Origin of the sequence: Actinomadura sp. J1-007 (assembly GCF_009793335.1) — a bacterium.
Taxonomy (GTDB): domain Bacteria; phylum Actinomycetota; class Actinomycetes; order Streptosporangiales; family Streptosporangiaceae; genus Spirillospora; species Spirillospora yumaensis.
Genome location: NZ_WING01000001.1, coordinates 6888163 through 7339520, shown reverse-complemented (window position 1 = coordinate 7339520; position 451358 = coordinate 6888163). Strand labels below are relative to the sequence as shown.

Here is a 451358-nt window from a genome sequence, read left to right as displayed (position 1 = left end):
GCGCTGTACGGGGCGCTGGACCGCCTGCTGGCCGAGGGGCTGATCGAGGTCGCGAGCGAGGAGATCGTCGATGGTCGGGCCCGGCGCGTCTTCGCGCTGTCAGCGCAGGGGCGCGAGCGGCTGGGGCTGGAGGCCGAGCGTTTGGCGGCGGCCGCTCGGGAGGCCCGCAAGCGCCTGGCCGCCAAGCCTTCGGCGGCCACGTCGCCACCGATCACGCCGTGACCGGACGCGCCGTGGTCGAACAGGGTGTGATCGAGCTCGTCGTACGGCTGTATCCGGCCGCCTATCGGCAGGCCCATGGTGCGGAGATCATGGCGACCTACCGGGAGATGACCGCCGGACAGCCGTGGAGGGCGCGGCTGCGGGAGGGTGTCGAGCTGGTCGCCCACGCCCTGCGGACACGGCTGCGATTGGGGCGGCCGCGCCCGCCGGACGGTTCTTCGCCTTGGCCGCGCCGTTGGCGTTGGGAACCGCGGCGGCGGCGAGCGGCCTCTTCGTCATGCGCTGGTATGTCGGCCTGGTCGCCTCGCCCGCTCCCCTGCTCGTCCAGCTCAAGGCCGGGCTGGACGGCTGGAACGTTCTGCTGGGCTGCGCGGTCGCGATCGTGGTCGCAGCGGCGGCCGCTCTCGCGGGCGCTTGGAGACGGGGGCGGTGGTGTGCGGCGGCGGGATCGCTGGGATTCGCGGCCGCCGCGGTCATCAGCGGGCCGGCGTTCGGTGACCCGGTGTTCACCCCGGCGATGATGGCGATCACCGCGCTGGTGATGGCGGCGTGTCCGCCCGATCGCCGCGATGAAGCGGCGGCGGGCGCGGCGGTCGCCGTGGTCGCGGCGGTACTGGTCCCGCTGACGGCGCTGTACGCGCGTGCGCTGCCGGGGATCAGCACCGACTACGGCAGTTGGCCCCTGCTGGTCCTGATCGCCGCGGGCGTGATCCTCGCGGTCCGCAACCGTTCGGTGGGCGCCCGGGAACTGGGGGCGACGGCGGTGGCCTCTCCGCCCTTTGTCGCCTACGCCTACACCAGCGCCGGGGACCACCTGCTTCCCGCCGTACTGGCGGCCGTGCTGCCGGTCGGCGCCCTGCTCGCGGCCCTGGCCGTCCACCTGCGTCGCCAGGTCGGCTCCGCGCGCTGATCGCCACCAGCACGGCCACACTCCCCATCTCGCGCCGCACCTGCCGCACCTGCCGCGCCTGCCTCGCCTGCGCTGGCCTCTCCCTTCGCTCATTAGTCTGCTTAGCGTAGTATTCAGGTGAACGGACTATGAGGTTGGTTCTGCCTGAGCAATGAAAGGCCCGGCGCGTGCCGTTCACCTTGTCTCCTCCCGCCGCGGTGCCGCCGCTGCTGCGGCGGCCGTTGCTCGCGCCGGCTGGCCACCGAGGCCGAGGCCGAGAGCGAGTCCGGCCTGGGACGGCCGTTGTCAGCCGATCTGCTGGACGGCTCGCGTACCGACGACTCCGTTGCCGCGCGGTCGCGTGATCATCTCGTTCGTCTCTCGTGAAGGGTCTGCTGTGCCTCTGACGTTGTGCCATCCGGCCGCGGTGCTGCCGCTGGCCCGCGGCCCGCTGGTGCTGTCGGCTCTGGCCGCCGGTTCCATGGCGCCCGACGCGGCCTACTTCGTGCGCCCGCCGTCGGGGTGGGAACGCACCCTGGACCCGCTGGTGAACGCCACCTACACCCATTCGCTCCCCGGCATGGTGGGGCCGGACCTGCTGCTGGGGGCCGGGCTGCTCGTCCTGTACGTGCTGCTGCGCCGCCCGGTCGTGGCGCTACTACCACCCCGGATGTCCGCCCGGCTGACCGCACGCCCACCCCACCGGACCCGTTCGCGGAACGGTGCCGGCGCGGTGCTGACGCGGGCGTGGTGGGTGCTGGTGTCCCTCCAGATCGGCGTGCTCACCCACCTGATCTGGGACTCCTTCACCCACCACGACGGATGGGTGGTGGCCCACGTGGCGTTCCTGCGCGCGGACGTCACCGGCGACATCACGATCGGCCGGATCGTACAGCACCTGAGCACGCTGGCCGGAGCGGCGATCCTCGCGGTCTGGCTGTGGCGCCGCTACCAGCACCAGCCGCAGAACGCCCGGCAGCAGGGCATTGAGATGACAGTCGCGCCTCGCTCGCCGTACGCGACCGGCCAGGCTTCCACCCCGCCCCGGACGCAGCGGCCGCTGGCCCCCGCGATCCGATGGAGCGTGCTGGCGGGACTGCTGACGGCGGCCGTGCTCGGCGCGGCCGCCAACCTGCCCGGCGACACCGGCGACCTGACCGGCACCACCCTGGTCGAGACCCAGCTGTCACTGCTGATCACCGGTGCCGGAGCCGCACTCGCGGCCGCGCTGGCGCTGTATGCCGCCCTCTGGCACCTGACCCACCGGCCATGTAGCCGACGACATCCCGCTAGGGACACGTCCCGGAGCGGAGAACCGGTGCCGGGTGCCGGGTGCCAGGTGTGAGCGTCCGGATTTGATAGTTAGCTCTGCAATGGTTAGCATGTTAACTGTGAACGAGGTGGAGCGAGAGAGCACGTTGGAGCTGATGCGGTGGGTCGTGTGGGGGCAGCGGCGCATCGCCGACGACTGGATACGGGAGCGCGGCCTCACTCACGAGCAGAGCGCCGTGCTGGCGTACCTGTCGAAGAACCCGGAGGCCATCCAGCGTGACGTCGCGCGGGCCACGCGCACCAGCGCGCCGAGCGTCTCGCGGCTGCTGGCCGGGCTCGAACGGCGCGGACTCGTACAACGCCGGACGCAGGACGGTGACACGCGCAGCCGCCGGGTCCACATCACCCCGGCGGGCTCGGAGCTGATCCAGGGTTTCGAAGAGGCCATGGACCGTGTCGAGGACGAGATCCTCGCGCCGCTGGGCGCCGCTGGGCAGGCACAGCTCCACGACCTGTTGAGGCGGCTCGCATCCCGGATCGAGCCGCCCAGCCTCCCCTGATCCGGCCCCCGCCCGACCTCCCCTGACCCGGCCCTCACCCGGCCTTCCCTGATCCGGCCCTCGCCCGGCCTCTTCTGGTCCGGCCTCGCCCGGCCTCCCTGACCCGCCTCTGGTGCTCTGTGCGGCACCCGGAGGTCCTGCGGGCCGGACCGCCGATTCGTCCACCAGCAGCAAAGGAACCCACGTATGACTCAGATCTCGATCATCGGTGCCGGTCTCGCGGGACTGGCACTGGCCCGGACCCTCGCGGTCCACGGCATCCCGTCCACGGTGTACGAGGCGGAGGCGTCCGCGCAGGCCCGGGGCCAGGGCGGCATGCTCGACATCCACGACTACAACGGACAGCACGGGATCCGCGCCGCCGACCTGATGGACGGATTCCAGTCCCTCGTCCTCGAAGGCCGTCAGGCGTCCCGCGACGTGGCGCCCGACGGCACCGTCCTGGCGGACCGGCCCGACGACCCCGCCGGAGGCCGTCCCGAGGTGCAGCGCGGCGAGCTCCGGCAGTTGCTGCTGGAGGCCCTGCCCGCCGGCAGTGTCGTCTGGGGGCACAAGACCCAGAGTGTCCGGACCCTCCAGGACGGTCGCCACGAAGTGACCTTCGCCAACGGAGCGAGGATCGTCACCGACGTCCTCATCGGCGCCGACGGCGCCTGGTCGAAGGTCCGGCCGCTGCTCTCCGACGCCACGCCCGCCTACGCCGGACGCTCGATGGTCGAGACGTACCTGTACGAGAGCGACACCCGGCACCCCGCCACCCTGGCGCTGGTCGGCGGCGGGTCGATGACTGCCTACGACGAGACCGCCGGCATCGGTCTCGGCGTCCAGCGCGAACGCGCGGACACCCTGCACTCGTACGCCATGTTCGACCAGCCGCTCGACTGGTTCGACGGCATCGACTTCAACGACGGCCCCGCGACCGCCCGCACCATCGCGGCGATGTTCAAGGGGTGGGCGCCCGAACTCGTCGCGCTGATCGCCGACAGCGACATCCCGCCGGTCTTCCGCCCCTTGTACGGGCTCCCGATCGGGCACCGCTGGGAGCACGTACCCGGTGTCACGCTCGTCGGAGACGCCGCCCACCTGGCGCCGCCGGACGGCGAAGGAGCGAACTGGGCGCTGTTCGACGCCGGACAGCTCGGCAACGCCATCGCCGAACGGCCCGAGGACATCGACGCGGCCATCCGCGACTACGAAGCCGCGCTGTTCCCGCGGAACATCGAGACCGCCACCGCCGCCGCGGCCTTCTACCCCGACTTCACACCCAACTGATGAGCACAGCGACCAACCCCATACGATCGTCCCCTTCCTCAGACGGTGACCGGGCGAGACCGCGGCGTCGGCTGCCCGACCAGGGACAGCGATGCGCGGACGCGGCCGGAGGCGCTATCTCGCGTCACCATTCGCAGTGGACCTCCTCGCGTACCGCTCGGATCGGTCAACGGCGTACCCGATAGCGCAGGTGAAGCACCCGGTCGCCCTGGATCACCACGTCGGGCCCCTCCAACAGGTGCTGCGCGCGGACCGACCCGAAGTAGCGCTTGCCGGACCCGAACACGACGGGTACGACGTCCATGCGCACCTCGTCGACCAGGCCCGCGGCGAGCACCTGGCCGCCGACGTCGCCGGCGGCGACCTCGACCACGCGGTCGCCCGCGAGTTCCTGCGCCTTGGCCACGGCCGCCTCGACGCCGTCGACGAAGTGGAACGGCGCCTCGGAATCCCAGCCCTCGGGCTCCGGCCGGTGCGTCACGACGACCACGTGGTCGATCCCGCTCGGTGGCTTCCCGTCCCAGCCGTCCGTCATGTCGAAGACGTGTCGGCCGACGAGTGTCGCCCCGATCTGGTCCCAGTACGGCCGGGTGTGGTCGTAGGACGCCCGCGACACCTTGATCTCGCCGCTCTCGTCCAACGGGACGTCACCGTTGGTCAGCCAGTCGAACAGCGGTCCGGGCTGGTCATCGTCGTCCGCGACGAAGCCGTCCACCGACACCGAGCTGTACATGACCACCTTGCCCACGGGGCTCTCCTCTGCTTTGGGGTGCCCAAATTAACGTGCCGTGAGCTGGCGTTCTTGTAAGAAATCAATCGGCAGGCAGCGGCCAGCCGTCCAGCACGTGGCCGGGATGCTCGCGCAGGAACCGTCGCCGGACTTCCAGGTACCGGGTCGGCGTGAGCCCGGTGAACGCGCGGAACTCGTGGCCGAAATGGGCCTGGTCGAAGTAGCCCGCGCCACCGGCGAGGCCGCCCCAGTCGATCGGTCCGTCGGGGTCGATCGCGAACACGGTGGCGGTGAAGCGGTAGGTGCGGGCCAGCCGCTTCGGCGTGACACCGACGAGCTCCTTGAACCGCTGTGCCAGATGAGTGCTGCTGACACCGGCCGCCATGCTCAGGTCGCCGATCGCCACCGCCCCGCTGGTGGCCGCGATGACGTTGCTCGTATGGCGGACGAGCCCCAGGCCGGCGGTCTCGCACAGCCGTCGCATCAGCTCCTCCTCAAGCAGCGTCAGCATCGCGTGCGGCCCGTCCGCCGTGGCCAGCCGGTCTCGCAGTTCGGCGATCGCGGGCCGGCCCCAGACCTGCTCTACCGTCAACGGCCGGTCGCACAGCTCGGCCGCGGGCATCGGCAGGAACGGCGCCGGCCCCCACGGCTTGAAGTGCACGCCGACGGACCGGGTCGGAAGCGGGTAACCGAACTCCCACGCGCGGGTGGGCATGGTGACCACGCAGCCGTCGGCGTACTCGGCCGTCTCGACGTCGGTGCCGGCGCGGATGCGGAACGGCGCCCCGAGGTTGACGATGAGCAGCGCCGACGGCGACGGCGGCAGCGTCAGCCAGGCGTACGGCGGCGCACCCTCCAGGTAGTAGAGGTCGTCGATCAGCCCGTCCAACGGCGGTCGCGGCGCTCTGGACACGTACTCCACGCGCACAGCATCGCCGATGCCCCTCCGCCATCGCACGCCGGAACGCTCCACTCGCGCTACACCAGCAACGGCCCCTCCCACTCGGTACCATCGGCCTCTTGCCGGCCGTGCTGGTCACCGCCGCATCTGTCCAGGACTCGGTCGCCGGAGCCGCTCTGATCAATCAGTTCGCCGACGAACAGCCCGCCGTCCGTACCATCCGGGTGGACGGCGGCTACCGCGAGCACGCCGCCGCGGTCGGCATCGACATGCGGATCGTCCAACGCCCGTGAGGCGTCCGGGGGTTCACCCCGCCGTCACGCCGTTGGGTGGTCGAACGCTCCCTGGGCCGGGCCCCATGCCGCGCCGCCGCCTGATCCGCGACGACGAGACCCTGCCGACCGGTTCCACCGCCATGATCCATTCGCGATCATCGGCCTCTTGAGCTGCCGCCTCACCGGCGAGTCCGCTCCCACCTGGCGGGACGCCTGACCCGGAAGCAAGCAGGGGACGAAACGCCCGGTCAGGTCCGGGACGCGGAGGAGGTGGCGGCGCCGGGGCGGGAGCGGTTGGCGCGGATCTCGTCGTGGTGGTCGGCCGCCCAGCCGATCAGCTGCTTGACGATCTCGTTCAGGCCGCCGCCGAGCGGGGCGAGCGCGTACTCGACGCGCGGTGGCACCTCGGCGTAGGCCGTACGGGTGATCAACCCGTCCTCCGTGAGTTGGCGAAGGGTGTGGGTCAGCATGCGCTGGTAGATGCCCGGGATCTGGCGCTGCACGTCGGTGTAGCGCATCGGGCCGCCCTCCAGGACGGCGATGACCAGCATGCTCCACTTGTCGCCCACCCGGTCGAGCACCTGGCGGATGAGGTCCATGTGGTCGGCGGGGATGCTCGCGCACGGCCCGACCGAAGCCGCCATCCCGATTGCCGCGCTGTCCTGCATGGCGCCCGTTCCCCTCCGTCACGCACACCGATGTGCCTTTTGTAACGCCTTCCATACTGGCTCATCATGGCGTTACGAACAAACAGTAGGAATTGGAGGTCAGGACATGAAAGTAGAGATCTGGTCCGAGGTCACCTGCCCCTGGTGCGGTCTGGGCGGCCATCGGTGGGATCGGGCCGTGGAGCGGTTCGAGCACGGCGGCGACGTAGAGGTGGTCCACCGCTCGTTCCCTCTGGGCAGTGGCCTCCCCGAGGACCGCACGCTCAGCGTGCGCGAGTTTCTGCTGGCCAAGTACGGCGTCGTCCCCGGGCAGGCCGACGTACCGGATATCGAAGGCATGGCCGCCGCCGAAGGACTGGCCCCGTACCGCGTCCTGGACAACCGAGTCGGGAACACCGACCTGGCCCACGAGCTCCTGGCCCACGCCTCCGCCGAAGGCAAGAACCGCGAAGCCTGGCGCATGATGTTCCGCGCCTACTTCGGCGAAGCCGAGTCGGTCTTCACGCTCGACGACCTGCTCGGCCTGGCCGGCAGGATCGGCCTGGACCGCGAACGGACCCGCCGGGTGCTCGCCGAGCGGCGCTACCGCCGTCAGGTACGGCAAGACGCACACCAGGCGCAGCGGCTCGGGGCGACCGGTGCCCCCTTCACCGTCATCGACGGCCGGTACGCCCTCGCAGGAGCGCAGGACACCGACACCCTGCTCCGCATCCTGCGCCAGGTCTGGGACGAGACCCACCCGACCGTTCTCGATGCCGGCGACGACGCGGCGATCTGCGGCCCGGACGGCTGCGCGGTCTCCGCCGACCACGCCGCCCGCACCTGATCCACCCGCCTGCCGGGCGTCCGATCTCCGCATGTCCCGGCGGTCACGACACACGGAAGGGACTTCACTGTGCCCACTCTCGCCATCGTCGGCGCCGGCCCCGGCCTGGGCCTGGCCATCGCCCGCACCTTCGGCAGCCGCGGCTTCGACGTCGCCCTGATCGCCCGCACCAAGGAGAAGCTGGAAACGCTGGTCGCCCGGCTCGGCCAGGAAGGCGTCACGGCCGCCGCGTTCCCCGCCGACCTCCTCGACCGCGCCTCACTGACCGATGCCCTGGACGCGGCCAGGGCCCGCTTCGGCGGCATCGACGTACTGGAGTACTCGCCGGCCCCGCACACCCCGGTGCCCGGCCTCACCCTGGCCGCTCCTTCGCAGGTCACGGTGGACAACCTGCAACCAATGATCGAGTACGGCTTCTACGGCGCCGTCACGGCGGCCCAGGCGGTACTGCCCGCGATGCGCGAGGCGGGCGCCGGGACCCTGCTGTTCACCGCCGGCGGCGGCTCGGTGGACCCGGTGCCGATGTTCGGCAACGCCAACGCGGCCCAGGCGGCTCTGCGCAACTGGGTGATCAACCTGAACAAGGAACTGGCGGGCAGCGGCGTGTACGCCGGGCACGTGGCGATCAACGTCTGGATCGGCGAGGGCGTCGTGGCCGCCCCGGAAGGCAGCCCGACCGCCACGCCCGAGCAGATCGCCCCCCTGTACTGGGACCTGCACGAGAACCGCGACCGCCCCGAGGCCGTCTTCAACGCCTGACCGGGCCGTACTCGTACTCGAACCGGCGCGTCCCCGTCCACCTCGCGCCGCCGGACCGCGATCTCCCCGTCCACCGAGGCCAGTGAATCGCCGACGACGTCGACCGCCGCCGATCGGCCACAGCAGGGCGGACCGAGCGGCCCCGTGGCGTCCACCCCGGTGTGGGGGCCGCAGCCGGCCTGGCCAGGAGGTGCGGGCGGGGAAGGTGGCATTCCCCGGGCGCGCGGTGGGAGGGTCCGCGGGTGCGTGGGTGGTCGGGCCGTGGCCGTGTTCGGAATGGGCAACGGTCTCGGCGGCCCTGACCGATGGGGAGTCGATGATGACGGTGGCGGCCCCTGGAAAGCGGCGAACAGAAACCTGCTGTGTATTTCTGTCAATGTCGAATGGGTTGTTCGCCTTCGAGCGGAAACTTAGCGTGATGCCTCGGCGTCCGGCGCCCACGATCGTCCGCACCACGGATGACGGAGGAAGGCGAGGATGATGGAGCTCCCGCGGAACCGTGAACACCCGAGGGCCTGGTCGGTCCTGGCCGTGCTCGTCCTGCTGCTGGGCGCCGGCGCCCTCGGCGGTCCGGCGAACGCGGCTGAGGGCACCGTGATCAACGCCGATGCGCCCGGCACGGTCGAGGGCCAGTACATCGTGGCGCTGAAGGGCGGAACGTCCCTCGCGCCCGGTGCACAGGCCCCGGTGACCGCCCAGGCGAAAAGTCTGGCGCGCCGCTACGGCGGCTCCGTTCAGAGTGTTTTCAGCGCCGTGCTGCGCGGATTCGCCGCCGACATGACGGCCGCGCAGGCTCGGCGCCTGGCCGCTGATCCGGCGGTGCGGTACGTGCAGAAGGGCGTGATGGTCCACACGGCCGGAGGCGGCACGCAGCCCAATCCCCCGTCCTGGGGCCTGGACCGCGTCGACGGCAGGCAGGACCGCGCGTACACCTACCCTGGCGCCGGCACCGGCGTCACCGTCTACGTCGTGGACACCGGGGTCCGCATCAGCCACAGGACGTTCGAGGGCAGGGCGTCCAACGGCTACGACTTCGTCGACAAGGACGCCACCGCGCAGGACTGCCACGGCCACGGCACGCATGTGGCCGGCACCGTGGGCGGCGAGGAGTACGGAGTGGCCAAGGACGCCCAGATCGTCGCCGTGCGCGTCCTGGACTGCGACGGCTACTCCCCCGACCGCTACGCCATCGAGGGCCTGGAGTGGATCGCCCGGAACGCCCGCAAGCCCGCCGTCGGCAACATGAGCATCGGCTCCGATCCCCCGGTTCCGGAGCCGCAGGCGTTCCGCGAAGCGACCAGAGGCGCCATTCGCGCGGGCATCCAGTTCGCGATCGCCGCCGGGAACGACTCCAGAAACGGCTGCGACACGCCCGGCGACGTGTCCGAGGCCGTCACGCTCGGGTCCACGGACGAAGGCGACTGGCGTTCCTACTTCTCCAACTACGGCCGCTGCCTGGACCTGTTCGCACCGGGCGGCGACATCGTCTCCGCGGACTACGGCTCCGACACCGGAGCGACGTGGATGAGCGGCACGTCGATGGCCACGCCGCACGCGGCCGGGGCCCTCGCGCTCTATCTGGAGGGCCACCCGAACGCGACCCCGCAGGAGTCCCGCAACGCGGTGGTGAAAGCGGCCCAGCCCGGCGTCATCTCCGATGCGGGCAGCGGCTCCCCCAACCTGCTGCTGAACGTCTCCACCCTCGGCACCCCCGCCATACGCCGATAAGCCAGCCGACGCCTCCTGGTGAGGCCCAAGCCCCGAGGACACCGGCCTCGCCGAGCGATGGACTCGACGCCAGAGTCCGGCACGGCTAAGTAGGACGTTTGTTCACCGGTTGCGTCGCCGGTGTTGAGCGGACGGGGTCCTCGCGACGTCCGGGCGGTGTGTCTAGGGTTTGTGGGTTATCCAGAGCATTTCTGCTGGCCAGTGGTGTGCCCAGTCGGGCGGGTCGGTTCTGTTGTAGTCGTTGGGTGTTCCGGGGTCGGGCCGCGGTTCGATGAGGTCGTCGATGATGAGGCCCGCGCCGCGAAGGGTCCTGATCCAGTCGCCGTAGGTGAGCTGGTAGCTGGTCGCGCCGCGTCCTTCGGTGATGGAGTTCAGCCCGAAGTAGTCCTGGTGCAGCGTGGTGGTCACGCGGCTCGCGGTGTCGTCGTAGCAGGCTTCGAACCACGGGCTGGCGGTGTTGAACACCAGGCGCCCGCCGCGGCGCAGGACGCGTGCGGCCTGCGGGACGGCCAGGTGCGGGGGCGCCCAGCTGAGCCCGCCATGGTCGCAGAACACCAGGTCGAAGCTGCCGGCGGCGAACGGGAGCAGTTCGGCGGCGCCTTGCACCAGCGGGTAGCGGGCCGCTCCCATCGCGCCGGCCGCCGCGGTGAGCTGGGCTTCGGACAGGTCGAACCCGACCACGGTGGCGCCCTCGGCGGCGAGCGACCTGGACCACTGGCCGGCGCCGCAGCCGAGTTCGAGGACGCGCTTGCCGGTGACGTCGCCCAGAGCGTGCAGGTGCGCGTCGGGGATGGCGTACATGCCCCACAGCCGGGGCGCGGCGCCGATCCGCGGGTCGTGCTCGTGCTGGTAGGAGCTGCTGATCTGGTTCCAGAACCGCCGGTTGGCGGGGATGCTGTCCACTCGCAGACTCCAGCACTGCCCGCCGAGCGCGGTCAACACGGGGGGCCGATGTAACCACGAGGCCGGTGCCGGACCTATAGAGACGAAGCAGGAACGATCTCGGGTCGGAGTTACTTTGGGGCGATCTCGTGGGTGATGAAGCTGACCGGTTCACGGTGTTGTTCCGGCGGCATCACGGGCACGTGCTGGCATACGTGCTCCGCCGGACCGGCGAGGCGCAGGCGGAAGACGTGGTCGCGGAGACGTTCACGGCGGCATGGCGCCACATCGACCGCCTGCCGGATGATCCCCTGCCCTGGCTCTACCGGACGGCGCAGAACTGCCTGAGCAACGACCGCCGTTCGACGCGGCGCCGGGAACGCCTCGCGGGCCGCCTGGCGGCGCACCACCGGGTCGAGCCCGACCACGCGCCGGGCGTGGTCGAGGAGGTACGCCTGAGAGCCCTGCTCTGGGAACTGCCGCCCGGCGAGCGCGAGGCGCTGATGCTGATCAGCTGGGAGGGACTGGACCACCGCATGGCCGCTTACGTGGCCGGGTGTTCGGCCCCGGCCTTCAAGGTACGCCTGCACCGCGCCCGCAAGCGGCTGGCCGGCCTGCTCACCAGCGACAACCCGCCCGTGGAGGAGGCCACCCGATGAACGACCTGGACGCACTGATCGCCGCCGCCGACCCGGTGGCCGCCGACGACCTGACCTATGGCGCGCGGCAGGAGACGCTGCTGCGGAGCATCATCGACGAACCGGCCCGCCGGTCCCCCGCCCGTCCTCGTGCACGGCTCAGGTGGATCCTTCCGACCGTCGCCGCGGCAGCGGCCGTCACTGCGGTGCTGTGGCACGTACTGGCACCCCGGAGCATCCCCGAACAACGGTACGTCACCTCCGGACCCGCGCACGCGATGCTGCTGGCGTCGGCCGAGCACGCCGACCGGACCGGGACCAAACGCTTCTGGCACGCCAAGGGCGAGGTCGGCCAGCTTCTCCGCCGCGACCACAATGGACACCGGTACACGTTGCTGGTCACCATCCCCACCGAGGCCTGGCGGCCGCGCGACCCGGTCGACGGCGACGCCGTGCTCGCCCATGACCTCGCGGGGGCACGGCTCCAGCCGGTCAGCGCGGCCGACGCCAAGGCGTACCGGGAGGACGGCTCGCCCGGCCCGAACGAGAACTCCGACGCCGGCATCGCCATCCCCGATCCGCCGGACGGACCGGAACATACCGAAGACAGCGTCTTCGAAGGGGACCCCGCACGCCTGCCCGCAGACCCGGCCAAGCTCCGGGTGGCGATGCTGACCTGGATCCGCGACCACGGCGGTCTCCCGGCGCGCCCTGACGCGTGGCTCTTCCGCGAGGCCACGCATTTGCTCGACTCCCCGGCACGGACGCCGTCCCCGGCGGTACGCGGCGCGCTCTATCGAATGCTGGCCGGACTGCCGGGCGTCCGCAGCCTCGGCACGGTCCGTGACCCGCTCGGCCGACCCGCGGTCGGTGTCGCCCTGCGCGAGCACACCTCCGCGCTCGGCACCATCGACTGGCAGCTCCTGCTCAGCCCGTCCAGCGACTTCGTGATGGCCACCCGCGCCGTCGTCGTGCGGCCGGGCGCCACGAACCGCGGGCTTCCCCCCGGCACCACGCAGTACCTCACCGTGAAGCAGACCGCCGGCTGGACCGACCAACCACCGAAGCGCCCACTGCCAGGCGCGCGCCGCTGACCGAGTCACATCCGGAACGCGAGATCCGCCGCGATCCGCACTTCCGGTCTCTGCTCACCCGCTCGGACGGCCCCTGGAGCCGACCGCGCCATGTGCCGACGCTCAACGCGGGCCGCGCCGGCTGCGGTACGCCGCGACGCTGGCCCGGTGTGCGCAGGTTCGGGTGCAGAACTGCTTCGAGCCGTTGCGCGAGAGGTCCACGAAGGTGCCTCGGCAGTTCTGCCCGGCACATACGCCGAGACGGGCCGGGCCGAGCGTGGCGATCACGGAGGCCAGTGCGCTGAGCGTGGTCGCGGCCAGGTGCGCTGCGCAGCGGTCGCTGTCGGAGGTGACGTCGGTCCACCAGCGGTCGTGGTCGTGGCGCAGCGCCGGGGTGGCGCGGCTGCGACGCAGGCCGTCATTGATCAGGGCCGCGACTCCGGCCGCGTCGGTGCCCGCTCGTTCGAGCACGGCGCGCACCGTCTCGCGCAACGCGCGGACCTCTGCCAGGTCGGCGCGGGTGAGCCGCGGCCGACAGCTCGCTCGGTCCGCGGCCGAACCCGGAGGCCCGGCCGGTCCGGCCGGTCCGGCCTGGGGATGGTCGTCGAGGAAGTCCCGGAGCTGCTCCACGGTCTCGAGCGCGTCCTCTCCCTTGATCGGCTTCAAGGTGTTGGCGAGGTCGACGGCCGTCTGGACCGCCGACTCGCTGTAACACGCATCAAGCATTTGACGTGTCTCCTTCGCGTTCCTATGGTGACATCCATAGTAGCTTTCACATGTCACCGCTGGCCGGGAGAAGACGACGATGCCGCAGACGATCCCCTCGGGTGCAGCCCTCAGCGGCGGATCGGACCACGCCCCGGACGGGCGCCGGATGGGGCTGGCCCTGGGAATGCTGGTGCTGCCGCAGTTTGTGGCTCTCGGAGCACCGTCGGTGGCGCTGCCGGCCATCGGCCGCGCACTCAGGGTCCCGTTCGGGGCCACGGCCTGGATTCTCGCCGCGTGGTCGCTGACCTCCGCGCTCGCGGGCCGGCTGATCGCCCGGTGGGGCCCCTTCCGGGTCCTCGTCGCCGGGGTCGTGGCACTCGCCGCGGGCTCGGCGCTCGCAGGCGCCGGCCCGACGCTGCCGGTCGTGATCGCCGGTCGGCTGATCGGTGGAGCCGGGGCGGGCGCGACCGTGATCTCCGTCTTCGCCGCGGTCACCTCCCTCCCCGGGCGGGAACGGACCCGCGCGCTGGGGATCATCGCGGCCGGCAGCGCGACGGCGTCGGCGTGCGGGACCCTGCTGGGCGGGGCGCTGACCACCTGGTTGGGGTGGCGTGCCGTGCTCGCCTTCCCGGTCGTCGCGCTGCCCCTCCTGCCGGTCGCTCTGGCGGGTGGGCGCTCGTTCACGCGGGTCGGCGGCGGTGGGAAGGACGGCTCGGCCGGGAGGCTCGACACCGTTGGCGCGGCCGCGCTCTCGGTGCTCGCCGGATCGTTGATCACGTTGCTGCAAGCACACTCGGTCGGCCTGTCCCCCGCGGTCACGCTGGTCGTGGCCGCAGCCGGGGTGCTCGCCGCCGCGGGACTGTGGTGGCGCGTGCGGCGCACGCCCGACGGGTTCGTGCCCCGGCGGGTGATCGCGGCCCGCGGCTTCGTGCCCACCGCGCTCGTCGGCGCGTCGGTCTTCGCCGGCTACTACGGGGTGCTGTTCGTCGCCCCGTCCCTGATCGAGCGGGCCACGGGCGGTGGCGCCCTCGAAGCGGGCGCGCTCCTGGTCCCGGCCGCCGCCTGCTCGGTGCTGGCCGGGCGGCTGTTCGGCGCGCTGACCGACCGGTTCACCGGTTGGCAGGTGTCGGCCGGGCTCGCGGCCCTCACCGTCGCCGGCGTGCTCGTGGTCGCGGTCTTCGCCGGGCCGGTCCCGGTCGTCGTCGGCGCGGCGCTGACCGTGTGCGGGTTCGCCGGCGCCCAGGCCGTCCTCGTGGGCCTCGCCCCGGAACTGGTCGCCGCGCGCGACCGCGACACCGCACAGGGTCTGCTCAACTTCATGATCTTCCTGGGTGGCGGGATCGGCCCGGCCGCAGTCGCGGGCCTGTCCGGCGTCGTGCCGGTGCCGGTGGCCCTCGCCGTGCTCGCGGCGCTCCCCCTGGCCGGATTCGTCCTCAGCCTGACCCGGCGCCCCGGCGCCGGCCGCCGACCCTGAAACGTCCCGCTTGGAAAGGAGTCCCGCTGTGGCTGCCGAACCGTTTGAGGCCAGCGTCACCGAAGCCGAGATCGCGGATCTGCGTGAACGGTTGCGACGGACACGATGGCCCGAGCCCGAGCCGGTCGACGACTGGTCGCAGGGGTTGCCACTGGCCTGTGCGCAGGAGCTTTGCCGCAGCTGGGCCGAGGACTACGACTTCGGGTTCGCCGAGCGGCTGAACGTGTTCCCGCAGTACCGCGACACCATCGACGGGCTGGGCATCCACTTCCTGCACGTCCGATCGCCGGAGCCGGACGCGTTCCCGCTCGTGCTCACGCACGGGTGGCCGGGATCGGTGCTCGAGTTCCTGGACGTCCTCGGCCCACTGACCGACCCGCGCGCGCACGGCGGTGACCCGGCGGACGCGTTCCACGTGGTCGCGCCGTCGCTGCCCGGGTACGGCTGGAGCGACAAGCCGTCGACGACCGGATGGGGCGTCACGCGCACCGCGCGCGCCTGGGACACGTTGATGGTCTCGCTGGGGTACCACCGGTACGGCGCGCAAGGCGGTGACTGGGGTTCTGCGGTATCCGGGGCGCTGGGCGAGGTGGCGCCGAACGGGTCGCCGGCGTCCACCTGAACCTGGGATCCGTGGCGGCGGGCGCGTTCGACGACCCGACGCCCGCGGAGCTGGCGAACCTTGAGGCCGAGAAGGAGTTCCAACGCACGGGCCGGGGGTATTCCGCGATCCAGGCGACCCGGCCGCAGACGCTCGGCTACGGCCTCACCGACTCCCCGGCGGGCCAGGCCGCCTGGATCGCCGAGAAGTTCTGGACCTGGACGGACCACAACGGCGACCTCGAGGAGGCGGTGTCGCGGCAGAAGCTCCTCGACGAGATCTCGGTCTACTGGTTCACCGCGTCGGCCACGTCGTCGGCGCGCCTGTACTGGGAGAGCTTCGCCCACTTCCGCGACAAGGTCACGGCGCCGTCCGGGCTGTCGGTCTACCCGCGCGACATAACCCGTCCCTCGCGCCGGGAGGCCGAGCTGCGCTTCACCGACCTGCGCTGGTTCGAGGAGCTCCCGCGAGGCGGCCACTTCGCCGCGCTCGAGCAGCCGAATACGCTGGTCGAGCAGGTGCGCGGCTTCTTTCGCCTCTTCCGCTGACGGCCCGTCCATTCCCGTGAATTCCGCACCCGGGGGTTCTGCCCGCGGGCGGACTCACAACTGTGCGTAGCCGCTGCAACTGACCGTGATGACGTGATGCGGCCCCGGGCGGAACGGTAAACCCCAGGCCGAAGGGTGGTGGGCGGCTCAGCGGAGGGCCGTTATCTCTTATCCCGCCGAACTAATGGCACAGCACCAGGACGTTGGGCAACTCGATGGGCACGAACCGAGCCTCGCCCGGACCGTTGACCGCGTCAGCTTGGGCGTCGCAGGGAGTCGACGTACTGATGGGCGTCGTGGGCGATGTTTCGCCACAGTGCGAGTGTCGCGGTGTCGTTCTCTTGGGCGGGAAACGCGATCCATTCACGCATGGTTCGCGTCCCCATGGTGACGTGCTCTGCGGTTCCCGCGTCAACGAGACGACGGGCTCGATCCTGTGGGAGTTTCACGATGAGTTCGCCGTCATGGCCGAGGAAGGCGAAGACCTTGCCGCCGACGCGGAGTCCCGGGCTGCGGAACATCGTCCCCATCGCGACGTCCGGTTCGTCGTTGAAGTCCTCGGCGATCCTGTCGAGAAGGTCCTGGTTGGGTGTGTCTGGACGGCCTGTCATCGGTTCGCCCTCTCCGCCGGGAGAAGGCGTTGAAGTGCCGCGGCGGAGCCGTCGACGACCAAACCCTCGGTCTGCGCCTTCCGCAACGTCATCAGTCCGGTGAAGAGCGCGACGAACACCTGCGGTGGCGCTGTGATCGTGGCGTCGGGTTGACGCTCGGTCGAGCACGGACGCACGTCGACCCGGCCGTGCTCGGCGATGATGTCGCAGCCGTCGTGCAGGTCGCCGAGGCGCACGGTGACGGCCGGCTCGTCGGGTGAGCCGTCCTGGCACAGGTGGCGCAGGGGCAGCGACAGCCAGTGCGTCCTGAACTCGTCGCCGTCCGGCGGGTCGAGCATCAGGGGGGCGCCCCAGCGGGTCAGCTCGCGGACGACGCCGCGAAGGTCCTGGCCGCGTTCGGTGAGGCTGATCAGCGTTGCGGCGACCGGCGGTGGTTCTTCGTGCCGAGTGATCAGCCCGGCGGACTGCATCTCGCGCAGGCGCTCGGCGAGCAGGTTGCTGGCGATGCCGGGCAACCCGCGCCGCAGGTCGGAGAACCGGCACGGCCCTTGGGCGAGCAGTTCGCGGACGATGAGCAGCGCCCAGCGGTCGCCGACCACGTCCAACGCGCGGGCCATCGAACAGTACTGGTTGTACGAGCGCATCCCCGCAGCCTACCAGCCCGGTTGAAATTCCCCACTTAGTGGTTTACTTTTCTAACCACTCCAACCGTGGACCGAGGGAGATCTCGTGACAGTCGTCAGCGACACCGCACCTTCCCTGCTCAGGGCCTACTACCGGGTCCTCACGGGCGGGATCGAGAACTACGAGGACGGCCGAGAGCTCGCGCCCCTCTTGGCCGACGACCTCGAGTTCGAGGGCCCCATCGCCGGCCGGGTCACCGGGGCCGCCCGTTTCATCCAGGGCGTCAAAGGGTTCATCGCCAACGTCAGCGAGATCGACCTTGTCCAGGAGGTCAACGGACCCGACGGCAGCGCCGTTCTCTACGACGCACACCTGCCCAAGGGCGTCGTCAGGTTCTCCGAGTTCTTCACCTTCAACGGCGGCAGGATCCAGCGACTCCACCTCCAGTACGACCCCGCCGCCTACATCACCAACGGAGGGGCCTGACGGTTCCGGCGGACGGCCCCCGGAACCGCGAGCTTGCGACGTGGGGGCACCCACCTCCTGTCCAGCAACGCCCGTTCCAGGAAAGGAGGTGGACGGCCCCCGTCCGGACACCGCCTTCAACCGGGCGTGCCCCGGGTCGGGGCTCGGGCAGGGGCGGGGGAACCCCGAGGGGCAAGCAGGCCGCGCCCCGGATGCAGTCGGCCGCCGCCAAGAACCCCGGCGGCAAGACCGCCCAGAGCGGCGCAGCAGCGCGCGCGCAGCCCGCAGCCGACCGCAGCTTCTCGGCCACGCCTGGCCGTTACGCATCCGCCTCCGGGCGAAGGACTGCGTGAGCTCGGAGAGATCCCCGTCCTGCCCTAGGGGATCTGACGGTCATGCCGGGGTCCCTCATCAAGGTCGGTGAGCAGGTCGTCGAGGGCCTTGTTGAGGGCTTCGGAGTTGGCCGAGTCGAACCAGGTGGTGCGGATGCGTTCGTTGTTCCCCTTGGGGGTCTCGTGGTCGGCCGCGAGTTGGTGCAGGGAGCGGGTCCGGTCGCTCAGGGACCGGCCGACGCCCTGGAAGAGGCTGCGCACGTAGCCGTCGGCATCGTCGGGGGCGATGCCGTGGCCGATGGCCCATGAGGTGAGCGTGGCGAGGTAGGAGTAGTGGGTCGTCAGCGTTCCCGTCAGCGCGGAGAAGACGTTGAAGGCGGCCTCGTCGGCGACCGGGAGGGCCCCGCCCAGGCGCTCGAACAGGGAGTCCACCGTCGGGTGCGACGGGTACGTCACCGTGACCGAGCGGCGTTCGCGGACGGCGGGCAGGGGGATGGCCCGTACCAGTGCGGCGTCGGTGGCGAGTGTCCGGCGCAGGTCGTCGTTGCCGACACCCGACATCACGTTGATCACGACCTTGTCGCCGTCCACCTCCAGCCCGGCCAGTGCCTCGTGCCGGTCCAGGCGGCGGACGGCGATGATCACCACCTCGGAGCGGTTCACCACCTCCTGGTTGTCGGCGCACACCCGTACGCCCTCATAGCGTTCGGCCAGTTCGGCGGCCGTGCGGGCTCCCCGAGGGGAGAGGAACACCTCTGGCGACTTGCCGGTTCCGGCGCGCAGGCCCGTCACGATGGCCCGGCCGATCTCGCCCACTCCGATGATGCCGATGCGCTTCACTGCTTCTTCCTCCGTCGCGTGTGGTTGTCGTGAACCCTGTCGGTGCGGGTTTGTGACGTGGAGTCCATGTCGAGAGTGCTGTGGTGCCCTGGTCCCCTTGCGAGGACTCGCGGTCGCCTCCACAGGAACACGACCGCCAGGAGTGCTGCCAGGCAGGGAGCCATCCCGGCCCAGCCCAGCGCCGGGGGCAGGCCGGTCTGGCCGGAGGTGTCCTTGGTGAGCAGCCCGGTCAGTCCGATGCTTGCGCCGAGCACGAACATCACGGTCACGGCGGGGCGGGCCCACCGTTTGCCCGCCTTGACGGCCCAGGTCGTCCAGAGCCAGGCGATCACGCCGAGCGCTCCGATGACCGACAGCAGGACCAGGTAGGTGGTGACGGCCGCGTCGACTTGCGTCTGGGTGTAGGTGGGGTAGCCGGCCCGGATGTGGTCGGCCAGCAGATGGCTGGTGGCACGGTCCACGTACGGGAGGACCGTCACCGCGACGGTGAGCCCAAGGCCCGTGAGCATCGCGCCGATCGCCCATCGCTCATGGTGTGTCTTCGTCGTCAAAGCGCATTCTTCCTTCCTGTCACGCGGCGAGGGAGGCTCGCAGGAACCCGAGGATCTCCGCCCGCGCGGCGTCGGCCTGCGGCTCAACGCCCGGCAGGGTGAGGAACGCGTGCCTGGCTCCGGGGTACTCGGTGAGCCGTGCCGGTGTCCCGGCCGCCTGTAGTCGCGCGGCGTAGCGGCGGCCGTGATCGGCCACCGCGTCCTGGGTCGGCACCACCACCAGAGCCGGGGCCAGCCCGTTCAGATCGTCGGCGTACAGCGGCGAGAGCGCACGAGCGTCGGTTCCCGGTGGAACGGAGAGCCGCTGGAACACGCGCAGTTGAGGCACGGCTCGGGTCGGGCGGTACCCGTACTCGGCCATCGAGGCGTAGTCGAACATCGACTCCGTCACATCGACCGCCGGATTGACCAGCACCTGCGCCTTGAGCGTCAGGCCGGCCTCTCTGGCCCGAATCGCCGTCAGGGCACTGATCAACGCGCCGCAGCTCTCGCCGAACACGGCCGTACGCGCCGGGTCGATGCCCCACTGCGAGGCGTGCCGCACCACGTGCTGGAGCACGTCCCAGCCGTCGTCGACGGCGTCCGACAGCGGAGTCTCCGGGGCGAGGAGGCGGTGCTCGACCGAGACGAGGAGTACGGGCAGGTGGGCGGCGAGATGGCTGTTGGCCCAGTCGCACTGCACCGCCGTGCCCACGAAACTGCCTCCGTGCACGTGGAGCACCAGTGGCAGCTCGGCCCGGTCGGCGCCGTCGCCGTCGCCGTCGCGCCCGGCGGTCGGCCGGTACACCCGGACCGGGATCTCGCGGTCGGGCAGCACCACCTGCTGCCAGTCGATCGTGGCGCTGGGATCGGGGTCCCCGAGGAGCGCCCGCGCCGCACTGGACGCCCGGAAGCGGTTCTCCGCCTCGCGGTAGGCGAGCAACTCCTCGTCCGTCATCGCGGGCCAGTCCGGCTCCGGCGGCCGCTCCATGGCAGTGACCTCACTCATGTCTTCTCCTTGCTCAGAAAGTCGTACGTTCTGCCAGGCCCGATGCCCCCAGGGCTCGGGTGCCCGACGGGGCCGGCGCGTTCCGGGTGGGCCGTGTCAGCCGGGACGCCAGTTCCCGGGCCTGTTCGGGACGCGGGTTGGCGCCGGTCAGCACCGTCGCCAGGCGCTCGCCGGGGACCGTGCCCTCGGCGATCGCCGCCAGGCCCGCCGCGCCCGCCGGTTCCAGGATGATCCCGAGCGTGCGCGCCGCCAGCTCCATGGCGGCGGCGATGGACTCGTCGGTCACCAGGACGATCTCGTCCACCAGGGTGCGGGCCCGCCGGACCGAGGCCTCCAGCGGGTCGCGCACCGCGATCCCATCGGCGAAGGTGCGGGCGCGGTCGATGCACACCGCGCGGCCGGCGCGCAGGCTCTCCCGCATCGAGGGCGCGCCCTCGGCGTTGACCCCGACGATCCGGACACCCGGAGCGTGCTCTTTCATCCAGCACCCCACGCCGTTGATCAGCGCACCGTCGCCGACCGGCAGCACGACGGCATCGAAGCCTGGACCGCCCGGCGCGCCGCCGGTCAACTCGACCCCGATCGTTCCGGCGCCCTCGGCGATCGCCGCATGCAGACCGTCTCGCAGGTGGACGCGGTCCCGATGGCGTTCGGCGTGAGCGGCCGCGGCGGCCCGCGCCGACGCGCCGTCCGGCCCGGCCGCGACGACCCGGGCGCCGAAGGTCTCCATCCGCTCCCGCTTGCCGGGATTGACCGTCTCGGGCACGAACACCTCGACCGGCATCCCGCGCGCCCGTCCCGCGTAGGCGACGGCCTGCCCGAAGTTGCCCGAGCTGGCACACACGACCGGCGTGCCGGGGGCGAGCGTGCTCACCATCAGGTCGGCGCCCCGGCCCTTGAAGCTGCGCACCGGATTGGCCGTCTCCACCTTCACCGTCACCGCCCGGCCGCCCAGCGCCCGGCACAGCAGCTCATCGAGGTACTGCGGGGTGTTGAGGAACACCGGATCGATCACCTGTACGGCCTTCTCGATCCGCGCCACGTCCAGGTCCATGCGCGTCGCCTCTCCTCGGGAGCTTCCGGACCCGGCTGACGCTAATCGAACTCCCGATCGAAGCGATTGAGAATTATCCCGCCGCGGCGCAATAATCTTGCATGCCCGAATCGCCGCCGCCGCGCCTGGACGAGATCGACGTGCAGCTCCTGGACCTGCTCCAACACGACGCCGGACGCACCCTGCACGACCTCGGCGAACAGATCGGGCTCTCACCCAGCGCCGTCCAGCGGCGGATCGCCCGCTACCGCAAGGACGGCCTCATCACCAGGCAGGTCGCCGTCCTCGACCCGCACCGCCTCGGCCCCACCGTCCTGGCCACGGTCCTGGTGACCTTCGACCAGGAATCGTTCGAGCACCACCGCGCCTTCTCCGAACGGATGCGCGCCGACCCGCAGGTCCAGCAGTGCTACCGGGTCGCGGGCCCCTGGGACTACGTCGTCGTGCTGGCCGCACGGAGCATGCGCGACTGCGGCCGGCTCGGCGACCGCCTGTTCAAGGCCGACGACAACATCAAGCGGTACGAGACCCTGGTCGTCTTCGACACCATCAAGACGGCCCTGGCCCTCCCACTTCCCGCACCACATCCCACGCGACCACAAGACGGGCGGCCATAAGCAAGGAGCCCCAAGTAAATGCCGGATGTGTGACGGCATCCCCACCACGCAGCGCCAGCCAGGCGATCCCCACGAAAGCATCATCGTCCCATCGGCCGACCAGGCGGCCAGGCCCTGAGGACGGATCGAACGGCGGCGTCCAACTCGCCCAGCGCGGTGGCCAACCCGGCGTGGCGTTGACGCCGGAAGGCGAGCATCAGCCCGACCGCGACCGCGACGCCGCCACCGGCGGCCAGCCCGGTCCGCACCGCCTCCACCCGGGCCTTCGCGCACTCGGCGGCCAGTGCGTCGTCGGCGACCTCCAGCAGCCACACGGCCGTCACCCAGACCGCCAACACCGCCGCACCCGCCGCACCCGGCGCGCCAGCATCCAGAACCCCGCCGCCAGCGGAGCGCACCCACAACGCCCGCCCACCCCGCCGTTCACGCACGCCCACCCAGCGCCGCCGCACCGACTCCAGCCCACACCCGACTCGCCATGACCGAGCAGTCAACGACGCTCGCGGTAGGGGCCGCTGCCGGTCGGCCACAACAGGGCGAACCGCGCGGCGGCGTAGCGTTCACACCCCGGCATAGGGCCCGACCCCGGCCAGGGCGAGCCGGGAGTGGACGTCCCCGGCCCATCCCGTGAGGTACTGCGAACTCCGCCCACGGGTTATGAGACGAACTGACCTGGGCGAGCCCGCCCACGACGGGACATCTATGCGGGCATCTCACCGACGATCGTTCTATGACACGTAGCCGCGAGGCCGCTCGCGTACGCGGGGTCCGTCGAAGTTCGGAGTCGTGTGCACTGTACGTCCGGGCAGCAGACCGGTTCTTGGGGAACGGCGGCCGCCGACGCGGGGGCGTTCAGTCTCGTCGGGATCCGTCCCCCGGGGAGTCGGGCATGATTGGGCTCCCGCAGCCGACGTGAGGGAGACCCCAATCATGATGGTGTCCGGGCGGAGCAAAGGACGTCATGGGAACGGAGTCGATAACCGTGCCGGACGGAAGCGGCTTCTCTTTTCCTGCGCCCTGGCCGGGGCGCTTTCCCTTGCTTCGACGGGTTGCGGGTCGGGTGGTAGTGAGCATGGCAAGGGCGACGCGGCACCGCGCCTCAAGGTGATCGCCAAGGTCGACGTCGGCAAGGTTCCGAAATCCGTGGCGATCACACCGGACGGCCGATATGCCTACACGGCCGGTCAGCAGGACGTGTCCGTGGTCGACCTGACTCAAAACAAGGTGACCGCCACCGTTCCGTTCTCCGGCAATCCCGCGTTCATCAGGTTCAGTCCGCAGGGGCACCAGGCTTATGTCGCGGGGAACACCGACCTGCAAGACGGTCTGGTGGCGATCGTGGACACCGCCACGCGAACCGTGTCCGCCAATATCGGTGTCGAAGGGGGCCTCTCAGTGACCTGATCGTATCGGCCGATGGCCGGAGCCTCTACACGGTGAACACGGGAGGCGGTCTGGCACGCATCGACGCTCAGCGGGGAAGGTTGGCGGGCCGAGTGCAGCTTCCGACGGGCCACCACAACACGCTTGCCCTGTCCCGAGACGAACGCACCGCCTACGTCCCGAGCTCCTCCCTGAGAGCCGACGTTGATCCGACCAAAGTCGACATCCTCGCGGTCGACCTGGCCCGCAAGCGCGTCACCGCGAAGATTCCGGTGAACCACGGCGGCATATTCGCTCTTGAGATGGCGCCCGACGGGCGCCGCATTTACACGAGCCACTTCCCTCGGGCACAGGGCGTTCCGAACGTCGTGTCGGTGGTCGATCCGGCCGCCGGTTCCGTGACCGGCACGCTTTCCGTCCAGGGGCGCAGTACTGGCCTGGCCTTGGCACCTGATGGACGCCGCATCTATGTGCTCAATGAATCAGGCATGCTCCAGGTCATCGACACCGCCTCCGGCAAGGCGATCGCAAGCACCACGGTGGGCAGGGATACGACCGGCATGACCCTTTCACCCGACGGTCGGCGCGCTTACATCACCGATGAGGGTGAGGAACAACTCGTCGTCGTCGCCATTGGTTGACGGTCACCCGAGAGGCGGACCTGCACCTTCCCAACGAGTACCTGTCCGCCGGCAATGATGGACCCGAGACGATGATCGTCCGCGAAACCCTCGCGAGTCTGCCCCCACAGCAGACGCGTGCGCTCACCCTCCGTTATGACGGATAAACGCCTGCTGATATCGCCGACATCCTGGGGATCACGCCCAACAGCGTCCGGGTCAGCCTCCACCACGCACGGGCCAAACTCCGCCACCAGGCAGACTGAACCATCATCCGTCCTCGGCGGCGCAGTCGCCCTCTGGCCTCGCTCTCGAGCTGGGCGCGGGCGATTCGCTCAATCGGCAGATCCTACCGACTGGCGGCGGATTGAGCGCGTAGGTGCTGGCAGCGGTGAACGCGGCGTCCGCACTGTCGGGGAAGGGCCCGCTGGACTCCGCCGTGGACTCCACCTCCTCCGGCGGGAAGGCGGCCTTGGCCGCGTCCCAGCCGCTGCGAATCTGGTTGGCCACGACTCGCCGCCGGGCCTCGTACTCCTGGAGATCGAATGTCCGAACACCACCCCGATCCGATCGCCGAAGGATTCACCCAAGGAGCACAGCGCTTCGTCCAAGTCGTCTCCATCACAGCCGCTTTACGCCAGGTCACGGCTCAGCGGGCGGCACAGTTAACGGCCGCGAGAGAAGCTCGGGACAGGCCGGCCGAAGAGTTGGCCCAACGCCAAAGCCGGGTTACGATCCGCGCGTGTATCGCTCCTTGAGTCCGTCCGCGTGAGGGTAGAACTCGGGCCCCAGTCCGAGACGGGCAAAGCGGCCCCGTGCCTCCTGGCGTCGAGATGACTAGCGCACCAGGCGGCGGGCAAGCGTAATCAACATGAGCAGCGACGGGGCTTTTCCGGCCCACTAGGGGCGTTCTTAAGTTCACAATGAACGAGAGACAGATCGCACGGCGGGAGGTGCTGCGGTGGCTGGTTTGCTGTCGGCTGACCAGGCCGAGGTGATCGTTGCGCGTCATCTGGTGGGAATCATGGACGGGGCCGCTGATCTTCGGGGCCGGGTCGCTTTGGAGTCGTGGCTCAATGTCGGTGAGTCGCGGGTGTTCCTGCGGACGGAAGAGGACGCTCTGCACGCCACGCTGCACTTTGAGGTGTGGGATGACGTAGCAGCCTTTGATGAAAGGGAATGGCAGCGCAGTGAGGTGATCGAGTTGCAGATGTCGACGGGGCGGATCGGCGCTGACCAGGTCGACGCGGGGTTCAGTCCTTGTTCACGCTTCCCGCACCGGGCCGTTATCGGGTGCGGGTGGCCGTACGGGAGGAGCCTGAGCCGCCGGCCGCGCCGGGCACTCCGGACTGGGAGTGGCCCGAGCCGGTGGTGACGGTCTTGTTGCAGTTTTGGTCGGCAGGCGGTTAGGGCACGAGCCCGGAGCGGGCCTTGGACATCTGGGTGTTCGGGGCCCGCCCCGGACTTGTCTGGTTCTGTGGCGTGAGGCCACATGGCCGTTCAGGGACTAGTTGATGACCAGGAAGAAGCCGTCTCGGACGGAGGGCAGAATGGGCGCCTCCTGAGAGGGCAGCCGGACCGGCTCGGTGTCCGTGCCGAGCATTAGGCCTCTGCCGTCGCTGGGCATCTTTTCAGCTACTCACTTTCTGACAGCCGTCCGGGCCTAGAACGTCCGGATGGGGAGTCGGCGTTGCGGGATCGGCCAGAGCTGACCATCGTCCAGGCCAGTTGAGGAAACGCGGCCGTGAGGGCCGTCCAACGGGGAGCCGGTTCTCGTCAGATAATCCGGGCCGGGGTCTGCCCTCCGGTTCAAGAGGGCAGGCCCCGGTTTGTGGGATCAGCAGTGCTGGAGCATTGGAGTAGTGCCGTTTTCCCTCCTGCGTCCGCGGCTGGGGCGGACCGCTGCTCTCTGCCCGGCTGCCGGAATGCTCTTGGGGCGCATGACCGACTCTTTGGATGAGACAACGTCTTAGGCGGGCTTGCCCATGTCGATCCACCGCTGGAGCCTCTCCAGGTGCGCCTCGGGCCACCCGCCGTCGCAGGGCATGTGTCCGCTCAGCAGGGAACCGATGATGGCATCGGCGTGCTCGGCGACATCGGCGTGATCGAACAGGTCGAAGTAGGCCAGCATCGCGTCGCGGTCCTTCGACCGGAACAGGGGCTTGATGTCCTGCTCGAAGCTGAGCTCGCTGCCTTCGTCAGGTGATCGCACGGCTTGCTCCTTCGTGGAACGGGTGATCGGTCCTCCAGAAGAGACAGGGCAGCTTTCTCGTCCGTGACAGTGCAATCCCCAGCCCGGTTGCACGCGGCACTTCAGATAGGCGCTGCGCCACGAAGGGTCTTCACAGGAATGTGGTCGGTCGCCCATGCGGTCGCGGCCCGCGCGCGTCACGGTTACGGCGGGTCCGCGATCGGTGTCCGTTCAGGGGACGCGTCCCTGTTCCGGACGAGGGTAAGGACGGTCATCACGACGCAGATGGCGCTGATCGACGCGACGACCGTGACCACTCCGGTCTGGGCGGCCGCCGGGGGCAGGAGGACGATGGCGGCGGTTCCGCAGAGCACCACCGCGGGACGCAGGACGGGCGCGCCCAGGATGGGCATGTGGACCCTCCAGAGCAGCAGGACGTACAGCGCGGCTGGGATCGCGACGGCGTAGCAGACGGTGAGAGGTGACGCCTTGAGGTCGTGTGCCGTCTGCTCGACTGCGACCTCAAGCCCGGCGCCGAGCGCGGCGAGGCTCGCGAAGATGCCGTAGTGACCGTAGCCCCACCGGTAGGAGAGGTGGCGGCGGTCGTTGAGGCTCGTGCCTGCGGGGACGAGGAAGTAGAGCCACCAGAGGGCGAACAGCAGGACGAGGCCGGAACCGGCGATGACGACGAGCCGGTGGTTGACGTCCGCCTCGTCCAGCCCCGGGCGACCGCGTTCGACGCGGCGAGGACGCTCTCCCCGAAGAGAATGATCGTGAACAGGCCGTAGCGTTCGGCGATGTGGTGCGGGTGCCAGGTGGTGGGACTGGTCCGCTCCGCCCACCGCGGCACCGCGAGCTCCAGGAAGGCAAGGACGACGAAGAACGGGACCTGAGCCGTAGAGGTCAGGATGCCCGCCTCCGCCGAGACGAGCCAGAGGATCCAGCCCGCCTGCGCGACGGTGATGCCGAGGGCGTACCGCAAGGCGGTGCGGCGGCCCGCCGGATCCTCCCTGCCGGCCCGCAGCCACTGCGCGACGAGGGCGGTCCGCATGATGAGGTAGCCGATCGCGACGGCACGGTAGTCGGAGCGGCCGGCCGCGGCCGGGACACCTGCGGCGAGGACCAGGACGCCCGCCATCTGCACCATGGTCAGCAACCGGTAGGCGACGTCGTCGGTGTCGTAGGACGAGGCGAACCAGGTGAAGTTCATCCACGCCCACCACACCGCGAAGAAGACCTGGAGGAAGGGGACCAGCCCGGCCACGGCGTTCCCGTCGGCGATGTCGTGCGCGAACCGCGCGGTGACGGCCGCGACCGCCACCACGAAGGTGAGATCGAACAGCAGCTCCAGTTGGCTCGCGGTGCGGTGCGGCTCGTCGATCTCGCGCGGCCTCATCCGGACCCGGACCCGGCACACGGCACCTGATGGCGGCACGGTCACGCTCCCGTCGTCGCATGGGTTGGTCTGGAAGCGATGACCGGGCAGTGCCCCCGTTTGTTACGGCCAACGCCCGATCCGGCCGCCTGCCGCACATTTTCGCCGGAGCCGTCACAGCGCGGACGAGTCGCCTGTCTTAGCTGACGACCGGGCGGTGACCGACAGCCCGGCGAACGGGAGGGATCTCATGAGAATCGTCGTCATCGGCGGCACCGGCCTGATCGGGTCGAAGATCGTGTCCAAGCTCGGCGAGCACGGCCACCAGGCGGTGCCGGCCTCGCCGAACACCGGTGTCAACACGCTCACCGGCGAGGGCCTGGACGAGGCGGTGGCGGGCGCGTCGGTCGTGATCGACGTGTCCAACTCGCCGTCGTTCGAGGACGCCGCGGTGCTGGAGTTCTTCCGGACCTCGACCGCCAACCTGCTGGCCGCGGAGAAGAAGGCCGGGGTGGGGCACCACGTCGCCCTCTCGGTGGTCGGCACCGAGAAGCGGCCCGACGTCGGCTACTTCCGGGCCAAGCTGGCTCAGGAGAAGCTGATCGAGGAGTCGGGCGTCCCGTTCTCGATCGTGCACGCCACGCAGTTCTTCGAGTTCGCCCGCCGGATCGCCGACGAGGCGACCGACGGCGACATCGTCCGGATGGCACCGGTGCTGTTCCAGCCCATCGCGGGTGAGGAGGTCGCCCGGACGGTCGGCCGGACCGCGGTGGGCGCGCCGTTGAACGGGCGGATCGAGATCGCCGGACCCGAACGGTTCCGGATGGACGGGTTCTTCCGCGACGCCCTGGCCGCCTGGGACGACAAGCGCACCGTGGTCACCGACCCGCACGCGCACTACTTCGGCGCCGAGATGCACGAACACGACCTCGTCCCCGGCGACGGCGCCACCCTCGGCGAGATCGAGTACAGCGGCTGGCTCGCGAGCGTCGGCGCCCGCTGACGGCGCGTCCGGCGACCGTACGAACACGAGCCAAGGAGGTACCTCCATGTCCGACACCGATGCCGCGGCCACCGGGCCGGAGGCCGGGGCGCCCGCATGGCAGACGGCGCTCACCATGCTCCAGGAGGCCGAACCGCCCTTCATTCCGGCGGCAGCGCACGCGATGACCGTGGTCGTCGAGTACCCGCCCGGCGACCCGGGCACGCCGCCGCACCGGCACTCGGGTCCCGCGTTCGGGTACGTGCTGGAGGGCGAGATGCTCCTGGAGGTCGAGGGACGGCCGCCCCGGCCGGTGCCCGCGGGCGAGGCGTTCTGGGAGCCGGGCGGCGACGTCATCCACTACCAGGACGGCAACAACCGCGACGACGTGCCGGTCCGGTTCACCGTCACGATGCTCTGCGAGCCGGGCAAGCCGATGCTGACCCTGGTGGACGAGGCCGAACTCGCCCAGCGCACGCACCTACGGGCTCCCCGCGAGTCCTGACCGGCACGCGACGGCGGCGCCGCCGGGGACGCCGACGCGCTCGACCTTACGGAGGGGTCTCACCATGACCGCATCGGCGATGGTCGCCGAGTTCGACGACGTCGCCGGATGGACCGCCGACGCCGTCGAGCGGCTCGGGGAGCGGTACGCGATCCCGGCCGCCTGCCGCGGCAGCGCGAACCCGGCCGCGCTGGCGTGGCTGGCGGAGGCGTGCGAGCTGCGGGCCGGGTCCGTTCTGCTGGACGTGGGCGCCGGTGTCGGGGGCCCGGCGGCCTGGGCGGCCGAGCGGTTCGGGGTCCGGCCGGTCCTGCTGGAACCGATGCCGGCCGCGTGCCGGGCCGCCGCCCGGCTGTTCGGCCTGCCGGTCGTCTCGGCGGACGGCGCCCGGATCCCGCTGCGGCCCGGATCGGTCGACGCCGCCTGGTGCCTGGGCGTGCTGGACACCGTGCGCGACAAGGCGGCCGTGCTCCGCGAGATCCACCGGGTGCTGCGGCCGGGGGCGTCCCTGGGGCTGCTGGTCGTCGTGGCCCGCGACCCGGACGTCCCGGCGGCTCCGGAGGGCAACAGCTTCCCCACCCCGCGGCGGCTCGCCGAACTGCTCGACGGCGCGGGGTTCGACCTGGTCGAACGGATCGAACGGCCCGGTGACGCGCCGCTGTCGTGGACCCGGCGCGTCGAACGGGTCGCCGCGGCCGTCGCCGGGAGGCACCGGGCCGACCGCGCCCACGCTCTGGCGGTCCGCCAGAGCGAGAGCTTCGTCCGCCTGTTCGCCTCCGGGCAGATCTCCATGGAGCTGGTCCACGCGACCGGCCGTCCGGCCGGGCGGCCTTCCGAGCAATCCCGTGTGGAGGACAGATGAGCACTTCGACCAGTGGCAACGAGTCAGAGTTCGAGGTGGAGGTCGAGGCGGAACTGAGCCTCGCCGAGTCGAGCGACCCGGAGCGGGCAGCGGAGCTTCCGGCCTCGGAGTGGCTGTTCGATCCCGCCGACGTCGAACGCGAGGAGGTCGGGCTCCGCAACCTCCTCGGCGCGGCCGAGGGGCTGGAGGCGCACTCCCGTTCCCGCCGGGACCGTACCGGCGAAGGCGCCTGATCCCCGCACACCTGTGACACCACCTCACGAAACCCGAAGCGAGAAACCCATGGAACACCCAGCCGGGCGGCAGCATGCCCCCGTTCCGGTCCCGTCCGCGCGGATCGCCACGATCGACGGTCTCCGCGAGCACTTGCAGTGGGCCGTCGAGTTGGAACACGCGACCCTTCCGCCGTACCTGTGCGCGCTCTACTCGCTCGATCCGGAACGCAACCCCGACGCCGCCGAGGCGGTGGCCGGCGTCTTCGTCGAGGAGATGCTTCACCTGGCGCTGGCGGCGAACCTGCTCAACGCCGTGGGCGGGCGCCCGCGGCTGGACGCGCCGGAGATGCTGCCGCCGCATCCCCGGCGGCTGCCGCACGGCGACCCTTCGCTGGAGCTGTCGCTGCTGCCGTTCGGGGACGACGCGCTCGACATGTTCCTCCGGCTCGAACGGCCGGCACTGCCCGGCGCCCCCGCCGAGGGCGACGGCTACGAGACGATCGGGCAGTTCTACGAGGCGATCGAGGACGGCCTCCGCGGCCTGTGCGACCGGCTCGGCGAACGGAACGTCTTCACCGGCGATCCGGCCCGCCAGCTCCACGCCGGGCATTTCCGGCACACCGCCGGGCGGATGATCGCGGTCACCGATCTGGCCTCGGCGCTGGCCGCGCTGGAGGAGATCGTCGAGGAGGGCGAGGGCACGTCCCGGGGCGCGGTCTGGGACGGCGACCAGGACGTCCACCACCCCGACCGGGACGAGGTCGCCCACTACTACCGGTTCCAGGAGCTCAGGGCCGGCCGCCGCTACCGCCGCGGCGACACCCCGCGGTCCGGGCCCACCGGCGAGCCGTTCAGCGTGGACCTGGCGGGCGTCCGCCCGATGCGGCGCAACCCGAGGCTCGCCGACCACGCGCCGGGCAGCGCGATCCGCACGGCGCAGGAGGAGTTCGACCGGACCTACTGCACCCTCCTGCACCTGCTGGAGCAGGCGTTCAACGGAAGCCCGCGGCTGCTCGCGGTCGCCATCGGCACCATGTACAAGCTCAAGGCGCAGGCCGAGGCCCTGATGGGGATGCCCGACGGCGAGGGCACGGTGGCCGGTCCCACGTTCGAGTACGTCCCGCCCGAGCAGCGCGGATGGACCGCCGGGGACAGCCCGCAGCGGATCGCGGTGCTCCCCGACGGCCCGTACCTGGTCTACGGCCGGGTCCCGCTGAGGCGCAAGCGCAAGATCGTCTCTGGCGGGGGCAGCGCGCTCACCTGGCAGACCGGCGAGGACCTGCCGACCGAGGACATCTACGCGCTGTGCCGCTGCGGCCATTCGCGGTCCAAGCCGTTCTGCGACGGGACGCACGCCCGGATCGGGTTCGATGGCACCGAGTCCGCCGACGTCCGGCCGTACAAGGAACTCCAGCACGTGCACGACGGGGTGAACATCTCCGCGCAGCGCGTCGGCGAGCTGTGCGTCCACGCGGCGTTCTGCATCGGGCGCACCGAGCCGATCGCCGCGATGCTCGCCGACAGCGGCGACAGCGACGTCCGCTCCAACATCATGGGGCGGATCGAGCACTGCCCCTCCGGCTCCTACAGCTACGCCCTGCGGCGCGGAGGCGAGACGATCGAGCCCGACCTCCCGCAGGCCATCTCGGTCCTCGAAGAGGAGGACGGCCTGGCCAGCGCGCTGTGGGTCACCGGCGGCGTGCCGGTGCACCGCGCCGACGGACGGCCGCTGGAGACCCGCAACCGGATGACCCTGTGCCGCTGCGGCCACTCCGCCGGCAAACCGCTGTGCGACGGCACGCACCGCAGGATCGACTTCCGTGAAGAGCACGCGGGCACGAGCCGTCACCCCGGAACGGGGCGCGACCGTGCCTGACACCGAACGGCTGATCGCGACGCCGGTACTGGTGATCGGCACCGGCGGAGCCGGGCTGCGCGCCGCGATCGAGCTCGCCGAACGAGGCGTGGGCGTCCTCGCGCTCGGCAAGCGGCCGAAGGGCGACGCGCACACCACGCTCGCCGCCGGCGGCATCAACGCGGCGCTGGCGACGATGGACCCGCAGGACACCTGGCGGCAGCACGCCGCCGACACGCTTCAGGAGAGCTACCTGCTGGCCGACCCCCGCACCGTGCGGATCGTGACCGAGAACGCGGCACGTGGCATCGACGACCTCGTCCGGTACGGGATGCCGTTCGCGCGCGAGGCCGACGGGCGGATCTCGCAGCGCTTCTTCGGCGCCCACACCTGGCGGCGCACCGCCTTCAGCGGCGACTACACCGGGCTGGAGATCCAGCGCACCCTGATCAACCGTGCGGCCCGGCTCAAGGTGCCGATCCTGGACACCGTCTGCGTGACCCGGCTGCTGGTCCGCGACAACGCCGTCTTCGGCGCCTACGGGTTCGATCTGGACGACGGTGCCCGCTACGTCATCCACGCCGACGCGATCATCCTGGCCACCGGCGGGCACACCCGGATCTGGCGCCGCACCTCGTCCCGCCGCGACGAGAACACCGGCGACTCGTTCCGCCTGGCCGTGCTCGCGGGCGCCCGCATCCGCGACCCCGAACTCGTGCAGTTCCACCCGTCCGGCCTCATCGAGCCCGAGAACGCGGCGGGCACGCTGGTGTCGGAGGCGGCGCGCGGCGAGGGCGGACGGCTGCTGAACGATCTCGGGGAGCGGTTCATGGCCCGCTACGACCCCGAGCGGATGGAGCTGTCCACCCGAGACCGGGTCGCACTGGCCGCCTACACCGAGATCAAGGAGGGCCGCGGCACCCCGGCCGGCGGCGTCCGGCTGGACGTGTCGCACCTGCCCCGGGACACGATCATGGCCCGGCTGCCGCGCGTCTACCAGACGCTGCTGGAGCTGCAAATGCTCGACATCACCAAGGACCCCATCGAGGTGGCCCCGACCGCGCACTACTCGATGGGCGGGGTCTGGGTCCGTCCGGAGGACCACGGCACCGACGTCGAGGGCCTGTACGCGATCGGGGAGGCCGCCAGCGGCCTGCACGGCGCGAACCGGCTGGGCGGCAACTCCCTCATCGAGCTGCTGGTGTACGGCCGGATCACCGCGGCGGCCGCGGCCGCCCACGCGGCGTCCCGCGATACCCAAAGGCGCGGTGGGACCGCGCTCACCGAAGCCCGCCGGGAGGTGGACGACCTGCTGGCGTGCGACGGCCCGGAGAACGTCCGGGCGCTGCAACGCGCCGTACGGGACGTCATGACCGAGCACTGCGGCGTCGTCCGCGACGAGGCGGGGCTGCGTCAGGGGCTGGTCGAGCTGGCGGCGATCGAGGCCCGGATGGGCGACCTGGGCGTCCATCCCGACCTGGCCGGCTATCAGGACCTCGCGCACGCCTTCGATCTGAAGTCCACCGTCCTGGCCGCCCGCGCCACGCTGGAGGCGGCACTCGAACGCCGCGAGACGCGCGGCTGCCACAACCGCTCCGACCACCCCGAAACCGACAGCTCCTTGCGGGTCAACCTGGTGTGGTCGGGGCCCGGCCGGATCGAACGCGAGCCCCTGCCGCAGATCCCCGCCGAGATCGCCGAGCTCATGCGCGAGGTCTCCGCCACCGGCAAGCTCGTCGAATAGCGAGGCCGCCGGGCCGGCCCTCTCGGCGGCGGAGGCCGGCGTCGCGGGCGGGGCGCGGCGCGCCGCGCCGACCGGTTGGAGTCCCTGGCCCACAAGTCGCCCGGCGAGGTCCTGCCCCGCGATCTGGACGTGACCGGCCAGGAGTCGGTGCGAGCAGCGGTCGCCGCGCCCGGCGAGCACTTCGGCGCCCCCTGAACGTCCTGGTGAACAACGCCGAGATGCGGATCTGAACACGGGCCGAGTCCCTGGTGCCGCACCAGGGACTCGGCCCGTGTCGCGCTCAGGGGGGGCGCCCCTAGCCCGGCGACCGGTGTGGCACACCCAGGGGTCGGGTGCCGCCCTGGTGGATCGGCCAGGGGATCACCCTGGTGCCTTTCCCTACCTGGCCCGGCGACGGTGATCGGTATCGGCCGGAACGTCGATCGGGGCCCGCGGCGCAGAACGGCTCGTCCGTGAGGCGGCGCCGTGGCGGGAGACCCCGTCCCCGGTCGCCGACATTCCCGCCGCGCAGCAGGACGGAAAGGACAACCGCTCATGACCAAGCACGTACAGGTGCCGGCGGCGCAGAAGATCGCGGGCGCGGGGAAGGCGCCTGCGGATGTGCGGCCAGACCCTGAGTGGCCGGACGGCACGCTCGAAGAGGCCGCCTCCGTCTTCACGCGGGCGCGCCCGCGCCTGTTCGGTATCGCCTACCGGATGCTCGGCAGCGTCACCGAAGCCGAGGACGTCGTCCAGGACACCTGGTTGCGCTGGCAGGACGCCGACCGTCCGGCCATCGCGAACCCGACGGCCTTCCTGGCCCTGATCACCACGCGGCTCGCCATCAACATCACCAAGTCCGCCCGGTCGCGGCGGGAGACCTACATCGGTCCCTGGCTGCCCGAACCCGTCGACACCGGCACCGACCCCGCCCTCGCGGCCGAACGGGGCGAGGCGCTCGAACTCGCGCTCCTGCTGCTGCTCCAGAGGCTCACCCCGACCGAACGGGCCGCCTACATCCTGCGCGAGGCGTTCGACTACCCCTACCCGCGGATCGCGGAGATCCTCCAGGTCAGCCCGGCCAACACCCGCCAGCTCGTGAGCCGTGCCCGCAAGCACCTGACCTCGACGCGACGCGTGCCGATCGACAGGACGGAGCACCGCCGCCTCGTGGAGGTCTTCCTCAGCGCCGCCCAGACCGGGAACACCGCGGCCCTTGAGGACCTCTTCGCCGCGGACGCCGCCAACCCGTTCACCGGCCGCGGCAGGGGCGCGGCGGAGGCAGCGGTCCTGTACGGCGACCGCGTGGCGTGACCCGGATGCGGAGCGCCGGAGGTCGGGCCCGACCGGATGCGAGGGCGTACACCTCGTTCGACAAGGCGGCCCTCACACGTGTGACACCCATCGGCGGATCTTGTGCCCGGTTCTGTCGGGCTCTCGCGCTCCCGGGAAGTGTCACCGACCCCAGGGTCCCGCCCAGTGGCTCACCCGGGTCTCACCCCGTACCCGTTCCGGCCACCGTTGTTGATGTCGCCCTGAGAACGAAGCAGTGACTGGAGGAACAGTGACGGCCAACGACGGCACCGGCAGACCACGCGGGACGGCCCTTCCCCGCGCGGGTGCGGCCCTGACCAAGACGACCTCGCACTGGGAGGAGGCGGCGCCGTGCCGCTCGCTCGATCCCATCGCCCTGGCCCGCCGCACCCTCCACGACGTCCAGCCGGACCGGGGGATCGAGTTGCAGATCGATCACCGTGTCCTGCTGGACCGCGTCACGCTGATCGCCATCGCCGGTGAGATCGACATCGCCACCGCGCCGCAGCTGCGCGGCTACTGCGAGCGGCACGCCCGGCCCGACCGCGGGCGGCACCTCGCGCTCGACCTGACCGAGGTGGCCTTCCTGGACTCCAGCGGCGTCAAGGTCCTGGTGGACGCCCACCTGGCGGCCGGCGCACACGGCACCACCGTGCGGGTCGCGGCGCCGTCCCCGCTGGTCGCCCGCGTCTTCGACGTGCTGAGGCTGGGCGACCACATCCCCGTCCACACCACGGTCCAGCAGGCGCTGGCCGCCGTCCTGGTCATGCCGGGACGGTCCCGCGCCCCGCGGCGAAGCACCCTGCCTGACGGTATGTCGGCCGAGGCCACCAGGACATGCACGGCCGGAACGGCTCCCAAGGAGATGAGAGCGAAATGACAGAAGAGGTCGATGTGGTGGTCGTGGGGCTGGGGCCGGGCGGCGAGTTCGCCGCGGGGACGCTGGCCGAAGCGGGGCTGAACGTGGTCGGAGTGGAGGCCGAGCTCATCGGAGGCGAGTGCCCGTACTGGGGATGCATCCCCAGCAAGATGATGATCCGCGCCGGGAACGTGCTCGCCGAGGCCGGTCGCGTATCCGAGTTGGCCGGTGAGGTGAAGGCGGTACCCGACTGGAGCCGGGTCGCCGAGCGCGTTCGGCGAGAGGCCACTGGCGGCTGGGACGACCGGGCGGCGGCCGACCGCCTGGCGGCCAAGGGTGTGCGGCCGGTCCGCGGGAAGGGACGGCTCGCGGGACCGGGCCGGGTGACCGTGGGCGACCGCACGTTCCGGGCCGGGCGCGGCGTCGTTCTGGCCACCGGGACGGGCCCCCGCATCCCCCCGGTGCCGGGGCTGGCGGAGACGCCCTACTGGACGAACCGGGACGCCATCGCGGCCGAGGAGATCCCCGCCTCGATGCTGGTGCTCGGCGGCGGCGCGATCGGCGTGGAACTCGCCCAGGTCTTCGCCCGCTTCGGATGCGCGGTCACCGTCCTGGAAGGCGGGGACCGGCTGCTCGCCCGAGAGGAACCGGAAGCCGGGGAACTGGCCGCGCGGGCACTGCGGGCCGATGGGGTCTCCGTGCGCACCGGTGCCCGAGCCGCCCAGATCGACCATGACGGGACGACGTTCGAGGTCCTGCTCGAAGGCGGTCTGGAACCGCTGCGCGCCGAACGCCTGCTGGTCGCGACGGGCCGCCGCGCGGACCTGGCGGCCCTGGGTGTCGGCACGCTGGGCCTCGACCCCGCCGCGCCGGCCGTGCGCACCGACGGGCAGATGCGAGCAGGAGAACGGCTCTGGGCGGTCGGCGACATCACCGGCCACGGCGCCTTCACCCACGTCTCGATGTATCAGGCGCGGATCGCCGTCCTCGACATCCTCGGCCGGCCCGGCCCCGACGCCGACTACCGGGCGCTCCCCCGGGTCACGTTCACCGACCCCGAGATCGGGGCCGTGGGGCTGACCGAGCGGCAGGCCCGTGACCAGGGCATGCGCGTGCGCACGGGTCTTGTGCTGATCGCCTCCTCCGCGCGCGGCCTGGTCCACGGGCCCGGCAACGACGGGTTCATCAGGCTCGTCGAGGACGCCGACCGCGGCGTCCTGGTCGGCGCCACCTCGGCCGGTCCCGCGGGGGGCGAGGTGCTGTACGGGCTGAACATCGCCGTCCACACCGAGACGCCCACCGACCGCCTCAAGCACATGATCTACACCTATCCGACCTTCCACCGGGCCGTGGAAGCCGCACTGGACGACCTCCACTGACCACGCGTGGCGACCTCGCGGTACGGCCACCAGGGGTTCTGCGTCACCCCAGGGACTCTCCCAGGGCCCCACCCGGGTGCCCCGGGATCCCCGGCCCGGCGACCGTGATGGACATCGACCCCGAAGCAGCGACCGGAGAGACCGATGACGAGCGAAGAACAGTTTCAGAAGGGACACACCGATGAGTGAGCACGTTCTCGAACCGGCGGCGCAGGAGCTCGCCGACGCCACGTCCAAGCCGCCGTTCCTGTACGAGCTGGGCGTCGAGGGGGCCCGCAAGGTCCTGGACGACCTCCAGGCCGCCCCGGTCGACAAGCCCGGGATCGACGAGAAGTGGATCACCGTGGCGGCCGCGGTGGGCGACGTCCGGGTCCGCATCGTCCGGCCCGTCGACGCCGGGGACGGGCTGCCGGTCGTGCTGTACGTGCACGGCGGCGGCTGGGTGCTCGGCAACGCCGGCACGCACGACCGGCTGGTGCGCGAGCTGGCGGTCGGCGCGCACGCCGCGGTGGTCTTCGTGGAGTACGACCGGTCGCCCGAGGCCAGGTACCCGGTGGCGATCGAGCAGGCGTACGCCACCGCTCGGTGGATCACCCGGCACGGCGCGGAGGAGGGCCTGGACGCCTCCCGCCTGGCGGTCGCCGGCGACTCGGTCGGCGGGAACATGACGGCCGCGCTGACCATCATGGCCAAGCGGCGCGGGGACGTGGCGTTCGTGCACCAGTCGCTGTACTACCCGGTCACCGACGCCGCCCAGGACACGGGCAGCTACCGCGAGTTCGCCGACGGACCGTACCTGACCGCCAAGGCCATGGCCTGGTTCTGGGACGCCTACACCACCGACCCCGCCGAGCGCGCCGAGATCACCGCCTCGCCGCTGCGCGCCACCCTCGACGACCTGGCCGGCCTCCCGCCCGCGTTCGTCATCGTGGACGAGAACGACGTGCTGCGCGACGAGGGCGAGGCGTACGCCCGCCGCCTCACCGAGGCCGAGGTGCCCACCACCAGCGTCCGCTACAACGGCACGCTCCACGACTTCATGATGCTCGACCCCGTCCGCGGCACCCGCGCCGCACGGGCCGCGACGGCGCAGGCCGTCGCGGCCCTGAAGTTCGCCCTGCACACCGGAGAGGAAGACCGATGACCACCAGCGAGCAGCCCGTCGTCGTCCTGGTCCACGGAGCGTTCGCCGAGTCGGCGAGCTGGAACCGCGTCATCCGGGACCTGCACGGCCGCGGCCTGGAGGCCGTGGCCGCGGCCAACCCGCTGCGCAGCGTGGCGGGCGACGCCGCCTACCTGCGTGACGTGATCGGCGGGATCGGCCGTCCGGTCGTCCTCGTCGGCCACTCCTACGGCGGCATGGTGATCACCCAGGCGGCGGCCGGCGATCCTGCCGTCCGGTCCCTGGTGTACGTCGCCGCCTTCGCCCCCGAGACCGGCGAGAGCGCCCTGCAACTGTCCGGCAAGTTCGAGGGCAGCTCCCTGGGCGGCGCGCTGGCCGCCTACCCGGTCGCCTCCGGCGGCAACGAGTTCCGGATCGCGGACCAGAAGTACCACGCCCAGTTCTGCGCGGACCTGGAGGCCGGCGAGGCCGCCCTGATGGCGGCCACCCAGCGCCCGGTGACGGAGAAGGCGCTGACCGACGGGCTGGAGGTGAGCGAGGCGGCCTGGCGCACCAAGCCGTCCTGGTTCGTCTTCGGCGACCGCGACCTCAACATCCCGGCCGAGCTGCTGCGGTTCATGGCCGACCGGGCCTCCGCGCAGGGAACCCGCGAGATCGCGGGCGCCTCGCACGCGATCGCCGCGTCCCGGCCGGACGCGGTGGTCGCCTCCATCCTCGACGCCGTCGGTGACCGGCGAGGCTGACCGGAGCCCTGCCCGCCGGCCCGCCCATCGGCTTCACCGCCGCTGGGCGGGCCGGTGTCGGCGGCCCTCGGCTTCGCGGTGCTGCTCCTGCTGGAGCGGCTCTCACCCACGGAACGCGCGGCGTACGTGCTGCGGGAGGCGTTCGACTACCCCTATCCGCAGACCGCCGACATTCTTCAGGCCAGTGACGTCGCGGCCCGCAAACTCGTCAGCAGGGCCCGCGCGCACCTCCAGTCCGGGCGCCGCGCGCCGGTGACCGGGTCCGAGCAGCGCCGGCTACTGACCGTCAACGTCTCCGAGCAGGGCATCGACCAGGTGCTGTGAATGACCCGTCCACCCGACCCACGGTGCGGACGCCGTGGCCCGCTTCATCACGGACCTGCTGGCCGGCCCCGCACCGCCGTGACCGTCGGGTCCGTGAACGGCCGCACCGGCCTCGTGCCGCGCCGCTGGCAACGCCCCTGACCTGCGGCACCGCCGGCGGTAAGGAACTCTCCCCAGTGCGGCGAGGTCGCCGGACGGCCAGTGCCGGCCGGGCGGTCGGCACGCTCTCGCCGAAGCCGTGAGCAGGCCGTTGAATCTGGGATCATCGAACTGAGGCTGGCGATCTTTGTGGTCACGATGAAGGTGTCCCGATACGCGGTCGACCAGAGCCGGGCGCGTGACGAAGGCGGTAGCGGTGGAACAACGGAGACGCGGCGCGGGCCACGGGGAGAGTGTCGTATTGCTCGGGCGGGGGCCGGAGCGCGCCGTCGTGGACCGGATGCTCGCGGCCGTCGACGCCGGTGAGAGCCGCGTGCTCGTGGTGCACGGGGCGCCGGGCGTCGGGAAGTCGGCGCTGCTGGAGTACGCGGAGAACGCGGCGACGGACATGCAGGTGCTGCGCGCGGTCGGGGTCGAGTCGGAGATGGAGCTGCCGTTCGCCACGCTGCATCAGTTGTGCGCACCGCTGCTGGACCGCTTGGAGCACCTGCCCGAGCCGCAGCGCCACGCGCTGGAGACGGTGTTCGGGATACGGGCGGAGGCGCCACCCGAACGGTTCCTGGTCGGGCTGGCGGTGCTCAGCCTCCTGTCGGACGCGTCGGAGGAGCGTCCGCTGCTGTGCGTGGTCGATGACGCCCAGTGGGTGGACCAGACGTCGTTGCAGGTCCTCGGCTTCGTGGCCCGGCGGCTGCTGGCGGAGTCGGTCGTTCTGGTCTTCGGTGCCCGGGAGCGCTCCCAGGATCTGATCGGGCTCCCCGAACTGGAGGTCACCGGTCTCCTGGACGCGGACGCGCACAGCCTCCTGGACTCGGTCACCTACGGCCGTCTCGACCAGCACGTCCGCGACCGGATCGTCACCGAGACCAGGGGCAATCCGCTGGCCCTGATGGAGCTGCCGCGCGGGCTGACCGTGACCCAGATGGCGGGCGGGTTCGGGCTCCTGCGTTCGGACACGCTGCCGGGCCGGATCGAGCAGAGCTTCCTGTCCCGGATCGGCGGCCTGCCGAGCAGGCCCGGCTGCTCCTGCTGATCGCCGCGGCCGAGCCGGTCGGCGACCCCACCCTGGTCTGGGGCGCCGCCGGCCGGCTCGGCGCGGCATCAGAGGAGGCGCTCGCCGACGGCACGCGGGAATGGCTGTCACTGGACGCGCGCGTGACGTTCCGCCATCCGCTCGTGCGTTCGGCCGTGTACCGGTCGGCGTCGAAGGAGGACCTCCGGGCGGTGCATCTGGCGCTGGCCGAGGTCACCGACCCCAAGGTCGACCCTGACCGCCGCGCCTGGCACCTGGCGGCCGCGGCGGCCGCGCCGGACGAGTCCGTCGCCGCAGAATTGGAGCGGTCCGCCGACCGGGCGCAGGCGCGCGGCGGGCTCGCCGCCGCCGCGGCGTTCCTGCAACGCTGCGTCGTGTTGACCGTCGACTCGTCGCGGCGCGCCGAGCGCGCGGTGGCCGCCGCCGACGCGACCCTCCAGGCCGGCGACCTCGACGCCGCGCGCCGGTTCGCCGACATCGCCGACCGCGACGCCCAGAGCGAGTTCCAGCGCGTCCGGGCGCAGCTGGTCCGAAGCCGGATCACGTTCGCGGCCGGCCTCAACCAGGAGGCCCCGCCGCTGCTGCTGGCGGCCGCGCAGCGGATCGAGCCCTTCGACATGGACCTCGCGCGCGAGACGTATCTGATCGCGTGGGGCACCGCGGCGCTGATCGCCGCGGACTCCGACAGCCTCACGGCGATCTCGGAGGCCGTGAAGGCGCTGCCGCCCCCGGCGGGCGCCCCGCACGTCCTCGACCTCGTGCTCGAAGGGTACGCGCTGCTCGTCACCGAGAGCCGGGCCGCCGCCGTCCCCGTCCTGCAACGGGCGCTTGCCGCGCTGGAAGACCTGCCGGTGCGCGAGGTCTTGAAATGGGGCTGGGTGGCCAACGGCGTCAGCGCCGCCGTCTGGGACGACCGGGCCATGCGCGTCCTCGTCGGCCGGGTCGTCGAGGGGGTGCGCGCCGCCGGCGCCCTGACCGAGCTCCCGTTCTGCCTGACCTCCCTTGGGATAGCCATCGCCTGGACCGGGGACTTCACCGCCGCGTCCTCGATCGTCGCGGAGATCGAGGACGTCTGCGCGGCGACCGGGGTGCCCATCGCGCCGCACGTCGAGCTCCGGCTGAACGCCCTGCGGGGCAGGGAGGCCGAGGCCGAGGCGCTGATCGCCGCCACGATCGAGGAGGCCGGCGCCGGCGGCCAGCTGATGGGGGTCACGGTCGCCCAGTGGGCGGCCGCGGTCCTCTACAACGGGCTCGGCCGCTACCGGCAGGCGCTGGCGGCGGCCCAGGTCTGCACCCGGATGGGGGAGCTGTGGGTGTCGGTCTGGGCGCTGCCCGAACTGGTCGAGGCGGCGGTGCGCGCCGGTGAGGACGACATCGCGCGCGCGGCGCTCGAAGACCTGGCGGACGCGACGCAGCCGTCGGGGACGGATTGGGCCCTCGGCGTGCTCGCCCGTTCCCGGGCGCTGCTGAGCGACGGGCCGTCCGCGCGGGAGTTCCACCGCGAGGCGATCGAACGGCTGGGCCGCACGGAGCTGCGCCCGGAGCTCGCGCGCGCTCATCTGCTGTACGGCGAGTGGCTGCGCCGGAGCCGGCAGCGGGTCGAGGCGCGGGAGCAGCTGCGCACCGCGTACGAGATGTTCACGGCGATCGGGATGGAGGCGTTCGCCGAGCGGGCCCACCGCGAACTGCTCGCCACGGGCGAGAGCGTCCGCAAGCACGCGGTCGAGGCCGCGTCCGGCGAGGAGCTGACCCCGCAGGAGCGGCAGATCGCACTGCTCGTACGGGAGGGCCTGTCCAACCCGGAGATCGGCACGCGGCTGTTCCTCAGCCCGCGCACGGTCGAGTGGCACCTGCGCAAGGTCTTCGCCAAGCTGTCGATCACCTCGCGCAGGCAGTTGCGCGACGTCCTGCCGCCCAGCGAGCACGTTCTCACCCCGGAGTGAGGGAGAGGCCGGCTTCGGCAAGGCCGCGCCGCCGGGGCGTACGGCGGCGCGTGCCGAGGCCGACGCGCAGGTCGAGCATGGTGTCGGACGCGCGGCGGTCGAGCCCGGATCTCGCTTGAGCTCGCACCTCGGATGCGGATTCGGACATAATTCAACACGCAAGAGCATTTTCCGCAATAAGGGCGGGGTGGCGGGTGGGCGCGCGTACAGGCGGGGCCGGGCATGCGGGAAATGTCGGGCTCCTCGGGCGGGGGCCGGAGTGCGCCGTCTTCGATGAGATGATCGCGGCCGTCCGCACGGGGCAGAGCCGCGTGCTCGTGGTGCACGGGGCGCCGGGCGTCGGGAAGTCGGCGCTGCTGGAGTACGCGGAGAACGCGGCGACGGGCATGCAGGTGCTGCGCGCGGTCGGGGTCGAGTCGGAGATGGAGCTGCCGTTCGCCACGCTGCACCAGTTGTGCGCACCGCTGCTGGACCGCCTGGAGCACCTCCCCGAGCCGCAGCGCCACGCGCTGGAGACGGTGTTCGGGACGCGGGCGGGGCCGCCGCCGGAACGGTTCCTGGTCGGCCTGGCCGTGCTGGGCCTGCTGTCCGCGGCCTCCGAGAACAGCCCCCTGCTGTGCGTGGTCGACGACGCGCAGTGGACGGACCGTACCTCCGCGCAGGTCCTCGGCTTCGTCGCGCGCCGGCTGCTGGCCGAGTCGGTCGCCCTCGTCTTCGGCACCCGGCAGCAGCCGAGAGACCTGCTCGGGCTTCCGGAACTGGAGGTCACCGGGCTGAACGACGCCGACGCCTACGCCCTCCTGGACTCGGTGACGCCCGTCCGGCTCGACCGGTACGTCCGCGAGCGGTTCGTGGCCGAGGCCCAGGGCAACCCGCTCGCCCTGCTGGAACTGCCGCGCGGGCTGACCTTGACCCAGATGGCAGGCGGATTCGGCCTGCTGCACGCCGACACGCTGCCGGACCGGATCGAGCAGAGCTTCCTGTCCCGGATCGAGGACCTGCCCGAGCAGACCCGCCTGCTCCTGCTGCTCGCCGCCGCCGAGCCGACCGGCGACCCGTCCCTGGTATGGCACGCCGCCGAACGGCTCGGGATCTCCCCGGCGACGGTGCTGGCGCACGGGACGGACGGCCTGCTGGAGTTCGACACGCGCGTCGTCTTCCGCCACCCGCTCGTCCGCTCCGCCGTGTACCGCTCGGCGAAGCAGAAGGACCGCCGGGCGGTCCATCTGGCACTGGCTGAGGTCATCGACGCGAAGGCCGACCCCGACCGCCGGGCCTGGCACCTGGCGTCCGCGACGACCATGCCGGACGAGTCGGTCGCCGCCGAACTGGAGCGGTCCGCCGACCGGGCGCAGGCGCGCGGCGGGCTCGCCGCCGCCGCGGCGTTCCTGCAACGGTCCGTGGCGCTGACCGCGGACGCCTCGCGGCGCGCCGAGCGCGCCTTGGCGGCCGCCGACGCGAGCCGCCACGCGGGCGATCTCGACGCCGGCCGGAACCTCGCCGACATCGCCGACCGGGACGCCCAGAGCGAGTACCAGCGCGTGCGCGCCCACCTCGCCCGCGGCCACATCACCTTCGCCGCCGGCTTCAACAACGAGGCGCCCCCGATGCTGCTCGCGGCCGCGCAGCGGCTGGAGTCCTTCGACATGGCCCTGGCGCGGGAGACCTACCTCATCGCCTGGGGAAGCGCGTCGTACGGGGCCGCGAACCGGGACAGCCTCATGGCGATCTCCCAGGCGATCAGGAGGCTCCCCTCCCCGAAGGCGAACCGAGCGCCCTCGATCTCTCGCTCGAAGGTTGCGCGCTGCTCATCACCGACGGCCGGAGCGCCGCGCTTCCCGCGCTGCGGCAGGGCGCGCGGGCGCTCCTTGAGGCTCCTGTGCAGAACCTCATGAAGTGGAGTTGGGTCGCCGGTGCGCTACCGGCGCTCGTCTGGGAGGACCGGCCCACGACCGAGTGGCCGGTCAGGGTGATCGCCGAGGTGCGCGCGATCGGCGCCCTGTCCGAGCTGCCCATCTACCTCCACGCGCTGGGGATACCGGCCTCGCTGGCCGGCGACTTCGCCACCGCGGCCGCGATGGTCGCGGAGGCCGACGCCGCCACCGCCGCGACGGGCGTGCCCATGACCCAGCACACCCGGCTCCTGCTGACGGCGATGCAGGGCCGGGCGGCCGAGGCCGCGGCACTGATCGCCGCCACGATCGAGGAGGCCGGCGCCACCGGCCAGCTGAACGGCGTCGCGTCGGCGCACTGGGCGGCCGCGATCCTGCACAACGGCCTCGCCAACCACGAGCGGGCTCTGACGGAGGCCCAGGCCACCATCGAGAGCGCCAACGCGCTCGTCTCCCAATGGGCGCTGCCCGAGCTCGTCGAGGCGGCGGTGCGCACCGGGGACGACACCGCCGCCCACGGGGCGCTCGAGAACCTGGCGGACGTGACGGAACCGTGCGACACCGACTGGGCTCAAGGAATCCTGACACGCTGCCGGGCCCTGATGAGCGACGACGCCGCCGCGGCCGACCTCTACCGCGAGGCGATCGAGCGGCTGGGCCGGACGATCATGCGTCCCGAACTGGCGCGCGCACACCTGCTGTACGGCGAGTGGCTGCGGCGGGACCGGCAGCGGGACGAGGCGCGGGCCCACCTGCGGACCGCCTACGAGATGTTCACGACGATCGGGATGGAGGCATTCGCCGAGCGCGCCCGGCGCGAGCTCCTCGCCACCGGCGAGACCGTCCGCAAACGCAGGACCGAGACCCCGGCGAGCGGGGAGCTGACCCCGCAGGAGCGGCAGATCGCCCTGCTCGTGCGGGACGGCCTGTCCAACCCGGAGGTCGGGGCCCGGCTCTTCCTGAGCCCCGCACCGTCGAGTGGCACCTCCGCAAGATCTTCGCCAAGCTCGGGGTCGGCTCCCGCAAGCAGCTTCCCGACGTTCTTCCGCGCGACGACTCCGGCTCCTCGCACCCCGCGTGAAGTCCGGGGGGTCCCTGGCCGGTGTCGACCAGGGAGACACCCTGGTGCGACCCGGTGGCCCTCCCCACGAGGCTGGTCCTGTCGGCGTTTCGCCGAGCGCAGGAGGCACAGCTCCGGGACTCGACTCCTGGATCGCGGAAGGAATGAGGCCGTCATGTCCGATCAGCCGCTGGACGGAGCCGTCGCGCTCGTCACCGGCGCCAGCAGCGGGATAGGCGCCGCGACCGCACGCCGCCTGGCCCGGGACGGTTCGGCGGTCGCCCTGGTCGCCCGCCGCCGCGACCGCCTGGACCAGGTCGCGAGCGGCATCGCCGCGTCGGGCGGGCACGCCGTCGCGGTGCCGGCCGACCTCACCGACCCCGAACGCGCCGAGGACGCGGTGCAGGAGACACTGGACCGGCTCGGGCGCCTGGACATCCTGGTCAACAACGCCGGGATCATGCTGCTCAGCTCGGCGCTGCACACGTCCGTCGAGGAGTGGGACCGGATGGTCTCGCTCAACGTCACGGGACTGCTGCACGTCACGCACGCCGCCGTCCCGCACCTGATCTACGCGGCCTCCACATCGCCCCGCCAGGTGGCGGACCTGGTGAACATCGGCTCGGCGGCCGGGCGGACCGTCCGGCCGGGCAGCAGCGTCTACAGCATGACCAAATCGGGCCTCGGTGCGTTCACCGAGTCGCTTCGCCAGGAACTGCTCAGTGAACAGGTCCGGGTCAGCATGGTGGAGCCCGGCACCGTCGACACCGAACTGGTGGACCACCTGAACGAGACCGTCTGGGACGCGTCCCGCCGCCAGGTCGCCGGCATCGAGGCGCTGCGGCCGGAGGACATCGCGGACGCCGTCGGCTACATCGTCACGCGGGAACGGCGGGTCGCCGTCAACCAGATGCTGGTCCGCGCCGGCGACCAGACATGGTGACCGCGACGAGGGACGCGAACGCGTTCATTGCGGAGGGCCAATACGGTCGGTGATCGGAGGTCCGCCGCGGGGCGCCTTGGGGGCGTTCCAGGCCTGCCAGACGGGTTCGGCTCGTCGCGCAGACTCATGTCAGGCGTCTGCGGCGCCGGTGCCACAGTGAGCACTAGGTTTTCCAAAGCAAAGCCGGGATCGCCCTCCCGCCGTCCATCGCGCGACCCGGCGACCGGGATCCCCGACCCGTTCAGCCGCGGCGTCGAGCGGCTTGCGGCGCGGTGGCCGGTGGAGTGGAGACCGCCTGGGCGGCGGCGACCGGTATGTCATGATGTGCGGCACAGGCGACGGCGGAACGAGGAAGCCGGTGTGAATCCGGCGCGGTCCCGCCACTGTGATCGGTGAGCGAGCCCCGACGAGGCCACTGCCCGTGCGAGCGGGTGGGAAGGCCGGGGCGAGCGTCGACCCGAGAGCCAGGAGACTCACGCGGTCGCCTCCTCGAAGAACCTGGGGCGGATTTCCCCGGAGAGGAGGACGCGGCGGCATGCTCGTGACCGTTCGCGCCATTGCCGTTTTCGGCGACCCTGTCCCCTTCCGTCCCTTTCCCTGCACGCCCGTTCCGGGCCGTGGCTGATGAGAGGACAGGGAACTCGTGAGGTGCGGACGCGGACTGCTGGCCGCGGTTACGGTGATGCTGGTCGCCGGATGTGCTGGGTCCCCGAACGTGGCGGGGCCGGATCCGGCGGAGGGGCGCCGACGCGGGGTCTCCCCGCGGTGATGGACCACCGCGGGGTCACAACCACCTACCAGCGCCCGCCCCAGCGCGCGGTGTCGTTGAACCAGCACGCCATCAAGGTGATGCCGACGCTCGGACTCCAGGACTCGATGGTCGCCACCGGCTGTCTGGATGACCGCCTCCTGCCGGAGTACCGGGCCGCGTACGGCAAGACCAAGGTGATCTCCAAGGAGTACCCCTCCTTCGACGCGCTGCCGGCCGCCGAACCCGACTTCGTCTACGGGCTGACGCACGTGCGCCGTCGGCGCGGTTCGTACGTGCCGGTGGTCGCCGCGGCCGCCGTCGCGGTCGGACCGGTCAACGTCCCGGCCGGTCAGGTGTGGGGCACCGTGCCGCACCGGCCGCATCCGGCGCTGGCCGAGCCGACCTGGCCGCCCGTCCGGGAGACGATCGTCTCCTCGGGCGTCATCGCCGGAGCCGTGCCGGCGGCGTTCCAGGTGGCGGTGTTCGGCGCAACGTCGCTGTCATTGGCGGCGTTTTCGGAGCGCTGTCGGCGGTGTACTTCCTGGCCCGTTCGGCGGGCGAATGACGACGCTGCGGTTGGTGCCAGCGGGCGTGGCCATAGCCGAGGCGCTCTCGGCGGTGGCCAGCTTCCTGGCCGTCACCTCTGACGATGCCGGTCGGGGCCGACCACCGGCGCGCGTTGCCCGCCGCCGTTCTTCTGGGTGCCGCCTTCCTCATCGTCGCCGACCTGGCAGTGCGCACCCTGGTCGCGCCGGAGGAGATCCGCGGCGGTGTCCTCACCGCCCTGGTGGACGGTCCGTTCCTCTTTTGGCTCATGCGACGGCGCTCGGCAACCTCGGACCGGGGCCACTTTTCCCAAAAACCCTCAACCGAGAAAAGAGAACGGCGTGCTTCCTCTACCGCAAGCCCCTTCCACAACCGTCGTCACCGCTCTTTCTCGAGCACGCGCCTTCGGGTCTTTCTTCGAGATCACGGTCGGTGGCCCGGGCGACGGCTGGCATCCGGTGCGGGACTCCTACGCCCGGGGCATGACCGATCTGGTCACCGCCGTCGCCGACCGCTATGGCACCTCCGAGCTGCGTATCGGCGCCTCGATCATGCAGCTCGGCCATGCCGCGCGGTTGTGGTCGCCGACGCTGGCGTGCGCGCTGACCCACCGGGTCGTCCCGGACCTGGCGCAGGTCCAGCGGGCCGATGGCGGCGCCGCGCTCCGCCTTCCCGAGGCGACTGGCCGGAACCTCTCCGATCTCACGGAAGACCAGGTCAGTGAGGTGCTGTACCGGGTGGTGGTGCGCGAGCACCTGGAGCCGTTGGCCGCGGGACTCCAGGTGAAGGTCGCCGCCCGGCTGCTGTACGGCAACACCGCGTCGGCGCTGGTCGAGGCCGGGCGCGCGATCGTGGCCGGGCGGCCCGAGCTGGGGGCACCAGTCGTCCGGCTCGTCACCGGGCTGCTGGGCACCGGCGGCCTGGCGGGCCTGGGAGAGATCACCGGCCCCGATCTGGCCTTCCGTCGCCGCACATGCTGTCTGTACTACCGCGTTCCGGGCGGGATGCAGTGCACCGACTGCTCCTTGACCGAAAAGGAACCGAAAACGGGGTGAGGTGAACCCGCGGAAAACCATCGGCCGCCCGCACGGAATCTGTTGACCTTTCGAGCGTGCCATGCCTTCGCTTCCTGTGAAGTGTCCGCAAACGCATGGAGGACGCAATAAGGGACGGCTTCTGCGCGGACCGAAGGAGGTCGCGTATGGCGCACCACGGTTTCGTCGAACCCGAAGAGTCCAAGAAGGGGCTGAAGTCCCACATGCCTGCGGTGGACGCCCCGTTCGAATGGCGTGACGACCCGCAGGACCAGCGGGATCAGCAGGAACAGAGCTGACCGCGCGGTGTGGGGTCGGGTCACCGCCCCCACACCCCCGGAGAGGGACGAGAACAGGCCATGGACACCGCCGCTCCGCGCACCGCCGACCTCGACCAGAGCCCATCGCCCGATCTGGTCCCCCGAGTCGTGCATGATCGGCCCCGGGTGCCGGTCGTGGAGCTTGGGGCGCTGTCACGGTGGCGGAGCGAGCCGTCCTCGGGTGGCTCCTTACGTCCGGGGCGAGCGAGGTTTGTCAGGGGGAACGGCCACCGTTGCGGGGGCGTGTCTGGTCACGACGGCGGGGTTCGGGTTTCCAGTGTGGCGGTGATGGCGTCGACGGACCGGACGACCAGGGCGACGGCGGTGAGGGTGGGGTTGCAGGCGGTGGCGGTGGGGATGACGCCGTTGCCGCCGACGAACAGGTTCTGCCATCCCCAGACGCGGCCGTGGTCGTCGCAGACGCTGGTGCCGTCGTCGGCGGCGCCCATGCGGACGGTGCCCTGGTAGTGCAGGGAGCTGCCGGCGGCGAGCAGGTCGGGGGTCCGGGTCTGCTCGCCGAGGTCGGCGGCCAGATCTTGCAGTTCCTCGACGGCGCGGCGGACCAGGGCCCGGTCGTCGCCGGTGAGCCGGTAGTCGATGTGGATGGCGGGCAGGCCGTGCTCATCGAGGTCGCCGTCGCTGAACCAGACGCGGTCGTCGGGCTGGACGTCCTTGGGCAGGAACCAGCCGAGGCCGACCATCGGGCGGGGGTCGGGTCTGTCGGCGGCGTGGATCGCGATGGGCGAGGCGTCCAACTGCATGACCTGGCCGTGGAAGGGGTGGACGCCGTCGGCGAACGGCACCCAGGACACGCCGGTGAGGGCGTCGCGGGGATCGGTCGCGGCCGTGGCGCGGTGGGCCGGCAGGTCGATGCGGGCGCCGACGACGACCTGCGGCTGGTCGTTGAGGTAGCGGCCCAGCGCCGGTGGGCGGATGCCCGAGGCCCACAGCAGTTGCGGGGTGTGCAGCGCGTCGGCCGCGACGGCGACCGCGCGCGCGATGACGGTGAACACCTCGCCGGTCCGGGTGTCGACCATTTCGGCGCCGGTCACGCGGTCGCCGTCCGCCAGCAGGCGGCGGGCCCTGGCGTTGCCGCGGATGGTCAGCCGGGAACGGCCCGGGGCGTGGAGGGCGGTGCCCAGGATGGTGTCGGCGCCGGTCCAGCGGGGCGGCCCGGCGCCGGGGCCGGGGTGCAGGCCAGCGGCATCGGGCCGGTCTTGCGGCCGGCGGGCAGCAGGTGGTCGTAGCGGCGGGCGAGTTTCTCGCGTACCGCCTCGGCGGCGGGGGTGGCTCGGAACGCGGTCGTGGTGGCCCGCAGCAGGTCGGATGCGACCTCGAAGGCGGCGTCGAGTTCGTGGCCGGGGATGAAGCCGATGCGTTCGCTGCCGCCAGGGGGCGGAACGGCGCAGGTCCAGTGGGCGCCCATGCCCCGACGTTGGCCGAGTAGGCCGCGGCGGGCATGCCGTCCTGGCCGTCGCCGCTGCCGTCGTCGTCGTCGTCGTTCACCAGGATCGTGCCGGGCCGGGCGTGCAGCGGGCGGGCGCCGAACGGGCGGAAGCCGCCGGGCTGGGGTCCGCTGACGCGTTCCTGTAGCTCGGTGCGCTGCCCGGGGGGCAGGTTGCGGATGTTGTGGCCGGGCACGGCGGTCAGCCAGGGACCGGCCTCGACGATCAGGACGGTGGCGTCCGGCGCGGTGTCCAGGGTGCGGCGCGCGAACGCCGCTCCCGCGGGTCCGCTGCCGATCACCAGCAGGTCCACGCGTGCCGTCGTCCCGCTCATGAGCCGGCCGGGGAGGCGTCGAGGGAGGCCAGGACGCGTTCGCTGAGCCGGTGCTGGGCGGCGACCATGTCGAACGGGTCGTCGGTGTCGTTCCAGTGCCAGCCCTCCCACTCGGTGGAGATGTAGCCCTGGTATCCGGCCTGGACCAGGTCGCGCAGCAGGATGTCGTGCGGGATCGACGGTTCGTCGCCGTTGGCGTCGATGTCGTAGAACTTGCCGTGGACGTGCACCACCCACGGCATGATCGTCTTCCAGTCGGCGGGGTCCATGTGCCCGAAGAGCCCGACCGAGTTGGTGCCGATCCGTACCGACACGTCGTCGCCGCCGTACGTCTGGTTGATCTCGCGCATGCGCCGGAACCGCGCGCCCTGTTCGGCGTCGTCGCGGATGAGCGGCTCGCGGTGGAAGGCGTTCCACTGGACGTCGAAGGCGTCCAGGAGCCCGGCGGGGACGCCCTTGGCGCGGTAGGTCGACAGCAGGCTGGGTGGCAGCCGGGTCAGCGAGGCGCCCCAGTCGGGGATGAAGCCCAGGCGGGGCGAGCCGAGCTTCTCGTAGCGTTCCAGCAGGGCCTGCATCTTCGGATGCCGCACGCTGTGCGGGCTGTGGATCTCCATGCCGAGGGTGAGGTCGAGCCGTTCGGCGTGCGGCAGCAGCCGCTCCATCAGGTCGGGCGTGACCGAATGCTGCACGCGTACGACGGGGAATCCGAGGGTGTGCGCGGCCTCCAACTGGGCCAGCATGTAGTCCACCAGCTCGTCTTCGGTCAGCAGCCGGTCCTGGCGCAGGCCGGCGTCGGCGTTGGCGCCCAGGCACGACAGCTCCAGGCCGGCGTCGTCGACCAGCCGCCGGAACCCGGCGGCGAACCCGTCGGGGAGCTTGGGGAACCCCTTGATGCTCTGGAACCCGACGACCTCCAGGCCCGGCCCGAGTCCTCGCTCCCCCACGATGCGGACCAGGTCCTCGAACCCGTAGTCGCGGGCATGGAAGTAGGGCGTGAAGCTGTAGAGCGTCACTCCGAGCTTGGGCAGGTTCACTTCGCGGTCTCCTTGGTCGGCTCGGGGCCGGCGTCGGTGGTGGTGGCGGGGTCGGGCGTGGTGGTGGCGGGGGCGGCTCGGAGGGCGGGCATGGTCTTCACGCAGCGTTCGGTCATGACCAGGGGACGCCCGGCCACCGGCAGGTAGGGGATGCGGACGCCGAGGGTCACCTCGACGTCGTGCTCCCGGTCGCCGTCCGGCCGCCGGTCCGGTGCCGCGACGTGCACGATCGCGTCGTCCAGCACGTACCAGACGTCGTCGAAGTCGCCGGCGGCGTCCCGCAGAGAGCGCTCGCGGCCGTTGACGTCGATGGTGATGGCGTGGGCGGGAGCCGGGTCGCCGTCCAGGCTGATGTCCAGTTGCTCGATCGAGCTGACCGGCAGGGCCCGGTACCAGGGCAGCCGGACGGCCACCTGGTAACCGGTCGGGGTGACGGCCAGCGAGCCGTCGACGATGATGCGTTCGCGGAACACGTTGAGGACGCTCCTTGGAGAGGTGTCGTGGGGGCCGGGCGCGCGCCTGGACCGGCGGGCCGCGCTCGGTTCGAACGGGAGGCGGGGTCACAGGGGGCGGCGCCGAGGTAGGAGGAGACCAGCACGTCGCGGTCGGCGAGCAGGTTGGCGGCGGTGTCGTGTTCGACGAGGTCTCCGTGCGCGAGGACGTAACCGCGGTCGGCGGCCTGGAGGGCGAGCTGGACCTGCTGCTCGACCAGCAGCACGCCGGCGCCGGACTCGTCGGCGTAGCGGCGCACGACCGGGATGAGCCGTTCCACGATGACCGGCGCGAGGCCCTTGCTGAGTTCGTCGATCATCAGCACGGCCGGGCGGCGGGCCAGCGCGCGGGCCATGCCGAGCATCTGCTGCTCGCCGCCCGACAGCAGCCCCGCGCGGCGCGACCGCAGCGCCTCCAGCTCGGGGAAGTAGCCGTAGGCGATGGCCGGGTCGAGCTTGTGCAGGCGCAGGTGCTCCTCGACGGTGAGCCCGTGGAACACGCCGCGGCGTTCGGACATGTGCACCAGCCCGGCGCGGGCGATATCCTGCGGCCGCCGCCCGGTCACCTCCCGGCCGTTCAGCGTGACCGTCCCGGCCATCGGCGTGATCGTCCGCGAGATCGCGCGCAGTGTGGTCGACTTCCCGGCGCCGTTCGGGCCCAGCAGCGCCACGACCTCTCCGGCCCCGACGGTCAGGTCCAGGTCCCGCACCACGGCGGCGCCGAAGTAGCCCGCCGACAGTCCGCGGACGTCGAGCGAGGGACGCTTGGGGGTCTGGCTGGTCACGAGTCGTCCTCCGATGATCCGCTCTGGGGCCGTTCGCCGGGTCGGGCGTTGTCACTGTCGGGCCGGGCGCTGTCGGGTGGGGTGCTGCTGCCGAGGTAGGCGGCGATGACGGCCTGGTCGCGTTGGATCTGCTGGGGGTGCCTTCGGCGAGGACGCGGCCGAAGTCCAGGACGACGATGCGGTCGCAGACGGCCAGTACCAGGCCCATGTCGTGGTCGACGAGCAGGACGCCGGTGCCGGCGTCGACGACGCCGCGCAGGCGGGCGGCGAGTTGGCGGCTTTCGTCGGTGTTGAGGCCGGCGGCCGGTTCGTCGAGCAGCAGGATGTCGGGCCTGCCCGCCAGCGCGCGGGCGACGTCGACGAGTTTGCGCTGTCCGGCGGCCAGGCCGTCGCAGGGCCGGTCGAGCAGGTGGGTGATGCCCAGTTGTTCGGCGACGCCGGTGTCGTGGCGGGCGCGTCCCCACACGACCTCTTTGAGGGTTCGGCGCCAGTCGGGGGTGTAGGCGCCGACGGTGAGGTTCTCGCGCACGGTCAGGTCGTCGTACAGGTCGGCGGCCTGCCAGGACCGGCCGAGCCCGGCGCGTGCCCGGGCGCCGGCCGACAGCCCGGCCAGGGTACGGCCGCCGAGCCGGATCTGCCCGGTGGACCTGGTGAAGCCGCAGACCGCGTCGATGAAGGTGGTCTTGCCCGCGCCGTTGGGGCCGATCAGGCCGACCAGCTCGCCGGGTTCGACGGTCACGCTGACCTGGTTCAGGGCGGTGACGCCGCCGTACCGGACGGTGAGGCCGGTGACCGACAGGGCCTTTCCCGCCGCCGGAGCCCCGGCCGCGGAGGTGGAGGCGGCGGCCGCCTTCGGGGCGGTCATCGCGCGGCCTCCGCTACGGTCGCGGCCGTGCCGGTTCCGGGCCCGCCGGTTCCGGTTCCACCGGGGTCGGAGCCGGTCGGCGCCGGTCCGTGCCCGGGCGCGCCGGTCCTGCGGTGGGCCAGCGCGATGCCGCCGGGGTGGTGGTGACGGTGAGGACCAGGGAGACGCCGGCGAACAGCAGCAGATAGTCGGCGGGCAGGCCGATGTAGTCCTCCATGATGGTGGCGGCGACGCCGCCGGACATGAGCATCCCGCCGATCAGCGCGCCCTTGATGACCGAGATGCCACCCAGGTAGGCCAGCGCGATCAGGACCAGGGTGTTGACGATGCCGAAGTTGGCCGGATCGACCGACCCGAAGTTGTAGGCGGTCAGCACGCCGACCACGCCCATGATGAACGCCGAGATGACGAAGGCGGTCACCTTGATGCCCGGGACGGAGATGCCCGCGGCGGCCGCGGCGCGTTCGCTGGAACGCACCGCGAGCATCCGCTGGCCGAGGCCGCTGCGCCGCAGGTTGGCCACGGCGACGCACATCAGCGCGGTGACCGCCAGGCAGATCAGCCCGAACAGCGGGCTGGGCGGGTGCCCGCCGCCGAGCGGGAACGAGCCCGACGGCCCGAGGTTGACGCCGAACACCACGGGTGATGACACCGGCGACCCCAGCCCGCCGGCGCCCCAGGACGGGTTGTGGAACCCGAAGTTCTGCAACGCTACCGCGGCGGCCAGGGTGAGGATCGCCAGGTGCACGCCCCGCACGCGCATGGCGGGCAGGACGTCCACCAGCCCGAACAGGGCCGCGGCGGCGATGCCCAGCAGCGGCGCCCAGGGCAGGCCGAGGCCGAGGTGGATGCCCAGCTTGGAGACCACCAGGCCGGACAGGCCCGCGAAGGCGAACTGGGCGAGCGACACCTGCCCGACGTAGCCGGTCAGCACGACCAGCGACAGGCAGGCGATCACCGCGATGAGGGTGTTGACGAACCCCTGCCGCAGGTCGAACGGCAGCACCAGCAGCGCCACGGCGCCGATCGCCACGAGGATCGCGGTGGGCCGGGCGATGCGCCGGGGCGCCGGGGCGGGTGGCAGCCGGGGTTCGATGTGGCCGCCGCGCCCCGGCAGGCTGTTGCCGCGCCACATCAGGGCGGCGGCGATGACGATGAAGAACAGCACGTCCGGCAGGCCCGGCATGGGCAGCCCTTTGGAGGTGGGGAACCACGACAGGGTCTGGAGATACAGCGCCACCGACTGGAGCGCGCCCATGCCCAGTCCCGCCAGCGCCGCGACGGTGAACGAGGTGAAGCGCGCGATCAGCGCCGCGCCCAGGGCGGGCACCACGGCCAGGGCGAGGGTGGTGGGGTCGAGTTGGGTCATCGGGGCGACGAGGATGCCGACCGCTCCGGCGAGCGCGCCGGCGAAGGTGGTGTTGAGCAGCGAAAGCCCGCGGGGCGACAGGCCCGACATCACCGCCTCGGCCTCGTCCTCCTGCGCCGCCCGGGTGGCCAGGCCGAAGCGGGTGTAGCGGTAGGCGGCGGTGAGCGCCACCCCGATCACGACGGCGATCGCCATGACCTCCAGCCGTACGGCCGGGACGGTGCCGCCGAACATGTGGATGCCGCCTCCCGCCAGCACCGGCGGGGCGGTCTGCCCGGTGCCGCCGAACCGCAGGACGATCACCGCCTGGACGGTCAGCAGCAGCCCGACGGAGGCGACCAGCTTGGCCAGCGGCGCGGACCCGCGCAGCCACGCGAACACCGCCACGTCGATCAGCGCGCCGAGCAGCGCCGACAGCAGCACCGCGACCACGAACGCCGGAGCGACGCCCAGCGGCCCGCCCAGATCGGGATAGAAGAAGGGCAGCAGCAGGTGGCCTTCCCGCAGCCCGTAGAAGGTGTAGGCGCCCCACATCGCCATCGCGCCGGCGCTGACGTTGATGATGCCCGCGCCGCGGTGGGTCAGCACCAGGCTCTGGGCGAGCCCGGCGTACAGCGCGCCGGGTCCGAGGCCCAGCAGGATGAACAGGATCACTTGGTCCACGTGACTCCTCCGCTTGGGTGGTTGCGTTCCGGGAGCGGTGTCAGGAGGGGAGGTTGATCCAGCCCTGGGACACGTCGACCCACTTGCCGTCGCCCTCGTAGCGGTAGTAGTGCACCGCCTGCGCGCCGAGCGCGGGCATCTGCGGGTTGCTGCCGAACCTCAGCTTGGGCGGTCCCATCAGCAGCGGCCCGGTGTAGGCCCTGGCGGCCTTGGAGACCTTCTCGACGGTGAGCCGGTCGGGGCCGGCGGCGTGCAGGATCTTGGCCGCCGCCAGGACGGCGGCGAACCCGGCCGGGGCGTTGATGCCCAGCTCGGCCCCCTTGGGCGCGTACCGGGCCATGACCGCGCGGTAGAACGCGACGTGCCCGGTGGGATCGGGGGCGTGGATGTTGAGCAGCGACCCGCTGAAGATCCACTTGGGCAGGTCGCCGAGCGCCTTGCGGACGGTGTCCGAGGCGCACAGGCCCGAGGCCGACAGCGGGATCTTGATCCCGGACTGCTCGTAGGCCTTGGCCATCGCGATGCACGCCGTCGGCGTCACCGCGATCGGCATGATCACATCGGCGTTCCCGGCGCCGACCGCGGTCATCGGGCTCATCAGATCCGCGCTGCCCGAGGGGTAGGTGGTCAGCTTCACCGTCATGCCGCGGGCTTCGATGCCCTCCTTGATGCTCTTGGCGATCTCCTGGTTGCCGGGGTTGTCGTCGGCGATCATCGCGACCGTCCTGGCCTTGAGCTTGGTGTCCAGGAAGATCGGCGTGGCGGCCTTGCCGGCCAGCGAGCTGGCGTTGAGGGCGAAGGCGTTCTTGGCCGAGACGTCCGGGCCGGGGTTGGCCACGGCGATCAGGTCGGGCTTCTTGCCGGCCAGGGTCGCGTGGAACGACTGCGTCCCGACGTTCAGCCCGCCCTGCACGACCAGTTCGATCTCGTCGTTGGCCAGCATCTGCTGCCCGCACCGCTGGCCCTGCGACTCGGCGGAGACGATGTTGCAGACCTCCAGCTTCACCGGGCGGCCGCCGACCCCGCCGAGCTCGGCGTTGAGGTAGCCGGCGGCGGCCTGGGCGGCGACGGTGAACTCGGGGTTGGACACCGGCCCGCCCTGCTGGTTGATCAGGCCCAGCGTGATCGGCGCGCCGGTCGCCTTGCCGCTCCCCGCGGCGCCGCTGACCGTCCTGCCGAGGCCGCCGTCGATCGTCGTCGGCGCGGCCTCCCCCCGCCCGGCCCCGGGCCCGCTGTCATCGCTCGCGCAGGCGGACAGGCCGCCGCCGATCAATCCCGCGGCCAGGGACAGCGCGACGAGACCGGATCTCCTGGTGGTGCCCGGACTCCGCTGGGGGATGGCGCTCATACTCGGCTCCTGCTTCTGTCATGGCCACCGGGGGCGGTGACCGTCCTTGCGGGGGTGGGGGCACTCGGGGCTGGATCGCGGTGCGGTGGCCGGCGGCCGAGCTCCGTGCCTGGGCACCGCGGTGCTCGGCGCGGCTCAGGGGCCGGAGACGGACGGGGAGAATCGGGTGGCGTGATCGCGATCGACGCCTCTTACGCCGGAATGTGTTGAACTTTTGCCGGATTGCGAGGAAACTAAGCCGCACGGCGCGAACAAGTCAACCCCTTGGAAACGAAAGGACATCTGGGTGAAACCCCCGACGACGGCCCGTGGACCAGCGGCCGCTCCGGTCCCCCGGCCCCAGCGGCCCCCGTCCGCGGACCTGGCGGCGACCCTGCTGGACCTGGTCCGCTCCCAGTCGCTGACCACCACCAACGATCTGTGCGAGGCGACGGGCATGGGCCGCACGGTCGTCGCGCAGCGCATCGGCCACCTGGTGCGGCTCGGGCTCCTGGCCCACCGCGGCAAGGGCCGCTCGACCGGCGGCCGGGCGCCTCGCGAGCTGCGGTTCCGGTCCGAGGCCGGGACGGTCCTCGGCGTGGAGGTCGGCGTCACGAGCCTGGCGGTGGCGCTCACCGACCTGAGCGGCGAGCCGCTGGAGACCCGGGAGCGGCCGTGGCGCAGCACCAACGGCCCGGACGCGACGTTCGACGAACTCGAGAAGCTGATGGACCAGGTGCTGGCGGCGGTGCCCGGCCGGGCGCCGCTGCTCGGCGTCGGCGTCGGCCTGCCGTGCCCGGTGGAGTTCAGCAGCGGGCGGCCGGTGGCGCCGCCGATCCTGTCGGGCTGGGACGACTACCCCGTCCGCGAACGCCTCACCAGCCGGTTCGGCGTCGGCGTGTGGGTGGACAACGAGGTCAACGCGATGGCCCTCGGCGAGCTGCGCACCGGTCTGGCCCAGGGCCGCGACGACTTCGTCTACGTCAAGGTCGGCACCGGGATCGGCGCCGGGCTGGTGTCGGCGGGCCGCCTGCACCGCGGCGCCCAGGGCTGCGCGGGCGACATCGCGCACCTGTGCATCGACCCGCACTCCACCCGGGCCTGCCGGTGCGGCAAGGTCGGCTGCCTCCAGACCTACGCGAGCGGGATGGCGCTGGCCCGCGACGCGGCCCGGCTGGCCGACAGCGGCGCCAGCGCCGAACTGGCCCGGCGCGCCGCCGACGGCCGGCGGCTCACCGCGGCCGACGTCAGCCAGGCCGCGGCCGTCGGCGACGCCGCCAGCCTCGAACTGCTGGCCTCCGCCGGTCACCACCTCGGGCACGCGCTGGCCAGCCTCGTCAACGTCTTCAACCCCTCCCTGGTCGTCATCGGCGGCGGCGTCTCGCTCGCCGGCGACCTGCTCCTGCCCTCCCTGCGCAAGGTCGTCTACGAACGGTCGCTGCCCCTGGCCACCCGGGACCTGGCGGTCGTGCTGTCGGCGCACGCCGACCGCGCCGGAATGATCGGCGCCGCGCTGACCGCCGTCGACGGCCTGCTGTCGCCCGACCAGCTGAAGACCTGGACCCACCTGCTGGAACCCCTGCCGGACGACGCCCGCTGAACCGGTTCGACGGTCCCCTCCCGCGGACCTCCAGCCCCCGCGCCGACCATGCGATTTCACATACAGGACTGACGTCCGGATATGCAGGAGTGCGATGAGCGAGATGATGACGGCCGTGCGCATCTACCGGCACGGCGGGCCCGAGGTCCTCACCGTCGAGCAGGTCCCTGTCCCCGCCCCCTCCCCCGGCCACGTCCTCGTCCGGGTCCGCGCCACCTCGGTCAACTGGTGGGACGCCGGATACCGCGAAGGCATCGTCCGGCCCCGCCCCGGCGTGCCGTCCCTGCCGCTGCCCTTCCAGCTCGGCCGCGAGGCCGCCGGCGAGGTCGCCGCCGTCGGCGCGGGCGTGGAGGCGTTCGCCGTCGGCGACCGCGTCGTGGTGATGACCTGCCCGGCCTGCGGCCGGTGCGCGGCCTGCCGCCGCGGCGACGACAACCTGTGCCAGGACACCGAACTGCCCGGCCACCAGCGCTTCGGCGGCTACGCCGAATACGTCAGCGTCCCCCAGGACGGCCTGCTCCCCGCCCCCGACGGCGTCGACTTCGAGACGCTCGCCTGCGTCCTGTGGTCCTACGGCACCGTCCTGCACATGGTCACCGCCCGCGCCCGCGTCCAGCCCGGCGACACCGTCCTGGTCACCGGCGCCTCCGGCGGCATGGGCACCGCGGCGCTCCACCTGTCCAAGCTCGCCGGCGCCCAGCGGATCATCGCCCTCACCGGCTCCCCCGGCAAACGCGACGCGCTCCTCGCCGCCGGCGCCGACCTCGCCCTGAACTACAAAGACCCCGACGTCCTCGACCAGATCCGCGCCCACACCGGCGGCGCCGGAGTCGACGTCGTCCTCGACAACGTCGGCGGCCCCATGGTCCCCCTGGCCATCAACGCCGCCCGCCTCGGCGGCCGCGTCGTGCTCGCCGCGGTGATGGGCGGCCGGACCGCCGAGATCCACATCGGCGAGATCTTCGCCAAGCACCTCGACATCCTGGGCACCCGCGCCTCCACCCGCCGCGAACAGGAACTCGTCCTCCAGCTCGCCGCGACCGGGAAGATCAGCCCAGTGATCGGCGCGCGCTACCCCCTGACGCAGGCCCGGGCCGCGCACACGGCCCTGGACGCCGGCGACACCATCGGCAAGATCGTCCTCGTTCCGTGAATCCCGGGCGCGCGGAGTTCCTCCGTGCACGCCAACGAGAGTCCGGGGGCTTGGTGAGTCCTCGAACCGGATGAGGCGGGGGTGCCGGCATTCCCGGGCTCGTCGCACCCACCCGGCGTTGAACGCCACCCAGTTGGTGACGGGGTCTTGCCCGGTGAAGAACGGCCGCCGCAGGAACACCTCGAAGAAGTTCGATGACCGGCCCGCCGTCGCCAGCGGAGGTCGTGCGGACGACGTTCTCGGCGGTGGTGACGACCGGGTCGGCGGGGGTCAGGCCACGGCTGCGCGGGGACGGGCAGCGCGTCGCCGAGCGTTCCACGGGCCTGGGCTTCCGGCGTGTCGTCAATGGTGTGGAAGGTCAGCCGACGGGTTGTTCTCCTATGAAGATCCATTTGCTGGAGGGGCAGCCGGGCGGGAACTCGGGGAGCGGATCGCCCGCCACGTCCATTCTCCATTGGTGGTGGTAGCCGCACTCACATTCGTAGATGCCGCTGTCGGGAGCACGTTCGCCCGGCTCGAAGTGTTCTGTTTGTTCAGCCATGTCCGCGGACTACCCCTAACGCTTGTCCTCAAATAGTTCGACGCCGCGCGCCTGACCGAGCGGATGCGGCTTTTCGCGACACGCATGTGTGCATTGCCCGACAGATGCCCGGTGCTCGTGGAGGTTTTCGCTGGTCGAGGCCTTGGGGCGCGTTCGATAAGGCATCCAGGTGATCGGTTGTTATTCGGCCGGGGGAACGCGTTGGAGGATATCGTTCACTACGGTCGAATCGACGTAGGCGTGCACCTCGACGATGGTCTCGCCGTTGAACCGGCAGATCCATACGTAGTAGGGGTCGTAGGGAACGCCGTCGCGTGCCGTGGCAACGCCGTCCATCTCCACGATGGTGATGGGGTCTCCGCCGTACAGGCCCCTGATGCGAAAGTGCAGCCCGCCCGACAGCAGTGGGCGGACTTTGCCGATGGTGGCCGGGATGAACTCCTCTTTGCTCTTGTAGTCTCCGGCGAGCGGATGGCGGCCGAAGAGCGTCCACCTCACGTTGTCCGCGCAGCGCGCAAAGAAATCGTTGACGGTGTCGACGTCCTCGAGGAGTTCGAACAGTTCACGGCGGGTCGGCGAGATGCCTTCCTGGACGATCATGGCGCTCTTCCCGATCGAAGTCGTACGGGCCGTTCCGAGCATACCTCGCCATATTCACAACGAGTGTTGAGAACGGTGCTCGCGGTGATGGTGATGCGAGAATGCTCGCGGCGTTCGTGACACTTTGATGAGTTCGCGTGAAAGGCAAGTTGCGGTCGCGCAATGTGCGCTCGTCGCCATGGTAACCGTTTGCGTCCCTTTCTGATCGGTGGTGCCTGCGGTCGACACCGTTCCTCGCGCTTCTTCGCCCGCACCGGACGCATGCCTCTACGCCGCATGGCACCGCACCATCGGGCACGTCTTCGCATACTCGCGCTTTATGCACTTCCGGCAGCGGCATCCTCAAAAGATGTATGGGAGGCACGCGGCGGCCAGAAGGCGGTAATGGCACGCGGGAGGCGGTGTTCGGGTGCGATCCCACCGAATTTCGTGCCGATTATCGGCCGATCGAAGTTTCTGCTGCCCTTATCCTGGGCCGATGGGCCCGAATGGCACCGTACCGGTCGTGCGCGTCCTTGACGCTTTTAGCGAAAGAGAGGCATCATGGCAAAGGAGAACCCTAGGAGCCGCAATGCTGGCGGCTCGTTCTCGAAATGCTGCGGTCCGGGATTTGCGACCTGCTTCCTCATGGGTTGGGGTGCGTGCATTTCGACTGTGGCGGAAAGGATTGACATGCCGTCCACAATTGATGCGGTGGTGCCGGTTCCGGATCAGTACGGGCAGTTCTGGATGCTGTCGGGCGACCGTTCACTGCGCATCGCGATCGCCGACGGCGAACCGCACGCCGACACCGTCGTACGCGGACCGGACACCTTCGCGGAGCTCTGGCCGAGCCTGGAAGGCTTCGACCACATCGACGCGGCAGTTCCGGTCCCCGACCAACACGGCCAGTTCTGGATGCTGTCGGATGACCGGTACGTGCGCATCGCCATCAAGGGCGGAGAACCGCACACCGACACCGTCGTACGCGGCCCCGGCTCCCTGGAAAAGGACTGGCCGAGCCTGGCCGACTTCGGTCGCGTCGATGCGGTGGTGCCGGTTCCGGATCAGTACGGGCAGTTCTGGATGCTGTCGGGCGACCGTTCACTGCGCATCGCGATCGCCGACGGCGAACCGCACGCCGACACCGTCGTACGCGGACCGGACACCTTCGCGGAACTGTGGCCCAGCCTGGAAGGCTTCGACCACATCGACGCGGCAGTTCCGGTCCCCGACCAACACGGCCAGTTCTGGATGCTGTCGGGCGACCGGTACGTGCGCATCGCCATCAAGGGCGGAGAACCGCACACCGACACCGTCGTACGCGGCCCCGGCTCCCTGGAAAAGGACTGGCCGAGCCTGGCCGACTTCTGACGCTACGGCTCCAGCGACGGCCCATGACCCCCCACGAACGGTGGAACTGCGTCTGGTGCGGGAATTGTGCCGTCGCCCCGGAGTCGTACGGCGCGCTGTTCTCGGTCGCCTCAGCACAGGATGCCGACCGGGGCCCGGTCGCATTACGCGGTGTGGCGGGCGATCGATGCGGCGACATCCGCGAGGCGCTGGAACAGGTAGAAATGGTCCCCGGCGAAGCTCTCCAGGTCGAATTCAGCGTCGGTGAACGCGTTCCAGCCCTGCGCCTGTGCGGGCCGTACGTCGGGGTCGGCTTCAGCGACGAAGGCGGTAATGGGGCAGGACAGTGCCCCGTCGCCGTGGTGACGGTAACGCTCGATCATCCGCAGGTCGTGCTCGACGGCCGACACGACCAGTGCGCGGGCCTTCGGATCGTCGAGCAGGGGCGTTCCTGTTCCCGACAGCCGCACCAGTTCCGCGGCCCGGTCATCCAGCCGCTCATGGCATGGATCGTCCGTTCGTTCCTCGCCCTGGGCGGCCTTTCCTGGTTCGAGTGCCGAACGGCCTGTGTCTCCTTGCTGAATGCCGAAGCGATCGGGGCTGGCGCATGCGGAGACGAAGAGCCTGGACGGCTCGGACAGCCCGATTCGGGACATGCGCCGAATGGTCTCATAAGCGACGACGGCGCCCATGCTGTGCCCGAGGAACGCGGACGGCGGTTCGTTCAGCCATTGCAGCGCGTAGCTGATGTCGGCGGCCATGGAGACGAGCTGGGCGGCGGCCGGTTCGGTGGCCCGATCCTCACGCGCGGGATACTGCACAGCCCAGGGTTCGGTGGTGGCCGGCAACGCCTCGGCCAGCGGATGGAACACGCTCGCGCCGGCTCCGGCATAGGGAAAGCAGATCAGTTTCCATCGGGCGCTCGGGCGGCGGTCCAGGCACCGTAGCCATTGCTGCGATGGGGCGGAGTGAGCCACCATGTCACCCCACTCGCCTGCGGTCCCGCAGAGCCGACGCCATCGCCGCGACGGTGGGCTCGGAGAGAAGCGAACGCATGTCTAGCCGTCGCCCGAAACGTTTTTCCAAGGCCCTGATCAGCCGCATGCTGAGCACGCTGTTGCCGCCCAGTTCGAAGAAGCCGACATCGCGGACGGTCACGGGTCTGCCCAGGAGCTTGTGCCACTCCTCGGCGACGCCGCGTTCCAGGTCTCCGCTGGGCGGCTCGTTGGACGGCGAGACCGGGGCGGGGGCGCTCCACCGCGCCAGAGCGCGCCGGTCCACCTTCCCGTTGGAGGTGAGGGGGAGCTCGGGGAGCACGAAGTAGCGGGACGGCCGGGCGTATTCGGGTTGGTGTGCGGCCGCGTGCTCGCGCAGCAGGGCCAGGTCGATGTCGTCCCGTGCGGCGGTGACGAAGGCGGTGATCTGCCGGGCGGCGCCGGTCCCGGTGACCACGGCGACCGCGTGCGCCACCTGGGGGTGGGCGGCCAGGACCGCCTCGACCTCGCCGAGTTCGATCCGGTAGCCGTTGATCTTCACCTGGAGGTCGTCGCGGCCGAGGAACTCCACCAGCCCGCCGGTCCGGTAGCGCGCCCGGTCGCCGGTGCGGTACCACCTGCCGCCCCGGTGGGCGACGAACCGCGCGGCGGTGCGTTCGGGATCGCCCCGGTAGCCGCGGACCACGCCCGCGCCTCCGATCCACAGTTCGCCGGGGACCCAATCGGGGCAGTCGCGTCCGGCCGCGTCCACGATCCGGAAGCGCTGGTTGCTCAGGGGCAGGCCGTAGGGGATCGACCTCCACTGCGGGTCGGCCCGTTCGACCTCCAGGTGGTTGGAGTAGATGGACGCCTCGGTCGCGCCGCCGCTGGCGACGAACACCGCCGAGGGCAGCAGGTCGTGCAGGCGTCCGGGCAGATCGAGGCCGATCCAGTCGCCGCCGGTGACGACCAGCCGCAGGTCGGGCGGTGGCCGGCGGGCGTCCTCGCAGGCCGCCAGCAGCATGTCGAGCAGCACCGGCACCGAGTTCCAGACGGTGACGCGGTGCCTGGCGAGCGTCCGCGGCCAGTCCCGCGGTTCGCGCAGGACGGCGTCGTCCAGGACGAGCAGCGAGCCGCCGGCCCCCAGCAGGCCGAAGACGTCGTAGACCGACAGGTCGAAGTCCAGCGCCGAGACGGTGACGCCGCGGTCGGACGGGCCGACCGACCAGCGGTCGTTGATGTCCTCGACGGTGTTAGCCGCCGAGGCGTGCTCCACTTCGACGCCCTTCGGCGTTCCGGTCGAGCCGGAGGTGAAGATGACGTAGGCGAGCGAGGAGGTGGCCCGCGGCACCGGGCTGGGGAGGGGCGGGCAGCCGCGGGCCGCGGCCGGCGTGAGGAGCTGCGGGCCGTCCGCCGCCTCGGACGCGGAAGGCTCGGCGCCGATCAGCAACCGGGTGCCTGCGGTGCGGTACATCAGCTCGCGGCGGGCCTGGGGGTGATCGACGCCGACGGGGACGTAGCAGCCGCCGGCGGCCAGGACGCCCAGCACGGCCACCACCTGGTCGGGGCCGCGCGGCAGCGACACGGCGACGGCGTCGCCCGGCTCCAGCCCCCGGGAGATCAGGGCGGAGGCGACGCGCCGGGCCCGCTCGGACAGCTCGCCCCGGGACATGGCGCCGCCGGGGCCGACCAGCGCCGGTTCGCGGGGCGATTCGGCGGCCCGTTCGAACACCGGCTGATGCAGCGGACGACCGCTCATGGGCCGTTCGGTGGCGTTCACCCGCGCGCGCGTGGCGGCCTGCGGCGCGGGCAGCGCCGCGGGGACCGGCCGTTTCCACTCGCCGTCGGCGTAGTTCTCCAGCAGATCCTGGGCCGCCTCGACCATCGCGTCCAGAACGCCCGGCTGAAAGATCTCCTCGGGAGCGTCCCAGGCCAGGTGAACGCCGCCGTCACGTGCGTACACCTGGAAGTCCACCAGCGCCTGCGGGGTTTCGGTGAGGGCCCAGACCGGCTCGCCCAGGACGCGGACCACCCGCCGGTCCGGCCACTCCCGTTCGATCAGCGAGGTGAACACGGCCGCGCCCTCGAACGAGAGCGCGGCATCGCCAGGTCCCGGCTCCCGCAGCGCGCGGACCGCCGAGTACGCGCTGTGCGGTGCCGCCTCCCGCCGTTCGCGGTCCACGGCGCGGGCCAGTTCGGCGAGGTCATCGAACCGTTCGACGGTGAACGGGACGAACGTCAGCGCCGTGAAGTCGCCCACGGCCCGGGACATGTCCGGGGGCGCGTCCGGGCGGGGAAAGGACGGCACGCTGATGCTGAACGCCGGTTCGGCGCTCCACCGGCCCAAGGTCTGGGCATAGGCGGCCAGCAGCACCGATTCGGGCTCGACCGCGTGCTCCCGCGCCCGAGCCCGCAGCCGCCGCCACTTGTGGGCGGGCAGCAGGGTGCCGCGCCGGGTGAAGTGCGCCCCGGCCACCGTCGCCGGCTCGGCGGCCAACGGCAGCCGCGGCGGCCGGGCGGTCCCGCCGGGAAGACGTTCCCGCCAGTGGTCGCGCGCCGCGTGCGCGTCCTCGTCGTGGACGGGCCGCGCCGCCGCGTGGACCGCGAAGAGCGGATTCTCCGCCGCTTCCAGGGTGCCGTCGTAGGCGGCGGCCAGATCGGCCAGCAGCATGCGGATGCTCACGGGGTCGGCGACGAGGTGATCGACGTCCACGTGCAGCCGGGTCCGCCCGTCGGCGAGCAGGCACAGTCGCACGTCGAAGACCTGGCCCCGTTCGACGTCGAGCAGCCGGTGGGCCATACCGCTCCGGATCCTGGCCAGCTCCCGACGCAGGTCGCAGGAGTCGAGCCGGGACAGGTCATGGACGGTCAGGCCCGGCCATGCGGCCGAGGAGGCGAAGTACTGCTCGCCGGAGTCGGTGAATCTGGCGCGAAGCATCGGGTGACGGCCGGCGACCGCTCGTACCGCGCGTTCGAGCCGGGCCGGTTCGAGCAGGGCGCCCTCGAACTCGAAGTACATGTGGCAGGCCACGCCGCCCAGCGGCTGGGTGTCCTGCCGCCCCACCCAGTACGCCTCCTGGACGGCGGTCAGCGGAAAGACCGAACGCCTCGCGGGAGTGCTCATGCCGTTCATTCCGCCTTACCGCCGCGGTCGGCGGCGATCCCGCGGTCCGCCTCGCGCACCGCCGACGCGATCGCCTCCATCCCTTCGCGCGCCTGCGCTTCGGTGAGCGTGAGCGGCGGCATGAGACTGAGGCAGTGCTCCTCGGCACCGCCCAGCCCGACCAGGACGCCGTTGCGGCGGCAGCCCTCCTGGACCCGGACGGCGATCTCCGACCCCGCCGAATCGCGGTCCGGGCCGGTGAACTCGATGGCCAGCAGCAGCCCGCGGCCCCTGACGTCCGCCACGATCGCGGTGTCGAAGATCCGTTCGCGCAGCCCGTCCAGCAGCAGGCTGCCGAGCCTGCCCGCGTTCGCGGGGAGGTCGTGGGCCTGAACGTGGTCGAGCGTGGCCAGGGCCGCGGCGACCGGCAGGGGGTCACCGCTGGTCGCGGAGACCCGCATGCCCGTCATCGCCTCCATGATCTCCCTGCGCGCCACCACCCCGCCGATCGGGAAGCCGCCGCCCAGCCCCTTGCCGAACACCAGCAGATCGGGGACGACGTCGTGATGCTGGTAGCCCCACAGGTGCCCGCCCGTACGGCCCCATCCCGTCTGGACCTCGTCGCTGATCAGCAGGATGCCCTCCCGCTGGAGGATCGGCCGGTACGCCTCCAGCAGACCCGGTGCCAAGGGCGCCGCGCCCGCCACGCCCTGGACCGGCTCCACGATCAGCGCCGCCACCCGGTCGGCGGTACCGGCACCGATCAACTCGGCCAGGTCCTGCGCGCACGCCCGCACGTAGGCGGCGTCGTCCAGTCCGGCGGACGGGCCGTGGTGGCGGTCGTAGCCGCCGCGGGCATAGCCGACCTGGAACGGGCTGAGCCCCATGCCGACCCAGCGCCGGTCGCCGGTGACGGCCATGGCGCCGAACGTGGTGCCGTGGAAGCCGTGCCGCAGGGCGAGCACATGGCTGCTCCTGCGATACAGGGTCGCCAGGAAGAGGGCGAGGTCCACCGCCTCGCTGCCCGAAACGGTGAAGGAGACCACGGCGTCGGGAATGCCCGACAGCTCTGCGAGCCTTTCGGCGAGCTCCACGCGGCGCCGACTGACATAGAACGGCGACAGGTGCACGATCCCGCTGCGCAACTGCTCCCGCACCGCTTCCCAGATCTCGGGAACGTCGTATCCGAGAATGTTGGCGGATACCGCCGAATAGAAGTCCAGATAGCTTTCCCCACTGGCATCGGTCAAAATATTCCCGCTCCCCCGGGTGGGCACCAGCGGGCGTTCATAGAACGTGGACATCCAAGAGGGAAACTGCTTTCGATGGCGCTCGATGAGGCCCTCGTCATCCATTCATAGGAACTATCCGGACGTAACGGGCTCATGTGGGTGAAATCACCACAAAACACTGCCCCCGAGCGCTTCTAACGTAGCCCGGCAGGTAGGTGCCATCGGAAGAGGCGGACCATGCCATTCCTTACCGACCACTGGCACCACGCCCGCACGCCGTTCACAAATCGAAGCCCGCATCCGTCAACTGGAGTACAGCCCCGCTATGGCAACACAGGCCGACCCCGAACGCCTTCCCCAATTCACCCGCCCGACACACCGGCGAGGGCAGCGCAGGGCACTGTCTTCCGCCCTCGCATGGAACGATCACGCCCCGGCTGCCCGGGGGGCGTCACTCCCCCGGTCCGCGCCGGACGATGCCCGCCTGCATGACGAACTCCACGTGGCCGAGCGCGTCGATATCGCGCAACGGGCTTTCGGGTACGGCGATGATGTCAGCGGGGACGCCGGGTTCGATACGGCCGAGGTCGGGACGGCGCAGCACCCGGGCGGCGACGGTGGTGGCCGCCTGAAGCGCGCGCGACGGGCTGAGCCCTGAGCGCACCAGAGTGGGGAACTCACGCCAGTTGTCGGCGTGGTCGAAGGTTCCGGCGTCGGAGCCGAAGGCGATCTCCACGTTGCTGCGGGCGATGCGCCCGAGGCCGGCGCGCAGGGCGTCGGCATGGCGTCGCACCTGCTCGCGCACGTTGCCCGGCTTGTCGGCCCAGAAGGACTCGTCGTCGAGGCGGTCGGTGAAGACGGTGATCGGGTACTGGGTCGGGACGACCGGGATCCGCCGGCCGGCGAGCAACCGCAGCGTTCCGGCGTCGGCCAGCGTCGCGTGCTCGATCGTCGAGACCCCGGCCATCGCCGCGCGACGCACACCGGTGTCGGAGAGCGCATGGCATGCGGTGGGCAGTCCGAAGTCGCGAGCCGCCTCGACCAAGGCGTCCATCTCGATCTGCCGGTAGCCGGCCGTCGCGGGGTCGTCCACGCTGGTGGAGAACCCGCCGCTGCCGGCGAACTTGATCCAGTCGGCCCCTTGGCGCACCTGCTCCCGGACCGCCCGGACGATCTCGTCGGTCCCGTCGGCGAGTGCGCCGATCTCGCACGCACAGGCCGCCACCTCGCTGGTCTGATCGCCGTGGCCTCCGCGGCCACTGATCAGACGCGGCGCCACCAGCATGCGCGGCCCGCGGATCTCTCCGGCCTCCACAGCCCGCCGCAGTTCCAGCGTCACCGGTTCGGGCGTATAGCAGCCAAGGTCGCGCACGGTGGTGAATCCGTTGTCCAGCAGCGTGCGCAGGACCGGCAAGGATTCCAGCGCCGATCGCGCCGACGAGGTCATACCCGAGACACAGTGGACGTGGCAGTCGATCAACCCCGGCAGCAGGGTCGCCTCGCCCAGCTCCACGATTCGCGCACCGGCCGGCCGGTCGGCACGGCCTTCACACGCGACGATCCGCCCGTCGCTGATCAGCACTTCCGTATGCCCGCGCACCTCGGGCGAGATCCCATCCCACATGTGCTCAGCGACGACAATGGTGTCCACAGTCATAGAACGTCCCGACGAGCTCAATCCGAAATTCTCAGCGGATGAAAGGATCGCCTTCCTTCTGCACCAAGATGAGGATCTACCAACTATGCCCTATGGGCAATCGAGTATCCGAAAACATCGACCCTGACGGTTCTCCACTGCCCAATGTGAAGCACGAGCGGCGATCCCCTCCGTTCACCCCATGAATTCACCCCTGCAACGCCTCGCCGCCACGTACAGCAAGCGGGCATTCCAGCCCAAGGACGATACGGCGGGACACCCGGTCGGGGCCGAAATTCCCGCCGGACCGATGATCAAATATCGGGCCCGTTGACTTCGATCATGCCGTGTCATAGAACAAGAAACAGGATAAACGCACAGAAGGGCAGAAGCATCATGCTGAATGGCATGGACGCAGGGCCCGGTGTGATGGGAGGAATAGGCTCCGACATGGGCATGCAGTGATCGCCCCGGGCCCATGGGGCGGTCGAGGCGCACATGCGGCCCTTCTCCGAGGAGAGCCACGACCCCCGGTTCCTGTGAAGCCCTCCTCACCATTCCGTCGGGAGTGACATGAACATTCCCTCGCCCTCCGGTCCCGGCCCCGACCCCGCCGAGACCGGCTGGCCCAGCACGATCTCCTTCCGTCCCGAGGACCTGGAGATCGGCGACGAGCCCCGCACCGGGACCGCCAACGGCCAGCACGATGACGAGCTGCTGCGCCTGCTGGCCCACTGGGGCATGAACCAGCGGAACTGGATGATCGGGTTCCCGGTCAACCTGGACTTCGACTACCGGCCGCTGGCCGACTTCCTGGCCGTCTCCCTCAACAACGTCGGGACCGCCTACGCCGCCGCCGGCTACAACATCTCCACCCGGCCGTTCGAACGCCAGGTGCTGGAGTTCTTCATCCGCCTGACCGGCGGCCAGGTGGACCAGGTCGCCGGATACACCACCAGCGGCGGCACCGAGAGCAACATCTTCGGCGTGCACCTGGGCATGCGCCGCTACCCCGACGCGGTCTTCTACACCTCCGCCGACGCCCACTACTCCGTCGACAAGATCACCTCACTGTTCGACCTCGACCAGGTCAAGATCGACACCGGCGACGACGGCGCCATGGACCTGGACGCCCTCACCGACGCCTGCCTGCGACGCCGGGACCGTCCCGCCGTGGTGCTGGCCACCGTCGGCACCACCATGACCGGCGCCGCCGACGACGTCGCCGCCGTCCGCCCGCGCCTGGCCGCGGCCGGCGTTCACCGCGTCCACCTCCACGTCGACGCCGCCTTCAGCGGCCTCATCGTCCCCTTCATCCCCGGCTACGGCCCCTGGGCGTTCGACGCCGGAGCCGACAGCCTGGCCATCAGCGGCCACAAGGTCATCGGCCTGCCCGTGCCCGCCGGGATCGCCCTGGCCCGCCGCGAGCACCTGCACCGCGTCGGCTCCCACGTCACCCAGGTCGACGCCGACGACTACACCCTGACCGGCTCCCGCGACGGGCTGGCGCCGCTGATGCTCTGGTGGGCGCTGCGCCGACTGGGCCGCGACGGCCTGGAACGCCGCGCCCGGCACTGCCTGCACATCGCCGAATACGCCGAACAACGCCTGCGCGAATGCGGCGCCGACCCGCGCCGCGTCCCCCACTCCATCATCGTCGGCTTCCAACGCCCCGCCGACGACGTCCTGGAGACCTGGCACCTGCTCGACGCCGGCGAACAAAGCCACCTCATCGCCATGCCGCACCTGACCGAAGAGCACATCGACCGCTTGTGCCAACACCTGCGGCCATAAGGACCGGGACCGCACAGCGCAGCCACCTCACAACCCCAGCCAGCCAACGGGCCACTCGACCATTGCCGGAACTGGGACCGACGGGACCGCTGAATGCCCGGCACCAGGCTGGCACGGCCCCTTCGAGAACGCATCGCCGGTCCTCGGCCAGTTCACCGCGACCGAGCAGATCCCTGCGCCCATCCCCGTCCACTCCCCCGAGTCGGCCCACCGATGGGAGCCACGAGGACCGTGCTGCCGCTAACGGCGGCGAAGGCGGTGAAGGGGCCGGGGGTGCGTCTGCGGGTTGGGGGTCCGGCCGGTGGGGGCTGCGCACCGCAGGGCGCCCCGCCGCGGTAGCGGGGCTCAGCGCCCTGCTGGCGGTCGTGGCGCTGGTGGCCCGTGCATCTGCGCCGCACCGGCAAGTCGCCCGTCTGGGGCCATAGACATTTTGATTTCTGGCTCGATCGTCGTTACGTAGCGGGACCGTAACGAGGAGGGCCTTCCATTGTGATCACAAACTTCTCTGATCCTGGAGTAGCCCCGTTGAGCATCGGAGTGAGACAGAACGTCCGCTGAGCGAATCAGTAGTCGTACTCTGCGAATGTGTAGCCGTCTGAGTCGATTAGGTTGCGGGCCTCGCAGGTGGGGCATCGGACCACCGTGAGGTTCCGGTAGCGGATTCCGTCGATCCATTCGTGCCCGCATCGCCCGCAGCACACCTCGACGACGAAGTTGTCGGTGACTCCGCGGGCGGCGGCCCTGATGCTCTGGTTCATGTCGATCATGCCACTGATCGCGCCTTGGCAATCCGTGTTCGCGGTATCCATCTGCCAAGGCCGCAATCTCTCCAGGAAGAGGCCCTTGATGTCGGTGCCCCAGTTCCCGTCGGGCGTCTCTACGATGATGTAGTACAGCTCTTTATCAATCGGTTCTTTCCGCAGAAAATCCTTGGCTCTTGCCGGGTCTTCTCCGGCGAGCACCTGGTAAACGGCGCCTTGGTTGTTCTTCTTGATCTCGACGAGCCGCAGACCGGCCTCTGCCACCCGGCGCTGCCAGCGTTCGATCGGTTCATTGCTCGCCAGCGGAATACGTGAAGGGCCCGGCTTCCGTAGCCGACCGAACCATGCCATCGCTTGCTCCCTTCACTCCGGCTCGTCATGCAAGAGTGATCGCGGCCGCCTGCCGCGCCCACCGGTAGGACGCCAGGGTCGTGGCGCGAGGGCACAGTGACTCCAACCGGCTGACACTCGCCCCATGGGCAGCGTAAACGACGTGACTCGGGAGGGGACCCGGCTCACCGTTCAGCGCACTTGGAGCCAGCGCCACCGAAAGACGACCCAGCGGTCGGCGTAAGCGGACACCGAACCGGGCCGACGCCGCCGACTCCTTCCGCACGGCCCGGCCCGGGGCCCGTTCCGCCCCGGGACGCGCGAAACGCCTAGCCGTTGGGCAGCGCTGGAGATCTCCAAGGTTCGGAAGCAGGCCCTGAAGGATCCCGGATAACACGCGCTGACGTCGCCGATCTGCGCACGGGCCGGGACGAGCGGATCGCCCGCCAGGTAGGACTGGCCGGCCACGGCGTTCCATGGCCCGAGGGCGAGCCGGGAGGGGCGCAGTTCTTCTGCAGGGACCCCTCCCCTCTGCTCGGCGGGATTCTGAAGGGAGCATCGAGGTGCCTCGATGCCGTCCGGGTGGTGTCCGTTGAACGAAGGAAGCGCATGCGTGCTTTGCTGAGCGTCCTGGCCCTTTTAGGGACCCTGGGAGTCGTTGTCTTCGGCGGCATATTCACCCTGGTCGGCTATCTGGAACAGCGCCGCGCTCACCCGCCGTACAAGATCGAGTTCGTTCACGGCCGCGGTGGATGTGACGAAGGGCCGGTGCACCTCAACGTCGAAGACGGAAAGCAGTTGAGCTGCATTCCCAGCCGGTTCGCTGGTGGATGGGGGTATGAGGGTGAGCTGCCCGGCTTCACTGCCGAGCAGACCGATGAGGTGATGGCGCTGTCGGAAAGCCTGGGCGCCGACGGGCTGTCGGACGCCGACCAACGCCAGATCCAACAACGGGTGGACCAGATCGCCGCCACGGTACCGCCCGCCCAACGGCCGCACCGCCCGACCATCTGGGGTGCCCGCCGTGCTTGGCTGGGAATCGGAATGATCGCGGTCGCGATCACACCCGCGTGGATGCTCCTAAGACGGGTCTAGATCGCCCTGACCGGTAGGAAGTCGTCTTTGGACCTCGCCGTCTGTGAGTGCCTGGCAAGGAGTTGCCGGGCGGAGGGCGCCAGCGCGGGTTGGCCTATTGGTGAGGGGGCCCCGCCAGCCGCCGTCTGGGCCATTCAGGCAGGTAGGTGGCGTGGCCTGTCCGCCGGCCGGGTCCCCTCCCGGGTGATGCGCCCTAGCGTTGCGCCTGAGGCGACTTGACGCGGGGGGTGGATCACCGCGTCGTCGATGGTCGTGATTCCTCGGCAGGGAGTCATGGTGGACGCTGAGGCGCGGGTGCGGTGCGAGACTTCGTACGCCCCGATGGGCGTGATCGGATTCGCCCTCATGTGGATCTTTTCGATGGTGGGGCTGGCGACCGACCGAAAGCCTTCTGACAGGGGGTATGCCTGGAGTCTGCTCGTGCTCGGCGGGCTGCTGATACTCACCATCTGCGTGGGGCTGATCAGAAGCCACTACGTCCTCCGCGTGATCGAGTTCACCAGGGCACAGGTCCGCTTCGAAAGTCCCGCGCGGGTGCGGACGGTGCCCATCGCCGAGGTGAGCGCGGTGCTTGTCGAACACTCAGGCGATACCGAAAAGGGCTACCAGGAGACATCGCTGCAGGTGCAATGGCGGCATCGCCGCAAGAGGATCGTCTTCGAGCACGATCCGGCCCTGGGCCCGGCGCTCGTCCGGCTGCTCCCCTGGCAGGTACCGGTGCATGAGCAATGGCTCGATCTCTCCGAGCCAGACCCCACCTAGGGGACCCACAGCCCGCATGAGTCAGAACCCACGCTGAGACGATCATGAGGTGGCGCTTGCGCCGGCAAGCGGTCGGATGGGCCGGCTCGACGTACTGTCCGAAGCCCACCGCCGTCCAGCCCGCGTGGCCGCCGCGCCTCAGCGCCGGTGACCTGCGCCGGGTTCAGGAATCCGACCGGGGGCGAGGCATGATCGCGTGTCATCCGGCCGGGTGAACGCGCGGCGCGCCGGCCTTGTCCCGCCGCGGCCGGGCCGGAACCCGGTGCGCGGCCGGGCGGCGTACACGCCCAGCAGGCTGCGGCGTTGGCGGGTACGGCCGGATGGCCTCGCGACGATGGAGGGCCTTGGCGACCTGGCCGAACACCTGCGCGAGCTGCTCGTGGACGCTGACGCGCTTTCCGAAGGCAACCTCGCTGGCCTCGTTTGCCTCGACGGCCTTCTGCGTCAACTACTCGAGGTCGCATAGCCCGCCGCTCACGCGAGCAAGGCGGCCTCCGCCGAGCTACCTGCGCTTCGGAACACTCTCCAGATAGCGCAGGACCGCGGTGACCCTGCGGTCCGCGCGATCGGTGGGCGTCAGGTCGAGCTTGGCGAAGATGTTGCGAATGTGCTTGTGCACGGCGCCCTCGGTGACGAAGAGCCGTTCGGCGATGGACGTGTTGCCCAGTCCCTCGGCCATCAGCCGCAGCACGTCGCGCTCCCGGGCGGTGAGCCGCTCCAGCCTGCTGTCGGGATGGGACCGGACGAGCATCTGCGCGACGACCTCGGGGTCGATGGCCGTACCGCCCTCGACCACCCGCTGCAGCGCGTCCAGGAACTGCTCGACGCGGCCGACCCGCTCTTTGAGCAAGTAGCCGAGCCGGTCGCTGCCGCCGGCGAGGAGGTCGGTGGCGAACGTCTGCTCCACGTACGCCGACAGCACCAGCACCGGAAGGCCGGGCCGCCGACGCCGCGCCTCGACCGCCGCCTTGATGCCCTCGTCGGTGTGGGTGGGCGGCATCCGCACGTCGACGATCACGACGTCCGGCTCGTGCTCGTCCACGGCCTTGAGAAAGGTCTCCGGGGAGTCGGCGGTCGCCACCACGTCCAGCGACTCGGCGCGCAGCAGCATCGCCACCCCTTCGCGGAGCAGGTAGTCATCGTCGGCGATCACGACCCGCATGGCAGCTCCATCTCCAGAACGGTCGGCCCGCCAGGCGGGCTGGTCACCGCGAACCGGCCGTCGTGCGCCTCGATCCGACCGCGGATGCCGGCCAGCCCCGAGCCCCGGCCCGCGACCGCGCCGCCGATCCCGTCGTCCTCGATCCGCACGGACAGCAGGCCGTCCCGCCACCGCACGGCGAGGGCGGCAGACCGGGCGCGGCTGTGCCGGGAGACGTTGGTGAGCGCCTCGGCCGTCACGAAGTAGGCGGTGGCCTCGACGGACGCGGCGCATCGCGCGGGGATGTCGATGTCGGTCCGGCAGGGGACCCCGCAGTCCGCGGCGAGCCCGGCCAGCGCCGCGGCGAGCCCACGATCATCCAGAATCGGCGGCAGGATGCCGCGCACGACCGTGCGGAGCTCGGCCAGCGCGGTCTCCGCGGCGTCCTGGGCCTGCGCGAGCATCGCCTCCGCGCGGGCGGGATCGCGGGCCAGCGCCCGGCGGGTCCCGCCGATCAGGACGGTCGCGGCGACAAGCCGGTTCTGCGTCCCATCGTGCAGCGAGCGCTCGATGCGCCGCAGTTCCGTCGCGTGCGCGTCCAGCGCCGCGGCTCGGGTGGCCGAGAGCTGCGCGATCTGCAGCGACAGGTCCATGTCGGCCGGGGGCGCCAGCAGGCGCCGCCCCGGCCACGCCTGCAACCGGGCCATCCACGGTCCGACGACGACGAAGACGGCGGCGAGCGCCAGTCCGTAGAACGCGACCGCAACGGCGTCGAGATCATCGCGCACGCTCCAGAACACCAGGTTCGGGCTGGCGTCGTCGCGGGGCAGCATCCGCCACCACAGCGGGTAGCTGATGTCCTGGACCGCCTGCACGGCCAGCGTCGCCCCGACCGCGCCAATGGCCAGGCCCAGCGTGCCGTGCGTCAGCAGCCAGCGCAGCTCCCGCCGTACGACCGGATCGGCGAGTGCGGCGCGCACGCCGGACGGTGCGGGGCCCATCGCGGTGATCTCGGGACCCCACCGCGACAGCCGGGCGCGCTCGCGGTCGGCCGGTGCCCGAACGAGCCGGGGCAGGGTGGGCGCCAGCAGCAGGCCGACGCCGACGACGCACAGCAGCGCGACCGCAAGAAGCCACACCAGGACGATGAACGCGGGCAGGGTGGTGCCGAGGCCGCCGACGAGATGTTCGAGCGCGTCCAGGGCCGCGCGCCCACGCTTGAGAACGATCATCCGCAGGATCCGCCGGGGGACCCGCAATTCCATGTTGTCTACCGCCTTTCCAACAGCAAACCCTAGGGGAACGGGCCCCCGCGCCAGGCGACTCCCGCGGGGCGGCACAGCCTGCTGGCTGAGGTTCTGCCAGTGCGCTGGATTGTTCAGCCGGTGGCAGAGCACCATGCACGCTTCCCAGCAGCCGCCGCCACGCGCAATTCGTGGCCGTGCGTAGCGACGATCACCGTGGGTGACGAAGAAGGGCGTTTGGTAGTGCCTGCACTACTTCCCATGGGCACCTGGCTGCATTGTTGGAAGGGGCGGTCCTTCCTACCGTCGAAGGCTGTTGAATTCAGGCTCCTGGAAGGTATCCGCCATGTCAGCGCCCCCGCCGCCCGAGGCCGTGCGTCTCGAGCGCGTCAGCAAGACCTACGAAGGTGATCAACCAGTCACGGCACTGGCCGAGGTCGATGTCCGGTTCCTCCGGGGGACGATGACGGCGGTGATGGGGCCGTCCGGCTCCGGCAAGAGCACCCTGCTGCACTGCGCGGCCGGACTGGACCGCCCCGACTCCGGCCGTGTCGTGATCGGCTCCACCGACCTGGCGACGCTGCCGGAGAAGCGGCTGACCGAACTGCGCCGCGACCGGATCGGCTTCATCTTCCAGGCTTTCAACCTGGTGGGCGCCCTCACCGTGGAGCAGAACATTCTGCTGCCGCTGCGGCTGTCCGGCAGGCGCCCGGACACGGCGTGGCTCGCCCAGGTGATCGGACGGGTGGGGCTCGACCACCGGCTCGGGCACCGTCCGGCGGAGCTGTCCGGCGGCCAGCAGCAGCGGGTGGCCATCGCCCGGGCGCTGGTCACCCGACCTGAAGTGATCTTCTGCGACGAGCCCACCGGAGCGCTCGACACGCAGACCGCCGCCGACGTTCTGGCGCTGCTGCGGTCCGTCGTCGACCACTTCGGGCAGACGGTGATCATGGTGACGCACGACCCGGTCGCCGCGTCCTACGCCAACCGCGTCATGGTGCTGGCCGACGGCCGGATCGTCCAAGACATGCCGCAGCCCGGGGTGCGGCGGATCGCCGAGGAACTGGCGATGCTCGACCGCCGCAGGCGGCAGCAGCAGCCCGTCCCGGCCCGGGAGGGCTGAACGGTGCTCGGACTCGCCGCACAGATGCTGCGGTACCGCAAAAGCGCCTTCATCGCCACCTTCCTCGCGCTCGCCGCCGGGGTCACGGTCCTGACGGTGTGCGGGATGCTCGTCGAGTCGGGCCTCCGCTACAACGGCGAGCCGCAGCGATACGCCGGGGCGTTCGCAGTCGTCGCCAAGCAGGAGTTCGCCATCCAGGGGCCGGAGAAGTTCGGCGAGCGCGAGACCACCAAAGTGACGCTGCCCGAACGCGGCGGCGTCCCGGATTCGCTGGTCGCCGACGTCGCCGCGGTGCGCGGCGTGCAACGGGCGGTCGCGGACCGCACGATACCCCTCGCGGCGGCGGCCGCACCGAAGGTGCCGGTCAGCGGCCACGGCTGGGGAAGTGCGGTGCTCGCGCCGTACGAGCTGGTATCCGGCACCGCACCCCAGGCGCAGGGCGAGGTCACCGTCGACCAGCGGCTCGCCGCTGCGGGAAGGCTGCGCCCCGGCGGCACTACGGCGATCATCGTCGGCGGGGCCGTCCAGCAGGTCCGGGTGAGCGGCGTCGTCCGGACGCGCAACGGGCAGGGGCCGCAGGCAGCGCTGTTCTTCACCGACGAGCAGGCGGCGCGGCTCTACCCGCGTCCGGGCCGCGTCGACGCGATCGGCGTCCTGCCCGCGAAGGGCGCCGACCGGGCGGCTGTCTCCGCCGCGGTGAAGCGCATCGTGGAACGCGCCGGCGCGAAGCTGTACACGGGCGACGAGCGGGGGCTCGCCGAACAGCCGGAGGCGGCCGCCGCGAAGAGCTTCACCGTGGAGGCCGGCGGCGCGTTCGGCGGCTACGCCATGCTGATCATCGGCTTCGTGGTCGCCGCGACGGTCGGCCTGTCGGTGCGCCACCGTCGCCGCGACTTCGCCCTGCTGCGGGCCATCGCGGCGACCCCCGGCCAAGTGCGGACGCTGATCCTCGGCGAGGTCGGCATCCTCGCCCTGCTCGGCGCGGCGGCGGGCATCCCGATCGGCCTTCTCGCCGCCCTCTGGCTCAGGGACGAGATGGTGGACCGCGGCTTCGTCCCGGACACCTACACCGTGAACGGCGGTGTCCTGACCTCCCTGGCGGTGACCGCGGCGGTGACCGCCGTCGCGCTGCTGTCGGCGTGGATCGCCGCCCGGCGCACCACACGCATCCGGCCCACCGAGGCCCTCGGCGAGGCGGCCGTCGATCCGGCCCTGGGCGGCAAGGTCCGGGCGGTGTCCGGCCTGGCCCTCCTCGGCGTCGCGTTCGCGCTGATCGCCCTGACCGGCCGTGCCGGCGGGCAGACCGCCATGGGCGTCGCGGTGGCCATGCTGTACACGTTCGTCCTGGCGATCGCGCTGCTCGCCCCATGGATCAACCGGGCCGCCGCGGTGGCGCTCGCGCCGATCCTGCGGACCGTCTTCGGCGACAGCGGATACCTCGCCGCCGCGAACCTGCGGGCGAACGCGCGAGGCATGGTGGCCGTCCTCACGGCGCTGGTGCTCTCCGTCGGGTTCGGCGGCACCGTCTGGTTCCTTCAGGACAACCTGCAGCGGCAGACCGCGGTCCAAAGCAAGGAGGGCACGACCGCCCAGCACGCGCTGGTAGGCGCCGTCGGACTGCCCCCGCGGCCGCCGCGCAGGCTCGCCGGATCCCCGGCGTGCGGGCCGCGACCGGGGTACGCCGCACCTCGGTCATCGTCCCGTTCATGGGAGACGCGATGACGGTCGTCGCGCAGGGCGTCGACCCCCAGGGCGCGGGCCGGACCATGGATCTCAAGGTGACCTCCGGGAACCTGAACGACCTGCGCGCCGGCACCGTGGCGGTGTCGGCGACCCAGGCGGGCTCCTCCGGCTGGAAGATCGGCGACGCGGCACGGATGTGGCTCGGCGACGGCACACCGGTCACCCTGAAGGTCGTCGCCCTCTACGACCGGGGCTTCGGCTTCGGCGACGTCACGCTGAGCAACGAGACGCTCGCCGGGCACACCCCGACCGGCCTCGACGACCACGTCCTGATCCGCAGCGCCCCGGGCGCCGCCGTCGGACCGGACCTGAGCAGGCTCTCGAACGCCTACCCGGGAAGCACCGTGACGCGGACCGACCAGTTCACCGGCGAACTCGCCAAGGACCTCGCGATCAGCTCCTGGCTCAACAAGCTGCTGGTCGCGGTGCTGGTCGGGTACGCGGTGCTCGCGGCCGCCAACACGCTGGTCATGGCCGCGCTCGCCCGGGCCCGCGAGCTGTCCCTGCTGCGCCTGGTCGGGATGACCCGCCGCCAGGTACGGCGGATGGCGAACGCCGAGCAGACCGCGCTGCTGGGCGTCGCGCTCACGATCGGCGTGGCGATCGCAGCGGTCACGCTGTCCTCGATCGTCAACGCGCTCGCCGGGCAGCCCGTCCCGTACGTCCCCGCCCTGGGCTGGGTCGTCATCATCGGCGGCACGGTCGCGCTCGCGCTGGCGTCCACGATCGTCCCGATCGGCCGGCTCCTGCGCACACCACCCGTCGAAGGCATGGGCATCCGCGAATAGCACCGGCCGCGAGGACCCGGGCATGCGCGCCCGGGTCCTCCTGCCGCCCTGTACCGGGACGGTAGCGCTGGCTACACCACGTTTCCTCCTGTGTGCTTTGGAGCCGGAATCCGGTGAACGAGATTCTTGAAGCGTTCCCAAGACGCCCCCACCCACCAGGTGGTTCAGAGGAGTACAGGTGTTCGGCCATTTCCTTCCTGCGGCTCGTCCGGACGTACCGTCCAGGCGCCACCGGAGATCACCGTTGCCGGCGGTGGTGTTCCCCGTCGGCAAGCGGCGCCACTACAGCGGAGCTGGCGCCTGCCGCGTTCTCCTGGGTCGGGAAGCAGGAAGTTGTGCTTGCCGGCCACGTTGATGTGCTCGCGTACGAACGGCCAGCGTTCGGCTGGCTGACTGGCTGACTGGCTGGCTGGGGGGCGGCCGGGGGTGTGGGCGCGGCCGTGGTCAGGTGCCGGGCAGGGTGGGGGTGAGGTGGTAGTCGTTGAGGTCGAGGCGCGCCATCTGGCGGGTGTACTGGGTGGCGAAGCCCGGGTACATGGTGACGTTGCGGCCGTCCTGGGTGAGGTACCAGCTCGTGCAGCCGGAGTTCCACGTCGTGCGTTCCAGGCGGCGTTGGAGGCGGCGGTTGAAGCGGTCCTGGCTGTCGGCGCGGACGTCCAGGGCGAGGAGCCCGCGGTCGACGATGGTCAGGACGGCCCTGGCGATGTAGCGGATCTGCGCCTCCATGTAGACGAGTGCGGAATTGTGGCCGGGCCCGGAGTTGGGGCCGAACGTGAAGAACAGGTTGGGGTATCCGGCGACGCTGACGCTCTTGTAGGCGTATGCACCGCGGCTCCATTCCTCGTGCAGGAGCCGTCCGCCGCTGCCGTGGATCGGGAACGGGGTGCCGGTCTTGCAGACGTCGAATCCGGTGGCGAAGACGATGCAGTCGACCTGGTGCTCGATCCCGTCGGCGGTGCGGACGCCGTCGGGGGAGATCCCGGCGATCGGCCAGGTGACGAGCTTGCAGTTGGGGCGTTGCAGAGCCGGATAGTAGTCGCTGGTCATCAGCATCCGTTTGCAGCCCGGCCGGAAGTGCGGGGTGAGCCGGCGGCGCATCCACCGGTCCTTGACCTGGCGGCGCAGATGCAGGCGCGCGGCGGCGGCGACCGCGGTGCTCCCCACGGTGTCCCACACCAGGCCGAGCGCCATGATCTCGTGCCCCCAGAACCAGGCGGCGCGGGTGGCGGATCGTGCGGCGGGACGGCGGTGGTAGAGGGAGCGGAGCCGGGGCGGGACGCGGTGGTCCAGGCGCGGCAGCACCCAGCCGGGTGTGCGCTGGAAGACGGTGACGCGGGCGGCGCGCCGGGTCAGCTCCGGAACGAGCTGGACGGCGCTGGCCCCCGTGCCGATGACCGCGACCCGCTTGCCGGCCATGTCGTAGCCGTGGTCCCAGCGGGCGCTGTGGATCGTGCGGCCGCGGAAGGACGCGACGCCGGGGATGTCGGGAGGGCCGGCGTTGGCGAGCGGCCCCGCGGCCATCACCACGGTGCGGGCGGTGTGGTCCTCGCCGGACGCGGTGGACGCGGTCCAGGTGCCGGTGTCCTCGGTGTACGTCAGCCCGGTGACCTCGGTGCCGAAGCGGATGAAGCGCCGCAGCCCGTACCGTTCGGTCATGTCGCGGATGTAGCCGAGGATCTCCGGACCGCGGGCGTAGACGTGCGTCCAGCCGGGGTTCTGCGCGAAGGAGAACGAGTACAGGGCGGACGGGATGTCGCACGCGGCGCCGGGGTAGGTGTTGTCGCGCCAGGTGCCGCCGACGTCGTCGCCGCGTTCGAGGATCACGAAGTCGTCGACGCCCTCGCGCAGCAGCCGGATGGCGGTGCCCAGCCCGGCGAAGCCCGCGCCGATGATGAGCGTGGTGGCCGGCCTGCTCATCGCGCCACCGGTTCGCTGGTCAGCTCCTTGGCCCAGGACGGTGTGGGGTGCAGCAGCCGCCGCGGGTAGCGCTCGGACGCGCGGACCATGAAGTCGGCGAAGTGGTGGTACGGGTGCCCGCGGTCGACGACCATGCGGGCGTGGTGCTTGAGGATCTGGTAGGTCGGCAGCCGGGTCCCCATGCCGCGCTCGCCGTTGCCGGTGAAGCGGTTGATGGCCTGGTAGAGGCGCTTCTCGTCCAGGCCCATCGCGACGATGTTGTCGCGCATCCGGTTCAGGAGCGGGATGTACATCAGCGCGCCGAGCAGCACCGACGGGCGCAGCGCGGTGCCGGCCGAGCGGATCAGCAGCCGTCGCAGCGGCGCGTGCCCGAGCATGTCGAGGACCTGGAAGTCGACCGCCAGGTGCCGGGACTCGTCCGCGTTGATCTTCGCGAAGACCTGGTGGCAGACGGGGTCGCGGACCTCCTCCAGCAGGAACTTCAGCAGCGCCCCGTCCAGCGCCACCTCCAGCATCGGGATCACGGTGCCGAGGATCGACAGCGGCAGCCCGTCGGCGCAGCGGTCCAGCCATTCGATGGCGAGCCGGACGTTGATGTTCGGTTCGGGCACCTCGTCGCCGTCCAGCATCCCCCAGCGCCGCATCAGCGCCAGTTCGGCGTTGGCGTGCCGCTGCTCCTCGGCGTGGAAGTAGGTGTAGATCTGCCGGAGCGTGTCGGTCGGCGCCTTCGGGGCCATCGCGGCGAACCCGCGGGCCCCGACGTTCTCGATCCACACCAGGTCGGCCATGAAGGCGCGCAGCCGGGGCCGCTGCTCGTCGGTGACCAGGTCGGCGCCGGGGGCGTCCCAGTCGATGTCGGCCAGCGCCCACTGCCGGTCCTTGATCTTCTCCAGCATCGCGTCGTAGTCGAACGCCATCATCGGCCTCCCAGCCGGGTCGCGGGCCCGAGCCTGCCGAGCAGGCCGAGCGTGCGGACATAGGTGACGGGAACGTGTCGTTTGAGCCGCCAGACCAGCCGCGCGTCCGGTTGCGGCAGCACGTACAGGCGGCCCTTGTCGTGGGCGTCCAGCGCGGTGCGCGCGACGCGGTCGGCGGACCAGCCCGTCCAGCGCATCGCGGTGGCCGCCAGCTTCGCCGCGCGGGCCTCGATGAGCGGGCCGCCGGCGATGCCCGTCCGCACGAACGTCGGGCACAGCGCGGTGACGGCGACGCCCGTCCCGGCCAGCTCCGCCGCGAGGGTCTCCGACAGCGCGAGGACGGCCGCCTTGCTCACGTTGTAGGGGCCCATCAGCGGGGCCGCAGCGAAGCTCGCGGCCGAGCAGGTGTTGATGACGCCGCCGTGCCCCTGCTCGATGAGGTCCGGGACGAAGACATGGCAGCCGTGCACCACGCCCCACAGGTTCACGTCGAGGGTGCGGCGCCAGTCCCGCAGCGGGATCTCGCCGACGGTGCGCCCGCCCGCGCCGATCCCCGCGTTGTTGACGACGAGGTCGACGGGGCCGTCCAACCACGATCCGGCGGTCGCGGCCAGTTCGCGGACCTGCCGCTCCTCGGCGACGTCGCAGCGGACGGGCAGCGCGTCCGCGCCGATGAGCGCGGCGGTCGCGCGCGCCGCGTCGAGGTCGATGTCGGCGCAGACGACGCGTCCGCCGCGCCGGGCCAGTTCCAGCGCGAAGGCCCGTCCGATGCCGCCGCCCGCGCCGGTCACCACGGCCGCCGCGTTCTCGGTCCGCTTCATGCCGGGATCGCCTCCGTGCCGGCCGTCTCCGGGCGGAGCGCCTCCGTGGGGGGCGCGAGTTCGGCGGTCAGGAACGACGCGACGCGGCCGAGCGCGAGCCCGGCCTCCGGGATCAGCCGGGGAAGCGCCTGGAAGACGTGCATCTGGCCGGGCCAGATCTGCAACTCGCAGCGTCCGCCCGCCGCGCCGAGCAGGGCGGCGAGGTGCTCGGCGTCGGCGGCGAGCATCTCCGCGCCGCCCGCCTGGATCAGCGTCGGCGGCAGCCGGTCGCCGCTCCCGACGGTGAACGCCAGCCGCGGCGAGGCCGGGTCGGCGTCGCGGATGTAGTGCCGGACGAGCCGCGCCGCCCGCGCCGCCGGGATCATCGGGTCGCGGCGCGTCCGCTCGCGCTCGCGCGCCAGCCCGAGCGACAGGTCGCACAGCGGCGACAGCAGCGCCATCGCGGCCGGGCCGGGACGCCCGTCCCGGCACAGCTGAAGGGCCAGGTCGACGGCCAGGTGCCCGCCGGCGGAGTCCCCCGCGACGGCGATCCGGCCGGGGCCGTACCCCTGGCCGGTCAGCCAGTCGAACGCGGCCCGGACGTCGTCGGCGGCGGCCGGGAACCGGTGCTCGGGCGCGAGCCGGTAGTCCACCGCGAACACCGGCAGCCCGGTCATCACCGCCAGCCGCGACGTCAGGCCCCGGTGCGTGCGCGCCGACGCGAGCATGTACGCGCTGCCGTGCAGGTACAGGATCGCGGCGTCGTCGCGGACCGGCCCCGGCGGGCGGACCCACTCGCCCGGCACCGGCCCGTCCACCGGCTGGACGCGGGTGCCGGGGACGGCCGGACCGTACCGGGCCAGCGCGCGGGCCACGATCCAGCGCGACAGGGCGATGCCGCGCCCGCCGGACGGGATCACCGCGGTGAGCGGCCGGACGGTGCACGCCGCCGCCACGGCCGCCGCGCGGGCCCGCCGCGAGACCGGACCGGACGGCCCCGGCGGAACCGAATCTGATGGCACCTGCCTTCTCTGATGGCACATGCCCTCAATTAGCGATGTGCGGGCATCTGCCGTCAAGATGGGCAGGGTGAGATCCAGGACACGCATGTACGGGGGGCGCAGCGCCGAGGAGCGCCGGGCCGAACGCCGCCGCCGGCTGCTCGGCGCGGCCCTGGAGATCTGGGGGGAACAGGGCTGGGCCGCCGTCACGATGCGCGGCGTGTGCGCCCGCGCCCAGCTCACCGACCGCTACTTCTACGAGAACTTCGCCGACCGCGACGCCCTGCTCGTCGCCGCCTGGGACCAGCTGCGGGACGAGACCGTCGCGCTGCTCCTGGACGCGATCGAGCGGGCGCCGAAGGAGCCGGTCGCGCAACTGCGCGCCGCGATCGAGGCGTTCGTCCGCCAGCTGACCGCCGACCCGAGCCGCGCCCGCATCGCCTTCGGCGAGCACGCCGGCAGCGACGCCCTGGAGCGGCGCCGCCGCGACACCCTGCGCACCTTCACCGACCTGCTGATCGTCGCGGGCCGCCCCTACTTCCGGCCGGACGTCGACGAGGACGCGCTGCGGATGAGCGTGCTGATGGGCATCGGCGGCTTCGTCGAACTGATCACGGCCTGGCACGCCGGCGCCGTCCCCGCCGACGCCCAGCAGATCATCGACCACTCCACCAAGGTCGGCGCCACCCTCGCCATCCCCTACCTGCCGTGATCGAGTCCCGGCCGACGCCGTTCCAACGGCACCGCTGACAACAGCGGCGCCGCTCGCCGCGGGGCATTGCAGGGGCATTGATCGGTCAGTTCCGCCCTGATCAGGGCCCTGCAAGCGATTGATTTTGCAGGCGGTGCTTCGCCCACCGCCGTCGCGACGTCGTGGCGCTCACCGCGGCGATGCTGCACCCGACCGGGCCGGCCCCGTTCGTCGCCGCGTTCCCCGACCGGTGCTTCGCCTGCGCCACGGCGACAACGACGTCCTGGCCGTGGCCGTCGGCGCCATGACCGAGGCCGGCTCCGTCGCGGCGCTACCAGCTCGCCGGCCGCTCGCCGACGATCTTCAGTCGGGGCGCGCGGGCGGCGTGCCGGATACTGCGCACGGCGGTCACCCACGCCCGCCGGTCGGCCTCGCCGCCGCCGCAGCCGCGGACCAACCCGGCCACGTACTCCAGCTTCAGCGGCACCCTCGGGTCGGCGGCGATCAGCTAGGCCGCGGTGGCGTGGCTGAACGCCCCGCCCGAGGCCGCCGCCACCCGCCGCGAGCCGAACTCCCCACCCACTGCCAGTATTCGCGCAGCAGCTCCCGCAACTCCACCGCCCGATCGGGCTTGAACTCCTCCCTGGCCGCGTCCTCGATCGCCCCGGGCATCGCGCGCAGGACGGAAGCATTCCGGAGCGGCGGGATGCCCTCACCGCTGCCGACCACGCACCGCCGAGAAAGAAGACGATCGCCCCGCTCAGGCCGGAGCTGTGCCACCTTCAACCCCGCGTAGAGTTTCTTCAGATCCGGATGAGCAGCTTTGTTGTGGCGGCCCTTTCCTTCTCCCCCATGAGCGCGGTGATTTTGTTGAAAAATGCCACGACTTCCACGATGGATGCCCGCCAGGAGGCGGTTGCTCGTGGGCTCTTCTCCTCACCCAGCCAGGCAAGGAATTCAATTCGTACGGGGGAAGCCTGGGGAACCCCAAAGTTTCCAGGTGAACCTGCAGCATATTGGGAGACAGAAAGCATGGGGCGCGCTCCCGCTGCTTTCGCTCATGCGCGCTCGCCTCGTTTGCTCGGGGCGCGGTCGGCGAGGGTCTGGGCGAGCAGGGCGCCGGGGAGGGCGGTGTCGGCGGGCGCACCGTCCACGGCGGCGACGTACTAGACGGTGGAGGCCGTCCCCAGGGGCGACAGGGCAGCGGCCAACTGCGGACCGCAGCCGGTAACGCTGATCTTCAGGTGCACGGGCGCTCCTCGCTCGCGGATGGAATCCGAAGAACTGCATTCGAGGAACGTCTGCGCGCCGTGCGGGCCTGCATGCCCGTGAGCGCCGGAAAACGACCTCGATTGGTCCATGCTCCCTTCGCCACGCCACCCCACAACTGCCATCTGGCACCCCGCGAGCCGAACCGTCGACCACTCTGCCGAGTTTCGCCTCGGGGCGCCCAAGACTGTAAAAGTGCGTCCACGTTCGTCAGTAAGAGGCCACGTCGTAGCGCTGAGCTTTGTATCTGGAACATACTTGCTTCCTGGCCAGGTGAAAGACCTGGTGGGTATGTCTTGAAAGCCTTGATCGCGGGTGGAATCCGAAAAAGGGCAAGCGCGCACCGGGCACGGCCGGCTGCATCCGGCCGACTGCCAAGAGCGCGGGCCCGCTGGGAGACATCTGCGGGCCCTGTGCGTCCACGATCGCCCGTACCGGGTGCCAGCGCTCCGCCGCGTCTAGGGGAGGGCCTGCTCGGTGGCGAACACCCATCGAGAGCCATCGGGGTGGATCTGCGGGGCGAGCAGAACCACGCGGGCGTCGTTGGCCTGGGCTCCGCCGATCGCTGCGAGGACCTCGGCCTCGAACCCGCGCGGAAGCTGCGGCTCGCCCGGTCCGGGGGTGAGCAGCGGGAGGGGGTCCTTCACGCCGCGCAGCGCGATCGTCGCCTGCTCGGCACGCACGCTGATCGTGGTGATCTCGTCCGTGCGGACGATCGTCTTGGGGTGGATGCGGATCCATACCTCGGCCATGCCTGCGACCGTACGTCACCGGGCCCGGCCCGGCGAGTAAGCAAGACCGGTCACCGCCAGACCCTCCGCAGCCGCCAAGCGCAGCCGTCCGCGGTCTCCACCTCGGCGACAAGCCGATCGTCTCCGCCCGCCTTGCCCAACGCCAGCCGGTACAGCCGATGCTCGCCCGTCACCCACACGGCCGTAACCGACGGACCCGATACGTCCCCAGAGGCCCGCTCGGCGGTCCACTGAGCCGGGTTGGACGCCCGGAAGACGCGGTCATGGTCGCGATGAGCTGATGTAGCAACACGACACAGCCCCCCTAGATCGAACGTTTGTTCGCACCAAGGGTGAGCTCGCGACGAATTCGCCAGACTGGTGAACCGCTCGCCACCCGCCCTAGAGGACCCACCTGTACCCGGACGGAGGCCACGCAGGACCACCCGCTTGAAGCCTTCGATCCCGATCGGAGTGACCGTGCAGCGGATCGACTTCGACGACCCAACGCCCCCGCAGCCACCAGCCTCGTTCCCTCGGTGAACCTCGCCGTGACCAACGACCACGCCCTGCTGGTGATCCGGCGCGCCGACAACGGCAGCTGGGCACTGCCCGGCGGCGCCATCGACCACGGCGAGTCCGTCGCCCAAGCCGCATCCGCGACCGCCGCGTCCGACCGGGACGGCGGGGGACCGACGTCGCGAACGCGGTGATGGGCACGGTGGTGGAGCGGCGCGACGATGACCTGGCCTGGCCGCCTCAACGGCGGCCGGGCTCAGGACCGAGACGGTGCGGACGCTCACCCGCGGCATGGTGGACCCCTTGGTCGCCGACTCCGGTTCTCCAGCAAATCGCGAAGGTGAGGGCGACCGCCGACTGGCTGGAAAGCGCCGTCGGCACCGGCAACCTCACCTTGGACGAGGGCCTCCCCCGCACAACCTGGGCGTCCGCCACTCCACACCTCGACCATCTCAAACCACCCACGCAGCGTCACCATCCCGACGCGTCTCAGCGGGTGCCGCCGGTTGACTCGCCCTCCCTGGGAACCATCTGCACCCGCTACAGATCGCCTACCGCACCGCCGTCATGCTGTCGGTCTGCATCACCCGGCTACGCGTTGAGGAGACATGCCCTAGCGAAGCGCGTTCAGCTCGTCGAGGGCGCGATGGCCGCGCTTGACCACCCCTGGAACGACATCGTGGCGCCCGTGGCGGATGGGGATCTCGAGCACGTGGAGGATCTGTGTCGCTGCGAGCACCGCCGCCCCTTCCCAGCCGACCAGGTCGAGGATTCTCGTCCACAGCCGCCTTCGGACACCGTCCAACAGCGGATCCCGGAAGGCGTACCACACGAGGGTGGTGAGATCGGTCGCCCGCGTGCCGCTACCCGCGTTCCCGATATCCACGACCGCCACCACCGCTCCGTCACGGACCAGGACATTGCTGGGGGTCGAGAGATCGGCATGGACCATGTCAGGTGCCTCTCGTGGTGGTGGGACGTCGGCACACACCAGCCGCAGGCGCTCGACCAAGGCCGACACCGCGCAGGAGTACCCCGGGAGCCTGGCGATGGACTGGCGGAGACGCGACTGCTCGGGCGTCTCGTTGACATCCGGCCCGGCGACAGCCGATTCCTGACCGGTGGCGATCCGCCAGGCGTACGACCAGTGGTCGTAGGGCTCGGAGGCTTGGCCGGCCTGGAGTTCGATGATCTCCATCAGCTGCTCAACGAGGGACGGGGACAGCCCTGGCGCGGGAGCCGCGTCAACGAAGTCCATCAGATGCCACACATGAGTGGCCGTGGCCCCCACTCCGAGCCAGGCCGGGGTGGGATAGCCACGCCTACGCATGTGCTCGACGATTCTCTGGGCCCGCAACGTCTCGTCCAATTGGTTGGGATGGGCCCGGGGCACTGCTTTGAGCACTGCATTCGCCCTTCCGCCCAACCGGACGCGCATGGCACCCCCATTGACGCCTCCGGATAGGCGACTGAGAAGAGCGACTTCTGCCCCGACCACGTTGGCCACGTCGTCCAAGACCTCGACCGGCAGCTCTTCAGGATGGGTGCCCTGGTTCATCGGCTCGAAGGGCCGATCACCGGCTCAGACGGCAGGTCCCGCCGATGCTTGCCGGCCAGGGCCCGGTAACGCGAAGAACCCACTCAGCCAGGATGCCGCAAGCCTCACCAGGCAAATAGGAGACGCGCCCTAGCTGTTCTCGGCCGAACTCCCGTTCCCCTGAGCGGATGGGTTCAAAATCAGGCTCTCAACCGGTCAGGGCCGTCTAGAGCCGTCTTAGGAGCACTCCAGGTCCCGCTCGCGGCGGACGGCGGCGGCCAGGGCGGGAACGACCTCCAGCGCGCCGGCGACGACCCGCACCGCGGCGTCGGCCCGGCCGGGGAGGGTCCGCACGCACGGCCCGCCGTCGGAGGGCAACGCGGTGGCCTGTTCGCGAAGACGGCGCAGCGCCGCGCGGGCGGTCGCGGCCGGATCGATCCCGGTCATGACGCTCCCGTTCTGTGACGTGTTCCGTGACGGCTGCCGGGTCAACAGTCCGCCGCGCCGGACCGTCGCACGGACCCGTTCCGCCGCCCGACGCGCCCACCGGGACCGGGACGGGGTGATGTCGTGATGCGTCTCGGCGAGCTCACCGCGGGCCGCTGTGGCGGACGCCGGGAATCGGTCCCCGTAGCCGGCTCGCCGCTTCCTTGGTTGCCCGTCATTCGTCGGATTGCTCGGTGTAGGTGTCCCAGAGTTCGCCGGCGAAGAAGCGGCCGAACTCCAGTAGGGTGCCCGCGCCGTCCGGGCCCACGGTGCGGAAGGTGGTGAGCTGGCGGGCGAAGTCGGTGAGCTGGATGTGCAGGACTCCGGCGCCGGTGACGGCGGCTCCCGGTTCCTGGTCCTCGGTGAGGTGTCCCTCGTACAGGCGGACGTAGAGGGTGGAGGTGTCGGGCCAGATCCGGGTCGGCGGGCCGTGCAGCACGTTCTTCTGTCCGGACAGGGTGCGGGGGCGGCCCGCGCCGTCGGTGAAGTGCAGGCGGTACTTCATCACCCGCCGGTCCTGACCGCCCGCGGGCGCGAACAGGTTGAACCAGCCCCGCTGGACGGGACGCCGGCCCCCGCAGCCCGCGGCCTCGATCCACCCCTCGGCCCGCGCGGTGTGCTCGGGCTCGGTCAGGAAGCGCGCCGCGTCGTCCGCGGTGATCGTGAGGCGGAACGAGAACGGCTCACGGTCCCCGGCCGTCTCGCCCGCGCGCGGATCGTCCACCCCATAGGTGATGAACCCCTTCATCTCTTCGACGAACGACAGCAACGTACGCCCGAGCGCCTCGGGACCGGGCCTGCGCGGCTCCGCTTCCCCGCCCGCCCGAACCGCCGGCTCGTTCACCGTCGGGGTTGGAGAGGCGGCACCCCCGACCGCGCCGGTCTGGCCGCCATCGCGCTCGTCCGAATCGGTCGCGGGCGCAGCCGGCGCGACAGGACGGGGAACCGCCGGATGCCGGGCCAGCGCCGCGACCAACCTGCCGAAGATGCTGTCGACCCGGACGCCGCGCGGCGAGGAGCGCAGCGGTTCGGGCGCACGAGCCAGTGCGGCCACCAGCCCACCGGCCGCTGTGCTACGGCGCATTGCCGCCCCCTCCCGTAGCCGCCTGCCCAGCTTGCCCGCCCTGACCGCTGGGAGCGGGTTCGGCAGCCAGGTCCGGCGGCGGCTCCAGCGCGGCCTGCACATCCAGGTTCAGCGGGACCAGCCGGGCCAGCTTCTCGATGACCAACGGGGCCGCCACCCCCAGCCCGAACGCCGCCACCGCACCAGCGACCTGCCCGTCGCGGGCCATCGCCGCAACGACCACGCCGCCGACCCCGACCCGGATCAGCACCGACACCCAGAACGCCGCCATGCCCTGCGGGATCGGGCGGCGCCAACTCCACCGACGGCGCGACCGGATGTGGGCGTACAACTCCAACGCCTCCACGCACACGCCGCCGGCCAGCCCCCACAGCGCCGCCTGCTACCACTCCATGACCCGAACCTAACCGGCTCAGATCCCGAAGTCTCCGGCTTCTGCCTCACTCGCGCCTGCCCCGCGTCGTTGAGTTCGCCTCTTGCGGCTCGTGACCGGGTGGGATGGTGCATACGACTTCGCAGTCGGGCCGCGATCGGCGAAATCAGGTCCGTGCTGGAGTACTCAGCACCTGAACGTCACAGTGGCTCCGACTTGCGCGAAGGCGGGCTTGACCCGGATCCGGGGATTGGCGGCGTTGTTGCCCCATGCGACACGTACCACTCGATGGGGACTATCGGGAGACATCAGGGGCACACCGGCCCAGAACTTCCCTCGGGCATTGAACCCCATGACCTGGACCTGCGCGGCCCCTGAGCTTTGAAGTGTCAGGTCGTAGACCAGCTGGTAACGGGGACTGCCCAACACGGCATTGTTCGCCACGCCCTCGCGCCAGTTCGAGCCCGCAGGGGCGACGGCTGTCCCCGCGCACCTTTTGTTGTTCGCTTGGGTCGATACCGGGGCTGCTGCGGGCGTGGTCGCGGACGCCGGCTGCACGGCGGGCGAAGACACGGACCCGACGACGGCGGCGAGCAACACCGCTTTCCGGATGACCTTCTTCATCGAGGATCTCCTCCTGGTAAGGCGGGATGTCGTGGTCTGTGCGGGCCAGGGGACGATCGCCGATGGGCGATGTCCTTGTTCGAACGGCTGGTGACGGCCACGACACCCCCACAGATCGACTACTTTGAGTAGTCATCTGCTTACCTTAAGCGAAGCGGGACTCTGAACGTCAACCCCTGTAGGGGCAACGGACATGGGGCTGGCCTGCGGAGACGGGCATCTCGCGGGGAGCGGCACGGACTGCACGACCACCCGCCGACCGAACGGTCTGGCCGCAGTCTCAGAAACGATCGTTGGTGAGATGGTCGCGGACGTGTCCACTGGGGACGCGTTCGCCTGCCGAACGGCGGATCACCGAGCTGTACAACGCCGCCGCCGAGCGACTCGCCTCCGACAGGGCTCCGGTCAGGTTGACCGCGCTGTACACCTTGGAACGTCTCGCCAATGACAATTCGCGGCACCGGCAGACCAGCGTAAACATCGTCTGCGCCTACCTGCGGATGTCCTACATTGCGTCCCCCAGCTGACCGTCCCGGTTCTGAGGAAGAGGCCCGGGAACGGGCGCGCCGCAACCAGTCGCGCAGAGCACGGACCCGCTCGTTCGTCTCCGTCCGCACTCACGGCAGCCGATGAGCCGGTTCGACACCGTCGGTGCTTAGTGCAAAGCCGTTGTGATCGGGCTGGGCCTGGCGCGGTCCGGCGGAGGCGTGGGGACATTCTCCGTGACGCCGCCGAACCGCGCCTCATCGCGGGCGTCCGGTGGAAGGTGGCCACCGCGCGGCTCGTCGGCCTGGTGCCGGTCGTCGCACAGCCCGGGATAGGCTGCGCGTCGCTTCCTAGGGGTGCCCCGAGCTCGGCGGGTCGTTTGGGCTCAGGGCGGGCGGTCCCGCCCTGAGCCGTGGACGACGCCGTGCCGGGCACGATGGGGCCAGGACGGCACGGCTCGTCCATCCCCAGGGACTCACTGGTAGGACGGGTTCTCCCAGCGGCCGATGCTCCGGGAGCGGACCGGCTCCAGGGGGCGGGGGGCCGCGGTGTTCGGGAACTCCGGTCCCCAGTTGGTCGCCTCTCCCTCCATGACGATGCGGGCGTTGTCGGTGTACCAGTCGACCAGGTCGGCATCGGAGCGGATGATCCAGGTGCAGCCGAGTTCGGCGTCGGCGGTGAAATCACCGTGCCGGACCAGTGCCGGCCGCCAGAAGTACGTGCCCGGCCACATCTTCCCGAAGTTGTACTCGAACTTGCCCTCCAGGCAGTAGGACTCCTCCGAGCAGGGGTGGTGGGCCAGGGGCACCTCACGCCAGCCGGGCTTGGCCTTGATGAGCCGGGTGTAGAAGCCGGTCTTCTCGTCGCGGTGCAGCAGTTTGATGTAGAGGCCGGGGACCGGTGTGCCGCCCAGGTCGAACCGCATCGGGCTGCCGTCCTTGACGTCGATCCAGGGCATCTGGGCCGAGTCGAGCACGACCAGTCGCTGGTCGGGACGGACGCCTGACCGGTCGCCGTCGGCGAGGTCGAAGTGCCAGTCCCCGTACTCGCGGAAGAGCAGGATCTCGGTGCCGGCGGCGACCGAGAGCGGCGGCGTCCACACTCCGGCGGGGGCCATCCAATAGCCCCCGGTCCCCAGGACGGTGTCGCCGATGGTGACCTGCCCGGACAGGACGTACCACTCGGTCTCGGCCTGGTGCACGCCGGCGGGGCGGGTCCAGTCGGAGGTGAACCGGACCTTCAATGAAGCCGAGCCGTCCTCCTCGTCGTAGCTGAGGTTGCGCTGCTCGGCGGTGCCGTCGGCATGGTCGAACTCGGCGAGATGCCAGATCAGGTCCCGTTCGTCCACGATCTCCACGTGCGGTCGCATGATGCCCCTCTCGAAGGTTTCCGATACGGAATGTAGCGCTTACCGGTTCCCGAGACAATATGTATTGTTAATCTCCGTGAACCGACCCGGACGCCCGGCAGGCCCCTCCTCGGACACCGAGGCGACAGTCCTGACCACCGCACTGGAACTACTGCTCACCGAGGGCGCCGCAGCGCTGGTGCCGCAGCGCTTGCACGCCGAGACCGGTGTGGCCCGCTCGACGATCTACCGTCACTGGCCGACCGCCCGCCACGTGCTGGAGGCGATCATCGAAGTCGCTCCGGTGCGGTCCCCGCCGCCGACCGGCGACCTCGCCCGCGATCTGCACACCCAGGTCGACCTGTTGTGCGACCGGCTGGCGGGCAAACCGGTCGGCGGCGTGCTCCAGGCTCTGATCGTCGCCGCTTCCTGGGACGCCTCGATCGTGGACCTCAGGTGCCGGTACGTCCGCGACCTGATGACCCCGTTCGAGACCGTGCTGCGCTCGGCAGGTCTCGACGAGGCACGGCTCACCGAGTGGGTCTCCGCGATCACCGCTCCGCTGCTGGTCGACTCGCTGCTGCTGAACCTGCCCGTCCCGCGCGTTCGAGCGCACCGAACCGTGGACGCCCTCCTCGCCGAACTGGAGTTGACATGACCAACGCCGTCGGCCCCCGCGCCGTCTTCGGCGTCGTGGTGCCGAGCACCAACACCGTGGTCGAACACGACTACTGGAAGGCCGGCGTGCCCGGTGTCGCCTACCGCGCCGGGTCGATGTACATCCCGGACCCGGCCATCGCCGACGACGCCGGGTTCGAGGCGCTGCTCGGCCAGATCCGGGCGTCGATCGACAACGCGGTCCGGGACGTGCTGACCGCCGAGCCCGAACGGCTGGTGATGGGGATGTCCGCCGAGACGTTCTGGGGCGGAGTCGAGGGCAACGCGGCCTTCGAGCGCCGGTTGCGCGAGCGCACGGGCCTGGAGGTGACGACGGGCGCCGGCTCTTGCCGGGCGGCGTTGCGGCACCTGGACTGCCGCCGGATCTCGGTGTTCTCCCCCTATCAGCCGGTCGCCGACCGCGAGGTCGGACGCTTCTTCACCGAGGCGGGCTTCGACGTCGCGGCCATCACGGGATTGCGGTGTCCCACCGCGATGGACATCGCCCGTGTTCCCGAGAATCGGCTCCGCAAGGTGGTCGCGGAACTGGACGGTCCGGACGTCGAGGCGATCGTGCAGGTCGGAACGAACCTGTCGTTCGTGGCGCTGGCCGATGAGCTGGAGCGGGAGCTGGGCAAGCCGGTGATCGCCATCAACGCCGCCACGCTGTGGCGCGCACTGCGAGAGCACGGCTTGGACGACCGCGTCTCCGGCGCGGGCACGCTGCTCCGCGAGCACTGAGGCCGCACCGCTCGTGGTGCTCGCGTCCCCGGCGCGAGCACCACGGGTGCCACGTTCATCCCGCGATGCCGGGAAACGGTCCGGCGCGGCCGAGGAGGGCCGGGGCGGGCTTGCCGAGGTGCTCGCCGAGCCAGGCTCCGGTGGCGGCGACGGCGGTGGCGTCGATCCCGGTGGAGCCCCCCTCGCGGTGAAGCGCGTACAGCAGGTCTTCGGTGGCGATGTTGCCGGTCGCGGCTGGAGCGAACGGGCAGCCTCCGAAGCCGCCGGTCGCCGCGTCCAGGACGGTGACGCCCTCGGCGACGGCGGCCAGCGCGTTGGCGTAGCCGGTGTTGCGGGTGTTGTGGAAATGGAAGCGCAGCGGAGTGCCGGGCGCGGCGGCGCGGACCCGGCGCGTCAGGTCGCGGACCTGGCCGGGAACACCCACACCGATCGTGTCGGCCAGCGCGACTTCGTGGGCTCCGGCGGCGTGGGCGCGGCGAGCGATCTCGGCGACGCGCTCGGGCGGTGTCTCGCCCTCGAACGGGCACCCGAACGCGGCCGCGATCGTCACGCTACAGCGCACCCCGGCATCCGCGGCGGCCTTGGCGATGGCGTCGAAGGCTTCCATGGCCTGGTCGGTGGTGACGCCTTGGTTGCGCACGCAGAAGGTGTCGGTGGCGACGACGACGGCGTTGACCTCGTCCACCCCTGCCGCCAGGGCACGGTCCAGGCCGCGCCGGTTGAGGACCAGGCCGATGTAGGAGACATCGCCACGGCGCGGCACTCCGGCCATGACCTCCTCGGCGTCGGCCATCTGCGGGACACGCGCGGGATTGACGAAGCTGACGGCCTCGATCCGAGTGATCCCGGCGGCGACGCTGCGCTCGATCAGTTCGATCTTGACGTCGGCGGGCAGCACCCGCTCCTCGTTCTGCAGGCCGTCCCGCGGGCCGACCTCCACCACTGTTGTATGCAATTTCTTCCATCCTTCGCCTAGATCTTGTCTTCTGGGGAGACTAAGCCATATGTTGCATGCAATCCAGGCTTAAGGGGGGACCGTGCCACGGGCTGCCGATGTCGCGTACACCGAGCTGCGCCGGATGATCCTGTCCGGGACCGTCACCGCCGGGTCCCGGCTGGGCGAGGCCGAACTGGCCGGCACGCTGGGGCTGTCGCGGACGCCGGTGCGCGAGGCTCTGCAACGGCTGGACGCCGACGGTCTGGTGGAGGTGCTCCCCCACCGAGGCGCGCGGGTGGTTCGCTGGACGGCGGAGGACCTCGTCGAGATCTTCGAGTTGCGGGGGCTGATGGAGCCCTATGCCGCCGCCCGCGCCGCGCGGCGCGGTGTGCCCGCGGAGGCGCTGGAGGAGCTGTCGGCCTGCTGCGCGGCGATGGAGACGGCCGCCGCCAAGGGTGATTTCCAGACCGTGGCGGAGTTGAACGACCGGTTCCACGGCAAGGTCATCGAGCTGTCGGGGAACCGCCGGCTGCCCGCGCTTCTGACCTCGGTGGTGCACGCCCCGCTGGTGCTGGGGACCTTCCGCCGTTACGACGAGGCCGCCCTGGCACGCAGCATGAACCATCACCGCGAGCTGGTGGCCGCGTTGGCGGCGAGCGATCCCGCCTGGGCCGAGGCCGTGATGCGCGCCCACATCCGTGCCGCCGCCGACCACCTGGTCGAAGACGTCCGCGCACGTGAACGAGAGCAAGCGACAGTGAGGAAGATCGATGGCTGAAGCGACCCCGGACGTCATGCCCTTGGGCGACCTGCGCGTGGTGGAGATGGGCCAGCTGCTGGCCGGCCCGTTCTGCGGTCAGCTCCTCGGCGACTTCGGCGCCGAGGTCGTCAAGGTCGAGCCGCCCGGCGCGGGCGACCCGATGCGCGAGTGGGGCCGGGAGAAGCCGCACGGCAAGTCGCTGTGGTGGCCGGTGCTGGCGCGCAACAAGAAGTCGGTGACGCTGAACCTGCGCGCCGCCGCCGGGCAGGCGCTCGCGCGGCGACTGATCGCGACCGCCGACGTACTGGTGGAGAACTTCCGCCCGGGCACCCTGGAACGCTGGGATCTGTCGCCTGAGCGGCTCTGGGCGGACAACCCCGGGCTGATCATCACCCGTGTCACCGGGTACGGCCAGGACGGGCCGTACGCGCCGCGCGCCGGGTTCGGCTCGATCGGCGAGGCGATGGGCGGCATCCGGTACGTGACCGGCGACCCCGCCCTGCCGCCGTCACGGGCCGGCATCTCGCTGGGCGACGAGTTGGCGGGCACGTTCGCGGCGCTGGGCACCCTGGTGGCTCTGCACGCCCGGCACCGGACCGGGCGCGGCCAGGTCGTGGACTCGGCGCTGTACGAGGCGGTGTTCGCCATGATGGAGTCGCTCGTCCCCGAGTGGGAGATCGCGGGCTACCAGCGCGAGCGGACCGGTTCGGTGCTCCCCAACGTCGCCCCCAGCAACGTCTATCCCACCCTCGACGGCCCGATCCTCATCGCCGCCAACCGCGACACGATCTGGCGGCGCCTCGCCGAACTGATGGACCGCCCCGAGCTGGCGGACGACGAGCGCTTTGCCTCCCACGGCGCACGCGGCGCGAACGCCGGCGTACTCGACGAGCTGATCGCCGCTTGGACCGCGCCGCAGCAAGCCGAGCCGCTGTTGAAGCTGATGCACGACAACGGCATCCCCGCCGGGCTGACCTACCGCGCGAAGGACATGCTGAGCGACCCGCATTTCAAGGCGCGCGAGGCCATCATTCGGCTGGCGCACCCGGAGTTCGGCGACTTCCCGATGCAGAACGTGTTTCCCAAACTGTCGGACACGCCCGGCCAGGTGCGTTCGCTCGGTCCGGAGCTGGGCCAGCACAACGCCGAGATCTATGGGGGGCTGCTCGGGCTGACCGAGTCGGAACTGGCCTCGCTGGCCTCGGACGGAACGCTGTGATGGACCCGCTCGACGCCGACTACCGGGCGGCGGGCTTCGGTGGGACGCTGCCCTTCGGGCAACGGCCTGCCGTGTTGGCCATCGACATCGTCCGCGCCTACCTGGACAGGGATTCGCCGCTGTACGCGGGGGTGGAGGGCGCCGTCGCGGCGGCGGCACGGCTGGTGACGTCCGCCCGCTCCCACGGCGCGCCGGTGCTGTTCACGAAGGTGGAGTACGGTCCGGGCGGGCGTGACGGCGGCCTCTTCTATCGAAAGGTCCCCGCGCTGCACTGCTTCGAACGGGGAAATCCGCTGGGCGACTTCACCGAGGACCCCTCCCCCGCTCCGGACGAGACCGTCGTGGTCAAGCAGTACGCCAGCGCGTTCGCCGGCACCAGCCTGGCGGCGACGCTCACGGCGATGCGGATCGACACGGTGCTGCTGTGCGGGCTGTCCACCAGCGGCTGCGTGCGGGCCAGCGCCGTGGACGCGTTGCAACACGGGTTCGTGCCCTTCGTGGTGCGTGACGCGTGCGGCGACCGGGATCCGCGCCCGCACGAGGCCAACCTGTTCGACCTTCAGGCCAAGTACGCCGAGGTCGTCTCGCTGGAGACGGCACTCGCGGCGTTGGAACGGTGAGCCGCCGGATACTCCGGACGGCATCCGGCGGGGTTTCTGACGATGCCACCGGCATACGCCCCCACCCGTCCACCCACCCCTAGCTCAGGGCGCCCGCTCGTGCAGGATGACGAGGCGGCCCACCGCCCGTGGGGCCTGCCGGGGGCTTCCCCACCCGAGACACGGGCCATGGCGTAGATGAAGTCGCTACGGCGACGGCGCGAAGTTGCGGCGGACCTCCTCGGCGGCGTCCTTGACCAGGACCCGGTACCGTTCGACCGCCTCGGGCGTGAACCGGTAGCGAGGCCCGCACACGCTGATCGAACCGTGCACCTCGCCGTCCGGGCCGAACAACGGCGCGGCGACCGAAGCCGCATCGGCGCGCCGCTCACCGAGCGACACCGCGACCCCCTCGCGGACCGTCTCAGCCAGCCGCTCGCGGAGCACGGCCCCGTCGGTGAGCGTCCCGCCGGTCAGCGCGGCGAGCGGCCCGGCGAGCACGGCCTCGCGGCGCTCGGGCGGCAAGAACGCCAAAATGACCCGCCCGGACGAGCCCGCGTGCAGCGGGAACCGGCGACCGACCTCGACCGTCATCTTGATCTCCTGCGGGCTCTCGAACTGATCGAGATAGACCCGCTGATCACCGACCAGCCCGGACAACGTACCGGTCTCGCCAGTCTCATCACGCAGCCGCCGCAGCACCGGCGCAGCGGCACTGCGGACGTCGAACCCGCGCAGCGCGCTCACCCCGAGCGCCACCGCGGCCGGGCCGAGCCGGTAACCCTGCGTACCGGAGTCCGTCTCCAGCATTCCCCGCGACACCAGCGACCGCAGGATGCGATACACAACGGCCTTCGAAATCCCGAGTTCACGGCTGATGGCGCTGACGCCGAGGTAGCGGGGGCCTCCGGCGAACAGCAGCAGCACGTCGGCGACGCGCCCGGCCACCTCGGTGCCGACACTGTCCACGTCCCTACCCGGCACGGCGCTCTGCTTGGTCACCCTGGTGATCCTAGGGAACGAGCGGAACGGCTCACGAAGCCGCGGTCAGCGGCCACGGCGGATGTAGCGGCCGAGAGGTTCTGCGGTCACCTTCCCATCGGCGAACACCCGGTGGCCGCGCACGAACGTGTCGGTCACCCGGGCCGACATCTCGAACCCCTCGAACGGCGTGTACTCCTGGGCCGACTCGGAGTCGGCGGCACGGACGGTCCACGAGACGTCCGGATCGACCAGCGCGATGTCGGCGTCGCAGCCTTCGGCGATGGCGCCCTTGCGGAGCAGGCCGTAGCGGCGCGCCGGGTTCCAGGACGTGAGTTGCGCGATCCGCTGGAGGGACAGGCCGCGGCGGGTGCCCTCACCGACGAGGCCGGGGAGCAGATACTCCGCGCCGCCGAACCCCGACTTGGCGAGGAAGACGTCATCGCGGTCGGCGCCGAACTTCATCTCGTCCCGGCAGCAGGCGTGGTCGCTGACGACCCAGTCGACGTCGCCGGCGAGGACGTGCCGCCACAGCGCCTCGACGTCGTCGCGGTCGCGCAGCGGAGGGTTGACCTTGCCGCCCAGGCCGTGCGCGGTGTCGACGTCGGCGAGCAGGTGCCCGATCGTGACCTCGCGACGAAAGTCGATGTGCGGGAACGCGGTCGCCATGGTGAGGGCGGCCGACAGCGCCTTCTCGGACGACAGGTGCAGCAGGTTGACGTTGGGCAGCCCGGTCTCGTGGGCGAGGTACGACGCGATCGTGACGGCGAGGCCCTCGGAGTGCGGCGGGCGGGACGCGCTGTAGGCGCGCAACCCTGACAGCGAGCCGTCCCGTTCGACCATCCGGGTGTAGGCGGTCATGATCTCGGCTGTTTCGCAGTGCAGCGACAGCGAGATGTGGGGGGCGTACTCGGCGAGCCTCTCGCGGGCCTTCTGCACGCCGCGCATGACGAACTCGAAGTGCGCGACGTCGTACCGCTCGTCCGGCGGTGTCATGAGGAAGTCGCTCTGGCTGGTGGAGCGGCCGTGCAGCCCGTGGCCGCCGTAGAACATGAAGATCTTGAACGAGGTGACGCCGTGTTCTTCGACGAGGAACGGGATCTCCTCGATGTGCTCGGCCGTCATCGGCGCGAGGTGGAAGGCGTAGTCGACGTGGGCGTTGCCTTGTACGGCGTCGAGCACCTCGGGGAAGAACTCCCGGTAGGGGCCGCCCTTGTTCAGGTAGTACTGGCCGGTCCGCATGTAGGTCAGTGAGGTGGTGACGCCGCCTTGGGCGCTGGCGCGGCTCTCGGTGCGGGCGTCGGTCCGCAGCTCGTTGTAGATGCCCCAGTGCTGGTGGGCGTCCACGACGCCGGGGAAGGCCAGCGACCCGCGTCCGTCGATCACCGTGGCGGCCTCGTCGTGCGGCAGGTTCGGGGCCAGGCGGGCGATCGTGCCGTCGTTGACGGCGATGTCGAGAGGTTCGGGTTCCGCCCCAGCGGGGCGTCGGGGCGGACGACGCGGACGTTGGTGAGCAGTAGCTCGGTGGTCGCCATGAGGTTCTCCTGATCAGTGGGGGGCGGCGGCGTCGGCGACGGCGCCATGGCCTCGGTAGGTGTCCGGACGACCGAACGTGGCACCGATCCGCAGCGCGTCGCCGAGCGTCCGGCCTCCGCGCGGTGGAGTTCTCCGGCGATCCCGGGACGGAGCCGTCGGAGGAGGGAGCGTACGGCGCGGAAGCCGCTGGGCGGCCGACGCAACGGTGCGGGAGGGGACCTCCTTCGGAGTGAAGCCCAGATATCGGCCTAGCGTTTCGCTGAAAGAAACACTCGGCCGTCGATGGCTCATCGTGGCACCGGCCGCTCTTTCCGGTCAATCCCTAGGGGACGAGCTTGACGATGGCTAACATCCAGTGCGAACTTGAAAGCCGCCGCCAGGCCACAGCCTGAGGCAGGAGGTCCGCAACCGTTTCTCTCAGCGAAACGTTCCGGAGTAGGGAGAGTTCTGATGCGAAGGCGGTACGTCCCATGACCGACGCCCTGGCCGGGGTCCGGGTACTCGATGCGGCCACGCTGTTCGCCGGGCCGCTCGCCGCGACCCTGCTGGCCGACTTCGGAGCCGAGGTCGTCAAGATCGAACATCCGAAGGGCGACCCGGTGCGCAGCCACGGCGCACAGCGCGACGGCGTCGGGCTGTGGTGGAAGATGCTCGGCCGCGGCAAGAAGGCCGTCACGCTCTACCTCGGCTCCCCGAGGGGCAGGAGATCTTCCGCCGCCTCGTCGCCGACGCCGACGTGCTGGTCGAGAACTTCCGTCCCGGCACGCTGGAGCGCTGGGGCCTCGGCCCGGACGAGCTGAGGGAGCTCAACCCGCGGCTCGTGGTGGCGCGGGTCACCGGGTTCGGGCAGATCGGGCCGTACGCCGCGCGGCCCGGGTTCGGAACGCTGGCCGAGGCGATGAGCGGTTTCGCCGCGATCACCGGCGAGCCGGACGGGCCGCCGACCCTGCCGCCGTTCGGCCTGGCCGACGGGATCGCCGCGCTCACCGCCGCGTTCGCCGTGCTGACCGCGCTGCGCGCCCGGGAGGCGACCGGCGAGGGGCAGGTGATCGATCTGGCCATCATCGAGCCGATCCTGACCCTGCTCGGCCCGCAGATCATCACCTACGACCAGCTCGGCGAGCTCCAGGCCCGCACCGGCAACCGCTCGCACAACAACGCGCCGCGCAACACCTACCGCACCCGCGACGGCAGCTGGGTCGCGGTCTCCACCAGCGCCCAGTCGATCGCCGAACGGGTGATGCGCCTGGTCGGACGGCCCGAGTTCATCGACGAGCCGTGGTTCGCCACCGGCTCGCAGCGCGCGGAGCACGCCGACGAGCTGGACGAGGCCGTCGGCTCGTGGATCGCTCAACGCGACCGCGACGAGGTGGTCAAGGCGTTCGAGGACGCGCAGGCCGCCGTCGCACCGATCTACGACGCGGCCGACGTCATGGCCGATCCCCAGTTCCGTGCGCTCGACTCGATCACCACCGTCCAGGACGACGAGCTCGGGCCGATCAAGATGCAGAACGTGCTGTTCCGGCTCTCCCGGACCCCCGGGCGCATCGCCTCGGCCGGGCCCGCGCTCGGTGCGCACACCGGCGAGGTCCTCGGCCGGTACGGCATCGGGACGCGGAGCTGGAGGCGCTGCGCGCCAAGGGCGTGATCCGATGACCGCCGACCGGACGCTTCAGCGCGGAAGCCGGCCGTACGCGCCGGGTGGCCCCAGCGCCAAGGCGCTCGCCGCCAAGGCCGACCCGGCCGAGCGGGCCTCCTGCCTGCTCACCGTCATGAAGGCCGCGTCCGCCCGGCCCGACAAGGAAGGGCACCATCCATGACCGACGAGGGAACACGCACCGTCACCCGCGCCGAGGACCCGCTCCTGGCCGCGGTCGCCGGCGGCGTCCGGCTGATCGAACTCGGCCACCCGTTCTTCACCGGGATGCCGTGCTCGCCCAACCATCCCGGGTTCCGGATGACGCTGATCCGGCGGCACGGCGACATGGAACGCCCGGACGGCGGTTCGGCCGCCAACGAGATCATCGTCACCGGCGGGCACGTCGGAACGCACATCGACGCCCTCTCCCACGTCAGCCACGACGGGAAGCTGCACGGCGGGATCGGCGCCGCCGAGGCCCAGCGCGGCGGGACGTTCACCAGCCACGGCGCCGAGCACCTGCCCGGGCTGCTGCGGCGCGGCGTCCTGCTGGACGTCGCCGCCGCGCACGGCGCCGGCACCCTCCCGCCCGGGTACGGCGTCACGGTGGAGGACCTGGAAGAGGCGGCGGCGCGCGGGGCGCCGAACCCCGCGAGGGCGACGTCGCGCTGGTCCGGACCGGCTGGTCGCGCAACTTCCACGACCCGGCCGCCTACCTCGGCACGGAGACCGGCGTCCCGGGCGTGACCGCCGATGCCGCCCGATGGCTCGCCGACCGCCGGATCAGCGCGACCGGCGCCGACACGACGGCCTACGAGCAGATCCCCGCGGGCGCCGGACACGCCGTCCTGCCCGTGCACCGCGTCCTGCTGGTCGAGGCGGGGATCTTCATCATCGAGCACCTCGACCTGGAGGCGCTCGCGGAGGCGGGGCTGCACGAGTTCGTGTTCGTCCTCGCGCCGCTGCGGATCAGGGGCGGCACCGGCTCGCCCGTCCGCCCCCTCGCGGCGGTGAGCGCGTGACCCGCCCGCCCGCGACCCCGGTCCAGCGGCTCGCGGCCTTCGCGGACGGCGTCCGCGTCCGCGGCCTACCCGCCGAGCTGCGCGCGGACGCCGCCCGCCGGGTCCTCGACGTGCTCGGCAACAGTCTCGCCGCGACCGGTGAACCGCCCGCGCGGGCCATCGGCGTGCTGGTCCGCGAGTGGGGCGGCGCCGACCGGGCCACCGCGATCGGCACCGGCCTCCGGCTCCCGAGCCGAGCGCCGCGCTCCTGAACGGGACGCTCGCGCACTCCCTCGACTTCGACGACACGCACCTGCCATCGGTGCTGCACCCGTCGGCGTCCGTCGTGCCCGCCGCGCTCGCCGCCGCCGAGGCTCAGGGCGCGTCCGGCGCGGCGCTGCTCGACGCGATCGGCGCGGGGGTCGAGATCGCCGTGCGGCTCGGCATGGCCGGGTACGACCCCGGTCTCGGCAACTCGGTGTTCTTCGAACGCGGCCTGCACGCCACCGCGATCTGCGGGGCGTTCGGCGCGGCCGCCGCGTGCGCGATGCTGTCCGGCCTGGACGCCGCGGGCGTCGCGGACGCGATGGGCATCGCCGCCAGCATGGGCTCGGGCCTCTTGGAGGCCAACCGCACCGGCGGCACCGTAAAGCGGGTCCACTGCGGGTGGGCCGCGCACGCCGCCGTCACCGCGGCCGGGATGGCACGGACCGGGATCACCGGGCCGCCCACCGTCCTGGAGGGCCGTTTCGGGCTGCTCCAGGCGTTCTGCGGCGATCAGGCCGACCCGGACGCGCTCACCGACCGGCTCGGCGAGCACTGGGAGCTGCCCGGGATCTTCTTCAAGCCGTACCCGTGCAACCACTTCACCCACGCGGGCATCGACGCCGCGCTGCGGCTGCGTGCCAACGGCTTGGACCCCACGGCGATCGACGACCTCGAACTGGGCGCGCCCACCGCCGTCCTGCGCACGATAGGCGAACCCGCCCAGGACAAGGCCCGACCGAAGTCGGGGTACCACGCCGCGTTCTCCGGGCCGTACACCGTGGCGGCGGCGCTGCTCGGCGGCGGCGGGCTCGGCGTGTCCCACGAGGACTTCACCGACGAGGCCGCCGCCGACCCCGCGCGGCTGGCGCTCGCCGCGAAGGTCCGCTGCGTCCCGGACGCCCGCTGCGACCAGATCTTCCCGCACCGGTTCCCGGCCGTCCTGCGCGTCCGGCTGCGCGACGGAACCGTCCTGGAGGAACGGGTCGAAGCCAACCGCGGCGGCCCCGACCGGCCCCTCTCGGCCGCGGAACTGGCGGCCAAGTTCCACCTGAACGCGACCCGCCACGTCTCCCCGGCCCGCGCCGACGAGATCACCGAACGCGCCTACGAGCTCGCCGACCTACCCAACGTCGACACCCTCACCACCCTCCTCACCACCTGACCGCGCCCCACCACCGCCACCACCGCCGCCACCGCCACCGCCGACCTGAGGCACGGCCTGAAGACGTTGCCGGCCCTCGGGCTCGGCTGCGGGCTGAAATCCCGCGAGTTCATCGATGCCCCTTTCGGTGCCGCCGACCAGGTGATAGTGGCGGTACGCGGCCGCCGCGCCTGGTTGGTGGTCTGTCGCCATGCTTGGCAAAGGGTGCTCGGCGACCAGGCTGAGCACGCCCTACGGACCGGCGGCGGGCCGCCCGGCTACGGGCCGCCTGGCTGATCGGCCCCATCGAGGCGGGCGTGCCGCTGACGGTCATCGTCTCGGCCGCCGGACTGGACACCCTGCACAGCCTGACCCGTCTGCTGCCGTTCGTCGGCAGCGCCGATCCCGGCCAGGCCGCGTCACTGCTGCGAGGCAGCCCGTGACGGCATCGAACCCCGGACACGCGCCGCAGCCGGTTCCCGGCGGCGCACGCGATCACGGATGGACGGGCCTGCGCGAAGAACGCGTCGTCTACGGCGACCTGCGGGTGCGGCAGGCCGCAGAGTTCGTCACCGCGACCGGCATCGTCGACCAACTCCAAGCCCTGATCACCCGACCGACCGGGTCGCGCCGTTGAGCTCGCCGCGGTCGTTGCGGATATGTACAGGACCTCCTGGGACCGTGGTCCTGGATCGGTGCGGGGGATCTTTCAGGGGTGTCCCGGATCCCCCGCCGGGCTCGGTCCTCCAGGGTGGCCGAACAGAGAGTGACCACTTTGGAGGGGACACCCTGGTGAAAGCCGAACACAAGATCAGGAGCGCGCTCGCGGCGGCGGCAGCCGTCGCGGCGGCGGCGGGCGTGGTCGTCGCCGCGCCCGATGGCGCGGCGGCGGATGGCGCGGCGGGGACTCGCGCTAGGACCGGCCCGCAGGGTTGCACGCAGGTGCCCAACGCCGAATGCGGCACGATTCGGGTGTCGCTGGTGCGGGCTCGACCCGAACTCGGCTCGACGACCGTGGCGTACGTGCTGATCCGGCACACCGACCGCGGCAGGCCCACCGCGGGTACGGTGGCCTTCAATCCGGGCGGGCCGGGCTCGTCGACCATCGCGTTGGCCCCCCGCCTCGCCCAGTTGCATGCCGACCTGCTAGCCGACCACGACTTCCTGCTGGTGGATCCGAGAGGCGTCAACCGCTCCGGCGCCGTCGACTGCGGACTGACCGCTCCGTCGGCCACCCACTCCCAGCTACTCAAGGACGCCGGGCGATGCGGACGGGCGCTGGGCGACCGGTCCCGCGCGTACACCTCCGCCGAGACCGCCGACGACATCGACGCCGTCCGGGCCAGGCTGGGCATCCCCAAGCTGATCCTTCAAGGCATGTCCTACGGCACGTACCTGATGACGGTCTACGCCCAGCGCCACCCGGGCAGTGTCCGCTCGATGGTGCTTTCCGGCGCCTACCCGCTGACCCGCGACACCTGGTTCCGATCCAACGCCCGCGCGATGCGCCGGTCGGTCCGGCTGCTGTGCGCCCGTAGCGGCGGGCGCTGCGACGGTGACCGGGTTCTGGCCGACCTGGCCCGTCTGTCTCAGCGGTTGCGTCAGCGCCCCATCGGTTACACCGCCGAGGGGGTGGACAGGAGACTCGACGACGCCGCCCTGGCGTCGCTGGTCTACCGGGCCGCCTCGAACATCCCCGCGCAGATCGGAGGCGTCCCCGCGATGGTGTCGGCCGCGCTGCGCGGCGACTCCACGACGCTGGTTGAACTGGCCCGGAGGGCAACTCCTATCAGCGGCAACCGCGGTGGAACCGACGGTGACGTCCGGGAGCAGGACTACAACGACGGCCAGAGCCACGCGGTCGCCTGCAACGACTACCGCTGGTCATGGGACCGGTCGGCACCGATTAAGACGCGGTTGCGCCAGTACACCGCCGCTCGCGCGGCACTGCCCGAAGCCGACTACACACCGTTCGGCAAGGTCGCCTGGACCAAAGCGCTGCGCAGCGACAACTGCATCCTCTGGCCCGACCGGCGCCCGCCGGTCCAGCGGACCAGCGGGCCGTTCGCCGACGTCCCCGTTCTGGTGGTCTCCGGAGACCTCGACCCCAACACCACCACCGAGCAGGGACGGCAGGCCGCCGCGCAGTTCCGCCACGGCACGCTGCTGGAAGTCCCTAACCTTGGGCACATCACCGAGGTGGAACCCAGCGGATGCGTGGCATCGATTCAGCACGCGTTCATCCGCACCGGCCACCTGGGTGACACCCGCTGTCTGGCGAAGATCCCACCCGTCCCAGTGGAGAAGTCCCCACCCGGCGTGCGCTAGCCGGGTCCCTCACACCGCCCGGACCGGCCGCAGCCCGCCCGGCGCGGGGACACCACCACGGCGCGGGCGGCACCCCTCCGCTTCAGCGATGCGTCGCGTTGAGCCCGCCGCGGCCGCCGCGACGAACGGGCCGTGCCCCTGCCGTCAGGCGTACCGGGACAGGACGGGACGAACGCCGCCCACCCCATGCCACTCCGATACCTCAAGCCCGTCTTTCGGAAGTTTCGGGACACGCCGGCGCGCGTAGGCGTACAGGACTTTCTGAAGTTTCTGGAGTCGCCCACGCGCGCGCGACGCGCGTCTCGGCCGGGCCGTACGGCAGGGTGCGGCGGCGTCGGTCCGGTTCAACGTCCGCTGTCGCCGGCGCTGCGGTCGGCCGCGGACTGCGCACATGGTGCTGCGCCGCTGTGGGCGGTCTAGCCGTCGGGGTTCTTGGCGGTGGCCGGCTGCATCCGGCTGGCGGCCTGCGTGTCCATCGGGGTGCCCTTGCCCGAGTTGCCGCCCGAGACGCCGCCCGAGCCGCCGCCCGAGCCGCCGCCCGAGCCTTTGCCGGAGCTGTTGCCTGATCCTTGCTCTTGCTCATGCCGGAAGGGTGCCTGCCGCATCGCCCGGCCTGGGCGGTACGGCTAGCGGGGGTTGTCGGGGAGGGTTGTGTTCGGGCGGTGGGTTGTTGGCTGGGCGGAGTGCTGTTGGCTGGGGTGGTCGTTGGGTGGTTGTCGGGGTTTGCGGCTTTGAGGCCGTGGGCCATGTGCAGGCACAGTGTGTCGAGCAGGGCGGCCGGGTCGATCGGTGTCTTGGTGCGCAGGGTGTCGTCGATGCGGGTTCGGACGGAGGTGTAGTGCGCGTTGGCGGGGCCGTCGGCTTCTAGCAGGGTCAGGGTTCGGCGTGCCGCGTCCATGAGCCGGTAGGGGCCGTAGTCGGGAGGGTCGTCCAGCAGTGAGCGGCTGCTGGCCAGGAGGTATGCGGCCAGTCGGGCGAGTTCGGTGTCCCGTCGCGTGGGGTCAGGTGTAGCGGTCATGGCGGATCACCTCGTCGAGGTCGCGGCGGGGGAGGGGTGCGGTGTGTGCGCCGGGTGGCCCGCCGCTGCGAGCAGGACGGGTTGGAGATGGTCGGGCATGTCCAGCAGCAGGCGGATCGGGTCGGGCAGGAAGCTGGAGGCGGGGCAGGCGCCCAGGCCGAGCGTGTGGGCGGCGAGGAGGAAGTTCTGCACGGCCATGGCCACGCAGAGCTGGCCTTCCCGGCGGCGCGCTTCGTTGTCGGCGTACCGGGAATGGTCGAGGCAGGCGATGAGGAGCAGGGCCGGGGTTCCGATCACCCCGGGCGCGAACGCGCGGACCGACAGCAGCAGCTGCGGTTCCCGTACGGCGATGAACGCCCACGCCTGCCGGTTGGAGGCGGTGGGGGCGGCCGCGGTGGCGGTGAGGAGGGCTTGGACGTCGGCATCGGTGATGGGCTGGTCGGTGTACTCGCGGACCACACTGCGCGTCTGGATGATCCGCAACAGCTCGGCCGGTCGCGGGCCTGGCCCGTCCTGTTCCGGGTTCTGTGGCCTGCTCGGGGGCTGGTTTGTGGGTGCGGTGGTGTCGCTGGCGTGTGGGCGGTCAAGGGTGTTCACCTGTCCGGTCCGTTCGGGCGCGGTCGCCCTGGTGGCTGGTCTGGTGGCCGGTTCCCGCCTGCGGGTGGTGGGCTTTGGGCCGTGGTGTTCGGCCTCGTCGCGGTTGGCCAGGTCACCGGGATCGTCTGCGGTGTCCGGAACCCGGCGCCGTGCATCCACGGCAGGTCGTGGGCGGGGACGGCCAGACGCGGGGTGGGTGAGTGGCCGGCCAGCGCGGCGACGGCGGCTTCGATCTGCATCCGGGCCAGGCGGTTGCCGGGCAGAAGTGGGAGCCGTGTCCGAATCCGAGGTGGCCCGAGGCGTCGCGGCCGGGGGTGAAGGTGTCGGGGTCGGGGAAGGCGGCCGGGTCGTGGTTGGCGGCCTCCAGGGAGACCAGGACCAGGTCGCCGGCCTTGATCACCAGCCCGTCCAGGTCCACCTCCCGCATGGCCAGGCGTTTGACCCCGCCGGTGGCCATCGGGGTGTAGCGCAGCAGTTCCTGCGCGGTCGCCGGGACGAGCGCGGGATCGTCGCGGACGGCCCGCAGCGCGTCGGGATGGCGCAGCAGCGTGACCAGGGCGCCGGCCAGGAAGCTCGCCGAGGTGCGGTATCCGGCCAGGAACATCGAGGCGGCGAAGACCGCCAGGTCGCGTTGGTCGAGCACGCCCGGAGCGGCGATCCGTTTGAGCAGATGGTCGCCGGACCCGGCCGCGAGGTCGGGCAGTCGGTGCAGGAAGAACCGGTAGATGTGCTCCTGCGCCGCGGCCAGGTCCGCGGTGGCGTACCGGCTGAGCCCCGGTCCCCACGACAGGATGGCGTCGGCCCACTGGTTGAGCCGGACCAGCTCGGCCTGATGCAGGTCGCCCAGCAGCAGGCGGCGGGTCAGCGCGAAGGGCAGCCGGAGGGCCAGCCCGGCCCGCAGGTCGGCGGGCGGACCGGCCAGGGCGTCGAGCAGGTGCCGGGCCTGCTCGTTGATCCATTCCTGGTGCCGTTTCACCGCTCGCGGCCCGAGCGCGTCGGCGACCACGTGGTGCAGACCAGCCTTGTTGAGCGTGGTGACGATGTCGCCCGTGCCCTCGGGCAGCCGTATCGGCAGCGGTTCTTGCCGTGGCGCCTCGGGTCGCAGGGCCGCCGACAGGCTCAACCGCGGATCGGCGAGGACACGCCGGGCCAGGTCATAGCGCGTGATCAGCCAGGCCGGGTCGCCGTTGACGGTGCGCACCGGGCAGGCGGGCGCGCGGGCCGCACGCACGCGGGCGTACTGGGGGGCCAGGTCGAAGCCCCAGTCGCCGAACGGGAAGGGCAGACCGGCCTCGGCTCCGGCCACCGTCTCAGACATGGTCACGCCCTTGGGCAGGGTTCTCGGCCTCGGCGCCCGGCCTATCGGCCGGCGGCCGCACCACGGCGTGGCCCTGTAGGGGCGAGACGTCCATGTGCGGCGAGGTGAACATCCGCTCCAGCGTGGGCAGCCGCTGGTGATAGACGTTCACCGACGAGGGCACATCCAGGATCGCGGGGGTGTCCAGGCACAGCGGCATCTCGGCGGCCAGGTAGTTCTTGCTCTCCTCGACCTGCTCATCGGTCGGCTCCTGGTTCAGGTAAGCCTGCAAGACCCTGCGGCTGGCCTCCAAGAACGCCTCCCGCAGGACAGGGTCGGCGCCGATGGCCTTCTCGACCTGGGCGCGCAGCCGCACGTAGACGGGATGGTCCATGAACTCCGACAGCAGGTGAAGCCGTCGCTCGTGCTGGGGGACGCCGATCTGCTCCCAGGCCCGAACGATCCGCCGGCACGTCTTGCCGGCCTTGCGGCTGGCGTTCTTCCAGGCGGTCGCCGGAGACTGCCCGAGAGCCTGGTAGGTATGCACCAGTGACGCATCGGGCACGATCGCGTCGACCCGGGCGAACGTGGCGCCCGCCCAGCGCAGCAGCCCCGCCAGCCGTTCCCGGTTGAAGTAGCCGTTGCCTGGACTCACCCCCACCAGGACATGTTCGGCCCGCTCGCACAGGTGCTCACAGTTGGATGTGTACGGCACGACCGCCCAAGACGCAGCGTTCCCCGCACCAGCCTCGTCCATGAAGAACCCCAAACCTTGACCACTCTAAGCATCCAACTGACTACACAGAGTTATCAAGGCTCAAAGTTCTGACGTTAACGGCACCCCGCCCACCGCCGCCGAGGTGGCGGAACTCCCCCGGACCCCACTGGGAACTGCCCGGGCGACACCCGACCCGCCTGCCGCCCGGTGCCAGAAAACGATCGTTGGTGAGATGGTCGCGGACGTGTCCGCTGTGGACGCGTTCGCCTGGGACGTCCGGTCTCACAACTCGTGTGCGGCAGGGCGGAACCCTTCGAGATCAGCATCCTGGCCAGCCGCTAGGGCCAGGAAGCGGACGCGGCTTGTCAGCCCTTAGGCACTGCCCCCGGACGCCCGTTCGGGAACCCTGCCCGTTCACGTCGTTTAGGGACTGAGAGTCCCCTGGACCATGGGCCGGGAGCAGCGGATGAGGACCCGCCGTTGCCCGGCAACCTAGTCGCGCCAGTCACCGAGCACGGGCCGGTCACCGTCGAGGCGTAAGAGCGGGTCCGCGGTCGTACGGCGGGCCCGGCCGGCCAGGGCCGTCTCGACCTCGCCGACCCGGTCGGCCGGTGCGCTCACCGCGACCTGGTGGACGGTGCCCTCGCTGGGGAACGCCCGGGTCGGCCGGTCCATCGCCCGCACGCCCGGGATGTCGCGGGACAGGTCGTCCGAGCCGGGCTGCTTGAGCCGCATGTCCAGGGCCGGGACGGCGAGCAGCAGCAGTCCCCCGCCGACACCGCCAGCGTCACCGCCGGGTGGCCGATCGCGGGACGCAGCAGCGCCGGCCACAGCCGCGCCTGGCCGGGCCGCATGGTCAGCCGCCACAGCACCGGGACCTTCGGCCGGTCGGTCCAGCGGCCCAGCTTGGCCGGCAGCGCGGGCAGCACTGTCAGCGAGGAGAGCACCGCGACGGCGACCACGATGATCGACCCGGTGGCCAGCGAGGAGAACGCTGCCTCCCCGGCCAGGTACAGCCCGGCCACCGCGATGATCAGCGTCACCCCTGACACCACCACCGTGGGCCCGGACGTCTGTGCCGCTATCTCGATCACTCCGGTCGGCCACGGCGCCGCTCCTCGCGTTCCCGCTTGAGGTAGAACAGCGAGTCGTCGATGCCGACGGCCATGCCCATCAGCAGGATCACGTTGCTGATCGCGCTGGTGGCGGGCAGCAGGTGCGACACCAATCCCGACAGCCCGAACGCCGCGCCCCCGACGACAGCGCCAGCACCTCCGGCACGCCCGCCGCGATCACCGCGCCGAACACCACCAGCATGATCAGCAGGGTGAGCGGCAGGCTGATGAACTCGGCCCGGGCGAAGTCCGCGCCGAGGGTCTCCCCCAGCCCCTTGGCCTCCGATCCGGCGCCGACCTGTTCCACGCGCAGGGCCGACGTCCGACGTGGTGACCGTGGGGGTCAGCGGTGTGCTCCTCGCACGAGGCGGCCTGGGAGTTCGCCGGTGTGTTCGCCGTTGGCGAAGGTTTGCGTGCCCGAGACGAACGTGGCGAGGTACCCGTCGGCGCGCTGCACCAGCCGCCGTCCGCCGGCGGGCAGGTCGTACAGCATTTCGGGGCGGTGGTTGGCGACTCGGTCGAAGTCGATGAGGTTGAGGTCGGCCTTCGTGCCCTCGGCGATCACGCCGCTGTCGGCCAGCCCGTACAGGCGGGCGGTGTCGCGGGTCATCAGCCGCACGACGTGCTCCAGCGGCAGTGTCTCGCCGCGCCGCCGGTCGCGCGCCCAGTGGCTGAGCATGGTGGTGGGCAGCGAGGCGTCGCAGATGAAGCCGCAGTGCGCGCCACCGTCGCCGAGCCCGAGCACGGCCCGCGGGTGGGTGAGCATCTCGCGGACGGAGTCGAGGCTGCGTTCGGAGTAGTTCAGCAGCGGCAGCAGCATCAGGTTGCGGCCGTCGTCCTCCAGCAGCAGGTCGTACAGCATCTCCAGCGGGTCGCGGCCGGTCGCCGCCGCACGCGCCGCCACCGACTCGTCCGGCGCGGGCTCGTAGTCGGGACGGTCGCCGTCCAGCGGGAACAGCCGGTCCAGGTAGCCGCGGACCATGCCGGCCAGCACGTCCTCCTCGACCGGGCGCTCGGCGAGGATCCGCGCCCGGACCTCGGGATCGCGCATCCGCGCCACCCGTTCCGGCAGCGGCAGCAGCGACAACTCCGACACGTACGTCGGGTGGTCGCCGAACGCGTGCAGCGTCTCCAGCCCGATCAGCATCCCGAACGGCCTGGCCGCGACCTGCGGGAACATCTGTGCTTCGGTGCCGGCCGACAACTCCATCAGCTCCCGCCACAGGTCGGGCGCGGCGTCCACCTGGAGCAGCGCGAACGACACCGGCCGGCCGGTCGCCTCCGACAACCGCCGCATCCACCGGACCTCGTCCGGCGGGGCGTTGACGTCCTCACCCGCCGCGCCGACGGGCGCGATCTCGTACACCCCGGTGCCCAGTTCGCGCAGCGCCTCGCCGATTCCGAACAGCTCCTCCTCGGCGGCGAACGTGCCGGGCACCGGTTCGCCGTCGATGGCCCGGTGCGCGAGCGTGCGGGAGGTGGAGAAGCCCAGCGCCCCGGCGGCCACGCCCTGCTTGACGATCGCTTTCATCGCGGCGATGTCGCCGGCGGTGGCGGGCTCGTTGCGGGCACCGCGCTCGCCCATGACGTACGCGCGGACGGCGCCGTGCGGAACCTGCGTGCCCAGGTCCATGGTCCGCGGCATCCGTTCCAGCGCGTCCAGGAACTGCGGGAAGCTCTCCCACTCCCAGGTGATCCCCTCGGCCAGCGCACTGCCGGGGATGTCCTCCACACCCTCCATCAGCCCGATCAGCCATTCGTGCCGGTCGGGCCTGACCGGGGCGAACCCCACCCCGCAGTTGCCCACGACCACCGTGGTGACACCGTGCCACGACGACGGGGCCAGGATCGGATCCCAGGTGGCCTGCCCGTCGTAGTGGGTGTGGATGTCAACGAAACCGGGGGTGAGCAGCGCACCGTCGGCGTCGAGCGTGCGACGGCCGGCGCCGACGTCGCGGCCGATCCCGCTGATGCGGTCGCCGGTGACGGCGACGTCGGCGTGGTACGGGGCCGCGCCGGTGCCGTCCACGACCCGAGCGTTCTTGATCACCAGATCGTTCATCAAGGGTCACTCCTTCCAGCGCTTCCGCACCGATCCACGGGATAGCCGAACGACTCGCGGCAGGCTTTCCCCCAGCCCTCCTCGCCGGGCACGGCGAGGAACTCCCGCGTCTCCTCCCCACGGAAGGCCCCGAATACGCTGGTCAGGGAACCTCTCCCGCCTTGGGTGCGAGCGGCGGGCATGACGCTTTTCACCGCGGGGAAGCCCGAACCGCCGGCCGGGTCGTGCTGCGCGTTGCCGCCGGTGGACGCCCGGATCGCGGCGTCCAGTATCCGTTCCCGCGCCTCCAGCGGGATCGGGCCGGGCCGCGCCCGGCGCATCGCCCGCGTGGTGGAGAGCGCCTGCCGGGGGTCCATGCGCGGTCCCTTCTCGTCCACCGCTTCGGTCCGCACGGCCCGCCGACCGTCCCGAACCCTCTAGGACTACTGTCTAGACCCCCGTCTCATCCCAAGCAAGCGATTGGCCGTTTCGTGTCAGTCGCGGGCGGCGTCGCGCCTCGGCGGATCGTGTCGACCACGGACCTGGACAAGAAACACTCCGGCGACATCCCGGTCCTGCCGGCCCGTCCTGCTGGGCACTCAGAACCGCCGGCCCCGGCCGCACTGTGCCGCCGCACCGGGCTGGCGCGCTCGACTGCGCACCGGCTCGTGACCGAACTGGTCGAATGGGGCGGCCTGGAACGCACCGACGTCCTGCGCTACCGGATCGGTCTGCGGCTCTTTGAGGTCGGCATGCGCGTCCCTGGCCGCTGGAGGGCTCACCGAGGGCGCGCTGCCCTTCCTTGACCGCCGTGACGCGCTGGCGGCCATCCCAGTCGTCGTCCACAGTTCCCGCGCGAACATCGCCCGGCTCGGACAGCGGCCACGCTTATGGCGTCTGGAGAGGCAAGAACGGTTTGCGGCTCATGTGTCGCCGGGGGGCACCTGCACGCGTGGTGGCTCACCCCAAGGCAGTGAGAGGAGGCGTCGCAGTTCCCCGGTGGAGGCGGCGCCGATCCGTTGAGCGAGGACGTCCTCGATGACGGTGAGCGTGGCCTGCGCCCTGCGGTGGACACGGGCGCCCTCCGCCGTCGTACGGACCAGGCGGTTGCGCGCGGAGGCCGGGTCGGGAATCTGCTCCAGCAGTCCCATGCCGATCAAGCCGTGCACGGCCTGGTGGACGGTCTGCCGCCTGACGCCGATCCGGCGGGCGATCTCGGAGATCGTGCAGCCCTCGGCGGGCAGAACGGAGAAGACGGCGGCTTGGGCGACGGTCACCGGACGTTCGCCCGCGGCCTCCATGCCGGTGAAGAGCGCGTCGTCGAACCAGCGCTTGGCCTCGCCGAGCAGCCGGGGCAGGTTCGATGCGGTCTCGGTCATGGCTCCTCGGTGAGCGTGTGTCGAGCATGTCCGCCGCGGCCCGGTCGGAGACGTACGGCCAGGCCATCCTATTTCCGCGCGGACGGCGTCCTGGAGCCCTGAACGTCAGGTATCCTGACGTTTCTGGTTCCGCCCCTCCTGGAGAAGCCATGACCATGGAGTTCGCCACCCCCTACCGGTCCCGCTCGCAGATCCCCCCGGCTCCGGGCACGCCGTACTTCATCGAGAAGGGCATGGGGGACCGCGCCCATCTGTTCGGCGACCTGTTCACCGTCTACGCGGGGGGCGAGCAGACCGAGAACACCTTCAACTTCTTCACCTGTGAGGGTCCGAAGGGCGACCTCATCCCGGCGCATTCACATCCGGACACCTACGAGGTCTTCTTCATCACCGCGGGGGCGGTGCGGCTGTTCGTCGAGGACATCGAGGGCCGCCAGTACGAAAAGCTGCTGACGACCGGGGACTTTGGCTTCGTCCCCAAGAACTGTCCGCACTCCTACCGCATCGAGCGGCACCACAGCCAGATCGTGGGCGTAGCCGCAGGGCCGGGCGGAACGTTCGAGCGGTTCTTCGAGAACCTCGGCACGCCCACCGAGGAGCTCGGCCTTCCGCAGCGGCCGCACGTCCCGGCCCCGGAGAAGTTCGGCACCGTGCCGCAGCGCTTCGACGTGGCGTTCCTGCTCGATCACCAGTGGCGGACGCGATGAGCGCCCTCCAGGACCTCATCGTCGCCCCGCACCCCGACGTCGCGCCCCTCCCGGCTCCCGTCCCGCCGGGCGTGCGCGTCATGCGCGGGGTGCCGTACGCCGAGATCGAGGGCGCCCGCCCGCTGGAACTGGACCTGTGGCTCCCCGAGGGCGGCCACGCCCCGCTCGTGCTCTTCCTGCACGGCGGTGCCTGGCGGCGCGGCCGCCGCGACGACATGGGCCCGCGCACCCGCCAGTGGTCGCCGGGCCCGTTCGCGCGGATCGCCGCCGCCGGTCTCGCGGTGGCCTGCGTCGACTACCGGCTGAGCGGCGAGGCGGTCTTCCCCGCCCAACTCGACGACGTGCGGACCGCGCTGCACTGGCTGGTGCTGCGCTCCGGCGAGCTCGGCATCGACGTCCGGCGCGTCGTCGCGTGGGGCGAGTCGGCGGGCGGCCACCTGGCCTCGCTCCTGGCCCTCACCTCGGCCGAGCCCTGCCTCGCCGCCGCCGTCATCTGGTACGGGCCCGCCGACCTGGCCCTGTCGCCCGGACCGCCGGAGTCGCTTCTGCTCGGTGCCGATCCCACGGCCGATCCCGGGAAGGCGCGCGAAGCGTCCCCCGTCGCGCACGCCCACCGCGATGCGCCGCCCTTCCTCCTGGTCCACGGTGAGAACGACAGCCTCGTTCCTCGTACGCACTCGCAGGCGCTCGCGGCCCGGCTGCGTGAAGCGGGCGCGCCGGTCGATCTGCACCTCGTCCCCTCCGCTGACCACGGCTGGCACGGCATCTCCGACAACGAGTTCGAGGCCATCTTCACGTCCTCGCTGCGCTTTGCGCTTCACGCTGTGGGAGAAGGCGGCAACACGACGAGCTAGGTAGCCGCCAGCGGTCCTCCGTGGACCGTGCCGGGTGCGCCGGTGGCCACGCGCAGGTGAGGTGCTCCCCGGCCGCACGGCGGAAGGCGCCCATACCGTGCACCCCACACCGCCGGTCGAACTCGACCACGCGATCGAGCGGTTCCTGATCGGTGCCGGTCACCGCAGCGTTCATCGAACGCACCCTTCCTTCAGGAAGCCGGTGAGTAGTTGTAGATCGACGGCACAACCTGTTCCGGCTGCGCGACGACCTTGACCGATGTGCTCGCCATATAGATGTTGTCGGCTACGTAGAACGGCACGAACCAGGCTTGGCCGACGACGTACCCGGACAGCTGCTTGTACAGCGCATCCTGCGCGGGGCCGCTCGCCGCGGCGATCCGCTTCATGAGGGACTCGATGGTGGTGTCGCTCGCGTGGAACGGGTTCCAGGCGCCGTTCCGGGCGAGCAGGAGGTTGGCGTCGAGCCAGTTGTCCGAGGAGCCCCAGCTGAACAGGTAGGCGGGGAATTCTTCGGACAGGTAAGGCGTCAGGCCGGCCGATGCCGGCTGGCTCTTGTAGACCACCTTGATGCCGACCGCCCCGAGCTCCTCCTGAATGATCGGGTAGACGCTGGCGAAGAGCGCGGTCATGGACGGCATGGTCAGCGTGAATCCCCCGGCGTACCCGGCTTCGGCCAGCAGTTGCTTGGCCTTCGCCGGATCGTACGGGTATCTGGAGTTCAGGGAGTTGTCGTAGGCGGCGGTGCCAGGGTAGAAGATCTGCGTCGAGGACGTCCCCTGCCCGAACGCGTACGACTTGAGAATGGCGTCGCCGTCGATCGCATGGCTGATCGCCTGCCGGACCCGGACGTCCGACATCGCCTTGACGGTCTTGCCGTTCCGGTCATTCAGGAAAAGGCCCTGCCAGTCTCCGGGGCTGGACAGCACGTTCAGGCCCGACCCCTTGGCCGTCCTCGCCTGCGACGCGAGCGCGACCGCGCCATCGGCCTCTCCGGTCTTGACGGCGTTCAACCGTGCGGTCGCGTCGGTCATCACCCGGATATCGATCTCATTGAACGGGAACGCCGCCGCGTTGTAGTAGTGCTGGTTCCGGACGAACGCGTAGGCGTTGCCGCGGCTCGTCTTCTTCGTGTCGAGCACATACGGTCCGGTGCCGGCCGGCGTGCTCTTCAGGCCGGTCGCGGCTGCCGCCGGGTTCGTGATCATGCCGGCCACGAGGCCGAGATTGTGCACCAGCGCCGGGTCCGGCGACGCGAGGGTGAGGTCGACCGTGGTCTTGTCCGGTGCCGTGACGGATGTGACGTTCTGCAGCGCGGAGGATCGCGGCCCGTTCGCCGCCTTGAACCTCTTCAGGCTCTTGGCGACGGCCTCCGCGTCCATGGCAGTGCCGTCGGAGAACTTGACGTCACCGCGGAGGGTGAGCTTCAGCTTCGTCCTGGCGGCGTCGGTGTAGGTCCACTTCGTCGCCAGCATCGGCTGGAGCTCGTTGTGCGAGTCGATCTTGATCAGCGTGTCGTACGCCGGCTGCAGGTACTGCATGAAGTGGCCGACGTCCGACTGCGACGGATCGAACGACGCGACGTCGACGATCGCGCCGAGAGTCAGGGTCTGCCTGGCCTCCGACGAGTCCTGGGCGCCGCTGGAGCAGCCAGCGAGGGTCACAGCCAACAGCAGGGCCGACAAGCCGGCAGCACATGTGCGTTTCATCTGATGGGAGGCCTCTCTCCGTCCCGGGCTCCACCGCACCGAGTTCTCATCATCTAATAAGAGAAGTAGATATGTGTCAAGGAAAGAGCGGTGTGGGCCCGCCGGCCACTGGATCGTGCGGTGATCGTGCCTTCGGCCTTGCTCGCGTCCTTCAGACCCGGCGTCGCACCGCGGGACGCCCGTCCGGGAGCCGTCGCGTGCGGAGCGGCACGCTTACTTCCTTGCTCGGTCTCTCTGTTAATGTAAGAGAAGTTTGTAAGAAGGAGGCGCGATCGTGCCGGGGGCCCGGACCGCGGGCCCGGTACCGTCGCCAGGGAGTGGAGCTGAGAGATGCCGGCATCCATCAAGCGCACATCGCTCACCGACCAGGCGACTGAGGCGATCATCCAGCTGATCCAGGAGCGCAACCTGCGCGATGGCGATCAGATGCCGGGCACCGGGGAACTGGCGGAGATGCTCAACGTGAGCGTGCCGGTGGTCCGTGAAGCGGTCGCGGGCCTGTCGGCCATCGGGTTGCTCAAGCGCCACCAGGGCCGGGAGAGCACGGTCTCGACGCCGGACTCGACCCACATGTCGAGGCTGTTCGCACTCCGCATCCTCGGCACCTCCGTCGACGACGAGCAGCTACAGCAGTTCCGCGAGATCGTGGAGGTCGGCAACGCCCGGCTCGCCGCGCGCAACCACACGCCCGAACACCTCGCCTCCCTGCACGAGGCGCTGGACGCGCTGAGGTCGGTCCGCGACGCCGAGCACCTGCACGAGGCGGACGTCGCCTTCCACGCGGCCGTCTCGCAAGCGGCCGGCAACGACCTCTGCGAGCTCACGCTCGAGTCGCTGGAGCCCCTGCTGCGGCGGCTTCGCCGCCGGGTGTGGAATGGATGGGTCAACGCCGGCGGCCGGGTCGAGGCGATCATCGATGCGCACCGGGTGATCCTGACCGCCATCGAGGCCGCGGACGAGAACGCCGCGGCCACCGCGATGGCCGTCCACCTCGAACAGGCCCGGCTCGGCCTCGAGGAGTCGATCTGCGACGGCGACCACGAGGTGGCGGGCACCGCCGGCTTCCCGCCGGACGCACCGGATCAGGCGACGAGCGACGTCACCGCATGACCGGGTCCACCGCGCCGAGCAGGTCCAGGTCCCCTCGGCGCGGCAGCCCTTCCCAGTCGCCGGTGCTGAGGCAGGCGAAGGCGCCCGCGGTCACCGCGGTCGCCAGCCGAGCGTCCATGGAACCGCCGAGTTGGAGTTCGGCCAGGTAGCCGGCGACGAACGCGTCACCGGCGCCCACTGTGTCGACGGGATCGACGGGAACGGCACTGCGGGCGTGGAGTTCGCCTCCTTCGAGCGCCAGGCAGCCGTCCGCGCCGAGCTTCACGACGATCTGGCCGGCCCCGATTCGCCCGAGCTCCCGGGCGGTGGCCTCGGCGGTCGCCGCGGCGCCGGTGAGGAGCGACGCCTCGTCCAGTCCGGCGAAGATGATGTCGGCGCGCTGCGCGACCTCGCGGTAGATGTCCGCGGCCGCGCGGTGACGGCGGAGCGTCGCGCGGTGGTTGACATCGAAGGAGACCAGCGCGTCGTTCGCACGTGCGATGTCGATCGCGTGGTGCACGGCCTTCTCCGCCGACGCGGAAAGGCTCGCCGTAATGCCCGAGACGTGCAGGACGTCGTTCGCCTGGACGAGGCCGGCGGGGATGTCCGCGGGACCGAGTCGGCTGCCGGCGCTGTCCCCGCGGTAGTACAGCACGCGTGACATTGCCGGCACCGGTGATTCCTTCAGCATGAGGGCGGTCGGGCGGTCGGCGTCGATCCCCGCGTGGACCTCGACGCCTTCGGCGCGGAGCTCCCGCACGATGCGGTCACCGATGACGTCCCGGCCGACCCGTCCGATCCAGCGCGCGGATCCGCCGAGCCGGGACACCCCGATGGCGACGTTCGACTCGGCGCCGCCGAAGGTCAGGCGAAGCCGGTCGACGGTCGCGAGCGAGCCGCTCTCCTCGGCCCGAAGCAGGCCGAGGGACTCCCCCACGGCGACCACGGTCATGTCGCGGCTTCCGCCCGCAGGCGTTGAGACGCCTCGCGGGCCGGCGTTTCGATGGCCGCGTGATCACGTGCCTCGACGGCCGACCATGGCAGCCTCCAACCGCCCGCTCGCATCGCGCGCTGCGCCCCCGTCGCCGCCGCGATGCCCGGGAGGGTCGGGCTGCCCCGATTGGCGGCCGCCCGCAGCACGTCGTCGTCGAGGCCGGGAGCGACGGTGAACGCGGCGCCTGCGCGGGCGACCGGCTCGATGTCCCGCACCGTCCGCACGGTCCCAGCGCCAACGAGGATGTCGGTGTCCGCTGTGACCCGTTCGATGGCGGGGATGCCCGCGCGGGTGCGGAGCGTGATCTCGATAGCGCCGATGCCGCCCGCCCGGAGCGCACCGGCCGCTGGCGGCGCGTCCTCAGCATGGGTCGGGGTGACGGCGGGGAGCATCCGTTCCTGGACGATCCGCTCGAAAACGATCACCGGGACCCCCAGTCCACCCGCTCGCCGGCGGCGGCGACCCGGTACGGCAGGGCGGCGGCCGCGGCCGCGGCCTCGAATGTCGCAAGCGCGTCCGGCTCGACGTTCTGCGCGAACATGTCGTAGTGCATCGGCAGGGCCAGCGGGCGCCCGGCCTCGACCGCCAGCCGCACCGCCTCGCGCGCCGTCATGTTGCCGGCGAACCCCATGAGTCGGCGCTCCTCGTCGCGCCCGTTGATCGGCAGGGCGATCAGATCGACCGCCTTGTCGGCGAGCGTCCGTGCGACGCGGGCGTGGGCCAGGCTGTCGCCGAGGTGGGCGAGCCGGACGCGCGCGTCGCCGACCACGAATCCGAGATACCGGGCCGAGCCGTCCGCCTCATCGAACTCCTCGTGCGGGACCGCGTAGCCTTCGACGTACCAATCGTCGAACTCGGTGCGGGACCCGTCGCCGAGCACGACCACCTGCTCGGCGCGCCAGCCGAGGTCTTCGAAGGCCTTCCCGCAGGCGGCCGGGCCGACGATGCGTGCGCCGGGGTTGGTCCGGGCCAGCGTCCGGATCGTCGGCACGTCGAGGTGGTCGAGATGGTCGTGGCTGACCAGGACCGCGTCGAGGAAGTCGATCTCGGCCGGGTCGAGCGGCGCGCGGGTCAGCCGGCGATGGTCGAAGGGCGGCCCGAGTACCGCCTCGCCGTGGTTGCTCAGGTACGGGTCGATCGCCAGCGTCGCGCCGGGGAGGCGGACGACCAGGCCCGATTGGCCGAGTCGCCACAGCGACGCGGAACCGGGTTCCGGCGCCGAGGCGAGGATGTCGCCGACGAGCCGCGCACCGTGGACGATCGGCTCGATCATGGTCATCGGGTCACCACCGCGACGCCGCACGGCGGCACCGTCACCACGGCCCGGCCCCGGGCGACCGTCACCCGTCGCTCCCGCACGGTGAGGGTCTCCGGAGCGTCGAGGGTGTTCACCGCCCACAGATCCGGTCCGTCGACCCAGCGCACGATCGCCTCGCCGTCGGCGAGGCCGAGCACGGACACCTCGGCCGCCTCCGCGACGCCGCGGTTGACCAGGAACACGCTCATCGCGTCGCCGTGACGTGTCGCTGACGCGCTGAGCGCCGGGGCCCGGCGCGGGCTGCTCAGGTCGCCGTGGGTCATGGCGTGCGGGGCGAGCCGGTCCAGCGGCGGGACGTCGATCACGGCCGACTCGACATCGACGGCGAGCGACGTGCCGCGTGCGTGCGCCTCGTACAGCTGCGCGACCAGGAAGGCGACCGTGCCGAACACTCGGTCGTCGTCGGTCTGGATGGGCGCGAGGCAGTTGACGAGATGGCTGATGACGGCGATCGGCGTCCGTTCGGCGTTGGCCAGCAGCGCGTTGTAGCAGCCCGCGAAGAACGCCGCGTTGCCCAGCGGGTGGTTCGTGCCCAGGTGGTCGTCGAACTGGACCATGCGGTTCCACTCGTCCAGCGACAGGCCGATGGCGCGCCCGGGAACCATCTCGTCGTTGAAGGCGGCCGTGTCGCGCAGGATGTCCGCGAGCTGGTCGGGCGAGGTGTTGAGCCGCAGCAGGTCGTTCTCGTCGTCGAGGGGCCGCCCGATCATGCCCGGGAAGTACCAGTGCACGGACAGCAGGTCGATGACGTCGCCGCAGGCCTTGAGGACACCGCTGTTCCAGTCTCGGGCCCTGTACGTCGTCAGGCCCAGCCCCTCCTCATCGGATCCCATGATCTCTGTCTCGCCCGAGACGGGGAGTCCGACCGCCACGAGTTTGATGGCCGGGTCGACGAGGCGCATGGCCCGGGCGAACTCGGCGACGCGCTCGCCGTAGGCGGCAGGCGTGTCGTGCCCGTACTCGTGGGAACCCCAGGTCTCATTGCCGATGGACCACCAGGTGACCGTGCGGGGCGACTCGCGGTCGACATTGCAGTACCGCACCCAGTCGGCGGCCTCCTCGGGCGTCCCGGTACCGATGTTGACCACGAGGAACGGTTCGGCGTCGACGTCGAGGCAGTACCGCAGGAACTCGTCGGTGCCGAACGCGTTGGTCTCGGCCGGGCCGACCAGCCGGCCGAGGGCCTCCGCGCCCGACGCCAGTCGGGAGTCCGCCCCGAAGCGCTGCATCCGTTGCGGCAGGCCGGTCCAAAAGGTCTCCGTGACCGTCGGCCGCTCATGGCGCGGCCCGACACCGTCGCGCCAGTGGTAGTCGCTGGAGAAACAGCCGCCGGGATACCGCAGCAGGCGTACGCCCATCCGGGTCACGGCGTCTCGGGTGTCGGCGCGGGCCTCGTCCCGCTGGACGTCCCACACCCCGGGGTACACGGTGCGGCCGAAATGCTCGATCATGCCGCCGAACATGAAGGGTGAGATCGTGCCGAGCGTGCGCTCGGTCACGCTCACGGTTCCAGTCGTCACGGGTGTCTCCTCAGGCTGGTCGAAGGTGCGCGTCACAGTGACGCCGTTGGCGATTCCAGGCGCCTTTTGCGGCGCTCCGCCTGGAGTACGGGGTCCGGCAGCGGTGCGGCCTCCGCCAGCGCCCGCGTGTACGGATCGGCGGGGTCGGTGGCGATCTTCTCGCTCGCGCCGAGCTCGACCAGGCGGCCGTGCCGGATCACCGCCGTCCGGTCCGCGATGTGCCGCACGACGTCGAGGTCGTGCGAGATGAACAGGTAGGCGACCCCGGTCCGGTCCTGCAGCTCGTTGAACAGTTCCAGCACGCGCGCCTGGGTCGAGAGGTCCAGCGCGCTCACCGGCTCGTCGCAAATGATCAGCCGGGGCGCCCGGCAGAGCGCCCGCGCGATCGCGATCCGCTGACGCTGGCCACCGGAGAACTCCCGTGCCCGGCGCCGGCCGGCGTCCTTGGGCAGATGCACCTCATCGAGCAGTCGGCGAACCCGCTGCAATGCCTGCGCGCGCGTCAGTGCGGGGTCGCTGAGCAGCGGCTCGACGAGAATGTCCTCGACGGACATGGCCGGGTTCAGCGAGCTGAACGGATCCTGGAACACGACCTGGATGTCGGCGCTGAGCTCGCGCCGCGCGGTCCCCGAGAGGTTCGCGATACTGCGGCCGTCCCAGCGGATGTCGCCGGACGTCACCCGGGCCAGGCCCAGGATCGCCCGCCCGAGCGTCGACTTGCCGGAGCCTGACTCGCCCACCAGCCCCAGCGTCTCGCCCTGGCGGACGTCCAGGCTGACGTCGTCCAGTGCGACGAACGCCGCGCCGCGCGGGCCCGGGTAGCTCACCTGGAGGCGCTCGACCTCCAGCACGACCTCGCCGATCTGCTGCCGGCCGACCTCGCGCGGCGGGAGGCGCGAGGGCATCGCGTCGAGCAGAGCGATCGTGTACGGGTCCCGCGGCTGGGTGAACAGGTGCTGGACGTCGGCGTCCTCCACCACGTGGCCGTCGCGCAGGACGGCCACGCGGTCGCAGATGTCGGCCACCACGCCCAGGTCGTGGGTGACCAGCACGGTGGCCAGCCCTCGTTCGGCGACCAGCGAGCGCAGCAGATCGAGCACCTCGGCCTGCACCGTCACGTCCAGGGCCGTCGTCGGCTCGTCGGCGACGATGAGGCGCGGCTCGCACGAGACGGCGGCGGCGATGAGCACGCGCTGGGCCATGCCGCCCGAGATCTCGTGCGGGTGGCTGCGGAACGTCCGTTCGGGGTCGGTGATGCCGACCCGGGTCAGCAGTTCGAGCGCCTGGCGTTTGGCCTCTGCGCGGGACAGCCGCAGGTGCTGCCGCATCGGCTCGATGAGCTGCGAACCGATGGTGAAACTCGGATCGAGGTTGGACATCGGCTCCTGCGGGATGTAGCCGATCGCCCTGCCCCGCAGGCGGTTCAGCTCCTTGGGCGACAGCGCGGTGAGGTCCCGGCCGTCGAAGAGCACGGTCCCGTTCGTGACGGCGCCCCCGGTGGACAGCAGCCCGAGAACGCCGAGCACCGACTGGGTCTTGCCCGAGCCCGACTCGCCGACCAGCCCGAGGATCTCGCCTTCGCGGACGAAGAAGTCGATGTGCTCCACGACCTTGGCGTCCTTGCCGTCGGCACGGTACGTGATGCCCAGGTCGCGGACGTCGAGCAGTCCTCGCGGGGCATCGGATCCCGGCGCCGGCACGCGCCGGCGGGCGCGGCGCGAGGGTGTGGAGCTCTCGCTCGCCAGGTCACGGCCGACCGAGGCCATGAGCATCGGGCACAGCACCGTCAGTGCGACGGCGACCGCGGGCGGGACGACGAGGAAGGAGTTGCCGTAGATGGTGCTGAAGCCGTCCTGGAGCATGGAGCCCCAGCTCGCCGCCGTCGCATCGCCGACACCGATGAACTCCAGGCCGGCCTGCACGATGAGAGCGACACCGAAGATGAACCCGGTCTGGATGAGGGCCACCGGGAACACGACGGCGAGGATGTGGCGGCCGATGATCGAGGTGTCGCTGATCCCGGCGACCTTGGCCGCGTCGATGTACAGCTCGCGCCGGACGTCGATCACCGCGGCGCGGACCGGCCGGAACACCGCGGGCAGCAGCAGCACGCCGAACACGGCCATGATGGCGTACGGGCTGGAGCCGATGGCGGCGGCCACCGCGAGCAGCGCGACGATCGCCGGCAACGCCTGCACAAGGCTGGAAACCCAGTTCAGCGCCCGGTCGATCCATCCGCCGTAATAGCCGGCGACGAGGCCGAGCGGCAGGCCCAGAACCAGGGCGACCGCGGTGGCGATCAACCCGGCCAGCAGGGTCGCCTGGCCGCCGTGCAGCAGCCGGCTCAGTACGTCACGCCCGGAGGAGTCCGTGCCGAGCAGGTGCTCAGCGGTCGGTCCGGCCAGCGAGTGCAGGGGGTCGGTCGCGTTCGGCGACCTGAGGCCGAGCAGCGGCGCGGCGAAACAGGCGATGATCATGAGCGTGAGCACCGCGGCCGGGACGAGCATCCCCGGGCTTCGCAGCAGCCGCCGCCATGCGCCCGAACGCGGTCGCGGCGCTGCCGCGGTGGGATCGACGACCTCGCTCATGATGCGCGCACCTTCGGGTTGAGCCACGCCGAGGCGAGGTCGATGAGCAGGTTCACGAGGACGACGACCACGACGACGGTCACGACCGCGCCCTGGATCACCGGCTCGTCGCGCTGCGTCGACGCGCTGACCGTCAAGGCGGCCATGCCCGGCAGCGCGAACATGTTCTCGATGATGACGGCGCCGCTGAGCAGGCTGATGAACTGCAACGACAGCACGGTCAACGCCACCGGAGCGGAATTGCGCAGCACGTGCTTGAGGTAGACGGTGCTGCCGCGCAGACCGCGCCCGCGCAGCGACCGGACGTAGTCCTGCTGAAGGACGAAGACCGCGGCGTTGCGCATCTGCTGGGCCACCGCGGCGATCGCGCCCACGGCGAGCGCCGCGACGGGCAGGGTGATCGACCGAGCCCACCGGGTCGGATCCACCGTGAGATCGGTGTAGCCGGTGGCCGGCAGCGCCCTCAGACGGACGGCGAAGACCCCCAGGAGCACGATCGCGACGATGAAGTTGGGGATCGCGAAACCGCCGATCGAGAGCGGTTGCAGGAGCCGGTCGGCGAAGCCGCGCCGAACGGCGGCCAGCAGGCCGAGAGCTGTGCCGATGACACCCGCGACCACCGTGGCCACCAGCGCGATGGACAGTGTGACCGGCAGCCGGCTCGCGATCGAGGACGCCACGTCCTGGCCGGTGAACCAGGACGAGCCGAGGCTGCCGGTCGCCGCGTGGCCCAGCCAACGCGCGTACGCGACGAGCACGTTCTCGTCGAGCCCGAGTTCGGCGCGCTTGTCCGCCACCTGCTGGGCGGTCGCGGAGACCCCCAGAATCGTGCGCGCCGGGTCGCCCGGCACGAGCCGGGACAGCAGGAACGACAGCAGCGAGACGACGAAGACCAACAGGACGGCCGAGCCGACCCGCTTCGCCGTGTAGGCGATCATGCGGCAGCGCCGGGTCGCGGGACCGAGCCGGGCAGGGCCGCGTCGTGGGCAACCTTCACGGAGACCTCCAGGAACATCCCATCTGGCACTACGGCCGGATGATATCAGCTAGTAATAGAAGTTGATAAGCTGCTTGGACGTGGAAAGACGCCCGCCGGCACGTGAGGGATCAGCGACGCAGCCGCACCGTCGCACGGGAGTCCCGCGACGACGCCGCCGCCTCGACCGTGAAGGTCCCAGTGGGCAACGACCAGACCTTGTCCGTCACCGACCACACCGACAGGTACTTCGCCGCCACATCGATGGTCACCGTCCTGGTCTCTCCCGACCGGAGTTCGACCTTCGCCCAGCCGACGAGACGCCGGGGCGCCGCCGCGGTCTCGGGCAGCGTCGCGTACACCTGCACGGTCTCCTTGCCGTCCACGGCTCCGGCGTTGCGCACGCTGACGGTGACGCGGGCGCCTTCGGGTGTCCACTGCGCGTCGACGGCGCCGTACTCGTAATCGGTGTACGAGAGTCCGTGGCCGAAGGGGAAGGCCACCGGCCGGTCGCCGGCGTCGTACCACTTGTAGCCCAGTAGCAGTCCCTCGTCGTAGACCGCGTCGAAGTACTCGCCCTGCTGTTCCTTGAGCAGGTTGACCAGGGACAGCTCGACCGGCCCGCGCCGGTCCGGCTGCGGGGGCGGCGGGAAGACCGTCCGGTGGGGCAGATCGTCCTCACTGCGCGGGAACGTCAGCGGAGTCTTTCCCGAGGGGTTGACGCGGCCCGTGAGGATGCGGGCGATGGCATCGCCCCCACGATGTCCGGGGTACCACGCGGCGACGACCGCCTCGACGTCGTCGAGCCACGGCATGGTCACGGCGCCGCCGGTCTCCAGGACCACCACGACACGCGGCGCCGCGGCCGCGACGGCCGCGATGAGCTCCTCCTGCCCGTCGGCGAGACCCAGGTCGGGTACGTCGAGGTGTTCGGTCGTCAGTTGCGCGGCGAACACGACGGCGACGTCGGCGTGCTGCGACGCGCTCGCCGCGGCCTCGGCGTCCGAGCCGTCGAACCAGGTGATCTCGGCGCCGGGCAGCTCCCGGCGGAGCGCCTCCAGCGGCGAGGACGGCACCCAGTACTGCGGCATCGCCCCGGGCGCGGCCTTCACCGGGTTGCCACCGATCGGCCGGACGGCGGCGGATCCGCCGCCCGACGGAACCGCGACATCCGCATGCGCACCGATGACCACGACGCTGGAGACGGCGCCGGAGAGCGGCAGCACGCCACCGTTCTTGAGCAGGACGATGCCCTCCTCAGCGATCCGCTGAGCCGTGTCGAGGTTGTCCTGCCTCGCGGATGCGGGCTTGTCCGAGGCGTCCCGGTCGAGTACCCCGACGGCGATCAGGGACCGGAGGATGCGCCGGTTCATGTCGTCCAGGCGCTCAAGGGGAACCTCGCCGCGCTCGACGGCATCCTTGAGTGCCCGGCCGAACCAGTGCGCGAGTGGGAACTCCTGGTCGAGACCGGCCAGTGCGGAGGGGACCGTGCTGTGCACGGCGCCCCAGTCGGACATCACCCACCCGCGGAAGCCCCACTCCTGCTTCAGCACCTCGCTCAGCAGGTAGTGGTTCTCGGAGCTGTAAACCCCGTTGACCCGGTTGTACGAGGTCATGACGGCGCCCACATCGCCGTCGGTGAGCGCCACCTCGAAGGCCAGCAGTTCGCCTTCGCGCAGGGACCGCTCGTCGACGACCGAGTTGACGACGAACCGGCCGGTCTCCTGGAAGTTCGCCGCGAAGTGCTTGACGGAGGCCACGACCCCGCTGTCCTGGGTGCCGAGCAACTCCTCGCGCACCATGGCGCCGGCCAGGATGGGGTCCTCGCCGCGAAACTCGAAGTTGCGCCCCGACCGCGGCTCGATCGACAGGTTCGTGGCACCGGCGAGCACGACGTTGATGCCCTGGGCTCGCGCCTCGGCTCCGAGCCGCCGGCCGAACTCCCGGACGAGCGGCTCGCTCCAGGTCGCGGTCTGGGCGACGGAGGACGGGAAGACCACGTTCTCACCGCCCGGGCGTTCGACCAGAGACGTGATGCCCACACCGGCGCCGGCGAGCTGGAGATCGGGGATGCCCAGACGCGCGATGCCGGGAACGAACCCATCGCTGCCGACCGCGCCGGGCGGCGGCGTGGTCTCGGGAGTGAGCCTGAACATCGGGTCGTCGGTCTCGGGGCCGTCCGCGCCGATGGGAATGCCCATGTAGCCGGTGACGAGCTGGATCTTCTCGTCGATGGTCATCTGCGCGACCAGGACGGCGGCCCGTTGGTCATGCTGGTCGAAAGGCACGGTGGCGCCTCACTCTCGATGTCGGGTGCCGGCTCAGTAACGGACGATGTTCTCGCTGTAGGCGCCATCGACGTAGAGCGTCGTGCCGGTGATGTAGCGAGCCGCGTCGGAGGCGAGGAAGGCCACCGCGCCCGCGACGTCGCCGGGCACGCCGATCGTGCCGGTCGGTACAGCACGCTGGAACGACTCTTCGCCGACGGCGGCGATCGTGTGCTCGTTCATCGAGGTTCGGATGACCCCGGGAGCGACCGCATTGACCCGAATGCCACGCGGGGCCAGCTCGATGGCGAGCACCTTCGTCGCCATCGACAATCCCGCTTTGGACACGCTGTAGGAGAGGTGCCGGGGATAGGGCACGCGCTCGTGGATCGACGTCACGTTGACCACCGCGGCGCCGGGGCGCGCGGTGAGGTTCTTCCGCAAGGCACCGATCAGGCGTACCGGCGCCAGCAGGTTCACGGTCAGGGTGCGGTCCCAGTCCGCCAGGCTCAGCTCGAGCGAGTCCTCCTCGACCTCATAGCCGGCGTTGTTGACGAGGATGTCGAGCGGCTCCTCCCCCAGCCGCTCGGCGATGGACGCGGGCGCGTCCCCGGTGGACAGGTCCGCTCCGATGTACCGGTACGGCAGATCCGCCGCCGGCTCCGGCGCCAGGTCCAGCACGGTGACCGACGCCCCGGCCGCGGCCAGCGCATCCGCGATGGCGGCCCCGATCCCGCGGGCGCCGCCGGTCACCAGCGCGGTGCGGCTGGACAGGCTTCCGGTGGTGCTCATGCGAAGAACTCCTCGCCCGGCTTCGCCCACCGCCGCAGCACGGCGAGATCCGGCTCGACGCCGATCCCCGGCCGATCCGACATGACGATGCGGCCGCCGACGATGAGCTCGCCGCCCACCATCTCGTCGAAGAACGGCACGTCCTGCGCGTGGAACTCCAGGGCCAGCAGGTTCGGCCAGGTCGCCGCGACCTGTGCGGCGAACGCGGTGCCGATCGGCCCGGCGATGTTGTGCGGCGCGACGGCCAGGCCGCGCTCCGCGGCGGAGGCGGCGATCCGCCGGGCCTCGGACACACCGCCGACCTTGCCCAGATCCGGCGTCACGACGGCCAGCGCGCCCGTCTCCAGCAGCGGCGCGAATCCGCGGTGACCGATCAGGTTCTCGCCCCCGCCGAGCGGAGTGGAGGTCGTCCGCGCGAGCGAGATGAGGCCGGCGACGTTCTCCGGCGGCAGTGGATCCTCAAGCCAGAGGATCGGGAAGCCTTCGAGGGCTCGGGCCAGCCGGGCCGCCGATGCCATGTCGTAGCGCCAATGCAGGTCGAAAGCGAGCTCGACCTCCGGCCCGGCCGCGTTCGAGATCGCCTCGACCATCTCCCGCGCCAGGCGCTCCGCCCCGACCGGCATGCTTCTCGAACCGGCCCGGGTCGGCACGAGACCCGGCACGTCCAGGTCGAACTTCAGCGCGTCGAACCCCTGGCGGACCGCCCGCCGGGCACGGTCGGCGAGCAGGTCGAGGTCGATCTCGCCGGTCTCGGCGTCCGGGTCGAACAGGCTCCTGCCCACCACGCCGTCCGCGACCGCCTGGTCGTCCTGCCACGGCACCGGACGGATGTCCAGCATCGGCCCCAGACTCATCAGGCCCCCGCCGCTGTGGCAGTCGGCGTAGACCCGAACCGACTCATGAAAGCGACCGCCGAGCATCTGCCACAGGGGCACGCCGAGCGCGCGGGCGTTCAGGTCCCATAGCGCCGCGTCGATGCCGGACAGCGCGTTGTGGATGATGCCGCCCACCGAGCCCGCACCCGAGGCCGCGGCCCGCAGGCGCGCGACGATGGCGTCGATGTTGCGCGCCTCCTCCCCCACCATGAGGGGCGCCATGGCACCGATGATGCTGGTGAGGCCAGGAGCGAAGAAGGACTCACCCCAGCCGACCTGGCCATCCACGGTCTCGACCCGGACGATCGTCCAGTCGAAGTTCGCCGCGACCACCGCGGTCGACACACTCTTGATCACACTCACGGCACTTCCTCGACAATTCGGATTGGTCTGGGGACGCTCTACAGCACGCCGAAACGCGCGAACGCATCCGTCGACGACATGCCCTGCTCGATCGCCTGACGAACGAAGCCCTCCGTCGAGACCTTCTCGATCGCCCGCTCGATGACCTCCTGCTCGACGTGCGTCGGCACCACCACGACTCCGTCTTCGTCCCCGAAGACAAGATCACCCGGCGCCGTACGTACGCCGCCGATCTCTATGGGGACGCGGTAATCGACCACGACCTTGCGAACGCCGGCATCCTGCGCGAAGCCGCCCCGACTGAAGACCGGCCAATCCTGCGCGAGCAAGGCACGGGTGTCGCGGTGATAACCGTCGATCACAGCACCCGCGGCTCCGTGGCCGCGCGCGGTGACCGTCAGGATCTCTCCCCAGGCCGCGGTCGGGACGGTGCCGTTCTGCGCGACGTAGACCTCGCCGGGCTCGAGCTGGTCGAGGGCCTCGGTCAGCCGACCGAACGGGCGACTCTGCGGGCCGCTCACATCAGCGATGACCACGGGCATCGCCCGCCCGACGACCTTCACCCCGGCTCGAATGCCGTGGATCTCCGGCGGCAGGAACTGATGCATGAGCCCGAGCGTGTCGAGGATGTCGCCGACGACCGGGGTATGGAGCCGCTCCCGGAGGAGGGCGAAGAGCTCGGGCTCGGAGGCCGACCTCCCATCGAAGGCCGGAGCGTCGGTTGCCAAGGTCGGACTCCCTCGCGTCATCCGCATCCACTCTGTGCGGTAGCCGCCAACCTAACTGGATATAAGAGAAGTTGGCAAGTGGCTGGCCCGTCCCCATGGGACCAGCACGAGCGTCGCGCACAAGGCGGCCAGGGCGTCGCGCCCCGTATCGGGCGTGCCGGTCAGACTCGTGCAATCAGGAACAAGAGTTTGAGTTAGGCCAGGTCAGCGGGACTTCGGGTGTGCCGGTCGGTGGGCGCGCCGCGCGCTGATCCCAGGAACATGGCGTTCTACCCACCGGCGACGAAGGCGTCATGAAGTACACGTCACCGGATCGCCTATGCAGAGTCGTTCGACCTGGGGTGGGCGGGGGTGGATGTCGAGGACGCTGTCGTGCCAGATGCAGTTCCGCCACCGACTCCTGCGACGCGCCTCGGGCCAGCAGCAGCCATCTCGCCGCAGCAACGGTCTCCATCGCCGCGCCCACATGCGGATCGGTTCCATCGTCCGCGACCGCCCCGGGTCCGGGCACCGCCATCACTGCCGCCGCCAGCCTGTGCTCAACCCAGGTCAACTCCCTCGTCGCCCGCTGGACCTGGTCCTCGGCGATGGGCCAGGACAGCGGGCACACCACGGCCCAGCATCTGGCCGTGTCGCGTTCATCGTCATGGGTGACTGCCTCGTCTAGGTGCTGGCCGGCGATTCCCCACGCCAACGCCCCGAGCGCTAAGGCCCGTACTGGTCACACGGCACGACCGTGCTTCGCCGTTGAAGGCGGTGTCGGGCCCTGGCCACCGTGGGGCTCCTCTCGCGCTCAGATCCCTACCGCGCGCCTCCCCACATCTATGGGGACATGTCTTAGATGGCCAGCAGGCGGCGGGCCGAACGGACGACGGCTTCGTCCACCAGGCGGCCGCGTTCGTCGAGGCAGACTCCGGTGCCGGCCGCGATGGCCGCGTCGTAGCGTTCGACCAGGTCGCGGGCGCGGGCCACCTCCTGCGCGGACGGGGTGAAGACCGCGTTGACCACGGGCAGCTGATCCGGGTGAATGCAGGCACGCCCCTGGAAGCCGAGCCGTTTGAGGGCCAGCGTCGACGCGCGAAGCGAATCCAGGTCACGAAAGTCGGTGCTGACGGGAGCGATCGGCGCTTCGATGCGCGCGGCGGCACTGGCCATCACGACCTGGGATCGGGCGAACAGCAGCTCGCGTCCATCGGGCCCGGGCTCTACACCGAGGTCGGCTCGCAAGTCGGCCTCGCCCATCTGGAGCCGAACGACGCGGGGGGCGCGGGCCAGGGACGGCGCGGCCAGGATCGCGGCGGCCGACTCCAACAGCGGGACGACGCCGAGCCGTTCCAGCCCGCGCTCCTTCTCAAGGTCGTCGAGCAGCTCGTCCAGAGCGGCCAGCTCGCTCACGTTCTCGGCCTTGGCCACGCACAACCCGGTCAGGCCGGGGAGGGCGACCGCACGGACGTCCGCCTCCCCCAGCCGTCCCGGATTGATCCGTACCCACAGGCGGGGTCCGCCGCCGGTGCCGCGCTCCCGCAGCCAGGAGGCGACGACGTGCCGCGCGTCGTCCTTGCGGACGAGAGGGACGGCGTCCTCCAGATCGATGATCAGCTCATCGGCGTCATGCCGTGGGGCCTTGGCGAGCTTGCCGGGCGCGTCCCCAGGGACGTACAGGGCGGATCTCATCTGATCGCCCCTCGGCCGGAGGTCAGTGCTCTCGCGATGACGGTCCGCATGATGTCGTTGGTCCCCTCTCCGAGGCTCATCACAGCTCCTCGAAGACGATGGCGACCATGTCGACGGCCGGGCCGCCGTACTCCTCAGGTGCGGTCAGCATCCGTTGCTCGTCGTTGAATGCGAATTCGATCGTTCACTCCTTGGTGAGGACGGGCAGGTGGCGGCCGTCGGGCGGCGGACGACGGTGCACGAGTCGACTGTGCCGGTGCCCGAGACCTCGGCGGAATCCAGTTCCGCGCCGCCGCAGCCGGTGCACAGCGCGCGCGGACAGTGCTGGCGGTGCCCCCACTCCAGGCGGCGCTGCACGGTCATGCGCTTCTCGCGGGTGGCGTCCCACCAGGGCGCGGTGACCTCGTCGGTCGGGACCTCGTAGGTCATCGGTCCGCTCCCAGCAGGACGGTCGCATGGGAGGGCAGCCCTCCCCCGGAGGTGTTCAGCGCGAAGTCGCCGCCGGGGCGGATGCGGCCGTCGCCGATGAAAGAGGCGGCCGCCCCCGGGGCGCGGAAGCCGAGCCCTTCGAGGGTGAGCAGCACCGTGACGGTGAACGAGTCGTACAACTGAGCCACGTCCACGTCGCCCGGCCGCAGCGCCGCCATCGCGAACGCACGACGTCCCGAATCGGGAGAGCCCGGACGCAGCAGATCGGAGGCACTGGTCATGGACGTGTTGGTGGTGGATTCGCCGTACCCGAGGACGACCGCGGGCGGGCGGGGCAGATCGCGGGCGCGTTCGAGCGAGGTCAGGACGATCGCGCCGCCGCCGTCGGTGGCCAGGCAGCAGTCGGCGGCGATCAGCGGGGAGGAGATCATCGGGGCGGCGCGGACGTCCCGGGCCGTCAAGGGGCCGGGCGCCGTACCGGTACGCCTTGGGGTTGAGCAGGGCCCGTTCATGGGCCGCGACCTCGGCGCGCTGTTCGGCCGTGGCCCGGTAGGCGGGCAGGTAGCGTCGCGCGGCCGACGCGTGGAAGGAGGCCGGGAACAGGGACCCATAGGGCGTCTCGAACCGCGCCTCTGGAGTGTGGGACTCCAGCACGCCGCCCGACGAGCGGGAGTGCGCGGAACGCTGGTTCGAGCCGCAGGAGATGACGACGGTGGCGCACTGCCCGGCGTCGATGGCCTGCACGGCGCGCGCCACGTACATGTGAGAAGTCAGACTTCAACCTCGCTCACGCTAAAGGTCTGATGTTTTATGCGTCACGGCCCTCCCCTGGTGCCGGACCTTGGGATCACTGTATGTTCCATTTTACGTAACAGCGTTCCGAGTTTCTAGGGGGACCATGGACAGCCCGCTCACCGTCGTGGAGGCCCTGTGCCGTGCCGCCGCGGCACGCCGGGCCGAGGAGCTGGTGGCCTGCTACCGCGACAGCCCGGATCTGCGGGTGTATCCCGAGGGACCGCGCTGGCTGACCGAAGGGCACGCGAAGGTGGCCGATGGCTGGCGAGCCTACGTCCGGTCGCCCATCGGGCTGACCGGGGTGGCCTGGGAGGACGGGCCCCACGTGCGGACCGGCACGGAACTGGCCTGCGTCAACGGCATCCTCCGGCTGCGGACCGCCCGCGGTACGGTCCGGCTCCGGCTCACCTGGATGCTCGACCGCGCCGAGGACGGCTGGCGCGTCGTGCACGAACACGGCTCCCAGCCCGCGCCCGATCCGTACGCGGCCGACGGCTGGATCGTTGAGGAGGGGAGATGACGGACGACGCGTCCCCCGCCTACAGGGCCCTCGCGTTGCAGAGTGAGACCCGCGCGGTGAACGGTCTGCCACCCGAAGACGCGAGGGCCGCCATGATGACGGCGATCGGCCGGGTGCGCGCCCAGGTGACCGCCGCCCGCGGCTGGGTCGGCCCGGATCTGCGGCTCGTGGTGCTCCCCGAGTACTTCCTGACCGGCTTCCCCATGGGCGAGTCGGTCGCGCTGTGGCGGGAGACCGCTGCCCTGGCCCCGGACGGCCCGGAGTACGAGGCGCTCGCCGCCATAGCCGCCGACCTCGGGATCTTCCTGTCCGGGAACGCCTACGAGAGCGACCCGCACTTCCCGGCGCTGTACTTCCAGTCCTCCTTCATCATCGACCCGCGCGGTGAGACGGTGCTGCGCTACCGGCGGCTGCACTCGATGTACTCCCCGAGCCCGTACGACGTATGGGACGCCTACCTGGACGTCTACGGGATCGACGGCGTGCTCCCCGTGGCCCGGACCGAGCTCGGCATGCTCGCGTGCGTGGCGTCCGAGGAGATCCTCTATCCCGAACTGGCCCGTGTGCTGGCGCTGCGCGGTGCGGAGGTGTTCTGTCACTCGACCTCGGAGGCGAGCAGTCCGGCGCTGCTGCCCAAGGAGATCGCCCGGCGTGCCCGCGCGACGGAGAACCTGGCCTACGTCGTGTCGGCCAACAGCGGTGGTCTGGACGGCATCGCGATCCCGCGCGATTCGACCTCCGGCGGTTCCAAGGTCGTCGACTTCGAAGGCCGGGTGCTCGCCGAGGCGGCGCAGGGCGAGAGCGTGGTGGCGACCGCCGAGCTGGACCTGGCGGCGCTGCGCCGCCACCGCGCACGACCGGGTATGGGCAACCTGCTGTCGCGTACCAAGCCCGCCCTGTGGGCCGAGGAGTACGCGCGCCACGAGGTGGAGCGGCCGAACGGACTCGACGGTGTCGTCCCGGACCGCGCGTGGTTCGTCCGGCGCCAGCGCGACTCCCTCGCCCGGCTGCGTGAGGCCGGGGTGATCCGGTGACCGACGTGTATGCGGCTCCCTGGATCCACAAGCCCCGCAACGGCGCCCCGGAACGGCCGCTGGAGCCGCCCTCGCCCGGCGAGTTGCGCGCCTTGGCCCAGCGCCTGCGGGCGGGACAGGGCGCATGGGCCGCGGCTGGGCCGCGGGGCCGGGCCGAGGTGCTGCTCCGCTGGCGGGGGCGCTGACCGCCGAGCGCGGCGGCCTGATCGACGCCCTGGTCGCCGACACCGGGCGCCGCGCGGAGTCGGAGCTGGAGGTCGACCTGGTCCTCGGCATGATCGACCGCTGGGCCCGGCTCGGACCCGACCTGCTCGCGCCCGTGCCGGGGACGCCCGCCGGGCCGCCCGGCCTGGTGATCGGCGGCGACCATGTCCCGTACCCGCTGGTCGCGGTGATCAGCCCTTGGAACTTCCCGCTGCTGCTCGGCCTCATCGACGCGATCCCCGCTCTGACGGCGGGCTGCGCGGCACTGGTCAAGCCGAGCGAGGTGACGCCGCGATTCATCGGGCCGCTGATGCGAACGGTCGCGCGGGTGCCCGAGCTGGCGGCCGTGCTGGCGGTCGTGGAGGGCGCCGGCGACGTCGGCGCCGACCTGGTCGGCCTGTCGGACCTGGTCGCGTTCACCGGCAGTGTGCCGACCGGCCGCCGGGTGGGTGAGGCCGCCGCCCGCGCCTTCGTCCCCGCCTTCCTGGAACTGGGCGGTAAGGACCCGGCGATCGTCCTCGCCGGAGCGGATCTGGAGCGGGCGAGCTCGGCCGTCCTGTGGGGCGGCACCGCCAACGCTGGACAGTCCTGCCTGTCGATCGAACGCGTCTACGTCGAACAGCCCGCCTACGACGCGTTCGTGGAGTCGCTCACCGCCAAGGCCGCCCGGGTCGGCCTGGCCCGGCCGCGGCCGGAGGACCCCGGCCTCGGGCCGCTGATCGATCCGGCGCAGGCGGCGGTGATCGAGGAGCAGCTCGCCGACGCCTACGCCAAGGGGGCGGTCGCCCGATGCGGTGGCACCGTCGAACGGCTGGACGGCGGGCACTGGTGCCGGCCGACGGTACTGACCGGCGTCGACCACTCGATGGCGGTGCTCACCCAGGAGACCTTCGGTCCCATCTTGCCGGTGATGCCGGTCGCCGACGCCGACGAGGCCGTGCGGCTGGCCAACGACAGCGCCTACGGTCTGTCGGCGGCGGTGTTCGGTCCCACCGAGGACGCGGCGATGGCCGTCGCGGCCAGGCTGGAGGCCGGCGCGATCAGCGTCAACGACGCCGCGCTCACCGCCATGGTCCAAGAGGGCGAGAAGAACTCCTTCAAGTCGTCCGGGCTCGGTGGCTCCCGCATGGGCCCGGCCTCCCTGCGACGCTTCGTGCGCCGCAGGTCGTACCTCGTCAACCGTGCCACCGGTCCCGACCCGTGGTGGCACCAGTAGGAAGGACCGTCATGGGCAGTATCCGCGCGGACATGCCGCTGCTGGCCCGGCACGCCGGCGAATGGCAGGGCACGTACACCGTGGTGGACCCGCGGGAAAGATCCTCGATCACCACGACTCGCACCTGACCTGCTCGTTCCCCGACGACGGCTCGCACGACTACTACCAGGTCAACCGCTACACCTGGGCCGACGGCCGGAGCGAGGTCCACCGGTTCCCCGGCCGCTATCTCGGAGACGGCCGGATGGGGTTCGACACCGAACGGATCAAGGGCGAGACCTGGGAACTGGACGAACGCGCCATCTACCTGCACTGGATCTACCAGGCCGAGGGGACCGACCTGCAACTGTTCGAGCTGATCGTGCTGAGCGACGACGGCATGGCGCGCAGCCGCGTCTGGCAGTGGATCAAGGAGGGAATCTGCGTCCAGCGCACCCTCATCAACGAGAAGCGCGTCGCCTGAGTCCGGGCACGCCCGCGGCCGTTCCGCCGGCGGGCGTGCCCGCTCCGCACAGCCGTACGGTTCGCGAGCGGCGCGGGGCGATGATGCGGCTCCGATGACGCGGCCCGGCCGCCGATCCGCGCCGTGCGGCGGCGGAGCAGGCCGGCAAGGACGGCCGTTCTGGACGACGGTCAGGCGTGGTGCGAACCGCGGTCGATGCCGAGGTAGGTGGATCGAAGGTGCTTCAGGTGGGCGCGCGCGGCGGCGCGGGCGCCTCGGTCGTCGCCGGCCTCGACGTACCGCAGGATCTTCCGGTGGTCGGTGTCCACCCGGTGCCAGAACCGCGGTGGCGCGTGCTCGCTCAGGAACCTCTCGTTCAGCACCCGGAACACCGGCTCGGTGACCACTCCGAGCAGCGGGTTGCCCGCGGCGTTCAGCAGGGCCGTGTGGAAATGGCGGTGAGGTTCGTAGCTCTCGGCCGGGTCGACCACCGCCGGATCGAACAGCGCGCCACGCAGCGCGGCCAAGTCCTCCTCACCGCGCCGCAACGCCGCCAGCCCCGCCGCCGGGACTTCCAGCAGCTCTCTGATCTCCAGAAGCTGGTCGACGCTGACCTGGGTGTCGACCGCCAGCAGGCTCAGGCCGGTCTGCAGATAGTCGCTGATCTGGTCGGGGCTCGGATGTTCGACGAACGTTCCGCCCGCCACGCCGCGGGCCGTGGTGACCAGATGCTGGCTGGCCAGCAGCCGCAGCGCCTCGCGCAAGGTGCTGCGGCTGACGCCGTAGTGAGCGCACAGCTCCGACTCGATCGGCAGGCGGTCACCTGGCCGGTACTCCCCCAGCACGATCCGGCGGCGCAGGTCGTCGGCGAGTTCGGCATAAGCCGGCACGGTGACCCGTCCCTTGTCTGCTCGGGTAGCGCTCACGCGGGCATCGTACGGTAAACATCAGACTTTCCATTCCCCGCCCGTTGACGGCGCGCGCACGCTGGCCGACCTCAGCTCGCGGGCGGCCCATTGCCATATGGAGAGTTGTCGCCTAGGTGGGGTCGGTCGAGGCGGTCGCCTACCGGCAAGCCCGCGGCGGCCGGCGCCGGCCGCCGGTGGGGCGGCCCGCGCCGGCCCGGCGGTCAGGGGACGGGTTCGGCCCCCAGGTAGACGGACTGGACGGCGGGGTCGGCGGCGACCGCTTCGGCGGTGCCGCACAGAGCGACCGTGCCTCGTTCGAGGACATAGGCACGATCGGCGAGCTTGAGGGCGGTCATCGCGAGCTGCTCGACCAGGAGCACCGACAGGCCGTGTTCGACGCGCAGGCGTTTGAGATAGGCGAACAGCTCGGCGACCTTGAGGGGGGCCAGCCCCAGGGAGGGTTCGTCCAGGACCAGGAGCTTCGGCTCGCTCATCAGGGCGCGGCCGACCGCCAGCATCTGCGCCTCGCCGCCGGACAGGGTGCCGGCGGACTGGCCGCGGCGTTCGTCGAGCCGCGGGAACAGGTCGAGAACCTCCTTGAGGAGCCTGCGGGACCGGGCCCGGTCGCGGCGCAGGGGGAACGCGCCGAGCTGGAGGTTCTCCAGGACGGTGTGGTCCGGGAAGATCTGACGCCCTTCGGGGACGTGGCCGATGCCGAGTGCCGTGCGGCGGTGGCCGGGGACGCGGGTGATGTCGCGCCCCGCGAGAAGGACCTTTCCCGCGGTGGGGCGGACCAGGCCGGACAGGGCGCGCAGGGTCGTGGTCTTGCCGGCGCCGTTGGGCCCCAGCAGGACGACGAACTCGCCCTCGGCCACGGTGACGTCGATGCCGCGAAGGGCGCGCACGCCGCCGTAGCCGGCGTGCAGCCCGGCCAGTTCGAGCAGTGCGCTCACGGGGTCGCCTCCTCCACGAGATCGGGACGGCCGAGGTAGGCCTCCAGGACGGCGGGATGGCCGCGGACGTGGTCGGGTGCGCCGGAGGCGATGACCGTGCCGCTGTCGATGACGGTGATCTGGTCGCAGACGTCCATCACGAACTCCACGTTGTGCTCGATGAGGACGACGGCGAGGCCCGCGTCCCGGAAACCTCGGCAGAGGCGGGCCAGGGCGGCGATCTCGGTTCGGGTCAGGCCGGTGGCCGGTTCGTCGAGGATCAGCACGCGCGGGCCGGAGGCCGCGGCGCGGACCACTTCGAGCAGCCGTTTCTGGCCGTGGGAGAGCGAGCCGGCCAGGCGGTCGGCACGACCCGCCAGCCCGGCGAACTCCAGGAGAGCACGGCCCTCCGCCCGTCCAGCGCGGTCCTGTCGCCGGTAGGCCGGCAGGCGCAGGACCGCGGCGAGCCAGCCGTAGCTCTCGCGGCGTCTCCTGCCCGTCAGCACGTTGTCCAAGACCGACTGCTGTTCGAACAGGTGCGGGATCTGGAAGACGCGGATGACGCCCTGCGACGGGACCGCCCAAGGGTGGCGGGCGGCCGTCTCGCCGAAGACCAGCACCTCCCCGTCGTCCACCTGATGGAACCGGGTGAGGCAGGAGACGGTGGTGGACTTCCCCGAGCCGTTCGGGCCGATGATGCCGTGGACGGTTCCGGAGCCGACGCTGATGTCGACGCCGTCCACGGCCTTGACGCCGCCGAAGTGCTTGACCAGACCGCGCCCTTCGAGGGCCGGACATCGCCGGGCGGGGGCGGCGGCAGCACCGAGTCGGGCAGCCCGCCGGCCGGGTCGGTGTCCTCGCGGTCGGGCCTGCGTCCGAACCGGCTGGCCCCCCAGGTGCCGACGACTCCGCGCGGGATCACCATCATGGCGGCCAGCAGGGCGACGCCGAGGATGAGGGTGGTGTAGCGGGCGTGGTCCTTGATGAGCTCGACGAGCAGGGCGATCAGAGCGACGCCCAGGATCGGGCCCGCCAGCGTGCCGATGCCGCCGACGAACAGGCCGACGAAGAAGACCAGGCCGTTGTCGAGCAGACCGACGTCGGGATTGATGAAACCGAGCTGGAGCGCGTACAGCGCCCCTGCCAGACCCGCCAGGCCACCGGCTATGGAGAACACCAGCGCCTTGGTGGTGGCGGGGCGGATGCCCATCGCCGCCGCGGCGTCCGGGCTCTCCCGCACTGCCATGGCGGCGCGCCCCACGCCGCTGCGCACCAGGTTGCGCTGCACGATGTAGGTGAGGACCAGGAACGCGAGCACCACATAGTAGAAGGCGGTCTTGGACAGGCCGCCCGGGGCGATGCCGACGATGCCGTTGAGGCCGCCGGTCAGGTCCTCCCACTCCTTGCCGCCCTCGACGACGATCAGATTGGCGGCCAGCGTGATCATTCCGAAGTACAGGTAGGTGGCGCGCAGGCTGATCAGCAGGACGGCCGCCGACAGGACGGCGCCGAGGGCGACGCCCGCGGCGATGCCCGCGTACCAGGGCGCGCCCGCCTTGACCACGAGGTGGCCCGCGCCGTAGCCGCCGAGCAGTTGCAGGCCGGTGTGCATCATCGACAGCATCCCCCCGTACCCCATGGCCAGGTTGAGGGAGATGGTGAGCACGGCGCTGATGCAGGCCGAGGCGACGATGCCGTTGTAGTAGCCGTCGTTGTAGCTGTAGAAGCCGGTGATCGACGGCCAGGCGAGCAGGACCGCCAGCGCGACCGCGGTGAGCACGGCGGGCAGCCGCCGGGTGATCGTGTCCATCAGTGCGACTCCATCTCAGTGCGCCGCCATCGGCTTGCCGAACAGTCCGGATGGGAAGGCGACCAGGATCAGCGCGAGCAGCGCGAAGGCCACGAAGTTGCCCGCGGTGGCGCTGACCAGGTTGCGGACCACCGCGTCCAGCAGCCCCACGATGAGGCCGCCGGCCAGCGCGCCCCGCGGCGACCCGACCCCGCCGATGATCGCCGCGGTGAACCCCTTGATGGTGAACAGCAGCCCGGAGGCGGGGCCGACGAACAGCACCGGCGCCGCCAGCACCCCGGCGAGCGCGGTGATCACGGTGGCGATGGCGAAGCTGAGCACGATGATGCGCTGCACCGGAATGCCCAGGATGACGGCGGTGTCGCTGCTGTGCGAGGCGGCCCGGATGGCCCGGCCGTACACCGACCGGCCGAGGAACAGGTCGTACCCCGCCACGACGGCGAGCGCGACGCCCACCGTGAGCAGCTGCTGCCAGCCGATCCGCTCCCCCAGCACTTCGAAGCCGCCGGCGAGGACCGGCCGGGGACGCAGCGCGTCGGTGTCGTGGTACCGCAGGGTGAACAGCGACTGGAAGATCATGGCGGCCGCGAGGGTCGCCACGATCCAGGCGAACCGGGAGCCGGACAGCTTCACCGGAAGCATGATCATCCGCTCGGTGAGCACGCCCAGCAGGGCACCCAGCAGGAGCGTGACCAGCAGGGCGGCGACCCAGCCCCATTTCCAGAGTGCGATGAGCTGGTAGCCGATCGCGGCGCCGAGGACCAGCGCCTCGCCCTGGGCGAAGTTCATCACCCGGGTGGGCTGGAAGACGATCGCCAGGCCGAGCGCCACCAGCGCGTAGACGGCGCCCGAGAACAGCCCGTCGATCCACACCTGCGCGCTCATGTGGGGATCTCCGTGGTGTACCAGCCCCGCGCGTCCTTGTTCCACTGGTAGACGTGCAGTTCTTCGATGCCGTAGAACTCGTGCGCGGTCCCCGGCTTGATGGCGTTGCCCGAAGGCGTCTGGTCGGCCTTCAGGTCCAGGGTCTCCATCGCGGCCGCCAGCTTGCCGGGGTCGGTGCCGCCGGCTTTGGCGGCGGCCTGCGCGAAGGCGAAGACGCAGTCGGCGGCGATCGCGGTGCCCTTGGGGGAGGTGGCGCCGGTCTTGGGGCCGGTGTTCTTGCCGTACTTTCTCTCGATGGCTTCGATATGCGCGCGGTAGCCCGGCTTCCACCGGGCGCGGTCCGTGCGCAGCGGGTACTCGTAGTTCGGAGCCGGGAACAACGCGCCCTTGGCGTAGTCCCCGGCGGCTTCAACGAACGCGATGTTCTGCATTCCGGAGCTCGTGCCGGACAACTTGCCCTTGTAGCCGATCTCGGCCGCCGCGGCCATGGTCTTGGCGCCGCCGATGTTGCTGGAGACGAAGAGCGCATCGGCCTTCTTGAGCTTCTCGACGTACACCTTGTGGCTCTGGTCGTCGGGCCGGGTGGCCTGGAAGCCCAGGTACCGCATCCCGTAGGCGCCCGCCGCCTTCTTCAGCACCGCGTCGGTGTTCTTGCCGGTGTCGTCGCCCTCGTAGACCAGGCCGAAGGACTTGACGCCCTGCTTCCTGAGAAGGGTCAGCATCTTTCGCAGGTCGAGCTCGGCCTGGTCCTGCGAGCGGAAACCGTACCGCAGGCCGTTGAAGGTACCGGTCGCGACGGCCGGCTGGCAGTTGAGCTTCTTGCTCCTCTCCAGCGTGCTCTTGGCCGCCTCGTAGAAGGCGGTCAGCGAGGGGCCGACGACGAGCTCGACCCGGTCGTCGCCGGCGAGTTCGTTGGTGGCCTGGACGGCCTTGCCCGGATCGAGCGCCGAGTCGCGGACGACCAGCCGCAGTTTCGCGCCGTCGACGCCTCCCGCCGCGTTCACCCGGTCGATCTCCACCTGGAGTGAGTGCTGCTGAGAGATGCCGAGGACGGCGAACGGGCCGCTCATGGGCGAGATCAGACCGATCTTGATTTCCGGCTTGCCGCGGCTCTCCTTGCCCGCGCAGCCGCTCGCGGCCAGCATCAGCGCCGCCGTGCAGGCGGCGGTCGTGAGGGGGGTTCTGCGCACCTGCGCCTCCAGAGAAAGACTCACCGACGCTTGTTCCTAGAATCGGAATGCTGTTCCGTGCGAGCAAGCTACGCAGGTCCCTGAGGTGTGTCAATAGGTCCGATGTTTTCGTTCCCGGCCGTTGTCGGGGAGGCGGAAGCCCACGCCGGGCGGCCGGTGACAGGCCGGAGTCAGGTCGCCGAGTCATGGCGGACGCTCGGGTCGCCGTGCCCCGGATACGTGACCGAGGTGTTGAAAGAGTTGCCGCGGGGGCCCGCAGATCCGAGGCCGATGAGCAGACCGGCGGGGTCAACGGCATTGGCCCGGTGAGGTCGGCCCGACCGCGGCCCCAGTAAAGCGTCATGGTGAAGCCAGCACGCGGGAACATTGAACCGGTCGAGGACCGCGAAGACCGCGACAAAGCACGCCTGCCATCCGCCGCCGGCATCCTGCCCGACGGGACGCGCAGCACCGCCGCCAGGGGGAAGCCGCCGGGGCTCAGCGTCAGCGCCCCCTCGCCCCGGTCCGCGGGCACGGGGCCGACCGGCGGCGGCGAACACCGTCGCGTGCAGAGCGCGGCCAGGCCGCGCGGGGCGGCGAGCAGAACGCGATAGTTCGGCGCGGCGGTCGGCGGCAGGTTCGCGGTGGCCGGTGACAGGTTCGCGGTGGCGAGGACCGTGACCGCGACGATGAGGGACTTGTCCGTGCCCGTTGCGAAGACGGCCAGAGTCGGCACGTACACGCCGGGCAGTAGCGCGCGGAAACTCGTTCGCCTCTGGCGAGCCGCTCGTACCCTCGATCGTCAGCCCAGGTCGGGATCAGGGAGCTGACGTCGGGCGCCGGTGCGCTCGGCGGTGATGGTGGCGCGGGTGTGGACACCCGCGCGGCCACGGCGAGATCGGTGCGATCTCGCCGTGGCGCGTCAGGAGGAGTCCACCGCTCCGGCCGTCATCTCCCTTTCTGGGCCGGGGACAGATGGCCCAGCCGAGCCGAGAGCCGGTCGGCGCTCTCCAGCAGCGTGGTGGCGCACCCGTCGGCCTCTTGCCGGAAACGTTCGAGGGGACCACAGACGCTGATGACGGCGGACGGCAGACCGTGGTGGTCGAAGACCGGCGCTGCGACGGAAGCGGCGCCTTGCTGGCGTTCGGCGAAGGACTTGGCGTAGCCGCGGGCCCGGATCTCGCGGAGTTCCGCGCGCAGCGCGTCGGCGTCGGTGACCGTGCGCTCGGTCAGCCGCCGCAGCTCACGAGTGAGGTAGGCATCGACCTCCTCCTGGGGGAGGAAGGCCAGGAAGGCCTTGGAGGACCCGCCGGCGTGCAGGGGGTAAGGCACTCCGAGCGACACCGACATGATCACCTCCCGCGGCGGGGTGACCTGGTCCACGTAGGCCCGGTGGTCGCCGGTACGGATCGACAGGGTGGCCGTCTCCTGGGTGCGCCGTGACAGCGCGGCCAGTTCCGGGCCCGCCAGCTTGCGGACGTCGATCCGGTCCAGGTAGGCCAGGCCGAGCCGCATGGAGGTGAGCCCCAGCGAGTAGCGGCGGCTCTGCTGGTCCAGCTCGATCAGGCCGCGGCTGCGCAGTGAGGCGAGGATCCGGTGCACCGCCGGCTTGGACAGGCCCAGCTCGTCGGCGATCTCGGTGACGCCGAGGGTGGACTGGTCGGTCTCGGTGAACAGCACGAGCACGTCCGCGGCTCGCTCCACGGTGGCCGCGGTCTGCCCGGTCGACGCGCGCTGTGTCGCCTGCGGCATCTCGGTCCTCCTCCAGGGTCGGTCCTGCTCCGATCAGGTGCGGCGCAGGCCGACGCTGACCGGCGGATCGGTCACGATGCGGGTATCGACGAAATTCCACCACTCATCTTGGGACACCCGCTGCTCCTCCCACCCATCGTCGGCCTTGAGCCCCGACAGGGCGGCGCGGTAGGCGCCCCACGCCGCCTCGTCCTCGAAGGCGGCCCAGTTCTCCAGCGTGTAGACCTCGCCGATCACGCTGTAGTACCAGCGCACCTCCCGCACCATCGGCAGATCGCGGTAGAACCAGCTCTCCCGCTCCTCCAGCCAGGCCCAGAACTCTTTCATGTTCCGACGGGCCCGCTCGGTCAGCCCCATCCGGTACACGAGGTAGATCATCTGATCCTCCCGATCTCTCAGCTTGTTTCGAAGGACGTAACGACGTCTCGGAGACGGCAACGCCGCTACGGCTACCTTTGTAACAGCTTTCCGCTAATTGGAACACCCCTCGCGTACGTGTCCTGATCGTGGGCACTCCACGGGACACCGGGCCTGAGGTGTCGCCCCCTCTTCCTGGTCTCCGTCGGCGGCTGTGCGAGCGCCCGCGCGAACCGTCCGGGCTCGCTGTTCCTATATATGAACCATCATTGACATAATAGGAACAGCTTGCTTGCATGAGCGTGCCCACCCCCCGCATACGGACACGCCCACGCAAGGGAGCCTCCATGCACCGACGCGTCCCTGCCGCCCTCGCCGCCACAGCCGTCACCGTCGCGATCGCGGCAGCTCCCGGCGCCGCTTCCGCCCGGCCCTCCGCCGAGCCGACCGACCCCGGCCCCCTGTACGCACGGGTCAAGGACCTCGATTCCCGCCTCCAGCTCCAGACCCTGGGCCGCCCCGACGGCAAGGACATGGTGTTCCGCATCTCCGGGTCCGCCTACGTCAACGCACCCGGCGACACGCTCGCCCCCGGGCTGCGGCATGGCACCAAGCTCTTCGGCTTCGAGGGCTACAACATCCGCCGGCTCTACCGGGAGCCGGGCACCGACAAGCTCTACAACCTCACACGCGAGATCGTGTTCTACACCGACCCGAACGACCCCACCAGGATCCTGCGCGAGTGGCGCAACCCGCTCGACGGCAAGACCTATCCGGTGGTCCCCGTCAACAACGACGCCGTCAACAACGGCCCGTTCACCGTCACCCGCGACCTCACGCTAGGGCAGTACCAGCGCGTGCACGACGCCCTGATCTCGACCTCCGACATCCCGCCCCGCACAGATCTGGCGGCCAAGACCGGCGACGAGTTCGGGTTGGAGAAAGGCGTCTACGCCTCTTGGGAGATGTTCGACTTCTTCATCGACCGGCATGAGGCCGGCCGGCGCGGACGGGGCGTGCCGAAGGGGGCGCTCCAGGTGGTCAACAGCTGGACACGCTCGGGACCGTTCGTCCCGTTCATGTGCGTGCCCGAGAAGAACACGCGCGCCAACCTCGTCTATCACGCGCGGAGTTGGACGATGGATTCCTGGTCCGACCTCGAGCCGTGGCTGAAGGACATCGTGGCCAGGGATTATCCGCTGTACAAGACCTCGCCGAGCGTCCCCGGCCCCAACGAGACCTCCTGGACCTCGTTCTGGCACAAGCAACTCGGCAACGGAAAGACCACGTGGAACGATTGGTGCGCCGCCCACGGCAGGGCGTGAAACGCCGGAACCTCGTGGTCGTGGCCACGGCAGGGAGCGTCAGCGGCTCATCAAGACCGATCCGCTGAGCAGGCGGGGTTGCACGGCCCAGGCTCCGAAGGGCCCGACATTCAGATGGCAGGTCCCACTCCCGATATTCGGATCACCGGGGCTGGCCGCTCACGAGGAAGAGGCGTTTTGGGAGCCCACACGCACAGTTGGTGGATTCTGCTTCATCTGGTGCTGTTCGCGATCTGGCTGGGCGGGGACCTCGGAGTGTTCTACGCCAGCCGGTTCACCGTCCGGCCGGACCTCTCGCCGGAGGCGCGGTCCGTCGCCGTGAAGATCATGAACGGTCTGGACCAGTGTCCGAAGGTCTGCCTGGTGCTGTTCCTGCCGAGCGGATTCACGTTGATGTCCCTGGAGCCCCACGGCGCCAGGGTGTTCGGCATGGCGCCGTTCGGGCCCTGGTCGGCCGCGGTGGTCTGGATCGCGGCTCTGGGCTGGCTGTTCCTGGCCATCGCCGCCCACCGCGGCCGGTCCGGGCTCGCCCGCCGGCTCGACTGGGCGGTGCGCGGCGCGCTGATCGCCGGAAGCGGCGGTGCCGCCGCCTACACGCTGACGGCGGACGAGCCGTTCGGCGTCACGACCGATCCGCGATGGCTGGGCGGGAAGCTCGCTCTGTACGCCTTCATCATCGGCTGCGGGCTGGCGATCCGGCTCGAACTGCGTCCGTTCGGTCCGGCCTTCGCCCGGTTGCAGAGCCATGGTTCGACACCGGCTGCCGAAGCCGACCTGCGCCGTGCGGTGAGGGGCTGCCTGCCGTACGTCTTCGCCATCTGGGCGTCCCTGCTCGTGATCTCTCTGCTCGGCCTGCTCAAGCCGGGCGCACGCCTGCCCTGAGCGCGCGACGCGTCCGGCCGCGCCGTGGCATCGGTGCCACGGGGCGGCCGGGGGCGACGTTCAGCGAACGTAGGTGACGGTGACGTTCCCGTCGACGGTGTCGCCGACCCCGTAGAGCCAGGCGGCGGCCCAGCGGTCGCCGAGCGCCGTGCGCAGGAACATGCCGGTCCACCTCGCCGAGGCCCGGATCGCGGTGTCCTGGCCGGTCGCCTGAGGGGACGGGTCGGGCTGTGCGCCGGCGGGGTTCTGGGCGTCGGTGACGCCGTAGTGGTTGGCGCCCTTCACTGACACCAGCATCTTCGGCGGGGTCCGGATCGCGGCATAGGTGCTCGCGGCGGCCGATGGCGCGGCGAGCCCGTCCACCGTGCCCTGGACGAGCGCGACGGGAACGGCGTTCGGAACCGGTGGGTTCGCGCCGCCGCCGCGGGGGGCGTTGTTGGTGCCGTAGAACGCGGCTCCCTTCAATTCGGCCGGCATGGTGGCCGGTTCGGCGCAGAACGGCGGTGCACACGTGCCCGTCGTCAAAGTCAACCCGGCCGCGCCCCCGAACGAGTGCCCGGCAAGGACGAGAGAGCCCTTGTCGATGCGGGCGCGCAGCGGAGACCCGGCCCGGCCGTCCTCGGCCCGCATCCAGTCGACGGTCCACATCGCCTGCGCCTCCTCGGCGTACAGTCCCGTCTGTCCGAGCACCGAGCGACGGTGGTCGGGCACCACGACCGCGAAGCCGAGAGCGGCGACGGCGCGGGCGAACGGGGCGTAATGGGCTCGGCCGACGTTCGCGCCTTGAAGCAGCAGGACGACGGGCAGTCGCGCGCGGCCTCCCGGCGCGTACACGTCGGCATCGTCCCCGTGCACCGAAGTCGTGTACTCGACCGGCCCGCCGCCCGACGCGGCCGCGGCGGGCGGCGCGCCGGCGACCGCGACGCCGAAGCCGACCGCCGTGGCAACCGCCATGGCAACCGCTGTGGCAACCGCTGTGGCAACCGCCGTGGCGACCGCGCCGGTGATCCTCGCCAGGCCGTTCACGAGGTGCGGCGGCGTCGGCGCGGAATGATCAGCAGCGCGGCGCCACCGCCCATGACCAGGGCGGATGCCACGAGCGCGTAGGTGGGCACGCCGTCAGGGCTTCCGGTGTGAGGCAGCTTCTGGTTACCGCCACCATTGCCACCGCCGCCACCGCCGCCGCCGTTGCCACCGCCGCCGCCGTTCCCGTCCCCGCCTCCTCCGGAACCACCGTCGCCTCCGCCACCGCTGCCTTTGCCGATGGTCAGCGGGACCATCGCGGTGTTGGCGCCGCGGTCGCCGGCCGGGACGCCGAGGAGCGAGACCGCCACCACGCAGGCGCCGGGCTTGGCCGTGCAGTCGGTCCCCTTCACCGTGCTCTTGATCGTGACCTGCACTGAGGATCTGCCCTCGAAGGCCCACTCACCACCGCTGACCGATCCCATGTAGGCGCTCGGCGGCGACAGTTCACAATCTCCGAGCCCGGCCGCAGGCGGTTTGCACAGGCCCAGAGGGGCCTGCCCGCTGTCCTTGGCGAAACCCGCGGCCGACACGGTGATCTTGTCGCCGGCTTTCAGACCGGTGGTCTCGCTGACCCGGAGCTTGGGCTTCGCCGCGGCACCGGCCGGCGCCTGCATCATCGCGAGCGGGGCCGCCAGCAGGGTGACGGCGGCCGGAACGGCGATGGCGCGTTTCATGACACTCTCCTTCTGGTCGCACGGAACTGGACGAGGGCGATGGCCGCACCGGCGAGCACGAGGACCCCGACCGTTCCCGCCCACAGCGTGGTCGGCGGGCCGTCCCCCTCGGCCGGTGCGGTGCCCTGCGCTGCGGGCGGCGGGGAGACCGCGCCGCCCTTGAACGGCGATCCGCGGAATCCGACGTTGACGACGGCCGTGTTGGCCCGGACGATCGCGGGCGGCGCCTTTCCGGGCAGCGGAGCCACTCCGATGACGCACTGCCGCGCCATGCAGTCGGTACCGCCGAACTTCGGCCGCGCGGTGAGCGTGACGGTGCGGAAGCGCCCGTCGGCGTCGATGTTGACGAAGGTGGCTCCGCCAGCGAGGTCGCAGTCGCCGGGGCCGGTGTAACCGGCGCGGCACACGCCCACCGCGACCGACCGCAGGCCGGGGCGGAAGCCGCCGCCGCTCACGGTGATCTTCTGTCCCGGCACGAGGCCGGCGACCGGCGCGGCGTGCAGGGACGGTCCCGGAGCCAGGGACGCCGCAAGAGCGAGGGCGGCCAGAGACGCGCTCATCGGAGGAGACCTCCTCGGTGGAGCAGTTCGCGCACCCGGTCGGGTGTGGAGGCGGAGAGCTCGGCCACCGTGCGGCCGTGGCGCAGCACATGGGCACGCCCGCACACGGCGAGTGCGACGTGGACCCGAGGCTCGGCAAGCAGCAGGGCGGTGCCGTCGGCGAGCAACAGCCGGACAGCGGCGGCGAGGACGTCGACGGACGCGTCGTCCAGGCCCGGCGACAACCCGTCGATCAGCAGAAGTCTCGGCCGGACGATGAGCGCTTCGGCCAGGCCGAGCAGCCGCGCGTCCCCCTCGGCCAGAGACGACACCGGCTCGCGGGCGCGGGCGCGCAAGGCCGGGAAGACGTCGAGCACCGCCGCCGTGCCCGGCTGGGCGCGGCCGAGCCGGCGGGCGCGGGCCTGGAGGCGGCCCATGACCGTGTCGTCGCCGTCTTCTCCGCCGGTGGTCCGCACCAGGTGGGACAGGCCGAGGCCGGTGCGCCGCTCGGCGGTGACCGCGGTGACATCGGTTCCGCCCATGATGACCGCGCCGCGAGAGGGCATGAGATGTCCCGCGACGGCCTCAAGCAGGATCCGGCTGCCAGGGCCGAAGACCGCCACGGCTTCTCCGGCGCGCACGCGCAGCGTGACGTCGCGGACGGCCGTCGCTCCCCGGCCCGCCGACAGGGCGTGCACGTCCAGCAGGGGCGGGTCGGTGCCCTCCACGTCGGCCGGAGGGGAGACGCCCGCTTCCGCGGCTGGAAGGGCCCCGGGGCGCTTCACGGCCGTACCGCTGGCCGCGAAGGCCCCTGCGGCCAGCGGCACGGCCATCAGCGTCGCCGCGGACACGTCATCGGTCACCTTGCCGATCAACGCCATGACGCCGAGCGCGGCGAGGGCGGCCGTTACAGAGACGGCGGCGGTGACGCCGGCCAATCCCGGACGCTGCGCGGCGGGGGCGCGGGCGATCAGCGCCCCGTCCAGCGACGCCGCCGCGAGGGCCGCCGCGGCGAGGACGACCGTGAACGAGGCCGCCAGCGCCCAGCCCGCGGGAGCGGTCGCCACCAGCACCGGCGCCGTCGCCGCCATGAGAAGCAGCCAGGGGACCGGCCAGGTGGCCCCGGCCAGGTTCCGGGCCAGGACGGTCAGGACGACAGCCGCCAAGGCCGCCCAGGCCAGCCGTAGGGCCGGGGCCCCGCCGACCAGGTTCCAACGGAACAGCAGCAGGTGAAGCCCGGACTGCACGGTGACCGCCACCGCCCCCGCCGCGGTGGCATAGCCGGGCAGCGCCGGTAGCGCGAGTGCGAACGCCTCGCGCAGCCCCAATGCCCGCGCGCTGACCGCTCCGGCCGCGGGCGGCCGGCCCTTCGACGTCGGCAGGCCGGAGTCCGGGGCCTCGCGCACCGGCTTCGGGACGCAGATGGCCCCGACACCGAGCACAGCGGCCAGGACCCCGGCGACGGCCACAGCGTCGCCAGGCGCGTTCGCACGTGCCACGGCCAGGAACGCCGCGCCCGCCACGCCCGCGAGCGCGGCCAGGTGCCACCAGGCGGCCAGCCCTGCCGGAAGCAGGGCGCGCGGCAGCACCAGCAGGGGGCCGCCCAGCAGGCCCGCCAGCACCATCGCCGAGGCGAACGCGGGGACGTTCGGCACCAGCCCGCCGGCGGCGACGGCCAGCGGGGCCAGGCCGCCCGCGACGGCCGTCATCCCCGGCGCCGACACCCGGCCGGCCAGCCGGAGCACCAAGGGCACCTCCAGGCAGGCGACGAGCAACGCGCAGTAGGCCGTGTAGGTGACGGCGTCGCCGGGCATCTCGACGATCCCGCCGAGCGCGTCGGCCAGCAGCAGCACGGCGCCCGCCGCCAGCGGCCCCGCCGCCGCGCACGCGAGGGCGCCCGCGCGCGCGATGACGTCCCGGCGGTGGCGTGTATGGACCCCCATTTCAGCGCTCCTGTTCGGAGACGGCGAACCGGTCGAGGCCGAGGTAGCGGTCCAGCGCGGCGAGGTCGACCGGGCCGCCTCTGCGTTCCTCCAGGAACGCGACCAGTTCCTCTCGATCGATGGAGCGGCGGCCGAGGCCGCGGACATGGTCGATCAGCTCGTCCAGCTCGCGTCCGCGTGGAGGCGGGGCGGCGCCCGCGGCCGCCTGGACCGCCGCCCGCCGCCGCGCCGTCCGGCGGCGCAGCGAGATCCGCACGCCGATGAGCAGGAGCAGCGCCGCCACCACGTTGGCTCCCAGCAGGCCCCAGGGATAGGTCGTGAACGCGGCCTGGAACGGCACCGAGCCGGCGAAGCGCCCACCGACCACGAACCGTCCGAACGAGGCGGACGGAAGCCGGACCTGGATGCGGTAGGTGGCGGTCCGCCCCGGCTGGATCGTGCCGGTCGCCGGCGCCTCCAGCGGGGAGTCGGGGACGTCGCCGGCCCCCCAGCGGGCGACGAGCGGCGCGCCCACGATCGGTTCGGCGCCCGCGTTGCGGACGCGCACGACGAGTGTTCGGCGGGGCGCGCCGCCGAAGAGTTCACCGCGGCGTCCTCCTCCGGTCAGCTCGGCGCTGACGATGTCGGCCCGTACCGGGGTCACGTCCCTGAGCACCGGGCCGTCGGGATGGCCGGGAATCGCCAGCGGTGAAGTGGCGGCGGCCGGAGGACCGGCGCTGTCGGGAAGCGCGGAGACCCGTACCACGCAGGGGCAGTGCGCGGGCGGCTCGCCGACCGTCAGGCCCGCCTCGAACCTGCCCGCGGGTGCGACCAGCGCGGTGACGGCGTGCGGAGTGTCGCAGTCGGGAGAGCCGTGGACGGCGTTCGCGCCACAGACCTCGGCCTGCACGGTCGTGCCCGGCGACCACGCGCTGCCCCGCACGCGCACGAACGTGCCGACCGCGGCGCTCGCGGGCTCGGCGCTCACACCGGGACCGGGTGGCGCCCCCGCATGGGCGGGGCCGGGCGCCGAGGCGAGCAGTAGCCAGGCGCAGGCGGCGGCCAGGGCTCTCATCGGCGCACCTCGGGCAACGATCCGCCCGGCCGCCGGTCCGGAGCGACGGCGGCCAGCCCGGCGCGTTCACGCCAGCGGCGGACCAGCCGCGGCAGCACCGACCAGCACACGGTGACCGTGCCGAGCAGCGTCAGCAGCGCCACCCACGGAACGGCGAGGAAACCTGTCCGGGTGCGCGCCGCCACGCCGTCCGCGGCCGTGACATCCACGCGGACGGCGACCGCGTCCAGCGGCGGCGGCCCGTCCCACGGCATTTCGATCGCGATGCTCTGGCCGGGCAGGAGCTCCGGCAGGTGCCGCGCCGGCCACTCCTTGAGGGGGCGCCCGAGCAGGCCGGTGGCGCGGACGTTCGCCGTCGGGGCGATGCGCAGGTTCCCGGTGTTGACGACGGTGTACCGCACTACGCCCAGGGTCCTGTTCACCACCGGGACCAGGGGCTCACGGCGGGTGACCGCGAGCGCGTCCACCCGGACGCCGGGCGCCGCCGGCCCGGCGACGCGCAGGTAGACGCGCGCCGCGACGGCGCGACGCAGCCCGATCCTGGCCGCGCCGTCCTCCTGGACGGCCTCGATGGCCTGGTTGAGCGCGACGACTCCGCCGATGTGCTCCCCCGGCGTCGCGTTCAGCGGAACGCTGATGGTGAAGGGGATCTCCCGGGCCGTGCGGGGCTGGATCACCGTCTTCCCGGTGCCCAGCCTGATCCAGCGCCCCACGTCCGTGCGCGGCTCGGCGGCCGTTCGCAGCGCGAAGCCGGCGTCCCGGGGCGTGTTGTAGGCGTCCGCGCCGTACAGGCTGAACGTCAGGCGGCGGTCGGTGAGGTTGGCGATCCGTACCAGGTCGTGCACCACCGCGCCGGGGCGCGCCTCCAGCGCGAAGTAGGGGCGGGCGGCCGGCGCGCCACTGCGGTTGGCGGGCCCGACCGACCATGCTCCGTTGCCCGTGGCGGGGTTGCTCGTGGCGGGCGGGATGGATGGACGCGGGTCGGCCGTCGCGTGGGCGGCGGCGGGGCCGCGCCTGCCGGCAGCGCACAGGCCGCCACGGTGAGGGCGATACGGACCTGGATCGTCATGACCACCTCGCGGACCTGCGGGAGAGAGGGACCGGCCGGGCGGGGAGGCGCGAGACCACCGCCCGGCCGGGGCCGGGGACGTTTCCGGGACGGCGCGCGGACGGGCCCGGACGCGGTTCAGGACAGGGTGAGGGTGAGGACGGCGGTATACCGTCCCGCCCCGGTCGCCGGAGGGATCTTCAGGTCGAGGGCGGCGCCGACGTCGTAGGTCCCGCCGACCACCGGGCCTCCACCCGCGCCGCCGCACAGGGTCGCCGCCGTTGAGCCGCCGAGCGCGCCGACGCTGCCCGGCGTGGCGGGGGACGATCCGCTCCGCGCGGAGCAGCGCGGTTTCCAGGTGAGGCCCCCAGCGGGGATCTTCGTTCCGCCCGGGGAGGTGAAGTCGGTGAGGGTGCCGGTCAGGGACCAGCCCACCGTGCCTCCTCTGGCGTCCACGACCTGGACCTTGCGCAATTCGCCGGTGGAGGAACTCGGGGTTCCATCGAGCGTGACGGGGGCCATCTCCACCTCGCCGGGCTCCTGGGACATGGTGAGCGGGCCGCCGTTGACCGTGAGCTTCAGCCTCTGCTCGACGCAGCGCGAACGGGGCGCGTCACCGCAGCCCTTCGGTGGCGGCTTGTCGGCGAGGACGGTGATCGGGGTTCTTCCGCTGAGCGTCCCCTGTGCGGCGAGCAGAGTGCGTGCGCCCGCCGCGGCCGTCCGCGCGACCCGCGCCGAACCGGTCAGCCTGCCCGCGCCGTCGGCCGCGGCGGTGGCCCCGGTGAGGTCGCCGGGCTCGCAGTGCGCGCCGTTGGCGTCGCACAGGGCGAGGCGGGCATCACCTGGCCGCCAGCCCGTTCCGGTGACCCGGAGCGCCGCTCCCCGCGCGATGGTCGAGGGGTCGGCCGACACGGACGGCTCCAGCGGGCCGCTTTCGGTGACCTTGACGGTCGCGAGTGGCGCGGGCTTTCCGACGGGCGTGCAGTCGATCGTCGCCTCGGCGCCGGCATCGGCGACGATCTTGATTGCGGCCGGGGCGAGGGTGACCTCGCCCGGAGCGGTCAGGGTGAGCCTGCCGGTGGCCCTGCCGATCGGGATGGGAGCCCTGGCCGCGATGGGGCCGGTCCGTTCGGGGACGGCGATCGGGAGGCCGCCGGACTGGGCGCCCGCCACGGTGAGCGCCCCGCTGGTCCGCCACTTGCCGATCGGCAGGGGGGCCACGCCGGGCAGGTCGGAGAAGTCCGCCGCGACCGTGATCTGGTCGCCGACTCCGGCGGTCGCCGGAGCCCGCACCGACACCTCGGCGTCGTAGCGGAACCGGGTGGAGAAGATCTGGCACTCGTAGGCGACCCTTCCCGTTCGCGGCGCCGCTTCCGCCCGTGCCGGCGTGTCCGTCTCCACCCCCGCCACCGTGTCGGCACGCGCCGGGGAAAGGGCGAGCCCGGAGACGGCCGTCGCGGTGATGCCGAGGGAGGCCGCCGCCATGGCTCCCCGCCGGGTCGTCAGGTGTCCGCCTGTCATGCGGTGCCGCTCCTTCTCTCGCCGGGTGCCGGCTCGGGGCCGGGCCGTGCCCCGCCCTGCCGACCGAGCGGCGCACCATGAACGGCTTGTTCCGTTCAGAGAAACGAGGTTTCGCAGTGGCATCACATAACTCCGCACACCTCCCTGCTGTCAAGGCTTGAGCGCCATGTGGGACGAGCGAGTTCCTCAGAGGGGATCGGCGTTTCCAGTCTCTCGGGTTAGATTCGTCCGCATGCGTACGATCGTTCGCGGCCTCGGCGAACTGGCGCTGACCGCCGGCCTGGTGCTCGCGCTCGGCGTCGCCTACCTGGTCTGGGGAACGGGCGACTACACCCGCGGGCAGCAGGACGGCCTGCTGGACCAGATGGAGCGGCGGTGGCGGGCCGACCGCTCGGCCGCGGCGACCGCCACCGCCGGGAGCGGCCCCGCGCGGCGCGGCGCACGGCGCGGCGGCGCGGCGAGGACCGCGCGCGGAACGGCGTTCGCGATCATCCGCGTCCCCCGCTTCGGACGGTCGTACCGGTACGTGGTCGTCGAGGGCGTCTCCCCCGCCGATCTGCGCAAGGGCCCGGGGCACTATCCCGGGACGGCGCGGCCGGGCGACATCGGCAACATGGTGGTCTCCGGGCATCGCACCACCTACGGGGCGCCCTTCAACCGCCTGGGAGAGCTGGCGCCGGGCGATGAGATCCGGATCGAAGCCACCGCCGGAACCTACGTCTACCGCGTTACGGGACTTGAGATCGTCCGGCCCGGCAGCATCGAGGTCACCGCGCCGGTACGCGGCCGCCCCGGACGCGCGCCGCGGCGGAGACTGCTCACGCTCACCACCTGCCATCCGAAGTTCTCGGCCGCCTACCGGCTGGTGGTCGCCGCGGAGATGGCCCGGTTCGAGCCCGGAACGGCCGGGACCTGACGCCTGGGCGGCCGCACACAGGCGTGCTAACGTTCCGCACCGTGTAACGATGTTTCCTTCAGTGAGGTGGCATGGAAGCGCATCCGCACGGCTGGTGGGTCCTGCTGCACCTGGTGCTGTTCGTGTTCTGGCTGGGCGGCGACCTGGGCGTCTTCTACTCCAGCCGGTACGTGCTGAGGCCCGACCTGCCCCCGGCCGCTCGCGCCACGGCGCTGAGCATCATGGGCGGCCTGGATCTCGGCCCCAAGGTCTGCCTGGTCCTGTTCCTGCCGAGCGGGGTCACGCTCATGGCCCTGGAGCCGCACGGCGCGCGGCTGTTCGGCGCGCCCGCCTTCGCCGCCTGGCAGGTGGCCCTGGTCTGGGCGTTCGCCGCGTGCTGGCTGGCGGCGACCGTGGCCGACCATCGCGCGCACGGCCGGTACCCGTGGGCGCGGCGGGCCGACTGGACGGTCCGGCTCCTCATGGTCGTCGCGTTGGCGGCCGTGTCGGCCTACACCCTGGCCGCGGACCGGCCGTTCGGCGTGACGACCGACCCGCGCTGGCTCGGCGGCAAGCTCGGCCTCTACACCTTCGCGCTGGCCTGCGGGCTCGGGATCCGCTCGACGCTACGGCCCTTCGGGCCCGCGTTCGGGTCGCTGATGGCCGACGGCTCGACCGCCGAGGTGGAACGCGCGCTCAAGCGCTCTGTCGACGGTTGCCTGCCGTACGTCTGCGGGATCTGGGCGGCCCTGCTGGCCGCCGCCGCGCTGGGGTGTTCAAGCCCGGCGCGGACCTCTGATCACTGCTGACGTCCGCCGGGGGTGTAGCCGAGCTGGGCGGAGACCTTCGCCGCGGCTTCCAGCAGGCGCGGGGCGTGCTCGTGCATACGGCGCTCGAAACGGGAGTCGGGGCCGGACAGGCTCAGCGCGGCGATGACGCGGCCGTCGTGGTCGAAGACGGGCGCGGCGATGGAGGCCGCCCCCGTCTCGCGTTCGCCGAGCGAGGTGGCGTAGCCGCGGCCGTGGACGGCGGCCAGTTCGGCGCGGAGCGTCGCCGGATCGGTGATGGTCCTGTCGGTGAGGGCGTCCAGGGTGTGCCGCTCCAGGTAGCCGTCCACCTCCTCCTGGCCGAGGAAGGCCAGGATCGCCTTGGAGGAGCTGCCCGCGTGCAGCGGATAGGGGATGCCGAGGCTGACCTCCATGCGCAGCTCCTGCACCGGGACCACCTGGTCGACGTAGAGCCGCGTGTCGCCGCGGCGGACCGACACCGTCGCCGTCTCCTTGGTGGCCTGCGACAGCCGGCGCAGCTCGGGGACGGCCATCGCCCGCAGGTCCATCCGGGCCATGTAGGCGCGGCCGAGCGCGATGGCGGCGTGGCCGAGGGAGTAGCGGCGGGTGGCCGGGTCGGCGATGACCAGGTCGCGGGAGCGCAGCGCGGTCAGGATCCGGTGCACCGCGGCCTTGGTGAGGTCGAGCTCGCCCGCGATCTCGGTGACTCCGAGGTCCGGCCGCCCGCTGCGGCCGAACAGCAGCAGCACGTCCATGGCGCGCTCGACGGCCGCGATCGAACGGCTCTGTCCCTCCGCCTCGCCGGCGGCGGTTCGTTCGGACGCGATGTTCGGCACGGTGCCCCCGTTCCCTCGACCTGTCCGTGCAGTGTAGGGCAGTTCGTTTCGCTTCGGGAAACGGAGCTCGGAACGGGCGCGTTCCCGGAGGATTGACACTCGTTTCCGTCTCTCGTTACCGTGTGCGGTACGTTGTTTCCTTATAAGAAACATCCCATCGGGGAGGGCCGGCAGGTGACGGTCGATTCCGGAACCTTCCGAGCGGTGCTCGGCCAGTGGTCCACCGGCGTCAGCGTGGTGACCACCGTCGCGGACGGCGCCTGGCACGGCATGACCGCCAGCTCGTTCAGCAGCGTGAGCCTCGACCCGCCGCTGGTGCTGGTCTGCCTGGCCCGGCGGTTGCGCACGCACCGGCTGGTCGAGGCGAGCGGGGTCTTCGCGGTCAGCGTCCTCGGCAAGGACGACGCGCGGCTCGGCCGGGTGTTCTCCGGCATGGAGCCCGGCGAGCGCTTCGCCGGGCGTGCCTGGCGCGCGGTGCGCACCGGGGCGCCGGTGCTCGACGAGGCGCTCGGATGGCTGGACTGCCGCGTGGCGCACGCCTATCCGGGCGGCGACCACACGATCTTCGTCGGAGAGGTGCTCGCCGGGGGCGTTCCTCGGCGGGCGGCGCCCCTGCTGTTCCACTCCCGCGCCTGGGGGCAGCTCGCCGACCCGCTTCCGGACGAGGTCTCGGTGGCCGACACCGGCCTCGCCGCCGCGCTCTACCGGCGGTCCCGTCCGTCGGGCACCGCACCGGCCCGGATATCCCCGGCCGGTGCGAACGGGCTGCTGTCGGCGGTCCGTGCCGCAGGCGTGCGCACCCGCCTGCCCGCGGTGAACGCGTGCCGAAGCGACGCGGACGGTGGTGCGGGTGGCGATCGCTCCATCCTGGTCACCGATCCCGCGCAGCTCGCGCGCCGCTGTCCCGGCGGCGCGAGCGTGGCCGAGGTCTACGACGGCCGCCGCACATCCGAGATCGTCGAGGCGGCCAGGGTTCGGGAGATGCGCGTCGTCGGGCGCGTCGGCGACGCGTTCGCCACCGGCGGGGAGCGGACGGTGCTCGCCGCCGTGGACCGCCTCGTGGCCCTCGGCTGCGATGAGATCGCGCTCGACGAGGGCGCCGAGGCGGCCTCCCCCCTCCAGGTGCGGCGGCTGCTCCAGGACGCGGTCGCCGCGACGCGTCCGCGCGCCTTGCGGGTGCGGTTGCGTGAGGCGTACGGGCTCGGGCCGGCCAATGCGCTGACCGCGATGAAGAGCGGCGTCCGGCACTTCGACGCCACGCTCGGCGGGGTGGACGGCGGACTGTGCGCGGAGGACGTGCTGTTCCTGGCCGAGCGCCTTGAGGTGCCGTCCCCCGTGGACCGGGCGGCGCTGGTGACGGCCGCCGGAGACCTGGAAACCGTCTGGGGCGCGGCCCTGCCCGGGCGCACCTATCGCGTGGCCTCCCGCCACCCGGCTGTAAAGGACGATCCCTATGCCCCTGACCGGTGAACGGCTCGTGGAGCGCATGACGGATGCCGAGCGAGAGCGGGCCCGGCGTGTGGAGACGGTGCTGCCCGCGCTGCGCGAGGCGGCCCCCGCCGCGGACGCCGCCGCCGCGTTCCACTTCCCGCACGTGGCGTCGCTGCGCGAGGCGGGACTGCTCGGGCTGGTCGTGCCCGAACGGTACGGCGGGCTGGGCGGCGGCCTGCGCGACCTGGCGGCGGCCACCTATGCGATGGGCACCGCGTGCCCGTCCACCGCGCTGGCGTTCTTCTTCCACAACACCAGCGCTTCCCGGGGGCTGCTGCCGCTGGAGGCGCTGGACGCGGGCCTGTTCGATCCCGAGGAGGCGCCCACCGTCCGGGCGTTCGCGGAGAAGGTGCTGAACCGGATGGCGCGGGGCACGTGGCTGGCCAACTTCGCCAGCGAGGAGGTCAAGAGCTCGGGCGCCAACATCGCCATCGCCACGACCGCGCGCCCCGCCGAGGGCGGCTGGCTGCTGGAAGGCGTCAAGTCGTTCGGCTGCGCGACCGGCGTCGCCGACACCTACCTCGTGACCGCGCGGGTCGCCGGCGCCGACGACGCCGACGGCCTGGCGCTGTTCCTGGTCCCGCGCGAAGCCCACGGGGTCGCCTCGCGCGAGCCGTGGAACGGGCTCGGCATGCGGGCCTCGGCCAATCACGGCGTGACGCTCTCCGACGTTTTCGTCCCCGGGGACGAGGCGCTGACCGTGCCCGGCGCCTTCGTGCGGATGCTGCGGATGAGCCGGGGCAGCTTCGTCGGCAACCAGCTCGCCATCTCGGCGGTCTACCTGGGCGCGGCGCAGGCGGTGTACGACTTCGCCCTGGACCGGCTGACCCGCAAGACGTTCGCCGACTCCGGCCGCCCGATCGCCTCCTCCCCCATGCACCAGGTGATCATCGCGGAGATGACCGAACGGCTGGAGACCGCCTACCTGTGGCTGCGCCGCCAGCTCGACCTGGAGACCGGCGATCCGCCGTTGCGCGCCAAGCCGGAGGTGTACCGGCAGTGGCGGATCGCCAAGGGCGACATCGCCGAGGCGTGCTTCCAGGTGGCCCTCGGAGCGTTCAAGGCGTGCGGCACCTCGGCCGCCGCGCTCGACGGCGTGGTCGGGCGGGGTCTGCGGGACCTGGCGATGGGCCTGGTGATGACCTTCCCCGCCGAGCGCGGCCGGCTGGAGGCCGCCCGGATGGTCACCGGGGACCGGGAGAACGAGCTGTTCGCGAGCGTGCGCGCATGATCCCGCCCGGGCCGCGCGACCTCGTCGCGGGCGACTGGGAGCCGGTGACCACCCGGGCGGAACCGGTCCTGGAGGACCCGGCCACCGGTGCGCCCGTCCGCCCGGTGGCGGTCTCCCGCCCCGACCGGGTGGAACGGGCGCTCGCGGCGGCGAGCGGCGGGTGGGAGCACACCACCGCCGCCGAACGCGCCGACGTCCTGGACGCCGTCGCGGACGCGCTGCCGCCGGCCGCCCGCGAGATCGCGGCGCTGGAGTCGTTCGCGACCGGGGTGCCGATCCGGCAGACCATCCCGCTCGGGGAGATCGTCGTCGGCGCGTTCCGCCTCGCCGCCCAGCAGCTCCGCGAGGGACGGCTGGCCGAGCGGCCGGGCGGCGGGGTCGAGGTGCGCAGGCTCCCCTGGGGCCCGGCACTGTGCCTGACCCCCTGGAACGCGTCCGCGCCGATGGCCGCGCACAAGACCGCCAGCGCCCTCGCCGCCGGTTGCCCGGTCGTCCTCAAACCGAGCGAGTACGCCCCGTACGGCACCCAGCTGCTCGCCGAGACCATCGACGCGGTGCTCGCCCGGCACGGCGCCCCGCGCGCGACGTTCCAGCTCCTGCACGGCGACGCGCGGACCGGAGCGACGCTGGCCGCCGACGCGCGCATCCGCGCGGTGTCGTTCACCGGCGGCGCCGCGGGCGGCGCCGCGGTGGCCGCCGCCTGCGCCGCCGGGCTGAAACCGGCCCAGCTGGAACTGGGCGGCAACAACCCCCTGGTGGTACTGCCGGACGCCGATGTCGGCCTCGCGGCGCGGACGGCGGTCGACCTGCTGACCACGTTGAACGGGCAGTGGTGCCGGGCGCTCGGGCGGCTCGTGGTGCCCGCCGGGCTGCACGACGAACTGCTCGCGGCCGTGGAGGCGCGGCTGGCGCGGATGTGCGCCGGGCCGCCCCTGGAAGAGGAGACCGAGCTCGGGCCGCTGGTCCACTCGCGGCACCGGGCGCGCGTCGCCGGCCGGCGCGACCGGCTGCTGGAACAGGCGAGCGGCGGCCGGCCGGTCCTGGCGACCGAGGTCCCGGACAAGGGCAACTACCTGGCCCCGGCATTGCTGGTGGGCGTACCGCCGGAACGGGCCGTCGAAGAGATCTTCGGCCCCGTCGCCACCGTCCACCCCTACGGCTCGATCGACGAGGCGGTCGCGCTGGCCAACGGAACCCGGCACGGCCTCGAAGGCTACGTCACCGGCACCGACGAGGACGCGGCCCTCGCCGTCGCGCGCCGGATCCGGGCCGGCGAGGTGAAGGTCAACGGGTCGAGCATGATGAGTCTGCACCTGCTCGCGCCGCGCCCCGCATGGGGCTGCTCGGGGCTCGGCGAGGAGGGCACCGTGGAGACGCTGCGCTTCTTCACCGGCGCCCAGGTGGTCGGCGTCGAGAACGGCTTCGCCCTGCACTCCCGGGAACCGGCGTGAACGGCCCCTCCACCGCGAACGACGTCCCGGACGCCAACGACGTGACCAGCGTCCTTGTGGTCGGCGCGGGACCGGTCGGCCTCACGGCGGCACTGGCGCTGCGGCGGCGCGGACTGGAGGTCACGGTGCTGGAGGCGGGCGCCGGGCTGGCCTCCGAGTCGCGGGCCTCGACGTTCCACCCCCCGACCCTGGAGATGCTCGCCGATCTCGGAGTGCTGGACGAACTGCTGGAGCGGGGACTGGTCGCGCGCACCTTCCAGTACCGCGAACGGCGCGGCGGCGTCATCGCCGAGCTCGACCTGGCGGTGCTCGCCGACGCCACGCCGTACCCCTTCCGGGTGCAATGCGAGCAGGACAAGCTCACCCCCGTCCTGCGGCGCCACCTGACCGGACTGGGCGGCGAGGTGCGGTTCGGGTCGCCGGTACGGCACGTCGTCTCCCGCCGGGACGGCGTGGTGGCGGTGACCGAGGACGGACGGCGGCTGCGCGCCGACTGGCTGATCGGAGCGGACGGCTCCCACTCGGCGGTGCGGCGCTCGCTGGGCGCGGCGTTCGAGGGCATCACCTACCCCGAGCGGTTCCTGGTCGCCTCGACCCGCGAGGACCTGGACGCTCTGCTGCCCGGCATCGCCCCGGTGAACTACCTGTTCGATCCCGGTGAGTGGCTGGTGCTGCTGCGCACGCCCGACCACTGGCGAGTCCTGCTGCCCACCCCCGACGGGACGTCCGACGCCGACGAGCTCGCACGTCTCCCCGAACGGCTCCGCGGCGTCGTCGACAGACGATGGCACGTCGCGCACGCCTCCATCTACCGGGTGCACCAGCGCGTCGCGTCGGCCTTCCGGCACGGGCGGGTGCTGCTCGCCGGAGACGCCGCCCATGTCAACAACCCGCTCGGCGGTATGGGCATGAACAGTGGGATCCACGACGCCGTCCGGTTCGCGCACGCGCTGGCCGACGTGGCCGAGGGACGCCCCGACGCCCTCCTGGACGCCGCCGCGGAGGAGCGCCGGTCCGTGGCGCTGTCGTTCGTCCGGCAGGTCAGCCACGCGAACTGGGAGCGGTTGCGCACGTCCGGCGGGCGGCACGAGGATCTGCGCGCGCTCGCCGCCGACCCCCGCCGGTGCCGCGACCACCTGCTGCGCACCTCGATGATCTCCTCGCTGCGCGATGGCTGAGTGGATCCGGAGGGAGAACCCCGCGCGCCTCACCGAGGAGGTCGGTCGCGTTCCGGTCGCGTCCGCCGCCGACGTGGACGCGGCGGTCCGCGCGGCCGAGTCCGCACGTCGAGGCTGGTACGCCGCCGCCGTCTCCGAGCGCGCCGACCTGGTGGCCGAGGTCGCCGAGGCGGTCGCCGCGGCGGCCGAGGCGACCCGGCCCGGCCACCCGGCCGAGCTGCTGGCCCGCGAGACCGGGAAGCCGCTGCCCGACTGCCGCGGCGAACTGCGGTTCGCCGCCGCGTACCTGCGCTGGGTGGCCGAGCAGGCGCCCGCCGCGCTGGCGGACCGGGAGCTGGACGACGCCGAGGGCCGGCTGCTGCTGCGGCGATGCCCCTACGGGGTGGTCGCGGCGATCACGCCGTGGAACGCACCGGTGATCCTGACCCTGCTCAAGGTCGGTCCGGCGCTGGCGGCGGGCAACACCGTGGTCGTCAAGCCCTCGCCGCTCGCACCGCTGACCGTTCCGGCGGTCCTCGCACTGTTCCCGCCGGAGCTCGTGCACGTCGTGCACGGGGGCGCCGCGACCGGCCACGCGCTCGTCGGGCATCCGCTGGTGCACCGGGTGGCGTTCACCGGCGGCCCGCAGGCCGCGCGCGAGCTCGGCGTGTCCGCCGCTCGGCGGATCACTCCGGCGGTGATGGAGCTCGGCGGCAATGACGCGGCGGTCCTCCTGGACGACGCGGACCTGTCGGACGAGGCGATGGAGCGCCTGGTGCTGGCCTCGTTCGCCACCGCCGGGCAGGTGTGCATGGCCGCCAAACGGCTGTACGTCCCGAGGAGGCGCTTCGGGGACTTCCGCGTGGCCTACCTCGCGGCGGCGGCCCGCACGCTGGTGCTGGGCGACCCGCTGGATCCCGGCGTCACCGTGGGGCCGCTCATCTCCGCCGACGCCGCCAGGCGCGTCCGGGCCCTGGTGGCCGACGCGGCGGACCGGGGCGGCGACGTCACCGAACTCGGCGCCGTCCGAGCCGACATGGACGCCGGGTACTTCGTCCGGCCGACGCTGCTGGCCGCCCTGGACGACGACGCGCCCGCGGTGTCCCGCGAGCAGTTCGGCCCGACGGTACCGCTGCTCGCCTACGACACCGAGGACGAGGCCGTGGCCCGCGCCAACGCCGGCGATCTCGGGCTGGGGGCCTCGGTGTGGTCGGCCGACGAGGAGCGGGCGTTCGCGTTCGCCCGGCGCCTGGAGGCGGGCTTCACCTTCGTCAACACCCACAACCGCACCGGCATGGCGCTGCGGGCTCCGTTCGGCGGCGTCAAGCGCAGCGGGTACGGCCGCGAGTACGGCGTGGAGGGACTGCTGGAGTACGCGCAGACCTGCGTGGTGCACGCTCCCGCCGCGTTCCGTCCCGGCGGCGCCGGGATGGCGGCGGGCGCCTACCCGGCGTGATGGCACGGCCGCCGACCGCACCGTTACCGAATAGCGTTCTGAAAGTTCCTTGACCGCCCGCTCCGCGCATTCTTGTATGAGTGACATCACTGGGAAACTCCGTTTCTCACACCGGAACGGAGTTGTTGCCCTCGGAGGCAGCATGCGCGTCACCCGACTGATCGCGTCCGGTCTCACCACGGGCGCGGCCATCACCGCCCTCCTCATCCCGTCCCTCGCCCGGCCCGCCGACGCACGACCGCCCACCGCCAGGCCCCTCCCGGCCTCATCCGCCCCCGCCGCCGTGACCCGGATATCGACCACCGTCGACATCCGCTGCGCGGCGATCGTCCTCCACCAGAGCGCCGACTGGCACTTCCCCGCCGGCACCCCGAAGGGGCTGGTCTGGCTACAGCACGGCTTCTCGCGCGCCAACGAGCACGTCCGGGACCTGGCCGGCAAGTACGCCGAAGCCGGGTACCTGGTGTTCGCCCCCACCCTGCCCTCGGCCAACATCTTCGGCTGCACTCTGCAGAACCTCGGCGACAACACCGGCTTCCTCGACAACGTCGCCGACCTGTTCGGCAAGGCCGGCGGGACCGGCGACAGACTCGGCAGCAGCTTCGCCGACGCGAGGAACCGGGCGGGCCGCCCCGGCCTGGCACTGCCCCAGAACAAGGTCTTCGTGGGCCACTCGGCAGGCGGCGAGGCCGCGCTGTACGTGGCGCAGCGAGTGCGTTCGGCCTATCCCGCGGCCTGGGCGGGGACGCGCGGCCTGGTCCTGCTGGACCCGGTGCGGTCGTTCATCGGCACCAACACCACCTCCTCGCTCAACCACCTCGACAACACCTCACTGCCCATTCACACGATCTCGTCGCCCGGTTACCTCTGCAACAACGGCGGGTCGGGCACCCAGGCCGTGCAGGCGCAACTGCACCGGCCGTTCGTGGGCGTGCGGTTGACCAGCGGCGCGCACACCGATGCCGAAGGAGCCAGCACCGACAGGACGGGGACCTTGGCCTGCGGCACTCCGCAGGCCAAGAACGTCGCCGCGCTCCAGACCCTCGCGGTCGGCTGGGCGCGCGACGCGTTCACCGGCGGGACCACCCCCGACCTCTACCCCGGCGGCGCCTACTACCAGGGACTGCTGAGCAGCGGCACGGCGCAGACCCTCACCGGCGCGCAGTGAGCACAGCCCGGTTCCGTCCGGCAAGCGCGGTCCACGCGGACCGAACGGGTCGCTGGGCGGAACCGGGCGCCGCACGCTCGTCAGCTCTCGTAATCGACCACCGCGCGATCGGCCAGCCGCGGCCGCAGCCACGACGCGACCTCCAGATGAGCCGGATGCCGCTGGTATCCGGCCAGCTCGGCGACCGAGGCGTGGCCGGTGATCAGGCACAGGTCGAAGGACGGCTCCGAGCCCACCACGTCGAGCACCCTCAGCTCGCGGATCTCGGCGACGCGGCCGTCCAGGCTCTCCAGCAGTTCCTTGGCCCGCGGCGCGTCGGCGGCGTCGGTGAACTTCATCAGCACGAGATGGGTCAGCAACGGAGCCTCCGGTTCCTCTGGTCACGGCGCTGCGGTGATTGTATGTTTTGGAAACAGCGTTTCGCTATGGGAATCATGGAGGCGTGATGGTCGCGGTCCGCGTAGCCGCCGCCCAGTTCGCGGTCGACGAGGACGGAGCCGCCAATCTGGCCGCCTGCCTTCGCGCCGTCGACCGGGCCGCCGCCGAAGGCGCCGGCCTGATCGTGCTGCCGGAGTTCTGCAACGGCCTCTCCTGGCATCCCGACCGCGCCGCCGCACGGCTGCGCGCCTGCCGCACGGGAGACGCGTTCCTGACCGCCGTGGCCGCCAGGGCCCGGCGGCGCCGGGCGTACGTCAAGCTGAACGTGACCCTGGCGCGCCCGGACGGCCGCACCACCGCCACCAACCTGCTGTACGGCCCGGACGGCACCCTGCTCGCCGAGTCCGACAAGCTCGTCCTGATGGGCGCCGAAGGCGACCACCTCGCTCCCGGGCACCGCGCCGGGCCGGTCGTGGCCACACCGTTCGGCCGCCTCGGCATGTACGCCTGCCTGGAGGGCGTGCTCGGCGAAGTCTGCCGGGACCTGGTGCTGCGCGGCGCGCAGGTCCTGCTCAACGGTCTCAACTCGTTCGCCACCGACGAGGCGTCCTTGCACGTGCCCGTGCGCGCCGCCGAGAACCGCGCGTGGGTGATCGCCGCGAACAAGGTGGGTCCCCTGCTGCCCGCCGCGCACCTGCCCGCTGTCAGCGCCCGGCTGGGCGTGCCGGCCGAACGGCTGCACGGCGCCGGGGAGAGCCAGATCGTCGCTCCCGACGGGAGCGTCGTCGCGAAGGCGCCCCGCACCGGCGAGGCCGTCATCGTCGCCGACATCGACCCGGCCGCGGCCGATGACAAGACGCGCCCGGACGGGACGGACGTCTTCGCCGCGCGCCGACCGGAGCTGTACGCACCGATCGTCTCGCCCCCGCGTCCCCGGTCGGCACCGCCCGGCGCGGCGCGGGTGATGGCGGCGGTGGCGCTTCCGGACGGTCCGGCCGACGCGGTCGCGCTGACCCGCGAGGCGGCGGCGCGCGGCGCGGAGCTGATCGTGCTGCCCGAGCTGGCGTTCGGGCCCGGCGCCTCCGTCGCCCGCGTCACCCGGGAGCTGGCGCGGGCGCTGGACGGCACCGGCGCACACGCGGTCACCAGCGCCCGGGACGGCGACCGCCATACCGGCTTCCTGACGAGTGCGAACGGTCTCGCGGGAACGCAGTGGCAGCTGCACCGGAGCGCCCGGCACGCCGCGTGGGCCACGACCCTGGGTGACCGCCTGGAGGTCTTCTCCCTGCCCTGGGGACGGCTCGCCATCGTGGTGGGCGACGACGCCCTGTACCCCGAGACCGCACGGCTCGCCGCCATCGCGGACGCCGACGTGGTGGCGGTGCCGTTCACCCCGTGCGAGCCGTGGGAGACCGAACTCGGACTGCCGGAACGCGCGGCGGAGAACAGGCTGAACGTGGTCGCGGCCGGGGACTCGGCCGGGCTCGTTCTCGCCCTGCCCGGCGACTTCACGTTGTGGACCGAGTGGGAGGACGGGTTCACCGGCCGCATCAGCCACCCCCTCGTCACCCGCGCCGAGGCCCCCTCACGCTTGCGCCGGTCCACCCGGCGCGCGCGGTCAACCGCCTCGTCTCCAAGAACACCGACCTCGTCGGCCACCGCCCCTGGCAAGCCGTCGCCGCGCTCGCCCGCACACCGCCCTCCCTCCCTTCTCCCTCCCCGACCCCCTGACGAGCGGAGCTTTCCGTTGAAGGAGACCTTGCGACACGTCGAACAGATGGTGGACTCCGCCTCACCCGTGGACGTCACCGAGACCTTCGAACGCTGGCGCGGCCTGCTGGACGACCTGAAGGCCAAGATCGACGCGCGGTTCACGCTGGCGCGCGACCCGTCCACCGAGCCCCTGGAGTCCTACGGCTCCCTTCCCGACGGACCGGGCGGGCGGCTGGCCGCCTACACCGGACCCGAGGTCGACTGGATGGTGCAGTCCTGGCTCGGCGATCCGAAGGCCGGTTTCGCCAACCTGCACCTGACCGTGTGGCTCGGCCCGCAGATACGGGTGCCGCACCTCGGCATCGCCCTGCTGGTGTGGCCGGACGGCTGGTTCTACCTGGACTCGCTACCGCGTACCCACCTACTGGCCGACGGCGCCTACTACGACCGCTACTACGAACCGCTCAACGAGCAGTGGCTGGCGGTCAGGGAGGGGACCCCGGAGCTGACCTGGTTCACCAGCCGCGCCGCGTTCATCCGGGCCAGCCTGTCCCCCACCGCCCAGTGCTATTCGTTCCCTCGGTCACCCGAGCACATGGACCTGGTGCGCCGGCTGACCCACGAACACGTCGACCGGTGGCTGCGGTGGGTGGACGAGGCCGAACCGGTGCCGGAAGAGGAACGGGCGAGGCTCGCCGCAGACGATCTCGCCATCCGCCGCAACATCGCCGAACGCGATCCCGCCAATGTGATGGGCGTCCGGTTCTTCGGTGAAGAGACGACCGAGCGGCTGGTCCGGGCGCTGTGGGGCGGCGACCGCGCACTGGACAGGCCCGGCGCGTGAGCGTGCGAAGCCTGTGGTGGGCGGCACGGACCGGGGGTGCGCCGCCGTTCGACACCGCACACCTGAAGGTCTACTACCCGGCGCGCCCCCAGGGCACCGACGCCGAACGGCTGACCGGCGTGATGCCCCCCGACCGGTCCGGCGCCCCGTACCCGGTGGTGCTGTTCTGTTCGGGGGTGAACGTCGCGCAGGAGGGTTACCGGGCGTTCGCCACCGCACTGGCGTCGGCCGGGCACGCCGTAGTGACCTTCGACCGCGTAGGCGACCTGTACGGAGGCCAGGTCGGCATCACCCCCGGCGTGGACGTGGAGGCCGCCGGACCCGAGGTCTACGGGTCCCGGCCCACCTGTCCCGCCCTCGGCGCGGTACTGGAGTCCCTGGCGGACATCGAGACGCTGAAGGGGGCGATCGACCTCGGCCGGGTCGCGCTGGGCGGGCATTCGGCCGGTGGGACGGTGGCGCTCCAGTCGGCGCGGTTCCTCCCCGGCGTGCGGGCCTGCTTCGCCTACGGGACGCACACGATGGTCGCGACCATGCTCGGCTGGCCCGCCGGGACCGTCCTGCCCGCCCAGGTGGACGGCCCGGTCCTGCTCGGCGTCGGCACCCGCGACGGGGTGATCGCGGGCAGCTCCGACCGCTACGGGCCGGACACCGCCGCCGACCCCGTCGCCCGCACCTTCCACGAGGCCCTGTCCGGGCCGGACGACCTGCTCGCCGTGCTGCCGGGCGCCAACCACTTCACGATCGCCGACGCGCCCGACCCCACGGCGGCACGCGCCTTCCTCGACCTGCCCGCCGCATGCGACGAGGCCGCCGCACGCCGCGCCTACACCGACCTGGTGATCGCGTTCCTACGCGCCCACCTGCGCGGCGAGGACCTCGTCCCGGACGCCGATCCGGAGCTCATCCACCTCCAGCGACGCCGCGTCCACCGAGAAGGAGCATCCCATGGGGCCCCTGCCTGACGACGCCATCGCCGAGGACGCCCGGAAGGCGGACGACGACGTCGGCGGGGCCGCGGTGTCACCGTCGGCCCGTCGCCCCGCCCACCCGCCGGAACAGTCACGGACCGGCCCGCGCCGGGCAAGGCCGGGACCGCGGGACCGGACCACCCGGCGCGCCCGTCGAAGAGGAGATCGCGTGAGCCTGCCCCTACAGTTGAGCGACCGCACGATGCGGGCGCTGGCCGAGGCCGACGACCTGAGCACCGTCCGGGACGTTCCCCTGACGAGCACGGTGTCGACCGATCCGGTCGGCCGCCTGACCGTCCGGCGCGGCGAACGTCTCGCCAAGGTCGTCTACGTCGGGCTGTCGGTGCCGGCGATCGGCCTGGACAGCCACATGGTCTTCGCGTTCACGCCCGCGGAGTCGGCGGTGCCCCACTTCACGCTCGACGCGGTCGAGGCGAACGGCTATCTCGCGTTCCATCTCGATCTGGTGCCGCGCGCCGAACTGGCCTCCCACCTGGACTACCTCACCGTCGCCTTCCAGCCGCTCACGCCAGCGTTCGAAGAGGCGGCCGAGCTGTTCGGCGCCTCCAGGGCCGCGATCTCGCCCCGCCAGTACGCGATGATGTCGCCCTGGATGCTGGTGCACCGAGCCGACGAAGAACGCTTCCGCCGGGTGAGCGGCTTCGTCGACGCCTACCTCGGCCACTGGCGCGCTCTGCTGGCCGATGGCCTGCCGCAAGAGGTCCTCACCGGCCTCACCGACACGGACCTGGCGGCGCGAGACGCCCGCAACCGGGCGGCGCTGTTCAGCCGCGAAGTCGATCCCGTCTGGGCCGACGTGTCCCACCTACTGGGCGACGAACGCACCGACGACATCCGCGCCGAACTGCTCCGCAACGCGGTGTCCGGTGACTGAGCCGAGCCGACGGCGGACCCGGAACACCGGCCCTCGGTCCACCGCGCGCCCACCCGCACGCGACCTGCCGCGGCGTGCTCGATCACGCCATCACCGTGGAGGGGAAGGGCACGTGACCGCCGTCGTCATCACCGGCGGCACGCGGGGCATCGGCTTCGGGCTGGCCCGCGCGTTCCTCGACCGGGGCTGCCGTGTCGCGATCTGCGGCCGGACCCGCGCGTCGGTCGACGGCGCGCTGGCCGCCCTGGACGCCGGAGAACGGGCTATCGGCCGTCCCTGCGAGATGTCCGACCGCGACCAGGTACGAGCCCTGTGGGACACCGCCGCCGAAGCGTTCGGCCGCCTCGACCACTGGATCAACAACGCCGGCGTGTCGACCTCCCGGAAACCCCTGTGGAACCTGCCGTCCGAGCAGCTCGACGCCGTCGTCGGCGCGAACCTCCTCGGCGTCCTGCACGGCAGCGCGGTCGCGGTCGCGGGGATGCGCGCGCAGGGCGGCGGCACGCTCTGGAACGTGGAGGGGCTCGGCAGCGACGGCCGGGCCGTACCGGGCCTGGCCGCGTACGGTTCCACCAAACGCGCCGTCACCTACCTGACCCGCGCCCTCGCCAAGGAACTGGAGGGCACGCCCGTACGGGTCGCGCACCTGTCCCCCGGCATGGTCGTCACCGACCTGCTGGTCCAGGACTACCCGCCTGACGAGCTCGCCAAGGCCAGGAGAGTCTTCAACATCCTGGCCGACCGGGTGGAAACCGTGACGCCCTGGCTCGCCGACAAAGTCCTGGAAGGAGCGGGCAACGGTGACCGGGTGGCCTGGCTGACCCGCCGCAAGGCCGCCGTCCGCTTCGCCACCGCCGGCTTGCGCAGACGCGATCTGTTCGGCGGGACATCATGACCGACTACCCCGTCGGCCTCGCGGCGGAGGACTTTGTCCCAGTCGCCCTGACCACCGCGGGCATCGTGCTCCTGAGCCCGTACGTCGCGGCTCGGTTCGGCCCCGAGCACGCGGGACCGTGCTCGCGGCAGCGGCGACGGCGGGCGCGGGGGGAGCCGCCAAGGCGTCCTGGAAACTGATCGTCGCGGTGAACGGCCCGGACCTGACATGGCTGAGCGACGCGCTGTTCCCGTTGCTGCTGATCGGCTTCGCACTCCTGGCCCGGTCGCTGTTCCCCGAACCGGACGGCCCGCGGCGAGGCGTCGCGGCCTATGCCCTGGCCGCGCTGCCCGTCGTCGGCCTCACGGCCTCGGCCGCGCTGCGCGACACCTGGCCCGCCATGCTGCTGGCGATCCTGGCGGTCAGCACCGCCGCCGTGCGGTTGGCGCTGCTGGCCCGCGCGGCGGGCGACACCACCGCTTCGGCTCTGTTCGGCCTGTGGATGACCGGCCAGTACGTCCTCGGCCCGCTCGCCGCACGCCCCGACCAGAGCGTCCCCCTCCAGTGGGTCGAGCAAGGCTGCAACACCCTCACCCAGACGGCGTTCGCTTACGCCGCCTGGCGACTCGCCCGAACCGTCCGCACGAAGGAACCCGTGGCCACATGACCGATGTCCTGGGGTGGCGCCGCAAGTTCGGCGTGATCGCCCCCTCCACCAACACCATCGTCGAGCCCGATCTCTACCGGATGGCCGTACCCGGCGTGACCGCGCACTTCTCCCGCATCCACATCCGCGATCAGGACATGCGCGGCGACGCGGGCATGGAACGGCTCATGCAGCAGATCCGCGCGGAGATCGGCGCCGCCTGCGAGCGGGTCATGACGTGCGAACCCGACTCCATCGTGATGGGCATGTCCGCTGAGACGTTCTGGGGCGGCGTGGAGGGCAACCGCGCGTTCGTGCGGCAGGTCCACGACCTCACCGGGCTGCGAGTCGCCACTGGCGCGGAGGCGTGCGAGCGGGCTCTGACGCTGCTCGGCGCCCGGCACATCGGCGTCGTCACCCCCTACCAGCCGGTCGGCGATGCGAACGTGCGCACGTTCTTCACCGACCTCGGCTTCGAGGTCGGTGAGATCATCGGCCTCAAATGCCCCACCGCGGTGTCGATCGCGCACGTCGGCGAGCCCGAACTGCGCGATGCCCTCCGCACGCTGGCGGCGGGCGGTGTGGACGCCATCGTGCAATGCGGCACCAACCTGTCGATGGTGCGGCTCGCCGACGAGGCCGAACGCTGGCTCGGCTTGCCCGTCCTCGCCATCAACGCCGCCACCTGGTGGATGGCCCTGCGCGACAACGGCATCCAGGACCAGGTCCACGGAGCCGGAAGCCTCCTGCGCGAGCACTAGGCGCCTCTCGGCCTCACTCCGCCGACCGCGCCGCCTGAAGCCGCGCCGGCGAGCGAACGGGGAGACGACCGTCCCGCCGACCAGGCCGTTCACTCGGACGTGAACATCGGCTTCCGCCCTGCCCCGCAGTAGGCGTCGACCGCCGGCTCGAAGGACCGGGGATCGGGGCGCCAGCGCGAGCACGACACCACACCCGGGTCGAGAAGCTCCAGACCATCGAAGTACCGACCGATCTGTTCAGGCGTGCGCAGGGTGACCGTGGGCCTGCCACCGGACTCGTTCCATTGACGCGCGCTCCGCACGGAACGCTCACCGTGGACGACGCTGGTCGGATGATTGATCACAAGCCAGCTTCCCGGCGGTACCGCGCTCATCAGCCGCCGGACGATCACCTCGGGCTTCTCGGCGTCCTCCACGTGGTGCAGGATTCCCACCAGCATGACCGCGATCGGCTTCGTGAAGTCGAGGCGCGCTCGAGCCGCGGCCAGAATCTCGTCCGGCTCGCGCACATCGGCATCGATGTAGTCGCAGCCGCCTTCGGGGCTGCTGGTGAGCAGCGCGCGGGCATGCACCAGCACGAGCGGATCGTGATCAACGTAGACGATTCTGCACTCTGGAGCGACCCTTTGCGCGACCTGATGCGTGTTGTCGGCGGTGGGCAGTCCGGTGCCGATGTCAAGGAACTGCCTGACCCCTTCCTCGCCGACCAGGTGCCGCACAGCGCGGCCGAGGAAAGCCCGGTCGGCCCGCGCCTGTTCGATCATGTCCGGTTTCAGGGCGACGGCGTGGTCCGCCGCCGCCCGGTCGGCCGCGAAGTGGTCCTTGCCGCCCAGAAGGTAGTTCCACACCCGCGCCGAATGCGGAATATGCGCTTGCAAAACGTCATCCCACCGGCCGTCGCCCCCGGAAGGCTCGTCCCCCTTCGCCATGTCGTTCCTCTCGTAACGAGTATGATCGGCCGCTGGAATGCTACTGCTCCCGAAACTGAGCCTGGGCATACGCCTGGGAATAACTGCCGTACCGGCGCTGAGACGGTGCTGTCCGAGAACGGACTCTAGCCCAGGCGGATAATTGCGGCAAGACGAGCTTGGCGAATCCGCCGCCGACGATCGGCATGGCGGTCAGTCGCCGTCCCGGATGAGGACTCCGTGGAGGACAGCGGAGAGCACGTTGCCCTCGAACAGTTCGTACGCCACGGTGAGGGTGCGCCCGGCGCCCATCCCCGGGACGGCGTCGATCATGAATTCCCGGCCTTTCATCTTCCACTCGTCCGCGAAGTGCAGCACCGGGTACGAAGCACGGCCGAAGGCCTGGGCATTGCCCCACGCGTCGGGACCCTCGTAGAAGGAGCGGGTGCCGTCGCGCCGCCATTCGACCCGATAGCGTCGGTCGATCGCCCCGGCCCATGTGACGTCGAGGCGGGTGCGGAGCAGATCTACCGGATCCAGCCCGATGCTGACCCGCACCTCGCCGATCAGTTTCTGGTCGGCGTTCCACAACTCGCAAGTGCCGCGGTACGCGTACTGCTTCTTGGTCGGCAGGATGTACGGCGTCGGCCCGTTCCGCGTCTCCGCCGCCAGGAACTCCCGGACCATGTCCTGCGTGGCGGTATTGGTGGCGTGGTCGGTGGTCCTCTTGTAGACCCCGTTGAAGGCTCCCACCACCGCCCAGCCCTGGTAGAGGACGGACGAGTACACCTGGGTATCGCCGTCCGGGAGCACATGGTTCCAGGTATTGAGATCCACCTGCCATCCGGGCCCGTAATAGTGCGCGTCCACGAATGCGCCGTACGGCTGTCCGGCGCCGTAGAAATCGGGGCCGGTGTAGAGGCGGTTCTGGTCGGAGTCGACCACGCCGAACGCGAAGGGCGCGCCCAGCCGGAAGCGGCTGGCCAACGGTCCACCGGCCTCCAGCGCTCCATCCATGTAGTACGTGGTGGCGCCGTTCTCGAACACCGACGATCGGCGGATGTCCTCGTATCCGACCCACGTACCGTTCGCGTCGAACAGCGACGGCTTGCCGTGCCATTCGCCGGTGATGCGGTGCTGCCATTGGCTTGCTTCAACCACCGTGTGCTCCCTTTGAGACGAGGTCGTTGGTGATGCGCCGGCGAGAAACTTTCTCGTCCTGTGCCTTGCGGAACAGCCGCGCCATTCTCCTCCACGCCGACCCGCCGAAAACTGCACGAATTGACGCGGTCACGGACGTCCCGCAGGCCAGAGCGTTGCCTGGATCGGGCACAACCCGCTCACCGCGGAGTAAGGTCGCTCAACGCCCGGGCGGACCGCTCACTTCCGCTCTTTGTGCTGCCAGGCGTGAGCGAGTTCGGGTACCTCCCGGCGGACGGGCGAAGGAATGACGGTGGCGGCGGGGTGTTCGTGGTCACCGATCCACCACCCGGCCTCAATAAGTTCGCGACGCCTGCGCCGGTAGGCGACCTGCAACGAGTCACTGCGGATGTGCAGCTCGTCGGACAGGTCGTAGGGCAGGAGTTCGGGCCGCTGGGACTCCACCACGGGCTTGTCCTGGAGGAATATCTTCTCGATCCGTTTGACCGCGTTGCCGTCGGCCCATTTGCGGGTGAGGAAGTTGCGATATCCGACGATCTTCACGAGGGTGCGGTCCCTGCTCAGCGGCACGTTGTGGTCGTACAGCAGCAGATCACCGAACGGCAGCCGGACGTGCAGCTTGACGATGTTGGGCAGGTACCAGGCGTTGGTGACCACCACCTGCTCGGGCTTGTCCTTGTAAAGCCGCTTCCACCGTCCCTTGGCGGGCGGCGGACTCAGCAGGATGTCGGCTTCGGCATGCCATTTACCCTGCCGGACTTCGAAGTCCGGGACCTCTGGCTTGTCCGGGTTGCCGAAGGCCGTGCCGTGCACGAACGGCGTGTGCGCCGCGTCCACCACGTTCTCGAAGGTCCGCTCGTAGTTGGCGTTGATCTCCATCTCGAAGTAGACCGGCCGGAACGATGGATCGTCGTGCTCGGGGAAGTGCGGGATGGGAGGCCGCTCCTCCTCCGGCAGGTCGCCGAGGAACGCCCAGATCATGCCGTAGCTCTCCCGAACCGGGTAGGCGTCGACGCGCGCCTTCCTGGGAATGCCGCGCCCCTCCGGATTGGCCGGAATCTTCACGCAGGCCCCGTCCGGCGCGTACTGCCAGCCGTGGTACGGGCAGGCGATCACATCGTCGACCAGCGTTCCCATGGACAGAGCACCGCCACGGTGGACGCACAGATCCGACAGGCAGGCCACGCTGCCGTCGCGCTTGCGGTACAGGACGAAATCCTGACCGAGGCAGGTGACCTTGCGGGGCTTCCGCGTCACCGCATGGCTGAAGTCCAGCGCGTACCAGAAGTCTTTGAGCATGGCGGCCTCCTTGATCGGCGCCGTTGGCGGACCAGTGCCAGGCAAGGTCCGGTGTCACAGGTTCCGCGCGCACGTCAGAGACCACACGCGTCGGAGAGGAAGCTCACGGATAGACACCTCCCGGTCGCCGTTCCGAGCCGCGGGCGAGCGACGCGGTCGCGCCAGGAGGGTGCCGGGCGGATGATGCGCCGGTGGAGAGAGGACCGCAGCGCCGGACGCAGTCCAGGTCGGTCCCGTCCGAGCCGGAACGGATCCATCACACCTCGTGGTTCTGCTAGGGAAACACCGTTTCCAAAACAGTACCTCCGCTGTTCGCCGCCCGCCAGAGGCTTGCGGGACGAAAAGCACACTGGGAAGCGGGTTCCGCGTACCCATCAGGAAGTAGCCCCCAAGCGCCAGTGCGCCGACGGCAGCAACACAAACTCCACTTCAGTCCGCAGACCGGAAACTGCCCCTCGCTCCACCGACGCGGCAACGGCGTTTCGGACACCGCAACAGCTTGGCGAGTGGGCACCGGCAGGCGTGTGCACCGGCGGACGGTCACCGAGACGGTCCGGCGTCCGGCGTTCCGTCGCCGGCGAGCGCCCGGGCGGCGTCGGCGTCGTAGTGGCGGCGGCCGGCCAAGGTGACCACGGTGCCGACGACGAGTGGCAGCAACAGCACCGTGAAGGCGCCTCGCAACGAGCCGACCAGGTCGGAGAACAGGCCGACGAGAAGCGGACCGATCGCTCCGCCGAGTGTGATGAGGAACTGGAGGACCGCGAAGCCCAGGCCGCGTCGGCCGGCGCTGATGACGTCGGCGTTGGCGGCCGTGAGGCTGGGGATGGCGATGCAGAAGCCGACGTTCGCCATCGCGTAGAAGGTGACCTGTGCCGGCAATGGCGGGACGAGCACGGCGCCCGCGAGGCCCAGCGCGCCCACGACCAAGCCGATCCCGCCCAGCCGGACCCGCCACCCGGGAACGTTCCCGTGCCACCGGTCTCCATACCGACTGCCCAGCACCATGCCGATGACCATGCCGAACAAGCCGACTCCGCCCGCGAGGCCAGCCGCCGGGCCCTCAGAAAGGCCGTACGCACGCTCGTAGTAACTCGGCATCCAGAAGAACAGCCCGCCGAGCCCGAAGAACAGGATGGTCAGGCCGGAGACGATGGAGCGGAGCGTGCGAATGCCCCACAGCGCCCGCAGTTCCTCGCCGGTCGGCTTGCGCCCCTGCGTCACCGTCCGACCAACACTCAGGCCGGTGCGCATGGCCTCGATACGGTCGCCCAACCCGCGGACGGGCTCCCGCACGGTCAGGCAGGCCAGCGCGACCAGCGCACCGGGCAGCGCGACAACGAAGAACATCATCCGCCAGCCGACGACCTCAGCGAGCGCGCCACCAGCCATGATGCCCAGCGGCAGCCCGGCGAAGTAGGCGAAGCGCTCCACTCCGTACGCTCGCGTACGACCACTGCCCGGATAGTAGTCAGCGATCAGGCTGGAGCCGGACGGGTTGTAGAGCTGTCCGGCGCTGCCCAGGAGTACTCGCACGCCGAAGAGCATCATGTACGACTGGGCCAGACCGCTGCCGAGCGTCAGGAGCGACCAGACCGCGACCACGGCTGCCATCGTCCACGTCCGGCGGGCCCGGTCGGCCAGCCGCCCCGCCGGAATCAGCAGGACCACTCCGGCCATGGCCGCGGCGGTGGCGATCGCACCGCCCGCGGTATCGCCGAAGCCGAACTCCTCTTGGATCTTGGGTAGAGCCCCGGCCATCAGGTTGGTCTCGATCCGGTCGATCAGCGCGGCCAACGCGACGCAGATCGCCGGCCACCAGCCGAACGGCGCCCCCTTGCCCGGATCGATCGCCACCGGAGCCTTGCCGACGAAGGCATCGATCTCAATGAAGGGCGCCTCGTGCGAACCAGGCTCGCTCATATCACCTCCGTCCTTCCCGGCAGCATGTGGCGGCACGGGGCTCGTCGGACCGCTTCAGGTCCCGATCCGCGAGTGGATATGCCCTGCATCCGGCCGCGTCCGGCCGTAGGACGATGGCAACGTAACGAGAGCAGCACCGCCACGCAGTGCGCCCCCAAAGGTCGTCGGCCCCTGAAGCCCGACCGCGGGCACCCCGACCGTGCTGCCGCCGCTGCCCAAGACAACCCCTATGTTTCTCTAGGCGAAACACAGTTTCCGACCTACTGATCTCATTAACAACGGCTCCGCCCGATCCGTCAATGACCTGAGGCACCCTGTAGCGCGCCCCCCGGGACGCATGCCAACGACACGAACGCAAGCGACCGCCCCCCTCTACCGGCCTTGTCAGCCCCCGCTGGCCCTGGCACGCCGGACCGGGCTGCGGCTGGATGAGCGGGACCAGATCGCCGCGACCGAGCTGACCGAGTTGACCGCCGCGCAACTGGTCGCGCTCGCCGACGCCCTGGGCATTGCGGTGGACGCCGTCCGAATCCGGCGGCGGCCCCGGATCCGCCGCACTCGGCCTGCTGCTCTTCGACGAGCACGGCGAGGCCACATCGATCAACGAGGAGGCCCGGCGCTGTCTCGCGCTCCTGCCGGACGGGCCGTCCACACCGTCGGTCCTCGGACTGAAGCTGCCCATCTGGCTGATCGGCACGGCTCTGCAGGCGCGGGCCATCGCCCAGGGCCGCGACCGCGGCAGCGCCCAGATCCGCATCCAGACCCTCGACGGGCAGTGGCTGACCTGCCGCGCCTCATGCCTCAGCCGGCCCGGCGGGCGGCCGGGGCCGACCGCACTCGTCATCGAATTCGCCCCTCCCGCCGACCTGGCGGTCATCATCGGCCAGGCGTACGGCCTGACACCACGCGAATTCGAGATCGCTCAACTCGTGGCACGGGGCCTGCCCACCGCGGAGATCGCCACGGCCGTGTTCATCTCCCCCCACACCGTACGAGGCCACCTCAAGGCCCTCTTCGGCAAGACGGAGACCTCCAGCCGCGGAGAGCTCGTCGCACGGCTGTTCGCCGTCCCCTACCGGCCCGTGGACGCCTGAATCACGACGCCCCGGGGGCAGGGGCCTGGTCACCGCTCTTGGACGGGATCGGACCGGCGTAGCCGCTGCGGCCCAGAGCGGCTGAGCGCGCCCGACCAGGTCGAGATCTTGAGCGAGGGCCTCGGCCGCCCGGTCGACCCGCCGGACCGCTCACGCTGCTCCGGGTCCCACCCGACGCTCCTGGCGGCGCGATGGCAGCCACACCCTGAAGTGGTCGCGGCGCCTCTCCCCGACCCAAGATCACCCTTCTCAGAAGGGCCTTAGCCGAGGCGGCACACGCGGATCGGTTGGAACGGGTCGTTCATCACGGCCTTGGTCTGCTCGTACACCCACAGCACGACCGTCGTACCAGGGTCGTTTCGGAAGACGCTGCCGAGTGAGGTCGTGTAGTCGACGTCGTCCTTCGTGCTGTAGCTGCTGATCTCGTGCCGCAGCACCCCGGCGTGCTCTGTGGGAACAGCCGCCGGCACTGCGGCAAGGCTCACCGAGACGAAGGTGCGTTGCCGGGACACCGGCGGATCGATCGGCCACGACTGTTGCTGCGGACGGGCAATGGAAGCGGCGAGGAGCGGCACCAGTTCCTCAGTGCGCAGGGTTTCGACCCACGGCCGGAGCGCGTGGCGTAAAACCATGTCGTCGTGGAGCCTGGCCTCCGACACCGGGCGCCGGACGAACGAGTCCGAACCTCGCCCACGGCACGCTCGTGATGGGCGCACGCCCGCTCCAGCGCGGCAGGCGACCAGGCCGACGCGGTGGCCAGCCATGCGTCGACATCGGTGATAAGGCGATCGAACCTGTCCCGCTCGCGTCGCTGGTGGTCCTGGTTCCGCGCCACCAGCAAGGCATGACAGTTCTCGCACATCAACGAAATGCGCTCGTAACGAAGGCGCTGATACTCCTTCCACCGGAGGCGGAAACGCTTTCCGCACTTCGTGCACCGAGGACGCATCTCTCCTCCCAACGGCGAGGGTCCACGGTACCAGCGGTCTATCAGCAGATCCTTGTCGAAGGTCGCTGCGCTGGACACATCATTTCTGCGACGCCGATCAAGAGCCGGTGACGATGCGCCTTCCACAGCCACGACGGGCCAGCCAGCCGCTACTGGCCGTTTCGATCCTCCTCGCGGGCCGACGATGCGGTCCAACAGGACACCGGGCGGTCGCGGCGTACCGTGGCGTGCGTGAGGTGGCAGTGGCCGGGCCCGCCGCACGGGGAGTCCCTGGAGCGGTACGCCACGCACGCCGAGGCGGCGTTGTCGGAGGGCATGTGCCCCGACTGCCGGGGCGCCCTGCGGTCGCTCGACTTCGTCCTGGCCGACTGGGAGCAGACCCAGCGCACGGTGACGGCGCTGGTCTGCCCGTCCTGCCGAGGGGACTGGTGGCTGGCGTGGATCCTGCGAGCAGGCGCGGACGGCTGGCTGCTGATGGTGGACGGCGCGATGATCTGCAAGGTGCTGGCCGCGCGCACCTGGGACGGCCGGTGGCGCCGACCAGTTTCTCGGCAGATTCCTACGCGCCTCGTTGGCCAGCACCGAACATTCAATTTCTGTACCGACCATTACTGGACATGGCAACTCTGCGACACCGGCGGCGCCTCGGCCGGGAGTTGGCGCGTCTGCGAGAAGCACGCGGCCTCTCGCAGGTCGGGGTTGCCGCCGCTTTGCGGTGGAGCCGCCCGACCGTCGGCCGAATCGAGGCTGCGCAGACCGAGCGGGTCCAGCGGGCCGTCGTCCAGCTCATGGACCACTACCAGGTCGACGGTGAGGAGCGGGAGCGCCTGCTGCAATTCGCGGCAGGCACACCGGGGCGCGGCTGGGTGGGAGAGCTATAACGACGTCGTTCAGGGCAACTACGTGGCGTTGGAGGATGAGGCGGTCTCGATCCGCTCGTTCCAGAGCCAGATCATTCCGGGGCTGCGGCAGATCGAGCCGTACTCCCGGCCCGTCATCGGCGCCATTACGGGCGAGCCGGACGAGATCGTTGCTCGCAGGGCGCAGGCGCGCGGACTACGGCGGGCCCTGCTGACGAGGACGGACGCCCCGCACCTTCACGCGGCGCTCGATGGGACGGTCCTGCACCGCCAGATCGGCGGACCGGCGGTCATGCAGGCTCAACTGGTGGAGCTGTACAAGGTCGCCCGCAGCGACAACGTCACCATCCAGCACCTGTCGTTCGACGTCGGCGCGCACGCCGGGCTGGAGGGACGGTTCGTCAGGTGCTGCCCTTCGAGGCAGGCGCCAGCGCCGCCGCCAGCGCGTTTTCGATCTTGACGTTCAGGGACACTGACCCCGAGGCGGTCTACCTGGAGACGACGGCCGGTGATGTGTGGGAGGAGGCGCCGGAGTAGGTCGTCGGCTACCTCGCCGCGATGGAGCGGCTCATCGGTGACTCTCTGAAAGTGAAAGACACTTTGGAGTTGATCGAGCGAAGGTCTCGTGACCTGCTCGAACTCACCGAAAGGAACTCATAAGCGAAGCAGCATGGCGAAAATCCAGCCACAGTGACGTTAACGGGCAGTGCGTCGAGGTGGCCGCCTCCGAAGGCCGTGTCGCCGCCCGTGATTCCAAGGATCCGCACGGGCCCCGAGGTGAGATAACCGCAGAGGTCTGGCACACGCTCCTGAACACCATCAGAACCCGTCGCTGACTCGCCTGACGGCTGGTGCAGGCGCGACGCCAGCCGCTCAGCGCTTCCGGGCCAGCCCGCCCAACAGCGGGACCTCCAGCAGCTCCGGGGGCACGGGCGTCTCGTCCGGCCGCCACCGCGTCACCGTCACCAGGCCCGGCTCCAGCAACTCCAGATCCCCGAACAGCCCGGCGATCTCCTCGGCGCTGCGCATGGTCCCCTTCTTCATGGCCCGCTGCGCCAGCTCGGTGACCTTCACCATCTCCTCGGTCGGCGCGGCGTAGGAGATCGCCAGGTGGCTCCCGGGCGCGATCGCGGTGCGCAGCGCACGGGCGGTGATCTCCGCGCCGTCCCCGGGCAGGAATGCAGCGCCGCCAGCGCGAGGACGCCGACCGGGCGGCTCAGGTCCAGGTGCCCGCGTATCTGCGGGTCGGCCAGCAGCGCCTCCGGGTCGCTGAAGTCACCATCGACGATCACCGTCCGCTCATCATGCTCCAGCAGCGCGCGGGCGTGCGTGAGCACGTGCGGGTCGTTGTCGACGTACACCACCCGCGCCGCCGGGTTGATCCGCAGCGCGATCTCGTGCACGTTGTCGACCGTCGGCAACCCCGACCCGATGTCCAGGAACTGGTCGAGGCCCGCCCGGTGGGCCATGTACCGAACGACCCGGACCAGGAACGCCCGGTTCGCCCGCGCCGCGGTCCTGGCGATCGGCTGGAGCTCCAGCAGCTCATGCCCGAACTGCCGGTCCACGGCGAAGTTGTCGGTGCCGCCCAGCAGCCAGTCGTAAGTGCGGGCCGGTGACGGCCGGGCGAGGTCGGCCTGACGGGGCAGCCGCGCCTTGGGCGGCATCAGTCCCTGCCCCCGGCGGGGGAGCCTGTGCGGGCCAGGGCGCTGAGCATCGGCAGCGCCAGCGGACCGTCCGTCCCGGCACGCGGCCAGTCCTGCACCGGGACCACCCCGGGCTCCAGCACCTCCAGCCCGCCGAGCAGCGCGCGGATCTCCTCGGCCGACCGCAGCCGCAGCGGACTGGGCGCGTTGCGGTAGGTGTCGTCGATCCGCTGGAGCAGCACGGGATCCATACCGGTACGGGTCGCATGGGTCAGCGCGACGTGGCCGCCGCGGGCGAGCGCGTCGGCGTACCGGCCCAGCAGCCGCGCGGGGTCGTCGGAGTCGGGGACGAAGTGCAGCACGGCGACCGCGAGCAGCCCCACAGGCCGGGCGAAGTCGATCAGGCCGCGGGTGACCTCGTCGCCCAGGACCGCGTCGACGTCGCGGACGTCGGCGTGGACGTAGCCGGTGCGCGAGTTCTCCTCCAGCAGCGCGCGGGCATGGGTGAGCGTCATCGGGTCGTTGTCGACATACACCACCCGGGCCTGCGGCGTGACGGCCTGGACGACCTCGTGGGTGTTCTGGACGGTCGGCAGGCCGGCGCCCAGGTCGATGAACTGGTCGATCCGAAGGTCTTCGGCCATGTGCCGGGCTGCCCGGACCAGGAACGCGCGGTTGGCGCGCGCGGTGTCCGCGGACTCGGGCGACACCTCGAGGACCCGCGCCGCCGCCTGCCGGTCCACGGCGTAGTTGTCGCGTCCGCCGAGCAGGTAGTCGTACACCCGGGCCGGGGACGGCCGGCTGACATCGAGAGTCGAGGGAATCCGTGGGCCGTCTGACATGAGCCGATGCTCGCACGCTGCTGTCAGGGCCTCGCAAGGCGCGAGTTAAGGGTGGCCGGAACCGGACGATCCGGCTACGCCCAGCCGAATTCCCGGTACCCGAGCCCGGAAGATGGTGTCGTCATAATCCTCAGCGACCCAGGCCACACCTAGCTCTAGATGCCCACAGCAGCAGAACCGTCCTTGTTGGTGATCTCCACTCGGTGCGGGGTGACGAGCCACGGTCCCCAGGTGGCGCCGTGCCCGACGAACCCCCTCTCGTTAATTGCCAACCGCAGCAGGACGTATGCGATGCAGAATGCCGAGAAAGAAACGTCGAACAAGACGGAGTCGCCACTATTCTGGTCAACCGGAATGAACCAGACCGACGTGGCGATGGCGATGCTGGCCCACATGGCGATCCATCGACGCCACCGTCTGCGACGAGTGGCAACGACGCTGTAGACGGAGTAGGTCAGCGCCTTTCCGCACACCGGGCATCGGACTGACCAGCGCCGCGCGGGACGGCCGTCTTCCGGCCTTTTGACCAGATAGCGAGAACCTTTGTACGACCAAATGAAGGTGTTGGACCCCGATGGGCGTCCCCGCAGGCTCATGCGGTGCGAAAGGACCGTCCACTGATTCTCCTCTAACACAGTGGCCATCGAAGCATTCCCTCCCGCTTGAAGTCGGTCGAGTCCAAGACGGGCGTGTTCCCGATACGGGTCGACCAGTCCGCGTCCATCATCAGCGCTGCGCCCGGGACCCCTCCCCGCGATGCGCCCTCGCGCCACCCGTTCAGGGTGGGCTCGATCGACTTCCAGCGGGCGTCGGACAGATCACTGAGGTAACGACGACGGGCGCTCATGACGCTCCCGTTCTGTGACGTGTTCCGTGACGGCTGCCGGGTCGAGCGCAGCGCGGGCGATCAGGTGGGCGCGGTGGGGAGGGTGACGGTGAACACCGCGCCTTCGCCGGGCGCGGACCGGACGGTGGCCGTGCCGCCGTGCGCCTGCGCGACGGCGGCGACGATCGACAGGCCGAGGCCGGCGCCGCCGTGGTCGCGCGATCGGGCCGCGTCGGCGCGGTAGAACCGTTCGAACACCTTGGCGCGCTGCTCCTCGGTGAGCCCCGGCCCTTGGTCGGCCACCTCGATGACCGCTCGGTCGCCGTCCAGGGCCGCGCGGACGGCGGCCGGCGTGCCGGCGGGGGTGTGCCTGCGGACGTTGGCCAGCAGGTTCGCGAGCACCTGCCGCAGCCGCTCGGCGTCCCCGGAGACGATCACCGGTTCCGCGGCGTCCAGGGTGAGGGGGCGGCCGGGTTCGACGGCCCCGGCGTCGGCGACGGCATCCGCGGCCAGGACGGCCAGGTCGACCGGCCGCCGTTCCAGCGGGCGGCCCTGGTCGAGCCGGGCCAGCAGCAGCATCTCGTCCACCAGCAGGCCCATGCGCTCGGCCTCGGACTCGATGCGGCGCATCGCCTTGGCGAGGTCCCCTGGCCGGTCGGCGGCGCCGCGCCGGAACAGTTCGGCGTAGCCGCGCATGGTGGCGACCGGGGTCCGGAGCTCGTGCGAGGCGTCCGCGATGAAGCGCCGCAGCCGGTTCTCGGACGCCTCGCGTTCCCGGAAGGCCGCCTCGATCTGCGCGAGCATGCCGTTGAGCGCGGTGCTCAGCCGCCCGACCTCGGTCCGGGGGCCCGGCACATCGACCCGCCGAGCCAGGTCCCCGCCGCCGATCGCGGCCGCGGTCTCGGCGATCTCGTCCAGCGGGCGCAGCGCGCTCCGGATCGCCCACCAGGCCAGCAGCCCGACCCCGCCGAGGACCGCGACCGTCACCGTGACCAGCGTGCCGAGCGTCCGGCCGAGCAGTTCGTCCTGCTCGGTGGTGCGCATCGCCATGACCAGCGTGCCCTGCCCGTCCGGCAGGAGCGCGGCGCGGACGCGCCAGTCGGGCGCCTGGCCGCCGAACGGGCCCTCGGAACGGTCGCCGTCACCGGCCACCCGCGTCTCGATCCGGGAGAAGCGCTCCCCGTCCGGGTTGCCCTCGCTCGGCCGGCCCGCGCGGACGGCGGCCGGGACAGGGGGCGTCTCGGCGAACGCGAGCGTCTGCACCGCGGCGCCGTCCGGGCCGCGGATCTGAAGGAACGAGGGGAAGCCGCCGTGGCCGGCGCCCGCCCGCCACAGGCGCCGCAGGTCGCCGCTCTCGGGCGGGAGCGTCAGCCCCTGGCCGCGCCCGGCGCGGGCGGACACGATCGCCGCGGCCTCGCGTCCGACCTGCGTCATCAGCCGGTCGTCGGTGGTGGTCTTCCAGTCGAGCAGGGCGGCGACGGTCGAGGCCCCGGCGGTGACGAAGCCCAGCGTGAGCAGCACGAGCACGATGAGGACGAGCCGCCTGCGCAGGGTCACCGGCCCTCCCGGGGCAGGCGCATGACGTAGCCGACGCGCGGCACGGTGTGGATGAGGCGGGGATCGCGGTCGTCCACCTTCCGCCGCAGGTAGCTGACGTAGGTCTGCACGACGCCGTCGCCGCCGCCGAAGTCGTACTCCCACACATGGTCGAGGATCTGCCGCTTGGACAGCACGCGTCCCGCGTTGAGCACCAGGTAGCGCAGCAGCTTGAACTCGGTCGGGGTGAGCTCGACCAGATCGCCGCCGCGCCGCACCTCGTAGGAGTCCTCGTCGATCTCCAGGTCGGCGAACGCCGCCCGGGCCGGCGCGCCGCCGCGCGGCCGGGTGCGGCGCAGCACGGCCCGGATGCGCGCGATCAGCTCCTCCAGGCTGAACGGCTTGGTCACGTAGTCGTCGCCGCCGACCGTCAGCCCCTTGACCTTGTCCTCGGTGGCGTCGCGGGCGGTGAGGAACACCACCGGCGCCTCGCAGCCGTCGCGGCGCAGCCTCGCGCAGGTCTCCAGCCCCGACCCGTCGGGCAGCATGACGTCGAGCACGATGAGGTCGGGGGCGAACCGCGCCACCTGCCGCAGGGCCTCGGCGCCGGAGCCGGCGACCGCCGCCTCGAAGCCCTCGTACCGGAGGGCGGTGGCGACCAGGTCGGCGAGGTAGTCCTCGTCGTCGACCACGAGGACGCGGATGGGAGGGGCACTCGGGGTGTTCGTCACGATGCCCAGTCTTGTCCGTTCTGCCCTGTGGGCGCAGTCAGAGATCCCTGAGAGAACGCTGTGAGGCGCGGATTCACTGCGATCTCTGAGAACTCTCGAAGGGGCGCCGAAGAGCGGGCCGCTGCACTGGGCCGCATGGAGAGATTCACTGGACTGGTGCTGCGGCACAGGCTCCTGGTCACGCTGATATGGCTGGCGCTGACCTGCGCGGGCGCGCTCGCCGCCACGCAGGTCACCGACCGGCTCAAGGAGGACTTCGGGCCCCCGGGGTCGGCGGCGCGCGACGCGAACGAGGCGATCGCCCGGCAGTACGGGACGGGCGGCGCGCACACGCCGCTGGTTCCCGTGGTCACCCTTCCGGCCGGGCAGACCGTGGACTCGCCGGCCGCGAAGGCGGCCATCGGAGAGGCGTTCGGCACGGCCGGACGGAAGCTGGACGCGCGCGTCGTCTCCTACGCCTCCACCGGAGACCGCAGGTTCGTCTCCCCCGACGGGCGGACCACGTTCGGCCTGGTCTTCCCGCACGCGGAGGAGTCCGCCGACGGAGCCGGAGACGAAGGGCCCGACCTCGGCGAGCCGCTCCGGCAGGCGCTGCGGTCCGCGCTGCCGCTCGGCACGGCGGTCCAGGTCACGGGCATGGACGGGCTGGCGGACGGCGCGGGCGGCGAGGGGCCCAGCGTGCTCGTCGAGACCCTGGTCGGCGGCGTCGGCGCGCTGGTGGTGCTGGCCTTCGTGTTCGGGTCGTTCCTGGCGGTGGTGCCGCTGGCCGTCGCCGTCGTGTCGATCCTGACCTCGTTCCTCGTCGTGTACGGGATCACCGGCGTCACCGACGTCAACTTCATGGTGCAGTTCGTGGTGGCGCTGATCGGGCTCGGCGTCGCGGTCGACTACTCGCTGCTGCTGGTGACCCGGTGGCGGGAGGAACGCGCGCGCGGCCACCGGGGCGAGGAGGCCGTGCGGCGGGCGATGGCGACGGCCGGGCACGCCGTACTGTTCAGCGCGGTCGCGGTCGCCATCGGGCTGACCGCCATGCTCGTCGTCCCGGTGGGGTTCCTGCGCAGCGTCGCGCTCGGCGGAATGATCATCCCGATGGTGAGCGCACTGGCGACGCTGACCCTGCTCCCGGTCGTGCTGGCCGCCGTCGGACCGCGCCTCGACCGGCCCCGGCTGCGCACGGAGACGGAGCCGAGCCGCGCCTGGACGGCCTGGACCCGGCTGGTGGTGCGTTTCCGCTGGGCGGCCGTGCTGGTCTCCACGGCGGTGCTCGCCTGCCTGGCGTACGCGGCGCTCGGCCTGAACCTGGGCGAGGCGCACAGCGGCGCCATGGCCAAGTCCGGTCCGGCGTACGAGGGCCTGGCCGCCTTGCAGCGCGGCGGGGTGCCCTCCGGAGTCCTGACGCCCGTTGACCTGCTCGTGCCGCCGGGCACGGACCCGGCCGGGGTCGCAGCGGACCTGCGCTCACTGCCGGGCGTGCACGCGGTCGCCGCGACGGACGACGGCGCCTGGCGCAGGGGCGGCTCGGCCCTGGTCACCGTGCTGCCCGCCGACGAGGGCGGTACCGGCGCCGGCAAGGACACCGTGAAGGCCGTCCGCGCCGCCGTGCCGCCGGGCGTGCAGGTGGGCGGCGGGACCGCGGCCGACCTCGACTTCACCGACAAGGTCTACGGGACGTTCCCGCTGATGCTCGGCCTCATCGGCCTGCTGACGTTCGTGCTGCTGGCCCGAGCGTTCCGCTCGCTCCTGCTTCCGCTGAAGGCGGTGCTGCTCAACCTGCTGTCCCTCGCGGCCGTGCTCGGCGCGACCGTGCTGGTCTGGCAGCACGGGCACGGCAGCGAGCAGTTGTGGGGGTCTCGGCGACCGGTTCCATCGCGGTGTTCGTCCCGGCGATGGTGTTCGCCTTCCTCTACGGGCTGTCGATGGACTACGAGGTCTTCATCCTCGCCCGGATGCGGGAGGAGTACGACCGCACCGGATCCACCGAGGCAGCCGTCGTCGAGGGCATCGGACGGACCGGCCGCCTGGTGACCAGCGCGGCGCTGATCCTGTTCCTGGCGTTCGCCTCCCTGGCGGCCGCGCCCATCATCGAGGTGAAGATCTTCGCGACGGGCCTCGGGCTCGGCATCCTGCTGGACGCGACGGTCGTCCGCGCGCTGCTCGTGCCCGCGATGGTCGCGCTGCTGGGCCGCTGGAACTGGTGGCTGCCCGCCTGGGCCGCGGCGCTCCTGCGAGTCCCGCCGGCGGCGGACGGCCGCCACCGCGCCGGACCGGCCGGGGCCGACGAAGACCACATGGTGCCGCACGCACTCCCGGACCGGTCGCCTCGCTAGAGGCTGTCCGGTGGATCATGCATTGATCCAAAGCAGGACGATCGCGGCCCAGTGATGCCGCGCTCAAGGCGCTGCGGGCCGAACTGGGCATCCGGTCTAGGGCTCTGTCAGTCATGTAAGGCAAGTAGATGGTTCGCGTTCGGGAGTGCGGCGAGGCGGGGGCGGGTTCGTCGTCGCTGTGAGGACTCAGTCAACTGACGACCGCGAATCCGGCGCCTGCTGACGGGGCGAGGGGTGGTGGCCGGCGGACACTGAGTGGTGTAGCGCAGCACGTTGCGGGCCGAGGTCCCGGTGTTGGTCAGGAGAGTCGGCCGCGTGTCCTCGACGCCGGACACCGCCGTACCAACGTCCTGCTGATCATGGTGATCGAGGTTCCCGCAGAGCCGGGGAAACGGTGAGGAAACATCTGTGGAGCTACCTGTGGTCCTCGAACTCGGCGTGGGGAGCTTCGGAAGCTCTTTGGTGGGTGCTTCTCGCGCGTTCTCGCGAGGAAAGGATCCTTGTTGTGAATCGTGCGACAGCGATGCGTGTCGTCGGTCTGGCCGTGGGGGGTGTCGCGTCGACTGGGGTGGCGGCGGTTCCGCCCGCCGCGGCCGCCGCGGCGGATCACCCCACGGTCGACTGGTGGCCCTGTCCGTCCTATTCCGACGCGGCGATCCGGACCCAGGGCATCTCCGACAAGCAGATACCGCAGTTCCGGGCCCAGATGAAGCGCCTCGAATGCGGAAGGGTCAGCGTGCCGCTGGACTACCGCCGCCCGAACGGCCGGAAGATCAGCATCGCGATCACCCGGCTGGGCGCCGTGGACAACAAGCGCCGGCTCGGCTCCATCGCCTACCTGACCGGCGGGCCGGGCAAGGCCGGGTTCCTGGCGCCCCTCACCTATGTCACGCTCAAGAACAAGGAGAGCGCGCGGCTCAATGACCGATATGACCTCATCGGCATTGATCCCCGCGGGGTGAACTACAGCACCCAGAGCACCTCGACCCGCTGCGGGATCCCGGGTGCCGACCCCAACAACCCGGGTCCCGGCACCGAGAAGCCGGGACTGCCGACCAAGGCGTCGGCCAAGAAGAGCTATGACGCCCAGGTGTCCAGCAACCGCTCCTGCGGGCGGTCCGATCCGGCCTTCCTCGGCCAGCTCACCTCCATGAACGTGGTCAGGGACCTGGACCGGGTGCGGGCCGCGCTGGGCGAGCCGAAGCTCAACCTTTACGGCGCGTCCCAAGGCGTATGGTTCGGGCTCATGTATCGCAGCATGTTTCCCGGGCGGGCGGGACGCGCCTTCCTGGACAGCGTGCCACCGCCCTGGACCCGTCACCGCGTCGACAAGTCCGGAAATGTGACCGCCGACGCCGCCGAGCGCAACTTCGCGCGCATGGCGGCCTGGCTCGCCCGCCGCCACGCCACCTACGGGCTCGGCACCACCGCGGCGCAGGTACGGGCCGCGGTCTTGAAACTCCGCCGCGACTACGACCGGCACCCCAAGAAGTTCGCCGATATGAAGAACTCCGTCGACGGTGTGACCATCGCCCTGCTGGCCGGCAAGACCTCTCCCGACTGGTCACGGGCCGGGCAGGCGCTCGCCGAGCTCCGACATGCCACCGGCCCCACAGCACCCCCCACCGTCAAGGAGATGTTCGGCGCCGAACCGGCCAAGCCCGTTCCCGGCGCGCCCGAAATCCTCAACATCACGATGCATCGGGCGACCAAGTGCAACGAAGACTTCAGTCGGCTCAGCTTCTCCCGCGCATGGGCCGACTACTGGAAGCGCCTCAAGCGTGACCCGGTGACCGGCCGGGCCTTCGGCCCCGCCGTCCCGTGCGCCGGCTGGCCGCTGCCCGCACAGGAGCTGCGGTTCCAGCGCGGCGAGGCACCGCTCGTGCTGTCCGGGCACCGGTACGAGCAGGCCACCGCGTACGAGTGGACGCGGCAGACGCAACGCGCCGTCGGCGGCGAGATCTACACCGTCGACGACGACGTGCACACCTCGGCCCTGAGCGTGCCCGAATGCGCCGCCGACATCGTGACCTACTTCAACACCGGCCGCATCGACCGGGGCTGCAAGGGCGTCAGACCTCCTGCGTAGCCAGCACGGAACCGGGGCAACGGCGTGTGCCCAGGCGCATCCGCCGGTATCCACCCCGGAGCTCATCCGCCACGCCCGGGCGGCCTAGCGGATGCCGCCTCTTGACGTTGTCGTAGCCAACCCACCCAAGACCGCCGCCGGCAAGCCCTCACCCTGGCCCGTCAGCGGCACCGGGTCTGGCAGGCGTGGCGCCGCGGGGGGTCGCGGCCAGGTGACCGGCCGCGCCCTAGTCGACCTTCGAGCGCCGCACTATCACCTCCAACCCCTGGGGGACCTCCCCCACGTCGGGCAGATCGAGCGCAGCCACCTCGCCGCGGCGCACCATCGTCGCCCAACCCAGCACCAGGATCAGCCGGGCGCGTGCCATCACCGCCCTAGACCTGGAATGCGAGCGCGGGTCGGCCGGGCCATCGCACGCGGCCATCAGCACTTTGGGGTGATCGACGTCAGCGCCGCCTGGACCGAGGCCATCGCCGATGGTGCGCAGCAGGTCGCCCGAGGGGAGATCGCCGTGGAAGCGGCAGGTGTCGATCCGAACCCCCTCCCGCTGCGCGACAAGATGGTCGCGCTGTACGCCGGCTGGCCAGACGAATGGGACGGCCACTCCCCGGCGGAGTCATCCTCACCGACTACCGGGGCGACGCCCCTCATCCCCACGGAGTGATTCCGCCCCGTGAAGCCGCCCGTCGCGAGGTCCTGACCATTGCCTGGGCCGGATCGGTGTCTCCCGCGAGACGACCCCGAGGCCCAGCCGGACCGGGGGCCAGCGCCGCTCAGGCCTGACGGCCGGGCGTGGGCACGATCTCCCCGCCGCTGCCCTGCCCAGGCTCGATCCGCGCAGGCGGTGACGATCCTCAACGAGCTGAACCGCACCGGCGGCCGCAAGGTGCCCGCGCACGCCCGACCGGGTTCGTTCCGGCCCGGTATGCCGAGTACCTGGCCCAGACCGACCGCGAGGGTGAGGACACCGCCTACCGGCACTGCGAGAACATCAACTTCTTCGGCGTTATTACCGTCGACGTCGAAGAGGAACTCGCCAAAATCGACCCGGTCGGCGGCCGGCGCCCGCTGCGCCCGCAGGACACCGGCCTGCTCTGGGCCTGACCCGGCCGCGAGCGTGATGTGACAGGGAACTGCCCATTCCCTGTCACGGCCACATCCGGCCGAGCACTCTCACCTGCACCCCGACAGCGGCCCGTAGGGTCGAGGGCGGCACATTCCCTGTCACATCCCCGGCTGCGGCCGCCGTCCTGCACCCTGCGGTGATCGCCCCGGTCCGTGACCGTTCCCATCTGCCCTCAAGGTGAACCGGTGACCAGGACATGAGCGAAGCCGACAATCACGACACAGGCCGGGACCGCACCCCGCCCCAGCCCGCCCCGGAGGAACCGGCGCCCGAGGAACCCGCCGAACCGCAACCACAGACCGCTCCGCCCCCTGCTGACCGGCCGCGCCGCCGCCGCTTCCCGCCCCGGCGCGCGAGACCGAAGATCATACTGCCGTCCCGGGCCGAACTGGATCGGCTCCCCGCCGAGGTGCGGATGGAGCTGCGCAACCAGCAGCGGGCCGAACGGCATCAGTGGCTCAACTCGCTGGGGATCTTGTTCGGGGTGCTGTTCACCGCGGGCACCCTGGTCTTCACCGGTCTGGCCCTGCGCACCGCCCGAGAAGATCTGCGCACCTCCCAGGACAACGTACGGATCGCCAGGGAAAGCCAGCTCACCGACCGCTACGCCAAGACCCTCGAAGCCCTCGCCGACGACGACACCACCATCCGCCTGGGCGCCGTCCACGCTCTCAAACGGCTCCTGGCCGACTCCCCACGCGACCGCGCCGCCATCATCGCCGTACTGGCCGGCTTCATCCGCGGCCAAGACCCCGCCCCCACCATCAAGGACAAAGACCTCCCCTTGGAGCCCTCTGTCGACATCGCCGCCGCACTCACCACCCTGGCCGACAACCCCCACCCGGTCCCGCACCTCGACCTGCACCGCATCCGCACCCCCAACATCCTCCTCGACGACGCCCACTTCAACCAAGCCACCCTCAGGGGCGCGAACCTGCGCGGCGGGAACCTGCACAACGCGGACCTGGGCCACGCGAACCTGCGCGACGCGAACCTGTACAGCGTGGACCTGGAGGGCGCGAACCTGTTCGGCGCGGACCTGGGCCGCGCGGACCTGGAGCGCGCGGACCTGGAGCGCGCGAACCTGGTCGGCGCGATCCTGCGCGGTACGGACCTGCGCGGCGCGAACCTGCGCGACGCGGGCCCGATCGACGCGGACCTGCGCGAAGCGGACCTGCGCGGCGCGAACCTGGACGGTACGGACCTGCGCGGTGCGGACCTGCGCGGTGCGCGCTATTCCGTGGGCGTAGACCAGATCCGCCGGATGGCGGTCACCGACAAGAGGACCCGGTGGTGATGCCGGGCCGTCTCGACCACGACGATCTGGACAGCCCTGCTGGGCATTGGAAGACGGCAGGCAATCATGACCATCGACGGGCACCCTGGTACGTCCGGTGCCCGGAGTGCTGCTGCCGTGGCCAAAGCAGGAAATGGCCGGGCGCTCACCGGCCCTGCGGGCCCGGCGGGTCTGATCGCCACGAACAGGTGGCAGGTGTGAGGATCAACTCCAGGGCCGACCAGAATCGTCCCCGCTGCCCGGCCGGCCATCTGGGCCACAGCCCCAGGACGGTACCCCGCAACGACGCTGAGTTGCGCACCCGCCTTCGGTCGCGAGGTTTCCGGATCTGATGAGCGCTCGTGCCGTTCCTGTCGCCGGTGTCACCCTGGCCGAGGCGGCCGACGCGTTCTTGGCCCGCCGCGACCTGGACACCGACACGCTGCGCTCCTACGGCCAGACGATGCGGCGGCTACGCCGCGAGTTCGGAGACCCCGCTCCCCTGGCCCAGGTGACCGCAGAACAGACCGCCACACTGTTCGACCATGCGTGGGGCGACGCTGCCGCGCGCACCTGGAACCGGCACCGCTCGGCCCTGCGTTCCTTCTGCGCCTGGGCGGCCGCGCCCGGCCGCGGCTGGATCACCACCGACCTGGCCGCACTCATCGAACGACGCCCCGAGCCCCGGGACCGTACGCGCGCCATCGATCGGCACATCATCACCGCGCTGCTGGACCGCCGCGACGTGCCGCTGCGCGAAAAGACACTCTGGCGGCTGGCCTACGAATCAGCCGCCCGCGCTGATGAGGTCCTGGCACTCAACATCGAGCACTTGGACCTGGACAACAAACGTGGCCGCATCCTCGGCAAAGGCGGCACCACCCGCTGGATCCACTGGCAGTCGAGCACCGCCCGCCTGCTCCCGCGCCTGATCAACGGCCGCACCAGCGGCCCGCTGTTCCTGGCCGACCGGCGCCCCGCGCCCGCACGAATGCCTGCCGACGCTGATCTGTGCCCCCGCACCGGCCGCGGCCGGCTGTCGTACGAACGCGCCGAGTACCTGTTCAAGCAGAGCACTAAGAAGCACGACCGGCGCAAACGCGGCTTCACTCTTCACCAGCTCCGCCATGCTCGCCTCACCCACCTGGCCGAGGACGGCTGGTCCGCCCCGATGCTGATGGGCCTCAGCGGCCACGCCAACATTCGTTCCCTGGCGATCTACACCAACGTCACAGCCGAAGCCGTCGGCGCCGCCCTCGCCAAACAAGACCCCGCCCGCCGCCCCCGCTGACCGCACTCGCCACATCAGGGCAGGTCTTCGCCCGCTGGGCGCGCGCCGGGGTCGTCGCCCGCATCCGCGACCAGCTGCGCGCCTGTGCCCGCGCCCGCCACGGTTACGCGCCCAATCCCGTCGCGTGCTGGACAGCCAGACCGTCCGCGCCGCCGAGACCGTCGGCAAGGCCGGCCGCGGCTACGACGGAGCCCTGGTCACCTGGACGGGCTCGTTCCTCAACCTGTCGCTGGCGATCGCGTCCCGTCCCGCCGGCATTCCGGGGTTCGTGGTCGTCCCGCGCCGCTGGGTGGTCGAGCGCACCCTGTCCTGGCTGGTGCGCGCCCGCCGCAACGTCCGCGACTACGCACGCCTGCCCCAGCACTCCGAAGCCCACCCGACCTGGGCAGCGACCACACTGATGACCCGCCGCCTGACCCGAGCCCTAAGGGCCGGAGCGCCTTGATCGAGCACAGTCCCGAGACCGATCCCGCTCCCAAGGCGAATCATCCCAGCGAAGAGACGAATCCCAGGGTCGTCACCGCCAGGGCGGCGATGCCGAACCAGGCCAACGACCTGCGGGCGGGGCGGGGGCCGTCGCGGAGGGTCGCAAGGCCGAGCGGGACGAGCGCGACGCACAGTCCCGCCGTGCCGACGATCGACAAGGGCGTGGTGCCCTTCAGGATTCCGAGGGGCAGGAGCGCCATGAGCGCCAGTGCGAGGCAGCGCATGGGGCCGAGCACGCCGGAGCGCCAGGCCCCGACTGCCAGCACGAGCCAGCCGAGCATGATCGCGAATGAGGCGTACTGGAAGATGTGGAACGCCTGGTAGGAGCCGGCGACGGCGGTAGTGGCCGACCGTCGTCCCTGCGTGTCGACGAGTTGGAAGGCCAGATGGTCCGCTCCGGCGTGGAAGGTGCGGGCGAAGAGGCCCAGCAGGGCGAGGCCGCCGCCGAAGGCCGCCAACGTCGGGCGGGTGGCGGCGATGCGGGTGGCCAGGGCGCTGACGGCCGGGCACAACGCCACGGTTCCGGCGGCGAAGCAACTGTAGGACGCCGTCATCAGCGTCGGGTGCCGGTCGTAGGCGGCCAGCTGGTCGGGGAAGAAGAAGTGGAACCTCGCCCGCAGGAGCACCCCGGCCAGCAGCAGGACGGGCCCGAGCACCAGCGAGGTCCCGGCGAGCCACCGTCCCGGGAACGCGAGCGCGAGGTGTGTCGAGGGTTGCGTTGAAGACATGCCCCACAGGCTGCCCGCGCGGCACACCTCGGCGGATCGGCCCGCGACCGACAATCCTGGTTCAGCCCGGCGCGGACACCATCGGCCGGCAGGGCGGCACGGTCCTCCCCGGGGATGATCCATCCTGGTCTGATGCGGCAGGTGACCTGCGCCGATAACGTGCGTTTGGTGGATGAAGCCGATTTCTCGGCCCGCCAGGCGCAGCGGCTGCGCCGGGGCCGGCTGCGCGCCCTGGACGTGCCGCTGGCGGCCGTCATGGTCGCGGTGGACGTGGTGGTCGCCGGGAACATGCTCAAGGACCGGCCGGACTTCACCCTGCCCTTCCTGGCGTCCTGCCTGGTGGCGGTTGCGCTGGGCGCGATCATCGCGGTGCGGCGGCGCCGGCCCCGGCGTGCGCTGACCGCGGCGGCGGCCCTGTCGTGCGTCGCGGCCGTGGCCGGCGTGCTGTGGGATCCGTTCGCGGCGACCGCGCTCGTGCTGTGCACCGTCGCGTCCATCGAGCCGCCGCGGCGGTCGCCCAGCTCGTCCATCCCCGGTACGGCCTGCCGGCGGCCGCCGGGTGGACGGCCGCGGCCTGGCTGCTGCCCGCCGCCGGGTGGCTGACCGGCCACCTGCTGCGGCGCCGCAGGTGGCACGCGGCCCGCCTGGCCGAGCAGCGGGCGCGCCGGATCCTGGCCGACGAGCGGCTGCGGATCGCCCGCGAGCTGCACGACGTGGTCACGCACGGCATGGGGTTGATCGCCGTCAAGGCGGGCGTCGCCAACCACATCGCCGAGGCGCGCCCCGAAGAGGCCCGCCAGGCGCTGCGGGTGATCGAGACGGCCAGCCGCGACGCCCTGGCCGAGATGCGGCGTCTGCTGGACATGCTCCGCCAGGACTCCGCACCGGACACCGACCTCACCCAGCCCGGCATCGGCGGATTCCAGGACCTGGCCGAGCACGTCCGGGCCGCCGGAGTCGAGGTCGAACTCACCGTCTCCGGCGAATACGATCTTCCCGAAGCGCTTCAACTCACCGTCTACCGGATCGTCCAGGAGGCCCTCACCAACGTGGTCAAGCACGCCGCGCCCACCCGCTGCCGGGCCACGGTGGACATCACGACCCACCAGGTGAGCATCCAGGTCACCGACGACGGCGCGAGCCGCCCGCCACCTCGACCGGGCTCCGGCGGACACGGACTGGTCGGCATGCGCGAACGCGTCGCGATGTACGGCGGGACCTTCACCGCCGGGCCCCGTCCCGAGGGCGGCTTCGCGGTCACCGCCACCCTTCCGCGCCCCCACGGCGGCGTAAGGTGACCGAACTGATCCACGTCCTGGTCGCCGACGACCAAGCGCTGCTGCGCGGCAGCTTCCGCGCCCTCATCGACACCACCCCCGACCTCACCGCCGTCGGCGAGGCCGCCGACGGCGCCGAAGCCGTCGAACTCGCCCGCACCCTGCGGCCCGACGTCGTCCTGATGGACGTGCGCATGCCCCACCTGGACGGCATCGAAGCCACCCGCCAGATCCACCAGGACACCGGCACCCCGCACGTCCGAGTGCTCATGCTCACCATGTTCGACCTGGACGCCCACGTCTTCGCGGCCCTGCGCGCCGGCGCCGCCGGCTTCCTGCTCAAGGACACCCCACCGGCCGACCTCCTCAACGCCATCCGCGTCGTCGCCGCCGGCGAAGCCCTCCTGGCCCCCACCGTGACCCGCCGCCTCATCGCCGAATTCGCCCGCCGACCTCAGACCGAACGTCCACTCCCGCGCGCCCTGGACGGCATCACCGACCGGGAACGCCAGGTCCTCACCATGGTCGCCCGCGGCCTGTCCAACACCGAGATCGCCGACCACCTGCACCTGAGCCTGGCCACCGTGAAAACCTACATCGGCCGCCTGCTCTCCAAACTCGGCGCCCGCGACCGCGCCCAACTAGTCATCACCGCCTACGAATCCGGCCTCGTCACTCCCGCCCCTTAACCGGGTCTGCTCCACCCACGGATAGGGCACCCGCGCGACGGCGGCCGTGGCGTGCACGCGGTCGTACGGCGCGCCGGGCGGCCAGCCTGCGGCGCCGTCACCCACGACCAGGCGCGGCGCATGTCCCGCGGCCTTGAGGTTGGCCGCGGCCTGGTCGGCGACGGCCGGATCGACCTCGACGCTGAGGATGCCGGCGCCGAACTCGGTCAGCAGGGCGGCGGTCCACCCGGTCCCGGGGGCACGGACGAAAGTCCCAGCCTCACAGTGACGAAACGGCCCCGGAACTGGCAGGCCCCCGGGCTCTTGTTCGTTACGGAGGTCGGTCTTCTGTGACCGCTGGGCCGAAGGGACGGGCGCCAGGAGTGTGCCTCGGCCCCGGGGCGGGTTCGTGGTGGTGTTTCAGCGCCGGTGGTTCAGGCTGCGGGGCGGGTGATGTGCCCGGTCGATCCGGCGTGACCGGTCGGTGATTACGCCCAGGCGGGATCACGGCCGGTCAGGCCGAGGATGCGGTCCAAGGTGGGTGCGTCGGCCGGCACCGCGACCTGCGGTCCGTACATGCCCATCTCCCGCCCCTGCTCCACGCTGGCGAACACCGTGTCGTGCAGATGCGTCAGCAGGTCGGCGGGCAGTTGCAGGCGCTGCCCGGTGGCGACCGCCAGGTCCCAGGCGTGCATGGCCAGCTCGCCGGTGATCATGTCGCCCAGGACGGGCGCGGGCAGCGTGTGCGGTGTGCCCATGCTCGTCTCGCCCTCCCAGGCGCTCGGCGGCGCCCACGACGAGGTGATGTCGTCCAGCAGCGCGAGCAGGCGGCCGCGCCAGTCGCCGGCCGCCAGGTCCACATCGGACTCGGCGGCCGCCGGCTGCGGAACGGACTCCTTGCGGCCGCCGCCGGCGAGCGACGGCCCCAGAACAGCAGGTGGTTGACCAGTGCCCGCACGTCGTACTCCGTGCACGGAGTCTTGTTGGAGAGCTGGTCGTCGTTGATGGGGCGGGCGACTGCCGCCATGGCTTCGGCAGCGTTGAACAGATGCGACATGGCGAGGAGGCTAGGTGGCGCGCGCCGGAGGGGTATTGGACAAAGGCGACATACACTTTGCCGTGTGGGGCGGGACGTTCGTGAGCTGCGCGGTGCGTGGACCAGGTATCAGCGCCACACGTTCCACGACCCGTCGCCGGCGCTCGCACCCTGGGTGGAGCGGTACTGGGAGGCTCGCTGGGACTACGCCGAGCCCTACCGGCAGAAGATCGTGCCGTACCCGAATGTGCACCTGTCATTGGGCGGCGGCCGTGCGGACGTCAACGGCGTGTGCAGCGGCTACCGGATCAAGATCCTTGAGGGCCGCGACCACGTCTTCGGTGTCGCGTTCCGGCCGGGCTGCTTCCGCCCGTTCCTCGGTGCCTCCGTTTCGACGATCACCGACCGCGTCGTCCCGGCGGCCGAGGTGTTCGGCCCGGACCTGCCCACGACGCTCGACGTGCCGACCGTGGACGCTTTCCTGCTGGAGCACCTGCCGGACGACGACCCCCGGGTACGCCAGGTGGTGGCCGCGGTCGAGCTGATCGCCAAGGACAAGGCCGTGACCAGGGTCGAACACCTTGCTGGCGAGCTCGGGCTGAGCATGCGGGGGCTGCAACGGCTGTTCGCGGAGTACGTCGGCATCGGGCCCAAGTGGGTGATCCGCCGCTACCGCCTGCACGAGGTGACCGCACGCATGGCCGCCGGCGGGGCGATCGACTGGGCCGCGCTGGCGGCCGACCTCGGCTACGCCGATCAGGGCCACTTCATCCGCGACTTCAAGGCCATGTTCGGCGAGCAACCGACCTGGTACGCACAGCGGTACTAGCCCGCCTCCCCGGATTCGACGTCCCGGCGAGGGAACAGGAGCCTCCGATGTACGAGGGCGCCGGGTCGGCGACTGCGCTCAGATCGGCCCGGGTGGGGTCTCGCGCAGGTCACTGCGCCAGGGGCTGACGGCCCAGTTGCTTGCCTTCGGCAACATCGGGGTGGTCGTCTTAGAGGTGATCGCCTACCGTGCAGGTCGGGACCTTTGTCGGCCCCTCCCCGCTGCCCGGCGGAGAGTGGAAGATGATCTCGCTGGCGTGGAATTCGGCGGTCCGGGGCTTCACGTCGCCGCTGATCAAAGAGTTTCGTCAGCGGCCCTCCCGATCTCCAGCACCCGATCACGGGACCGCGCCTCCAGCAGCCCGAGGAACTCGCCGACGACGCCCGGCGCCGACAGCGAACTGGTCGGGGGCCCGGCCGCCGCGTCGGCGGCTACCGCGCCGTCATCGCGTTGGGTGATCAGGGAGCCGTCGGCGTAGACGGCCGCCCACCAGCCCTCGGGCGCGGACCGCCGGTGGACGGCCCACTCCGGCGTCGGCTCCGTGGTCGGGGCTGAATCACCCGGCGTCGGGGGCGAACAGGTGCCGGGGCACGGCCCGCATCGCGGCCGCGACCGAAATGCGATCGGGGCGCTCAAGCCACGCTCTGATGCCTTCGGTGTCCACCGTCAGGCCGAAACGCTCCCGCCCGGGTCGGCCCCAATCCACCCACCATTGCCACGCCGCCACCAGTTCGTCCCACAGATCGCGGGTGCCGCGCTGGGTGACCTCGGCGGTCCGCGTCCCGGCCGGGTGGATCGCCAGAGCGTGCGAATCGCCGTCACGTTCGCGCAGCGCCAACCGGAACGACCCGTCGACCGGGTTCACGGACCCGCCGCCCTCGACCCCGGGCAGGAGCGCGGCCGCTGCGACGTTGAACCCCTCCCCCGCCTCGGCGAGCCGCTGCGGCGGCACCGTCGCCGGTGACTCCCGCTCCTCGCCCTCGATCGGCCGGACCGGTGTCCGCTGGGCGCGCAGCGGCATGAACCCGCACGGCTCCCCGATCGGCCCGGACGCCGTGCCGTCCCCGGCGACGGTGAGCCGCACCAGATACCCCGACGCATAGCCGGGCATCCACGGCAGCACGACCACCCCGCCGGGACGGGTCTGCTCCACCCACGCGTACGGGATCCGCACCGTCCCGGCCGTGACGTGCACCCGGTCGTACGGGGCGCCTTCCGGCCAGCCCAGGGTCCCGTCCCCGACCATCACCCGTACGCCCTCGATACCGGCCGCCCGCAGATTCTCCGCCGCCCGCTCGGCGAGCGCAGCGTCGATCTCCACGCTGACGACGTTCGCCGCGCCGACCCGGCGCGCCAGCAGGCCCGCCGACCATCCCGTCCCCGTCCCGACCTCCAGGACGCGATGGCCGGGACCGACTGAAAGACACCGGGAAGTCATACGTCCAGACGCGCCACGTCTCGTGCGGCTCGGCGGCCCGTGCCAGCGGCACCAGGACCTCCCGCTCATAGCGAGCGGGGTCTTCCAGGATCGCTTGTGGGTGGTTCGGGCAGCCAGTCGCGAGCCGGGTCGTACTCCAGCCATCGCCTGCGCCCGGCTTCTCCCGCGCAGGCGGCGGTGAGGCTGGTCAGTCCCGGGTGCCCGTTGCCGGTGCGCCACAGCAGTGACCAGGCGTACAGCGGCGTGGGATCGACGAGGGGGACGGAACTCAGTCCGGGGACCTCCGGCAGTGGCACATCCGCAGGTACCAGCGAGAAGCGTCGCGGCTCTTCCGCCACCTCGGCAAGGAAGTGGGCAAGCCCCAGGTTGACGCTCGTCGCCGTGTTCTGGATGCCGAACCGGTCGGCGAACCGGTCGAGGAAGTCGAGCCGGTTCAGCGGGCCGGGCGCCCACAGCGTGCTGCCGCGCAACTGGTCCGGTCGCAGCGCCGGTTCGGCTGCGAGCGGATGGTCCTCGCTCAGGACGGCATCCACCGGCTCGAGGCGGACGAGGCGGTGGGCAAGGCCGGCGGGCAGCGGGGGGTGGACGCGACCGAAGGCCGCGTCGATGTCGCCGCGCAGCAGTGCCGTCGTCACCGACGGCAGATCACGCCCGTGCCCCAACGTCAGCTCTCCGGCCCGTCCGGCGACCTGGGCCAGCGTCCGCATCGGCGCAAAGAGGTGACCCCAGACGTCCACCCGCAACGGATCGTCCGTGCCGACCACTGCCGCGACAGCGGCGTCGGCGGCGGCCACGACCTGCCGGGCCGGCAGGAGGAAACGCTGTCCGGCCTCGGTGAGGCGTACGCTGTTGCCGCCGCGCCGGAACAGTTCGGTACCGAGCAGGGATTCCAGCCGCGCGATCCTCTTGGACAGTGCCTGCTGGGAGATGGCGACGGTTCCGGCCGCCCGCCCGAAGTGCAGTTCCTCGGCGGTGCGCACGAAGGCACGTACCTGCGCCACGTCAAGATCCATGGCGCCCACCATAGGTGACAACCGAACGTTGTCGGCTGTGCTCGTTCGTTGTTGGATCGTGGGGCGGCCGCGGGGGTTGCATCCTCCCCATGCAAAGACTGATTCCCACGGGGGAAGCGGCGCGGCCGGTCGCCTTCGCCGAGGTACCCCAGCCCGTGCCGGAGCCCGATGAGGCCCTGATCAAGGTCGAGGCGATCGCGCCGAACCGGGGCGAGACCTTCCTCCTCGAACGCCCCGGGCCGAGGCTGCTGCCCGGCAAGGACATCGCAGGGCTCGTCGTACAGGCGGCGACCGACGGCTCCGGCCCCGGCATCGGCACCCGCGTGGTCGGGCACCCGGCGCAGGGCGGTTGGGCCGAGTACGCCGCCGTGCCCACGCACTCCCTCGCGGCGCTCCCGGACAGCATCGACAGCGTACGGGCGGCGGCTCTGCCCCTGGCCGGGATCACCGCCCTGCGGCTGCTGAGGACGGCCGGTTTCCCGGCCGGCCGACGGATGCTCCTGACCGGCGCCTCGGGCGGCGTCGGCCACTACGTCACCGAGCTGGCTGTCGGCGCGGGAGCCGAACTGACCGCGGTGACGGCCACACCGGTACGCGGTGAACGGCTCGCGGAGCTGGGCGCGACGGTGGTGCACGAGGTCGCGGCGGCTCAGGGACCGTTCGATGTCGTGCTGGAGTCCACGGGCGGGCCGGATCTGCCCGTCGCCCTGTCGAAGGTGCGCCCGGGCGGCACGCTCGTCTGGTTCGGCCAGGCGAGCCGCACCCCGGCGACCCTTGACTTCTTCCAGCTCCTCGGCGGGCCCGAGCGCGTCACGATCCAGCACTTCCACTATGCGGGCGCCCCGTACGGCTCCGATCTCGCAGCCCTGGTGAGGCTCGTGGAACAGCGCCGGTTGCACCCGGAGATCGGCCGCGTCACCGACTGGGCACGGACCGCGGACACCCTGGTCGACCTGCGAGAGCGCCGGATACGCGGCAAGGCCGTCCTGCTGACCGGAGGAGCACGATGAGTGCCACCGAGTTCGCCGCCGCCCAGTGGACACGCGCCACCGGAACGGGCGTGGACCCTCACGAGTACCGGCGCGTCACCAACGGCCTCGCCTGCGTCGCCGACTGGGGGCCGTCCTTCCTGCGTACCGGACACGACCACCTCCGGCGTGCGCAGGACGCGGCATCACCGCTCTCGAAGGGTGAGCACCTCCTGATGGCGGCCCGATGGTTCCACCTGGCCACCCTGGCGCCGTACCCGGAGGCACATCGTGCCGCCGCCGAGGCGGATCACGCCTTGGGCCGAGCCCTCACCGTGCTGGAGCCCGATGCGCGGCGGGTGAACGGCGAGGGATTCACCGGCTGGCTGCGCGGCCCCGCCGACGCGCCGGGAACCGTGGTCGTCGTCCCCGGCCTCGACTCGGCCAAGGAGGAGTTCCTCGATCTGATGTCCGCGCTGCTGGCCAGGGGTCTTGCGGTGTTCGCGATGGACGGCCCCGGACAGGGCGTGCTCGCGGCCACCACCACCTTCGTCCCGGACTACGAGCGGGTGGTGGGCCGGGTCATCAACGCCCTCGGCGTCGCACGCATCGGGCTCGTCGGCCTGAGCCTGGGCGGTTACTTCGCGGCCCGGGCCGCGGCGCTGGAGCCGCGCGTGGCGGCCCTCGCCACCGTCAGCGGTCCCTTCCGCCTCGACTGGGAGCGACTGCCTCCGCCCGTACGGGACATCATGGCCATGCGCACCGGGGGTGCCGACGCCGCCCACGAGTTCGTACGCCAGGTTGACCTCGCCGCCCTGGCACCCCGCATCACGGCCCCGCTGCTGGTCGTGGACGGCGACCAGGATGTCATCCCCGGCGTGACGAACGGGGAGCCCCTGGCCCGTCTGGCCCCGCACGGCAGCTACCTGTCCGTCCCGCACGGGGACCATCTCCTCGGCAACGCGCGGCCCGACTGGCTGCCCCACCTCAGCGACCACCTCGCTCACACCCTGACGGGAACACCGGTATGAACCGCTTCACCGACAAGACCGTCCTCATCACTGGCGGCACCAGCGGCATGGGGCTGGCGACGGCACACCGCCTCGTCGCCGAAGGCGCCCACGTCATCGTCACCGGCCGCACCCGCGCACGGCTTGACGCGGCCGTCGAAGAACTCGGCCCCAGTGCCTCGGGCGTCGTGGCCGACGCCGCCGACCTCGGCGCGGTGGACGCGTTGACGGAGACCGTCCGGGACCGTCACGGCCGGCTCGACGGCCTCTTCGCGAACGCGGGCACCGGCACGTTCCTGCCGTTCGAGAACATCACCGAGCAGGACTTCGACCATGGCATCGACGCCAACTTCAAGGGCGTGTTCTTCACTGTCCAAAAGGCGCTGCCGCTCCTGTAGCAGCCCTCTGCCGTCCGGGTACGGCGCCCGGACGGCATGCCCCTCGCGCCGGTCAAACCACGGCGTGCCCGCGACCACCGGCCGGGGCGCCGCGGATCGACCGGCACCGGACCACATCGTCGAGCAGCGCGGGCTCGGCGTCATGCCGGCCACGATCCGCCAGCGGCTCAAGATCGCGAAACCGGGCTGGTGTCAGGAGTGATCGAACAGTGTGACTACGCTCTGCGGTGCTTGCGGACCGAAGAAGATCTCCAGGTTCTTCGCCGAGCGGCCGGCGGCGTCGCTACTGCGCGGGAACAGCCGCTCTTCGTAGGCGGTGAGCGCGACCTCGGTGTCGGGTTGCTCAACCAGCTCGCTCGCCAGGTCGGCGCCGTCGTACATGGCGAGGTTCGCACCCTCGCCGGCGAAGGGCGACATCAGATGCGCGGCGTCGCCGACGAGCGTCACGCCGGGCACCCTGTCCCATTTGAGCCCGACGGGCAGGGCATGGATGGGTCGGAGCCACGGTTGCGCGTCGCTTTCCGTCACGAAGGCGGTAAGCAGTGGCGACCAGCCGTCGAACTCGTCGGCAAGTCGGCGAAGGCCCGCGGACGGGTCGCCGAAGTCGATCGACATCATCCACCTCTCGGGCTTGTTCAGCGCCACGTATCCGCGCACGTGCCCGTCGGCGTAGCGATGGGCGATGATGCCTTTGCCCGGCGCGACCGCCATCAGCGTGCCGCTGCCGATCGCGGCCACGCTCGCCCGGCGGTCCTGGCCGCCCGGGGCGAGGGCGATCTCGATGAAGCAGGTCCCGCTGTAGGCGGGCTTGGCGGAGGTGAGCAGCGGACGCACCTTCGACCAGGCACCGTCCGCGCCGATGACGATGTCGGCGCGCGCGGCGGAACCTTGCGCGAAGGCGAGGTCGTAGCCGCCCTCCGGACGGTGCCGGATCGAGGCGAGCTTGTGATCCCACCTGATGGTCCCGGGCGCGAGCGAGTCGATGAGCAGGCGCCTGAGCTCGCCACGATCCACCTCTGGACGGGCCGAACCAGGATCCGCGGGCATGTCGAACAGGATCGTGCCGTGGCTGTCGACCACGCGCTTGGCGTCCTCGCCCGGGCGGACCAGAGCGAGGAACTCGTCGTAGAGACCGGCTGCGCGAAGCGCGACCTGTCCGGTCTCCTCCTGGATGTCGAGCAGACCGCCCTGCTCACGGGACGCCGCCGAAGCCTCACCTTCGTAGATCGTCGCGGCGACACCGTGAGCCTGAAGCACCCGTGCGAGCGTCAGCCCGCCCAGTCCCGCTCCGACAATGGCGATGGTCTTCTGCATTGTGCGCTCCTCTGTCGCGCCGACACGCGCCGGCGATGGTCAGCGCCGAAGGCGGGCCGGATGCCCGATCTCGGCAAGGAGACGCTCACCGATCAGAACCATCTGCATCGGTGTACGAACGATGTCCGCCGGGTGGACCCGCGGAACATCGCTTTTCGCGATCGTAGGAGTGTAACTCGGCACCGCCGGAGAAAATTTCGCCGCTGCTACTGCGGAATGTGGGCGAGCGGGCCGGGCAGCCGCAACGTCTCCCCCCACCTCCGAGTGGGGCCAGGAACCACGCGTACAACCAGCCCGGTGGTGGACGGTGCCGTCGTGAACGGGTGACCGGCGGTTAAGGTCGTTGAGGGGTTGAACCTTCTGGATGCGCGGGTGCGTGTCGAGGAGCTTGGGGTGTTGACCGGGTTCCGGGCGGAGTTCTACGGGTGCCTGACCGGACGGGCGGATGCGTGCTGTTTGAGCTGGCGGACGCGGTGTTGTGCACCGACGGGCCGGTCCGGACTCTGGTGGATCTGGCACTGGCGCCCGAGCATCGCCGTGGTCATGGGCGATGCACGACGCGTTGAATTGCGGGCGTATCGATGCGGAGCAGTTGCGGTGGGCGCTGGCCGCGCTGCCGTTGCCCCTGGCGGCCGATGGGCAGATCGTGCTGGCGGTCGATGTGTCGCCGTGGTTGCGGCCGGACGCCGACACCTCACCTGACCGGGCGTTCTGCCACACCTACGGCCGCAGCGAGAAGGCCAAGCACCAGATGCTTGCGCTGTCGGCGCTGGAGAAGCGGCTGGCACGCCCAACCCCTAGGGCCGGCCTGCGTCGGGCGCGGTTTCTGGACGACCGCTGGGAGCGTACGGAAAGCGCTTGCCGGTTGGAGGGAACTGGCCGAAGCTGGCGGGATGACCGAGGCTCGGGTGTGGGAGAAGGTCGCCATCACGGTACCGGACGGCGGTGAGGACGACCTTCGTTCGCTGAGTGACTGGCTGCGGCGTGAGGACGTACTGCGGGGACGGGTGGAGCTGGTTCGGGCGCCGGTGGAGCGCGGGAGATGGGCGCCGCGTTCGACGGGCTGGCCGTCGCGCTGGGCAGCGGCGGAGTGGGCGCGGTGCTGGCTCGTTCGCTGTCGGTATGGCTGCGGCACCGCACCGCGGACGTGCGCGTGAAGGTGACCCGGCCGGACGGCGGCAGCGTCGAGGTGACCGTGGAGCGGGCCCGTGATCCGGAGGCGGTCATCGAGGACGTCCGGCGGCTGACGGGTGAGGATGCGGACACCGGAACGGAGTGAAGGGGCGACCGGTGGTGCGACTCCCTGACCGGAGACGGTCCGCGGCGCTGCTGATCGGCACCGGAACCTACGAGTCCGGCCAGTTGCCCGACCTTCCCTCGGTGCACAACAACCTGGTCGCGCTGCGCGGCCTGCTCACGGACGCGGAGCGCGGCGTCTTCTCCCCGGAGCTGTGCGACCTCGTCGAGGACGTGCGCGAACCGCGCGAGTTGGGCGTACGGATCGCCGACACCGCCCGGTGGGCCACCGATGTGCTGCTGGTGTACTTCTCGGGGCACGGCCTGCTCGACACGCGCGGCCGACTCCACCTTGCCGTCACGGCCAGCAGCCCCGCGACGGTCGGCTACGGCGGCCTGCCGTTCGAACGGGTCCGCGAGGAGATCGCGGGCAGTCCCGCGGCCGTCCGCTGCTGATACTGGACTGCTGCTTCTCCGGCCGGGCGTTCGAAGCGATGGCCGATCCGTCCTCGCTGATGAGCGGCGAGCTGAACGTCGCCGGCACCTACACCCTCACGTCGACTTCGGCCAACGCGACCGCGCACTCGCCGCTCGGCCGCAGGTACACGGCGTTCACCGGGGAACTGCTGCGGACGCTGAACCGGTACCGGGCGGGCATGGGCGAACCGCCCACGCTGGACGCGCTGTTCCGCGAGCTGGACGCGGCCTGCGCGCGCGGCGGGATGCCCCGCCCCCAGCAGCGGGTCATCAACACGGCGGGCGATCTGTCCCTGCTGCGTCCCGTCGTGGCCGCCGATGCCACGACCGCGCCCCGCACCCTGGCCGGTGCGCCACCGCAGCCGATGGCCGGCGTGACGCCGATGGCCCGCTTCCCCACCGACCTGAACGGCGTGGGACTCGGCGAAATGTGCCTGTCCATCGCGGTCTTTCTGGCGTTCAGCCTGGTGCCGGGAGCGGTCGCCATGAGCCTGGGGAGCGGATGGTCGATCGCCGCGCACATCAGCGAGGGCGTCTTCATCACCTTCCTGGTCGTGCTGTTACTGGTGCCGCGAGAGACCCCCCGGCTGGTGCTGGATCCCAACGGGCTGGAGGTCGGCACCGAGAACGACACCACGCGCATCCCCTGGCGGCACATCACTCGCGTCGGGATCCGCGGCGTCCGGGTCGGCAGAGGCGATAACGCGACACTCCAGGATCACCTGCTGGCATGGCTGGCCGAGGGCTACACCCTGCCGAGGAAGGCGAAACTGCCCTACCACGAGGAGTTCGGCGCGTACGTGGTCTTCCCGGCGGTACCAGCCGCGGTCGGCGACCAGGAGGAGTTCATCGCAGCCGTGGAACTTTTCGCAGGCCCCCTGTGGGACCCCACCCGCGAGGACACCTCCGGCAGAGACCCACGGCTGGACGAGTAGAGACGGAGCCGCTACGACTGGTTTCGTCTGCGCGTATCGGCAACGTTCGTTGATGAGTTTGGGCAACGCCCTGGCCGTTGGGCTGCTGTGTTGATGAGTTCCAGCAACTCTCGGGCTCCCGGTGGGAGTACCGGCTGTGCCACCCGGCGTGAGGGGGGCGAATGGCGCGGCAGTCCAAGATCGGGCTGCACGCGGTCATCCGCCGTGACGTTCGGGACGGGCTGTCGATCCGGTGATGGGCCAGCTCGGCATCGGTGTAGTCGGTATGGCAGCGTTGCCGGGCGTGGTCCAGGGTCAGGGTCCAGGCGGCCGATCACGATGTGATCGGCGCATTCCACCGGCATACATCTTCCTGGCGGGCCTGTCCGCTCACCCGACCGCCGTGATCAGATGATCCCGGGTCGGATGATCTTGGTCAGATGACAAAGATGTCCAGCAGGACCTTGCAGAGGGGAAAGGTCAGGCCGCAGCAGAGCCACAGTGACCGCACGCGCCAACCCATGATCGCGCGGAATGCCGCGCAGGCGGCGAGCCCACACGCCAACGAGATGAACAGCTGCCAGAAGGTGAGAGGGTTGGAGTAATCGTCGATGGCCGTTCCCGGCCCTACATCGTGGTAGGCGCCAGGCGGCAAGGCCGCCACGGCGGAGAAGAAGAAACAGAACCCGGCGACTCCAACCCCGACGGCCAGCCGCACAACCCGCAGAAGGTACGCGTACCGCCGTGCGGCCTCCCACACCAGGTGCACCGAACCGGTCACGGCGAGGAACACCGGCGCCGACGCCCACAAGCCCAGACCGCCGACCTGGTGGACGATGTGCGCGAGGAGCAGGCCGAAGGGAAGGCTCAGCCAGATCAGCATCTGCTGGTCGCCCCTGCCGGTGTCACCCGTGTTCACCCAGCACCGCCCAGCCTCGTGGAAGTCCTCTGTCCGGGCCCTGCTGCGCCCTGGAGACGCGGACGGCATGGTGGGAGGGAGGCATCGCTCTCCATACCTCCATCCCAGCACGAAACCGCGGCCTACCTACTCTGTTGGTCCTTGTTCAGTCCGCAGATCGTCGGGCCACCTCCGAATCCCGCTGGGCATACCGGGTCGACTGCCTCGTGGGGTGGTCCTGGGAGCGCGGTGGGAACAGTGCTTCTGGCTAGGGTTTCGCTCGTGGCGAGCGGAACGGCGGGTGAGTATGACCGGGCAGCGCAGGCCGCATCGTTCGGCGCTGCGGCAGGCGCTTACGAGCCTGGGCGTCCGCAGTATCCGGCAGAGGCGGTGGACTGGCTGGTCGCCGGTACGGGGCACCGAGTGCTCGACCTTGGGGCGGGCACCGGCAAGCTGACCCGGCAACTGCGGGCCCGTGGGCTGGAAGTGACGGCGGTGGAACCATCGCGCGGTATGCGGGCGCAACTGGTCGCGGCGGTGCCTCAGGTGCGTGCTCTGGCGGGTAGCGGGGAATCGATCCCGCTGCCCGACAGCAGCTTCGACGCCGTGCTGGTGTCCCAGGCGTGGCACTGGGTCGACGCGCGCCGGGCCGCGCCGAGGTCGCCCGTGCCCTGGCCCCGGGCAGACGCCTGGGACCGGTGTGGAACGTCCGCCCGGTCGTTCTTGTGACCTCAGTTGGGTGAGAGGGAGATGATCTCCCAGAATCTCCCAGTCGATCAAGAAGGCCCTGCCGCTGTGGTGCGGGAGGGCCTGTGGGGTGGGGGTGGGCGATACTGGGTTCGAACCAGTGACCTCTTCGGTGTGAACGAAGCGCTCTCCCACTGAGCTAATCGCCCTGGCGGAGCGCGGTGAGGCGTTCCGACGTCCGAAACTCTAGCGCATGTGGCGGGGTGTTCGCGCCTCGTTATGGGGCCGCGTGGGCGGGGGTCTTGGTGCGGCCGCCGGGGTGGCGGTGGCGCCAGACGACGAAGACGGTGGTCGCGACCAGGGTCCAGACGGCGAGGATGACGAACGGGAGGACGTGCTGGTGGCCGCCGAAGTAGATGGCGGTGTGCTGGGCGTTGACGGAGGCGCCCGGGGGAGCCAGCGGCCGATGGCGCCGAGGGGGACGGCAGGAGGGGCCAGGAGACGGCGCCGCCTGAGGACGGGTTGCCGATGAGGACCATCAGGCCCCAGGTGGGGATCATGGCCCAGCGGCCGACGAGGGTGTTGAACATCGTGAAGACCATGCCGCTGCAGAACATGGTGAGGGCCAGGATGGCCCAGGATTCCTTGAACGGCAGGTCGAGGACGCCGAGGAGCCAGTCGACGATGGCGCAGATCGTGAAGCCGCCGAGTACGGCGTAGGCGGCGATGAACGCGATGCGTTCGCCGGCGTTGAGGGCGCGGGCGTGCACGCTGAGCTGGATCGCGCCCACGAAGCCGATGATCACGGCGGCGAGGGAGATGTAGAAGATCGCCAGGCCCTGGGGGTCGGACGACTGGAGCGGCTTGATGTCGCGGACCTGGACCGGGACGCCGACCTCGCGGCCCGCGACGGGGGCGGCCTCGACGAGGAGGCGGGCGACGGAGGCGCCGGCGGCGGCCGCGACGTCCAGGGTGGCGCGGGTGCCCTGGAGGTCGAGGACGGCGAACTCCTTCTGCTGTTCGACGGCCCTGCGGGCGGCGGCGTACGAGGAGTACGGGTGGACGGAGAGGGAGGCGTCCAGGCGCTTGTCGATGGACCTGGTGAAGTGGTTCGACTGCCCGTGGCCGGTGACGGCGACGGGGACGTGGTGCGGGACGGGGTTGGCGAGCGCGTAGCAGTACGAGCCCGCGAACAGCCCCGCGGCGGCGGCCAGGATGAACAGCAGGACCACCGCCGGGACGAACGGCGACTCGCGGAACGCGGCCCAGTGTTCGGCCGGGGTGCGGCGGCGGGCGTGTTCCGGAGTGAGGTGCGCCATACCATCACGCTAAGTGATGGACGATCAGCTCCAGAAGGTGAGGTCCTCGACGTTCCACGGCAGGTTGAATCCGTAGACGACCAGGTAGGCGATGACGACGGCGCCGGCGAGCAGGCCGCCGAGGACGGCCACGATGGTGTTGCGGCGCTTGGTGCGGGGGTCGAGCGCCTTCTCCTTGGCCCGTTCGGCGGCGGCCTTGGCGTGGTGCAGGGCGCGCTGGGCCCAGGCGAACTCGGTCGCCAGGATCGCGAGGCCCACGAGGATGCCGAGGATGCCGGGGCCGGGGGCGACCATCATCACCAGGCCGCCCGCGAGGACGGTCACCCGACGGTGAAGACGCCGATCCGCCACGTGGTGTTGAGCAGGGCGTTGCGGCGGATGGTCTCGCGGAAGCGCACGAAGACGTTGGGCTCGTCCTCGACCTGCGCGTCGGGCGGGGGGAGGTCCTCGCCGAGCGCCGCCGGGACATCCTTTTCATGGTTGATCGCCACGTTATTACCCTATGCCAGGAGGACGGCCGGTACGGCGGGTATGCCCCGCCGATCCTCACACACCCTGACGGCCGGTGTCGTCCTCCCAACGCCCGGGAGCCCCCACGGGGTTCCGTTTTCGTCCACTTTGCCCAGGTCAGAGAGCACTTTTGCGAACGTGAGATAGATCACATAGGGCAAGGGTGGCGGAATGTTCCCACAACTTCCCTCAGTTACGCGTCATAGATCGCGGGGACATCCGTGAGAGGGGATGAAGTTCCCACCGGAACGCCCGCGCGCCAGCGGGACCGACGTCTGAAGGAATGCTCATGAACAGCAGCACCACCGTCTCAGCGGAGCTGGGCCTTCGTCTCGTCGTCCCTGACCGCACGACCGTCCCCCTGCTCGCCGGGCTGGAGTACGCGGCCGACGACCCGTACGCCATCCGCATGGCCTTCTACGTCGGCGACGACGAGCCGGTGGAGTGGATCTTCGCTCGCGAACTTCTCACCGTCGGCATCGTGCGCAAGGTCGGGGACGGCGACGTGGAGGTGTGGCCGGCCTCGCCCGAGGACGAGAACACCCTCAACATCGCCCTGTCGTCGCCCTTCGGCAACGCGCTGTTCGAAGTGCCGCTGTCTCCCCTGGCCGATTTCCTGCACCGCACGTACCAGGCGGTCCCGGCCGGGCAGGAGTCGCAGTTCATCGACATCGACGCCGAGCTGGAGAACCTGCTCTGGCCCTCCTGATCCCGGAGGGGCCGGAGTGAGATCGACGGGGTCATTCCGTTAGGCGCGCTATGTGGCGCATCTTGTTCATGGCGTCCAGCGCCGCCACCTTGTACGACTCGGCGAGCGTCGGATAGTTGAAGACGGCGTTGACGAGGTAGTCGACCGTTCCGCCGCAGCCCATCACGGTCTGTCCGATGTGGACCAGTTCGGTGGCTCCGGTGCCGAAGACGTGCACGCCGAGCAGCGAGTGGTCCTCGGGCGAGACCAGGAGCTTCAGCATCCCGTACGAGTCGCCGATGATCTGCCCGCGCGCCAGCTCGCGGTAGCGGGAGATCCCCACCTCGAACGGCACCTTCGCCTCGGTGAGCTGGTCCTCGGTACGGCCCACGAAGCTGACCTCGGGGATCGTGTAGATCCCGATCGGCTGGAGTTCGGGGATCTCGGCGACGGGCTCCCCGCAGGCGTGGTGGGCGGCGAGCCTGCCCTGCTCCATCGAGGTGGCGGCCAGGGACGGGAAGCCGATCACGTCGCCGACCGCGTAGATGTGCGGGACCTCGGTGCGGTAGCTCTCGTCCACCTTGATCCGGCCGCGGTGGTCGGCGGCCAGGCCCGCCGCCTCAAGGGCCAGGCCGTCCGTCATGCCCTGCCGCCCGGCCGAGTACATCACCGTGTCGGCCGGGATCCGCTTGCCGCTCTCGAGGACGGTGATCGCGCCGCGCGCCATCCGCTCGACCGAGGCGACCGTCTCGCGGAACCGGAACGTCACCGCCAGGTCGCGCAGGTGGTACTTGAGCGCCTCGACGATCTCCAGATCGCAGAACTCCAGCATCCGGTCGCGGCGCTCGACCACGGTGACCTTGGTGCCGAGCGCGGCGAACATCGAGGCGTACTCGATCCCGATCACCCCGGCGCCGACCACGACCATCGTCTCGGGGATCCGTTCCAGATGGATGATCCCGTCGGAGTCGATCACGGTCCGGTCGTCGAACTCCACGCTGCCCGGCCGGGCCGGACGGGTGCCGGTCGCGATCACGATCCGGTCGGCGGTGACCTTGCGCTCGCGGTCCCGGTCCCCCGCCACGCCGATCGCGTTCGGCTCCAGGAACCTGCCCGTGCCCGGGAGGACGGTGACGTGGTTGCGGGCGAGCTGGCTGCGGACGACGTCCACCTCGCGGCCGATCACGTGCTGGGTCCGCATCCCCAGGTCGGCGACCGTGATGTCCTCCTTGACCCGGTAGCTCTGCCCGTACAGCTCGCGCTGGCTGAGCCCGGTGAGGTAGAGCACGGCCTCCCTGAGCGTCTTGGACGGGATCGTGCCGGTGTTGATGCACACCCCGCCGATCATCTCCCGGCGGTCGACGATGGCGACCCGCCGGCCGAGCTTCGCCGCCGCGATCGCGGCGCGCTGCCCGCCGGGCCCGGACCCGAGCACAACGAGATCGAAGTCGTTCACGCCCCCAGTCTGACGGGGCGCGCCCGTTCCCATAAGCCCCCGGCCGATACCCGCGTCTTTCACCTCGGAGGCGGAGGCGACCGCGGAGGGGGTGGGCGAGGGGGCGTGTTTCGGGCTGAGGGGCGGGCTGTGGCTCTGCGGGGCGGAGGGGGCACAAGGCGGGGGGCTTATGGGCGGTCGGTCTCTTAGAGGGGATCTGGGGAGCGTTCAAGGGGGGCGGAGGCTCGGGGACGGTGCGCGGGCGCGGGGGAAGGACGGTGACTTGGCGTGCTCTTTAGAGTGGCGAAGATCGGGGCACGGGTAGGGCATGACCATGGAGATGCTGGGCGTGGACATCGGCGGCACGGGGATCAAGGGGGCGCCGGTGGATCTGTCCGACGGGGCGTTCCTGGCGGAACGGTTCCGCGTCGACACGCCGCACCCTTCGACGCCTGACGCCGTCGCGGAGGTGGTGCGGCAGGTGGTGGACCACTTCGGCTGGACGGGGCCGCTGGGCGTGACGTTCCCCGGCGTCGTGATCAACGGTGTGACGATGTCGGCGGCGAACGTGTCGAAGAGCTGGATCGGCCAGGACGCGGAGGCGCTGTTCGCGCGGGCGACCGGGCGTCCGGTGACGCTGGTGAACGACGCGGACGCGGCCGGGATCGCGGAGATGCGCCTCGGGGCGGGCCGGAACCGGGGCGGCACGGTCGTCCTGCTGACGCTGGGCACGGGGATCGGGAGCGCGCTGTTCAGCGACGGGGTGCTCGTTCCGAACACCGAGTTCGGGCATCTGGAGCTGCACGGCCACGACGCCGAGTCGCGGGCGTCCGCCAAGGCGCGCGAGGACCACGACCTGAGCTGGGAGAAGTGGGCCAAGCGCCTCAGCGACTACATGCGGCACCTGGAGGGGCTGATCTCCCCGTCGCTGATCATCGTGGGCGGCGGGGTGAGCAAGAAGGCCGAGAAGTTCGTGCCGTTCATCGAAGGGGTACGGGCGCCGATCGTCCCGGCGACGCTGGTCAACAACGCCGGGATCGTGGGCGCCGCGATGGCGGGGGCGGCCGCGCACGCGCCCGGGACCACCGGCCCCGATCACGCCCGGAGCGCCGTCCGGCGCGCCGCCTCCCCGAGCCTGCTCGTCCCGCGCCGGAGAACGGCTGAACGCAACGCGCGCGCGTGCGCCGCGCGGCAGCCGCGCCGCGCGGAGGGTGGGGCGGCGCGCTTCTCCCGTTAGCGGGGTGGGGTGAGGCGCATCGTGACGATTTCCGATGGGCGCATTTGGATTGCTGTTGCGCCGTCGGTGACGTTCAGTGTCTCGACCGGATTTCCGAGGAGGTCCACCCGTACGGCGTCGGTGAACGCACCCGTCACGTTCGCTGTCGTCTGAGAGGTCGCGCCGAGGGCGACCAGGCGGATTTCGAGCTGACCGTCGCGTTCGCGCAGGCTCGTCAACGCGACACCTTCGCCGGTCACCTCGATTCCGTTCTGCGGGGCGGGCGGCGTTGCTGCTGCCGGGCCGTATCCCTCAGCGGTGAGCAGGTCGTGGCGGAAGTGCTCGGCGGCCTGGATGACGGTGTGGGGCGGGCGTTCGCCTTCGTACGGGAGGACGGCCAGGGCAACGGACCGTTGTCCCCTGCATTGGCCGTTCGGGGTCGCGAGTTGAGGGCCTGCGGGTTGGTCGCGGTAGGCGTTGCGGTCGCGCGACAGGAATCCGGTCGAACGGAGCACCGTCAGCGCCATTTCCCGGCCGTCCTCGACCACCTCGTACTCGGTGACATGGTCGAGCAGCACGGCGAGCCCGCCCGCCGCGACGAACCCGGACGCGGGATAGGTCGGCAGCGGTTTCTCTCCGAATCCGCCTTCGGCGGTCAGTGCCCGTTCGACGACCGCGAACTGCCCTTCCGCGAACGAGGACGACGCCATGCGCGGCAACGGCATGTGCAGGCGTACACGGTGGTCGTCGCAGCGGTTGTCGAACGTGACGCGCATCCGCAGGAACGGTTCGCCCGCGCGCAGTTCGACGCGCGTCACGACCTTGACGTCCTCCGTCGCGTGCGTGCGCGCGTCGGCCGCGGCGTCTCCCGACGCGGGCCAGCGGTACGTCCGCAGGATGTCGAACGCGGCGGTCAGCGGGCCTGGTCGGACGGCGTCGATCCGTACGTCCAGGGGCGTGTCGATGAGGCGGTCCGTGCGCGGCGGTGCGTAGTTGTAGGAGTCGCCCAGGTCGCCACCGTCCACGACCCGGCCGATGCCTTCGATCACCACCCCGCCGGGGGCGCGCAGCGAGATCGTCCCGTCATCGCGTGCCTCCGCGACCAGCAGCCCGTTGTCGAGCACTCTCCCGTCGCCCCGTACGGGTTGCGCGTTCGACGGCGCGCCGCGCCGGGCGTCGCTTGCCGCTGCGTCTGCGGCGGGAGATGGGTGAATCGACGTCAGGCCCAGGGCGGGTACGTGCACCGCAGCGGCGACCGTACGGCGCGGGTCGGCGAGGATGCGTACCCGCCAATCGCCGTCCGCGTCCCGCAACGCCTTGCGAACGTCTCCGATGTCGAACGGCACGTCGGCGCGGCGCGTCACCCAGAACGTCAGCGTGCGTTCCTGCGGCGCGACCGCCCAATCTCTGACTTCCTGGCCGAACAGCACTCGTCCGTACACCCGCTCTAGGACGAGAGGGAGTTTCTCCGCCGGGTGTACGGCGTCGTCCAGCACGACAGGCGCGATGTCCAGGGTCTGCGTCGGAACGGGCCGGCCGTCGGCGGTCTGGAGGGACGGCTCGCCGTCGGACGCGACGTCCAGAATCACGATGTCCGTGCGAGGCGCCGGGGACGGGTTGAAAACAAGGTGTGCACCGTGGGCAGCGCGGCGGCTCGTTCCGCGGTGACGAGGTCGCAGACGGCGCGACCGAGTTGCTCCGCCTCCGCCATGCGGGCGGCGACCTGTTCGGCGGTCTCGTCGCTGCCGCATCCGGTGACCGAGTCGTGGCAGCTCACCTCGATGAGGCGCCGCCACGCCAGGTCCAGGAAACGCTGCGCGGAGCCGGTGTACCAGAGGGCGGCGAGCGGCTCGGCGTAGCGTTCCACGACGCGTTCCGCGTGGGACATGGCGTGCTTGAGGTGGACGCGGGCGGACAGGACGCCGGGCAGGATGTTGGCCCGCGCGTGCGAACGGAGTTCGCCGCTCACCCGGGTGAGGCCGTCCGTGGACGGATCGACGCCCGCGAAGTAGCCGGAGAGCGTGGCCAGGCGCATGGGCCGTCCGGCGGCGGCGATCCGGTCGGCGAGATCGGCGGCGGGCGCGGTGTGGTCGGCCCCGTACATCGCCAGCAAAGGGCCGCCTTCCGGATACCAGCGCCGCATCCGAACGGTGAAATCCTCTGCCCGGCGCGGCAGAACATCTGCGCCGGGAGCGGTCTCCGAGGGAGGTGAATTCTCGGGTTCTGAGAAGCTCTCGAACATTCCGGCGGCGTTTCCGTAACCGCCTTCCGGAAGGTACTGGGTACGTATCGTTGTGCCGTCCGGCGCCCCCCAGGCGAACGCGTGAGACCGCACGCCCGCCGGGACGCCGCGCCAGACGCAGGCGTGCTCGATCCCGGCCAGCCGCAGGATCTGCGGCATCTGCGCGCAGTGGCCGAACTGGTCGGGGAGGTATCCCGCCATCATCGCCGCGCCCAGCTCCGCCGACCTGCGGAGGCCGAGTTCGAGGTTGCGGACGATGTTCTCGCCGGAGCACAGGAACTCGTCGTTCAGGATCTGCCAGGGCCCGACCGCGAGCCGCCCGTCGCGTACGAGCGCAGCGAGCCGTTCTCGGCGCTCTGGACGGATCTCCAGATAGTCATCGACCGCGGCCATCTGTCCGTCGAGCGTGAAATGCCACCGGGCGTCGCGTTCCATTCTTTCGATGACCGTGTCGAGAAGCGACACCAACCGCAGCCGGAAGCGCTGGAAAGGCAGATACCATTCCCGGTCCCAGTGCGTGTGCGGAACGACGATGATCGGCCCGTCAGCCACGGGGTCTGAGGTCGCTCGGGTCACCCGCACAGCGCGATCACCTCGTTCTCGTAGGACTCCAGGCGATGCATCCCGTCCGCCTTCGCGGCCGTGCGGTAGTGGTCGCCGCGGACGACCTCGCGGCGTCCGTCGGGTCTGACCAGCACGGTTCCGTCGGCGCCGACCGCGATGAGGTCGTCCTCCACGCGCAGCAGCACCGGCGCGTCGCGTCCGGCGGCCACCGCCGTACGGCCCGCGGCGAGGCCGCCCAGCACGTCGTCGTCCTCGGCGAGGACCCACGTCACCGGCTCGCCGAGCAGCTTGTGCTGCGCCGGGTCGTGGTAGTCGCTGCCGCCCAGCGGTACGACGTCGGGCCGCCACAGCCGCGCCCACGCGAGCGGGGCGCCCCACCGCCGGTCCCACCAGGCCGAGTGCCAGACCTCCGCCAGCCGGGGGCGGGCCGCCTCGGGAAGCGGCTGCCGCCACGCGCAGTCGCCGCTGAGCGGATGGTTGACCGAGATCAGCGAGCCGTACGCCGCCGCGCCCGCCACCCACTCCTCGGCCGGGCACCGGAAATCGATCCAGCCCAGCTTCTCGGCCGCCGACTCGCCCACCGATTCGCCTGGCGAACCGCCCGCGGCGACGTCCGCCGCGACGGAGAGCGCGGACGAACGAGGGCCGAACACGTTGGCGTGGCCCAGATCCGTGGTGACCTCCTGGCCGGGAACGAGGATCACCCCCGAATACGCCGCCGCCGCAGGCAACTCGGGATGGTGTCCGACGGTGTTGTGGTCGGTGACGGCCAGATAGTCGAGTCCTCGGGACGCGGCCAGGCAGGCGAGTTCGTGAACGGTCAGCGTGCCGTCGCTGTGGACCGTGTGGGCGTGCAGGTCCCCGGCCAGCCACCGCATCCCGGATCGCGCGGGCAAGTCGCGGCGCGGCGGCCGTTCGGGCACCGGAGGCCGGGCCGGAGCGTCAGGCGGTGGCGGGACGGTGGTCGACGTCGTCGCGGTGACCTCGTACGCCAGGCCGTCCACGGGAATGCGGTGCAGTCCGAGCCAGACGTGCCACAGCCCCGGTTCCAGCTCGCCCGGCAGGTAGCCGGGCGTCGCCCATCCCGGCGCGATCGTGAACTCGCGCCTCGCCCCGCCCGACCAGCCGCGGAACCCACCGGGCCCGGCGCAGCCGAGGTCGATCACCCCGGGATCGGCGTCGTACGACAGACGGACCGTGAGCGACGCCGTCCCGGGCGGCACCTCCACGGGCAACTCCCTCAGCCCGCGTTCGAGCCGATCGTCCAACGTCCACCGGCCCCCGTGCACGACCGCCCGTTCCCTGCCTCCGGCCATCAGCCCTCCCCATACGCCACGTTCCGTCCTTGCAAAACTCCCCGCCCCAGCCCCGGCTCGCTCCATTCCCTCTGCGGGATCGCCCGGCTCGTGCTTTCGACTCCCCCGGCGCTCCGAGTCCGCCGCAACGAGGCGTTCGGAGTGCGATTTCTCTGAGTACGGGTCGGCGGGTCATGGGGCTGCGGCCGGAACCTCGTCGGACGTGATGAGGTCACCGTCGCGGTAGAGGAGAACACGGCCCGCGCGGGGGCGCGCCCAGGCGCGGTCGCCGGGGGCGAGCTGCTGCGCCCGTTCCTCTCCGACGACCACGCGAACGGGCTCGTCGGCCACATCGAGGGTGACCAGGGAACTGCCGCCCAGGTTCTCCACCACGGAGACCGTGCCTTCGAACGCGCCGTCCTCGGCGGACGGGAGGGCGTCCAGGTATTCGGGGCGCACTCCGTACACCACCGCCTCTCCCTCGGTCACCAGGTCGCGAGCCTCGGCGGGCAGGGGAAGCTCGGTCCCGGCGGCCACGATCCGTTCTTCTCGTACCCGTCCGGGGAGGAGGTTCATCGGCGTGGAGCCGATGAACGAGGCGACGAAGAGGTTGGCCGGACGGCGGAAGACCTCGGTCGGGGAGCCGAGCTGGCGGATCCGGCCCGATTCCATCACCGCGATGCGGTCGGCCAGGGCAAGGGCTTCGGCCTGGTCGTGCGTGACGAAAACGGTGGTGACGCCGAGTCTCTGCTGGAGTTGCTTGAGGAACGTGCGGGCTTCCAGGCGGAGCCGCGCGTCGAGGTTGGAAAGCGGCTCATCCAGCAGAAAAAGCTGCGGTTCTGCGACGAGGGCGCGGGCGAGCGCCACTCGCTGCTGCTGGCCCCCCGACAACTCGCCGGGACGCCGGGAAAGCAGGCCGTCCAGGCCGAGATAGTGCGCGACATCCTCCGCCTTGCCGTGCCGTACGGAACGCGGCCTTTTCTTGATGCGGAGCGGGTACGCGATGTTGTCGAGCACGGTCATGTGGGGAAACAGCGCGTAATCCTGGAAGACCATGCCGACGTCACGCCGTCCCGGGGGCATGCGCGTGACGTCGGTGTCGCCCATGTGAATCGTTCCGGACGTGGCGCTCTCCAGTCCCGCGACGGTGCGCAGCAGGGTCGTCTTGCCGCAGCCGGACGGGCCGAGCAGCGCGAAGAACTCCCCCTCGGCGACGTCGAGGTCGAGCGCGTCGAGGGCGCGCACGCCGCCGGGGTAGTCCTTGGTCAGTCCCCTTGTGGTGATCGCCGACATCAGCGCTTGATCCCTCCGTGGAAGCGGAACCCGTAGCGGCGGCTCACGAACAGGTACATCACCACCACCGGCAGCGCGTACAGCAGCGAGAACGTCGAGATCAGCGCCAGATCGGGCTGCCCGCCCTCGGTGTAGAACGTGTACATGATCACCGACGCGGGCGCCTTGTCCGGGTCGCGCAGCAGCAGGAACGGCATGAGGAAGTCGCCCCACACCTGCGCGACCGTCCACACCGTGACCGTGGCGAGCCCTGGCCGGATGACCGGCACGACGACGTGCCGCAGCACCTGCGACGGGGACGCCCCGAACACCCGCGCGGCCTCCTCGTACGACGTCGGCGTCGCGTCGGTGAAGTCCTTCAGCAGGAAGATCGCGGCGGGGAGCAGCCCGCCGGTCAGCACCAGGACCACGCCGAGCCGCGAGTCGATCAGGTGCAGGTTGAACGCGAGCAGGAACACCGGGACCATCGCCGCGGTCCCCGTGATGATGGACGACAGCAGCAGCAGGACGTACAGCAGCGCGTCGCGGCCGGGCACGCGCACCCGGCTCAGCGCGTACGCCGCGAACGCCGCGCACGTCACCACGAGCGCGGCCGTCCCGGCGGCCAGCAGCACCGAGTTGCGCAGCGAGGCGAGCGCGTACGGGTTGTCCATCAGGATCCGGAAGTTGTCGAGCGTGAACTCGGGCAGCGACACCGAGATCCCCGGCTCCGCGTCGAACGGCGCGAACGCCAGCCACAGCAGCGGCAGCGCGAAGAACCCCAGAACCGCCGACACGAACGTCGCCAGGCCGATCCTCCGCAGCACCTCCTTCACGACCTCGTTCACGCGCCTCCCTCCCCGCGCCCCGCGCGTCGAGCGCCGCCCCGGCCCCGCGCCCGCCTCCGAGCCCGCGGCGGCCACCACGTCCGCGTCCGAGCCCGGCTCCAAGCCCGCCTCCCCGCCCGCTCCCGCGTTCCGACCGGTCCTTTCGCGGGGCGGTCGCGCCGCGTTCGCGCAGGGCGCGCAGGTAGAGGAGGGCGATGGCCAGGTTGATCAGGATCATGACCAGCGAGATCGCGGCGCCGAAGCCGAGGCGGCCGTCGCCGAGCGCGGTCCGGTAGACGTACACCGACATGATCTCCGAGCGCCCGTCCGGCCCGCCCGCCGTGATCAGGAACGGCGTGAAGTCGTTGAACGTCCACAGGCTCACCAGCAGCAGGCTCGTCAGCACGTGCCCGCGGATGCGCGGGAACACCGCGTCGCGCAGCGTCTGCCAGGTGGACGCCCCGGCGAGCCGCGCCGTCTCTAGATGCGACGGCGGAACGTTCCCCAGCGCCGCGCCGTACAGCATCATCGAGAACGCGGTGCCGCGCCAGATGTTGAACACGATCACGCACGCCATCGGATGGTCGAGCAGCAGGGCGTTGCCGGGCGTGCCGAGCAGCGCGTTGAGCGTGCCGCCGTCGCGGTCGAGCAGCGCGATCCACAGGAACGCGATGACCGAGGACGGCAGGATCCACGCGAGCAGGACCAGCCCCTCGACCAGCCTGCGCACCACCCCCTTCCGCTCGCGCATCACCCACGCGATCGCGAACCCCAGCACCGTCTGCCCGACGACCGCCGACCCGACCACGAACTGCAACGTCAGCCACAGCGACCGGTGGAACTCCCCATCCCCCAGCACGTCACCGTAGTTGCGGGCACCGACGAAACGCGGATCGCTCGCCGCGAGGCCGGTGAGCCGGTAGTCCGTCGCGCCCAGGTACAGCGTCCACAGCGCCGGGAACACCAGGAAGACCGCGATCATGACGAGCGCGGGCGCCACGAACGCGGCGGCCCTTCCGCGTCCGAGTCCCGCGGCGTCGTCCCCGCGCACGCGCCCGACCGCCGCCGCCCCGGCCACGACTCCCACCGGGCCCGCCGGAACCGCACCCGAAGCCCCTGAGCCGGCGGAACGCGGCCCCGGCCGGACGTCATCCGCAGCCGGCGGAACCGGCGAGGCACCCGCGGAGGCCCCCGGGGAGGCGGTCGCGGAGCCCCCGGCGAGGCCCCGGGGAGGCGCCCACGGCGGGGCCCTCGTCAGCGGGGGCGACGTTGGCGGCGCCACCGACGATTCCCTCCAGCTTCTTGCCGTACCGCGCCGCGGCCTCCTCAGGGCTCTTCCCCGCGACCACGGCGGCCGTGGCCTCCTGGAGGGCGACGGAGACCTCCGGGTACGCGGCGACGCCCGGCCGGTACGCGGTGATGGGCAGGATCCTGTCGGCGACGAACGTCAGGAACGGGTCGCCCGCGAGGATCTGCTTGTTCACGTCCGTCCGGGACGTGATCTCCGGCGTCCCGGCCGTGCGCGCCTTCGTCATCGCCGGGGAGTTCATGAACGCGAGCAGTTCGAACGCCTGCTGCGGGTACTTCGTGTTGGGGTTGAGGACGGTCACCGCCCCGCCCGACATGCTGACGAACGACTGCCCGCGGATCCCCTTGCCCGGGGCCATCGCCGGGAACATCGCGTACCCCACGTCCTGGTTGCGCGTGCCCATCTTCGCCACGCCCGTCTTGGGGTTGATGACGTCGCGCCAGAAGTAGTCGCCCTCACCGAGGATTCCGATCCGTCCGTCCGCGAATTCCTCGAACGACTTGTCGCGCCCCTTCGCCTCCTGCTGCAACTTGGGGTCGCCGAGCCCCTGCCCGTAGACCTGCGCGTACAGCCCGAGAACGTTCCGTACGGCCTGCCCGCCGCCGGTCCACTTACCGGCCGAGCGGATTTCGGCGCCCGCACCGGCCAGCAGAGGCAGAACGCCCTGCATCGTCGTGGCCTCGCCCATGGCGGTGCCCGCGTTGAGCTGGATCGGCGTGACGCCGGGCAGTTTCTTGAGGGCGCGGCCCGCGGTGAGGATGTCGGCCCAGCTCTTCGGCTGCCAGCCCTCTGGAAGTCCCGCCCGTGCGAACAGCTTCTTGTTGTAGAAGAGCAGCCGCCCGTCGGTGGACGGAGGGATTCCGTACCGTTTCCCCTCGAACGACGCGAGCTGCTGCACCGCGCCCGGAATGTGCTGCCAGCCGTCCCATCCGTCGGCGGGCGCGCCGACGACCTCGCTCAGCGGGCGCAGGTATCCGGCCTGGGCGAACTCCCCCACCCAGATGCCGTCGACATCCATGATGTCGGTGCCCGACCGCGATTTGAGGTCGAGGGCCAGTTTCGTCTTGTACGCCTCGTCATCGACGCCCTGGCCCCGGAACGTCACCTTCGCCGTGACGCCCTTCGCCTTCTGCGCGGCCTCGAAGGCCGGGATCACCTTCTTGGCGATCCACTCGGCCTCTTCGGTGTTCTTGCCGCCCTCGATCGCGTTGCGGGTGATGGTCAGCGAGAAGCGCTTGGCGTCCTTGCCCCGTTCGGGATCGGTCGAGGAGCCGCCTCCGCCGCAGCCCGCCGGCACGAGGGCCGCGACCGCGCACGCCGCGATGATCCGCCGTCTGGAGAAGCCCACGGTGACCTCCTACAAGCGTCACCGCTAACGTGACCCATGAGACGGATCGCGTAAAGCCCCACCGGAGTGACACCCTTACGGATCCATCAGCTCCGCGGCGCGCTTGGCGAACGCCTCCATGGCGCCCGCCGTGACGGGTCCCGGCGCGGCGGGCAGCGCGGCCCCGTCGATCAGGCCGATCGGCTGGACGTCCCGCGTCGTGGAGGCCAGGAACGCCTCGTCGACCCGGTGGAGCTCGTCGAGCGGCACGTCCTCCTCCTCGCCGCCGCACCACTCCAGCACCAGCCCGCGCGTCACCCCGGCGAGGCAGCCGGACGACAGCGGCGGCGTGACGAGCCGTCCGCCGCGCACGACGAAGATGTTGGTGCCGGTCCCCTCGCACAGGTCGCCGACGCTGTTGCCGAAGATCGCCTCGCCTCCGCCGCGCGCCCGCGCGTACGCCAGGGCGCGCGCGTTCTCGGCGTACGACGTGGTCTTGAGCCCGGCGATCGCGCCCCGCTCGTTCCGCGTCCACGGCACCACCGCCACCGACGCCGTCGCGGGGAACGGCTTCTGCTCCGCCGCGATGATCGACACCGTCGGGCCGTCGTCGCCGCGGTCTGAGCCGAGCGGTCCGGGCCCGCTGGTGTAGGTGATCCGGATCCGGGCCAGCGGCCACTTCGGCGCCGCCGCGAGGACCTCCAGGACCCCCTGCGCGAGGGCGTCGTGATCGGGCTCGGGCAGCCCCAGGCCCTCCGCCGAGCCGGCCAGCCGCCGCAGGTGCCGGGTCAGCGCGAACGGCTCCCCCGGGTGACCTTGATCGTCTCGAAGACCCCGTCCCCCACCAGCATCCCGTGGTCGAACACCGACACCACGGCCCGCTCGGGATCGACCAGTTCCCCGTTCAGCCACACCTTGCCCGACACAGAACGCCTCCTCGCTGAGCCCCGAACCTCCCACCCTACGGCGTGGCCCTCACTCGGGCAGGACACAGCCGAACGAGTCGGCGAGCCCCGCGCGCCGCGCTCGGTGAGGCTCAGCGCGCGCCGCGTCCGGCCCCGCTCGAACCAGCCGATCTCGATCATCCGGGCCGTCAGCGCGGCGCCGAGCGCGCCGTTCAGATGCGGGCGGCGCTCCGTCCAGTCGAGGCAGTGCCCGGCGAACCGCCGCCGGGCCTTGCGGACCTCCGCGACGTCGACCCCGATGCCCCGAACCGCTCCTCGCCCTTGTCGGTCACCTCGTAGGCCCCGTCGGCCCCGCCGGTCTCGCCGCCCTCGATCAGGCCCCCGCCGAGCAGCGCCTCGAAGAACGCCACCCCGGCCTCGCCCGCCAGGTGGTCGTAGCAGGTCCGCGCGACGTGCAGCCGCTTGGCGTCCCGCGACTGCCGCAGGCTGCGCACCTCGACCGGCGGGCTGATCCGCGAGATCGCCTCGATCACCTGCGCGATCTCGGCGCTCCTCAGCCGGTAGTACCGGTGCCGCCCCTGCTTGACGACCGTGACCATCCCGCCGTCCAGCAGCCGCCCGAGGTGCGCGCTCGCCGTCTGCGCGCTCACCCCCGCCGCACGCGCGAGCTCTCCCGCGGCCAGCGGCCGCCCGTCGAGCAGCGCGCTCAGCATCGCCGCCCGCGCCCGGTCCGCCAGCAGCGCCGCGACCGGCGCGAAGTTCGCCTCCAGCACGTGTTCGCCCATGTCAACGAGCCTAGGCGGCCCATCCTTCGACGTGCGGCGAAGCGTTCGCGCGGAAACCGGTTTGGGGTTCGGCGCGGGACGCGCTAATGTTTTCCCCGTCGCCAGGGGCCGCGAGGCCCGGGCGGACAAGCGGAAGTGGCTCAGGGGTAGAGCATCACCTTGCCAAGGTGAGGGTCGCGGGTTCAAATCCCGTCTTCCGCTCTGAGAGGTCTCGGAGGCCTCGCTCTGGTGGAGTGGCCGAGAGGCGAGGCAACGGCCTGCAAAGCCGTGTACACGGGTTCAAATCCCGTCTCCACCTCGACGGGCGATTAGCTCAGTGGGAGAGCGCTACCTTGACACGGTAGAGGCCACTGGTTCAATCCCAGTATCGCCCACCACCGTCTTCCCGGTTCCAAGGCCCTGCCCCGCACGTTCGGGCGGGGCCTTCTTCATGTCCCCGTCATGTCCCGGAGGTCGTCTCCGCCATGTCCGGGAGATCGTCCCGGCCATGTCCTGGAGATCATCGGTCGGCCTCGGGAACGTGGTCACCGGCCGGTCAGGCGCGGGATAGAGTGTCGCGCGGACGTTTCTGGGTCGCTGTTTCGTGGGGGGACTACGCGTTTGTCAGCCGCTCACGCTCAGGGCGATCTCACGCCGCGGTTGCTGGGGTCGCCGATCTGGTCCGATGACATGGTCGCGGCCGCGGGCATCCCGATCTTCGATGCGCCGCTGGTGTCGGTGGGCGGCGGGCTCGGCTCGTTCACGCTGGTGGACGTGCTGCGGATCCAGGGAGCCCCGCCGTCGGCGATCCGGGTCGTCTCCCTCAGCGACCGGCCCTGGCAGACCTGGCAGTACCTGACCCGCGTCTCGCAACTTCCGGCGCACGAGCGCATCCGGTCCGACGCCGGCGCCCGTCCCGACAACATCTGGGGCTTCCCCTCGTACGCGCTGCACGAGGCATGGCGGGAACGTTCCCCCAAGCTGGTGTGGCAAGTGCTGACCGAGCCCGTCCTCTCCGACTTCTTCAGCCCCCGGGCGGGGACGGTCTTCTCGACCGTCCAGCGGGAGGCCGAGCGCATCTCGTACCCGGACATGCTGGCCAAGGGGCAGGTGCGGATGGTCCGGCGCCGGGGCGGCGGCGGCTACTTCACCGTCCTGACCCCGCCGGCGGGGACGATGCCGACCAAGCGCGTGGCGATCCGGTCGCGGTACGTGCACCTGGCGGTCGGCTACCCGGGCCTGAAGTTCCTCGACGACCTTCAGGAGTTCCGGGCGGCCTACAACGACTACCACCGCGTGGTCAACGCCTACGAGTCGCACGAGCACGTGTACGAGTTCCTCAAGACGCGCCCCGGCGTCGTCATCGTGCGCGGCGCCGGGATCGTGGCGTCCCGCGTGCTCCAGCGGCTCATGGACGACCGGGAGCGGTACGGGCTCCAGACGCAGATCGTGCAGATGTTCCGCACGTTCGTCACCGGGCCGCACGGCCCGAGCCTGTGGATGCGCCGCAAGGGCGGGGACGGCTGGGCCTACCAGGCGTTCACCCTCCCCAAGTCGGCGTTCGGCGGCCAGTTGAAGGCGCAGTTCCGCAGGCGCGAGGGGCAGGACCGCGCGCGACTGGCGAAGACGGTGGGCGGCACCACCACGCCGCGGCTGCGCCACTGGCAGAGGCAGATGGGCGAGGGACGGCGGGGCGGCTGGTACCACGCGGTCCAGGCCGTGGTCGACAGGGTCGAGCCGACCCCGGACGGCCGCCTGGTGAGCTACACCAGCAGCGCCGACGGCACCCGCAACCGCGTCGTGTCGGACTTCATCATCGACTGCACCGGCCTGGAAGCCGACATGGCCGAGCACCGCGTCCTCGCCGACCTCCTGGAGCACGGAGGCGCGCGGCGCAACGGGGCGGGACGGCTGACGGTGGGCCACAGTTTCGAGGTCGTGGGCGCCGAGAGCGGGGACGGGGTGCTGTACGCGTCGGGGGCGGCGACGGCGGGCAACCACTTCCCGGCCGTGGACAGCTTCCTGGGCATGCAGACCGCCGCCCTGGACATCGCCGCCGACCTCGCACGGCGCGGGTTCGTCAAGCGGCTCGGTCCGGTGCGGTCGACCCGGCAGTGGCTCAAGTGGGCCGCCGGCCGGCGGATCTGAGGAGGCGGCGCGATGATCCCCACTCTCTTCGGACGGATCCAGACGCGGATCTTCACGCTCGGCACCGTCGGCGTGGTCCTGACCGCGCTGATCACGCCGGTCCTCCCCGGGACCGGCGGTTCGCTGGGGGCCGCCTACCGGGTCGCGTACCTGATCCTCCTGGCGGTCGCCGTGGTCGGCGTCGGCTGGGAGCTGCTCTACCACCTGCTGATGCAGTTCCGGTGGGACAAGGACTGGCCGACGCTGTTCGGGCTCCTGACGATCGTCCCCGAGGGCGCGCTGATGTGGGCGCTCCTCCGGTACGAGCTCGTTCCGGGGATCGGCGGGAAGGTCGCGACCTCGACGTTCCTCACGATGTTCGTGTTCGTCTGGTGCGGGGTGTGGCTGTTCTCCAACGGTCCCATGCGGGTCCCGTTCGTCCAGTGGCGTTTGCGCGGTGGACGGCTGCTGTGATCGGCGAGACCGGCGACCCCGTCCGGCTGCTCGCCGGTGACGGGCTGGTGGCCCGCGAGGGCGCCCTGTCGCTGGTGTGCGCCCTTCCCGCCGCGGAGACCGAGCGCGTCGTCGACAGGCTCCTCGCGGCGTTCGCCGACGCCTCGTCCGCCGGAGAGGACGGGCGGGCGCTGGTACGGCGGGTGATCGAGGTCCTGGCCTCGTCGGCGCTCCCGGCTCCGAGTGCCCCGCTGGCCTGCGCGGTGGCCGGTCCGGCGGGCGACGGGGTCGCGGTCCTGGTCGGCGGCGCGGCCCTGGCCGAGCTCGTCACCGGGTCCGGGACGGCGGTCCGCGTCGGCGGCGACGCCGCGTACACGTGGACCGACCGGGTCGTCGCCGGGCCCGTCACGCGGATCGGGCTGTCCCTGCCCGGCGCGCGCGAACCCGAGCCTCGGCTGCGGCTGGGCTCCGGTGTCGTACGGGGCGGCGGCCTGGTCCAGGTATCAACCAGCCGTGCCGTACGGGCCGAGGAGCCGTCGGCGGGGCCGCCCGTCTCCCTCAGCCATCCCGACCGCCCGCCCTCCTCCGGGGCCGCAGCGCGGCCGTCGCCGCCTTCGCCTACACCGCCTCCGCCGCCGTTGCCGACGCGCGCGGAGAGGCTCCCGGCGCCCGCGCGCCGATCGGTCCCCGAACCCCCGCACGTCCTCGGGGTCAACTGCAAGAACCACCACTTCAACGACATGCGCGCGCACTACTGCGCCGTCTGCGGGATCTCGATGATGCAGGCGACCCTCGCGCCGTTCAGGGGGCCGCGTCCACCGCTCGGGGTGCTGCTCGTCGACGACGGCCAGACCGTGCCGCTGACGGTGGACCTGCTGATCGGCCGCGAGCCGAGGACCGCCAAGGAGGTGACCGAGCGGACGGCGGTCCCGCTGCGGCTCACCGACTCCGAGGGGTCGATCTCGCGCAGGCACACGCTGGTCAGGCTGGACGAATGGCAGGTCGAGCTGGTCGACCTCGGCTCGGTCAACGGCACCGCGATCACGCCTCCGGGCGGCACCGGGTTCGAACGGCTCCGGCCGGACGTCCCCGTCGTGCTGCGTCCCGGCACCGCCGTCCGGATCGGCCGCTCGCGCACGTTCCGTTTCGAGTCGAACCGCGACGGTTGACCCGGCATCTGATCATCTGCGGCCCGATGCCGTACGTAACGAACCCCCCACGGAAGGACGATGATGCGGAAGCGGTCTACGGGCGGAGTCGACTTCGCCCACCCGGTGTATTTCTGGACCGGTTTCGTAGCCTGTGTGGCCGGAGTGCTCCTGCACCTGCCGATGTACCTGGACGCCTCGTCCATGGGCTACCACATGAACGGCATGCCCATGGACACCCCGATGATGATCGGCATGGGGCTGATCGTCGTCGGGCTGGCCGCGGTGACGTACGGGCTCGTCCCGCCCGGGTCCCTGACCGGGCGTCCCGCCGGCGAGGTCCGGATCCGCGCCCTCGACGGCGCCCGCATCCGGCCCGCGCACCTCGGCCTCATCGCCGTCCTCACGATCGCGGTGACCATCGACGCGATGAAGCCCATCACGCTCAGCTTCGTCGCGCCCGGCGTGGCCAAGGAGTACGGGCTGAAATCGGCGCTCAACCCGCACGGCGACCTCCCCGTGGCGCTGCTCCCGTTCTTCGGGCTCGTCGGAACCGTCGCCGGCTCGCTGCTGTGGGGATGGCTCGGCGACCGCATCGGCCGCAGGGCGTCCATCCTGCTCGCCGGCGTGCTGTTCGTCACCACCGCGACCTGCGGCGCGATGCCGTCCTTCAGCTGGAACCTGGCCATGTGCCTCCTCATGGGCCTCGGCGCGGGCGGCATGCTGCCGATCACCTTCTCGCTCCTCGCCGAGACGGTCCCGGCCAGGCACCGCGGCTGGGTGATGGTGCTCATCGGCGGCAACCTGGCCCTGGCCTACGTCCTGACGAGCTGGCTGTCGTCGGCGCTCGTCCCGGAGTACTCGTGGCGGATCCTCTGGCTGCTGGGGATGCCGACCGGCGTCCTGCTCATCCTGCTCAACCGGTGGATTCCCGAGTCGCCCCGCTTCCTGCTCGCGCACGGCCGCGACGAGGAGGCCCGCGCGATCCTGACGCGGTACGGCGCCGCGGCGGCCGAGCGGACCGAGGCCGAGGCGGAACGGGAGGCGGAACGGATCGAGGACCAGCACGGCGGCGGCTACGGCAGGCTGTTCCGGTCCCCGTTCACCGGCCTGTCGTCGGCCATCGTGATCCTCGGCCTCGGGGTCGGCCTGGTCACCTACGGCTTCCAGCTCTGGATCCCGTCCAACCTGCAAGGGCTCGGGCTGTCGCAGGCGACCGCCGACAAGGCCCTGCGCGATTCCGCGCTGCTCGGCCTTCCGCTGGTCTTCGTCAGCGCCGCCATGTACGGGCTGTGGAGCGCGAAGAAGACCATCGTCGTGCTGTCGGCGCTGGTGGCGGCGGCCCTGGCCGTGCTGTCCTTCGCCGGCGACTCGCTCGCCCACGACCGCGCCTGGCTGTACGTCCTGCTGGCCGGCCCCATCGTCGGCACCAGCGTGATCGCCGCGGTGCTGGCCGCCTACAGCTCGGAGATCTACCCGACCCGCGTGCGCTCGCGCGGCTCGGGCCTGTCGGCGGGCGTCGGCAAGCTCGGCGGGGTGGTCGTCACCCTGCTCCTCGTCGCCGGCATCGCCGCCCCGTCCATCGGCGCCACCGCCCTGCTCGGCGCGGTCCCGCTCGTTCTCGCCGTCGTCGTCGTCGCGCTGTTCGGCGTCGAGACCCGAAAGGGCCCTGGCGCGGACCACACCGGACCCGACGCGCCGCAACTGTCCGCCGCGGACGCTTAACTCCGCAGTGAGCGGTAGTCGAGCACGAGGGCGGCCAACATGGTGATGCCCGCGCCGATGCACAGGACGTGCTCGACCACCGCCACCGCGGGGTACTCCGCCGTGGCGTACTCCCCGGGGCGCAACAGTGCCAGCGGCAGTTTCCAGCCACTCCAAGCGAACGGCGTGGATGCTGTTGTGGCGGGCGCCGCTGTACGACTGGCCGGACCAGGTGTTCCTGATGCCGCTCGGGGAACTGACGAGGAGGCCCTATCCGGCGACGATGCTCGCCACCGACCTGCTGGCGATGCTGACGATCCCGCTGGGCGTGGCCGCTGCGACGGTTGTCGTCCTCGCCAGATCCGACGCGTCCGGAGCGGGGGGCGGCGCGGGGCGCGGTCGCCGGTGGATGCCCGGGGTGGTGCTCCTGGTGCTGGCGGTCGGAGTGGCGGGGCTGTACGACCTGTCGTTCCGGATCGCTGAGGCGTCCGAGCACGAGGCTCTGCTGTTCATCAGCGGTCCGACGGTGCGTGACAGGGCATTGGCGGTGGCGGGTGCGGCGGTGGCGGCCGCGCTCGTCGAACTGTCGGGGACGCTGCTGAAGGGCCGGTGGAGCAGGTGGGCTCCGGGAGCGGCGGGCGCCATCCTGCTGGTCCCGGCGGGCTGGGACGTGTGGGACTGGACGCAGGACTTGCTGACTCCGCGACGCCTGTCGGCCACCACCAGCGTTCACACCTTCTCCTCTGCGAACGCTTGGACCGAGCCGCTCTCCGAGGGGCTGAACATGGCGGCATGGCAGGGGGTCGTGGTGGTGCTGGCGCTCGCCGCGCTGCTGGGCGCCACAAAGGTCTTCCAGGCGATTCGGAAACCGGGCGCGGCTTAAAAGTCTGTTACTGCGTCGGGGACGGAGGTCAGGTGGGTTCGAGGAGGGGGCGTAGGGATTTTTGGATCTCTTCGTCGGTTGGGACGACGTCCACGGTTTCGCCGGAGAGGTAGCTTTCGTAGGCGCTGAGGTCGAGGAGGCCGTGGCCGCTGAGGCCGAAGAGGATGACGCGCTTCTTTCGTTCTTCGCGGGCCTTCACGGCCTCGTCGATCGCGGCGGCGACGGCGTGGGCCGATTCGGGGGCGGGGACGAGTCCTTCGGCCTTCGCGAACGCGGCGCCGCTTTCGAAGACGCGGTTCTGGCCGTAGGAGATCGCCTCCACCAGGTCGTGGTGGTACATCGCGCTGACGATCGGGGCGGCGCCGTGGTAGCGCAGACCTCCGGCGTGGATGTGGTAGGCCATGAACGTGTGGCCCAGGGTGTACATTTTGACGGCCGGGGTCACGCCGGAATAGTCGGTGTGGTCCATCAGGTAGCTGCCCCGGGTCATTTTGGGGCACGCGTCGGGCTCGACCGCGAGGAAGCGCGTGGCGGGGTTCTCGGTCTGCGCCGCACGGTAGAAGGGGAACGTTATTCCGGCGAAGTTGCTGCCCGCGCCCATCGCCCCGATCACGACGTCGGGGAACTCTCCGGCCAGTTCCATCTGGAGCAGCGCCTCCTCGCCGATGACCGTCTGGTGCATCAGGACGTGGTTCTCGCCGCTGCCGATGGAGAAGCGCGCCTCCTTGCGGTCGTTGGCGTACTCGATCGCCTCGGCGTTCGCTATTCCGAGGCTGCCGGGCGAGTCGGGGTCGGCGCGCAGGGCGGCCCTGCCCACCTCGGTCTCCTCGCTGGGACTCGTGAAGACCTTGGCGCCGTTCAACCGCATCAGCGTGCCCCGGTAAGGCTTCTGCCGGTAACTGGACCGCACCATGAAAACGGTGCACTCCATGCCGTACGGGTGGCACGCCATGGCGAGGGCGCTGCCCCACTGGCCGGCGCCGGTTCCCGTCACCATCTCCTTGACCCCGGATTGGCCGTAGTAGTACGCCTGCGCGAGTGCGGTGTTTATCTTGTGGCTGCCCGACGGGCTCGTGCCCTCGTACTTGAAGTAGATGTGCGCGGGGTGTCGAGCGCCTTTTCCAGCCTGGACGCGCGGTAGAGGGGCGTCGGCCGCCAGCGCTGGTACTCGGCGCGCACGGGTTCGGGGATCGGAACGAAACGCTTGCGGCCGATGCTCGGCCGGTACATCGACAGCGGCAACTGCGGGCGCAGCGGCGCCTGCCCGTTGTTCCGCGGGGGCGCCGGGCGCGACGGGGGGACCTCGACCGGAAGGTCGGCGAGAATGTTGTACCAGGACGTGGGAACCTGCTCCGGTTCCAGGTTGAACACCTCGCGCATGTTAGTGTTCCGCGCCTTTCGCGTCGATGACTCCGCTGATCATCTGCACCAGGCTGCCGACGTTCCGCAGTTCCGCGCTCATCACGTCCTCGTCGTCGATCTCGATGTCGAATCGCTTCTCGACCTCCACGAGGATGTGCAGCAGGCTGAGCGAGTCCAGGCCGACGACCGGCGAGTAGAGCGAGACCGTCTCGTCGAGCTGGTCGCGGTCGATGCTCAGATCGAGCACGCCGATCACGATGTCCTTGATCTGCGCGGTCAGATCCAGTTCCTTGGCACGATCCATTGCATGCACCTCGTTCGCACGCGCCGTCTCAGGGAGTTTTTCAAGGCGGGGTGGGAATTGACGGTAACCGATATCTGCGAAGTCAGCGCGCCGCCGCCGGTAACGGCGCATCGCGTCTCGGTGACTCGGTCGTCGGGCTTCACCTGCCCGAGATCCCTGGCTCTGCCCTGGGCGAACCGGCCGGGGGCCGTCCACGGCCGCAACGTTTACCACTGCGATTGGCTGACGGACCGTACCGTACGACACGCGCCTGAGGTGTGCAAGAGATCGCACGGGGTCGCCCGGCGGTCACTACCTGCCCGAAGTTGGCCCTTTTCAAGATCGGATGACTCATGGACAATGGGCGGCGACCGGCGTGGCTGCGCCTGGTTTTCCGCGGTCGTCCCCGGTGAACCGAGGAGTAGAGCATTGCGATTCCGTACAGTGATGGTAAGATCACTCCCGCCCCCCGCCCGACCCGGAACCGGTTTCCGCTCCCCTCCCCCGGTCCCCGCCATCGGCGCCGTCTGATCCCACGCCAATGTGAAACCCGTGCGTCACCGGGTGAACGCCTTCGGTGCGGCCGCTCTCGCAGAACAGCCTTACACCCTGCGCTTCTCGATGTGGCGTTGAAAAGCTCCCTGGGCGAATGGAGAGCCATGCGGTTCGAATGGTCCGACGGCCAGGACGGGCTGTACCGCGACTTTCGCCGACTCGGCGAAGAGTCACTGGGCAAGGACGTCACCGAACGCGACAGGGCCGGAGTGTTCGGCCGCGACGATTGGACGCTCTGCGCCGAACGCGGTGTGCTCGGCCTGCTTCTGCCGCCCTCCTACGGCGGGGCCGGACGCGACCCCGTCGCCTACGCGCGCGCGATGGAGGGCCTCGGCTACGGCTGCCTCGACAACGGCCTCCTGATGGCGATGGGCGCGCACACGCTGGCCGCCGAGGTGCCGATCTGGAAGTTCGGTGACGAGGACCAGCGCCGGAGATACCTGCCGGAACTCGCCGCCGGACGGCTTATCGGGGCCAACGCGATGACGGAGCCCGAAAGCGGGTCGGACGCGCTGTCGCTCGCGACCACGGCCGAACGCGACGGCGGTTTCTACCGGCTGACGGGACGCAAGCGCTACGTCACGAACGCGCCGATCGCCGACGTGTTCGTCGTCTACGCGACCGTCGACCGGGAACTCGGTTTCACCGGGGTCACGGCATTTCTGGTCGAGCGCGGCGACGCCGGCGTCTCGGTGAAGGAACAGTCGGAGAAGATGGGCCTGCGCACCGCGCGCTGGGGGGAGGTCGAGTTCGACGCGTGCCGGATTCCCGCGTCCCGGCGGCTCGGCGCCGAACGGCGCGGGGCGTCGATATTCGCGTTGACGATGGCCTGGGAACGGTCCCTTCTGCTGGCGCCGTGGCTCGGGGTGATGCAGCGCGAGATCGATGAATGCGTGCGCCACTGCCGCCGGCGCCGGCAGTTCGGCAAGCACATCGGGCATTTCCAGTCGGTCTCCAACCGGATCGTCGACATGCGGATTCGCTGGGAACTCTCCCGGATGCTCCTCTACCGCGCCGCGGCGGAACTCGACGGACCGGACGGCACCATCTTCCCCGAAGCGAGCAAGCTGTATGTGAGCGAGACCGCGACGGACGTCTTCACCAGCGCGATGCAGATCTACGGAGCACTCGGCTACGCCTCCGACGGGCGTACCGAACGCAATCTCCGGGACGCCCACGGCATGACCATTTCCTCGGGCACCTCCGACATGCAGCGCGTCGTCATCGCCGGGAAACTCGGCATCACCTGGCCGGACACCGAGGGAAGCGGGGATGGAAGTTGAGCGTTCTCAGCGACTATCTGAGCCACTGGGCCGAGAAGCAGCCCGACGCGCCGGCGGTCGAGTTCCGGGGCGAGTCGATGACCTACGGCGAGTTGGACCGGTGCAGCTCCGCCATCGCCCGCACGCTGCTCCGCAACGGGGTCGTCCCCGGTGACCGGGTCGGCCTGTGGCTGCGGAAGTCGGTCGAGTCGGTCGTCGCCGTCCACGGCATTCTGAAGGCGGGCGCGGCCTATGTTCCGATCGACCCGAGCGCGCCGTTCAAACGGGCGGGCCATATCCTCTCGCACTGCGAGGTCGCCTGTGTGATCGCCCAGGACGACCGGGCCGACTGGTTGCGGGAGCATTTCTCCTGCCCGATCGTGTCCGTTCCGTCCACGGCGGACGGACCGTCCGGTGCGACGGCGGACGGGGCCGTGATCGGCTGGGATGAGGCGGTGGGCGCGGCCGCGGCGGAGGACGACCGGGAGCCGTTCGTCGATCCCGGGAGCCCGGCGTTCATCCTGCACACCTCGGGGTCGAAGGGCGTGCCGAAGGGGGTTGTGCTCTCGCACGGCAACGCCCGCGCTTTCGTGGAATGGACGGTGGACGAATTCGGCCTGCGCTCCAGCGACCGCGTCTCCAGCCACGCGCCGTTCCACTTCGACCTGTCCGTGCTGGACCTGTTCGCGACGTGCAGCGCGGGCGGCTGCGTGGTCCTGGTGCCGGAAAGCCAGGTCGGGCTGGGCGGCGCTCTCAACAAGTTCGTCGTCGAGCGGCGCATCACCGTCTGGTATTCGGTTCCCGGCGCGCTGACCCGGATGCTGGCGGCGAAGAACGGCCCGACGCTGGCCGGGTCGTCGCTGCGCGTCGTTCTCTTCGCCGGGGAGACGTTTCCGATCACGCAGCTCCGGCGGCTTCACGAGCTCCTTCCCGCGGCGGACTTCTACAACCTCTACGGCCCGACCGAGACCAATGTGTGCGTGTTCCACCGCGTCCGCGCGTCGGACGTCGCACCGGGTATCAAACAGCCCGTGCCGATCGGCCGTCCCTGCCCGTACGCGGAGACGTTCGTCATCGACCAGTACGGCCGCCCGGTCGAGCACGAGCCGGGACGGACCGGGGAACTCTGCGTCGCGGGCGACTCGGTCATGCTCGGCTACTGGCGGGACGACGACCTCACGGCGGCCAGGACGGTGTCGATTCCACGGGACGGCGCGGAGCCGTTGAGGGCCTACAGGACAGGGGATCTGGTCAGGCTCGACGCGGATCTGAACTATGTGTTCTGCGGACGTGAGGACGACATGGTGAAGATTCGCGGTCACCGGGTCGAGATCGGTGAGATCGAGGCGGTCCTGTCGGCCGCGGACAATGTCCGGGAGGCCGCCTGCGTGGCGGTCGGCGAGGGCCCCGACGAACGCACCCTCGAAGCGTACGTGGTGCCCGGGGCGGAGCCGTTCGACATCTCCGCGGTGCGCCGGCACTGCCTGGCCGAGATTCCGCGCTACATGGTCCCGGAGCGTTTCCACGTCATCGCCGCGCTGCCGTTGACGAGAAACGGGAAGATCGACCGCCGCCGGCTCGTCGAGTCGTAGGCGATGCGGCGATGAAAGTCCTGACGGAGACCTGGTGGAGCGCGTCGATCGGCCGCGAGAAGTCCGTGACGGTCGCCCTGCCGCCCACCTATTCCCCGGTCGGCAAGCCGTTCCCGGTGCTGTACCTGCTGCACGGTTTCGGCGGCAACCGGAACACCTGGCTCCAGTGCAGGGACCTCACGACCGAGGTCGATTCCGGCGAGCTGATCCTGGTGTTCCCCGAGTCCGGGCGGTCCTGGTTCATCAACGACGCGCGGGGCCGGCGCTACGAGGACTATCTGGTCGGCGAGGTCGTCGGCCATATCGACGGCCGTTTCAACACCGCGGCGTGCCGGGAAGGGCGCGGCATCGGCGGATTCTCGATGGGCGGCGCCGCCGCGCTGTTCCAGGCGCTGCTGCACGGTGACCTGTTCTCGGTGGTGTGCAGCAACGGCGGCGCCTTCGAAGCCCCGCTGCGGGCGGGCGACCCGTACAGCAGTTTCCGGGACGACCGGGCGCTGGCCATGCCGACCACGCGGGACCACGAGCGGGTGTGGGGCCCGGTCGGCAGCGAGGTCCGCCGGAAGTACGACCCGTACCGGCTGCTCCGCGAACGGAACGCGGAGCAGCCGATCGGCATCCATTTCGATGTCGGGCTGGACGACTATCCGCGGATGATCGACATGAACCGGAGGATGAGGGACGCGCTTTCGGCCGAATCCGTTCCCCACGAATATCGAGAACGTCCCGGCGGGCATGACTGGGAGTTCGTCAACGCCGGTCTTCCCGACCTTTTCACGTTCGCGCGGAGCCGGCTCCTCTCCGCGTGACCCGAGCGCGCCACCACGACGACGATCAGAGGACTGCTCATGTGCGGCATCACCGGTTGGGTCGACTGGACGCGGGACCTGCGGCGGGAACGCGCCGTCGTCTCGGACATGACGCGGACGCAGACGCCGCGGGGCCCCGACGCGGAGGGGGTGTGGCTCTCGCGCCACGCCGCGTTCGGGCACCGGCGGCTCGCCGTCATCGACATCGAGGGCGGCCGGCAGCCGATGGCGCGGAACGGGCGCCATGGCGAGCCGGTGGTCATCACGTTCAGCGGCGAGATCTACAACTTCCAGGAGCTCCGCACGGAACTGCGCGGCGCCGGCTGGTCGTTCACGACGCGGTCGGACACCGAAGTGCTGCTGACGGCCTACCTGGAATGGGGACCGGATCTCGTCACCCGGCTCAACGGAATGTACTCCTTCGCCATCTGGGACGAGCGGAGGCAGCAGCTCCTGCTGGTGAGGGACCGGCTCGGGATAAAGCCGCTCTACTACGCCGCGCTGGGCGAGGGGATCGTTTTCGGGTCGGAGCCCAAGGCGCTGCTGGCGCATCCCGAAATGGCGGCCGAGGTCGATCTGGAGGGGATCGCGGAGCTGATGGTCGTTCCGCGCGCGAAGACTCCCGGCCACGCCGTCTACCGCGGAATGCGGGAGGTGAAGCCGGGATGCCTCGTCGTCGCCGACGCCTCCGGCTGCCGGGAGCGCCGGTACTGGCAGGTGCGGGCCGAGCCCCACAGCAAAGACTTCCGGACGACGACGGCCGAGATCCGTTCCCTGCTCACCGACATCGTCAAGCGGCAGGTGGTCGCGGACGTGCCGGTCGGCACGCTGCTCTCCGGCGGAATCGACTCCAGCGCCATCACGGCCCTGGCCGCCCGGGAGTTCCAGGGGGAGCTGACGAGCTATTCGGTGGGCGTCCCGACGCCCGCCAAGGCGGGAAGCGACGCGTGGCGGCCGAGCCCGGACGAGCCGTACGCGAAACTGGTCGCCGAACGGCTCGGCCTGAAGCATTCCGTGGCCGAGGTCAGCACCGGCAGCCTCGTCGAGGGGATCGAGCGCGGGCTCCAGGCGCGCGACCTGCCCGGCTGGGGAGATCTCGACACCTCGATCTACCACCTGTTCCGGACGGTCCGGGAGAACTGCACCGTCGCCCTTTCCGGGAGTCCGCCGACGAGGTGTTCGGCGGCTACACCTGGCAGATGGACGAACGGTTCATTCAGCATTCGTCGTTCCCCTGGATGTATTCGAGGCGCCAGCCCGAGTTCCTCCTCCGCGAGGAGATCAGGCGCGAGATTCGGCCGGAGGAGTACGAGGCCGAGCGGTACCGGGAGGCGCTGAGCGAGGTCCCGCACCTGGACGGCGAGGACCCGGGCCGGCGCAGGCAGCGCGAGGTGTTCTACCTGGGCCTCACCCGCTGGCTGGGTGCGCTCCTCGACCGGAAGGACCGGATGAGCATGGCCGTCGGCCTGGAGGTCCGGGTCCCGTTCGCCGACCACCGGCTGGCCGAGTACCTGTTCAACGTGCCCGCGGACCTGAAGGCGCACGGCGGGACGGAGAAGGCGCTGCTGCGCCAGGCGTGCGCCGACCTGCTCCCGGAGGAGATCGTCAAGAGGCCGAAGAGCGCCTACCCGGCCAGCCAGGACCCGAGTACCTCGCGACGGTGCGGAACCTCGTCATCGACATGGTCGGCGACCCGGACGCCCCGCTGTTCGACCTCATGGACCGGGAGCGGGTCCGTACGGCGGTCACCTCCGACCTGGACGCGCTGCCCGGCCCGATCACCGCCCGTACGCCCGCGATCGGCCTGTCCTACCTCCTCGAACTCAACCGTTGGCTCTCCCGCGTCCGCGTCGTGACCTGACCCCGCGTCGGCGGCGCGTTCACCGCCGCGGCCGGGACGCGTTCGCGTAGCGCTGCCGCAGTTCGGCCTTGCGGATCTTTCCGGTGGCGGTCCTGGGCAGGTCGTCGAGCAGTTCGAGGCGCTGCGGCCAGTACGCCTTGGTCATCCCCGCGTCGTCCAGCGAGCGTCGCAGCTCGTCCAGGCTGACCTCCGAGGCCGCGCCGGCGGGCGTCACCACCGCGCAGATCGTCTCGTCCTCCCGCTCGTCGGGGACGCCGATGACCGCGACGTCGCGGACGCCGGGATGCCGGGCGATGATCGACTCCAGGTCGGTGACGGGCGCGATGTTGGCGTTGCGCAGGATCATGTCCTTGGCGCGGCCGGTGATGCGGATGCCGCCGCGGCCGTCGGGGCGGGCGAGGTCGCCGGTGTTGAACCACCCGTCGGAGTCGAGGTCGGCCGCGTACAGGTCGTCGCGCCGGTAGTAGCCGAGGCACTGCGTCGGGCCGCGGATCCACAGCACGCCCTCGCCGTCGGTGCGTTCGGAGACGGGGTCGATCCTCAGCTCCATGTCCGCGATGGGGCTGCCGTCGCTGTGCGCGGCCCAGTCCTCGGGGTCGTCCGGGCGGGTGATCGTCGCCGGGCCGTTCTCGGTCATCCCCCAGAGCGAGTACAGCCGGAGCCCGAAGACGTCCCTGGTCTCGCCGATGAAGTACGGCGGGATCGGGGCCGACCCGCTGACCAGCCAGGCGAGCGCGGGAATGTGGCGCGGCGAGGACCGCTGCTCCTCGATCAGGCTCAGCAGGTAGAACGGCGCGCAGTAGAAGAACGTGACCGCGTGGCGCGCCATGAGGTCGAGGGCGGCGCCGGGCTCCTTGGCGTCCTGGAACGCCATGGTGCCGCCCAGCGTCAGCGGCATCAGCATGCCCTGCACGACACCGGTGTAGTGGGTGTAGAGCGCGGTGGTGTACATGACGAGCGTCTCGTCCAGCCCGAAGGCGTCGGCCTCGCCGCGGACGGCCGCGTACAGCGTGTTCTGGCTGTGCAGGACCCCCTTGGGCTCGCTCGTCGTGCCCGAGGTGAACAGCACGAGGTACGGGTCGTCGGGGCCGAGCTCGCGGACGTCGAGCAGGTGGCCGTGCCGTTCCTCCCAGGCCGTTCCGAAGAAGAACGACTCGAACTCGCCGGTGCCCTCCGGGCCGGGGCCGTCGGCGACGAACACGCGTTCCAGGGACGGCAGCTCGGCGGCGAACTCCGCGCCCAGCTCCCCCAGCCTGTCGCCGTTGTCCTCCGCCATGGTGACCAGGACCCGGGCTTCGGTGACGCGCAGCATGACGTCGAGCTCGCGGCGCCGGTAGGTCTTCATGAGCGGGCAGTACACGATCCCGGCGCGCAGGCAGCCGAGCGTGAGCGCGGCGAGCTCCCACCGGTCGGTGAGCTGGACCGCGATGACGTCGCCGGGGCGCAGCCCGAGCTCGACCAGGGCGCTCGCGCAGCGGTCGGAGGCCGCGGCGAGCTGCTCGTAGTCGAGCCGGTGCGTGCGCCCGTCGGACTGGCGCCGGGTGACGACCGCCGTCTTCCGCGGCCTGTCGCGCACGTGCCGCCGCAGATCGTCGAGGAACGTCTCGTCCCGCCACCAGCCGCGCTCGCGGTAGCTCGCAGAGGTCTCGGTCATGTCCGCTCTCCAGTTCTGTTCTCCGGCGAGAAGCACGGTCGATGCTCGGGCCCGGTCGGGCGGCCGCCTCAGGGGACGGCGGACCGGCCGCGGCGTTCGCCCGCGCGGAACCCGTTCCGCGCGGGACGCGGCGGCGTCCGCGGGGCGGCGGGCGGGGGCGTGGCGGGGGGAACGGCTCCGGCAAGCACGGCGGCTCCCGAGGGGTTGGGACCGAGATCGGCCGACGGCACTCGTCCTCGTTCAGGTCTGCCTTGCAGCGAAGATCCATGATCTTATCGATTCTGTCCAGACCCGCACGGGCTCGTTCTCGCGGAGGCGCGCATGCCGCCGGCGGTGCCGCACGACGCCCGGCCGGCGCGGTGGCGCCTCGCCGGAGGGCCCGCGCTCGCGCTCCTGGCGGGCTGCCAGCTCCTGCTCGTGGTGGACGCCTCGATCGTGAACGTCGCGCTGCCCAGCGTCCAGCGCGGCCTGGGCTTCACCGACGCCGGGCTGTCGTGGGTGGTCAACGCCTACACCCTCGCCTTCGGCGGCCTGCTGCTCCTCGGGGGACGGGCCGGCGACCTGCTCGGCCACCGGCGGGTGTTCGCGGCGGGCGTCGCGGTGTTCACGGCCGCGTCGCTGGCCGGGGGCCTGGCGGCGTCGCCGGGGTGGCTGCTGGCCGCGCGGGCCGCGCAGGGCGCCGGCGCCGCGCTGGCCGGGCCGGGGTCGCTCGCGCTCATCGCCACCACCTTCGAGGACGGGCCGCGCAGGAGCCGCGCGCTCGCGGTCTTCTCGGTCGCCGGGAGCGCGGGCATGGTGGTCGGGCTGGTCCTCGGCGGGCTGCTGACCGCGTGGGCGTCGTGGCGCGCCGTCCTGTTCGTGAACGTCCCGGTCGGGGCGGCGATCGTCCTGCTGGCGCCGCGGGTCCTGCGCGAGTCCCCGGGACGGGAGGGGCGCTTCGACGTCGCCGGGGCGCTCGCGTGCACGCTCGGCTCGACGCTGCTGGTGTACGGCTTCATCCGCGCGGCCGAGCGCGGCTGGAACGGGGGCCTGACGGTGGGCGCGTTCTGCGGCGCGGCGGTCCTGCTCGCGCTGTTCCCCGCGATCGAGGCGCGCGCCGCGCAGCCCGTGCTGCCGCTGCGGCTGTTCGGCGACCGCGACCGGGTGGGGGCCTTCCTGATGCGGCTGCTGCTCACCTCGGCCATGAGCGGCATGCTGTTCTTCCTCACCCTCTACGTGCAGCGGGTGCTCGGGTACGGGCCGCTGGCGACCGGGTTCGGCTTCCTGCCGACGACGGCCGCCCTCATCGCCGCGAGCCGGGCGGTGCCCCGGCTGCTCCCCCGGTACGGCCCGCAGCCGGTCATGGCGGCGGGCGCGGTGCTGTGCGCGGCCGGGATGGTGTGGCTGACGCAGGTCTCGCCGACCAGCTCGTACGTCACGATGATCCTGGGCCCGGTGCTGCTGTTCGGCGCGGGAACGGGGCTGGTGGCGGTGGCCGCGACGTTCGTGGCGATGGCGTCCGTCCCGGCGGGCGAGTCCGGCGCGACCTCGGCGCTGCTCCAGAGCATGCAGCAGATCGGCGGATCGCTGGGCGTCGCGGTGCTGATCACCGTGAACGGGGCCGCCGCGCGGGGAGGCTCGCAGGTGGACGGGATGCGCGGCGCGTTCACCGCGGGCGTGGCGTTCACCGCCGCGATGCTCGTGACCGCGCTGCTCGGCTTCCGCAGGCGTTCCGGCGGCCACGGGCGCTCTGGTGGTCAGGAACGCTCCGGCGGTCACGGACGTTCCGGGTCGCAGATCTGGAGGCGCAGCTCGGAGAAGTAGCGCCGCCCCTGGGCGTCGGCGAGCCAGGCGTCCTCCGGTCCGGGCAGCAGTTCGGTGAACACGACGGGGACGCCGTCGCCCGAGGACGCGCGGCCCGCGCGGAGCATCGTCGCGAACGCCGACACGTACCGGGGCCGGTGAAGTCCACGTACACGGGCTTGACCTCGGTGCCGACCTTGGCGAACACGCGTTCCGGCAGGCCGAGGGAGCGGCGCAGGCGGCGCGCGGCCAGGTACTCGCGGGCGGCGCCGCCTCCGGGCGCGAGCCTCGTCGCGCCGACGGTCGTGCGCCAGGTCTCGCGGGCGACGACGAGGCCGTCCAGCGTGAGCCGCGGATGGTGCGGGCCCGCCCCGGCGAGCTTGAACGCCTCGGTGCCGAGCCAGCCGAACAGCAGCGCGAACACCTCGCGCAGCGGGCGGCGGAGCCCGCCGGGGCCGGTGACCTCCAGCGTCCCGCCGCGTTCGGCCACGGTCAGCGCGACGATCGGCAGGACGCGCCCGGGATCGGCTCCCGGGGCCGCCGTGAAGGCGAGCTGGTGGTCGTCCACGCCGAGGACGGGCGCGATGCGCGCGGTGTACTGCGGCCACCACGTCGGGTACAGCGGGCGGAACTGGGGGCCGATGTCCTCGGCCGCGGCGGCCCGCAGCCGTCCGGGGTCGGGATGGCGGTCGGCGAAGACGGCGCAGTCCAGCGTCGGCCAGGCGGCGTGCATCTCGCCGAGCACGAGCGTGAACTCCCCCGCAGCGAGCGCGTCCACGCTGGAGGCGCAGACGCACAGGTCGGGGCTGTGGATCCGGGCGCCCGCCCAGCCGGGGCGTTCGGCGGGGAACAGCCGCGCGGCGCGCTCGCGCAGGTCCGCGCTCGCGAAGCACAGGCGGTGCTCGCCGGGCGCCGCGCCGTCGAGCCCGAACAGCTCGGTCCAGCGGCGGGCGAACCCGGAGGCGACCGCGTCGGCCGGGCGGTCGCTCCCGGTCAGCAGGCGCTGCGCCGCGTCCCAGAACGCCGGCATCGGCACGCCGTCCTCCCCCGGCCCGAGCAGGTCCCGGTACAGGGCGCGGAAGGCGTCGTCGTACGCCTCCGCCAGGGCCGCCGACAGCCACCGCGCCGCCGGGAGCAGGACGGTCCCGAACGGCCCCGCCAGCGCCTCCAGGATCGGCCGGCCGAACGTGAGGTCCACATCGCGGACGGTCTCCTCGTAGCAGACGCGCCGTCCCGCGTACATCTGCCCGTCCCGACGCTGCGGCTCGGTGCCGGTGACGGCCGTGAACTCGGCGTCGAGCCGTTCGAGGGCGACCGCCAGGGCGTCGGCGTCCCCGGCGGCGGCGGCCACGGCGGCGCGCGCCCGGTCGAGCCGATCGAGCCCGGCCAGCGCCCGTTCCCTGGCGCGCGGCTCGGGGATCGCGGTGAGGGCGTCGCGCAGGACGCGTTCGGCGCGCGGGTTGTAGGGCAGGTTCACGCCGCGCCAGACGATCCCGGCTTCGACCAGCGATTCCAGGGCTTCGGCGCGGCGCGGATCGGGAGCGATCTCGGCCGCGCACCGGACGCCGTCGCATCCGGACAGCACCGCCGCCTGCGCATCGTTCAGCGGCAGGGGCTCGTCCCCCGGCCGCAGCACGCGCCGTCCCTCGACGGCCAGGTGCGGGTGGACGCCGGCGGGCAGCCACGGCGCCACGTCCGGATCGGAGAGCAGCGCGGCGACGTACGCCTCCAGGGCCCAGAACTCGTAGGCGACCTCGCGGGACCGCACGAGCCGTCCGCCCGGCCGCGCCGCGACCGCCTGGATCGTTCCGGGATCGAGCGTGCCCCAGGCGACGGGGCCGAAGAAGCCGACGGTGTCGTTCTTGCCGCAGTAGCGCTGCCAGTACCGGACGAGCGTGTTCTCCTTGGCCCGGCGCTCCTTGCGCGCACGCCTGGGGTTCTTGCCGTTCGTTTCGGCAACGGACGGCACCGGTTCGGCGAGCCGTGCGAGGCGGCTCGCGGCGGCGGGGTTCTGCCACGTCAGCGCCTCGCGGAAGAGCGGGTCGGCGGCCACGTGCGCGACGGCGCGTTCCGCTTGCGCCAGGGCCGCGTCCAGGGCCTGCGCGAATTCGGCCTCGGTCGCCGTGCCGTCCAGATGGGAATCGGCCGTAATCGCACATTCGGGTGCGCCGAAAAGGGCGAGACCGTGCGCGGGAAATCCGGTGGAGCGGAGGAGCACGTCGGCCCAGACCGACCATTGCGTGCCAGGTAGCGGGATCGAATGCGCATGGTCGCCCACCGCGGCCTCCTGCCGATGCCGGAAAAGCGGCTCTTTCCCGACGAAGATCAACATAATGTGTGACCCGTCCGCCGTCACCACCCCCGGAGGTCCGCATGCGCTACGACGGCCTGTACGTCGCCGGGCTCGCCCACCGGCTCCCGGACGCCGTGGACGTGGACGGCGCGGTCGAGGCGGGCCGGTACGACCCGGCCGACCGGCTGGCCGACGCGTACGCCTCCGTCACCGTCGCCGCGGACGAGGCGCCGCCCGAGATGGCCGCCGCCGCGGCGCGCCTGGCGCTCGGCCGGGCGGGGACGCCGCCGTCCGCGGTCGCGCTCCTCCTGCACGCCTCGGCGTGGTTCCAGGGCGTCGACTACTGGCCCGCCGCGTCGTACGTCCACCGCGAGGTCCTGGGCGACGCGGGCCGGCACGCGCCCGCGCTGGACGTCCAGCAGATGTGCGCCGGCGCCATGGGCGCGCTGGAGCTGGCCGCCTCGTACCTGGCCGCCGACGCCTCCCGCGCGTCCGCCCTGGTCACGACCGCCGACCGGTACGCCGACCCGGGGTTCGACCGGTGGCGCGGCGACGTGCGCGGCATCGTCTACGGGGACGGCGCGGCGGCGGCGGTGATCGGCCGCGAGGGGTTCGCGCGGCTGCTGTCGGTCTCGACGGTCGTGGACACCGCCCTTGAGGGCATGTACCGCGGGGACGAGCCGTTCGCCGCGGCCCCCGGCCGGGCCGTGGACGTGCGCGCGCGCCGCGAGGCGTTCGCCGCCGCCGGGCGGCCGGCGGGGGGCGTGGGCGAACGGACCGCGTCCGGCCTGGCCGAGGCCGTCGGGCGGACGCTGGACGAGGCCGGGATCGGGCTCGGCGACGTCGCCCGGTTCGTCTTCCCCAACGTCGGGCTCCAGGTGCTGCGCGAGCGGTACGCCGAGCCGCTCGGCCTGGACGTCGAGCGCACCGCCTGGGACTGGGGCCGCCGCACCGGCCACGTCGGCGCGGCCGACCAGCTCACCGGGCTCGCCCACCTGGTCGAGAGCGGGCGCGTGGCTCCGGGCGACCGGGTGCTGCTGCTGGGGATCGGCGCCGGTTTCGCGTGGACGTGCGCCGCCGTCGAGATCACCGCCCGCCCGGACTGGGGCGGCTGACGGAACGGACCGTACGCGCCGCGCCGCGCCGTACACGCCGCGCCGTACGCGCCGTGTTGTGAGCACCGTGCCGTAAGGGCCGGGGCGGACGATGGCGCCCGCCGTTCGGGTGCGGAGAGCGGGGCCCTCTCCGCCGTCTGTTATGTCGCGTCGTCACAACACGACGAAACAATCATGTTCTTGTCTTGATGGTTCCGCTTTGCGCAAGATCATGTTTTTATGTTGGCTGATCGACTCGCACCCGTCCCTGGGGGTTGTGGTTGCCAATGAAGGTGCTTTACATCACCGGTTGGTGCCGCAGCGGCAGCACGATGCTGGGCAACGTCCTCGCCGAGGCCCCGGGCGTCGTCCACGTGGGCGAGCTGCGCTTCCTCTGGCGGAACGGCGTGCTCGGCACGGGCAGCAACGGGCGGTGCGGCTGCGGCGCCGGCCACCGCGAATGCCCGTTCTGGTCCGAGGTGCTGGAGGAGGTCCGGCCGGACGGGCGCTCCCTCGAAGAGCACGCCGCCGAGGTCGTGGCGTGGCAGGAGGAGTGCCGGACCCGGCACACCTGGAAGGTGCTCCGGAACCCGCCGCGCAACGGATGGCCCGCGACCCTCGCCGCCGCCTACCGCGCCATCGCCCGCGTCTCCGGCGCGCGGGTCATCGTCGACAGCTCCAAGTACGCCTCGGACGCCGCGCTGCTGTCCGCGCTGCCGGGGATCGACGGCCGCTACGTCCACCTGGTCCGCGACCCGCGCGCGGTCGCCTGGTCGTGGCTGCGCCCGAAGGCGTACACCGGGTACCGCTCGACCGTGAACAGCACCCTGCACTGGACGGGCTTCAACCTGGCGGCCGAGGCCGTCGGCCGCGCGCACCGGGCCGACGCGCTGCGCGTGCGGTACGAGTCGCTCGTCAGCGACCCGCGCGCCGCCGTCGACCGGGTCCTGGAACTCGCCGGGCACGAGGGGCCGAACCCCGTCGCCCCCGACGGAACGGTCGAGCTCGGCGGCAACCACACGGTCACCGGCAACCCGAACCGGTTCGGCCGCGGCCGGACCCCCATAGAGGAGGACCGCAGATGGCACGCCGCGCTGCCCCGCCGCCAGCGTTCGGCGGCCACGCTGCTCGCGCTTCCGCTACTGCGCCGGTACGGCTACGGCAGAAGGGTGTGACGTGGACCTCGGACTGAACGGGAAGGTGGCCCTGGTCGCGGGAGGCTCCGCGGGCATCGGGTACGCGATCGCCCGCGACCTGGTGCGCGAGGGCGCGACGGTGTCGATCGCGGGCCGCGACCCCGCGCGGCTCGCCAAGGCCCGCGACGGCCTCCGCGCGGAGCTGGGCGCGGACGTCGCCACCCGCGAGCTGGACATCCGCGACACCGAGGCGGCCCGCGCCTGGGTCGACGGCACCGCGGCCGAGCACGGCGCGGCGCACATCCTGGTCACCAACGCCGGAGGGCCGCCCGCCGGGCCGACCGGCGCGTTCGGCCCGCAGGAGTACCGCGCCGCGGTCGAGTTGGGGATGATCGCCCACATCGGGCTCGTCCAGGCGGCGCTGCCGCACCTGCGCGCGGCGGGCTGGGGACGGGTCCTGATGGTCACCAGCGAGACGATCCGCGACATCATCCCCCGGTACGCGCTGTCGGGCATCGCGCGGGCCGGGCTAGCCGGATACGCCAAGACCCTCGTGCACGAGCTGGGCCCCGGGGACATCACCGTCAACGTCCTCGCACCCGGCTACACCGCGACGGAGGCGCTGCTCGCGGGGCTCACCGGCGACGTCGAGGCGGAGGCCGCGAAGGTCGGCGCGGAGGCGGGCATCCCGCTCGGCCGGGTGGCCCGGCCCGAGGAGGTCGCGGCGGCCGGGGTGTTCCTGCTGAGCGCCCGCGCGAGCTTCGTCACCGGCACCGTCCAGGTCGTGGACGGCGGCCGTTCCCTGGGAGTGTGACCGTGACCGACGTGCGCATGATGCTGGACGACCCGGAGCTGACCCGGCGCAGCCCGGGCGAGGAGTTCGCGCTCGCCCACGCCCGGCACGGGCCGGACGCGTCGGTCGAGCTGCGGGCCTCCATCAGCGACCTGTTCCCGCCCGCGAAGCGCCGTCCGCGGCTCACCGTCAGGCACCTGCTCCGCAAGGCCGTCGTCGACGCCGACGAGGTCACCGTCTTCACCGAGCGGGCCGAGAACGCCGCGCCGGACGACGCCGCGCCCGAGTGGAAGTTCGAGGTGGGGGCGCGGACGGTGGGCACGCAGACGATCCGGGCCGCGGTGCCGGTGCCGCCGGAGATCCTCGCCGACCCGGCCGCGCTCGCCGCGTTCGTCGACTACCGCCTGCTCGTACGGCTCGGCACGGCGGAGAACGACGTCCTGCTCAACGGGACCGGCCCGATCCAGGGCCTGCTGCGCTCCCCCGGCCTGCGCCGCCGCCCGGACGCGCCGGACGGGTCGGCCGCGCGGGCGCTGCTGGCGACCGCGGCGCTGTGCGAGTGGTACGGCGGGTCGGCCGACGGGATCGTCATGCACCCCGACGACTGGTGGCCGCTGGTGGAGGACGGCGCGTTCCTGGAACGGCTCGCCGTCCAGGGCGTCAAGGTCAGCCGTACCCGCATGGTGCCTCCGGGCACGGCCCTGGTCGGCGACTTCACCGCCGCCGCGACGCTGCTGGACCGCCGTTCCTCCACGATCCTGCTGGAGGGCGGCACGCTGGTGGCCGAGATCCGCGAGGGCCTCGCGGTGCACCTGCCGGGGCACTTCGTGCTCACCTCCCTCCCGGGCCCGCGCTGATGGCCGGGCGGGCCCCGGCCGATCCGCCGCGCGCGCAAGCACCGCGCACCGACCCGCCGCGCGCGGAAGCGCCGCAGGCGGAGCCGCCGCACGCGGAGCCGCCGCACGCGGACGCACCGGACGCGCCGCACGTGGATGCGGCGGCGGTCGCGCATCGGGTGCGCGAGCACATCGTGGGGATGTGCGCCGGGCCGGAGGGCGGCCATCTGGGCGGGTCGATGTCGCTGGTCGAGATCCTCACCGTCCTCTACTTCGAGGTGATGCGGAACGATCCGCGCCGCCCCGCCGCGCCGGACCGCGACATCTTCGTCCTCAGCAAGGGCCACGGCGCCATCTGCCTGTACGCGGTACTGGCCGAGCGGGGCTTCTTCCCGGTCGGCGAGCTCGCGGAGTACGCGCGGCCGGGCAGCAGGCTGATGGGCCACCCGATCCGCGCCGTTCCGGGGGTGGAGATGCCCACCGGGTCACTCGGGCACGGGCTCGCGCTGGCCAACGGGTTCGCGCTCGCCGACCGGGGCCGCCGCTGCTTCGCGGTCATGGGCGACGGCGAGCTCCAGGAAGGGTCGGTGTGGGAGGCCGCCATGGCATCCGCCGCGCTCGGGCTGGGCAACCTGACGGCGGTCGTGGACCGCAACAACCTCCAGATCACCGGCCCCACCGAGGACACGATCGGCCTGGAGCCGCTGGCGGACCGCTGGCGCAGCTTCGGCTGGACGGTGCGCGAGGTGGACGGCCACGACTTCGGCGCGCTGCGCCGGGCGCTCGCCCCCGACGGAACCGACGGCGGCGAGACCGGCGGCGGCGGGACGGGCGGCGACGGGACCGGCGGCGGGGCGGGCGAGGGCGGGACGGGCCGTCCGGTCGTGGTCATCGCGCGCACGGTCAAGGGGCGCGGGCTGCCGTCGCTCGAAGCCACGGCCCGCGGTCACTACGCCAAGCTGAGCGACCGCCAGGCCGAACGCTCCCTCGCCGTGCTGCGCGCCCGGCGCAGGAAGGCGGTCTCATGACGGGCGGCGGCACGGCACCGCCGGGCGGCGGGCGCGGCGCCCGGCAGGCGGAACGGCCCGAGGCCCGGCCGCGTTCGGCCCGGGAGGCGTACCGCGACCTGCTGCCCTCGCTGATGCTCGCCGACGACCGGCTGTACTGCCTGGACAGCGACACCGGGCTGTTCGACCGCGAGGCGTTCGCCGCCGTCCCGGGCCGCTACCTCAACCTCGGCATCGCCGAGCACAACCTGATGGGCACGGCCGCGGGCCTCGCCGCGAGCGGGAAGGTGCCGTTCGTGACCACGATGGCCACCTTCGCCACCACCCGGGCGCTGGAGGCCGTCAAGATCGACATCGCGTACAACGGGCTGCCGGTGCGGATCGTGGGCACCCACGGCGGGCTGGCCGCGGGGCACCTCGGGCCGACCCACCACGCGCTGGAGGACCTGGCGATCACGCGGCTGCTGCCCGGCTTCACCGTGGTCGTCCCGGGCGACGCGCGGCAGGCGGAGGAGGCGGTCCGGCAGAGCGTCGCGCTGCCCGGCCCCGTCTACATCCGGCTCGGCCGCTCCGCCACCCCGGACCTGGACGACCCGGTGCCCGGCCCCGCGTCCCGCCCGTCCGAGACCGGCCCGTCCGAGACCGGCCCGTTCGAGACCGGCGCGTTCGAGACCGGCGCGTTCGAGACCGGCGCGTTCGAGATCGGCAGGGCGCAGTGGCTCCGGCGGGGCGGGGACGTGGCGCTCGTCGCGTGCGGGCCGCACCCCGTGCTGGCCGCGTCGCGGGCGGCGGACCTGCTGGAGGCGCGGGGCGTGCGGGCCGCCGTGCTCAACCTGCACACGCTGCGCCCGCTCGACGCGGACGCCGTCGTGGCGGCGGCGTCCGGAACGGCGGGCGTCGTCACCGTCGAGGAGCACTGGCGTTCCGGCGGCCTCGGCGGGGCCGTCGCCGAGACCCTGGCCGAGCACGCGCCCGCCCGCGTCGCGCGGGTCGGCATGCCCGACGCGTTCGCCGAGCGGGCGGGCGGCCAGGCCGACCTGCTCGGGGTGTACGGCATCACGGCGGACGCCGTCGCCGCCGCGGCCCTGAACCTGACCGGCGCGATCCATGGAGGTGGCACGGATGACCCTGACCTGTCCCGAGTGTGAGGGCCCGGTCGAGCTCGCCGAACCGGTGCGGCTCAGCGAGATCGCCCAGTGCGCCGACTGCTCCAGCGAGCTGGAGGTGGTCGGGCTGGACCCGGTGGCGCTCGCCCTCGCCCCCGAGATCGAGGAGGATTGGGGCGAGTGAGGCCGGTGGCCGTGCTGGCCTCCAGGGTGCGGTACGAGGAGAAGCGCCTCTTCGCCGCCCTGGAGCGCCGCGGCGTGCCGTACGCGCACGTCGACACCCGCCGGTTCAGCGCCGAGCTGGGCGGCGGGGCGCGGGATGGCGGCCGTCCCCGGTACGCGGCGGCGCTGAACCGGGAGATCTCCCACAACCGCGGCCTGTACGCGTCGCTGCTGCTGGAGGCGCGCGGCGTCCCGACGGTCAACCGGGCCGAGGTGGTCGCGGTCTGCGGCGACAAGCTGCGCACGTCGCTGGAGCTGGAGCGCGCGGGGGTCCCCGTCCCGCGCACCGCGGTCGCGCTCACGCCGGAGGAGGGCGCGGACGCCGCCGAACGGCTCGGCTTCCCCGTCGTGGTCAAGCCGCTGACGGGCTCCTGGGGACGGCTCGTGGCGGCGGTCCACGACCGGGCGGGCGCCGAGACCGTCCTGGAGCACCGGGCCGCGCTGCCGTCGCCGCAGCAGCACATCGTGTACCTCCAGGAGCTCGTCGACAAGCCGGGCCGCGACGTGAGGGTGATCGTGGCCGGCGACGAGGTGCTCGGCGCGACGTACCGGTACGGCGACGGCTGGCGCACCAACGCCGCGCTCGGCGGGCGCTCCGAGCGGTGCCCGCTCACCCCCGAGCTGACCGGCCCGGCGCTCGCCGCCGCGCGGGCCGTCGGCGGCGGGGTGCTGGGCGTCGACCTGGTCGAGGGACCCGACGGGCCGCTGGTGCTGGAGGTCAACCACACCGTCGAGTTCCGCGGCTTCCAGGACGCGCACGGCGACGCGGTGGACGTGGCGGACGCGATCGTCTCCCACGTGCTGGACGCGGCCGGGTCCGGGGAGGCGGGGTGATCCGGGTCTGCGTCATGGGCGCCGCCGGCTACCTGGGCGGCGAGCTGCTGCGGCTGCTGCTCGGGCATCCGGGAACGGAGGTGGCGCGGGCGGTGTCCACCCGGTTCCCGGGCCGCCGCGTCGACTCCGTCCACCCCAACCTGCGGGGCCGGACCGCCCTGGCGTTCAGCTCGCCGGACGACCTGGACGCGTGCGACGTGCTGCTGATGGCCACGCCGCACCGCACCACCATGACCCTGCTCCCGGAGGTGCGGCGGCACGCCCGGACGGTCATCGACCTGTCGGGGGACTTCCGGCTGCCGGACGCCGCGGTCTACGAGCGGTACTACGGCGTCCCGCACGCCGCGCCCGAGCTGCTCGGCGAGTTCGTCCCCGGCGTCCCGGAGCTGTTCCGCGCCGAGCTGGCGGGCGCCGACCTCATCAGCGTGCCCGGCTGCACGGCCACCGCCGCGATCCTCGCGCTGCGCCCCCTGGCCGGGCTGGTCGGGCCGGACGTGCAGATCGACGCCCGTACCGGGTCGAGCGGGTCGGGCGCGCTCGCCGGGGACGCCAACCTGCACGCCGAACGCAGCGGGGCCATGCGGGTGTTCGCCCCGGTGCGGCACCGGCACGAGGCGGAGGTGTCGCGGCTGACCGGGCTGAACGCGCGGATGACCGCGACCGGCGTCGAGGCGGTGCGCGGGGTGCAGGTCGTCTGCCACGCCACCGGCGCGGCGGACGAGCGGACGCTCCGCCGCGCCTACCGCGAGCACTACGGCGGCGAGCCGTTCGTACGGATCGTCGCGCACCGCACGGGCGCGCACCGGCTGCCCGACCCGAAGCTGCTGTCCGGGTCCAACTACTGCGACGTCGGCTTCGCGGCGGACGGCGACCGGATCACCGCGATCGCCGCGCTGGACAACCTCGTCAAGGGCGGGGCGGGCGCGGCGGTGCAGTGCCTCAACGTCCGCACCGGCCAGCCCGAGACCCTGGGCCTGGAGTTCCCCGGCCTGCACCCGATCTGATGGGCGTCACCGTGGTCAAGTGCGGCGGAGCGGTCCCCGCCGAGGCGGTGTGCGCGGACCTGGCCGGCCTCGCCGGGCGGGTCGTCCTCGTCCACGGCGGCGGCGTCGAGATCGACCGGCTGGCCCGCGAGCTGGGCGTCCCCGCCCGCACGCTCGTGTCGCCGAGCGGCGTGACGAGCCGCCACACCGATCCGGCCATGCTCGACGCGGTCACCCTCGCCCTCGCCGGGCGGGTCAAGCCGCGGCTGGTGCGCGCGCTCGCCGCGGCCGGCGTCCCGGCGGTCGGGCTGACGGGGCTGGACGGCGGGCTGCTGCGGGCCCGGCGCAAGACCGCGCAGCGCACCGTGCGGGACGGCCGCACCGTCATCGTCCGGGACGACCACAGCGGGCGCGTCACCGGCGTCCGGCCCGGGGCGCTGCACGCGCTGCTCGGGGCCGGGTTCGTCCCGGTGGTGTCGCCGCCCGCGACGGGCGAGGACGGCGCGCCCGTGAACGTGGACGCCGACCGCGCCGCGGCGGCGGTGGCGGGCGCGCTCGGCGCCGAACGGCTCGTCCTGCTCACCACGGCGCCGGGCGTGCTGCGGGACGCCTCCGACGAGGGCACCCTCCTGGACCGCTGCGCGCTGCCCCGCGAGGGCCCGGTGCCGCACGCGGCGTCCGGCGGCATGCACCGCAAGCTCATCGCCGCCCGCGAGGCCCTGCTCGCGGGCGTTCCCGGGGTGTCGGTCTGCGACGGCCGGGTACCCCGTCCGGTCACCGCCGCCCTGGCCGGCGCCGGCACGACACTGGAGATCACATGAGCACACCCGTCGACCTGCTGCACGCCATGCTGTCCATCCCCTCGCCGTCCGGCCGGGAGGACGAGCTGGCGCGCTTCCTGGAGAAGGCCATGAACGACCTCGGCCTCGCCGCCCGCCGGGACGAGGCCGGCAACGTGATCGGCGACATCGGCGCGGGCAAGGGCCCGGTGGTGATGCTCCTCGGCCATCTCGACACCGTCGACCGGCCGCTGCCGGTGCGGCGCGACCGCGACCGGCTGGCGGGCCGCGGCGCCGCCGACGCCAAGGGCCCGCTCGCGGCGATGATCAGCGCCGCCGCGGCCCGGCCGTCGTTCCCCGGGACGATCCGGGTCGCCGGGGCGGTCGAGGAGGAGCGGCTCTCCCGGGCGGCGAGCACCTGGCGCGCACCGTGCCGGCGCCCGACGCCCTGGTCATCGGCGAGCCGAGCGGCTGGTCCCGGGTGGTGCTGGGCTACAAGGGCAAGATCGACATCGGGTACCGGGTGGCCCGCCCCTCGACCCACTCGACCAACCCGGTGGACAAGGCGAGCGAGGTCGCGGTGGGGTTCTGGCACGACCTGCTGGAGGCGCTCGGCCCCGAACGCGACCACGGCGCGTTCGGCCTGCCCGCCGCCACCCTGCGCGGGATCCGCGGCGACCCGACCGAGGCCCGGCTCGACGTCGACTGCCGGGTCCCGCCCGGGTACGACGCGGAGGCCCTGGCCGGGCGGCTGCGCCTGCTCGCGAACGGCGGCGAGGTCACCGTCGTCCGGCACGTCCCCGCGGTCCGCCGCCCCCGCACCGACCCGGTCGTGCGGGCGGTCACGGCGGCCATCCGGCGGCACGGCGGGACGCCCCGGCCGACCGTCAAGACGGGCACGTCCGACATGAACACCGTGGCTCCCCACTGGAACGTGCCGATGGCGGCGTACGGCCCGGGGGACGGGTCGCTGGACCACGCCGACGACGAGCACATCGAGATCGCCGAGTACCTGAGGGGCATCGAGGTGCTCACCACCGCGCTGGACGAACTGGCCGCCGCCCTGTGACCGCCCGGGAGGCCGCCCTGTGACCGCCTAGGGAAGGCGTCCGCGAGGGCTTCGGCGAACGCGGCGTGGTGGGCGTAGTCGCGCGACTCCACGATGAGGCCGTCGCGTACGCGCATGACGAAAATGTTGGGCACCGTGAACGCCCGGCCGGTGGTGGTGACGCGGCCCTCGTACGCGAACTCGGCGACGATCACCTCCGGGTCCGCGGTCTCGTGCACGACGACGTCGCGCGCCCGCATCTCGATCGGCAGCTCGGGGACGCGGGCGAAGTGCGCGCGCAGGCCGGCGCGGCCGACCAGCCGGGAGGCGGGGGCGGCGAACGGGTGCGTGACCACGGCGTCCTCGGCGTACAGCAGCGGCAGCTCCGCGTACCGGCGCCCGGTCACCCCGTCGATCAGCCGCTGGAAGACCGCGCGCGGCGCGGCGAGGTCGGACATGGTTCTCCCCTTCCATAAGCGGAGCTGTCACTCCGATTGATTCGGGACGATACGGAGTGATCAATCCGCTTGTCAATCGAGGACTTTCTCGAACACACCGCCGGGAAACGTCATCGTGGGAGGACTAGCCGTTATCGGCCACCGTATTGATCCGGTTTGGGGGTGAAGATACGTTCGCACGAGTTGATCTTGGAGGTGATCGGATGGCGACCGCGAGGCGCTTGAGGACGGCACGGATCGCAGCGCTGGCATCGATGGGGATGCTGCCCTGCGTCGTCGCCCAGCCGGCGATGGCACAGTCGCACGAACCCCCGCCGGTCTGGTCCTATCCGGGAGACCCCGGCCGCTCCGGCGACCCGGCGAGCTGGCGCACCCCCGAGTTCGTCCGGGACTCCGGCCTGGTGTCGATCGGCGCGGAGTACGCCTACGCGGCGGGCTACGCCGGCGGCGGGACGAACATCGGCGTCGTCGACTCGGGCTACTTCACCGGGCACGTGCGCGAGCACGGCAGCCTGCGCACCGGCTACAAGGTCGGCGACCGCTTCTTCCCGGTGACGGCCCGCGGCGGCCGGACCGGCCCCACCTCGGGCGCCTACGACCCGGCGTTCAACGACAGCCACGGCACGCACGTCACCGGCACCGTCGGCGCGAGCCGCGACGGCGTCGGCGAGACGCAGCCGGACGGCCCCCAGGCCAACATGCACGGCGTGGCGTTCAACGCCAACGTGTACGTGGGCAACACCCACAAGACCGACGGCGTGTTCTACGGGCTGCTGCCTCCAGACGCGACCACCGCCCAGACGCCCGACAACGCCTACCTCGCCAACGTCTACCGGGCCGTCAGCCGGGCGCGGACGGCGAACGGCAGGCCCATCGAGATCATCACCACGAGCTGGGGCAGCGCGCCGCCCACCGAGAACTACAACACGCTGGAGCCGCCGCCCGGCGCCCCGGCCACGTTCGGCCTGAACGCGGCGTGGCGCTACCTGTCCACCCCGGACGGCGTCGCCGACGCGAACGGCAACACCAGGCACTGGCTGAACGGGGCCATCCGGGTCGCGAAATCCGGGAAGATCCTCCAGTTCACCGCGGGCAACGCCGGGGTCGCCAACCCCACGGCCCGCGCCGCCACCCCGTACTACCGGCCCGACCTGGAAGGGAGCTGGTACACCACGTCGGGCGTCAACCCCAACATCGGCCGCACGTTCAACGCCGACGGTTCCGTGCTCGTCCCGGGGCAGCAGGAGTTCAACCAGTGCGGCGTCGCGAAGTGGTCCTGCGTCACCGCGCCGAGCAGGCTGATCAACAGCACCTGGGTGGAGGTCGTCGACGGCGTGCCGCAGGCGCGCTACCGGGCCGCGTCGGGGACGTCGATGGCCGGGCCGCACTCGGCCGCCGCGCTGTCGCTGATCGCGCAGCGGTTCCCGTACATGTCGAACACGCAGGCGCTCCAGACGATGTTCACCACCGGGCGGCAGAACGCCACGACCAGCGACGCCGAGGGCAACGCCGTCCCGAACCCGACGCGGGGCCAGACGGTGCGGGTGCCCGACCGGCGCAACGGCTGGCACACGGTCAGCCTGCGGGAGGCCATGAACGGGCCGGGCCAGCTCCTCGGACCGTTCGACGCGGACCTGCGCGGCTACAGCGACGTGTGGTCGAACGACATCTCCGACGTCGCCGCCCAGGCGCGCAGGCAGGAGGACGCCGACGAGGCGGCGGCCTGGCGGGCGACCAAGATCGCCCGAGGGTGGACGCGCGGGCTGCCCGCGGGCGCGAGCGAGAAGGACAAGTTCGACTACGCCGTCGGGACGCGGCGCGAGCGGGCGCGCGACGCGCGCGCGTACACCGGTTCCCTCACCAAGCGCGGCAGCGGGTCCCTGTTCCTGGCGGGCAAGAACACCTGGCACGGAACGAGCACGGTCCGGGACGGCAAGCTGTCGGTCGTCGGCTCGCACGCCAGCCCGATCGACGTGCGCGGCGGGACGCTCGGCGGCACCGGCCACGTGGCCGACGTCAACGTCTCCCACGGCACGCTCCAGCCCGGCGTCACGCAGCAGGAGGCGCGGCGCGTCAGGAACGGGCATGTCGTCCCCGGCGCCGTCCTGAACGTCGACGGCGACCTGCGCATCGGCCGGTCGGGCGGCTTCACCGCGGCCGTCTCCGGCGACGGCGCCAACACCGGCGTGCGGGCCGCCGGTGACGTGGCGCTGGACGGCAGGCTCAACCTGGACGTGCACGCGTCCCCGGCCAGGGGCACCGTGCTGACGATCGTGAGCGGCCGGTCGGTCCGCGGGACGTTCCGCGGGCTGCCCGAGGGCAGCGTCGTGAAGGCGCACGGCCACCGGTTCAAGATCTCGTACGGGCACGACCGCGTCACCCTGACCGCCCTCCGCTGAGGAGCGGCCCCAAGCCCGCAATGGGTGTTGTGCAATAAGTGTTGCACAACACCCGTTGCGGGCATCACCATGGCTCCATGACGGAATCCGACCTGCCCAAGGTGACCGACTCCCGGGTGCTCTCCGCGATGTCGCACCCGCTCCGCCGGCGCCTGCTGGACGTCCTCAAGGTGTACGGCCCGGCCACCGCGAGCGCCCTCGCCGAACGGACCGGCCAGGCCGTGGCGAACATCAGCCACCATCTGAAGGTGCTCGGCGCCGCGGGCCTGATCGTCGAGGCGCCGGAGCTGGCCAGGGACCGCCGCGAGCGCTGGTGGCGCCTGGCCGCCCCGGACGTGCGCTGGGTGACCCGCGACTTCGACGACGACCCGGCGCGGCAGGCGGTGGCCGAGGCGGCCGTCTCGCTCAACCTCGACCGGCAGGTCGCCCTGGCCCGCGCCTGGTTCGCCGTCCGGGAGGAGCGCCCGGAGTGGAACGGGGCGGCCTTCTCCGCCGACCGGTGGCTGCACCTGACGCCCGATGAGCTCGGCGAGCTGGAGCGGGACATCCTCGCGGTGCTCGACCGGTGGTCCCGGCGGGAGCCGCGCGGCGACGGGCGGGACCGCGAGCCGGTCTTCCTGTTCGCCTACGGCGTCCCGGCGCAGCCGTGACCGCCGGCGGACTCGCGCCGCCGCACGCGCCGGAGACCCCGCGCCGGCCGGGCGGCCTGCTCCGGCACCGGGACTTCCGGCTGCTGTGGATCGGCCAGACCACCAGCAAGCTGGGGAGCAGCGTGACCGGCGTGGCCCTGCCGCTGGTCGCGGTCGCCGTCCTGGACGCGGGCGCCTTCCAGGTCGCGCTGCTGTCGGCGGCGGCCTGGCTGCCCTGGCTCCTCGTCGGCCTGCCCGCCGGGGCGTGGGTGGACCGCCTGCCGCGCCGGCCGGTGATGCTGGCCTGCGACCTGGCCTCCCTGCTGCTGTTCCTCAGCGTGCCGGCCGCCGCCTGGCTGGACCGGCTGACGGTCGTCCACCTGCTCGCCGTCGCGCTGGGCGCGGGCACCGCGAGCGTCTTCTTCCAGACGGCCTACCAGGTCTACCTGCCGTCCCTGCTGGAGCGCGGCGAGCTGGCCGAGGGCAACGCCAAGGTGCAGGCGACCGAGGCCGCCGCCCAGGTCGGCGGCCCGGGCGCGGCCGGGGTGATCACCCAGCTCGCGGGCGCGGTCAACGCGCTGCTCGCCGACGCGGCGAGCTTCCTGGTCTCGGCGCTCTGCCTGCTGGCGATCCGCGCCCGCGAGCCCCGCCCCGAACGCGCCCGGACGGGCGGAACGCTGCGCCGGGAGATCGGCGAGGGGCTCCGCTTCGTGGCCCGGGACCCCTACCTGCGGGTGCTCGCCCTGTTCTCGGCGGCGAGCAACATCGGCCTGATCGGCTACCAGTCGATCCTGGTCGTCTTCCTGGTCCGCGAGGTCGGCGTGAGCCCCGGCCTGGTCGGCGCGCTCGTCGCGGCGTCGGGCCTCGGCGCGGTGCTCGGCGCCGTCTGCGCCACCGCCGTGGCGCGCCGCCTCGGGTCGGCGCGCGGCCTGCTCGCCGCCGAGGTCGGCGCGGCGCCGTTCGGGCTGCTGATCCCGCTCACCGCGCCGGGGGCCGGGCTGGCCCTGGCGGTCGCCGGCGGGTTCGTCCTCGGCGCCGGGGCCGCCGTGGGCAACGTGCTCAAGGGGAGCTTCCGGCAGACCTACACGCCGTCCGGCCTGCTCGGCCGCGTCACGGTGACCATGCAGCTCGTCGGCTACGGGACCATCCCGCTCGGCGCGCTGGTGGCCGGGGCGCTCGGCGGCGCGCTGGGCGTCCGCCCGGCCCTGTGGACGATCACGGGCTGGCTGGCCGCGAGCGGGACGCTCCTCCTGATCGGCCCGCTCCGCCGACACCGCGACCTGCCCACCCGCCCGGAGCCGCGGCCCGCCTGATCCGCACCCGCGTGATCCTCCTGCTCCTACGTCATCCGCTGTCCCGGTCGGGCCGGGTGACTGGATGGCGTCACGCCTTGCTCCGCTGCTGGAACCGGACCATGTTGCCCGAGGGGTCGCGGAACGCGCAGTCGCGGGGCCCCCAGGGCTGGTCGATGGGCTCCTGCATCACCTCGGCGCCGGACGTCCGCAGGCGCTCGAACGTCGCGTCGAGGTCGTCGGTGCTGAAGATGATCATCGGCAGGGCGCCCTTGGCGAGCAGTTCCCGCAGCGCGTCCCCGTCGTCCTTGGAACGGCCGGCGTGCGGCTCGGAGAGCACCAGCTCCAGGTCCGGCTGGGTCGTTCCGCCGAGGGTGACCCAGCGGAACTCGCCGGACGAGACGTCGTTGCGTACTTCGAGGCCGAGCGCGTCGCGGTAGAAGGCGAGCGACTCGTCCAGGTCGTTGACGGTGATGTGGCAGTACCGGAGTGCGATGTCCATGCCGGCAACGTTAGGAGGCGGCCGCGCGACCCCGCTTCTCCATTCCTGACCGGTTGGGCGCCCCCTCCCCGGTCGGGGGCGTTCGTTGACGGATTCGTTGCGCGCCCCATTCCGGGTCATCGTCTCGGCGGGAGTTCGCCCAGCGCGGCCCCGGGGCAGTTCCGACACCGGAACCGTTTTCCGGAGGGGAAGGCCGTGATGGGGCGGGACGATCGCAGGACCACCTCCGACCTGATCGTGGAGCGCCTGCTGGCCTGGGGCGTGGACACCTGCTTCGGGATCTGCGGCGACCAGGTGAACGGCTTCTTCGAGGCGCTGCGGACGCATCCGGAGATGAGGTTCGTCCACGTCCGGCACGAGGAGAACGCGGCCCTCGCCTGCGTGGGGTACGCCAAGTTCACCGGCCGTCCCGCCGCGTGCGTGGCGACCGCCGGGCCGGGCGCGGCGCACATGCTCAACGGCCTGTTCGACGCGCGGATCGACGGCGCCCCGGTGATCGCCGTGACGGGCCTGTCGTACCACGACACGGTCGGCGCGCACATGCTCCAGGACGTGCCGTCCGACCGGCTGTACGAGCACGCGTGCCTGTACTCCGAACGCGTCATGGGCCCGGCCCACGCCGTCACCGCGACCGACCAGGCGGTGCGCAGCGCGCTCATGAACCGCACCCCCGCGCACCTGGCGGTCCCGATCGACGTCCAGTCCTGGACGCTCGACCAGGACACCCTCTCCGACAAGAATGTCCCCGGGCACGACTCGCTGGCCGCGCAGCCCTTCGCGGTGACGCCGCCGGACGGGCTGGTCCGCGAGGCCGCCGACGTCCTGAACGGCTGCTCGCGCGTCGCCGTCTGCGCCGGAGCCGGAGCGCGCGGCGCGGGCGAGGCCCTGGTGCGGGTCGCCGAGGCGCTCGGCGCGCCGATCGTCAAAGCCGGCCTCGGCAAGGACTGCGTGCCCGACGACAGCCCGTACACCACCGGCGGAATGGGCCTGATCGGGACGCGCGCCTCCCACGAGGCGTTCGAGCGGTGCGACGGTTTCCTCATCGTCGGCTCCTCGACGCCCTACTACGAGTTCTGGCCGCGTCCCGGGCAGGCCAGGGCCGTGCAGATCGACCTGAACGCCGACCGGATCGGCCTGCGTTATCCCGTCGAGATCGGCCTTGTCGGGCACGCCGAAAGGGTGCTGGATTCGCTCCTCCCCCATCTCGAACGCAAATCCGACCGTTCCTTCCTGGAGAGCGCGCAGGAGAGCTACCGCGCCTGGTGGGAGCTGATCGGGCGGCAGGCCGCCTCTTCCGGCACCCCGATGCGGCCCCAGGTGGTGACGTGGGAGCTGTCGAAGCACCTGCCGGACCGGGCCATCGTCACCGGCGACGCGGGCACGGTCACCGCGTGGGGCGGACGGCTCAGGCTCCGCGAAGGCATGAACTACTCGTTCTCCGGAACGCTCTGCACGATGGGCTCCGCGCTCCCCTACGCGATCGGCGCGCAGATCGCCCACCCGGACCGTCCGGTCATCGCGTTCACCGGCGACGGTTCGCTGTCCATGGGAATGGGGGAACTCGCGACCCTCCGCCAGTACGACCTGCCCGTCAAGGTCGTCGTCCTGCACAACAACTCCCTCGCTCTGGAGGTCTGGGAGCAGAGCGCGCTGCTCGGCAACCCGCAGTACGGCTGCGACCTGCACCCCATCGACTTCCGCGGCGTCGCGGAGGCGTGCGGCCTGCGGGCGTTCCGGATCGAGGACCCCGCCGACGCGTCGGCGGTGTTCGAGCAGGCCATGTCCCACGACGGGCCCTGCCTCGTGGAGGCGGTCACCGATCCGTACGAGGCGCCCTTCGGCGAGAGCCTCAAACCCGCGCACGCCGAGCACATCGTCCAGGCGTTCGAGAAGGGCGAGAAGCACGCCGGGGAAATGGCCCGCAATCTGCTGGAAGAGCAACGGGTGGCCATGTCGCCGGCCCTTCAGCAACACCAGTCCGCCATTTCCCGCTTCACCTGAGCCGCTAGGTCGTTGACGCTCGGTTCGCGGCGGCGGCGTAGCGGCGGGCCAGGTGCGCGAAGGCCTCCTTGAGCTCGTCCGGCCCGACGACCTCGATGTCGGCGTCGAACCCGCCGATGGCGGACGCCAGGCCGGGCCACGACCATGAGCCGAGGACGAGCCGGCAGCGGTCCGGGCCGAGTTCCTCGACGATTCCCTCGCGGGTGTAGCGGGACACGACGCCGGCGGGCAGGTCGAGGATCACCTCGCCGCGGCAGGGCCAGTCGCCGGAGCCGTCCGAGCCCCGGAACCTGCCCGCCACGAAGGCGGCCACATCGCCGCCCGGCAGTTCGCGCGGCGTGAACCGGGGCCCGGCGGGGACGCGCGGGGTGATGCGGTCGGCGCGGAACGTCCGCCAGTCCTCGCGGTCGAGGTCCCAGGCGACGAGGTACCAGCGCCCGCCCCAGGTGACGAGGTGGTGGGGCTCCGCCCGGCGCGGAGGGACCGGCACGTCCCCGCCGCCCTCGCCCTCCTGCGCCGGGGAGGCGGGGGCGTAGTCGAAGCGCAGCACCTCGCGGGCGTGGACGGCGGCGCTGAGCGCCAGGAGCACGCCGGGGCCGACCTGCGGCGCGGGCCGGGCCGCAGGCCGTTCGACGGCGGTGACCTGGAGGGTGTCGATCCGGCGGCGCAGCCGTGCGGGCATGACCTGGCGGACGGTGGTCAGCGCGCGCGCCGCGGCCTCCTCGATCCCGGCGCCCGCGGTGGCGGCGGTCTGGAGGGCGACGGCGAGGGCGACGGCCTGCTCGTCGTCGAACAGCAGCGGGGGCAGGTCCGTTCCGGCTCGCAGCCGGTATCCGCCGTCCGGGCCCTTGATGGCCGCGATGGGGTAGCCGAGCTCGCGCAGCCGGTCGACGTCGCGCCGTACGGTGCGCGGGCTGATGTCCAGCCGTTCGGCCAGCAGCGCTCCGGGCCAGTCCCGGCGCGCCTGGAGCAGCGAGAGCAGGGCCAGCAGCCGCGCTGAGGTCTTCTGCATGTCCTCCATCCTGCCCGGAGAAGCGGCCACAACCTGGCCGCTTCTGCTGCGAACGTGATTCGTGCAAGACCGCGAGAACGAAACGCATCTACCGGCAAGGAGCCGATCATGACCGTTAACGCCGTGACCCACCTGAACTTCCGGGGCGACGCCCGTGCGGCGCTCACGTTCTACCAGTCCGTGTTCGGCGGCGACGTGGCCGTGGTCACCCACAAGGACGTCGGGAACGTCCAGGAGCCGTCCGAGGCCGACCAGGTGTCGTGGGGCCAGGTCGCCGCCGACAACGGTTTCCGGGTGATGGCCTACGACGTGCCCTCGCACCTTCCCTGGGACCAGGGCGAGAACGCGTTCTTCCTGTCGGTGCGCGGTGACACGGCCGAGGAGATCACCGCGTACTGGAAGAAGCTCTCCGAGGGGGCGACCGTTCTCCAGCCGCTGGAGCCCGCGCAGTGGGCGCCGCTGTACGGGATGCTGAAGGACCGGTTCGGCGTCACGTGGGTTCTGGACGTCGTCAGCGAGTACAACGCGTCCTGACCACCGGCCCCGGGGCGGGCGTCCGCCCCCGGGCCGGGCGGGGTCGGCCTGAGGCCGGCTCCCCGAAGAGACTCACACGCCGTTCGAAGGAGGACGTGGCCCGCATGACCGTTCTGGACGCCCGCGCGCTCAACCGCGCGACGCTGGCCCGGCAGTTGCTGCTCGATCGCGCCGACATGCCGCCGCTGGACGCGGTCGCGCACCTGTGCGGCCTCCAGGCCCAGGAACCCCAGGAGCCGTTCGTCGGGCTCTGGTCGCGGCTGCGCGCGTTCGACCCCGCGGCGCTGTCGGACCTGCTGACCGGACGGCGGGTGGTGCGGACCGTCATGATGCGCCGCACCATGCACCTCCTCACCGCCGAGGACGCCCTGGCCTGGAGGGCCCGCCACGACGCCATGCTGCGCCAGCGGATGAACGGCGTGTACCGCCGCGAGCTCGAAGGGGTGGACCTCGACGAGCTCGCGGCGGCGGGCCGGGCGGTGATGGCGGACGGCGAGCCCCGCTCGATGAGCGAGCTGGCGCGGGCGGTGGCCGACCGGTGGCCTTCGGCGGGCCCGCGCGCGCTGGGCGAGATGCTGGTCGCCGCGCTGATCCCGATGGCGCAGATGCCGCCGCGCGGGCTGTGGCGCGCGAAGGGCGGCGTCCGCAACGTCCCGCTCGCGTCGTGGCTGGGACGCGAGATCGACCCGCTGGACCCGGACGAGTCCGACCCCGTGGGGCAGGCGCTCGTACGGCGTTACCTGGCCGCCTTCGGGCCCGCCGCGTCGGCCGACCTGCGCGCCTGGTGCGGCCTCGCCGGACTGCCCGCCGCCGTGACCGCCGTACGCGGCGAGCTGGTCTCCTTCCGCGACGAGCGGGGCCGGGAACTGCTGGACCTGCCCCGCGCCCCGACCCCGCCACGCCCGCCCCGGTGCGGTTCCTGCCCGCGTTCGACAACGCGATCCTCGGCTACCACGACCGCGGCCGGATCATCGACGACGCCCACCGGGGCCTGTCGGTCACCGGCGCGCGCGTCGTCCTGGTGGACGGCCGGGTCTCCGCGACCTGGACCGCCAAGGACGGCGCCGTGACCGTCACGCCGCTGCGCGCCCTCTCCCGGGCCGACCGCGCCGACGTCACCGAGGAGGGACGGCGACTGGCGTCGTTCCTCTCCGACGGCGACGGCGACCGGGTGCGGCTCGACGCGTCCCCCGGCTGAACGACACGCGCGCGCGGCTGCGGAGCCGTGCGGGCGATGGCGTGTCAGGGGGCGGCGTTCTCGATCAGGCGGGTCAGGAGGCGGACCAGGTGGTCGCGGTCGGCGGCGGAGAGGCGGCCGAAGAGGCGCTCGCCCGTGTCGTCGGCGACCCGCCGGGCCGCGGCGAGGGTCCGCCGGCCCTCGGGGGTCAGCACCACCGAGTACGCGCGCCGGTCGCGCGGCGCGCGCTCCCGCCTGGCGAGGCCGCCGCGTTCGAGCTCGTCCACGAGCCGGACCATGGCGGACTTGTCGATGCCGACGTGGTCGATGAGGGCGCGCTGGCTGGACGGCCCGTACAGGTCCAGGGCGAGCAGCACGGTGAGGCTCCGGACCTCGATCCCGAGCGGCCGGAGCCCCTCGTTGACGGCCTCGCGGCTGCGGTGGTGCGCGGAGGCCAGCAGCATGCCGAGCCCCACGTGGGAGCCGCCGGGGCCGCCGCCTCCGGACAGGAGCCGTTCGAGCAGGTCTTCGAGCACCGGTCCATCCTAGACTCACCCGCTATAGTCTCAACTGAGACTTTCTTGTATGCTCCAAAGGTGGGCGGCGCTCCAACGGACGACAGGAGATCGGCATGCCCGACTTCACCCGCCGCCACGCCCTGCGAGCCTCGGGACTCACGGCGCTCGGACTGTCCTCCGCGGCGGTCATGGCGCCCGCCGCGCGCGGCGACGGCCACCCCGGACGCAGGCCCGCCGTCGGCAGGATCGACACCCACCACCACGCCGTCCCGCCCAAGATGCGCGCCTGGGCGGTCGAGCAGGGCATCATCCCCGAGCGGGGAGGGCCGCAGTGGGCGCAGTGGACCCTGGCCGGCACGCTGGAGACCATGGACGCCAACGGCATCGCCGCCGGGGTGGCGTCCGCGCCGATCCCCGCCGAGGTGTTCCGCGACCGGAAGGTCGCCGCGTACGGGGTGCGGGTGTGCAACGAGTCCCTGGCCGAACTCGTCCGGGACCGTCCCACCCGGTTCGGCTTCTTCGCCAACGTCGCCCTGCTCCACCCGGACCTGGCGCTGGAGCAGGCCGCGCACGCCCTCGACGAGCTGGGCGCGGACGGCGTGCTGCTGAACACCTCCGCCTCCGGCCGCTACCTCGGCGACCGGGCGTTCGAGCCGCTGTTCGCCGAGCTCGACCGCCGCCGCGCCGTGGCGTTCACCCACCCGTTCGCGCCGAGCGGCCTGCCCGAGGCCGCGCTCGTCGGGGACTGGCTCGCGGACTACCTGCTCGACACCACCCGGACGGCGCTCAGCCTCATCGCGGCCGGGACCCTGGACCGCCACCGCAACGTGTCGGTCATCCTGTCGCACGGCGGCGGGTTCCTGCCGTACATGGCGGGACGGGCCGAGCGGTGGGGCAGGGAGGACGGCGGGCCCCACCCCGCGAAGGTCCGTTCCGCCCTGCGGCGCTTCCACTACGACACCGCCCTGCCGATGTCGCCGTACGCGACCCCGTCGCTGCTCGGCGCGGCCGGCGCCGGACGCGTGCTGTTCGGCACCGACTGGCCGGCCAACTCGGCCCGCGAGGTCACCCTCAACACCGCCGAACTCGACCGCGACCCCGGCCTGGACGACCGCGCGTACCGGGCCGTCAACCGCGGCAACGCCCTGCGGCTCCTCCCCCGCCTGGCCCGGCGGCTGTCCCGCTCCTGACGGCCGCCCGAGCAGAGACGCCGGTGGTCCCGACCGCCCCCGCGAGACCACCGGCGCGCGCCGTCCGGGCCGGGCGGGGCGGGGCGGACGGGCGGACGGGCGGACGGGTTCAGTGTTCGCGGTTCTTGTAGGTCTTCGGCCGCTTCGACTTGCCCGGGAAGACGATCAGCAGGTGCCGTTCCACCGGCGGCCCCTCCACCTGGAGCGGCGACTCGTCGCGTCCCCGTACGTGGACGCGCAGCCGGTACGGGCCCTTGCCCGCCACGGTCAGCACCGGCAACCCGGTCTCGTCCCCCTCTGCCAGCGCACCCACCCGGGCCTTGCCGCGTGGGCTGTCGAAGCCGACCTCCGTGACGCGGTCCCATCCCTTCAACGACACGGGAGGCGCCTTCCGATAGGCCATCACGGTCAGGCAGAACTGCGTGCCGTCGGAACCGGGCAGCAGAGCGACGCTGTTTCCGGCCGCGGCGACGAGTCCCTCGTCCAACGCCGCCTTGAAGGACGCGTCGTCCTCTATCGCGCCGTCTCCCACGTAGTAGGTGCCGCTCTCGTCCGTCGACATCACCCTTGTGGCCCGCCGCACGGCGGCGTCATCGCGCGGCGCTCCCCGCTTGCAATGGGCCTCGTCCCGTACGCGCTGACGCTCATAGATCGCGTCCATTTCGGCCTGGCGCCGGGCCGCCGCCGCCTTCCGTTCCGCCATGACCTGCGGGCACAGATACTCGACTCCCTGAACGACGACGGACACGATTTTCCCCCGGCACGTGTCCCAGCCGTCCCGCAGCAGATCGGCCTCCGGCCGTATCCGCCTTTGCGCCATCACGCCGCCCCACTGCTGAGCGGCGCAGATGAACGCTTTCTTGCGCTCTCGCCACGACAGCCGCGACACGTCCGGAAACGGTTCGCCCGGAACACGAGACCGGCAGTCCTTTTCGCTTTTCACCAGTTGCCCGCGATGCCCCTGGTCGGCCCCGACCGTGAACACCGATCCAAGGACCACGACACAAACGGCCACGCGCAACGCCCGCAGGCCCGGCCGGTAAACGGCCGCCACCATCAGCACCGCGGGCATCACCGCGATGACCTGCCACAGGACCGAATCCCCGCTCAACGGACGCCAGAACCGGGCGCATTGGGGGCCCCACCGCAGGACGTCGTACCCGAGCAGCGCGGGGTCCGCCAGCGTCACCGTCCCCAGCACGAGGGCCCCGGCCCACCCGGCGGCGCGCCGGCGCGTGAACCACCAGACCGCGAACGCCGTGCCGACGACCAGATACGGCCTGTCGATGAGCAGCCGGTAGCCGGGAAGCCGCCAGAGTTCGATCTGCCATTCCAAGCTGCCGACGCACTCGAAGCCGGCCAGGAAGTGCCCGCTCTCGTACAGGCCATTGCGGTCGTCGGTGAAGAGGTCGTACAGCTCCCGCCAGCCGGTCGGCAGGACGCTCACCGCGAGCGCCGCGAGCCACCAGTACGTCTGTCCTTTTGCACTCCATCCGGCCACAAGCCCAGCAACCTACTGAACAACTCCGACAGTTGCGGGCTGTTCGGTGCCGAGTGATGGGCTTTGCGATGGGATCGCGCTGCCGCCGCGCACGTCAATCCCCAGATCTCGGGATAGTGCCGCGTTGCCGTTCGGGCGACCGTTGACGTAGCCGGGTGGACCGTCGTGGTCGGCCCAGGACGGTCCACCTCGGCCATCGTCCGCAATTCACGTTGTGAGGGAGAAGTCCATGGCCAGCGACGACGCCGACGAGACCGCCGTGGCGGGTGCGGGTCCGACCACTCAGCAGGACAACTGGCGGCACTGCCGCAAGTGCTTCGGCCTCTGGTGGAACGGCGCCCCCACCAACGGCGCCTGCCCGGCCGGCGGGTCCCACGACGGCACGGGCAGCTGGAACTTCTACCTGCCCGCCAACCCCGCCGAGCACCTGTAGCCGTCGGCGGACGTGGGAGGGCCGCGGCCGGGGGGCGCGGTCCTCCCACCCGCCGGGAGGCGGGGACCGGAGGAGGCGACCGGACGGGGCGCAGCCGTTAGGGTGCTGGGTTGCACGGTGAGAGCACCTCGTCGCGGAGCGCTGATGGCCGACCTTCTCGTCCACGGCCGGTACCGGCTGCTGGAACTGCTGGGCACGGGCGGCATGGGCTCGGTCTGGCGGGCGCGCGACGAGCTGCTCGGCCGGCAGGTCGCGGTCAAGCGGATCGACCTTCCCGAGGACGTCTCCCCCGCCGAACGCGACATGCTGTGCGAGCGGGCGTCGCGGGAGGCGCGGGCCGCGGCCATGCTCGACCATCCGAACGTCGTCGCCGTGCACGACGTCGTGGTGGCGGACGGGCTGCCGTGGATCGTGATGGAGCTGCTGGAGGGCGGCTCCCTTGCCGAGGCCGTCGCCGCGGACGGGCCGATGCCGCCGGACCGGGTCGCGGCGCTCGGGCTCGCGCTGCTCGGCGCGCTGGCGGTCGCGCACCGCGAGGGCCTGGTGCACCGGGACGTGAAGCCGGCGAACGTGCTGATCTCCGCCGACGGGCGGGCCGTCCTGACCGACTTCGGCGTGGCGGCGCTGGACGGTGACCCGGCGCTCACCCGGACCGGGACGCTGATCGGGTCGCCCGGGTTCATCGCGCCGGAGCGGCTGCGCGACGCGCCGGCCGGGCCGGCGTCCGACCTCTGGTCGCTGGGCGCCACGCTGTACGCGGCGGCGGAGGGCCGGGAGCCGTTCGGGCGGGGCACCGCGATGGCGACGCTGAGCGCCGTGCTCACCGAGGACGAGCCGTACCCGGTACGGTCCGGGCCGCTCGCGCCGGTGCTCGTCCGGCTGATGGCCAAGGACCCGTCCGCGCGGCTCGGCCCGGCGGCGGCACGCGACGCGCTCCGCCGGGTCGCCGAGGGAGGGGACTCGGGGCTGCCCGACCAGATCCGGCGCCGGCGGCGTCCGGCGCTGGTCGTCTCGGCGGGCCTGGTCCCGTTGGCGGCGGTCGCCGTCCTGCTGTGGCCCGGGCACGGCGGGGAACGGCCCGCCGCGCGTCCGCGCGTCCTGACGTCGGCGCCGGACCCGTGCGCGCTGATCACCGACCGCGAGGCGGGAAGCCTCATCGCCCGCGCGGTGCGCCGCCCGAACTGGCCCGTCAAGGGCCACTGCGCCTGGTGGACGTCGAAGGTCCCCGCGTCCCTGGCGGTCTCCGCGCCGCAGGTGTTCGCCTCGGCCGCCGAAGCGCGCGGCAAGCTGACGAAGATCCTGAACGAGAAGGCGGCCGATCAGCCCTCGACGGGCGCGTTCAAATGGGACTTCTCCTACCTCGGCCTGCCCGCCGAGGCGAAGGGCGCCCTTGAGGTGCCGAGGACGCTGCCCGGCGTGGGCGAGCAGGCGATCGCCTACACCTACCGCGGCTCGGATCCGGCTCTCGACTCCGAGAACGTCGTCGTCCGGCAGGGCAACGTCTTCGTCCACGTCGAGTTCCGTGGGGCGCGCGGGACGGCCGCGGACGGGGCGCGGCGCGCGGCGGTCCTCGTCGCCGGGGCGCTCGCCCGCCTGGAGCGACGCGGATGAACGGGGGCGAGCCGCTCGCCGGCCGCTACCGGCTCGGCGGCGAGCTCGGCAGCGGGGCCATGGGCACCGTCTGGTGGGCGCGCGACGAGCAGCTCGGCCGGGACGTGGCGGTCAAGGAGCTCAAGCTGCCCCGCCAGTCCGGCGAGGCCCGGCGGCGGACCGCGGCGCAGCGGGCGCTGCGGGAGGGCCGCGCCGCCGCGCGGCTCCGCCATCCGGGCATCATCACCGTCCACGACGTGGTGGTCGCCGACGGGCGGCCGTGGATCGTGATGGAGCTGCTGTCGGGCCGTTCGCTGGACCGGGTGCTGGCGGACGAGGGCCCGCTGGAGCCGCGGCGCGCCGCGGCCATCGGAGCCGAGCTGCTGGACGCGCTGCGCGCCGCGCACGCCGAGGGCGTGCTGCACCGGGACGTGAAGCCGGCGAACGTGTTCCAGCGCGACGACGGCCGTGCCGTGCTCACCGACTTCGGGATCGCCACGCTGGCCGACGAGGCGTCCCTCACCCGCCCCGGCGCGCTGATCGGCTCGCCCGCCTACATGGCGCCGGAACGGGTCCGCGGCGAGCCGGGCGGCCCGCCGTCCGACCTGTACTCGCTCGGGGCGACGCTGTACGCGCTGGTCGAGGGCCGTCCGCCGTTCGCCCGGTCGGCCCCGCTGAGCATGCTCGGCGCCGTGCTGACCGAGGAGCCCGCCAGGCCCCGGCGCGCGGGGCCGCTGGGCCCGCTGCTGCTCCGCCTGCTCGACAAGGACCCCGCCCGCCGCCCGTCCGCCGAGACCGTCGAACGGGAACTCCACGCGATCGCCGACCCCGGCCCCCGGCGGCCGTCCTTCCCGCGTCCCCGCCGCCGGTCCCGCGCCGCCGCGGGCCTGGTCGCGGCGGGTCTGGCCGCCGCCGTCCTGGCGGCGACGGTGACCGGGTTCGCCATGCTGGACGACGACGGGCCGGCCCGGCGGCCAGTGGCGAAGTCGTCGCTGTTCACGACCGTGCGGGCGCTGTGCGGGCTGTTCGGCGCCGACCAGTTGAGCGGGCTCGTCCCGGCGGCGCGCACCATGCCGTTCGACCCGAAGTCCCTCGGCGGCTACTTCGCCGAGGGCGACGAGCCCGGCGCCGGACGAGCCTGCGCGTGGGACCAGGGCGTGAAGAAGAACGTCAGCCACCGCGCGCTGATCAGGATCCGCCCCGTGCGGGCCGCCACGGACGCGGACGCGGTGGCCGTCGCGTACAACGCGTTCGCCAGGCTGGAGAGCGACGCCCGGAAGGTGGTCTACGAACGCGACAACGCCCCGGGCCCTCGGCCGATCAGCTACGTGGGCGAGGAGGCGTACGGGGTGGACCAGCGCGGCGAGAAGGGCCGGCTGTACCGTGCCATCGTGATCAGCCGTACCGCGAACCTGCTGCTGGAGGTCCGGTACGAGCGCCGCGGCCCCAACGGCCCGTTCGGCGCCCCGCCCATCGAGCCGATCCACATCGGCGCGGAGCGGATCAGCCAGTGGGCCATCCTCGCCCTGCGCGCGGGCCGACCCGTTCCCATGGTCCCGCCCACACCGTGGATCAAGCCCGGATAGCACAGTTTGCCCCTCCGAGGAGTCGCATGCCCGACCTGCTCGTACGCCCCGCGGACGCCGCCGACCGCCCCGTGCTGGAACGCCTCTGGCTGATGTTCCGCCACGACCTGTCGCAGTACCGCGGCGTGCTCCCCAACCCGGACGGGACCTTCCAGAGCGAACGCCTCCAGATGGCGTTCGACGACGACGACCGGGCCGCGTACCTCCTGCTGAGCGGCGAGCATCCCGTCGGACTCGCCGTCGTCCGCAACCTGAACGGCCAACGGCGCGTGCTGAGCGAGTACTTCGTCGTACGCGGCGCGCGCGGATCCGGGATCGGCCTGCGCGGCGTCCGGGACGTGCTGGCCAGGCACCCGGGCCCGTGGGAGATCGCCTTCCAGGACAACAACCCGCCCGCGGTCCGCTTCTGGCGCCGCGTCGCCGCCGACATCGCCCCGGACGCCTGGACCGAGGAACGCCGCCCGGTACCGGGAAAGCCCGACACGCCCCCGACGTCTGGATCTCCTTCGACGCCCCCGCCTAACCGCCGCCCCAGACCCGGGCGCGGTCAGGGCTGGAGTTGGGGGGATGGGCGGCGGGGGTGGTGGGTGGCTTGGGTGGCGGCTTTGAGGGCGCTGGTTATGGAGACTTCGGCGAGGATGCCGGGGGCGGCGACCATGTCGCCGGCAAGGTAGCGGCCGTCGCCCTGGTCGATGGCGGGGCGGTCCCGCCACGTCCGGCCCGGGAGGTCGAGGGCGCCGGTGCGGTGGTGAGCGAGCTGGTCGCGGCTCCAGACGAGCCGGGTCCTCCAGCCGGGCAGGGCCTGGTCGTAGACGCGGTCGAGGCGGCGCAGGGCGTCGGCCTTGGACTCGTCCGGACGCGCCGGCATGTAGCCCTGGACGAGGGACCGGCCGGACGGCGCGAGGGACGGGTCGGTCTCGCTGAACCTCTCCAGCAGCGCGCCCTCGTCCAGGTCGAACAGCAGGGGGGTATCGTCGCGGCCGGACGGCAGGGCCAGGTCGCGGCAGGCGACCCGGCCGCTCTCCCAGCGCAGCGACGGGTCGCCGAGCAGGTCCCGGGCCGCCTCCAGCGAGGTGGCGACGATGACCGGGCCGTCCTCGGGGAGCGCGGTGACGCGCGAGCCCGTCTCGATCCGTACGCCCAGCCCGACGGCGCGCCGGCGCATGTTGGCGATCATCGCGCCCCAGCCGCCGCGCGGGTAGCGGGTCGCCGGGTAGCCCATCGCGACCACGCGGTGCAGCCGCTCCTGGCAGAACGCCGCCGACAGGCTGCCCGGGTCGTGGAAGAACGTGACGGGGCGCAGGAACCCGAGCGACGCCCGGTACGCCGCCGGGCCGAACCGCCCGGTCGCCCAGTCGCGGTAGGAGACCTCGACCGGCGCGCGGTGCCGCCTGCCGAGGGTGACCATCCGGTTGAACGGCATCGGCGGGAGCCGCCTCAACCTGTCCTCGTGGCGGAACCGCATCCGGGCGAGCGTGGACGGCTTCAGCGCGTGGAACGGCTGGACGAGGCCGCGTTCCTTCAGCCAGCGCCATGGCGCGCCGTCCGCGTAGAAGGCGTGCGCGCCGTCGTTGGCGATGTACGGGCCGTCCGTCGAGCGGGCGCGCCCGCCGAGGTGGGAGTGCGCTTCGTGGAGCACGACGGCCGCGCCCCGCTCCGCGCTCGCGATGGCCGCGGTCAGGCCCGCGAGCCCGCCGCCGATGATCGTGATGGTCGTCATGCGTCAAGGACGCAGCGGCGCCGATTCCCGTGACATCAGCCCGGCCATCTTCTCCGGATTGGTGATGACGAAGACCTCCTGGACGAGGCCGCCGGCGACCGTGGGCTGGAGGAAGACGATCGGACGGCCCGCCGCCACCATCACGACCGCGGGCCCCGCGTTCGCGTTGACGGTCTCGTAGCCGATGTCCGTCTCCTCCAGGCCGAGCCGGGTGAGGAAGTGCGTGCGGCCCTTGCCGTGGACGAGTCCGAGCAGCAGCCGCGCGATCCGGTCCGCCCCGCGGACGACGCGCAGCGCGCTCGGCGCGAGCCCGCCGCCGTCGCCGGTCAGCCGCACCCCCGGCGCGAGCGTCGCGAGGAGCTCGTCCATGGACCCGGTCGCGCAGGCGAGGAAGAACCGGTCGGCGGCCTCGCGCCACGTGGCCCGGTCGATCTCGTACCGCGGCCTGCCCTCCCGCACGTGCGCGCGGGCCCGCGCCGCGAGCTGCCGCACCGCGGGCTCCCGCTTGCCGAGGGCCCGCGCGATCGCGCCGTACGGCTCGTCGAACACGTCCCGCAGGACGAACACCGCGCGCTCCAGCGGCGACAGCGACTCCAGCACGACGAGCATCGCCATCGTCACCGACTCCGCCCGTACGGCGTGCTCGGCCAGATCCGCCGGCCCGGTCAGGACCGGTTCGGGCAGCCACTCCCCCGGATAGACCTCCCGCCGCGCCTGCGCCCTGCGCAGGCGGTCGATGGCCAGCCGCGTCGTCGTCCGGACGAGGAACGCCTCCGGATCGGCGACCTCCGCGCGGTCCGCCGCCGCCCACCGCAGCCACGCCTCCTGGACGACGTCCTCCGCGTCCGCGACCCGGCCCAGCACGCGGTAGGCGACCCCGAGAAGCCGGTCCCGGTGCTCGACGAATCCGTCCACCCCCACATCTTCCCCACCGCCTCCGGCACGGCGCATTCGGGGCGTCCGTACGGACCGCGGCGCCCCGGGCCTGGGCGGGCCCGGGGCGGGACGGGGATCAGGGGCGGGGTTCGGCGTTGGTCCACTCCGAGACCTCGAAGACCTCGTACGAGGCCAGTTCGCCGGGGCGGTGGAAGCGGTCGGGCATGTTCGCGGCCTTCAGGCTGCGGGGTCGGCCGTTGTCGCCCGGCGGGAGCGGGCGGCTGCCGTGCGGCGGCTTCGCCACGAGGTCCCGGATGGCCAGCAGCGTCCCGTTGGCGGGGTCGACGATCCACTGGCGCCGGTAGGTGCCGAGCTGCTTGGGGACGGTGAACAGGCCGAGGGGCAGGTCGAGCGCCGCCGCGATCTCGGCGTACGACAGCTCGCCGAACGCCTCGGGGTCGTCCAGGGACGCGGCGACGATGCCCGGATCGTCCAGCTCGTCCCTGGCGTGACTCACCATGGCCATGAGTGCGTCTTCATGGGGGTGCGTCCTTCGTGACTCGGGGGGGTGCTGGCACCTCCTCTATCCCGAAGGCCGCGTCCGGGTTGCGTCCCTCCGCCCGGACGGCCGCGCCGCCCGGTCAGGAGACGGGGGAACGGGCCGACCGCGCGCGGTGGCGGCGTACCGCGTCGCGGTTGGCGCACCGGTGGGAGCAGTAGCGCTGCCGCCCGGTGCGGGTGGTGTCGGCGAAGATGGTCGCGCACTCGGCGACGGCGCAGCGGCGGAGCCGGTGCATGCCCCGCCCGACCAGGTGCAGGGCGGTGCCGACGGCGATCAGCGCGGCCAGCACCGAGCCGAGCGGGCGGCCGTCGTCGCGGTAGTGCAGGTGCCAGGGGCCGCCGTCGTGGTCGGTCAGCCGCGGGTACGCGGCGGCCTCCGCGAGCATCCGGTTGACCAGCTCGGCGCGGTCGCGCTCGTCGGCGGCGTCGACGATCTTCTCCCAGGCGTCCAGCGCGGCCTGGACGCGGTCCAGGTCGTCCGGCGTGGCCGCGCTCTCCAGCACGAGCCCGGCGGCCCGGCAGCGGTCGGCGAGCTCCGCCGCGGTCTCCGGCCGCCGGTTGGCGAGGGCGGCGGCCAGGTTCACCGCGTCCTGGCCGTAAGGGTTGAGCTGCATAAGCCTATTACACCAGGCTGGCGCGCATGACGCACCACACCGATGTACGGCAGGCAGTGGAGGACGACATCGCGGAGCTCGTACGGCTCCGGGCGATGCTCTTCGAGGACCTCGGCGGCGAGTTCTTCAACCCCTCGTCCGCGGGGACGACTGGCGGGACGCCCTCGCGCGGGTCCTGAAGGAGAAGATCGCGGCGGACGACGCGCGGATCCTGGTGGTGGACGGCGACGGCGGCCTCGCCGCGTGCGGGTTCGGCACCATCGAGCAGTGGTTCCCCGGGCCGCACTCGCGCAACGGCCGGATCGGGCACGTGATCGGCATGGTCACCGACCCGGCGTACCGGCGGCGCGGCCACGGCCGCGCGATCATGCACTCCCTGCTCGACTGGTTCCGGGAGCGCGACGCCGTCCGCGTGGACCTGACCGCCTCCCGCGACGGCGAGTCCCTCTACCGCGAGCTCGGCTTCTTCGACCACCCCGACCCGGCGCTGTGCTGGCGCCCGTGACGGGAGGCCCGGCGGGCGCGGGCGGGGTCGCGCACGGCGCGGGGCGGTACCGGTGGGTCATCCTCGGCATCGCGACGTTCACGCAGGCCGCCTCCGGCTTCTTCGTGCAGGGCGTCGGGGCGATGGGCGTCCAGCTCCAGCGCGGTCTGGACCTCGGACGGCCCAGCTCGGCCTCCTGCTGTCGGCCGCGCAGGTCGTCCCCCTGGCCGGGCTGCTGGTGGCCGGGGAGCTGCTGGACCGCTACAACGAGCGCTGGGTCGTCGGCGCGGGCGCGGGCGTGGTCGCCGCGAGCCTGGGGCTCGGGAGCGCGGCCCCGGGGTACGCGGCGCTGCTGCTCGTCATGCTGGCCGTGGGAGCCGGATACAGCACCGTCCAGCCCGGCGGGAGCAAGTCGGTGGCGTCCTGGTTCGACGCGTCGCAGCGGGGACTGGCGATGGGCGTCCGCCAGGCGGGCCTGCCGCTGGGCGGGGTGCTGGCCGCGGCCGTCCTGCCCTTCCTCGCCGCCGCCCACGGCTGGCGGACCACGCTGGTGGTGGGCGGGCTCGTCGCGCTGGTGGGAGCCGCCGTCTTCATGGGCTTCTACCGGCAGCCGCCCGCCGTCCAGGCGACGGCGCCGGCCGCGGCGACGCGGGACCCGTCCAGGCCGGAGCCGGGCGCGCGGCTGCGGATGCTCCGCGAGCCGTCCATGGTGAAGGCCGTGCTGTCGGGGACGAGCATGGTCTCGGTGCACAGCGGCATCGGCGTCCTGACCGTGCTGTACCTGCACGACACGGCGTCCCTCGGGGCGGGCGCGGCGGCGCTGGTCTTCGTGGCGACGCAGGGCGCGGGCGCCGCCGGCCGCGTCTGCCTCGCCGCCTGGAGCGACCGCAGCGGGACGGGGCGCTACACGTCCGTCATGGTCTGCATGGCCGCCGTGATCGCGGGGATGGCGGCGCTGATGACGCCCGTCGGGCACTCGCCCGCCGCGGCCTGCCTCGTGTTCGTCTGGCTCGGGTTCTTCGGGATCGGCTGGTACGGCCCCTGGGTCGCCTACGTGGCCGAATCGGCTCCGCCGGGCAAGACGGGGTTCGCCCTCGGCCTGGCGATGGCGGTCACGCAGATCGCCATCATCCTGGCCCCGCCCGTCCTCGGCCTCGCCAAGGACCTCACGCACAGCTACACGCCGGCCTGGGGGCTGCTGTGCGCGATGACCGCCGTCACCCTAGCGGTCACGGCCCGCGCCGAACTCCGGCAACGGCGCGCTCCGGGGCGTCCGGCCCCCTCCGCCCCGTCCCGTTAGACCATCGGCTAATCGTTTGGCCTCTCGGGGCTTAGACCGCGGCCGCGCGGCTGGTTGGCTTCCCGGACATGAGCCGATCATTCGTACGACGCAGTACGACCTTCGCCGCCGTGGCCCTGCTGGCCGCGGCGGCCCTGCCCGGCGCCGGAGCCGGAGCCGCGCCGCCGGGCGTGGTCGTCCGCACCGCCTCGGGCCTGCTGCGCGGGGTCGCGGACGGTCACGTGGTCCGCTACCTCGGCGTTCCGTACGCGGCGCCTCCCACCGGCGAGCGGCGGTGGCGCCCACCCTCGCCCGTACGGCCGTGGAAGGGCGTGCGGAAGGCGGTCCGGCCCGGGCCGCCGTGCGCGCAGAGCAGCCTCGCGGGCGGCGAGGAGGACTGCCTGCACCTCGACGTGACCGCGCCGCGGACGCCCGCCCGTCCCGGCGGCAGGCCCGTGATGGTGTGGGTGCACGGCGACGGCTTCCAGGGCGGCGCCGGCAGCGAGGTCGACGCGGCGCGGATGGCGGCGCGGGGCGACGTCGTGGTGGTGTCGATCGACTTCCGGCTGGGCGTCTTCGGGCTGTTCGGAACGCCCGGGATGGCGGGATCGGGCACGTTCACGCTCCAGGACCAGCAGGCGGCGCTGCGGTGGGTGCGGGCGAACGCCGGGGCGTTCGGCGGGAACGCCCGCAACGTCACGCTGTTCGGCCAGTCCGGCGGGGCCGTGGGCGCCTGCGCGCAACTGACGTCGCCGGGAGCGGCCGGGCTGTTCCACAAGGTCGTCTTGCAGAGCGGGTCGTGTGCGGTGTCCTGGCCCAAGGGCGGCATGAAGGCGGACGGCCCGGCCGGGTCGTTCTTCACCCCGCTGAGCGCGGTCTACCGGAACGGACGCCGGGCGACGCGCGACTGGGGCTGCGCCAAGGGCTCCGCGACCGCCCGCATGGCGTGCCTGCGGAAGCTGCCGACGGAACGGGTGCTCGAACACAACGACCGGTTCACCGCCGCCGCGACCGGCAACGCGGTGCTGCCCCAGGACCCGGCCGCCGCCGTCCGCGCGGGGCGGTTCCACCGGGTTCCGGTGGTGTCCGGGCACACGCGCGACGAGCTGCGGTTCCTGGCCGCGCTGATGCGGAAGCAGGGATACCCCCTCGACAAGGCGCAGTACCACAAGCGGCTCGCCCTCGGGTTCGGGAGCGCGGGGCCCGACGGATCGAGGCCGTCTACCCGCCCGCCCCCAAGGGCGACTCGTGGGAGCGGCTCTACACGCTCTACAGCGACCGGATGTTCACGTGCATGCAGATCGCGACCGGTGACGCGCTGTCGCGCCGTACCGCCGTCTACAGCTACGAGTTCGCCGATGTGAAGGCCCCGCCCTACTCCCCTACGCCGTCGGACTTCGACGCGGGGCCTCGCACGCCGCGGAGCTGCTCTACCTCTTCGACATCAAGGGCAAGCCGGTCGACTACGACGGCCGGCCGCTGTCGTACACGGCGGCGCAGCGCCGGCTGGCCGACCGGATGGTCGACTACTGGACGCACTTCGCGCGTACGGGACGGCCGGGCGCCGCCGGGACGCGCACCTGGCCCCGCGCCGTCACGGGCCGTACCGGGTCGCCGGAGCTCGCGCTCGCCCCCGGGCCCGGCGGCATCCGCCCGGTGGACGGCTCCGCCGAGCACCACTGCGGCCTCTGGCGGACGATCGCGGACCGCTGACGGGCGATCGCGCCTCGGGACGGCCGTACGGAACGCCTCGTACGGCCGTCCACGCCTCGTACGGACGTCCCTTCGCGGAGGGCGTCGGCGTGCGCCTCGCGCCGCGGGTCAGCGGGCGTCGTGGACGAGGAGGGCCAGGAGCGTGCGGTTCTCGACGCCGAGCTTGGCGAGGGCCCGGGAGATGTGCAGCTTCACGCTGGCGACGCTGATGTAGAGGTCGGCGGCGATCTGGGCGTTGGTGCGGCCCTGGGCGACGCCCGCCGCGACGGCCCGCTCCTGCCCGGTCAGCCGGTCCAGCAGGTCCCGCGCGCGGCGGCGCTCGTCGTGCCGTACGGGCGCGGCGACCTGCCGGATCAGGCCGCTCAGCGCGTCCGGCGACAGCACCGGCTCGCCCGCGGACGCCCTGCGGATCGCCTCGACGATCTGCTGGGGCGGGGTGTGCTTGGTGACGAAGCCGCCCGCGCCCGCCCGCAGCGCCGCCAGGACGTTCTCGTCGGCGTCGAACGCCGTCAGCATGATCACCTGGGGCGGCCTCGGCCCCCGGCGGATCGCGGCGGTGGCGGCGAGCCCGTCCACGCTCGGCATGTGCAGGTCCATCAGGACGACGTCGGGGGCGCGCTCGGCGACGAGCGCGGCGGCCTCGGCGCCGTCCGCGGCCTCGCCGACGACCTCGATGTCGGGCAGGCCGCCGAGCATCGTCGCCAGCCCGAGCCGGACGAGGGCGTCATCGTCGACGATGGCGACGGCGATCGGCGAGGTCACGCCTCAAAGGGTAGCCAGGCCGACAGCCGGAACACGCCGCCGGGACGGGGCCCGTGCTCCAGCCGCCCGCCCGCCAGCGCGGCCCGTTCGGCGAGGCCGACCAGCCCGAAGCCGCCGCCCGGCATCGCGCGGGAGCGCCCAGGGCCCGGAAGCGGGTTGTCCGCGGTGACGCGGATCCCGCCGTCCTCGCGGACGACCCGCACGGTCACGGGCAGGCCGGGCGCGTGCTTGCGCGCGTTGGTCAGCGCCTCCTGGAGCACGCGGTACGCGTCGCGCCGCACCGGTTCCGGCACGCCGTCCAGCGTGTCGGGGAACGCGTCGAGCACCACCGCGTCACCCGCCCGCCGCGCCTCGTCGATCAGGTCGCGCGCCGCCGCGAGCGTGGGCCGCGGCCCGGACGGCCCCGGGTCCCGCCCGGCGTCCCGCCCGCGCAGGACGCCGATCACCTCCCTGAGCTCCACCAGCGCGTCGTGCGAGGCGGACCGCAGGATCTCCGCCGAGCGGGCGACCTCCTCCGCGGGCGCGTCGGGCCGGAACGCCAGCGCCCCGGCGTGCAGGCTCATCACCGTGATCCGGTGGCCCAGCGCGTCGTGCATCTCCCGCGCCATCCGGACCCGTTCGCCCTGGCGGGCCTCCTCGGCGCGCCGCCACTGGTCGGCCTCCGCGCGCAGCGCCCGGTCGCGCAGCGCCAGCACCAGGTCCCGGCGGGCCCGCGCGAACAGCCCGGCCAGCAGCACCGCCGTGCACAGCAGCACGACCGCCGCCACCGTCGCGGCGCCGCCCACGCCCCGCTGCCGGACCGCGACGTCGCACACGCTGGCGCAGGCCAGCAGCGCCGCGACCGCGACCGCCGTCCTGGTGCGGCAGCGCAGCGCCACCCCGAACGCCGCGACGCCCGCCGGGAACCCCGCCGTCCGCGCCACCGCCGACACCAGCACCAGCCCGACCGCCACCCGCACGGGCCACCGCCGCCGGAACAGCAGCGCCAACGGCGCCAGCACCCCGGCCGCCGCGTCCAGCGCCAGCCAGCCCGCCGCCGGACGGGCGGTCGTGAAGTACTCCCCCGCCAGCGTCCCGGCCGCGATGCCGCACGCGACCAGCGCGCACGCCGCGTCCACGCACCAGTCCCGGAACGACCGCCGCGTGCCGTCCTCGCGCAGTGCCGACGGAAGCAGCAGCGACCGCTCGACAGCCTCCCACTTCGACCGACCGCCCACCCGTTCACGATATGCCCGCCGTCCCGATCCGCCGTCCGAAGTGCCGCGCCGCGCGTTCGACCCGTAATGAACGGAACCTGAACAGCCAGTCGTTGACAGAACAACTCTTGCGGCCGAACTCTGTGGAGCGGTACGAGCCGTTCAACGCGCGTGCCGACCGTTCCCCCCCTCCCTGTTGGAGTGCATGATGCCGCGCCGGAAACTGCTCACGTGCGCTGCCGTCCTCGCCGTGCTCACCGCGGCCCCCGCCACCGCCTCCGCCACCGTCTCCGCGCCGCCGGAATCCCCGCACGGCGCGAAAGCGGCCGTGGCCGCGAATCGGCCCCCTGACCCCGACGCGCCGAAACGCGGCCGGGTGGAGGGCGCCCGCCCGTTCGTGCCGAACGCCCGGAACGCCAAGGCCGTCCAGCGCTTCCGCGATCTGCACCGTTCCCGCGTCCGCCGCCAGCAGATCCACCATTTCTGGGGCGTGGAGCCTGCGGCCGGAACGCACGACGGGCTGATGGCCACGCAGAGCGTCGACACGAGCTACAAGGTCTCCTATAGCGCCGACTTCACCTACACGCCCACCATCAAGGCCGCCTCGTCCTGCATGGAGATCACGACCGTGTACTCGCAGGTCCTCGGGAACGAGATCTGGGCCTGGGACTGGTGCGGCGGCAACGGGCCCTCGGTCGAACTGAAGCTCGACGCCTCGTTCGTCCAGACCTACACCACTCCGGTGAACGGCCATCCCGCCTACAACGTCCAGCTCGTCCGCACCGACGCGAGCCGCAATTCCTGGTCGGCGTATCTCTACAACTACAAGACCAGCAGCTGGAGCCTGTTCTACAGCAAGTCGGGAACGGACACGAGCGAGCTCAAGTACGGCTGGGACATCTTCGAGATCTACGCGACCCGCAACCCGAGCACGGGAACCGCGTACTACTGCTCCGAGGCGAAGAACGTCGTGTTCGAGAGCAGTTCCATCAAGCTTCGCAAGAACAACCAATGGACACCGGCGAGCCCCTCGGATTCTCCGTGGCAGCCTTCCGCCAATCCCAATCCGAGCGACTACCTGTGCCCGACCCTGAAGTTCGTCCGCGCGGGCGCGAACGACCACTGGATCGTCCGCCAGTGACGGCACCCGCCGGGCCGGGCCGCACGGCCGCCGGGCCGGGCCGCACGGGCGTGCGGTGAAAGGCGCTCCTCCCGGGCGATCTGCCGCCCGCCCGGGAGGAGGCCGCACCGCCTGGGCCGCCTGGGCCGCCGGGGCCGCCTACGGGGTCACGGTTGCGGGGCCACGGCCGATCCGGTGCCGCCGAGCCGTTCGAACTCCGTCGAGGTGGCGCCCATGGCCCGCTGGTACGCCTCGTCGAGGGCGGCGCCGCCGTCCTCGGCCGTCGCCACGACCCGGCCCCGGATCAGGACGTGGCCGCGGTCGATGAGCCCCGCGAGGGGGCCGATGGTGGGCTCGGCGAGCAGCACGCAGACACCGTCGTCCGCGAGCCCGGCCACCGTCCGCGCGATGTCCTGGACGATCTTGGGGGCGAGCCCGGTCGTCATCTCGTCCAGCAGCAGCACCGACGGCTCGGCCATCAGGGCGCGGGAGATCGCCAGCATCTGCTGCTCGCCGCCGCTCAGCACCCCGGCGAGGCCGCGGGCGCGCGTCCGCAGGACGGGGAAGCGGTCGAGCGCGGCGTCCGCCCGCCCGCGGGGCAGGCGCAGCGTCTCCGCCATGACCTTGAGGTTCTCCAGCACGGTGAGGTGCGGGAAGAGCTGCCTGCCCTGCGGGACGACGGCCACGCCGCGGCGGGCCCTCGCCAGCGCCCGCAGCCCGGACAGGTCCGCGCCGTCCACCACGACCCGGCCCCGGGCGGGCACCGACCCGTACACGCCGAGCAGGAGGCTGGTCTTGCCCGCCCCGTTCGGGCCGACGACCGCCGTGACGGCGCCCGAGCGGGCGGTGAGGGACGCGGCGTCCACCGCGACCGCGCCGCCGTAGCGGACCGTGAGGTCCTCGACCTTCAGCTCATGTCCGGTCATATCCGCCTCCGAAGTACACCGCACGCATCTCCGAACTCGCCAGGCATTCCTCAGGGGTGCCCTCGAAGACGACCCGCCCGGAGTCCAGCAGCACCACGCGCTCCGCGAGGGAGGCGACCAGGTCGACGCTGTGGTCGATGAGGACGACGCCGTGGCCGCGCCGCCGGACGGTGCGGATCGCCTCCATGATGGCCGCGATGCCGGTGGCGTCGGCGCCCGCGAACGGCTCGTCCAGCAGCATGACCTGGGGGTCCTGGGCGAGCGCCCGCACGACCTCCAGCACGCGCTTCTCGCCGAGCGTCAGCTCGCCCGCGAGCCGGCCCGGGTCGTCCAGGCCCATGTCGGCCGCCAGCCGGGCGCACTCGTCCCGGCCCGTCGCGGTGGACAGCAGGCCGCGCAGCATGCTCGCCGCCATGCCGCGCACCGAGGAGTGGCGGGCGGCGAGCCGTCCGGTCAGGACGTTCTCCGCGACCGTCAGCTCCGACGCGAGCTGCGGATGCTGGAACGTGCGGGCGAGGCCGAGCCGCGCCCGCCGCCACGGCGCTCCGGCCAGCGGGCGCCCGGCGAGGGTCAGGGTCCCCGCGTCCAGGTCCTGGGCGCCGGAGACCACGTCCATCAGGGTCGTCTTGCCCGCGCCGTTCGGGCCGATCAGCCCGAGCACCTCGCCGGCCCGCACCTCGACGTCCACCCCGTCGAGCGCGGTGACGCCGCCGTAGCGCTTGCCGATCCCCGTGCCGCGCAGGAGCGCGCCGTCAGCCACGTGCGCCGTCCCTTCCGCCGCGGACGGCGCCGGGCGCGAACCGCCGGCGCGTCCGGTCCAGGTAGCCGAGCAGGCCGTTCGGCGCGACCAGCAGGACGGCCAGCACCACGGCGGTCAGCACGAGCTTGCCGCTGTCGTCGAGCACCGGCAGGTTGACGGTCGTCTCCACGACGACCAGGGCGCCGACGACCGCGCCCCACGACGTGCCGAGCCCGCCGATCAGCGGCATGAACACCGCGAGGAACACGATGTCGAGCGTGAACGTCTCCGGCGTCACCCCGGCCTGGAACGTGGCGAACAGCGCGCCGCCCATCGAGGCGATCGCCGCGCCGGTCGCGAGCGCGAGCAGGTCCAGCGCGCGCGTGCGGACGCCGCACGACTCGACCGCGAGCGGCACCTCGCGCGCCGCCCGCACGGTCACGCCCCAGGCGCCGCGCCGCAGCCGGTCGACCAGCCAGGCGACCGCCCACACCAGCAGCAGGCCGGCGGCCATGAGGACGCCGCGGCCGGGATGCCAGCCGAGGACGGCGGGCCCGGCCCCCGCCGCCATGCCGCTCGCCCCGCCCGTCAGGTCCTCCGACGCGACCAGCCAGCGCTGGAACGCGGTGCCGAACAGCAGCGTCACCGCCGCGAGGAAGAACCCGGACAGCCGCGCGGTCGCCAGCCCGAGCAGCACGGCGACGGCGACCGCCACCGCGCACCCGGCCGGCCACCCGAGCCAGAACGGCGCGTCCAGCTTCACCTGCGCGACCAGCACCGCGTAGGCGCCGATCCCCGCGTACGCCCCGTACGCCATGGACAGCGACCCCGCCATGACGAACGGCACGTACATGCCGAGGCCGATCAGGGCGTAGACCGCGAACAGGACGGCCAGGTCCTGGTGGTAGGCGCTGCCGCCCGCCCACGCGGCGACCAGCGCCAGGCCGGCCGCGCCGAGCAGCGGCGGCCACCGGTCGGCCGCCCGGGGCAGGCCGACCGCCGGGCGCCCGGCTCCGGCTCGGGCTCCGGCTTCGGTTTCGGCTTCGGCTTCGGCGGTGGGCGGCCGGCGGAGCGCTCCCGCGGGCCGCGTGCGATCCACGGTCATGTACGAACCCTCCAGACGAAGATGCCTTCCGGCCGGAACGCGAAGAACACCAGGGCGACGCCGAGGACGACGTAGGAGACGAACTCGCTGCCGAGGTAGTAGGGCACGAACATCTGGACGGCGCCGAGGAGCAGCCCGCCGGCGAGCGGACCCCAGACGGTGCGGGTGCCGCCGACGACCAGCGCGAGGAACCCGTTCAGCGTCCACCCGAGGCCGCTGTCGAACTGGAGCCCCGCCTTCGGCGCGAACAGCAGGCCCGCGACGCCCGCGACGACGCCGCTCACCGCGAACGCGAGCAGCCGGACGCGCGCGACCGGCAGGCCGAGCAGTCGCGCGGTCGCCTCGCCGTCGCCGACCGCGCGCAGCAGCCGGCCGCTCCTGCCGTACCTGATCCACAGGGCGGTCGCGGCGAACACCAGGACGGTGACGCCGATCAGCAGCACCGCGTACGGCTGCACGACGACGCCGCCGAACTCCAGCGGTGCGGTCCGCAGCAGCGACTGGCCCGCGAGCGGCTGGTGCCCGAACGCCAGCCCCGCCGACTGCTCGATCATGAAGAGCACCGCGGCGATGGCGACGAGGGCGGGCAGCTCGCTGCCGGACGACCGGCTCTGCACGCGCCGTACGACCACGAGCTCGGTCAGCACCGAGAGCGCGACCACGGCCGCGAGCCCGAGGAACGCGGCGGGCCACAGCGGCACCTCGTGCTCGGCGACCAGCCACGCGGTGGTCATGCCCGCGACCGTGGCGTACGGCCCGAGCGCGAAGTTGAAGAATCCGGCGCCCTGGAGGACCAGGAGGTAGCCGAGGGCGATCAGCCCGTAGAAGCAGCCCATCTCCAGGACCGACACCCATATCTGAAGGTCCGTCATGGCCGGGACCACCCGCCCGTCCGCATCCGCGTCCGCATCCAGGTGCGCGTTCGTGTTGGCTTCATCCGCGTCACCCGCACTGGGGCTGGTAGCCGTGCTGCATGCCGCCGGGCCTGTTGCCGCGCCCGAACTCGACGAGCGCGAGCCCGCACAGCCCGTCCGCGCCGATGTGCTTGCCGGGCGCGAACGACAGCGTGAGCCGCGACTGGCCGAACGCCGGCCGGTACCCGCGCAGCTTCTCCAGCTCCTGTTTCAGGCGGTTCCCGTCGAGGCTCCGCGCCCGTTCGATCGCCGTCTTGATGAGCTGCACCGAGTCCCACGCCTGGGCGTCGTAGGCGGTCATCTCGAACCTCCCTCCGCGTTCGCGGGTGAGGAAGCCGCGCAGCGCCTCCGCCCGCGGGTTGCCGGGGACGAGCGCCCCCATGAACGCGAGCCCGTCCAGGGCGCGCGGGTTGGCGACCTTCCAGAAGCCCGGCTGGTTGCCGATCGAGGCGAGGGAGTAGCGGGCCAGGCCCGGCATCTGCTCCGCGAGCTTGTTCTGGATGAGGATCTCGTAGATCCCGCCGACGCTGGACACGAACACCGCGTCGGGGTCGTGCCGCTTGAGCCGGGCGACCTGCGGCGTGACGTCCGACGAGCCCAGCTCGGCCTGCTCGACGCCGACGACGTCCACGCAGGCGCGCAGCTTCGGCAGCAGGATCCGGTTCAGCGCGACGATCGTCGGCGACAGGTCGGTCATCACGCCGAGCCGCCGGTACCCGGCCTGCTTCATCGCGGCGCAGTAGACCTTGGTGAAGTCGGAGATCGGGTTGCCGAGCATGAAGACGTAGTCGGCGTTCGGCGGGGTCACCGCCCCCTCGGAGATCGCGACGGGGGCGAACGCGGGGACGCGCGCCCCTTGCAGGACCGGTTTGGCCTGGAGCACCGAGCCGCCGCCGGTGCTCAGGATGACGGCCTTCGCGCCCTCGCCGAGCAGCTTGCGGACGACCGACGGCGTCTTGGTGGGGTCGCTCGCGTCGTTCTCCACGACGAGCTTGAGCGGCCTGCCGAGGACGCCGCCGCGGCGGTTGATGTCGCGGACGGCGTCGCGGACGGTGCGGCCGGCGGGCACGCCGTACGAGGCGCCGGGGCCGCTGCTGTCCTCGTCCATGCCGATCACGATCGGCTCGCCCGCGGGGCCGGCGACCTCGGCCCGGCGCGCGGCCGGGTCCGCCGAGTCGCAGGCGGCGGCGAGGGAGAGCAGCGCGGCGAGGCAGGCGATCCGCCGCGGCCCGCGCCGCCGGACGGCTCGCCGGACGTCTCGTCGGATGGCCTTCCGAGCGGCCCGGCGGACGGCCCGGCGGGCGGCCTGCGAGGTGGCTCGTCCGGCCGGTGGCCGGTGGGATGCGTTGCGGAGCACGGGTTCCTCCTCGCTCACGTCACAGGCCGGAGATGTCGACGCGCAGGATCGCCCCGGTCCGCTGGGCACGGCATTTCTCGGGCACCCAGTCGTCGGCCGCGCAGACGTACATGGCGGCGCCCGGCCCGGCCCCTGCTCCGGCGAGGACGCACGCGTACGGCGGCCGCGGGCAGTCCAGCCGCGCGGTGATCCGCCCCGCGCGCGAGACCCGGACGAGCTCCCCGGTGAACGGGGAGGCGAACCAGACGTTGCCGCCGGCGTCCGCGGTGAGGCCGTCGGGCAGTTCGGCGTCCAGCTCGATCAGCACGCGCCGGTCCGACAGCGAGCCGTCCGGCCCGACCGAGAACGTCGTGATGCGGGGCGGCAGTGCCCGCGTCTCGGCGACCGCGAGGGTACGGCCCCCGTCGAGCAGCGCCATGCCGTTCGGCAGGTGCAGGCCCGCGGCGGCCTCGCGAACGTCGCCGCCGGGGCCGACGAGCGCCAGCGCGGCGGGGGTGATGGGCTCCGGCGGCGCGGTGCCGTCGCCGAAGTTCCCGACGTACGCGCGGCCCGCGCGGTCCACCAGCATGTCGTTGGCGTGCCAGGTGGCGATGCCGGACAGGTCGGCGTGCACGCGGACGGCGCCGCCGTCCACGCGCAGCACCCGCCGGGCGTGCATGGCGACCACGAGCGGAGTGCCGTCCGGCAGGAACCCTAGGCCGGAGGGGCAGTCGTCCAGGGTGACGACCGTCTCCGGGGCCGCGCCGGGCGCGCACCTGACCACGCGGCCGTCGTGCATGTCGGAGAACCAGAGCGCGCCCTCGTGCCAGCGCGGCCCCTCGGGGAACGCCAGCCCGGACATGACGGTCTCGAACGCGGGCCGCTGGGTCGGCGGCGCGGTCATGCCCCTTCCCCCGCGCCGTCGCCCCGGCCGCCGTCCGCCCCGCCGTCCGTCCCGCCGCCGTCCGTCCGGCCGCCGCCGTCCGCTTCCGCGGCTCGCGCGAGTTCGCGGAGGGCCGGTTTGAAGACCTTCGCCGAGGCGTTCTTGGGCAGCTCGTCGAGGAACGTCACGTACCGCGGGACCTTGTAGTTGGCCATCCGGGTCCGCGCCCACGCGATCAGCGACTCCGCGTCGAGGCCCGCGCCGGGCCGCGGCACGACGAAGGCCCGGCCGACCTCGCCGAACCGCGCGTCCGGGACGCCGATCACGGCGGCCTCCCGGACGTCGCCGTGCCGGGCGAGCGCGTGCTCCACCTCGACCGGGTAGACGTTCTCGCCGCCGCGGATGTACATGTCCTTGGAACGGCCGGTGACCCGCAGGTACCCGGCGTCGTCCAGCTCCCCGATGTCGCCCGTGCGCAGCCAGCCGTCCACGAACGCCTCGGCGCTGCGCTCGGGGTCGCGCCAGTACCCCGACATCACGTTGTAGCCGCGCAGGAGGATCTCGCCGCGCGTCCCCGTGGGCGCCGGGGCGCCGCCCCCGCCGTCGATCCTGACCTCGACGCCCGGGATGGCGCGACCGGCCGTCCGCGCGACCGTCTCCGGGTCGTCGGTGTGGCTGCACATCGTCGCGACGCCGCTGGACTCGGTGAGCCCGTAGCCCGTCACGACGTGCTCGAACCCGAGCTCGCCGCGCATCGCGAGGACCAGGTCGGTGGGCACGTCGGACGAGCCGGTCACCGCGAGCCGCAGGCTCGACAGGTCGTGCGCGGACCGGGCGGGGTCGGCCAGCAGGCCGTGGAAGATCGCCGGAGGGCCGGGCACGACCGTGATCCGCTCGTTCTCGATCAGCCGCAGGCACCCGGCCGGGTCGAAGGTCAGCCGCGGGTGGACGGTGGCGCCCGCGAGCAGCGCGGTGAACAGGCCCGCCTTGGAGCCGAAGGAGTGGAAGAACGGCGCGATGATCATGATCCGGTCGTCCGCGCGCAGGCCGACCACGTCGGCCCAGGCGCCGAACGGCGCGCACACCTGCGCCTGGGTCGCGACCGCGCCCTTCGGGAGCCGGTCGTGCCCGAGGTGAACGAGATGTCGGACCGGTCGTCCGGGCCGAGTGAGGCCGTCCGCTCGTCGAGCACCGCGTCGGACACCGCGTCCCCGGCCCGCAGGAAGTCCTCGAAGCCGACCGCCCCTTCGGGGACCTCGCCGCGCAGGACGACGCGCCGCCGGAGCGCGGGCGTCGGCTGCTCCGCGGCGGCCCCCTCCAGCCAGCCCAGGTAGTCGGTGCCGAGGAACCCGGTGACGGTGAGCAGCGTGGACGCCCCGGACTTGGCCAGCACGTACGCGGCCTCGGGCCCTTGAAGCGGGTGTTGACCGGGACGGTCGTGGCGGCGGCGAGCTGCGTGCCGTAGTAGGCGGTCACCCACTCCCACACGTTCGGCGCCCAGATCGCCACCCGGTCTCCCTTGCCGACGCCGGAGGCGATCAGCGCCTTGGCGACGCGGCGCGACTCCCGTTCGACGTCGGCGTAGGTGAGCCTGAGGACGCCGCCCCGCGCGTCCTCGGCGACGACGGCGAGCTTGTCCGGCGTGCGCGCGGCGCGCTCGGCGAGCGCCTCGGGGATCGTCCGCGCGCTGAGCCGGGCGCGGGGCCCGGCGTCCGTCGCGGTCATTCAGACCCCGCGTTCGCGGCGGCGGACGGAGCGGAGGCGGCGGGACCGGAGGCGGACGGAGCGGAGGCGGCGCGGCCGTCGCCGCGGGCGGGCAGCACCGAGCGTTCGAGCTCGGCCATGGTCGTGCGCGGATAGGACCGCACGTAGTGCAGGTAGCGGGCCATCTGCCGGTCGGCGGCCGTCATGTGCGCCTCGCCGAGCCGCAGCGTGTTCATGATCGGAAGGTCCTCGTTGAGCAGGTCGGTGTGCAGGGCGAGGATCTGGTCGAGGTTGCGGTCGGCGGTCGCGCGGCCCTCGTCGTCGTCGCTCTCCAGCCGCGTGACGGCCACGATGAAGAACTTCGTGCCCTCCCGGCCCATCGGCGAGGACGCCGCGAGGTGGCCGAGGAACTCGCCGTTGCGCACGCCGTGGGTGACCGAGATGTTGGGGCCCCACTTCTCGACGGTCATCGTCACGCGGCCGACCGCCTCGTGGATGAAGTTGTCGACGCTCCACCGCATCCGGTGGCCGTCGCGCTCGACGTCGGGGCTGAGGTTCTCGATGCCGTGCACGGCGCGGAAGTGGGCGAAGTCGAAGATGTTGGTGCCGAACACCCACGAGTCGACGACGAGCGGCTCGTCCATCGGGATCTGCCCGCTCTTCGAGACCATCGTCTTCTCGTCGAAGGTCGGGATGGTGGGGACCTCGAAGGGCGGCTCGGCGCCCCAGAAGACCCAGATGATGCCCCACTTCTCCGAGACGGGGAACGTGAACAGCCGGGCCGCCTGCGGGATGCGGTCGCCGGTGGGGATGTGCGAGCAGCGCCCGTCGGTCCCGTAGCGCCAGTGGTGGAACGGGCAGCGCAGGTCGTCGCCCACGACGTCACCGACGCCGAGGTCCGCGCCGAGGTGCTTGCAGTACGCGGTCATCGCGCGGACCACGCCGTCCGCGCCGCGGTAGACCACGACCCGGCCGTCGCAGAGGTCGACGCTGGTGGACTGCCCCGGGCCAGGTCGGACGAGAGCAGCACCGGATACCAGCACTGGTGGCCGCCCGAGCGCATGGGCTCCCAGAGCCCCGGCCGCCGCTCGTCCCGCTCGTCGTTGGTCGCCGTCGGTGCCGCTGTGGGGGCTGCTGTGGGGGCCGCTGCGGGCGCCGCCGCCGCCGTCGTGGTCTCGGTGCCGTCCATCATGCTCCTCGGGATTGGCCGCTCCGGGCAGTGAACGTGCGTTCAGTTCACTGAACGCTTGTTTATTTCTCAGGACGCTAATGTCGCGGAAGGGCCGTGTCAACGGCCGGAGAAGCGGTGGAGCAGCGAAGCCGTCGCCACCGGCGCCCCCGAGGAGGCGTTCCGCACGTCGATGTCGCAGAAGGTGAATCGTTCGTCACGTGCGCGCACGCGGGCGCGGGCGCGCAGCGCGCCGGGCTCGGCCCTGCGCAGGAAACGCGCGCTGAGCGACACCGTGACGCCGCCCGCGGCCTCGGCGCCCACCGTCCACGGCACGCTCGCCCCCGCCGCGTCGATCAGGCCGAGGACGGCCCCGCAGTGCACCGCGCCGTCCTCGCCCAGGGTGCGCTCGACCGGGTCGATCGACATCTCGATCTCGCCGGACGCGATCCCGGTGACGTGCACCGCCCGGTCGGCCAGGTAGGGGATCGCCTGGGTGGCGGCCTCGGCGTCCGCCACGTCCCCGCGCAGGCCGCGCGCGGTCTCGGGCCGCCCGGCTCCGCCTCCCCGCCCGCGTCCACGTCCGCGTCCCCGCCCGTGCCCCGTGCGCGCCCGTGCCCCCGTGCGCGTCCGCGTGCACGGTCCGCGCGAGGACGGTCGAGACCTGCGCGATGACCTCGCCGTCGCCCTCGGTGACGCTGCCGTGCGCGAAGCTCAGGTCCCGCGCGGCGCGCACCACCGTGGATCCGGCCGAGAACGGGGGCGTGCGCCCGCCGCGGACGTAGTCGATCTGGATCGCCGTGATGACGGGCTTCGGCAACGTGGCGAGCACGGCGGCCTCCGCCGAGGCCGCGGCGAGGGCCGCTACGACGCCGCCGTGCAGGACGCCCCGGTAGGTCAGCGCGTCGTCCCCGTGCAGCAGCAGCGCGCCGTCCCGGCCGCGCAGGCCGAGGCCGGAGAGGAACGGGTTCGCGTCGATCCATGGCTCGATGCCGTTCACGGCCCCTCGCCGCCTTTCCTGATGTGGTGCCAGTAACGGCCGATCAGCTCGGCGTCGATCGCGGGGATCGCGACGCCGAGGGCGTCCAGCCGCCGGAGCGTCGCGCGGTTGTCGAGCGCGGGCGGCGGCCTGTGGGCGGTCCCCTCGCGGGCCATCTCGCGCAGCGCGGGCCGGTACGGCTCGATGGGCAGGACGCGGCCGGACGCGTCCACGAGGTCCAGCCAGCGTTCGAGCGTCACCGGCTCGGCGGACCCCCCGTACAGCCGGGCGCGGACGGCCATGAACTCCTCCAGGCCCGTCCCGTCCGGATGGTGGAGGTGGTGGATCGGCCCGCCGTCCGTGCCGTCCAGCGCCAGCGCGACGACCGCGGCGGCGGCGACGTCCACGGGCAGCAGGTTGGTGCGCAGCGCCGGGGCGTCCGGGTGGCTCCCGACCGCGTCGCAGGTCGCCAGCAGCCGGTAGAACATGTCGTCCGGGCTCGCCGCGCCCGTACGGCTGTCGCCGGAGATCCGGCCCAGCCTGTGCACGCCGGCGTGCGCGCCCTGCTCCATGGCGCGCTGCACCATGACGTCGGCCGCCCACTTGCTCGCCGCGTAGCCGCGTCCCTGCGCGTGGACCTCGTCCCGCGCCGGGCTCGCCTCCGTGATCGCGCCCGCCTGCGAGCCGCCGAAGACGCTCAGCGAGGAGATGTGGTGCAGGCGCTTGCCCGCGCCGTCGGTGGCGAGTTCGATCAGGGCGCGCGTGCTGTCCACGTTGGCGGGGCCAGCCGCCGGTACGGCGACAGGTGGTGGACCTGCGCGCCCGCGTGCACGATCGTGTCGGCGCGTTCGGCCAGCCGCGCCCGCCATCGCGGGGCGAGGCCCAGCCCGGGAGCGGCCAGGTCGCCGGGCACGGGGACGATCCGCGGATCGTCCGGCGCGATCGGCACGCCGAAGCGGGCCGCCGCCTCGCGTACGCGCTCGCGCGCCGCGTGCTCCGTGCCGGCGCGGACGAGGCAGTAGACCTCGGCGCCGGTCCGTCTCAGCAGCTCGGCCAGGAGGAACGGGCCGAGGAAGCCCGTCGCGCCGGTCAGCAGGACGGCTTCCGGGCCGGCCGCCTTCGGGCCCGGCTCCGGGAACGTCCATTCCCGCGGGATCGCCGTGACGGCGGCGTCGAGGGGGACGTCACCGGCCGGCCGTCCTCCGGCGACGCGCGCCGCCACGGCCTTGACGTTCGGCTCGGCCAGGAACTCCCGGACCGACAGCCGGGCCCCGAACTCCGACTCCAGCCTGGCCAGCACCTGGACGATCAGCAGCGAGTGCCCGCCGAGCTCGAAGAAGTCGTCCGCGCCGGACGCCACGCGCACGTTCAGCACCTCGCCGAAGACGCGCGCGACCTCCCGCTCCGGACCGGTGAGGCCCGCGCCCGGCCCGGCCGGAAGCGGTCCGGTCGCTCCGGCGAGAACGGGTCCCGCGCCCGGCCCGGCCGGGCCGGGGGCCTCGTCGGCGGCGGCGCGGGCGAGCGCGCGCCGGTCGATCTTGGCGTGCTCGGTCATCGGCAGCGCGTCCAGGCCGACGAACCGGGCCGGGACCATGTAGGCGGGCAGGGCGGACGCGAGATGCCCGCGCAGCGCGTGCTCGGACGCCGTTCCCGCGACGAACGCGACGAGGCGGCCCGCATGCGGGACGACGGCGGCCTGCCGCACGTCCGGATGCCGGGCGAGCACGCTCTCGATCTCCCCGGGCTCGACGCGGAACCCGCGGATCTTGGCCTGCTGGTCGAGCCGTCCGAGCACGTCGATCGTGCCGTCCGGCAGCCACCGGCCGCGGTCGCCCGACCGGTAGAGCCGCCCGGCTCCGAGGCCCGGCACGCGGACGAACCGTTCGCGGGTGAGGGCGTCGTCGTTCCAGTACCCCCGGGCGAGCCCCGCTCCCCCGATGTAGATCTCGCCGGGCACGCCGACGGGCGCGAGCCTGCGCTCCTCGTCCAGGACGAGGATCCGCGTGTTGGGCAGCGGCCCGCCGACGGGGAGCCGCGCGCCGTCCTCCCGCCCGGTGGCCACGTACGACGTCGCGCAGATCGTCGTCTCGGTCGGCCCGTACCCGTTCAGGACGAGCTTGCGCGGCGCGTAGTGCCGGACGTCGCCGAGGTCGGCGGCCTCCCCGCCGACGAGCAGGTGCCGCACGGTCGGCAGCTCCGGCCGTCCGAGCGAGCGCAGGAACGCGGGCGAGGTCACCATGACCGTGACCCCGTTGCCGTCCACGAAGTCGACGAACAGGCGCCCGTCCAGGCGGCACTCCTCCGGGCACACGACCGAGGTCGCTCCGAGCAGCAGCGGCTGGAGCTGCTCGTAGATCGCCATGTCGAACCCCGACGCGGCGAACTGCGACCACACGTCTCCTTCCTCGAACGCGCAGAGCGTGCGGTGGCCCACGAGCATGTTGACGGCCGACCGGTGCTCGATCGCGACGCCGCGCGGACGCCCGGTGCTCCCCGAGGTGTAGATGATGTAGGCGAGATCCCCCGGCGAGGTCCGCGGCAGCTCCGCCGCGCCCTCCCCGTGCGCGTCCGCGCCGTGCGCCCCGTGCGCGTCCGCGCCGGTGGCCTCGGCGACGTCCACCACCGTGTCCGGGACGCGGTGGCCCGCGAACAGCGCCTCGTGCAGGTCGCCGCTCGTCACCAGCGCCTCGGCGCCCGCGTCGGCCATGATGACCGAGAGCCGCTCCGGCGGGTACGACGGGTCCAGCGGGACGTACACCGCGCCGGCCTTCATGACCCCGAGCATCGCGACGGTCAGCCGCGCCGACCTCGGCAGGCAGACCGCGACCGGCCGCCCCGGCCGCACCCCGCGCCGTACGAGCGCCCCGGCGAGCCCGTCGCTGAGGCCGTCCACCCAGGCGTAGGTCAGCGCCTCCCGCCCGTCCCTGACCGCGATCTTGTCCGGACGGGTCCGGGCCCGCTCGGCGAACAGCTCGTGGAGGCAGCGGTCGGCGGGGACGTCCAGCGCGGTGTCGTTCCACGTGCCGAGGACGAGCCGCCGTTCCTCCGCGTCGGTCATGTCGAGCTCGCGCAGCCCGGCGGACGGGTGCGCGGCCAGCCACTCGAACACGTTCGCCAGATGCCGGGCCATGCCGGAGACGGTCGGCTCGTCGTGGACGTCGGTGCTGTACTCGATCTCGATGTGGAGCTCGCCGCCGCGCTCCTCGAATCCGAAGCCGAGCTCGAACTTGGCGGTGCCGGAGTCGAACGGCTCGGGGCCACGTCCGCGCCGGGCAGCACGAGCGGATGCGGCGGCCGCTGCTGGTAGGCGACGACCACCTGCAAGAGCGTTCCCGTTCCGGCTCCGGCTCCCGCTCCGGCGGCGTGGAGCGGGACGCGCTGGTCGGCGTACAGCTCCAGGCACACCTCGCGGACGTGGGCCAGCAGTTCCGGCACGGTCGCCCCGGCGTCCGGTGAGATCCGGGCGGCCAGGAGGTTCGCGAAGTAGCCGATCGTGCCTTCGGTTCCGGGGACGTCCCGGCCGGCGACCGGCGTGCCCACGCAGACGTCCTCCTGCCCGGAGTAGCGGGCCAGGAGCAGGTAGACGGCCGACATCGCCACCATGTAGCGGCTGACGTCGTGCTCCCGCGCGAGCCGCGCGACGCGGTCGGCGGCCCGGCGGCCGAGCACGCGGCGCACGCGCCCGCCGCGCCCGCTCAGCACGCGCGGACGCGGATGGTCCGTCGGAAGGTCGATCAGCCCCGGATAGCCCGCGAGCCTCCGGGACCACGCCGCGGTGGCCGCGGGCCCGGCGCCGCCGGAGCCGGAGCCGGAGCCGCGCGCCGTCCAGGCCGCGTAGTCGGCGAACTGGACGGCGGGCGCGGGCGGCTCCGCCGGTTCGCCGGTACGGGCCGCCGCGTAGGCCGCCGACAGTTCGCGCAGGAGGACGTCGAGCGACCAGTCGTCCGCGACGATGTGATGGACGTCGAGGTGCAGGGTCCAGTCTTCGCGCCCCGTCCTGATGAGCAGCAGGCGCAGAACGGGTCCGGAGGCGAGGTCGATCGGTTCGGCCGCCGAGGCGCGTGCGATGTCGCGTGCCGCTTCGGCGCGTTCGCCCGGGGGCCGGTCGCTCAGGTCGATGAACCGGAGCGCCGGGCGCCGGCCCGCGCCGACCCGCTGGACGAGTTCGCCGTCGCGTCGGGTGATGGCCGAACGGAGCGAACCGTGCCGTTCGACCACCGCCTCCAGCGCGCGCCGCAGAGCGCCGGGGTCCACCGCGCCGCGCAGGCGGAACGTGCGGGAGATCGTGTACCGCGACACGTCCGCGGCCTGGTCGTCGATCCAGATTCCCTGCTGGCCGGGGGTGAGCGGCGCGTGGTCGTTCCCGGTCGGGAGCGCCGCCTCCTCCTCCCGCGCGACGCCGACCCGTTCGATGAGCCCGGCGAGCGTCCGCGCCTCCACGACCTCGGCGGGCGCGACCCTGACCCCGAGGTCGCGGACGATCCTCGCGGCGATGTCCATCGCGGCCAGGGAGTCGCCGCCGAGCTCGAACAGGCCCTGCCCGGGGTCGGGAACGGCGCCGAGGACGTCCGACCAGATCGCGGCCAGCGCCTTCCCGGCGGCGGAGCCCGGTGCGGGGGGCGCGGTCCGGGCGTCCGATGGCGGCGGCGCGGACTCCACCGGCGTCCGGTCCGGCTTGCCGTTCGGCAGCGTGGGCAGGACGTCGACCGTCCGGACCAGGGCGGGGACCATGTGGTCGGGCAGCAGCCGCGCCAGGTGCGCCCGCAGGTCGGGTGCGGAGAGGCCGTTGTCCGGGGCGACCAGCGCCTCCAGGCGTCCGGCGTTCAGGCGGACGAGCGCGGCGCCCACGGCGGGGTGGGCGGTGAGGGCGGCCTCGACCTCGCCGGGCTCGACCCGGAACCCACGGACCTTGAGCTGGTCGTCCAGGCGGCCGAGGAACTCCAGGAGCCCGTCCCCGCCGCGCCGGACCAGATCGCCGGTGCGGTAGAGGCGCGCCCCCGACCCGGGGTCGGTGACGAACCGTTCGGCGGTCAGCTCGGGCCTGTTCAGGTAGCCGCGGGCCAGGCCCGCGCCGCCGAGGCAGAGCTCCCCTCGCTCGCCCTGGTCCGCCGGGCGCCCGTCCGCGCCGAGGATCCGCGCCGTCACGCCCGGGATCGGGCCGCCGATCGGGGTCGGCCGCTCGTCCGCGCCGTCCGCGCCGTTCGCAATGACATGGCAGCAGGCGTAGACCGTCGCCTCCGTGGGGCCGTAGCCGTTCACCACCCGGCAGCCGGGGAGCCCGCGCGCGGCGCGGGCGACGGCGGACGGCGACGCGCGGTCGCCGCCGGAGATGAGCAGGCGCAGCCCGGAGAGGTCGTCGAGGCACGACTCGACGACGAGCCTGAAGAGGGGGGCGACGAGCCGCAGCACGGTCACGCCGTTCCGCCGCACGTCCGCGCCGATACCGTGCACGCTCGGCCGGTCCTCGTCGGGGAAGGCCAGCAGCGCGCCGTTCAACAGGGGTGCGAACGTCTCGAAGACGGACGGGTCGGCGTGGACGGGCGCCAGCCTCAGGAACACGTCGTCCGCGGTGACCCCGAAGAAGGGGTTGCGGGCGAGCGCGACGACGCCGCGCTGCTCGACCATCACGCCCTTCGGCGTTCCGGTGCTGCCCGACGTGTAGAGGACGTACGCGAGCCGCGAGCCGTCGCCCTCCGCGAGCGGCGTCCCGGACGGCGTCCCGGTCCGGGCCGGCCGGGGCCGGGCTCGGCGGCGTCCGGTGGTTCGGGCAGAGGACCACCTCCGTCCCGGACGGCGCGAGCGCCCGGACGCGGGAGGCGTGCTCGGCGTCCGACACGACGCACCGGACGCCGCCGTCCTCGGCGAGGTGGCGGATCCTGGCGTCCGGCAGGGCCGGGTCGATCGGCAGGTAGGCACGGCCCGACGCGAGGACGCCGAGCGTCGCCGCGACGCCCGCCGGGCCGTTCCCGGCGCAGACGCCGACGATCTCCTCGGCCTCCGGCGCGGGCGGGCCCGGCAGGCACGCGGCCGTACGCCGCGCCCAGGCGTCCAGCTCGGCGTAGCTCAGCGTGCGGCCCCGCCAGGCGATGGCCGGACGGTCGGGTCGCGCCCGCACCACCTCCGCGAACGCCGGGTAGATCGCGCTCATCGCGGCCCCGGACCGGTGGACGGCGCGCGCAGCGCGGCGAGGACGGTGCCGGTGTCGTAGACGTCGAGCAGGCGCGTGATCCGGCCTCCGGCGAGGGTGAAGATGTTGACCCAGTGCGTCGTGTATCGCGCGCCGCTGGCCAGCACCCTGGCGCTGCTCGTCCCGAAGGCGACGACCCGGTCGCCCTCCGCCGTGTACTGGAGGGCCTCGAACTCCTCGACCTCGATGAGGCCGCCGACGATCTCGAAGAACCGGTCGACGCCCTGGCGTCCGACGTACGTTCCGGCCCAGGGCAGCTCGGGCGGGCCGAAGTAGTCCCAGTGGAAGTCCTCGGAGAGCAGCTCGTGGATGGCGGTGACGTCGCCGCCGCCAAACAGCTCGTAGACGCGCCGGACGATTCCCACGTTCGTCAGGGTCGCCGCCTCCGGCAGGGGTGCGGCCCGTTTCGCGCCGGTCTCCCCGGCGGGGGCGCTCATGCCTTCCTGGCCAGGTAGAGGTGGGTCTCCGGCAGGTCGGTCGGGACGATCTTCTCCATCTCGAACCCGGCCTCCTCCCACACGGCCCGCCACTCGTCCTCGTTCAGCAGCCGCTGGCTCATGAACGCCTGGGTGAGCGTGTACTCGGGGCTGACCAGCTCGGGCGTCTCGAACGCCACCCGCGGCGGGCTGATCTCGGCGGCGAGGGCGCGCGCGCCGCGGGGCAGCCGCGCGTGGAGCTGCCGCAGATAGTCCACGAGGACGGCGTAGCCGAGCTCCAGCACCTCGTGCAGGAAGAAGAACATCATCGCGAGCTGGACGTCCTCCAGCTCCGGGACGCCCCACGGGTCGCGGGCGTCGGCGTGCACGATGTCGATCCGGTCCTCCATGCCCGCGCGGCGCACCTCCTCCCTCGCCTCGGCGCACGCGTCCGCGCTGATGTCGATGCCGACGCCGTTCCCGCCGGTGGCCCGGCAGAGCGAGATCAGCAGGTGGCCGTTGCCGCAGCCGAGGTCGGCGGCGCGGCTGAACTCGATCCGGTTCAGCAGGTCCATCACGTACGGCCGCAGGTCCTTGCCGCCCGCGAGGGCGGTGCCGACCGCGACCCAGCGGACGTCGCGGTCGACCTGCTCGCCGAACGTCGCGGCGCCCGTCAGCAGGTCGCCGAACGCGTGCAGCGGCTCCCCGTACCCGCCGGACAGCCAGTTGAGGTAGCCGCGGTCGGCGTACAGCTCGCGGCCGAGGTCGGTCGGGCGGTGGACGCCGCCCTCCTCGCGGGCGAGGCCCCGCTGGGACAGGTACCGGAGGGTGGCCTCGGTGAGGAACGCGTTGGAGCCGAGGTCGTCCGCCGTGAGGCCGTGCTCGGCGAAGCGGTCGAGCTTGCCGATCCGCTCCAGGCCGCTGTAGACGGCGCAGACGACGTACCCCTCCATGTAGTCGAACACCTTGCGTCCGGGCTTGTCGTGCATGGTTCGCTCCGTTTCTGCGCGGTGCCGGGCGCGGTCGCGCGGACCGTCCGGCACGGGCCGGTCAGCGGGCTCGGGCGCGGCGCACCGCCGCGAGGAGGCTCTGCTCGATCTGGTGGAACGCGGCCGCGGCCAGCAGCCGCGCGGGACCGCAGGCCGCGAGGGCGCGGATCCCCGCGCCGATCCTGGCGGCGTCGCGGGGTTCGGCGATCAGGGGGACGCCGAGGCAGTCGTACAGCACGAAGACGCGGGCGCGGGTGATCCACCAGGTCGTGGTCGCGATGACCGACCACTCCCCCGCCTTCGCGGCCAGCCGCCCGGCGTACCGCGCGGGCAGCAGGCGCCGGACGGGGCGCGGCAGGCCGGGCGGGACCATCTCCAGGCGGACGAACAGCCCCTCCCGGAACCGGCGGCCGACGCTCGGCGACCGGTCCGGCAGGGCGTCCATGGCGTCGCCCAGCACGCGTTCGAGCTCACGGGTGCGCTCGGGCAGGCCGAGCGCGTCGACCTGCGCGACCGAGTGCAGCCCGAAGTGCGCGCCGAGCTGGTTGCGGTAGCGGGTGCGCAGCTCCTCGACCAGGCCGGGCTCGCGGAGCCGCGCGCGCTCGTACACCTCCTCGGAGACGACCGTGGAGGCCACCGGGAAGCACAGGTAGCTGAGCGCCTTCGACACCGTGACGATGTCCACGTGCGGCAGCCGCCCCTGGTGGGCGAAGCGCCGCCCGCAGCGGTAGAACGAGGTGAGGACCTCGTCCACGCCCACGAGCAGCCCGTGCGCGCGGCGCTGCTCCTCGACGGCGGCGAGGAGCTCGTCCGGCAGCGGCCGGTAGGTGTCGGAGCTTCCGTGGACGAGTTCGAGCCACACCAGGCCGACGTCGCCGGAGGCGGTCTCGCGGCGCAGCCGTTCGGGTGCGTCCGGGGCGAACGGGTCGAGGTAGGTGACGCCGTCGTACAGCGGGCCGAACGGCGCGCGGGTCGCCTCGGCGGCCGTCGCGACGAGCGCGGCCAGCGTCTTGCCGCCGTAGTTGTGCCGGAAGACGATGATCCGCCGCTGCCGTTCGCGGGCGAGGACCGCGAGGGTGATCGCGGTCTCGACCGCGCTCGCGCCGCTCACGCCGGGGAACGCGCGGGCGAGGCCCGTCTCCCCGGCGAGCGCCGACTCCAGCCGGGCGCAGTAGTCGGCGGCGGTGTCGTGCTCGGCGAGGACCGCCGTGCGGGCGTCGTCGGGGTTGTGGCCGTTGACGCCGAGGCCGCCGCCGCAGACCGCGTCCACCAGGTCGAGCCGGCGGCCGGAGTCGAGTTCGACGGTGAGCCGGGCGCCGTCCGCGCGGACGACGTGCAGGGCCCCGCGCATCCTGCGGTGCAGCCGGACGGTCTCGGGGTTGACGTGCGTCGCGTACAGCCGCAGGACGGCGCGCCAATCCCGGTCGGTGTGCTCCAGCGTCTCGCGGACGGCGGGGTCGCCGCCGAGCAGCCCGGCCAGGTGGTGCTTGACCTTGCGCATGGCGAGGGTGTTGCCGCCGTAGGTGTTGGAGTGCAGGAACGCGTTGCCGGGCTCGTTCCACGGCGCGAACGCGGCGGCGGTCCCGACGATCGCGGCGAACGGGACCTCGTACCCGGTCAGCCGTTCGCCGACGACCACCAGGTCGGGCCGGGCGGCGAGGAGCAGCGCCTCGCCGTCCGGCTCCCCGCTCCAGTCCAGGCCCGAGTCCGACAGGTCGAGGCAGACCGGGACCCCCGCGCCCCGGGCCCGCCGCGCCGCCTCCCGCACCGCGGCCGGCCCCAGGCGGCCGGGTGCCGCGATCAGCGCGCCGCAGTGGGCGCGGCCGCGCAGCGCGCGGCCGAAGCCCTCCGCGTCGGGGACGCACTCGACGCCGGGGACGAGCGCCGCGCCGGGTCCGACGCCGAGCGGGTCGAGGGTCGCGCGGAGCCGTCCGGACCCGTCCAGCACGAGCACCGCGCCCCCATGGGCGGTGCGGTCGCGCCGGCCGCCGTGCCGGAGCAGCTTGATCGCGCCGTGCAGCGCCTCGTGCCGCGAGTTGGCGTAGAACGCCTGGTGCGGCTCGCCGGGCGCGCCGGCCGTGCGCCCGTCGAGGAGCCTGCTCAGCAGGTACCCGACCTGCGCGGCCTCGGCGCTGACGAACCAGGACGGCATGGCGAACACCGGGACCTTGTCGCGTACGAGCCCGTCGAGGATCTCCCGGGTGTGCGGTCCGCTCGGCCGGTACAGCGAGGCGCCGCCCTCGCGCCGGACGCGGTGCGGGGCGCTGTGCGGCGCGCCGGACGGGGTGCTCTGTGGCGGCATGGCTCAGACCCTCTGTTCCACGTCGCGCGCGGGCCGCAGCCCGGCGAGCCGCCGCTCGACGTCGAGGAGCGTGTCGATCCTGCGGTTGAACGAGATCCGCACGAACCCCGCGCCGAGCCTCGCGTCGTGGTGGAAGTAGCCGCCGGGCGCGACCGTCACCCCCGCCTCCTCGATCAGCCGGAACGCGAACGCCTCGGAGTCCTCCCGGGTGGCGGGACGGATGTCGCCGATCGTGTAGCAGCCGCCGTCGGGCGGGATGCACCGGACGCCGATCTGGGCGAACGCCGCGACGGTCAGGTCGCGCTGCCGCTCCAGCCCGTCCGACGGCGTGGAGAACGCCGGGTCCGCCGCGGCGGCCCTCGCCACCGCGCGCTGGAGCGGCGCGGCCGTCCCCCGCAGGCCACGACGTGGACGCGCCGGGCGACCTCGGTGAGCGCGGGGCTCGCCCGCAGGTACCCGACCCGCCAGCCGCTGACCGCCTGGGTCTTCGACATGCTGCCGATCACGAGGCTCCGGTCCCGCAGCGCCGGATGGTCGCCCGGCGAGCGGTGCCGGTGGCCGTCGAACGTGAAGCCGGAGTAGATCTCGTCGACGATCGCGACGGCGTTCCACCGGTCGCAGAGCGCGGCGATCGTGTCGATCTCGGCGGCGGTCAGCACGTGGCCCGTCGGGTTGTTCGGCGTGCTGAGGATGATCGCGCTGGTCCTCGGGCCGAACGCGGCGGCCAGCTCGTCCGGGTCGAACCGCCAGCCGGGCGGGCGCATCCGGACGAGCCGCGGCGTGCCGCCCGCCAGCGCGACGGCGCTGACGAAGTTCTCGTAGAACGGTTCGAGGATCACGACCTCGTCGCCGGGGTCCACGGTGGCGAGCACCGAGACGAACAGCGCCTCGGTGGCGCCGACGGTGATCGTCAGCATCGTGGCGGGGTCGGTGGGGGCGGCGAGGGACTCCGCGATCGCCGTCCGCAGCTCCAGGCTCCCGTCCGGGATCTCGTACTGGTTGCGGCCCGAGCGCAGCGCCGCGCACGCCTCCTCGACCAGCGCGGGCGGGGTGGGCGGCGCCTCGGGCACGCCGAGCGCCATGTCGACGGCGTCGTGCTTGTGGCCCTCGTTGAGCAGGCGGAACAGGCGTCCGGGCGACATCCGCTCCACCCGGCGGGCGATGCGCGGCCCGTCCGGTCCGGCGCCGGTCATCGCAGCTCCGCCCGGACGGCCGCGCCGGCCTCGGCGGTGGTGAGGTCGCCGCCGAGGTCGGGTGTCGTCCGTTCCAGGTCGATGGCCCGGTCGACCGCCCGGGTGACGGCCTTGGCCGCGTCCCGGTGGCCGAGATGCCCGACCATCAGCCCGGCGGTGAGGATCGCCCCGACCGGGTTGGCGACGCCCTGCCCCGCGATGTCGGGCGCGGTGCCGTGCACGGGCTCGAAGAGGCCGAAGCCCGTCGCGGCGTTGAGGTTGGCCGACGTCGCGGCGCCGAGCCCGCCCGCCAGCTCCGCGGCGAGGTCGCTGAGGATGTCGCCGTAGGAGTTGTTGGCCACGATGACGTCGAACCGGGTCGGGTCCGCGACGAGCTGCATCACGGCGTTGTCCACGTACAGGTGGGTGGTCTCGATGTCGGGCCGCGCCTCCGCCGCCTCGCGCCAGCGCCGCTGCCACAATCCCCCGCCGTTGCGGACGGCGTTGGACTTGTCGACCATGCACACGCCCCGCCGCGCGATGGAGAACGCGTAGTCGATCACGCGCTCGACGCCGTGACCGGTGCTGATCTCGACGTCCAGGGCGACCTCGTGCGGGGTGCCGGGCCGGAGCCGTCCGCCGATCCCCGCGTACAGGCCCTCGGTGTTCTCGCGGACGATCACGCAGTCGAGCGGCCGGTGCTCCTTGCGCCGCAGCGGGCTGAGCCGGTCGTGCAGCAGCCGCGCCGGGCGGTGGTTGACGTACAGGTCGAGGTCGAAGCGCAGGCGCAGCAGGACGCCGCGCGCGTAGTCGGTGCCGTCCGTCCTCGGGTCGCCCACCGCGCCGAGCAGGGTGGCGGCGCTCGCGCGGACCCGTTCGAAGTCCCGGTCGGACAGCGCCGTCCCGGTGCGCAGGTACGCGTCGGCGTTCACGTGGTCCAGCACGTCGAGCCCGAGGCCGAGGTCGAGCGCCTCCAGGGTGAGCAGGGCCTCGTGGACGACTTCGGGGCCGATGCCGTCCCCGGGGATGACCGTCACGGAGTCCAAGCCGTCGCTCCTCACAGTCGGGCGCGGGATCGCGCGGGAGTGGTACGGGGACCGGCCGCCGGGAGCCAGTCGTGGCGGGCGGACTCGTACGCGGTGATGGCCTCGTCCTCCGCGAGGGTCACCGCGATCTCGTCCAGGCCCTCCATCAGCAGCCGGCGCTGCCGCTCGTTCGCGGTGAACTCCCAGCGGTCCCCGCCCGCCGTGACGGTGAGGCCGGCGAGGTCGATCGTGACCGTGAAGCCGGGATCGGCCTCGGCGGCGTCGGCGAGGGCGGCGACCGCCTCCTCGGGGAGCTCGACGGCCAGCAGCCCGTTCCGCCAGGCGTTGCGGCGGAAGATGTCGCCGAAGCTGCTGGCGATGACGGCGGCGAACCCGCCGTCGCGCAGGGCCCAGACGGCGTGCTCGCGGGAGCTGCCGGTGCCGAAGTTCCGCGCGGCGACCAGGACCGTCGCGCCCGCGTGCTCCGGCCGGTCGAGCACGAAGCCGGGGTCCTTGCGCCAGCCCGCGAACAGCGCGTCGGCGTAGCCGCTCTTGGTGAGCCGCTTGCAGAACGAGGCGGGGATGATCTGGTCGGTGTCGACCTGGTCGCGCCGCAGCGCGACGGCGCGGCCGGTGTGGGCGGTGATCGGTGTCAACGCGTTCATCGCAGACCTGCCGGTGGGGTGAGCCGTCCGGTGACGGCGGTCGCGGCGGCGACCGCGGGCGAGACGAGATGGGTGCGCGCCCGGTCGCCCTGGCGGCCCTCGTAGTTGCGGTTGGACGTCGAGGCGCAGCGGCGCGGGCCCACCAGCCGGTCGGCGTTCATCCCGAGGCACATCGAGCACCCCGAGAGCCGCCACTGCGCGCCCGCCGCGGCGAAGACCTCGTGCAGCCCCTCCTCCTCCGCCGCGCGGCGCACGGCCATCGAGCCCGGGACGACGAGGGCCGTCACGCCGTCGGCCACCTTCCGCCCGCGCATCACGTCCGCGGCGGCGCGCAGGTCCTCGATCCGCCCGTTGGTGCAGGACCCGATGAAGACGGTGTCCACGGCGATCGACCGCATGGGCGTGCCCGGGGCGAGGTCCATGTAGGCGAGCGCCCGTTCCGCGGCGGCGCGGTCGGCCTCGTCGGCGAACGCCTCCGGGTCGGGCACCGCGGAATCGACGGGCACCGCCTGGCCGGGGTTGGTGCCCCAGGTGACGAACGGGGCCAGCGACGCCGCGTCCACGGTGACCGTGCGGTCGAAGCGCGCTCCCTCGTCGGTGGGCAGGGTCCGCCAGTGCCGTTCGGCGCGGTCCCACGCGTCGCCGGACGGCGCGTCCGGACGGCCCTTGAGGTAGCGGTAGGTGACCTCGTCGGGTGCGATCATCCCGGCCCGCGCGCCCGCCTCGACGCTGAGGTTGCACAGCGTCATGCGGCCCTCCATCGTGAGGCCCTCGATGGCGGCGCCGCGGTACTCGATGACGTGGCCGTTCGCGCCGTTCGCCCCGATCTGCGCGATGACCGCTAGCATCAGGTCCTTGGCGGTCACGTCCGGCGGGAGCGCCCCGGCGAACTCGACCGCCATCGTGCGCGGGCGCGCCAGCGGCATCGTCTGGGTGGCGAGCACGTGCTCGACGTCGCCGGTCCCGACACCGAAGGCGAGCGCGCCGAACGCGCCGTGCGTCGAGGTGTGGCTGTCGCCGCAGACCACCGTGGTCCCCGGCTGGACGAGTCCGCGCTCGGGCGCGACGACGTGCACGATGCCCTGCCGGCCGTCGCCGAGCGAGTACACGGTGATCCCGTGCTCGGCGCAGTTGCGCCGCAGCGTCTCGACCTGCTCGCGGCCCATCGCGTCGGCGATGGTGAGCGAGTCGGTCGGCACGTTGTGGTCCTCCAGCGCGAGCGTCAGGTCCGGGCGCCGCACCCGGCGGCCCGTTCCGCGCAGCCCGTCGAACGCCTGCGGGGAGCTGGCCTCGTGCACCAGGTGCAGGTCGATGTAGATCAGATCCGGGTCGTCCGCGCGGCGGCGCACGACGTGGCCGTCCCAGACCTTGTCGATGAGGGTCCGCGGCGCGCTCATCGGCCGCCCGGCCCGGCGAGCTCGGACAGCCGGTCGCTGATGAGGCCGCGGACCTCCGCGAGGTCGATGCACTCCCCGTTGGTGCGGTTGGCGACGTGCTCGCGGTAGACGTCCTCCAGCACCGCCTCGTCGACCGGCCGGCCGATCTGGTCGAACACGTGCCGCAGGACCGCGCGGCCCGAGTGCCGGCCGACCAGGATCGTGCGCTCCCGGCCGAACCGGTCGGGCCGCACGTACTCGTAGGTGATCGGGTCCCTGAGCATGCCGGCCTGGTGGATGCCCGCCTGCGTCGCGAACGCGTTGACGCCGAAGATCGCCTTGTTGCGCGGGGCGGGCAGCCCGATCGCGGCGCTGAGCTTCTCGAACGCGGCCTGGAGCCCCTCCGGGCGCGCGGACGTGCTGAGCCCGAGCGCCTCGCCCCGGTAGTCCAGGACCGCGACCAGCTCCTCCAGCGCGGTGTTGCCGGCCCGTTCGCCGATCCCGGCGAGCGTGCACTGCACCTCGTCGGCGCCCCGCTGGACGGCGGCCAGCGCGTTCGCGAGGGACAGGCCCATGTCCTCGTGGCAGTGCGCGGAGATGACGATGTCCGGCCGGGTCCAGCTCCGGATGGACGCGATGAGGCCGCCGAACTCGCCGGGCGTCATGCAGCCCGTCGTGTCGGCGACCGCGACGCAGTCGGCCCCGGCGTCCACGGACTCGCGCACCAGCGGCCGCAGCAGCCCGGCCGAGCCGCGCGAGGCGTCCTCGATCCCGAGGGTGACGTGCTCGACGCCGAGGGACCTGGCGTGCGCGATCGCGTCCACCACCTCGTCCTGCGCCTCGGCCTGGCTGATCCCGCGCTTGTGCCGCAGGTGGATCTCGCTGCCGGTGGCCATGATCTGGAGATGGTGGCCGCGGGTCCCGCCGGCCTCCACGGCGATGTCCACGTCCGCGCGGGTGGCGCGGCTCAGGGTCGCGATGCGGGCGCTGGTGACCGAGCGGCTGATCAGCCGGGTGGCCTCGACGTCGCTCGGCGAGGAGCTCGGGAACCCGACCTCGATGACGTCGACGCCGACCGCCTCGATCGCCATCGCCACCTCGAGCTTCTGGTCCGGGTTCATGGCGTTGCCGGGCGCCTGCTCGCCGTCGCGCAGCGTCGTGTCGAAGATCGACACCCGCCGCGGGGGCGCGTCCCGCTCTGTCAAGCAAGCGACCGCTTGGCTATTGTTCGGAGCATTCGACACCTTCTGCCTCCGCTGGTCCGAAACGGGTCTCCGGCGCCCCCTGACCGGGCGGCGCCGCCGCGAACGCGCAGGTCCTGCGCGTGCGGAACTGTTGTGAACGAGATGAGCAGTGGAGTGAACGAGCGTTCTCACTTTGGTGACGCACGTTCACTCTGAGCCCGCGCTCCGCGACTGTCAACCCCCGCCGGGACGGCCGGAAGGGCCCCGCCGCGCCCACCGCCGGACCCGCCCGGACACACCTCACCGCAAGCGGGCGCGCAGGTTCGGGGGCGTGCCGGGGCGACCGGAGAGGAACGCGCGGCGCCCCCGGCCGGACGTCCGCATCCGGTCACCGGCACGCGTGTAACCCCAGCTCAGCGCAGGGAGAGAAGGGGAACCGGCCGGACGGCGCGCACTATCAGCGCGCGGCGCGGCTGGAGACGGGCACTGTCAGCGCCCGGCGCGGCCGGGGACGTGCGCGGTCAGCGCGCGGCGCGGCCGGGAACGCGCACGATCAGCGCGCGGCGCGGCGCGGCCGGGCGGCGCGGCCGGGGGCGTGCACGACGGGCGTGGGGACGTGGGCGGTCAGCGGGCGGCGGGGCGGACGAAGGCGCGGTCGAGCAGGGCGAGCAGCCGGTCCTTGGCCTCGCCGCGGTCGAACGCGGAGGCGCCGTCGTCCTGGAGCAGCCAGCGCGTCAGGTACGCCTGCGTGATGCCGACGAAGACGACCGCCATCTGCTCGGGCTCGTCGTCGACGAACTCGCCCGCCTCGATCCCGGCGCGGAACATCTCGGCCTCGATGTCGAGCGCGCGGTGGAACCGCTGGACGCCCATGTCGTCGAACTCGGCCTTGAGCGTCCACCACGACGGACCCGCCGTACGGAGGATCAGCCGGTAGAAGTCGCGGTTCGCGGAGTAGTAGCGCATCTGCGCCTCGGCGAGCGCGTGGAGGCGCTGCGCCGGGCGCATACCGGGGTCGGCGGCTTTCTCGAGTTCCTCGACCAGGCGACGGCCCTTGCGTTCCATCACATGGGTGAGTATGTCGTCCTTGCTCTTGAAGAACCGGTAGAGCGCGCCACTGGAGAATCCCGCCTCCGCGGCGATTTCCCGGACCGTGGCGGCATGCAGCCCATTACGGCTGAAGACCACCTCGGCGGCGTCGAGAATGTACTGCCGGCTGATATCGTCCTTCGCACGCCGACGCTCTTCCACGAGCTGCCGCCTGGGATCGTTTTCGACGTCCGCACCGGTTTGCGGATCGGAAACCTCGCCCTTGGAACTGTTCCGCTCGGCGCGCGCCACTCTCGACTCCTATACGTCTGAAACGTCGGCTCCGATGATACGGCCCTCCGCCGAGGACCTGCACCCGCGGCACCGCGGGGACCACGAACCGCAGGCGGCGCCGCACAAACCCGTCCGCGCCGCCCGCGCGCCCGAGCCCTGCGGACGGCACCGGCCAGCGCGACAAAGCGCCCCGCTTCGCCCCCCTTCACTCCGCCGGACGGGCGCCAAAAGCGCGCCCACTCAACAGGGCCCGAACGCACGAAATACCGGACGGCCCGTTACCGGCCGAGCGCCGTTAACCAGGCATGTGAATCGGTCCTCAATAAGGCGACCAGAACCTCATCGTTCCCGGGCCGCAATCCCCGCCTCCCCGCCCGCTCCGGAATCGTTCGCCGACGGAGGAACGCGGGGCCGTCCCACCGGGCGGAACGCGGCGCGGCCGTCCGTTCGTGCGCGGTCGCGTAGACTGGCGGACATCCGGCATTGACGGCATCCCGCCTTGAGGTTGTCTCGCCACACCGGCCCACCCCCTGGAGGGGATGCCATGCCGATCCCGAAGCGCACTCACCCACCCGTGCGCCCGCGCGAGAACCGCGCCGTCCAGGCGACCCCGATGAGCCGCGCGCTTCCCGTGCTGATCGCCGCGGTCGTCCTCATCGCCTACACCGTCTTCTGGATGACGACCACCGCGCTGCTGGCGCTCGCGTTCGCGTTCGCCGCCGCCGTCGCCGGAACGGTGCTGCTCACGCTGGTCTTCGGCGCCGGATGGCTGCGGCCCGCGCGGGGCGCCTCCCGCTTCCGGCGAAACCGCTGACCCCGCCCCGAACCGTCCCGCCCGCGCGAACGCCGCGCGACCGCGCACGCCGTGCACGCCCGTGCACGCCCGTGCACGCCCGTGCGCGCCACCCCCGACCATCGGAGAGACATGAACGTCACGCACGGCGAGCCCCGGCCGCGTCATACCAAGGGGGACGCCACCGTCCTCCGCAGCCCCGGCCACACCGTCGTCAAGCTGCGCGGCGAGCTCGACATCGCCGCCACGCCGCACCTGCGGCAGCGCCTCGCCGCCCTGCTGCGCCCCGCCCCGCCGCTGCTGGTCCTCGACCTGTCCGGGGTGTCGTTCTGCGACGCGTCCGGCCTGGCGCTGCTGATCGGCCTCCGGCGCCGCGCCGCTCCGCTCGGCACCGACCTGGTCCTCGTCGGCCTCCGCCCGTACCTCGTCCGCGTGCTGCACGCCTCCGGCCTGGACCGCACCCTCACCGTCCGCCCGACCCTGGCCGACGCCCTCACCCGGTCACCCGCCGCGCGCGTCCGCCCGCCGCTCCCCTCCACCGCCCCGACCCGTTGACCCGCGGCCGTGGACACGCGCCCCCGGTCCGTCTGGCCGGGCGTACCGCCCGCGCCCGGTCCTCGCGGCCCGGCGCGGCCGAACTCCGGCCGGGCGGCCTGCGGCTGGGCGTCATCGGGCGTTCGGGCAAGGAGAACGAGCGCCGCCTCCCGATCCACCCGCTGCACCTGCGGCGGATCGACCCCGCGCTGCGGTCGCGCGTCTACCTCGAAAGCGGGTACGGCGAGGGGTTCGGCGTCACCGACGAGCAGCTCGCGCCCCATGTCGCCGGGCTGCTCACCCGCGAGCGGCTCATCGCCCACTGCGACGTCATCCTGCTGCTCAAGCCCCTGGCGGACGACCTCAGGGAGCTGCGTCCCGGCCAGGTCCTGCTGGGCTGGCCGCACTGCGTCCAGGACCGGGAGCTGACCCAGGTCGCCATCGACAGGCGGCTCACGCTGATCGCGTTCGAGGCGATGAACCACTGGACGCCCGACGGCGGGTTCAGCCTGCACGTCTTCCACAAGAACAACGAGCTGGCGGGCTACTCCTCCGTCCTGCACGCCCTGACCCTCACCGGGGCCACCGGCGCGTACGGCCGCAGGCGGCGCGCGGCGGTCATCAGCTTCGGCGCGACGGCCCGCGGCGCGGTCACGGCGCTGAACGCGCTCGGCGTGCACGACGTCGACATCCTCACCTACCGGAGCGTCAGCGCCGTCGCCTCGCCGATCCACTCCGCGCGCATCGTCCATTTCGACCGCGATCCCGAGGACCCGTCCCGCACGCGAGCCCTCACCGACGGCGGCCCGGTGGACATGGCCGCGTTCCTCGCCCGGCACGACATCGTGGTCAACTGCGTCCTCCAGGACACCGCCGCCCCGCTGATGTTCGCCGAAACCGGCGACCTGCCGCTCTTCTCGCCGGGCACGCTCGTCGTGGACGTGTCGTGCGACGCGGGCATGGGCTTCGGCTGGGCGCGGCCGACGTCGTTCGACGACCCCATGTTCACCGTGGGCGACGGCGTCCGCCACTACGGCGTCGACCACAGCCCCTCCTACCTCTGGGACTCCGCGTCCTGGGAGATCGGCGAGGCGCTGCTGCCGCACCTGCGGACCGTTCTCGGCGGCCCCGGCGCCTGGAAGGGGGACGACACCGTCGAGCGGGCCGTGGAGATCCGGGACGGCGAGATCCAGAACGCCGCGATCCTGTCCTTCCAGAACCGTTCGGCCGACTACCCGCACCCCGACGCCGAGCCGTCCCGCACCGGCGAGGACCTCGTGACCCCGTAGGTCCGGGCCCGCGGGCGGAGTCCGGCCCGCGGCCGGAGTCCCGGTCCGCGGGCGGAGCCCGGGCCCGCGGGCGTCACTCGCGGCGGCCGAGCGCCTCGGCCGGGCGGTAGCGGACGACCATCGCGGCGGGCAGGACACTGACCAGCAGGACGAGGACGGCGACGCCCGCGAGCACGACGGCGAAGCGCTCCAGGGGCACGTGCGGGGCGAGCGACCCGGTCAGCGCGCCGCTCGCCCCGGCCAGCGCCGCCAGGCCGATGGTGGAGCCGACGACCGTCCCGATCACCGCGACGATCGTCGTCTCCAGGCAGATCGTTCTCACCACCTGCCCGCGGGACGCGCCGACGAGCCGCAGCAGGGCGAACTCCCTGGCCCGTTCGGCGGTGCCCATGACGCACGTGTTGACGATCGAGACCGCGGAGAACGCGACGAGGAGCCCTAGGACGACGTAGACGTTCGTGGTGCTCTGCGCGAGCCCGCTGCGGGCCAGGCGCGCGTAGGCGGCGGCGTCCAGCACCTCGACGGTCGGCGTGCGCGCGGCCAGCGCGCCCAGCTCCGCGTCGAGGTCGGCCCCGGCGCGGGCCCGGACGAGCACCGCGTCGTCCAGCCTCTCGTGCAGGTGGCCCGACAGCGCGGAACGGTCGAGCAGGAAGTCGCCGAGCCCGAGCGAACGGTCGTAGACCGCGACCACCCGGAGGTCGGCGCGCGTGCCGTCGCCGAGCCACCCGCGGACGCGGCTCCCGACCGACCAGCCGCGCTCGCGGGCGTGCGTCCGGCTGACGGCGACGGTGCCGGGCCCGGCCAGCGCGGCCAGCCCGCCCGCGCGGACGCCGGGGGCGAGGACGGCGCCGACGGCGTCCGGCGCGACGCCCTGCGCGACCATCGCCTCCGGCGCGCCGAGCACCTTGGAGACGAACGTGGTCGAACGCAGCGGGGAGACCGCCGCGACGCCGGGCAGGGCGCGCGCCTGGTCCGCCACCGACGCGGGCAGCCCCGGCGCGTCCCGGGGGACCAGGACCCGGTCGGCGACGACGCGTTCACCGCTCTGCGCCTCGGCGGCCGACTCGATCGAGTCGGCCACGAGCAGCGCGGTGCTCGCCAGGGCGGTGCCCAGCATCACCGCCGACGCGGCCGAGGCGACCCGGCGGACGGCGGCGCGCGACCCGGCCGCCGCGAGCCATCCGGTGGTCCGGGCCGCCGCCGCGACCGCCGCGCCCGCCGCCGGGGTCAGCAGCCTGGCCAGCAGCGGCGACAGCGCCACCGCGGCGGCCATGAGGATCATGACGGTGAGGTACTGGAAGGCGACCCCGACCTCCCCGCCGACCCGCTGCGACAGCAGGTGCACCGGGGCCGCCCCGCCGAGCGCGGCCAGGCCGAGCAGCAGCCGCGGCAGCGGCATCGTCCGGCGCGGCGCGGCGGCCTCGCGCAGCGCCTCGGTGGCCCGCACCCGGGCGGCGTGGTGCGCCGAGAGCACCACCGCCAGCAGCGACACGGCCAGTCCGGTGCCGGTCGCGACGGCGAACGGGAGCACCCCGGCGGAGAGGTGGAGGTCCGCGGGCGCGATCCCGTTGCCGACCATGAGGCGCAGCACCAGGTGGGCCAGCGGCAGGCCGAGCAGGCATCCCGGCACCGCCGCCGCCAGCGCGACGGCGCACGCCTCGGCCACGAGCATCCGCCGGACCTGCCAGGGGGTCGCGCCCACGGCCCGCAGCAGGGCGATCTCCCGGCCGCGCTGGAGGATCGACAGGCCGAACGTGCCCGCGATCACGAAGACCGCGAGGAACAGCCCGATCCCGCCCATCGGGCCGAGGAACTGCGTCGCGTACTCCAGCCTGTCGCCGATCTCGGGAGAACCGGCCCGCGCGGCGTCCCGCCCCGTGAGGACCTCGCCCCCGGCGGAACGGAGCCGTACCGCGAGAGCGTCCGGGTCCGCACCGGCCTCGGGGACGACGCCGAGGAACTGCGGCGGGACCTGCGCGGCCCGGCCGAAGAACAGCGCGGCCTGGCCCGGCAGGCCGGACCGGCCGGGCGGCGACGCCACGCCGGCGACCCGCATCGCGCGTGTCCCGGCGGCCGTGACGACGCGTACGGTCCCGCCCGGCGACGCCCCGGCCCTGCGGGCGAGGTCCGCGTCGAGGACGACCTCGTCCGGGCCGGCAGGCGCCCGCCCGGCCCGCGCGGTGAACGGCGTGAGCGCCGCCGCCCGCCACGCGTGCCCGAGTGAGGGCCCGCCTCCCGGGCCGGGCACGGGAGCGCCGTCCCTGCCGACGACCTGCGCGTAGAACGGCGTGTCCGGGATGACGTCCCGGACGCCCTCGGTCTTCCTCACCCGTTCGACGGCGTCCGCGGGCAGGCGCGGCCGCTGGTCGAGCGGCACCCGTTCCCGGTCGGCGTTCTGCCCCGAACCGGTGCGCACGGTCAGCGCGGGATCCATCCGCACGACCAGCGGCGCCGCGCCGAAACGGTCGACGGCCGGCGCCGAGGCGAGCCCCGACAGCAGCAGGGTGAACCACGCGCACACCAGCGCCACCGCGAGGGCGACCGCGACGAAGGAGCCCGCGAAACCGAACCGCCGCGTGCGGACGGTGCTCAAGGCCAGGCGCAGCACCGCGTCACGCCCCCAGCAGGGTCATGCGGTCGGCGATCCGCGCGGCCCCCGGCCGGTCCATCGCGTCCACGATGGTCCCGTCGGCGAGGAACAGCACCCGGTCGGCGTACGCGGCGGCGGCCGGGTCGTGCGTGACCATCACCAGGGTCTGCCGCCAGGCGTCCACGGCGGCGCGCAGCAGGGCGAGGATGTCGCGGCCGGTGGACAGGTCGAGGGCGCCGGTCGGCTCGTCCGCGAACACGACCGCGGGCTTGGCCGCCAGCGCCCGCGCGATCGCGACCCGCTGCTGCTGCCCGCCCGACAGCTCGCCGGGCCGGTGGTCGAGGCGTCCGGCGAGCCCGACCCGTTCGACCACCTCGCGCACCCACTCCCGGTCGGTGCGGCGCCGCGCGAGCCGCTGCGGCAGGACGATGTTCTGCCGCGCGGTGAGGGAGGGCAGGAGGTTGAACGACTGGAACACGAACCCGATCCGGTCGCGGCGCAGCCGGGTCAGCCTCCTCTCGCGCAGACCGGACAGGTCGGTGTCCTCCAGCAGCACCCGCCCGGAGGTGGGCCGGTCGAGGCCCGCGGCGCAGTGCAGGAACGTGCTCTTGCCCGACCCGGACGGGCCCATCACCGCGGTGAACGAACCGGCGGGCAGCTCCGCCGACACCCCCCGCAGCGCCTCCACGGCCGCGCGCCCGCGCCCGTACCGCTTGGTCACCTCGTCCAGCCGGACGGCCGCGCGGACGGCCGCCGGGCTCTCGATCCCGTGCATGCGCCCACGCTCCCGCCCGGACCCGGCCGTGATCTACAGGGCTGGCCCCGAACCCGTTCAGGGCCTGCCCTGAGCGCCGGGACGGGTCCGGTGGATCGCCGATCGCCGCGCGGCGCACAAGATCCACCGGGCAGGCCCTAGTCTTCGGCGCATGCGCGTGATGCTGGCCGAGGACGGCGCGCTCTTCCGGCAGGGGCTGACCAGGCTGCTGGAGGAGTCCGGGTTCACCGTCGCCGCGGCCGTGGGCGACGCGCCCTCGCTGCTGGCCGCGGTGCGCGACGACCCGCCGGACGTCGCGATCGTGGACGTGCGGATGCCGCCCGGCTTCCGGCTCGAAGGGATGGACGCCGCGCTGCGGATCCGCGCCGGGCATCCGCACGTGGGGGTGCTCGTGCTGTCCCACCACATCGAGGCGCAGCACGCCGTACGGCTCCTCGGCGACGACCCGCGCCGCGTCGGCTACCTGCTGAAGGACCGGATCGCGGAGATGTCCGAGCTGGCCGACGCGCTGACGCGGATCGTCGCGGGCGGCGCGGTCGTGGACCCGGCCCTGGTCGCCCCGCTGATGGGCCGCGGCCGGGCCGGCGGCCCCCTCGCGCGGCTCAGCGAGCGGGAGCTCCAGGTGCTGGCGCTGATGGCGGAGGGCCGCACCAACCAGTCGATCTGCCGTTCGCTCACGCTCAGCCCGAAGACGGTCGAGACGCACGTCCGCAACATCTTCCGGCGGCTGCGGCTCCCCGACACCGGCGACGACCACCGGCGCGTGCTCGCGGTGCTCAGCTACCTGCGTTCGTGACGGGCAGCTCGACCGCCACGCGGGTGCCCTCACCCGCCGGGCTGCGCACGCTCAGCCGCCCGCCGAGCGCGGCGGCGCGGTCGGCGAGCCCGACCAGCCCGGTCCCGGCGGACGGGTCGGCGCCGCCGTCGCCGTCGTCGGCGACCTCCAGCAGCAGCGCGCCGTCCCGTACGGCCACGGCGATCGTGATGCGGTGCGCCCGCGCGTGCTTGAGCGCGTTCGCCGCCGCCTCGGCCGCGACGAAGTAGGCGGCCTGCTCGACCGGCTCGGGCAGCCGGCCGTCCACCGCGCCGCGCACCGCGACCGGCACCGGCGACCGGTCGGCGAGCGAGGCCAGCGCGGCGGCCAGCCCGGCGTCCCCGAGCACGGACGGGTGCAGGCCCCGCGCCAGCTCGCGGACCTCCTCGATGACGGCGCGCAGCTCGGCCGCCGCCTCGTCCAGGTCCGGGGCCGTCTCGGCGGTGGCGCGGGCGCGGACGCGGCCGAGGACGAACGCGAGGTTGACCAGCCGCTGCTGCGCGCCGTCGTGCAGGTTGCGTTCGATGCGGCGGCGTTCGGCGTCGGCGGCCGCGACGATCCGCGCCCGCGACGCCCGCACCTCCGCGAGCTGCCCCGCCAGCTCGGCGCGCATGTGCTCGTTCTCGATCGCCAGGCGCGCGACGGCCGCCGCCGACCTGACCAGCTCGGGCTCGGCGGCCAGCGCGGCGTCGTGCACGAGGGCGGCGGCGGGCCCGGCGCCGGTCTCCAGCCGGGTGACCATCCGCCCCGAGCCGGGCAGCGGCGGCCCGACCGGCCGCCCGTCGCCGTCGACGAACTCCTCGGCCCCGTACACCAGCCGCAGGCTCGGGTCGTGCAGCACCACGCCGAGCGCGCCCTCCAGCGAACGCGGCGGCAGCGTCGTGCCGACCCGCGCCGCGAGCCCGCCGACGGCGGCCTGGTCCAGCCCCGCGCGGACGAACCCCGCGAGCAGGCCCGCCGGCCACAGGAGCAGCAGCAGGAGCCCGGCCGTTCCGAGGGCGCTCTGCAACGGCTCGTGCGGACCGTCCGGGACCATCAGCAGCCCCTCCCGCACCCCCATGACCAGGACCGCGGGCACTCCCCCGTACATCACCGGGGCGAACACGTGCCGCCGCGGCGCGGGCACGCCCGCCAGCCACCGCCGGACCAGCGTCCACGCCAGCACCAGCGCGTACGCCCAGAGCGCGACCGCGCCCGCCGACATCGGCGCCCGCCCGCCGTCCCCCGGAACGACCGGCAGGCACACGCACTCGCCCTCGTCGGTGCGCCCGAACCGGAGCCAGACCACCAGCACCAGCGCGTGGATCGCGTAGCCCAGAACCACCAGGCCGCGTTCGTAACGCGTCCGGGCCTTCCCCTCCGGAACGACGACCACCAGGTGCGCCAGCACGGCGAGAGTGGCCACGCCGAACGCGTTGCCGACGGCGAGCGGGAGCCGCCCGTCCACGTACTGGATCCCGGACGCCAGGTGCAGCAGGCCGATGGCGACCACGAGCCGTCCGGTCCGGTTGGCGGGCCGCAGCCTCCGCGCGACGAGCCCGGCCCCGACGAAGCCGCCCCCGCTCATCAGCCCGATCAGAAAGAGCGTGACCCCCTGAGCGGCGGAAGGCTCCGGATGCACCAGCAGCCCGACCCCGGCCGGAACGGCCAGCAACACCGCCAGCCCCACGACCCCCGCGCTCACCCACCCCCGCATCCCCAAAGAATCACACACCCCGGCCCGCACCGTCGCGGGGGCGGTGCCCGAGGGGAGGCGGGCTCTGACAGGGGATTCTGACCTTGGGGACACGCGCCGACCTGGCGCTTGCTTACCCATGGTCAACTCTGGGCATATCCGTCGGGTTGCTTCCGGACGCGGACGGCGCGCGGCGGCCCCCACCGCGCGCTTGGAAGGTGGTCGCGAGGTGAAGGTCATCGGTGCGGGCTTCGGCCGTACGGGCACGCTGTCGCTGAAGGCGGCGCTGGAGAGGCTGGGGCTCGGCCCCTGCTACCACATGACCGAGGTGATGGACGAGCCGTACCGGGTGCGCCACTGGCTCGGCGTCGCCCGGGGCGACGGTCCCGGCTGGGACGAGATCTTCGCCGGGTACCGGTCGACCGTCGACTGGCCCGCGGCGGCGTACTGGCGCGACCTGGCCGAACGCTATCCCGACGCGAAGGTCCTGCTCACGGTCCGCGACCCCGACCGGTGGTACGACAGCGCACGGGAGACCATCTTCGAGCGGGAGCTGGCGTCCCGGCGGCCGTCCCGCGCCGAGCGCGCGATCGAGTGGCTGGTCCAGCGCCGCTCCCCCGACTACGCGCTGTTCACCCAGATGGCCCGCGAGGTCATCTCGGAGCCGCTCTTCGACGGCCGCCTGGACCGCGCGCACGCCATCGAGGTCTTCGAACGGCACAACGCGGAGGTGCGGGCCGCGATCCCCGCCGAGCGGCTGCTGGTCTTCGACGTGCGCGAGGGCTGGGCGCCGCTGTGCGCGTTCCTGGACGTTCCGGTGCCGGACGAGCCGTTCCCGCGCGTCAACGACCGCGCCGAGTTCCGCCGCAGGCGCCCCCGCAGACTCCTACGCCTCGCAATGCGCGGCACTTGACCCCCGCCAGCCACCCCAGCGCCCCACCAATCCAGCCCTGACCCGCCGCGAGGGGACCGTGGCGCGACCGCGGTCGCCCTGATGTCGGCCGAGGGGTAGAGGGCGGATTTTTCGGGCGCGCCGGGGGTGGTTCGCCGACGATTCGCTGTTGTGGGGGCATCATGATCCTGGGGTCCTCCGCGCGCCTGCCCGCGGCGGAGGGCCCCTTCCCTTGGGCGGACGGCGTTCCTCCGCTTGTGGAGGCGGCATCGCCTTACACTCTCCGTGTTCGAGCGATTGCTTATCGTGGCGGTGGGTGGGATGCCGGGAGTGCAGGGGACGGGGCAGGTCGGCCCGGCGCAGGCCGGGGTGGAACGCCGGACCGCGCACTTCATGGTCGCGCTTCGCCTGTCGAGCTCGTTCGCCGGCGGAGTCGCGGCCCTGCTCGGTGCGACGTTGGCGCAGCGGCCGGGGCTGGCGGTGGCGTGCGGTGCGGGGCTGATGGTGTGGGGCGGCGCGTTCTCGCTGCTGGTCCTCACGCGCGGTCCCCGTACGGGGTTCGTGGTCGGTGACGTGGCGGTGACCGCCGTGCTGTGCCTGCTGCACCGGCAACTGGTGCCGGACGAGGTGCTGGGTGCGAGCGCCGGGACCGGGTGGGTGGACATCGTGGCGAGCAGCGCTGTCTTCCTCGTGCAGTTCGGGGCGCGCCAGCCGTTCGGGACGGTCGCCACGGGGTGCGTCGTCGCGGCCTACGTCCTCGGGGCGCCCGGCTGGCGGGAGGCGCCGGCGGTCCTGGTCCTCCAGGGCCTGCTGGCCGCCGCGCTCGTCGGGCTGCTGCGCCGCGAGGCGCGGGCGGCGGACCGGGGGCTGGCCGCGCAGGCCGAGGCCGCGGCGCGGGCCGCGGCGCAGTCGGCGACCCGCGCGGACGAGCGCGACCAGCAACGGCGGCTGCACGACACGGTGCTGGCGACGCTGACCATGGTCGGCGCGGGCGGGATCACGGGGCCGTCCCCGGTGCTCGCGCGGCGTGCGGCGGCCGATCTCGCGGTCATCGAGAGCCTGGCGACCGGCGGTCCGGACTCCGGGCGGGCCCGGCTGGACGTGGCGCTGCGGGCGGCGGTGCAGGCGCTGCGGCCCGGACTGCCCCAGCTCCGGGTGGACTTCGCCGTACCGCCATGCGAGCTGCCGCGCCGGGCCGTGGCCGCGATCGCCCAGAGCGCCCAGGAGGCGCTGACCAACATCGCGCGGCACGCGGGCACGGCGTCGGCGCGGATCGAGTCGCGGCGGACGGAGTCGGGCGTCCGCGTCGAGATCGGCGACGAGGGGCGGGGCTTCGACGTGGCCGCGGTGCCGGCGCAGCGGCGGGGCCTGAACGAGTCCGTCCGGGGCCGGATGGCGGCGGCGGGCGGCGGCGCGGAGATCGACTCCCGTCCGGGCGGCGGGACCAGGGTGCGGCTGTGGTGGCCCGATGGCCGGTGACGAGGGCGAACGGCTCGTCGCGGCGCGCTACGCGCGGGCCGTCGCCGTCACCGTGGTCGGCATCGTGGCCGTCTGGCACTGCGGCTACGACCTGGCGATCGTGGCCAGGAGCTGGCGGGTGTACGAGCCGAAGGCCGCGGTGGCCGTCGCGTGGCTGGTGCTCGCGGCGGTCCAGGCGGTGGGCGCGGTGCTGCTGTTCCGCTCGGCGCTCGGCCGCCGGACGGCCCGCGCGCTGGCCGTGGGCGCCCAGCTCGCGGGCGCGCTCGCGATCGTCGCCTACCCGCCGGGGACGACGATCAGCGACGTCGCCTGGGCGTCCAACACCGTGGGCTGGACCGGCGTCATGCTCCTGCTCGGCCGGCCGCTGCGGGAGCTGGCGGTGTTCCTGGCCGCCGACATCGGGATCATGGCGGCGCGGATGGCGGCCGACGGCGACCTCGGGCAGGCGTCCCTGTCCCGGCTGTTCACCGTCGCGTACACGATGGCGGGCATCCAGCTCATGTTCGCGTGGCTCGGCAGGCGGCTGCGCGAGACCGCCGGGCAGGTCACCGGGATCGCGGAGCGGCGGGCGGCCGACCGGGCGCGCGCCGCCGCCGAGGAGGCGGTGCACGCCGAGCGGCGCCGCAGGTACGACTACCTGCACGCCCGGGTCGCTCCGCTGCTGGGCGGCCTGGCCGAGCGGCGGCTGGACCCGCGGGACGCCGCCGTACGGCGGGTCCTCGCGATCGAGGCGGCCCGGCTGCGGCGGCTGTTCGCGGAGACCGACGACACCCCGCACCCGCTGCTGCACGAGCTGCGGGCCTGCGCCGACGTCGCCGAACGCCGCGGGGTGGCCGTCACCCTGGCGAGCTACGGCGACCTGCCGCCGATCCCGATGGCGGACCGGCGGGCGCTGGCCGAGGGGCCGCTGCTGGTGCTGTCCGCGGCGGCCACGTGGGCGCGGGTGACCGTGGTGGCGGGAGGCGGCGACGTCGTGGTCAGCGTGTTCGCCGACGCCGACGCCGAACTCTGCGCGGACGGGGGCGGGCCGCTGCCGCCGTCCGTCGTGCACGACCGGGAGGAGGACCGGCTGTGGGTGGAGACGTGCTGGACGCGCGCGGGGTCACCGTAGGGATCGTCGACGACCATCCGGTGGTCATCGAGGGCGTGCAGACCTGGCTCGCCGCCGATCCGCGGATCCGCGTCGCGCATGTGGCGGAGACGGTGGAGGCGGTCCCGGACGGGCTGGACGTGCTGATCCTGGACCTGAACCTCGGGGGCCGCCTCGTCCTGGACGAGCTGGCCCGGCTCGCGGCGCGGGCCCAGCGGGTGATCACGTTCTCGCAGTTCACCGAGCGGGAGATGGTGCTGGCGGCGCTGGAGGCGGGCGCCTGCGAGTTCGTCGCGAAGAACGAGGGCCGCGCGCACCTGGTCGCCGCGGTCCTCTGCGCCGCCGGGGACCGGCCCTACGTGACCCCGACGGCGGCCGGCGTGCTGGCCAGTTACCCGCGGCCCGACTCCGTCGCCCTGTCCGAGCGGGAGCGGACCGCGCTGCTGTGGTGGTTCCAGTCCATGTCCAAGGCGTCGGTGGCCCGGCGCATGGGCGTCTCGGCGCACACGGTCGAGATGTACATCAGGCGGGCGCGGGTCAAGTACGCGCAGGCCGGACGCCCCGCCCCCACCAAGGCCGACATGCTGGCCCGCGCCATCGAGGACGGCCTCGTCAGAGCCGACGAGATCACCGGCTACAGCTCCGCGGCGTCCGCGCCGCGGTGACCGCCCCCACGCCGGCGGGGGTGCCGCCACCCTGCCGGGTGGCGGCACCCCCTGGACTACGCGCGCCTGGTCCGGCGCGGGATCGTCAGTGCCATTCGTCGAAGGGCATGAAGATCTCGTCGTTGTTGCGGATCCCCCAGTTGCCGGTCTGCTCGGCGAACTCGCCGAGCTCGATGACCTCGGGAGCCTCGTAGGAGAAAGCGTCCACGTCGTTCACCTCCTTTCTGAACGGTCGGCCGGTCCGGGCGAGGGCGCCGGTCCGGGCGAGGGCCGGGACGCCGGTGCGCGGCGGGTCCCGGAGGCCCCGGTCGATCTCGTCCGTCCGCGAGATCACCGGAGCCCGTCTGGTCGGCGAGGTCGCATGGCGCGACCGCCGGAGTCCGAGGGGCACGGCCGTCGGTGCGCGCCCCTTCTCTTCGCCGGACGCCCGCACGTGCGGGGCGAGGCCGGGTCCCCGGACGGCGCGACGCGGATCAGGCGGCCGTAGAAGCGGGCGTCGATCCGTTCGCCCACCATGGCGTCCTCGGCCTCCACCCACGCGTGCGCGGTGAACGGCGGAGCGAGCAGCACGCCCACGCACCAGGTGGGCCACACGCCGCGCATCCGGCCGAGCAGCACGACCGCCAGCGAGCGCCGCAGGCACGCCGCGTGCCCGTGAGCGCGCAGGCTCACGGCGAGGACGTCCTCGCACAGGGCTTCGGCCTCGTGCCGCCGGGCCGGACGGGCGCCCGCGCGCAGCAGCGACAGGACGGCGCGGATCGTGTGCGGGCGCAGGCGGGCCAGCGCGGCGCCGCCGGCGGCGGCGAGCCGGGCCCGGATCCGCGGGTTCACGAGGTCACCAGTCCGAGGGCGCGGAGCCGGGCGAGCAGGCCCTGGACGTCGGCGCCGGCCCGTTCCTCGGTGATCCCGTACCGTTCCGCGACCGCCCGTACGGTCCCGGGGACGCCCCGGCCCTCCTCCAGGTCCCGCACGATGGCCGCCGCGGTCGGGCTCAGCCGGAAGTACCTGCCGCGGCGTTCGTCCAGGAGCACCGTCCCGTACTCGGTGCCGGTCCGCGCCACCCCCGCGCGCAGCCGGACGCCGGCCATCACGCGCCTCCGTCCACGGCCGGGACGGCGAGGGCGTCGCGCTGGGCCTTCAGGAACGCCGCGCAGTTGATCGTCGGGTCGAGCGCGGCGTCCCGCCTGCGGTGCCGGCCGGGGCGGCCGTGCTCCCGCAGCCGCCGCATGTCGACCAGGCCGCTCCCGGCCAGGCCCGATTCCTCGCACAGCTCCATGAGCTCCTCCCAGTGGCGGTCCAGTCCCCGCGCGGCCTGCGGAGCGCCGCCGGCCTTGCCGTCGCGCGCCAGGAACCCCTCCGGCAGCGCGCCCCGCATCGCGTCCTTGATCAGGGGCTTGTACTCGGTGGGCGCGTCCCGTTCCGCCGGCCGGACCGACAGGCACGCCTCCACCACGCGGTCGTCGAAGAACGGCGACTCCAGCGCGATCCCGTGGCAGCCGCCGAGCTGCTGGACGCCCCGGGAGATCCGCGCGCCGTCCAGCACGGTCGCGAGCTGCGCGTGGGCGGCGCGGGTCGGGCCGAGCGGCCGGGCCTTCGCGGCCAGCTCGCCGAGATGCTCCGCGAGCAGGTCGGCCGCGTCGTCGGTCAGCCACGGCGGCGGACGGAGCGCGGGGCCCCACGCCAGCGTCAGCTCCGGCCCCGGCTCCCGGCCGCTTCGCATCGCGCGGACCTGATCGCTCAGCCACCGGGCGTACGATCGTCCGCTCAGCAGTTCGCCCGCCATCTCCCGTACGGGCCGTCCTTCCAGGCACTGCACGGCGCGGATCCGCCGCAGCGCGAGCAGCGGCCGGCGCCGGAAGAGCGTGTGGTAAACCGCCGGCAGCGAACGCAGCAGATGGTCGCCGCCCAGCCCGGTCAGGTACGCGCGGGCCCCGCGTTCCCGCGCCCGCGCGGCGCTGACCGCCATCCGGGGGCCCGCCAGGTACGCCTGGGACGGCTCGTCCATGCGGTGCGCGGCGTCCCGTACGCCCTCGAAGAACCCGGGCAGCTCCTCCATGCGGAACGTCTCGTGGCGCACGCCCGGCATCGCGGGCAGCGCCTTGCGCGCCCAGGCCAGGTCGTCCCCTCCGGACGGGTCCCCGTTGTAGCCGGTGTGGGCGATGACCTCGGCGGGTCCCCGCGAGGCCAGGTAGCACAGCGGCGTGGAGTCCAGCCCGCCGGAGAGGTCGCAGTGGACGGTCCCGCCGGCGGCCGTGCGGGCGTCGACGGAACCGGCGAGCGCCCGCCGCAGTCTCCGCGCGCCCTCCGCCCTCGACAGCTCCGCCTCCGGCGGGCGCCACCAGACCGCGATCCGTCGCCGCCCGTCGCGCTCGACGACCAGCGCGGACCCGGGCTCGACGCCCGCGACGCCCCGCCACAGCGGCCGTTCCGCGAAGGACGGCGGCAGGCCGCGCAGCAGCGTGATCGCCACGCCGCGCTCGTCCAGCGAGAACCCGCCGAGGCCCGCGAGCACGTCGGACCGGTCGGAGGCGACCGGCAGGCCGTCGATCAGCGCGTGGTGGACGCGCCGCGCCCCCGACGCCGACCCCTGAGCGCGCAGCCGCCCCCGGACCGCGCCCAGCAGGTGGAAGCCGCCGTCGAGCGTCCGGCCCAGCTCGTCGAGCCCTTCGACCGAGGACAGTCGCCCGGCCTCGGCGTCCAGCAGGGCCGGGGTCGCGGACGAGTAGCCCAGCACCGTGACCCGCGCCGCCCGCCCCACCCCGCTGAGCACCTGGTCGGACGGCACGTTCCCGACGATCCAGGGACGTCCCGAGGGGTGGACCGCCAACGTGCCCGCCCCGGGGAGCCGCGCCGCGACCGTTCCCGCGTCCTCGACGTCCGGCAGCATGACGAAGTACCAGCCGGGATCTCCATGCGTTCTCACCGCGTCCTCACCTCCGTGGGCCGTACCGCCCGACCCGGCGACAACGCTAAGTAACCGCCCGTGCACGCGCACGTCCCTCGTTCAGGGGACACGCCCGCCCGGCCGGAACCGGGTCCCGCTCAGGTGAGGAGGGCGGGCGGCGTCAGGGCCGGGTCCACCTTCGCTGCCGGTGGTGGGTGCCGTTGCGCCGCCACCACCGCCGTACGGGAGCCATCCAGTCCCAGCGCCGGGCTCGCCGCCGGACGCCTCGCCGCCTGCCGTACTGCCGCATCGTCCCACCGTGCTTTCCAGGCCAGAGCCCGCCGTGCCGGACGCCGAACGCCCGGACAAGAGCCACCCGCCGATCCCACCGTCGAGACCATCTCCCCTACCCGCGAGCGCCCTCCGCGCCGTACCCGCCTGGCGAGGCGCGTCCGGCCCGGCGGCGCTCGTCGGACGGGACCGAACGTAGCGTCGAGAGCGCGGCGGGTTTACTTTCCGTGACCGCCGCGCGATGAGCGGTCGCAGGATTGCGCCGAATGGGCCCGGAGACGCCTCAGCGTCACGGGGCGGACAGTTCGCGTTCGATGCGGTGCTTCCACGGGCCGTTCGCCGTGTGGTCGGGGCATCGCAGGCCCTGCGCCCACGCGCGGCGGGCCTCGGCGGCGCGCCCGAGCGCGGCGAGGGCCCGGCCGTAGTGGAGGAGGTCGCGGGCCAGTTCCTCCTTGCCGGACGGGTCGCCGGTCAGCTCGCCGGCGAGGTGCTCGCCGTAGAGCGCGGCGGCCCGTTCGTGGTCACCGCGGGTGAACGCGACGCGGGCGCGGGCGATGCGCAGCAGGTCGTCGCGGCCGAGGCGGGCGAGCCACTCGTCCTCCTCCAGCGCTTCGAGCTCGGCCCCGGCGAGAGCGGCGTCGCCGGTCTCCACCGCGAGGTCGATCAGGTACTGGTGGACGTTCATGGCCCAGCGTCGCGCGTGCGGCCCTTCGGCCCGTTCGGCGAAGTACGTCCGCGCCTCCTCGACGTCCGCCCGGAAGCGCGCGGCGCCGACCGTTCCGGCGAACAGGTTCATGCGCAGGGCGACCAGCCGCGAGATGTACGCGCCGGTCGCGTTGCCCGCCCGGTCCGCCGCCTCGGCGCTGCGCCGGAACAGCCCGTCGGCCGCCGCCGTCTCGCCGTACAGGTAGTGCACGTACGCCAGGTCGTAGCAGATGCTGGAGAGCAGGCCGTCCACGGAGGCGTCGCCGGCGAGGTCCGCGCCGAGCCGCTCGGTGCTGGAGACGGCGCGTTCGAGGATGTCGCGGGCCTTCCGTACTCCGGCCTCGTCGCCGAGGCGGCGCAGCCGGGTCGCGTTGCCGTGCGCGAAGCCGAGCGTCGTGAGCATCAGCTTGCGGGGGTCGGCGACGTACTCGCCGACCGTCGCGGCGTCGGTGAGGTGGACGAGCACGGCCTCGTTCAGGCGCCCGGCCCGCCCGTGGTAGCCGAGGACGGAGTGCAGGACGTCGGGCAGGTGCTCGTCCGTCGCGGCGGCGCGGGCGGCGACCGCGGACGCGAGGCCGCGCACGAGCGCCTCGCGGTGCTCGGGCGCGGCGCGGTCGAGCGCGGCGTGGGCCGCGACGTAGTCGAGGAGCATCTCCTCGGTGCCGAGCCGCGCCGCCTTGGCCAGGCCGTACGACGGGTCGGACAGCAGGGAGGCGACCAGTCCGGCGGCGCGGGAGCGTTCGGCGTCCGTCCGGGCCTCCTCGACGGCGCGCACGCCGTGGGACGCGGTGTTCGCCAGGGCGTAGCCGTCGTCGCAGTCCTGCCAGGACGTCCCGAACGCGTCGACGTACCGGCGGGCGAGGTCGAGGTTGCTCTGAAAGGGGTTCACGTACCAGGGAGGTCTCTCGTCGGGGGCGGGGGGCTCGGTCAGGAACTCTCCCAGACTGGCGTGGCACAGCCGCAGCCCTCCCCCTTCCTTGATCAGGAACTCCGCGAGATCGCCCAGCGCCTCCGGCAGCAGCGGGTCGTCGGGCGACAGGCCCGCCGCGCGGGCGAGGCCCGCGAGGGTGAGCGGGCCCCGCGCCACCGCGAGGGCGCCCAGCAGCGGGCGGTGCGCCTCGCGCCACACGCGCCGCCAGCCCGGCCCGTTGGCCAGCCGCACGGCGTCGTGGACGAGGGTGAGGAAGCACTCGTAGATGCCGGTCAGCCCGCTGGGGAGCGCGGTGAAGTCGGTGAGCGCCGCGAGCCGCCGGTCGTCGCCCTCCGCGACGGCCCGGCGCAGGGCCTGGACCCACAGCACGAGGTACAGGAAGTTGCCGTCGGCGCGTTCGACGATCCGCCTGGCGAGCCGCGCGGGGCCCGCCGGATGCGCGCTGAGGACGGCCGCGACTGCGGGGTCGTCCAGCGCGGCCGACGTGTAGGCGCGCAGGTCGCCCGCGACCCGTTCGGCCGAGTCGGTGATGGTCTCCTCGCGCAGCCACTCCCGCTGCCGTGTACGCAGCCCGCGCAGCCGCTCGCCGGGGCGGGAGGTGATGACGACGCGGACGTTGCCGGGCAGCCGCGGGCACCGGGCGAGCCAGTCCAGCACGTCCTCGCCGGCCCCGCCCGGCCGGTGGCCGACCTCGTCCACGGCGTCGAGGAGGAGGACGATGCGGCTGCCGGGCTCGCGGCGCGCGAGTTCCAGCGCCGGGTCCAGCAGCGCGAGGTACTGGAGGTCGCCGAGGTCGCGGAGGCGCGGATCGGTGACCAGGCGGTCGATCTGCACGCCGACGACCGAGCCGTCCACCCGTCCGGCGCTCTGCGCCACGCGCAGGGCGGTGCCGCGGAACGGCGACGCCTGGAGCAGCCCGATGCGGACGCCGATCACCGTGCCGTCCGGGGCCACCTCCCCGACCCGCTGCTCGACCTCCGCGGTGACCTCCCGGCCCATGACGCCGGGGGCGAGCGCGGCGAGCTGGTGGCCCACCCGCAGCAGCACCGAACGGGCGTCGCCCGCCGCCAGCGTCCCGGTGCTGTCGCGGCGGACGAAGTAGCGCGGCGACAGCTCGTACCGCCGCGCCAGCCACGCCGCGAACGACGTCTTGCCGGTGCCCGGCCCGCCCTGGAGCAGGACGAACCGGCAGCCCGGGTCGTCGAGGTGGGCCTGCACGAGGTCGGCCAGCCAGGCCCGCTCCACGAAGCCGTGGTCCAGCGCGCCCCGGACGACCTCCTCGAACAGCAGCTCGGCGAGGTCCATGCGCGAGGTCACCGACCGTCGATCCGGTCGATGTCGACGCCGACGAACTCGCCGCCGCCCTCGACCCGTTCGGCCCGTCCCTCGCCGCGCACGTGCGCGCGCCCCGACACCTCGCCGCCGCGCACGGCCACCGCCCGGCCGAGGACCGTACCGACGTCGACGCTGCCCTCGACGACGGGACCGGACGGCTCGCGGTCCTCCCCGCGGAAGGTGAGGCGCTGCCCGTACACCGCCTCCAGCAGGCCGCGCAGCGCGTCCACGGTGACCAGCAGGTCCCGGTCGCCCGGTGTGATCTCCTCGACGCCGTCGGCGTAGCCGGACAGCTCCCGGCGCAGCCGGGCCATCTCCCCCGCCACGACGTCCAGCGCGGCGGGGTCGGCGACGAGCGGCGCGGGACGGCCCGCGAGGACCTCGGCGCCAGCCTCCACCGGCTCGGCCGCCTCGGGCTCCCCGCCGGCCTCGCGCCGCTCCCGGCGGCGCCGCAGGAGCTCGCCCGCCTGGTCGTACACGAACGACACACCCTGCGTCAGCACCGCCCCGCCGAGCACGGACAACGTCAACGGATCCGCCACCGCGGCCTCCCAGGAGTCCTTGTTGTACGACGGTTCCTACCATCCCGGGGAGTCACGCGCGAGGGAACGGCCCGCGGACGCCGGGCAGGGACGCCGGGCGGGGACACCGGGCGGGGACGCCGCGTCAGGAGTGCCGGCGGGGTCAGCGGTCGGCCTGGAGAGCTGTGGTCTGCTCGTGCAGGATCTCGTTGGTGCGCCGGGAGAAGTCCAGGAGCAGCCGCAGCTCGTCCTCGGTGTAGCCGCCGATGAGCTCGGTGTAGCGGCCGGTGAGGCCGCCGAGCGAGCGTTGCAGGCGCTGGTAGGCGTCCTCCCGGACGAGTTCGATCAGGACCCGCCGGCGGTCGACCGGATCGCGGCGCCTGCGCAGGAAGCCGGCGCTCTCCAGCCGGTCGATCATCGCGGTGACCGGGCCGCCGCGGGAGACCCCGACGCGCTGGGCGAGCCGTCCGGCGGTCATGGGCCCCTCCTTGTCCAGCACGCCGACGCAGCTCACGTCGGTGATGTTGATCTTCAGATGGGCGGCGACGGCGGCGTGGTACAGCACCGCGCCGGTCGCGCCCGCCCGCTCCTCGTCGTACAGCGCCGCGGCCAGTGCCGCGCGCGGGGACTCCGTTGACACCCGCTCCCCCATTCAATACCTTCTGTACTCAGTACATATTGTACTTAATCTGTTCTGTACTGAACGGGACCCTAGCAAGGAGGTGAGGGGCATGACCGACGACCGGACGGCGCGGCGCGCCGCCCAGCACCGCTGGCCCGCGTTCGCCGTCGTCCTCGCGGCGGCGTTCATGGACCTGGTGGACGGCACGATCGTCAGCATCGCGATGCCGCGCGTGCAGGACGATCTCGGCGCGGGGTACGCGGCGGCCCAGTGGGTGCTCGCCGGGTACTCGCTCGCGTTCGCCCTCGCGCTGATCCCCGGCGGCAGGCTCGGCGACGTCTACGGCCGCAAGCGGGTCTTCCTCGTCGGCATCGCCGGGTTCACCCTGGCCTCCGCCGCCTGCGGCGCCGCGCCGAACGCCGAGGTGCTGATCGCGTCCCGGCTGCTCCAAGGGCTCATGGCGGGGCTCATGGTGCCGCAGGTGCTCTCCGTCGTGATGATCGTCTTCGCGCCCCGCGAACGACCCAGGGCGTTCGCCGTCTACGGCACCGTCCTCAGCCTCGCCAACGTCGGCGGGCCCCTGCTCGGCGCGCTGTTCACCGAGTACGACGTGCTCGGCCTGCACTGGCGCGCGATCTTCTACGTCAACGTGCCGCTCGGCGTGGCGGCGTTCCTCGGCGCCCTGTGGCTGATGCCCGAGTCCAGGGCCGCGGGTCGGCTCCGGCTCGACCTGCCGGGCGTCGCGCTGATCGCCGCCGCGTCGTTCGCGGTGATGTACCCGCTGATCCAGGGCCGCGAGCAGGGCTGGCCGGTCTGGATGCTCGCGCTGCTCGCGGCGTCGGCGCCGCTGCTCCTGCTGTTCGGCGCGGCGCAGCGGCGGCGCGACCGGGCGGACGGTTCGGCGCTCGTCCCGCCGGCGCTGCTGCGCCAGAAGCCGTTCGTCCTCGGGCTGGTCGTGCTGCTCGCGGTCTTCTCCGGGCTCGCCTCGTTCTTCCTGGTGCTCAGCTACGCGCTCCAGCTCGGCCTCGGCTGGTCGCCGCTGCGCACCGCGCTCGCGGGCCTCGGCTACCCGGTGGGCATCCTGCTCACCACGGGCTTCGCCCAGCGCTACGGCGCCGTCCATGGACGGCGGCTGACCGGCGCGGGGCTGGCGGTGATGACCGCCGGAGTGGTGCTGCTCATCGCGGTCATGAACGCCGCCGGGCCGGGGATCGCCCTCTGGCAGGTCGCCGCGCCGATCGCGGTCATGGGCCTCGGCATGGGCCTGTGCGTGTCGATCCTGACCGGCGTCGTCCTCGCCGGCGTCCCCGAACGCGACGCGGGCGCCGGATCCGGCGTGACGAACGCGGTGCTCCAGCTCGGCGCGGCCGCGGGGATCGCGGTCGTCGGCACCGTCCAGTTCGCCCTGACCGGCGGCGGGCCGGAGGCCGCGTCCCGCATGTACGACTCGGCGTCCACCACCTTCTGGTACAACGCCGCGGTCTTCCTCCTGGCCGCCCTGCTCACCCCGCTGCTCCCCCGTTCCACGCGCGCCGCCGGGGACGGACCGCGCGGACGGTCGGCGGGCCGGCAGGGCGCCGCCGCACACGATCCTTCGTAGGTACCAGAACGGGGCCGGCAAGATCACCTGAAGGTGGGAGTCGTTCGCGGGCCGGAGCCGCTTGGCTATGCACGACCGTAATTCCACGCACGGGAGGCGACGGCATGAAACGGCTGGCAATGGCTCTGTGCGCCGGGGTCGTGGTGCTCGCGCCCGCGTTCGCGGCGACGCCCGCGCACGCGGACAAGATCTACCACCGCATGACCAACTCCGGCGGATGGCTGCAGTTCTGGCCCAACGGCGACTCGGTCAAGGTCTGCGACTCCAAGGCCGACGGCAAGAGGGCCGTCGTCTACGTGACCAACTGGACCAAGAAGCGCTTCGAGTACAAGATCGAGGCGGTCGGCAAGAGCGACTGTCGGCTCGTCGGCGCACGGAACGGCCAGCCCTACGAGCTCGCCGAGAACCACTGCTTCCAGTTCGTCCTGGAGCTCTACGACAAGGACCACGGACGCTTCAGCGAGCGCAAGCAGGCGTTCTGGAAGAACACCAACAAGTCGATCAAGAAGTGCGCCTGAGCGCGGCGCGCTGACCGGTCCGCGGAGGCCGCCCCGCCCGAGGCCGGGGCGGCTTTCGCGTCTCCGGCCCCGATCGCCTGCCGCGCTTCGAGCCGATCGCGGTCAGGGGCGGGCCGCGGGACGTTCCTCGCGGGCGGCTTCGGGTCGTACGGCGGAACGGGGACGGGCGGTGGCCTGGGCCAGCAGGGTCACGGCCTCCCGCGACGGCGAGCCGGGCTCGGTGACGGCCATCACCAGGTGCTGGTCCTCGGCCTGCGGGAGGTGCACGCTCTGCTGCGTCACGGTGAGCGTGCCGACGAGGGGGTGGCGCATCTCGTACCTGCCGAGCGCGCAGGGACGGACCCGGTGGTCGGTCCACATCGCGGCGAACTCGGGGCTCTTGACCGTGAGCTCGCCGATCAGCGAGGTCAGCAGCGTGTCGTCGGGGAACCGGCCCGCGACCATGCGCAGGTTCTCGACGACGGCCTTCGCCTTCGCCGTCCAGTCGGCGTACAGCTCGCGGGTGTGCGGATCGAGGAAGACCATCCGGGCGAGGTTGGGCCGCTCCGCCGCGCGCCGGGGGCTGCCGGGGTCCACATGCGCGGCGAACAGCGCGTGGCCGAGCCGGTTCCACGCGAGCACGTCCGTGCGGCGGCCGCTGACCAGCGCCGGGACGCCCTCCAGGGTGTCCAGCAGATCCAGCGTGGCGGGCTTCGCCTGCTCGGGGCGCGCCCGGCGGGCCGGGGCGCGGCCCCTGCCCGCGCCGGCGAGGTCGTGCAGGTGGCGGCGCTCCGCCTCGTCGAGCAGGAGGGCCCGCGCGACGGCGTCCAGGATCTCCGCGGAGGCGCCCGCCGACTGGCCCTGCTCCAGCCTCGTGTAGTACGAGACGCTGACGCCGGCGAGCATCGCGAGCTCCTCCCTGCGCAGGCCCGCCACGCGCCGCCGGTCGCCGTAGTCCTTCAGGCCGACGTCCGCCGGACGCAGCCGGGAGCGCCTGGCGTGCAGGAAGTCGCCGAGTCGGCCTCGTTCTCTCATGCCCTCCAGTCTGCCTCGGGCCGCGCACCGCAGCCTGACCCTGCCGGGGGTAGGCAGAGGCGGGTGTGGCGGACCGCCGCGGACGGCGGCGAGGGTGATGGCCGCAACCCGATGACCAGGCCATGGAGCACACGTTGGAACAGATCGAACTCGGCGGCGTCACCGTCACCCGCGTCAAGGAGTACTACGGGCCCGCCGGCCTCACGCCCCGCGCGTTCGTCCCCGCCGGGCCGGAGGACGCCTGGCACGGCGGCGGCGCCTGGCACGCGCCCGACTTCCTCGACCCCCGCACGAACATCGTCAACACCGCGATCCAGACCTGGCTGCTGCGCAGCGAAGGCAAGACCGTCCTGGTCGACACGGGGGTCGGCAACGACAAGGAGCGCCCGTACTCGCCGGTGTGGAGCCGTCTGCGCACCGACTTCCTGGGGAACCTGGCGCGGGCCGGGGTCGCCCCCGAGGACGTCGACATCGTGGTCAACACCCATCTGCACGTCGACCACGTCGGCTGGAACACGCGCCTGGACGGCCGGGAGTGGGTGCCCACCTTCCCGAACGCCACGTACCTGATCCCCAAGGACGACTTCGACTTCTGGAACCCCGAGAACGGGCACAGGCCCCTGCTCGGCCGCGGCAACCAGAACGTCTTCGAGGACAGCGTCGCCCCCGTGCACCGGGCGGGGCAGGTCCGCCTGTGGGAGGGCGGCCACCGGATCGACGCGAACCTGCGCCTCGACCCGGCGCCCGGGCACACCCCGGGGTCCTGCGTCCTCACCCTCGCGAGCGGGACGGACCGCGCGGTGTTCGTCGGTGACCTGCTGCACAGCCCCGTGCAGATCATCGGCCCGGACCACAACAGCTGCTTCTGCGAGGACCCGGCCGCCGCCCGCGCCACCCGCCGCCGCGTCCTCGGCTGGGCCGCCGACAACAACGCGCTCGTCGTCCCCGCGCACCTGGGGGGCCACGGCGCGGCCGAGGTCGAGCGCGCGGGCGACACGTTCGCCGTCAAGGGGTGGGCGCCGTTCACCAGGTACACGCCCGCCGACGGAGACGAGGCACAGGCATGACCACCGAGACCCGCACCGTGCGGACGGCTCAGGGAGCGGTCGCCGGCATCCGGCAGGACGGCATCGCGGTCTTCCGCGGCATCCCCTACGCCGCGCCCCCGGCCCGGACCGGACGCTTCGCCCCGCCCCGGCCGCACGCCCCCTGGGACGGCGTCCGCGACGCGACCGCGCCCGGCCCGACCGCTCCGCAGGCCGAACGGAACCTCGGCACCATCGACCTGGCGCCCTACTTCGGCAACGGCTGGAGCCGCGGGGACGACTACCTCACCCTCAACGTGTGGACCCCCGATCCCGTCCGCCGCGACCTGCCGGTCATGGTGTTCGCGCACGGCGGCGGCTTCGTGGCGGGGTCGAACCGGGCGGGCCTGTACGACGGCGCCGCGTTCGCCCGCGACGGGGTCGTCCTGGTGACCGTGAACTACCGCCTCGGCATCGCCGGATTCCTCGACCTGCCCGGAGCGCCGCGCAACCGCGGCCTCCTCGACGTCCTCGCCGCCCTGCGCTGGGTGAACGAGAACATCGCCGCGTTCGGCGGTGATCCCGACCGCGTCACGCTCTTCGGCCAGTCCGCGGGCGCGACGCTCACCGGCGCCGTCGTCGCCGCGCCGGAGAGCGACGGGCTCGTACGGCGCGCCATCGTCCAGAGCGGCAGCGGCCTGGGCGCGTTCTCGCCCGAGCAGGCCGCCCGGGTGACGGAGGCGGCGGCAGCAGCGCTGGGCGTCGAGCCGCACGCCGGCGCCTTCGACCGCGTATCCGACGAGCGCCTGGTCGAGGCCGCGTCCGGGCTCGGCGGGATCGACCTGCGGACCGCGACCGCCTACGACCCGTTGATCGGGCTCAGCCCGTTCAGCGTGGTCTTGGACCGGCAGCCCGCCGACGCCGTCGCCGACGGGCGGGGGGCGGGCGTCGATCTCCTCGTCGGCACGAACGCCGAGGAGGGGAACCTCTACCTCGTCCCGTCCGGGGCCTACGACGCCTCGACCATGGCGGACGTCCTCGCCACCGCGGAACGCGCCCATCCCGAGCCCGCCGCGCTCGTCGCGGCCTACCGGGAGGCGGACCCGGAGGCCCCGCCCGCGCGGTTGCGTTCGGCCGTCATGGGCGACGCGCTGTTCGGCGCGGGGAGCCGGGCCCTGGCCGGGGCCCACGCCGCCCGGTCGTCCGGCGCCACCTACGCCTACCTGTTCGACTGGCGTTCGCGCGCACTCGGCGGGCGGCTCGGCGCCGCGCACACGGTGGAACTGCCGTTCGTCTTCGGCCTCGACCCCGCGCCGCTGCGCGGAGAGGACGCGCTGCTCGGCCCCGAGAGCCCCCCGCCCGACCTGGCGGCGCGCACGCACGCCGCCTGGGTCCGCTTCGCGCACACGGGCGACCCCGGCTGGGAGCCGTACGACACGAGCCGCCGGGCCACGATGGTCATCGGCCGCCGCTGGACGCTCCGGGACGACCCCCACGCCTCCGTCCGCCGAGCCTGGGAACGCCGAGCCTGAGAACGCTGAGCCACCCCCCGGCCGTCCGCCCCCCCGGCCGTTCGGGCGGTCAGGGGGCGGTTCCGGTCGCCGGGGCGGGACGGGCGGCGAGCTGGGACTCCAGGCCGTCGAGGATGGCTCGGAGGCCGAACGCGAAGCTGTCGTCGGGCGCGGCGCCGTAGGCGGCGACGGCGTCCGCTTCGAGGCGGGCGCGCAGCCGGGGGAACCGCATCGCGACCTCGCTCGCCCGCGCCATGGTGTCGCGGATCCGCTCCTGCGCGTCGCCGCCGTCCCGGTCGATCCGCCGCGCGAGCGAGGCCGTGGCCGACTCCCCGAGGGCGTTGCCGAGCACGAACATGAAGACGGTCGCCGCCGCCCGGTCGGCCTCGGCGCCGGCGAACCCGGCCGCCTCGTACACCGCGAGGCTGTGGTCGTCGTGCCGCGCCTTGCCGGGGCCGTGGAGCAGGTGGGTGGCCAGCGCCTGCACCAGCCACGGGTGCCGGGTGAGCATCGCGTACAGGTCCGCGGCCATCGACGTCGCGGCGGCCCGCCAGCCGACCGCGCCGGGGTCGGGGAGTCCGACCTCGTCCCACACCAGGTCGCCGGCCAGCACGACGAGGTCGTCCTTGTTCCTGACGTGCCAGTAGACGGCGGTGGCGGCGGAGCCGAGCCGGCGGCCGAGGGCGCGCATGTTGAGCCCCTCCAGGCCGTCCTCGTCCAGCAGCTCGATCGCGGTCTGGACGATCTGGTCCCGGGTCAGCGTGTCGCGCGGCATGGGCCCACGATAGGGCACCCGAAGGCTTCTTGCACAAAGTTCAAGTCAGCACTTGCACAGCGTTCAAGTCGGGGCTAGCGTTCCACTTGAACAAAGTGCAAGTGAGGGCGAGGCGGCCGGACGCACCCGGCGCCGAGCGGGCCCCCCGGTGAGGAGACCATCATGATGATCTTGGTTGCGGCGCTCCAGGTGCTCGTCGCCCTGGCCTTCCTGAGCATCCCGCTCGTCCGCCACCGCTACGGGGCGAGCGCGAAGGCGAACGCGGAGGCGGAGCTGGCGCGCCAGGGCGTCCCCATCACCGTCCTGGAGGACAACAAGATGAGCTTCGACGCCAGCGGGCACGAGACCGCCGCCCCGGCCGCGGTCGCCGCCGTCATGGCGGTCCTCGCCGGGCTCAACCTGTGGGGCAGCGACTGGGGGCAGACCCTGACGCTGGTCTTCCAGTCCCTCGTCCTGGCGGGCAACGCCCTGATCCTCTACAGCCAGGTGACCGCCGTGAAGTCGGTGGAGTCGGCCTTCGCCCGCAAGGGCGACCCGGTGCTCGGACGGGTCAAGGTGCCCGCCCTGCTCAAGGCGGCCGAGAGCGGGTTCCCGTCCTGGACGCCCGTGCTCCAGAACGTCCGGCACACCGTGGTGTTCGCCGCTTCGGCCCTGGCCCTGGCCCTGGCCGCGACGGCCGCCGCCTGACGGGCCGTTTCGAGGGCCGTCCCCCTGCACACCGGGGGACGGCCCTTTTCGTGCCCGGTGTCAGCGCCAGGAGTCGGCGGGCGGGGCCATGCCCGCGCCGGGGAGACCGGCGTAGAAGTCGCCCTTGGGGCAGGAGGTCAGCTCCATCTGCATGCCCCACGGTGTGAGGAAGTAGAACCAGCGCTGCCCCGCCACCGGCGAGTCCGGGGCGACGCCGTTCGGGCCGTCCATCACCACGACGCCGGGGACGGCGGAGATGTAGGCGTGGGCGGCGTCGATGTCGTCCACGTACAGCGCCAGGTGGTGGCCGCCGACGTCGCTGTTGCGGGGCGGGACCGTGCTGCGCTCGGGCGCCTCGTACTCGAAGAGCTCGATGTTCATGGTGCGGCCGAGCCGGACCATCGCGAGCCGGCAGCGGGCGCGCGGGTCCACGTTGAGGCGGCGGGTCATCCCGTCGTCCCGCCCGGAGAACGGGCCGTCGCGGAAGACCAGCTCGCCGCCGAAGTGGTCCGCGAAGAACGCCACCGCGGCGTCCAGGTCGGGGACGGTGTAGGCGGCGTGGTCCACGCCGCGCACGGTCGGGACGCCCCGGGAGGGGTACGCCGAGGACATGGGGGCTCCGATCTCGGAAGGGGTCAGGACGTGAGGTCGCCGGCGGCGGCGACGCGCAGGGCGAGGGCGGCGACGGTGAGCGCCGGGTTCACGGCGGCCGAGGACGGGAACGGCGAGCTGTCCACGACCCACAGGTTCTCGACGTCGTGCGACCGGCAGAACGGGTCGACGACGCTGGACGCCCCGTCGGCGCCCATCCGGGCCGTTCCGCACTGGTGGGACGTCGCCTCGATCCCGAGCTCCTGGTGCAGGACCACGGGGTAGCCGGCGCGGCGCGCGACGCGCTTCATCCGCGCCACCAGCTCCCGGTGCGCCGACCGGTTGGTCGGACGGTACGACAGGACGATGTTCCCCTTGGCGTCCAGCCGCACGCGGTTGTCCCGCAACGGCAGGTCCTCGGTCTGGAGGAACAGGTCGAGGGTCCGGTGCGTGACCGCGTCGAGGATCGGCAGCGGGATGTGCCTGCGCGCGTTCTTGACGTGCGGGCCGCCCAGCTTGCCGAGGCCCTGGACGTTGCCGAGCGGGTGGCGCGTGGTGGGCCCGGCGGCGTACCAGTCGTTGATCCCGAGGGTCTTGTGGAACCCCTCGCCGTTGACGCGGCGCGGGTCGACCGCCACGAAGAACGAGGTGATGTGCCGCATGAAGTTGCGGCCGACCTGGCCCGAGGCGTTCGACAGGCCGGACGGGTGCGCGTCGGACGCCGAGCGCAGCAGCAGCGCGGCGGTGTTGGCGGCGCCCGCCGACACGACGAAGCGCCCGGCCCGGACGGTGATCGTACGGCCGCCGTGCACGATCTCGGCGCCGGTGACCCGCCGCCCGCCGGGGCCGGTGTCCAGCCTCCTGACCTCGGCGTTGGTGAGCAGCCTGACGGTCGGCGAGGCGATCGCGGGCCGTACGGCGCGCACGTCGGCGTCGCCCTTGGCGTCCACCAGGCAGGGGAACGCGTCGCACGTCGGGCAGAGCACGCAGGCCCCGCCGTCGCGCACGTCCACCGCCTGCGGCAGCGCGAACGGCCGCAGGCCCTGCGCGCGCGCCGACGCGGCGAAGTCGGCCATGGCCGGGACGTGCGGCAGGGGCGGGAACGGGAAGTCGGTCGAACGCCACGGGTCGGTCGGGTCGTCGCCCCGGCGGCCGTGGACGAGGAACATCCGCTCGGCCTCGGCGTAGTGCGGTTCGAGGTCGGCGTAGGACAGCGGCCACGCCGGGGAGACCCCGTCCGGGTGCTCGACCGCGCCGAAGTCGTGCTCGCGCAGGCGGGGCAGCGTCGCGCCGTACATCTTCGTGCTGCCGCCGACGTAGTGGTAGTTGCCCGGGACGAACGCCTTGCCCTTGTCGTCGTACCACTCCGGCGAGTTCTTGTACCGGCCCTGGACGTGCACCGCGGTGGGCGACCAGTTGGCGGCCTCGCGCGGGAGGAACCCGCCCTGCTCGACGATCAGCACGCGGGCGCCGGAGTCCCGCAGCGCGTACGCCAGGGTGCCGCCGCCCATGCCGGAGCCGACGATGACGATGTCGCATTCGAGATCGTCCGGTGGCTCCGTGATGACCTTCGGGGTCCCTGGGGCGAATACGTCGTTCAATGCGGCTCCTCCCGATCTGTCCAGCCAGCAGCTTAGGAGCCGCCGCGGCGGCCGAGCAGAGGCATTCCGTGCAGGGGCTCCGCCGGGCGTTGCACACCGCGTGCATGGCGCGCGCCGCGAGTCCGGGGTGGCGAGGGGCCGGACGGTCAGGCCGGGGCGTTCGGGCGTCGCAGCAGGTCCAGCCCCCGTACGGCCAGCAGGAGCCGCTGCCGCACCTCCGGCTCGTCCAGCGAGACGCCCAGCAGGGCCGAGAGCCGGTCGAGGCGGTAGTAGAGGGTCCGGCGCTGCACGTAGAGGGCCTCGGCGGCCCGCGACTTGTTGCCGTCGCAATCCAGGTAGGCGCGCAGGGTGGGCAGCAGCCGGTTGGACGAGCCCGCGTCGTGGCGCAGCAGCGGGCCGAGCTCGTCCTCGACGTAGCCCGCGAGCTCGGGGCCCTCCGCGAGGACGGTCAGCAGCCGCAGCACGCCGAGGTCGTCGAACCGGCGCACCCGCGGGGCCTCGCCGCGCCCGGCGGCGGCGCTCGCGCTGCGGGCCTGCCGCACCGCGGTGTGCAGCAGCGGCGGGTCCACCGCGCGGCTGAGGCCCGCGCGCACGCGGTGGCCGGACAGCACGTCCACGACCCGCTGCTCGGCGGCGGCGGCCGGCAGCCCGACCACCGCGAGGGCGTGGTCGCCGAGGTCGGCGACCACGGTCGGGAACCCCGCCCCGCGCAGCGCCGCGTCCAGCTCCTGCTCGCCGAACGGCCCGTCGGCGCCGTTCCGGTCGACCACCGTCACCACGAGCGTGCGGCCCCGCAGGTCGCGGCCGAGGCGCAGCGCCTTGGCGACGAAGTCCTCGCCGGACAGGTCGCCGAGCATGAGCCGGTTGACCAGGGCGCCCTGCCGCTGCGCCGCGCGGGCGCCGCTGGCGCGCTCGCCGAGCAGCGTGATCGCGACGGCGGCGGCCGTCCGCTCCAGCGCGTACAGGCTCGGCGCGGCCAGCACGTCGCGGCCGTGCAGGACGTGCAGCCAGCCCCAGCGCTCGCCGCGCAGCACGACGGGCCGCCGGGTGCAGTCCACGGGCTCTCCCCGGCGGGCGGCGCACCGGCGGGCGGCGTCCCTCCGGGGGCCGGCCCGCCGGGCGGGGTGCCGTGCAGCACGCGGGAGTGGGTGTTCCAGTCGGCGACGACGCGGTCGGACTCCATGGTCGGGCCCGCGTACGCGAGGACCTGGTGCGCCATGTCCTCCAGCACCACCGGGTGGCCGACCCGGTGCGCCAGCTCGGTGGTCAGCGACAGGTGGTCGGCGCCGTCGAGCAGCAGGTTCATGAACGCCTCGCTGACGGCCTCCTCCGCGCTCAGCTCCTGGAGCCGCATCCCGACGAGCATCTCGTGCACCAGCGCGGACACCTCGGCGAACGGGATCTCGTCGCGCAGCCCGATCAGCGGCAGCCCGTGCCGTTCGGCCTCCTCGGCGACCGCCGGCGGCATCGCGCCGAACGCGCGCCCGGCCAGCTCGACGACCAGCACCGCCGCGCCCGCGGTGGCGATCCGCCGGACGTAGTCGCGCTGCTCGCGCTCGTCGCGGCCGATGCCGAGACCGGCGGTGAGCAGCATCTCCCCGCCGGACAGGAACCGGTAGATGTCGGGGATCTCCCCCGCGTGCACCCACCGCACCGAGCGGTGCAAATTCCGCTCGCCGGCCGCGACCCGCACGCCCGCCTCGCGGAAGATCGGCAGGTCCAGGATCGCCCTGACCGTCGGCTCCATCACACCCCCGCTTCACACCCTGTGCAGCCGCGCGCCCGATCGCGTCACAGACCGAGTCTGTCAGTGATCGTTTGCGTATGGCAAAAATAGGCCGATATCACGCCGTATCTTCGGTATCGCTCCGGCCGGACACCGCCGAATCGACGGCTCCCTTCCCGTCAGCACCACTCCATGGGAGACCACCCAGTGCTCACCACGCTCAAGGCCCCGGCCGCCCCGGCCCCGGCCGACGCCTCCGGACCCGCGCCCGCCGCGCCCGGGGCCGACCCGCGGGTCGCCGAGACCGTCGCGCGGGTCATCGCGGACGTCCGGGCCCACGGCGACGATGCGGTCCGGCGCTACTCGCGCGAGTTCGACTCCTGGGCGCCCGCCTCGTTCCGGCTCGGGCCCGACGAGATCGCCGCGACCGTCGCGGCCGTCCCCGGGACCGTGCTGGACGACCTGCGCTTCGTCCAGCGGCAGGTGCGCGGCTTCGCCCAGGCGCAGCGCGACTCCATCACCGACTTCGAGGTCGAGACGCTGCCCGGCGTCGTGCTCGGGCAGCGCTCCCTGCCGGTGTCCGCGTCCGGCGCGTACGTGCCGGGCGGCCGGTACCCGCTGACCGCCTCCGCGCACATGACGGTGCTGACCGCCAAGGTCGCCGGGGTCGAGCGCGTCGCCGCCACCACCCCGCCGACCGGCGGCGGGCCGCCGCCGGTCAGCGTCGCCGCCATGCACCTGGCGGGGGCGGACGAGATCCACGTGCTCGGCGGCGTGCAGGCCGTCGCGGCGCTCGCGCTCGGCACCGAGACGATCGACCCGGTCAACCTGATCACCGGGCCCGGCAACGCGTACGTCGCCGAGGCGAAGCGGCAGCTGTTCGGCGAGGTCGGCATCGACCTGTTCGCGGGGCCGACCGAGGTCCTCATCGTCGCCGACGACACCGCCGACCCGTTCACGGTCGCCGTGGACCTGCTCAGCCAGGCCGAGCACGGCCCCGACTCGCCCGCCGTGCTCGTCACCACGTCCGAGCGGGTCGGCCGGGCCGTCCTCGCGCACGTGGACGAGCTGCTGCCCGGCCTGCCGACCGCCCCGGTCGCCGGGCCCGCGTGGCGCGACCACGGCGAGGTGCACGTGACCGCCGACCTCGACGCCGCGTACGCGCTGGCCGACGCGTACGCCAGCGAGCACGTCCAGATCCTCACCGCCGAGCCGCGCGCCGCGCTGGAGCGGATGCGCGACTACGGCGCGCTGTTCCTCGGCGAGGGCACCTGCGTGGCGTACGGCGACAAGGTGATCGGCACCAACCACGTGCTGCCCACCCGGGGCGCCGCCCGCTACACCGGCGGCCTGTGGGTCGGCAAGTTCCTCAAGACCGTCACCTACCAGGAGGTGCGCGACCCCGAGTCCAGCGCGTTCCTCGGCGAGGTCTGCGGCCGGGCGTCCCGGCTGGAGAACTTCGAGGGCCACGCCCGCTCGGGCGACCTGCGCGCGGCCCGCTTCGGCGGCCGCCCCCTCACCTGGACCGACCGTGCCGTCCGATGACCGCCCCGCCCCCTGCCGGGACGGGGGCGGCGGGAGCGTGGAAGGCGTGGCGCGGACGGGGCGGAGAGAGGTGAGGTCATGTCGATGACGGACAAGCGCGAGAGCCCGCTGTCCGAGGACGACGGGCATCTCGCGGCGCTCGGCTACGAGCAGAAGTTCGACCGCGAGATGAGCCTGTGGGCCAACTTCGCGCTCGGCTTCCTCTACCTGTCGCCGCTGGTCGGCGTCATCGCGCAGTTCGCGATGGGGCTCACCCAGGCGGGGCCGCCCGCGATGTTCTGGATCTTCGTGGTGGCCGGCGGGCAGTTCCTCGTCGCGCTGGTGTTCGGCGAGATCGTCGCGCAGTACCCGCTGGCCGGCGGCCTCTACCAGTGGGGCCGGCGGCTCTGGGGCGGCCGGTACGCCTGGCTGCTGTCGTGGATCTACATCTGCGGCGTGGTCATCGGCATCACCACGACCGCGCTGTTCAGCGCCGACTTCGTGGCCGGGCTGCTGTTCGGCACGGCGGACGACCCGGGCGCCTCGTCCGCGTCCACGCCCGGCAACAGGCTGCTGATCGCGGTCGCGGTCACCGCGCTCGCGCTGGTGCTGAACATCACCGGCACCAGGACGCTCGCGCGCATCTCCAAGATCGGGCTGGCGGCGGAGCTGGTCGGGGTGCTCGCCGTCGGGCTGTACCTGCTGGCCTTCGAACGGCGCCAGCCGTTCTCGGTGTTCCTCGACACGATGGGCACGGGCCACGGCGGCGGCTACGCCGGGGCGTTCCTCGGCGCGTCCCTGGTCGGGCTGCTGCTGTTCTACGGCTTCGAGGCGTGCGGCGAGGTCGCCGAGGAGGTCCCGGACCCGGCCCGCCGCATCCCGCGCGCCATGCAGCTCACCGTCCTCGTCGGCGGCGGCTCGGCGCTGCTGTCGTTCGCCGGGTACGTGCTGGCCGCCCCCGACCTTCGGGCGATCGTGTCGGGCGACCTCGCCCAGCCGATCCCGGCCATCCTCCAGAACTCGATCGGCACGGTCGGCACCAAGGCGTTCCTCGTGGTCGCGCTGACCTCGTTCCTCGCCTGCGTGATGGGGCAGCAGGCCGCCGCGAGCCGCCTGGTGTTCTCGTTCGCCCGCGACCGGATGTTCCCGGGGAACGCGTGGTTCTCGCGCGTCCACCCGAGGCGCAAGGTCCCGAGGAACGCCCTGCTCGCGGTCAACGTCCCGCCGCTCGCGCTGTACGTGTTCGTGTACTACTCCCCCGACTCGCTGTTCCGGATCGCCGCGTTCCAGATGCTCGCCGGGTACGTCGCGTTCCAGATGGTCGTGCTGGCGGCGCTGCGGATGCGGCTGCGCGGCTGGCGGCCGGGCGGCGCGTGGAGCCTCGGCCGGGCCGGGCTGCCGGTGACCGTCGGCGCCCTGGCGTACGGGGTCGTCGCGATCGTGCTGCTGGCCCGCCCGACCGGGGACGGCGGCCTCGCCTTCTACGACCGGTGGATCGCGCTGATCGGGTTCGCCGTCGTCGTGCTGGTCGGGCTCGCGTACCTGCTCATCGCCCGTCCGGGAGCGGGCTCGACCGCGCCCGAGGGCGACGCGATCGAGATCGCCGACCGGCTCCGCCGCCGCCGTTCCGAGATGGAGGCCCCATGAGACGCGCGCTCTACCTGTACGGCGGATGGCCGGGCCACCGGCCGTACGAGGTCGCCGCCTGGGCCCGGCCGCTGCTGGCCCGGCAGGGGCGCTCACCACCGAGGGTCTGTCCGCCGCGCAGGAGGAGGGCCTGCTGACCGCGGTGGAGGGCGGCGCCGGGGTCGTCGCCTGGCACGGCGCCGCCGCCGCGTTCCGCGCGAGCCTGCGCTACCACCTGATGCTCGGGGGCAGCTTCGCCGAGCACCCGGCGGGCGAGGGCGTGAAGCACCCGTACACGGTGCGGATCACCGACCCCGAGCACGAGATCACCCGCGGCGTGCGCGACTTCCGCGTCGCGTCCGAGCAGTACTACATGCTCGTCGACCCCAACAACCACGTGCTCGCCGAGACGACGTTCACCGGCGAGCACCTGCCCTGGCTGGACGGCCACCGGATGCCGCAGGCGTGGACGCGCCGGTGGGGCGCCGGCCGCGTCTTCTACAGCGCGGTCGGCCACGACGTGGATGACCTGGCCGGCCCGGACGTCACCCGGCTGGTCGAGCAGGGCATCGCCTGGGCCGGCCGCTGACCCCTGGAATCCGAACACGCGCCGCGCACCCGCGCGGACCCGAACACCCCGAAAGGACTGCCAACGTGCCCAAGCTGACGGGCGGCCAGATCATCGCGCGGACCCTGCGCGCGTACGGCGTCGACCATGTGGCCGGGATCCCGGGCCACGGGATCTGGTCGGTCACCGACGCCTTCCTGGACGACGAGTCCCGCATCCCGTTCCACCAGGTGTTCCACGAGCAGAGCGCCGTGCACCTCGCCGACGGCCACTACCGGGTGACGGGGCGGCCGATGGCCGCGCTCGCCTCGATCGGCGCCGGGGCCAGCAACACGCTGATCGGGCTGGCCACCGCGTTCGCCGACTCCACCGGCGTGCTGGTCGTCACCGGCGGCCCGCCCACGCACATGCGGGGCCACGGCCTGCTCCAGGAGCTGGACCGCAACAACGCCAACGACTTCCCGAAGGCCGCCGAGGCGGTGTCGAAGCGGCACTGGGTGGCGACGCGGGTCGAGGAGCTGCCGTTCATCCTGCACCGGTCGTTCAACTCGATGCTCACCGGGCGGCCGGGTCCGGTGCACGTCGAGGTGCCGATGGACGTGCAGGCCGAGAGCGCCGAGGTGGACCTGCACGACCTCGCGCCGCGGCTGCCGGTGGGCCGCCAGTTCCCCGACCCGGCGGCGATCGAGCGCGCCGCCGCCGTGCTGCACGGCGCGCGCAGGCCCGTCCTCGCCCTCGGCGGCGGCGCGATCACCGCCGACGCGTGCGGCGAGGTGCTGGCGCTCGCGGAGCGGTGGCAGATCCCCGTGGTGACCACGTGGAACGGCAAGGGCGCGTTCCCCGAGGACCACGCGCTGTTCGCGGGCAGCGTCGGGCAGACCGGCACGATCCCCGGCAACGCGATCGCCTCGTCGGCCGACGTCGTGGTCGCGGTCGGCTGCCGGTTCACCGACTGGTCGGCGTCCAGCTACGCCAAGGGCGTGAGCTTCTCGATCCCGCCCGCCCGGCTGATCCACATCGACATCGACCCGCACGAGATCGGCAAGAACTACCCGGCGGAGGTCGGCATCGTCGCGGACGCCCGCCGCGCCGTCGAGGCCCTCACCGCCGCGCTGCCCGAGTCGGCCCCGGACCGTCCCGAGTACCTGGAGGAGCTCGCCACCCTCCAGCGCGACTGGGAGGCGCAGCTCTCCTCGCGGCGCGACAGCGACCGCTTCCCGTTCACCTCGCAGCGCCCCCTCGGCGCGCTGCGCAAGGCGCTGCCCCGGGACGCGATCGTCGTCGTCGGGTCGGGCAACACGCAGGGCGCGGTCAAGCAGACGTTCCCGGTGTACGAGCCGCGCACCCACCTGACGTCCGGCGGGTTCTCCACGATGGGCTGGGCGGTGCCCGCCGCCATCGGCGCCAAGCTCGGCCGCCCGGACCGCCACGTCGTCTGCGTGCTCGGCGACGGCGACTTCCTGATGACCGCGCAGGAGATCGCCCTGTGCGTGACCGGGAACATCCCGGTGGTGTTCGTCGTGCAGAACAACAGCGGCTACCTGTCGATCCGCGGCGGGCAGCGCAAGCTGACGTCCCGGCACATCGGGACGGAGTTCAACCGCCCGTCCGGCGAGCCGTACAGCCCCGACTTCGCCGCGCTGGGCCGCGCGTTCGGCCTGGAGTCGTGGCGCGTGGACGGCCCGGACGCGCTGGAGCCGACGCTGCGCAAGGCCATCGCCTCCGGCGGCCCGGCCCTGGTCGAGGTCCCCACCGACCGGGACGCCGCCGGACCGTGGACGCCGGGCTGGTGGGACTTCCCCGTCCCCGCCTACATCACCGACGACCGCCAGGCCGACTACCACCGCACCCGAGCCACCGAACAACACCTCTAACCCCTCCCAGGACCTGCCCACTCCTCCCCCAACCGGACCGGCCCCCTCCTACGGAGGGGACCGGTCCCTTCCCAACCCATTCCGTTCTGCCCCGCCCCATTGCGGGGTCAGGCGGTCAGGGGGCGGGTGGCGCTTTCGGTGATGGTTCGGAGGGCGTCGCAGTGGGCGGTGAAGGCTTCGCGGCCCTCGGCGGTGATCGAGAGCCAGGTGCGGGGGCGCTTGCCCACGTAGCCCTTGGTGACCTTGAGGTAGCCGGCCTTCTCCAGGGTGGCGACCTGCTTGGACAGGACCGAGTCGCTCACCTCGACGGTGTCGCGCACGAAGCCGAACTCGGCCTTCTCGGCGGCGGCCAGCGTCGCCATGATGGAGAAGCGGACGGGGGCGTGGATCACCTCGTCCAGCGCGTGCCTCGGGTGGTTCACCATGCCGCCCGCGGGGCCGTGCGCCGGGACGTGAGCCAGGCGCTCGCCAGGCCGGGCGCCGAGACCGCCGCGGCGGCGGGCAGCCACCAGGCCAGGTCGCCGGGGAACGCGGGGATGCCGACCGCCAGCGCGGCGCCGTACAGCACTCCCCAGGCGCCGATCATCACGCCGTGCGAACGCGCCATGCCGCGGTGCGCGACGGGCTGCCGCGCGGCGTAGACCGTCAGCGCGACGATCGCGGGGACCCACAGGGCCATGCTGACCACGACCCCCGCGGCGCCCTCGAACAGCCCGAGCGCCAGCACCATGGCGAACGACGTCACCCCGTACGCCAGTTGGTAGCGCACCAGCCAGCGCGAACGCCGGTTGACCGCGTCCCTGAGCCCGTCGGCGCGCGCGAGCGCCTCCGCGGCGTCCATCGAATCGGTCTCGGCCATCGGCACTCCTCCTCAACGTGAGGGTGCCATCATGGCAAATACTTTCCAGATTGGCAAGTACTTTCCGGAGAGGGCCGCCGCGCCGTGCGGGGACGGCGCGGCGGCCCGGTTCAGCGTGCCGGGAGGGAGGCTTGGACGGCGGCGAAGGCGTCCAGCCGTCCCTGCCCGTAGACGTTGTTGTTCTCGGCCGTGCCGCCGCAACCGAGGTCGGAGGCGTCCACGGCCGTGGCGTCGAGGATCTGGCGGGTCCGCTGGACGTCGCCGACGAGGGCGGGGTTGGCCGACCACATCAGCGCGACCGTCCCGGCGACGTGCGGGGTGGCCATCGAGGTGCCGGACAGGACGGCGTAGCCGCCGCCGGGCGACACCGAGCGGATGTCGGCGCCGGGCGCGGCGATGTTCGGCTTGGTCCCGCCGTCCAGCGCGGACGGGCCGCGGCTGGAGTTGTTCCAGATCGCGTCCGTGCCGCCGGTCGCGCCGACGGTGTAGGCGGCGGGACCGTGGCCGGGCGGGACGGTCGTGCCGCACGCGGGGCCGCTGTTGCCCGCGCCGAACACCGGGAAGATCCCGACGCCGACCCAGTTGTCGATCATGTCGGCGAAGAAGTCGTTCTCCCAGTTGGCCCAGCCCCAGGAGTTGGTCACGACGTTCGCCGCCAGGTCGGGCCGGGGGTCGGCGCCGTTGAGGTCGGTCGGCGCCATGACCCACTGGCCGGACCTCAGCAGGCCCTCCTGGAGGAGGAAGACCCCGCCGGCCGCCGCGGAGATCCACTTCGCGCCGGGCGCCACGCCGATCTGGTTGCCGGCGCCGTCGTCGCCGACCGCCGTGCCGATGGTGTGCGAACCGTGTCCGCCGGAGTCCAGGTCGCAGGGCACGCCCGCGGGCTTGCCCAGTTTCGGGCAGTTGTCCATCGCGTCCAGCCAGTTGTAGGCGTGGCTCACGGTCCCGTCCGGCGCCCGGCCGCGGTAGTGGCCCAGCAGGGCCGGGTGGTCGAACCGCGCGCCGGTGTCGATGCCGGCGACGACGATGTTCTCGCCCCGGACGCCGAGGTCCTGCCAGACCTTGGGGGCGCGGATCCGCTCGATGTTCCATTCCGGCCCGGCGGCCTTGGCCGCGGCGCTCGCCGGCGCGGCCGGCGCACGCCGCACCTGCTGCCGCCGCTGGAGGCCGGTCACCTCGGGACGTGCGGCGATCCTGGCCGCGAGGGCGGCGTCGGCGTTCCGCACCAGGACGGTGTTGACGATCCAGAACGACTCGAAGTCCGCGCCCTCGGCGGTGAGCATCCGCCGCAGGCCGCGCTGGTCGCGTTCGGCGGCGGCGGTCAGCGCCCGGTATCCGGCGGCGGCCCGTTCGGAGTGCCGCCGGAGTTTCCTGACGGAGGTGAGGTCGGCGCGGCCCTTCAGCCGTACGAAGAAGGTCGCGCGGCCGTCCCGGCGGAGCTCGGAGGCCAGCGAGGGCGTGATCTTGGCGGTATCGGCGGCCTCCCCGCCGGACGCGCTGAACGCGCTGGAAGCGCTGGAAGCCGTTCCGGCCGTCAGGACGAGCGCGAGGGCCAAAAGCCCGGCCCGCAGCGGCATGACAATTCTACGTTGCACAGGTCTCCCTAAGAGGGGTCCACGAAAGCGGCTCGCCGCCGCGAAAGCGCATTTCACCGTTCGGTGGCCTCTGAACGGTCCGGACGCCTGCGGCGCGATGCGCTGCGAATTTGTTCCGGGAATGCCACCGCCCGCGCGGGCGGTGGCATTCGGAGGGGATCAGTTCTTCTGAGCCGCAGCGAGCGGGGGCAGCAATTCGGGCTTCCAGGTGCCGCCTGCGGAAGTCCACTGCACCGCGTCGCGGGAGCCGTCGCCCTTCTCGGCGCTCCCGACGGCCCGGCCTGCGCCGTTGACCGCCTGGGCCTGGCCGCCCGTCGCGCCCGCGGGGAGCCCGAGGTCGGCGGCGGAGCCGTTCTCCCACACGGCGGGGTGCGGCGGCGGACCGGACACGCCGACGACCTGGCCGGCGTCGTTCAGGGCGTTGGCGCTGCCGTTGCCGAGGCCCGGCAGGGCGCCGAGGTCGGTGATCTTCCCGTCCGTCCACACCACCGCGTGGCTCGCGCCGTCCTCGGCGGTCGCCGTGCCGACGATCCGGCCGTCGGACGCGATGCCCTCGGCCCAGCTGCTGGTGCCTCCGGGCAGCGTGCCGAGGTCGACGGGCGCCCGGCGGCCCTCCCACAGCACGGCCCGGTTGCCGCCGGGGACCTGGGACGTTCCGACGACCTGGCCCTTGGCGTTCGCGTCGTTGGCCACGCTGACCCGTCCGCCGGGCAGCTCGCCGAGCGCGGTCGGCTTACCGCCGGTCCACAGCGTGGCGTGCATGTCGGTCAGGAACGTGCCGGACCAGCCGGCGACCTGCCCCTGGTCGTTGATCGCCGTGCCCCAGGCGTCCTGGCCGGGGACCGGGGGCGCGAGTTCGACCGGCCTGCCGCCCGACCACAGCACGCCCCGCGTGTAGCCGTTGGGGAACTTGTTGTCGCCCGACCAACCGACGACGTCGCCGGCGGTGTTGACGCCGAACGCCTCGCTGGCGCGGTCGCCGGGGTTCAGGACCCCGAGGTCAGTGGGCTTGCCCCCGTCCCACAGCACGGCGCGGGAGGCTCCGCCGACATCGGAGTCCCCGACGATCCGTCCGGCGTCGTTGATGTCGGACGCCCGGGTGACGCCCGTGCCCGCGGCGCGCTCGGCGTCGGCCCGCATCGCGTCGGCGCCCGCCGGGCCGTACAGCGTCGTCGCGCCGGAGGACGCGGCGCGCGCCGTCCCGCCGGGGCCGGACGGTCCGGACGGGGCGGACGGGGCAGCCGAGGCCGGTGGGGCCGCCAGTCCGGCGACGGCGGTCAAGGTGATGCTCGCAGTGGCCAGTCCGCTGCGGATGCGCATGAATGGTTCCCCCTCTGAGATCGTGCCGCCCGCGATCATCGTCAGGGGTCCGCTCGGCGCCGGGCGCGGTGTTTCAGGCCAGCCTGAAAATATGTCCTGATGCGGCCATGCCGGGAATCGGGGGAAGGGCGCCGCGTTTGACAGCCAGAGGACCGTACCGCCGGAGGCCCCCCGCTCATGCTGCGCATTGTTTTCACCCGCGAGGATATGGGATTCGTCCGTCTCGCCAATGAACCCGACCCGCTCTGGGAAATATTGTTGAGTCTGCATAAGATTTCCGACGGAGAGGGCTCGTTGATCTTCGACGGGTGGCGGCGGCGGGTGGTGCGCCGCCTTCCCCGCTCGACGCGCTGGCTGCTGGAGCTGGCTCCGGCGCGCGGGACGTCGCCCGACTTCCTGACGCCCGGCGCCCGCACGCTGGAGGAGGGCCTCGCCCTGATCCGGTCCACCCCGGCCGAACGGATCCGCGCCGAGCTGGCCCGTACGGCGCGCCGCGGCGGGGAGGCCGACCCGCGCACCGCCGCGCTGGTCGAGGGCGACGAGCGGGCGCTCGCGGCTCTGGTCGCCACGCTCCGCGACTACCACCGGTCGGCGCTGGCGCCGTACTGGCCCCGGATCCAGGCGCAGGTGCACACCGACCTCGCGACCCGCGGGCAGCTCCTCCTGCACGAGGGCGTCGACGGGACGCTCGCGGGGCTGCTTCCCGGCTCCCGCTGGAGGCCGCCGGTCCTGGAGCTGCCGTACCCGGTGGACCGGGAGCTGCGCCTGGACGGCCGCGGGCTGCGGCTGCTGCCCTCCCTGTTCTGCTGGCGGCGGCCCGTCACGCTCGTCGATCCGGCCCGCCCGCCGGTGCTGGTCCTCCCGGCGGGCCCGGATCCGGGCTGGCTGTCGGCGGCGTCGCCGGCGCCCACGCACCGGTCGCTCGCCGCGCTGCTCGGCCGCACGCGGGCCGTGGTGCTGACCACGATCGCGGCGCAGGCTGCCACCACCACTCAGATCGCGAGGCGTACGGGCGTGTCCGTCGCGGCGGCCAGCCAGCACGCGACCGTGCTCCGCGAGGCGGGGCTGATCGCCACCCAGCGCCGGGGCAACCGCTCCATCCACAGCGTGACGCCCGCCGCCACGAAGCTGATCGGGGGCGCCGCGCCCGACCCGTCCTGAGCCGCGCCGCCGCACCGCCGCCGTTCCGCCGCGCCGCCGCACCGCCGCCCGCCGATTACTTACCATGTGGTAGAAAATTGGCGGGCCCGTGGTCCGCGCGGGCGCCCGGAGGCGCTGGAGGTGCCGTGGTCGAGAAGCTTGTGCCGCTTCCCCAGCGGGTGAACGGGACCGAGGGCGCCGCCCTGCGTCTCGGTTCACGCTGGTGCGTCGCCGTCCCGTCCGAGGGGTCGCGCGCGCTGGGCGAGACCGTCGCGGGACTCCTCGAACGGCTGCACGGGGTCGCGACGTTCGTGCGCGTAGGGGGCGGAGGCGACCTCAACCTCATGCTCGCCCAACTCGGCGCCGACCCCCGCGCGGACCCCGGCGCGGACCCCGGCGCGGTGGGGGCGGCGCGCGGGATCGACCCCCTGGACGAGCCGGACGGGCTCACCCGCGAGGCGTACGCGCTCACGGTCACACAGACGGCGGCGACGGTCACCGCGCCGACCGCCGAGGGGCTGTTCCGCGGCGCGACGACGTTCGCGCAACTGATCGGGACGGACCGCGCCGTGGCGCCCGTCGAGGTGGCGGACGGCCCGGCCTGGGCCTGGCGCGGGCTGTCGCTGGACGTGGCGCGGCGGTTCTTCACGGTCGCGGAGGTGAAGCGGGTCGTCGACCTGCTCGCCCTCTACAAGTTCAACGTCCTGCATCTGCATCTCACCGACAGCCAGGGGTGGCGGCTGGAGATGGAGAGCCGCCCCCGCCTGACGGACGGCGACTTCTACACGCAGGACGACTACCGCGAGATCGTCGCGTACGCGGCGGCGCGGTTCGTCACGGTCGTTCCCGAGATCGACATGCCGGGGCACACGCATTCGGTCGTCCGCGCCTATCCCGCGTTGCGCGGCGAGACCGTTCCGCCGCACGAGCTCGTGGCGTTCCTGGACCCCCGCGCCGAGGACGCCCCGCGTTTCGTCGCGGACGTCCTCGGCGAGCTCGCCGCGCTGACGCCGGGCCCCTACCTGCACATCGGCGGGGACGAGGCGTTCGGGATGCCGCGCGAGCCGTACGCCGAGTTCGTCGCGATGTCCCTGGAGGCCGGGCGCGCGACCGGGAAGAAGGTCGTCGCGTGGCAGGAGGCGGCGCGCTCGGGCGGGCTCCGGCCGGACGACGTGGCGCAGTGCTGGATCGGGGAGGCCGACCCGTTCGACGCCGAAGCGCTGCGGGAACGCGCCGCGCCCGAGTACCACGCGCTGATCGACCTCGCGGCCGAGGCGTTCGAGGAGTCCGCCGGCGACGTGCCGGCGGCCGTCGCGGGCGGCGTTCCGGTGCTGGCCTCCCCCAAGGGCTTGCTGTACCTCGACCGGCGGTACGCCGAGGACTCGCTGCTCCCCGACCAGACCGCGCGGCGCGCGAAGGTCGGTCACCGCGACTACGAACCGCGCACCTCGCGCGAGCTCTTCGCGTGGAGCCCCGGCACGCTCACCGACATCCCCGCGGACGCGCGCGTGGCCGGAGTCGAGGCGGCGGTCTGGTGCGAGACGGTGAAGGGGTTCGACGACCTGGCGTTCCTGCTGCTGCCCCGGCTCCCCGCGATCGCGGAGAAGGCGTGGACGCGCGGGGAAACGGCGTGGGAGGACTACCGCGGACGCGTCGCGCCGCACGCCCACTGGTGGGAGCGGCTCGGCTGGAACGGCTACTACCGTTCGTCCGAGGTCTTCGGGCGGTGAACGGCCGCGCGCTCGCGGCGTTCCTCACCGGCGTCGCCGACGTCGGGGACGGTCCGCGCGGCGGGATCGTCCCGCACCGCCTGCCCGGCTGGGCGCGCGTCCAGCACGACCAGCCCGACCTGAGGTGGGCCGAGGGCTGCCCGGCGGGCGCGGCGCTCCGCCTGCGGACCGCCGCCTCCAGGCTGGTCCTCGCGATCGCGGCGACGGCCGTGGAACTGGACGGCGTGACGTTCCCCGACCCGCCCGTCCTGGCGGTGCTCGACGGCGGCGTCACGACGGCGCGTCCGATCGCGCCGTTCGACGTCGTGCCGGTGGACGGGCCGGGAGCGCCGCGCCGGAACGGTCCCGCCGAGGTCGTGATCGAACGCCCCGCGGTGGACGGCGTCGTGGAGATCCGGCTCCCGCACAACTGCCGGGTCGAGCTGCTCGGCCTGGAAGCCGACGCCCCCGTCACCCGCGCCGGGGAGCCTGCGGGGCTCCGCTGGGTGCACTACGGAAGCTCGATCAGCCATTGCGCGAACGCGCCCTCACCGGACCGCGCCTGGCCCGCGCAGGTCGCCGACGCGCTCGGCTGGCGGCTGCGGAACCTGGCGTTCTCCGGCAACGCCCAGCTCGACCCGTTCGCGGCGCGCGTCATCGCCTCGGCGGACGCCGACCTCATCACGCTCAAGGTGGGGATCAACCTGGTGAACGCCGACAGCATGCGGCACCGCGCGTTCCTCCCGGCCCTGCACGGCTTCCTCGACACCATCCGCGAGGCCCGGCCGGAGACGCCGATCGTGGTGTTCACCGCGATCGCCTGCCCGGCCCAAGAGCACACCCCCGGCCCGTCCGTGATGGAGGACGGCGCGTACCGGGGAGCCCGCCGCGCGCTCGAAGCCGACGGCGGCGCGCTGACCCTCGCCCGCACGCGCGAGGTCGTGGAACGCGTCGTCGCCGCACGCCGCGAGCGGGACCCGCGCCTGTTCGCCGTGGACGGCCGGGAGCTGTTCGGGGCGCGCGACGCCCACCTGCTGGCCGACGGCCTGCATCCCACGCAGGAGGGCAACGACCTCATCGCGCGCCGCTTCCCGGGCCTGCTCCCGCCGGAGGCGCTACCGGGCTGACGCGTCCCCGCCACCGGGCCGACGCGTCCGCCCGCTACCGGGCTGACGCGTCCGCGCCGTCCGGCCGTTCGAGGGCCCGCCGCCGTTCGCGCTGCTCGGCGACGTCGGCGACCGGCGCCGACAGCATCAGGCCGCGCGTGTACGGGTGCCGGGGCCGCGACGTCACCTCCGCCGCCCCGCCGGTCTCCACGATCCGGCCCTGGTGGACGACGGCGACGCGGTGGCTCATGAACCGGATCACCGACAGGTCGTGCGACACGAACAGGTACGCCACCGCCGTCTGCTCCTGGATCTCCAGCAGCAGCTCCAGGACGGTCTGCTGGGTCGTCAGGTCCAGCGCCGAGACGGGCTCGTCGCACACGATCAGCCGGGGGTCGATCGCGAGGGCGCGGGCGATCGCCACCCGCTGCCGCTGCCCGCCGGAGAACTCGCGCGGCAGCCGCTCGGCGGCGTCCGCGGGCAGCCGCACCCGGTCCAGCAGCCCCGCGACGCGCCCGCGCGCCTCCCGCCTGCCGTACCCCTGGCCGAGCAGCGGCTCGGAGAGCGTGTCGCCGATGGTCAGCGACGGGTTCAGCGAGGTGTAGGGGTCCTGGAAGATGACCTGGAGGCAGCGGCTCAGCTCCCGGCGGCGCGCCCGGCCCGCGCGCTCGATCCGTTCGCCGTCGAACGTGATCGCGCCCGCCTCGACCGGCACCAGCCCGAGCACGGCCCGCCCGATCGTGGTCTTGCCCGACCCGGACCCGCCCACGAGCCCGAGGGTCTCGCCCGCGCGCACGCCGAACGACACGCCGCGCAGCACGCTGTTGCGCGCCGCGCGCCGTCCCTTGCCGGGGTACGAGACCCGCAGCCCCTCGACGGCCAGCAGCGCGTCGTCCGGCACCTCGTCCACCTGCGCCGCTCGCACCTGCGCCGCTTCCGCGTCGCGGTCCAGCCGATCGGCGCTGTCCTCGTGTCCGGGATGGTCGTTCGTCGTCATGGGGTGGGGCCTTTCGCGGGTCGCCAGGGGGCTCGCGCCGGGACGTGGTCGAGGACCGCGCCGAGCAGCCTGCGGGTGTACGGGTCCTCCGGGTCGCGCAGGACGCGCTCGGTCTCCCCCGCCTCCACGATGCGGCCCTCGCGCATGACGGCCACGCGGTCGCACAGGTCGGCGACGACGCCGAGGTTGTGGGTGACGAGCAGGACGCCGAGGCCGCGCTCCTTCTGCAACCGCCTCAGCAGGCCGAGGACCTCGGCCTGGACCATGACGTCGAGCGCGGTCGTCGGCTCGTCGGCGATGAGCAGGCGCGGGTCGCAGGAGATCGCGCCCGCGATGAGGACGCGCTGCGCCATCCCGCCGGAGATCTCGTGCGGGTACGAGGCGAACGTCCGCCCGGGGTCGGCGATCTCGACCGTGCGCAGCAGGTCCAGCGCCCGGCGGCGGGCCTCGGCGCGGGAGATCCCGAGCTTGTGCCGCATCGGCTCGACGAGCTGCGCGCCGATCGTGAACGACGGGTCCAGGTTGCTCATCGGCTCCTGCGGGACGTAGCCGACGACGTCGCCGCGCAGCGCGCGGTGGGCCCGTTCGGGGAGGCCGACGACCTCCGTTCCGCCGACCAGGACGCTGCCCCGGCTGACGTGCCCGCCCTCGGGCAGGATGCCGAGGACCGAGAACGCCGTCTGGGTCTTGCCCGACCCGGACTCCCCGACGAGCCCGACGATCTCCCCTTCGCGGACGTCCAGGTCGACGCCGTGCACGACCTCGGTCGCGCCGGCCGCGGTGAGGTAGGAGACCGCGAGGTCGCGGACGGACAGCAGCGCGCCGGCGTCCGGACGAGACGTCCCCGCGGCGGGGGCCGCGCCGGGAGCACCGCGCCGGCGGCGGGCGGAGCGCGGGCGGACGGAGCGCGGACGGGCCGAGCGCGGACGGGCGGAGCGCGGACGGGCCGAGCGCGGACGGGCCGAGCGCGGCTTGGCGGTGCGGTCGTCGAGCGCGTCGCGGACGGCGGCGGCGAACAGCACCAGGGCGGCGTTGGTGAGGCCGAGCGCCAGCCCCGGCCACAGCATCAGCGAGGGCGCGCGCTGGACGTTCTTGAACGCCTCGTTCAGCATGGCGCCCCAGGTCGGGGTGTCGCCGCTGCCGATGCCGAGGAACTCCAGGCCCGCCTGGAGCGCGATCGCGAGGCCCGCGACGAGCGCGACCTGGATGATGATCGGGGCGCGAACGACGATGAGGACGTGCCGGGCGACGATCCGGGTGTCGCTCAGCCCGGACACCTTGGCGGCGTCCACGTACAGCTCGTTGCGCACGCCGGAGACGATCCCGCGGACGAGCCGGAAGAACCCCGGCGAGACCAGGACGCCGAGCACGACCATCAGGACCCACACCTTCGGCCCGAGGATCGCGCGCGAGGCGAGCAGCACCACCATCGCGGGCAGCGCCATGACGAGCGTGACCGTCCAGTCGGCGGCGGCGTCGAACCGGCCGCCGCGGTAGCCCGCCAGCAGCCCGGACGGGACGCCGAGCGCGAGGGCGACGAGCACGGCGAGCAGCGCCCCGCCGAGCGTGTTGCGCCCGCCGTACAGCAGCCGGGCGAGGACGTCGCGGCCGGCGGTGTCGAAGCCGAGCGGATGCGCCCCGGACGGTCCGGCGAACGCGTCCTTGAGGTGGGAGACGTCCGGGCTCTGCGGGCTGAGGACGGGCGCGAGGAGGACGGCGGCGGCGACGGCCGCGAGGACGATCGCGGACGCCAGGCCGAGCGGGTTGCGCAGGAACCGGCGGCGGGCCCCGCCGCGCCGCGCGCCGCCCGCGGGGTGCGGAGCGCTCATGCGGCCCTCGCCTTCGGGTTGAGCCAGCCGGTCAGGACGTCCACGGCGAGGTTGATGGCGAGCACGCCGGTCACGGTGACCGTGACCAGCGCCATGATCACCGGGATGTCGCCGCGGGTGGTGTAGGTGACGGTCATGGCGCCGATGCCGGGCAGCCCGAAGATCTGCTCGACCAGGACCGAGCCGCCGAGCAGGCTGACGAACTGGAGGCCGAGCACCGACAGCGCGGGCGGCGCCGCGTTGCGCAGCACGTGCCGCAGCACGATCGAGGAGGGCGGCAGTCCGCGCGCCCGCAGCGTCCGCACGTAGTCCTGGCGGAGCGTCTCGATCACCGCGCCGCGCACCTGCTGCGCGACGCCCGCGACCGCGGCGACCGACAGCGACACGACCGGGAGGGTGACCGTGGACAGCCAGCCGCCCGGCGACTCGGTGAGGCCGGTGTAGCCGATCGCGGGGAACCAGCGCAGCCGCACGGCGAACACCACCACGATGACCAGCGTGACCAGGAAGTTGGGCAGCGCGTACCCGGCGACGCTCAGCACCTGCACGGCCCGGTCCACCGCGCCGCGCCGCACGCCCGCCCACACGCCGAGCAGCAGCGACAGCACGGCGGTGAGCAGGGTGACGCAGACCATCAGGCTGAGCGTGACCGGCAGCCGGTTCGCGACGGCCTCCGCGACGTTCTCGCCGGTGAACCAGGAGGTGCCGAAGTCGCCGCGGACGGCGTGGGCGAGCCAGTCCGCGTACTGGACGGCCGCCGGGCGGTCCAGCCCGAGGTCGGCGTTCTTGGCGTCCACCAGCTCCTGCGGGGCGTTCTGCCCGAGGAGCTGGCGGCCGACGTCGTTCCCCGGGATCGACAGCAGCACGTAGGACAGCAGGGAGATCACGAACAGGAGGACCGCCCCCGCCGCGACCCTGCGCAGGACGAAGCTGAGCATCGGCCCTACCCGGCGGGCGCGTAGCCGTAGATGGACGGCACGGCCATCCCGTCCTGCGGGGTGATCTTCACGCTGCCGTCGGAGACGTGCAGGTAGCTCATCCGGTAGAACGGGACGAACCAGGCGTCCTTGACCAGGTGCTCGTTCAGCGCCCGCAGGTCCGGCTTCGCCTTGTCGGCCGTGGTCGCCTGGATCCTGGGCAGCAGCCGCTTCACGGTCGCGTCGGTGTAGCCGAACAGGTTGAACGCGCCCGGCAGGACGAGTTCGCCGACGGCGGTCCAGTCGTTGGACGACTGGCCCATGTTCATGACCATCGCCGAGTACGCGCGGTCGGTGAAGATGCGCCGGACGGCGGAGGAGTCGACGGTGTCCCAGACGAGCTTGACGCCGACGGCGGACAGGTCCGACTGGAGCGAGGAGGCGAGCGCGTCGGAGACGATCGCGGGGACGCGCGGCAGCTTCAGCGTGAACCCGCCGCCGTACCCTGCCTGCTTGAGCAGCTCGCGCGCCTTCGCCGGGTCGTGCGCGTAGTAGTCGTCCAGGCTCTTGTCGTAGGCGGCGGTGGACGGGCCGAAGACCTGGCTGGTCACGGTGCCGCGCCCCTGGCGGATCTTGGCGAGCATCGTCCGCCGGTCGATGGCGTGGTTGAGCGCCTGCCGCACCCGGACGTCGCGCAGCGCGGGCGTCAGCTTGCCGGCGCGGTCGAACAGCAGGATGCCCTGGAAGTCGAAGTCCTGGCGGATGGTCTTGATCTTCGGGTCGGACGCGACGCTGATCTGCTGGTCGGCGTCCTGGAGCAGCGCGGCGTTGACCTGGCCGGTCTTGACGCCGTTGGCGATCGCGGTCTCGTTGTCGAAGTAGCTCATCTTGACCGTGTCGTACGGCAGCCGGGCGCCCCAGTACTTCGGGGCGCGGGTGAAGACCCAGCGGGTGCCGATGACGGTCTGCTTCTGGTCGAGCCGGTACGGGCCGGTGCCGTCCGGCCTGGTCTTCAGCGGGTCGCCGCTCTTGGCGAAGTCGGCGGGGTTGGCCATGAGCCCGGCGGCGTCGCTGAGGTAGAAGAGCATGGCGGGGTTGGGCCGCGCCAGCTCCAGCGTCACGTGCGACGGGTCGACGACCTTGACCGCCTTGACGTCCTTGACGGTCTTGGCCTGCGCGCCGGTGCGCTTGCCGAAGCGCTCGATGTTCGCCTTCACGGCCGCCGCGTCGAACGGCGTGCCGTCGTCGAACGTCACCCCGGTCCGCAGGGTGAGCGCCAGCTCGGTCATGTCCTTGTCGTACTTCCACGCGGTCGCCAGCATCGGGCTGAACGACCCGTCCGGCTCGCGCTTGACGAGCGTGTCGTACACCGCCTGGAAGAACGGCAGGGCGCTGCCGGTCGCGTCGGCCGGGTCGAGGCTCTGCGGGATCGTCAGCGTGGCGATGCTCAGGCTCCCCGTGCCGCCGCCCGAGCCGCCCGAGCCCGAGCAGCCGGTCAGCGCGCCGGCGGCGGTGGCGCACGCGGCAGCGGCGGCGGCCACCTTCAAGATCATTCTCATACGTCCCAACTCCGCTCCGGGAGGCGGCAACCGGGGGTTCCGCCGAGGGTGCGGCGAGCATACATGCAAAACTAACCACGTGGTAGGTTTTGTTGCGGCGGGCCGGAGAGCGCGGAGGCCGTACCGTTTCGGCAGCACCCACGACCCCGTGCGCGCGAGCCCGACGCGCCGCCCCGCCTGGAACCGGAGACCGACCGTGACCGACCAGCCGCCCCAGCCGCCGCAGCGGGCCGAACGTTCCGAGCGCCGCCCGTCCAAGGGCGAGCGCACCCGCGCGCGCATCCTCGACTCGGCGACCGAGCTGTTCTCCAAGTCCGGCTTCCGCGCGGTGTCCCTGCGCGACATCGCCGCGCACGCGGGCCTGACCCACGCCGGGCTGCTGCACCACTTCCCCGGCAAGGAGGAGCTGCTGGTCAAGGTGCTGAACCGGCGCGAGCGCACCGACGCCAAGCTGCTGTTCTCGGTCGAGCCCGAGACCCGCCCGGACGAGCTGCTCGACGTGCTGGTCAACTTCGTCGTCCGCAACACGCGCACGCCCGGCCTCGTCGCGCTGTACGTGAAGATCTCCGGCGAGGCCGCCGACCCCGAGCATCCGGCGCACGCCTACTTCGTCGAGCGCTACCGCGTCCTGCGCCGCCTCGCCACGGAGCTGTTCGCCGAGCTGTTCGCGCGCTCGGCCCCGCGCCTGGAGCACGACCCGGCGGCCGTCGCCCAGCAGTTCCTCGCGCTGATGGACGGCCTCCAGACGCAGTGGCTCCTCGAACCGGACGTGGTCGACATGCCCGCCTCGGTCAACGCCTTCCTCACCCAGCTCGGCCTGGACCCGGCGCCCGCGTCCGGGCGGGCCGAGCCATGACCGCCACCGACCCCCGAGGGATTCCATGACGCAGACCCCCGACCCGACGACCGCCCGCCTCTCCCTGGAGGAACGGGCCTCGCTGACCTCCGGCGCCGGGACGTGGACCACCGCGGCCGTTCCCGGAACGGTCCGTTCGCTGACCTTCGCCGACGGGCCGCACGGCCTCCGCCGGCCGGTCGAGGGCCAGGGCGACGCGCTCGGGCTGAACGACAGCGTCCCCGCCACCTGCTTCCCGCCCGCCGTCGCGCTCGGCTCGTCCTGGGACCCGGCGCTCGCCCGGCGGGTCGGCGCGGCCCTCGCGCGCGAGGCGTCCGCGCTGGGCGCCGACGTGGTGCTCGGCCCGGGGATCAACATCAAGCGCTCCCCGCTCGGCGGCCGCAACTTCGAGTACCTGTCGGAGGACCCGCACCTGACGGGCGTCATGGGCGCGGCCGTGGTGCGGGGGATCCAGTCGCTCGGGATCGGCGCGTCCGTCAAGCACTTCGCGGTCAACAACCAGGAGACCGACCGGATGCGCGTGAGCGCGGACGTGGACGAGCGGACGCTGCGCGAGATCTACCTGCGCGCGTTCGAGCACGTCGTGCGCGAGGCCCGCCCGTACACGGTGATGTGCTCGTACAACCGGCTGAACGGCGTGTACGTGAGCGAGGACCGCGGCCTGCTGACGGACGTGCTGCGCGGCGAGTGGGGCTTCGACGGGCTGGTGGTCTCCGACTGGGGCGCGGTCAACGACCGCGCCGCCGCGCTCGCCGCGGGCCTGGACCTGGAGATGCCGCCCACCGGCACCGACGCCGAGATCGTGGACGCGGTGCGCGGGGGCCGCCTGGACGAGGCCGCCGTCACCCGCGCCGCCGACCGGCTGCTCGGGCTCGCGCGGCGGGTCGAGCGCGCCGAACGGCACGACGGCTGGGACGTCCGGGCCCACCACGACCTGGCCCGCGAGGCCGCGGCCGCGTCGGCCGTCCTGCTGAAGAACGACGGCGGCGTGCTCCCGCTGGACCCCGGGGCCGCGCAGCGCGTCGCCGTGATCGGGGAGCTCGCCCGTACGCCGCGCTACCAGGGCGGAGGCAGCTCGCACGTCGTCCCGACCCGGCTCGACACCGCGTGGGACGCGCTGCGCGGCGCGGTCGGCGAGGCGACCGCGCTCACGTTCGCCCCCGGCTACCGCCTCGGCGGCGCGCCCGCCGCGGAGGACGGCGGGGCCGCGCCCGCCGGGGCGGAGCTGCTCGCGGAGGCGGTGGAGGCGGCGCGCGGAGCGGACGTCGCGCTGGTGTTCCTGGGCCTGCCCGACCACGCGGAGTCGGAGGGGTTCGACCGCACCACCCTGGACCTGCCGAGGGACCAGATCGACCTCGTGCGCGCCGTCGCGCGCGTGTGCCCGAAGGTCGTCGCCGTGCTCGCCAACGGCGGCGTCGTGACGGTGTCGGAGTGGCGGGACTCGGCCGCGGCGATCCTGGAGGGCTGGCTGCTCGGGCAGGCGGGCGGCTCGGCCGTCGCGGACCTGCTGCTCGGGCCCGCTCCCCGTCCGGACGGCTCGCGGAGACGATCCCGCACCGCCTCGCCGACGTCCCCTCCTACCTGCACTTCCCCGGCGCGGACGGGCACGTCCCGTACGGCGAGGGCGTCTACGTCGGCTACCGCCACCACGACACGCTCGGCACGGACGTCGCGTACCCGTTCGGGCACGGCCTGACCTACACCCGGTTCGAGTACTCCGACCTGTCCGTCCGCGAGACCGGGCACGACGCGTGGAGGGTCGAAGCGACCGTCGCGAACGCCGGCGACCGGGCCGGGCAGGAGGTCGTCCAGCTCTACGTGGCGTTCGACGAGGAGCACCCGACGCGGCCGCGGCACGAGCTGCGCGGCTTCGCGAAGGTCGCGCTCGAACCCGGCGCGAGCACGCGGGTGTCGTTCACGCTGGACGGGCGGGGCCTCGCGCGCTGGTCGGTGTCCCGGCACGGCTGGCGGGTCGCGGCGGGCCCGTTCGCGGTGGAGGTCGGCGCGTCCTCGCGCGACGTGCGGCTGCGCGCGGAGCTGACCGCGCGCGGCGACGGCGCCGCCGAGCCGCTCGGCCGGATGTCCACGCTCGGCGAGTGGCTGGACCACCCCGTGGGCGGTCCGCTGCTGAGGCGGCGGCTGCGCGAGGCGCCCCGCCGCGACGGGCTCACCCGGGCCGACCCGGCGCTCGCGGCGATGGCGCGGGGCATCCCGCTGGCCAAGTTCCGCACGTTCGGCATCGGCCTGAGCGTCGAGGCCGTGGACGGGCTCGTCACCGAGGTCGCGGCCCTCATCGCCGCCGGCGAGCGTTGAACGCAGCGGCGGGCGAGGGCTGAGCGCAGGGGCGGCGGCGCGGCCCGGCCCGTTCGCGGACGGGCCGGGCCGCGCGCTCACTCCTCGGGCAGCGCGCCGGAGCGCGCGACCCGGCCGAGCCACCGCGCGCTCGGCTTGGCCGTGCGGGCGAACGTCTCGCGGTCCACCGACACCAGGCCGAACGTCGGGCGGTAGCTGCCCCACTCGTAGTTGTCGAGCAGCGACCAGTGCAGGTAGCCGCGCACGTCGGCGCCCTCGGCCATCGCGGCGTGCAGCCCGGCGAGCGCGCCGCGCGTGTACTCGACCCGTTCGGCGTCGTCGGACGTCGCGATGCCGTTCTCGGTCACCAGGATCGGGACGCCGGGGACGCGCGCGGCGGTGTGGCGGACGGCGTTGCCGAGCGCGTCCGGATAGAACTCCCACTGCGTGAGCGTGCGGCGGGCGCCGTCCGGGGCGGGCAGCGCGCCGTCCGGACCGATCAGGACCCGCGTGTACGCCTGGACGCCGACGAAGTCGTCCCCGGCGGCGGCGTCGAGGAACTGGTCCTCGCGCGACCAGGCCCACGCGTCGCGTTCGCCCTCAGCGCCGTCGGCGGCCTCGAAGTTCTGGTTGGCGACCGTCCATCCCGACTTCAGGCCGCGGCGCGCGCCGAGCTCCTCGCGGGCGGCGCGGTGCGCGACGGCGAGCGCGTCGGCGATCTCCTGGTCGGGCGGGGGCATGGCCCCGGCGACGGCCTCGGTGCGCTCGCGCCGCCTGAGCATGGCGGCCATCATCGCGACCATGTTGGGCTCGTTGATGGTGCAGACCCACTCGACGCCGTCCAGGATCGGCAGGACCGCGCGCACGTAGCGGCGGAACCGTCCGGCGGCCTTCGGCGACGGCCAGCCGCCGTCCTTCTGGAACCACAGCGGGCTGGTGAAGTGGTGCAGCGTCACCACCGGCGTGACGCCCCGTTCGAGGCAGCCCTCGATCACGCGGCGGTAGTGCGCCAGCGCGGCCCGCGACACCCGCCCCTCGACCGGCTCGACGCGCGCCCACTCGATGCCGAACCGGTACGCGTTCAGGCCGGTCCGCCGAACGATGTCGAGGTCCTCGGGCCAGCGGTGGTAGGAGTCGCAGGCGTCGCCGCTGCGCTCGGGCAGGAACGCGTCCGGCCGGTTCTCCAGGGCCCAGAAGTCGCTCGCGACGTTGTTGCCCTCGGTCTGGTGGGCGCTGCCCGCGGCTCCCCACAGGAAGCCGTCCGGGAACGTGAGTGGCACGCTTCCTCCCTCGCTCGGTCGGACCAAAACCTACCATCTGGTTAGTTTTTGGCGCGAAGGTCTGGACACCGGGATTACCGGCTAGTACGAATAGCCCCACCCTCCCCCCGGCCCCCTGGAGCCTCCATGCGAGCCCGCTTCGCCCTGCCCCTGTCCGCCGCGCTCTGCGCGCCGCTCGCCGCCTCGGCCCTGCTCGCCGCTCCCGCGCGGGCCGCCGTCCCCTACTCGGTGCGGACCCTCGGCTTCGACACCATGGTCGGCCCCAAGAAGGACGTGCGCTGCCGCGTCGTCGCCGACCTCTACCGCCCGTCCGCCGCGTCCGCCTCGTCGCGGATGCCGGCGCTGCTGACGACCAACGGGTTCGGCGGCTCCAAGGACGACCAGGCCGGCCTCGCCAAGGCGTACGCCGAGCGCGGCTACGTCGTCCTGGCGTACTCCGGCCTCGGGTTCGGCGGCAGCGGCTGCCGCGTCACCCTCGACCACCCCGACTACGACGGGGCCGCGGCGCGCGCGCTGGTCGACTTCCTCGCCGGGACGCGCGCGGCGTCCGACGGCACGCGGCTGGACGCCGTCCGGCTGGACGGGCCCGGCGACCCCCGCGTCGGCATGGTCGGCGGGTCGTACGGCGGCGGCGCGCAGTTCGCCGCGGCCGCCGTGGACCGCCGCGTCGACACCCTCGTCCCGATGATCACGTGGAACGACCTGCGCTACTCGCTGGCCCCCAACAACGAGCTCACCCCCTCCGGCGGGCTCGGCGACCAGCCCGGCGCGACCAAGCTCCTCTGGGCACTCGGCTTCTTCGGCATGGGCGCGATCAGCGGCGTGAACGGCGCGGGGAACGACCCGTCCCGGCTGACCGGCTGCCCGAACTTCCCGACCGTCCTGTGCGAGGGCGTGGCGGAGAGCCTCTGGTACGGCGTGCCGCAGGGCAGGACGATGGCGTACCTGCGCTCGGCGTCCGTCGCGTCGTTCCTGCCGAAGGTCAAGGCGCCCGTCCTGCTCGTCCAGGGGCAGTCCGACAGCCTGTTCAACCTCCAGGAGGGCACGGCGACCTACCAGGCGCTCGCGCGGCAGGGCACGCCCGTCAAGATGATCTGGCACTCCGGCGGGCACAGCGGCCCGAACCTGCCCGGCGACCTCGACCTCGCCTCCCCCGGCTCCAACTACGTCGGACGGCGCGTCACCGCGTGGCTCGACCACCACCTGAAGGGCCTGCCCACCGGCACCGGCCCGCGCTTCGCCTACTTCCGCCCCTGGGTCCGGTACCAGGGCGACGCGGGCCCCGCGTACGGCACCGCGCCCACCACCCCGCGCCACCTGTACCTGTCCGGTACGGACCGGCTGGTCGCGTCCCGCTCGTCCGTCACCAAGGGGCAGGCGACGTACCGCAACGCGCTCGGGCCCCTGCCCACGTCGTTCTCCGAGTTGTCGGTGCTGCAACAGCGCTTCAACGACGTGCCGCCCGCCGACGCGCCCGGCACGTACGCGGCGTGGACGGGTTCGCCGCTGCCCCGCGCGACCGACGTGGTCGGCTCCCCCACCCTGTCCGTGCGCCTGCGCTCGCCCGCCGCCGAGCGCTCCCAGCGGACCGGCGTCAACGGCCGCCTCGTCCTGTTCGCCAAGCTGTACGACGTCGCGCCCGACGGCACCGCGTCGCTCGCCCAGCGGCTGGTGTCCCCGGTCCGCGTCACCGACGTCCGCAAGCCGCTGTCGATCCGGCTGCCGAGCATCGTCCACCGCTTCCCCGCCGGCCACCGCCTCCGCCTGGTCATCGCCTCCAGCGACCTGTCGTACCTGGGCAACCGCGCGGTCCTCCCCGTCACCATCGGCACCAGCCCGTCCGCGCCCGCCCGGCTGACCCTCCCGACTCCCTGACCGTTCCCGACGCGTACCCCCCGAGCGACGCGGTACGGGTCCGGGACACGGGGTAGGGACGGTCTCGGGGGTTCTCGCATGGAACGGACTGAGTTCGGCCCGCGCATGTTCGGCGACCGGCTGGGGTACAACCGCGCGGTCCTGGTGGACGCGCCACGGCGCTGGCTGATGGTCGCCGGGCACGAGGCGCGCGCCGACGACGGGACCATCGCGCACCGCGGTGACCTGCGCGCCCAGATCGGGCTGACGTTCCAACGCCTCGGCGAGACGCTGGACGAGGCGGGGTTCACCCTCGCCGACGTCGTCCAGATCCGGGTCTTCACCGTGGACCTGCCCGCGATGCTCGCCGCCTACGACGCCGTGACCGGCGCGCTCGCGGCGGGCGGCTGCCGCCCGACCAGCCTGCTCGCCGAGGTCTCCGCGCTGTCGGATCCCGCGATGCTGGTCGAGATCGAAGCGGTCGCGGCCCAGTAGCCCGCCCCGCGAACGCCGGCCTTACCGAATTCCGGCCCCGGATAAGAATCGGCGAATCGGTCCGCGCGCCGCCCGCCCCCGAACAAGGGCGGCGAATTCGGTAAACCGCCGATGAACATGGAGCGTCTTGCAATTAACGCGTTCCACCCCCGCAGAAGGATGTGCGATGACACGACGCAATCGGGGCCTGCGCACCGCCGCGCTCGCCACGTTCACGGCCCTGGCCGCGGGCGCCGCCGGTCTCGCCGGGGTCCCCGCCGAGGCCGCTCCCAAGGCTCCCGCCAGGCCCGGCGACTTCAACGGCGACGGCAGGCGCGACCTGGCGCTCGGCAGCCCGTCAGGCACCGCGGCCGGAGTCGAGTGGGCCGGTTTCGTCACCGTCGTCTACGGCGGCGCGTCCGGCCCGGACTCCGCCAAGCGGCAGGTCATCACCCAGGAGAGCCCCGGGATCCCGGGCGGCTCGGAGCAGATCGACGGCTTCGGCGCGTCGCTCGCCTCGGCCGACTTCAACCTCGACGGGTACGCCGACCTCGCGGTCGTCGCCGACGCCGAGGACTACCAGGGCCCCGGCGAGAGCGGCCGGATCACGCTGATCTACGGCGGGTCCGGCGGCCTGACGTCCAAGGCCGTCGCGTTCGGCAAGGCCACCTCGGTCAGCGCGGGCGACTTCGACCACGACGGCAGGCCCGACCTCGCCGCCGCGCGCCCCGGCGCGTTCACCGTCTTCCGGAACCTGGCCTCCGGCGACCTCACCGGGACCGACACCCGGTACGCCAACGGCACCGGCGAGACCATCACGGTCACCACCACCGCGGCCGACCTCACCGGCGACGGCTACGCCGACCTCGCGGTTGGGCTGGTCTGGCCGCCCGTCGACGGCGAGGGCGACCTGCTCAGGCTCAACGTCTACAAGGGCTCGGCGGACGGCGTCGCCACCACGCCCGCGTTCACCACCTCCGACCTGTCCGTCCGGTCGCTCGCGTCGGGCGACGTGAACGGCGACGGCCGGGCCGACCTGGTCGCGGGCGTCCACACCGAACGCGGCGGCGAGGTGCGCGTCCTCCCCGGCGCGCCGGGCGGCGTCGGCGCCGCCACGGTGATCGACCAGGACACCGACGGCGTCCCCGGCACCCAGGAGAGCGACGACGCGTTCGGCTCCTCGGTCGCCGTCGGGGACGTCAACGGCGACGGCAAGGCCGACGTCGCGGCGGGCGCCCCCGAGGAGAAGGTCGGCGGCACGCTGCGCGCCGGGGCGGCGACCGTCCTGTACGGCGGGCCGGGCGGGGTGACCGGCGCGTCCGCGCAGCAGTTCGGGCAGGGCACGGCCGGCATGCCCGGCTCGGTCGAGCAGGACGACCGGTTCGGCTCGGACCTCTCGCTCGCCGACCTCAACGGGGACGGCAAGGCCGACCTCACCATCGGCTCCTCCGGCGAGAACGGCCGCGAAGGCTCGCTCCACATGCTGAACGGCACCGCCACCGGCGTCACCGTCACCGGCGTCAGGGCGTTCAGCTCCGGGACGCTCGGCGTGCAGTCCCGCAACGCGAAGATCGGCTCGGTCGTCCTGCACTGACCTCCGGTCGCGCGGCCCGGTCCTCCCGGCCAGGCCGCGCGACCGGACCACCACGCCGCGCCATCGTCCCCCACCGAAGAATTCGCCCCTTTCCAACCCCTGGCCGAACCAGTCCAATACGGCTCTGGAAAACGACGGATCGCGCCCTTCACATCCGACGCACGGGCCTTCACATCCGACACTTCGCATTCACCGCCTCCGGCCGTCCGGATAATGGCGCGGACGGCATTTCACGCGGCGGTGGCCGCCGCCGGTGACGGGCGCCGGACCGCGGGGCCGGGGACGCCCGGACCGGGCCCCGTCCGGCGGCCCGGATGGGCGACATGCCCCCCACATCCTCCTAGCGATCACGGTATGTAATCTTGTGGTGACCAACCGTCATCTCCAGGAGGAGGATGCATGCGTTCACACACCCGACTCGGCCTCGCGGCGGCCGGCCTGGCCCTGCCGCTCGCGCTCACGGGCGCTCCCGCGATGGCCGCCACGGCGCCGAGCCCGGCCGTCGCCGGGCAGGCCGAGGTCCAGGGGGCATCGGCTTCAAGGTGCTCTACGGCAAGGCGCACTGCGCCAAGGTCACCGTCACGATCATCCGCCTGAAGCACCACCACCACGGCTGGGGCCACAAGCCCAAGAAGCTGCTTCCCTACAAGATCACCGTCAACGGGAGGACCGTGGCCACGGGCAGGGTCTACGCCGCGGCGAAGCCCGGCGTGGCCGTCCGGCGCACCGTCCGGATTCCCCACAGGCGGACCTCCGTGCTCGACACGCTGCTGTACGTGCACGGCCACAAGATCAGCCTCGGCAAGGCCAAGCGGTACGGCAAGCACTGCCACCGGCCGAAGCCGGTCTGCCGGACCGTGGGCGGCGCCGCCTGCTGACGCCCGGCGGCGCACGGACGCCTTAGGGCGTGTTCGTGGATCCCGTCCACCGCGGGACGCGGGCACGGCGCCGCGCGGCCGAACGCGGATCCACGAAGAACGTAGAACGACCGGGCCTCGCGGACACCCTCCGCGAGGCCCGGCCCGCACCTGGCCGGGCAGCACCACACCGAGCCGCATCGGGCCGGACCGGACAGGCCGAGCCGACCGCCACGGGCCGAGCCGCACCGAGCCGCACCGAGCCGCACCGGGCCGCACCGGGCCGCACCGGGCCGCACCGGGCCGAGCCGGGACGGGCGAGCCGGACCGGGCCGCATCGCATCGAGCCGAGCCGCACCAAGCCGAGCCGCATCGGGCCGAGCCGCATCGGGCCACACCGGACCTCACCGAGCCGGAACGGGCCGAGCCGAGCCGGGCCGCACCGAGCCGAACCGGGCCGCACCGGATCGCACCGAGCCCGGCCGAGCCGACCGCCACGGGCCGAGCCGGGACGGGCCGGGCTGAGCTGAGCCGGGACGGCCCCGTGCACGATCGCACGCAATCGCCGCGAGGTCGTTCGTGGCTCAGGGGGTGGTTTCGCCCAGGGCGGCCACGGCGGCGGGGCCGTGGCCCGCGTCCGCCAACGGGGCGCGGATGTCGCGCTCCAGGTCGGGCAGGTAGCCGACGAGGACGTCGGCGGGCCCGGTGATCCGCGCCTCGCCGAGCGCGGCCGGGAGCAGAAGCGTGCGCGCCGGGTCGAGCGGCTCGGACCAGCCGGGGACGCCCACCCGCACGGTGGCGCCGACGTTGCTCAGGACGCGGGCGGTCGGCAGCGGCAGCCGGATCGTGGCGCCGGCGGCGGCGCGCCAGCGTTCCAGCGCGAAGAACGGGCCCGCGCAGCAGACGACCCGTTCGACGTCGTCCTCCACGCCGATGCGCAGACCGGGCTGGAAATCGGGACGGAACCCGGGCTTCCATTCGGCGAGCAGCATGTCGATGTTGTGATGCCAGTCCTCGTCGTCCAGGCGCGAGCCGTCCTCCATGCGGTGGCGCATGGCGCTGCGCTGGACGTCGGAGGTCTGCTCGATCTCGTACACGAGGGTGCCGGGGCCGAAGGTGTGCGGCGTCCCGGCCGGAACGTAGAGGGTCTCGCCCGCGCGGACGGGCAGCCGCCGCAGGACGGCGTCGAAGTCGGCGCGCAGCAGGGCGTCGCGCAGCGTGGCGGCGTCCACGCCGGGCTTGACCCCGGCGAGCGCGGTCGCTCCGGGCGGGGCGTCCAGGATGTGCCACGCCTCGGTCTTTCCGCTGGGCTGCCCCTCCAGCCGCCGCGCGGTGTCGTCGTCGGCGTGCAGGTGGACGGGCAGCGCGCGGGTCGCGTCGATGAACTTGGTCAGCACGGGGAACCGGTCGCCGCGCCAGCCGCGCCCCATCAGCTCGTCGGGGAAGCCGGTCGCGAGGCCGCGCAGGGGCCGGCCCGCCAGCGGCCCGGCGCTCACCTCGGCGCCCTCCCCGTCGACGTCGCTGACCTCCCACGTCTCGGCGATCCGGCCGGACGGGGCGGGCCGCCGCCCGAACCGTTCGACGATCGCGCGGCCTCCGAACACGTGCGACTTGACGGGAGTGGTGAGCCTCAGCGGGTACCAGTCCACGGCCGCGCCGGGGCCGCCGTCCGCGCGCGCCGTCATAGGATCGGCTGGCCGCCGGTCACCGCGACCCGCGCCCCCGAGACGTAGCTCGCCTCGTCCGACGCGAGCAGCACGTACACCGGCGCGAGCTCCGCGGGCTGCCCCGGGCGGCCGAGCGGGACCTGCCCGCCGAACGACTCCACGTCCTCGGGCGGCATCGTCGCCGGGATCAGCGGGGTCCAGATGGGGCCGGGCGCGACGCTGTTGACCCGGATGCCGCGGGGGCCGAGGAGCTGTGACAGCCCGCCGACGAAGTTCGCGATCGCCGCCTTCGTGCAGTTGTAGGCGAGCAGCTTCGGCGGCGGCGCGTCGGAGTTGACCGACGTGGAGCCGATGATCGAGCCGCCCTCGCCCATGTGCGGCAGCGCCGCCTTGCACAGGTGGAACATCGCCGTGATGTTGGTCTGGAACGTGTGGTCCCACTCCTCGTCCGGCACGTCCTCCAGCGCGTCGCGGGTCATCTGGTACGCCGCGTTGCTCACCAGCACGTCGATCCGTCCGAACGCCTCGGCGGCCTTGGCGATCACCTCGCGGCAGTGCTCGGGCCGCGCGAGGTCGCCCGGCACGAGGACGGCCCGCCGCCCGGCCTCCTCGACCAGGCGCGCGGTGTCGCGGGCGTCGTCGTGCTCGTCCAGGTAGGAGATCAGGACGTCGGCGCCCTCGCGGGCGTAGGCGATGGCCACCGCCCGGCCGATCCCGCTGTCGCCGCCGGTGATCACTGCGGCCTTGCCCGCCAGCCGTCCCGATCCCCGGTAGCTCTCCTCGCCGCAGTCCGGCCGGGGGTCCATCTGCGACTGGACACCCGGCGGCCTCTGCCGTTGCGCCGGCGGACTCACACGATCACCCCTGAACGGTCGGCGGCTCCTGACACGGCGCTCACTACCCGGCACGCCACCCACACACCGGAGAAAAGCACAAATTGGCCCCCACATGACCAAACCGGGCTCCACCCGTCCCCACCGGGCAGCCCCCCCCCGGACCCGAAACCGGCACCCCGCGCGTACGGACGGGGCCCGCGTGTACCGGCGGGGCCCGGCTCGTACGGGCGGGGCCCGCGCGTACGGGCGACGCCCCGCGCGAGCGGACGACGCCCGGCTCGTGCGGACGGGGTCCGGCTCGTACGGACGGCGCCCGCGCGTACGGGCGAGGTCCGGCTCGTCCGGACAGGGCCCGATTCGTGCGGACGGGGTCCGGCTCGTACGGACGGGTTCGGCTCGTGCGGGCAGGGCCCGGCTCGTACGGACGGGGTCCGGCCCGTACTGGCGGGGCCCGGCTCGTACTGGCGGCGCCCCGCGCGTGCGGGCGGGGCCCGGCTCGCACGGACGGCGCCCGCGCTACTGGCGGGGCCCGGCTCGTACGGACGGCACCCGGCCCGTACGGACGGGACCCGGCTCGTACGGACGGCGCCCCGCGCGTACGGGCGGGGCCCAGCTCGTACGGACGGAGCCCGGCTCGTCCGGGCGGGGACCGGCTCGTGTGGGGCGTCTGGTGCCGCGTAGGCTCGTTGGGTGGAGTTTCGGCAGCTCAGGTACTTCTGCGCGGTCGCGGACGAGGGCAACCTCACGCGCGCGGCCGAGTGGCTGGGCCTGCGCTCCCCGTCCCTCAGCCAGCAGATCCGCAGCCTGGAACGGGAGCTCGGCGCGCCGCTCTTCGAACGCTCCGCCGCCGGGATGGCGCTGACCGCCGCCGGGGAGGCGCTCCTGCCGGAGGCCCGCGCGGCGCTGGCCGCCGCCGAACGGGGCGCGCGCGCCGTCGCCTCCGCGGTGGTGGACGTACGCCCGCTCACGGTCGGCGTCCCGCCCGGGGTACCGCCCGACCTGCCGGAACGGCTGCGGACGGCCGCCCGCGACCTCGGCGCCGAGGTGGTCTTCGAGGACGTCGCCACCGACGGGCAGCTCCCCCGGCTGCGCGCCGGCGGGCTGGACTTCGGCGTCCTCGCGCTGCCGGTGGACGGCACCGGCCTGGACGTCCGGACCGTTCGGGACGAGCCGCTCGGCGTGCTGATGACCCGCGGCCACCCGCTCGCCGCCCTGGACGGGATCGGCTGGGCCGACCTGGAGGGCCAGGAGCTGCTGTGGTTCCCCCGCGAGCTGGCGTCCGGCTACCACGACGCGGTCCTCGCCGCCTGCCGCGCGGCCGGGTGGCGGCCCGCGCTCCGCACCGCCACCGCCCGCCGGGCGATCACCCGCGCCGAGCTGGCCTCCGGGGACCCCGTCGTCGCGCTGCGCCCGCGCTGGGACGCGGCGGGCGAACCGGGCCTGGCCTGGCGGCCGCTGACCGCCGAAGGCGCGCCGCGGCTGCGGTACGGGCTCGCGCGGCCGGGTGACGCGCCCCACCCGCTGCTGCCCGGACTGGCCCGCCACCTGGCGCGTTAGGCGTCCCCTCACGCGATGAAGGCGTCGCCTCGTGGACGGCGCGGACGGCCGCGGCGTTGACTGCCCGCATGTTCATCCTGCTGCTGCACTACGCGCCCGGCTCGCTGGACGCCATCGACCGGCTGGTCCCCGAGCATTACGCGTTCGTCGACCGGTACCTCGCCGACGGGACGTTCCTGCTGGCGGGACGCCGCGTCCCGCGCACCGGGGGCGTCTTCCTCGCCTCGGGCACCGACCGCGAGCGCGTCGAACGGATCGCCGCCGAGGACCCGTTCCACCGTTCGGGCGCCGTCACGTACGAGATCATCGAGGTCCGCCCGACCCGGTCGGCGCTCCCCGGCCTTCCCGTGCCCGCCGCCGAGGACGCCTGAAATCCCGCGTCCGCGAAAGGCGGCGGCGAACGCGGCGCGCGGGAATTCCGGCGGGCGGATGTGGGCATATGCGCGGCCATCGCACCGACATGCGGCCCCGGCACGCGGTCTGGACGCTATAGCCGGGAGGTGCCGGTCTGCGGGAGATCGAAGGCCGCCCTTCGGTAGATCCCCAGAAAAGTGCCGGACATATTGCGGCCAATCTGAAAGGCCCGCCGTATGGCTGGTCGACTTCGGGACGCCCGCACGGAACCCTATTTCTCATGCAGTCACAAATTCGAACCACCGCGGCGTGCAGCCCCGCCGGGTGGATGCTGACATTCCTCCATGGACGGGACCAGTCCGTTCAGATCCGCACCGGGCTCGCGACGGGCCCCGCGGAATGGCTCCTGGAATTCCTCCGCTGCGAGGGCGCCGAGGTCCCCGCCCGGCAGCGCCCGACCCTGCTGCCCAGGCGGAGCGGCGCCGACGAGCGCCCCGCCGCCCGCCCGAACACCCGAAGCGCTTAGGAAGGCGGACCCGTGGTCATCGAGATGCTCCTGGCCGCCCTGCTCGGCGGCGGGATCGGCAGCGCGGAGCTCGTCGCGCGCTACCGGGACAGGCCCGTCGCGGCGCTGCTGTCGCCCGGCGGCCTGCTCTACGTCTTCATCAACACCAGCGCGTCGGTCATCTTCCTGTTCGCGGTGACGGCGGCGGGCTGGCGGTTCGGGCTGCCGGACGCGACGTCGTCCACGAGCCTGGCGGTCGCGCGCGTCATGGCGGCCGGGCTCGGCTCGGCGGTCGCCCTCCGCCTGTCGCTCACCCCGGCGCAGGGCCAGCGGACCGGCATGGGGCCCATCACGGTCCTCAACGGCCTGCTGCGCGTCGCCGACCGCGACCTGAAGCGGAAACGGGCGCTCAGCAGGCTGTCGCGCAACGACCTGGCCGGGCTCTCCTTCGAACGGGACCACGCCGCCCTGGCCGAGCTCTGCTGCCACCTGATGCGCGAGTTCGACCTGGCGGAGGCCCAGCGGCTCGGCGGGCTCGCCGCTGAGCTCCAGCAGCGCGACGACCTCACCGACGCCGACAAGCTGGACTGCTGGGGCCTGGAGCTGACCCGCCTGGTGGGCGAGCACGCGCTCCGGCAGGCGGCCGGCCGCCTGCGGGACCGTCCCGCCCGGCCCCCGCGCGACGCGGACGCCGACGGCTCCGACGCGTCCCGTGCCGAACCGGCGCTGGAGGAGAAGCTCGCTCCCGTGGCGTCCAACGGGGAGCACCCCGCCGAGAACGGTGCGGGCACCCTGCGCCCGCCCGCCGCCCGGACCTCCCGGCTCGCGCCGTCGAACGGCGCCAGGTCGGAGCGCAAGTCGTTCAGCGAGGTCTGAGAACTCTGAGAACGGCGAACGGCCATGGAATACCGCCGTGCATTTCCCCGCGCAGCGGTATTCCATGGCCGGTCCGATCAGTCCCCCGTGAACGCGTCCTGTCTGTCCCGGTCTTCGACGACGGCGGCGATGCGGTGCAGCGCCTCGGCGATCGAGATGAGCGCCTGAACCTGGGCCGCGGCCATCAGATTTCCCGGAGACGGATCCGCCGCCTGGGCCTCCGCGGCTCCATCGAAAGCCTGCTGATTCCACCAATGCACTCGGCCACTGTATTTGGAAAGCGAACGGGAATCCAGCACATGTGCGGCGGCCGGCGACGAGCTGCGGACGGCGCGCCGACAGACCGGTGCGCCGATGTGAGGAAAGGGAGCACGAGGTGGAGCAGACGCAACCGAGCCGGGCGCGGCACGCTCGCCCGGCGCCGGACGCCGGCCAGGACCGTTCCGCGGGCGCCCGCCGCGGCGCCTGGTCGGGAAAGCCGGTCGGCCGGCTGACCACCGACGAGCTCGCCGAGGCGCTCCAGTTCCTGGAGCGGCACCCCCGTTTCGACGACGCCCTGGCCCGCGCCCTGGCGGGCGAGTTCGCCCGCCGCACCGCGGCCCGCCTGAACACCGGCCGACCGTAGAACCGCACGGCCCCCTCGGCCCAGCGCCCGGCCCAGCCGCACGCGTCCCCGGGTGCTCCGTCCGGCTCAGGCGCCCCTCCCCGAGCGCGCCGCTGTTCCAAGGATCGAATTGAACGCGCATTCCAGCCGACTTTCGCGTTGGAGGTCACGGTCCTGACGGACGATCGCGCGCACCATTGGACCGACAGGCCCGCAAACGCGGTTTCGGCCGTACGGCGCGCCCGTCCCGTGCGGCGGGGAACGCCTCGTGCGCGACCAGTGGCGGCCGGTGTCGGAGAAACGGCGTGTGTCCGGTCTGTCACGCAGTAGGTTCGATCACGCGTGGCTGTGGGCGTTCCCGGGTGAGAGGAGTCGCGGTGCGCTTGGGAGCGGAGATCGCTGGACGGTTCCGGTTGGTCAAAGGGCCCCTCCGCGGGGGAACGGGCGAGGTGTGGCTGGCCGACGACCGGGAGCTCGGCAGGCGCGTCGCGCTGAAACGGGCCCTGCTCGGGGACGACAGCACCACCGCGTTCGACCGGCTGCGGGCCGAGGCGCGGGCGCTGGCGCGGTTCAGCCACCCGCACGTGGTGACCCTGTACGACGCCGTCCGCGTGCGGGCGCGCGGGCGCAGCACGTCCTGGCTGGTCATGGAGTACGTGCCCGGCGGGAGCCTGGAGAGCTGGCCGGCGGTGTCGCCGGAGGTCGCGGCGCGCATCGGCGCGCAGATCGCGGGCGCGCTCGCGGCCCTCCACGCCGCGGGCATCGTGCACTGCGACATCAAGCCGGGCAACATCGTCGTCACCGAGAACGGGACCGCCAAGCTGACCGACTTCGGCGCCGCGTACCGGTTCGGCGGCCGGGAGACGGTCACGTCGAACGGCGCCGTCAGCCACACCCCGGCCTTCGCCGCCCCCGAGGTCGTCCGCGGACGGCCCGAGCCCGCGTCGGACGTGTTCTCCCTAGGCGCGACCGTCCGAGCGCTGGTCATGGGAGGCCCGCCCCACCAGGGCGCGGACGAGCCGGGCCCGCCCCGCCAGGGCGCGGACGAGCCGGGCGCGGACGAGCCGCCCGCCGAGGCGGGGCCGCTGGACGAGGTCCTGGAAGCGTTGTCGCGGCCCGACCCGGCGGACCGGCCCGATGCCGCCGAAGCGGCCAGGCTGCTGGACGCGGTGGCGGGCACGGCGGAACCGGAGCTGCCCGTCCACGCCGTCGTCACCGTGACGGAGGAGGACACGCGGTCCAAACCGGAGGAACGGCCGCGCGGCCTGACGTGGGCGGCCGTGGCGGCGTTCGCGACGCACCGCCCGCGCCTCCTCCTCGCGGGAGCGGCCGTCGCCGCCCTCGTCGCCGCGCTGCCGTTCACGCCGTTCCTCGCGGAGGGCGAGGACAAGGACCCGTCCCCCGCGAGACCCGCGTCCGTCATCGGCGATCCGCGCACCGCCGAGCCCTGCGCGCTGGTCTCCGCCGAGGCGTTCGGCAGGTACGGCGAGACCGAGCTCGACAGGGACTACGGCAACTTCGACCGGTGCGACGTGATCGTCTCCTCGGGCGACGAGAACGTCGTGGACGTCAAGGTGAACCTCAACAGCGGGCCGGGCCCCGAGCAGGCGGTCGTGGCGAGGACCGTGGGCCGGATCCGGCTCGTCGCCGAGCGTCCCGAGGACGACGAGTGCGAGCGCACGCTCCTGCTGCCCGCCCCCGACGGCGCGACGAACGTCACGGTCACCGCGAGGCAGACCGAGAAGGGGCCCGCGCCGCTGTGCGCGATCGCCGACACGGCGGCCGACGGCGCCGCCCGGGTGCTGGACCGCGGGCCGCTCCCCCGCAGGACCCCGCCGCTCCCGGCGCGCTCGCTGGCCCACCAGGACGCCTGCGCGCTGCTCGGCGCCCGCGCGCTCGACGTCGTTCCGGGCATCGACGCGAGCGACCCTGACATCGGGTTCGGGGGGTGGGACTGCCAGTGGCACAGCACCACCAGGGACCTCCAGGTGAAGCTGCGTTTCGACCGCGGGCAGCCCCTCGGCGCGGCGGACGGCCGCCCGACGCGCCTGGGCGGCCGCCGCGCCTTCGTCCAACCGGACGGCGAGGGCGACGGGACGTGCCTGGTCCGCGTCGTCCACCGCTCGTACGCCGACCAGAACGGCGAGGACGCGATCGAGATGCTGTTCCTCGTCGTCCAGGGCTCCGCCGAGACCCGCACCCAGTGCTCGATGGCGACGCGCCTGGCGAACTCGGCCGCCGGCGCCCTTCCCCGTCCCTGACCGCATCCCCGGTCCGCACGCCCGCCGCGCGAGCCGGGACTCTCATGGGTTCAGCAGGGTCAGGTCCGTGGTGACGAGCGTGGCGGTCAGCAGCAGTTCGGTGATGAGGTTGTGGTTGAGGGTGTTGCCGAGCGGCGGCGGGATCTCCTCCTCCAGGAGCCCGTCCACCTTGGTGCTGAGGCGCTTGCGCACCTCGGTGACGACGCGGGCGGCCCGTTTCGCGCTCCACCGCTCCCCCGGCCGCAGCCGTGCGAGCTCGTCGGCGGCCTGCGCCCAGGTGAGCGGCTGCGGCGACGGCTCCTGCCGCAGGTAGCGCTGGCCGAGGCACACCAGGACGAGCCGTTCGGTGGGGCTCAGCTCCCACTCGTCGGGGTTGTGGGTGTCGACCTCGTACATGTCGCGGGGCCGCGGGGCCGGCGCGCGGGCGGCGATCCGCACTTCGAGCAGGTGCTCCTGCCGCGGCGCGACGATGAACAGCGGCGTGTACGCCACCGGCAGCTCCGCCCGGTGCCCGCCGAGCACCAGCCGCGAGCCGGGGAACCGGATGGCCAGCCTGCCGACGTTGTGCAGCACCCACCGCGTCCGCTCGCGGGTGATGTAGCCGTGCCGGCGGCTGACGTGCGGGTCGTTCGCGCCGACGCAGACGTGGACGTCCGGCTCGCAGCGCCCGAACACCACGTCGAACCCGGCGTCGGGCGAGACGCACATCCCGCCGTTCGTCCCCATGACGAAGAGCGTGCCCGGCTCGGCGGGCGGGAGTTCCGTGGTCAGGCTCCCCATCTCCTTCGGAAGGATGTCGACCTTGCCGACCGGGCTCCGCATCGTCATGTCGCCGATCCTTTCTGAGCTCCTCCGTGGCCACGGTAGCCGCCGCCGCACGGGAGGGGTCCCGAGCCCGGAGAAGACGCGCGGGCGGCCGTCGAGGCTCGCCGCGCTCCCGCCTGCCCGGCCCCCGGGGGCGCGGGTCCGCCGCCCGGTGTAGCTGGCTACACCACAGGTTCGGGAGTGTGCGCTCATCCGGCGGACGGTCCCGCGGTGGAAGAGTCGATCACAGGTCAAGCGCAGTCGTTCTCCCTGGAAGGACCCCCTGATGAAGCCCGTGCTCTGGTTCGTGCTCGCCGTCGCGATCGCCGTGAACGTCTCGACGAGCTACGCGTTCGACGGCGCGACGCAGATCGTGATCAGCGTCGTCACCGGCGTCTTCGCCATCGGCTCGGCCGCGGGCCTCTTCCTCCTCCGCGGCGACCGCTCCTGAGGCCCGCCCCGGACGCCCCCCGGCGGCCTCCTCCGGCCGAGACCGCCGAGGGCGTCCCAACCGCCGGCAAAGAGGCGGCCAGTTTTGGGCGGATCCCGGCGGCGCGGCGTCCAGGCGGGGACGACCCCGGTCATGGGCGCATGGTTCTCGCGGGAGATCGTCGACGGCGGCCGGCTGCGGATGCTGTTCTTCCTGGTCGCGTTCATCCTGGCGTTCCTGTTCATCCGGTTCAGCGTCCGCATGATCCGGCGGCGGGCCCGCTGGTGGCCGGGCAACGTCACGCCCGGCGGCCACCACATCCACCACGTGGTCTTCGGGCTGGTGTTCATGTGCGTCGGCGGCGTCGGCGGCCTGATGGTGAGCGACTCCACCTCGGCCGCCGCGGCGGCCCTCGCCGCGGTGTTCGGCGCCGGGACGGCACTGGTCCTGGACGAGTTCGCCCTCGTCCTGCACCTGGACGACGTGTACTGGACGCAGCAGGGCCGGCTGTCGGTCCAGGTGGTGTTCGTGGCCGTCGCCCTGTGCGGGCTGGCGCTGCTCGGCCTGCGGCCGCTCGGCATGGCCGCCGTCAGCGAGGACCAGGCCGACGACTTCGCGCGCGGCGCGTGGGCGATCGCCGTCACGCTGCTGTTCAACCTGTCCATGGCGGTGATCACCCTGCTGAAGGGGAAGGTGTGGACGGGGCTGATCGGCATCTTCGTCAGCGTGTTCTCGTTCGTCGGCGCGGTCCGCCTCGCCCGTCCGGGATCGCCCTGGGCCCGCTGGCGCTACCGCGAGGGCTCGCGCAAGCTCCGCCGCTCCGCGGCCCGCGAGAGGCGCCTGCACCAGCCCGTCGCGCAGCTCGCCCGGTCGATCGAGGACCTGATCGCCGGACGCCCGTCCCAGCCGCGTCCCGACGAGCCCGCCGCTCCCCCGGCGCGGAAGCGCGAGTAGCCGGGCGGCGCGCTCGGAGTGTCGGACCCGGATGCCAGGGTGGGGACTTCGGTGAGCGACGGTCGGGGGGAGCCCATGAGCACGTGGCGAGAGGTCGCCGATTCGGCGCCGGAGTTCGCGGAACGGGTCCGGGAGGCGTTCGAGGCGCACAAGCACAAGACGCTGGCGACGCTGCGCGAGGACGGCTCGCCGCGGGTCAGCGGCATCGAGGCGTACTTCATCGGCGGCGACCTGTGGTTCGGGTCGATGCCGGGGGCGCGGAAGGCCGCCGACCTGCGGCGCGACCCGCGGTTCGCGCTGCACGGGCCGCCGCTGATCCTCAGCGCCGACGACCCGGCCGCGGCGCCGGGCGACGCCAAGGTGTCCGGCCGGGCGGTCGCGGCGACCGACCCCGCCGAGATCGCCGCGATGCTGGACGCGCGCGGGCTCGACCCCGACTCGTTCCGCGACTCGCACTTCTTCAAGGCCGACATCGAGGAGGCCGTCCTCACCCGGGTGGAGGGCAAGGCCATGACCATCCTCCTGTGGCGTCCCGGCCAGGACGTCCGCCGCTTCGAACACGCCTGACCCCCAGGGTCCCGGCCGGGTCAGGGGAGGTCGATGAGGGTTTCGACGCGGCGGCCGGCGGCGTAGGCCACGGCGTCGGCGTAGCCGAGCCGGAGGGCGTAGGCGGGGGCGGCGGCGTCCCGCACGGCCTCCGCCTCCTCGTGCCGGCCGAGCGCGGAGAGGTCGAGGGCCAGGTTCGCGGCGCACGCCAGGGCCAGCGGATGGTCCGCGCCGAACCGCGGGGCCAGCTCGTCGAGCAGGGCGCGGCCGCGTTCGCACGCCTCGTCGGCGCGGCCCCGCGCGGCGAGCGCGCCGTCGTGCCCGATCGCCGCGGCGAACGTGGCGGGATGGGCCCCGCCGAGCCGCCGCTCCAGCCCGTCCAGCGCGTGCGCGGCGAGAGCGAGCGCCGCCTCGGGCTCGCCGGCCGCGCGGTGCAGCACGGCGAGGTCGCTCCGGAACGCGTGCGCGTACGGGTGGTCCGGCCCGTAGACGATGTCGTGCGCGGGCACCGCCTCCTGCGCGAGCCTCATCGCCTCGAAGGTCTCGCCGTTCACGCCCAGCGCGTTCACGAGGGCGGCGGCGAGGGCCAGCGTCTCGGGCTGCTCGGAACCCCAGCGGCGCAGGCTGCGCGCGTGGGCGTCGCGGACGGCCTTCAGCGCCTCCGGGCCCCGGCCGAGGCCGCGCAGCGCGACGGAGAGCTCCAGGCTCAGGCCCAGCACCAGCGGATGGTCCGGGCCGAACAGGCCGGTGGCCCGGACGCGCGCGTCCTCGCCGGCGTCGAAGGCGGTCGCGAAGTCGCCGAGGAGCCGCGCCGTGCGCACCACGCCGAACCGCGCGGCCATGAGCCGGAACACGTCGGCGGTGTCCAGGTCGGCCTCCATCCGCACGGCCTCCCCGTACAGCCGCGCCGCCCTGGCGTGGTCGCCCGCGAGGCAGACGTCGAGCGCCAGTTCCAGGGACACCTGGCGGGTCAGCGGGTCGTCCTTCCCGAAGGCCGCGACCGCCCGCGCCAGCCGGTCGGCGTCCCGTTCCGCCGCGCGCGTGTAGTCGGCGACGTCGCGGGAGCGCGCGGAGCCGGCGCCCAGCAGTCCGATGGTGAACGCGTCGGAGCCTGGCAGTTCGGTGCCTCCCAGCGTCTTCTCGGCCCGGGTGTGGGCGGCGTCGAACAACCCGAGCCTGCGCAGGACCTCGGCGTACTCGGAGCCCGCGGCCAGGTGGTCCGGGTCGTTGGGGCCGAGCCGGTCGCGCCACTCGTCGACGAAGCCCTCCAGCAGGTCGGCGGCCGTCCGGAAGTCGCCCCGCGCGCGCAGGTGGCGGGCCGTCGCGAGGACGTACGCGCGGGCCTCCGGCGCCTGGCAGTCCACGGCGCCCGAGGCGAGCAGGTGCGGGAGGAGCGCCACCGCGCGCCGCCCGCCCTCCAGCGGGTCCCGGTCCGATGACGCGTACGCGACCAGCAGCAGGTGCGCGTCGTGCCGTCGCTGCTCCCGCTCCTGCTCGTCCAGGTTCTCGCGGACGATCGCCTGCGTCAGCGGGTGCACCTGGAGCGTGCGGTCGGCGGGGTCGAGCCGGGCGAGACCGAAGCCGACGATCCACCTGATCGACGCGCTGAGCTGGATGCGGTCGGCGAGCGCCGCGGAGAGCTCCGCCGAGAGCCACCCGCGCGCGTCGAACATGTCGATCGGGATCGGTGCGGCCCCGAAGAAGGCGAGGCTCCGGAGGAGCACCGCCGCGTCCGGCGTCTTCGCGGCGAGGTTCATGAACGACAACTGCACCGCCGCGGTCAGTGGGAGCGGGTACTCGGTCGGCTTCCCCTCCTCGAGCACCGAGTGCGGACGTTCGCCGAGCAGCCCGAGGGCCTGGTCGAGCTCCATCCCCGTCTCCGCCATCAGCGCGGCCATCTGCTCCAGCGCGAGCGGGAGGTCGCCGAGCGTCCCCGCGAGCAGGTCCGCGTCCGCGGGGCCGAGCACGTTCCTCGGCACGCGCGCGCGGAGGAAGTCCACGCTCTCCGCCCGGGTGAAGACGTCCACGGCCACCGGATCGACGATCTTGCGCCAGGTCGGGTCCTGGCTCGTGACCAGGACGTCGCCGGGGCCGGAGGGCAGCGCGCCGACGAGGTCCTGCGGGTCGTGGGCGTTGTCGAAGACCACCAGCCACCGGGAGAACGGCTCGCCGAGGCGCAGCGCGTTCAGCACATCCCGCGCCGAGTCCTCGATGCCCGTCGCGCTCACGGGGGCAGGCCCAGGTCGGGCGCCAGCGCCGCGAGCGACGACCGGACCAGAACGGGCTGGTCGGCGGGGATCCACCAGACGGCGTCGTACTCGCCCTGGTACCGGTGGGCGTACTCGACCGCGATCTGCGTCTTGCCCACGCCCGTGATGCCGGTCATCACCTGGACCGTGCCGCCCCCGCCCCCGCGCGCAGCTCGGCGAGCACCGACTCGCGTCCGGTGAAGCGGCGGTTGCGCGGAGGGACGCTGCGCCACGCCTGCGGCGTCCGCACCGGCGCGGGCCGCCGCGCCGGCCGGGCGCTCCCGTCCGCGGTGATGCCCTCGCCGGACAGGGCCGCGGAGCCGAGGTGCTCCAGGTTGTCGGCCTCCCGGTGAAGCGCCTCACCGGCCCGCCGGAGCAGCTCGTCCACGCCGCTGAGGTCCTCGTCCACGACGAGCCGGACCTCGCCCGTCGCGGCCGGGGCGTCCGGACGTGCGGCCTGCGCGGCGGCGGCCATGCCGTCGAGGTCGGCGATGCGGCGCATCGCGGTCTCCAGCCGTTCGAACGCCGCGTCCTTGAGCCGCTGCGCCTCGGCGCGCTGCCGCATCGCCTCGGCCAGCAGGTCCTGGGTCTCGCTCTGCGCGCCGACCGCCTCCTCCAGGCGCCGCTGCGTGTCCTCCAGCTCCTGCTCGGTGAGCCGCGCCTGCCGCATCGCCCGGCCCATCGCCTGCTCGGCGATCCGCCGTTGCAGCGCGTCGCGCTCCCCGGTGAGCCGCATGACGATCTCGTTGAGCTGGACGAGGGCGGCGCTCAGCCCCGCGAGGTACTTGGTGTTGGTGGTGAGCGCGAGGTCCACGCCCGCCGTGTGCCGCCGCGCCTCGGCGGCCTCGCCGAGGCTCGCGACGAGCTCGGCGCCGCCGCCCCGCTCGGGGACGATCGCCGTCCCCGGGCCGCCCCGGGCCGGATCGGCCGCCTCCCACAGCGCCCGCAGCCTGGCCAGCGCCGCGTCGCGGGCGTCGGGCGCGGCGCCGGCGCAGATCTCCACCAGGCGTTCCACGAACCCCCAGCTCGGGCGCGACGCGCCGCTGAGCCGCTCGGCCAGCGTCGAGCGCGAGTACGGCAGCAGCGCCTCCAGCGCCGCCGGGGACCGCCCGTGCCGGTCGGCGAGGCTGCGAAGCTCCGCCGCGAGATACCGCATCTCCGCGAACTCGCCGCGCAACGGCCCCCATCCGGCTCCGCCCTCACCCGCCATGTCGCCTCCAGGTCCGTCACCGCGCCCTCGGCGGCGGTCCGGTATCCACATCATCGGGCACGGGACACGCGGAGGTCTGCCCCGTTCGCCACGTCCGCGACGGGCGCCGGGGCCGGTTCCGGGTGTGCCGAACGGCCCGCGCGCCTCGTTGAGGATCACTCGCCGGACCAGCATGATTACCGTGCGTAGCACTCCTGTAGGGCTCCGGCCTCCGACGAACGATCTCGATTGGGTTCCCGTTGCGTTCTCCTCGGCTCCACTCTTCCGCCGCGGCGATGGCCGCCATGTTCACGGCCGCGATGCTGACCTGCGGGCCGGCGATCGCGGCGACCCTGCCCGCGGACGGACCGCCCACGCCGCCGCGCCTGGCACTGTCCAAGAAGACGTCCACGCCGAAGGCGAGACCGAAAGGGACGGCCGCCTTCACCATCACCGTGCGCAATGTCGGGATGGTTCCCGCGTTCGGCGTACGGCTCAGCGACGCGATGCCGAAGGGGCTGAAGCTCACCTCCGTGAAGGGCAGGGGGTGCCGCGCCCAGGCCGGCCGCGTGGTGTGCCGGTGGCGGAGCGTGCCCTACCGCTCGTCCCGCACCGTCGCGGTCCGGGCCCGGGTGGACGCGTCGGCCCGTCCGGGCAAGCACCTGGTCAACACGGCCGTCCTGCGCTACGCGCACCGCCGGGCCGCCGCGCGGGCCGCCGTCGTCGTGGACCGTCCGAAGCACCCGGTGCGTTCGCATCCGGCTCCCGTACGGCCGGCGCCGGCCGGTGCGCACCCGCACCACTCCGCCGCGCCGGAGAAGCACCACGTCTCGCACTCCTCGCACGTGCCCGCCACACACCAGCCCGCCGCGCCGCCCCAGCAGGCGCCCCGCCCGCAGGCGCCGCGCCGGTGCGGCCCGGACGAGACCCCGGCGCAGAACGGATCGGACCCGGGCACGTCCAACTGCGTCTGCCCGCCCAACGCGTCGGGCGGCGGTTCCGCCAGCGGTTCGGGCGGCGGTTCAGGCGCGTGCGGCTGCCCGTCCGGCGGGTCCGGCGGCGGTGGCGGCGCGTCGAACTGCGTCTGCCCGCCGAACGGGTCGGGCGGCGGTTCCGGCGGGTCGAACGACGCGTCGAGCGACGGCAAGTGCGGCGGCTGCGAGCATCAGCCCGGAGGCAAGAGCGGCAAGGCGTCCGACGGCTGCGAGCGGAACGGGGTCCTGCCGCACACGGGCGGCACCGTCATGTGGCCCGCCGCGATGGCGGTCGCGGCCATCGCCGTCGGCGCGGTCGCGCTCCTGCTGACCCGCAGGCTGCGCCGGCGCACCCGCTGACCGCACGCGCCGACCGCACGCGCCGAGCACACCCGGCGTCCGCGCGCGAAGCCCGCGAAGCCGATGTCCGCTCCCGGCCGGAGAACGCTCCGGCCGGGAGCGTTCGTCTCCGGATCGGGGGCGCGCACCCCGCCGGACCTGGGGACTCGTCGGTATCTGGAAAGAGAGTTAACATATGGGCGTCTCGGGGGATCAGGAACCTGATCGGGAGTCCGTATGGATCTGGGTCCCCAGCACCTCCGGATGATCGTGGCCGTCTCGGAGACCGGCAGCATCGGCAAGGCGGCGGCGCGGCTCGACCTCACCCAGCCCGCGGTCAGCACGATGCTCCGCCGGGTCGAGAAGCACCTCGGCGTGCGGCTGTTCGTCCGCTCCCCCTCCGGCGTGGCGCTCACGCCCATCGGCGCCGAGGTCGCCACGCGGGCTGGCGCGGTGCTCGCGTGCATCGACGACCTCAACACCACCCTCGCCGGGAGCCGCGCCGGCGGCGCGGCCCGTCCCCTGCTGAGGCTGGGCGCGCAGGCGTGCCCGGCGCTGACCCTCCTCGGCGAGCACCTCGGCACGCTCGCCCCCGAGACGCAGATCCAGTTGCGGGTGGACCAGGGCGCCGGGCGGATCCCGCCGCTGCTGGCGTCCGGCGCGCTCGACGTGGGCTTCGTCCAGGAGCCGGTGGGGCACGCCGCCGAGGAGCCCGCCGGCGTCGAACGGTGCGTCCTGATCGACCGCGAGCCGCTGTTCGTCGGGATGTCGTCCCGCGACCCGCTCGCCGCCAGGAGCACCGTGGACCTCGCCGACCTGGCCGACCGCGACTGGGTCGACGACCCTGCCGACGACGGGCCGTTCCCCGCGTACTTCCGCGAGGTGTGCCGCGGCGCGGGGTTCCAGCCGCGGGTGCGCTTCTGGTCGGGCGACTGGCAGATCTCCTCCTCGATCGTGCGGACCGGCAGGGCGGTCGGCATCTACCAGCCGACGGCGCTGCCCCGCGAGGGGGTCGTGTTCCGCAGGCTCACCGGCGATCCGCTGGCGCAGCGGGTCGTCCTGATGTGGCGGCCGGAGGCGCGCCCGGTGGCGCTGCGGCTGCGCGACTCCCTCACCCGGATCTACCTCGGGCTCGTCCGGTCCAACGACGTGTACGCCGCGTGGTGGGACGCGCATCCGGCCGCGCACCCGGGCCTGCCCGCGCTCGCCCTCGCCCGCTCCGGGGAGGGATGACGGCGGCGGGCGAGGGCGGGACGGGACGCGGGCCCCGGATGGGCACCGGGGCCCGCACGCACCGGTCGGACGGTCAGCCGGACGCGGACGCGCGGCCGCGGCGGCCGAGGCGCACGGCGGCGCCGGTCACCAGCGTCAGACCGCCGCCGGCCAGGGCGATCAGGGCGATGCCCGGGACGCCGCCGCCGTCACCGTCGCCGGTGCGGACTCCGGTGTTCGGCGTCACGCCGCCGAGCCTGCCCTCGCGCACGTACTTCGAGCCGGGCATCTTGTCGGCGTAGCGGGCGTGCACCAGGGCCTGGTACGACGCGAGCGTCGTCCCGCGCGCGCCGACCGAGGTCCGCGCCGCCTCGTTGAGCCCGGTCACCCGGTCGCCGTCGAGCCGGTACCAGGCGTTGATCTGCGGTTCGGTGAACACCGTGCCCGTGCCCGCCTTGGCGGGGTAGGCGGTCTCCTCCGTACCGGAGATGATGTTGGTGACCTCCCAGTTCCGGGCGCCCTTGGTCAGCCACAGGGACGCCTGCTGGCCGGTCGCCGACCGCGCGCCGACCGCCAGGTAGGCGAACGTCGCGACCTCGGCGCTCCCGTACGACCCGCGGACGAAGGCGGGGTTCAGCGAGTAGACGGGGTGGACCCGGCCGTCGAGGGTGGGCGCCTTGGCGTCCGCGGCGGCCTTGCTGACGCCCGCCGCGGTGAACTGTCCCGCGCGGTGCCGGTCGAGGCGGACGAAGTACCGGGCGACCTTCTCGGTCGTCTGCCGGTCCGCCGCCACCCGCTGCGCCGCCGCGACGTCGGACGGGGCGGGGGCCGGGGGCGCGTCGGCCATGGCCGAGCCGTAGCCGGCGAACAGCGCGGCTCCGATCCCTAGCGCCGCGGAGCCGGCCGCCAGCCGGGCGCCGCGCCGTGTGCGTTCACTGGTCATCGGGGGTCTCCTCGTCACCGTGCACCGACCTGGGACAGCGCCTCGCCCCAGCGGAACTGGCCGTTGTTCACGTAACTCCGGTACGACATCTCGCCGTAGCGGGGGCTGGACGGCCACGGGTCGCCGTACGCGACGGTCTGGCCGCTCGGCTCGTACCCGTAGATGACCTGCGCGTGGCCGCCGCCCGCGGTCCAGTAGATGCCGGTCTCGATCGGCCGCCGGCCGTCGATCTCGGTGTTGATGGCCTGGAACGACAGCGGTCCGGTGACCTGGCCCGGGGAGATCCCGAGCTGCTGGAACGCCCGCTGCGCCCATTGCAGGTAACCGGCCTGGTTCGGGCAGCGCGAACCCTGCGGATAACCGCGGGCGAGGTTGCAGAAATCGTTCTGGCTGACGTTTCCCTTACCGAGGAATTTAGCGATCGTCAGGCCGCTGGCGGCCCAGCACCACTGGTTCTGCTGCTGCACCTCCTGGGAGATGCCGAGCTCGCCGGCGAAGGCCGTTCCGGGCGCCACCGCGAAGGTGGCGGCGGTCAGCGCGGCGGCGACGCCGCCCGCACGGTAACGGCGCGACCGTGCCGGCCGCGCCTCATCGGATCGTGACCACCGTCTCATCCGTCCCTTTCCTTTTCTCCCGGTCGGCACCGAAGGCACGCCTCTTGGCGGGGAGGGAATTCGCTGCTCCCCGGGACCGGGGGGAATCCGGAAGGGAGCATCCGAACAAGAGGCGGGGAACGCCATTACCATGGCACCGGGAGAACCGGCCGGGTAATGTCAGCGGGTCATAAATCCGGTGAATGGGTTCCGCGCGCGGCGCCGGGCGCGGGCACCGGTCCCGGCGCGGCCGGGCGGTCACGCCCTCGGACGGTCCGGCCGTCCTCGGCGGAACGGTGGAACCGTGGCGCGCGCCGCTGGAACCGTGGCGCGGACGGTCGGGCCCGGCGGCGCGGCGGTCGCGGGAACGCGAACCCACCCGCCCGGCTTCTGGCGTTTCGGGCGGGAGTTCGATTTACTGAACGGTATCTCGTGAGAGCGCTCTCACGGGGTGCGTGTCCTAGCTTCGCGGTCGCCAGGACCGGCCTGGCGCCCCTGTCCCCGGACCCCGGACGGTGTGAAGAGGTGGACGCCGTGGCACCTCTGCGGATGCAGACCTCCAAGCTGGGCCGGCATGTGCTGGTGACGTTGGGGGGCGAGATCGACGCCTCCAACAGCCGCACGCTGACCGACCGCCTCATCGTGCTCCTGGGCGAGGCCGCCGAGCACGCGGGCGGCGAGGACGGCGCCGGCGCCCGCCGGGACGAGGCGGGCGTCATCGTCCATCTGGCCGAGCTGGCGTTCTGCGACGCCAGCGGCCTGTCGTCGTTCGTCGTGGCCGCCGGCGCCGCCGAGGATCTCGGCGTGGGCTTCGCCGTCGCGGGAGCCTCGGGCCTGGCCGAGCGGATCCTCGACGTGACCGGCCTGGCGAAGGCCGAGTGGGTGCACCCGGACCTGTCCGAGGCCGTCCGCGCGTTATATTCCGACGCCCGGCCCTCCGAGCGGCTGAGCATCGTCCCCACCGCCCGTGACCGCCGCGACGCGCGCGAGCACCGGGACCGCCGGGGCCGTCCGGCGGCCGGCTGATCCGTCGCGGCACGCGAAGCGGCGCGCGAGGCGAGCGGGCCCTGGCCGGAGCCCCGTCGGGCAAGGTCCGCTTTAGCGCGGGCGTTCAGGCTCGTCGGGACGCCGAACCGCTAGGGGGACCCGGATGCCACTGCGTTCAACGGCCGCCGTCGCGGAGCCGCGCGAGACCGAGGACCCGCGCAGGCCGTCGCGCCGCCTGGCCGCGCTCCTGGACCCGGGGACGATGTCGGCGCCGCTGCGGCCCGCCGACGACTCCAACGTGACCGCCGTGCGCGGGCGCGCCGGCGGCGTCCCCGTCGTCGCGTACTGCACGGACGGCGCGGTGATGGGCGGCGCGATCGGCGGCAGCGGCGGCGGGCACATCGCCGAGGCGATCGACACCGCGGCCCGCGAGGGCGTCCCGGTGATCGCGCTGTGGCACTCGGGCGGCGCCCGGCTCGGCGAGGGCGTGGAGTCGATGGACGGCATCGGGCGGATGTTCGCGGCGATGATCCGCGCGTCCGGCCGCGTCCCGCAGCTCTCGGTGGTGCTCGGCCCGGCGGCGGGCGGCGCGGCGTACGGGCCCGCGCTCACCGACCTGGTGATCATGGCGCCGGACGCGCGGGTGTTCGTCACCGGCCCGGACGTCGTGCGGAGCGTGACCGGCGAGGACATCGACATGGCCGGGCTCGGCGGGCCCGACGCGCACGGCCGCCGCTCGGGCGTCGCGCACGTGCTCGCCTCGTCCGAGGCCGACGCGCTCGCCCGCGCCCGCCGCCTCGCGGCCCTGCTCGCCGCGCCGGGACGCGTCGACCCGCGCGAGGCCGCCGACGGCGCCGACCCCGGCGCGCTGCTGCCCGCCAGCCCGCGCCGCGCGTACGACGTGCGCCCGCTGGTGCGCGCGCTGCTGGACGGCGGCGCGTTCGAGGAGATCCAGGAGAAGTGGGCGGCGAACATGGTCACCGGGCTCGGCCGCGTGGGCGGCGGGACGGTCGGCGTCCTCGCCAACAACCCGCTGCGCAAGGGCGGCTGCCTGGACTCGCTCAGCGCGGAGAAGGCCGCCCGGTTCGTCCGGATGTGCGACTCGTTCGGCGTGCCGCTCGTGGTGGTCGTGGACGTGCCCGGCTACCTGCCGGGCGTCGGGCAGGAGTGGGAGGGCGTCGTGCGGCGCGGCGCGAAGCTGCTCTACGCGTTCGGCGAGGCGTCGGTGCCGCGGGTCACGCTGGTGACGCGCAAGTCGTACGGCGGCGCCTACATCGCGATGAACTCGCGCTCCCTCGGCGCCACCCGGGTCCTCGCGTGGCCGGACGCGGAGATCGCGGTGATGGGCGCGGAGGCCGCGGCCCGGATCCTGCACCGCCGCGAGCTGGCCGCCGCGCCCGAGGACCGGCGCCCGGACCTGCTCGCGCGCCTCGCCGAGGAGCACCGGCGCACCGCCGGCGGCCTCGGCCGCGCCCTGGACCTCGGCGTCGTGGACGAGACGGTCGCCCCGGCCGACTCGCGGCGGCGCGTCGCCGAGGCGCTGGCCGCCGCCCCGCGCGGCGTCGGACGCCACGGCAACATCCCCCTGTGACACTCCCGCGCCGTCCCGCCGGTCCGGGAGCCCTCACCGCGCGCCCCTCACCGAGGAGCGGGGGCCGCCCCGGAGGGCGTTCAGGGTCATCCCTGGTCGGTCCCTGAGATCGCGGCGACGGGCTGTCGCCGCCGCCCCGGTGAGGGGAGTCTCGTCGGACGAGCTCCGCCTTCGACCACCGGTGAGGAACCCGAATGAGCGTGATGACCCACCGCCGCGGCGCGCGCCGCCTGGCGCTGGCCGCCGCCGGTACGACGGGGCTGCTCCTCGCGGTGCCGGCGGCGGCCACCGCGAACGTCCGCGCTCCCGGAGCCGGTCCGGCGGCGGCACCGGCGGTGACGTCCGCGCGGGCGGTGCAGGCGGGCGGGTGGCGGCAGGTCGCCCCGAACGGCGCGAGGGGCGGGTGCGGCTGGCGCTGCCCGAGCCCACGGGACCGCGACGCGTCGGGACGACGTCGCTGCACCTGATCGACCGTTCGCGACGGGACCCGTGGACGTCGCCCGCGCCCCGGGAGCTGATGGTCAGTCTGTGGTACCCGGCGCGGGGCGCCGCCGGGCACCCGCGCGCGCCGTGGTTCCCGCCGGCGGCGTCGGAGCTGTACGAGCAGCAGACGAGCCAGGGGCTGCGCACGCCGCTGGACGGCGTCGACTTCCCAGTGACGCACGGGCACGAGGGCGCGCCGGTCGCCGTACGGCCCGGCGGCCATCCGGTGGTGCTCTACTCCCCCGGCTACGGCGCGGAGCGCGAGCTGAACACGGCCCTGGTCGAGGACCTGGCCAGCCGGGGCTACGTGGTGGTCACCATCGACCACACCCACGAGTCCGGGATCGTGGAGTTCCCCGGCGGCCGGGTGGAGCGCGGCCGGACGCCTCCCAAGCCGTCCCCCCGCGACTACGCGCGGGCCCTGCGCGTGCGCGTGGACGACGCGAGGTTCGTCCTGGACGAGCTGGCCGCGCTGGACTCCGGGCGCAACCCCGACGCGGAGCACCGCGGGCTGCCGCGCGGGGTGCGCGGGAGCCTCGACCTGTCGAAGGTCGGCATGTTCGGCCATTCGTTCGGCGGCGCCACGGCGGCGCAGGCGATGGCGCGGGACCGGCGGATCCGCGCCGGGATCGACCTGGACGGCAGCGTCGACGGCCCCGTCCAGTACACCGGGCTCGGCCGGCCGTTCATGCTGATGGCCAACGCGACCCACGGGCGCGGGAACGACCCGTCCTGGGCGCGGTTCTGGAGGCACCTGCGGGGATGGCGCCTCCAGTTGCGGCTCCGCGACTCGGGGCACCAGACCTACACCGACGTCGCTCCGCTGGTGCGGCAACTGGAGAACGCCCTGCCGCTCCCGCCGGACGTGGTCGCCGAGATGACCGAGCGCATCGGGACGATCGACCCGGGCACGGCCGTCGCCGCGCAGCGCGCGTACATCGGCTCCTTCTTCGACCTGCATCTGCGGCGGCACGACGACCGCCTGCTGTCGGGCCCGTCGCCGCGGCACCCGGAGATCGAGTTCGTGCCGTGACCGCCGCCCGCCCGGGTCGGGGCGCGGGAACGCGCGGCAGGGCCGGGGGCGGGTGGTCAGGGGGTCGGGGGGTCGGTGATGCCGTGGCGTTCGCGGGAGGTGAGCGGGGCTAGGGCGTCGTAGGCGTCGTAGTCGTAGTTGGAGAGGATGACGCCCGTCCAGTCGGTGTCGAGGTAGACGTTCCAGTTGGTCGAGCCGCCCGCGATGCCGCCGCCGTGCGTGATGAGCCGCTGGCCGTTGAAGATCGGCGCGACCGGACCGTACGCCTGGAACGCCTGCTGGGCGGACGGGTCGGCGGGGCCGCCCGGCATCGGCCCGTTGACGACCTTCCCGCCGACGTACAGCTCGGTGTAGGCGCGGTTCAGCAGCCTGTGGCCCATCAGGGCGCGGGCGAAGCGGACGAGGTCGGGCGCGGTGGAGAAGCCGTTCCCGCCGCCCGTCCCGATGAAGTTGCGGGCCGAGTTGCTCCCGCCGGGGATCTGCCCGCCGCCCGGGATCGTGCCGGGCTTGCCGCCCGCCTCCAGGTGGCGGACGCCGTCGATGCGCTCGCCGGACTCCTGGAGCATGTACGGGTGCGCGATGCGCTCGTCCTCCAGCCACTGCGGACGCGTGTAGTAGGCCGAACGGGTCATGCCCGCGGGGAGGAAGATGTGCTCGCGGACGTAGTCACCGAACCGCTTCCCCGAGACCTTCTCGACGATCTCGCCGAGGACGTCCATCCCCGAGCTGCTGTACGCGCCGCGGGTGCCCGGCGGGAACTCGAGCTCCTCCTTGCGGAGCGACTCGGCCAGGTCCCTCATCTGCTCTTCGACGCTGTTGTAGACCTTCTTCGGCGGGGTCGGGTCCCGGCGCGGGTCGCCCAGCCCGGCGGTGTGGGTGAGCAGGTGGTGCACGGTGACGTGCTTGGCGACGTCGGCGGCGAAGCCGTCCAGGTAGGTGCCCAGCGGCTCGTGGAACTTGACCTTCCCCTGCTGGGCGAGCTGCACGATCGCCAGGCCGGTGAACGGCTTGGACGCGGAGGCGAGGGCGTAGACCGTGTCGGTCCTGTTCCGGATTCGCCGTTCCCTGTCGGCCATCCCGTACGCCCGCGCGAGGACCGTCCGGCCCCGGTGCGCGATCAGGACCGTCCCGCTGAACCTGTCCTTCGCGGCGAGCCCGGCCACGAACCGGTCGTACGATCCGCCGGGCCGCACGGCCTCCGGGACGCGTCCCCGGGAGAACGGCGCGGTGCCCGCCGCGGCCGTTCCCTCGGCCAGCAGTCCGCCGCCCGCCACGGCGAGCGGCGCGGCGCCGAGCGCTCCGAGGACCTTCCTCCTGGACCGTCCGGCCGTCCCTGCTCCGTGCTCGTCCATGCGGCTCTCCCTCGTCGGTGCCGGAGCGGTTCCGGCGGACAGGGAGAGTGGACACGAACGCGTGTTTCCGCGCCGTAAGGCCGCCGCGCGCGTCAGTCCTGAGCCGTGAGGGGCTTGGCGATGCTCTCCAGCCCCTTGCGTTCGGCCTTGACGCCGAAGACCGTCTCCACCAGCCCGGCCGCGATCATCAGCACCGCCCCGATGACGAACGCGAGGGCGGTGTCGCCCGGCCTGCCGGTGGAGGTGAGGCGGGAGAAGATCAGCGGTCCGGTGATGCCGCCCGCCGCCGTGCCGATCGCGTAGAAGAACGCGATGGCGAGCGCCCGCGTCTCCATCGGGAACACCTCGCTGACCGTCAGGTACGCCGAGCTCGCGCCCGCGGACGCGAGGAACAGCACCGCGCACCAGCACGCGGTCAGCGTCACCGCGGTGAGGGCGCCCGCGTCGAACAGCCACGCGGTGGCGAGGAGCAGGACGCCCGACCCGATGTAGCTGCCGCTGATCATCGGCTTGCGGCCCACGGTGTCGAACAGCGGCGACAGCAGCAGCGGCCCGAGGAAGTTGAACGAGGCGATGACGGCGTAGTAGTAGCCGGTCTCGGTGCCGACCTTGAAGAACGTGGTCAGGATGTCGGCGTACCCGAAGGTGATCGCGTTGTAGAGGAACGCCTGCCCGATGAACAGCGAGAACCCCAGCACGGCGCGCTTCGGGTACCGCCGGAACAGCGTGCGCGCGATGGCGCCGAAGCCGAGGCTGCGGCGCTGCCGGATGGTGATGGCCGCGCCGGGCTCGGGCAGGTCCCGGCCGGTGCCGTCGCGGACGGCCCGCTCGGCGCCGTCGACGAGGTCCTCCGCGGCGCCCGTCCGGCCGTGGATGATCATCCAGCGCGGGCTCTCCGGGACCTTGCGCCGCACCAGCAGGATGGCCAGCCCGAGCACGACGCCGAGCGCGAACGCGAGCCGCCAGCCGACGTCCACCGGGAAGCGGCCGAGCACCGGGATCGTCAGCAGCGCCCCGAACGCGGCGCCGAGCCAGTACGTGCCGTTGATGACGATGTCGATCCGTCCCCGGTGCCTGCTCGGGATCAGCTCGTCCACCGCCGAGTTGATCGCCGCGTACTCGCCGCCGATGCCGAGCCCGGTGACGAACCTGCACAGGAAGAACCACCACGCCGTCCACGACAGGGCGGTCAGCGCGGTCCCGGCGAGGTAGACCGCCAGCGTGGCCATGAACAGCCTCTTGCGGCCGAACCGGTCGGTGAGCCACCCGAACAGCAGCGCGCCCGCGCAGGACCCGAGCACGTAGATCGCGGCGCCGGGCCCGGAGACCTGCGCGGAGGTGATGTCCACGCCGCTGCCGGACTCGGCGAGCCGCGGGGCGAGGTTGCCGACGATCGTGACTTCGAGGCCGTCCAGGACCCAGACGGTGCCGAGCCCGATGACGATCATCAGGTGCCAGCGCGACCACGGCAGCCGGTCGAGCCGTGCGGGGATCCTCGTCTCGACCGTTCCCAAGCGCTCCCGCTCCACCGCCGCCCCCCTGTGATCGTCGCTCTGGGAGCACAGCTTCCCGATCAAGGCGGAGGTAATCTCCGCGCCGGGTCAGCGGGACGGGTCGCGGTTGTAGAGCCGCATCGCCCAGAGGTAGCAGACCAGGCTGATGCCGGCGCACCAGGCCACGGCCTGGATCGCGCTGTCGCCGACCGGGCCGCCGAGCAGCAGGCCGCGCAGCGTCTCGATGACCGGGGTGAACGGCTGGTACTCGGCGAACCAGCGCAGCCCGGCCGGCATCGAGTCGGTCGGGACGAACCCGCTGCCGAGGAACGGCAGGAGCATCAGCGGCATCGGGGCGTTGCTGGCGGACTCGACGGTCTTGGACGCCATCCCGAGCGCGACCGTCAGCCAGGTCAGCGCGAGGACGAGCAGCGCGAGGACCCCGACCGCGCCGGCCCACTCGACCGGGCCCGCCTCGGGCCGGAACCCGATGAGCAGGGCGACGCCGATGACGACCGCCAGGCCGAGCATCGCCTGGATCATGCTGCCGACCACGTGCCCGGTCAGCACCGACGCGCGGGAGATCGCCATGGTGCGGAACCGGGCGACGATCCCCTCGGTCATGTCCATGGCCACCGACACCGCCGTCCCCTGGGCGGTCCCGGCGACGCTCATCAGCAGGATCCCGGGCGTGACGTAGTCGACGTACTCGGCGCGCCCGCCCGAGGGACCGCCGAGCCCGTTGCCGAGCGTGCCGCCGAAGACGTACACGAACAGCAGCAGGAAGATCACCGGGATGCCGACGAGCATCGCGGTCATGGACGGGTAGCGCAGCATGTGCCGCAGGTTGCGGCGCAGCATCGTCGCCGAGTCCGTCGCGGCGTACCTGAGGGCGGTCATCGCGCGTGCTCCTTCGGCCGGCCGGGTCCGCCCGTGAGGGCGAGGAAGACGTCGTCGAGGTCGGGGGTGTGGATGGCGAGGCTCTCGACCTCGACCGACTCGGCGTCCAGGGCACCGAGCAGGACCTTCAGCGACGCCACGCGGCCGTCGCTCGGGACCTGGAGGGTGAGCTCGTCGCGGTCGTACGGCAGCCCGCCGAACAGCCGGGCCGCGGCGGCGACCCCCTCCGGCGCGGCGAACCTGAGGCTGACGTGGCCGCCCGGGACCAGCCGCTTCAGCTCCTCCGGGGTGCCCTCGGCGACGAGCGTGCCGCGGTCCAGCAGGGCGATCCGGTCGGCGAGCTGGTCGGCCTCGTCCAGGTACTGGGTGGTGAGGAAGATCGTGACGCCGCCCGCGACCAGGTCCCGGATGATCTGCCACATGGTGCGGCGGCTGCGCGGGTCCAGCCCGGTGGTGGGCTCGTCCAGGAAGATGATCTGCGGCTCGCCGACCAGGCACATCGCGAGGTCCAGGCGGCGGCGCATGCCGCCGGAGTAGGTGCCGGCGGTCTTGCGGCCGGCCTCGACCAGGTCGAACCGTTCGAGCAGGTCCGCGGCGCGGCGCCGGCCCTCGGCCTTGCCGAGGTGGTGCAGGTCGGCCATGAGGACGAGGTTCTCGTGCCCGGTGAGCAGGTTGTCGACCGCCGCGAACTGCCCGGTGACGCCGATCGCCGTGCGCACCCCGGCGGGGTCGCGGGCGAGGTCGTGCCCGCCGACACGGGCCTCGCCGCCGTCCGCGCCGATCAGCGTGGACAGGATCTGCACGATGGTGGTCTTGCCGGCGCCGTTCGGGCCGAGCAGCGAGAAGATCGTTCCCTCGGGGACCTCCAGGTCCACGCCGTCGAGCACGACCTTGTCGCCGTACGACTTGCGCAGCCCGGTGGCCTTGATCGCCGGTGGGGGCGGAAGGTGGACATGTTCCCTCTCTTCACTGGTGGGGGGGTGGTGGAACGGTCCGGTCAGGCGCGGCGGACCACGATGTCGCCGAAGTTGGTGCGCGCGCGGACCTCGACGGTCTCGTCGGCCTTCTCGGGCCCCTCGGCGGCGTCGAGGTCGCTGCGGACGGTGCCGTACTTGGTGTCCACGTCGAGCCAGGCGGCGGTGCCGTGGGCGATCCCGAACTCGACCTCGCCGAAGCCGCTCTCCAGGACCGCCGAGCCGCGCGCGACCTCGCCGACCCGGACGCTGCCGTACGCGGTCTTGGCGGTGATGCCGGCGAGGGCGCGGTCGACGGTGACGTCGCCGCTGGCGGTGTTCAGCCGCGCGTCGCCGGTCACCTCGCCGACGGCGATGTCGCCGCTGGAGGTCTTGGCCGTCGCGGCGCCGTCGATCTCGCCGACGCGGATCCTGCCCGCGGCGGTGCTGATGTCGGCGGGCCCGGCCGTCCGCCCGACGAGCACGTCGCCCGCGGCGGTGCGCGCCCGCAGGCGCCCCGCGCTCTCGACGCGGATGGTGCCCGCGCCGGTGCTGAACACCGACTCGCCGAGGCGGCCCTCGCCGTGCAGGTCGCCCATCGAGCCGACGTCGACCCGCGAGCCGTCCGGCAGGTCCACCCTCACCTCGATCGTCGGGGGCGGCCGAACAGGGAGCGGAGCCGGTGCTTCGGCGCCCGCACCGTGAGCTGGCCCGCGGCGTACGCGACCTCGGTCTGCCGGGCGGCCTCGACGTCGGCGTCGAGGTCGGCGTCGAGCGGGCGGACCTCGACGACGGTGTCGGTCCGGTCGCTCGCGCGGATCCAGACCCGGCCGGCCTGGATCTCGACCGTGGCGGAGATCGGCTCAGGCGTGTCGAACGTGGGCATGGCGATGCCTTTCCTCGTGCCCGGAAGGGCGTCAGGTGGTGCCGGTGGGCGGGCGCGGTCAGCGCACCCAGCCGGTGAAGCCGCGGCCGAGCCGCTGATCCCCGCCCGGCCCGGGGTGCCGGCCCGGGGCGGGGCCGGGCTCGCCGGGTTCGAGCGCGGCGGACACGGCCCGTACGAGCCAGGCGTTGACCGACAGCCCCATCCGGGCGGCGGCCTCCTCGATGCGCGGCTTCAGATGCTCGGGCAGGCGCAGCGTGATCCGCGACGTGCCGCCGCCCTCCTCCGCCTCCGGCGTGTAGGGCGGCCGGACGCCCATCGTGACCTCCAGCGCCCCGGCCAGCGCGCTGCGCAGGCTGCCCGGGGGCGGCGGCTCCTCCCGCGCCGGCTCGCTCGGCGGCGGCGTCACCACGAACTCGGCGTCCCGGCCGCGCAGCCGCACCTCGACCGAGCCGGGCGCGAGGTCGCGGGTGATCTCCTCCGCGGCGGCCGACAGCGCCTCCAGCAGGGTGAGCCGCGTGGCCGCGTCGAGCGGCGCGGTCAGCCGCTCGGCGAGCGCGCGGGCGTCCTCGCCCCCGGCCTCGGCGGCGACCGCCAGCTCCCGGCGGAGCTGGTCGACGTACGAGCTGAGGTTCATGGCATCACTATGACGTCATAGTGACGTCACGGTCAAGCACGATGACATCAAAGCGGCGTCAAGATGCCCGCCGCAGCCGCGCAGCGGCAGCAGGCAGGCGCGGTTGCGGCGAGGCCGGGGTGCGGCGCCGGGACGGGCCGGGGTGCGGCGGGGCCGGGGCGGGCCCGAGGTGCGGCGGGGCCCAGGTGCGGCGAGGCCGGGGTGTGGCGGGGCCGGGGTGTGGCGGGGCCGGGGTGTGGCGGGGCCGGGGTGTGGCGGGGCCGGGGTGTGGCGGGGCCGGGGTGTGGCGGGGCCGGGGTGTGGCGGGGCCGGGGTGTGGCGGGGCCGGGGTGTGGCGGGGCCGGGGTGTGGCGGGGCCGGGGTGTGGCGGGGCCGGGGTGTGGCGGGGCCGGGGTGTGGCGGGGCCGGGGGGCTTTGGCGGGGTGGGGGAGGGGTTCACGCGGCCGGTTCGCTCGATCCGGCCGCGTGCCCTCCCCCATTCGCCGGGTGCGGCTCGACGCGGCCGGCGGGACCCTCACCCTCCAGATCGGGCCCGGCCGGTGCGGAGCTCCGCACCCTGACGCCCATGACCGTAGCCGCTGCGTCGCGGCGGGTCCCGCGGAAGGTCCCGGTCCATCGGCCAGTGGTCGGGCCGGCGCGGCGAACGGCCGCGCGCGACGCGCCGGCCGCGACGGGCGGCCGACGGACCGGGACGGGCCGCGCCTAGCGGCCCTGGAGGGAGCGGACGTTGTCGCCGAACGACCAGCTCTTCGAGCCGTCCCAGTTGATGGACCAGGTCATCAGGCCCTTCAGCCCGCCGCTGTAGTTGTTCCACGCCTGCGCGACGAGGCCGGGCGACATGTAGCCGCCGCCCGCGCCGGGCTGCGCGGGCAGGCCCGGGACCTGCTTGTCGTACGGGACCTTGATGGTCGTGCCCTGGATGACCAGGCCCTTGTTCAGGCAGTCGGTCTGCACGGTGAAGCCCTGGACGGTGCCCGCCGAGTACGAGTCGCCGGAGCAGCCGTACATGCTGCCGTTGTAGTACTGCATGTTCAGCCACCACAGCCGGCCGTTGTCGGCGTACTTCTTGACGATCGGCAGGTACGCGCCCCAGATCGAGCCGTAGGTGACGCTGCCGCCGGTGACGTACGCGGTCTCGGGCGCCATGGTGAGCCCGAAGTTGGACGGCATCTGGGCGAGCACGCCGTCGATGATGCGGATGAGGTTGGCCTGCGACGCCGAGAGCTGGTTGATGTTGCCGCCGCCCGTCAGGCCCGTCTCGATGTCGATGTCGATGCCGTCGAAGTTGTACTTCTTCAGGATCGGCACCACGGTCGCGACGAACCGGTCGGCGACCGCGCTGGAGTTGAGGTCGATCCCGGCCGCCGCGCCGCCGATCGACATCAGGATCGTCTGGCCGGACGCCTTCGCCGCGCACATCTCCGCCGGGGTGGAGACCTTCACGGTCGCGTCCATGCCGTCCTCCCACAGCACCGTGCCGTCGGAGCGGATGACGGGGAACGCCGCGTTGATGACGTTGTAGCCGTGCTGCCGCATCCGGGGGTCGGTGATCGGGGTCCAGCCGAACGGCGGGTGCACGCCGTTGCTGGCGCCGTCCCAGTTCTCCCAGTAGCCCTGGAGGACCTTGCCCGCGGGCTTCGACTTCACCGGGCAGGTGTCGTCGCCGGTGGGCGGAGTGGTCGGGGGCGTGGTGGGCGGTGTGGTCGGAGGCGTCGTGGGCGGTGTCGTCGGGGTGCCGTCGCAGGCGCCGAGGTCGCGCCACAGCGTCGGGGTCGCGGCCGGGTTCCAGCCCGCGCCGGGGTGCGCGGTGTGGGCGACGCGCGCCTCGTACCCGTGGTCCTGGTAGGTGACCTTCGCGGCGGCGGCGTAGGAGGCGCCCTCCGCCCAGGCGGGGAACGTGCAGGCGATGAGCCGCTGCGAGGCGGTGGACGGGGCCGACAGGGCGGCGGTCGCGGAGAACGCGAGAAGGCCCGCGAGAGACAGGGCCACCGCCACGACGGCGGCCAGCCAGGGCCTGAACTTGGAGGTCATGAGGACTCCTCGGCAAACGGGGGAAACGCAGAGGAGTCGGCAGTCCCTCCACCAGCCGACATGGTGCGGTCACCAGGTTAGGCGCTCGGTTCCGGAGCGCCAATAGCCGGGCGATCACCGGGCCCGCGACCGCGCATTTTTGGCAACAGTCGTCGTGGACGGCTATCGGACCGTGCTCGGATTCGCATCAGGTGCCAGCGGGACGTTCGCGCCGAGGCTCCGCACGTACCCGGAGGTGCGCGCGATGGCGGCCTGGTGGTCGCTGCCGGGGCCGAGGGCGTGCAGCCGGATGGGCGGCCCCGGCACGACGACGGTCGGGGTGAACGCGGGCGCGGCCGTCCAGCCCGACGGGCCGCGGGTGAACGTGAACCTGGCGATCACGCCCTCGTGCGTCGCGGCGTCGTTGGCGCTCGGGTTGGCGACCTGGTTGCCCATCCCGTACGCCACCCACTTGCCGTTGATCCGCTCGAACGGCTGGACGACGTGCACGTGGCAGCCGACGATCAGGTCCACGTCCTCGGAGGCGAGCAGGGTGCGGGCGAGGGCCCGCTGCGCGGCGGTCGGCTCGTGCCGGTACTCCTCGCCCCAGTGCAGGCTCAGCACGACGAGCCGCGCGCCCGCCGCCTTGGCCCGCGCGGCGTCCGCGAGGATGCGCGGCGCGCTCAGGCCGGCGTTGACCGACCAGGGCGCGGGCGGCGGGATGCCGTTGGTGTCCTGGGTGTACGACAGGTGCGCCACCTTGACGCCCTTGACGTCGAGCAGGTTGATCCGGCGGGCCTCCTCGGCGGTGCGCGCCGATCCGGCGTGCCGGACGCCCGCGGCGTCCAGGGCGGCGAGGGTGCGCCGCACGCCGGGCTCGCCCTGGTCGACGGTGTGGTTGGACGCCGTGGAGCAGGTGTCGTAGCCGAGCCCCGCGACGGCGTCCACGATCTGCGGCGGCGAGTTGAACGCCGGGTAGCCGCTGAACGGGCCCTCGCGGCGGCCGAGCGGCGTCTCGACGTGGCAGATCCCGAGGTCGGCCGCGCCGATCACCGGTTTGATCCCGGCCAGCATCGGCATCAGGTCGTACCCGCGCCGCCCCTGCGACCGCCGGTCCTCGGCCGCCTGCTGGACCAGCACGTCGTGGAGCAGGAAGTCGCCGGTCGCCGCGACCGTGAGCATCGGGACGCCGGGCCGGCCGCGCGCGCCGGACCCGTGCTCCGCGCCCGCCCCGCCGCCGGCGGCCCCGTTCCCGTCGGGCGGGCGGGCCGCGGCGGCGCCTCCGTCCTCGGGCGCCTGCGCGTCCGTCAGCTCGCAGGCGGCCGGCATCGCCAGGACCGCCCCTGCCGCCGTCGCGAGCACCGCCCGGCGCGTTCGCGAACGGGGCGAGAACGCCGTCATCGTCATGATCCGCACACGGCGGGTATTCATCGCCGCGGACGTTCCGAAACGGGCCTTTACCAATCGCTATCTAGAAGATCAACCATTCCTCTTCTAACGGACGACTCCTACCGGGCGACGGGCGTCATTCGCTGCCGTTCGGCTTCGGTTTGAGGGAGAGCCACGGGTTCCCCTCTCCGCGCGGTCCGAGCCACAGGCCGCCGCTGACGTCGATGACCTGGCCCGTGATCCAGCGGGCGTCGTCGGAGGCGAGGAAGGCGACCGCGTCGGCGATGTCGCCGGGGCGGCCGACCCGCCCGAGCGCGGTGACGCCCGACACCGCCGCGGCGGCCTCGGGGTCGTCGAGCCAGCTCGCCATGCCGGTGGCGGTGAGACCGGGCGCGACGGTGTTGACGGTGATGCCGCGCTCGCCGAGGACGTTGGCGAGGACGCGGCCCATCACGTCGGTCGCGCCCTTGGTCATGGCGTACGCGAAGTCCCGCAGGGCGATGCGGGTGGCGCCGGAGGAGATGTTGACGACGCGCGCGCCGTCCGGCATGAGCGGCAGGGCGCGCTGGACGATGAAGAACGGGGCGCGGACGTTGACCGCGAACAGCCGGTCGAACTCCTCCGGGGTGATCCGCTCGCGGCCCTCGCTCATCATCGACGCGTTGTTGACCAGGATGTCGAGGCGGCCGAGGCCGAGCCCGGCGAACAGCGCGTCCAGCCCCTCGTCCGTCCCGAGGTCGGCCTGGATGAGCGAGCCGCGCCCGCCGGCGCGCTCGATCGCGGTGAGGGTCTCGTGCGCCTCCTTGTCGCTGGCGCGGTAGTGCACGGCGACGCGGGCCCCGGCTCCGGCGAGCCGTTCGGCGATGGCGCGGCCGATGCCGCGCGCCGCGCCGGTGACCAGGGCGTTGCGGCCGGTGAGGTCGGTCATGGCAGCTCCCTGAGCTCGGACCAGGCGAGGTCGGTGCCGGACGCCCACAGGCGGCCGAGTGCGGCGAGCGTGATCTCCAGGTCGGTGCGGCTCTCGAAGACGCCGGGGAGCGTGCGCAGCTTCGGGCCGTCGTGGGTGGCGAGGCCGGTCAGGGTGCGGCCGGGCCCGAGCTCGATGGTGACGGGCCGGGCGAGGCCGCCCAGCGCGTCCAGCGCCTCGGCGAACCGGATGGGCGTGCTGAGGTGCCGGGCCCAGTACGCCGGATCGGTCGCCTCGGCGTCGGTGATCCAGGTCCCGGTGACGTTCGAGGGGAACGGGATGGCGGGCGGGTGCAGCGGGATCGCGGTGAGCGCCTCCCGGAGCGGCTCCTCGACCGGCGCCATCATCGGCGAGTGGAACGCGTGGCCGGTCGCGAGGCGGCGGCAGGCGATCTCCGCGTCCGCGAGGCGGCGCGCGGCGCGCTCGACCGGTCCGGGCGGCCCGGCGAGGACGGTCAGGCCGGGGCCGTCCAGCGCGGCCACAGTGACGTCGCCGTCCGCGAGGTACGGGGCGATCGCGTCCGGGCCCGCGAGGACGGCGAGCATGGCGCCCGGCGGCAGGCCGTCCACGAGCCGGGCGCGGTAGCCGATCAGGCGGAGCGCGTCGTGGGGCCGGATGACGCCGGCCGCGCAGGCGGCGACGTACTCGCCGACGCTGTAGCCGACCAGCGCGGTCGGCGCGACGCCGAGCATGGTGAACGTGCGCGCGAGGGCGTACTGCGTGGCGAACGCGAGGGGCTGGGCGACGCGCGTCCGGTGGATCGGCTGCGTGGACGCCCGCCGGTCGAACAGCGCGGCCAGGTCGGGCGCTCCCGCGCGCCCGCCGCCCGCCCCGCTTTGCTGTATCCGGTCCGGTTCTTCCGGATACAGGACGGCGTGCAGGTCGGTGCCGATCTCGGACCGCAGCCGGACCAGGCACCGGTCCAGCTCCTCGCGGAAGCGCGGCAGGTACCGGTACAGCCCCGCCGCCATCCCCGGGTACTGGTCGCCGACCCCGGAGAACAGGAACACGATGTTCCGCGCCCGCGCGCCGTCCGAGCTGAACACCTCGCACGGGCCGTCCCCGCGCAGGCTGCGCGCCGCGTCGGCGGGGTCGGTCGCGACGACGGCGCGGCGGTACGGCAGGTCGCGGCGGACCGCCCGGGGCGGGAGGCCCGTCTCCAGCCGTTCGGCCAGGTCCTTGGTCTCGGCCTCCAGCGCCTGCGGGGTCGACGCCGAGAACGCGTACAGGCGCGGCGTCACCACTCGATCGCCTTCCGGACTCCGGCGGGCCAGGCGGACGGCTCCGCGCCGTGACGGCACAGGAAGGCGTAGGCGAGGCGTTCCAGCCCGAAGCCCGCGCAGGAGGTGTGCACGGCCCCCTCCTCGCCGCCCTCCTCAGCGCCGATGCCGAACGACTCCCCGAAGAACCGGTCGTGGAAGTTGAACGAGCAGACCGCGACGTCGCGTTCGGCGTCCAGCGGGAGGCGCAGCTCGTACTTCAGCTCCAGCAGGTGCTGCGACCAGACCCGTTCGGCCGTGCCGGCGTCCGCGAAGAACGGGTCGTTGGCGACCTCGCACCGCCCGCCGAGGCCGAGCTCGTCCATCAGGTCCCACGCGCGCTCCATGAGGCGGCGGCGGTCGGCGAGGACCCGGGCGCGGGGGCCGAGCAGGACGACCTCCCTGATCGTGAAGTCCCACAGGCGTTCCAGCGACCGGCGGTAGCGCGCCTCGTACCGGAACGACTTGCCGCGCGAGGTGACCGTGAGCGCCCCGCCGGGCAGCGGCGCGTCGGCGAACCGGTGGTAGGTGTGGAAGCACATCGTGGGCGGCAGGCAGTGGTCGGCGCCGCCCGCCCGGGAGCGCAGCGCCTCCGCCGGGTCGCCTCCGTCCGCGATCTCGCCGAGGAACCCGCGGTAGGCGTCCACGTCGCCGTGCAGCCGCGAGACGAACATCATGAGCTGCGGGAACGACTGGAAGTACCCGCAGCGCCGCATCGCGGCCGTGGGGATCAGCGTCGGGTACCGGTGCTCGACCGCCCCGAACTCCGCCACGGCGAGCGAGCGGATCCGGGCGTCCAGGCGGTCCATCAGCGACAGGACCGGCTCGCCGACGCCGATCTGCCCCTCCCCCGCCTCCCAGGCCGCGCCCCGGCGCAGCAGGTCGCCGAACACGTCCCGCGCGGGCGGCCCGGACGCCGTCCCGCGCCACACCACCTTCGGCTCGGCGCGCCGCTGCCCGAGCACGTCGTTCGCCACGACGTAGCGGAGCTTGCGTGCCAGGTCGCCGGGGTCCGCGCCGTCCCGCACGGTGACCCGCACCGCGCCGATGCCCGCCTCGGACGGGACGAGCGCGAAGTCCTCGATGCTCTCCGACACGAAGAACACCCGCGTGGCCAGCTCGTCCGCGTGCGTGCGCGGGACGGGCGGGTCCAGGCCGATCACGTGCGTGCGGGCGGCGGTCGTCTCGCTCACGGGCTCACCGGCCTTCCGGGTCGCCGGACAGGACGCCGCGCAGGCCGAGCAGCTCGGCGAGGATGCCGCGCTGCACCGCCGACGTCCCGGCGAAGATGGGGCCGCCGAGCGCGTCGCGCAGCTCGCGTTCGAGCTCGAACCCCTCCAGGTAGCCGCGGGCGCCGTGCACCCGCACCGCCGCCATCGCGGTCTGGACGAGGCTCTCGCTGACGAAGATCTTGGCGATCGTCGCGTCCTGGAGGGCGAGGCGCCGCTCGCGCTTCAGCCAGCCGACCCGGTAGAGGATCAGCCGGGCCAGCTCCAGCCGGATCTTCATGTCGGCGATCTCATGCGCGACGGCCTGGAACCCGCCGATCGGGCGGCCGAACTGGCGGCGCGACGACGCGTGCGCGACCGCGCCCTCCAGCAGCCGCTCCATCACCCCGAGGTGCCCGGCGAACATGAACGCCCGCTCCCACTCGATGGTGGCGTTGAAGATCGCGTAACCCGCGCCCTCCCGGCCGATCAGGTTCGCGGCCGGGACGCGGGCGCCGTCGAACTCGACCGCGCCCATCGGGGTCGTCCGCAGCCCGAGCTTGGTGAACTCGCGGGTCCTGCGGACGCCGGGCAGGTCGGCGGTGACGAGGAACGCCGAGAGCCGGTCCTGGGGCCGGCCGCCGCCCGGCGCGCCGCCGGGCGCGCCGTCGCCCGGCGCGCCGTCGCCGGGCGCGTCGCCGCCCGTCCGTGCGAGCACCACGAACACGTCCGCGACCGGGCCGTTGCTGACGAACCACTTCGTGCCGTTCAGGACGTAGTGGTCGCCGTCCCGTTCGGCCGTGGTGCGCAGGCCGAGCACGTCGGACCCGGCGTCGGGCTCGGACAGGGCGTGCGCGCCGACCAGCTCCCCGTCGCACATCGGCTTGAGGTAGCGGGTCTTCTGCTCCTGCGTCCCGTGCAGCAGCAGGTAGATCGCGCAGCCCCACAGGTGGTTGTTGACGGCGAAGACCAGGCCGTTGTCGCGGCAGCCGTAGCCGAGCGCCTCCAGCGCGATCATCGTGGTGAGCGGGTCGAGGCCGCGCCCGCCGTACCGGACGGGCACGGGCCAGCCGAGCACGCCGTGCTCGGCGCAGCGGGCCCAGTCGGCGGCGGGGAAGCGCGAGGCGCGGTCGTCCTCCTCGGTCCCCGCGCCCAGCTCGGCCTGGGCGAACGCGATCGTCTCCCGCCTCAGCCCGCGCTGCTCGGGGGTCAGGTCGAAGTCCACCCGCCACCTCCCGCCAGGGCGGCCCGCTTGCGGTCAACGAACGCCCCGATCGCCTCGACCGAGCGGATGTTGGCGAAGTCGAGGTCGGTCCCCTCCATCGGCATGTCGAACGTCCGCTCGATCCACATGACGAGCTGCACGGCGAACAGCGAGTTGACGTACCCGCTCGCGAACAGGTCCTCCGCGTCGCCGATCTTCCGGCCGTTCACGTGCCGCGAGACGAACTCGCGCACCGACTCCCGTTCCGCGTCGTTCATCGGCCCTCCTCGTAGGTGTGGAAGCCCCGGCCGGACTTGCGGCCGAGCAGCCCCGCGTCGACCATCGCGCGCAGCAGCGTGCAGGGCCGGTACTTGGACTCGTTGAGCTCGCCGTACAGGACCTCCAGCGAGTACAGGACCGTGTCGAGCCCGATCAGGTCGGCGGTCTCCAGGGGGCCCATCGCGTGCCCGAAGCACTCCTTGAACAGCCGGTCGACGTCGCCCGCGGTCGAGACGCCCTCGTGCAGGAGGAAGACCGCCTCGTTGACCGTCAGCATCATGACCCGGTTGGTGACGAACCCCGGCGAGTCGCTGACGACGACGCAGTCCCTCCCGGCCCCGGCGAGCAGCTCGCGGGTGAGCTCGACGGTCCGGTCGGAGGTGTGGAAGCCGCGGATGACCTCGACGGTCGGCTTCAGCGGGGCCGGGTTCATGAAGTGCGTGCCGACGACGTCGGCGGGACGGCGGGTGAGCGCCGCGATCCGGGTGATCGGGATCGCCGAGGTGTTCACGCCGAACGTCGCGCCCGGCGGGCAGATCCGGTCCAGCTCGGGGTACAGGCGGCGCTTGACCTCCCACTTCTCCGTGACGTTCTCCACGACGCGGTCGGCTGCGCGCAGCTCCTCCAGGTCGGTGGTGAACCGGACGCGGCCGACCACCTCGTCCGGGTCGCGGCGCGGCTCGGCCGGGCGGACGAGCGGCATCAGCCGGACGCCGCGCGCGATCGCCTCGCGGGCCCGGTCCAGCGCGGACGCCTCGACGTCCACGAGCACCACCTCGTGGCCCGCCGCCGCGAAGAGCTGGGAGACGCCGGCGCCCATCGTTCCCGCGCCGACCACGCCGATCCGTTTCATGCGGGCCGTCCCTCGCCGTCGGTGATCGCGTCGTGCAGCAGGCGCAGCACCTCGCCGCGCCGCTCGCGGAAGTGGAAGTGGCCGCCGGGCACCGCGTGCCGGGCGAACGGACCGGAGGTGTGCGCGCGCCACCCGTCCATCCCCGCGGCGACCGGGTCGCCGGTGCCGCCGATCGCGATGACCGCGCAGCGCAGCGGGGGCCCGGGGACGTACCGGTACGTCTCGACCACCTCCAGGTCCGCGCGGAACCCGTGCAGCGTGAACGCCAGCAGCTCCGGGTCCGAGCGCACCTCCCCCGGCAGCGGGCCCCACCGCCGCTCGACCTCCCTCAGCAGGTCGAGGTCGCGCAGCAGGTGCAGGGCGGTGCCGCCGGCGCAGGACGCGTGGGCGGACGACTCCGCGGACGGCGGCGCGGGGCAGGCCGACACCACGAGCACGTCCGGGCCCGGCGCGCCGCGCGCCTCCAGCGCCCGCGCGACCTCGAACGCCACGAGCGCGCCGAGGCTGTGGCCGAAGAACGCGACGCGCCGTTCGACGGCGCGCTCCCCTTCGCCTCCCGCCGCCCGTTCGCTCTCGATCGCCCGGACGGCGCCGTCCACGAGGTCGGCCATCCGAGTGAGCGGCCGTTCGAACAGGCGCGAGGCGCGGCCCGGAGCCTGCACCGCGCGGACCCGCGCGCCCGGCAGGTCGTCGGACCAGCGCACGAACTCGCCGGGCGCACCCCCGGCGTGCGGGAAGCAGTAGAGGCGCACGGCCGCGCCCGCGCGGGGCGGGCGGCCGACCAGCCAGGCCCCGCCGGGCGGGGTACGGCCAGCGGGGGCGGCGTGCCGTCCGGTCCGTTCGCTCATCGCGGGTTCCCGGCGGGACCGGCGGCGGGGCTCGGCATCCGCGCCTCGACGAGCGCGGCGAACGCGTTGGCGGTCGGCGCCTCGAACATCGACCGCAGCACGACGTCCACCGGGTAGATCTTCCGGATCCGGACGAGGAACTGCGTGGCGACGAGCGAGTCGCCGCCGAGGTCGAAGAAGCTCTCGTCGGGATCGAGCCCGTCGATGCCGAGCGTCTCGGCGAACAGCCGCCGCACGACCTCCCCGACGTCCGCGACGTCCGCGCCGCCTCCGTCCTCCGCGCCGTCCTCCGCGCCGCCGTCCTCCGCGCCGTTCGCGGGGGTACGGCTCGCGGGTTCGGCGGGGTCGATGGCGTAGCGCTGCCGCTCGAACGGGTACGTCGGCAGCTCGACCCGGGACCGGCGCGTCCCCTCGTGCACGGCCTCCCAGGTCACGGGCGTACCGGCCGCCCACAGCCGGCCGGCGATGTCCAGCGCGGCGGCCTCGGCGCAGGGGGCGTCCGGCCCGGCCGCCACGTCGGCCACGGCGCGGTCGCCGTCGCGGGCGGACGCGCCGGCGGCGTGCGGGTCGGCGTCCGGCTCCGGCAGCAGCGGGATCTCGGGGTCGTCGTGCGGCGTCTCGCGGACGAGGAGCTCGAACCGGCGCGCGGCCTCGGGCCCGGTCTCGCCGTCCCGGACCAGGCGCGCGCGCTCGGCCACGAGCCGTGCGGCGTCGAGCACCGGGAAGACGCCGGCCGCCACCGCCGCGGCCAGCGCGCCCGGCCCCTCCCCGTACACGGCCGCCGGAACGACGCCCCACCGGGCCAGCAGCCGCGCGAGCGCGTACTCCTGCGCGAACGCCACGACGTCGTCCGCCACCTCGGGCGTCGCGGGCTCGGTGGCGGCGAGGCACTCGTCCACCAGGCGGCGGAAGCCGGGCTCGGCGTCCAGCCGGTGCGTGCTCGTCCCCGGGAAGGCGAGCGTGACCGGGCGGGGCCGGGCGGCGTCCCCGGCGGTGTGGAGGCGGCCGGGCGTTCCACCGTCGAGCACGCCGATGGCGTCGCCTGCGCCGTTCACGACCGCGTACCGGCGGAACGCGTGCTCGCCGCGCCCCGTCTGGAGCGTCCACGCCACGTCGGCCAGCGACACGTCGGGACGGGCCCGCAGGTGGTCGGCGAGCCGTTCCGTCACCGCGTCCAGCGCGGCCGGGGACTTCGCCGACAGCACGAGGAGCTGCCAGGGCCCGCCCGGCGGAGCGGGCGCGCGCGGCGGGGGCTCTTCGAGGACGACGTGCGCGTTCGTCCCGCCCATGCCGAACGAGCTCACGCCCGCGCGCCGCGGCGTCCCGTCGGGCTTCCACTCGCTCAGCCGCGCGGCGACGCGGAACGGGCCCGCGTCGAAGTCGATCTCCGGGTTCGGCTCGGTGAAGTGCAGGCTCGGCGGGATGAGGCCGCGCTCCAGCGCCAGGACGGTCTTGATGAGCCCGGCCGCGCCCGCCGCCGCGTCGGTGTGCCCGATGTTGGTCTTCACCGACCCGATCGCGCAGCGGGCGCCGCGCCGCCGCCCCGCCGCGGCGGGCCCCGCGCCGCCGAACGCCCGGGTCAGCGCGGCGACCTCGATCGGGTCGCCGAGCGGCGTGGCGGTGCCGTGCGCCTCCACGTACGTGACCGTCGCGGGATCGACCTCCGCGACCTCCTGCGCGGCGCGGACCACGGCGGCCTGGCCGTCCACGCCGGGCGCGGTGAAGCCGATCCGGTCCGCGCCGTCGTTGTTCACCGCCGACCCGCGGATCACCGCGCGCACCGGGTCGCCGTCGGCGAGCGCCTCGGGCAGCCGCTTCAGCAGGACCAGGCCCGCGCCCTCGCCGCCGACGATCCCGCGCGCGCCCGCGTCGAACGTGCGGCACGAGCCGTCCGGGGACAGGATGCCGCCCTCGGCGTACACGCCAGGCTCCGCCGGGAACCGCACCGTCACACCGCCCGCGAGCGCGAGATCGCAGTCGCCCGCCAGCAGCCCCTGGACGGCCAGGTGCACCGCCACCAGGGACGTCGCGCACGCCGCGCGCACGGTGACGGCCGGGCCGCGCAGCCCGAGCTTGTACGCGGTGCGCGAGGTGAGGAAGTCCAGGCCGGTCGCGAGGCGGATCTCCCAGTCCGACACCGAGGGCAGCGCGTCCCGGCGGGACCGCAGGATCGCCGCGTACGCGGTGTCGGTGCCGCCCGCGTAGACGCCGACGACGCCCGGGTACCGGGCGGGGTCGCAGCCCGCGCCTTCGAGCGCCTCGACCGCGCACTCCATGAGCACCCGGTGCTGCGGGTCGATGATCCGCGCCTCGCGCGGCGAGTAGCCGAAGTACCCGGCGTCGAACCACTCCGGATCGTCCAGGAAGCCCCCGGCCGGGACGTACCGCTCGCCCGAGCCGCCGGGCACGGGCCGTTCGGGGAACCGGGTGACGGAGTCGACGCCCCGGACGAGGTTGTCCCAGAACTCCTCGGGGTCGCGCGCGCCGGGGAACCTGCACGCCATCCCGATGACCGCGATGTGCGCGCCGTCGTCGGGACCGTCGTCGGGGGCGTCGCCCGCGCCGTTCGCCGCGTTCACCGTGCCGGCCGCGTCCACCGCGCTCACTGCGTCCCTTCCGTGCCCGCGCGCCGCGCGCGCCGCCGCTCCAGCCGGGCGAGGCCCCGCTGCCGTCCGCCGTCCGCGTCCGTGCCCTCCGCGTCCGGGGCGTCCGGGGCGTCCGGGGCCGCGGCGGACGGGCCCGTTCCGTCGATGTGGCGGGCCAGGGCGCGGACCGTCGGGTACTGGAAGAAGTCGATGATCGGCGGGCTGTGGCCGAGCCGTTCCACCAGGCGGTCGCGGACGCGGTAGACCAGCATCGAATGCCCGCCGAGGTCGAAGAAGTTGTCGGCGACGCCGACCTCGGGCAGCTCCAGCACGTCCGACCAGATCGCGGCCACGGCGCGCTCGGTCGGCGTCGCCGGGACCTCCGGCGCGTCGCGCGGCTCGCGGGCCGGGGCCCCGGGGGCGGGCAGGGCGTCCGCGTCCACCTTGCCGTTGGCGGTGAGCGGCAGCCGGGCGAGCGGGACGCAGGCCGAGGGCACCATGAACGCGGGGAGCCCGCGTTCGAGGTGCCGCCGGACCTCGGCGGGCGGCGGGGTCGCGTGGCCGTTGCGCGGCACCAGGTAGGCGACCAGCCGCCGCTCCCCTCCCGGGCCGTCGTCGCGGGCGGCGACGTGCGCCTGCCCGATCGCGGGATGGCGGCACAGCGCCGCCTCGATCTCGCCGGGCTCGATCCGGTTGCCGCGCAGCTTCACCTGCGCGTCCGTGCGGCCGACGAAGTCGAGCCTGCCGTCCGTACGGACCCGCACCACGTCGCCCGTCCGGTAGAGCCGCCCGCCCGGCTCGACGGCGAACGGGTCGGGCACGAACCGTTCGGCCGTCAGGCCCGGCCGCCCGAGGTAGCCGCGCGCGAGGCCGGGCCCGCCGAGGTACAGCTCGCCGCGCACGCCGGGCGGGACGGGCCGCATCGCCGCGTCCAGCACGCGGACGACCGCGCCCGCGACGGGCACGCCGATGTCGGGAGCTTCCGCGCGCGCCGCGCCGGGCGGGGCGGCGGGGGCGGACGGGTCGGCGGGGGCGACGGTCCCGACGGTGGCGAACACCGTGCCCTCGGTCGGGCCGTACGCCAGGTCCACCCGGAACGGCAGGTCCGGGCCGGGGCGGCTCCGGAACACCTCGCCGCCCGTCTGGAGCGCCCGCAGGCGGACGGCGTCGGGCCAGTCGAGCGCGAGCAGCGGTTCGGCGAGGGCCGTGGTGAGGAAGAGCGTGGCGATCCGTTCGGCGACCAGCCACGCCTGGAGGCGGTCCGGGGACAGGCGGGCGGACGCGTCGGGCACGTGCACGGCGGCCCCGGCGGTGAGCGCGGGCCACAGGTCCGTGATCGAGCCGTCGAAGCCCGGCGCGTTGACCATCGCGAGGCGGTCGCCGGGGGCCACGCCGTACTCCTCCCGGTACCAGGCGGTGAAGTTGGCGAGCGCGGCGTGCTCGACCGCCACGCCCTTCGGCGTCCCGGTGGAGCCGGAGGTGTACATGACGTACGCCAGGTTGCGCGGCGAGAGCGGCGCGGGCGGATCGGCGGGCGCCGCGACGGGGTGCGCCAGCATGGCGTCGATCGGGAGCGCCCGCGCGCCGCCCGGGACGCGGGACGCCCGCGCGTCGGTGGTGATCACGTGCGCGGCGCCGGCGTCGCGGCAGAGGAACGCGAGCCGTTCGGCCGGGTGCCCGGGGTCCAGCGGCAGGTAGGCGGCGCCGCTCCTCAGCACGCCGAGCTCGGCCACCGCCAGGGGGATGCCGCGCGGGAGCAGCACGCCCACGACGGCATCGGGACGGGCGCCGAGCTGCCGGAGGCGGGCGGCGACGCGTTCGGCCTGCTCGTCCAGCTCACCGTAGGTCAGGCTCAGGTCGCCGTCGCGCAGCGCGACGGCCGAAGGCGTGCGGCGAGCCTGCTCGCCGACCGCGACGTGCACGAACGGCGGCGCGCCCGCGCCGGGACGCGGGCCTCGCGGGCCGCGCGCCCATCCGGACAGCACGCGCTCCCGCTGGGTCCCCCGAGGACCGGCAGCCCGGACACCCTGGTCGCGGGTGCGTCGAGCGCCGCGCGCAGGAGCGTCGCGTGGCTCTCGGCCATCCGCGCGACGTCGTCGGCGTCGAAGGCGGTCGCGTCGTACTCCCACAGCAGGGCGCCGGGGGCCGTGACGACGTTGAGGGCGGTGTCGGCGGGCTCGACGACGTGCCCGGCGAACGTCGCGGGCAAGCCGCCGAAGTCGATGGGGCCCGGCCGCGCGGGATCGCCGCCGTCCAGCGCGAACGTCGCGTGCGCGAGCGTGCCGCCGCCGCGCCTGGCCAGGAGCCTGGCCAGCTCGCAGTAGGGGTAGTCGCGGACGGCGCGCGCCTCGCGGACGGCGGCCGCGGCCCGTCCGGCCAGCTCGCGGAAGGACGGGTCGCCGCCGAGGTCGCAACGCAGCACGACGGGGTCGGCGAGCGCGCCGAGCAGGCCGTCCGCGCCGTCCCCGGGCAGCTTGGTCACCGGCGTGGCCACCCGGAGGTCGGTCGCGCCGCCGTACCGGTGGAGCAGCGCCGCGAACGCGGCGAACGCGATGGCGAACGGCTCGGTGCCCTCGGCGCGGGCGAGGTCGTGGAGGGCGTCCATGAGCCCGGCGGGGAGATCCTCGACCACGAGCCCGTGCCGGGGACCGGGTTGCGCGGACGGGGCGGCCGGGGCAGTGCGGACCGGCAGCTCCAGGGGCGGCGGCGGGTCGGCGAGCGTCCGGCGCAGGCGGGCGAGCTGCGCGCGCATCGCCGGTGAGGAGAGGGCGTCGCGCTGCCAGGCCGCGTAGTCGCCGTACTGGACGCGCGGCGCGGCGGCCTGCGGCGCGGCGGAGCGCGGTCCTCCGGACGGACCCCGGCGGGGCCTGCGGCGCCGTAGAGGGAGGCCGCCTCGCGGAGCAGCAGGACGGCGGACCGCGCGTCCAGGATCGCGCGGTGCGCCACCAGGACGACCGCGTGGTCGTCGGGGCCGAGCCGCGCGACCGTCCAGCGCACGAGCGGGAGCCGGCCCAGGTCGAACGGCTCGCGCGCGGCGGCGCGGACCAGGTCGTCCAGCCCGGCGTCCCGCTCGTCCGGGGCGAGCGGGCCGGGACCGGTCTCGGTGACTGCGACGGCGGCGGGCGTGCCGGGCGGGTGCGGCTCCTGCCGCGGCCAGCCGTCGATCTCGCGGCAGGTCGTCCGCAGCACCTCGTGCCGCCGGACGAGCTCGGCGACCGCGCCGCGCAGGAGGTCCGCGGCGAACGGGCCCCGGACGCGGACGGCGACGCGCGCGGGGCGCGTGCCGCCGTCGGGCCAGAGCCGTTCCTGCTGGAAGCTCAATGGCGTGACGAGCCTCTGGGAATTCGGGACGAGCGGCGGGAGAGACCGTTCCAACCGATCGTGCGTGCGTGCCTGCGGCACCGGGAAGCTCTTCATTTCGCACAACGCCTCATCTGCGCGTCCCGCGCCTATTACGGGGGGAGGCGGCGGGGGCAACAGTTGCAGAACGTATATCCCTCTGACAGGCCAGTCAACAGCCGATCAGATCCCTGTTCGGATTCCGGTCGGGACCGTCGGCGCACGGACGGGAGGTGGGATCAGTCCCGCACCATGGACTACTCTGTCCACATCCGGTCACCGGCGTTGTCGGGACCGCCCGCCGGTGATCTCTTGAAAGTGATCTACGAGCGTTTCACCACGGCGGTTCCCAGGTGTGATCACTCGGAGGAGGTCTCGATGGCGAGGCCCAGGGGCGGGTACGGGCGCGTGTTCGCCGCGGCGGCCGGCGCCGCGGCGGTGGTGCTCGCGGTGTCCACGGCTCAGGCGGCGCGGCCGACGGTGTCGGCGGCGCGGCAGGCGGGCCCGTGCGCGGTCGACAAGCAGGCCGACGTTCCCGACCGGATGCGCGACGGCACGGTGCTGTCGGCCGACGTCTACCGGCCCCGGACCTCGGAGAAGGTCCCGGTCGTGCTGATGCGCACGCAGTACGGCAAGAACGGGCCGCCCAACCAGCCCGGCCGCTTCCTGTCCCCGCGTGGCTGTCGGCCCAGTGCTACCTCGTGGTGGTCGAGGACGTGCGCGGGCAGTACGCCTCGAAGGGCACGTTCTACGAATTCCAGCAGGATCTGAACGACGGCTACGACTCGGTGGAATGGGCGGCGAGGCTGCCGGGGTCGAATGGCCGCGTCGGCATGTACGGGTCGTCCTATGTCGGCGCGACGCAATGGCTGGCCGCGCAGAAACTGCCGCCGCACCTCACCACGATCGTCCCGCTCAACACGGCCAGCGACTATTTCGAGGGCTGGACGTACGAGGGCGGCGCGTTCCGCCTGGGATTCATCGAGAACTGGTCAATGGAGACGATCGTGCAGACCGCGGCCGCCAATCGCGGCGACACCGCGCTCGCGCAGCGACTCAAGACCGACTACCTCGATATCGCGAAATGGATGACCTACCGGCCGTATCGCAGATTCCCGCCGTACCGGCCGGACGATCCGCAGGTGGCGCCGTACTTCTTCGACTGGATCAAGCATTCCACCAATGACTCCTACTGGTCCTCGATCGCGCCGGAGCGGCACCATTCCCGCATCAAGCTCCCGATGCTCCATCTCGAAGGCTGGTACGACGCGTTCCTCGACGGCGGCGTCCGCAACTTCACCGGGATGGCGGCGAACGGCGGCTCGCCCGAGGCCCGCGCCGGGCAGCGCCTCGTGATCGGCCCGTGGGACCACCAGACCTGGTCGCGGGTGCCGAAGGAGCGCTACGTCCCGGCGCCGATGCTGTCGGCCATCGGGTCCGCGGGCGACTACCCGCTGGACGAGGTGATGCTCGCCTGGTTCGACCGCTTCCTCAAGGGCCGCGACAACGGCGTCAGCAAGGGCAGACCCACCGTGGACTACTTCGAGATGGGGTCCAACGTGTGGCGGCGCTCCCCCGCCTGGCCGCTGCCCGGCACGCGGTTCACCAAGTACTACCTCGACAGCGGCGGCCACGCCGCGTCGATCCTCGGCGACGGGCGGCTCTCCGCGCAGCCGCCGGGCGGCGGGCAGAAGCCCGACCGCTACACCTACGACCCGCGCAACCCGGTTCCGTCCGTCGGCGGCCACTCGTGCTGCGAGAACCGCGGCGGGCAGCAGGGCCCGTACGACCAGCAGACGGTCGAGGCGCGGCCGGACGTGCTCGTCTACACCGGCCCCGAGCTGGCGGCCGACACCCACGTCACCGGCCCGATCAGCGTCGAGCTGTACGCCTCGTCCACCGCCCGCGACACCGACTGGACGGCCAAGCTGGTGGACGTCGCGCCCGACGGCACCGCGCGCAACCTCAACAACGGCATCCTGCGGGCGAGCTTCCGCGCGTCCTCGACGCACCCGACGCCGATCAAACCCGGCAAGGTCGAGAAGTACACCATCAAGATCTGGCCGACGTCCAACCTGTTCAAGGCCGGGCACCGCATCCGGCTCGACATCTCCTCCAGCGACTTCCCGCAGTACGCGCCCAACCCCAACACCGGGGAGCGGTTCGGCCAGAGCGACCGGGTGCGGACGGCGCGGCAGACGATCCTCCACGACGCCGAGCACCCCTCGTCGGTGACCCTGCCGATCGTCCCGGCCGACCGGGTCGGCCCCGCCTACGCCAAGATCCCGACGACGGGCCTGGACTAGGCCCTGCCCCGGCCGGTCACGCGGCCCGGGGCACGGCGGCCTCGGGCTCGGCGTCGGGGAGGCGGCGCAGGGAGCGCAGCGGCGACAGGTAGACGGGCAGGAACGCCGTCGCCATGCCCGCCGCGGCCACCCACAGCACGGTGCGGGTCCCGGCGAGCGAGGCGAGCGCTCCGCCGAGGAACGCGCCGACCGGCATCGTGCCCCACACGAGGAACCGCATGGTCGCGTTCATCCTGCCGAGCAGCCGCGTCGGGCACAGCGCCTGCCGGAAGCTGACCTGCGCGACGTCGTACACGGCGGCGCCGAACGCCATGCCGAACTCCCCCGCCGCCGCGACCCAGAGCCGCCAGTCGTCCCGGACGAGCGGCACGAGCAGCGCCGACAGGCCGCCGACGGCCGCGCTGGTCCAGATCGTCCGGCCCTGGCCGAGGGCGGCGGCGATCCGCCGCGCGAGGAACGCGCCCGCGACGCCGCCCGCCGCGCCGACCGCGAAGAACATCCCGATCGTGCCCGCCGACAGGCCGAGCCCGCCCGCCAGCAGGACGATCAGCATCGGCTGGCTCGCGGTGCGGAACAGGTTGAACGCCCCGGTGCAGCCCGCGATGGCGCGCAGCAGCCGGTGCCCGAACACGAACCGGAGCCCCTCGCCGATCTCCCGCCCGAGGTTCCGGTCGGGGTCGCGCGGCGGCCGGGCCTCGGGCGTCCGGATGCGTGCGATCCAGACCGCCGACCACGCGAAGCACACGGCGTTCGCCGCGACCGCGTACGGCACGGTGAGGGCCTGCGCGGCCGCGCCGCCGACCGTCGGGCCGCCCATCAGCGCGACCGACTGCGTGGCGGCGAGCTTGGCGTTGCCCTCCACCAGCCGGTCGCGGCCGACCAGGCCCGGCAGGCAGCTCTGGTACGCGACGTCGAAGAACACCGTCAGCACGCCGTAGCCGAGGGCGACCAGGCAGACCTGCGGGAGCGTCAGGACCCCGGCCGCCGCGGCGGCCGGCAGCGAGCCGAGCGCGAGGGCGCGGCCGGCGTCGGCGACGATCAGCACGCGCCGGTGCCGCATCCGGTCGACCCACGCGCCGACCGGCAGCCCGAGCACGAGGAACGACGCGGTCAGCGACGTGGACACCAGGCCGACCTGGAACGGCGTGGCGTGCAGGACCGTCGCGGCCAGCAGCGGCAGCACGAACAGGCTCGCCGTCGCGCCGATCTGGCTGGCCGCGTCGCCGATCCAGAGCCGCCGGAAGTCGGGATGGAACGCGAGGCTCGCGCGTACGGCCCGTTCCCGCCGCTCCGCGCCGTCCCGTCGCGGAGCGGCGCGTCGCATCAGGGCACGCCCATGAGCAGCTCGGAGACCCGGGCCTCAGGGTCGCCGGTCACCGCGTCGAGCAGCCGCCGGTACAGCTCGGCCGCCCGCGCGATCGTCCGGGCGTCGAACAGGTCCCGGTCGTACTCCCAGATGAACTCGACCGCGCCGCTCGGCTCCGCGTGGCCGGGACCGCCCGGCCCGCCCGGCCCGTCCTGGCCGACGGCCTGCTCGGCGGCGGGGATGGCGATCACGTTGAGGTCGAACTTGGCGGTGCCGTTCGCGATGCCGGGCGTGACGCGCACGTCCAGGCCGGGCATCCGGAGCGGCGGCATCGGCGCGTCGTGGAACGCGAACGACACCTGGCAGAGCGGGTGCCGTCCCGCGACGCGCTCGGGCCGCATCGCCGCGACCACCCGGTCGTACGGGACGTCCTGGTTGGCGTGCGCGCCGAGCGCGGCCGCCCGGGTCCGCGCGAGCAGCTCGCGGAACGTCGGGTCGCCGCGCAGGTCGGCGCGGAGCGGCACGGTGTTGATCACCATCCCGAGCAGCCGCTCGGTCTGCCGCCACCGCCGGTTCGCGAAGCCCGAGCCGACGCAGAAGTCGTCCTGCCCCGACCAGTGGCACATCAGCACCTCGAACGCGGCGAGCATGGCGGTGAACAGCGTGACGCCCTCGCGCGCGGCCAGCGCGCGCGTCCGGTCGGCGACCTCCGCGGGCAGCTCGAAGCGCGGCGCGTCACCCAGGAACCGCCGCTCCGGCGTGCGCGGCCGGTCCGTCGGCAGGTCGAGGAACAGCGGGACGCCGTCCAGCGCCTCGCGCCAGTACGCGAGCTGCCGTTCCGACACGGCGCCGTCCAGCCACGACCGCTGCCACACCGCGAAGTCGGCGAACTGCACCTCCGGCTCCGGCAGCGGCGACGGCCCGCCGGTCGCGTACGCGCCGTAGAGCGCCGCCAGCTCGCCGACGAACGTGTTGAACGCCCAGCCGTCGTGCACGAGGTGGTGCTCCAGGTGCAGCAGGACGTGCCGGTCCGGCGCGGTCCGCAGCAGCCGCCACCGGACGAGCGGCAGCCGGTCCACCGGGATGGTCTCGGCGATGGCGGCCCGGATCAGCGCGCGCGCCGCCCCCTCCGGGTCGGGCCCGCCGCTGAGGTCGTCGAACGCCAGCGGCGCCGGGAACGGCGGGTGGATCACCTGCCGCGGCCCCGGGCGCTCTCCGCGCGGCCCGGCCGCGCCGGACGCCTCGCCCACGCCGGGCGCCTCGGTGAACGTGGTGCGGTAGATCTCGTGCCTGCGGACGATCTCGGTGAGGGCGCGGGCGAGCGCGGCGGCGTCGAGGGTCCCGGTGAGCTCGATCGTCGCCTGGAACTGGTAGGCGCGGATGCCCGGGTGGAGCTGCTGGAGGAACCACAGGCGCTCCTGCGAGTACGACAGCGGCAGCCGCCCCTCGCGCGGCACGGGGACCAGCCGCGGCACCTCCCGTCCCGCCGGGGGCGCCGACCCGATGGCGGACGCGATGCCGCGGACGGTGCGGGCCGTGAAGACCTCGTCGAGCGGCAGCTCGACGCCGAACTCGGCGCGGATCCGGGCGACCAGCCGGTTGGCGAGCAGCGAGTGTCCGCCCAGCTCGAAGAAGTCGTCGTCGGCGCCGGGCTTGTCCTGGCCGAGCAGCTCGGACCAGAGCGCGGCGAGCCGTTCCTGCGCCGGGCCCTCGGGCGGCGTCCAGATGCCGGACAGCCTGGGCCGCGACGGGGGCTCGGGCAGGGCGGCCCGGTCGATCTTGCCGTTGGGCGTGAGGGGGAACGCGTCGAGCAGGACGAACGCCGAGGGCACCAGCGCGTCCGGCAGCGACCGGGCGGCGTGGGCGCGCAGGTCCGCGGTCAGCAGCGCGGGACTGGCCCACGGCCCGCCCTCCGCGCGCACGGCCGCGACCGGCTCGACCGCGGTGGCGGTCCCGGCGGAGGCGGTCGCGGCGGAGGCGGTGGCGGAATCCGGGCGGACGGCGGCCAGCATGACCAGGCCGGTCCCGGCCAGCCGCGGGTCCTCGGCGGACCGGACCCGGTAGCCGCGCGCCTCGAAGAAGCGAGTGAGGCGCGCGAGCCGTCCGCCGGTGTCGTGCACCTCGACCAGCACCTGGCGGACCATCGCCCAGTCGGCCTCGGCGACGCCGGCGACGACCTCCTCCTCGCTGCGCTCCACGTCGATCTTCAGCAGGTCCACGCGGCGCACGCCGCTCTCGCGCAGCACCGACGACAGCGCGCGGACGGGGCGGACGAAGCGCCGCTCCTCCAGGCTGCGGTCCAGCAGCCGGTCGAGGTCGGGCACGTCGCCGAGGTAGGCGCGCAGCACCTCGCGGTCGGCGCCGGGGTCGGTGTGCCGGCCGGACATGATCGTCAGGTGCGGGTAGTGGGTCAGCGTCGCCTCGCCGTCCTCCGCGCCGAGCGCGCAGGGGTGCGCGCGGGCGTCCACGCCGTGGACCGCGAGGTTGCGGCGCAGCAGCTCGAACAGCGGCGGGATCGGCTCGAACGCGTGGACGGTCGCGCCGGAACGGGCCGCGAGCAGCGCGAACACCCCGACGTGCGCGCCCGCGTCCACGACGACGCCGCCGGGGCTCGGGTCGATGCCGAGCTCGGCGTACCGCTCGCCGTCGAACACCTCGCGCGCGAGGAACTCGGCCTCGGTGCGGTTGGGGACGAGCACGGTGCGGCCGTCGGGCAGGTCGTGCCGTACGGCGGGGACGGGCAGCCCCTCGCGTTCGGCGCGCAGCAGCCCGGCCACCGGGCGAGCGGTCTCCTCGTCCGGGACCGCGTAGGCGACGAGCCTCGGCTCGCCCCCGGGGCCGGGGCGGGCGAGCACCGTCGCGCCCGCGACGCCCGCGTGCCCGGCGAGCACGGCCGCGGCCTCGCCCGGCTCCACCCGGACGCCGCGGATCTTGACCTGGTCGTCCAGCCGGCCGAGGAACTCCAGCGTCCCGTCGTCGCGCCACCGCGCGCGGTCGCCGGTGCGGTACAGGCGCGCGCCGGGCTCGCCCGACAGGTGGTCGGGCACGAACCGCTCGGCCGTGAGCGCGGGCCGCCCGAGGTAGCCGCGGGCGAGCGCGACGCCGCCGACGAGCAGCTCGCCGGGCTCGCCCGGCCCCGCGGGGGCCATCCGCTCGTCCACCACGTACGCCCGGACGTTGGCGATCGGCGCGCCGATCGGGACCGCGGCGTCGCCCTTGCGGCACGTCCAGGCGGTGACGTCCACCGCCGCCTCCGTCGGGCCGTACAGGTTGTGCAGGTCGACGCCGGGCAGGCGCTGGAAGAACCGCTCGGCGAGGTCGGGCGGCAGCGCCTCGCCGCTGGAGACCACCCGCCGCAGCGAGGCGCACTCCTCGACCCCGGGCGCGGCGAGGAACGCGCGCAGCATCGCGGGCACGAAGTGCAGCGTCGTCACCCGCCGGGCGCGGACGGCCTCGACCAGGTAGGCGGGGTCGCGGTGCCCGCCGGGCCGTGCGAGGACGAGCCGCGCCCCGTTCATCAGGGGCCAGAACAGCTCCCACACCGACACGTCGAAGCTGAGGGGCGTCTTCTGGAGGACCCGGTCGTCGCGGGTGAGGCCGTAGGCGTCCTGCATCCAGGCGAGCCGGTTGGCGATGGCGCGGTGGGTGTTCATCGCGGCCTTCGGCGTGCCGGTCGATCCGCTGGTGTGGATGACGTAGGCCAGGCTGTCCGGATGCGGGTCGGCGCACCCGGCGGGCGGCGCAGCGGCCCCGGCGGGGCGCGGCGCCCCGGCGAAGCCGTCGAGCGTGACGACGGTGGCCGCCTCGCGGGGCACGGCGCTCATGAACCGCTCCTGCGTGAGGACGACCCGCGCGCCCGAGTCGGCGAGGACGAACTCCCGCCGCCGCGCCGGATGGTCGAGGTCGAGCGGCACGTACGCGCCGCCCGCGGCGAGGACGCCGAGCAGCGCGACAGGCAGTTCGGCGGAGCGCTCCATGGCGACGGCCACCACCGTGTCGGGGCCGACGCCCTCGGCGCGCAGCAGCGCGGCGACGCGTCCGGCGCGTTCCCACAGCTCGGCGTAGGACAGCCGGGCGTCGCCGCACTCGACCGCGATCCGGTCCGGCGACGCCGCGGCCCGCGCGGCGACGGCCCGGTGCACGAACGGCGCCTCAGGAGCCGCCATCGGACGCCTCCATGTGCCGCCGCAGGCTGAGCGGGCGCAGGTCGTCCCAGACCCGGTCGACGAACGCCAGGCACTCCTGCCGGGTGCCCTCCTTCCCCGCGTCCCTCCAGCCCGGCGGCTCGGCCTCGCCGGCCGGCCAGATGGAGTACTGGTCCTCGTGGTTGACGACGACGCGGAAGGTGGTTCGGTCCGAGGCACTCATGGAGGTCGCGCTCCTGCTTGGCGGGAACCGCCGTCACCACGGTCGCGCCGGGGGAACGAGCGGCGGAGGAGAGAGCCGGAATCCGCGGAGCCCCAACGACCCCGCGGCCATCAATCAGACTCAGGGTCATTACAAGGCAAACCGGGGTGCCTGTCAACGAGCTGTTAACCCCATGGCTCAAGGTGGACGACGCGTCGGCGGAGCCCGCGCGGACGGGCTTTCGAACGTCCGGCGGCCCGCGCCCGGCCCGGCGCCGGACCGCGCCGGAGCGGAGGGCTCTTGACCCGCCCTGTCCGGCCCTGTAGTTTTCCACCTAGTTAATTAACCGAACAGGAAACCAATGCGCCAGATCGATCGGCTCAGCATCACGTTCGCCGCGCTCGCCGACCCGACGCGGCGGGCGATGCTGGCGCGGCTGGTCCAGGGCGAGGCGACGGTCGGCGAGCTGGCCGAGCCGTTCGAGCTGAGCCCTCCGGCCGTGTCCAAGCACCTCAAGGTGCTGCGGGACGCGGGGCTGGTGGAGCAGGGACGGCACGCGCAGTGGCGGCCGTGCCGCCTGCGCCCCGAGCCGCTCCGCGAGGTCGCCGCGTGGATGGAGACGTACCGCGAGTTCCTCGGCCAGAGCTTCGACCGCCTGGACGGCTACCTGCGGCGCCTCCAGGACGAGCAGCACGAGCAGGGCGAACAGGACCGGCGAGCAGAGCAGGACGAACGGACAGAGCACGGCGGACACGACGGAGGGAAGCGGACATGACGCGACGGGAACTGGGCGACGAGCGGACGGCGATCACCGCCGAGGGCGCCGAGATGGTGATCGAGCGGGTCTTCGACGCCCCGCGCGAGCTGGTGTGGGCGGCGATGACCTCGCCCGAGCACATCCCCCACTGGTGGGGCCCGCACGGCACGACGGCGAGGGTCGTGGAGATGGACGTGCGGCCGGGCGGCGCGTGGCGGATCGGCGGGGCGGACGGCGAGGGCGTCGCCTTCTTCGGCGAGTACCTGGAGGTGGAGCCGCCGGAACGGATCGTCCGCACATCCGGGCCTGACATGCCCGAACTCGGGACGGGCGGCCCGCCGGCCGTCGAGACCATCACGTTCACCGACCTCGGCGGCAGGACGAGGATGACCTACCACGCCAGATTCCCCTCGGAGGACGTGCTCGACTTCGCGCTCGACCAGGGCATGACCAAGGGCGTCCTGGAGCAGTTCGACCGGCTCGCCGACCTGCTCACCACGCAGCGCTGAGCCCGCGCCGGGCGGGGGCGCGGCCGGAACGTCGCGGATGTTCGGAATCGTCGGGCGCTCACCTGGCGCGCCACTGCGGGAGGCCCCATGCGGACGGCCGTGGCCCTGGCCGCCCTGACGCTGCTCGTCGCGGGCTGCTCGGACGAGCCCGAGTCCGAGGCCGCCTCCCCGCCCTCGAAGCGTTCGGCGACGCCTGCCCCCTGCCCCGCCTCGGGCGCCGTGGTCCGCAAGGGCCGGCCCGACGGCGCGTCGGACGTCAAGGTGCTCGGCCTCGATCTGCACAACTGCGGCCCTGCCGCGATCCGGCTGAAGGGATACCCCGTCCTCGGACGCCTTCGCGCCCGGAAGGACGTCGCTCCCCCGGCCGTGCGCGCCGCGCTCCTGCGAGCCGGTTTCCGGGCGGACCGCACGTTCACCCAGCCGTACCGCGCGTCGGCCGCGTCCGACGTGCCTCCGCCCGGCTCGGTGTTCGAGATCCGGGCCGGCGAGCGCGCCTGCGTGTACGGCTCCGTGGACCCCGGCCGCGTCACGGTCCGGATCGACGGCCCGACCCGCGAAGGGGCCTGCCTGGAACCGTTCGCCCACTGAGCCGGAGCCCGGGGCGGGGGCGCGCGGGTCAGGGGGTGATGACCAGCTTGCCGCGGGTGTGGCCGGCGCGGCTGGCGTCGAAGGCGTCGCCCACGCCCTCCAGGGGGTACGTCCCGGCCACCTCGACCGCCAGCGCGCCGCGTTCGGTGAGGGCTGCCAGCTCGGCGAGTTTGGCGCCGTCCGGACGGACCCAGATCCAGTGGCCGCCGTGCTGCTCCACGGTGTTGTCGGTGATCGACACGTGTCGGCCGCCGTCCGCGAGGACGGCGAGCGTCGTGTCGAGCTGCCCGCCGACGAAGTCGGCGACCGCGGTGACCCCGTCCGGCGCCAGGTCCCTGATCCGGCCCTCGACGCCCTCCCCGTACGCGACGGGTTCGGCGCCCAGCTCGCGCAGGTAGCCGTGGTTGCGCTCGGACGCCGTGCCGATCACGCGGGCGCCGCGGTCGCGGCCGATCTGCACCGCGAACCCGCCGACGCCGCCGGACGCCCCGTACACCAGCAGCACGTCGCCCGGCCCGGCGTCCATCCGGTCCAGGCAGCGCTGCGCGGTCATCCCCGCCAGCGGCAGCCCGCCCGCCTGATCCCAGCCGAGCGCGGGCGGCTTGCGCGCGACGTGGGCGGCCGACACCGCGACGTACTCCGCGAACGTCCCCTGCCCCACCACGTCCTTGCGCGCGTACGCCATCACCTCGTCGCCCGGCGCGAACTCCGGCGTGTCGGGGCCGACCGCGCGCACCACCCCGGCGACGTCCCAGCCGGGGACGACCGGGAACACGGCGTCCATCATGCCGTCCAGCCCGCCGGTCATGACCTTCCAGTCGACCGGGTTGACGCCCGCCGCGCGCACCTCCACGAGCACCTGGCCGGGCCCGACCTTCGGATCGGGAACGTCGCGGACGGCGAGCCGCGAGTTGTCGGACGCGTACGAGTCATAGACGACGGCCCGCATCAGCCGCCTCCTTCCGTCGGGACCGCGCTCCGTCGCACGGCGCGGCGATGGCGCCGCCAGGGTCGTCCGCGGTCTTGTCCCCTCACCCATCGTCACATTCGCGCGACCGGCCGCCACCGCCGCCCCCCGCCGCGGCCCGGGGACGGTGTCACAGGTCGGCGCGGACGGCGCCGGTGGTGTTGTGGGCCTCGATCAGGCGCAGCGCCTCGTCCCGGTCGCGCCGGTCGAGGGCGTCGACCAGGTCGGCGTGGAGGCGGTGCCGCTGGACGACGTACTCCGCGAGCGGCTGCTCCCCGCCGGGCAGCACGCCGAGCGTGTGCGACTCGATGAGGTCGAGCAGGTTCTTGTAGAGCGACCTCAGCAGCGCGTTCGGGCTGATGTCGGCGATGCGGGCGTGCAGCCCCCAGTTGGCGTGGACGAACGCGACGGGGTCGGCGTCCGCGACGGCCCGTTCCATGGCCTCCAGCCGGCGGCGCAGCGCCGCGATGTCGGCCGGGGACGCGTGCCACAGGGCGTCCTCGATGAGCAGCGGGTCGAGGGCGTCGCGGATGCGGACCGCGTCGGCGACCCCGGTCTGCTGCGCGTCGAGGGCGAGCACGGAGTTGCCGAGCCTGACCATGGGCGACGGCTCGGCGGTGAAGATCCCGCCGCCGGGCCCGGGCCGCACGGTGACCAGGCCGCGGGCCTGGAGCAGGCGCAGCGACTCGTTGAACGTGCCCACCGAGACCTCGCACAGCGTGCGCAGCGCCTCCTTCGTGCCGAGGCGCGATCCCGGCTCCGCGGACTGGGCGAGCGCGGCGACGCGCTGCGCGGCCATCTCCGCCCGGCTGGGCGCGGCCGGGCGCTCGGCGTCGCGTGCGGTGCTCACGTGGCTCCTCCGGGGGTCGGCTGAATTCATTATGGACGTTACCGCCGCCGCCCCCGGACGTCAGCGCCGCCCGGACATCAAGATCTCCGTAATCATCATGGTCGTTCTCCGCGCCCGGATCGGCTACGCCTCGTTGAGGCGGGCGACGCCCGCGTACAGCCAGTCGGTCCTCGGGCCCTCGGGCCGTAGCCGGGCCGCCACCGCCAGGGCCGGATCAGGCCGGGGTCGGTGATCTCGAAGCCGTCGAACAGGGCGCGGATCTCCTCGCGCGGGCGGAACACGATCGGGCTGGTGGCGTTCTTGTAGGCGTCCACGACCTGCGCGAGCTCGTCGGCCGGTGGCCCGTCGGTCGTCAGGTGCGACAGCGCGAGGTATGACCCCGGGCGCAGCCGCGCCCGGAACGTGCCAAGGATGTCGGCGGGCCGCTCGGCGTCGCGGATGAAGTGGAACAGCGCGACCGACAGCACCGCGACCGGGCGGGAGAAGTCGATGAGGGCGCGCAGGTCGGCGTTGCCCAGGATCGCCTCGGGCTCGCGGACGTCGGCGGTGATGACCGTGGTGGTCGCGTTGGTGGCGAGGAGCGCGCGGCCGTGGGCGAGCACGATCGGGTCGTTGTCGACGTAGACGACGCGCGCGCCGGGGACGACCTGCTGCGCGATCTCGTGCACGTTGCCCTGCGTCGGCAGGCCCGTGCCGAGGTCGATGAACTGCTCGATCCCGGACTCGGCGAGGAACCGGACGGCGCGCTGGAGGAACCGGCGGTTCTCCCAGACGATGTCGTGCGACATGACCTCGCCGAGCGCCGCCTTGACGCGGTCGCCCGCCTCGCGGTCGGCGGCGTAGTTGTCCTTGCCGCCGAGGAAGTAGTCGTACATGCGGGCGGGGGACGGCTTGCTCACGTCGAATGGCAGCCGCTGGTCGTCGATGCTCATGGACAGCCTCGCGCTTCTGGGTCGGGGAGCCGGTTCCATGATCGCATGTCGGCGCCGATTGGACACCGCGACGCCCCGTTAACAAGGCGTTCGTATAGACCGCCGTCTCCGCGACGCCTCCCCGCGCTCCCCCGGGGTCCCCCGCGCTCCGGGGCCGTCCTGTCCCGGCCAGGCGCGGGTGCGCGGGGCGGCGGCCTGCGACAGTGGAGGGGAACGCTCCCGGCCCTCTCCCTCCCCCGCCGGCGGCGCGGGCCGCGGGGTCCGGAGCCGGCCCGCGGCCGGCCGACACGAGAAGGGGAGCCGGCGATGACGAACGTGGGCACCTGGAACCTGGAGAACCTGTTCCCGCCCGGCGGCCCGTTCGGGCCCCGCGACCAGGCCGCGTACGAGGCGAAGCTGGACGGCCTCGCCGCGCTCATCGGCCGGTCGGGGGCCGACGTGCTCGCCGTCCAGGAGGTCGGGGACCCGGCCGCGCTGGCGGAGCTGACCCGCCGCCTCGGCGAGGACTGGCGGCAGGTCGCCTCCGAACGCTTCGAGTCGGGCCACCCGATCCGGGTCGGGTTCCTGTCGCGGCTGCCGCTGGAGGTCGTCGCCGACGTCTCCGCGTTCCCGCCGCCGCTCGGGCCCGTCCAGGCGAGGGACGACGGGACGGGCATCTCGGCGACCGGGCGGGGCGTCCTCGCCGCCCGCGTGCGCGAGCCCGGAGGGCGCGACCTGACCCTCGTCTCGGCGCACCTGAAGTCGAAGCTGCTGTCGTTCACCGGCCCGGACGGCAGGCCGCGCTTCACGCCCCGCGACGAGGGCGAGCGCGCCCGCGTGGCCGCGTACGCCCTCTACCGCAGGACGGCCGAGGCGGTGACCGTGCGCGCGCTGGCCGACCGGTTCATCGAGGACCGCGGCCACGAGCGGCAGGTGATGGTGATGGGCGACCTGAACGACGAGCCGCTCGCCGCCACCACGCAGATCCTCTACGGCCCGCCCGGCTCGGAGATCGGCACGGCCGGCGAGAACCAGCCCGACAAGGGCGACAGGGCGCGGTTGTGGAACCTCGCCGCCCGCATCCCGGAGCCGGAGCGCTTCAGCCGCGTCTTCCACGGCCGCCGCGAGCTGATCGACCACATCATGGTCACCCGTTCCCTGCTGCGCCGCGCGCTGGACGTCCACACCCTGCGCCCCGGCCAGGGCGCGGGACTGCCGTCGGTCACCGACGACCCGGCCGCGCGCCGCGACGACCCGGCGTCCGACCACGCCCTGGTCTTCACCCGGCTCGCCGACGCCTGACCGGCCGACGATCACCGTTGTGTTACTCCTTGGGTACCGGGCGTCGCCGAGGTCCGGTCAAAGCGGTCGTTCCCTGACCTCTTTCGTTCCTAGGGTCGGCGGGACCGCCACGGTTCGTTCAAGGGAGAACTCCGATGACCATCGCCGTCACCACCCCGACCGGCCACGTCGGCTCGCGCGTGGTCCGCCTCCTGCTCCAGGCGGGCGTGCGCCCGAGGCTGCTCGCCCGCGACCCGGGCCGCCTGGACGCCGCGGCCCGCGAGCGCGCGGACGTGCGGCGCGGCGACCTGACCGACGCCGCGTTCGTCCGCGAGGCGACGGCCGGGGCGCGCACGGTGTTCTGGGTGGACCCGACCCCGACGTCCTCGCCGGACCCCGTGGAGACGACCGAGCGCACCGCCGCGCCGCTCGTGGACGCGGTGAAGGCCGGCGACGTCGAACGGGTCGTCCTGCTGAGCAGCATCGGCGCGGAGAGGCGGCACGGGATGGGCCACATCGACGGGCTCGCCCGGATCGAGGAGGCGCTCGACGCGACCGGCGCCGACGTGCTGCACCTGCGGTGCGCCTACTTCTTCACCAACCTGCTGTTCGACCTCGACGGCCTCGCGGACGGCGTGCTGACCACGTCCTTCGAGCCCGACGCCCCGATGGCGTGGGTCGATCCCCGCGACATCGGCGACGTGGCCGCGGCGCGGCTGCTGAACGACGCGTGGCACGGCCGCGTCGTGCAGGGCGTGCACGGTCCCGAGGACCTCACGTTCACCCAGGTCGCGCGGATCCTCACCGGCGCGCTCGGCCGCCCGGTGCGGCTGGACGCCGTGAGCCACGACGACGTGCGCGCCTCGCTGCGCTCGGCCGGGCTCGACGCGACGGCCGTGGAGGGGATCGTCGGGATGGCCGCGGGCACGGCCGGGCACGTGCCCGACCCGCCGCGCGACGCGGTCACCACGACCCCGACGCACCTCGCCGGATGGGCGTACGCGCATCTGCGCCCGCTGCTCGAAAACTGATCCGAAGAATTTCGGAGCCGTCCGCGAACGGATGTCGAGAACGCCGGCGCCGCTCCGATCCCTCTGTGACAGCGCGGACCGGACCGGTTCCGCACCGGCAGTGGAGGGACATCCCATGAGCAAGGTCACCTGCGACATCGCGATCTCCGCCGACGGCTTCGCGGCCGGACGGAACCAGAGCCTGGAGGAGCCGTTCGGCGAGGGCGTCGGGCAGGTCCTGCACCGCTGGATGTTCGAGGAGCCGGAGGAGAACGCCGAGGTCATCGAGCGGATCACGGCGGCGGGCGCGTTCGTCATGGGGCGCAACATGTTCGGCCCCGGGCGCGGCGCGTGGGACCTGGACTGGACGGGCTGGTGGGGCGACGAGCCGCCGTACCACGCGCCGGTCTTCGTCCTCACCCACCACGAGCGGGCGCCGGTGGCGATGGAGGGCGGCACCACGTTCACGTTCGTCACCGGCGGGATCGAGGAGGCGCTCGCCCAGGCGCGGAAGGCGGCGGGCGGCGCGGACGTCGCGATCGCCGGCGGGGCGGCCACCGTGAACCAGTACCTGGCGGCGGGCCTGATCGACGAGCTGCGCCTGCACATCGCGCCCGTGCTGCTCGGAGCGGGCGAGCGCCTCTTCGACGGCGTGTCCGGTCTCTCCCTCGACAAGGTCGGCCACGCGGGCACCGACCTGGTCACCCACGTCACCTACCGCGTCCGGCACTGAGCGCGCCGCACGGGGCGGCCACGCGGGAACGGGGCGCGCCGGGCGAGGGGGCACGCGGGAACGGGGCGCGCCGGGGCTCAGCGGTCCGCGCGGCCCCGTTCGCTCCACCGGGCGGTCGGGTCGATGCGGGCCATGAGGCGCAGCGCGCCGGGCGACAGGCGGGACAGCGCGTGGTTGACCTTGGCCTCGCCGGTGACGGGAAGGACCGCGCTGTTGTGCTCGACCGCGTGCAGGATGCGCTCGGCCACCTTCTCCGGCGGGTAGCCGCGCAGCCGGTAGAGCCGGGCGGCGGCCTGCCGCGCGCGGTCCTGCCCGGCCGCGTCCAGCCCGACGTACTCGGTGGAACGGGAGATCCCGGTGTCGACGAACCCCGGGCAGACGGCGCTGACGCCGATGCGGTGCCCGGCCAGCTCGGCGCGCAGGCACTGGCTGAGCATCAGCACGGCGGCCTTGGTCGTGGCGTAGGCGGCCATCGCGCGGTTGGGGGTGAACGCGGCGGCCGAGGCGATGTTGACGATGTGGCCGCCCGCGCCCCGTTCGACCATCTGGCGGCCGAACAGGCGGCAGCCGCGCGCGACGCCGCCGAGGTTGACCTCGACGATCCGGTCCCACGCGGCGGGGCCGGTGTCGAGCAGCGAGCCCGCCATGCCGATCCCCGCGTTGTTGACCACGACGCCGGGCACGCCGAAAAGCTCCTCGACCTCGCCCGCGAACTCGGCCATCGTCTCCTCGCAGCCGACGTCCACGGTGAACGCGTGCGCGCGGGGGCCGAGCGCCCCGGCGAGCGCCGCGGTCCGGTCGACGGCCGCGGTGTCGACGTCGGCGGCGACGATCCGCGCGCCGCGCTCGGCGAACGCCAGCGCGGTCGCGCGGCCGATGCCGCCGCCGGCCCCCGTGACCACCACGACCTCGTCCTCGAAGGTCACGCCCATGCCCGGCTCCCGCCCCACGACTATTGGAATTGAGATCTAATATGGGCGAGGATTTGAACGAAAGTCAAGAACCGCGCGCACCGGCCGATCAGAGGCGCGGCGCGCGCGTCACGCGGGCGGGGCGAGGGCGAAGCGCAGCGCGAAGGCGTCCAGCGTGCGCGGCAGCGGCCCGTCCGGGCCGAGCGGCTGCCCGGAGGCGAGCCGCACGCGGCGCGACCGCAGCAGCGCGGCCAGGAAGACGCTCGTGGTCAACAGCACGAGGTTGCGTCCCGGGCACTCCCCCGGCCCGCCGCTGAACGGGACGAGCGACCAGTCGTCCTCGGCCGTCCCGTCCAGCCACACCTCCGGCGCGAACGCGTCGGCGAACGGCAGCGTCTCGTCGTCCCGCTGGACGAACGGCGTGTGGATCAGCAGCCCGGTGCCCTCCGGCATGGCCCGGCCGTCCCACTCGGTGGGCGCCGTGGTGTCCCGCAGGATCGACAGCGTCGTCGGCCACAGCCGCACCGACTCCTCCACGCTCGCGCGCAGGAACGGCAGGTCGGACCCGCCGCCGCGGGCCTCCTTCGCGGCCCGTTCCGCGGCGTCCGGGTGGGCGGCCAGCAGCGCGAGCGCCCGGAACGCCGCCATCCCCGCGGGCTCGTACGCGAACAGCCACTGCGGGACCTGCTCGTCGCGGCGCAGGCCCGGAGCCGCCGGGGCGCGCGCGACCAGCTCGGCGAGGCTGCCGGGCTCCGCGTACTCCACGTACCGGTGCACGCGGGCCAGGAACCGGTCCCGCACCGCCGTCCGGCGCGGGTGGGCGAACGCCCAGTTGGCGTCCATGCGCAGCCGGGTCAGCAGGTCGCTGGTCTCCGAGTCGTCGCGGGCGGCGTCGCCGAGCACGATCCGGCGCACCGTCCGCCACCACGCGACCCGGAACGCGTCCCAGCCGAGTTCGCCGCCGTCGCCCGCCGCGTCCAGCAGCGCGGCGGCCTCCTCCTCGATCTTGGCGATGAACGCGTCGGCGTGGCCGTGGACGGGGTGCGGCGTGTCGAGCACGCGCTCGTTGAACGCCCGCCGCTCGGCCCGTTCCGCGCCGGTGGAGACGAGCACGCCGTGCGGCTGGAAGTGCTTGAGCGCCGCGCGCTTCTCGCGGTTCGCCGGGGCGAACGGCTCGGGCCCTTCCCGCAGGACCCGCCGGACGTCGGCCGCCGACAGGACCAGCGCGAACGACCGTCCGGGCAGGCGCAGCCGCAGCGGCCCGGGACCGTAGCGGGCGCGCATCCGCTGGAGCAGCCGGCCGCCCCGTTCGTCGAGGCGGAGCCGCCCGGCGAGGGCCACGACGCGGGGACGGCGCGCGAGGATGCCCCGGGCGATGGTCGGGGCCAGCACCTCCGCGCAGATCCGGGCGGTGTCCAGGGCGGACGCCCGGACGAGCGGGCGTTCGGCCCGCGCCGCCGTCCGGGCGCCGGAAACGCTGTGGGCGTGGGTCATGCGGCTCCCTCCGTGGTGCGTCACTCCCGCCGCACCTGCCCCTGCCGGAACGGCTCACACCGCTCCCCCACGAGACACGCGCCACTCCGGCGAGCGACGGCGCCCGGAGACCGTTCACACGCCGCCGTTCACACGCTGCCGCTCACACGCTGCCGCTCACACGCCGCCGTTCACACGCCGCTGGGCAGGGTCTCCAGCTCGCCGCGGCGCGCGGCCTCCAGGTGCAGCGGGCTCAGTGCCGTCGTCTGGCGGAACCAGCACAGGGCGTCGTAGCGTTCGGCGAGCCGCGTCATCGGGTACTGCGCCGCGTCGCGGTCCGGGTCGTAGACGACCCCGATCGCGCGGTGGCCGCGCGGGGTCGTGAGCCACGGCGCGCCGGGACGGTCGGCGAACACCCACAGGCCGCGGTGCAGGCCGGTGTCCGCCAGCAGCGCCTCCACCGAGCCCGGGCTCGGCGGCGGCACCGTCATGGTCTCCATCGTGTCGCCCCAGCGCGGAGCGGCGACGACCTCGCCGGGCCCGCCCGCGAAGCCGATCGCGGCGACCTGGTCGCGGCCGAGCCGTTCGCGCGCGAGCTGGCCGAGGTTGACCATCCCGGCGTCCGCCATGCCGGTCGCGCGGGCGTCGCCGACGTGGGTGTTGTGCGCCCACACGACGGCGCGCGAGCCCTCGCCGTGGTGGGCGAGGAGCCGGTCGAGGGTGTCGGCCATGTGCACGTCGCGGACGTTCCACGACTCGGGGCCGCCGCCCATCATCGCCCGGTAGTACCGCTCCGCGCCCGCCGCGACCTCCGCGTTCTGCCGGGCGTCCAGCCCCTCGGACGTGCTCCGCAGCCGGGTCAGCAGCGCGAGCACCTCGTCCGCGCAGCCGTCGGGGACGAGCGAGGTGTCCAGCGCGTACGCCTGCGGGTCCTCGGCGTACGGCTCGAAGCAGCGGTACGCGGCGAGCGCGGCGTCCAGGTGCTCGGGCCGGTGCGCCGACAGGTAGGTGATCACGGCGCGCAGCGACTCCCACAGGCTGTAGACGTCGAGCCCGTAGAACCCGGCGGCCTCGCCGGACGCCGCGTTGTGCTCGCGCAGCCAGCGGGAGAACCGGACGGTCTCCTCGTTGGCCCACATCCACGTCGGCCAGCGCCGGTAGCCGTCCAGCACCTCGCGCGGGTCCTCGGGCGCGCCCTCGGCGAGGGTGACGCTGCGGTTGACGTTCCAGCAGTCGGGCCAGTCGCCCTCCACGGCGACGAACGAGAAGCCCCGTTCGGCGATCAGGCGCCTGGTCAGCGCGGCCCGCCACGCGTAGTACTCGTGGGTGCCGTGGCTCGCCTCCCCGATCAGGACGCACCGCACCCCCGCCACGCGGTCCATGAGCGGGTCGAGATCGGCCTCGGTCTCCAGCGGCAGAACGGATCCGAGCGCGCCTTCGGCGTCGTTCGGGCTGCCCGGGAACGGCATGTTCATCATCCTCACCTCCGTGGGACCGTCCGTTTCCGCAGCGTTCCCGGCCCAGGGCGAACGATGCGGGCGCGCCCGGCCCGCTTCGCGGCCGATGACATCCTTTGCCGTCGGCTGGGGAGGGGTAGGGCATGGAGCACTTGAAGATGCGCAGCACGGCGTTCGACGACCAGGCGCCCATCCCGGACGAGTACTCGCACGCGGCCGGGGACGTGCATCCGCCGCTGCGGTGGGAGGAGACGCCCGCCGACGCGGCCGAGCTCGTCCTGTCGGCCGAGGACCCGGACGCGCCGTCCGGCACGTTCGTGCACTGGCTGCTCGCCGGGATCCCGCCGGAGACCGACGGGCTCGACGCGGGCGAGCAGCCGACCGGCGGAGTCGAGGGCCGCAACGACTACGGCGCCACCGGGTACGGCGGCCCGAACCCGCCCGAGGGCGACGAGCCGCACCGCTACTTCTTCCGGCTGTACGCGCTGTCGCGCCCCTCGGGCCTGAGCACCGGGTTCACCGAGGAGGACCTGCGGATCGTCCTGCGGGAGAACGTGATCGCGTCCGGCACGCTGGTCGGCACGTACGCCCGGTGACCGCGCGCCGCGCCCCGCCCGCCCGGCGAGCCGGACGGGCGGGGCGGACGGGCGGGCGCGACGGGTCAGGCCGCCTTCCGGACGTCGTCGTACTCGCCGCGGGCGTCGACGAGCGCCAGCGCGCCCGCGAGCCACGACAGCTCCTCCTCGCCGCCGCCCCGGGCCACGTCGCGCAGCAGCCGCTCCGGGTCGGACGGCAGGTCGAGCCGTTCGGCGGCGCGGGCCGCGCGGTCGTCCACGAACGGCCCGGCCTCCGGCCAGAACATCTGCGCCTCGCGCAGGAAGACCGTGAGGCCCGCGCCGTCCATGCCGGGGATCTCCCCCAGGAGGTCCCGGAGCCGCGCGGGGTCGCCGTCCGCGGCGTCGCGCAGCCGGTTCAGGTCCCCGCCGTAGCGGTCCATGATCAGCCGGGTCGCCGCGGCGAGGTCGCGCGCGCCCTCCTCGGGCCGGTCCAGGTCGGCCTGGGCGAGGACGTCGGCCAGGTCGTGCTCCTCCACCTTCGCCATCTCGGGCGCGCTGTCGCGGTGCCCGGACAGGACGGCGCGGGCCGCGCCGACCGCGGTGGCCGAGGGCGCCCCGTCGTCCGCCAGGATCGCCAGGCACGCCAGCCGGAACAGCCCGGCCGCCGTGGCCGTGACCGTGAAGCCCGCGGTCTCCTGGACGTAGCCGCGCGGGTACCGGTCGAGCAGGGCCCGTACGGTCGCCTTCGTGCGTTCGTCCATCGGCATGGCGTCCGTCCCCCTACCCCTGCTTGCGCGCGACCGCCTGGGCGAGCTGCGCCTTGGTCATCGTGGACCGGCCCTGGACGTTCAGCCGGGCGGCGCGCTCGTACAGCTCGCGCTTGCTGTCGCCCTCGAAGTCCACGCCGCCGAAGCTCTTGCCCTTGCCCCTGCGGGCCTGCGGGTTCTTGGCGCGCGGGTCGGACGGCCCCTTCCGCTTCTTCGGCAGCCACTTGTCGCCGCGCTTCTCGAACGCGTGCTTGAGCGCCGCGTACGCGACGCGGTAGGCCCGCTGGCCTTCACCGTACTCGCGGGCGGCGCTGTCGTGGGCCTTGGCGAACGTGTCCTGGGCCTTCTGCGGGGAGCGCTGGATCGTCCCCGGGAGCTCGCCCTTGCGCGGCTTTCCGCTCTTGGTGGTCATGGGCATGATTGCCTCCTCCTTCCGGTCACCTGAAGCCAATAACCGGAAAGGACGGACTCAAACCGACATTTCGGGCATGACCTGGGGATCTCCGGGAAGGATCGCTGCGACACGGCCACGCATGGAGGTGAAACAAGATGGTGCGAAGCGCTGGAATCGAAGAGCATCCCGACATCGTCGGCCTGCGGGCCAGGTACGACGCCGCGGCCGCGAATCCCGCGGTGCAGCTCGCCGACGGGCTGACGATGCTGGCCGGGCTCTACCTGGCCGTCTCGCCATGGATCATCGGCTTCACCGGCCTGGACCGGCTGGTGGTCAACAACCTGGTGACCGGGATCGCCGTCGCCGCGCTGGCACTCGGCTTCAGCTCGGCGTTCGGTCACACCCACGGGATCGCCTGGACACTGCCCGTCATCGGGGTCTGGACGATCATCGCTCCGTGGGTGATCTACGGTTGGAGCACCGGCTTCGACCACGACTGGGTGTGGAGCAACGTCGTCGCCGGAGCCGTCATCACGGTGATGGGACTGGCGACCATGGGGACCGGCGTCCTCGGCACGAGGATGATGGGCAGGAGGATGAGGTAACCGGCTCCAAGCCGCCCAGGCGCGAGACGCTGGAGGACGGCCGGGTCCGCATCATGTCGCGGACCCGGCCGTCCTTCGCGCTCCGACCCCGTCCGCGCCGCCGTCCGCACGGGACGCGCCGCGGGCCCGCCACCGGCCCGTCGGCCCCGTCGGCACGCCGCTAGGAGCCCTCGGCCTTCTGGAGCATGTCCAGGTGCTTGCGCAGGTTCGGCGCGGCGGCCTTGGCGAGCGCGACGACCTGCGGGTTCGAGCCGTTCGCGATCTCCCGCTGCGTTCCGTCGATGGCGGTGCGGTGCGCCTTGACCATGGCCCCGATCCAGTCGCGGTCGAACTGCCGCCCCGACGACCTGCGCAGCTCGTCCGCCTCGTGGAGCTGCTCCTGATCGGCCTGCGAGGGCAGCTCCACGCCCACCTGCCGGGCGGTCTCGCCGAGCTTGCCGTCCAGCGCGGAGTGGTCCTGGACGAGCATCGCCCCGATCGAGCGGACGTTCTGGCTGACGCCCTCCCGCCGCGCCAGGTCGCCCGCCGAGATCTCCGCGAGGTTCCCCTGCTTGGTCTCGGTCATCCACGTGCGGTCCTGGTCGGTCACGGGGCCCGCGGACTCCGCGGGCTTCACCGAGGCGTGCGTCGTGGGCGCGTGCGCCGCGGGCGCGTGCGGCGGCGCCGTGCCGGCCGCCTGGCCCTGGTTCGCGGAGTCGCCGCACGCCGCCGCGGCCACCGCGACGGCCGAGACCGCGAGCGGGACCGCGAGGATCCGTGTGCGCTTCATGGGTTTCTCCAGGTCGTTCGCGAGTATTGTGATCGACCTGTTACCCGCGGTGACGCCGCTCATGCCCGGCGCGGCCCTCCGGCCCCCCGTTTGGAACGGGCCCGCGGCGGGCAGCCCGGCGCAATGAGGATCACCACGCGCGTACCCGTACCGCAGCCGCAGCCTCCGGGGCCGTACACGCCGCCGCGCCCGGCCCCAGTGCCGGAGCCCGATCCGGAACGGCCCGCCGAGCCCCAGCCGCCCGGCCCCGGGCCGGGCCCGCAGCCGATCCCGGACCCCCCGTCGGAGCCCGAACCCGAACCCGAGCCCGTCTGACCCGGCGGCGCCCGAGCGGTGCCCAACGGACTGCGGCGGCCTCCGAACGCGCTGCCGCACCTGAACGAAAACTGTCGAAAATCGCCCGCATACAGGAATTCACTTCCCCTCTCTCCGCAATTCCGGAAATGCGCGCCGCAGGCCCTCTGCGCGGCCTGCGCGAGTCCCATGCGGGCCGCCCGTCCGGGTGCGGGCGACGGGCTCGACGAGCCCTTACGGGACCCCGGGGAGCGGTGAGCGGCCCCCCGGAAGCCCTCCTTCAAATCCGGCATTTAGGAGCATAAGGGCCGGATATCCCCGGCCCCGCGGCCGGATTATCGACTTCATTGACCGCCCTTGCGTTTACCACAAGATCTTCCCGGATAGCCGAGACCGCATCGGGATTCTGTTCCGTGACGGCGTCGCGGTGCGGCCCAGCAGACGAATCGACCCACGCTCATGGGAGATCGCATGGTGGATCCGTCCATCGGTTATCGGGAGTGCGAACGCATCGTGCGGACGAGGGCCCGCAACTTCGCGTACGGGATCCGGCTGCTGCCCCCGCCGAAGCGGCGGGCGCTCAACGCCATCTACGCCTTCGCCCGGCGGGTGGACGACATCGGCGACGGGACCGGCCCTCAGGACGTCCGGCTGGCGGCGCTCGCCGAGACCCGCGCCCAGCTCACCCGGCTGCGGGACCCGGGCGACGACCCCGTGCTGGCCGCCCTGAACGACGCGGTGCGCCGCTACCCGATCCCCGTCGCCGCGTTCGACGAGCTCATCGAGGGCTGCGAGGCCGACGTGCGCGGCACGACCTACACCACGTTCGACGAGCTGGCGCACTACTGCCGGTGCGTCGCCGGGTCGGTCGGGCGGCTCTGCCTCGGCGTGTTCGGCCCCGCCGACCAGGCCCGCGCCGAGCCGCTCGCGGACGCCCTCGGCGTCGCGCTCCAGCTCACCAACATCCTGCGGGACGTGCGGGAGGACGCGGGCCTCGGCCGCACCTACCTGCCCGCCAAGGACCTCGCCCGGCACGGCTGCACGCTCCACTTCGACGGCGAGTTCACCGACGACCCCGAACTGCTGGCCGGGCTGATGCGCGCGCAGGCGGAACGGGCCCGCGAGTGGTACGCGACCGGCCTGCGGCTCATGCCGATGCTCGACCGGCGCAGCGCCGCCTGCACGGGCGCGATGTCGGGGATCTACCGGCGCCTGCTGGTGCGGATCGAGGCCGACCCGCTGACCGCGCTGCGGACCCGTACCTCGCTGCCCACCTGGGAGAAGGCCGCGGTCGCCGCGCACGCCCTGATCGGGGCGCGACGGTGAGCGTCGCCGTCGTCGGCGGCGGCCTCGCCGGGATCAGCGCGGCGCTCGCGCTCCAGGAGTCCGGGCACGACGTGACGCTGTACGAGGCGCGGCCCAGGCTGGGCGGCGCCACGCACTCGTTCCGGCGCGGGGGGCTCTGGATCGACAACGGGCAGCACGTGTTCCTGCGCTGCTGCACCGCCTACCAGGGGCTGCTGCGCCGCCTCGGCGTCGCGGGCGACGTCCGCCTCCAGGACCGCTTCGACGTGACCGTGGTCGGCGCGGACGGGCACCGCGGGCGGCTGCGCCGCGCGGGCCTGCCGGGCCCGCTGCACCTGGTCCCGGCGCTGGCGCGGTACGGGCTGCTCGCGCCCGCCGACCGGGCCCGCGCCGTCCGGGCGTCCCTCGCGCTGCGCACCCTCGACCCCGCCGACCCGGCCCTCGACGCGACGTCCGTCGGCCGGTGGCTCGCGGACCACGGCCAGCGCGACGACGCCCTGCGCGACCTGTGGGGCCTGTTCGTGACCGCCTCGCTGAACGCCGACGTGGACGACGCGTCGCTGGCGCCGGCGGCCATGGTGCTCCGCACGGCGCTGCTCGGCCGTTCGGACGCCGCCGACATCGGCGTCCCGACCGTGCCGCTGCAAGAACTGCACGGCCGCGCGGCGCGGGCCGCGATCGAGGCCGCGGGCGGGCGGGTCCGGCTGAAGGCGAAGGTCACCGCGGTCGAGCCCGGCTTCAAGCTGGTGGTGGACGGGGCCATGGAGGCGGCGGACGCCGTCGTGCTCGCCGTCCCGCACCGGGCCGCGCCCGCGCTCGTGCCGCCGTCCGCGAGCCCCGACCGCGACACGTGGGCGGGGCTCGGGCACAGCCCGATCGTCAACGTCCACGTCGTCTACGACCGGCGGGTCACGCCGCTGCCGTTCCTCGCCGCCACCCGCTCGCCCGCCCAGTGGATCTTCGACCGGACGGCCCCGAGCGGCCTGGCGTCCGGGCAGTACCTGGCGGTGTCGGTGTCGGCCGCCGACCGCTGGGCCGCGATGCCCGCCGCCGAGCTGCGGCGGCTGTTCCTGCCCGAGCTCGAACGGCTCCTGCCGGAGGCGGGGGGCGCGCGGGTGGAGGACTTCTTCGTGACGCGGGAACGGCACGCGACGTTCCGGCAGCGTCCTGGCACGGCCGCGCTGCGCCCGGGAACGGTGACCCGGACGCCTGGAATGTACCTGGCCGGCGCATGGACCGACACGGGCTGGCCCGACACCATGGAGGGGGCCGTGCGCAGCGGCCTGGCCGCCGCCGTGGCGGTCCGCAGGCACCTCCAGCCCCGATCCTCGGAGGTGACAGCAGATGACCACTGAGACTCCCTCGCCCGCCACGACCGGGCGAGAGCTCATCGAGCCCGCGCTGCGGGCCGCGGTGGACCGCCTCGACCGGCCGATGCGCGAGATCGCCGCCTACCACTTCGGCTGGACCGACGAGCGCGGGCGTCCCGCGTCCGCGTCGGGCAAGGCGCTGCGCCCCGCGCTGGTCCTGCTGTCGGCGCGCGCGGCGGGCGGCGGTCCGGGCGCGGGGCTGCCCGGCGCGGTCGCGGTGGAGCTGGTGCACCAGTTCTCGCTGCTGCACGACGACATCATGGACGGCGACCGGACGCGGCGGCACCGGCCCGCGGCGTGGACGGTGTTCGGCGTCCCGGCCGCGATCCTGTGCGGCGACGCGCTGGTCACGCTGGCCCTGGAGGTGCTGCTGGAGCCCGGCACCCGCGGCGGGCAGTGGGCCGCGCGCGGGCTGACCGCCGCGACCGCGGAGCTGATCGCGGGCCAGGCGCTGGACCTGGAGTTCGAACGGCGCGAGCGGATCACGCTGGACGAGTGCCTGCGGATGTCGTCGGCGAAGACCGCGGCGCTGCTCGCCTGCGCCTGCTCGCTCGGCGCGATGCTGTGCGAGGCGCCCGCGCCGCTGACGACCGCGCTGACCGCCTACGGCGCCGACCTCGGCGTCGCGTTCCAGCTCACCGACGACCTGCTGGGCATCTGGGGGTCGCCGGAGGTCACCGGCAAGCCGGTGCTGAACGACCTGCGCTCGCGCAAGAAGTCGCTGCCGGTGACGGCGGCGCTGAACGCCGGGACCGCCGACTCGGCCGGGCTCGCGGAGCTGCTCGGCCGCCCCGGCGAGCTGCCGGAGGACGAGCTGCGGCGGGCCGCCCGGCTGGTCGAGAGCGCCGGCGGCCGGGCCTGGACGGAGGCGGAGGCCGACGCGCGCGTCGCGTCCGCCCGCGCACATCTGGACGAGGTGGAGCTGCCGGACGACGTCCGCTCCGAGCTCGACGCACTCGCCCGCTACGTCACGACGAGGGACCGCTGATGACGACGACCGAGCCCGCCCGGCCGGCCGGGACCGCGAAGAACCCGCCGGCCGCCGGCCGCGCCGCGACCGCCCGGACCGCGGCCCCAGCCGAAACCGGAACCGCACCCGCCGCCGCCGAAGCCGCCGCGGCTCCGGCCGTCCCCGCCGCCGCTCCCGCTCCCGCGCCCGGGGACAGGACGGCCGCCGCGCTGCACGCCGCCCGCGAGCACCTGCTGGGCCTCCAGTCCGCCGAGGGCTGGTGGAAGGGGGAGCTCCAGACCAACGTCACCATGGACGCCGAGGACCTGCTGCTCCGCGAGTTCCTCGGCATCCGGACGGAGTCGGAGACCGCCGAGGCCGCGGCCTGGATCCGCTCGCAGCAGCGGGACGACGGCACGTGGGCCAACTTCCACGACGGCCCGCCCGACCTGTCCACCACGATCGAGGCGTACGTGGCGCTGCGGCTCGCCGGGGACCGCCCCGAGGACGCCCACATGCGCCGCGCCGCCGGGTACGTGACCGGCGCGGGCGGGATCGAGGCGAGCCGCGTCTTCACCCGGATCTGGCTCGCGCTGTTCGGGCGGTGGTCGTGGGACGAGCTGCCGGTGATGCCGCCCGAGCTGATGTACCTGCCGACCTGGTGCCCGCTCAACGTCTACGACTGGGCGTGCTGGGCGCGGCAGACGATCGTCCCGCTGACGATCGTCGGCTCGCTGCGGCCCATCCGCCCGCTGCCGTTCGACCTGCCGGAGCTGCGCTCGGGGGTGCGGCCCCGGCGCCGCGCGACCGGCTGGGGCGCGGCGTTCAACGGGCTGGACCGGCTGCTGCACCGGTACGAGCGCGGTCCGGCCAGGCTCGCGCCGGGGCGGCGGCTGCGCCGGGCCGCGATGCGCCGCGCCGCCGAGTGGATCGTCGCGCGGCAGGAGCTGGACGGCTCGTGGGGCGGCATCCAGCCGCCGTGGGTCTACTCGCTGATGGCGCTGCACCTGCTCGGCTACGGCCTGGACCACCCGGTGATGGAGCGCGGGCTGAAGGGCCTGGACGGGTTCACCGTCCGCGACGGCAAGGGCCGCCGGATGGAGGCGTGCCAGTCGCCGGTCTGGGACACCGTCCTCGCCATGAACGCGCTGGCGGACGCGGGCCTGCCCGCCGACCACCCGGCGCTGATGCGCGCCGCCGGCTGGGTCGTCGCGGAGGAGGTGCGGGGGCCGGGCGACTGGTCCGTCCGCCGTCCCGACCTCGCGCCCGGCGGCTGGGCGTTCGAGTTCCACAACGACGGCTACCCCGACGTGGACGACACCGCCGAGGCGGTCCTCGCGCTGCGCCGCACCGCCCATCCGAAGGCGGAGGCGGCGGTCCGGCGCGGCATCCGCTGGATGACCGGGATGGCCTCCAAGGACGGCTCGTACGGCGCGTTCGACGCCGACAACACCCGGACGCTGTGCACGAAGCTGCCGTTCTGCGACTTCGGCGCCGTGCTCGACCCGCCGTCCGCCGACGTGACCGCGCACGTGGTGGAGGCCCTCGCGCACGCCGGCCACACCGACTCGCCCGCGCTGCGGCGCGCCGGGGCGTGGCTGCTGAAGGCGCAGGAGAAGGACGGCTCGTGGTTCGGCCGGTGGGGCGCCAACCACGTGTACGGCACCGGCTCGGTGGTGCCCGCGCTGGTCGCCGCGGGCGTCCCGCGCGACCGGCCCGAGATCCGGCGGGCCGTGCGCTGGCTCGCCGACCACCAGAACACCGACGGCGGGTGGGGCGAGGACCTGCGCTCGTACGGCGACCCGGACTGGATCGGGCGGGGCGTCTCGACGCCGTCGCAGACCGCGTGGGCGCTGCTGGCGCTGCTCGCCGCGGGCGAACGGGGCCCGATGGTCGAACGGGGCGTCGGCTGGCTCGTCGACCGCCAGCGGCCCGACGGCACCTGGGACGAGGACCACTTCACCGGCACCGGGTTCCCCGGCGACTTCTACATCAACTACCACCTGTACCGGCTGGTCTTCCCGATCAGCGCGCTCGGCCGCTACCTGGCCGCCCGCGACGCCGCGGGCGGCCCGGACACCGCCGCCCCCGCGCCGGAGGCCGCGTCCGTACCGGAGGCCGCGCCCGCGCCCGAGGCCGGGCCGGTGCCGGGAGCCGCGCCCGCGCCGGAGGCCGGGCCGGTGCCGGGAGCCGCGCCCGCGCCGGAGGGCATGGCATGACGCGGCTGGTGGTGTGCGCGGCGCTGTCCCTGGAGGTCTGGGCCGTCGGTTCCCGCGGCGACGCGGCGACCGGCTTCGACGTGCTGCGGACCGGGATGGGGCCGCGCAGGGCGCGGGCGGCGCTCGGCCGGCTGCCGGTGTTCGACGCGCTCGCCGTGGTCGGCTTCGGCGGGTCGCTCGTCCCGGGGCCCCGGCCGGGCGACCTGCTCGTCGCCACCGAGGTCCGCATGGGCGGGCGCAGCCTGCCGTGCCGGGGCGCCGACGCGCTCGCGGCGCTGCTGCGGGACGCCGGCCTGACCGTGCACCGCGGCCCGCTGCTCACCACCGACCACCTCGTCACCGGCCCCGAGCGCCGGACCCTCTCGGCGTACGGCGCGACGGCCGTGGACATGGAGTCGGGGGTGCTCGCCGAGGCGGCGGGCGACCGGCCGTTCGCCGCGGTCCGCGCGATCGTCGACACCCCGGACCGCCCGCTGTCGCGTCCCGCGACGGTGCCGGGCGGCCTGCGCGCGCTGCGCGGGCTGCGCGCGTGCGGTCCGGCGCTGCGCCGCTGGCCCGCGCGTCTCGACGCGGGCCTTCCATCCGACCGTCCCAAGGAGGTACGTCCCTGATGGGCATGCCATTTCGGCAGAGTGTGCGCGTGGGCAGCCACATCCTGCGCAACCGGCTGATGAGGCGCGACAAGTTCCCGCTGCTGGTCGAGCTGGAGCCGCTGTTCGCGTGCAACCTGTCCTGCGCGGGCTGCGGCAAGATCCAGCACCCGGCCGACGTGCTCAAGCGGCGGATGCCGGTCGAGCAGGCCGTCGCGGCGATGCGCGAGTGCGGCGCGCCGATGGTCTCGATCGCGGGCGGCGAGCCGCTGATGCACCCGCAGATCGGCGAGATGGTCGAGGCGCTGGTGCGGATGAAGCGGTACGTCTTCCTGTGCACCAACGCGCTGCTGATGCCGAAGAAGCTCGACCGGTTCACGCCGTCGCGCTACTTCAGCTTCGTCGTCCACATCGACGGCCTGCGCGAACGGCACGACGCGTCGGTCTGCAAGCAGGGGGTGTTCGACGACGCGGTCGCCGCGATCCGCGAGGCCCGCGAGCGCGGGTTCCGGGTGACGACCAACACCACGTTCTTCAACACCGACACCCCGCAGACCGTGATCGAGGTGCTGGACTACCTGAACGACGACCTCGGCGTGGACCAGATGATGATCTCGCCGGGGTACGCGTACGAGAAGGCCCCGGACCAGGACGGCTTCCTCGGCGTCCAGGAGACCCGCGAGCTGTTCCGCAAGGCGTTCGCGGGCGGCAACCGGAAGCGGTGGCGGCTGAACCACTCGCCGCTGTTCCTGGACTTCCTGGAGGGCAGGGCCGACTTCGGCTGCACGGCCTGGGCGATCCCGTCGTACTCGCTGTTCGGCTGGCAGCGCCCGTGCTACCTGATGAACGACGGCTACGCCCAGTCGTACCGCGAGCTGATCGAGGAGACCGACTGGGAGTCGTACGGGCGCGGCCGCGACGACCGCTGCGCCAACTGCATGGCGCACTGCGGCTACGAGCCGACCGCCGTCTTCGCCACGATGGGGTCGCTCAAGGAGTCGCTGCGCGCGCTCCAGACGATGTGAGGAGGCGGGCGATGGCCGCCCAGGCGGTCCCGCTGCGGGAGCACGAGCACGACCCGCGGACGCTGGAGGCCGCGGCGGCGAAGGAGAACTTCCCCGTCGCCTCGCGGCTGCTGCCGTCCCGGTACCGCGGCCACCTGCTGGCCGTGTACGGCTTCGCGCGGATGGTCGACGACATCGGCGACGAGGCCCCGCCCGGCGAGCGGCCCGCGCTGCTGGACGAGGTCGAGCGCGACCTCGACCGCGTGTACGCGGGCGGGCGGGCGCGGCTGCCGGTCATGCGGCGGCTCGCGGAGACGGTCCGGGACCGGGGCGTCCCGGACGGGCCGTTCCGCGCGCTCGTCCAGGCGAACCGCCAGGACCAGGAGGTCGCGCGGTACGGCACGTTCGACGAGCTGATGGCCTACTGCGCGCTGTCGGCCGACCCGGTCGGGCACATCGTGCTGTACGTCTTCGGCGCGGCGACGCCCGCCCGGCTCGCCCTGTCGGACCGGGTCTGCTCGGCCTTGCAGATCCTCGAGCACTGCCAGGACGCCGGGGAGGACCACGCGCGCGGGCGCGTCTACCTCCCGGCGGACGACCTGCGGCGCTTCGGCTGCGAGGACGGCGACCTCGCGGCCCGTTCGGCGCCGACGCGGCTGCGCGGCGTGATCGCCCTGGAGGCGGGCCGGGCCCGCCGCATGATCGCCGAGGGCGAGCCGGTCGTGGACGGCCTCGGCCCGTGGGCGCGGCTCGCGGTGAGCGGTTTCGTCGGCGGCGGGCGCGCCACGTACGCCGCGATCGTCCGCGACGCCTACGACGTCCTCGGCGCGCGCCCGCGCCCGCGACCCGCGCGCCTGCTCACCGAATGGCTGCGCGTCCTCGCGAGAACCTCGCCGGCGAACGCGCGCGGCTAGGGCCGGGTCCGTTCAACGGACGCGGTCGCCGAACCGGCCCGCCAGGCGGCGGTAGGGGCCGGGGGCGGCGCCGCGGACGGCGACGGGCAGCCGCAGCCAGCGGGGGCGTGGACCTCGTCCGCGCCCCCCGCGACGCCGCGGACGAGCGCCGCGGCGACCCGTCCGGCCGGGAGCGGGCGGGGGCGGCTCCGGTCGTACGGGGCGCCCCTGCGTTCGAAGAACGGGGTGTCCACCACGCCGGGGACGAGCACGGTGACCGCGACGCCCGTCCCGCGCAGTTCGAGGCGCAGGCTCTCGGCGAACGCGTCCAGGCCGCCCTTCGTCGCGGCGTAGACGGCCTCGCCCGCCACGCCGAGCCGTCCCGCGATCGACGTGACGTACGCCAGGCGGCCCGTGCCCCTGTCGAGCATGTGCGGCAGCAGCGCGCGGGTGAGCGCGATGGGCGCGGCCAGGTTGACCGCCAGCATCGCCGCGGCGCGGTCGCCGTCCATCGCCTCCAGCGGGCCCGACCAGCCGACGCCCGCGTTGCTGACGAGCAGGTCGACCCGGCCGTGGGCGCTCAGCGCGGTCGCGGCGAGGCGTTCCACGTCGGCGGGCACGGCGAGGTCGCCGGTGACGGCGGTGGCCTCGGCGAGCGCGGGCGGCGTGGTGAGGCGCTCGCGGTCGCGGCCGTGCAGGACGAGCCGGTACCCGGCGCGCGCGAGCGCCACCGCGGTCGCCCGGCCGAGGCCGGACGAGGCGCCCGTCACCAGGGCGACCCGCTCGCCCGCTCCGGCCCGCCCGCCGGGGCCCGCGGGTTCAGCCACGGTCGGTGGCGGGGTCGAGTTCGGCGATGACGTCGCGCATCGCGCCGCACAGCTTCGCGGCGTCCTCGACCAGGGCCGGTTCGGCGCTGACGCCGAAGTCCAGGCGCCCGTGGCGCCCGATCGCGCCGACGGCGAGCGGCGCGCCGGGCGCGGTCGGCAGGATCGGGTGGACGGCCAGCACGGGCGCCCCGGCGAGCCGCAGGTCGGCGTCGGGGCCCGGCAGGTTCGACACGATGGCCTGGAACGTGCGCCCGCCGTAGACGGTCCGGGCGAACGCCCCGTGCAGCGGAGGCGGGACGAGCGCCGCGACCCGGCTCATCACGAACCACGACGCGAGCGCGCGGGTGCCGCTGTGCAGGCGGCCGGTCCTGCGGGCGATCAGCGCGAGCCGTTCGTCCTCGGGCATCGCGCCGATCGGGACGTCCACCATCACCGCGGCCGTGTAGTTGCCCTCCGGCGCGGTGTCGGGCGTGCGCATCATCAGCGGCACCGTGACGCGCAGGCGGCCGGGCGCGCCGTCGCGCGGCGAGGCGGCGTCGGCCCCCGCGCCGCGCGCGGCGCAGACGCGCGACAGGCCGCCCGCGACGGCGCAGAGCATCACGTCGGTGACCCGGGCGCCCCGACGCCGCGCGACGTCCCTGACCGCGCTGAGCGGCAGCCCGAACGTGCCGAACGTGCGCTCCGGCGTCGCCGCGTCGGGCAGCCGCGCGCCCTGGCGGCTCTCGGTGGCGAGCTGGAACAGGCCGGCCGCCGTTCCCGCGGCGCGGCGGAACGGCCCCGGTCCGGCGCGGGTCCCGCCGCCCCGGAGCAGCGCGCCGAGCCCCGCGAGCGGCGACGGGCCGCGGCCCCGGCCGCCGCCCGCGCCGGGCCGGTCCGGCGGGTCGTCCATCAGCCGCAGCGCGTGGGAGATCACGCCGATGCCGTCCGCGACGACGTGGTGCATCAGGAACACCACGGCCGTGCGGTCCGGCTCGTACCCGCGCACGAGGACGAGCCGCCACAGCGGCCGGTCGCGGGGCAGCGGCTCGGACTGGAGCTCGGCGACCAGCCGGTCGAGCGCGGCCCTGCCGCCGGGCGCGGGCAGGTCGCGCACCGGGACGTGCCAGTCCCAGTCGATGGCGGCCTGCTCGGACCAGGCGGGCCGCCGCCACCGGCCGCGCGGCGCGAGCCGCTGGCGGAACCTCGGCAGCCCCTCCAGCCGGTCGCGGACGAGCGCGACGAGCCGTTCGCGGGTGACCGAGCCGTCCGGGGCGCCCAGCACGATCAGGCCGCCGACGTGCTGGGGCGCCCGCCGCGACTCCACGGCCAGGAAGAACGCGTCGGCGGGCCGCACCCGCCGCTCGCGGGGCACGCCGCCGAACCGTTCGGCGAGGTAGACGCAGAGCCAGACCAGGACGGCCGCGCCCGCGGCGTCCAGCAGGAAGTGGTTGGCGGTCGCGAGGATCACCACGATGGTCAGCAGGACGTGCACGAGGCTGACCGCCTGGACCGAGCGGCGCGCCGACAGCCGGGCGAGCTCGACGCTCACCCACAGCGCCCAGGCGACGTGCAGCGACGGCATCGCGGCGAGCTGGTTGGCGTTGTCGACCAGCGGGGAGCCCCACGAGCCCCAGGTGTGCCCGAGCTTGACGGTGTCGACGAAGCCGAGGTCGGGGAGCAGGCGGGGCGGGGCGACGGGGTAGAGCGCGAAGGTGGCGACCGCGAGGAGGTTGATGAGGGCGAACGAGTTGCGCGCGACCGGGTACCGCTCCGGGCGGTTCCGGAACAGCCAGACCAGCAGGATCGCGGCGCTGACGACGTAGGTGACGGCGTACTCGTAGTTCGCCGCCTTGCACAGCGAGGGGTGGCCCGACAGCCACTCGTTCAGCGGGCGGGCGACGGCGATGCGCAGGTCGCTCTCCAGCGCGTGCAGGGCGAGGCCGTGCGCGTCGGCGACGGCCCGGCGGTTCTCCACGGGCACGGACTCGACCAGCCCGTACACCGCGAACACCGCGAGGCCGATGAGGAGCTCGCGCTTGACCGACAGCCGCGGCGCCTCCTCGCCGGGGCGCGAGGCGGCCGACGACACGGAGACATCCGCGACCATTGCGTCCTCCCCCACTCGCTCCCCGCTCGGCACCCTGAACTGGATCTTTTCCATAACCGCCCGTTCCCTAACGCCGAACGGACCGGCGGCCCCCCGCAGGTGTCGGACGGCCCGCGGCGGGATAGCGGTTGATCATGGACGGCACGCTCACCGGCGCCCGCGGCACCGCGCGGCTCATCCCGCGCACGCTCGTCGTCACCGGGCACTTCCCGCCCGAGGACGGCGGCGTGCAGACGTTCACCTGGGAGCTGGTGCGGCGGCTGCCCGCCGACCGGCTGCTCGTCGTGGCGCCCTGCTGGCCCGGCGACGCGGCGTTCGACGCCGGGCTGCCGTTCCCGACGGTGCGGCGGCACGGCTACCTGCTGTTCCGGGGGCTGCGGCGGCTGGTGCGCGAGCACGCCCTGACGGCGGGCTGGATCACGGCGGCGGCGCCGTTCGGCCTGTACGCGCCGCTCGTGCGGGCGGCCGGGGTGGGACGGCTCGTCGCCTCGTCGCACGGGCAGGAGCTCGGCTGGGCGCGGGCGCTGCCGACCCGCCTCGCCATGCGCGCCGTCGCGGGCCGGGTCGACACGCTGACCTGCCTCAACCGGACGACCCGCGCGGAGCTCGGCGCGGCGGTCGGCCGCGGGACCCGGCTGGCGACCCTCGCCGGGGGCGTGGACGCCGAGCGGTTCGCCCCGCACGTCTCCGGGGAGCCGGCGCGCCGCCGGTACGGGCTCGGCGGCGGCCCGGTCGTGGTCAGCGTCGCGCGGCTCGTCCGCCGCAAGGGCCACGACCTGCTGCTGCGCGCCTGGGCCGACGTGCTGGCGGCGCGGCCGGACGCCCGGCTGCTGATCGTCGGCGACGGCCCCATGCGGGGCCCGCTCGCCGAGGCCGCCGCGCGGGAGTTCCCCGGCTCGGTGCGGATCGCCGGGCCGGTCCCGGCCGCCGACCTGCCCGGCTGCTACGCCGCCGCCGACGTGTTCGTCCTGCCGTGCCGCGACGACCGGCGCGGGCTCCAGACCGAGGGCCTCGGCCTGACCACCCTCGAAGCGTCCGCGAGCGGGCTGCCGGTCGTCGTCGGCCGCTCGGGGGGCAGCGCCGAGTCGCTGCTCGACCGCCGGACCGGCCTGCTCGTCGACGCCTCGCGGCCGGACGCCATCGCGTCGGCGCTGCTGGAGCTGCTGGCCGACCCCGTCCGGGCGCGGGCGATGGGCGCGGCCGGGCGGCGGTGGGTGCTGGACACCTGGACCTGGGACCGCGCCGCCGAACGGCTCGCCGCCCTGCTGCGCGGCGAGCCCGCCCCTGACCCCATGATCGAACCTTGGGGCTGAACGGGCGCGTTTCGGGGTACCAGGCATTCCGGGGGAAGTCGATGAGATCATCCGAACGCGGCGCGCCCGGGGCGCGGCGGGGCGGCGCGCCGCCGTCCGGCCGTCCGGGCGGAAGGCGCTGAGCGCCCGTGCCCGCCGCCACGCCGCTGCTGAAGCGACGCGCGTTCCGCACCCTGATCTTCGGGCAGGCGGTGTCGTCGCTGGGCGACTGGACGGGCACGCTCGCCCTGATGTACCTGGTGCTGGAGCTGAGCGGCTCGACCACCGCCGTCGGCGGCGTGCTGGTGCTGCGGCTGCTGCCGTCCGCTGTGGGCGCCCCGTTCGCGACCCGGGTCGTGTCCCGCTGGCCGCGCCGCCAGGTGATGATGGCCTCCGACGTGATCCGGACCGGGATGGCCCTCGCGCTGCCGATCATCCCCTGGCTCGGGTGGGTCTACTTCTGGGCGTTCATGATCGAGGTGGTCGGGCTGGCGTTCCTGCCGGCCCGGGACGCGGCGATCCCCGTCCTCATCGAGGAGGGCGAGGAGGGCGAGGAGGGCGAGGACGGCCCGCGCACGGGGACGCTGGAGGTCGCGAACGGCGTCACGATGGGCACCTCGTTCGGCATGATCCCGGCGGGCGCGGGGGTGTTCGCGCTCATCCTGTGGTCCACCAGGTCGCTCGGGCTGACCGGGCTCTGGCCGTACCTGGTGGTCTTCTGGCTGGACGCGGCGACCTACCTGATCTCCTACTTCGCGATCCGCACGCTGCCCGACCTCGGCCCGAGCCGCTCGTCCCGGGAGGCCGACCGGACGGCGGAGGGGCCCGCCGGGAAGTCCGGCGACGGGTTCTTCCAGGCGCTGCGCCTCCCGGCCGTGCGCGCCGTCGTCCCCGGCGTGGCGGTGGTCGCGCTCGGGCTCGGCGCGCTGTTCTCGCTGGGCGTGATCTTCGTCCGGAACGTGCTCGGCGCGGGGCCGTGGGGGTTCGGGCTGCTGGTGGCGCTGTTCGGCGTCGGCGCGGCGGTCGGCCTGACGATCCTGAGCCGCCGCCGGACCGGCAACCTGATCCCGCAGGTGCGCACCGCCGCCGCGCTCCAGGGCGTGGTGATCACGACGATGGGCCTGGTCGCGTCGAAGGCGTGGGCGTTCGTCGGCGCGGTGCTGTTCGGCGCGGCGGCCACCGGGGCGCTGGTCGGCGGCATCACCTACATGCAGCGCAGCCTGACCGGGACGCGGCGGAACGTGGCGCTGACCGCGTTCCACGCCGTCCTGCGGTTCGGGCTGGCGCTCGCGGCGCTCGCCTCCGGCCTCGCGGCC

Annotated in this window: 422 protein-coding genes, 4 tRNA genes, 29 pseudogenes and 1 riboswitch (2 of these 456 only partly in view); of the genes and pseudogenes, 221 read left to right on the top strand and 234 right to left on the bottom strand. The window is 73.0% G+C overall.

Annotated elements, in window-relative coordinates; genetic code table 11:
• From GEV43_RS33395 to GEV43_RS33375, 5 genes are all read left to right on the top strand, one after another.
• On the top strand, nt 1–222 hold the 3' portion of the coding sequence (locus GEV43_RS33395) for a PadR family transcriptional regulator (protein WP_160824071.1). 132 nt of this gene lie to the left of the window's left edge; the window shows 222 of its 354 coding nt (coding positions 133–354); its start codon lies off the left edge, out of view; it ends in the stop codon at nt 220–222.
• Between the two features lie 223 nt (nt 223–445).
• Complete coding sequence (locus GEV43_RS33390) at nt 446–1132, top strand: hypothetical protein (RefSeq protein WP_160824070.1); 687 nt, start codon at nt 446–448, stop codon at nt 1130–1132.
• Nucleotides 1133–1508: 376 nt separating this feature from the next.
• The gene (locus GEV43_RS33385) at nt 1509–2456 is read left to right on the top strand and encodes a DUF4184 family protein (RefSeq protein ID WP_160824069.1); all 948 of its coding nucleotides are present in this window, start codon (nt 1509–1511) and stop codon (nt 2454–2456) included.
• Nucleotides 2457–2502: 46 nt separating this feature from the next.
• Nucleotides 2503–2943 carry a MarR family transcriptional regulator gene (locus GEV43_RS33380; protein ID WP_160824068.1) on the top strand — a complete coding sequence of 147 codons (441 nt, stop codon included), beginning with the start codon at nt 2503–2505 and terminating at the stop codon, nt 2941–2943.
• Nucleotides 2944–3129: 186 nt separating this feature from the next.
• Complete coding sequence (locus GEV43_RS33375; RefSeq protein WP_160824067.1) at nt 3130–4215, top strand: NAD(P)/FAD-dependent oxidoreductase; 1086 nt, start codon at nt 3130–3132, stop codon at nt 4213–4215.
• 166 nt (nt 4216–4381) lie between these two features.
• Here GEV43_RS33375 and GEV43_RS33370 read toward each other — a convergent pair whose 3' ends face one another.
• Both GEV43_RS33370 and GEV43_RS55380 read right to left on the bottom strand, forming a co-directional pair.
• A complete protein-coding gene (locus GEV43_RS33370) occupies nt 4382–4963 on the bottom strand; it encodes a dihydrofolate reductase family protein (RefSeq protein WP_160824066.1) in 582 nt (193 codons plus the stop codon).
• Between the two features lie 64 nt (nt 4964–5027).
• On the bottom strand, nt 5028–5867 hold the full coding sequence (locus tag GEV43_RS55380; protein WP_206681396.1) for a helix-turn-helix domain-containing protein: 840 nt from the start codon (nt 5865–5867) through the stop codon (nt 5028–5030).
• 98 nt (nt 5868–5965) lie between these two features.
• Here GEV43_RS55380 and GEV43_RS33360 point away from each other — a divergent pair, with 98 nt between their 5' ends.
• Entirely contained in the window at nt 5966–6139 is a 174-nt protein-coding gene (locus tag GEV43_RS33360; protein ID WP_160824065.1) for a hypothetical protein, read from the top strand.
• A gap of 230 nt (nt 6140–6369) precedes the next feature.
• On the opposite strand, the gene GEV43_RS33355 is transcribed toward GEV43_RS33360, so the two are convergent.
• A complete protein-coding gene (locus tag GEV43_RS33355) occupies nt 6370–6789 on the bottom strand; it encodes a helix-turn-helix domain-containing protein (RefSeq protein ID WP_160824064.1) in 420 nt (139 codons plus the stop codon).
• Nucleotides 6790–6895: 106 nt separating this feature from the next.
• Between GEV43_RS33355 and GEV43_RS33350 the strand changes: the two genes are divergently transcribed.
• From GEV43_RS33350 to GEV43_RS33340, 3 genes are all read left to right on the top strand, one after another.
• Nucleotides 6896–7615: a DsbA family protein gene (locus GEV43_RS33350; protein WP_160824063.1), complete on the top strand. Its 720-nt coding sequence runs from the start codon at nt 6896–6898 to the stop codon at nt 7613–7615.
• 69 nt (nt 7616–7684) lie between these two features.
• Nucleotides 7685–8374 (top strand): SDR family oxidoreductase, encoded by a 690-nt coding sequence (locus tag GEV43_RS33345; protein ID WP_160824062.1) that lies wholly within the window; start codon nt 7685–7687, stop codon nt 8372–8374.
• Nucleotides 8375–8851: 477 nt separating this feature from the next.
• Entirely contained in the window at nt 8852–10102 is a 1251-nt protein-coding gene (locus GEV43_RS33340) for a S8 family peptidase (protein WP_206681395.1), read from the top strand.
• A 162-nt stretch (nt 10103–10264) separates the two neighbouring features.
• On the opposite strand, the gene GEV43_RS33335 is transcribed toward GEV43_RS33340, so the two are convergent.
• Nucleotides 10265–11005, bottom strand: coding sequence for a methyltransferase domain-containing protein (locus GEV43_RS33335; protein ID WP_160824061.1), 741 nt, complete (start codon nt 11003–11005; stop codon nt 10265–10267).
• Nucleotides 11006–11133: 128 nt separating this feature from the next.
• Here GEV43_RS33335 and GEV43_RS33330 point away from each other — a divergent pair, with 128 nt between their 5' ends.
• Together GEV43_RS33330 and GEV43_RS33325 are read left to right on the top strand one after the other, a co-directional pair.
• The gene (locus GEV43_RS33330; RefSeq protein WP_309239977.1) at nt 11134–11643 is read left to right on the top strand and encodes an RNA polymerase sigma factor; all 510 of its coding nucleotides are present in this window, start codon (nt 11134–11136) and stop codon (nt 11641–11643) included.
• Nucleotides 11640–12716, top strand: coding sequence for a CU044_5270 family protein (locus GEV43_RS33325; RefSeq protein ID WP_160824059.1), 1077 nt, complete (start codon nt 11640–11642; stop codon nt 12714–12716). Before GEV43_RS33330 ends, GEV43_RS33325 begins: the two co-directional genes overlap by 4 nt.
• Nucleotides 12717–12818: 102 nt before the next feature.
• On the opposite strand, the gene GEV43_RS33320 is transcribed toward GEV43_RS33325, so the two are convergent.
• A complete protein-coding gene (locus GEV43_RS33320) occupies nt 12819–13421 on the bottom strand; it encodes an ABATE domain-containing protein (protein ID WP_160824058.1) in 603 nt (200 codons plus the stop codon).
• A 79-nt stretch (nt 13422–13500) separates the two neighbouring features.
• On the opposite strand from GEV43_RS33320, the gene GEV43_RS33315 reads away from it, so the two are divergent.
• The 3 genes from GEV43_RS33315 to GEV43_RS55370 are packed head-to-tail and all read left to right on the top strand — an operon-like array spanning nt 13501 to nt 16026.
• The gene (locus GEV43_RS33315) at nt 13501–14877 is read left to right on the top strand and encodes an MFS transporter (RefSeq protein WP_160824057.1); all 1377 of its coding nucleotides are present in this window, start codon (nt 13501–13503) and stop codon (nt 14875–14877) included.
• A 28-nt stretch (nt 14878–14905) separates the two neighbouring features.
• Nucleotides 14906–15499, top strand: a complete 594-nt coding sequence (locus tag GEV43_RS55375; protein ID WP_309239976.1) for an epoxide hydrolase — start codon at nt 14906–14908, stop codon at nt 15497–15499.
• Between the two features lie 11 nt (nt 15500–15510).
• On the top strand, nt 15511–16026 hold the full coding sequence (locus GEV43_RS55370; protein WP_241683131.1) for a hypothetical protein: 516 nt from the start codon (nt 15511–15513) through the stop codon (nt 16024–16026).
• A 254-nt stretch (nt 16027–16280) separates the two neighbouring features.
• On the opposite strand, the gene GEV43_RS33305 is transcribed toward GEV43_RS55370, so the two are convergent.
• Both GEV43_RS33305 and GEV43_RS33300 read right to left on the bottom strand, forming a co-directional pair.
• A complete protein-coding gene (locus GEV43_RS33305; protein ID WP_160824056.1) occupies nt 16281–16637 on the bottom strand; it encodes an MmcQ/YjbR family DNA-binding protein in 357 nt (118 codons plus the stop codon).
• Complete coding sequence (locus tag GEV43_RS33300) at nt 16634–17281, bottom strand: winged helix-turn-helix transcriptional regulator (protein WP_160824055.1); 648 nt, start codon at nt 17279–17281, stop codon at nt 16634–16636. The genes GEV43_RS33305 and GEV43_RS33300 overlap by 4 nt, the downstream gene beginning before the upstream one ends.
• A gap of 85 nt (nt 17282–17366) precedes the next feature.
• Here GEV43_RS33300 and GEV43_RS33295 point away from each other — a divergent pair, with 85 nt between their 5' ends.
• A complete protein-coding gene (locus GEV43_RS33295) occupies nt 17367–17747 on the top strand; it encodes a nuclear transport factor 2 family protein (protein WP_160824054.1) in 381 nt (126 codons plus the stop codon).
• A gap of 356 nt (nt 17748–18103) precedes the next feature.
• Here the strand turns inward: GEV43_RS33295 and GEV43_RS51685 are convergent, their stop codons facing one another.
• The 4 genes from GEV43_RS51685 to GEV43_RS33275 are packed head-to-tail and all read right to left on the bottom strand — an operon-like array spanning nt 18104 to nt 21491.
• Nucleotides 18104–18898 carry an NAD(P)-binding domain-containing protein gene (locus GEV43_RS51685; RefSeq protein ID WP_160824053.1) on the bottom strand — a complete coding sequence of 265 codons (795 nt, stop codon included), beginning with the start codon at nt 18896–18898 and terminating at the stop codon, nt 18104–18106.
• Entirely contained in the window at nt 18895–19449 is a 555-nt protein-coding gene (locus GEV43_RS51680) for a hypothetical protein (protein ID WP_241683130.1), read from the bottom strand. Before GEV43_RS51680 ends, GEV43_RS51685 begins: the two co-directional genes overlap by 4 nt.
• A gap of 19 nt (nt 19450–19468) precedes the next feature.
• On the bottom strand, nt 19469–20437 hold the full coding sequence (locus GEV43_RS33280) for an alpha/beta hydrolase (RefSeq protein ID WP_160824052.1): 969 nt from the start codon (nt 20435–20437) through the stop codon (nt 19469–19471).
• Nucleotides 20438–20450: 13 nt separating this feature from the next.
• Nucleotides 20451–21491: a threonine/serine dehydratase gene (locus tag GEV43_RS33275; RefSeq protein WP_160824051.1), complete on the bottom strand. Its 1041-nt coding sequence runs from the start codon at nt 21489–21491 to the stop codon at nt 20451–20453.
• 101 nt (nt 21492–21592) lie between these two features.
• Between GEV43_RS33275 and GEV43_RS33270 the strand changes: the two genes are divergently transcribed.
• On the top strand, nt 21593–22108 hold the full coding sequence (locus GEV43_RS33270) for an Lrp/AsnC family transcriptional regulator (RefSeq protein ID WP_160824050.1): 516 nt from the start codon (nt 21593–21595) through the stop codon (nt 22106–22108).
• A gap of 80 nt (nt 22109–22188) precedes the next feature.
• Here the strand turns inward: GEV43_RS33270 and GEV43_RS33265 are convergent, their stop codons facing one another.
• On the bottom strand, nt 22189–22446 hold the full coding sequence (locus tag GEV43_RS33265) for a hypothetical protein (protein ID WP_160824049.1): 258 nt from the start codon (nt 22444–22446) through the stop codon (nt 22189–22191).
• Nucleotides 22447–23038: 592 nt separating this feature from the next.
• Here GEV43_RS33265 and GEV43_RS33260 point away from each other — a divergent pair.
• From GEV43_RS33260 to GEV43_RS33245, 4 genes are all read left to right on the top strand, one after another.
• Nucleotides 23039–23512 (top strand): YncE family protein, encoded by a 474-nt coding sequence (locus tag GEV43_RS33260; protein WP_160824048.1) that lies wholly within the window; start codon nt 23039–23041, stop codon nt 23510–23512.
• Nucleotides 23513–23604: 92 nt separating this feature from the next.
• The gene (locus tag GEV43_RS33255; protein ID WP_160824047.1) at nt 23605–24132 is read left to right on the top strand and encodes a YncE family protein; all 528 of its coding nucleotides are present in this window, start codon (nt 23605–23607) and stop codon (nt 24130–24132) included.
• Between the two features lie 158 nt (nt 24133–24290).
• Nucleotides 24291–24377: a hypothetical protein gene (locus GEV43_RS56530; protein ID WP_375539114.1), complete on the top strand. Its 87-nt coding sequence runs from the start codon at nt 24291–24293 to the stop codon at nt 24375–24377.
• Nucleotides 24378–25072: 695 nt separating this feature from the next.
• Entirely contained in the window at nt 25073–25486 is a 414-nt protein-coding gene (locus GEV43_RS33245; protein WP_160824046.1) for a hypothetical protein, read from the top strand.
• A gap of 594 nt (nt 25487–26080) precedes the next feature.
• On the opposite strand, the gene GEV43_RS33240 is transcribed toward GEV43_RS33245, so the two are convergent.
• The 3 genes and pseudogenes from GEV43_RS33240 to GEV43_RS56520 all read right to left on the bottom strand — a co-directional run.
• Nucleotides 26081–26323, bottom strand: coding sequence for a hypothetical protein (locus tag GEV43_RS33240; protein ID WP_160824045.1), 243 nt, complete (start codon nt 26321–26323; stop codon nt 26081–26083).
• Between the two features lie 182 nt (nt 26324–26505).
• Nucleotides 26506–27144, bottom strand: coding sequence for a low temperature requirement protein A (locus GEV43_RS56525; protein ID WP_375539113.1), 639 nt, complete (start codon nt 27142–27144; stop codon nt 26506–26508).
• A pseudogene (locus GEV43_RS56520) lies at nt 27096–27698 on the bottom strand (low temperature requirement protein A); the annotation flags it as partial. The pseudogene GEV43_RS56520 and the gene GEV43_RS56525, both read right to left, overlap by 49 nt.
• Nucleotides 27699–27927: 229 nt before the next feature.
• Here GEV43_RS56520 and GEV43_RS33230 point away from each other — a divergent pair.
• The 20 genes and pseudogenes from GEV43_RS33230 (at nt 27928) to GEV43_RS54180 (ending at nt 49215) form a co-directional block, all read left to right on the top strand.
• Nucleotides 27928–28680, top strand: coding sequence for an SDR family oxidoreductase (locus GEV43_RS33230; RefSeq protein WP_160824044.1), 753 nt, complete (start codon nt 27928–27930; stop codon nt 28678–28680).
• 46 nt (nt 28681–28726) lie between these two features.
• Nucleotides 28727–29164: a cupin domain-containing protein gene (locus tag GEV43_RS33225; RefSeq protein WP_160824043.1), complete on the top strand. Its 438-nt coding sequence runs from the start codon at nt 28727–28729 to the stop codon at nt 29162–29164.
• Nucleotides 29165–29228: 64 nt separating this feature from the next.
• Nucleotides 29229–30023: a class I SAM-dependent methyltransferase gene (locus GEV43_RS33220; protein ID WP_160824042.1), complete on the top strand. Its 795-nt coding sequence runs from the start codon at nt 29229–29231 to the stop codon at nt 30021–30023.
• Nucleotides 30020–30256 (top strand): hypothetical protein, encoded by a 237-nt coding sequence (locus tag GEV43_RS33215; RefSeq protein ID WP_160824041.1) that lies wholly within the window; start codon nt 30020–30022, stop codon nt 30254–30256. The genes GEV43_RS33220 and GEV43_RS33215 overlap by 4 nt, the downstream gene beginning before the upstream one ends.
• A 49-nt stretch (nt 30257–30305) precedes the next feature.
• Entirely contained in the window at nt 30306–32114 is a 1809-nt protein-coding gene (locus tag GEV43_RS33210; RefSeq protein ID WP_160824040.1) for a ferritin-like domain-containing protein, read from the top strand.
• Entirely contained in the window at nt 32059–33837 is a 1779-nt protein-coding gene (locus GEV43_RS33205; RefSeq protein ID WP_206681392.1) for an L-aspartate oxidase, read from the top strand. The genes GEV43_RS33210 and GEV43_RS33205 overlap by 56 nt, the downstream gene beginning before the upstream one ends.
• Nucleotides 33838–34371: 534 nt before the next feature.
• Nucleotides 34372–35130, top strand: a complete 759-nt coding sequence (locus GEV43_RS33200; RefSeq protein WP_160824039.1) for a sigma-70 family RNA polymerase sigma factor — start codon at nt 34372–34374, stop codon at nt 35128–35130.
• Nucleotides 35131–35380: 250 nt separating this feature from the next.
• Entirely contained in the window at nt 35381–36010 is a 630-nt protein-coding gene (locus tag GEV43_RS33195) for an anti-sigma factor antagonist (RefSeq protein ID WP_160824038.1), read from the top strand.
• Nucleotides 36007–37368, top strand: coding sequence for an NAD(P)/FAD-dependent oxidoreductase (locus GEV43_RS33190; RefSeq protein WP_160824037.1), 1362 nt, complete (start codon nt 36007–36009; stop codon nt 37366–37368). Before GEV43_RS33195 ends, GEV43_RS33190 begins: the two co-directional genes overlap by 4 nt.
• Before the next feature lie 181 nt (nt 37369–37549).
• On the top strand, nt 37550–38512 hold the full coding sequence (locus GEV43_RS33185) for an alpha/beta hydrolase (protein ID WP_160824036.1): 963 nt from the start codon (nt 37550–37552) through the stop codon (nt 38510–38512).
• Complete coding sequence (locus tag GEV43_RS33180) at nt 38509–39234, top strand: alpha/beta fold hydrolase (protein WP_160824035.1); 726 nt, start codon at nt 38509–38511, stop codon at nt 39232–39234. Before GEV43_RS33185 ends, GEV43_RS33180 begins: the two co-directional genes overlap by 4 nt.
• Before the next feature lie 54 nt (nt 39235–39288).
• Nucleotides 39289–39558: a sigma factor-like helix-turn-helix DNA-binding protein gene (locus tag GEV43_RS33175; protein ID WP_309239975.1), complete on the top strand. Its 270-nt coding sequence runs from the start codon at nt 39289–39291 to the stop codon at nt 39556–39558.
• Nucleotides 39559–39913: 355 nt separating this feature from the next.
• The gene (locus tag GEV43_RS48490; protein WP_206681391.1) at nt 39914–40747 is read left to right on the top strand and encodes an AAA family ATPase; all 834 of its coding nucleotides are present in this window, start codon (nt 39914–39916) and stop codon (nt 40745–40747) included.
• 191 nt (nt 40748–40938) lie between these two features.
• Entirely contained in the window at nt 40939–42690 is a 1752-nt protein-coding gene (locus tag GEV43_RS33170) for a LuxR family transcriptional regulator (RefSeq protein ID WP_206681390.1), read from the top strand.
• Nucleotides 42691–42968: 278 nt separating this feature from the next.
• Nucleotides 42969–44585, top strand: coding sequence for an AAA family ATPase (locus GEV43_RS48485; protein WP_206681389.1), 1617 nt, complete (start codon nt 42969–42971; stop codon nt 44583–44585).
• On the top strand, nt 44582–46585 hold the full coding sequence (locus GEV43_RS51675; RefSeq protein ID WP_241683129.1) for an SDR family NAD(P)-dependent oxidoreductase: 2004 nt from the start codon (nt 44582–44584) through the stop codon (nt 46583–46585). The genes GEV43_RS48485 and GEV43_RS51675 overlap by 4 nt, the downstream gene beginning before the upstream one ends.
• Nucleotides 46586–46930: 345 nt before the next feature.
• Nucleotides 46931–47060: riboswitch (cobalamin riboswitch) on the top strand.
• Nucleotides 47061–47353: 293 nt separating this feature from the next.
• The gene (locus GEV43_RS33155) at nt 47354–47983 is read left to right on the top strand and encodes a hypothetical protein (protein WP_206681388.1); all 630 of its coding nucleotides are present in this window, start codon (nt 47354–47356) and stop codon (nt 47981–47983) included.
• Between the two features lie 2 nt (nt 47984–47985).
• Nucleotides 47986–48099: pseudogene (locus GEV43_RS48480) on the top strand (iron chelate uptake ABC transporter family permease subunit); the annotation flags it as partial.
• Between the two features lie 265 nt (nt 48100–48364).
• The gene (locus tag GEV43_RS33150; RefSeq protein WP_160824033.1) at nt 48365–48937 is read left to right on the top strand and encodes a (2Fe-2S)-binding protein; all 573 of its coding nucleotides are present in this window, start codon (nt 48365–48367) and stop codon (nt 48935–48937) included.
• Nucleotides 48938–49083: 146 nt separating this feature from the next.
• Complete coding sequence (locus tag GEV43_RS54180; RefSeq protein ID WP_302931120.1) at nt 49084–49215, top strand: hypothetical protein; 132 nt, start codon at nt 49084–49086, stop codon at nt 49213–49215.
• A gap of 272 nt (nt 49216–49487) precedes the next feature.
• Here the strand turns inward: GEV43_RS54180 and GEV43_RS48475 are convergent, their stop codons facing one another.
• The 8 genes and pseudogenes from GEV43_RS48475 to GEV43_RS33115 form a co-directional block, all read right to left on the bottom strand.
• Nucleotides 49488–50564, bottom strand: a complete 1077-nt coding sequence (locus tag GEV43_RS48475) for a GMC oxidoreductase (RefSeq protein WP_309240064.1) — start codon at nt 50562–50564, stop codon at nt 49488–49490.
• Nucleotides 50565–51011: 447 nt separating this feature from the next.
• Complete coding sequence (locus GEV43_RS33140; RefSeq protein ID WP_160824032.1) at nt 51012–52049, bottom strand: sugar phosphate isomerase/epimerase; 1038 nt, start codon at nt 52047–52049, stop codon at nt 51012–51014.
• On the bottom strand, nt 52046–52219 hold the full coding sequence (locus tag GEV43_RS33135; protein ID WP_206681385.1) for a hypothetical protein: 174 nt from the start codon (nt 52217–52219) through the stop codon (nt 52046–52048). Before GEV43_RS33135 ends, GEV43_RS33140 begins: the two co-directional genes overlap by 4 nt.
• A gap of 33 nt (nt 52220–52252) precedes the next feature.
• A pseudogene (locus GEV43_RS56515) lies at nt 52253–52462 on the bottom strand (DUF6379 domain-containing protein); the annotation flags it as partial.
• Nucleotides 52463–52860: 398 nt separating this feature from the next.
• A pseudogene (locus GEV43_RS56510) lies at nt 52861–53250 on the bottom strand (ATP-binding cassette domain-containing protein); the annotation flags it as partial.
• Between the two features lie 436 nt (nt 53251–53686).
• Nucleotides 53687–54190 (bottom strand): annotated as a pseudogene (locus GEV43_RS56505) (ATP-binding cassette domain-containing protein); the annotation flags it as partial.
• 13 nt (nt 54191–54203) lie between these two features.
• On the bottom strand, nt 54204–56222 hold the full coding sequence (locus GEV43_RS33120; protein ID WP_160824030.1) for an ABC transporter permease: 2019 nt from the start codon (nt 56220–56222) through the stop codon (nt 54204–54206).
• 40 nt (nt 56223–56262) lie between these two features.
• The gene (locus GEV43_RS33115; protein ID WP_160824029.1) at nt 56263–57570 is read right to left on the bottom strand and encodes an ABC transporter substrate-binding protein; all 1308 of its coding nucleotides are present in this window, start codon (nt 57568–57570) and stop codon (nt 56263–56265) included.
• 286 nt (nt 57571–57856) lie between these two features.
• Here GEV43_RS33115 and GEV43_RS33110 point away from each other — a divergent pair, with 286 nt between their 5' ends.
• The gene (locus GEV43_RS33110; RefSeq protein ID WP_206681384.1) at nt 57857–59149 is read left to right on the top strand and encodes an ROK family protein; all 1293 of its coding nucleotides are present in this window, start codon (nt 57857–57859) and stop codon (nt 59147–59149) included.
• A gap of 94 nt (nt 59150–59243) precedes the next feature.
• Nucleotides 59244–60302: an alcohol dehydrogenase catalytic domain-containing protein gene (locus GEV43_RS33105; protein WP_160824028.1), complete on the top strand. Its 1059-nt coding sequence runs from the start codon at nt 59244–59246 to the stop codon at nt 60300–60302.
• A 358-nt stretch (nt 60303–60660) separates the two neighbouring features.
• Here the strand turns inward: GEV43_RS33105 and GEV43_RS33100 are convergent, their stop codons facing one another.
• Together GEV43_RS33100 and GEV43_RS33095 are read right to left on the bottom strand one after the other, a co-directional pair.
• On the bottom strand, nt 60661–60843 hold the full coding sequence (locus GEV43_RS33100) for a hypothetical protein (RefSeq protein ID WP_160824027.1): 183 nt from the start codon (nt 60841–60843) through the stop codon (nt 60661–60663).
• A gap of 180 nt (nt 60844–61023) precedes the next feature.
• The gene (locus tag GEV43_RS33095) at nt 61024–61443 is read right to left on the bottom strand and encodes a nuclear transport factor 2 family protein (RefSeq protein ID WP_160824026.1); all 420 of its coding nucleotides are present in this window, start codon (nt 61441–61443) and stop codon (nt 61024–61026) included.
• Nucleotides 61444–62115: 672 nt separating this feature from the next.
• Between GEV43_RS33095 and GEV43_RS33090 the strand changes: the two genes are divergently transcribed.
• Entirely contained in the window at nt 62116–62796 is a 681-nt protein-coding gene (locus GEV43_RS33090; RefSeq protein WP_160824025.1) for a hypothetical protein, read from the top strand.
• Between the two features lie 143 nt (nt 62797–62939).
• Here the strand turns inward: GEV43_RS33090 and GEV43_RS33085 are convergent, their stop codons facing one another.
• From GEV43_RS33085 to GEV43_RS33070, 4 genes are all read right to left on the bottom strand, one after another.
• Nucleotides 62940–63755, bottom strand: a complete 816-nt coding sequence (locus tag GEV43_RS33085) for a thioesterase II family protein (RefSeq protein WP_241683128.1) — start codon at nt 63753–63755, stop codon at nt 62940–62942.
• 1 nt (nt 63756) lies between these two features.
• Nucleotides 63757–66873 carry a non-ribosomal peptide synthetase gene (locus GEV43_RS33080; protein ID WP_160824023.1) on the bottom strand — a complete coding sequence of 1039 codons (3117 nt, stop codon included), beginning with the start codon at nt 66871–66873 and terminating at the stop codon, nt 63757–63759.
• A 5-nt stretch (nt 66874–66878) separates the two neighbouring features.
• Complete coding sequence (locus tag GEV43_RS33075; protein WP_302931119.1) at nt 66879–68156, bottom strand: aspartate aminotransferase family protein; 1278 nt, start codon at nt 68154–68156, stop codon at nt 66879–66881.
• Nucleotides 68157–68535: 379 nt separating this feature from the next.
• On the bottom strand, nt 68536–69741 hold the full coding sequence (locus GEV43_RS33070) for an amidohydrolase family protein (protein WP_160824021.1): 1206 nt from the start codon (nt 69739–69741) through the stop codon (nt 68536–68538).
• Between the two features lie 552 nt (nt 69742–70293).
• Here GEV43_RS33070 and GEV43_RS33065 point away from each other — a divergent pair.
• Entirely contained in the window at nt 70294–71514 is a 1221-nt protein-coding gene (locus GEV43_RS33065) for a histidine decarboxylase (protein ID WP_160824020.1), read from the top strand.
• Between the two features lie 563 nt (nt 71515–72077).
• Here the strand turns inward: GEV43_RS33065 and GEV43_RS33060 are convergent.
• Complete coding sequence (locus GEV43_RS33060) at nt 72078–72626, bottom strand: hypothetical protein (protein WP_160824019.1); 549 nt, start codon at nt 72624–72626, stop codon at nt 72078–72080.
• A 588-nt stretch (nt 72627–73214) separates the two neighbouring features.
• Between GEV43_RS33060 and GEV43_RS33055 the strand changes: the two genes are divergently transcribed.
• From GEV43_RS33055 to GEV43_RS33045, 3 genes are all read left to right on the top strand, one after another.
• Nucleotides 73215–73700, top strand: coding sequence for a hypothetical protein (locus tag GEV43_RS33055; RefSeq protein WP_160824018.1), 486 nt, complete (start codon nt 73215–73217; stop codon nt 73698–73700).
• 273 nt (nt 73701–73973) lie between these two features.
• The gene (locus tag GEV43_RS33050) at nt 73974–74462 is read left to right on the top strand and encodes a hypothetical protein (RefSeq protein WP_160824017.1); all 489 of its coding nucleotides are present in this window, start codon (nt 73974–73976) and stop codon (nt 74460–74462) included.
• 211 nt (nt 74463–74673) lie between these two features.
• Nucleotides 74674–74928: a hypothetical protein gene (locus tag GEV43_RS33045; RefSeq protein WP_160824016.1), complete on the top strand. Its 255-nt coding sequence runs from the start codon at nt 74674–74676 to the stop codon at nt 74926–74928.
• Between the two features lie 36 nt (nt 74929–74964).
• Here the strand turns inward: GEV43_RS33045 and GEV43_RS33040 are convergent, their stop codons facing one another.
• Both GEV43_RS33040 and GEV43_RS33035 read right to left on the bottom strand, forming a co-directional pair.
• Entirely contained in the window at nt 74965–75624 is a 660-nt protein-coding gene (locus GEV43_RS33040; RefSeq protein WP_160824015.1) for a response regulator transcription factor, read from the bottom strand.
• The gene (locus GEV43_RS33035) at nt 75612–76868 is read right to left on the bottom strand and encodes a sensor histidine kinase (RefSeq protein WP_175250183.1); all 1257 of its coding nucleotides are present in this window, start codon (nt 76866–76868) and stop codon (nt 75612–75614) included. The genes GEV43_RS33040 and GEV43_RS33035 overlap by 13 nt, the downstream gene beginning before the upstream one ends.
• Before the next feature lie 325 nt (nt 76869–77193).
• On the opposite strand from GEV43_RS33035, the gene GEV43_RS33030 reads away from it, so the two are divergent.
• Genes GEV43_RS33030 through GEV43_RS48460 form a run of 3 tightly spaced genes read left to right on the top strand, consistent with a single transcriptional unit; the run spans nt 77194 to nt 80501 of the window.
• Nucleotides 77194–77970, top strand: a complete 777-nt coding sequence (locus GEV43_RS33030) for an ABC transporter ATP-binding protein (protein ID WP_160824014.1) — start codon at nt 77194–77196, stop codon at nt 77968–77970.
• A 3-nt stretch (nt 77971–77973) separates the two neighbouring features.
• A complete protein-coding gene (locus tag GEV43_RS55365) occupies nt 77974–79692 on the top strand; it encodes an FtsX-like permease family protein (protein WP_206681383.1) in 1719 nt (572 codons plus the stop codon).
• Nucleotides 79677–80501, top strand: a complete 825-nt coding sequence (locus tag GEV43_RS48460; RefSeq protein WP_206681382.1) for an ABC transporter permease — start codon at nt 79677–79679, stop codon at nt 80499–80501. The genes GEV43_RS55365 and GEV43_RS48460 overlap by 16 nt, the downstream gene beginning before the upstream one ends.
• 444 nt (nt 80502–80945) lie before the next feature.
• On the opposite strand, the gene GEV43_RS33020 is transcribed toward GEV43_RS48460, so the two are convergent.
• From GEV43_RS33020 to GEV43_RS33005, 4 genes are read right to left on the bottom strand one after another with little or no spacing between them, the layout of a single operon-like run.
• Nucleotides 80946–82418, bottom strand: coding sequence for an NAD(P)/FAD-dependent oxidoreductase (locus tag GEV43_RS33020; RefSeq protein ID WP_160824013.1), 1473 nt, complete (start codon nt 82416–82418; stop codon nt 80946–80948).
• On the bottom strand, nt 82415–83338 hold the full coding sequence (locus tag GEV43_RS33015; RefSeq protein ID WP_206681381.1) for a hypothetical protein: 924 nt from the start codon (nt 83336–83338) through the stop codon (nt 82415–82417). The genes GEV43_RS33020 and GEV43_RS33015 overlap by 4 nt, the downstream gene beginning before the upstream one ends.
• Nucleotides 83335–84156 carry an SDR family oxidoreductase gene (locus tag GEV43_RS33010; protein WP_160824012.1) on the bottom strand — a complete coding sequence of 274 codons (822 nt, stop codon included), beginning with the start codon at nt 84154–84156 and terminating at the stop codon, nt 83335–83337. The genes GEV43_RS33015 and GEV43_RS33010 overlap by 4 nt, the downstream gene beginning before the upstream one ends.
• Nucleotides 84153–85157, bottom strand: a complete 1005-nt coding sequence (locus GEV43_RS33005; RefSeq protein ID WP_309239973.1) for an alpha/beta hydrolase — start codon at nt 85155–85157, stop codon at nt 84153–84155. The genes GEV43_RS33010 and GEV43_RS33005 overlap by 4 nt, the downstream gene beginning before the upstream one ends.
• Before the next feature lie 67 nt (nt 85158–85224).
• On the opposite strand from GEV43_RS33005, the gene GEV43_RS33000 reads away from it, so the two are divergent.
• Nucleotides 85225–85848, top strand: a complete 624-nt coding sequence (locus GEV43_RS33000) for a TetR/AcrR family transcriptional regulator (protein ID WP_309239972.1) — start codon at nt 85225–85227, stop codon at nt 85846–85848.
• Between the two features lie 310 nt (nt 85849–86158).
• Here GEV43_RS33000 and GEV43_RS48455 read toward each other — a convergent pair whose 3' ends face one another.
• From GEV43_RS48455 to GEV43_RS54175, 4 genes are all read right to left on the bottom strand, one after another.
• Nucleotides 86159–86314, bottom strand: a complete 156-nt coding sequence (locus GEV43_RS48455) for a hypothetical protein (RefSeq protein WP_206681380.1) — start codon at nt 86312–86314, stop codon at nt 86159–86161.
• A 316-nt stretch (nt 86315–86630) separates the two neighbouring features.
• On the bottom strand, nt 86631–86861 hold the full coding sequence (locus tag GEV43_RS32995; RefSeq protein ID WP_160824009.1) for a hypothetical protein: 231 nt from the start codon (nt 86859–86861) through the stop codon (nt 86631–86633).
• A gap of 693 nt (nt 86862–87554) precedes the next feature.
• Nucleotides 87555–87848, bottom strand: a complete 294-nt coding sequence (locus tag GEV43_RS32990; RefSeq protein ID WP_160824008.1) for a hypothetical protein — start codon at nt 87846–87848, stop codon at nt 87555–87557.
• A 50-nt stretch (nt 87849–87898) separates the two neighbouring features.
• A complete protein-coding gene (locus tag GEV43_RS54175; RefSeq protein ID WP_302931118.1) occupies nt 87899–88021 on the bottom strand; it encodes a hypothetical protein in 123 nt (40 codons plus the stop codon).
• A 345-nt stretch (nt 88022–88366) separates the two neighbouring features.
• On the opposite strand from GEV43_RS54175, the gene GEV43_RS51665 reads away from it, so the two are divergent.
• Nucleotides 88367–88540 (top strand): NUDIX domain-containing protein, encoded by a 174-nt coding sequence (locus tag GEV43_RS51665; RefSeq protein ID WP_375539070.1) that lies wholly within the window; start codon nt 88367–88369, stop codon nt 88538–88540.
• Nucleotides 88540–88749, top strand: a pseudogene (locus tag GEV43_RS56500) (DUF6192 family protein); the annotation flags it as partial. The gene GEV43_RS51665 and the pseudogene GEV43_RS56500, both read left to right, overlap by 1 nt.
• Before the next feature lie 210 nt (nt 88750–88959).
• Here the strand turns inward: GEV43_RS56500 and GEV43_RS32980 are convergent.
• The 6 genes from GEV43_RS32980 to GEV43_RS32955 all read right to left on the bottom strand — a co-directional run bounded on the left by GEV43_RS32980 (nt 88960) and on the right by GEV43_RS32955 (nt 94305).
• Nucleotides 88960–89904 carry a phosphotransferase gene (locus tag GEV43_RS32980; RefSeq protein WP_160824007.1) on the bottom strand — a complete coding sequence of 315 codons (945 nt, stop codon included), beginning with the start codon at nt 89902–89904 and terminating at the stop codon, nt 88960–88962.
• A 216-nt stretch (nt 89905–90120) separates the two neighbouring features.
• The gene (locus GEV43_RS32975) at nt 90121–90330 is read right to left on the bottom strand and encodes a hypothetical protein (RefSeq protein WP_160824006.1); all 210 of its coding nucleotides are present in this window, start codon (nt 90328–90330) and stop codon (nt 90121–90123) included.
• A 214-nt stretch (nt 90331–90544) separates the two neighbouring features.
• Nucleotides 90545–91213, bottom strand: coding sequence for a hypothetical protein (locus tag GEV43_RS32970; protein ID WP_160824005.1), 669 nt, complete (start codon nt 91211–91213; stop codon nt 90545–90547).
• A 229-nt stretch (nt 91214–91442) separates the two neighbouring features.
• The gene (locus tag GEV43_RS32965) at nt 91443–91724 is read right to left on the bottom strand and encodes a hypothetical protein (RefSeq protein WP_160824004.1); all 282 of its coding nucleotides are present in this window, start codon (nt 91722–91724) and stop codon (nt 91443–91445) included.
• A gap of 288 nt (nt 91725–92012) precedes the next feature.
• Complete coding sequence (locus GEV43_RS32960) at nt 92013–92450, bottom strand: hypothetical protein (RefSeq protein WP_160824003.1); 438 nt, start codon at nt 92448–92450, stop codon at nt 92013–92015.
• A gap of 961 nt (nt 92451–93411) precedes the next feature.
• Nucleotides 93412–94305, bottom strand: a complete 894-nt coding sequence (locus tag GEV43_RS32955; protein WP_160824002.1) for a DUF4437 domain-containing protein — start codon at nt 94303–94305, stop codon at nt 93412–93414.
• Nucleotides 94306–94381: 76 nt separating this feature from the next.
• Between GEV43_RS32955 and GEV43_RS32950 the strand changes: the two genes are divergently transcribed.
• Both GEV43_RS32950 and GEV43_RS32945 read left to right on the top strand, forming a co-directional pair.
• Nucleotides 94382–94942 (top strand): TetR/AcrR family transcriptional regulator C-terminal ligand-binding domain-containing protein, encoded by a 561-nt coding sequence (locus GEV43_RS32950; protein WP_160824001.1) that lies wholly within the window; start codon nt 94382–94384, stop codon nt 94940–94942.
• Nucleotides 94939–95682, top strand: coding sequence for an arylmalonate decarboxylase (locus GEV43_RS32945; RefSeq protein ID WP_160824000.1), 744 nt, complete (start codon nt 94939–94941; stop codon nt 95680–95682). The genes GEV43_RS32950 and GEV43_RS32945 overlap by 4 nt, the downstream gene beginning before the upstream one ends.
• A 55-nt stretch (nt 95683–95737) precedes the next feature.
• On the opposite strand, the gene GEV43_RS32940 is transcribed toward GEV43_RS32945, so the two are convergent.
• Entirely contained in the window at nt 95738–96637 is a 900-nt protein-coding gene (locus tag GEV43_RS32940; protein WP_160823999.1) for a hydroxymethylglutaryl-CoA lyase, read from the bottom strand.
• Nucleotides 96638–96719: 82 nt separating this feature from the next.
• On the opposite strand from GEV43_RS32940, the gene GEV43_RS32935 reads away from it, so the two are divergent.
• Genes GEV43_RS32935 through GEV43_RS32925 form a run of 3 tightly spaced genes read left to right on the top strand, consistent with a single transcriptional unit; the run spans nt 96720 to nt 99218 of the window.
• Nucleotides 96720–97397 (top strand): GntR family transcriptional regulator, encoded by a 678-nt coding sequence (locus GEV43_RS32935; RefSeq protein ID WP_160823998.1) that lies wholly within the window; start codon nt 96720–96722, stop codon nt 97395–97397.
• Nucleotides 97390–98598, top strand: a complete 1209-nt coding sequence (locus GEV43_RS32930; protein WP_160823997.1) for a CaiB/BaiF CoA-transferase family protein — start codon at nt 97390–97392, stop codon at nt 98596–98598. Before GEV43_RS32935 ends, GEV43_RS32930 begins: the two co-directional genes overlap by 8 nt.
• Nucleotides 98598–99218 carry an isochorismatase family protein gene (locus GEV43_RS32925; RefSeq protein ID WP_160823996.1) on the top strand — a complete coding sequence of 207 codons (621 nt, stop codon included), beginning with the start codon at nt 98598–98600 and terminating at the stop codon, nt 99216–99218. Before GEV43_RS32930 ends, GEV43_RS32925 begins: the two co-directional genes overlap by 1 nt.
• Before the next feature lie 186 nt (nt 99219–99404).
• On the opposite strand, the gene GEV43_RS55360 is transcribed toward GEV43_RS32925, so the two are convergent.
• A complete protein-coding gene (locus tag GEV43_RS55360) occupies nt 99405–100199 on the bottom strand; it encodes an IclR family transcriptional regulator (protein ID WP_206681379.1) in 795 nt (264 codons plus the stop codon).
• A 45-nt stretch (nt 100200–100244) separates the two neighbouring features.
• Nucleotides 100245–101564, bottom strand: a complete 1320-nt coding sequence (locus GEV43_RS32915) for a dihydroorotase family protein (protein WP_309239971.1) — start codon at nt 101562–101564, stop codon at nt 100245–100247.
• A gap of 620 nt (nt 101565–102184) precedes the next feature.
• On the opposite strand from GEV43_RS32915, the pseudogene GEV43_RS32910 reads away from it, so the two are divergent.
• The 8 genes and pseudogenes from GEV43_RS32910 (at nt 102185) to GEV43_RS32885 (ending at nt 108090) form a co-directional block, all read left to right on the top strand.
• Nucleotides 102185–103362 (top strand): annotated as a pseudogene (locus GEV43_RS32910) (CaiB/BaiF CoA transferase family protein).
• A gap of 4 nt (nt 103363–103366) precedes the next feature.
• Nucleotides 103367–103534, top strand: a complete 168-nt coding sequence (locus GEV43_RS32905; protein WP_160823995.1) for a hypothetical protein — start codon at nt 103367–103369, stop codon at nt 103532–103534.
• Nucleotides 103531–104375: pseudogene (locus GEV43_RS32900) on the top strand (cyclase family protein). Before GEV43_RS32905 ends, GEV43_RS32900 begins: the two are co-directional and overlap by 4 nt.
• The gene (locus GEV43_RS51655; protein WP_309239969.1) at nt 104372–104626 is read left to right on the top strand and encodes an MmgE/PrpD family protein; all 255 of its coding nucleotides are present in this window, start codon (nt 104372–104374) and stop codon (nt 104624–104626) included. Before GEV43_RS32900 ends, GEV43_RS51655 begins: the two are co-directional and overlap by 4 nt.
• Nucleotides 104554–105783: an MmgE/PrpD family protein gene (locus GEV43_RS32895; protein ID WP_309239968.1), complete on the top strand. Its 1230-nt coding sequence runs from the start codon at nt 104554–104556 to the stop codon at nt 105781–105783. The genes GEV43_RS51655 and GEV43_RS32895 overlap by 73 nt, the downstream gene beginning before the upstream one ends.
• Before the next feature lie 296 nt (nt 105784–106079).
• On the top strand, nt 106080–106205 hold the full coding sequence (locus GEV43_RS54155) for a hypothetical protein (RefSeq protein WP_302931117.1): 126 nt from the start codon (nt 106080–106082) through the stop codon (nt 106203–106205).
• Nucleotides 106202–106399 carry a hypothetical protein gene (locus GEV43_RS55355; RefSeq protein WP_160823994.1) on the top strand — a complete coding sequence of 66 codons (198 nt, stop codon included), beginning with the start codon at nt 106202–106204 and terminating at the stop codon, nt 106397–106399. The genes GEV43_RS54155 and GEV43_RS55355 overlap by 4 nt, the downstream gene beginning before the upstream one ends.
• A 155-nt stretch (nt 106400–106554) precedes the next feature.
• Nucleotides 106555–108090 carry an alpha/beta fold hydrolase gene (locus tag GEV43_RS32885; protein WP_160823993.1) on the top strand — a complete coding sequence of 512 codons (1536 nt, stop codon included), beginning with the start codon at nt 106555–106557 and terminating at the stop codon, nt 108088–108090.
• Nucleotides 108091–108506: 416 nt separating this feature from the next.
• Here GEV43_RS32885 and GEV43_RS47050 read toward each other — a convergent pair whose 3' ends face one another.
• From GEV43_RS47050 to GEV43_RS55350, 10 genes and pseudogenes are all read right to left on the bottom strand, one after another.
• A complete protein-coding gene (locus GEV43_RS47050; RefSeq protein WP_164717158.1) occupies nt 108507–108695 on the bottom strand; it encodes a hypothetical protein in 189 nt (62 codons plus the stop codon).
• 146 nt (nt 108696–108841) lie between these two features.
• Nucleotides 108842–109108, bottom strand: a pseudogene (locus tag GEV43_RS56495) (DUF6092 family protein); the annotation flags it as partial.
• A 6-nt stretch (nt 109109–109114) separates the two neighbouring features.
• Nucleotides 109115–109591, bottom strand: a complete 477-nt coding sequence (locus tag GEV43_RS32880) for a nitroreductase family protein (RefSeq protein ID WP_309239967.1) — start codon at nt 109589–109591, stop codon at nt 109115–109117.
• 226 nt (nt 109592–109817) lie between these two features.
• Nucleotides 109818–111023 (bottom strand): cytochrome P450, encoded by a 1206-nt coding sequence (locus tag GEV43_RS32875; RefSeq protein ID WP_160823992.1) that lies wholly within the window; start codon nt 111021–111023, stop codon nt 109818–109820.
• Nucleotides 111016–111759, bottom strand: coding sequence for a tRNA-dependent cyclodipeptide synthase (locus GEV43_RS32870; RefSeq protein WP_160823991.1), 744 nt, complete (start codon nt 111757–111759; stop codon nt 111016–111018). Before GEV43_RS32870 ends, GEV43_RS32875 begins: the two co-directional genes overlap by 8 nt.
• Before the next feature lie 453 nt (nt 111760–112212).
• On the bottom strand, nt 112213–112341 hold the full coding sequence (locus tag GEV43_RS54150; protein WP_302931116.1) for a hypothetical protein: 129 nt from the start codon (nt 112339–112341) through the stop codon (nt 112213–112215).
• Nucleotides 112338–112814 (bottom strand): MMPL family transporter, encoded by a 477-nt coding sequence (locus GEV43_RS48450; protein ID WP_309239966.1) that lies wholly within the window; start codon nt 112812–112814, stop codon nt 112338–112340. Before GEV43_RS48450 ends, GEV43_RS54150 begins: the two co-directional genes overlap by 4 nt.
• An 88-nt stretch (nt 112815–112902) precedes the next feature.
• The gene (locus GEV43_RS48445; protein WP_206681377.1) at nt 112903–113142 is read right to left on the bottom strand and encodes a hypothetical protein; all 240 of its coding nucleotides are present in this window, start codon (nt 113140–113142) and stop codon (nt 112903–112905) included.
• A gap of 36 nt (nt 113143–113178) precedes the next feature.
• Nucleotides 113179–114897 (bottom strand): amidohydrolase family protein, encoded by a 1719-nt coding sequence (locus tag GEV43_RS32860; protein WP_160823990.1) that lies wholly within the window; start codon nt 114895–114897, stop codon nt 113179–113181.
• Complete coding sequence (locus GEV43_RS55350) at nt 114897–115289, bottom strand: hypothetical protein (RefSeq protein ID WP_160823989.1); 393 nt, start codon at nt 115287–115289, stop codon at nt 114897–114899. The genes GEV43_RS32860 and GEV43_RS55350 overlap by 1 nt, the downstream gene beginning before the upstream one ends.
• A gap of 78 nt (nt 115290–115367) precedes the next feature.
• Between GEV43_RS55350 and GEV43_RS55345 the strand changes: the two genes are divergently transcribed.
• Nucleotides 115368–115682 (top strand): helix-turn-helix domain-containing protein, encoded by a 315-nt coding sequence (locus GEV43_RS55345; protein ID WP_309239965.1) that lies wholly within the window; start codon nt 115368–115370, stop codon nt 115680–115682.
• A gap of 117 nt (nt 115683–115799) precedes the next feature.
• On the opposite strand, the gene GEV43_RS32845 is transcribed toward GEV43_RS55345, so the two are convergent.
• Nucleotides 115800–116255 carry a MarR family winged helix-turn-helix transcriptional regulator gene (locus GEV43_RS32845; RefSeq protein WP_160823988.1) on the bottom strand — a complete coding sequence of 152 codons (456 nt, stop codon included), beginning with the start codon at nt 116253–116255 and terminating at the stop codon, nt 115800–115802.
• A 149-nt stretch (nt 116256–116404) separates the two neighbouring features.
• On the opposite strand from GEV43_RS32845, the gene GEV43_RS32840 reads away from it, so the two are divergent.
• Nucleotides 116405–116962: a quercetin 2,3-dioxygenase gene (locus GEV43_RS32840; RefSeq protein ID WP_160823987.1), complete on the top strand. Its 558-nt coding sequence runs from the start codon at nt 116405–116407 to the stop codon at nt 116960–116962.
• Nucleotides 116959–117816 (top strand): alpha/beta hydrolase, encoded by an 858-nt coding sequence (locus tag GEV43_RS32835; protein WP_160823986.1) that lies wholly within the window; start codon nt 116959–116961, stop codon nt 117814–117816. The genes GEV43_RS32840 and GEV43_RS32835 overlap by 4 nt, the downstream gene beginning before the upstream one ends.
• Before the next feature lie 191 nt (nt 117817–118007).
• Here the strand turns inward: GEV43_RS32835 and GEV43_RS32830 are convergent, their stop codons facing one another.
• On the bottom strand, nt 118008–119501 hold the full coding sequence (locus GEV43_RS32830; RefSeq protein ID WP_160823985.1) for an ABC transporter substrate-binding protein: 1494 nt from the start codon (nt 119499–119501) through the stop codon (nt 118008–118010).
• Nucleotides 119502–119855: 354 nt separating this feature from the next.
• On the opposite strand from GEV43_RS32830, the gene GEV43_RS32825 reads away from it, so the two are divergent.
• Nucleotides 119856–120635, top strand: a complete 780-nt coding sequence (locus tag GEV43_RS32825; RefSeq protein WP_160823984.1) for a FadR/GntR family transcriptional regulator — start codon at nt 119856–119858, stop codon at nt 120633–120635.
• On the opposite strand, the gene GEV43_RS32820 is transcribed toward GEV43_RS32825, so the two are convergent.
• The 13 genes from GEV43_RS32820 to GEV43_RS32760 all read right to left on the bottom strand — a co-directional run bounded on the left by GEV43_RS32820 (nt 120625) and on the right by GEV43_RS32760 (nt 135599).
• Nucleotides 120625–121566, bottom strand: coding sequence for a sugar kinase (locus tag GEV43_RS32820; RefSeq protein WP_160823983.1), 942 nt, complete (start codon nt 121564–121566; stop codon nt 120625–120627). The two genes, GEV43_RS32825 and GEV43_RS32820, sit on opposite strands and share 11 nt — an antisense overlap.
• Entirely contained in the window at nt 121563–122033 is a 471-nt protein-coding gene (locus GEV43_RS32815; protein ID WP_309239964.1) for a bifunctional 4-hydroxy-2-oxoglutarate aldolase/2-dehydro-3-deoxy-phosphogluconate aldolase, read from the bottom strand. Before GEV43_RS32815 ends, GEV43_RS32820 begins: the two co-directional genes overlap by 4 nt.
• The gene (locus GEV43_RS32810; protein WP_160823981.1) at nt 122030–122887 is read right to left on the bottom strand and encodes an MBL fold metallo-hydrolase; all 858 of its coding nucleotides are present in this window, start codon (nt 122885–122887) and stop codon (nt 122030–122032) included. Before GEV43_RS32810 ends, GEV43_RS32815 begins: the two co-directional genes overlap by 4 nt.
• Nucleotides 122884–124446 (bottom strand): alpha-L-arabinofuranosidase C-terminal domain-containing protein, encoded by a 1563-nt coding sequence (locus GEV43_RS55340; protein ID WP_160823980.1) that lies wholly within the window; start codon nt 124444–124446, stop codon nt 122884–122886. Before GEV43_RS55340 ends, GEV43_RS32810 begins: the two co-directional genes overlap by 4 nt.
• 32 nt (nt 124447–124478) lie before the next feature.
• Nucleotides 124479–127034, bottom strand: coding sequence for a dipeptide ABC transporter ATP-binding protein (locus tag GEV43_RS32800; RefSeq protein ID WP_160823979.1), 2556 nt, complete (start codon nt 127032–127034; stop codon nt 124479–124481).
• Nucleotides 127031–127972, bottom strand: coding sequence for an ABC transporter permease (locus GEV43_RS32795; protein WP_160823978.1), 942 nt, complete (start codon nt 127970–127972; stop codon nt 127031–127033). Before GEV43_RS32795 ends, GEV43_RS32800 begins: the two co-directional genes overlap by 4 nt.
• Nucleotides 127973–128141: 169 nt before the next feature.
• Nucleotides 128142–130298, bottom strand: a complete 2157-nt coding sequence (locus GEV43_RS32790) for a glycoside hydrolase family 3 protein (RefSeq protein WP_160823977.1) — start codon at nt 130296–130298, stop codon at nt 128142–128144.
• Nucleotides 130299–130331: 33 nt separating this feature from the next.
• Nucleotides 130332–131069 carry an SDR family NAD(P)-dependent oxidoreductase gene (locus GEV43_RS32785; protein WP_160823976.1) on the bottom strand — a complete coding sequence of 246 codons (738 nt, stop codon included), beginning with the start codon at nt 131067–131069 and terminating at the stop codon, nt 130332–130334.
• Nucleotides 131066–132277, bottom strand: a complete 1212-nt coding sequence (locus tag GEV43_RS32780) for a mandelate racemase/muconate lactonizing enzyme family protein (protein WP_160823975.1) — start codon at nt 132275–132277, stop codon at nt 131066–131068. The genes GEV43_RS32785 and GEV43_RS32780 overlap by 4 nt, the downstream gene beginning before the upstream one ends.
• A gap of 68 nt (nt 132278–132345) precedes the next feature.
• Complete coding sequence (locus tag GEV43_RS32775) at nt 132346–133035, bottom strand: RraA family protein (RefSeq protein ID WP_206681376.1); 690 nt, start codon at nt 133033–133035, stop codon at nt 132346–132348.
• A gap of 837 nt (nt 133036–133872) precedes the next feature.
• Nucleotides 133873–134709 (bottom strand): CoA ester lyase, encoded by an 837-nt coding sequence (locus GEV43_RS32770; RefSeq protein WP_160823973.1) that lies wholly within the window; start codon nt 134707–134709, stop codon nt 133873–133875.
• A 144-nt stretch (nt 134710–134853) separates the two neighbouring features.
• Entirely contained in the window at nt 134854–135138 is a 285-nt protein-coding gene (locus tag GEV43_RS32765) for a Zn-ribbon domain-containing OB-fold protein (RefSeq protein WP_160823972.1), read from the bottom strand.
• The gene (locus GEV43_RS32760; protein ID WP_160823971.1) at nt 135135–135599 is read right to left on the bottom strand and encodes a hypothetical protein; all 465 of its coding nucleotides are present in this window, start codon (nt 135597–135599) and stop codon (nt 135135–135137) included. The genes GEV43_RS32765 and GEV43_RS32760 overlap by 4 nt, the downstream gene beginning before the upstream one ends.
• A 176-nt stretch (nt 135600–135775) precedes the next feature.
• On the opposite strand from GEV43_RS32760, the gene GEV43_RS54135 reads away from it, so the two are divergent.
• From GEV43_RS54135 to GEV43_RS32740, 5 genes are all read left to right on the top strand, one after another.
• Nucleotides 135776–135904: a hypothetical protein gene (locus GEV43_RS54135; protein WP_302931114.1), complete on the top strand. Its 129-nt coding sequence runs from the start codon at nt 135776–135778 to the stop codon at nt 135902–135904.
• A gap of 132 nt (nt 135905–136036) precedes the next feature.
• A complete protein-coding gene (locus tag GEV43_RS32755) occupies nt 136037–136453 on the top strand; it encodes a nuclear transport factor 2 family protein (protein ID WP_160823970.1) in 417 nt (138 codons plus the stop codon).
• The gene (locus GEV43_RS32750; RefSeq protein ID WP_160823969.1) at nt 136450–137487 is read left to right on the top strand and encodes a nitrilase-related carbon-nitrogen hydrolase; all 1038 of its coding nucleotides are present in this window, start codon (nt 136450–136452) and stop codon (nt 137485–137487) included. Before GEV43_RS32755 ends, GEV43_RS32750 begins: the two co-directional genes overlap by 4 nt.
• Nucleotides 137488–137611: 124 nt before the next feature.
• On the top strand, nt 137612–138907 hold the full coding sequence (locus tag GEV43_RS32745) for an aldehyde dehydrogenase family protein (protein WP_160823968.1): 1296 nt from the start codon (nt 137612–137614) through the stop codon (nt 138905–138907).
• Nucleotides 138908–138968: 61 nt separating this feature from the next.
• Nucleotides 138969–139370: a hypothetical protein gene (locus GEV43_RS32740; protein WP_206681375.1), complete on the top strand. Its 402-nt coding sequence runs from the start codon at nt 138969–138971 to the stop codon at nt 139368–139370.
• 170 nt (nt 139371–139540) lie between these two features.
• On the opposite strand, the gene GEV43_RS55335 is transcribed toward GEV43_RS32740, so the two are convergent.
• From GEV43_RS55335 to GEV43_RS32700, 8 genes and pseudogenes are all read right to left on the bottom strand, one after another.
• Nucleotides 139541–140275 carry a FadR/GntR family transcriptional regulator gene (locus GEV43_RS55335; RefSeq protein ID WP_160823967.1) on the bottom strand — a complete coding sequence of 245 codons (735 nt, stop codon included), beginning with the start codon at nt 140273–140275 and terminating at the stop codon, nt 139541–139543.
• 203 nt (nt 140276–140478) lie between these two features.
• A complete protein-coding gene (locus tag GEV43_RS32730; protein ID WP_309239963.1) occupies nt 140479–141210 on the bottom strand; it encodes an ABC transporter ATP-binding protein in 732 nt (243 codons plus the stop codon).
• Nucleotides 141207–141932, bottom strand: coding sequence for an ABC transporter ATP-binding protein (locus GEV43_RS32725; RefSeq protein WP_160823966.1), 726 nt, complete (start codon nt 141930–141932; stop codon nt 141207–141209). Before GEV43_RS32725 ends, GEV43_RS32730 begins: the two co-directional genes overlap by 4 nt.
• Before the next feature lie 194 nt (nt 141933–142126).
• A pseudogene (locus tag GEV43_RS51640) lies at nt 142127–142999 on the bottom strand (branched-chain amino acid ABC transporter permease); the annotation flags it as partial.
• Between the two features lie 15 nt (nt 143000–143014).
• The gene (locus tag GEV43_RS32715; protein WP_160823964.1) at nt 143015–143884 is read right to left on the bottom strand and encodes a branched-chain amino acid ABC transporter permease; all 870 of its coding nucleotides are present in this window, start codon (nt 143882–143884) and stop codon (nt 143015–143017) included.
• Nucleotides 143881–145029, bottom strand: coding sequence for an ABC transporter substrate-binding protein (locus GEV43_RS32710; protein WP_160823963.1), 1149 nt, complete (start codon nt 145027–145029; stop codon nt 143881–143883). Before GEV43_RS32710 ends, GEV43_RS32715 begins: the two co-directional genes overlap by 4 nt.
• Before the next feature lie 972 nt (nt 145030–146001).
• Nucleotides 146002–146805 carry an IclR family transcriptional regulator gene (locus GEV43_RS32705; RefSeq protein WP_160823962.1) on the bottom strand — a complete coding sequence of 268 codons (804 nt, stop codon included), beginning with the start codon at nt 146803–146805 and terminating at the stop codon, nt 146002–146004.
• A 33-nt stretch (nt 146806–146838) separates the two neighbouring features.
• Nucleotides 146839–147183, bottom strand: coding sequence for a hypothetical protein (locus tag GEV43_RS32700; protein WP_160823961.1), 345 nt, complete (start codon nt 147181–147183; stop codon nt 146839–146841).
• A gap of 326 nt (nt 147184–147509) precedes the next feature.
• Here GEV43_RS32700 and GEV43_RS32695 point away from each other — a divergent pair, with 326 nt between their 5' ends.
• Both GEV43_RS32695 and GEV43_RS32690 read left to right on the top strand, forming a co-directional pair.
• Nucleotides 147510–148487, top strand: coding sequence for a DUF1838 family protein (locus GEV43_RS32695; protein WP_160823960.1), 978 nt, complete (start codon nt 147510–147512; stop codon nt 148485–148487).
• Nucleotides 148488–148706: 219 nt separating this feature from the next.
• Entirely contained in the window at nt 148707–149369 is a 663-nt protein-coding gene (locus GEV43_RS32690; RefSeq protein WP_309239962.1) for a hypothetical protein, read from the top strand.
• Nucleotides 149370–149429: 60 nt separating this feature from the next.
• Here GEV43_RS32690 and GEV43_RS32685 read toward each other — a convergent pair whose 3' ends face one another.
• The 7 genes from GEV43_RS32685 to GEV43_RS32655 form a co-directional block, all read right to left on the bottom strand.
• Nucleotides 149430–150323 carry an alpha/beta hydrolase gene (locus GEV43_RS32685; protein ID WP_160823959.1) on the bottom strand — a complete coding sequence of 298 codons (894 nt, stop codon included), beginning with the start codon at nt 150321–150323 and terminating at the stop codon, nt 149430–149432.
• Nucleotides 150324–150391: 68 nt separating this feature from the next.
• On the bottom strand, nt 150392–151069 hold the full coding sequence (locus GEV43_RS32680; RefSeq protein ID WP_160823958.1) for a neocarzinostatin apoprotein domain-containing protein: 678 nt from the start codon (nt 151067–151069) through the stop codon (nt 150392–150394).
• Entirely contained in the window at nt 151066–151629 is a 564-nt protein-coding gene (locus tag GEV43_RS32675; RefSeq protein ID WP_160823957.1) for a neocarzinostatin apoprotein domain-containing protein, read from the bottom strand. Before GEV43_RS32675 ends, GEV43_RS32680 begins: the two co-directional genes overlap by 4 nt.
• Nucleotides 151626–153551, bottom strand: coding sequence for an ATP-binding cassette domain-containing protein (locus GEV43_RS32670; protein ID WP_160823956.1), 1926 nt, complete (start codon nt 153549–153551; stop codon nt 151626–151628). The genes GEV43_RS32675 and GEV43_RS32670 overlap by 4 nt, the downstream gene beginning before the upstream one ends.
• A gap of 1 nt (nt 153552) precedes the next feature.
• Nucleotides 153553–154605 carry a hypothetical protein gene (locus tag GEV43_RS32665; RefSeq protein ID WP_160823955.1) on the bottom strand — a complete coding sequence of 351 codons (1053 nt, stop codon included), beginning with the start codon at nt 154603–154605 and terminating at the stop codon, nt 153553–153555.
• Nucleotides 154602–155453: a DUF916 domain-containing protein gene (locus tag GEV43_RS32660; protein ID WP_160823954.1), complete on the bottom strand. Its 852-nt coding sequence runs from the start codon at nt 155451–155453 to the stop codon at nt 154602–154604. Before GEV43_RS32660 ends, GEV43_RS32665 begins: the two co-directional genes overlap by 4 nt.
• A gap of 338 nt (nt 155454–155791) precedes the next feature.
• Nucleotides 155792–157174: a hypothetical protein gene (locus GEV43_RS32655; protein WP_160823953.1), complete on the bottom strand. Its 1383-nt coding sequence runs from the start codon at nt 157172–157174 to the stop codon at nt 155792–155794.
• Nucleotides 157175–157406: 232 nt separating this feature from the next.
• Between GEV43_RS32655 and GEV43_RS32650 the strand changes: the two genes are divergently transcribed.
• Both GEV43_RS32650 and GEV43_RS32645 read left to right on the top strand, forming a co-directional pair.
• On the top strand, nt 157407–158090 hold the full coding sequence (locus GEV43_RS32650; RefSeq protein ID WP_160823952.1) for a class E sortase: 684 nt from the start codon (nt 157407–157409) through the stop codon (nt 158088–158090).
• A gap of 71 nt (nt 158091–158161) precedes the next feature.
• Entirely contained in the window at nt 158162–158878 is a 717-nt protein-coding gene (locus GEV43_RS32645; protein WP_160823951.1) for a hypothetical protein, read from the top strand.
• On the opposite strand, the gene GEV43_RS32640 is transcribed toward GEV43_RS32645, so the two are convergent.
• Entirely contained in the window at nt 158869–159693 is an 825-nt protein-coding gene (locus tag GEV43_RS32640; protein ID WP_309239961.1) for an IclR family transcriptional regulator, read from the bottom strand. The two genes, GEV43_RS32645 and GEV43_RS32640, sit on opposite strands and share 10 nt — an antisense overlap.
• A gap of 174 nt (nt 159694–159867) precedes the next feature.
• Between GEV43_RS32640 and GEV43_RS32635 the strand changes: the two genes are divergently transcribed.
• From GEV43_RS32635 to GEV43_RS32610, 6 genes are all read left to right on the top strand, one after another.
• Nucleotides 159868–161163, top strand: coding sequence for a flavin reductase (locus GEV43_RS32635; protein WP_160823950.1), 1296 nt, complete (start codon nt 159868–159870; stop codon nt 161161–161163).
• On the top strand, nt 161147–162415 hold the full coding sequence (locus GEV43_RS32630; RefSeq protein ID WP_206681373.1) for an acyl-CoA dehydrogenase family protein: 1269 nt from the start codon (nt 161147–161149) through the stop codon (nt 162413–162415). The genes GEV43_RS32635 and GEV43_RS32630 overlap by 17 nt, the downstream gene beginning before the upstream one ends.
• The gene (locus GEV43_RS32625) at nt 162412–163866 is read left to right on the top strand and encodes an aldehyde dehydrogenase (protein WP_160823949.1); all 1455 of its coding nucleotides are present in this window, start codon (nt 162412–162414) and stop codon (nt 163864–163866) included. The genes GEV43_RS32630 and GEV43_RS32625 overlap by 4 nt, the downstream gene beginning before the upstream one ends.
• A complete protein-coding gene (locus GEV43_RS32620; RefSeq protein WP_309239960.1) occupies nt 163863–165044 on the top strand; it encodes an FAD-dependent oxidoreductase in 1182 nt (393 codons plus the stop codon). Before GEV43_RS32625 ends, GEV43_RS32620 begins: the two co-directional genes overlap by 4 nt.
• A complete protein-coding gene (locus GEV43_RS32615) occupies nt 165037–166479 on the top strand; it encodes an aldehyde dehydrogenase family protein (protein WP_160823948.1) in 1443 nt (480 codons plus the stop codon). The genes GEV43_RS32620 and GEV43_RS32615 overlap by 8 nt, the downstream gene beginning before the upstream one ends.
• A 142-nt stretch (nt 166480–166621) precedes the next feature.
• A complete protein-coding gene (locus GEV43_RS32610) occupies nt 166622–167647 on the top strand; it encodes an alpha/beta hydrolase (protein ID WP_175250180.1) in 1026 nt (341 codons plus the stop codon).
• 80 nt (nt 167648–167727) lie between these two features.
• Here GEV43_RS32610 and GEV43_RS32605 read toward each other — a convergent pair whose 3' ends face one another.
• Nucleotides 167728–168006, bottom strand: a complete 279-nt coding sequence (locus GEV43_RS32605) for a Dabb family protein (RefSeq protein WP_160823947.1) — start codon at nt 168004–168006, stop codon at nt 167728–167730.
• An 86-nt stretch (nt 168007–168092) separates the two neighbouring features.
• On the opposite strand from GEV43_RS32605, the gene GEV43_RS32600 reads away from it, so the two are divergent.
• From GEV43_RS32600 to GEV43_RS32570, 6 genes are all read left to right on the top strand, one after another.
• On the top strand, nt 168093–170582 hold the full coding sequence (locus GEV43_RS32600) for a nitrilase-related carbon-nitrogen hydrolase (protein ID WP_206681372.1): 2490 nt from the start codon (nt 168093–168095) through the stop codon (nt 170580–170582).
• Nucleotides 170579–171547, top strand: a complete 969-nt coding sequence (locus GEV43_RS32590) for a dienelactone hydrolase family protein (RefSeq protein WP_164717221.1) — start codon at nt 170579–170581, stop codon at nt 171545–171547. The genes GEV43_RS32600 and GEV43_RS32590 overlap by 4 nt, the downstream gene beginning before the upstream one ends.
• 175 nt (nt 171548–171722) lie before the next feature.
• Entirely contained in the window at nt 171723–172448 is a 726-nt protein-coding gene (locus GEV43_RS32585) for a hypothetical protein (protein WP_160823944.1), read from the top strand.
• Nucleotides 172449–172560: 112 nt separating this feature from the next.
• The gene (locus GEV43_RS32580; protein ID WP_160823943.1) at nt 172561–173343 is read left to right on the top strand and encodes an SDR family oxidoreductase; all 783 of its coding nucleotides are present in this window, start codon (nt 172561–172563) and stop codon (nt 173341–173343) included.
• 118 nt (nt 173344–173461) lie between these two features.
• Nucleotides 173462–173989, top strand: a complete 528-nt coding sequence (locus GEV43_RS32575; protein ID WP_160823942.1) for a hypothetical protein — start codon at nt 173462–173464, stop codon at nt 173987–173989.
• Entirely contained in the window at nt 173986–174729 is a 744-nt protein-coding gene (locus GEV43_RS32570) for an arylmalonate decarboxylase (RefSeq protein ID WP_160823941.1), read from the top strand. The genes GEV43_RS32575 and GEV43_RS32570 overlap by 4 nt, the downstream gene beginning before the upstream one ends.
• A gap of 89 nt (nt 174730–174818) precedes the next feature.
• On the opposite strand, the gene GEV43_RS32565 is transcribed toward GEV43_RS32570, so the two are convergent.
• From GEV43_RS32565 to GEV43_RS32550, 4 genes are all read right to left on the bottom strand, one after another.
• A complete protein-coding gene (locus tag GEV43_RS32565; protein WP_160823940.1) occupies nt 174819–175658 on the bottom strand; it encodes an SAM-dependent methyltransferase in 840 nt (279 codons plus the stop codon).
• A gap of 192 nt (nt 175659–175850) precedes the next feature.
• Nucleotides 175851–176798 (bottom strand): hypothetical protein, encoded by a 948-nt coding sequence (locus GEV43_RS32560; protein WP_160823939.1) that lies wholly within the window; start codon nt 176796–176798, stop codon nt 175851–175853.
• 219 nt (nt 176799–177017) lie between these two features.
• The gene (locus tag GEV43_RS32555) at nt 177018–178097 is read right to left on the bottom strand and encodes an aromatic ring-hydroxylating dioxygenase subunit alpha (protein ID WP_160823938.1); all 1080 of its coding nucleotides are present in this window, start codon (nt 178095–178097) and stop codon (nt 177018–177020) included.
• A gap of 540 nt (nt 178098–178637) precedes the next feature.
• Nucleotides 178638–180017: an MFS transporter gene (locus GEV43_RS32550; RefSeq protein WP_160823937.1), complete on the bottom strand. Its 1380-nt coding sequence runs from the start codon at nt 180015–180017 to the stop codon at nt 178638–178640.
• A 509-nt stretch (nt 180018–180526) separates the two neighbouring features.
• Here GEV43_RS32550 and GEV43_RS32545 point away from each other — a divergent pair.
• Nucleotides 180527–181111, top strand: coding sequence for a helix-turn-helix transcriptional regulator (locus GEV43_RS32545; protein WP_241683124.1), 585 nt, complete (start codon nt 180527–180529; stop codon nt 181109–181111).
• A 260-nt stretch (nt 181112–181371) separates the two neighbouring features.
• On the opposite strand, the gene GEV43_RS32540 is transcribed toward GEV43_RS32545, so the two are convergent.
• The gene (locus tag GEV43_RS32540; protein WP_160823936.1) at nt 181372–181770 is read right to left on the bottom strand and encodes a hypothetical protein; all 399 of its coding nucleotides are present in this window, start codon (nt 181768–181770) and stop codon (nt 181372–181374) included.
• A gap of 403 nt (nt 181771–182173) precedes the next feature.
• On the opposite strand from GEV43_RS32540, the gene GEV43_RS56490 reads away from it, so the two are divergent.
• From GEV43_RS56490 to GEV43_RS32520, 3 genes are all read left to right on the top strand, one after another.
• A complete protein-coding gene (locus GEV43_RS56490) occupies nt 182174–182941 on the top strand; it encodes a helix-turn-helix domain-containing protein (RefSeq protein WP_375539112.1) in 768 nt (255 codons plus the stop codon).
• A complete protein-coding gene (locus tag GEV43_RS56485) occupies nt 182871–183380 on the top strand; it encodes a DUF5753 domain-containing protein (protein ID WP_375539069.1) in 510 nt (169 codons plus the stop codon). The genes GEV43_RS56490 and GEV43_RS56485 overlap by 71 nt, the downstream gene beginning before the upstream one ends.
• A 256-nt stretch (nt 183381–183636) precedes the next feature.
• Nucleotides 183637–183756 (top strand): DUF397 domain-containing protein, encoded by a 120-nt coding sequence (locus GEV43_RS32520; RefSeq protein WP_375539068.1) that lies wholly within the window; start codon nt 183637–183639, stop codon nt 183754–183756.
• Nucleotides 183757–183793: 37 nt separating this feature from the next.
• Here GEV43_RS32520 and GEV43_RS53385 read toward each other — a convergent pair whose 3' ends face one another.
• The 6 genes from GEV43_RS53385 to GEV43_RS32490 form a co-directional block, all read right to left on the bottom strand.
• Complete coding sequence (locus tag GEV43_RS53385) at nt 183794–184024, bottom strand: SAM-dependent methyltransferase (RefSeq protein ID WP_309240063.1); 231 nt, start codon at nt 184022–184024, stop codon at nt 183794–183796.
• A complete protein-coding gene (locus tag GEV43_RS32510; protein ID WP_160823932.1) occupies nt 183991–184587 on the bottom strand; it encodes an SAM-dependent methyltransferase in 597 nt (198 codons plus the stop codon). The genes GEV43_RS53385 and GEV43_RS32510 overlap by 34 nt, the downstream gene beginning before the upstream one ends.
• Complete coding sequence (locus GEV43_RS32505; protein ID WP_160823931.1) at nt 184587–185408, bottom strand: SAM-dependent methyltransferase; 822 nt, start codon at nt 185406–185408, stop codon at nt 184587–184589. Before GEV43_RS32505 ends, GEV43_RS32510 begins: the two co-directional genes overlap by 1 nt.
• 155 nt (nt 185409–185563) lie before the next feature.
• Nucleotides 185564–185803, bottom strand: coding sequence for a hypothetical protein (locus GEV43_RS32500; protein WP_160823930.1), 240 nt, complete (start codon nt 185801–185803; stop codon nt 185564–185566).
• Nucleotides 185804–186315: 512 nt separating this feature from the next.
• Nucleotides 186316–187791 carry a cell wall metabolism sensor histidine kinase WalK gene (locus GEV43_RS32495; protein WP_206681371.1) on the bottom strand — a complete coding sequence of 492 codons (1476 nt, stop codon included), beginning with the start codon at nt 187789–187791 and terminating at the stop codon, nt 186316–186318.
• A complete protein-coding gene (locus GEV43_RS32490; RefSeq protein ID WP_309239958.1) occupies nt 187788–188501 on the bottom strand; it encodes a response regulator transcription factor in 714 nt (237 codons plus the stop codon). The genes GEV43_RS32495 and GEV43_RS32490 overlap by 4 nt, the downstream gene beginning before the upstream one ends.
• A 135-nt stretch (nt 188502–188636) precedes the next feature.
• Between GEV43_RS32490 and GEV43_RS32485 the strand changes: the two genes are divergently transcribed.
• The 3 genes from GEV43_RS32485 to GEV43_RS32480 all read left to right on the top strand — a co-directional run bounded on the left by GEV43_RS32485 (nt 188637) and on the right by GEV43_RS32480 (nt 192917).
• Nucleotides 188637–190526: an MMPL family transporter gene (locus GEV43_RS32485; protein WP_206681370.1), complete on the top strand. Its 1890-nt coding sequence runs from the start codon at nt 188637–188639 to the stop codon at nt 190524–190526.
• A complete protein-coding gene (locus GEV43_RS48440; RefSeq protein WP_206681544.1) occupies nt 190418–190828 on the top strand; it encodes an MMPL family transporter in 411 nt (136 codons plus the stop codon). The genes GEV43_RS32485 and GEV43_RS48440 overlap by 109 nt, the downstream gene beginning before the upstream one ends.
• Nucleotides 190829–191333: 505 nt before the next feature.
• The gene (locus tag GEV43_RS32480; RefSeq protein WP_160823929.1) at nt 191334–192917 is read left to right on the top strand and encodes an alpha/beta fold hydrolase; all 1584 of its coding nucleotides are present in this window, start codon (nt 191334–191336) and stop codon (nt 192915–192917) included.
• Nucleotides 192918–193143: 226 nt separating this feature from the next.
• Here GEV43_RS32480 and GEV43_RS32475 read toward each other — a convergent pair whose 3' ends face one another.
• On the bottom strand, nt 193144–193521 hold the full coding sequence (locus GEV43_RS32475; protein WP_160823928.1) for a hypothetical protein: 378 nt from the start codon (nt 193519–193521) through the stop codon (nt 193144–193146).
• Nucleotides 193522–193709: 188 nt separating this feature from the next.
• Between GEV43_RS32475 and GEV43_RS32470 the strand changes: the two genes are divergently transcribed.
• From GEV43_RS32470 to GEV43_RS56480, 4 genes are all read left to right on the top strand, one after another.
• Nucleotides 193710–194021 carry a hypothetical protein gene (locus tag GEV43_RS32470; RefSeq protein WP_160823927.1) on the top strand — a complete coding sequence of 104 codons (312 nt, stop codon included), beginning with the start codon at nt 193710–193712 and terminating at the stop codon, nt 194019–194021.
• Between the two features lie 437 nt (nt 194022–194458).
• Nucleotides 194459–195340 (top strand): pentapeptide repeat-containing protein, encoded by an 882-nt coding sequence (locus tag GEV43_RS32465; RefSeq protein ID WP_160823926.1) that lies wholly within the window; start codon nt 194459–194461, stop codon nt 195338–195340.
• A 331-nt stretch (nt 195341–195671) separates the two neighbouring features.
• Nucleotides 195672–196610, top strand: a complete 939-nt coding sequence (locus GEV43_RS32460; protein WP_160823925.1) for a tyrosine-type recombinase/integrase — start codon at nt 195672–195674, stop codon at nt 196608–196610.
• 124 nt (nt 196611–196734) lie between these two features.
• On the top strand, nt 196735–197055 hold the full coding sequence (locus GEV43_RS56480) for a transposase (protein ID WP_160823924.1): 321 nt from the start codon (nt 196735–196737) through the stop codon (nt 197053–197055).
• 40 nt (nt 197056–197095) lie between these two features.
• Here GEV43_RS56480 and GEV43_RS32450 read toward each other — a convergent pair whose 3' ends face one another.
• Nucleotides 197096–197824 (bottom strand): hypothetical protein, encoded by a 729-nt coding sequence (locus tag GEV43_RS32450; RefSeq protein WP_160823923.1) that lies wholly within the window; start codon nt 197822–197824, stop codon nt 197096–197098.
• 132 nt (nt 197825–197956) lie between these two features.
• Between GEV43_RS32450 and GEV43_RS51625 the strand changes: the two genes are divergently transcribed.
• The 3 genes from GEV43_RS51625 to GEV43_RS32440 are packed head-to-tail and all read left to right on the top strand — an operon-like array spanning nt 197957 to nt 199790.
• Complete coding sequence (locus GEV43_RS51625; RefSeq protein WP_241683122.1) at nt 197957–198427, top strand: hypothetical protein; 471 nt, start codon at nt 197957–197959, stop codon at nt 198425–198427.
• Complete coding sequence (locus GEV43_RS32445; RefSeq protein WP_309240062.1) at nt 198367–199122, top strand: sensor histidine kinase; 756 nt, start codon at nt 198367–198369, stop codon at nt 199120–199122. Before GEV43_RS51625 ends, GEV43_RS32445 begins: the two co-directional genes overlap by 61 nt.
• Before the next feature lie 5 nt (nt 199123–199127).
• Nucleotides 199128–199790, top strand: coding sequence for a response regulator transcription factor (locus tag GEV43_RS32440; RefSeq protein ID WP_160824917.1), 663 nt, complete (start codon nt 199128–199130; stop codon nt 199788–199790).
• On the opposite strand, the gene GEV43_RS51620 is transcribed toward GEV43_RS32440, so the two are convergent.
• The 3 genes and pseudogenes from GEV43_RS51620 to GEV43_RS56475 form a co-directional block, all read right to left on the bottom strand.
• On the bottom strand, nt 199743–200081 hold the full coding sequence (locus tag GEV43_RS51620) for a hypothetical protein (RefSeq protein WP_309240061.1): 339 nt from the start codon (nt 200079–200081) through the stop codon (nt 199743–199745). The two genes, GEV43_RS32440 and GEV43_RS51620, sit on opposite strands and share 48 nt — an antisense overlap.
• A gap of 176 nt (nt 200082–200257) precedes the next feature.
• Nucleotides 200258–200644, bottom strand: a pseudogene (locus GEV43_RS32430) (TIGR03086 family metal-binding protein); the annotation flags it as partial.
• Nucleotides 200572–200796 (bottom strand): annotated as a pseudogene (locus GEV43_RS56475) (maleylpyruvate isomerase N-terminal domain-containing protein); the annotation flags it as partial. The pseudogenes GEV43_RS32430 and GEV43_RS56475, both read right to left, overlap by 73 nt.
• A gap of 94 nt (nt 200797–200890) precedes the next feature.
• Between GEV43_RS56475 and GEV43_RS54120 the strand changes: the two are divergent.
• Nucleotides 200891–201634, top strand: coding sequence for a helix-turn-helix domain-containing protein (locus GEV43_RS54120; protein ID WP_206681368.1), 744 nt, complete (start codon nt 200891–200893; stop codon nt 201632–201634).
• Between the two features lie 556 nt (nt 201635–202190).
• On the opposite strand, the gene GEV43_RS32420 is transcribed toward GEV43_RS54120, so the two are convergent.
• Both GEV43_RS32420 and GEV43_RS32415 read right to left on the bottom strand, forming a co-directional pair.
• Nucleotides 202191–203072 carry a methyltransferase domain-containing protein gene (locus GEV43_RS32420; protein ID WP_160823921.1) on the bottom strand — a complete coding sequence of 294 codons (882 nt, stop codon included), beginning with the start codon at nt 203070–203072 and terminating at the stop codon, nt 202191–202193.
• Nucleotides 203073–203137: 65 nt separating this feature from the next.
• Entirely contained in the window at nt 203138–204085 is a 948-nt protein-coding gene (locus GEV43_RS32415; protein ID WP_160823920.1) for a LysR family transcriptional regulator, read from the bottom strand.
• A gap of 155 nt (nt 204086–204240) precedes the next feature.
• Between GEV43_RS32415 and GEV43_RS32410 the strand changes: the two genes are divergently transcribed.
• The 4 genes from GEV43_RS32410 to GEV43_RS32395 all read left to right on the top strand — a co-directional run bounded on the left by GEV43_RS32410 (nt 204241) and on the right by GEV43_RS32395 (nt 206663).
• Nucleotides 204241–205095, top strand: coding sequence for a zinc-binding dehydrogenase (locus tag GEV43_RS32410; RefSeq protein ID WP_309239956.1), 855 nt, complete (start codon nt 204241–204243; stop codon nt 205093–205095).
• The gene (locus tag GEV43_RS32405) at nt 205092–206084 is read left to right on the top strand and encodes a S9 family peptidase (protein WP_160823918.1); all 993 of its coding nucleotides are present in this window, start codon (nt 205092–205094) and stop codon (nt 206082–206084) included. The genes GEV43_RS32410 and GEV43_RS32405 overlap by 4 nt, the downstream gene beginning before the upstream one ends.
• On the top strand, nt 206081–206461 hold the full coding sequence (locus GEV43_RS32400) for an SDR family NAD(P)-dependent oxidoreductase (RefSeq protein ID WP_160823917.1): 381 nt from the start codon (nt 206081–206083) through the stop codon (nt 206459–206461). Before GEV43_RS32405 ends, GEV43_RS32400 begins: the two co-directional genes overlap by 4 nt.
• Nucleotides 206462–206525: 64 nt before the next feature.
• Nucleotides 206526–206663 carry a hypothetical protein gene (locus tag GEV43_RS32395; RefSeq protein ID WP_160823916.1) on the top strand — a complete coding sequence of 46 codons (138 nt, stop codon included), beginning with the start codon at nt 206526–206528 and terminating at the stop codon, nt 206661–206663.
• Here the strand turns inward: GEV43_RS32395 and GEV43_RS32390 are convergent.
• On the bottom strand, nt 206654–207775 hold the full coding sequence (locus GEV43_RS32390) for an NAD(P)/FAD-dependent oxidoreductase (protein ID WP_160823915.1): 1122 nt from the start codon (nt 207773–207775) through the stop codon (nt 206654–206656). The two genes, GEV43_RS32395 and GEV43_RS32390, sit on opposite strands and share 10 nt — an antisense overlap.
• A 550-nt stretch (nt 207776–208325) precedes the next feature.
• Here GEV43_RS32390 and GEV43_RS51610 point away from each other — a divergent pair.
• The 4 genes and pseudogenes from GEV43_RS51610 to GEV43_RS32370 all read left to right on the top strand — a co-directional run bounded on the left by GEV43_RS51610 (nt 208326) and on the right by GEV43_RS32370 (nt 210423).
• A complete protein-coding gene (locus GEV43_RS51610) occupies nt 208326–208724 on the top strand; it encodes a transposase (protein ID WP_241683121.1) in 399 nt (132 codons plus the stop codon).
• Nucleotides 208669–209054, top strand: a pseudogene (locus GEV43_RS56470) (hypothetical protein). Before GEV43_RS51610 ends, GEV43_RS56470 begins: the two are co-directional and overlap by 56 nt.
• Before the next feature lie 11 nt (nt 209055–209065).
• Entirely contained in the window at nt 209066–209467 is a 402-nt protein-coding gene (locus tag GEV43_RS32375) for a hypothetical protein (RefSeq protein WP_160823913.1), read from the top strand.
• A gap of 38 nt (nt 209468–209505) precedes the next feature.
• Nucleotides 209506–210423, top strand: a complete 918-nt coding sequence (locus GEV43_RS32370) for a hypothetical protein (RefSeq protein ID WP_160823912.1) — start codon at nt 209506–209508, stop codon at nt 210421–210423.
• 415 nt (nt 210424–210838) lie between these two features.
• Here the strand turns inward: GEV43_RS32370 and GEV43_RS32365 are convergent, their stop codons facing one another.
• The gene (locus GEV43_RS32365; RefSeq protein ID WP_160823911.1) at nt 210839–211285 is read right to left on the bottom strand and encodes a hypothetical protein; all 447 of its coding nucleotides are present in this window, start codon (nt 211283–211285) and stop codon (nt 210839–210841) included.
• A gap of 297 nt (nt 211286–211582) precedes the next feature.
• Here GEV43_RS32365 and GEV43_RS32360 point away from each other — a divergent pair, with 297 nt between their 5' ends.
• Complete coding sequence (locus GEV43_RS32360; RefSeq protein ID WP_206681367.1) at nt 211583–212029, top strand: class I SAM-dependent methyltransferase; 447 nt, start codon at nt 211583–211585, stop codon at nt 212027–212029.
• Nucleotides 212030–212124: 95 nt separating this feature from the next.
• Here GEV43_RS32360 and GEV43_RS32355 read toward each other — a convergent pair.
• Nucleotides 212125–212196, bottom strand: a tRNA-Val gene (locus GEV43_RS32355).
• Between the two features lie 658 nt (nt 212197–212854).
• Here GEV43_RS32355 and GEV43_RS47380 point away from each other — a divergent pair.
• Nucleotides 212855–213163 carry a hypothetical protein gene (locus GEV43_RS47380; RefSeq protein ID WP_175250179.1) on the top strand — a complete coding sequence of 103 codons (309 nt, stop codon included), beginning with the start codon at nt 212855–212857 and terminating at the stop codon, nt 213161–213163.
• A gap of 167 nt (nt 213164–213330) precedes the next feature.
• Here the strand turns inward: GEV43_RS47380 and GEV43_RS32345 are convergent, their stop codons facing one another.
• Both GEV43_RS32345 and GEV43_RS51605 read right to left on the bottom strand, forming a co-directional pair.
• Nucleotides 213331–213630, bottom strand: a complete 300-nt coding sequence (locus GEV43_RS32345; RefSeq protein ID WP_309239955.1) for a PGPGW domain-containing protein — start codon at nt 213628–213630, stop codon at nt 213331–213333.
• Nucleotides 213627–213797 carry a hypothetical protein gene (locus GEV43_RS51605; protein ID WP_241683119.1) on the bottom strand — a complete coding sequence of 57 codons (171 nt, stop codon included), beginning with the start codon at nt 213795–213797 and terminating at the stop codon, nt 213627–213629. Before GEV43_RS51605 ends, GEV43_RS32345 begins: the two co-directional genes overlap by 4 nt.
• Nucleotides 213798–214105: 308 nt before the next feature.
• Between GEV43_RS51605 and GEV43_RS32340 the strand changes: the two genes are divergently transcribed.
• Complete coding sequence (locus tag GEV43_RS32340) at nt 214106–214525, top strand: SsgA family sporulation/cell division regulator (RefSeq protein ID WP_160823910.1); 420 nt, start codon at nt 214106–214108, stop codon at nt 214523–214525.
• A 31-nt stretch (nt 214526–214556) separates the two neighbouring features.
• Here the strand turns inward: GEV43_RS32340 and sthA are convergent, their stop codons facing one another.
• Nucleotides 214557–215960, bottom strand: a complete 1404-nt coding sequence (gene sthA / locus GEV43_RS32335) for a Si-specific NAD(P)(+) transhydrogenase (RefSeq protein ID WP_160823909.1) — start codon at nt 215958–215960, stop codon at nt 214557–214559.
• A gap of 307 nt (nt 215961–216267) precedes the next feature.
• Between sthA and ppgK the strand changes: the two genes are divergently transcribed.
• Entirely contained in the window at nt 216268–217176 is a 909-nt protein-coding gene (gene ppgK, locus GEV43_RS32330; protein ID WP_309239954.1) for a polyphosphate--glucose phosphotransferase, read from the top strand.
• Here ppgK and GEV43_RS48435 read toward each other — a convergent pair.
• The 9 genes and pseudogenes from GEV43_RS48435 to GEV43_RS47035 form a co-directional block, all read right to left on the bottom strand.
• Complete coding sequence (locus GEV43_RS48435; protein WP_206681366.1) at nt 217173–218744, bottom strand: hypothetical protein; 1572 nt, start codon at nt 218742–218744, stop codon at nt 217173–217175. The genes ppgK and GEV43_RS48435 overlap by 4 nt on opposite strands.
• Nucleotides 218741–219949: a hypothetical protein gene (locus GEV43_RS48430; protein WP_206681365.1), complete on the bottom strand. Its 1209-nt coding sequence runs from the start codon at nt 219947–219949 to the stop codon at nt 218741–218743. The genes GEV43_RS48435 and GEV43_RS48430 overlap by 4 nt, the downstream gene beginning before the upstream one ends.
• A gap of 20 nt (nt 219950–219969) precedes the next feature.
• The gene (locus tag GEV43_RS32320) at nt 219970–221277 is read right to left on the bottom strand and encodes a PHP domain-containing protein (protein ID WP_160823908.1); all 1308 of its coding nucleotides are present in this window, start codon (nt 221275–221277) and stop codon (nt 219970–219972) included.
• Between the two features lie 171 nt (nt 221278–221448).
• A complete protein-coding gene (locus GEV43_RS32315) occupies nt 221449–222549 on the bottom strand; it encodes an ABC transporter ATP-binding protein (protein WP_160824914.1) in 1101 nt (366 codons plus the stop codon).
• Entirely contained in the window at nt 222549–223376 is an 828-nt protein-coding gene (locus GEV43_RS32310) for a carbohydrate ABC transporter permease (protein WP_160823907.1), read from the bottom strand. The genes GEV43_RS32315 and GEV43_RS32310 overlap by 1 nt, the downstream gene beginning before the upstream one ends.
• Nucleotides 223377–223617: 241 nt before the next feature.
• Nucleotides 223618–224106: pseudogene (locus GEV43_RS51600) on the bottom strand (carbohydrate ABC transporter permease); the annotation flags it as partial.
• A 397-nt stretch (nt 224107–224503) separates the two neighbouring features.
• Complete coding sequence (locus GEV43_RS32300; protein WP_164717220.1) at nt 224504–226012, bottom strand: extracellular solute-binding protein; 1509 nt, start codon at nt 226010–226012, stop codon at nt 224504–224506.
• Nucleotides 226013–226087: 75 nt separating this feature from the next.
• Nucleotides 226088–226917, bottom strand: a pseudogene (locus tag GEV43_RS48425) (aminotransferase class IV).
• A gap of 191 nt (nt 226918–227108) precedes the next feature.
• Complete coding sequence (locus GEV43_RS47035; RefSeq protein WP_206681364.1) at nt 227109–227681, bottom strand: helix-turn-helix transcriptional regulator; 573 nt, start codon at nt 227679–227681, stop codon at nt 227109–227111.
• 129 nt (nt 227682–227810) lie between these two features.
• On the opposite strand from GEV43_RS47035, the gene GEV43_RS32290 reads away from it, so the two are divergent.
• From GEV43_RS32290 to GEV43_RS32260, 7 genes are all read left to right on the top strand, one after another.
• Nucleotides 227811–227882 (top strand) — tRNA-Gly (locus GEV43_RS32290).
• Nucleotides 227883–227908: 26 nt separating this feature from the next.
• A tRNA-Cys gene (locus GEV43_RS32285) sits at nt 227909–227979 on the top strand.
• 4 nt (nt 227980–227983) lie between these two features.
• A tRNA-Val gene (locus GEV43_RS32280) sits at nt 227984–228058 on the top strand.
• A 292-nt stretch (nt 228059–228350) separates the two neighbouring features.
• Nucleotides 228351–229808 carry a hypothetical protein gene (locus GEV43_RS32275; protein ID WP_241683118.1) on the top strand — a complete coding sequence of 486 codons (1458 nt, stop codon included), beginning with the start codon at nt 228351–228353 and terminating at the stop codon, nt 229806–229808.
• Between the two features lie 12 nt (nt 229809–229820).
• Nucleotides 229821–230261 (top strand): hypothetical protein, encoded by a 441-nt coding sequence (locus GEV43_RS32270; protein WP_160823905.1) that lies wholly within the window; start codon nt 229821–229823, stop codon nt 230259–230261.
• Nucleotides 230258–231409, top strand: coding sequence for an FHA domain-containing protein (locus GEV43_RS32265; protein ID WP_160823904.1), 1152 nt, complete (start codon nt 230258–230260; stop codon nt 231407–231409). The genes GEV43_RS32270 and GEV43_RS32265 overlap by 4 nt, the downstream gene beginning before the upstream one ends.
• Nucleotides 231410–231544: 135 nt before the next feature.
• The gene (locus tag GEV43_RS32260; protein WP_160823903.1) at nt 231545–233113 is read left to right on the top strand and encodes an MFS transporter; all 1569 of its coding nucleotides are present in this window, start codon (nt 231545–231547) and stop codon (nt 233111–233113) included.
• Here the strand turns inward: GEV43_RS32260 and GEV43_RS54115 are convergent.
• On the bottom strand, nt 233110–233238 hold the full coding sequence (locus tag GEV43_RS54115) for a hypothetical protein (protein ID WP_302931100.1): 129 nt from the start codon (nt 233236–233238) through the stop codon (nt 233110–233112). The genes GEV43_RS32260 and GEV43_RS54115 overlap by 4 nt on opposite strands.
• A 44-nt stretch (nt 233239–233282) precedes the next feature.
• Between GEV43_RS54115 and GEV43_RS32255 the strand changes: the two genes are divergently transcribed.
• Nucleotides 233283–233975 (top strand): hypothetical protein, encoded by a 693-nt coding sequence (locus GEV43_RS32255; protein ID WP_160823902.1) that lies wholly within the window; start codon nt 233283–233285, stop codon nt 233973–233975.
• A 28-nt stretch (nt 233976–234003) separates the two neighbouring features.
• Here the strand turns inward: GEV43_RS32255 and GEV43_RS32250 are convergent, their stop codons facing one another.
• From GEV43_RS32250 to GEV43_RS32245, 3 genes are read right to left on the bottom strand one after another with little or no spacing between them, the layout of a single operon-like run.
• The gene (locus tag GEV43_RS32250; protein ID WP_309240060.1) at nt 234004–235071 is read right to left on the bottom strand and encodes a TrpB-like pyridoxal phosphate-dependent enzyme; all 1068 of its coding nucleotides are present in this window, start codon (nt 235069–235071) and stop codon (nt 234004–234006) included.
• Nucleotides 235023–235355: a hypothetical protein gene (locus GEV43_RS51595; RefSeq protein ID WP_241683117.1), complete on the bottom strand. Its 333-nt coding sequence runs from the start codon at nt 235353–235355 to the stop codon at nt 235023–235025. The genes GEV43_RS32250 and GEV43_RS51595 overlap by 49 nt, the downstream gene beginning before the upstream one ends.
• A gap of 1 nt (nt 235356) precedes the next feature.
• On the bottom strand, nt 235357–235641 hold the full coding sequence (locus tag GEV43_RS32245) for an acyl carrier protein (protein ID WP_160823901.1): 285 nt from the start codon (nt 235639–235641) through the stop codon (nt 235357–235359).
• A gap of 638 nt (nt 235642–236279) precedes the next feature.
• Between GEV43_RS32245 and GEV43_RS32240 the strand changes: the two genes are divergently transcribed.
• From GEV43_RS32240 to GEV43_RS48420, 5 genes and pseudogenes are all read left to right on the top strand, one after another.
• Nucleotides 236280–237458, top strand: coding sequence for an acyl-CoA dehydrogenase family protein (locus tag GEV43_RS32240; RefSeq protein ID WP_160823900.1), 1179 nt, complete (start codon nt 236280–236282; stop codon nt 237456–237458).
• Nucleotides 237455–239029: an amino acid adenylation domain-containing protein gene (locus tag GEV43_RS32235; protein ID WP_160823899.1), complete on the top strand. Its 1575-nt coding sequence runs from the start codon at nt 237455–237457 to the stop codon at nt 239027–239029. The genes GEV43_RS32240 and GEV43_RS32235 overlap by 4 nt, the downstream gene beginning before the upstream one ends.
• Before the next feature lie 11 nt (nt 239030–239040).
• Nucleotides 239041–239838 carry an alpha/beta hydrolase family protein gene (locus tag GEV43_RS32230; protein WP_160823898.1) on the top strand — a complete coding sequence of 266 codons (798 nt, stop codon included), beginning with the start codon at nt 239041–239043 and terminating at the stop codon, nt 239836–239838.
• Between the two features lie 39 nt (nt 239839–239877).
• Nucleotides 239878–241418 (top strand): annotated as a pseudogene (gene asnB, locus GEV43_RS32225) (asparagine synthase (glutamine-hydrolyzing)); the annotation flags it as partial.
• An 80-nt stretch (nt 241419–241498) separates the two neighbouring features.
• A complete protein-coding gene (locus tag GEV43_RS48420; RefSeq protein ID WP_206681362.1) occupies nt 241499–241699 on the top strand; it encodes a hypothetical protein in 201 nt (66 codons plus the stop codon).
• A gap of 19 nt (nt 241700–241718) precedes the next feature.
• Here the strand turns inward: GEV43_RS48420 and GEV43_RS32220 are convergent, their stop codons facing one another.
• Complete coding sequence (locus GEV43_RS32220) at nt 241719–243353, bottom strand: AMP-binding protein (RefSeq protein WP_160823897.1); 1635 nt, start codon at nt 243351–243353, stop codon at nt 241719–241721.
• 321 nt (nt 243354–243674) lie between these two features.
• Between GEV43_RS32220 and GEV43_RS32215 the strand changes: the two genes are divergently transcribed.
• Nucleotides 243675–245156, top strand: a complete 1482-nt coding sequence (locus GEV43_RS32215) for an MFS transporter (protein WP_160823896.1) — start codon at nt 243675–243677, stop codon at nt 245154–245156.
• Between the two features lie 751 nt (nt 245157–245907).
• Here GEV43_RS32215 and GEV43_RS32210 read toward each other — a convergent pair.
• Nucleotides 245908–247467: pseudogene (locus GEV43_RS32210) on the bottom strand (lantibiotic dehydratase); the annotation flags it as partial.
• Between the two features lie 41 nt (nt 247468–247508).
• Between GEV43_RS32210 and GEV43_RS32205 the strand changes: the two are divergent.
• The 12 genes and pseudogenes from GEV43_RS32205 to GEV43_RS48410 all read left to right on the top strand — a co-directional run bounded on the left by GEV43_RS32205 (nt 247509) and on the right by GEV43_RS48410 (nt 257287).
• Complete coding sequence (locus GEV43_RS32205) at nt 247509–248543, top strand: ketoacyl-ACP synthase III family protein (protein ID WP_160823895.1); 1035 nt, start codon at nt 247509–247511, stop codon at nt 248541–248543.
• Between the two features lie 266 nt (nt 248544–248809).
• Nucleotides 248810–249697, top strand: coding sequence for a sulfotransferase (locus tag GEV43_RS32200; protein ID WP_160823894.1), 888 nt, complete (start codon nt 248810–248812; stop codon nt 249695–249697).
• Between the two features lies 1 nt (nt 249698).
• The gene (locus GEV43_RS32195) at nt 249699–250472 is read left to right on the top strand and encodes an SDR family oxidoreductase (RefSeq protein WP_160823893.1); all 774 of its coding nucleotides are present in this window, start codon (nt 249699–249701) and stop codon (nt 250470–250472) included.
• Between the two features lie 2 nt (nt 250473–250474).
• Nucleotides 250475–251308 carry a family 3 encapsulin nanocompartment shell protein gene (locus GEV43_RS32190; protein ID WP_160823892.1) on the top strand — a complete coding sequence of 278 codons (834 nt, stop codon included), beginning with the start codon at nt 250475–250477 and terminating at the stop codon, nt 251306–251308.
• Between the two features lie 131 nt (nt 251309–251439).
• Complete coding sequence (locus GEV43_RS32185) at nt 251440–252315, top strand: transketolase (RefSeq protein ID WP_309239953.1); 876 nt, start codon at nt 251440–251442, stop codon at nt 252313–252315.
• On the top strand, nt 252312–253442 hold the full coding sequence (locus GEV43_RS32180) for a transketolase family protein (protein WP_160823890.1): 1131 nt from the start codon (nt 252312–252314) through the stop codon (nt 253440–253442). Before GEV43_RS32185 ends, GEV43_RS32180 begins: the two co-directional genes overlap by 4 nt.
• Complete coding sequence (gene lysW / locus GEV43_RS32175) at nt 253417–253584, top strand: lysine biosynthesis protein LysW (protein WP_160823889.1); 168 nt, start codon at nt 253417–253419, stop codon at nt 253582–253584. Before GEV43_RS32180 ends, lysW begins: the two co-directional genes overlap by 26 nt.
• The gene (gene lysX, locus GEV43_RS32170) at nt 253581–254456 is read left to right on the top strand and encodes a lysine biosynthesis protein LysX (RefSeq protein ID WP_309239952.1); all 876 of its coding nucleotides are present in this window, start codon (nt 253581–253583) and stop codon (nt 254454–254456) included. Before lysW ends, lysX begins: the two co-directional genes overlap by 4 nt.
• Entirely contained in the window at nt 254453–255460 is a 1008-nt protein-coding gene (gene argC / locus GEV43_RS32165; RefSeq protein ID WP_160823887.1) for an N-acetyl-gamma-glutamyl-phosphate reductase, read from the top strand. Before lysX ends, argC begins: the two co-directional genes overlap by 4 nt.
• Nucleotides 255460–256260 (top strand): [LysW]-aminoadipate kinase, encoded by an 801-nt coding sequence (locus GEV43_RS32160; protein ID WP_160823886.1) that lies wholly within the window; start codon nt 255460–255462, stop codon nt 256258–256260. Before argC ends, GEV43_RS32160 begins: the two co-directional genes overlap by 1 nt.
• Nucleotides 256257–256556, top strand: a pseudogene (locus tag GEV43_RS56465) (hypothetical protein); the annotation flags it as partial. The gene GEV43_RS32160 and the pseudogene GEV43_RS56465, both read left to right, overlap by 4 nt.
• A gap of 92 nt (nt 256557–256648) precedes the next feature.
• Nucleotides 256649–257287: a M20/M25/M40 family metallo-hydrolase gene (locus GEV43_RS48410; RefSeq protein WP_206681361.1), complete on the top strand. Its 639-nt coding sequence runs from the start codon at nt 256649–256651 to the stop codon at nt 257285–257287.
• Between the two features lie 146 nt (nt 257288–257433).
• Here the strand turns inward: GEV43_RS48410 and GEV43_RS56460 are convergent.
• A pseudogene (locus GEV43_RS56460) lies at nt 257434–257724 on the bottom strand (nuclear transport factor 2 family protein); the annotation flags it as partial.
• A 203-nt stretch (nt 257725–257927) separates the two neighbouring features.
• Between GEV43_RS56460 and GEV43_RS32145 the strand changes: the two are divergent.
• From GEV43_RS32145 to GEV43_RS32135, 3 genes are all read left to right on the top strand, one after another.
• Entirely contained in the window at nt 257928–260123 is a 2196-nt protein-coding gene (locus GEV43_RS32145; protein ID WP_160823885.1) for a S8 family peptidase, read from the top strand.
• Nucleotides 260124–260200: 77 nt separating this feature from the next.
• Nucleotides 260201–260773 carry a helix-turn-helix transcriptional regulator gene (locus GEV43_RS32140; RefSeq protein WP_160823884.1) on the top strand — a complete coding sequence of 191 codons (573 nt, stop codon included), beginning with the start codon at nt 260201–260203 and terminating at the stop codon, nt 260771–260773.
• Nucleotides 260770–262065 carry an MFS transporter gene (locus GEV43_RS32135; protein ID WP_160823883.1) on the top strand — a complete coding sequence of 432 codons (1296 nt, stop codon included), beginning with the start codon at nt 260770–260772 and terminating at the stop codon, nt 262063–262065. Before GEV43_RS32140 ends, GEV43_RS32135 begins: the two co-directional genes overlap by 4 nt.
• Before the next feature lie 70 nt (nt 262066–262135).
• Here the strand turns inward: GEV43_RS32135 and GEV43_RS32130 are convergent, their stop codons facing one another.
• Complete coding sequence (locus GEV43_RS32130; RefSeq protein ID WP_160823882.1) at nt 262136–262546, bottom strand: VOC family protein; 411 nt, start codon at nt 262544–262546, stop codon at nt 262136–262138.
• Nucleotides 262547–262744: 198 nt separating this feature from the next.
• On the opposite strand from GEV43_RS32130, the gene GEV43_RS32125 reads away from it, so the two are divergent.
• Complete coding sequence (locus GEV43_RS32125; RefSeq protein ID WP_160823881.1) at nt 262745–264547, top strand: thiamine pyrophosphate-dependent enzyme; 1803 nt, start codon at nt 262745–262747, stop codon at nt 264545–264547.
• Nucleotides 264548–264551: 4 nt separating this feature from the next.
• On the opposite strand, the gene GEV43_RS32120 is transcribed toward GEV43_RS32125, so the two are convergent.
• Complete coding sequence (locus tag GEV43_RS32120; protein ID WP_160823880.1) at nt 264552–265559, bottom strand: YafY family protein; 1008 nt, start codon at nt 265557–265559, stop codon at nt 264552–264554.
• Nucleotides 265560–265667: 108 nt separating this feature from the next.
• Between GEV43_RS32120 and GEV43_RS32115 the strand changes: the two genes are divergently transcribed.
• Both GEV43_RS32115 and GEV43_RS32110 read left to right on the top strand, forming a co-directional pair.
• Nucleotides 265668–266093 carry a VOC family protein gene (locus GEV43_RS32115; protein ID WP_160823879.1) on the top strand — a complete coding sequence of 142 codons (426 nt, stop codon included), beginning with the start codon at nt 265668–265670 and terminating at the stop codon, nt 266091–266093.
• A 104-nt stretch (nt 266094–266197) separates the two neighbouring features.
• Nucleotides 266198–267291, top strand: a pseudogene (locus tag GEV43_RS32110) (winged helix DNA-binding domain-containing protein).
• Nucleotides 267292–267335: 44 nt separating this feature from the next.
• Here the strand turns inward: GEV43_RS32110 and GEV43_RS32105 are convergent.
• Complete coding sequence (locus GEV43_RS32105; RefSeq protein ID WP_160823878.1) at nt 267336–267806, bottom strand: MarR family transcriptional regulator; 471 nt, start codon at nt 267804–267806, stop codon at nt 267336–267338.
• A 95-nt stretch (nt 267807–267901) separates the two neighbouring features.
• Between GEV43_RS32105 and GEV43_RS32100 the strand changes: the two genes are divergently transcribed.
• Complete coding sequence (locus GEV43_RS32100) at nt 267902–268978, top strand: amidohydrolase family protein (protein ID WP_160823877.1); 1077 nt, start codon at nt 267902–267904, stop codon at nt 268976–268978.
• Nucleotides 268979–269087: 109 nt separating this feature from the next.
• Here GEV43_RS32100 and GEV43_RS32095 read toward each other — a convergent pair whose 3' ends face one another.
• The gene (locus tag GEV43_RS32095) at nt 269088–270425 is read right to left on the bottom strand and encodes a hypothetical protein (protein WP_160823876.1); all 1338 of its coding nucleotides are present in this window, start codon (nt 270423–270425) and stop codon (nt 269088–269090) included.
• Between the two features lie 283 nt (nt 270426–270708).
• Between GEV43_RS32095 and GEV43_RS32090 the strand changes: the two genes are divergently transcribed.
• The 4 genes and pseudogenes from GEV43_RS32090 to GEV43_RS56455 form a co-directional block, all read left to right on the top strand.
• Nucleotides 270709–270912: a hypothetical protein gene (locus GEV43_RS32090; protein WP_160823875.1), complete on the top strand. Its 204-nt coding sequence runs from the start codon at nt 270709–270711 to the stop codon at nt 270910–270912.
• A 144-nt stretch (nt 270913–271056) separates the two neighbouring features.
• Nucleotides 271057–272523, top strand: coding sequence for a serine/threonine-protein kinase (locus tag GEV43_RS32085; protein WP_160823874.1), 1467 nt, complete (start codon nt 271057–271059; stop codon nt 272521–272523).
• Nucleotides 272520–274088: a serine/threonine-protein kinase gene (locus GEV43_RS32080; RefSeq protein ID WP_160823873.1), complete on the top strand. Its 1569-nt coding sequence runs from the start codon at nt 272520–272522 to the stop codon at nt 274086–274088. Before GEV43_RS32085 ends, GEV43_RS32080 begins: the two co-directional genes overlap by 4 nt.
• A gap of 26 nt (nt 274089–274114) precedes the next feature.
• Nucleotides 274115–274444, top strand: a pseudogene (locus GEV43_RS56455) (GNAT family N-acetyltransferase); the annotation flags it as partial.
• A 191-nt stretch (nt 274445–274635) separates the two neighbouring features.
• On the opposite strand, the gene GEV43_RS32070 reads toward GEV43_RS56455, so the two are convergent.
• The 4 genes from GEV43_RS32070 to GEV43_RS32055 all read right to left on the bottom strand — a co-directional run bounded on the left by GEV43_RS32070 (nt 274636) and on the right by GEV43_RS32055 (nt 277859).
• On the bottom strand, nt 274636–275808 hold the full coding sequence (locus GEV43_RS32070) for an NAD(P)-binding protein (RefSeq protein ID WP_160823872.1): 1173 nt from the start codon (nt 275806–275808) through the stop codon (nt 274636–274638).
• 3 nt (nt 275809–275811) lie between these two features.
• Complete coding sequence (gene sigJ / locus GEV43_RS32065) at nt 275812–276723, bottom strand: RNA polymerase sigma factor SigJ (protein WP_309239951.1); 912 nt, start codon at nt 276721–276723, stop codon at nt 275812–275814.
• A gap of 97 nt (nt 276724–276820) precedes the next feature.
• The gene (locus GEV43_RS32060; protein ID WP_160823870.1) at nt 276821–277210 is read right to left on the bottom strand and encodes a hypothetical protein; all 390 of its coding nucleotides are present in this window, start codon (nt 277208–277210) and stop codon (nt 276821–276823) included.
• Between the two features lie 115 nt (nt 277211–277325).
• The gene (locus tag GEV43_RS32055) at nt 277326–277859 is read right to left on the bottom strand and encodes a CGNR zinc finger domain-containing protein (RefSeq protein WP_160823869.1); all 534 of its coding nucleotides are present in this window, start codon (nt 277857–277859) and stop codon (nt 277326–277328) included.
• Between the two features lie 26 nt (nt 277860–277885).
• Here GEV43_RS32055 and GEV43_RS51585 point away from each other — a divergent pair, with 26 nt between their 5' ends.
• The 5 genes and pseudogenes from GEV43_RS51585 to GEV43_RS48405 form a co-directional block, all read left to right on the top strand.
• Nucleotides 277886–278038, top strand: a complete 153-nt coding sequence (locus GEV43_RS51585; RefSeq protein ID WP_241684131.1) for a hypothetical protein — start codon at nt 277886–277888, stop codon at nt 278036–278038.
• Entirely contained in the window at nt 278035–278364 is a 330-nt protein-coding gene (locus GEV43_RS51580) for a GNAT family N-acetyltransferase (RefSeq protein WP_241684041.1), read from the top strand. Before GEV43_RS51585 ends, GEV43_RS51580 begins: the two co-directional genes overlap by 4 nt.
• Before the next feature lie 217 nt (nt 278365–278581).
• Nucleotides 278582–279643 carry an MFS transporter gene (locus GEV43_RS32045; protein WP_309239949.1) on the top strand — a complete coding sequence of 354 codons (1062 nt, stop codon included), beginning with the start codon at nt 278582–278584 and terminating at the stop codon, nt 279641–279643.
• Nucleotides 279644–279711: 68 nt separating this feature from the next.
• Nucleotides 279712–280986 (top strand): carboxylesterase family protein, encoded by a 1275-nt coding sequence (locus tag GEV43_RS32040; protein ID WP_206681358.1) that lies wholly within the window; start codon nt 279712–279714, stop codon nt 280984–280986.
• A gap of 46 nt (nt 280987–281032) precedes the next feature.
• Nucleotides 281033–281335 (top strand): annotated as a pseudogene (locus GEV43_RS48405) (carboxylesterase family protein); the annotation flags it as partial.
• A gap of 108 nt (nt 281336–281443) precedes the next feature.
• Here the strand turns inward: GEV43_RS48405 and GEV43_RS32035 are convergent.
• Both GEV43_RS32035 and GEV43_RS55330 read right to left on the bottom strand, forming a co-directional pair.
• Nucleotides 281444–282097, bottom strand: a complete 654-nt coding sequence (locus GEV43_RS32035) for a response regulator transcription factor (protein WP_309239948.1) — start codon at nt 282095–282097, stop codon at nt 281444–281446.
• Complete coding sequence (locus GEV43_RS55330) at nt 282094–283314, bottom strand: histidine kinase (protein ID WP_160823868.1); 1221 nt, start codon at nt 283312–283314, stop codon at nt 282094–282096. Before GEV43_RS55330 ends, GEV43_RS32035 begins: the two co-directional genes overlap by 4 nt.
• 184 nt (nt 283315–283498) lie before the next feature.
• Here GEV43_RS55330 and GEV43_RS32025 point away from each other — a divergent pair, with 184 nt between their 5' ends.
• The gene (locus tag GEV43_RS32025; RefSeq protein ID WP_160823867.1) at nt 283499–284434 is read left to right on the top strand and encodes a carbohydrate-binding protein; all 936 of its coding nucleotides are present in this window, start codon (nt 283499–283501) and stop codon (nt 284432–284434) included.
• Between the two features lie 146 nt (nt 284435–284580).
• Here the strand turns inward: GEV43_RS32025 and GEV43_RS32020 are convergent, their stop codons facing one another.
• The 25 genes and pseudogenes from GEV43_RS32020 to GEV43_RS31905 form a co-directional block, all read right to left on the bottom strand.
• Nucleotides 284581–285339: an ABC transporter ATP-binding protein gene (locus tag GEV43_RS32020; protein WP_160823866.1), complete on the bottom strand. Its 759-nt coding sequence runs from the start codon at nt 285337–285339 to the stop codon at nt 284581–284583.
• Nucleotides 285326–286099, bottom strand: a complete 774-nt coding sequence (locus tag GEV43_RS32015; RefSeq protein ID WP_160823865.1) for an ABC transporter ATP-binding protein — start codon at nt 286097–286099, stop codon at nt 285326–285328. The genes GEV43_RS32020 and GEV43_RS32015 overlap by 14 nt, the downstream gene beginning before the upstream one ends.
• Nucleotides 286092–287183 (bottom strand): branched-chain amino acid ABC transporter permease, encoded by a 1092-nt coding sequence (locus GEV43_RS32010; protein ID WP_160823864.1) that lies wholly within the window; start codon nt 287181–287183, stop codon nt 286092–286094. Before GEV43_RS32010 ends, GEV43_RS32015 begins: the two co-directional genes overlap by 8 nt.
• Nucleotides 287180–288055, bottom strand: a complete 876-nt coding sequence (locus tag GEV43_RS32005) for a branched-chain amino acid ABC transporter permease (RefSeq protein WP_160823863.1) — start codon at nt 288053–288055, stop codon at nt 287180–287182. Before GEV43_RS32005 ends, GEV43_RS32010 begins: the two co-directional genes overlap by 4 nt.
• Nucleotides 288056–288125: 70 nt before the next feature.
• Nucleotides 288126–289454, bottom strand: a complete 1329-nt coding sequence (locus tag GEV43_RS32000) for an ABC transporter substrate-binding protein (protein ID WP_160823862.1) — start codon at nt 289452–289454, stop codon at nt 288126–288128.
• Between the two features lie 19 nt (nt 289455–289473).
• Complete coding sequence (locus GEV43_RS31995) at nt 289474–290337, bottom strand: SMP-30/gluconolactonase/LRE family protein (RefSeq protein ID WP_160823861.1); 864 nt, start codon at nt 290335–290337, stop codon at nt 289474–289476.
• On the bottom strand, nt 290334–291401 hold the full coding sequence (locus GEV43_RS31990; RefSeq protein ID WP_309239947.1) for an AMP-binding protein: 1068 nt from the start codon (nt 291399–291401) through the stop codon (nt 290334–290336). The genes GEV43_RS31995 and GEV43_RS31990 overlap by 4 nt, the downstream gene beginning before the upstream one ends.
• Nucleotides 291338–291709 carry a hypothetical protein gene (locus GEV43_RS55325; protein ID WP_309239946.1) on the bottom strand — a complete coding sequence of 124 codons (372 nt, stop codon included), beginning with the start codon at nt 291707–291709 and terminating at the stop codon, nt 291338–291340. The genes GEV43_RS31990 and GEV43_RS55325 overlap by 64 nt, the downstream gene beginning before the upstream one ends.
• A gap of 68 nt (nt 291710–291777) precedes the next feature.
• Nucleotides 291778–292041: pseudogene (locus GEV43_RS51570) on the bottom strand (AMP-binding protein); the annotation flags it as partial.
• Nucleotides 292038–293063 (bottom strand): Rieske (2Fe-2S) protein, encoded by a 1026-nt coding sequence (locus tag GEV43_RS31985; RefSeq protein ID WP_160823860.1) that lies wholly within the window; start codon nt 293061–293063, stop codon nt 292038–292040. The pseudogene GEV43_RS51570 and the gene GEV43_RS31985, both read right to left, overlap by 4 nt.
• 245 nt (nt 293064–293308) lie before the next feature.
• Nucleotides 293309–293707 carry a hotdog domain-containing protein gene (locus tag GEV43_RS51565; RefSeq protein WP_309239945.1) on the bottom strand — a complete coding sequence of 133 codons (399 nt, stop codon included), beginning with the start codon at nt 293705–293707 and terminating at the stop codon, nt 293309–293311.
• Nucleotides 293708–293858: 151 nt separating this feature from the next.
• Nucleotides 293859–294188, bottom strand: a pseudogene (locus GEV43_RS56450) (acyl-CoA thioesterase domain-containing protein); the annotation flags it as partial.
• Nucleotides 294185–297357: pseudogene (locus tag GEV43_RS51560) on the bottom strand (amino acid adenylation domain-containing protein); the annotation flags it as partial. The pseudogenes GEV43_RS51560 and GEV43_RS56450, both read right to left, overlap by 4 nt.
• Before the next feature lie 185 nt (nt 297358–297542).
• Nucleotides 297543–299858: pseudogene (locus GEV43_RS31960) on the bottom strand (condensation domain-containing protein); the annotation flags it as partial.
• A 94-nt stretch (nt 299859–299952) separates the two neighbouring features.
• Nucleotides 299953–300315: pseudogene (locus tag GEV43_RS56445) on the bottom strand (AMP-binding protein); the annotation flags it as partial.
• Nucleotides 300312–300791 (bottom strand): nuclear transport factor 2 family protein, encoded by a 480-nt coding sequence (locus GEV43_RS31950; RefSeq protein WP_160823856.1) that lies wholly within the window; start codon nt 300789–300791, stop codon nt 300312–300314. The gene GEV43_RS31950 and the pseudogene GEV43_RS56445, both read right to left, overlap by 4 nt.
• Nucleotides 300788–301759, bottom strand: coding sequence for a cyclopropane-fatty-acyl-phospholipid synthase family protein (locus tag GEV43_RS31945; protein ID WP_160823855.1), 972 nt, complete (start codon nt 301757–301759; stop codon nt 300788–300790). Before GEV43_RS31945 ends, GEV43_RS31950 begins: the two co-directional genes overlap by 4 nt.
• A 61-nt stretch (nt 301760–301820) precedes the next feature.
• The gene (locus tag GEV43_RS31940; RefSeq protein WP_160823854.1) at nt 301821–304061 is read right to left on the bottom strand and encodes an aminotransferase class III-fold pyridoxal phosphate-dependent enzyme; all 2241 of its coding nucleotides are present in this window, start codon (nt 304059–304061) and stop codon (nt 301821–301823) included.
• Between the two features lie 3 nt (nt 304062–304064).
• Nucleotides 304065–304427 carry an aminotransferase class I/II-fold pyridoxal phosphate-dependent enzyme gene (locus GEV43_RS53375; protein ID WP_160823853.1) on the bottom strand — a complete coding sequence of 121 codons (363 nt, stop codon included), beginning with the start codon at nt 304425–304427 and terminating at the stop codon, nt 304065–304067.
• Nucleotides 304355–305254, bottom strand: a complete 900-nt coding sequence (locus GEV43_RS53370; RefSeq protein ID WP_160823852.1) for a pyridoxal phosphate-dependent aminotransferase — start codon at nt 305252–305254, stop codon at nt 304355–304357. Before GEV43_RS53370 ends, GEV43_RS53375 begins: the two co-directional genes overlap by 73 nt.
• Complete coding sequence (locus tag GEV43_RS31925; protein WP_309240059.1) at nt 305251–306270, bottom strand: isocitrate/isopropylmalate family dehydrogenase; 1020 nt, start codon at nt 306268–306270, stop codon at nt 305251–305253. Before GEV43_RS31925 ends, GEV43_RS53370 begins: the two co-directional genes overlap by 4 nt.
• 20 nt (nt 306271–306290) lie before the next feature.
• The gene (gene leuD, locus GEV43_RS31920) at nt 306291–306914 is read right to left on the bottom strand and encodes a 3-isopropylmalate dehydratase small subunit (RefSeq protein ID WP_160824911.1); all 624 of its coding nucleotides are present in this window, start codon (nt 306912–306914) and stop codon (nt 306291–306293) included.
• A gap of 5 nt (nt 306915–306919) precedes the next feature.
• Nucleotides 306920–308320 carry a 3-isopropylmalate dehydratase large subunit gene (leuC, locus tag GEV43_RS31915; RefSeq protein ID WP_160823850.1) on the bottom strand — a complete coding sequence of 467 codons (1401 nt, stop codon included), beginning with the start codon at nt 308318–308320 and terminating at the stop codon, nt 306920–306922.
• Complete coding sequence (locus GEV43_RS31910) at nt 308317–309504, bottom strand: LeuA family protein (RefSeq protein WP_160823849.1); 1188 nt, start codon at nt 309502–309504, stop codon at nt 308317–308319. Before GEV43_RS31910 ends, leuC begins: the two co-directional genes overlap by 4 nt.
• 603 nt (nt 309505–310107) lie before the next feature.
• Nucleotides 310108–310824 (bottom strand): TetR/AcrR family transcriptional regulator, encoded by a 717-nt coding sequence (locus tag GEV43_RS31905; RefSeq protein WP_160823848.1) that lies wholly within the window; start codon nt 310822–310824, stop codon nt 310108–310110.
• A gap of 526 nt (nt 310825–311350) precedes the next feature.
• On the opposite strand from GEV43_RS31905, the gene GEV43_RS31900 reads away from it, so the two are divergent.
• The 3 genes from GEV43_RS31900 to GEV43_RS31890 all read left to right on the top strand — a co-directional run bounded on the left by GEV43_RS31900 (nt 311351) and on the right by GEV43_RS31890 (nt 313422).
• Complete coding sequence (locus GEV43_RS31900; protein WP_160823847.1) at nt 311351–311620, top strand: hypothetical protein; 270 nt, start codon at nt 311351–311353, stop codon at nt 311618–311620.
• Between the two features lie 111 nt (nt 311621–311731).
• Nucleotides 311732–312154 carry an STAS domain-containing protein gene (locus tag GEV43_RS31895; RefSeq protein ID WP_160823846.1) on the top strand — a complete coding sequence of 141 codons (423 nt, stop codon included), beginning with the start codon at nt 311732–311734 and terminating at the stop codon, nt 312152–312154.
• Nucleotides 312151–313422 (top strand): N(5)-(carboxyethyl)ornithine synthase, encoded by a 1272-nt coding sequence (locus GEV43_RS31890; protein ID WP_206681357.1) that lies wholly within the window; start codon nt 312151–312153, stop codon nt 313420–313422. Before GEV43_RS31895 ends, GEV43_RS31890 begins: the two co-directional genes overlap by 4 nt.
• Nucleotides 313423–313495: 73 nt before the next feature.
• Here GEV43_RS31890 and GEV43_RS31885 read toward each other — a convergent pair whose 3' ends face one another.
• Both GEV43_RS31885 and GEV43_RS31880 read right to left on the bottom strand, forming a co-directional pair.
• The gene (locus tag GEV43_RS31885; protein WP_160823845.1) at nt 313496–316030 is read right to left on the bottom strand and encodes an FtsX-like permease family protein; all 2535 of its coding nucleotides are present in this window, start codon (nt 316028–316030) and stop codon (nt 313496–313498) included.
• Between the two features lie 4 nt (nt 316031–316034).
• On the bottom strand, nt 316035–316787 hold the full coding sequence (locus GEV43_RS31880) for an ABC transporter ATP-binding protein (protein WP_160823844.1): 753 nt from the start codon (nt 316785–316787) through the stop codon (nt 316035–316037).
• 151 nt (nt 316788–316938) lie between these two features.
• Between GEV43_RS31880 and GEV43_RS31875 the strand changes: the two genes are divergently transcribed.
• Entirely contained in the window at nt 316939–317583 is a 645-nt protein-coding gene (locus GEV43_RS31875; RefSeq protein WP_160823843.1) for a response regulator transcription factor, read from the top strand.
• Here GEV43_RS31875 and GEV43_RS31870 read toward each other — a convergent pair.
• On the bottom strand, nt 317564–319297 hold the full coding sequence (locus tag GEV43_RS31870) for a sensor histidine kinase (protein WP_160823842.1): 1734 nt from the start codon (nt 319295–319297) through the stop codon (nt 317564–317566). The two genes, GEV43_RS31875 and GEV43_RS31870, sit on opposite strands and share 20 nt — an antisense overlap.
• 208 nt (nt 319298–319505) lie before the next feature.
• Between GEV43_RS31870 and GEV43_RS31865 the strand changes: the two genes are divergently transcribed.
• The 4 genes from GEV43_RS31865 to GEV43_RS31850 all read left to right on the top strand — a co-directional run bounded on the left by GEV43_RS31865 (nt 319506) and on the right by GEV43_RS31850 (nt 323402).
• Nucleotides 319506–320189: a sulfotransferase gene (locus tag GEV43_RS31865; protein ID WP_309239944.1), complete on the top strand. Its 684-nt coding sequence runs from the start codon at nt 319506–319508 to the stop codon at nt 320187–320189.
• A gap of 300 nt (nt 320190–320489) precedes the next feature.
• Nucleotides 320490–321647, top strand: a complete 1158-nt coding sequence (locus GEV43_RS31860) for a sensor histidine kinase (RefSeq protein ID WP_160823840.1) — start codon at nt 320490–320492, stop codon at nt 321645–321647.
• The gene (locus GEV43_RS31855; protein WP_160823839.1) at nt 321637–322758 is read left to right on the top strand and encodes a hypothetical protein; all 1122 of its coding nucleotides are present in this window, start codon (nt 321637–321639) and stop codon (nt 322756–322758) included. The genes GEV43_RS31860 and GEV43_RS31855 overlap by 11 nt, the downstream gene beginning before the upstream one ends.
• The gene (locus GEV43_RS31850; RefSeq protein WP_309239943.1) at nt 322719–323402 is read left to right on the top strand and encodes a response regulator transcription factor; all 684 of its coding nucleotides are present in this window, start codon (nt 322719–322721) and stop codon (nt 323400–323402) included. Before GEV43_RS31855 ends, GEV43_RS31850 begins: the two co-directional genes overlap by 40 nt.
• A gap of 85 nt (nt 323403–323487) precedes the next feature.
• On the opposite strand, the gene GEV43_RS55320 is transcribed toward GEV43_RS31850, so the two are convergent.
• The 7 genes from GEV43_RS55320 to GEV43_RS54110 all read right to left on the bottom strand — a co-directional run bounded on the left by GEV43_RS55320 (nt 323488) and on the right by GEV43_RS54110 (nt 330709).
• Nucleotides 323488–323736, bottom strand: coding sequence for a lasso RiPP family leader peptide-containing protein (locus GEV43_RS55320; protein WP_160823838.1), 249 nt, complete (start codon nt 323734–323736; stop codon nt 323488–323490).
• Nucleotides 323733–324233, bottom strand: a complete 501-nt coding sequence (locus GEV43_RS55315) for a lasso peptide biosynthesis B2 protein (RefSeq protein ID WP_160823837.1) — start codon at nt 324231–324233, stop codon at nt 323733–323735. Before GEV43_RS55315 ends, GEV43_RS55320 begins: the two co-directional genes overlap by 4 nt.
• Entirely contained in the window at nt 324230–324490 is a 261-nt protein-coding gene (locus GEV43_RS31835; RefSeq protein ID WP_160823836.1) for a lasso peptide biosynthesis PqqD family chaperone, read from the bottom strand. Before GEV43_RS31835 ends, GEV43_RS55315 begins: the two co-directional genes overlap by 4 nt.
• Entirely contained in the window at nt 324490–326325 is a 1836-nt protein-coding gene (locus tag GEV43_RS31830) for an asparagine synthase-related protein (RefSeq protein ID WP_160823835.1), read from the bottom strand. Before GEV43_RS31830 ends, GEV43_RS31835 begins: the two co-directional genes overlap by 1 nt.
• 541 nt (nt 326326–326866) lie before the next feature.
• On the bottom strand, nt 326867–329530 hold the full coding sequence (locus tag GEV43_RS31825; protein WP_160823834.1) for a hypothetical protein: 2664 nt from the start codon (nt 329528–329530) through the stop codon (nt 326867–326869).
• The gene (locus tag GEV43_RS31820; RefSeq protein ID WP_160823833.1) at nt 329527–330090 is read right to left on the bottom strand and encodes a hypothetical protein; all 564 of its coding nucleotides are present in this window, start codon (nt 330088–330090) and stop codon (nt 329527–329529) included. Before GEV43_RS31820 ends, GEV43_RS31825 begins: the two co-directional genes overlap by 4 nt.
• Before the next feature lie 142 nt (nt 330091–330232).
• A complete protein-coding gene (locus GEV43_RS54110) occupies nt 330233–330709 on the bottom strand; it encodes a MarR family transcriptional regulator (protein WP_206681356.1) in 477 nt (158 codons plus the stop codon).
• Nucleotides 330710–330800: 91 nt separating this feature from the next.
• Here GEV43_RS54110 and GEV43_RS31810 point away from each other — a divergent pair, with 91 nt between their 5' ends.
• Together GEV43_RS31810 and GEV43_RS31805 are read left to right on the top strand one after the other, a co-directional pair.
• A complete protein-coding gene (locus GEV43_RS31810; protein WP_160823831.1) occupies nt 330801–332291 on the top strand; it encodes an MFS transporter in 1491 nt (496 codons plus the stop codon).
• Nucleotides 332292–332395: 104 nt separating this feature from the next.
• On the top strand, nt 332396–332809 hold the full coding sequence (locus GEV43_RS31805) for a hypothetical protein (RefSeq protein WP_160823830.1): 414 nt from the start codon (nt 332396–332398) through the stop codon (nt 332807–332809).
• A gap of 102 nt (nt 332810–332911) precedes the next feature.
• On the opposite strand, the gene GEV43_RS31800 is transcribed toward GEV43_RS31805, so the two are convergent.
• Nucleotides 332912–333823, bottom strand: a complete 912-nt coding sequence (locus GEV43_RS31800; protein ID WP_160823829.1) for a helix-turn-helix domain-containing protein — start codon at nt 333821–333823, stop codon at nt 332912–332914.
• Between the two features lie 134 nt (nt 333824–333957).
• Here GEV43_RS31800 and GEV43_RS31795 point away from each other — a divergent pair, with 134 nt between their 5' ends.
• Nucleotides 333958–334890: an MBL fold metallo-hydrolase gene (locus tag GEV43_RS31795; protein ID WP_160823828.1), complete on the top strand. Its 933-nt coding sequence runs from the start codon at nt 333958–333960 to the stop codon at nt 334888–334890.
• Complete coding sequence (locus GEV43_RS31790) at nt 334887–336380, top strand: carboxylesterase/lipase family protein (RefSeq protein ID WP_160823827.1); 1494 nt, start codon at nt 334887–334889, stop codon at nt 336378–336380. The genes GEV43_RS31795 and GEV43_RS31790 overlap by 4 nt, the downstream gene beginning before the upstream one ends.
• A gap of 49 nt (nt 336381–336429) precedes the next feature.
• On the opposite strand, the gene GEV43_RS31785 is transcribed toward GEV43_RS31790, so the two are convergent.
• On the bottom strand, nt 336430–337134 hold the full coding sequence (locus GEV43_RS31785) for a TetR/AcrR family transcriptional regulator (protein ID WP_160823826.1): 705 nt from the start codon (nt 337132–337134) through the stop codon (nt 336430–336432).
• 162 nt (nt 337135–337296) lie between these two features.
• Here GEV43_RS31785 and GEV43_RS31780 point away from each other — a divergent pair, with 162 nt between their 5' ends.
• Nucleotides 337297–337821, top strand: a complete 525-nt coding sequence (locus GEV43_RS31780; protein ID WP_160823825.1) for a hypothetical protein — start codon at nt 337297–337299, stop codon at nt 337819–337821.
• 60 nt (nt 337822–337881) lie between these two features.
• Here GEV43_RS31780 and GEV43_RS31775 read toward each other — a convergent pair whose 3' ends face one another.
• From GEV43_RS31775 to GEV43_RS48395, 4 genes are all read right to left on the bottom strand, one after another.
• Nucleotides 337882–338433, bottom strand: coding sequence for a VOC family protein (locus GEV43_RS31775; RefSeq protein WP_160823824.1), 552 nt, complete (start codon nt 338431–338433; stop codon nt 337882–337884).
• A gap of 23 nt (nt 338434–338456) precedes the next feature.
• On the bottom strand, nt 338457–340013 hold the full coding sequence (locus GEV43_RS31770) for a GMC family oxidoreductase (RefSeq protein WP_160823823.1): 1557 nt from the start codon (nt 340011–340013) through the stop codon (nt 338457–338459).
• 146 nt (nt 340014–340159) lie between these two features.
• A complete protein-coding gene (locus GEV43_RS48400; RefSeq protein WP_206681354.1) occupies nt 340160–340870 on the bottom strand; it encodes a CdaR family transcriptional regulator in 711 nt (236 codons plus the stop codon).
• Nucleotides 340786–341760, bottom strand: coding sequence for a PucR family transcriptional regulator ligand-binding domain-containing protein (locus tag GEV43_RS48395; RefSeq protein ID WP_241684026.1), 975 nt, complete (start codon nt 341758–341760; stop codon nt 340786–340788). Before GEV43_RS48395 ends, GEV43_RS48400 begins: the two co-directional genes overlap by 85 nt.
• 171 nt (nt 341761–341931) lie before the next feature.
• Between GEV43_RS48395 and hisD the strand changes: the two genes are divergently transcribed.
• From hisD to GEV43_RS31745, 4 genes are all read left to right on the top strand, one after another.
• Nucleotides 341932–343284: a histidinol dehydrogenase gene (gene hisD / locus GEV43_RS31760; protein ID WP_160823822.1), complete on the top strand. Its 1353-nt coding sequence runs from the start codon at nt 341932–341934 to the stop codon at nt 343282–343284.
• 78 nt (nt 343285–343362) lie between these two features.
• The gene (locus tag GEV43_RS31755) at nt 343363–344910 is read left to right on the top strand and encodes an APC family permease (RefSeq protein ID WP_160823821.1); all 1548 of its coding nucleotides are present in this window, start codon (nt 343363–343365) and stop codon (nt 344908–344910) included.
• Nucleotides 344911–344935: 25 nt separating this feature from the next.
• The gene (locus GEV43_RS31750) at nt 344936–345478 is read left to right on the top strand and encodes a ThuA domain-containing protein (protein ID WP_206681352.1); all 543 of its coding nucleotides are present in this window, start codon (nt 344936–344938) and stop codon (nt 345476–345478) included.
• Nucleotides 345479–345543: 65 nt separating this feature from the next.
• Nucleotides 345544–347331, top strand: a complete 1788-nt coding sequence (locus GEV43_RS31745) for a thiamine pyrophosphate-binding protein (protein ID WP_160823820.1) — start codon at nt 345544–345546, stop codon at nt 347329–347331.
• A 107-nt stretch (nt 347332–347438) separates the two neighbouring features.
• On the opposite strand, the gene GEV43_RS31740 is transcribed toward GEV43_RS31745, so the two are convergent.
• From GEV43_RS31740 to GEV43_RS31725, 4 genes are all read right to left on the bottom strand, one after another.
• A complete protein-coding gene (locus GEV43_RS31740) occupies nt 347439–347756 on the bottom strand; it encodes a transcriptional regulator (RefSeq protein WP_160823819.1) in 318 nt (105 codons plus the stop codon).
• Nucleotides 347750–348190 carry a hypothetical protein gene (locus GEV43_RS31735; RefSeq protein WP_160823818.1) on the bottom strand — a complete coding sequence of 147 codons (441 nt, stop codon included), beginning with the start codon at nt 348188–348190 and terminating at the stop codon, nt 347750–347752. The genes GEV43_RS31740 and GEV43_RS31735 overlap by 7 nt, the downstream gene beginning before the upstream one ends.
• Before the next feature lie 110 nt (nt 348191–348300).
• Entirely contained in the window at nt 348301–349767 is a 1467-nt protein-coding gene (locus tag GEV43_RS31730; protein ID WP_160823817.1) for a S8 family serine peptidase, read from the bottom strand.
• Nucleotides 349768–349944: 177 nt separating this feature from the next.
• Nucleotides 349945–351105 (bottom strand): hypothetical protein, encoded by a 1161-nt coding sequence (locus tag GEV43_RS31725; RefSeq protein ID WP_160823816.1) that lies wholly within the window; start codon nt 351103–351105, stop codon nt 349945–349947.
• Between the two features lie 294 nt (nt 351106–351399).
• Here GEV43_RS31725 and GEV43_RS31720 point away from each other — a divergent pair, with 294 nt between their 5' ends.
• The 3 genes from GEV43_RS31720 (at nt 351400) to GEV43_RS55310 (ending at nt 355081) form a co-directional block, all read left to right on the top strand.
• Nucleotides 351400–352266 carry a helix-turn-helix domain-containing protein gene (locus tag GEV43_RS31720; RefSeq protein WP_206681351.1) on the top strand — a complete coding sequence of 289 codons (867 nt, stop codon included), beginning with the start codon at nt 351400–351402 and terminating at the stop codon, nt 352264–352266.
• 125 nt (nt 352267–352391) lie between these two features.
• Entirely contained in the window at nt 352392–353975 is a 1584-nt protein-coding gene (locus GEV43_RS31715; protein WP_160823814.1) for a family 20 glycosylhydrolase, read from the top strand.
• A complete protein-coding gene (locus tag GEV43_RS55310; RefSeq protein ID WP_160823813.1) occupies nt 353972–355081 on the top strand; it encodes a GDSL-type esterase/lipase family protein in 1110 nt (369 codons plus the stop codon). Before GEV43_RS31715 ends, GEV43_RS55310 begins: the two co-directional genes overlap by 4 nt.
• A gap of 34 nt (nt 355082–355115) precedes the next feature.
• On the opposite strand, the gene GEV43_RS31705 is transcribed toward GEV43_RS55310, so the two are convergent.
• The 4 genes from GEV43_RS31705 to GEV43_RS31690 are packed head-to-tail and all read right to left on the bottom strand — an operon-like array spanning nt 355116 to nt 360362.
• Nucleotides 355116–356057: an ATP-binding cassette domain-containing protein gene (locus tag GEV43_RS31705; RefSeq protein ID WP_160823812.1), complete on the bottom strand. Its 942-nt coding sequence runs from the start codon at nt 356055–356057 to the stop codon at nt 355116–355118.
• Nucleotides 356054–357886, bottom strand: a complete 1833-nt coding sequence (locus GEV43_RS31700; RefSeq protein WP_160823811.1) for a dipeptide/oligopeptide/nickel ABC transporter permease/ATP-binding protein — start codon at nt 357884–357886, stop codon at nt 356054–356056. Before GEV43_RS31700 ends, GEV43_RS31705 begins: the two co-directional genes overlap by 4 nt.
• Nucleotides 357883–358824, bottom strand: a complete 942-nt coding sequence (locus GEV43_RS31695) for an ABC transporter permease (protein WP_160823810.1) — start codon at nt 358822–358824, stop codon at nt 357883–357885. Before GEV43_RS31695 ends, GEV43_RS31700 begins: the two co-directional genes overlap by 4 nt.
• Before the next feature lie 5 nt (nt 358825–358829).
• Nucleotides 358830–360362 carry an ABC transporter substrate-binding protein gene (locus GEV43_RS31690; RefSeq protein WP_241683114.1) on the bottom strand — a complete coding sequence of 511 codons (1533 nt, stop codon included), beginning with the start codon at nt 360360–360362 and terminating at the stop codon, nt 358830–358832.
• Nucleotides 360363–360558: 196 nt separating this feature from the next.
• Here GEV43_RS31690 and GEV43_RS51535 point away from each other — a divergent pair, with 196 nt between their 5' ends.
• The 3 genes from GEV43_RS51535 (at nt 360559) to GEV43_RS55305 (ending at nt 363531) form a co-directional block, all read left to right on the top strand.
• A complete protein-coding gene (locus tag GEV43_RS51535) occupies nt 360559–361218 on the top strand; it encodes a TetR/AcrR family transcriptional regulator (RefSeq protein ID WP_309239942.1) in 660 nt (219 codons plus the stop codon).
• A 25-nt stretch (nt 361219–361243) separates the two neighbouring features.
• Nucleotides 361244–362914, top strand: a complete 1671-nt coding sequence (locus GEV43_RS31680; RefSeq protein ID WP_309239941.1) for a glycoside hydrolase family 3 C-terminal domain-containing protein — start codon at nt 361244–361246, stop codon at nt 362912–362914.
• A 122-nt stretch (nt 362915–363036) separates the two neighbouring features.
• Nucleotides 363037–363531 (top strand): fibronectin type III-like domain-contianing protein, encoded by a 495-nt coding sequence (locus tag GEV43_RS55305; RefSeq protein ID WP_309239940.1) that lies wholly within the window; start codon nt 363037–363039, stop codon nt 363529–363531.
• A gap of 77 nt (nt 363532–363608) precedes the next feature.
• On the opposite strand, the gene GEV43_RS31675 is transcribed toward GEV43_RS55305, so the two are convergent.
• Complete coding sequence (locus GEV43_RS31675) at nt 363609–364790, bottom strand: family 1 glycosylhydrolase (protein WP_160823808.1); 1182 nt, start codon at nt 364788–364790, stop codon at nt 363609–363611.
• 126 nt (nt 364791–364916) lie between these two features.
• Here GEV43_RS31675 and GEV43_RS31670 point away from each other — a divergent pair, with 126 nt between their 5' ends.
• The 4 genes from GEV43_RS31670 to GEV43_RS31655 all read left to right on the top strand — a co-directional run bounded on the left by GEV43_RS31670 (nt 364917) and on the right by GEV43_RS31655 (nt 369590).
• Nucleotides 364917–366665: a CocE/NonD family hydrolase gene (locus GEV43_RS31670; RefSeq protein ID WP_160823807.1), complete on the top strand. Its 1749-nt coding sequence runs from the start codon at nt 364917–364919 to the stop codon at nt 366663–366665.
• A 78-nt stretch (nt 366666–366743) separates the two neighbouring features.
• Nucleotides 366744–367139, top strand: a complete 396-nt coding sequence (locus tag GEV43_RS31665; protein ID WP_160823806.1) for a Rid family hydrolase — start codon at nt 366744–366746, stop codon at nt 367137–367139.
• A 166-nt stretch (nt 367140–367305) separates the two neighbouring features.
• The gene (locus tag GEV43_RS31660) at nt 367306–368712 is read left to right on the top strand and encodes an FG-GAP and VCBS repeat-containing protein (protein WP_160823805.1); all 1407 of its coding nucleotides are present in this window, start codon (nt 367306–367308) and stop codon (nt 368710–368712) included.
• A gap of 542 nt (nt 368713–369254) precedes the next feature.
• A complete protein-coding gene (locus GEV43_RS31655) occupies nt 369255–369590 on the top strand; it encodes a hypothetical protein (protein WP_160823804.1) in 336 nt (111 codons plus the stop codon).
• Nucleotides 369591–370153: 563 nt separating this feature from the next.
• On the opposite strand, the gene GEV43_RS31650 is transcribed toward GEV43_RS31655, so the two are convergent.
• Complete coding sequence (locus GEV43_RS31650) at nt 370154–371254, bottom strand: class I mannose-6-phosphate isomerase (RefSeq protein ID WP_160823803.1); 1101 nt, start codon at nt 371252–371254, stop codon at nt 370154–370156.
• Entirely contained in the window at nt 371251–372042 is a 792-nt protein-coding gene (locus GEV43_RS31645; protein WP_206681350.1) for an SDR family oxidoreductase, read from the bottom strand. Before GEV43_RS31645 ends, GEV43_RS31650 begins: the two co-directional genes overlap by 4 nt.
• 720 nt (nt 372043–372762) lie before the next feature.
• On the opposite strand from GEV43_RS31645, the gene GEV43_RS31640 reads away from it, so the two are divergent.
• The 3 genes from GEV43_RS31640 to GEV43_RS31630 all read left to right on the top strand — a co-directional run bounded on the left by GEV43_RS31640 (nt 372763) and on the right by GEV43_RS31630 (nt 375364).
• The gene (locus tag GEV43_RS31640; RefSeq protein ID WP_160823801.1) at nt 372763–373629 is read left to right on the top strand and encodes a LysR family transcriptional regulator; all 867 of its coding nucleotides are present in this window, start codon (nt 372763–372765) and stop codon (nt 373627–373629) included.
• A 68-nt stretch (nt 373630–373697) separates the two neighbouring features.
• The gene (locus GEV43_RS31635; RefSeq protein ID WP_160823800.1) at nt 373698–374000 is read left to right on the top strand and encodes a YciI family protein; all 303 of its coding nucleotides are present in this window, start codon (nt 373698–373700) and stop codon (nt 373998–374000) included.
• Nucleotides 374001–374521: 521 nt separating this feature from the next.
• The gene (locus GEV43_RS31630) at nt 374522–375364 is read left to right on the top strand and encodes a hypothetical protein (RefSeq protein ID WP_160823799.1); all 843 of its coding nucleotides are present in this window, start codon (nt 374522–374524) and stop codon (nt 375362–375364) included.
• Nucleotides 375365–375441: 77 nt separating this feature from the next.
• Here GEV43_RS31630 and GEV43_RS31625 read toward each other — a convergent pair whose 3' ends face one another.
• Entirely contained in the window at nt 375442–375624 is a 183-nt protein-coding gene (locus tag GEV43_RS31625) for a hypothetical protein (RefSeq protein ID WP_160823798.1), read from the bottom strand.
• Between the two features lie 116 nt (nt 375625–375740).
• Between GEV43_RS31625 and GEV43_RS31620 the strand changes: the two genes are divergently transcribed.
• Nucleotides 375741–375989, top strand: a complete 249-nt coding sequence (locus tag GEV43_RS31620; RefSeq protein ID WP_160823797.1) for a hypothetical protein — start codon at nt 375741–375743, stop codon at nt 375987–375989.
• A gap of 356 nt (nt 375990–376345) precedes the next feature.
• Complete coding sequence (locus GEV43_RS31615; protein ID WP_160823796.1) at nt 376346–378229, top strand: serine/threonine-protein kinase; 1884 nt, start codon at nt 376346–376348, stop codon at nt 378227–378229.
• A 42-nt stretch (nt 378230–378271) separates the two neighbouring features.
• Here GEV43_RS31615 and GEV43_RS31610 read toward each other — a convergent pair whose 3' ends face one another.
• Nucleotides 378272–379057 carry an FHA domain-containing protein gene (locus GEV43_RS31610; protein ID WP_206681349.1) on the bottom strand — a complete coding sequence of 262 codons (786 nt, stop codon included), beginning with the start codon at nt 379055–379057 and terminating at the stop codon, nt 378272–378274.
• 262 nt (nt 379058–379319) lie between these two features.
• Here GEV43_RS31610 and GEV43_RS47030 point away from each other — a divergent pair, with 262 nt between their 5' ends.
• The 3 genes from GEV43_RS47030 to GEV43_RS31600 all read left to right on the top strand — a co-directional run bounded on the left by GEV43_RS47030 (nt 379320) and on the right by GEV43_RS31600 (nt 380984).
• A complete protein-coding gene (locus tag GEV43_RS47030) occupies nt 379320–379484 on the top strand; it encodes a hypothetical protein (protein WP_164717219.1) in 165 nt (54 codons plus the stop codon).
• 132 nt (nt 379485–379616) lie between these two features.
• Entirely contained in the window at nt 379617–380417 is an 801-nt protein-coding gene (locus GEV43_RS31605; protein ID WP_160823795.1) for a hypothetical protein, read from the top strand.
• A gap of 75 nt (nt 380418–380492) precedes the next feature.
• Nucleotides 380493–380984 (top strand): pyridoxamine 5'-phosphate oxidase family protein, encoded by a 492-nt coding sequence (locus tag GEV43_RS31600; RefSeq protein WP_160823794.1) that lies wholly within the window; start codon nt 380493–380495, stop codon nt 380982–380984.
• A 20-nt stretch (nt 380985–381004) separates the two neighbouring features.
• Here GEV43_RS31600 and fxsT read toward each other — a convergent pair whose 3' ends face one another.
• From fxsT to GEV43_RS31585, 3 genes are read right to left on the bottom strand one after another with little or no spacing between them, the layout of a single operon-like run.
• A complete protein-coding gene (fxsT, locus tag GEV43_RS31595) occupies nt 381005–383191 on the bottom strand; it encodes an FxSxx-COOH system tetratricopeptide repeat protein (protein WP_160823793.1) in 2187 nt (728 codons plus the stop codon).
• The gene (locus GEV43_RS31590) at nt 383188–383349 is read right to left on the bottom strand and encodes a hypothetical protein (protein ID WP_160823792.1); all 162 of its coding nucleotides are present in this window, start codon (nt 383347–383349) and stop codon (nt 383188–383190) included. The genes fxsT and GEV43_RS31590 overlap by 4 nt, the downstream gene beginning before the upstream one ends.
• Nucleotides 383349–384422 carry a helix-turn-helix domain-containing protein gene (locus GEV43_RS31585; protein WP_160823791.1) on the bottom strand — a complete coding sequence of 358 codons (1074 nt, stop codon included), beginning with the start codon at nt 384420–384422 and terminating at the stop codon, nt 383349–383351. Before GEV43_RS31585 ends, GEV43_RS31590 begins: the two co-directional genes overlap by 1 nt.
• Before the next feature lie 275 nt (nt 384423–384697).
• Here GEV43_RS31585 and GEV43_RS31580 point away from each other — a divergent pair, with 275 nt between their 5' ends.
• Nucleotides 384698–385735 (top strand): DUF11 domain-containing protein, encoded by a 1038-nt coding sequence (locus tag GEV43_RS31580; RefSeq protein ID WP_160823790.1) that lies wholly within the window; start codon nt 384698–384700, stop codon nt 385733–385735.
• Between the two features lie 216 nt (nt 385736–385951).
• Nucleotides 385952–386947 (top strand): LysR family transcriptional regulator, encoded by a 996-nt coding sequence (locus GEV43_RS31575; protein ID WP_160823789.1) that lies wholly within the window; start codon nt 385952–385954, stop codon nt 386945–386947.
• A gap of 73 nt (nt 386948–387020) precedes the next feature.
• On the opposite strand, the gene GEV43_RS31570 is transcribed toward GEV43_RS31575, so the two are convergent.
• Together GEV43_RS31570 and GEV43_RS31565 are read right to left on the bottom strand one after the other, a co-directional pair.
• Complete coding sequence (locus GEV43_RS31570; RefSeq protein ID WP_160823788.1) at nt 387021–387869, bottom strand: hypothetical protein; 849 nt, start codon at nt 387867–387869, stop codon at nt 387021–387023.
• Nucleotides 387870–387883: 14 nt separating this feature from the next.
• On the bottom strand, nt 387884–388483 hold the full coding sequence (locus GEV43_RS31565) for a papain-like cysteine protease family protein (RefSeq protein WP_160823787.1): 600 nt from the start codon (nt 388481–388483) through the stop codon (nt 387884–387886).
• A 513-nt stretch (nt 388484–388996) separates the two neighbouring features.
• On the opposite strand from GEV43_RS31565, the gene GEV43_RS31560 reads away from it, so the two are divergent.
• The 4 genes from GEV43_RS31560 (at nt 388997) to GEV43_RS31550 (ending at nt 392556) form a co-directional block, all read left to right on the top strand.
• A complete protein-coding gene (locus tag GEV43_RS31560; protein WP_160823786.1) occupies nt 388997–389488 on the top strand; it encodes an STAS domain-containing protein in 492 nt (163 codons plus the stop codon).
• Between the two features lie 124 nt (nt 389489–389612).
• On the top strand, nt 389613–391040 hold the full coding sequence (locus GEV43_RS31555; protein ID WP_160823785.1) for a carboxyl transferase domain-containing protein: 1428 nt from the start codon (nt 389613–389615) through the stop codon (nt 391038–391040).
• 194 nt (nt 391041–391234) lie between these two features.
• The gene (locus GEV43_RS47025) at nt 391235–391507 is read left to right on the top strand and encodes a hypothetical protein (RefSeq protein WP_164717155.1); all 273 of its coding nucleotides are present in this window, start codon (nt 391235–391237) and stop codon (nt 391505–391507) included.
• Nucleotides 391408–392556 (top strand): hypothetical protein, encoded by a 1149-nt coding sequence (locus GEV43_RS31550; protein ID WP_160823784.1) that lies wholly within the window; start codon nt 391408–391410, stop codon nt 392554–392556. Before GEV43_RS47025 ends, GEV43_RS31550 begins: the two co-directional genes overlap by 100 nt.
• 56 nt (nt 392557–392612) lie before the next feature.
• Here GEV43_RS31550 and GEV43_RS31545 read toward each other — a convergent pair whose 3' ends face one another.
• The 20 genes and pseudogenes from GEV43_RS31545 to GEV43_RS53365 form a co-directional block, all read right to left on the bottom strand.
• On the bottom strand, nt 392613–393908 hold the full coding sequence (locus tag GEV43_RS31545; protein ID WP_160823783.1) for a serine hydrolase: 1296 nt from the start codon (nt 393906–393908) through the stop codon (nt 392613–392615).
• 92 nt (nt 393909–394000) lie between these two features.
• Nucleotides 394001–395422 (bottom strand): MFS transporter, encoded by a 1422-nt coding sequence (locus GEV43_RS31540; RefSeq protein WP_241683113.1) that lies wholly within the window; start codon nt 395420–395422, stop codon nt 394001–394003.
• Between the two features lie 87 nt (nt 395423–395509).
• Nucleotides 395510–396301: an ABC transporter permease gene (locus GEV43_RS31535; RefSeq protein WP_160823782.1), complete on the bottom strand. Its 792-nt coding sequence runs from the start codon at nt 396299–396301 to the stop codon at nt 395510–395512.
• Nucleotides 396298–397230 (bottom strand): ATP-binding cassette domain-containing protein, encoded by a 933-nt coding sequence (locus GEV43_RS31530; protein WP_309240057.1) that lies wholly within the window; start codon nt 397228–397230, stop codon nt 396298–396300. Before GEV43_RS31530 ends, GEV43_RS31535 begins: the two co-directional genes overlap by 4 nt.
• 68 nt (nt 397231–397298) lie before the next feature.
• Nucleotides 397299–397898, bottom strand: coding sequence for a DUF4097 family beta strand repeat-containing protein (locus tag GEV43_RS31525; protein ID WP_309239939.1), 600 nt, complete (start codon nt 397896–397898; stop codon nt 397299–397301).
• Nucleotides 397895–398140 carry a hypothetical protein gene (locus GEV43_RS51525; RefSeq protein ID WP_241683112.1) on the bottom strand — a complete coding sequence of 82 codons (246 nt, stop codon included), beginning with the start codon at nt 398138–398140 and terminating at the stop codon, nt 397895–397897. Before GEV43_RS51525 ends, GEV43_RS31525 begins: the two co-directional genes overlap by 4 nt.
• 58 nt (nt 398141–398198) lie before the next feature.
• Nucleotides 398199–398774 (bottom strand): toxin-antitoxin system HicB family antitoxin, encoded by a 576-nt coding sequence (locus GEV43_RS31520; protein WP_160823781.1) that lies wholly within the window; start codon nt 398772–398774, stop codon nt 398199–398201.
• 702 nt (nt 398775–399476) lie between these two features.
• Nucleotides 399477–400805, bottom strand: a complete 1329-nt coding sequence (locus GEV43_RS31515) for a glycosyl hydrolase family 18 protein (RefSeq protein WP_160823780.1) — start codon at nt 400803–400805, stop codon at nt 399477–399479.
• Between the two features lie 162 nt (nt 400806–400967).
• Nucleotides 400968–402215 (bottom strand): CapA family protein, encoded by a 1248-nt coding sequence (locus GEV43_RS31510; protein WP_160823779.1) that lies wholly within the window; start codon nt 402213–402215, stop codon nt 400968–400970.
• A 94-nt stretch (nt 402216–402309) separates the two neighbouring features.
• The gene (locus tag GEV43_RS31505; RefSeq protein ID WP_160823778.1) at nt 402310–403101 is read right to left on the bottom strand and encodes an SDR family NAD(P)-dependent oxidoreductase; all 792 of its coding nucleotides are present in this window, start codon (nt 403099–403101) and stop codon (nt 402310–402312) included.
• Complete coding sequence (locus tag GEV43_RS31500; RefSeq protein WP_160823777.1) at nt 403098–404384, bottom strand: acyltransferase domain-containing protein; 1287 nt, start codon at nt 404382–404384, stop codon at nt 403098–403100. Before GEV43_RS31500 ends, GEV43_RS31505 begins: the two co-directional genes overlap by 4 nt.
• A complete protein-coding gene (locus GEV43_RS31495; RefSeq protein WP_160823776.1) occupies nt 404378–405592 on the bottom strand; it encodes a hypothetical protein in 1215 nt (404 codons plus the stop codon). The genes GEV43_RS31500 and GEV43_RS31495 overlap by 7 nt, the downstream gene beginning before the upstream one ends.
• A 4-nt stretch (nt 405593–405596) precedes the next feature.
• The gene (locus GEV43_RS31490) at nt 405597–406832 is read right to left on the bottom strand and encodes an acyl-CoA dehydrogenase family protein (RefSeq protein ID WP_160823775.1); all 1236 of its coding nucleotides are present in this window, start codon (nt 406830–406832) and stop codon (nt 405597–405599) included.
• A complete protein-coding gene (locus GEV43_RS31485; RefSeq protein ID WP_160823774.1) occupies nt 406817–407089 on the bottom strand; it encodes an acyl carrier protein in 273 nt (90 codons plus the stop codon). Before GEV43_RS31485 ends, GEV43_RS31490 begins: the two co-directional genes overlap by 16 nt.
• Complete coding sequence (locus tag GEV43_RS31480; RefSeq protein WP_160823773.1) at nt 407086–407943, bottom strand: 3-hydroxyacyl-CoA dehydrogenase family protein; 858 nt, start codon at nt 407941–407943, stop codon at nt 407086–407088. Before GEV43_RS31480 ends, GEV43_RS31485 begins: the two co-directional genes overlap by 4 nt.
• Nucleotides 407940–408791 (bottom strand): thioesterase II family protein, encoded by an 852-nt coding sequence (locus GEV43_RS31475; RefSeq protein ID WP_160823772.1) that lies wholly within the window; start codon nt 408789–408791, stop codon nt 407940–407942. The genes GEV43_RS31480 and GEV43_RS31475 overlap by 4 nt, the downstream gene beginning before the upstream one ends.
• On the bottom strand, nt 408788–411397 hold the full coding sequence (locus tag GEV43_RS55300; protein ID WP_160823771.1) for a beta-ketoacyl synthase N-terminal-like domain-containing protein: 2610 nt from the start codon (nt 411395–411397) through the stop codon (nt 408788–408790). The genes GEV43_RS31475 and GEV43_RS55300 overlap by 4 nt, the downstream gene beginning before the upstream one ends.
• A complete protein-coding gene (locus GEV43_RS31465) occupies nt 411394–413361 on the bottom strand; it encodes a non-ribosomal peptide synthetase (RefSeq protein ID WP_160823770.1) in 1968 nt (655 codons plus the stop codon). Before GEV43_RS31465 ends, GEV43_RS55300 begins: the two co-directional genes overlap by 4 nt.
• A 92-nt stretch (nt 413362–413453) precedes the next feature.
• A pseudogene (locus tag GEV43_RS51515) lies at nt 413454–414368 on the bottom strand (condensation domain-containing protein); the annotation flags it as partial.
• A pseudogene (locus GEV43_RS53365) lies at nt 414260–414793 on the bottom strand (condensation domain-containing protein); the annotation flags it as partial. The pseudogenes GEV43_RS53365 and GEV43_RS51515, both read right to left, overlap by 109 nt.
• A 300-nt stretch (nt 414794–415093) precedes the next feature.
• Here GEV43_RS53365 and GEV43_RS53360 point away from each other — a divergent pair.
• Nucleotides 415094–415486 (top strand): CocE/NonD family hydrolase, encoded by a 393-nt coding sequence (locus GEV43_RS53360; protein ID WP_206681347.1) that lies wholly within the window; start codon nt 415094–415096, stop codon nt 415484–415486.
• A complete protein-coding gene (locus GEV43_RS31450) occupies nt 415417–417021 on the top strand; it encodes a CocE/NonD family hydrolase (RefSeq protein ID WP_206681346.1) in 1605 nt (534 codons plus the stop codon). Before GEV43_RS53360 ends, GEV43_RS31450 begins: the two co-directional genes overlap by 70 nt.
• 16 nt (nt 417022–417037) lie before the next feature.
• Here GEV43_RS31450 and GEV43_RS31445 read toward each other — a convergent pair whose 3' ends face one another.
• Genes GEV43_RS31445 through GEV43_RS31435 form a run of 3 tightly spaced genes read right to left on the bottom strand, consistent with a single transcriptional unit; the run spans nt 417038 to nt 422695 of the window.
• A complete protein-coding gene (locus GEV43_RS31445; protein ID WP_160823768.1) occupies nt 417038–418345 on the bottom strand; it encodes an MFS transporter in 1308 nt (435 codons plus the stop codon).
• Nucleotides 418345–422493, bottom strand: a complete 4149-nt coding sequence (locus GEV43_RS31440; RefSeq protein WP_160823767.1) for a non-ribosomal peptide synthetase — start codon at nt 422491–422493, stop codon at nt 418345–418347. Before GEV43_RS31440 ends, GEV43_RS31445 begins: the two co-directional genes overlap by 1 nt.
• Nucleotides 422480–422695, bottom strand: coding sequence for an MbtH family NRPS accessory protein (locus GEV43_RS31435; RefSeq protein ID WP_160823766.1), 216 nt, complete (start codon nt 422693–422695; stop codon nt 422480–422482). The genes GEV43_RS31440 and GEV43_RS31435 overlap by 14 nt, the downstream gene beginning before the upstream one ends.
• Nucleotides 422696–423035: 340 nt before the next feature.
• Between GEV43_RS31435 and GEV43_RS31430 the strand changes: the two genes are divergently transcribed.
• From GEV43_RS31430 to GEV43_RS31420, 3 genes are all read left to right on the top strand, one after another.
• Nucleotides 423036–423449 carry a helix-turn-helix transcriptional regulator gene (locus GEV43_RS31430; protein WP_160823765.1) on the top strand — a complete coding sequence of 138 codons (414 nt, stop codon included), beginning with the start codon at nt 423036–423038 and terminating at the stop codon, nt 423447–423449.
• Nucleotides 423446–423940, top strand: a complete 495-nt coding sequence (locus tag GEV43_RS31425) for an SRPBCC family protein (protein ID WP_160823764.1) — start codon at nt 423446–423448, stop codon at nt 423938–423940. Before GEV43_RS31430 ends, GEV43_RS31425 begins: the two co-directional genes overlap by 4 nt.
• 87 nt (nt 423941–424027) lie before the next feature.
• Complete coding sequence (locus GEV43_RS31420) at nt 424028–424528, top strand: hypothetical protein (RefSeq protein ID WP_160823763.1); 501 nt, start codon at nt 424028–424030, stop codon at nt 424526–424528.
• A 28-nt stretch (nt 424529–424556) separates the two neighbouring features.
• On the opposite strand, the gene GEV43_RS31415 is transcribed toward GEV43_RS31420, so the two are convergent.
• From GEV43_RS31415 to GEV43_RS31405, 3 genes are all read right to left on the bottom strand, one after another.
• A complete protein-coding gene (locus tag GEV43_RS31415; RefSeq protein WP_160823762.1) occupies nt 424557–425477 on the bottom strand; it encodes an NADP-dependent oxidoreductase in 921 nt (306 codons plus the stop codon).
• A 148-nt stretch (nt 425478–425625) separates the two neighbouring features.
• Complete coding sequence (locus GEV43_RS31410; RefSeq protein ID WP_309239938.1) at nt 425626–426345, bottom strand: FCD domain-containing protein; 720 nt, start codon at nt 426343–426345, stop codon at nt 425626–425628.
• A gap of 95 nt (nt 426346–426440) precedes the next feature.
• Nucleotides 426441–427277 (bottom strand): SAM-dependent methyltransferase, encoded by an 837-nt coding sequence (locus tag GEV43_RS31405; protein ID WP_206681345.1) that lies wholly within the window; start codon nt 427275–427277, stop codon nt 426441–426443.
• 306 nt (nt 427278–427583) lie between these two features.
• Between GEV43_RS31405 and GEV43_RS31400 the strand changes: the two genes are divergently transcribed.
• The 3 genes from GEV43_RS31400 to GEV43_RS31390 all read left to right on the top strand — a co-directional run bounded on the left by GEV43_RS31400 (nt 427584) and on the right by GEV43_RS31390 (nt 430280).
• Nucleotides 427584–428558, top strand: a complete 975-nt coding sequence (locus GEV43_RS31400; protein WP_160823761.1) for an endonuclease/exonuclease/phosphatase family protein — start codon at nt 427584–427586, stop codon at nt 428556–428558.
• Between the two features lie 134 nt (nt 428559–428692).
• Nucleotides 428693–429568 (top strand): NAD(P)H-binding protein, encoded by an 876-nt coding sequence (locus GEV43_RS31395; RefSeq protein ID WP_160823760.1) that lies wholly within the window; start codon nt 428693–428695, stop codon nt 429566–429568.
• Nucleotides 429569–429683: 115 nt separating this feature from the next.
• On the top strand, nt 429684–430280 hold the full coding sequence (locus tag GEV43_RS31390; RefSeq protein ID WP_160823759.1) for a dihydrofolate reductase family protein: 597 nt from the start codon (nt 429684–429686) through the stop codon (nt 430278–430280).
• Nucleotides 430281–430357: 77 nt separating this feature from the next.
• On the opposite strand, the gene GEV43_RS31385 is transcribed toward GEV43_RS31390, so the two are convergent.
• From GEV43_RS31385 to GEV43_RS31375, 3 genes are all read right to left on the bottom strand, one after another.
• On the bottom strand, nt 430358–431212 hold the full coding sequence (locus GEV43_RS31385) for an SDR family NAD(P)-dependent oxidoreductase (RefSeq protein ID WP_160823758.1): 855 nt from the start codon (nt 431210–431212) through the stop codon (nt 430358–430360).
• 108 nt (nt 431213–431320) lie between these two features.
• Nucleotides 431321–432685, bottom strand: coding sequence for a cytochrome P450 (locus GEV43_RS31380; RefSeq protein WP_160823757.1), 1365 nt, complete (start codon nt 432683–432685; stop codon nt 431321–431323).
• A 170-nt stretch (nt 432686–432855) separates the two neighbouring features.
• Entirely contained in the window at nt 432856–434139 is a 1284-nt protein-coding gene (locus tag GEV43_RS31375; protein ID WP_241683111.1) for an erythromycin esterase family protein, read from the bottom strand.
• Between the two features lie 125 nt (nt 434140–434264).
• Between GEV43_RS31375 and GEV43_RS31370 the strand changes: the two genes are divergently transcribed.
• Complete coding sequence (locus GEV43_RS31370) at nt 434265–434717, top strand: YbhB/YbcL family Raf kinase inhibitor-like protein (protein ID WP_160823755.1); 453 nt, start codon at nt 434265–434267, stop codon at nt 434715–434717.
• Between the two features lie 65 nt (nt 434718–434782).
• Here the strand turns inward: GEV43_RS31370 and GEV43_RS31365 are convergent, their stop codons facing one another.
• The gene (locus tag GEV43_RS31365; protein WP_160823754.1) at nt 434783–435439 is read right to left on the bottom strand and encodes an endonuclease; all 657 of its coding nucleotides are present in this window, start codon (nt 435437–435439) and stop codon (nt 434783–434785) included.
• A gap of 19 nt (nt 435440–435458) precedes the next feature.
• A complete protein-coding gene (locus GEV43_RS31360; protein WP_160823753.1) occupies nt 435459–435863 on the bottom strand; it encodes a ChaB family protein in 405 nt (134 codons plus the stop codon).
• Nucleotides 435864–435994: 131 nt separating this feature from the next.
• On the opposite strand from GEV43_RS31360, the gene GEV43_RS31355 reads away from it, so the two are divergent.
• Nucleotides 435995–436444 (top strand): SPW repeat protein, encoded by a 450-nt coding sequence (locus GEV43_RS31355; RefSeq protein WP_160823752.1) that lies wholly within the window; start codon nt 435995–435997, stop codon nt 436442–436444.
• Between the two features lie 160 nt (nt 436445–436604).
• On the opposite strand, the gene GEV43_RS31350 is transcribed toward GEV43_RS31355, so the two are convergent.
• Nucleotides 436605–437213 carry a DUF4142 domain-containing protein gene (locus tag GEV43_RS31350; protein WP_160823751.1) on the bottom strand — a complete coding sequence of 203 codons (609 nt, stop codon included), beginning with the start codon at nt 437211–437213 and terminating at the stop codon, nt 436605–436607.
• A 765-nt stretch (nt 437214–437978) separates the two neighbouring features.
• On the opposite strand from GEV43_RS31350, the gene hpnD reads away from it, so the two are divergent.
• Genes hpnD through hpnC form a run of 7 tightly spaced genes read left to right on the top strand, consistent with a single transcriptional unit; the run spans nt 437979 to nt 445858 of the window.
• Entirely contained in the window at nt 437979–438833 is an 855-nt protein-coding gene (gene hpnD, locus GEV43_RS31345) for a presqualene diphosphate synthase HpnD (RefSeq protein ID WP_160823750.1), read from the top strand.
• Nucleotides 438830–440167, top strand: coding sequence for a hydroxysqualene dehydroxylase HpnE (gene hpnE / locus GEV43_RS31340; protein WP_309239937.1), 1338 nt, complete (start codon nt 438830–438832; stop codon nt 440165–440167). The genes hpnD and hpnE overlap by 4 nt, the downstream gene beginning before the upstream one ends.
• Nucleotides 440157–441170: a polyprenyl synthetase family protein gene (locus tag GEV43_RS31335; protein WP_160823749.1), complete on the top strand. Its 1014-nt coding sequence runs from the start codon at nt 440157–440159 to the stop codon at nt 441168–441170. Before hpnE ends, GEV43_RS31335 begins: the two co-directional genes overlap by 11 nt.
• Nucleotides 441170–443350, top strand: coding sequence for a squalene--hopene cyclase (gene shc / locus GEV43_RS31330; RefSeq protein ID WP_160823748.1), 2181 nt, complete (start codon nt 441170–441172; stop codon nt 443348–443350). The genes GEV43_RS31335 and shc overlap by 1 nt, the downstream gene beginning before the upstream one ends.
• Entirely contained in the window at nt 443347–443961 is a 615-nt protein-coding gene (locus GEV43_RS31325) for a 1-hydroxy-2-methyl-2-butenyl 4-diphosphate reductase (protein WP_160823747.1), read from the top strand. The genes shc and GEV43_RS31325 overlap by 4 nt, the downstream gene beginning before the upstream one ends.
• Nucleotides 443961–444965: an adenosyl-hopene transferase HpnH gene (gene hpnH / locus GEV43_RS31320; protein ID WP_160823746.1), complete on the top strand. Its 1005-nt coding sequence runs from the start codon at nt 443961–443963 to the stop codon at nt 444963–444965. Before GEV43_RS31325 ends, hpnH begins: the two co-directional genes overlap by 1 nt.
• An 11-nt stretch (nt 444966–444976) precedes the next feature.
• Nucleotides 444977–445858, top strand: coding sequence for a squalene synthase HpnC (gene hpnC, locus GEV43_RS31315; RefSeq protein ID WP_160823745.1), 882 nt, complete (start codon nt 444977–444979; stop codon nt 445856–445858).
• Here hpnC and GEV43_RS31310 read toward each other — a convergent pair.
• Both GEV43_RS31310 and GEV43_RS31305 read right to left on the bottom strand, forming a co-directional pair.
• The gene (locus GEV43_RS31310; protein WP_309239936.1) at nt 445855–446664 is read right to left on the bottom strand and encodes an SDR family NAD(P)-dependent oxidoreductase; all 810 of its coding nucleotides are present in this window, start codon (nt 446662–446664) and stop codon (nt 445855–445857) included. The two genes, hpnC and GEV43_RS31310, sit on opposite strands and share 4 nt — an antisense overlap.
• Nucleotides 446657–448750: a phosphatase PAP2 family protein gene (locus tag GEV43_RS31305; protein ID WP_160823744.1), complete on the bottom strand. Its 2094-nt coding sequence runs from the start codon at nt 448748–448750 to the stop codon at nt 446657–446659. Before GEV43_RS31305 ends, GEV43_RS31310 begins: the two co-directional genes overlap by 8 nt.
• Nucleotides 448751–448884: 134 nt before the next feature.
• Between GEV43_RS31305 and GEV43_RS31300 the strand changes: the two genes are divergently transcribed.
• On the top strand, nt 448885–450063 hold the full coding sequence (locus tag GEV43_RS31300; protein ID WP_175250174.1) for a glycosyltransferase family 4 protein: 1179 nt from the start codon (nt 448885–448887) through the stop codon (nt 450061–450063).
• 128 nt (nt 450064–450191) lie between these two features.
• Nucleotides 450192–451358: the 5' portion of an MFS transporter gene (locus tag GEV43_RS31295; protein ID WP_160823743.1), read on the top strand. It continues 321 nt past the right edge of the window; 1167 of the gene's 1488 nt are visible here — the first part of the coding sequence; it begins with the start codon at nt 450192–450194; its stop codon lies beyond the right edge, outside the window.

Excerpts from the sequence above, each read along its gene's own strand:
- GEV43_RS33375 (WP_160824067.1), top strand. The coding sequence starts at position 3,130 with ATGACTCAGATCTCGATCATCGGTGCCGGTCTCGCGGGACTGGCACTG.
- GEV43_RS33355 (WP_160824064.1), bottom strand. The coding sequence starts at position 6,789 with ATGCAGGACAGCGCGGCAATCGGGATGGCGGCTTCGGTCGGGCCGTGC.
- GEV43_RS33350 (WP_160824063.1), top strand. The coding sequence starts at position 6,896 with ATGAAAGTAGAGATCTGGTCCGAGGTCACCTGCCCCTGGTGCGGTCTG.
- GEV43_RS33340 (WP_206681395.1), top strand. The coding sequence starts at position 8,852 with ATGATGGAGCTCCCGCGGAACCGTGAACACCCGAGGGCCTGGTCGGTC.
- GEV43_RS33325 (WP_160824059.1), top strand. The coding sequence starts at position 11,640 with ATGAACGACCTGGACGCACTGATCGCCGCCGCCGACCCGGTGGCCGCC.
- GEV43_RS33320 (WP_160824058.1), bottom strand. The coding sequence starts at position 13,421 with ATGCTTGATGCGTGTTACAGCGAGTCGGCGGTCCAGACGGCCGTCGAC.
- GEV43_RS33315 (WP_160824057.1), top strand. The coding sequence starts at position 13,501 with ATGCCGCAGACGATCCCCTCGGGTGCAGCCCTCAGCGGCGGATCGGAC.
- GEV43_RS33305 (WP_160824056.1), bottom strand. The coding sequence starts at position 16,637 with ATGACAGGCCGTCCAGACACACCCAACCAGGACCTTCTCGACAGGATC.
- GEV43_RS33300 (WP_160824055.1), bottom strand. The coding sequence starts at position 17,281 with ATGCGCTCGTACAACCAGTACTGTTCGATGGCCCGCGCGTTGGACGTG.
- GEV43_RS33280 (WP_160824052.1), bottom strand. The coding sequence starts at position 20,437 with ATGAGTGAGGTCACTGCCATGGAGCGGCCGCCGGAGCCGGACTGGCCC.
- GEV43_RS33275 (WP_160824051.1), bottom strand. The coding sequence starts at position 21,491 with ATGGACCTGGACGTGGCGCGGATCGAGAAGGCCGTACAGGTGATCGAT.
- GEV43_RS33270 (WP_160824050.1), top strand. The coding sequence starts at position 21,593 with ATGCCCGAATCGCCGCCGCCGCGCCTGGACGAGATCGACGTGCAGCTC.
- GEV43_RS33260 (WP_160824048.1), top strand. The coding sequence starts at position 23,039 with ATGATGGTGTCCGGGCGGAGCAAAGGACGTCATGGGAACGGAGTCGAT.
- GEV43_RS33230 (WP_160824044.1), top strand. The coding sequence starts at position 27,928 with ATGAGAATCGTCGTCATCGGCGGCACCGGCCTGATCGGGTCGAAGATC.
- GEV43_RS33225 (WP_160824043.1), top strand. The coding sequence starts at position 28,727 with ATGTCCGACACCGATGCCGCGGCCACCGGGCCGGAGGCCGGGGCGCCC.
- GEV43_RS33220 (WP_160824042.1), top strand. The coding sequence starts at position 29,229 with ATGACCGCATCGGCGATGGTCGCCGAGTTCGACGACGTCGCCGGATGG.
- GEV43_RS33215 (WP_160824041.1), top strand. The coding sequence starts at position 30,020 with ATGAGCACTTCGACCAGTGGCAACGAGTCAGAGTTCGAGGTGGAGGTC.
- GEV43_RS33210 (WP_160824040.1), top strand. The coding sequence starts at position 30,306 with ATGGAACACCCAGCCGGGCGGCAGCATGCCCCCGTTCCGGTCCCGTCC.
- GEV43_RS33200 (WP_160824039.1), top strand. The coding sequence starts at position 34,372 with ATGACCAAGCACGTACAGGTGCCGGCGGCGCAGAAGATCGCGGGCGCG.
- GEV43_RS33190 (WP_160824037.1), top strand. The coding sequence starts at position 36,007 with ATGACAGAAGAGGTCGATGTGGTGGTCGTGGGGCTGGGGCCGGGCGGC.
- GEV43_RS33185 (WP_160824036.1), top strand. The coding sequence starts at position 37,550 with ATGAGTGAGCACGTTCTCGAACCGGCGGCGCAGGAGCTCGCCGACGCC.
- GEV43_RS33180 (WP_160824035.1), top strand. The coding sequence starts at position 38,509 with ATGACCACCAGCGAGCAGCCCGTCGTCGTCCTGGTCCACGGAGCGTTC.
- GEV43_RS48485 (WP_206681389.1), top strand. The coding sequence starts at position 42,969 with ATGATCGCGGCCGTCCGCACGGGGCAGAGCCGCGTGCTCGTGGTGCAC.
- GEV43_RS51675 (WP_241683129.1), top strand. The coding sequence starts at position 44,582 with ATGAAGTGGAGTTGGGTCGCCGGTGCGCTACCGGCGCTCGTCTGGGAG.
- GEV43_RS33155 (WP_206681388.1), top strand. The coding sequence starts at position 47,354 with ATGGACCACCGCGGGGTCACAACCACCTACCAGCGCCCGCCCCAGCGC.
- GEV43_RS33150 (WP_160824033.1), top strand. The coding sequence starts at position 48,365 with ATGACCGATCTGGTCACCGCCGTCGCCGACCGCTATGGCACCTCCGAG.
- GEV43_RS54180 (WP_302931120.1), top strand. The coding sequence starts at position 49,084 with ATGGCGCACCACGGTTTCGTCGAACCCGAAGAGTCCAAGAAGGGGCTG.
- GEV43_RS33115 (WP_160824029.1), bottom strand. The coding sequence starts at position 57,570 with ATGAGCGCCATCCCCCAGCGGAGTCCGGGCACCACCAGGAGATCCGGT.
- GEV43_RS33105 (WP_160824028.1), top strand. The coding sequence starts at position 59,244 with ATGAGCGAGATGATGACGGCCGTGCGCATCTACCGGCACGGCGGGCCC.
- GEV43_RS33100 (WP_160824027.1), bottom strand. The coding sequence starts at position 60,843 with ATGGCTGAACAAACAGAACACTTCGAGCCGGGCGAACGTGCTCCCGAC.
- GEV43_RS33095 (WP_160824026.1), bottom strand. The coding sequence starts at position 61,443 with ATGATCGTCCAGGAAGGCATCTCGCCGACCCGCCGTGAACTGTTCGAA.
- GEV43_RS33090 (WP_160824025.1), top strand. The coding sequence starts at position 62,116 with ATGCCGTCCACAATTGATGCGGTGGTGCCGGTTCCGGATCAGTACGGG.
- GEV43_RS33085 (WP_241683128.1), bottom strand. The coding sequence starts at position 63,755 with ATGGTGGCTCACTCCGCCCCATCGCAGCAATGGCTACGGTGCCTGGAC.
- GEV43_RS33080 (WP_160824023.1), bottom strand. The coding sequence starts at position 66,873 with ATGAGCACTCCCGCGAGGCGTTCGGTCTTTCCGCTGACCGCCGTCCAG.
- GEV43_RS33075 (WP_302931119.1), bottom strand. The coding sequence starts at position 68,156 with ATGTCCACGTTCTATGAACGCCCGCTGGTGCCCACCCGGGGGAGCGGG.
- GEV43_RS33070 (WP_160824021.1), bottom strand. The coding sequence starts at position 69,741 with ATGACTGTGGACACCATTGTCGTCGCTGAGCACATGTGGGATGGGATC.
- GEV43_RS33065 (WP_160824020.1), top strand. The coding sequence starts at position 70,294 with ATGAACATTCCCTCGCCCTCCGGTCCCGGCCCCGACCCCGCCGAGACC.
- GEV43_RS33060 (WP_160824019.1), bottom strand. The coding sequence starts at position 72,626 with ATGGCATGGTTCGGTCGGCTACGGAAGCCGGGCCCTTCACGTATTCCG.
- GEV43_RS33055 (WP_160824018.1), top strand. The coding sequence starts at position 73,215 with ATGCGTGCTTTGCTGAGCGTCCTGGCCCTTTTAGGGACCCTGGGAGTC.
- GEV43_RS33050 (WP_160824017.1), top strand. The coding sequence starts at position 73,974 with ATGGTGGACGCTGAGGCGCGGGTGCGGTGCGAGACTTCGTACGCCCCG.
- GEV43_RS33040 (WP_160824015.1), bottom strand. The coding sequence starts at position 75,624 with ATGCGGGTCGTGATCGCCGACGATGACTACCTGCTCCGCGAAGGGGTG.
- GEV43_RS33035 (WP_175250183.1), bottom strand. The coding sequence starts at position 76,868 with ATGGAATTGCGGGTCCCCCGGCGGATCCTGCGGATGATCGTTCTCAAG.
- GEV43_RS33030 (WP_160824014.1), top strand. The coding sequence starts at position 77,194 with ATGTCAGCGCCCCCGCCGCCCGAGGCCGTGCGTCTCGAGCGCGTCAGC.
- GEV43_RS48460 (WP_206681382.1), top strand. The coding sequence starts at position 79,677 with ATGGGAGACGCGATGACGGTCGTCGCGCAGGGCGTCGACCCCCAGGGC.
- GEV43_RS33020 (WP_160824013.1), bottom strand. The coding sequence starts at position 82,418 with ATGAGCAGGCCGGCCACCACGCTCATCATCGGCGCGGGCTTCGCCGGG.
- GEV43_RS33015 (WP_206681381.1), bottom strand. The coding sequence starts at position 83,338 with ATGATGGCGTTCGACTACGACGCGATGCTGGAGAAGATCAAGGACCGG.
- GEV43_RS33010 (WP_160824012.1), bottom strand. The coding sequence starts at position 84,156 with ATGAAGCGGACCGAGAACGCGGCGGCCGTGGTGACCGGCGCGGGCGGC.
- GEV43_RS32995 (WP_160824009.1), bottom strand. The coding sequence starts at position 86,861 with ATGCTTTCTGTCTCCCAATATGCTGCAGGTTCACCTGGAAACTTTGGG.
- GEV43_RS32990 (WP_160824008.1), bottom strand. The coding sequence starts at position 87,848 with ATGGCCGAGGTATGGATCCGCATCCACCCCAAGACGATCGTCCGCACG.
- GEV43_RS32980 (WP_160824007.1), bottom strand. The coding sequence starts at position 89,904 with ATGAACCAGGGCACCCATCCTGAAGAGCTGCCGGTCGAGGTCTTGGAC.
- GEV43_RS32975 (WP_160824006.1), bottom strand. The coding sequence starts at position 90,330 with ATGACCGGGATCGATCCGGCCGCGACCGCCCGCGCGGCGCTGCGCCGT.
- GEV43_RS32965 (WP_160824004.1), bottom strand. The coding sequence starts at position 91,724 with ATGGCGGCGTTCTGGGTGTCGGTGCTGATCCGGGTCGGGGTCGGCGGC.
- GEV43_RS32960 (WP_160824003.1), bottom strand. The coding sequence starts at position 92,450 with ATGAAGAAGGTCATCCGGAAAGCGGTGTTGCTCGCCGCCGTCGTCGGG.
- GEV43_RS32955 (WP_160824002.1), bottom strand. The coding sequence starts at position 94,305 with ATGCGACCGCACGTGGAGATCGTGGACGAACGGGACCTGATCTGGCAT.
- GEV43_RS32945 (WP_160824000.1), top strand. The coding sequence starts at position 94,939 with ATGACCAACGCCGTCGGCCCCCGCGCCGTCTTCGGCGTCGTGGTGCCG.
- GEV43_RS32930 (WP_160823997.1), top strand. The coding sequence starts at position 97,390 with ATGGCTGAAGCGACCCCGGACGTCATGCCCTTGGGCGACCTGCGCGTG.
- GEV43_RS32925 (WP_160823996.1), top strand. The coding sequence starts at position 98,598 with ATGGACCCGCTCGACGCCGACTACCGGGCGGCGGGCTTCGGTGGGACG.
- GEV43_RS32905 (WP_160823995.1), top strand. The coding sequence starts at position 103,367 with ATGACCGCCGACCGGACGCTTCAGCGCGGAAGCCGGCCGTACGCGCCG.
- GEV43_RS47050 (WP_164717158.1), bottom strand. The coding sequence starts at position 108,695 with ATGCGGCAGGCACCCTTCCGGCATGAGCAAGAGCAAGGATCAGGCAAC.
- GEV43_RS32875 (WP_160823992.1), bottom strand. The coding sequence starts at position 111,023 with ATGTCTGAGACGGTGGCCGGAGCCGAGGCCGGTCTGCCCTTCCCGTTC.
- GEV43_RS32870 (WP_160823991.1), bottom strand. The coding sequence starts at position 111,759 with ATGGACGAGGCTGGTGCGGGGAACGCTGCGTCTTGGGCGGTCGTGCCG.
- GEV43_RS32860 (WP_160823990.1), bottom strand. The coding sequence starts at position 114,897 with ATGAACGATCTGGTGATCAAGAACGCTCGGGTCGTGGACGGCACCGGC.
- GEV43_RS32845 (WP_160823988.1), bottom strand. The coding sequence starts at position 116,255 with ATGACCGAGACCGCATCGAACCTGCCCCGGCTGCTCGGCGAGGCCAAG.
- GEV43_RS32840 (WP_160823987.1), top strand. The coding sequence starts at position 116,405 with ATGACCATGGAGTTCGCCACCCCCTACCGGTCCCGCTCGCAGATCCCC.
- GEV43_RS32835 (WP_160823986.1), top strand. The coding sequence starts at position 116,959 with ATGAGCGCCCTCCAGGACCTCATCGTCGCCCCGCACCCCGACGTCGCG.
- GEV43_RS32825 (WP_160823984.1), top strand. The coding sequence starts at position 119,856 with ATGCCGGCATCCATCAAGCGCACATCGCTCACCGACCAGGCGACTGAG.
- GEV43_RS32820 (WP_160823983.1), bottom strand. The coding sequence starts at position 121,566 with ATGACCGTGGTCGCCGTGGGGGAGTCCCTCGGCCTGCTTCGGGCCGAG.
- GEV43_RS32810 (WP_160823981.1), bottom strand. The coding sequence starts at position 122,887 with ATGACCATGATCGAGCCGATCGTCCACGGTGCGCGGCTCGTCGGCGAC.
- GEV43_RS32800 (WP_160823979.1), bottom strand. The coding sequence starts at position 127,034 with ATGAGCGAGGTCGTCGATCCCACCGCGGCAGCGCCGCGACCGCGTTCG.
- GEV43_RS32795 (WP_160823978.1), bottom strand. The coding sequence starts at position 127,972 with ATGATCGCCTACACGGCGAAGCGGGTCGGCTCGGCCGTCCTGTTGGTC.
- GEV43_RS32785 (WP_160823976.1), bottom strand. The coding sequence starts at position 131,069 with ATGAGCACCACCGGAAGCCTGTCCAGCCGCACCGCGCTGGTGACCGGC.
- GEV43_RS32770 (WP_160823973.1), bottom strand. The coding sequence starts at position 134,709 with ATGAGATCCGCCCTGTACGTCCCTGGGGACGCGCCCGGCAAGCTCGCC.
- GEV43_RS32765 (WP_160823972.1), bottom strand. The coding sequence starts at position 135,138 with ATGACCTACGAGGTCCCGACCGACGAGGTCACCGCGCCCTGGTGGGAC.
- GEV43_RS32755 (WP_160823970.1), top strand. The coding sequence starts at position 136,037 with ATGGACAGCCCGCTCACCGTCGTGGAGGCCCTGTGCCGTGCCGCCGCG.
- GEV43_RS32750 (WP_160823969.1), top strand. The coding sequence starts at position 136,450 with ATGACGGACGACGCGTCCCCCGCCTACAGGGCCCTCGCGTTGCAGAGT.
- GEV43_RS32745 (WP_160823968.1), top strand. The coding sequence starts at position 137,612 with ATGGGCCGCGGCTGGGCCGCGGGGCCGGGCCGAGGTGCTGCTCCGCTG.
- GEV43_RS32740 (WP_206681375.1), top strand. The coding sequence starts at position 138,969 with ATGGCAGGGCACGTACACCGTGGTGGACCCGCGGGAAAGATCCTCGAT.
- GEV43_RS32715 (WP_160823964.1), bottom strand. The coding sequence starts at position 143,884 with ATGAGCGCGCAGGTGTGGATCGACGGGCTGTTCTCGGGCGCCGTCTAC.
- GEV43_RS32710 (WP_160823963.1), bottom strand. The coding sequence starts at position 145,029 with ATGCTGGCCGCGAGCGGCTGCGCGGGCAAGGAGAGCCGCGGCAAGCCG.
- GEV43_RS32705 (WP_160823962.1), bottom strand. The coding sequence starts at position 146,805 with ATGCCGCAGGCGACACAGCGCGCGTCGACCGGGCAGACCGCGGCCACC.
- GEV43_RS32700 (WP_160823961.1), bottom strand. The coding sequence starts at position 147,183 with ATGATCTACCTCGTGTACCGGATGGGGCTGACCGAGCGGGCCCGTCGG.
- GEV43_RS32695 (WP_160823960.1), top strand. The coding sequence starts at position 147,510 with ATGCACCGACGCGTCCCTGCCGCCCTCGCCGCCACAGCCGTCACCGTC.
- GEV43_RS32685 (WP_160823959.1), bottom strand. The coding sequence starts at position 150,323 with ATGGCGGTTGCCACGGCGGTCGGCTTCGGCGTCGCGGTCGCCGGCGCG.
- GEV43_RS32680 (WP_160823958.1), bottom strand. The coding sequence starts at position 151,069 with ATGAAACGCGCCATCGCCGTTCCGGCCGCCGTCACCCTGCTGGCGGCC.
- GEV43_RS32675 (WP_160823957.1), bottom strand. The coding sequence starts at position 151,629 with ATGAGCGCGTCTCTGGCCGCCCTCGCTCTTGCGGCGTCCCTGGCTCCG.
- GEV43_RS32670 (WP_160823956.1), bottom strand. The coding sequence starts at position 153,551 with ATGGGGGTCCATACACGCCACCGCCGGGACGTCATCGCGCGCGCGGGC.
- GEV43_RS32665 (WP_160823955.1), bottom strand. The coding sequence starts at position 154,605 with ATGAGAGCCCTGGCCGCCGCCTGCGCCTGGCTACTGCTCGCCTCGGCG.
- GEV43_RS32655 (WP_160823953.1), bottom strand. The coding sequence starts at position 157,174 with ATGACAGGCGGACACCTGACGACCCGGCGGGGAGCCATGGCGGCGGCC.
- GEV43_RS32650 (WP_160823952.1), top strand. The coding sequence starts at position 157,407 with ATGCGTACGATCGTTCGCGGCCTCGGCGAACTGGCGCTGACCGCCGGC.
- GEV43_RS32645 (WP_160823951.1), top strand. The coding sequence starts at position 158,162 with ATGGAAGCGCATCCGCACGGCTGGTGGGTCCTGCTGCACCTGGTGCTG.
- GEV43_RS32630 (WP_206681373.1), top strand. The coding sequence starts at position 161,147 with ATGCCCCTGACCGGTGAACGGCTCGTGGAGCGCATGACGGATGCCGAG.
- GEV43_RS32625 (WP_160823949.1), top strand. The coding sequence starts at position 162,412 with ATGATCCCGCCCGGGCCGCGCGACCTCGTCGCGGGCGACTGGGAGCCG.
- GEV43_RS32615 (WP_160823948.1), top strand. The coding sequence starts at position 165,037 with ATGGCTGAGTGGATCCGGAGGGAGAACCCCGCGCGCCTCACCGAGGAG.
- GEV43_RS32610 (WP_175250180.1), top strand. The coding sequence starts at position 166,622 with ATGCGCGTCACCCGACTGATCGCGTCCGGTCTCACCACGGGCGCGGCC.
- GEV43_RS32600 (WP_206681372.1), top strand. The coding sequence starts at position 168,093 with ATGGTCGCGGTCCGCGTAGCCGCCGCCCAGTTCGCGGTCGACGAGGAC.
- GEV43_RS32570 (WP_160823941.1), top strand. The coding sequence starts at position 173,986 with ATGACCGATGTCCTGGGGTGGCGCCGCAAGTTCGGCGTGATCGCCCCC.
- GEV43_RS32565 (WP_160823940.1), bottom strand. The coding sequence starts at position 175,658 with ATGGCGAAGGGGGACGAGCCTTCCGGGGGCGACGGCCGGTGGGATGAC.
- GEV43_RS32555 (WP_160823938.1), bottom strand. The coding sequence starts at position 178,097 with ATGCTCAAAGACTTCTGGTACGCGCTGGACTTCAGCCATGCGGTGACG.
- GEV43_RS32550 (WP_160823937.1), bottom strand. The coding sequence starts at position 180,017 with ATGAGCGAGCCTGGTTCGCACGAGGCGCCCTTCATTGAGATCGATGCC.
- GEV43_RS56490 (WP_375539112.1), top strand. The coding sequence starts at position 182,174 with ATGCGCCTTCCACAGCCACGACGGGCCAGCCAGCCGCTACTGGCCGTT.
- GEV43_RS32510 (WP_160823932.1), bottom strand. The coding sequence starts at position 184,587 with ATGCCGCCCAAGGCGCGGCTGCCCCGTCAGGCCGACCTCGCCCGGCCG.
- GEV43_RS32505 (WP_160823931.1), bottom strand. The coding sequence starts at position 185,408 with ATGTCAGACGGCCCACGGATTCCCTCGACTCTCGATGTCAGCCGGCCG.
- GEV43_RS32500 (WP_160823930.1), bottom strand. The coding sequence starts at position 185,803 with ATGTGGGCCAGCATCGCCATCGCCACGTCGGTCTGGTTCATTCCGGTT.
- GEV43_RS32485 (WP_206681370.1), top strand. The coding sequence starts at position 188,637 with ATGGAGAGATTCACTGGACTGGTGCTGCGGCACAGGCTCCTGGTCACG.
- GEV43_RS48440 (WP_206681544.1), top strand. The coding sequence starts at position 190,418 with ATGGACTACGAGGTCTTCATCCTCGCCCGGATGCGGGAGGAGTACGAC.
- GEV43_RS32465 (WP_160823926.1), top strand. The coding sequence starts at position 194,459 with ATGGAGCTGCGCAACCAGCAGCGGGCCGAACGGCATCAGTGGCTCAAC.
- GEV43_RS32460 (WP_160823925.1), top strand. The coding sequence starts at position 195,672 with ATGAGCGCTCGTGCCGTTCCTGTCGCCGGTGTCACCCTGGCCGAGGCG.
- GEV43_RS32450 (WP_160823923.1), bottom strand. The coding sequence starts at position 197,824 with ATGTCTTCAACGCAACCCTCGACACACCTCGCGCTCGCGTTCCCGGGA.
- GEV43_RS51625 (WP_241683122.1), top strand. The coding sequence starts at position 197,957 with ATGCGGCAGGTGACCTGCGCCGATAACGTGCGTTTGGTGGATGAAGCC.
- GEV43_RS32420 (WP_160823921.1), bottom strand. The coding sequence starts at position 203,072 with ATGACTTCCCGGTGTCTTTCAGTCGGTCCCGGCCATCGCGTCCTGGAG.
- GEV43_RS32415 (WP_160823920.1), bottom strand. The coding sequence starts at position 204,085 with ATGGATCTTGACGTGGCGCAGGTACGTGCCTTCGTGCGCACCGCCGAG.
- GEV43_RS32405 (WP_160823918.1), top strand. The coding sequence starts at position 205,092 with ATGAGTGCCACCGAGTTCGCCGCCGCCCAGTGGACACGCGCCACCGGA.
- GEV43_RS32400 (WP_160823917.1), top strand. The coding sequence starts at position 206,081 with ATGAACCGCTTCACCGACAAGACCGTCCTCATCACTGGCGGCACCAGC.
- GEV43_RS32390 (WP_160823915.1), bottom strand. The coding sequence starts at position 207,775 with ATGCAGAAGACCATCGCCATTGTCGGAGCGGGACTGGGCGGGCTGACG.
- GEV43_RS51610 (WP_241683121.1), top strand. The coding sequence starts at position 208,326 with ATGCACGACGCGTTGAATTGCGGGCGTATCGATGCGGAGCAGTTGCGG.
- GEV43_RS32370 (WP_160823912.1), top strand. The coding sequence starts at position 209,506 with ATGGCCGATCCGTCCTCGCTGATGAGCGGCGAGCTGAACGTCGCCGGC.
- GEV43_RS32365 (WP_160823911.1), bottom strand. The coding sequence starts at position 211,285 with ATGCTGATCTGGCTGAGCCTTCCCTTCGGCCTGCTCCTCGCGCACATC.
- GEV43_RS47380 (WP_175250179.1), top strand. The coding sequence starts at position 212,855 with ATGTCGCGGACCTGGACCGGGACGCCGACCTCGCGGCCCGCGACGGGG.
- GEV43_RS32340 (WP_160823910.1), top strand. The coding sequence starts at position 214,106 with ATGAACAGCAGCACCACCGTCTCAGCGGAGCTGGGCCTTCGTCTCGTC.
- ppgK (WP_309239954.1), top strand. The coding sequence starts at position 216,268 with ATGACCATGGAGATGCTGGGCGTGGACATCGGCGGCACGGGGATCAAG.
- GEV43_RS32320 (WP_160823908.1), bottom strand. The coding sequence starts at position 221,277 with ATGGCCGGAGGCAGGGAACGGGCGGTCGTGCACGGGGGCCGGTGGACG.
- GEV43_RS32315 (WP_160824914.1), bottom strand. The coding sequence starts at position 222,549 with ATGTCGGCGATCACCACAAGGGGACTGACCAAGGACTACCCCGGCGGC.
- GEV43_RS47035 (WP_206681364.1), bottom strand. The coding sequence starts at position 227,681 with ATGGGCGAACACGTGCTGGAGGCGAACTTCGCGCCGGTCGCGGCGCTG.
- GEV43_RS32275 (WP_241683118.1), top strand. The coding sequence starts at position 228,351 with ATGGTCGCGGCCGCGGGCATCCCGATCTTCGATGCGCCGCTGGTGTCG.
- GEV43_RS32270 (WP_160823905.1), top strand. The coding sequence starts at position 229,821 with ATGATCCCCACTCTCTTCGGACGGATCCAGACGCGGATCTTCACGCTC.
- GEV43_RS32255 (WP_160823902.1), top strand. The coding sequence starts at position 233,283 with ATGCTGTTGTGGCGGGCGCCGCTGTACGACTGGCCGGACCAGGTGTTC.
- GEV43_RS51595 (WP_241683117.1), bottom strand. The coding sequence starts at position 235,355 with ATGCGCGAGGTGTTCAACCTGGAACCGGAGCAGGTTCCCACGTCCTGG.
- GEV43_RS32245 (WP_160823901.1), bottom strand. The coding sequence starts at position 235,641 with ATGGATCGTGCCAAGGAACTGGATCTGACCGCGCAGATCAAGGACATC.
- GEV43_RS32240 (WP_160823900.1), top strand. The coding sequence starts at position 236,280 with ATGCGGTTCGAATGGTCCGACGGCCAGGACGGGCTGTACCGCGACTTT.
- GEV43_RS32230 (WP_160823898.1), top strand. The coding sequence starts at position 239,041 with ATGAAAGTCCTGACGGAGACCTGGTGGAGCGCGTCGATCGGCCGCGAG.
- GEV43_RS32220 (WP_160823897.1), bottom strand. The coding sequence starts at position 243,353 with ATGACCGAGACCTCTGCGAGCTACCGCGAGCGCGGCTGGTGGCGGGAC.
- GEV43_RS32215 (WP_160823896.1), top strand. The coding sequence starts at position 243,675 with ATGCCGCCGGCGGTGCCGCACGACGCCCGGCCGGCGCGGTGGCGCCTC.
- GEV43_RS32205 (WP_160823895.1), top strand. The coding sequence starts at position 247,509 with ATGCGCTACGACGGCCTGTACGTCGCCGGGCTCGCCCACCGGCTCCCG.
- GEV43_RS32200 (WP_160823894.1), top strand. The coding sequence starts at position 248,810 with ATGAAGGTGCTTTACATCACCGGTTGGTGCCGCAGCGGCAGCACGATG.
- GEV43_RS32180 (WP_160823890.1), top strand. The coding sequence starts at position 252,312 with ATGACGGGCGGCGGCACGGCACCGCCGGGCGGCGGGCGCGGCGCCCGG.
- lysW (WP_160823889.1), top strand. The coding sequence starts at position 253,417 with ATGACCCTGACCTGTCCCGAGTGTGAGGGCCCGGTCGAGCTCGCCGAA.
- GEV43_RS32160 (WP_160823886.1), top strand. The coding sequence starts at position 255,460 with ATGGGCGTCACCGTGGTCAAGTGCGGCGGAGCGGTCCCCGCCGAGGCG.
- GEV43_RS32145 (WP_160823885.1), top strand. The coding sequence starts at position 257,928 with ATGGCGACCGCGAGGCGCTTGAGGACGGCACGGATCGCAGCGCTGGCA.
- GEV43_RS32140 (WP_160823884.1), top strand. The coding sequence starts at position 260,201 with ATGACGGAATCCGACCTGCCCAAGGTGACCGACTCCCGGGTGCTCTCC.
- GEV43_RS32130 (WP_160823882.1), bottom strand. The coding sequence starts at position 262,546 with ATGGACATCGCACTCCGGTACTGCCACATCACCGTCAACGACCTGGAC.
- GEV43_RS32125 (WP_160823881.1), top strand. The coding sequence starts at position 262,745 with ATGGGGCGGGACGATCGCAGGACCACCTCCGACCTGATCGTGGAGCGC.
- GEV43_RS32120 (WP_160823880.1), bottom strand. The coding sequence starts at position 265,559 with ATGCAGAAGACCTCAGCGCGGCTGCTGGCCCTGCTCTCGCTGCTCCAG.
- GEV43_RS32115 (WP_160823879.1), top strand. The coding sequence starts at position 265,668 with ATGACCGTTAACGCCGTGACCCACCTGAACTTCCGGGGCGACGCCCGT.
- GEV43_RS32100 (WP_160823877.1), top strand. The coding sequence starts at position 267,902 with ATGCCCGACTTCACCCGCCGCCACGCCCTGCGAGCCTCGGGACTCACG.
- GEV43_RS32090 (WP_160823875.1), top strand. The coding sequence starts at position 270,709 with ATGGCCAGCGACGACGCCGACGAGACCGCCGTGGCGGGTGCGGGTCCG.
- GEV43_RS32085 (WP_160823874.1), top strand. The coding sequence starts at position 271,057 with ATGGCCGACCTTCTCGTCCACGGCCGGTACCGGCTGCTGGAACTGCTG.
- GEV43_RS32080 (WP_160823873.1), top strand. The coding sequence starts at position 272,520 with ATGAACGGGGGCGAGCCGCTCGCCGGCCGCTACCGGCTCGGCGGCGAG.
- GEV43_RS32070 (WP_160823872.1), bottom strand. The coding sequence starts at position 275,808 with ATGACGACCATCACGATCATCGGCGGCGGGCTCGCGGGCCTGACCGCG.
- GEV43_RS32060 (WP_160823870.1), bottom strand. The coding sequence starts at position 277,210 with ATGGCCATGGTGAGTCACGCCAGGGACGAGCTGGACGATCCGGGCATC.
- GEV43_RS32055 (WP_160823869.1), bottom strand. The coding sequence starts at position 277,859 with ATGCAGCTCAACCCTTACGGCCAGGACGCGGTGAACCTGGCCGCCGCC.
- GEV43_RS51585 (WP_241684131.1), top strand. The coding sequence starts at position 277,886 with ATGACGCACCACACCGATGTACGGCAGGCAGTGGAGGACGACATCGCG.
- GEV43_RS32040 (WP_206681358.1), top strand. The coding sequence starts at position 279,712 with ATGAGCCGATCATTCGTACGACGCAGTACGACCTTCGCCGCCGTGGCC.
- GEV43_RS32025 (WP_160823867.1), top strand. The coding sequence starts at position 283,499 with ATGATGCCGCGCCGGAAACTGCTCACGTGCGCTGCCGTCCTCGCCGTG.
- GEV43_RS32020 (WP_160823866.1), bottom strand. The coding sequence starts at position 285,339 with ATGACCGGACATGAGCTGAAGGTCGAGGACCTCACGGTCCGCTACGGC.
- GEV43_RS32010 (WP_160823864.1), bottom strand. The coding sequence starts at position 287,183 with ATGACCGTGGATCGCACGCGGCCCGCGGGAGCGCTCCGCCGGCCGCCC.
- GEV43_RS32005 (WP_160823863.1), bottom strand. The coding sequence starts at position 288,055 with ATGACGGACCTTCAGATATGGGTGTCGGTCCTGGAGATGGGCTGCTTC.
- GEV43_RS31995 (WP_160823861.1), bottom strand. The coding sequence starts at position 290,337 with ATGACCGCGCCGCCGACCCAGCGGCCCGCGTTCGAGACCGTCATGTCC.
- GEV43_RS31950 (WP_160823856.1), bottom strand. The coding sequence starts at position 300,791 with ATGAGCGCCCCCGCCGGGGAGACCGGCGCGAAACGGGCCGCACCCCTG.
- GEV43_RS31945 (WP_160823855.1), bottom strand. The coding sequence starts at position 301,759 with ATGCACGACAAGCCCGGACGCAAGGTGTTCGACTACATGGAGGGGTAC.
- GEV43_RS31940 (WP_160823854.1), bottom strand. The coding sequence starts at position 304,061 with ATGCCGCCACAGAGCACCCCGTCCGGCGCGCCGCACAGCGCCCCGCAC.
- GEV43_RS53370 (WP_160823852.1), bottom strand. The coding sequence starts at position 305,254 with ATGACCGGCGCCGGACCGGACGGGCCGCGCATCGCCCGCCGGGTGGAG.
- leuC (WP_160823850.1), bottom strand. The coding sequence starts at position 308,320 with ATGAGCGCGCCGCGGACCCTCATCGACAAGGTCTGGGACGGCCACGTC.
- GEV43_RS31900 (WP_160823847.1), top strand. The coding sequence starts at position 311,351 with ATGCCGATCCCGAAGCGCACTCACCCACCCGTGCGCCCGCGCGAGAAC.
- GEV43_RS31895 (WP_160823846.1), top strand. The coding sequence starts at position 311,732 with ATGAACGTCACGCACGGCGAGCCCCGGCCGCGTCATACCAAGGGGGAC.
- GEV43_RS31880 (WP_160823844.1), bottom strand. The coding sequence starts at position 316,787 with ATGCACGGGATCGAGAGCCCGGCGGCCGTCCGCGCGGCCGTCCGGCTG.
- GEV43_RS31875 (WP_160823843.1), top strand. The coding sequence starts at position 316,939 with ATGCGCGTGATGCTGGCCGAGGACGGCGCGCTCTTCCGGCAGGGGCTG.
- GEV43_RS31870 (WP_160823842.1), bottom strand. The coding sequence starts at position 319,297 with ATGCGGGGGTGGGTGAGCGCGGGGGTCGTGGGGCTGGCGGTGTTGCTG.
- GEV43_RS31860 (WP_160823840.1), top strand. The coding sequence starts at position 320,490 with ATGCCGGGAGTGCAGGGGACGGGGCAGGTCGGCCCGGCGCAGGCCGGG.
- GEV43_RS31855 (WP_160823839.1), top strand. The coding sequence starts at position 321,637 with ATGGCCGGTGACGAGGGCGAACGGCTCGTCGCGGCGCGCTACGCGCGG.
- GEV43_RS31835 (WP_160823836.1), bottom strand. The coding sequence starts at position 324,490 with ATGGCCGGCGTCCGGCTGCGCGCGGGGGTGGCGCGGACCGGCACCGAG.
- GEV43_RS31810 (WP_160823831.1), top strand. The coding sequence starts at position 330,801 with ATGACCGACGACCGGACGGCGCGGCGCGCCGCCCAGCACCGCTGGCCC.
- GEV43_RS31805 (WP_160823830.1), top strand. The coding sequence starts at position 332,396 with ATGAAACGGCTGGCAATGGCTCTGTGCGCCGGGGTCGTGGTGCTCGCG.
- GEV43_RS31800 (WP_160823829.1), bottom strand. The coding sequence starts at position 333,823 with ATGAGAGAACGAGGCCGACTCGGCGACTTCCTGCACGCCAGGCGCTCC.
- GEV43_RS31790 (WP_160823827.1), top strand. The coding sequence starts at position 334,887 with ATGACCACCGAGACCCGCACCGTGCGGACGGCTCAGGGAGCGGTCGCC.
- GEV43_RS31785 (WP_160823826.1), bottom strand. The coding sequence starts at position 337,134 with ATGCCGCGCGACACGCTGACCCGGGACCAGATCGTCCAGACCGCGATC.
- GEV43_RS31780 (WP_160823825.1), top strand. The coding sequence starts at position 337,297 with ATGATGATCTTGGTTGCGGCGCTCCAGGTGCTCGTCGCCCTGGCCTTC.
- GEV43_RS31775 (WP_160823824.1), bottom strand. The coding sequence starts at position 338,433 with ATGTCCTCGGCGTACCCCTCCCGGGGCGTCCCGACCGTGCGCGGCGTG.
- GEV43_RS48400 (WP_206681354.1), bottom strand. The coding sequence starts at position 340,870 with ATGCTCGGCGACCTGTCCGGCGAGGACTTCGTCGCCAAGGCGCTGCGC.
- GEV43_RS48395 (WP_241684026.1), bottom strand. The coding sequence starts at position 341,760 with ATGGAGCCGACGGTCAGGGCGATCCTGGACCTGCCGATCTTCCGCGAG.
- hisD (WP_160823822.1), top strand. The coding sequence starts at position 341,932 with ATGGGAGACCACCCAGTGCTCACCACGCTCAAGGCCCCGGCCGCCCCG.
- GEV43_RS31755 (WP_160823821.1), top strand. The coding sequence starts at position 343,363 with ATGTCGATGACGGACAAGCGCGAGAGCCCGCTGTCCGAGGACGACGGG.
- GEV43_RS31750 (WP_206681352.1), top strand. The coding sequence starts at position 344,936 with ATGGCCGGGCCACCGGCCGTACGAGGTCGCCGCCTGGGCCCGGCCGCT.
- GEV43_RS31740 (WP_160823819.1), bottom strand. The coding sequence starts at position 347,756 with ATGGTGAACCACCCGAGGCACGCGCTGGACGAGGTGATCCACGCCCCC.
- GEV43_RS31735 (WP_160823818.1), bottom strand. The coding sequence starts at position 348,190 with ATGGCCGAGACCGATTCGATGGACGCCGCGGAGGCGCTCGCGCGCGCC.
- GEV43_RS31730 (WP_160823817.1), bottom strand. The coding sequence starts at position 349,767 with ATGCCGCTGCGGGCCGGGCTTTTGGCCCTCGCGCTCGTCCTGACGGCC.
- GEV43_RS31725 (WP_160823816.1), bottom strand. The coding sequence starts at position 351,105 with ATGCGCATCCGCAGCGGACTGGCCACTGCGAGCATCACCTTGACCGCC.
- GEV43_RS31705 (WP_160823812.1), bottom strand. The coding sequence starts at position 356,057 with ATGACGACGAACGACCATCCCGGACACGAGGACAGCGCCGATCGGCTG.
- GEV43_RS31700 (WP_160823811.1), bottom strand. The coding sequence starts at position 357,886 with ATGAGCGCTCCGCACCCCGCGGGCGGCGCGCGGCGCGGCGGGGCCCGC.
- GEV43_RS31695 (WP_160823810.1), bottom strand. The coding sequence starts at position 358,824 with ATGCTCAGCTTCGTCCTGCGCAGGGTCGCGGCGGGGGCGGTCCTCCTG.
- GEV43_RS31690 (WP_241683114.1), bottom strand. The coding sequence starts at position 360,362 with ATGAGAATGATCTTGAAGGTGGCCGCCGCCGCTGCCGCGTGCGCCACC.
- GEV43_RS31680 (WP_309239941.1), top strand. The coding sequence starts at position 361,244 with ATGACGCAGACCCCCGACCCGACGACCGCCCGCCTCTCCCTGGAGGAA.
- GEV43_RS31670 (WP_160823807.1), top strand. The coding sequence starts at position 364,917 with ATGCGAGCCCGCTTCGCCCTGCCCCTGTCCGCCGCGCTCTGCGCGCCG.
- GEV43_RS31665 (WP_160823806.1), top strand. The coding sequence starts at position 366,744 with ATGGAACGGACTGAGTTCGGCCCGCGCATGTTCGGCGACCGGCTGGGG.
- GEV43_RS31660 (WP_160823805.1), top strand. The coding sequence starts at position 367,306 with ATGACACGACGCAATCGGGGCCTGCGCACCGCCGCGCTCGCCACGTTC.
- GEV43_RS31650 (WP_160823803.1), bottom strand. The coding sequence starts at position 371,254 with ATGACGGCGCGCGCGGACGGCGGCCCCGGCGCGGCCGTGGACTGGTAC.
- GEV43_RS31645 (WP_206681350.1), bottom strand. The coding sequence starts at position 372,042 with ATGGACCCCCGGCCGGACTGCGGCGAGGAGAGCTACCGGGGATCGGGA.
- GEV43_RS31635 (WP_160823800.1), top strand. The coding sequence starts at position 373,698 with ATGTTCATCCTGCTGCTGCACTACGCGCCCGGCTCGCTGGACGCCATC.
- GEV43_RS31610 (WP_206681349.1), bottom strand. The coding sequence starts at position 379,057 with ATGACGATGCGGAGCCCGGTCGGCAAGGTCGACATCCTTCCGAAGGAG.
- GEV43_RS47030 (WP_164717219.1), top strand. The coding sequence starts at position 379,320 with ATGAAGCCCGTGCTCTGGTTCGTGCTCGCCGTCGCGATCGCCGTGAAC.
- GEV43_RS31605 (WP_160823795.1), top strand. The coding sequence starts at position 379,617 with ATGGGCGCATGGTTCTCGCGGGAGATCGTCGACGGCGGCCGGCTGCGG.
- GEV43_RS31600 (WP_160823794.1), top strand. The coding sequence starts at position 380,493 with ATGAGCACGTGGCGAGAGGTCGCCGATTCGGCGCCGGAGTTCGCGGAA.
- GEV43_RS31590 (WP_160823792.1), bottom strand. The coding sequence starts at position 383,349 with ATGACCGGCATCACGGGCGTGGGCAAGACGCAGATCGCGGTCGAGTAC.
- GEV43_RS31585 (WP_160823791.1), bottom strand. The coding sequence starts at position 384,422 with ATGGCGGGTGAGGGCGGAGCCGGATGGGGGCCGTTGCGCGGCGAGTTC.
- GEV43_RS31580 (WP_160823790.1), top strand. The coding sequence starts at position 384,698 with ATGGCCGCCATGTTCACGGCCGCGATGCTGACCTGCGGGCCGGCGATC.
- GEV43_RS31575 (WP_160823789.1), top strand. The coding sequence starts at position 385,952 with ATGGATCTGGGTCCCCAGCACCTCCGGATGATCGTGGCCGTCTCGGAG.
- GEV43_RS31570 (WP_160823788.1), bottom strand. The coding sequence starts at position 387,869 with ATGACCAGTGAACGCACACGGCGCGGCGCCCGGCTGGCGGCCGGCTCC.
- GEV43_RS31565 (WP_160823787.1), bottom strand. The coding sequence starts at position 388,483 with ATGAGACGGTGGTCACGATCCGATGAGGCGCGGCCGGCACGGTCGCGC.
- GEV43_RS31555 (WP_160823785.1), top strand. The coding sequence starts at position 389,613 with ATGCCACTGCGTTCAACGGCCGCCGTCGCGGAGCCGCGCGAGACCGAG.
- GEV43_RS47025 (WP_164717155.1), top strand. The coding sequence starts at position 391,235 with ATGAGCGTGATGACCCACCGCCGCGGCGCGCGCCGCCTGGCGCTGGCC.
- GEV43_RS31545 (WP_160823783.1), bottom strand. The coding sequence starts at position 393,908 with ATGGACGAGCACGGAGCAGGGACGGCCGGACGGTCCAGGAGGAAGGTC.
- GEV43_RS31535 (WP_160823782.1), bottom strand. The coding sequence starts at position 396,301 with ATGACCGCCCTCAGGTACGCCGCGACGGACTCGGCGACGATGCTGCGC.
- GEV43_RS51525 (WP_241683112.1), bottom strand. The coding sequence starts at position 398,140 with ATGCCCACGTTCGACACGCCTGAGCCGATCTCCGCCACGGTCGAGATC.
- GEV43_RS31520 (WP_160823781.1), bottom strand. The coding sequence starts at position 398,774 with ATGAACCTCAGCTCGTACGTCGACCAGCTCCGCCGGGAGCTGGCGGTC.
- GEV43_RS31515 (WP_160823780.1), bottom strand. The coding sequence starts at position 400,805 with ATGACCTCCAAGTTCAGGCCCTGGCTGGCCGCCGTCGTGGCGGTGGCC.
- GEV43_RS31510 (WP_160823779.1), bottom strand. The coding sequence starts at position 402,215 with ATGAATACCCGCCGTGTGCGGATCATGACGATGACGGCGTTCTCGCCC.
- GEV43_RS31505 (WP_160823778.1), bottom strand. The coding sequence starts at position 403,101 with ATGACCGACCTCACCGGCCGCAACGCCCTGGTCACCGGCGCGGCGCGC.
- GEV43_RS31485 (WP_160823774.1), bottom strand. The coding sequence starts at position 407,089 with ATGAACGACGCGGAACGGGAGTCGGTGCGCGAGTTCGTCTCGCGGCAC.
- GEV43_RS31480 (WP_160823773.1), bottom strand. The coding sequence starts at position 407,943 with ATGAAACGGATCGGCGTGGTCGGCGCGGGAACGATGGGCGCCGGCGTC.
- GEV43_RS31475 (WP_160823772.1), bottom strand. The coding sequence starts at position 408,791 with ATGAGCGAACGGACCGGACGGCACGCCGCCCCCGCTGGCCGTACCCCG.
- GEV43_RS53360 (WP_206681347.1), top strand. The coding sequence starts at position 415,094 with ATGGCGAGGCCCAGGGGCGGGTACGGGCGCGTGTTCGCCGCGGCGGCC.
- GEV43_RS31445 (WP_160823768.1), bottom strand. The coding sequence starts at position 418,345 with ATGCGACGCGCCGCTCCGCGACGGGACGGCGCGGAGCGGCGGGAACGG.
- GEV43_RS31440 (WP_160823767.1), bottom strand. The coding sequence starts at position 422,493 with ATGGCGGCTCCTGAGGCGCCGTTCGTGCACCGGGCCGTCGCCGCGCGG.
- GEV43_RS31435 (WP_160823766.1), bottom strand. The coding sequence starts at position 422,695 with ATGAGTGCCTCGGACCGAACCACCTTCCGCGTCGTCGTCAACCACGAG.
- GEV43_RS31430 (WP_160823765.1), top strand. The coding sequence starts at position 423,036 with ATGCGCCAGATCGATCGGCTCAGCATCACGTTCGCCGCGCTCGCCGAC.
- GEV43_RS31425 (WP_160823764.1), top strand. The coding sequence starts at position 423,446 with ATGACGCGACGGGAACTGGGCGACGAGCGGACGGCGATCACCGCCGAG.
- GEV43_RS31420 (WP_160823763.1), top strand. The coding sequence starts at position 424,028 with ATGCGGACGGCCGTGGCCCTGGCCGCCCTGACGCTGCTCGTCGCGGGC.
- GEV43_RS31415 (WP_160823762.1), bottom strand. The coding sequence starts at position 425,477 with ATGCGGGCCGTCGTCTATGACTCGTACGCGTCCGACAACTCGCGGCTC.
- GEV43_RS31405 (WP_206681345.1), bottom strand. The coding sequence starts at position 427,277 with ATGAGCATCGACGACCAGCGGCTGCCATTCGACGTGAGCAAGCCGTCC.
- GEV43_RS31400 (WP_160823761.1), top strand. The coding sequence starts at position 427,584 with ATGACGAACGTGGGCACCTGGAACCTGGAGAACCTGTTCCCGCCCGGC.
- GEV43_RS31395 (WP_160823760.1), top strand. The coding sequence starts at position 428,693 with ATGACCATCGCCGTCACCACCCCGACCGGCCACGTCGGCTCGCGCGTG.
- GEV43_RS31390 (WP_160823759.1), top strand. The coding sequence starts at position 429,684 with ATGAGCAAGGTCACCTGCGACATCGCGATCTCCGCCGACGGCTTCGCG.
- GEV43_RS31385 (WP_160823758.1), bottom strand. The coding sequence starts at position 431,212 with ATGGGCGTGACCTTCGAGGACGAGGTCGTGGTGGTCACGGGGGCCGGC.
- GEV43_RS31380 (WP_160823757.1), bottom strand. The coding sequence starts at position 432,685 with ATGACCCACGCCCACAGCGTTTCCGGCGCCCGGACGGCGGCGCGGGCC.
- GEV43_RS31375 (WP_241683111.1), bottom strand. The coding sequence starts at position 434,139 with ATGAACATGCCGTTCCCGGGCAGCCCGAACGACGCCGAAGGCGCGCTC.
- GEV43_RS31370 (WP_160823755.1), top strand. The coding sequence starts at position 434,265 with ATGGAGCACTTGAAGATGCGCAGCACGGCGTTCGACGACCAGGCGCCC.
- GEV43_RS31365 (WP_160823754.1), bottom strand. The coding sequence starts at position 435,439 with ATGGACGAACGCACGAAGGCGACCGTACGGGCCCTGCTCGACCGGTAC.
- GEV43_RS31360 (WP_160823753.1), bottom strand. The coding sequence starts at position 435,863 with ATGCCCATGACCACCAAGAGCGGAAAGCCGCGCAAGGGCGAGCTCCCG.
- GEV43_RS31355 (WP_160823752.1), top strand. The coding sequence starts at position 435,995 with ATGGTGCGAAGCGCTGGAATCGAAGAGCATCCCGACATCGTCGGCCTG.
- GEV43_RS31350 (WP_160823751.1), bottom strand. The coding sequence starts at position 437,213 with ATGAAGCGCACACGGATCCTCGCGGTCCCGCTCGCGGTCTCGGCCGTC.
- hpnD (WP_160823750.1), top strand. The coding sequence starts at position 437,979 with ATGGTGGATCCGTCCATCGGTTATCGGGAGTGCGAACGCATCGTGCGG.
- GEV43_RS31335 (WP_160823749.1), top strand. The coding sequence starts at position 440,157 with ATGACCACTGAGACTCCCTCGCCCGCCACGACCGGGCGAGAGCTCATC.
- shc (WP_160823748.1), top strand. The coding sequence starts at position 441,170 with ATGACGACGACCGAGCCCGCCCGGCCGGCCGGGACCGCGAAGAACCCG.
- GEV43_RS31325 (WP_160823747.1), top strand. The coding sequence starts at position 443,347 with ATGACGCGGCTGGTGGTGTGCGCGGCGCTGTCCCTGGAGGTCTGGGCC.
- hpnH (WP_160823746.1), top strand. The coding sequence starts at position 443,961 with ATGGGCATGCCATTTCGGCAGAGTGTGCGCGTGGGCAGCCACATCCTG.
- hpnC (WP_160823745.1), top strand. The coding sequence starts at position 444,977 with ATGGCCGCCCAGGCGGTCCCGCTGCGGGAGCACGAGCACGACCCGCGG.
- GEV43_RS31305 (WP_160823744.1), bottom strand. The coding sequence starts at position 448,750 with ATGGTCGCGGATGTCTCCGTGTCGTCGGCCGCCTCGCGCCCCGGCGAG.
- GEV43_RS31300 (WP_175250174.1), top strand. The coding sequence starts at position 448,885 with ATGGACGGCACGCTCACCGGCGCCCGCGGCACCGCGCGGCTCATCCCG.